This window comes from Bradyrhizobium sp. ISRA430 (assembly GCF_029909975.1).
Lineage (GTDB): Bacteria > Pseudomonadota > Alphaproteobacteria > Rhizobiales > Xanthobacteraceae > Bradyrhizobium.
Map to the genome: position 1 here is coordinate 7,733,116 of NZ_CP094516.1, position 460,216 is coordinate 8,193,331.

Sequence of the window (460,216 nt, forward strand, 5' to 3'; positions counted from 1 at the left end):
CGCTATAGCTCGCGCCTTGTGCATGCAACCCAAGATCATGCTGTTCGACGAGCCGACTTCTGCCCTGGATCCGGAAATGGTGAAGGAGGTGCTCGAAACCATAGTTGAGCTCGCGCAGGACGGAATAACAATGATCTGCGTCACCCATGAAATGGGTTTCGCGCGCGAAGTGGCGGATCGTGTGGTCTTTATGGATTGCGGCTCAATCGTGGAAGAGGGCGATCCGAGCACCTTCTTTCGCGCACCGAACACGGAACGGGCCAAGGCCTTCCTCAACCAGATCATTCACTAGCCGCATCTTACCCGAACAGAGAGATCTCCATGCCCAGAATGTTTGCACTGCTCTCCGCAACTGCTATCACCATGCTTTCATTCTCCACGGCTCAGGCCGGTCCGACGCTCGACAACATCAAGTCGAAAAAGGCGATCACCATTGGCTATCGCGAAGCTTCGATCCCCTTTTCCTATCTCGGCGGCGACCAGAAGCCCGTCGGTTTTTCCCTGGACCTGTGTGCGCATATCGTCGATCGGCTGAAAGCTGATCTCAGCACTCCAGACCTTCAGATAAAGCTCACGCCGGTCAATTCGTCCAACCGTATCCCGCTGATACAGAACGGTACGATCGATATCGAGTGCGGCGGCACTGCCAGCAGCAAGCAGCGTCTGGAGCAGGTCTCATTCAGCGTTTCGACCTTCGCCAGCCAAACGGCTTGGCTCGCCAAGGTGTCGAGCGGGTTCAAGACGCCGAAAGATCTAAAGGGCAAGACTATCGTTGTCACACAGGGATCCGATGCGCTTGGCATCGCCAAAAGTATCTCGCAGGATGAAGGTCTCAATCTTACGATCGCACAAGCCAAAGACCATGCTGAATCCCTGCTGCTGCTGGCCACCGGGCGGGCATCGGCGTGGGTGGAGGCGGACATTCTCTTGGCCGGTATGAAGGCGGATTATTCGAACCCCGCTGACCTCACTTTCCTAAGAGCCAACTACGGCACGATCTATTATTATGGTCTGATGTTCTCGAAGGATGATCCCGACTTCAAAAAAATGGTCGACGACGTTCTCTCTAAGCTTATGGCTTCCGGCGAGTTCACGAAAATCTACGATAAATGGTTCATGGCCGCGATCCCGCCGAAGAACATCAACCTCAACTTTCCAATGACCGAGGCTCTTAAGGAACGCGTCACCCATCCTAGTGATGTCGTAAACAATTGATCGTACCGGCCGCGGCCCTGGGAGCGTTGCTGACCAACGCCAGACGTACAGCATGTCTAACGCGAGCGGCGGTCGCAAATGCGGACGCAAGCGACTGTCCTTATTTAAAGGGAGCCCAAGATGAGTAGAGCTGCGATTGGCTGGGAGGCGATGACGGACTCCGATCGACAGATCGCACAATGGGTTGAGAAGACGCCCTTTGTGGATACCCATGAGCACTTGATTGAGGAAAGTCAGCGCCTTGCCGGAGCGATCCATCCGCGAACGTTACCGTGCAACGACTGGGCGTATTTGTTCAGGTCCTATGCTGCCGAGGATCTGGTAGTTGCCGGCCTCCCGGCGGCCGATTTGCGTAGGTTTCTCTTGCCGGATCTTCCAAGTCACGAAAAGTATCGGCTGATCGCCCCTTACTGGGACCGAATCCGCCACACTGGCTACGCCCAGGCGCTGCGCCATACGTTTCGCGGCGTTTACGGTGAAGACGATCTCACTGCCGAGAGCCTACCGCGCATCGCGGAGAAATATCGTGAAACCGTTCAACCTGGCTTTTATGCACGCATTTTGGGCCAGGCGAACATCAAGGGCTGCCATATCAATTCGCTACAGCGCATCTTCATGGAGACCGAACAGCCAGGGCTCCTCGATCACGATATAAGCATCCTTCAACTGTGCCGGTGTAGTGCTGCTGATTTTGCGTGGGTGGAGGCCGAGACAGGTCGATGCCCGACGACGCTCGACGAGTGGCTCGGCGTCATCGACTACTATTTCGCAACATACGGCGCCAAAGCCGTGGCCGTAAAATCGCAGATAGCTTATTCGCGCGCTCTTAATTTCAAGCCTGTCACCAAGGCGCATGCGTCAAGGCTATTTCCCCACCATGCCGACAGGGTCGGCGCGTTACATGCTCTCGGTCCTGAGGACCTCAAGGCGCTGCAAGATTATCTGTTCCGCTATTGCGTCGAAAAAGCTGGCGAGTGCGGCCTACCGGTCAAGCTGCACACCGGCGTTTTGGCCGGCTATGGCGTGATGCAACTCGGCCGTACCCACAGCAATGCCGCAGACGTATGCCGTCTGTTGCAAGACTTTCCCGAAACCCGTTTTGTTCTCATGCATATCGGCTATCCATACGAGCACGAGTTTATCGCGCTGGCCAAACATTATCCGAATGCCGCGATCGACATGTGCTGGGCATGGATTATCAATCCGGTGGCGGGCGTTCGCTTTCTGAAGGAGTTTCTGATGGCCGTTCCGTCGAACAAGATCTTCACCTTTGGCGGCGACTATGTCGCTGTCGAGCCAATTTACGGCCATGCGTTTGTAGCGCGTCGTGGAATCGCTATGGCACTCTCGCAATTGGTTGCCGAAGGGTGGGTAGCGCTTGAAGATACTCGTGGTCTGATAGAGAGGATCATGCGCGGGAACGCTCAACAGTTCTTTCGTAAACCACATCGAGAGCACGCAATACATCCCTGAACGGTGCACAAGCACGATCATTTCGCTGGGGGAAGCTTGGAAAATGGTCGCGTCAGCGGGATAGCCTGACTCGCTTTGGTCTACGGGTCTCCGCATCAGGTAAGCGAATGACCCGCGGCTACTCGAGTTGGCTATTCGAGCTGAAAGCCTAAGCCTCGTCAGCGTTGCCAAGCGCATTAGCGGATCGACCCGCGGGCGCGTCGGCGGCATGCTAGTCTAAGCGGGCGCCGTGCGCCACATGACTAAGGGCAGTGGCCCGAGTCGCGAAAACTGAATTGCACCTGTACTAGCCAAGTCGAGGGTTAATTCTCCGCCACCTTGGTAGAGATTTGGATCAAGCCGTCGAACTTCTCGACAATCGCCGACCCGCTGCCCGGCACGATTCGTAGCGCTGATCTACGATCAGGGGATCGTACCAAATATCGTCCCCAGATGGTGGCGCTTTGCAAGACGGACTGTGATGAACTGGTCCGGGAGTTTAGGTTTGTCAACTGCTCAGGGGGGTCGTGTGCACGAGGTGTGACCAGGATATAAAAATCGGAGATACGATATGACGGGCATTGACCGAGCTGGCATATCGCACGTTCGGGCTGCAGGATTAGGCAGTTCGAGCCTGGAGCCCGGCATATCTCTCCGCACGGCAAATCGTCGGAGCAGAACTGACACTCGCGGCAACGCGCGCCAGATCCGCTCCGAAATTCACCGCACTGCGATTGACACGCGCCCTCTCCCTTCAGCAACGGACGGATTTGGTGCCGTGATTACGCGTCGGCCGCGCGGCCCGTTCACATTTATTGCTGCGCTGTGATCCCACTGGAATCTCCCCCGGCTGAGCCAGAGCCGCGAGCCGCCTTCGAACGACCAACCAACCGCGTAGGGAATGGGTTGCACGCTCTCGGGTGCCGGCGACAACGCACCGAGCCACCGGGTCTATGTCGGCCGTGTGGAGATCGGGGCCGCCTAGTCGAAGCGCTCCAACGAGGGCCGCGATTATCTGGGTCTGAAGCTCGACGATCCGAGCTTCACCGCTGCGATCTTCGCCAACCTCTTCGCCGACGAGGAAGGTGAGCGCTTCAGCCTGATCTGGCCCCGTCCCAACCGTCGCAACGGCCACTGACCCGGCCCACATTGCTGCGCCCGGCTGTTCCGGGGGGCCATTACCTTGCGCAGGAGCCGGCCGCGATCTTGCGGCAGCGTCGCACCCCGACCATGCGAGATTCGCAGGACGGACGCACCGATTCCCTTAAGGAGCTCTAGTCGCAAGTAACCGAGGGCGCGTCGTTGTGCTTGAGGTGTCGCTTTCGGACATTATAACTCACCAGCCAGATCACGCCGACCGCGATCGGCACGAAGGCTGCGGTCAGGAACGAGGGCTCTACTCGCAGTCCGACGTCATGCGCGCCCTTGGCAAGATAGCTAAACAGGCTGACCACATAATATCCTATCGCCCCGACCGACAATCCTTCGACCGTGCACTGCAGCCGAAGTTGCTGTCTCGCGCGCTCGTTGATAGCTTGCAACAGGTCACGATTCTGTCGTTCGATTTCGACGTCGACCCGGGTTCGCAACAGATCGGCGGCACGCGCGAGCTTGACCGACAGAGTCGCCTGACGATCCTCCACAGTTGCGCAGGTTCGCATCGCCGGCGCCATGCGGCGTGCCAGAAACGACGACCAGGTCGGATAGCCCGAGACATCGTTGCCTTCAATGATGGATAGTCGCGATTGGACCAGCTCGTTATAGGCCCTACTGGCGCCGAATCGAAACAGGCTGCCGGTCGCGCCTCTTTCGAAGGATGCGGCCAGCGCCGTCAGCTCGGCAAGTAGGTGGTTGTTGAACTGCAGCCCCTCACCGCTTTGCATTTTCTCGAGCGCCTCAACAAGACGGCGGTCGATGCGATCAACAGATGGTGCAAGCTCAAGGGCCGCCGACAGGCCAAGCAGCGCCAATGGACGGTAGGTCTCGATTTCCAGGAGCCGTTGCACCAGCGCTCCGAGATCGTGCGACGTCAACCCGAGGTCGCAGACGAGGATTTTCGTAAAGCCTTTTTCGTCTACGCGGAAGTCTGAGGCGGCGACGCCTGCGCCGCTCTTTGTGGCAACCATGGCCAGGCTGTTCTTGTCAAAAATCTGTTCGGCCCGCGTGGTCGGCGAAGCGTCCCGCTCCACTTCTAGCCTGATCGCGACCAGCAACTGTCCGGTCTGACGCAACGCGCGGATCAGCGATCGGACAGTACCATCAACCTTGTCAAATTGGTCTGCGGCAGAACAATTTGCGTTAGTCCAGATCCAGGTGAACGTTGTAAATTCCGAATGCTGCTCCCAGCGTAGCGTAGCGGGCCCGATGACAATCTGATGAAGTTTCGCCGATTGCTCAGGCGGCGTAAGATTGCGCTCGAGGCAAAAATCGATAAAACGGCAGCGATCGCTTGTGGCCGCCTCGCCCTGTGCAAGAAAAGCGAAGTGGATCACGCTGAACGGCGAAATAAGGCGCGTGAAGGGGCGTGCGTGCACTTCGCGGAGCACAGCGTCGCGTTGCGGATGTGGCGTGAAGGTTCGCAGATCCAGTTCATCGACCATGTATTGACGCCTCGCTTCAGGTGAGCAGGCAACCGTCAGCCTTGACGCGGGATGCAATGGCGGTGCTAGGAAACGGTTGCGCGCGGCTAGGTTGCTGATGAAGTCATGTCGACGATCACTACCGAGGCCGCCTTGAACTCGGGAAAGAGGTCTTGCGGGAGGAGCGTCAGGCCAGGCAGATTGAGATGGAGCCGCCCCATCCAGCTTTCGAATGACGCCATCAACGTATGGTCCGGTGTTTACGGCGAAATGTCGGCATTGTGGCTCAATAGGTGTAGCGGCGCGCGCGCGACCTTGGCGGTGGCGCGCGGCACCGTTCGACGAATGCCTAGATTTACGTGGACATGGTTGTCTGGCCCTCCCTCAGGTGCCGCCGCGTGTCCGCCGATGGGCACCTCGGCTTGTGGCTTGGACTTGCCGACGTCGAGAGGGGTGCCGGGCGGAAGCTCCTTCGCGGCCATGACCCAAAGCTCCTGCTCGCCCTGCAAACGATCTGCGCGCGGGTTGGCGAGGTCGAACATCGCGAAGACCGAAATTATGAGGTTCGCCCCTGGAGGACGACGCTCGCATTTGGTCAACAGACCCAGTGTGCGGGGCTTTACAAGAACGGGCATGAAGCCTGCCAAGACGTTTTTCGTCCCCACCAATATCTCTCTAGCGTGACAGACTTTCGGTCGCACGATGCAAACGCGTCTTTATGTCCCATACCAAATTTGGTAGGCAGACGTTTAGCTCCGCGTTGCGCAAACTGTCGTTCCCGCGGCGAAGGTTGATATTCGAAGCAGGCGCAATTTGCTCCAGCAGAATCATCGGCTCCCAAAGCCGATCGATCGACCCGATATCGGACCAGAGTGCCGCTCACCAAAGAATTAAAGCCGTTTTGTCTGCGAAGAATCGGTACTTCGTGGCCGTGGGTAAGTTGCTTCGTTAGGCGAAGCCGTTGATGCGGTGGACGCGGACTAGACGCATTCGTCTTGCGACTGAGCAAGGGTGTGCGTGGGACGCCCTCGAGGCGGCTCGCTACATCTAATCCCAGCCGAGTGCACACGAAATCACCGAGTCCGATCGGCGGTCCGGCCGGAAATCTTCGGCGACCAACCTTTGCAAATTGATCGATGGCCGGCAAAACGGCAGTCAGACGGGAAGGATAACTTGTGAATCTCGTCATCGTATCGAACCGGGTCGCCGGTAGCGACGTCGATCAACCCAAAACAGGCGGGCTTGAGGCGGTCCTTGCTGCTGTGGGGCGATTTGGGTGGGGCCGAGGCGATGCTCGCTTATGATTTGATAGGCTTTCAGACCGACGAGAATCGACGGAATTTCCTTGCCTGTGTCCGTGCCGATTTCGAGCTCACGCCTGATGAAAATGGTGTGGTGATTTCCCGCAATGCCGCGTGACAAGATCGCAGGTATTTCCGATCGGCATAGATACAGATAGATTTGCACAAAATGCTGTCGAATGCCGATGCCTTGTTGCTATTGCAAGGTCTCAATCGCGAGAAACTTGCCGTCGACGTCGACCGGCTTGACTACACCAAGGGTCTCGACAATCGCGTTCGGGCAATCGATCACCTTCTGAACGAGGAACCGCGCAGCATCTCGCTTTTGCAGATCGCGACAACCTCACGATCCGGCATCAAGAGCTACGATGACTATCAGAGCGATGTCGCGGCTCTTGTCGAGGACGTCAACGCTCGGCATGGCGCGGACGGCTGGATGCCGATCCGCCACGAACGAAGCCTCAGAGTCAGGCAGTGCTCGCCGCCCTCTACCGTGCCGCACGTGTCACCTTGGTAACATCGTTGCGTGTCGGGATGAATCTCGTAGCGAAAGAATATGTTGCCGCGCAGGATGGCAGCGATCCCGGCGTACTGATTTTGTCGAAATTTGTCGGCGCGGCCAAGGAACTCGACGCGGCGCTCCTCATCGATTCCAACAACATCGAAGACATAGCGGCTAAGATTTCGATCGCATTTTCAATGTCGCAGCCCGACCGCATCTGCCGCTGGAAGAAGATGATGGCGAAGCTTCGAGTGTATCCCATCCAGAAATGGTCGGCGCACTTTATCTCCGAGTTGGAGAAAATTCGGACCGAGAAACTCGCGAGACAAAGCCCTCGGGATGTGGGCGGGTCCAGCAGTCTAAACCAAAGATCGAGGGAAAATTGGCCGGAGGAGCTGGCCGTTTTGACCTGCCGCGGCAGTAGGCATGCCCAGCATTCGGTCTGAGAGCTGGGAGATTCAATGAGGATTTCACCCACATCGTAGGCTTGGGCTGGAACCACGGTCCCTCAAGCGGCTCCAGACATCCTGCTCGGCGCGCTCAATAGCGTAGATGGCATCCCGAGGCCGTACCAGCCCACGACAGATATTTACATCCATGGTCATCCGTACATGGCACAGTCGGCTGCAGGCATGAGGGAAGGGACAGCCTACAATCCGTTCGGCGCCAGGGTTATCCTCATACCTCGACTTAAGGGCGGCTGAACGGAAGTGGCTTGTCATTGGCTGTTCTTGCTTGAAACCTCGGCTATCGGGCGCCGCAGCTTACCGCGATGCTGCGACTAGAGCAGTTCGACGCCGGCACAAAAGCCGGTACAGCGATCAACCTCCAAGGCTGAGATCGTCAAAGCGAATCGAAGATGACGAAGTTGCCTTTGTGTTTGACAGTCGGTCGTGTCCCCAGTGATGGTGTAGCTCGGTAGAGCAAAGCCGTCCGCACGCGCGCCCTACAATAGCGCCGTAGCGGGCGGACGGCTTTGCGGTGGTCACCGGCGATTCGCCGGTAGGGTCGGGTTGCTGACACCAACCTGATTCGAGGAACCACCGATGACCGACGAGATGATGAACCTGCGGACGCTCGTGGAGAAGACCCCTGATGCGGATCTGCTGCGCGAGATGATCGGCTTTGCCGCCCAGCGCCTGATGGAGCTGGAAGTGGAAAGCCAGACCGGAGCCGCCTATGGCGAGAAGAGCCCCGAGCGCCTGGCCCAGCGCAACGGCTACCGCGACCGCATTTGGGAGACCCGCGCCGGCGCGGTCGAACTGCGCATCCCCAAGCTGCGCAAGGGCTCCTACTTCCCCGGCTTCCTGGAGCCCCGTCGCATGGCCGAGAAGGCGCTTACCGCGGTGGTGCAGGAAGCCTACGTGCAGGGCGTCTCGACCCGCTCGGTCGACGATCTCGTGCAGGCCATGGGCATGAGCGGCATCTCCAAGAGCCAGGTGAGCCGGCTCTGCGCCGAGATCGACGATAAGGTGAAGGCGTTCCTCGCCCGTCCGATCGAGGGCGACTGGCCGTATTTGTGGATCGACGCCACCTACGTGAAGGTGCGCCAGCAGGGCCGCATCGTCTCGGTCGCGGTGATTGTCGCGGTCGGCGTCAACAGTGACGGCCGGCGCGAAGTTCTCGGCATGGATATTGGCCCGTCCGAGGCCGAGACGTTCTGGACCGCGTTCCTGCGCAAGCTCGCGCGCCGCGGCCTACGCGGCGTCAAGCTGGTCGTGTCTGATGCCCATGAGGGCATCAAGGCCACCGTCGCCAAGGTGCTCAACGCCTCCTGGCAGCGTTGCCGCGTCCACTTCATGCGCAACGCGCTCGCGCATGCCGGCAAGAGCGGCCGGCGTGTCGTCTCCGCCTTCATCGCCACCGCGTTTGCCCAGGACGATGCCGAGGCCGCAAAGACCCAATGGCGAAAGGTCGCCGACCAGCTCCGCCCCAAGCTCCCCAAGCTCGCCGGCTTCCTCGACGAGGCCGAGACCGATGTGCTCGCCTACATGACCTTCCCGCCCCAGCATCGGACCAAGCTGCACTCGACCAACCCGATCGAGCGCCTCAACGGCGAGATCAAGCGCCGCACCGAGGTGGTCGGCATCTTCCCCAATGAGGACGCCATCGTTCGCCTCGTCGGTGCGATCCTGCTCGAGCAGAATGATGAATGGGCCGTCCAGCGCGCCCGCTACATGACGCTGGAAACCATCGCGCCGTTGAGCGATGATCCCGCCGTCAGCTTCCCGGCAATCGCCAGCTGACTTGTCCGGCCCTCGCCGGCGAACGCGGTGTCCCACCGCCAGTTACACCACGCCTAGGGACACGATCTTGACAGTCAGCCCTTCAGCCTTGAACCCGCAGTTGCTGACGTGGCCTGATGGCGGCGAAGATTCGTTCGCCACGATTGGTGAAGACCTTGACAAAGACGAACACTGCCTCCGCGACTGGAAAACTCTGACAAGTTTGAGGCTTGTAGCATCGCTGTTCTAAATTGACTGGGGTGCGTCGCGCCCCGCAAGTTACCGAATTCGAGGAATTGATCGCGGCCGTCAGCTTTTGGTCAGGGGACGGGGTTAGTCAGGCACTGCCCGAAAGGTGCCTGGGCAGCCCCACGAACTCCTTCGCCGGTCATGCTGATCAGGTGGAGGGGAAATGTCGTAGCGTTTGATGAACACGTATCGCGCCTCGCGCGCGACGTTTGATGACCGGCAACGCGTTAATAGACAAATCACATATCTAGGGTGTCGAAAATGCCGCATGAATCTCGCAGCCTTAGTGTTATCGTTCGGTCCTCGTCGGGCGCGAAGGGCGATACCGGCGAGATAGCCGGAAGAACAATACAAGGTCGAGGATGGATACGTACTTCTTAACAATTCAAAGATAGTGGCGTTGCGTATCAGGCCGCTCTTGGCAACGACGATGATCCCACCGCTGTCGCGAGACGACACTTAAAATCCTGGTGGCAGACGCAGGACGTTTGCGGGAGCCTGGAGCCGCCTAAGCGGATTGCTTGAGCCTATATTGGCGCGTCACAAATACGGCATCTGGATACACATGCGGACGCGCTCCATCATCCGCGATCCGCGATGGCCGCTGTTCCTGAAGGAGTTGTAATGGCCCAATATGCCTCCACGGCAGACGATGCCGATGTCTATCTGTCATTCGCCGCCGAGCTCGCGGATTCGGTCAGGCCCATCGTGCTGTCCTATTTCCGCACGCCGCTGGATGTCGTTGCCAAGTCCGATGCCAGCCCGGTGACGATCGCCGATCGAGCCGTCGAGTTGCGTCTCAGGGAAGGGATCGAGGCGCGCTTTCCGGAGCATGGCATCATCGGCGAGGAGATCGGAGCCAAGCCCGGCGGAGCATTCACCTGGATCGTCGACCCGATCGACGGCACCAAGAGTTTTATCAGCGGCTTTCCCTTGTTCGGCACGCTGATCGCGTTGACCTATCAGCAGCAGCCGTTCTGCGGCCTGATCGACATCCCCTTTACGGGCGAGCGGTGGATGGCGAAGCCCAGCGTGGCGCGGTTTGGCGATGGATTGGCTCGGACCAGCGCATGCGAGAGCGTCGCCGACGCGAGCTTCTACACCACATCGCCTGACATGTTCCGCAAAGGCGAGATGGAGCCATTCGAGCGGCTGTCGCGAGTTGCGCGGATGCGCCGATTCGGCGGCGATTGCTACATCTATGGCCTGCTTGCGTCGGGACACTGCGACATCGTTCTCGAAACGGGGCTTCAGCCATATGACTACATGGCGCTGGTTCCGATCGTGCAGGGCGCCGGCGGCTGCATCACCGATTGGAAGGGATGCCCGCTCTCGATTCACTCGGAAGGGCGCATCTTGGCAACCGCAACGCCGCGGCTTCATGCCGAAGCGCTCGCCTTGATCCAGGGATAACCACCAATCATGCCTTACAGGACAGCCATCGGAGGGACGGTTGTCCGCTTTGCTAACCTCAGGGATCTGATGGCCAAGGTGACGTCCGAGCGGACGGGCGATCAGCTCGTCGGCATCGCCGCTGACGGTCCGGAAGAGCGGCTTGCGGCCAGATGGCGCTCGCCGATCTGCCGCGCAAGGCCATCCTGGCCGAGGAACTGATTCCGGCCGTACTGACGACGTCTCTCGCCTGATCTTGGATCGACATGATCCGGCGGCCTTTGCGATCGTCTCATCGCTCACCGTCGGCGAATTCCGCGATTGGCTGCTTAAGCCCGAAGGCCAACGGTAGCTTGAGGCGGTGGCGCCCGACGAGACGCCTGAAATGGTCGCTTCCGGTCTCGAAGATCATGCAGCTACAGGATCTGATCTCGGTTGCGTCGAAGCGGGAAGTGGTCACCACATTCCGCTACGAGGATCGGGCTAAAGGGACGGCTTTCGACGCGCAATCAGCCGAACCACCCGACCGATGATGCCTATGGCATCGCCGCGTCGTCCATCGATGGGCTCTAGACGGGATCGGGCGATGCGGTGAGCCTCCAATCAGTTCGCGGTGAACCATAGGTGCCGTTGAACCTGCTTCACGTCGGAGCGGATCAGCGTCTGATCGAGTAGATCGGTAGGCGTTTTGATTGATCTTGCCAGGAAAGGGCAACAGAGCGGGGTGACCGTCTCCTCCGGAGGAGGGACAACTTCGGCGCCCTCGGCGCGCGCGGGACCGTAGACGATATCGATTCAAAATCGTCATTGCTAAAGCGCGCATAATCCGTGTTTGCGACTAGTCGAACCTCAAGCTTCGGATAAGCGGCGAGAAACTGTGCGAGCCGTGGCGCCAACCATTGCGTGGCAAAGCTTGGAGCTGAACAGACGCGCACCAGCCGGCGCATCACAAGCAAAGGACGGGGAGTTCTGAAATTTATGGAAAGCCGTAGGCGCCGGCGCGGGATGGGCATAGTTATTGCCGATGTCGACGGCATGGCTAGGATCCGCCGAGGCACTGGATGGCGTCGAAAGGGCAGGACAGCGCGAGCGCAGACGCTCCACCAATCTCTGCGCCGCGTCTGATGGGGGCGCGTTCGAACCAAAGGCCGGCAGCGAATGACGCGGCGAGAGCGAGGATGCAGGCGAAATAGCTGTTCACCAGATCCCAGGTAGCGTTACCGGGTGGCGAGGAAAGTTCGTGCCATGACTATATTGCGAATGCGTCCGACCACATTGGTCCGGGGCAAATAGAAGAGCCAACCTTAGCATTGCAGCGATGGCGATAATCAGCGCGAAGCGGCTGTCGCCTGCCGTATTTCTGCTCAATAGGCCTTATGATGGCCAGGTCCACTTGCGAACAGCTCGCCGGGCGGTTGCCGACAGGCAGCGACGAAGCTCATTGAGCACTCATGTGCGGAGCGCGCCTCGGAATAGCGCGTCCCGTCACCCTCAGACCGTCGGCCTCCGGTTGCGCGCTTGCCTTTTCTTCCCGGATTAATAGAATTAACAGCTTTCAGGGCAGGCAAAGTTTCGGCCCAATAACACATAACTCGGAATTATGCGGTCATCAGACGGACGCTTGATTAGGGAATCTGCTGAGCGACTCTATGGTCAGGGGCAACCCATTTGGGACCCACAAGATCGCTGGAACGCGTACAAGCGCTCTGCCATCAATTGCTTCGCTGAACGGCACGCTCGTACGTTAGTTCAGCGAGCTGAGACAATACTGGATGCGGGATGCGGATGTGAGCCATACCCGTGGCTGCCAACACATGCGATCAGCCTTGATCGATTCAAGAGCCAGTTGCAAGGTCGGTCAAAGCCAATCGCTGGAGACCTTGAGCGGCTACCATTTGGAGATCACTCCATTGACTTCATCGTGTGCGTCGCATCCGTCCTGAACTATGTTTCCGCTGCAGAAGCCATTGTCGAGATATCACGAGTTCTACGTCCCGGCGGGCATTTGTTGCTACACTTTGAGACGTCGACGACCTTCGAACAGTTATTCAGATTAAGATGGGGCGCTCCTGTCGTCCGAATTGATACGTTAAACAGCGGACGCCAAGATACTCTATGGATCTACAGCCCCTCTTATGTGAACGCCCTCCTAAGCAACCGAGGGCTCAGCATCAAACAACGCCAAGGTTTTCACATTGGCTCGGCACTAGCGCTTCGATTTGGGTTTGATCAGCAAGTGTCGGCAAGACTCGCTCCGCTTGATCGCTTTTTGGGCGTGCTTCACCCGTTCGGCGATGACGCTATTCTTTTAGCCGAAAAGCTTGCATGAGCAGATTGCGTAACCTTCCGTTCGCGGCGAAAAGACCGATCAACGCAATCGATAGTCCAGCCGCGACAGCAGCGACTCTAAGTTCCTGAGCAAATGCTACAGCGATTCCTACAGCCGCCGGGATTAACAACAATCCTATGTAGAATAGGGTCGATGGATTCGCTGGTGGATTTGGATCCAATGAGAAGACCAAATCAATATTCTTCATCCCGTTTAGCACGACCCGTTTGTCCTTTGCAGCCCCGGCTCGGATCTTTTGAAGAAGCTCGTCCGCGACCTCTTGGTAGCGTCGGAACTTTTCGGCGGGCATAGTCCGCTCGTACCAGCGTTGATAGTGGGACTTGTAGATCAGCTCCACCAATCGAAGAAACTCGACGGCGGGCAATTCATCTCGATCAGGTTGAGAAGCAAACAACAGCACGGCCTTGCAGCTCTCTCGGTCGTGCAAGATCGTAGGATCTGGCGCCCAGTACGCCGCTCTCGCCGCCTTGAAACCAACCAAACGCATCAGCCGAACCAGCAGGGCTGGTCTTATGCTTGTCACGAGACTTCCATCAGCGAGCATTATTTCCGCGACAATGAAGTCCAGCGGAAGCCGCTTCCTTTCGATGTACCGAGCAATCAAATCGCAGAAACCGAAAAAAGCTCCGTAACCGCGCAGGTTGGGTGCGATCACCAGATGGTCGACTACTCCAATGGGACCTTCTGGATAATACATAAATGTGGCGAAGCCGCAGGGATTTCCATCGTACGTCAACCCAAAATAAGTGATCGATTGTCCTTGATTCGGGGAAGCGAGAAACTCGATCAGTTCGTTGGAAGCAGTACGGTGCTCTGGACCGAAGTGGTGGACATATAAAGCGAGAAAATCCGCCAACCTGTCAGAGCGTGCTCGCTTACGGTCGAACACCTCAATCGCAAACGTGGAGGAGATAGACGCCATAATTCCGAGTTATGTGCTCTCCCCGCGGCTCATTGTGAGGGTGTTTACCATTAATGAATCTGAGCCCATCCCAAGCCTGCTTGTACTGCGATAGAGACTGGTCGCGTTTGCGGATGGAGTGTGGTTGTGATGCTGATCAGCTCAGCGGTTGCGGAGTACTTGCGGTATTGTGCGATTGAGCGGCAACTATCCCCGCACAGCCTGCAAGCCTACGCTGTGGATCTGAACGACTTCCGTCGGTTCTTGGGTGCCGATCGTTCGGTTGAATCGATAATTGGCGCGGATCTTGGAGCTTATCTTTCCGATCTGTTGGAGCGGCGGAGGCTTTCGATCTCAACTGCGCGTCGGCGCTTCGCTTGCCTGCGCACATTCTTTCGTCGAACGGCCGTCTTGGAGCCTGCTGCGGATCCGTTCCGTGCCTGGCGACTGGAACTTCCGCGACGAAAGCGGTTGCCGCGTTGCCTCTCGCATTCTGAGGCTCGCAACGTATTGTCGGGCCTGGCAAGCGCCGGAAGAGTGACACCCATCTCGTCACGGTCCGTTTCAATCGCGGTGCGCCTGATGATCGCGACCGGAATAAGGGTAGGTGAGCTCTGCAACATACTTATTGCCGATGTGGCTCCCGAGGGGACGCGCGTCAGGATTCGCGGCAAGGGAGCGAGGGATCGCGAGGTGTACATCTCTGATCCGGGGCTTCGGTCGGGGCTCCTGCAGCTATTGGACGCGCGCGCGAAGCAGCCGGCCAAAAGCGCGCATGTTTTTGTGAATCGACTTAAGCGGCCGATGCGGCCGCAATCGGTTCGCCTCGCTCTTCGTCGCTATTCCAAATTGTCGAGTAGCCGGCGTCGGATTACGCCGCATATGTTGCGTCACACAGCCGCCACTCTATTGATCGAGCGCGGCGTCGATATCCGCTTCGTTCAAAAATTGCTTGGACATTCCAGCATATCAACCACGGAAATATACACGCACGTGTCCGACGAGGCGCTCAGAGCTAGCCTGGAGAAAGCTGATGTGCTGGCTAACCTAGCAGCATAGCTATAGGGGGCGGCCGGAGAGGTGGTGACTGAGCTGTGTTTCACATCGAGCCGAGAAGGATATCCCAGCATCGTAAAGCCGGGGGATGGTTGCGCTGAAAAAGAAAGACTCTCGTCCATTTTTCTCGCCGCAATCGAGGACCCTTGCAAAACGGCAGGCCGTTCGAGGCCTCAGCCAATCCCTTCCAAATCTGCCAGGCATTTTTGCATGTTGTCCTTGGCTTCGTTCAGAAGCCTTCTTGTTTCTCCCAACCGCTTGAAATCGGGCTTCACCGGTCCAGCACTCACCGCACTAAGGTGACGGCAAATGGTCGTGAGATCGTTCGATATGTCCTCAAGAACGAAAGCTACGTTTTCGAGCGGCACCAGCTCTGAAAAGAAGGTCTTCGATAGGGCGTCGTCTTGGCCGCTCGGGCCCTCGAACTTCACCTCCACCAGCGGGACCAGGACGTCGCGATCGTCTCGAGCAGCTTTGCCCACACTCATGATCAGCGAGCTGAAGGTTGTTGAGATATATGTCAGTCGATCGACGAGGGCGCTTCCATACAGCACGACAGAGTCGGGATCGCTTTGCGCCTCATCCGGCTTCAAAGCATTGAGATCCTCATTCGGCATGTTCATCCTCATCGTACAGATGCAGTGCCCCTACAGGGAATGAGGCGGGTTTGGGACTGCTTGCCGCCTCGATGGTGTAGGAGCCGTGGGCTTCGGCCTTTTTTGTCTGGACGGCGGTTACGGAAAAGCCCTGGTATGAATTCTTTGTCCTCACCTTCATGTATCCGGGCGCTGCAGGTGCTGGTCCATGAAAATGAAGCAGATAGTCTTCCATGGCGCGACGGACGCCAATAGCGCCCGCATTGAGCAGCCCAGCCGTATTCGGCGCGTGCGCAGAGCTCTGTATCGCCAGGTCAAAGGAGCGAAGAACCGCATCCACATCCGCCGATAGGTGATGAGGGTGAGCGGCTCCTGCCGACGGATATTTATCTCGCAGCAGTGCAGGCAATTGGCTGCGCTTCTTGCCTTCACGCTTTTCGCGGTTTTCCAGCTCAAACAAGCCGTCGCGCGTTAAAGCGAAATGAGCGAATTTTCCCTGTGTCGTTCGTTCCACAAATCGCGCATTCGTCATCAATCGGAGAATACGGCTCAGATTGGCATCTCTCAGTTCTAATTTCTTGGCGATCGCTGCCTTCTCCATCTGACGCGACGGTGCGTCGCGGAGCAGCCGAAGGATTGCGACCACGTGCTGACGATGCATGACCTCGCTCGGACGCACGAGCTTGGAGGTATTGATCGACATTTGCAGCAGATCGTAGAATGCTCGGAAGCGCTCCGCGTAGGCAGCATTCCTCGGCCCGAGCGTTGCGCTCGTCCGTCGCAGGATGTCGAACCATTCTCGTAGCTCCGGATCGCGCCGGCGGCTCTCGAGGGCGTTCCAAATCCACGCGCCGAGCGTGGCGTAGAGCCGCTCCAGACTTCTTTCGGATCCCTCTTTGAGCAATTCCGAAACGAGGCGCCTGGCCTCGCTCGCCGTTGCTTCGCCCGTCTCTACCTTTTCCAATGCTACGTCAGACATGGGCTAGACCTACATCACAACCGTTAAGAACGTTTTACAACGCTTTACTCTGATTTTAGTCCCGGAATCTAGGTGTCAAGGGCCCCATTTGTAGGCAGTCCAAACGGTTTTTTGACCGAGTTCTCGAGCTGAAACCGAGTTCGGCTCCTTCAACAGAGGTAAGATTGTACCTAGTCTCTGATCATTGAAGGCTGTGTGAGTGGGATGTTGCACCACAAAGCTTCGCGTGCCGAACCGCGCCTCGACCTGGGCTGCTGTGGTCTGGTGGCCTTGCATGGTGCGGTCGTTCCCCATCGAGGGCACCAGCATCACGTCGACATCGAGCTCGTTGAACGGCGTCTCGCATACGTCGCAGAAATCAAGGCAAATGGCGACGCCGATCAAGGCGCCTTCGGTGGCAAGGACACATATGCGATCGCCCGCAGTGATGTTTTCCGCGCCCCAATCATCGTCAGCGTAAGGGGCGATCTTGTCGTAGATCAGGCGCTCCTCTCCATATCCGTCGTAGATCCGAGCGCGGTTTACGGTCCCATGGTCACCTGCCTCGTGCCAGGTCCCTGGAATCAGGATTTCGGGCGCTTCGAGCTCATCAGCGACGTCACGCTCGCGGATAAGTTTGATGATCCTCTCCCGCAAATCCGGGGGAACGGTCAGCTCAGGCCAGACGACCGCGATGCAATTTTCTCGCAGCGCCTGGCCGATCTGCACCGCAATCGCCTCTCCTGCAGAAGGCGCCTCCAGGCTGGCGACTATGAAACGCTTATCGTCGTCTAGCGAAATGAACTCGGGATTGAGCTTCAGCTCCTTGAACAGGCAAGCTCCCATCTTCCACTTGCTCGCATCCTTCGCTGCACTATGCAACGTCCGGGTATCGACCACGTGGATGGGGTAGCCCTGTATCAGTGTAGGCAATATCCGGTGAAAGAGCGTGCCTCGCTTTGAATAGGCTTGCCCCCGTCGGGCAGGGCGCAATGCGCTGACGCCCTGCCGCGGAATGAACCAGCATCCGAGCTGCTCGAGGTGCCACTCACTTGGCGCGATCGGCCAGTGAGAGCGTCGCTCGGCAAGCACCCGGTCGATTTCCCGTATGAGGCCGCCCATCGCCAACGCCGCCAATTCGGGCGCTTCATCGGATAGCGACCACGAGAGATGGCCGTCTCCTATCGCGTCGGTGAAGGTTTCCCGCACCTTCTCGATCCGCCTTTCGGTCAGATTTCGGTAGGCCTTGTGGACGCTGCCGGGAGCACTGCGAAACAGCGCGTCAAGATCAACCAGAGCTTTCCTGAGCTCGTCCCGACTGGCATTCGTAATCGCCTCGTGCCCGTGAGCAAGCTCTTGGGCTGCCTCTTTCCAGGCAGCAAAGTCCGCTCTCTCGGTTCGGTTGTCGACGGGCCCGGGCAAAATCTTCGTCCAAATCACGCAAGCAAATATGTTTCTTCGATAGGCGCGCGCTGGCTTGTTTGCAATCGGCTCGACGCGTTGCTCACACTTCTTGGTCTCGATCTTGTCTGGTGATTCAGCCCTGCTTTCAACGACGCGCCCGCGGCGCGCGGAAAATCTGCGCCAACAGCACCAGGGACAACGAAAAGCTGCAGTGTGGTCACGATGCTATTGACGAACCGATGCGACTGTTTTTCAATTTGGGCGGGAGATCCGCGCGCGGTCAGTGACGTGGACGGGGGACGATCAGATGTGGAAATTAAGCCGCGCCGCGGCTTGCGTTGGCATTTGCCTTGCCATGGGCGGCTGCACGAGCCTGTACTACATTCATGATCCGCAGACGGGCGTGATCACGGCCGGTGAGCTGCCGTATTTCCTCAAGTCGATCAGGTGTGAGGTCGTGACCTTCTACCAAATCGAGCGCGAGAGGCGGAAGGAATACCTGAAAATCTACAAAACCCGGCCGGAAGAAGCGTTCGACAAGTACGCTCATTTTGACATCGACCCGTTCCTGTATGGCACCTTCTTCCTGGAGTTGAAGGTGACCGATACGGGCGGACTCGGATCCGGCACAGCATTCGACTACAAGCGGATTCTGAACGCGACGGGCAATGACGTCACTCATGCAGGCCCCACCGCTTCGGCCCAGGACACTTATGACCTGATCTGGTCATTCCTCATGAAGCAGAATGCCCAGCTTGCGTCCGATACAACTCCCGCTGCAGCCGGTTCGGCAACGTATGAACGTGGCTGCTATCGTGGAACGCCCACTGATCTGGCCGAGCTCGAGGCTCTCGCCGAGAACAAATTTCCGGAGCGCGTCGCCTACAAGCGCATCATTGTCGATGCTTCGAAGCCATTTGCAACGTGGTTGCGGGACAACGCTGTTCTCATCTCCGCCAACAATCTGACGCCCGCCATGCCTTCGGAGAGCGCGGAGCCAGCGCAGATGACGTACACTTTCTCGGTTCAGGTGACCGGCGGCGTCGAGGCAAAGTACTCCCTCACTTCGGTGCGTTGGACCCCCGCTGCAATCCAGGCTTCTGCCTCCGCGCAGCAGTTCAGCAATCTCGGGATTTACATCAATGGTCCGAATGCGGTCCTTGCCAATGGAGCCAAGTCCGGCTCGGCTGGCTATGCGGCAAAAACGCCGCCGCTCGGGTCAAAGGAGAACCCCATTTATACAGCGCCCTCGCCAGGCGGAGAGAAATCGCAGGAATTCCCGGGAGGAGTGGGACCTGGCGGTCGCCGTAGCGGGGGCGGACCTCGGACCAATGGTTTCATTGTGGCGCCGGTGCCGGTCTTCCCGCCGAGCCCAACTCCGACGCAGTAGGAAGCATGTTTCGCCTCTGGTTGCCCAGACTCGTACTGCTGCTCGCGCTCTCTCTGTCTTGGGGCGCGAATGCTCAGCCTGCGCTTCCTTCCGGCGTGTCCGAAATGGAGTTATACGGCACGGTCATCCGCGGCTCGAAGTGGGACATCAAGGAAATTCCAGTCTGCTGGGAAAATCTCAAAGCGCAGGACAGCAAATATGCCGACCTCGTCCGGAAAGCCGTTGCTGAGACTTGGGAGACGGCGGCGCAAGGGGGCGTCCGGTTTTCGAAGATGTGGCCCGCCTGTACCGACGGCGCGCCTGGCGTTCATGTGCGCATAGCCGACGAGGGTGCCCACACGGACGTGGTCGGAAAATACCTGGACGGCAAGCCCTCGGGCATGACCCTCAATTTCAGTTTCAATCATTGGAGCAAAGGCTGTCGAGACAAACGCGAATTTTGCATTCGCGCAGTCGCGGTCCATGAATTCGGACACGCGCTCGGCTTCACGCATGAGCAGAATCGTGATGATGCTCCGGAGCAATGTCGCAACGAAAAAGCGTCAGGCTCAGTCGGCGATTACAAAGTCACCAAATACGATCCCAATTCAATAATGAACTATTGTAATTCAGCATGGAACGGAAACGGACAATTAAGCCCACTCGATATCGCCGCTGTCAGGACGTTCTATCCGTCCTGACATTTGGCGTCCTTACATTGATGTGCGCGCCGGCGCGAGCGGATCGTGCGGCGGTGCAGATTGCCGCGCGGTACAACGTCAGGACGGTTCACGTCCAGTTCGTTGGCGTGATGTTCAACGGCAAGCAGGAAGTTGGTGGCGGCTCCGGGCTACTGATCGGCGATAGCCTCGTGCTGACCAACAGCCATGTCATCGGGCGCGAGGAGAACTACAAAACCTTCGAGGTTGATGCCCGGCTGGGATCGCGCAATGCGAACCCGATCAAGGTCACTGCCGTGCATCGCGACGATACCCGAGACCTCGCACTCCTCGAACTGGCGCAACCCGCGGGAAGCAGCGGGGGAGCCTCGCGGTGTCCGATGCCGGTGATCGACGACAATCGGCAGGCCCCGATGGGCACCCAGCTGTATCTGCTCGGCTATCCTCTCGATCTGGATCTCAGCATATCGAGTGGCCTGATCAGCAATCAAACCAACCCCAATGGCCGGTGGCAGACCGATACGGTGATGAATGTCGGCAACAGCGGCGGCCCGGCTTTCAACGAGTTCGGCGCACTGCTTGGGATCGCGGTCGGCGGTATCGTCAAGTGGAATGAGGCACAGGTTTCGGGTGTCAACTTCATCATCCCCGCGACCGTGATTACCGCAAGCCCACTCTACAACATGATCGCCGCCATTCCCCAGCCGTACGTTTGCTGGACGAAATGGGTCGACACAACGATCTCGTTTGAGAACTGGAGCAAGCTGAACTCCACGCATGTGCAGACCCAGGCCAACGCCGGCGTGAAGATCCCCGAGATTCTAGCTGGCGCAATCCACACTCTCGTGCCCGAAGACCGCCGCCTCATCGTGAACGTGCCGGTATCGCAGCTCGTCGAGCCGAAGCAGATCGATCGCTCGTATACGGTGGACAAGACCAAGGACGATCACCCGGTCGTGTTTGCCGAGCACTCGGCGGACTATACCGAGACCTTCCCTGCTGAGCCCGGCTACCGCATCACAGGATGCAAATGGCATGTCGAGACGGCAAATGGCGCAAGCAATATCGCTTGCGCGATCAACGACGGCGGAGCGCAGGCACGCTTCACCTATAAGCTCACCAGCGGGCCCGCTGTGGACAGGTACCGCGGATGGCTGGGGGCTACGGTCAATGTGTCTCAGGTCCTCGCGAAGTAGGTTACGATAGATGGTCATGCTTGCATCGCAAAATTGGGCCTCGAACCGTCTGCAACGGATCGGAGAGGCTTGCCGACGTCTCCGGACGGTGCTCATTGTTTTGTTCTGCGCGCTCGCGACCGGTTGCGCCCATCAGGGGCCGGCCTCACAGCCGCTCAAGCCGCATGTCCAGAAGGCTCCCAAGAAACATGGGAATGCACTGACAAGATACGGCTACCGCTATGGGCCAGGGTACTACCACCATGTCCGGCGCTACCATGTAGACCGGCCTTGGCGACCGACGACCGGTGAGGCGAGCGAGGAGGCGCCTCCCAACAAGAGCACCACCGGAGCCGAGGTGGTGGCCAACAAGTCTGCAATTAAGGGCTTGGTGCCGGTCTACTTTGCTACCAATCGCGTTGTGACGGGCGGACCAGGTCTGGAATTGAGCCAGATCTCCTATGGCCGGGCCGCTTCCAACACCTTTGGCTATGTGACGGTCAGCATTCCCATCGTTCACAAGATGGGCGAAGTGGAAATCCCCGGGACCAGTTGGTGGGGAACGAAAGAGGCGGAGCAGGACGGAAAACACTTTCGAATTCAGAAGCTGAATCGGCTCTCACGCGAGGAGTTTGCGGCCGCTATTGCAAATCCGGCAGACAGCCTGATGCTCTTTGTGCACGGCTATAACGTTGCGTTCAACGACGCGGCTTTCAAGGCAGCCCAAATCGCCTTTGACGCGAACTACAAGGGACGCGTCATGATGTATTCCTGGCCGTCCAAGGGCGGATGGAAGGACTACGACTACGACCGCGAGAGTGCTCTGTTCGCGCCGGATGGCCTGTTCGACCTTCTCCAGCTGATCAAAAAGGAGGGCAAGGTCTCCAGAATCATCGTCATTGCACATAGCCTCGGCAGCGAAGTCGTCCTTGGCGCTTTGCAGCAAGCTGCCTTGAGCCAGACGACGCTTGGAATTACCGAGCTGATTTTTGCTGCCCCGGACGTGGACCGTGATGTTTATCTGCAACGTGCAAATCAGATTAAAGCAGCAGCGGGGGCGGTAACTCTCTATGCGTCCTCGACGGATCTAGCCCTGCTAGCTTCCATGAAGAAAGCGCAATCCAAATCGCGAATGGGATTCGTGACTCAGAGTGGGCCAACCCTGGTGCCTGGCATCGAAACGATTGATGTTTCTGCGGTAGGGAGTGAAATGTTTGCTCTAAACCACAGTACATACTCAACGAGCCGCGCGGTTCTCGATGACATCGGCAGGATCATCTCTTCTTCGGCGCATCTTAAACCGCTGCAGCGGACCCCACTCTACGCTCGATGCCCGACGAGACCGATACGACCTACTGGATGTATCCCTATTAAGACGTGGCTTGCAGGCGCGTTTGCGGCGGCCGAAAAAAAGACAGCAGGTGTGAGGGCGTCCAGCACGAAAGATTGAGCGCGCCGAGCAGAGAGTGTTTGATTGCTGCAAACGACAGTCACGACATCTGCCTGGAGTTGTGCTCCTCTCATAATCTGCACAAACTACGATGGGCACCTGTCTCGGGCCGCTTCGCCGCGAATCATGCCGTCATCGCGCCGAAAGACTGCGTTGATTGCTCTAACGGTACGTACAGCACACCAGATTCCTAATAGGAACGAAGCGTTGTTGATTCACTGCGGCCTCCGATTGTAATCGAACAATCTGTGAGGCTCGGCAGCCATCAGAAACGGTTTGGGGCTACGACGGCTGCTGCATTGCTTGCGTTGTCGCATCCAATAGGCCCGTGCGGGCTAAGTCGGTTGCCATAAACATTGGGCTGTTTGGGAGGGGGCAAATGAAGCGTTTCGCGAAAATTGTAGAGAGGGTTGTCGGCTATTCGATCCTTATCGGTATGATCGTTGCTGTCAGCGCGATCGTCGGCCAGCCACAGACCAGTGGCGGAAACCAGGAGGCGTTCTCCGGCCCCTCCAACCAGAGAAAGAGGCTCGCGATCTTCCTCGACGGCACCTGGAACGCGGTGAACAGCAACACCAACGTGTGGCGCATGAGAGCTTTGTGCGCTCCCAAAGATGCTGCCGGAATGCCGCAACTGATCTATTATGAGGTTGGAGTGAATGGCTTTCTTGGCGGCGTCTTTGGTAAGGGTCTCGATGAGAACATCCGGCTTGCCTACGAGTGGCTCGTCGAGAACTACAATGACGGGGATGAAATATTCATCTTTGGGTTCAGTCGCGGAGCTTACACTGCGCGAAGCCTCGCAGGCCTGACCGCAAAGCTCGGAATTTTGAAGCCGGGCTCGCCCATCGGCATCACTCAATTATATGACCGTTATAAGCGCGGGAACGAGGAGACGATCTGGCGGCTAGCCGAGCTGCAGAGCTCGGGGGACCTTCAGAATATTACGACCGAAGAGCGCTGGTTGCTAAAGTACTCGCGACGGGCTGACGTGAAGATGGTCGGAGTCTGGGACACCGTCGGGTCGCTCGGCCTCAAGGCGTTCAGCATCGAGGGGATTAGCAGGTCGACCTTCGATTTCCTCGAAACAGGGCTTCGGATCCACATCCTCAACGGATATCATGCGCTCGCCATCGATGAACATCGCGGCGACTTCGCGCCCACGCTCTGGGACGTCCGCCATCCGAAGGATCCCAAGGCCGTCATCGCGGCGCCAAGGCCCATCTCCGGCGTCGAGCAACGCTGGTTCGTCGGCGCGCACGCCAACGTTGGAGGCGGATACGCGACCGACCTATTGCCTCAGGCGCCGTTGCGCTGGATCATGAAGAAGGCCGAGTCACAAGGACTCGCATTCCGAAGCGAGGTGGATCTGGACGGTGACGGACTGTCGGCGCCGCTTGCGGATTCCTACAAAGAGTTTGCCTACGGTCTGTACTCGAGGATCACCAAGCCATTCTATCGGACGATCGGCCAGGAGCCGGACGTCCGAGACGACGGCGCCCACGTGAATGTGAACGAGACGATCGACAAGTCGGTATTCGATCGCTGGCGGGCAGATGCGTCGTACCGTCCCAAGAATCTCGTCGAGTGGGCCGATCGGAAGCATGTGAATCCGGCAAGCTTGACCAACTCTGTTCGCGCAGACGACCCGGCCGTCGGCGCTCCGGATTGAGAGCATCGACGTTATTTAGGTGTGATCGCCGCATCTGAACTAAAACTAATCGGGTTTCGTTCAAAAAAAATACTAGCTGGAAGGATTGCAGGGATGTTTCCGAGGGGCTCTGAATGGCGCGAGTGGGATCTGCATATGCATTCGCCAGCCTCATTTCATTGGGATGGCGAGCGCTTCGGTACGGACAAGGTGCGAAACGATCGTCTCGTCGACGAGATGATCGAGGCCCTAAATGACGCTGCTCCAGTGGCGTTCGGGCTCATGGACTACTGGACGTTCGATGGCTGGTTCGCGCTAAAGGCGCGACACAGCGAACAGGGGGCGCCGGCACTTCTGAAAACGGTCTTTCCGGGTATCGAACTGCGCTTGGCAGCGCCGATGCAGGGCCGACTTAATGCCCACGTCCTCTTCTCCGATGAAATCAGCGATCAGCACCTCAGAGATTTTCTCTCGCGGCTCAAGCTTGAACTCATCAATCAACCGCTATCTCGTGATGCGCTGATAGAGTACGCCCGATATGTGGGCGCGGACAAACTGGCCAAACATGGAATTGACAAGAGCAGGGTTGTTTCAGAAGACGAGGAGGCGTTCGCCGCAGGATGCAGGATCGCGGAGTTGAAGGTCGACTCATACAAGGAGGCGATACGCGAGGTTCCCAGTGGTCGGGCAGTTGGCTTCATGCCGTTCTCCACCTACGACGGACTTGATTCAATAAATTGGACGGATCATTACGCGTATGCGCTGGGGCTGTTCGAATCTTCTCCCATTTTTGAAACGAGAAGCACGGATTATTGGGCCGCCTTTTGTGGCGTTGAAACAGAGGGAAACAGAAAATGGCTCGATAATTTCCAGGCGGCATTGAGGGGCGTTCCTCGACTCGCGGTTTCCGGCAGCGATGCCCACGGCTTCCGAGGAAACGGGACCAACGATAAGCGCGGATACGGTCAGTTTCCGTCCGGCAAGCGTACGTGGATCAAGGCCGATCCCACCTGGAAGGGCCTGTTACAGGTGCTGAAAGAACCTGCCAAACGCTCATTCCTAGGCGAATTGCCGCCGAAGCTCGAGCGGATCAATGGCCACAAAACGTTCTACATAGACCGGATTAGCGTCTACAAGAACCCTGACAGCGCGCTTCCCGACACTTGGCTCGACGGAACCGAGATCCTTCTGAACCCAGACCTCATCGCGATCATTGGTAACAAAGGAAGCGGCAAGAGCGCCCTTGCGGACATCGTGGCGTTGCTAGGAAACTCGCATCAGAATGTCCACTTCTCTTTTCTCAAACGGGACCGATTTCGCGGGAAGGCGGGTGAACCGGCGCGCCAGTTCGTCGGCAGGCTGTGCTGGCTAGCTGGCGATCCATGCGTCATGTGCCTTGCTGATGATCCATCGCCCGAGCGGGTCGAACTTGTTCGGTACATACCTCAAGGACGATTCGAAGCCCTTTGCAATGATCACGTGTCCGGCAAGACGGACGAGTTCGAGAAAGAGCTGCGCGAGGTGATTTTTTCGCACGTTCCGAACAGCGTCCGTCTTGAGGCCCTCAGTTTCGATCAGCTCATTGACAAACAGGAGAATGTCTTCCGGGCTCAAACGAACGAGCTTCGCAAATCGTTGCGGGCGCTCAACGAGCAGATCGTTGAAACCGAGGATCAACTCCATCCCAACGTCCAGAAAAATATCGAGGAGCAGGTCAAGCTCAAGGCGAAGCAGATCGAGGAACACGCGACAGTTAGACCCGCGGAGGTCGAACAGCCGACGGCGGCTCTTACTGCCGATCAGCAAGCGGCAAGTGCCAGACTCGCGGAGATCGGCGCGGCGCTGGAGCAGCTCAAGACTGAGGCCAGGAAGGTTGCCGACGACAGGCGGCTGATCGGCAGGAAGCAGAGATCGCTCCGCAACATTGGCGAGCGTATTAGTCTGTTTGAGAAGCAATTCGCGACCTTCGTATCAGAGATCGCGGATGACCTCGCCGCGGTCGAGCTTACAGCGGAGAGGATGATTACCTTGACAGTCAACCGCCACGTCCTGATTCAGCTTGAGCAAACGATGCTCGCGAGCGACGCAGAGATGGCGGAAAGGGTCGAAAGTGCCGCTAAGACGGAAGCGGCTCTGGTCACAGAGCAGAAGCAACTCTCTCAGAAATTGAACGATCCGCAGCAAAAGTACCAAGCCTACACGGAAGCCTTGAAGGGTTGGCAAGTGGCCCTGGAGGCAATTGAAGGATCCGAAACGGAGCCGGAAAGCCTTAAGGGGTTGCAACGAGAGCTGCGGGGCGAAGACGAGAGCTTCGCCGCAATCCGTAGCAGATTTGAGAAATATGCCTTTGAAAATGCTGCCGATGCGGTCGGTTTTGCCGAAGACGTCACTTCCCTGCTGACCGAGAGCGCCGATAAGGCGGCGCCCAATGTCCCAGGGATCAGGGCACTAATGAGGAAGGAGAAGGCGCCGTCGGAGGTCTACAATTATGTATTCGGACTTCAGTATCTGGAACCGAAGTATACGCTGCTGTTTCAAGACACGCACATCGAACGGCTGTCGCCCGGGCAGCGCGGCGCTCTTCTATTGATCTTTTATCTGTTGGTCGACAAGGGACGAAATCCCATCGTCCTCGATCAGCCGGAAGAGAATCTGGACAACGAGACGGTTGTGAGCTTGCTCGTTCCGGTTCTCAACGAAGCAAAGAAATCACGACAGATCATCATGGTAACGCATAATCCGAATTTGGCGGTCGTGTGCGATGCCGAGCAGATTATACACGCAACATTCGACAGAAAGAATGGCGCCCGTATCTCGTATCAGTCAGGCTCTATCGAGGATGGAATAATCAACAGGGCTGTTGTTGATGTGCTGGAAGGCACGAAGATCGCCTTTGACAATAGAGGTCAGAAGTATCACTGAGTTCTAGCGCGGGGTCGCCGATTGCGACTGTTGATGACGCTGCCCAGCATAAATGCATACGGCCGTCGCGGCCCAAACCGCCTCCCTTCATCGACTAAACTCGGGCCCTGCCTCGGAGCGCAGCCGCTCCTTCCACTGCGGCTTTCAAGCGAGCTCTCTCCAGCCGTTTCCTGAACGCTGCATGGGGGCTCCGGGCTCGGCCAGCAGGTTGTCCAGTTCGGTGCGCACGGTAATGCTTGCGCGCGTTGTCGCCGTTGCTCGTAACCCGACAGCGCCATCGCATGCTCTTTGCGAAAACATGCTCGGCACGAGCCTGCCGTCTCCTCTTCGACGATCGGCTTCTCGAAAACGACTGGCCACCCAAGAGCTCTTCGCAGGGTGCAGTTTATCGCCGACCTCTCGATGAATCCCCGCACGGAGTTCTTGCGCGCGGTAGCAAAGCATCGATGTGCCCCTATTGTGCCCCCGCTTTTCTGGGGCACATTAGAGGGGAGGCGGGTTGCTAAGTCATTGAATTTTGGCTATAAATGGTGGGCGCACAAGGGATCGAACCTTGGACCTCTCCCGTGTGAAGGGAACGCTCTCCCGCTGAGCTATGCGCCCGGGACCATCATGCAGGCGGCCGGACCTTGCGGCCGGCCGGCACATTCTGTGGAGCCCGCGATTTAGAAGTGCGGGCCGAACGTGTCAAGTTTCCAGGTGGTCTCGCGCCCGAAAACCTTCCGTAGATCACGCAATTCGCAAACGAAACCGCGCTTTCGGCCCGCTTTACGCCCCTTGCTGGCGGGCGCGGGAGGCGTGGGCCTGGAGCGCGCGGATGCGCTCGGCCAGCGTTCCGCCGCCCTCCGGCAGGCTGGCCGCGCCGTTCGTCGCAGCGTCGTTGGCCGGACGCGGGGCGGGCTTCGGCGCCTGGCCTGCTTCGGCGGCGAGCAGCGCCTCGATCGGCGAGTTCGGGCCTTCGAGCTGCATCGCCAGCTTGGCGACTTCGGCCGCGATGTCGTTGATGCGCTCGCGCAGCAGCGCATTCTCCATGCGCTCGGTCGCCCATGAGCTCTCGGCCTGCTGCTGGATCCCGTTGATGTCGCGTTGCAGTTTTGCGCGCTCGTCGCGCGCGGTGCGGAGCTGCTCTTCCAGCGCGGCCTTTTCCGCGCGCAGCGCGTCGAATGCGGCCGACGACTTGCCGCCGCTGAGCGCGGCGATCTCGACGCGCAGCTCCTTGACGGTGCGCTCGGCGGCCTCATTGGCTTGGCGGAGCTGGTTGTTCTCATAGTCGCGCTCGGCGAGCAGCTTGCCTTGGGTTGCGAGCCGCCCCTCGAGATCGGCGACGCGGCCCGAGAGCATTTCGGCCTCCTTGACCTGCACGATGAGCTGGCGGTCGAGATCGGTGACGCGCTGGCTCAGATTCTCGACGCGGCCGCGCGCATCGCCGAGCTCGCGCGAGGCGGTCTCGGATTCCGTGCGCTCCTGGTTCAGGCGCGCCTGGGTCGCGGCGAACTCCTTCTCGGCATCGCCGACGCGATTCTTCAATTGCTCGATCTGCGCGCGCACCGCGACGAGCTCGACCTGGCGGCTCTCCGCCATCATCGAGCGGTCGGAGAGCTCCGAGTTGATCTTGGCGAGCTCGCCCTGCTTGTCGGTGAGCGCTTGCTCGGCGCCGCGCAGCGCCTCGGTCTTGGCGCTGAATTCCTCTTCGGTGGCGCGGAGCTGCTCCTTCATCGCCTTCTCGCGCGCCTCCAGCGCGAAGATCGTGGCGTTCTTCTCGCCGAGCTCGATCTTCATGCGGTTGATGGCATCGCTCTTCTTGCCGAGCTCGGCGAGCTGGCTCGTGGTCTTGTTCTTGAGCTGCTCGACGCTCATCTCGAGCCGCCGCGCCGACATGGCGAATTCGGCGCGGAGCTGATCCTTGTCGGCCTGGATCTCCGCCATCGACAGCGGCGTTGCGGCCTCGAGCCGGCGCGTGGTCAGGCGGACCGCCCGGTTGTGCACCAGCGGCACGAACGCGAGCCCGCACAGCATCGAGAGCAGGAAACCGATCGCCAGATACATGATCGGTTCGACCATGGGGCAGGACTCCGCAAATCAAGGAAAAATTTACCAACGACAATGCCATGGGGGGCCGGCAAAAAGCCAGCCCCGCCCTGTCGTTAACGTTGATCTGTAGGGGACGGGGAGGAGGGGACCCTCAGAACGGGTTCCAGGTCGCGCGCGGGGTGTATTTGAGATAGCCGATATTGGCTCCGAGCCGCAGGCCGAGGCCGGAGCGGATCGGCACCAGCACGATGTTGTTGGCTGTGAGCGCCGTCATACCGAAGCCACCGATGATGTAGGCCGAGCCGTCGATGCCGCCGAAGCGCTGGTAAATCGCGTTGGTGGCGGGCAGGTTATAGACCAGCGTCATGGTGCGGGCGCCGTCGCCGCCCCAGTCGAAGCCGAGCGAGGGGCCCTGCCAGTAGACGCGCAGATCACCCGCGTTCTTGGTGTAGAGCGTGCCTTCGCCGTAGCGCAGGCCGGCGACGAAGGCGCCGGAGCCTTCCTCGCCCAGGATATAGCCGTTCGGCAGGCCCCACTGGCTGACAGCCTTCTCGATGATCGAGGCAAGCCCGCGCGAGACGTTGCCGAAGAAGCGGTGGCCGGCGCCCACCAGCTCGTCCGGCCCATAGGTGTTGGGCGAGGGGGTCCGCTGCGGCGGCGGCAGGTTCGGCGGCGGCCCCTGTTGGGCGGCGGCCGGCACGATCCAACCGACCAGCGCGGCAAGCGCGACTGCGGCAAGGCGTGATGCGAAAGTCATAAAAAACCCCTGGTACCGAATCCGGTCACTTCCCTTAACCTGACGCCAACAGGCATGGCCCTAGGTTGCGCCGAATGTCCCCTCGACTCGGATGTTATCCGCAGCAACTATGACGGCACAACGGCAGGAAGCTAGCCCTTTGCGCCCCGGAATTGCCTTTATCGGCCTCGTCGTCTGCCTGCTGGCGGGCATATGGATCGACTGCTCCGGGTTGCCGGCACAGGCCGCCACCACCGAACGGATCGTCGTCAACCGCTTCAGCGGGGTGGCGATCGACGGCTTCGACCCCGTGGCCTATTTCGTCGATGGCCAACCGGTCCAAGGCACAGCAGAGTTCGAAGCGAACATCTGGGGCGTGGTCTGGCGCTTCCGCAACGAGGGCAACCGGGCCTCCTTCCTGGCTCATCCCGAAATCTACGGACCGCAGTTCGGCGGCTATGATCCAGCCGATATCGCCCGGGGCGTGACCGTCGCCGGCAATCCGCGCTTCTTCGTGATCGCGGCGCAGCGGCTTTATTTGTTCAGCCGCGAGGACAATCGCGATGCCTTCGCGGTCGATCCGGAGCGCTTTCTCTACGAGGTGAGCAAGCGCTGGCCGGCGCTCCAGGACCAGCTCAGTCAGTAGGGCCGTACCGCCTGCGGATCACCCCAGGCGATGAACTCCGGGATGATGAAGCCAGTGTCGCGACGCTCGCCGAATCGGAGCTCGCCGCCCTTGCCGTCTGTGACCCTGCCGCCGGCCGCAGTCACGACTGCGCAGCCGGCTCCGACGTCCCATTCCGATGTGGGCCCGAAGCGCGGATAGATGTCGGCGGTGCCTTCCGCGATCCGGCCGAACTTCACGGCCGAGCCGACCGTCCGTCTCACGGCATTGGGCCGGGCATCAATGAATGCCTCGCTCTTCTTGTCCCCATGCGAGCGGCTCACCGCCGCGACCCAGGGCTCGCCCTGGTTCGGCAGCTTGCGGGTATGGATCGGCTCGGCGGCGCCGATGACCGCGCCGTCAAATGTCACGCGCTCGGCGCCACGCCCGACGATGCCGCGCCAGAGCAGCCCGAGCGCAGGCGCGCTGACGATGCCGAGCACCGGCACGCCGCGCGTGACGAGCGCGAGGTTGACGGTGAACTCGTCACGGCCGGCGACGAACTCCTTGGTTCCGTCGAGCGGATCGATCAGGAAGAAGCTGTCACGGAAGGGCGGAGAGGCGAGCTGCGTCCGCTCTTCCGAGAGCGTCGGCACCTCGCCGGCGAGTTGGGCGAGGCCATCCGCGATGATCCGGTCGGCGGCGAGATCTGCCTCGGTCACCGGCGAGCCGTCCTGCTTGCCGTCGATGCGCATGGCTGCGCGGTTGACCGCGAGGATGGCTTCGCCCGCCTTCACCACCAGCGCCGTGAGCGGCTCCATCAGGCCGGTCGCAGCCTCGGCGTCGATGATGCGCTTCACCTGCATGCCTCATTCATCGGCAAGTTTCGCCCTCTCGTCGGTTGATTCGGCCGCTGCATTACGGCCGCTTCGAACCTATCGCAAGCTAGCTGCGACGGGCTTGCGAATGTTAGAACCCGTCCCATCCGTCAAGCATGCGTGATTCGCCGCGTCCGCGCCGTGCAATTCCAGGAACCCTCCAGGACCCCTTTAATGTCTGGCACCTCGTCACCCGGTACCGCTACTGCTCCCGATATGCTCGAACTCGCGGCACTGCTGTGCTCGCGTGTCTGCCACGATCTCATCAGCCCTGTCGGCGCCATCGTCAACGGGCTCGAGGTGCTCGACGATGATCCCAAGCCCGAGGACCGCGACTTCGCGCTCGAACTGATCCGCAAGAGCGCCAAGACGGCGTCCGCCCGCCTGCAGTTCTGCCGCCTCGCCTTCGGTGCCGCCGGCTCGTCGGGCGCACAGATCGATCTGGGCGACGCGCAGACCATGGCGCGCGGCCACATCGAGGACGGCAAGTGCACGATCACCTGGAATCTGCCGCGGCTGCTGTTGCCGAAGAATCGCGTCAAGCTGCTGCTCAATATGCTCGTGATCGCGCAGCACACCATCCCGCGGGGCGGCACGCTGACGGTCGATCCGATCGGTGAGGGCGAGACCATGAGCTTTCGCGTCACGTCGACCGGTCACAATGCGCGACTGCCGCAGAACATCGCCGAGCTTCTCAGCGGCGAGCGTGGCCCGGCCGCGGATGCGCACGCGATCCAGCCCTATTATACGCGGCTGCTGGCGCAGGCCTGCGGTCTGACCGTGACGCTCGCGCCGGAAGGCGAAGCCATCATCGTTACAGCTTCGTAAGCGCGGCGTCGTCCGCAGGCGGTTAATCGAATCTTTACGAGGCGCTTCGGTTTGTCCGGAGCGCCTTATCTATTTGTTGGTTCCGTTCCTTTGCACTTACTCAACCAATATTAAACGGTTTGCGGTGAAGCTGGCCCCATTCTGAAGGCGCATACGCGTCGTGCGTGCCCTCCCTGTATGAAGGCCTGTTTTCATGGATGATCTGTTGCGGGAGTTTTTGACGGAGACCAGCGAGAGCCTGGACACCGTCGACAATCAATTGGTGAAGTTCGAGCAGGAGCCGAACAACGCCAAGATCCTGGATAACATCTTCCGCCTGGTCCACACCATCAAGGGGACGTGCGGATTTTTGGGACTGCCGCGGCTGGAAGCGCTGGCGCATGCCGGCGAGACCCTGATGGGCAAGTTCCGCGACGGCATGCCGGTGACGGGCCAAGCGGTGACGGTGATCCTGTCCTCGATCGACCGCATCAAGGAGATTTTGGCCGGGCTCGAGGCCACCGAGGCCGAGCCCGAGGGCAATGACCGCGACCTGATCGAGAAGCTGGAGGCGATGGTCGCGCAGGGCATGGCGGCGATGGCGGCGGGGAGTGCGCCCGTCACTGAGGCGCCGCCGCTGGCGCCGGACGCCCCGGCCGCCGCCGCGCCGGCGATGACCACCGGCGCGCTGGTCGCGCAGACGCTGGAGCGTCCGCTGCGCCCGGGCGAGGTGTCGCTGGACGAGCTCGAGCGCGCCTTCCGCGAGACCGCGATCGAAGTGCCGATGCCGGTCGCCAAGGCCGACGTCAAGGCCGACGTCAAGGCCGACGTTAAGGCCGACGTTAAGGCCGAGCCGGCGCCGGCCAACGCGACCGCCAAGGAGGTTGCCAAACCCGCCGCCAAGGCCGCGCCCAAGAGGTCGATGGCCGACGAGACCGCCGCCGAGGGCGACCGCGTCGCCAACCAGTCGATCCGCGTCAACGTGGACACGCTGGAGCATTTGATGACCATGGTCTCCGAGCTGGTGCTGACCCGCAACCAGCTCCTGGAGATCTCCCGCCGCAACGAGGACACCGAGTTCAAGGTGCCGTTGCAGCGGCTGTCCAACGTCACCGCCGAGCTGCAGGAGGGCGTCATGAAGACGCGGATGCAGCCGATCGGCAATGCCTGGCAGAAGCTGCCGCGCATCGTGCGCGATCTGTCGAGCGAGCTCGGCAAGCAGATCGAGCTCGAGATGCACGGCGCCGACACCGAGCTCGACCGCCAGGTGCTCGACCTGATCAAGGATCCGCTCACCCACATGGTGCGCAACTCCGCCGATCATGGCCTGGAGACCCCGGCCGAGCGCCTCGCGGCCGGCAAGGGCGAGCAGGGCACCATCCGCCTGTCGGCCTATCACGAGGGCGGCCACATCATCATCTGCATCGCCGACAACGGCAGAGGCCTCAACACCGAGAAGATCAAGGCCAAGGCGCTCGCTAGCGGTCTCGTCACCGAGGCCGAGCTCGAGAAGATGAGCGAAGCCCAGATCCACAAGTTCATCTTCGCGCCGGGCTTCTCCACCGCGGCCGCCATCACCTCGGTGTCGGGGCGCGGCGTCGGCATGGACGTGGTGCGCACCAATATCGACCAGATCGGCGGCACCATCGACATCAAGTCGGTCGCCGGCGAGGGCTCCTCGGTCACCATCAAGATCCCGCTGACCCTGGCGATCGTCTCGGCGCTGATCGTCGAGGCCGCCGGCGACCGCTTCGCCATCCCGCAACTGTCCGTGGTCGAGCTGGTGCGGGCCCGCGCCAACTCCGAGCACCGCATCGAGCGCATCAAGGACACCGCGGTCTTGCGCCTGCGCAACAAGCTGCTGCCGCTGATCCACCTCAAGAAGCTCCTGAAGATCGACGACGGCGCCGCTAGCGATCCCGAGAACGGCTTCATCGTGGTGACCCAGGTCGGCAGCCAGACCTTCGGCATCGTCGTCGACGGCGTGTTCCACACCGAGGAGATCGTGGTCAAGCCGATGTCGACCAAGCTGCGCCACATCGACATGTTCTCCGGCAACACCATTCTGGGCGATGGCGCCGTCATCATGATCATCGACCCCAACGGCATCGCCAAGGCGCTCGGCGCCGCCGGCGCCTCGGCCCACGACATGGCCGATGACGCCGCCGCCCATCACATCGGCACTGGCGAGCAGACCACCTCGCTGCTGGTGTTCCGCGCCGGCACCAGCCAGCCCAAGGCGGTGCCGCTCGGCCTCGTCACCCGCCTCGAGGAGCTGCCCGCCGACAAGATCGAGTTCAGTAACGGCCGCTACATGGTGCAGTACCGCGAGCAGCTCATGCCGCTGGTCGCGATGGAGGGCGTCAGCATCGCTTCGCAGGGCGCGCAGCCGATCCTGGTGTTCGCCGACGACGGCCGCTCGATGGGCCTCGTCGTCGACGAGATCATCGACATCGTCGAGGAACGGCTCAACATCGAGGTCGGCGGCACCGGCAGCGGCATTTTGGGCTCGGCCGTGATCAAGGGCCAGGCCACCGAGGTGATCGATGTCGGCCACTTCCTGCCGATGGCGTTCGCCGACTGGTTCACCCGCAAGGAGATGAAGCCGTCGATGGCCTCGCAGTCGGTGCTCTTGGTCGACGACTCAGCGTTCTTCCGCAACATGCTGGCCCCGGTGCTGAAAGCCGCCGGCTACCGGGTCCGCACCGCGGCCGGCGCGCAGGAGGCCCTCGCGACGCTGCGCGCGGGCCAGAGCTTCGACGTGGTGCTGACCGACATCGAGATGCCCGACATGAACGGGTTCGAGTTCGCCGAGGCGCTGCGCACCGACCACAATCTCGCCGCGATGCCGATCATCGGCCTGTCGGCGCTGGTCTCGCCGGCGGCGATCGAGCGCGGCCGCCAGGCCGGCTTCCACGACTATGTCGCCAAGTTCGACCGCCCCGGCCTGATCGCGGCGCTGAAGGAACAGACCGCCACCGCCGCCGGCGCCGCCGAGCTGAGCCGGGCGGCGGCGTAAAGCGGCAAGGAGATAGGCAAGATGAGCAGCAAGACCCAGTCCAGCGAAGGCGCCATGGTCGAGTACGTCACCGCGATGATCGGCGGCCAGCTCTTCGGCCTGCCGATCTCCCGCGTCCAGGACGTGTTCATGCCCGAACGCGTCACCCGCGTGCCGCTGGCCTCGCGCGAGATCGCCGGCGTGCTCAATCTGCGCGGCCGCATCGTCACCGTGATCGACATGCGCGCCCGGCTCGGGCTGCCCAAGGCCGACGACGGCAAGGTGCCGATGGCGGTCGGCGTCGACCTGCGCGGCGAATCCTATGGCCTCCTGATCGACCAGATCGGCGAGGTGCTGCGCCTGCTCGAGGACAGCAAAGAGGACAACCCCGTCAACCTCGACCCCCGCATGGCCAAGCTCGCCGGCGGCGTCCATCGCCTCGACGGACAGCTCATGGTCGTCCTCGACGTCGATCGCGTTCTCGAGCTGGCGCCGGACATGATGGCGGCCTGATACGGCGGCGAGCCGCCGACGGACTTGCAATTGGAAGTGCCCCCCAAGGGGATAGAAGTAGAGGTTCACATGCGAACGTGTCTCGTCGTTGATGATTCCAGCGTCATCCGCAAGGTTGCGCGCCGGATCCTGGAGGGCCTCGACTTCCAGATTCTCGAAGCCGAGGACGGTGAGAAGGCGCTCGAGGCCTGCAAGCGCGGGCTGCCGGACGCGGTGCTGCTCGACTGGAACATGCCGGTGATGGACGGCTACGAGTTCCTCGGCCATCTCAGGCGCATGCCCGGCGGCGACCAGCCCAAGGTGGTGTTCTGCACCACCGAGAACGATGTCGCGCACATCGCGCGCGCGCTGCACGCCGGTGCCAATGAGTACATCATGAAGCCGTTCGACAAGGACATCGTGACGGCGAAGTTCCAGGAAGTCGGCCTGATCTGAATGATCGACCGGAGGCTGAGCGGATCCTTCGGCGTTTGTTGTTAACTGAACCGTTTCAGTCTGAGTTGGTGAGTAATGAGTGTTGCGTTCGCCGGTAATTCGACCACGAGCCCATCGCGAGAAGCGGGGCCGCTGCGGGTGATGATCGTCGACGACTCCGTCGTCATTCGCGGTCTGATCTCGCGCTGGATCGGTGCCGAGCACGACATGGAAGTCGCGGCCTCATTGCGTACCGGACTTGAGGCAGTCAACCAGATCGAACGCATCAAACCCGACGTCGCCGTGCTCGACATCGAAATGCCGGAGCTCGACGGCCTCTCGGCGCTGCCGAAGTTGCTCGCCAAGAAGCGCGACCTCGTCATCATCATGGCCTCGACGCTGACCCGCCGCAACGCGGAGATCAGCTTCAAGGCGCTGTCCCTGGGTGCGGCCGACTACATTCCGAAGCCGGAATCGACGCGCGAAGCCTCGGCCGCCGATACTTTCCACCACGACCTGATCCAGAAGATCCGCCATCTCGGCGCGCGGCTCCGCAGGAAGCCCGCGGTTGCGAGCCCGCCGCTGGCACCCGCGGCCCATGCCCCGCTGGTGCCAGCGCGGCCTGCCGCGCCGGCGCCTGTCGTGCATGCCCCATCAGCCCCGCTGGCGACACGCCCGTTCTCGGCCCAGGCGCCGAAGGTGCTCATGATCGGCTCTTCGACCGGCGGCCCGCAGGCACTGATGACACTGGTGACCGAGCTCGGTCCGGTGATCGACCGCTTCCCGGTGCTGATCACCCAGCACATGCCGCCGACCTTCACCACCATTCTCGCCGAGCACCTGGCGCGCACGAGCCGCCGGCCCGCGCATGAAGCGGTCGACGGCGAGCCGGTGAAAGCGGGGCGGATCTATCTCGCGCCCGGCGGCAAGCACATGCGCGTCGTGCGCAACGGCACGGATGTCGCGATCGCGCTCGACGACGGCCCCGCCGTCAATTTCTGCAAGCCTGCGGTCGATCCGCTCTTCACCTCGGCGATCGAGATCTGGCACGGCAGCATCCTCGCCGTGATCCTGACCGGCATGGGCTCGGACGGCATGCGCGGCGGCAAAGACATCGTCGCCGCCGGCGGCAGCGTGATCGCGCAGGACGAAGCCTCGAGCGTGGTGTGGGGCATGCCGGGCGCAGCCGCCAATGCCGGCATCTGCGCGGCGATCCTGCCGCTCAACCAGATCGGTGCGAAGGTCAATCGCCTGTTTGCGGGAGACCGCTCGTGACTCCCACCGACTATGAGTACCTGCGCAAGTTCCTGAAAGAGCGATCCGGCCTCGATCTCTCCGCCGACAAGCAATATCTGGTCGAGAGCCGGCTGCTGCCGCTCGCCCGCAGGGCGAGCCTGTCCGGCATTCCCGACCTCGTGCTGAAGATCAGGGGCGGCGACGGCCGGCTTGCCACCGATGTGGTCGAGGCCATGACCACCAACGAGACTTTTTTCTTTCGCGACAAGGTGCCGTTCGATCATCTGCGCGACACCATTCTGCCCAGCCTGATCCAGGCGCGCGCGGCGTGCAAATCGCTGCGCATCTGGTCGGCGGCGTCGTCGACTGGGCAGGAGCCCTATTCGATCGCGATGTGCCTGAAGGAGATGGGCGCGGCGTTCGCCGGCTGGCGTATCGAGATCGTCGCCACCGATCTGTCGCAGGAGGTGCTGGAGAAATCCAAGGCCGGCGTCTATAGCCAGTTCGAGGTGCAGCGCGGCCTGCCGATCCAGCTTCTGGTGAAGTATTTCACGCAGTCCGGCGATATCTGGCAGCTCAATGCCGACGTCCGTTCCATGGTCCAGTTCCGTCAGCTCAATCTGCTGCAGGACTTTTCCCATCTCGGCGCGTTCGACGTGATCTTCTGCCGCAACGTGCTGATCTATTTCGATCAGGACACCAAGGCGGTGATCTTCGAGCGCATGGCCAGGAGCCTTGAGGCCGACGGCACGCTGCTGCTCGGTGCCGCCGAATCGGTCGTCGGCATCACCGATGCCTTCCGTTCCGTTACCGAGCGCCGCGGCCTCTACCAGCTCAACCCGGCGCGCTCCGGTCGCCCGATGGGTGGATTGATGCCGCAGCCGCTGAAGATCGCCGCAGCGAGGTGATTGTGCACCTCGCCCCGCTTGCGGGGAGAGGTCGAATTCGAGCGCAGCTCGAATTCAGGTGAGGGGGACTCTCCGCGAGTCCATGTGTCACCACTTTTTGTGGAAGGAGCCTCTCACCCCAACCCTCTCCCCGTAAGAACGGGGAGAGAGAGAAGAGCTCACAAGATCGCATGCGGGAGAAACCGCGAGCTGTTGCCGGTGATGGGGCTCTCGTCCTCGCGGATCGACAGGCCGCACGGCTCGTGATTCACCAGCCAGCTTCCCACCACCGGGTAGAAGCCTGAAAAATTCGGCAGCGGCGACAGCGCCTGGCGCACGAAGCCTTCGGCGCCGTAGGGGCCTTCGTGCTCGTCGAGCGGCACGCCGCCCGAGACCAGCGTGACATTCGCGCCCTCGCGCGACAGCAGCGGCTTGCGGACATAGGACGTGCCGAGCTCGGCGGCGCGCGGATCGCCCTCGAAGAAGGCCGGCAGCAAATTGGGGTGGTTCGGAAACATCTCCCAGAGCAGCGGCAGGATACCCTTGTTGGAGAGCACCGCCTTCCAGGGCGGCTCGATCCAGCGCGTCGGCGCATCCGCAAGCTTTGCGCCGAAGTCGTCGTGGAACATCCATTCCCAAGGGTACAGCTTGAAGGCGAGCGCGATGTCGCGGTCGTCGAGATCGACGAAGCCGCCGCCTGCGTCGCGCCAGCCGATCTCCTCGATGTCGACCAGCGTGGTCGCAAGCCCGGCCTGGCGCGCGGTGTCCTCGAGGTAGGCGAGCGTGCCGGCGTCCTCGTCGTTGGCGGTGCTGCCGGTGAGATGCAGATGACGGCCCGCACCGATCGTCTTCCAGGCGTCGATCAGCCGCTCATGGATGGAGTTGAACTGGTCGGCGCGTGCAGGGATGATGCGCCGCTCGATCGCCTGCTCGAGCCAGGTCCATTGAAACACCGCGGCCTCGAAGATCGAGGTCGGCGTATCCGCGTTGTACTCGAGCAGCTTCGCCGGCGTCTCGCCGTCGAACTTCAGGTCGAGCCGGCCGTAGAGGCTGCGGTCGTCGCGCTCCCAGCTCGTTGCGATCAGATCCCAGAACGCCTCCGGAATCTGCAATCGCCGCAGGTGGCGCTCGTCGCCGATGACGCGGCCGGCGAGCTCCAGGCACATCGCGTCGATCTCGCCGGTCGGGGCCTCGACGGCGCGCTCGATCTCGTCGAGCGTGAAGGCGTAGTAGGCGCGCTCGTCCCAATAGCGTTCACTGTCGATTGTGTGGAAGTCGAAGCCGCATTGTTCGGCGGTCTGCCGCCAGTCGTCGCGTTCGGGACAGATGATGCGTTGCATGCGTCAGCCGCCACCCGAGAAGAACGAATGCGCAAAGGAGCCGAAGCCACCGCGGGTGACGCCGCTGGAGCCGGAGTCGGACGAGGTCCCCGACGACGAATGGCTGATGGAATCGCTGCTGAAGAAGCTCGAGCGCGACGACCATCGCGAGCCGCCGCTGCCGGAGGAGCCGCGGCTGCTGCTGGCGCAGGCGGTGGTCGTCTGCGTCGGTGCCGCACCGCCCGGAGGCGGCGGATCGCAATTCTGGCGTGGCATCAGCGTGTAGGCGGTCGTGCCGACCGCGATCGTGCCCATCACCAGCAGGGCGACATGGCCGGAGCGCTTCACCGGCTCACGTGCGGGCGGTGGCACGGGTGCCGGCCGGCGCCTGCCAAAGTCCTTGGTGGGAGGCTTCGCGGTCATGTCTAGGTGATCAGTAGATCATGCAGGCCGCATTCAGCAGGCCTGCCGCAAGTGAGGAAAGACCGAGCCAGATCGCCGGCGCGAGTTCGCCGGCGGCGATCCGGCCAGACAGGTTCGGCACCGGTACCCTCACGAGGTAGAAGACGATGACCTGGACCACCAGTGCGATGGCCGCCCAGATCAGGCAGTCCAGCACATTGGCCGAATGCGCGATCGCGCTGACCAGCGGCGCGACGAAGCCGAGCAGGCTAAGCCCGAGTGCAATCGCCGCGGCGGGATCGTTGTCGCGAATGAGCTGGAATTCGTTGTGCGGGGTGATGCGGGTATAGACCAACAGATACGCCACGATCGCGATCAGCCCGGTGCAGAAATAGACCAGGAAGGCAGGCAGACCGGCGAGCGATTGCAGAATCATTGTGTGGGATCCGACTGTTATCGCGCGAATTCTGGCACGATCGTTTGGTCGCCGCAGCGACCGGATCAGTTCGATCCCCAAAAAACGAATTCGTCCGGAATGGCGGGCGTGCTGCACAAACTTTTCGGGCTATGTGAGAGCTGCTTCACAAATGCGTCTTGAAGTTGTGTGTGATAGTCTGGCTCAGTGATGTTGCCGTTGTCCTCGAGGTGTCCATGAATTGGGCCCTCGATGAGATTTTGCTCTCCGGCGCATGAACGATCAGACCAGCATGATCTGACCGCTTGCGATGTTTGTCGCCAAGCTCGCGCTGCCGTGGCGAAGTGACCATCCAAATTCGAGGCATTCTTCGTTCAGATAAGAAGTCTTGTTTGAGTGAGGTTCAAAATGCCCGTTGCCGAATACGAAGACTTCGAGCTCGAGATCGGCTCCTACCTGCCGGCGGGCGGGGGCCCTCAGCAATATTACGGCCGGGTGGTCAAATCGCCGGGTGGCGAGGCGCCGAAGAGCCAGGTGAAGTTCTGGTTCAGTGCGCCCGGCGAATTGGCAAAGCTACGCGGTGAGCTGGAAAGCGCCGTTCTGGAGATCGACGAGAAAAATCTCCAAGGCCCGAAGACGCGGGGCGAACAGGTGCTGCGGGATTTCGGACGGGGCGTCTTCCGCAGCGTCTTCACCGAGGTGCCGTTGATCCAGCAAGTCTACGACCGCAGCAAGGGCGCGTCGCAGGACTTGAGAATCAAGCTGCGGATCGAGGCGGCCGAGCTGGCCGGGCTGCCGTGGGAATATCTCTTCGACGAGAGCGACGTGCAAGGCTTCGTCAGCTTGACACGCCCTGTCGTGCGGCATCTCGATACAGCGGGCGGCGTTGGCCGGATGGGCGTCAAGGGACCACTGCGTATCCTCGGCATGATCGCGGATCCTTCGACCAGCGAATGGCCCAAGCTCGATGTCGTCAGGGAGCGCGACCGCATCAACAAAGGCATCGACGCGCTCCAGCACGATGGGCGGGTCGATTTCCAGTGGGTCCCCGGCGGGACCGGAAAAGACCTGATGAAGAAGTTGCTCGAAGGAGAGTGGCACATCTTCCATTTCATCGGTCACGGCGGCGTCGATGAGGCTTCGCCAGGCCTTGAGACCGACGGCTTCGATGAACGCGGTTTCGTCGTGATGGTCGATGAGGACGGCAAGCCGGTGAAGAAGTTCGCCTCGGACCTCGCGACGATGCTGACGGAGGCGCGCAGGAGCCTTCGCCTGATCGTTCTCAATTGCTGCGAGAGCGCCAGGATCAATGTCGGCGATCGCTTTGGGAATCCGGCGATCGGACTGATGAAGACGGGGTGGTTACCGGCAGTGGTGGCGATGCAGTTCCCCATCACCGACAACGCGGCGATCTCGATGTCGGAAGGATTCTATGCTGCGCTGGCCGGCAACCGTCCCATCGACGATGCGGTGACCCTCGCCCGCAAATTCATCCAGCAGAAGTCACGCGTCGAATGGGGAATTCCCGTTCTCTACATGCGTTCGTCCGACGGCAGGATCTTCGATGTCCAAACGCCGCCAAGGCCGGCGGGCCCGGCCGACGGAGGGCGCCCGTCGAAGGAGGCGCTGCTGTGGCGGCGCGACCAATTCATGGAGGCACTCGCCGTCGCGCCGGCAACGATCGAGGCGCTGGAGGATCTAACGCGGCGGGGACAGGAGTTGCACAGCCTGCTGGCTGGCGACAACGAGCTCTCGGTCCAGCTTGCCAAGGTGTATTACGATCTGGGGACGCTTCAGCACAAGCAGAAGCAAATCCCGAGGGCTGCCGCCAGCTTCGCCTACATGCTCAAGCTCGATCCGGCAAAGCCCGAATATTTCGTGCGCAGGGCCAATTTCAACGTGACGGTCGGCCTCTACGAGAACGCGCTGAATGACATCACCGAAGCGATCAAGCTCAAGCCGGCGGACGCTGAGTTCTACTGGATCAAGGGCATCGTCAGCATGACGGCGGCGGGCACCGACGACAAGCGCGGCTATCTCGAGCAGGCGATCAAGGCTTTCGGCAAAGCCGTCGAGCTGAACCAGAACGAGCCGAAATACTTCGTGTCGCGGGCCAACGCCTATACGCAGATCAAGGACGTTACGAAGGCCCGGGACGACATGGACAGCGCAATTGCGCTTGCGCCCGACAACATCGACCTTGTGATCCAGAAGGCCAAGATCGTGGCGCAGGCCGCATGACATTTCATCAGGGACTGCCGGATGCCGTGGCGTCCGGCGTGTTTCCACCAGCGAACCCTAGCGATAGGAGTTCATCGTGACGCTCGACAATTTCGTTGTGGCCCTGAATTCGATCTTCGGCTCCTTCGGCGGGCCGCTTGTCGTCGTTCTGTTCTACTGGTTCAGGTTTCACACGCTCAAGGGTACCCGCTCCTTTACGACGAGGCCTCTGTTCGCGTTCGGCGTCGCCGTCTTCATCACGCTGTTCCTGGCCGCCTATGCGCTGCTCCCGCACAAGCTGTCGCCGCTTGCCACGATCTGGCTACTGATCTTCATCTGGATCATTCCCATCGTTCCCAAATGGTGGCGAGGCTTCTGCCACGAACTGGCCGGCATTCCCGTCAGCGCGCTCGCACTGCGTGATACGCTGGCCGCATCGCCATTCCAGGTCCCTGCCAGCGACATGCCGATCCTGCAGCGCAAGCTGTCCAGGATCGGCTACCAAATCGATGATTTCCGCGCTGTCCAATCGACCGCCATCCAGTCGCGCTTCCTCAAGATCTCGGCGCTGATGCTCCATCTCGAGCGCTGCGCCGGACAGCGCGAGGGCTTCATGGAGCGTAACGCCGATCTCCACGCGGAACTGCTGGCGGTCTACGACACCTTGTGCTTCCGCACCGTCCGCGTGCTCAAGAGCAGCGGCGAGATCTACGGCGCGATCATGGAGGACAGCGAGGTCGAGCCGAACGACTGGCAGGCCCTGGACTCCCTCTCGACCCGCCACAGCACCGTGAGCCAGCTCCAGCTTGCGGCCCAGACGGCGGCGGGATGCATGCTGGAAGACTTGCGCAAGGACATGGATTCCCTGCTCAACAACCTCCTCCTCTTCGCCACACGCGCAGCTCTGGCCGGCGAATGGACGCTCGCGGACAGCAAGCGAAGATTGGGCGCGATCGGGTTCACACTGGATCCGTCCTCGCCGGGCATCCTGAAGTTCGTGGCGATCGTTGCGGCCTTCACGTCCGGCTGGTGCCTCCTGTGGCTGCTCGGATCTGGAAAGATCGTTCATCTTCCCGGAGATCAAACCGTCGGCATGCTGCGGACGTTGCTCACGACTCCTCTCCAGTTCATCGTGAACTTCTCGCTAGTGTACCATTTCAAGCGGCACTACGCGTTCGCGAATGAGAGCATCTTCGGCCGGCTCCCGGTCGGGTTCATTCTGTCGATAGGCGTCGTCAGCGCGCTGATCGTTTTCCCGGTGCAGGCGACGTTCGACCTCTACCAGTTTCCGGAGCGGTCCTTCGGCGACGTGGTGCTGCATGAACTACCGCTGTTGATCTTCCCCTGGGGCATCGGCGCGATGACGGCCCTCCTGGTGCAGGATTCGACCTGGGGCAGGCGGTCGAGGCAGACGAGGCGGATCAGAGACGGCCTCGTCTTCGGGGCTGGCATGACCGTGATGTTATGGATGCTGCTTACCATTCACCAGTTCGTCCACATGCCGGTGATGGAGATCGTCGATAGCGTCGCCGGATGGAGGTTCATGGCCTCCTTCGTGCTTCCGACCTTCGCATTCGGATTCATCGTCGGTTACGCGATGATCGGACGCCTTCGCGAGGCGGCCGCGCGGTGCCCGGTCAAGCGCCCGGTGCTGGCCGCACCCGTGCTTGCCGGTGCCTAAGGTCGGTTCAGAAACGTGCCTGTCCGGCCACGTTCGCGAGTCCCAAAAAACAAAAACCCCGCCATTTGCGGCGGGGTCCAGGCTGGGAGGAGCGAGCCGTGGCTCGCGACGTAACCCAAGATCAGGCGGGGATGCGCTCGTCGGCCTCGTGCGGCTCGCGCAGCACGTAGCCGCGGCCCCACACAGTCTCGATGAAGTTGCGGCCTTCGGAGGCGTTGGCGAGCTTCTTGCGGAGCTTGCAGATGAAGACGTCGATGATCTTCAGCTCCGGCTCGTCCATCCCGCCATAGAGATGGTTGAGGAACATTTCCTTGGTGAGGGTCGTGCCCTTGCGCAAGCTGAGCAGCTCCAGCATCTGGTATTCCTTGCCGGTCAGATGCACGCGCTGGCCGCCGACTTCCACCGTCTTGGTGTCGAGGTTGACGACGAGGTCGCCGGTCTGGATGACCGACTGGGCGTGGCCCTTGGAGCGGCGCACGATGGCGTGGATGCGCGCCACCAGCTCGTCCTTGTGGAAGGGCTTGGTCATGTAGTCGTCGGCGCCGACGCCGAGACCCTTGACCTTGTCCTCAATGCCCGCGAGGCCGGAGAGGATCAGAATAGGTGTCTTGATCTTGGAGACCCGGAGCTGCTTGAGCACGTCGTAGCCGGACATGTCGGGCAGGTTGAGGTCGAGAAGGATAATGTCGTAATCGTATAGCTTACCAAGATCGACGCCCTCTTCCCCCAGGTCGGTCGTGTAGACGTTGAAGCTCTCGGACTTCAACATCAGCTCGATCGACTGCGCGACGGCGCTGTCATCTTCAATCAGCAAAACGCGCATGCCAGTTCCCCATAGTCGCCGCTCCGGGCGTCAGGTCGGCCGCATTCGCGGCACTCAACAAAACGCCTTTGAACAACTGATTCGGATCCTGACGTGAGATGGTTAACAAAATCTGATTCTGGAACGCAAGTCCCGCGGGTGCAATTTTTGTCGAATCGCCCTAAGGTCTTGTGTACGAAGCAGCTTTCGTCACCCAGTTCCGTTCAAGCTCCACTTTAAGAGACGGGCCTAACCGACTCCCGCGACTCAGCCTTCTTCTGAAAGGGAGTCACGCTCAGTCACAAAGACAAGTGACGCAATGATTAATGATGCGGGTAAACACGAAGTTAAGCGCCGTTCAGAAATATGGCGAAACTTAAGGTTTTCGCCATGAAGTCTAGATTCATCAAGGCGCTGGCCGCATGAAGGCGCTTGCCGAACAGATCGGCGATATCGACGGCGTCAATATATATGGCCGCGTTGTGGGCGTGCGCGGCCTGATGGTCGAGGTCGCCGGTCCCATTCACGCCATGTCAGTGGGCGCGCGGCTCGTGATTGAGACCGGCGCCAACCGCTCCATTCCCTGCGAGGTGATCGGCTTCTCCGGCAGCAATGCTGTCGTGATGCCGTTCGCGGGTCTCGACGGCGTGCGCCGCGGCTGCAAGGCTGTCATCGCCAACGCCGCCAATCAGGTGCGGCCGTCTGCGGCCTGGCTCGGCCGCGTCGTCAATGCGCTGGGCGAGCCGATCGACGGCAAGGGGCCGTTGCCGCAGGGGACCTCGCCGATGCCGTTCCGCAACGCGCCGCCGCCGGCGCATTCGCGCAAGCGCGTCGGCAGCCCGCTCGATCTCGGCGTGCGCGCGATGAACACCTTTCTCACCTGCTGCCGCGGCCAGCGCATGGGCATCTTCGCGGGCTCCGGCGTCGGCAAATCCGTGCTGCTCTCGATGCTCGCGCGCAACGTCGACGCCGACGTCAGCGTCATCGGGCTGATCGGCGAACGCGGCCGCGAGGTGCAGGAGTTCTTGCAGGACGATCTCGGCGAGGAAGGGCTGGCGCGCTCCGTCGTTGTGGTCGCGACCTCGGACGAACCGGCCTTGATGCGGCGGCAGGCCGCCTATCTGACGCTCGCCGTCGCCGAATATTTCCGCGACGAGGACAAGGACGTGCTGTGTCTGATGGACTCGGTGACGCGCTTTGCCATGGCCCAGCGCGAGATCGGGCTCTCCGCCGGCGAGCCGCCCACCGCCAAGGGCTACACGCCGACCGTCTTTACTGAACTGCCGAAGCTGCTGGAGCGCGCAGGTCCGGGCTTAGGGGAGGGGGCCATCACCGCGATTTTCACGGTGCTGGTCGACGGCGACGATCATAATGAGCCGATCGCGGACGCGGTCCGCGGCATTCTCGATGGCCATATCGTGATGCAGCGCTCGATCGCCGAGCGCGGCCGCTACCCCGCAATCAACATCCTCAAATCGGTCTCGCGCACGATGCCGAAATCGGCCGACCCGCAGTTCTGGCCGACCATCCAGCGGGCGCGCCAGGTGATGGCGACCTATGCCGATATGGAGGAGCTGATCCGGCTGGGTGCCTACCGGGCCGGCTCCAGCCCCGAGGTCGACGAGGCAATCCGGCTGCATGAACCGCTCGAAGCCTTCTTGCGGCAGCGCAAGGACGAAAGTGCATCGCTCGCGGACGGCTACCGCCAGTTGGCGCAAATCCTCGCCAATTTGGAAACGGAACGCTAACTTTGTCGGTTCATCATCCGATCCCACAGAGTAGCCAAGCCGGTCTGGGTCCCAATCGGGCCTGTGGGGAGACCGGTGTCGTCCCACGTGCAGCTAGGGGACTTCTGGGGAGTACGAGTCGATGAAGTCACGTGAAACCCTCATCCGCCTGAAGAAGTTTCAGGTCGACGAGAAGCGCCGCAGGGTCGCCCAGATCGAGACCATGATCGCCGACTTTCAGCGGATGTCGACCGATCTCGAACGCGAGATCCTGACCGAGCAGGAGCGCGCCGGGATCAACGATCCCTCGCACTTTGCCTATCCGACCTATGCCAAGGCCGCGATCCAGCGCCGCGAGAACCTGACCCGCTCGGCCGACGAGTTGAAGGGCCAGCTCGAAGAGGCCAAGGCCGCGCTGGGCGAGGCTTTCGAGGAGCTGAAGAAGGTCGAGCTCCTGGACGAGCGCGATCAGGCCCGCGAACGCGCCGAGGAAAGCGCCCGCGAGCAGGCCGATCTCGATAGCATCGGCCTGATGCGCGCCCGCATGGGTGCCATCGCCTAGGGCGCAGCAGCCGCGCGATCGCCGAGAATTAGCCAACCCGGGCCCGCAAGGTCCGGGTTTTCGCGTTTACTGTCCACAGTGTGACACCCCCGCCCCTTGGTCACGGGCTTCGCTGCGCGCTATGGTAGTGCGAATGAAAGCTGTGCCAGCGACGGAGGTGTCCACCTCTCCCTTAGGGAGAGGTCGGCGCGGAGCGCCGGGTGAGGGGTCACGGTCTCCCGTGAGTCCTGCGCCCCCTCACCCGATTTGCTGCGCAAATCGACGTCTCCCCGTCGGGGAGAGGTGAAGAGGGCGGCGCGTTGGGGGGCTGAATGCTGACGCCAGCAGAGCTGGTCGGGCTGATCGCAGCAGTGGCGAAGGGCGATGAGGCGGCATTCGAGCGCCTCTATGGCGCCACGCGCGCGAAACTTTATGGCGTCGTGCTCCGTATCTTGCGCCGACAGGATCTTGCAGAGGAGGTCATTCAGGAGACCTACGTCAGGATCTGGCACAGCGCGGGCCAGTTCAATCCCGCGCTGTCGTCGCCGATCACGTGGATGGCATCGATCGCGCGCAACCGTGCCATCGACCTCGTGCGCAAGAAGACGGAAGCTTCCATCGAGGAAGAGCCTCAGGCGATGGAAGTCGCGGCAGACAGTCCCGATCCCCTGGCGCGCCGGGAGATGACGGAGGAGTTGAAGCGGCTCCTGGAATGTATCGGCCGCCTCGAGCCGGACCGTCAAAGGCTCGTGCTTCTCGCCTATTACAACGGCTGGAGCCGCGAGCAATTGGCGGAGAAATTTGCCGCGCCGGTCAACACGGTGAAAACGTGGCTGAGGCGCAGCATGATGGATATCCGTGAGTGTCTCGGACTTTGAAGGTGCCGCTGTGAGGATTTTGGACTGTAATTGATGGCCGACACGGAAGACCATATCGCGCTCGCAGCCGAATATGCACTCGGCACGCTCGAGGCGGACGAGCGCGCGCAAGTCGAGGCCATGATGGCGGTGGACAAGGATTTCGCCGCGATCGTGCAGGCCTGGGAATTCCGCCTCGGCACCCTGAATCAGATGGTCGGATCGGTCGAGCCGCGGCCGATCGTGTGGGACAACATCAGGTTCGCGATCGCGCAGGCCGCCGCATCGCAGCAGCCGTCGGCAGCGCAGGAGCCGCCAGTCGCGCAGCAGCCACCTGCAACTCAGGAGCCGACGCCGCTGCTCGATGCGCCGCCGCCGGTGGCGCCGGAGCCGGTCCGGGAGGCGCAGCAGGCCGCCTCGGACGTCACGTCGGACTTCGTGCCGCAATTCGTGCCGCAGGTTCATGCGCCCGATCCTCACGTCGCGCCGGTCACGAGCATTCCGGTCGTCGACGGCAGCAACGTGATCCGCCTCGAAAGCCGCTTGAAGCGTTGGCGCGGCATCGCGTCCGCTGCCGGCGCGCTCGCGGCCGCGCTGCTCGTGACGCTGTCGCTGCAGATCTTCCAGCCTGACGCGCTGCCTGTCGCGCTTCGTCCCGCACCGGTCATCCGGACGGTCGAGGTGAAGACGCCCGCGGCGCCGTTCGCGCCGCCCTCTCAATATGTCGCGCTGCTGCAAGGTCCGAATGGAGGCCCCGCCTTCATCCTCACCATTGACGGGGCGACCAGGAATTTCACCGTGCGCAAGGTCGGCGCGACGCCGGAGCCCGGCAAGAGCTTTGAGCTCTGGCTGATCTCCGACAAGCTGCCGCGCCCGCGTTCGCTCGGTGTGATCGGCGCCAACGACTTCACCGCGCGTCCGGTGCTCGCCTCCTACGATGCCGAGGTCGTCAACACCGCAACCTACGCCGTCACCGTCGAGCAGGCCGGCGGCTCGCCGAGCGGCCAGCCGACCTCGGCACCGGTGTTTTCCGGCAAGCTGATCGAGACCGTGCCGCCGCCCCAGCCGCAGGCTCCGGCGAGGAAGTAGGGGTCGGCTTCACGGTCGTCCTGGCTTTCGCCAGGACGACGTCGGGAAGGCATGGTCGCGCCTCCAAGCCTTGCTCATCTTTGACCATGTCGCCATGGTCCAGTCCTCCGTCGCACTCCGACAAGTCTACCCTCTTCTCCTCGCCGCGCTTTGAACCTCCACGCAATTTGTGGCGTCAAATGCGCGCAATTGAGAGTTGGCGCTGCAATTTGCTGCGCTGGAGAGGGCGAGAAGTCAGATGGATGCAGCGAAGACGCCGGGCATCTTCTTTCATCAATATGCAGGGCTGCCGCGCGGCCCCGCGTTCGAGCAATGGCGCGACAGGGCTTGCGGGCCCTGCGGCCTCGATGTCGGACCGAGCCGCGGCGACAGCATCGATTGCCGACTGCGGATCAGCGTGATCGGCGACATCGCACTCGCCGTTCCCGAAGGCGCGTCGGCACAATATTCGCGCACACAGGGCAGCCTTGCCGACGGCAGCGACGATCTCGTGCTGATATCGGCGCATGCGGGCCTCGTCCGCATCGGGCAGAACGGCCGCACCATCGAGCTCGCGCCGTCGCAGATGATGCTCGCCGACATGAGCGTCAGCGGCACGGTCGGCCACACCGATGAAGACCGTTTCACTACCATCCGCATGCCGCGCCGCGCGCTGCTCGAGATCAGCCCACGCGCCGAGGACAAGCTCTCGCAGGTCCTCTCCGACGGCGCGGTCGCCGAAACCATCTTCCGCTATCACGCGCTCGCCGCCGACCACGGCCCGCATCTCGATGCCGTCGGCCAGCGTCTGACCGCACTGCACATGATCGACCTCGTCGGCCTCCTGCTCGGCACCGACGCCGAGCACGCGAATCTCGCGCGCGGACGCGGACAGGCGGCGGCCCGTCTCGATCTGATGCGCGCCGACGTGATGTCCGCACTCAATCGTAACGACCTCTGCCTGTCCGAGGTTGCGGCGCGCTACGGGCTAAGCCCGCGCCAGGCGCAGCGACTGTTCGAGCAGGCCGGCACGACCTTCACCGAATTCGTGCTGGAGCAGCGCCTACTGCTCGCGCGAAAGCTGCTCGGCGATCCCCGCGCCAAGGCGCGCAAGATCAGCGACATCGCCCATTCGGCGGGTTTTTCAGATCTGTCCTATTTCAACCGCGCCTTCCGCAAGCGCTTCGGCGCAACGCCGTCGGAATTGCGCGGGGCGTAAGCCCCATGCCGCAACTTTGCATCGCCGATCGGTGCCGTCGCAGTTGGTCGGCCGCGCCCTCTGCGCTATACCGATTAACACGGATTTTCGGATCTCCCCGAGAACAAAGCGGTAAACGGACATGGCGCGTATCGTCGTGCTTGGCGCCGGGTTTGCAGGGCTGTGGGCGGCGATCGGCGCCGCGCGCAAGCGCGAGGAGATCGGCGCGACCGACATCGACATTCACCTCGTCGATCGCAATCCCTATCACAACATCCGCGTGCGCAACTACGAGGTCGACCTCAGCGAGGTCGCAATTCCGCTTCCGCAATTGCTCGATCCGATCGGTATTAGCCACGGCATCGGCGAGGTCGACGCCATCGACCCGGCGCGGCGCGAGATTTCGCTGGTCACGGGCCGCGGCGACGAGACGCTGGCCTATGACCGGCTCGTGCTGGCGCTTGGCAGCGAGGTGATGCGCCCCGACATTCCCGGCCTCGCCGCGCACGGCTTCGATGTCGACACCTACGCCGCGGCGTTACGCCTCCAGGCCCATCTCACGGCGCTCGGCCGCAGCGCGCCGTCGCCGGGACTCGCGACGGTCGTGGTCGTAGGCGCGGGATTCACCGGCATCGAGGTTGCGACCGAAATGCCGGAACGGTTGACGCGCGCCGGCATCACCGGCAGCCGCCGCGTCATCCTGATCGATCCCAACCCCGTAGTGGGCACGACCATCGGCGACCACGCGCGTCCCGTCATCGAGACCGCCTTGTCGTCGCTCGAGGTGGAGATACGTCTTGGCGTGCTGGTCGAGGCCGTCGAGGCTGCCGCCATTCGCCTGAGCTCGGGCGAGGTCATCGCCACGCAAACCGTGGTCTGGTGCGGCGGCATGCGCGCAAGTCCGCTTGCTACAAGCCTGCCCGGCGCGCGGGATCGCCTCGGCCGCCTGCTGGTCGATCCCTTCATGCGAGTTGCCGATCTGCCTGGCGTGTTCGCCGCCGGCGACGTCGCCTCGAGCGTGATCGATGGGCTGCATCCGACCGTGATGTCGTGTCAGTTCGCTCGTCCCATGGGCCGCTTCGCCGGTCACAATGTGGTGGCCGATCTAGCGGGCCAGCCGCTGCTGCCGCTGCGGATCGACTGGTACGTGACCGTGCTCGATCTCGGCGATTGGGGCGCGCTCTACACCGAAGGATGGAGCCGCGAGGTTCGCACGATTGGTGCAGCCGCGAAGGCGACCAAGCAGACCATCAACCGCAAGCGCATCTATCCGCCGCTCTCGGGAAGCAAGGACGATCTCTTCGCCGCCGCCGCGCCAACCGTGCAGGCCCCGCCGCCGACCTATGGGGCGCGGTAGTGTCGGACTCTTGTTAGGCCGCATCATCTGCGCTGATCGTGTGACGGGGAGCTCTTGCCAAGCCCGCGGCGTCATCGTCCGCGAAAGCGGACGATCCAGTATTCCAGCGGCAGTGAAGGGATACGGAGAAGCTGCGGCGTACTGGATTCCCCGCCTTCGCGGGGAATGACAACGGTATTTGGGGCGGCTCTATGCCGCATTCGCAGCGCAATCATCACCCCAGACATGAGAAAGCGCCCGTGGGGGGCGGGCGCTTTCTGTAGTCGACTTGGGGTTGGGGTCGTCTACATATCCACGTGGCGACTTTGGGGGGCTGGTAAAGAGCCGCGTGAATTCCTGAAACTCGTCAAAACTCCTTAGCGAACGAGAGATGCGTTCGAGCTTGTGATAGCGACCGGCTTGCCGGCCTTGATAACTCGGGCGGTCTGGGTCAGGCCATCGTCCGTACCCGTGCGTGCCGCGATGCCGAGGCCTGCCACCGCGATCCCTGCGACGAGCGCCACGACCACGATCTTTAGATGGGTCGAGCGATCCGCGCTGTAGATCGAGTGGTTCATGGAAGCCTCCTGCCGCCATCTACCCGAAGTAGTCGCTACCCTATTCGGGAAGGTTCATGCTTCCGGTGCCCATCAACCTAGTATTGGGTGGATTCGTTCCCAAGGGGTGATCACAAGAGCGTGAAATTACGTGAACGGCCGCGATCGAAAGCCGCTCGTCGATGGTTCAATAATATAATTATTTCAAAGCTGTAATGTGCCTGTAAGCCGCCTCATCGACCTCTAGTCCACAGCGCGCCGGAAACTCAAAAATCATTTGCATGTGGCTGAAAAACACACGGCTTCTTAAGGCAAATCAGACGCTTCCGACCGTTTTCAATCTCGCCCTGGGGTGGATTTCGGCCTGCGACAGCACGGTGGTCTGGGCGCGGAACCGCTCGACCAGCGAGCGCACGAATGGACGGATTGCCGCGGAGGTGACCAGCACCGGCGCCTCGCCTTCGCGGGCGGCGCGCTCGAACGCCTCGCGCACGGCGGTCATGAACTCCGACAGTTTCGAGGGCTGCATCGCAAGACTGCGCTCCTCACCCTGACCGACAATGGACTCGGCGAAAGCCTGCTCCCATCTCGCTGACAGCGCGATCAGCGGCAGGTAGCCGTTGTAGGAGGTGTTCTGGGCGCAGATCTGCCGCGCCAGCCGCGCGCGGACTTGCTCGACCATGGTGGCGGGATTGCGCGAGAAGGCGAGCGAGTCCGCGATGCCTTCGAGGATCGTGGAGAGGTCGCGGATCGAGATGCGCTCGGCCAGCAGGAGCTGCAGCACGCGCTGGATGCCGGAGACCGTGACCTGCCCCGGTACGATGTCCTTGACCAGCTCGCTCTGCTCCTTCGGCAGTTCCTTGAGCAGCTTCTGCACCTCGCCATAGGAGAGCAGGTCGGACATGTTGGCCTTGAGCAGCTCAGTGAGGTGGGTCGAGAGCACGGTCGCGGCGTCGACGACGGTGTAGCCCTTGAGCGAGGCCTCCTCCTTGAGGCTGGCGTCGACCCAGGTCGCAGGCAGGCCGAAGGTCGGCTCGGTGGTGTGGATGCCAGGCACCTGGACCTGGTTGCCGCCGGGGTCCATGACCATGAACTGGTTCGGCCAGATCTTGCCTGTGCCGGCGTCGACCTCTTTGATCTTGATGATGTAGGTGTTGGCCTCGAGTTGGACGTTGTCGAGGATGCGCACCGCGGGCATCACGAAGCCCATCTCGATCGCGAGCGAACGGCGCAGCGCCTTGATCTGCTCGGTGAGGCGGTCGGTGCCGTCGGGACCGTTGACCAGCGGCAGCAGTGCATAGCCAAGCTCGATCTTGAGGTCGTCGATCTTCAGCGCGGCCGAGATCGGCTCCTCCGCTGCCGCGGCGCCCGGTGCGCCGGGCGTTCCGGCGGCCGGTGCGGCCTTGGCGGTTTCCTCGGCCTTGACGACGGTCTTCTTGTGGTTGCGCGCCTGCCAGGCGAGTGCGCCGGCGCCGGCGCCGAGCGCGAGGAAGGGGATGGTCGGAATGCCCGGCAGCGCGGCCAGCACCAGCATCACGGCCGAGGACATTGCGAGGGCCTGAGGATAGCCGGAGAACTGTTTCATCAACGCCTTGTCCGCCGCGCCGGAGACACCGGCTTTGGAGACAAGCAGGCCTGCGGCGGTCGAGACGATCAGCGCCGGCACCTGCGTGACGAGGCCGTCACCGACGGTCAGCAGCGTATAGCTGCGTCCGGCGTCGGCGAAGGAGAGGCCCTGCTGCGCCACGCCGATGATCATGCCGCCGACGACGTTGATGAAGACGATGAGGAGGCCGGCGATGGCGTCGCCGCGGACGAATTTGGAGGCGCCGTCCATGGCGCCGAAGAAGCCGCTCTCGTCCTCCAGCGCCTTGCGCCGCTCCTTGGCGATCTTCTCGTCGATCAGGCCCGCGGAGAGGTCGGCGTCAATCGCCATCTGCTTGCCCGGCATGGCGTCGAGGTGGAAGCGTGCGGCGACTTCGGCGATGCGGCCCGAACCCTTGGTGATGACAACGAAGTTGACGATGATCAGGATGGCGAAGACGATGATGCCGATGACGAAGTTGCCGCCCATCACGAAGCTGCCGAAGGCTTCGATGACGTGACCGGCGGCGTCCGTGCCCTCGTGCCCGTGCGACAGGATCAGGCGGGTCGAGGCCATGTTCAGCGACAGCCGCAGCATGGTCGAGATCAAGAGGATGGTCGGGAAGGCGGAGAATTCCAGCGGCGCCTGGATGAAAAGCGCCGTCATCAGGATCAGGATCGAGAGCGTGATCGAGATCGCCAGGAACAGGTCCAGCACGATCGAGGGTAGGGGCAGGATCAGCACCACCAGGATGGTGAGGATGCCGAGCGCGAGCGCAATGTCGCCGCGCTTGAGGATGTTACCGATCTCGGCGAGGGAAGGGATGCTGGGCTTCGCGGCGCCTACGCCTTGTCCCGCGGTGACGTCGACCATGGTTGCTGCCTCCCCGCGCGATTGCCGCCCACGCGCGCCAAACGTCTGCGCGGCGGCCGATGGGCCACCGCTCCGAAAGTGAGGCACCGCACTGGCGTCCACGGGGGTTCTCCCGTTTTACGCGGCCGACGACACTCGACTTCACCCGGCAATTTTTGCCCGGTGTATGGTTAGCAAAGGGTTAACGGAGGGCGCGGGAGGGGACGGGCCGGGGTGTTTTTGCCCGTCATTCCGGGGTGCGCGTAGCGCGAACCCGGAATCCATCGTGCTGCAATCGACGTGGAGAAAACCGATTCCGGGCTCGCGCCAAGAGGCGCGCCCCGGAATGACCATGGTGGAATACCGACGACCCTACTTCGCCTTCTCCATGCGGGTCACCGTATACCCCGCCGCCGCCTCCTCGGCCTCGAACGTAACCTTGTCGCCGACCTTCACCTGCCTGAGCATGGCGGGGTCCTTGACGCGGTAGACCATGGTCATGGGCTCATCCATGCCGAGACTCTTGGCGGGGCCGTGCTTCAACGTGATCTTGCCGGCGGCCTCGTCGATCTTCTTCACCTCGCCGCTGATGGAGGCCGCCTGTGCGCTTGAGCCCAGGGCGAGGCCCAGCGTCAGCGCGAGGGCTGTGGTCAGACGGGCGATCGATTTCATGATTCTCTCCATTGCTCACTTCACGGTGACGTGGCCGACCATGCCGTAGTCGCGGTGGTCGGGGATCAGACAGGAAAATTCGAACTTGCCGGCCTTGGTGAACCTCCAGAGGATCTCGGCCGTCTTGCTCGGCGCGAGCCGCACGCCGTTGGGATCGTCGTGCTCCATGTGCGGATGCTTCTTCATCACCTCGGCATGGGCGAGATTCTCCTTCTTGGTGGCGAGCAGGAATTCGTGATCCTCCTTGCCGACATTGCGCAGCACGAAGCGGATCTGCTCGCCGCGTTTGACCTCGATGCTGGAGGGCTCATAGTCCATTTCGCTCATCGCGATCTCGATGGTGCGCGCGGGCTTCTTGGGATCACCGGGCTCGCCGGCCGAAAAGCTCTCGTGCCGGTGCTGTTCGTGCGCGCCGGCGGGCGCGGCCAAAAGCGAGAGTGCCGCCAGTGTGATCATCGTTTTCTTCTTCATCTTGGTCTCCAGTTGCTGGTTCGTCGAAAGGCCCGGTTACATCTTCATCTTGTGCGCCGGCGCGCCCGGTTGCCGCGCCGGCTCCGTCGCAGGCGAGGCGACCTCGTAGGCGACGGTGCCTTGCGGGAATTGATAGGGGCCGGGATCGCGATAGTCGTCGCGCGCCAGCCCCGCGCGGATCTTCATTACCGTGAACATGCCGCCCATCTCGATCGGGCCGAACTGACCCGCGCCGGTCATCATTGGCAGCGTGTTGTCGGGAGCGGGCATCTCCATGTTGCCCATCGCCATGCCGGTCTGGCCCATCACCATGGCGTCGGGCGCGAGCTTGCCGACGGCGCGCGCCAGATCCTTGCGCGACACGCCGATCATGTTGCGCATGTCATGGCCCATCGCATTCATGGTGTGATGCGACTTGTGGCAGTGGAACGCCCAGTCGCCCGGATTGTCGGCAAGGACGTCGAACACGCGCACGGCGCCGACCGGCACATCGGTAGTGGTCTCCGGGTATTGCGCGCTTTCCGGAATCCAGCCGCCGTCGCTGCAGGTCACGGCAAAGCTGTGGCCATGCAGATGGATCGGATGGTTGGTCATGCTGAGATTGCCCATGCGCACCCGCACCTTATCGCCGAGCCTGACCGGCAAGGGATCGATGCCGGGAAACACCCGCGCGTTCCAGGTCCACATGTTGAAGTCGGTCATCTCGTTGACCTTCGGCAAATAGGTGCCGGGGTCGACGAGATAGGCGCTCATCACGAAGACGAAGTCGCGGTCGACGGGACGGAAGCTTTGATCGCGCGGATGCACGACGACCATGCCCATCATGCCCATCGCCATCTGCACCATCTCGTCGGAATGCGGGTGGTACATGAAGGTCCCGCTCTTCTTCATCTCGAACTCGTAGACGAAGGTCTTTCCGGGCGGGATATGCGGCTGGTTGAGCCCACCGACGCCGTCCATGCCGCTCGGCACGATCATGCCGTGCCAGTGCACACTGGTGTATTCGGGCAAGCGGTTGGTGACGAAGATGCGGACCTTGTCGCCTTCGACCGCTTCGATGGTGGGGCCGGGCGACTGGCCGTTATAGCCCCACAGATTGACCTTCATGCCTTCGGCGGATTCGCGTACCACCGGTTCGGCAACGAGATGGAATTCCTTCCAGTCGCCATTCATGCGGAACGGCAGCGTCCAGCCGTTGAGCGTGACGACGGGGCGATAGTCCGGCCCGCTCACAGGATATAGCGGCGGCTGCATCACCACCTTGTCCATGTGCGGGGCTTCCGGAATCGCTGCGGCCTGGACGCGGCCACTGATTGCCGATGCGCTGGCAAGCGCTGCGGTGCCCAAAAATCCTCGGCGGGAAAACATCGCTGCCTCCGTTCAGTGTCCGCCATCGGCAGGCGCTGCCGCGGCGATGGTTGTCGGGTTGTCGCTGCCGCCCGAGGGCGTGCCGCCGCCATTGACGGCGGTCTGCAGGTCGGACTGCGCGAGGAAGAATCTTTGCTTGGCGTCGATTGCCCCGCGCAGCGAGGCGAGGCGCTGGCGCGCCTCGGTCAGGAGCGCGAAGATATCGACCTGCATAGAGGAGAAGCGGAGCTGCATTTCCTCGGTGATGATCTTGCGCAAGGGCAGGATCTCGCGCTGATAGTGGCTCGCGATGTCGTAGGTGGAGCGGTAGACCCGGTAGGCATCGCGCGCCTCCGAGCGAACGTTGACGGCGCGCTCGGTCAGGCGATTGAAGGCGAGGTTGTAGGTCTCCGCAACCTGCCGCACGCGCACTTCGCCGCCGTCGAAGATCGGGATCTGGAACTGCACGTCGAAGCCGCGTTCGCGAAACGGCGGGCCTTCCGGATCCTGGGTGCGGCGGGAGATGCCGGCAAGATCGAGCAAGGTGACGAAGCGTGTCGCCTCGGTGAGGTTCAGCGACTTTGCCAGCGCCGTCAACTCCAGCCGCGCGATCTGGAGGTCGATGCGATGAGCCACCGCATCGGCCTCGATTGTGGGCAGCGCGAGCGGCCGGCGCGGCAGTGGCGGCAATGCGTTGGGGAGACGGAAATCGAGGCCATCGTCCCACAGCCCCATCAGGCGCGCGAGCCTTTCGCGCCCGCTCGTTGCCGCCTGACGCGCGCTGGCGAGGTCGGCAGTGGTCTCGGCGTAAAATACCTGCTCGCGGGCCTGGTCGAGCTTGTTGACCGATCCGGTCTCGCCGAGCTTGACAGCGAGCTGCGCGGTCGATTCCGCCGTCGACTTCGCGTCGGTCAGCAGCACCACCATTTCGTTGGCGGCGACAGCGCGGACGTAAGCGCGGCGCACCTCGGCCGCGAGCCGCAAGGTGGCAAGTGCTGCGCGCAGTTGCGCCTGGCGGAAACGGTCGCGGGCGATGTCGGAGCGGAACGGCAGGGTCGCCAGCGCAAGAATGTCGCCGACGACCTGGCGCTCGATCTCGCTCGCCCCATTGCCGCTGATGCGCGAGACGGAGAAGACGGGATTGGGCGGCAGGCTCTGTTCGACCAGATCGGTTTCGGCCAGTGCCAGCTCGTTATAGGCGGCCTGGAGTCCCCTGTTGCTGAGGAGCGCGATCTGCACCGCGGCATCGGCGCTCAGCGTGCGCGACAGCAGCCGGCGGACGGTGTCGTTCACCGCCACCTCACCATCGGCGGAGCGCACGAAGGCGACGTCTTTCCCGATGCTCCGGCTGGTCAGCTCGGACACCGCCGTCATGCCGCTGTCCGGTGAGAACGCGGCGCAGCCGGACAGGCCAAATGCGGCAAGGGCAAGCAGGCCGCGTACAAAATGATGTACCATGGCGTGCTCCTACCGGTCGGGCTTGAGCTGAGGCGCAACGCTGTCGTTACGTTCACGCCATGGCGCTGGTGTCGCAGGGCGCAGGCTCGTGTAGGGCGCGATCGTCGAGCGATAGTCGACGCGCGCCACCCTGGCCCTCGGATCGGCGGGGCCAGCCTCAGTTAGCGGCGCGGTTACCGGCATGCAGCCGGCCAATACGAGCGCGAGCGCGGCCAGCAGCGGCCAATTGAATCGCAAGTGTCGTCCACGCGCCGAAGATGCGGCGGCGAACCTCGCCCCCAGAAGCGTAGCCATGGGTAATCCCTGAACTGTCGGAGGACCAAAGGCGCACGCGCGCCAGAACGCGCGCGGCCTCACGTCGTCACGTCACGTCACGTCAGGCGATGGGAGGGCGGTAGAGCAGGGACGGCGCCTCGCTGCGTAGGCTCGCGACGATCTCCGGGGCGCAGGCGGAGACCGGCTGGATCGGCTTGGCGAGATCGGGCAGCGCGACCGGCAGCGCGCTCACGCATAGCATCGCGCAGCACGGACCGGGTGCGCCCTTGCCGTCAGGATGATGTTGGGCCGGCGCGTCCTGCGCGGCCGTGTGTTGATGAGCGTGCATCCCGTCGTGGTCATGCGAGCCGCCATGCACATGGCTTGCCGGCATCTGGTGATGCATCGGCACGAGATCGGCCAGGATCACGTCGTCGCCGAGGCACGGCGCGGGATCGTTGCTCCAGGCAAGAGCCGCGGCCGGCGCGAGGATGCAGAACAGATAGGCAAGGGCGACCAGCCACCCCACCCGCGTTCGCATCGACCTTTTCAGTTGCAACGACATCCGCCCGAACGATCACTGCGCGGCAATGCTGCACACGCAGATTGCAACCTAATGGCAAAGCGCGGTTCCGCCAAGCTCTTATTACCGCAGTGCACCGCGCATGCCCAATATCGCGGCACAATGCTTGACCCCGCGGCGATCAGCGAACATGGTCCTGCCCGTGCACGCACCGAATCTTCCAGGACAGCGACCGTCTTCCTTCACCCCTGACTCCCGTCAGGCCTGGGTGCGACTCGTCATCGCGCTTCTGATCGGCTCGATCGGTGCCGTCGGCATGTGGGCGGTTGTGGTCGTGATTCCCGTGGTGCAGGCTGAATTCGGCGCCACGCGCGGCGCGGTGTCGCTGGCCTTCACCCTGATGATGTTCGGCTTCGGCCTCGGCGGCGTGATCGCCGGCAAGATCACCGACCGGTTCGGCATCGTGCCGGCGATGGCGATCAGCATCGCCTTCCTCGGCGTTGCGAATGTGCTGGCGGGGCTGTCGACCCAGCTCTGGCAATTCGTGGCGGCTTATTTCCTGATCGGCCTCGGCACGTCGGCGACCTTCGCGCCGCTGATGGCGGAGGCCTCGCACTGGTTCGAGCGCTATCGCGGTCTTGCGGTGACCATCGTTGCGAGCGGCAACTATGTCGCCGGCACGATGTGGCCGCCGATCGTGAATTGGGGCGTGCAAACGGCGGACTGGCGCGTGACCCATATCGGGATCGGCATCGTCTGCGCGAGCCTGATGACGATCCTCGTGCTGGTCCTGCGCACGCAGATGGGCGACGACCATATCCGCAACCACGCGAATGCGCCGCCGCCGCGGGTCGATCTCAAGCTCTCGACCAATACGCTGACGGTGCTGCTCTCGATCGCCAGCATCTCCTGCTGCGTCGCCATGGCGATGCCGCAGGTGCACATCGTCGCCTATTGCGGCGATCTCGGCTATGGCGTGGCGCGCGGCGCCGAGATGCTGTCGCTGATGATGGCCTGCGGCATCGTCAGTCGCATCGGCTCCGGCTTCCTCGCCGACAAGATCGGCGGCATCCGCACGTTGCTGGTCGGTTCACTGGCGCAAGGCTTTGCACTGGTGTTCTACCTGTTCTTCGACAGCCTCACCTCGCTGTATCTCATCTCCGCGATGTTCGGCCTGTTCCAGGGCGGCATCGTGCCGAGCTACGCCATCATCGTGCGCGAGGCGATGCCGGCCAGCGAGGCGGCGACGCGCGTGGGCATCGTGATCTTCGCATCCGTGTTCGGCATGTCGTTTGGCGGCTGGGTGTCGGGCGTGATCTTCGATGCCACCGGATCTTATGCCGCCGCCTTCGCCAATGGCGTGGCGTGGAACGCGCTCAATGTCGGTATCGTCGTGGCGTTGCTGATCCGGTCACGGATGAATTCGGTCAGGACAGGGCCGGGCTTCGCAATCTAAACCGGAAAAGTTGCCCCGGCCTTCCCCCGCAACAGGCGGCGCCGCGCTATCGCTTCCGCTTCGCCACGGCCCTCGTGGGCCTGATGGCGCGCGTCTTCTTGGCGGCATGCTGCACGCGTAGCCCGTCGACGAACACGTCCAGCATGCGCAGCACCGACGATTGCCAGCCGGGCTGGTCGTGCATGTAGCACATGCCGATCAGGGCGCGGAGCAGGTCCTGCGCACTGACGTCGGCGCGCATCTTGCCGGCCGCGACCGCTCGGTCGAGCAGCGAGCCGATCGCCTTGGTCAGCCGCTCCATCGAGAACGCGGCGAGCTCCGACGAACTCTGGAATGTCAGCGCCAGCGCGGCCGACATGCCCTTTTTCGTGGCAACGAATTCGACGTTGGAGCGCAGCCAGCGCCGCAGCGCGTCGACCGGATCCTTTGCGCCGCGCAATTGCTCGGCGAGCTCGCTGAGTTGCTCGACCTCGCGCCGGTACACCGCCTCGAACAGGTCCTCGCGGGTCGGGAAATGCCGATAGAGCGTGCCGATGCCGACGCCGGCGCGTTTGGCAACGGCCTCGAGGCTCGCCTCCGGCCCGCCGGCGCTGAATACGGCCTTGGCCGCTTCGAGCACGCGCTCGCGATTGCGTACCGCATCGGCGCGCGGCTTTCGGATCTGGTCGGCGTGGTCGTCCATCCGCTCAATCTAGATCACGATCTGGTTAGATTGAACCCTTTGCGCGCCGCATCGCGTTGTTTGCGCACGGGCTTTTGACGGATTCCAATATTTTTCGACAGCCCTTGTTAAGCGGAGGGTGCCTCCGTATCTTCGCTGACACGTCGGCTCGGATCATGTGCGAGCTGCGCGGAATCGACGGCGCCCACGGCGGTGGCGCGCCGCGCGACTACTCATGTCCATATCTGATCGGAGCCTTGTATGAACCACTCCATCAGCCTCACCGTGAACGGTGCGCGGCGCGATTTCTTCCTCGACGATCCGCGCGTCACGCTGCTCGATCTCCTGCGTGAGCGCCTCCATCTGACCGGAACCAAGAAGGGATGCGACCGCGGCCAGTGCGGCGCCTGCACCATTCTCGTCGACGGCAAGCGCATCAACTCCTGCCTCGCGCTCGCCATCAGCCATGACGGTGCCGACATCCTCACGATCGAAGGCATCGCGCGCGGCGATCAGCTTCATCCGGTGCAGGCTGCCTTCATCGCCCATGACGGCTTTCAGTGCGGCTTCTGCACGCCCGGCCAGATCATGAGCGCGATCGGGATGATGCGCGAAGGCCAGGCCGGTGACGATCCCGAGCGCATCCGCGAATGTATGAGCGGAAATCTTTGCCGCTGCGGCGCCTATGCCGGCATCGTCGATGCCGTGCTCGAGGCGCAAGGAGGCGCGAACGAAGCCAACCAGAGGCGCTCCGCATGAAACCGTTCGATTACATCAGGCCCGCCACGGTCGCGGAGGCCGTTGCCGCCGCCGCCCAGCCGGGCGCGGCCTATCTCGCCGCCGGTACCAACCTGCTCGACCTGATGAAAGGCGGCGTCAGCCGACCGGATCGTCTCGTCGATGTCATGCATCTCAAGGGCCTCGATCGCATCGAGCCTCTTCCTGATGGCGCCTTGCGCATCGGCGCGCTCGTGCGCAATGCCGATCTCGCGCATGATGCGGACTTCGCAAAGTCCTATCCGGCCGTGGCCGAAGCGCTGCTCTCCGGCGCGTCCGCGCAATTGCGCAATGCGGCGACCGTGGCCGGCAATCTCCTGCAACGGACGCGTTGCGCCTATTTCTACGACACCGCCAGCCGCTGCAACAAGCGCGAGCCCGGCAGCGGTTGCGACGCGCGCGACGGCGAGAACCGGACTCACGCCGTGCTCGGCTGGAGCGAGAGCTGCATCGCCACGCATCCGTCCGATTTCTGCGTGCCGCTGCTTGCGCTCGATGCCGTCGTGGAGATCGAAGGCAGAAACGGCCGGCGCGAGATCGCGCTCGACGACCTGCATCGCCTGCCCGGCGATACGCCGCAGCGTGACTCCGCGCTCGAACCCGGCGATCTGATCGTCGCGGTGCGTCTGCCGCCAGCGGCGCGCGGCTTTGCCGCGCATGCGCGCTACCTCAAGGTTCGTGAGCGCACGTCATACGCATTCGCCGTGGTCTCTGCTGTCGCAGCCTTGCAGATCGAGAACGGAAAAATCACGGAAGCGCGGCTCGCGCTCGGAGGTGTGGCCGCAAAGCCCTGGCGCGCCCGCGTCGCGGAGGACGTGCTCAAGGGCGCCGCGCCTGATGCGGCAGCCTTCCAGGAAGCCGCGCGGCGCGCGCTGACCGACGCAAAACCGTCCGGGGACAACGCCTTCAAGATCGAGCTCGCGCGCCGCATCGTCGTGCGCGCGCTGACACTTGCCGCGGTCGGAACACCAGCGCGCATGCCCGCGTTGCCGGCCTCTCCCTTTGCCTCGACTTCCGGAGTCCTCCATGCCTGAGCTCAGTCTCACTTCCGCTCCCGCGCACTTGCGGCACGGCTCGAACATCGGCCAGCCGCTGACCCGCCGCGACGGCATCCTCAAGGTCAAGGGGCAGGCGACCTACGCCGCCGACAATCATCCGCCCGGCATGCTGTTTGCCGTGATGGCGGTCTCCAGCATCGCGCGCGGCCGTGTGATCTCGCTCGATGTCGCCGCCGCCAGGCGCCATCCCGGCGTCGTCGATGTCATGACCTCGAGCCACAAGCCGCCACTCGCGATCGATCCCGAGATCAAGACCAATCCGTTCGTGTTCCGGATGGAAGTGCTGCAGAGCGATGAGGTCCGCTACGCCAACCAGCCCATCGCGGTCGTGATCGCGCAAACGCTTGAGGCGGCGACCGAAGGCGCGGCGCTGCTGGCGCCGCGTTACGAGACGCTGCCCGCGCGCGTCGGCCTCGACGCCGGCGAAAGCTTTATGCCGCCCGTCGTCGGCGTCGGTAACCCCACGGAAAATCAGCGCGGCGATGTCGAGGCGGGCCTTGCCTCGGCCGAGAAGCGGATCGAGGTAACTTACGAAACGCCGCCGCAATATCACAACGCCATGGAGCCGCATGCGATCGTAGTCGCGTGGGACGGTGACAATCTGTCGATCGACATGCCGACCCAGGGCCTGTTCCTGTCGCGCGCTCGCGTCGCCGAGTTGTTCGGCATGGCGCCTGAGAAGATCCACATCCGCAGTCCGTTCCTCGGCGGCGGCTTCGGCTCCAAGGGGCTGATGGCTGGTCCCCAGGTCCTCGGTATCATGGCCGCGAAGCTCGTTGGCAAGCCGGTCAAGCTCGTGCTGCGGCGTGAGCAGATGTACGGCCCGGTCGGGCATCGCGCACCGACGCGGCAACGGTTGCGCATGGGGACCGACGACGAGGGGCGCCTGACCGCGATCGATCATCATGCGCGGACTGTGTCGAGCACGTTCGACGACTTCTATGAGCCCGCGGCCGATGCCTCGCACACACTCTATGCAAGCCCGGCGATTCGCACCTCGCACGATGCCGTGCGCGTCGACACCGGCACGCCGCTGTTCATGCGAGCGCCTGGGGAAGCGACCGGCTCGATCGCGTTGGAGAGCGCGATCGACGAGATGGCCTGGGCCTGCGGCATCGATCCGCTCGACTTCCGCCTGAAGAACTACGCCGAGGTCGAACCGATCACCGGCAAGCCGTTTTCCTCGAAGGCGCTGCGCGCTTGCTACGAGCGGGGTGCGGCGCGCTTCGGCTGGGCGAAGCGTACGATCCAGCCGCGGCAGATGCGCGACGATGCCGGTCTGCTGGTCGGCTGGGGCATGGGCACCGCGACCTTCCCGGCGCTGATGTTCCAGGCCGAGGCGCGCGCGACGATCCGCCGTGACGGCACCGGCGCCATGGAGATCGGCGCGCATGACATGGGGCAGGGCGCCTGGACGGCGCTGGCCCAAATCGCGGCCGATGGCCTCGGCCTCGATGTCGACCGCGTCGCGTTCAAGGCCGGCACGTCCGATCTGCCCGATGCCGGCATCGCCGGCGGTTCGGCGCATACGGCAACCGCGGGCGCAGCGATCCACAATGCCGGCGCGGCCGTCATCGCCAAGCTCGCCGATCTCGCGACCAATGACGAGCGCTCGCCGCTGTTCGGCGCCGGCAATGCCGGCGTGATCGCGCGCGACGGCACGCTGTTCCGCCGCGACGATGAGAGCCGCGGCGAGAGCTACGCGGAGATTCTGGCGCGCGCGGGCGTCGCCGAGGTCGAGGCGCGCGGCACCGGCGCGCCGAACCCTGCGGCAATGGAAGAATACGCGATGCATGCGCATGGCGCAGTGTTCGCGGAAGTGAAGGTCGATCCCGAGCTCGGGCAGATCCGCGTCACGCGCATGGTCGGCGCCTTCGCTGCGGGCCGCATCGTCAATCCGCATCTGGTGAAGAGCCAGCTCTTCGGCGGCATGATCTGGGGCATGTCGTTCGCGCTGCACGAGGAGGCGATCACCGACCGCCGCACAGGCCGGATCATGAACGCCAATCTCGGCGAGTACCATATCCCCGTGAATGCCGACGTGCCGCCGCTCGACGTGATCACGGTCGAGGAGCACGATCCGCACGTCAACGCGCTCGGCATCAAGGGCGTCGGCGAGATCGGCATCACCGGCAGTGCCGGCGCGGTCGCCAACGCTGTCTGGCACGCGACCGGCGTGCGGGTGCGCCGCTTCCCGATCAAGATCGAGGAGCTGTTGACGGGGCTGTGACGAGATGTATCGGACCGACGTGGCCGCGCGCTCGATCTATCTCTCCCGCTTGCGGAGGTATCGTAAATAACGCTAGCGCTTAGGGTGCTGAAGCTTCCGCATCGTCATGGCCGGGCTTGTCCCGGCCATCCACGTCTCGCCCCGCAGTACAAAGAACGTGGATGCCCGGGACAAGCCCCGGGCATGACGCCCCGCATTCGTATATGCGGTCGCACTACGGTTGCTGCAGAGAAGTAGCTAAAGGCTAGGGCTATCAATCCATGGCGGGCTTCTGATAAGCGCTGTCGGCTCATCCAAGCCGTCTTCAGATCGTTCAATCATCTCGATCAACACGGCTATCCGATCGCCAAAGGCCATGTCTGTGTCGTCCAGGCATCTATCCTGCGCTGTCGCACTGCGCCAAGTATCCCAAACCGACATTTGCCGGTTTGCGACGGCCAGCAAATCGCGATGCAGACTGACATTCATGAACCAAAGGCCGCGTGCATCGCCGTGTCCGAACTTATCCGGATCGGCGCTGCCGCTCCTCACCAGCCTCCATGCTTGAGCCGCCGTCAGATAGGCCTCATTCGGCAGGTCGGTCAGATCGAATGCGATGCCAAGGTCGCTTTGCTGCATCTCATCGATTTGTGCGTCGATACGACGCCAGCGCTGCTCTGCTGCTGCCCAATATTCGCAAATCCAGTGATCCTGGTAGGGCGCGGCATCGAAATAGGTTGCGAATCCGCACCGGATGCGTGCAGGAACCGCGCGATGTCTCAGAATGCTGCAGAGTAGTAGCGAGTAGTCACGGCATGTGCCGAACGTCCGTTGATGCGGAGGGCGAGGCACCTCCAACGGTCCAGCGAACGATTCCTGGATGAGTTGCAAGCGGGCGGAAACTGGCTGTGTCTCGCGGGGGCGCGGCATGCCGGCCGGAATGCCGTACATGTCTGCACACGACACGTGCACAATGAGGCCTGATACGATGTCGCGCAGCGAAGAGATATCGCGAGGCAGGTGCTCGTAGAGGCTTCCAAGCGCACCCGGCTCCGTCATGCGATCGTGCGCGATAAAGTGCTCTGCGACCTTCGCCATGATGCTTGGAGCCTGCTCCATCAGTTCAGCACGACCTTAGGCATTCCGGGGGAGCGCGTCTATCATCGCGTTTCGGTCTGCTGAGATTACGGATCAAAACGTCGGCGGCGTGCAGGCTGAGATCACCTCGCACGGCTTGCCGCCGACGCAGCGGAAGCGGTGCGGGCGGCGGCTCTCGAAGTAATAGGCGTCGCCGGGGTTGAGGATGCGGCGCTCGTCCTCGACGGTGACCTCGAGCTTGCCGGAGATCACCACGCCGCCTTCCTCGCCGTCATGGACCAGGGGCACCCGTCCGGTGTCGCTGCCGGGCTCATAGCGCTCCTTCAGGATCTGCAAGCTCCGGCCGAACAGATTGTCGCCGACCTGGCGGTAGGAGATCGGCTTCTTGCCGACCTCGGTGAGCTCCTCTGCGCGGTAGAAGATCTTGCGCCGCGTCTCCGGCTCCAGCGCGAAGAACTCGGCGAGGCCCATCGGAATCCCGTCGAGGATGCGCTTCAGCGCGCCGACGGACGGATTCATCTGGTTGGACTCGATCAGCGAGATCGTCGAATTGGTGACGCCGGAGCGTTTTGCCAGTTCCCGCTGCGACAGCTTGTGGCGCGCCCGGATGAATCGCAGCCGTCCACCGATGTCGACGCTCATGCCCAAATCCCTGTTGCAGGTGTTGCGGATCGCGCAAATATGGACCGACGCACCCAATCAAATCAATGGGTTGTCGGCAACCAGAAAAGGACTTGTTGCGTTTAAGGCCCCGTGGCTCTGCTAACGGGTCAGCAAAGGAGCGCGGCCGTGACCCTTCATCAGATTCCGAACACCATCAAGACCGATTCGTACTGGATGCCGTTCACGGCCAACCGGCAGTTCAAGAAGACGCCGCGCCTGTTCTCCTCGGCCGAGGGCATGCACTACACCAGCGTCGACGGCTGCAAGGTGATCGACGGCTCCGCCGGTCTGTGGTGCGTCAATGCCGGCCACGGCCGTAAGCAGATCGCTGCCGCGGTCGAGAAGCAACTCATGACGCTGGACTTCGCGCCGTCGTTCCAGATGGGGCATCCGCTGGCCTTCGACTTCGCCGAGCGGCTCGCCGAGATCGCGCCGAAGGGGCTCGATCGCGTCTTCTTCACCAACTCGGGCTCTGAATCGGTCGACACCGCGCTCAAGATCGCGCTCGCCTATCACCGCGCCACCGGCCAGCCGACGCGCACCCGCCTGATCGGCCGCGAGCGCGGCTATCACGGCGTCGGCTTCGGCGGCATGTCGGTCGGCGGCATGGTGGCGAACCGCCGCGCGTTCGCGACCCACCTTCCCGGCGTCGATCACATCCGCCACACCCACGATCTCGCTCGCAACGCCTTTGCCAAGGATCAGCCGGCCCATGGCGCCGAGCTCGCCGATGACCTCGAGCGTCTGGTGGCCTTGCACGGCGCCGAGACCATCGCAGCCGTCATCGTCGAGCCGGTGCCGGGCTCGACTGCGGTGCTGCCGCCGCCGCAGGGCTATCTGAAGCGTCTGCGCGAGATCTGCGACAAGCACGGCATTCTCCTGATCTTCGACGAGGTCATCACCGGCTTCGGCCGTCTGGGCACGCCGTTCGCCGCCAACTTCTTCGGCGTCACGCCGGATCTGATGACGACGGCCAAGGGCATCACCAACGGCACCGTGCCCTGCGGCGCCGTGTTCGCGAGCCGCAAGGTGCATGACGGTCTGATGACCGGCCCGGAGAACCAGATCGAGCTGTTCCACGGCTACACCTATTCGGCGCATCCCGTCGCTTGCGCTGCCGGGCTTGCAACGCTCGACATCTACAAGGATGAAGGCCTGCTCACGCGCGGTGCGTCGCTCGCCGAATACTGGCGCGATGCGCTGCATTCGCTGAAGGGCCTGCCGAACGTCATCGACATCCGCAATTGCGGCCTAATGGGTGCGGTCGAGCTCTCGCCGCGCGAGGGCGCGATCGGCGCGCGCGGCTATGAGGTGATGGTCGATTGCTTCAACAGCGGTCTTTACTTGCGCACGAGCGGCGATTCCTTCGCGATGTCGCCGCCGCTCATCGTCGAGAAGAGCCACATCGACCAGATGGTCTCCATCCTTGGCGACGCCATCAAGCGGGTGGCCTGATAATTGCTCCCGCGGTTCACGGTGTTTTCTGTTTTGGTAGCGGCGCGTGACGCCGCGGGAGTTTGACGAAGCGTGAAAGTCCTGATCCTCGGCAGCGGTGTCATCGGCGTCACCTCTGCCTACTACCTTGCGCGCGCCGGCCATGAAGTGACGGTTGTCGACCGTCAGCCGCAGCCGGCGCTGGAAACCTCGTTTGCCAATGCCGGCGAGGTCTCGCCCGGCTACTCCTCGCCCTGGGCCGGCCCCGGCGTGCCAGTGAAGGCGATCAAATGGCTGTTGATGAAGCACGGTCCGCTGGTGGTGCGGCCGAAGCTCGATCCCGTGATGTGGATCTGGCTGCTCAAGATGCTGCGCAACTGCACGTCCGAGCGCTACGCGGTCAACAAGAGCCGGATGATCCCGATCGCAGAGTATAGCCGCGATTGCCTGCGCGACCTCCGCCGCGACATCGGCATTCGTTATGACGAGCGCTCGCAGGGCACGCTCCAGCTCTTCCGCTATCAGGCGCAACTCGACGGGACGGCTGAGGACATCGCCGTGCTGAAGCAATATGGCGTGCCCTACGAGGTGCTGAGCCGCGAGGGCTGCATCGCCGTCGAGCCCGCGCTTGCCGGCGTGAAGGAGAAATTCGCCGGCGGACTGCGGCTGCCGCAGGACGAGACCGGCGACTGCCACATGTTCACGCAGGCGCTGGCCAAGCACGCCGAAGCGCTCGGCGTGCGCTTCATGTTCAATACCGGCATCGACGGCATTGTGACCGATGCCACGCGCGTCACCGGTGTGGCAACTAGTGCCGGCCTGCTGCAGGCTGATGCCTATGTGCTTGCGCTCGGAAGCTGGTCGTCGCGGCTGGTCGCGCCGCTCGGCATCTCGCTGCCGGTGTATCCGGTGAAGGGCTATTCGATCACGGTGCCGATCAAGGACGCCAGCGGCGCGCCGGAATCGACCGTGATGGACGAGAGCTACAAGGTCGCGATCACGCGCTTGGGGGACCGCATCCGCGTCGGCGGCACCGCGGAAATCTCCGGCTATTCGAGCAAGCTCTATCCCGCACGCCGCGCCACGCTCGATCATTCCTTGACCGATCTCTTCCCGCGCGGCGGCGATCTGTCGAAGGCGACGTTCTGGAGCGGCCTGCGCCCGATGACGCCGGACGGCCCGCCCGTGATCGGCCCGACGCGCTATGCCAATCTCCATCTCAACACCGGCCACGGCACGCTGGGCTGGACCATGTCCTGCGGCTCCGGCCGCGTGTTGGCGGACATGCTGTCGGGGAAGAAACCGGAGATCGATGTGAGCGAGCTCACGGTGGATCGTTACGCTCACCGGTTTGGGTGAGAATCCATCCGCTCGTCATTGCGAGCACAGCGAAGCAATCCAGGCTTTCTCCGCGGCAGGACTCTGGATTGCTTCGCTTCGCTCGCAATGACGATGTGGGAGCATCGAGGCCTTTTTGCCTCTCCCCGCGGGCGGAGAGAGCCGCTCACCCCAACTCTCTCGGCGCGAGCGAAGCTCGTCGCGCCCCCGTAAGAACGAGGAGAGGGAGTAGAGCGAGCTACCCCGCCCCCGTCACCGAGTTCACCCACAGCACCACCGCTTTCGCATCCTGCGCCGGGTTGGAAAACCGGTGCGGCCGCCGGCTCGCAAAACGAAAACTGTCGCCGGTTTTCAGCGACCACGTCTCTGTATCTACCGTCAGCATCATCTCGCCTTCGAGCACGAGACCGGCTTCCTCGCCGTCATGAGTGTAGAGCTCATCGCCGGTGGAGCCGCCGGGCTCCAGATGCACCAGGAACAGGTTGAGCCGGTTCTCGGCGCTCGCCGGGCTCAGCAACTGTTTTGAAACGCCGGTGCGCCACAGCTTCAGCTCGGGGCGCTGAAGTTCGCGCGTCACCACCTGATCGGATGCGCCGTCGCTGCTCGGGCTCGCGCCGAACAGTGCGGCGATGCCGACGCCGAGCACGTCGGCGAGCGTCGCCAGCACGCGCAGCGAGGGTGACGATAGACCGCGCTCGATCTGGCTGAGGAAGCCAATCGAAAGTGAGGCGCGCTCGGCCACCGTTTCGAGCGAGAATTGCCTGACCCGCCGGAGATCGCGGATGCGGCGGCCGACCGCGACATCCATCGCGGGCTCGGCGGGCCGCGCCTTCGCCTTCTTCACCGGCCTTGGCGAGGCTGGTTTGCGCATTCTTTTGCCACCGCTCACGTCAGGCCGCTTTCTTCATGTGCGTGAAAACCGCTTGCCAAGGCTGCGAAAGTGTGACCAAATTTTCATATTGGTGAAAATAAGCCGAAACGGCCTCTCCGGCAACGTCTGCGATCACGACACGCGCGAGCGCCGCCATCGGCCCGAACCCAGGGGGATGCGATGTCGTTGAAGCGTATTGTTCAGGCCGCCGTCGCGGCGCTCGCGATTGCAGCCGCGATGCCGGTCTCCGCGCAGCAGGTGCTGAAGGTCGGCTCGACGCCGACAGGCATCCCCTTCACCTTCCTCGACACCAAGACCAACACCATCCAGGGGATCATGGTCGATCTCATCACCGAGATCGGCAAGGATGCCGGCTTCAACGTGCAGATCGAGCCGATGCAATTCTCGGCGCTGATCCCGTCGCTCACCTCGAGCAAGATCGACGTCATTGCGGCTGCCATGTTCATCACGCCGCCGCGGAAGGAAGTCGTCGACTTCTCCGACCCGATCTACACCTATGGTGAAGGCCTCGTCGTGCCGAAGGGCGACGCCAAAGCCTATGCCTCGCAGGAGGATCTGAAGGGCGCGACGGTCGGCGCCCAGGTCGGCACCGCCTTCGTCGACGCGCTGAGGAAGTCCGGCCTGTTTGCCGAGGTCAAGGCCTACGACACCATTCCCGACATCCTGCGCGATGTGAACACCGGCCGCCTCAAGGCCGGCTACGCCGACTATCCGATCCTCGCCTACAATCTGAAGCAGGGCGGTTTTCCCGAGGTGCGCCTCGTCGATGGCTACAAGCCCGTCACCGTCGGCTCGGTCGGCATCGGCGTGCGCAAGGGCGAGACCGCGCTGCTCGGCAAGATCAACGCCTCGCTTGCGAAGCTGAAGGCCGCCGGCACGATCGACAAGATCCTCGATAAATGGGGCCTGAAGGCGCAAGGCTGAAGAACAGAGGCTGAGAAGGCCGCCCGATGAAAGGCTTCTGGCACGACTCCGTCGAGTTCTTCCCGATCCTCTTGAACGGCGTCGCGCTCACGATCGTCGTCACCATCGGCTCGCTCTTGCTCTCAACGGTGCTTGGCCTGGTCTGGGCGATGATGCGGGTGTCCGGCATCGGACTCCTGTCGGGGCTCAGCGCCAGCCTGATCAACGTGATCCGTGGCATCCCGATCATCGTGCTTCTGTTCTACCTCTACTTCGTGATGCCGGATCTCGGCGTCTCGCTGACCGCGTTGCAGGCGGCGATCCTCGGGCTCGGGATTGCGTACTCGGCCTACCAGGCCGAAAACTTCCGTGCCGGCATCGAAGCGATCGACAAGGGGCAGATCGAGGCGGCGCAGTCGATCGGCATGGGCTGGTGGCTCGCCATGCGCCGCGTCGTACTGCCGCAGGCGGTGCGCATCGTGCTGCCGCCCTACGGCAACGTCATGATCATGATGCTGAAGGACTCCTCGCAGGCCTCGACCATCACGGTCGCCGAGCTTGCGCTCCAGGGTAAGCTGATCGCGTCGTCGACCTTCAAGAACACCAGCGTGTTCACGCTCGTGGCGCTGATGTATCTCACCATGAGCATTCCGCTGATCCTGCTCGTCCGTCACTTCGAGAAGCGGGCCGGCAAGCGATGATCGAGCTCAGCAACGTCCACAAGAGCTTCGGCAAGGTCGAGGTGCTCAAGGGCATCACGGCGTCTGTGCAAAGGGGCGAGGTGGTCTGCATCATCGGCCCTTCCGGCTCCGGCAAGTCCACCATCCTGCGCTGTATCAACGGACTCGAAAGCTACGACCGCGGCGAGATCAGCGTCGAGGGCCTGAAGGTCGACCGCGATGCACCGTCGATCGTGGCGATCCGGACCCAAGTCTCGATGGTGTTCCAGCGGTTCAACCTGTTTCCGCATCGCACCGCGCTCGAGAACGTCGTCGAGGGGCCGCTTTACGTGAAGAAAGAGCCGCGCGCCGCAGCGCTCGAACGCGGCCGCGCGCTGCTTGCGCAGGTCGGACTTGTCGAAAAGGCGGACGCTCATCCGCCGCAGCTCTCTGGCGGCCAGCAGCAGCGCGTCGCGATCGCACGCGCGCTTGCGATGCAGCCCAAGGCGATCCTGTTCGACGAGCCGACGTCGGCGCTCGACCCCGAGCTCGTCGGCGATGTTCTCGGCGTGATGCGCAAGCTCGCCGACGACGGCATGACCATGGTCGTCGTCACCCACGAGATGGGCTTTGCCCGCGACGTCGCCGATCGCGTGCTGTTCATCGATGGTGGCATCATCGTCGAGCAGGGGTCGGCCAGGGCGCTGCTCAATCAACCCCAGCATCCGCGTACGCAGGATTTTTTGCGGCGCGTGCTGCACCCGCTCTGATCGGTCTTCGCCATGAACGTTGCTGCCCGCCTGCCATTGCCGCCCTCACTCTATGCCGACACGGCCGTGGCGCCGGCTGCGACGCCGCCGCTCGACACCGACAAGAGGGTCTCGGTCGCCATCGTCGGGGGCGGCTTCACCGGCCTCTCCACCGCGCTGCATCTGGCAGAGCAGGGCGTCGAGGCGCTGGTGCTGGAGGCGCAGGAGCCTGGCTGGGGCGCTTCCGGAAACAATGGCGGCCAGACCAATCCGGGCTTGAAGCACGATCCCGATCAGATCGAGGTCGATTTCGGCCCCGACCTCGGCCGCCGCATGATCGAGTTCTCATACGGCACGACCAACTTCACGCATGACCTGATTCGCCGCTACCAGATCCCCTGTGAAGCACGGCAAAACGGCACGCTGCGCGCGGCCTACAACGAGGCGAGCGCCGCCGCGATCGAGACGACCGCGCAGCAGTGCATTCGCCGCGGCATGCCGGTGTCGTTCTTGAATCGCGACCAGTTGCGCGAGATGACCGGCACGGACCGCTACATCGGCGCCATGCTCGATGCCCGCGGCGGCGATCTGCATCCCTTGAGCTACGCCCGCGGGCTCGCGCGCGCGGCGATGTCCGCAGGCGCGAAGGTCCATGGCGAAACGCCGGCGCTGTCGCTGCGCCGCGAAGGCAGCCGATGGCGGATCGAGACTCCGCGCGCCGTCGTGCGCGCCGACAAGGTACTGCTCGCGACCAACGGTTTTACCGACGATCTCTGGCCCGCGCTCCGCCGCACCATCGTGCCGGTGTTCTCCTCGATCGCTGCCACCGCGCCGCTCTCGGACGAGGTCGCCCGCTCGATCATGCCAACGCGGCCCGTCCTTTACGAGAGCGGCCACATCACGGTCTACTACCGCATCGACCAGCGCAATCGCCTGCTGATGGGCGGCCGCGGACCGATGCGCTGGATCAGTTCGCCCTTAGACGTCGCCTATCTCATCCGTTACGCCGAGCGGCTGTGGCCGCAGCTCAAGGGCGTTTCCTGGACTCACGGCTGGAACAGCCGGCTCGCCATCACCAGGGATCATTATCCGCACGTGCATGAGCCGGCGGACAACGTCCTGATCTCGCTCGGTTGCAACGGCCGCGGCGTCGCACTCTCGACCGCGATGGGCGCGCAGCTCGCGCGCCGCCTGATCGGCGGCGCCAAGACCGAGATCGACATGCCCGTCACAGGCATCACGCCGATCCCGATGCATGCGCTCTGGCCGGTGGCCGTCACCAGCGCGGTGATCACGGGCCGCGTGCGAGACCGGCTCGGAATTTGAGAAGGCGCCGCCCGGTCACGGGCGGCGCCTCGCATGAATTGGAGATGGTGGCGTCAGCAGCGGCCCTGTTTCCATAGTCCGGGCGGGCAGCCGTGGCCGCGCCAACCAACCTTGCGCCCATGATACCAGCCGGGTGGCACGGCATGGCGATGTGAATGGTATCCGCCGTGATAGCCGTGACCATAACCATGGCCATAACCATGACCATGGCCGCCCCTGGCGAATGCCGCGCCGGGCATCGCGAAGCCGGCCGCGATGATCAATGTTGCGGCGAGCGCAAGCTTCTTCATCCTAATTCTCTCCTGTTAGGCACGCATCTGTCCGTTCGATGAAAGGACATCGATCGCGGTGTCGCGTGCAAATATGGAGGAGTCGTGACGATCAGCCTTCCGCCACCGCATCAGCCCAGGGCTGGAAGATCTCGACCGCGCCGGAGTTGATGTCATCCTCGCGCATCACCACGCTCGGGCAGGCGAACTTCATCGGCAGGGCCTGCACCTGAGTCTCCTCATAGTCGAAGCGGGCGGCCAGGACTTTGCGTGCGTCCGCCGGCAGGCGCGCGTCGCCGATCACGACCGCGCCTTCGCTGGCGTCGATGCGCGGCTGATGGATCGCGGCATCGAGGTCCATCCCGAAATCCATGATGAACGAGAGAAGCTGCATCACAGCCGGCGAAATACGCCGGCCGCCGGAGGCGCCGACTGCAAGGCGCTTGCCGTCCCCAGTCTCGGCGATGACGGGCGTGTAGTTGGTGAGGCAGCGCTTGCCGGGGGCGAGCGAATTGGTCGTCCCCGGCGTCGGGTCGAACCACATGATGCCGTTGTTCATGGTGATGCCGGTGTGCGGCGTCACATATTTCGAGCCAAAGGTGGAGAGCAGCGTCTGGGTCACCGCGGCCATGTTGCCGTGGCGGTCGACCACCGAAAAGTGCGTCGTGCAGGACGGCGCCAGATATTCCGCGCCGAGCGAGCGCTTGCCGTCGGCATCGCCCATGTCGTCGAGCCGTTCGCGATAAGCCGATTGCAGAGCGAACGCATATTGGCTGTAGGCGGCCGCATCCGGCGTTGCGCCCGGCTGCAGATTCTGCTGCAACAAGCGCAGCGCATGCGCCATCGTCGGCCCGGCCGTCAGCTCCGGCGTCGCATAGACCTTGCCGCCGCGATAGGGGATTGCCAGCGGCTCGCGCAAATGCGCACGGAACGCAGCGAGGTCCTCCACCGAAAGCGAGCCGCCATCGGTCTTGATATCGGACGCAATGCTCCTGGCGAGATCGCCCTGGTAGAAGTCGCGGGCGCCGGCCTCGGCGAGGTGCGACAACGTTGCCTTCAACTTGTCCTGCGGCAGCCGCGTCTCGGCCTTGATGCCCCAGGGCGCGTTCGGCGGCAGGCCGTCCTTTAGGAAAGCTTCGGCGCTTGCGGGATAGCGCCGTAGATCGACGGCGGTGCTCGCGATCATCAGCGTCGTCCACCAGTCGACCAAGAGCCCTTCGCCGGCGAGCTTCGTTGCCGGCGCAAGCAGATCCTTCCACGGCAGTTTGGCGTAGCGGCGATGCGCCTCCTCCATTCCGGCGACGACCCCGGGCACCGCGATCGAGCCGGGACCGTGAAGATTGCGGTCGTCCTTCACCCGCGGCCAGGGGAAGAGGTCGGAGGCCGCGCCCTGTCCGGTGAGCGGATAGTCGGCGAGGCGCAGGCTCTGCGGCGACCGCATGCCGTAGTCGATCACCTCGTAGCGATTGTCCTTGGCGCGGAAGAGCACCATCGCGCCGCCGCCGCCCATGCCGCTCATCCAGGGTTCCAGCACGTTCAGCGCGAAGGTGGTCGCGACGATCGCGTCGACGCAGTCGCCACCCGCCGCCAGCACCTGCGCGCCGACCTCGGCTGCGCGGCGCGACTGCGCGGCAACGATGCCGCCCTTGGCGCGGCGGGCAGGTTTGCGGATGTCCTGGGCGAGGCTGAACTGGTGAGGCATGATGTCGTCTTGGCTTTGTTTGCTTGGCTTCGTTTGTCGGCTTCGTTGCATTGACGTCTCAGCTCCGCAATTGGCGAAGCGGAACGACAATGGCACATTGCCGGGAACGAGAACATCCATCGGGAGGAGCGACATGGCTGGTGTGAAACACGCGCGGGATGGCGCGGTTGGGATCTTTCGCTCTGCGCCGCCATGGCCGGGCTCGCCGTCTTCGCTAAAGCTTCGCCGGCCGAGTACCGAACAGCCCGGCGAAGCCTTTCGGCGGAGCCGGGTCCCGGCCATCCACGTTCTTCTGACGTAGAGGCTAAGACGTGAATGCCCGGGACAAGCCCGGGCATGACAAGTTGCGAGATTGGCTAAACGAAAAGGAGCGAAGCAGCAGTTCTCAGAGCAAGCCGTCGTGACGGCGGGCCTGATGCTTAGCGTGCCATTTCGGTCCGGGGCCGCGCATGTAGTGAAGCTCGGGCCGGTAGGAGTTGGCTGCAATCCGCACCAGTCTCTGCCACTTGGTGGCAACGAAGTTCAGGGGCTGGCAGAGCAGGCTCAATGAAGCGTACAGCATGGCATCACCTCAATGCGGCTTGCCGAGCATCGACGTGAAGGGAAGATCGAAAATCTCCTCGCCGTCGTCGTCGCTGATATGGATCACCCAGTCGCGCCAGTCTTCGGCGCCGGGGGTGAGGATCATCGAGCGCATGATCTGCGCGGCACGGTCGCGCGCCTCGGTCAGGTTGGCAACGGCGGTGCCGTTGCGGTCGATCAGCGTGCCGTCAGTATTGGAGCAGTGGAAATACACCTGAACCATATACGCCTCCTGTAGAAAGCGATTTGGACGGCAAATCGATACCATCCGCAACTACCGAAAGACATTCGGGCTAAGCCCGGTAAGGGAATCTACGGATATTGGTCGCTACCTCGGCCTCGGTGGGTTTGATCACAGGGGGGTGATGGATCGACTGGACGGCGCGCGGCCGGCGTGGAACGCTCGATTCGACGAAAGTCGGGGGAGGGAGCGTGAACCACTTGACATTGCAGTGCCAACGTCGAAGCCGGCGATCGATTACGGCTGTCTTCGCTGCCGTCCTGCTTGGCTTTGCCTCGGTGGCCTGGTCGGAGCCGGTCAGGAGAAGCGGCTACGCGATCGGCGCGGAGACCTGCGGCAGCGGCGATCTCGCCTTTCCCCGGATCCAGCTCGACATGAAGGCGGGGTTCTGTGCCGGCCTCGTCGCCAGCGAAGACGACCGCCTGAAGTTTCCACGCTCGATCATCCAGGTGCCCGGCCGCGATCTGTTCGTGATCGCCGATATGGGCGGTTGGGGCCACACCGATGGACGGTTGCTGCTGCTCGATCCGCATGCCTCCGAGGGCAAGCGACTCAAGGAGCTTCTGACGAAGCTCGAATATCCGTTCGGGCTGGTGCTCGGCCCGGACAAGAAGCTCTATGCATCGACCGCCGAGACGATCTTCAGGTTCGATCCGCTCGCAGAGGATCCGCGCAGCACGGTCGAGACCATCATCCATCGCCTGCCGGGTCGTCGGATCACGCTGCCTGACGGCACCGGGCTCGACGAAAGTGCGCATCCGCTCAAGCAATTCGTCTTCGACCGTAACGGACGCCTGTTCGTCAATATCGGCTCGCACAGCGACGACTGCATCACGCCGGCACCGATCAGAAAGCCCTGCGCAGCGGCCGAAGGCGCTGAGGCCATGGCCGCGATCTGGCTGTTCACGCCGCCTGCTGGCGGCGTCTTCCCGGCGTTGAAGCCGAATGATCCCGATCCGCCGCATCGGGTCTATGCGCGGGGCTTGCGCAACTCGATGGCGCTGGCGCTGCACCCGAATTTTCCCGACGCAGGCTACGCCTTCCTGCAGGGTGAGAACGGCCGCGATCTGCCCGATGTCTTCAAGCCGAACGAGGAGATCAACGCGATCGAGCAAGGCAGGCACTATGGCTGGCCTTATTGCTACGACTTGTCGACGCCGAGCCCGGAATTCAAAAGCGTGCTGCAGTCCGGGCCTTACAGATCGCTCTGCACCGGCAAGGCGCTGTACAAGGCGCCGCTCTCGCTGATGCCGCCGCACGGCGCGCCGCTGGCGATGCTTTACTATCACGGCGCGAAATTTCCGGAGCTGGAGGGCAAGCTCCTGGTCGGCCTGCACGGCTATCGCCCGACCGGCAGTCGCGTTCTCATCTACGACGTGGACGATCACGGCTTCCCGAAGCCGAGCCCGGCGCCGGTGCGCTACCATGTCAGTTGCGCGGCGGAGGCGACGCGCAGCTTCCAGACCGACGGCGGCGAGGTTGCCGCCGCGCCGTTCGAGGAGCTGATCGCGGGCTGGCATCGGGTCAACGGCACGCGGCCGCAAGGCGCGCCCGTCGGGATGACGGTCGCCGAGGACGGCGCGATTTGGCTGGTCGAGGACAAGAACCAAACCGTGATCCGGATTGATCGCGCGTCGAACGATGCGCCGCAGCCGCTGTCCTGCGACACGCGCAGCCCGGCGCAGATCGATCAGCTCACGGCGTTCGTCGCCAAGGACGCCCAGAACCGCGTTCGCCTCGCCACACTGCGTAAGGGCCTGGTCGAGAAGCACTGCATGGGTTGCCACTCCGATTTCGGTCTGAAGCCGGGTCAATCCGACGTCGACAAGGACACGACCGTGTTGCGCTTCATGCTGTCGCAGGATGGTTGGATCTATCCGGGCGATCCCGACTCCGGCAAGCTACGCGCGCGGCTGCGCGGCCTGGGTGCGGAGAAGCTGATGCCGCCGGGCGGCGAGAAGTTGCCGAAGACGGACGCCGGCTATGGGCGCCTGCTCGACTATGCGGATTCGTTAGTGGCAAAGATGGTTCCGGGAACACGGATGCGCATCAAACCCGGCCCGCCGCAGCGCAAGTTTTTCGGCAAGGCGAACAAGGAATGCGGCGAAATACCGGCCGCCAAGGTCGTCGTGGTGACACAAAGGAACGCTGTAGACAGACCCGGCTTCAGCCGCTTCTTCCGGCCGGCCGACCCTTATCTGGACGGCGAGTGCACCGACGACGATGGCTATTACATCCGGCAGGAATTTCTGGTGCCTGTGCAGTAGCATCCTTCTCGTCATTGCGGCATCGGCGGCCAAAGCCGAGACGAAGCTGTTCGAAAGCGCGCAGGTGACGCCCGCCGGCGAATACACGTTCGGCATCGAGGGGCCCGCCGCCGACCTCGACGGCAATCTCTTCGTGGTCAATTTCGGTAAGCCCGGCACCATCGGGAAATTGCCCGCGGGCGGCGCGGCCTCGCAGCCATTCATCGCCCTTCCCGCGGGCAGCGTCGGCAACGCCATCCGCTTCGATCGCAGCGGAACGATGTTCATTGCCGATTACAAGAAGCACAACATCTTCGCGATTGCGAAAGGCGGGATCGAGCCTGCCGTCTGGTTTCACTCGGACGAGATGAGCCAGCCCAACGACATCACCATCGCGCGCGACGGCACCATTTATGCGAGCGATCCGAATTGGAAGGGCCGCGAAGGCCACATCTGGCGCATCGCGAAGGCAGCGGATGGCTCGGTGCAAGGGCAGGTCATGGCGGCGCAACGCTCAATGGGCACCACCAACGGCATCGATCTCAGCCCCGACGGCAAGACACTCTATGTCGGCGAATCCAGCAGCGGCCAAGTCTGGTCCTACACCGTTCGCGGCAACACGCTCACCGATGCGAAGCTCGTGAAAGCATTCCAGCCCGACACCATCGACGGGCTGCGCACCGACGTCACCGGCCGCCTCTATATCGCACGCCTTCTCAAGGGCACGGTCGCGCTGATGAAGCCCAACGGCGCGGTCGAGCGCGAGGTACTCCTCAAGGGCAAGGAGCCGACCAATCTCGCCTTCGGCGGCGCCGACGGCAAGACCGTCTTCGTGACACAGCGCCAGGGCGGCTTCATCGAGTCCTTCCGCACCGACCAGCAGGGCCGCGAGCACTGCCTCCAGCACGGACGCTGCTGAGCTCAAACGATTCAAAGGCGGTCTGCTCCCGGCGCAGAGCGGTGCTGCGCGGCCGGCATTCTTCTTGCTTGCATCTCGTCGCGGCAGCGATCAAGACATCTGCTGCACGTCAAAGCGCATGCGACCACGGAGTGTTTGAGTGAAAGCCGTTTATACCGAGCTGCATCGCAGCCATGATCCGCAATTCTTCCTGGTCCGCGGCGTCGTCAAGCGCACCACCGAACAGCCCGAGCGCGCCGACCGTCTGCTCAAGGGGCTCAAAGACGGCAAGCATCAACTGGTCGAGCCGACCAAGTTTGGGCAGGGGCCGCGCGCACGCATTCACAGCCCGGAATATCTGTCGTTCCTCAGCGAGGCCTGGGACGCCTGGACCGCGCTCGGCGATTCCGGTCCGGAGATGATCGGCAACATCCATCCGGTCCGGCATGCGGCAACCTATCCCACCCACATCGTCGGCAAGCTCGGCTGGCACACCGCCGATACGGCGGCGCCGATCGGTCCCGGCACCTGGGCTGCGGCCTGCGCGGCGACGGACGTGGCCGTCACGGCGGCGCAGATGGTGATGGACGGCGAGGACGCGACCTACGCGCTGTGCCGTCCGCCCGGGCATCACGCCTATCGCGACATGGCCGGCGGCTTCTGCTTCCTCAACAACAGCGCGATCGCGGCAGCGCATCTGCGGCTCAAGCACGAGGGCGTCGTGATCCTCGATGTCGACGTCCACCACGGCAACGGCACGCAAGGCATTTTCTACGCGCGACCTGATGTCTATACGGTGTCGATCCACGCCGACCCCACCGCCTACTATCCCTTCGTGTGGGGCTATGCCCACGAGCGTGGCGAAGGTCCCGGCCTCGGCACCAATCTCAACATCCCCTTAGCCATCGGCACCGGGGATGACGGCTACATTCAGGCGATGGATGTGGCGCGGAAGGCGATCGAGTCCTTCGCGCCGGGCGCCCTCGTCATTGCCCTTGGTCTGGACGCCTCCGAGCACGATCCGCTTCGCGGTTTCGCCGTCACCACGCCGGGCTTCCGCCGCATCGGCCAGGCGATCGCGCGGATGGGCCTGCCGACCGTGTTCGTGCAGGAGGGCGGCTATCTCTCCGACATCCTCGGCGCCAATTTGACCTCAGTACTGGCCGGTTTTGAGGAAGCGCGCTGAGGCCGCTCTTCGCCTCTCCCGCGGGAGAGGACTCTAAAACACCCCGCTGGCCGCAAGCGCCTTGCGGACGTGCTGCATCTCGGCCTCGTCGGCGACCATGTCGAGCATGATCGTGGTTAGGCCCTTCGCCGCAAAATCTTTGAGCCGAGCTCCAATCTCGGCGTAGCTGCCGACGAGATAGGGGCAGTCGGCCTGGAAGGTCAGGAACGGCAACAGCCAATAGCCGTTCTCCCGGAGCTCGCCGCTCTGGCCGTCATAGAGGTGCCGCTTCCACGCGGAGTCGGTGTTCTCCATGGTCAGCGAGAGCAGTTCGCGGTCGTCGGGATTGTCGCGAAAACGCGACTTCGCCGCCTGCCGCGCCTCGTCGCGGGTCTCGCGCGCAAAGATGCCGAAATTCATCCCGGGCGCGTCGAGGCGGTGATCGAGATCGGGCGGCAGCATCTGCATCTTGATGCAGCCGGTCTCTCTCGCCACGCGCTGCGCAGCCTCCGACTGGCCAGCGATCAAAAATTCCGGCATCAGCTCCGCCGTTAGGCGCGGATGGAGCTGCAAATTGCTCGCGCGATAGAACCGCCCTTTGAAATTGACCGGGCGCGGGCTTTCCAGGAGTTGACGCATCAGGGCGACGAATTCGCCGAGCCTGACGTAGCGGTCCGCATGCGGCCGATCGTCGCCGAGCCCCTGCAGGTCGCTGACTGCAGTCCCCGTAATCATGTTGAGATAGACCTTGCGGCCGTAGAGCTGCGCGAACGACGAGACAAATTTTGCCGCGGTGAACGGATGCATGTAGACCGGATTGACGGCGATCAGCGGTGAGCTTCGCCTCGTCTGTCCCATGATGTGCTGGGCCATCGCCCAGGGTTCGACGAACACGTCGTTGCCTTCGAACAGCAGAATGCCCGCGAGGCCGTTGCGCTCGGCGAATTGCGCCACACGCATCAATTCGTCGACATATTTTTGCGGATCGCGATTGCGCGAGATCGCCGGAAAGATGCGAAGTCTCGAAGGCATCATTCAGCCGCACCCTGCAGCGGCCAGGCATGACGGCTGATCGGAAGGCCGCCGGCCGCCCGGGAGCCGTCGGCGATCGCCAGCCGGTGCGAGGGCGAGGGCGAGCTGAGCGAGAAGCGCCAACCATCGGGATCGTCGGCGATGTCGGGCGCGAAGCTGATCTCGATGGTCTTTTGCGACACCCGCATCGCAAATCCGTCGAGCGGCAGGTCGAGCCCGAAACCCCTGGCCTTCAGATACGCTTCCTTCAGCGTCCAATAGTCGAAGAAGCGCTGGGTGGCATCGGGCTCCGGCAATCCGCGCAGCGCCTCGACCTCTTCCGGTGCGAAGAAGCGCAGCGCCGTGGACAGCGGCGCGACACGCCGCGACACGGTCTCGACGTCGACGCCGACGGCCTCGTGTCTCGAGACCACGCAGGCGACGCAGCCGTCGGCATGGGACAGGCTGACATGCAGCGCGGTCGCGGGCGATGCGACAAAGGGCCGCCCGTAGCGGCCGGTGCCGAAACACCAATCCGAGGGGGCGACATTGGGCGCGGCGTGTGACAAGGCCAGGCGCAGCAGCGCGTGCGCGAAGACGTATTGTCGGCGATGACGCTCGAACATGAAGCGATCGGCGCGCGTGCGTTCGTTCACCGACAGAAATCGCCGGCACACATCCACCGCTCCCGGCGTATCGATGGTGTCGATCAGTCCGACATACAGTTCAATTCTGTCGTCTGCCATCAATCAATTGGGCCCTTGGCGTCAGGCGGAGGCTCGAATCTCCAGCCAAGACGCAAGAATCAAATGAGCGGGCCGCTTCTAGCGGTTCACCCAGGCATATTCTTGACGATCTTGCCGGCCGGCTTTTCGGGCGCAAGCCTGCACGAGCCCATAGCTCGACAGGCGAGCCGCCCTTGTCGAAGAGAGAAGTCAGCAGAACCGTGCGGCGTCCGTGCCGACCGAATCTTATCTCTTCCTCTTGGCCTTCTTCTTCTTGGCGCCCAGCATCGTAAGGCTGGCGTCGACGTCCTTCAGGGCGGCTTGAAGCTTCTTCTTCTCGTCCGTCAGCAGCCTTTGCAGCGACTTGCGGTCCTTGTCGCTCAGCGAGGCGCCCTTGGTAAATCTGATGAAACCCATAACGCACTCCCCCGTTTGAAAATAATAGTCCAAATAGCAACGCGGGAATAATGTTGCGCGGTAGCGCCAAATAATCAAGATGCAACTTGAGCACTCACAGCTTTGGCGAGTGAGCGGGTTTTTCCTCCGGCAGAAGCGGAATGTTTCAGGCCGCCCTGCGACTGAGCAATCGTCCGAGCGACGCGTTTGGCTGCGCGACGGCCGCTGTCAGCAGCGCGACGAGATCTTCCATCCATTCACCAACCATCCGGCCGTCGAGCAGCTCGCCCTTGTAATTGCAAGACCCGGTGATGCCGGTCGGCCGCTGCTTCAGCATCAACGACAGAAATGTCTGGTCGATCGGCAGCACCGGCTGGCCCTCGCGCGCGATGTTTCCGATCGATCGCACCCCGATATCAGTCAGATCGAGCGGCTTTCGCAGCGGATTCTGCAGCGTGAAATAGACCTGGATCAGCGAGGCCGGATCGATCCCCTCCTGCTGCAGATGGTCGGCAAGGATGTTGAATGGCAGCTCCTGCCGGGCATACGCGTCGAGCACGCTCTGGCGTATCCGCGCAAAAGCCTGCACGAACGATAGATCAGGCGCGATCCTGGTACGGATGATCACCGTGTTCTCGAACGGGCCGATGATCCCGTCGGTGTCCGGCTCGGTGCGATTGGCGATGGCGGTGGCGACCGAGATATCGGTGCGCCCGGTCCGCGCCAACAGCAGAGCCTTCACTCCGGTGAGGAGAGCCATGAACAGCGTGCCGTTGTGCTGGCTTGCAAACGCGGTGAGCCGCGCGATCAGCTCGTGCTCCAGGTTGACCGGTTGGTGGCCCGTGGACGCGCCGGGGCTTGCCTCGCCGTCGAAGACAGGAGCCGCGCCGCGCAGATGGTTCGTCCACTCCGCGGCCTGCCGGCGCGCCGCATCGGTGCCGCACCACCAGCGCTGCCAGCGCGCAACGTCGGAGAAGGCGAGGCGCAATTTCGCTAGCGAACCGGACGGCCGTCCGGAGCGCGCGGCATAGCGGATGGACCATTCCTCGAACAGCACGCCGATCGACCAGCCGTCGGCGATGGCATGATGCAGCGTCAGCAGCAGGACATGATCGGTGGCCTCAAGCCTCAACAGCCGTGCCCGCAACAGCGGCGCTCGTGTGGTGTCGATCGGCGTGACGGCTTCCTGCCCGGCCAACAGCTTGACTTTCCTGAGCTGGAGCGCCTTGAGCCGCTTGTCGTTTTGTCGCCGTCCATTGCCGATGGTCTCAATGGCAAGCAGCGGGCCTAACTTGCCCGACGCGGCGATGCGGCTGACCGGCTCATCGCCGTTCCAGCCGAATGCCGTCCGCAGCGATTCGTGCCGGCTGACGACGTCATCGAGCGCCTGCGCCAGGGCGACCGCATCGAGCGGCCCCTGCAGGCGGAACGCGAAGGGCAGATTGAACAGCGGCAGATCCGGCAGGTTCTGCTCTATACGCATCATCTGATCCTGCGCGATCGACGGTGCGGGAGGGCCGCTTTCCGTGAGCCGCGGGGCGCTTGCGGTAGCTTTGGGCGGCTTCGTCGCAAGGGCCTCGTCGACGCGCCGGGCGAGCTCCTCGACTGTCGGCGCCTCGAAGATCGTCTTGATCGGCAGCGACACGCCGAGCGCGCGGGCGACACGCGCCATTGCCTTGCCCGCCAGCAGCGAATGGCCGCCGAGATCGAAGAAATTGTCGGTGACACCGAGGCTCTCGACCTTCAGCAAGTCGATCCAGATGTCTGACAGCACCTTTTCGGTGAACCGGCGCGCCGGCACGGCGATATCCGCGCGGGAGGGCTCCTGCTGCGCTGACGCGAGCAAGGCGGACCGATCGATCTTGCCGTGGGCGTTGAGCGGCACCTGCTCCAGGAACAGGAATGCCGACGGGACGGCATGGTCCGGCAGCCGGCTCTTCAGGAAGTCGCGCAGCTCGTTGGCGCTGATCGGCGTGCCCGCCTTGGCCACGATATGGGCGATCAGCCTGACATCGCTGCTTCCGTCGCGGCGCGGCTCGACGATGCCGGCGCGTACGGCGTGATGATCGGCGAGCGCATTCTCGATCTCCTTGAGCTCGATGCGATAGCCGCGAATCTTGACCTGGTGATCGGCGCGTCCGAGGCATTCGATCGTCCCGTCGGCGCGGCGGCGGGCGAGATCGCCGGTTCGGTACAGCCGTGCACCGGGCTGGCGCGCGAAGGGATCGGGCAGGAAGCGTGCTTTGCTCTGCGCGGGATCGTTGATGTAGCCGCGGCCGACGCCGGCGCCGCCGACGCAGAGCTCACCGACCACGCCGACCGGCTGCGGCTCGAGATGCGCATCGAGCACGTAGAGCTGGGTGTTGGGCAGCGGTACGCCGACCGGGACGTTGGTCGTCACCGCCGCCGGCGCCTTGGTCAGGCGATGCAGCGAGACGTCGTCGGAGCACTCCGACGCGCCATAGGCGTTGATCAGCGGCACCCTCGGGCAGCGGGCGAACCAGGCACGGCAGAGATCGACCGGCAATGGCTCGCCGGTCGAGATCAACAGCCGCAATTTCGAGAAGGCGTGCAGGATGGGCGCTTCCTCCATCCGCTCGACGATGACGCGCAGCAGCGAGGGAACGATCTCGAGCACCGAAATCCGTTCGCGCTCGATCTCGCGCGCGAGCAGGATGGGATCCTGCACAATCTCATTGCCGCAGATATGGACGCGCGCGCCGATCATCGGGCCGGCAAGGAACTGCCAGACCGAGATCACAAAGCTCTGCGGCGCGGTCTGCGCGATCACATCTTTGTCCGACAGGCCGAGCTCGGAAATGAGGGACGCCAGATGGTTCGACAGCCCGCGCTGCTCGATCATGACGCCTTTCGGCGCACCCGACGAGCCGGACGTGTAGATGAGATAGGCGAGACTCGCTGCCGGACGCCGCGCCGCGCGGGCCGGCTTCGTCGATCCCTGCGCCAGCGCGTCCTCGAGCTCGGCCACCGGGATGCGCTCGACCAGCGGCTCGAGCAGCGGTTCGACCATGGCGGATTGCGCTCGCGCCGTCAGCAGCATCCGGGCGCCGCTCGATCCGAGGATCGTCGCGAGCCGCGTCGGAGGCTGGTCGGGATCGAGGTTGAGAAACGCCGCGCCCACGCGCTGCACGGCGATCATCGCAGCCAGCAGGTCCGGACCGCGATGCGCAAGCAGCGCGACGACTGTCTCGGCGCCGACGCCTTCACGCGCAAGCCAGCGTGCGGCCGCCTGGCTGCGGCGGGCGAGCTCGCGATAGCTGAGCGATACCCTCCCGTCGGATACCGCCACGGCGTTCGGCGTTTTCTTGGCTTGCCTGTCGAAGCGGTCGCAAAGATTGCCGCGCGCAGTGAAGTTGGCCGGCATGCCATGGCCCATCGCCAGCAACCGCCGGAGCTCGGGCGCCGTCAGCAGCGGCATGCAGGAGACGCGCTGCTCCGGGTTGGCGATGACGGCCTTGAGCAGGGTTTTGAACTGCGCGGCCATCTCTGCGATGGTGTCGGCGTCGAACAGGTCGGTGGCATATTCGAAGAAGCCGGCGAAGCGGCCGTCGACCTCGACCAGTTCGAGCGTGATGTCGAAGCGCGCGACCTTTGGGTCGACCTCCAGCCGGCGCGTCGACAGGCCGGGCCAGCGTGCGGCCTCGATCGATGCGTTCTGAAGGATGAACATGATCCGAAACAGCGGATTGCCGTCGCTCCGGCGTGTGATCTGCAGCGCCCGCAACACTTCCTCGATCGGAAGGTCCTGATTGCGATAGGCATCCAACGTGACCTGGCGAACGCGCCGCAAGACTTCGCCGAAGCTCGGATCGCCGCCAAAATCGTTGCGCAGGATCAGCGTGTTGGCGAACAGTCCGATCAGGCGCTCGCTCTCGATCTGGTTGCGGTTCGCGATCAGCGAGCCGGTCGCGACGTCCTCGTGCCCGGTGTGGCGGAACAACAGGCATTGGAAGGCCGCGAGCAGCGTCATGAAGGGCGTGACGCCCTGGTCTTGGCTCAGGGATCGCAGATCGGCCGACAGGGCTTTCGAGAAGTCGAGATAATGGCGGGCGCCGTGACCGCTCCAGACCTGCGGTCGCGGCCGGTCGGTCCGCAGCGGAAGCGTGGTCACGCCGTCGAGCTGGGTCCGCCAATAATCGAGCTGCTCCTTCGCGGCCGGCGACTGCGCCCATGTTTGCTGCCAGAACGCAAAGTCGCGGTACTGGAAGGCGGGTGGGAGCAGCGCCACCGCACTTCCCTTACGCGCGGCGGAATAATGCGCGGCTAGCTCCTCCCAGAACAGGCTTTGCGACCACCCATCTGTGACGAGGTGATGAATGTTGATCACCAGCGCGTGGCCGGACTTGTCGAACGAGAGCAGGATGACCTTGAGCGGCACCTCGCGCGCGAGATCGAATGGATATTGCGCAAGTTTGAGAGCCTCGCGCCTGATGGTCGCGATCCGCTTGTCTTTCGGGCATGGTCTGAGCTTGATCCGTTCGAAGCTGGGCGCCGATCGAACGGCCCGCTGCATCGGTTCACCGCGCTGTTCGACGAAGACTGAGCGCAGCACCTCGTGGCGTTCGCAGATTGCGGCAATGCTCGCCCGAAGCGCAGTGACGTCAATCTGCCCCGTGAGCAGGGCCACCTCGACCACATTGTAGTTGTAGCGCGTCGGATCGAGCCGCGAGAGCAGGTACATCCGCTGCTGCTGGAACGACAGCGGGGCGTGGCCTTCCGCGGCGCGGTGCCATGACGGCAGCCTCATCTCGCGGTTGGTGGTGGCGGTTTCGAGCCGGGCCGCAAGCGCCGCCACGGTGGCGCAATCGAAGACGTCCTCGAACGAGAAATCGACGTTGAAACGTTCGCGCAGGCGCGAGCGCATCTGCGTTACCGCAAGCGAGTCCGCGCCCAGCGCAAAGACGTCCTGATCGATGCCAACCTGCGGAAGCTCGAGGAGGCCGGCCCAGATTTCCGCAAGCTGGGTTTCCAGCGCGTTGCGCGGCAACCGCGCCTCGTCGCCGTCGGCATCGATCGCGATCAGTCCGGCCAGTGCGTTGCGCTTGACCTTGCCGCTGGCGCCCTTTGGCAGCGCCGCCGCGCTGCGGATCAGGCTCGGCACCTTGTAGGCCGCGAGCCGCTTTCGCGCGAACTGGCGGAGCTGATCGGACGTCGCATTGGACCCCGGCCGCAGCACCACAACGGCCGCGACGTTCTCGCCGAGCTTCAGATGCGGAATGGCGAACACGCCGGCCTCCAGCACAGCCGGATGGCTGAGCAGCACCTCCTCCACCTCGAGCGGCGAGACCTTTTGTCCGCCGCGGTTGATGACGTCCTTGATGCGGCCGACGATGAAGAGATAGCCGTCGGCGTCGAGATAGCCGAGATCGCCGGTCCGAAACCAGCCGTTGCGGAATGCTGCCTGTGTGGCCGCATCGTCATTGTAATAGCCGCGGGTCATGTTCGCGCCGCGCAGCATGATCTCGCCCTGCACGCCGCTAGTGCACATGCGGCCCGCCTCGTCCATGATCGCGATCTCCGGGCCCGCGGCGCGGCCGACCGAGCCGACCTTGCGCATCTCGAACGGATTGGCCGCGATCTGCGAGGCCGCTTCGGTCATGCCGTAGGTCTCGAGTACGGGGACGCCGAAGGTGGCCTCCAACCCTTCAAGGATGGCAGGCGCAAGCGAAGCCGAGGCCGAGCGGATCACGCGGAGCGGCGACGACCGGGCGCGGTCCGGGTCCACTTCCGCCGCCGTCAGCAGTGCGCGGTGAATCGTTGGCACCGCCGTGTACCAGGTCGGTTGCAGCGCCCGCATCCAGCCGAAGAACGACGCTGCGTCGAAGCCGTTGGTGCAGATGACGCTCGATCCTGCGGCGAGCGCGGTCAAAAGGCCGGAGATCAGTCCATGTGCATGAAACAGCGGCAGCACGTTGAGCAGGCGGTCGTGCGCGGTGAGCGACAGCGCACGGCCGGCATTTTCGGCGGAGAGGCACACATTGCGGTGTGTCAGCGGTACCATCTTCGGCCGCGCCGCCGTGCCTGAGGTCAGCAAGATGAATGCGTCGTCATCAGCGCGCGAGACGCCGCTGCTGTTGGCAGGGCCGACGGTCGGACCGATCAGCTCGCAGCCGCCGAGGTTGTCCGCCGGACCCGACACGAAATCGATCACCGCGATGCCGAGCGCCTTGGCCACATCGCGGCTCGGCGAGTTCATGTCGGACCGCGTGACGAGTGCCGTTAGCTTCAATTCGCTGAAGTAGCGCTGCAGCTCGTCCGCCGTCAGATCGGGATTGACGGGGACGCAGGCGCAGGCCGTTGCGACCGCGATCAGCGCCAGCGCGCTGTCGGCGCCGCGCGGCAACGCAACGGCGATACGGTCGGCAGGCGCAATGCCGAGCCCGCGCAACGTGCGAACCAGATGCTGGATCCGGGCGCCGAGCTCGCCATAAGTGAGTTGTGGCCGGTCCGGGGCGAGCAGGGCGGGCGCGGCCGGAGTCTGCCGGGCGTACACCTCGAGGAGGCCGCCGATATGCGCAACGCTTCGCGTTTCGGCCAGCGTGCTGGCCAACCGGTCCGGCGCCGGGTGTGCAGCCTCCGACAATGCCATTCCTTTTTGGTTTGATTGGGCTATTCTTCCAAGAACTTAGGCAATGCGTCCAGTCTGAGGTGAAGTTTAGGCCCCAAAATCTGTGGTTGAGGGGCCTTAAAGCGCTTCGACGGAGTGATGGTCGGGCAGAATCACCATGCTGGAGAACGAGCTGGACAGGGGGACGGAAGGCGCCTTGAAGCGTTGGCTCGAAGACGTTGGTCTCGGCCACTACAACGATCTTTTCGTACAGCACCGCCTCGATCTCGACGTCATGGGCGACCTGACCGAGGCCGATCTGGCCGAGCTTGGACTGCCGCTCGGCGATCGCAAGCGGCTGCAGCGGGCGATGACGGCTCTGTTTCAGGCCGAAACGGCCGAGAAGCCGGGTGCGGCGGCGGGTCCGCAGGCTAGGGCCGAAGTCGGCGCCGAGCGGCGCCAGCTCACCACCATGTTCTGCGACATGGTGGATTCCACCTCGCTCTCTGCCCAGTTCGATCCGGAAGACGTGCGCGATATGATCGCGAGCTTCCGCGAGACCTGCGTCCGCGTGGTGAAGCATTACGAAGGCTTTGCCGCCCGCTTCGTCGGCGATGGTATCCTGGTCTACTTCGGCTATCCGACCGCGCATGAGGACGACGCCGAACGCGCGGTGCGCGCCGGGCTCGAGATCGTGCGGGTACTCTCGACCGCGCGCGCGATCGAGCCGCGCGGCGCACTCAGCCATGCGCCCGCCGTTCGCATCGGCATCGCGACCGGCCTCGTCGTGGTCGGCGACCTCGTTGGCCAGGGTACCGAGGAGCGCGACTCCGCGGTGGGAGAAACAGTCAATCTTGCCGCGCGGCTGCAAGGTCTGGCGCCGTCCAACGGCGTGGTGATCTCTTCGTCGACGCAATCGCTGCTGAAGGGGAAATTCGACTACCGCAATCTCGGCGTCCATGCGCTGAAGGGCATCTCGGAAAAGACTCAGGCCTGGCATGTGGTGCGCGCATCGCGGGTGGAGACCCGTTTTGCCGCCGTCATGGGCACGCGGCTGACCCCGCTCGTCAATCGCGAGGAGGAGATCGCACTGCTGATGGGGCGCTGGCAACAGGTCAAGGACGGCGACGGCCAGGTCGTGGTCAAGTTCGGCGAACCCGGCATCGGCAAGTCGCGCATCGTGCAGGAGATCTTCGAACGGATTTCAGGCGACCGGCACGGACACGTCTCGTTCCAGTGCTCGCCCTATCACACCTCGACCGCATTCTATCCTTTCATCGAGCAGCTCAAATTCTCCCTCGGCCTCGACCGCGAGGACACGTCCGGCGCGACGGTGACGAACCTCGAGTCCGCGATCGCCGCCGCCCATGGCGATGTCGAGCAGGTGACGCCGCTTTTGGCCGCACTGCTGTCGATTCCCACGGCAGACCGCTATTCGCCGCTCGATCTGTCGCCGCAGCAGCAGAAGGACGCGACCGTCGCGGCGCTGGTCAATCATCTCTTGGGCCTCGCGCGCGACATGCCGCTGGTGATCGCCCTCGAGGACTTGCACTGGATCGATCCGACCTCCCGCGAGGTCGTCGATCTCCTCGTCGACCGCGCACAGAACCGGCCGATCCTCGTCATCATCACGGCGCGTTCCGAATTCCAGCCGAGCTGGAACGCGCATTCGCACATCACCACGCTGGTACTGAACCGCCTGAGCCGGCCGCTGCGCGCGACCATGGTCGAGCGCGTCGCCGGCCGGGAGCTTCCCAAGGAGGTGGTCGAGGAGATCATCGTCAAGACCGACGGCGTGCCGCTGTTCCTGGAGGAGCTGACCAAGACCGTTCTCGAATCCAACGTGCTGACCGAGCGTCACGGCCGCTACGTGCTGTCGGGCCCGTGGCGCCAGCTCGCGATCCCCGCCACGTTGACGGACTCGCTGATGGCGCGCCTCGACCGCATGGGGCCGTTCAAGCGGATCGCGCAGATCGGCGCCACCATCGGCCGCGAATTCTCCTATGAGACGCTTCACGCGGTCGCCAACACGCCGGCCGATCAGATCGAGGCGGCGCTCAATCACCTGGAAGGGGCAGGGCTGATCGTGCGGCGTGGTCATCCGCCGGATGCGCTCTACTCGTTCAAGCACGTGATGATCCAGAATGCCGCGCATGCGAGCCTGTTGCACAGCGAGCGGCGCAAGCTGCATTCCAGCATCGCCCACGTGCTCGCCGAGATGTATCCGGAGAAGGCCGAGCGCGAGCCTGAGCTTCTCGCCCACCATCTGACCGAGTCCGGGCAGAGCGAGGGCGCGGCGAGCTTCTGGCTCAAGGCCGGCAAGCGGGCGGCCAAGAGCGGCGCCAATCTGGAGGCGATCGGCCATCTGCGCCGCGGCCTCGGCGTCATCCAGGCCAATCCACGCATGCAGGGCGCCGACGAGATGGAGCTCGAGCTGCGCATCGCGCTCGGCAACGCGCTGATCGCGGCCAAGGGCTATGCCGTGCAGGAGGTCGAGGAGAACTACATCCGCGCGCTCGAGCTCGGCCAGCAGCTCGACGACGAGGAGAACACCTTTGCCGCCACCCGCGGGCTCTGGGTCTGCCATTTCATCCGCGCCGACCTCACCCGCGCGCATGATCTCAGCGTCGAGCTGTTGAAATTCGCCAAACGCGAGCGGCTGAACGAGCGGGCGAAGCCGGCGCAGCAGACCGGCTATCTCATCGAGGCGCATCGCGCGATCGCGATGACCATGCTGTATCGCGGGCGCTTTGCCGCCTCGCAGCATCACCTGCACCGCTGCATCAACCTCTACAGCCCCGACCTGCACTCCGACCTGATGGAGCGGCATGGCACCGATCCCGGTGTCGTCTCGCTGTCCTATCTCGGTTACCTCTTGTGGTTCCTCGGTCGCCCCGATGCGGCGCGCCAGCACAGCGAGCAGGCGATCGCGAATGCGGAGAAGATTCGCCATCCCTTCACGTTGGCCTTCGCCCTCGTGTTCGGCGCCTATCTCTGCCAGCACTTGCGCGACGTCGAGGGCACGCGCGACCACGCCAACCGCGCCATGATCATCGCGACCGAGCACAATTTCCTGCACTGGAAGCAGCAGGCGGCGATCCTGCGCGGCTGGGCGCTGACCCAGCTCGGCGAGGCCGACGAGGGGCTGAGCCAGATGCGCTTCGGTCTCGACGAATATGAGGCGATGGACTCCTGGCTCGCGGGCTGCTGGTTCCGCTGCCTGCTCGCGGAAGCCTATGCCAAGGTCGGCCTGCGTGATGCCGCCTTGCGCGCCCTGGATGGCGCACTCGCGACCGCAAGACGAACCGGCGATCATTCTTATCTCGCCGAGGTCTATCGCCTGCAGGGCGAGATCACCCTGTCGGATGGCAGCACGGCCTCGCTCCAGGAGGCGGAAGATCTGTTCGGCCTGGCGCTCGAGACCGCGCGCAAGCAGGGCGCGTTGTCCTGGGAGCTTCGGACCGCCGTGAGCCTCGCGCGCCTGTCGCTGGACGCCGGCAGACGCGAACATGCGTCCCTCCTGCTCACCCCGATCGTCGGCAAGTTCAGCGAGGGTTTCCTCACGCCGGACCTGAAGCAGGCGATGCAGCTCGTGAACGAGCTCGGCGCGGACGCGTCCGCCGGCCGTCACCACGCTGACCTGGTGAGATGAGCGACCTCGCGGCGGCGCGTGCGCGTTACGTCGAGCTGATTGCGCGGCGCGAGCGGATTTCATCGCCGCGCCTGCTCGAGGCGCTCACGACCGTGCCGCGGGAGGACTTTCTGCCGCGGGGGCCATGGCGCATCAAAAGCGCGGCGGCGCGCAGCTATCGGCTGACGCCGGACACCGACCCCGTCCATCTCTATGACGACGTGCTGGTGGCGATCGATGCGCGCCGCAAACTCGATACCGGCCTGCCGAGCCTGTGGGCACATTTCATCGACGTGCTCGATGTCAGGCCCAAGCAGCGCGTGGTGCAGGTTGGTTGCGGGCTCGGCTATTATTCTGCCGTGCTGTCGAGGATGGTGGGCCCGAAAGGCGAGGTGCGTGCGATCGAATGCGACGAGCGGTTGGCGCGGCGCGCCGCTGGCCGTCTCGCGCCGTATCGCAATGTCGATGTTTTCCATGGCGACGGATGTGCCGATATTGGCGGCCCGGCGGATGTGATCATCGTGCATGCGGGCTGCTCGCATCCACAGCCGATATGGCTGCAGTCGCTCCGTCCGCGCGGCCGGCTTCTTGTGCCGTTGACCCAAAGGGACCGCGAAGGGGCCGTCATCAGGATCACGCGGAAGGCGAGGGGTTTCGAGGCCGAGGCGGTCCAGCAGATCCGGATCTTTCCCGGCCACGGCCGCGGCACGACCACGCTCGATGATCGCGTTGCCGACTGGTGGGAGCGGGCTTCATCACTGGCGCCGCTGCGCTTTCGCGGCCTCGCGCAGGGGCTGCCGTCGGAATAGTCCTTTGTTTCGCTTTACCTTGATTCGGGATGTGAGTTTCCATCGCTTCCCCGGGCGGGTATGGGTGCGGCTTGATGGCCATCCGAGCGCGCTCCATGCATTCTGTTGCACTGCTGACCGCCAGCTATGCCAAGGATATCGAACGCTTCTCGCTGCTCAGCGAGAGCATCGATACCTGGTTGACGGGGTACACGCGGCATTATGTTCTCGTTAACGATGAGGACGTTCCGCTGTTCGAGCGGTTCGGTTCCGACAAGCGCGTCATCGTTCCGGCCTCGCACTACTTGCCGAAATGGCTCTGGGCGCTGCCGCCGGCTCTTCAGTTCGGCAATCGGCGGGTCTGGGTTTCGCTGCTCTCTTCGCCGGTGCATGGCTGGCACATCCAGCAGATCCTCAAGATCGCCGGCGTCCTTCACGCGCCCGAGCAGCGCGTCTGCATTCTGGACTCGGACAATCTGTTCTTCCGCGAATTCGACATCGGCCAATATGCCGGGGCTGAGAAGACGCCGCTCTTCGTGACCCCGAGGGCGATCAGCGCCGACGCACCGCTGCACGGTCTGTGGTTGCGCACCAACGACCAGCTCCTCGGCGTGAAGGAGCGGCCCTTTCCGGCGGACGACTATGTCGGAAACGCGCTGGTCTGGGACAGGGACACCGTTCGCGCGATGACCGCCGCCATCAAGTCGGCGACGGGGAAGAACTGGATTCTGGCGCTGTGCCGGAAGAAGAAGTTCTCCGAATATCTGCTCTATGGCCATTTCGTCGCGAGTTCGCCGGAGCATCTGGCGACGCATCGGGCCACCGAGGACAGCATCGTCGTGCCGCACTGGGACGACACCCGCCTCGATCGCGCGGCGATCGAAGCGATGATGCGCGCTGCATCCCCCGAGCAGGCCGCGCTCTGCATCCAGTCCTATTCGTCGACCCCAGTCGACGAGATCCGCGAGGTGTTCCGGCTGCACTCGCGCGACCGGCGCAGCCCGAGCCTGTCTCCCGATCACATGGAGGACATGGCCGAATTCGAGAAGCCGAAGGCGCGCTAGAAGCGAACCGGCTCAGGCGGCGTTCGTGAATTTCGTGATGACGTCCATGAACGGCTTCGGCTTGAATTCGCCGTCGAGCGGCAACGGGCGGTTCGGCTGCTTGTCCTTGCGGGCGAACGTGCCGTTGATCCAGCTATAGCGGTCCGAGATCCCCCAGGTCAGGATCGAGCGCACCGGACCGCTGGTCGAGATCGCGCTGAGGAGATCATCGACACGCTTGGCGACGATGCCATCGCGCGCGGCCGGATCGCCCGTCAGCTTCTGGTCATCGACGTCGAGCTCGGTGACGAGGACTTGGAGACCCCACGACCGCAGCTCGGTGACGAACTCGGCAAGGCCATGCGTGTCGATCTCGAGCTCGGCATGCAGATGCGACTGAAGGCCGACGGCGTGCAGCGGCACGCCCTGATCGAGCAGATCCATGATGAGATGGCGGAAGGCGGCGCGCTTGGCGATGAAGCTGTCCTTGGCGGACTCGATGTCGTATTCGTTGATCGCGAGCTTCACATAGGGATCGGCCGCCGCCGCCGTGCGGAAAGCCAGCGGGATCCAGCGGTCGCCGAGATTCTGCGACCAGAACGAGTCACGCCTGTCAGTGACCTTCTTCGGATTGTCGGGGATCGGTTCGTTGACGACGTCCCACGACGTCAGCTTGTCCTTGTAATAGGAGACGACGGTCGCGATGTGATCGACGTAGGCGCGCTCGACGCCCTTCGCATCCTTGATCTGCTTGGTCCAGTCCGGAATGTCGTGATACCAGGCGAGCGCGTGGCCGCGCATCGTCAGATCGTTCTGCCTCGCAAAATCCAGGATCGCATCGGCGCGTTCGAAGGCGAAGGTGTGCGCATTCGGCCGCAGCATCGGCCATTTCAGTTCGAGCACCGGCACAACCTGCGTGCAATAGGTGCTGATCGCCTCGCCGAGCCGCGGATCGGCTTGCAAATCCCACAGCGTGGCCGCGGCGCCATAGCCCGGGCGGCGCTGGGTGAGCTTGGATGCCGGTGCGGCGGACGCAGATGCGCCCGCCGCGAGTGTTGCGGCGCTGCCGAGAAGGAATGCGCGTCTGTCGAGCTTGATCACGTGGCGATGTTCCTTTTGGAACTAACACGTCATCGTACCAAGCAAGGCGTTGCGACGCTGAGGTTTCCAGCGGGTGAGTTAACTTTCGCCGGACGAGATGTCCGCTCGTCTCTTCTCCTGGGACCCGCCGGCACCAGGGAAGCGTAAGCGCCGCCATTCGGCAGGGAGGCCGGGTTCGCCCGTCAGTCACGCCGACGCATTGGAGCAAGCCGGGCGACGTTTCGAAATCATGGATTTCTTTCGGTGATCGCGGCGGTCCGGACAGGGCAAATTTAACACTAACGCGCAAAATCCGCTTCGCTGCGCCATTCGCGATCCGATTTGCAGACTTATGTGACTATCTTTGCCGATGCTGCGGCGCAATCCGTTCGCCACACCAAGGTCCAACTGCTTAACGATCCATTAATCAGGCCGCCAACGGTCCCGTGCTCGCATGCTGAACCGCCATTTCTCGATCTACCTTGCGGCCTATGTGCTGCCCGCCGCGGTCGGCTTCTTCGCAATCACCGCATACACGCGGCTTCTGAGCCCGGCCGAGTACGGCGTCTACGTCGTCGGCATCAGCATCGCCAGCATTCTCGGCGCGATCTTCTTTGCCTGGATCAAATTGTCGGTGTCCCGCTATCAGGCCATGTCGGCGGAGGTGGATTTTCGCGGCACGGCGATGGTCGGCTTTGCGCTGACGGTTGCCGTGCTCTGCGCCACGGCGCCGCTCGTCCTCCTGTTCCGCAGCGACGTCAGTGTCGAATTGCTGCTTGCCAGCATGTTCGTCGCGATCATGGCGAATGCGGTCGACGTCGGCCAGGAGTTCGAACGCGCCAAATTGCGGCCCTATCGGTTCGCTGCCATCGCGATCGTACGCAGTATCTCGAGCGTCGGCTTTGGCCTCTTGGGAATCTGGCTCGGCTGGGGCGGCATGGGTCTGCTCGCGGCGTTCGGTTTGGGCTCGCTGACCGGGATCATTCTGAATCTGGCGGGCGATCGGACCAGGATCGCGCGCTTTCAGCGCTCTCAGTTCATGCAATTGGCGCGCTATGGCCTGCCGCTGACGCTCGCCGGCCTCTCGGTCGCGCTCTACTCGACCTGCGACCGGCTCATCGTCGCCTATCTGCTCGGCAAGGACGCCGCCGGCATCTTCGGTGTCGCCGCCGATCTGCCGCGCCAGTTCATGGTCATGATCGCCTCCAGCGTCGCCGCGGCGACCGTGCCGCTGGTGTTCCGGTCGCTATCCGAGAAGAGCGATGCGGCAACCCGGGAGCGGCTAACCGAGAGCCTCGAACTCCTGCTCGTCGTGGTCGCGCCCGTCGCGGTCTGGCTCGCGCTGACGGCGGACCAGGTCGCCGGCACGCTCGTCGGCGTCGATTTCCGCGCCGGCGTGTCGGCGCTGCTGCCGATGCTGGTGCTCGCCCGGTTCTTCGGCATCGCCAATCAGTTCTACGTCCAGATCAGCTTCCAGCTTGCCGAGCGGCCCTTCATGCTGGCGGCGCAATCCTTCCTCACGCTGGTCGTGAGCGTGCTCTTGATGTTCGCGTTGGTCGCGGGCTACGGCATTTACGGTGCGGCGCTCGCGACGTTCGCGACCGAGGCCATCGGCTTCCTCGTCGCGGTCGTCCTGATGCGCCGCGCCTATCCCGTGCCTTTCGATCTCAACCGGCTCGCCGGCGTCGCGGCTTCAGCGGCGGCGATGGCCGCCGCGATCCTGCTTGCGCGATCGCAGGTCGCGGGCACTGGTCTCCTGTCGCTCATCATCGTGAGCCTCGCGGGTGGCTTAGCTTATGCCGCGACGGCATGGCTCCTCAACGTCGCCAATGTGCGGACGCTCTCGCTGCGCGTCTTGCGCACTTTCAATCGGAAGGCGCTGGGCGTGTAGCTGCGGTCGTGCCGCTCAGTAGTCTCATCGATCCGACATTTGGCCCGACCCAACATCGAGCCTGCAAGTCCGCTGCAGGATGTTGAGCCGTTTGCGGCCGTAGCCGCGTTCGATGACTCGCCACCCGAGCGCTTCATAGAAATGAGTGACCGGGTCGGCCGCGTTCAGATAGATGGCGGAGTGACCAAGCTTGCTCGCATGAGCTTCAACGGCGCGGACGAGCGCCACGCCAAACCCACGGCCCCTATAGGCCGGCTTGACGAACAGCGCACCAAGATACGGCCGGTATGACGGCCGGTCTTCCGCTTCGGTCTCATGCAGCGCAACCGACCCGGCGAGCTCTCCCTCCGCGATGAGGACAAAGGTCGTCGGAAATCCCTCCGCACCGAGATGAGTGTTCAGCCAGGACTCGATGTCTTCGACCGGCGTGCTCGTCCCCGCCCACCATTGACGATGGATCCAATCGGCGACGGTGGCCAGATATTGCGGTTGCTCCCGCAGCGAAAACAGCTCGTAGGTCATGGACGCGCAAATTGAGTGAGAGAAGGTGAGCTTGGTGCCCGTATGTACAGCAGGAACTGAATATCGCAACGTCACTTCGGAAGGACTGCTTCGTGCCAACTCGGCGTTTGCCAGACTCGGGGTCAAAGCGCTTAGCCCTCGTTTCCGAATCCCGTTCCCCTCCGCGCCGGTCCCCCGAGATTCAGATTGCGTCCGATGGCCATTCCGCCTAATAGAATTGGACAAATGACCAAATAAGATGGTCGGGTACCGAAAGGTGCCGTCGTGGAGGAAAGCCGCCGCGCCGCGAATTCGGTGTGCCGGGTTTCGAGGATGGAAGCGCAGCATGCCGCAGGCGGATGGATTTGGACTGGCGGGTGTGATCGGAATGCCGGTCGCGCATTCGCGCTCGCCGGTAATTCATAATTTCTGGCTGAAGGCGCACGATATCCGCGGCACCTATCTGCCGCTCGCGGTCAAGCCGGAGCGGCTCGAGGATGCGCTGGACGGGCTGATCGCGCTCGGTTTCCGCGGCTGCAACGTCACCATGCCGCACAAGCAGACGGCGATGCCGCTGCTCGACCGTGTCAACGAGACCGCGCGGCGCATCGGCGCCGTCAATACCATCGTCGTCGAGGACGACGGCACGCTCTCCGGCTTCAACAATGACGGCAATGGCTTTGTGCAAAGCCTGCGCGATGCGCGCGCCGGGTGGCGCGGCGATGCGGGGCCGATCCTGCTGCTAGGGGCGGGCGGCGCGAGTCGGGCGGTCGTCGTCGCGTTGCTGGAGAACGGCGCGCGCGAGATCCGCATTGCCAATCGCACGGCGGAGAAGGCGCAGGCGATCGCACAGGAGTTCGGCCCCGCCGTCAGCGCCGTTGGTTGGGACGACCGCGGCGCCGCGCTTGCCGATGTCGCGCTGCTCGTCAACTGCACCGATCGTGGCATGATCGGCAAGGACGCGCTCGAGATCGACCTGTCGCGGCTGAATCCCGCGACGCTCGTCGCTGATCTCATCTACACGCCGCTCGAAACGCCGTTCCTGGCTGAGGCCCGTGCGCGCGGCTGTGTGACCGTGAACGGGCTCGGCCTTCTGCTCAACCAGGCGCGTCTCGCCTTCAAGGCCTGGTTCGGCGTCATGCCTGACGTGACGCCCGAGCTGATCAAGGCCATCGAGGCGACCTTCTGATTACGCGAGGGGAGTTTTGCGCCATGACCCTGCCGGCGTGCCCCAAGATCGACTGCCACATCCACGCCATCGATCCCCTGCGCTTTCCCTACGAGGCTGATACGCCATACCGGCCGAGCGGGCAGGAGATCGCACCGGCGGCGCAGCTCATCCGCGTGTTCGACGTCTTTGATGTCCGCCACGCACTTATCGTGGCAACTAACACCGGCTACGGCAGCGACAGCAGCATTCTGCTGGATACACTGAAGCAGGGCGGCGGCCGCTTCAGGGGCGTCGCGGTCGTCGACAACGACGTCGACATCGACGAACTCGCGCGGCTGAAGGCGGCCGGCGTGATCGGCGTTGCCTTCAACGTGCCGTTCCACGGCGCCGACTACTATCGCAGTACGGCACCGCTCCTTGAGAAGCTGGTCCTGCTCGACCTGTTCCTGCAGATCCAGGTCGAGCAGGACCAGTTGCTCGACCTGCTGCCGCTGATCGAAAAATCGGACGTGCGTCTTGTCATCGATCATTGCGGGCGTCCCTCGATTGCGCAGGGGCTGACGGGCAGGGCCTTCCAGGCGCTGCTGGCGATCGGCCGCGGGCGCGACGCGCACATCAAATTGTCCGGTTACTACAAGTTTTCAGAGCAGCCGCACCCTTATGAGGACGCCTGGCCGTTCGTTGCCGCCCTCGTCGAGGCCTTCACGCTCGACCGCTGTGTCTGGGGCTCCGACTATCCGTTCCTGCGTGCGCCCGAGCGGCTCGACTATGGGCCGCTGCTCGCTGTGCTGACAACGCTGTTTCCAGATGCCGACGACCTGCACCGCCTCTTGTGGCGAACGCCAGCGAGACTGCTCGGCGTCGAAGGCGCAGCGGATCAACCAGGATAAGAGACAACAAAGCGGAGGGAGTTCATGAGGCATCTCGCAAAGCCGGTCGGCATCGCGATCGCGGCATCCATCTGGGCGGGCGCGGCCTGTGCCCAGACCACGGTTTACATTCCCGACGTGGTCGAGCTATCCGGCCCCGGCGCGGTGTCGGGCACCAATTGGCGCGACGGCGTCGCGCTCGCGGTCGACGAGATCAACAATGCCGGCGGCATTTTGGGCCGCAAGATCCAGACCGAACATCTCGACACCCAGAGCAATCCCGGCATCTCGCGTGCGCAGGTGCAGAAGGTTTTGGACAAGGATCCCTATGTCGTGCTCGGGCCGATCTACTCCGGCTCAGTCAAGGTCAACATGGCGCTGACGCAAGCGGCGGAGATCCCGCAGATCGTCGGCGCGGAAGCGGCGGACATCACCACGCAGGGCAACCCCTGGGTGTTCCGCACCGCCTTCGGCCAGCAGTTCTCCATGCCGAAGATCGCCAACTACCTCCACGACCAGCTCAAGGTGAAATCGGTCGCGGTGGTCTGGGTCAACAATGATTTCGGCAAGGGCGGCCGCGACAACTTCGTGAAAGAGATGAAGGCGCGCAGCATCGAGATCGCAGCCGACATCTCCACCGAGCAGGGCCAGGTCGATTTCGGCTCCGATGTCATCAAGCTGAAGAACGCCAAGGCCGACGCGGTTTTCGTCTACACCAACGAGGAGGAAAGCGCGCGCTTCCTGATCGAGGCGAAACGGCAAGGCCTGTCGACGCCGCTGTTTGGCGAGACCACGCTTCTGAGCCAGAAGGTCGTCGAGCTCGCCGGCCCCGCCGCCAATGGCGTGCGCGGCCATGTCGGCCTCAGCGCCGATGCGCCGGTGCCGGCGATCCAGGAATTCGCCAAGAAGTTCAGCGCACGCTACAAATACTGGCCCGACCACAACGGCATCAAGGGTTACACCGCCGTCTATCTCGTCAAATACGTCACCGAGAAGATCGGTAAGTTCGACAGCAAGGCGTTTGGCGCGGCGATGAAAGGCCTGACGCTGACGCCCGACAAGGCACCTGGCATGTTGATGGAGGCAAGCTGGGACCAGAACGGCGACATCGACCGCGCCAGTTTTTTGGCCGAGATCGTCGACGGCAAGCAGAAGATCGTCGAGACGCTGCCGAAGCTGAAGGGCGGTAAGGGGGAATGAAGGGCCCGCGCGCAATCACGCTTTAGATCTCGTCGGGCGCGGTGGCGGTGCTCGGGTCGATCCACATCGTCGGCTAAGCGGCAATCGTCCGGCAGGCTAGGTTGACGCCGTCGGGCGGGAACACGATATATCTCGTCGGATGCAGTTCGCCGCCCAGAGGCAGAGTATGAAAGCGCCGCCAGACATCGAAACCCTCTCCACGCATTACGACAGCGACGTCGTGCAGTGGCTGACCAACGAAACGCGCGACGAGCGCTTCCTCGATAACATCTTTGCCGAGATGTGTATCCGGCTCCAGCGCTCGGGGATTCCCGTCAAGCGGGCAACGCTTCACATCCTGATCCACCATCCGCAATGGCTTGGCGCCCGGATGATGTGGTCCGACGGGATGCGCGAGGCGGAGATCGCGAGGGTTGATTACGACGTTCGGGAGCGATCCGAATACATCGGCAGCTCCGCCAACGAGATTCTCGATGGTGCGGTCGAGGTGCGCGAGAACCTCGAACTGGATCCGTCACTCGGCCGCCAGCACGCGCTCTACGACGAGATGCGGGCAAAAGGCCTGACTGATTACGTGGCCTGGCCGCTCTACCATACGCTCGGCAAGCGCCACATCGTGACCTTTGCGACCGACCGTGCCGGCGGCTTTGACGATGCGCATATTGCCGGCCTGAAGAGGCTGTTGCCGGTCCTGGCGCTGGTCAGCGAAATCCGCGTCAAAAACCGGTTGGCGCGTACCCTGTTGGAGACCTATGTCGGGCCTCATGCCGGCGAGCTCATCCTGGCCGGCGCCACCAGGCGCGGCAGCGGGACGACGGTGCGCGCCGCGATCATGATCTGCGACTTGCGCGATTTCACGCGGATCTCGGATAGCTGGCCACGCGACGACGTCATTGATCTCCTGAACGATTATTTCGACGCGATGTCGGAGCCGATTGCGCGGCATGGCGGCGAGATCCTGAAATTCATCGGCGACGGCATGCTCGCGATTTTTCCGCTCAGTGAACCCCAAGCTTGCGCAAACCTGCTGCATGCCGTGACCGAGGCGCGGCAAGCCATGGCGGCCCTGAACGAGAGGAACCGCGGCATCGGCCGCGCGCCGATGAATTACGGCATCGGCGTCCACGTCGGCGACGTCATGTACGGCAATATCGGCTCGCGCACACGGCTCGACTTCACCGTCATAGGTCCGGCCGTCAACATGGCCTCGCGCCTGGAAGCCCTGACCAAGCAATTGGGAAAGACGGTGCTGCTGTCGCGCGCGTTCGCCGACCTCGTCGAACGCGACTTCGCGCTGGAGCACGTCGGCGAATATGAAGTGCGCGGCTTCAGCGAGCCGATCGAGCTATTCGCATACAACGGCTGAAGTAGCGCTGCGCGGAGTGGGCTCCGCGCAGGCTCGAAACGTACCCTCATTCAGTAAAGGGGTCAGTCGCAGACCCGCCTGCGGACCACGACGTCCTCGCCGAAGCGATTGGTACGATGGCTGATGATGGTCCGACAGTCGGATCCGTAATCACGGTCGTAGTAGTGATACCGGTCAGGACCGACGTAGACACCGCCCGGTCCGACGCCGAACTCAACGGCATTGGCCGCCGTCATTGTTCCGGCCGCGAGCATCAGCAACGTGGTAACTGTCAGGATAAATGTTTTCATGGCGTTCAACTCCTCCTGAAGAGTGTGCCCATCGACTCAAAGAGCCGGAGGCGCATCTGTTCCGTCAGGGAAGGTTCGCCGGGAGTATTTTGTGATGGAACGCTATCGCGGAACTCCGGTGCCCGCGCGAGACGTTCAAGCAGGGAATGACAGCGTGTGCGCAAGGGCGGGCAGGACCTTTGATTGCGCACGATCTCCGCACAAACGCCTGGCGTTCCTTACGAGGAACACTGCTACGCGCCAGAGCGCGCCCTCTTGCGTGCCTTACTGTCGGCTTTCGGAAACGGCTCGGTGAGCCGCATCAGGATCTTGGTCATGCCGAGTGCATCCGGAAGCTGGCCGCGCTTCATGATTCGTTGCAGATCGATGCGGTCGTGCCGATCTCGGCTGCCATGCTTCGAAGTGTCTGGCCACGCTTCTCCTGCAATGCCGCAAGCGCAAGGCCAAGGCGGGATACGACGGGAGCCTAGTCGAGCGCGTTCAGCTCGTCATGGGACGCTGCTGGTTTCCGAAGAATCAGGTCTCAAGCTCAGGTCTCGTCCGCTTCGCGTTGCCGTCAGGAGCCTTCGAGCTCCGCGGCTTTGAGTGTCGCTTGCTGACGAGTCCTTTGGCCGCGTTGAGGGCTTCGAGCAGAGGCGGAGTCACGGACTCGACGATGGTCAGCGCGGCCGAAATGATGGCGTGACGGAAGGAGAGCTTATCGTCTTCCTCAGGCGGACCGGCGCGCCGATTGATCGCTACGGGCAACAGGCCGCCCGGGCCGCGCGACGACGGCTTGCGCGCCGGCATCATGACCACGACGAACAGGGCATTCAGCAACAGCCAGATGCCCAGGATTATAAGAAACGTCCGCATCAAAAATCCGCAAAACTACGGGGCGAGGTAGAACAGGTGGAGTTTGCAGTATGCTTTAGGTGGCCGTCACAATTGTCCGCGCCGTGACTTAACGCAAGTTAAAAATCGCAACCTCATTCGGAAAGGCAAAATCCCACCATCGCGGTGCGCCGGGGCGCCCGCCCACTTCAGTCCGCGGCGGCGGAGAGGCTCCTCTTGAAGCCGCTCCGCACGTTGCTCCGCGGCATGTCCCGTCGGTCAATGTCTGCGGCTTCGAAGCTTGCTCGTCTTGCCAAGCTCGACCGCGCGATCCTCGGCTCACGATCGGCATGATCAACGCGGCGCACACGAACAAGAATATCTTGGTCAGTGCTTCGGATGGGAGCGCGCGCAACGCTTCGGTTCTTCAGCATCGAAGCGACTGCGCTGTCGCGCGGACGTCGAAGCGCGTCGATTAAGCAAGGGCGAAGCCGCAACGAGATCGCCTCGTACGCTGTAGTGGAATACAGTCCTTCAGAGCGCGTGAGCGACAGCAAGATAAGAAGATCATCCTATTCCGTCGGCGCTGTTGCGCGCCAACGAAACGGCGTTGACGGTATCGTGCTGCTGACGGCTACAAAGACAACCGCACGAATGTAATGCTCGCTGAGGTTGATACTCAAATAGTATCAATAAAGCGCTCCAAAGCCGCTCCAAGCTGGCCCCCAACTTTTCCCGAAGCGACCTTCATTCGGCCTCGTTTGTTTTCGAGCAAGACGCTCGGGAATGAGCAATGTATAGGGGATATGGAAATGACAGTTACCGCAGACTACGTGCTGCAAGGGGTGGATCCCGCGAAGATCGCAGCAGCACCGTTCGATGTTCAGGTGGTCGAAACCACGAATGATTCCGGTGAGCCGTTCACGGCGTCCCAGGTTTCGCAGATGAAGAGCGGCGGCAGCCAGGTGCTCGGCTATTTCAGTCTTGGAGAGGCCGAGAGTTACCGCGACTATTTCAGCACGCTCCCGAAATCGGTCATCGGTCCTCAGGATCCGGACTGGCCGGGCGATTACCAGGTCGCCTACTGGACGCCGGAATGGAAGGCGGTTGCGGAGAAGGCCATCGATCAGATGGTCTCTGCCGGCTACAACGGCATCTATTTCGACGTGGTCGACGAATTCTATACCTCGTGGGCGAAGAGCCACGATCCGAATGCCGAACAGGACATGGTCGACCTCGTCGTCTCGCTCAAGCAGTACGCGGAATCGAAGGATCCAGGCTTCAAGGTGTGGGTCAACGGCGCCGAAGAGCTGCTCAGTCACAGCAACTACGTGAATGCCATCGACGGCATGTTCAAGGAGGAGGTGTACTACACCGACAGCGGCCAGAAGCAGCCTGTCTCGGAGACGCAGTACACGGTCGAAAACCTGCAAAAGGCCGTCGCTGCCGGCAAGCCGGTCGTGGACATCGAATATGTGAGCGGGGCGACCAAGATCGCGGATGTTCACGCGCAGGCCGAGCATGACGGTCTCGGATCCTATATCGGACATCTCGATCTCAACGGGATTGATTACGACGGCGTTCTTGCGGGCCAGACAGTGCATCCGATCGACGGATCGACCGGCGGCACCACCGGTGGCACGACTGGCAGCACCACTGGCGGTACGACCGGCGACACCGGCGGCACGACTGGAGGCACCACTGGCACCGCTGGCAGCACGACCGGCGACGCCGGTGGCACGACCGGCGGCAACACTGGCAGCACGACCGGTGGCACCACGGGCGGTACGGCTGGCGGTACCTCTGGCGGCACGACCGGAGACACCACGGGTGGCACGACCGGCGGCACCACTGGCGGTACGACCGGTGATACCAGCGGCACGACCGGAGGTACCACCGGCGGCACGGACGGCTGGCACACGGGGAATCACAATCACTGGCACTACGCGTCCAACGACTCGACGACGAGCGCGCCGGATACCTCCCATCAGACTCACGATTGGCATCAGTCGTTCTCGAACTTCTGGCATCACCACTAAGTATCTAAGGGCTGCATCCCGACAGAGCCGTCGTTTGACGGTCTGTCGGGATCAAGCGTTCATAAGCAAGACCTCGGGAAGAACATTGTGAGGGGGGATTGGAAATGACAGTTACTGCAGATTATGTGCTGCAAGGGGTGGATCCGGCGAAGATCGCGGCTGCGCCGTTCGATGTCCAGGTGGTCGAAACCGAGAATGATTCCGGTGTGCCGTTTACGAAGGCGCAGGTCTCGCTGATGAAGAGCGGCGGCAGTCAGGTGCTCGGCTATTTCAATCTTGGAGAGGCCGAGAATTACCGCGACTATTTCAGCGCGCTGTCGAAGTCGATCGTCGGTCCCGAGGACCCGGACTGGCCGGGCAATTTCAATGTCGCCTACTGGACGCCGGAGTGGAAGTCGGTTGCGCAGAAGGCCATCGATCAGATGATCTCCGCCGGCTACAACGGCATCTATTTCGACGTGGTTGACGAGTTCTATTCGTCCTGGGCGAAGAGCCACGATCCGAATGCCGAACAGGACATGGTCAACCTCGTCGTATCGCTCAAGCAATACGCGGTGTCGAAGGATCCAAACTTCAAGGTGTGGGTCAATGGCGCCGAAGAGCTGCTCGATCACGCCAACTACGTGAGTGCCATCGACGGCATGTTCAAGGAGGAGGTGTACTACACGGACAGCGGTAAGAAGCAATCTGTTTCGGAGGCGAAGCACACCGTCGAGAATCTTCAGAAGGCGGTCGATGCCGGCAAGCCGGTCGTGGTCATCGAGTATGTGAGCGGAGCGACCAAGATCGCGGACGTCCATGCGCTGGCCGCGCATGATGGCCTCGGATCCTATATCGGACATCTCGATCTCAACGGGATCGATTACGACGGCGTTCTTCCCGGTCAGACGGTTCATCCGATCGGCGGATCGACGGGTGGTACGACCGGTGGCGCCGGCGGTTCGACCGGGGGCAGCACCGGTGGCACGGGCGGATCGACGGGTGGCGCGACCGGCGGTACCGGCGGTTCGACTGGAGGCACCGGAGGCACGAGCGATGGCTCGAACTCGGGCCACTCGCAGGGGCCGATCACGGCGAATTACGTTCTGCAGGGCGTGGATCCCGCGAAGGTCGCGAAGGCACCGTTTGATGTTCAAGTGGTCGAAACGGAGAATGATTCAGGTGTGCCGTTTACCGCGTCCCAGGTGTCGCTGATGAAGAGCGGCGGCAGCCAGGTGCTCGGCTATTTCAATCTTGGCGAGGCCGAGAACTACCGGGACTACTTCAGCACGCTGTCGAAGTCGATCGTCGGCCCTGAGGATCGGAACTGGCCGGGCAACTTCCATGTCGCCTACTGGACGCCTGAGTGGAAGGCGGTCGCGCAGAAGGCCATCGATCAGATGATCTCTGCCGGCTACGACGGCATCTACTTCGATGTGGTCGACGAGTTCTATTCGTCATGGGCAAAGAAACACGATCCGCATGCCGAACAGGACATGGTCGATCTCGTCGTGTCGCTCAAGCAGTACGCGGTGTCGAAGGATCCGGACTTCAAGGTGTGGGTCAACGGCGCCGAAGAGCTGCTCGATCACACCAACTACCTGAACGCCATCGACGGCATGTTCAAGGAGGAGGTGTACTATACTGACAGCGGCAAGAAGCAGCCTCTGGCAGAGACGCAGTACACACTTGAAAATCTCCAGAAGGCGGTCGATGCCGGCAAGCCGGTCGTGGCCATCGAATATGTGAGCGGGGCGAGCAAGATCGCGGACGTTCATACCAAAGCCAGCCATGACGGCATCGGGTCTTATGTCGCGCATCTCGATCTCGACGGGATCGACTACGACGGCGTTCTGCCCGGTCAGACCGTGCATTCGCTCGGAACAACGACCAGTTCTGCGTCGACGAGCCTGAAGATGGCGACCAGTACGACGACCACCGCGCCGACGACACAGGCCACGGCGGCGGCCGTCGCGCAGCCGACCACGTCCAGCAACGCTGCCACGGACGGCAGCACGAAGACCGGTGGCGTGACCGAGACTCAATCGGCACCTCAAGGCGATTGGTGGCACAAGTTCGACAAGGCTGCCGCCGCGAACAGTACTGCCGGGACGACGACACAAGTCGCGACAGACTGGATTGCGGATCAGACTCAGGACCTGCATCACCATTTCTCGCACTCGTGGTGAGGCCAATCCTGGGCCGTCACTTGGACGGCACGGCCCGAAGGGCTGAAGTTCCGGACTTCTATGGAGCCTCTGCCTCATCGAGGCAGAGGGGGGAGCGACGGCCGTCTACCCCTTTGGGGGTAGACGGTCGCTGTTCGCAGACACGTGAAAGCCTCAATGCTGCCAGGAATTGGTCCGCATTGACCATCAGGGAACCTTGGAATGATCGTACGGGGGGACTGCAACCAATGAGAGTTGCTTCGTTCAGATGGGCATGATGCCGTCCTTCAATTTGAAGGAGGCGCTGTCGACGCCGGCTGCGGATGATCCCGTCGGCGCGAGCCTCCGCGCGAGCGCGCGACGAATGGTGGGCATCGCCGGCTTCAGCGGCGTCGTCAACGTCCTGATGCTGTCGGGCTCGCTGTACATGCTGCAGGTCTACGACCGGGTGATTCCGAGCCGCAACCTCGCGACCCTGCTCGGCCTGTCGCTGATGGTATTGTTCGCTTATCTGGTCCAGGGTTATTTCGAGGCTTTGCGCTCGCGCATGCTGTGCCGGGTGGCGACGCTGTTCGACGTCGGCCTGCAGGAGTCCATTCACACAGCGCTCGCCACGCTGCCGCTCCGCGGCGCAAGCCCGATGCTGCTGCAGCAGCCTTTGCGTGATCTCGATCAGGTCCGCGGATTCATGTCGGGAATGGGACCGACAGCGTTTCTGGACATGCCTTGGATTCCGATCTTCCTGATCGGACTGTTCCTGTTCCATCCCGCGATCGGCTTGACGGCGGTGGTGGGAATGATCGCGATCATCGCGATGACCCTTCTGACGGAACGGCTCTCGCGCGGTGCGACCAAGATCGCAATGGACCTGAGCGCTCGCCGGCAGGTGCTGGCCGACGCCACGCAACGCAATGCGGAGGTCATCCAGGCGCTCGGCATGACCGATCGATTCACGGCGCGCTGGTCGCAGACCAACGAGCGGTATCTGCGCGAGAACATCCGGGCCACCGACATCTATGCCAATCTCGGATCGGGCGCGAAGCTCCTGCGCTACGTGCTGCAATCAGGCATGCTGGGGATCGGCGCCTATCTCGTGGTGATGGACAAAGCCTCCGGCGGCATCATGATCGCCTCGTCGATCATGATGGGACGCGCGCTGGCGCCGGTCGAGCTTGCGCTCGGCACCTGGAAGCAACTGCTTGGCGCGCGCCAGAGCATCGTCCGGCTGCGTGACATCTGCAAGGTGACGGCAAGGCCGCCGGCTCCGCCGGTCGCGCTGCCGCGTCCCCGTCGCGAGCTCGTGGTGGAGAATCTCTCCGTCGCGGCGCCGGGCATGAACAAGCCCATCGTCTCCAATATCTCGTTCTCGCTGAAGGCCGGGATGGGGCTGGCGCTGCTCGGCGCCAGTGCGTCCGGCAAGACCTCGCTGTCGAAAGCGCTGGTCGGAATCTGGCCGGCTGCGCAGGGCGTCGTGCGGCTCGACGGAGCGGCGATCGACCAATGGGGCAGCGCGGAGCTCGGCCGCCACATCGGCTACCTGCCGCAGGACGTGTCGCTGCTCGATGGCACGGTGGCCGAGAACATCTGCCGGTTCGACGAGAAGGCGACGTCGGAGGCGATCCTGAAGGCCGCGCGGATTGCCGGCGTGCACGACATGATCCTGCGCCTGCCGCAGGGATACGCGACGCGCATCGGTCAGGGCGGCATGTCGCTGTCCGCAGGCCAGCGCCAGCGGATCGGCCTTGCGCGCGCGGTCTACGGCGACCCGTTCCTGATCGTGCTCGATGAGCCCAATGCGAACCTCGACACCGACGGCGAGAATTCGCTGGGTGGTGCCATTCACACACTGCGTCGCAACGGCAGCATCGTGATCGTCATATCGCATCGTCCAAGCGCCCTTGCCGTGCTGGACATGGCGATGGTGCTGTTTGAAGGGAAGACGATCGCGTTCGGGACGTGCGAGGAGATCTTTGCACGGATCGAGGCGGGAGCGGGCAAGCCAGGTGCCGCGATCCATCCGGCTGCAGCACGGACCGTCCGCGCGATGCGTCGCGCCGCGATTACCGAGAACGCCTGATCATGCCGCCGACAGTCACAACAGGACAATCCGAAGAAACCGCCCCGCGTGAGACCCGCGCGCCAAATCCGGATTCACACGGACCGCAGGGCGCCGCCCTGGTTCTCGAGCTGCAGCGTCTGAGCCGTGCCTTTGACGACAAGATCCGCCAGCATCGCGCTGGTTCGCACGGACCGCGGCCGCCGTCCGATGCATCAGTGCGATCCTCCGATCCCCAGCCGGGCAAGAGGAAACGCAGGAGAAGGAGCAGGTTGGGGCGCGTCATCGACTTCTGTCTGGTCCAGTTCGGATTGAAGTCCCCGGCCGCCGAGGAAGGCATCGCGCGGGATGAGATTCCGATTGCGCCGCATCAAGCAGGCCACAGCCTGGTCTCTCATCATGCGTTGGCGATGGATCTGACGAAACCCGCGCCCGCGATCGGGATTCCGCAACTGAAGCTTTCACCTTCGCTCACTCCGGCGAAGACCGTCGAGCGCCTGCTGCGCGTTGGTGGCACGAGCCTAGTCGCGGGAGCGTCATTCCTGCTCGGCCGCAATCGTCATGACGGCGCGATTGATGCCGCCGATGCCAGCCTGGTGGTGCGTGCCGGCCGGTCGTATGAGAACGAGCTGCGGACCGGCCTTCGGGTTCTGCTCATCGTCGCCATCCTCGGCGGCGGCTGGCTTGCGCTGGCTCCGCTCGCCGGCGCCGTCGTGGTGCCCGGCAATCTCGTCGTGCAATCCAACGTCAAATCGATTCAGCATCCGACCGGCGGCGTGGTTGCGGAAATCAAGGTCGCAGACGGCGCGCGGGTCGCAGCAGGCGATCTCTTGCTGCGGCTTGACGCCACCCAGGTGCAGGCCAGCCTTCAGATCGTCAACAAGCAGCTCGACGAGGCCCGCGCGCGGATTGCGCGGCTGATCGCCGAGCGCGATGGCCTCGCTCAGGTTGAATTTCCCGCCGTATTGACGGCGCGCGCGGGTGACGCTGATGTCCGCGGCCTGCTGAACTCGGAGACCTCCTTGTTCAAGGCCCGGTCGGAGGGGCGCGCGAGCCAGAAGAATCTCTTGCAGAGCAAGATCGCCCAGCTCAGCCAGGAAGCCTCGGGGCTGGAGGCCCAGGTCGCTTCCAAGGTAAAGCAGCTCGATCTGATCGCCGGCGAGCTCACGGGCGTGCAGGATCTCTACGACAAGCGCCTGGTGCCGCTGGCGCGCCTGACGACGTTGCAGCGCGAGACTGCCCGGATCGAAGGCGAGCGCGGGCAATTGATATCCTCGATCGCTGAGACAAAGTCGAAGGTCGATGAGAATCAGCTCCAGATCGCCAGGCTCGATCAGGACTTCCGCACCGACGTGGTCAAAGAGCTTGGCGAGACGCAGGGCAAGGAAGCCGAACTCATCCAGCGCGGCGTCTCCGCCCAGGATCAACTCGACCGCATCGAGCTGCGCGCGCCGACGTCGGGCACGATCCACCAGCTTTCCGTCCATACGATCGGCGGCGTGATCCGTCCCGGCGACGTCATCATGCAGCTCGTCCCCGACGCGGACGATCTGCTTGTCGAAGCGAAGCTGCAACCGCATGACATCGACCAGGTCCGCCCAGGGCAGCAGGCGTTCGTCCGCTTTTCAGCCTTCAACCAGCGGACCACGCCGCAGCTCGCCGGCACGGTGTCGCTGATATCGGCCGACATCAGCCACGACTCTCAGACCAATGCGTCCTATTACTCGGTCCGGGTCGTGCTGCCCGATGACGAGCGTCGCCGACTCGGCGGCCTGCAACTCGTCCCGGGCATGCCTGCCGAAGTCTTCATGCAGACCGGCAGCCGCACGATGATGAGCTATCTGCTCAAGCCCATCACCGAGCAATTCAATCGGGCTTTCGTCGAGCGATAGCGGTTCCGGGATTTGGTCGCAGCGACGCGCTTAGATGGCGTCGCTGCTCTCCCGCGCTGCTTCTCCGTCCGGATCCCTGTCGCCATAGAGATAATCGCCGAGATAATAGATCCCGGTGAAGGCGACGAGCCCGAGCCCGGCCAGCACGAATTTGGTCCAATCGGAAAAATTGAACGCAATGGCGTCCTGAAGCAGATCAGCGAGCATCAATTGTCCCCATCGATCCCCAGCAGCCCATAGGGATCTTAGATTGCGATATTGCGCAAGATCAACACGGAACTCAGTTGCGGGCTTCTTCCATTCCGAAGTTAACTTTTGTTGTTGCTTGTGAGCCTTATGAATGCCGGTCGGGCCTTGCCTGTTCGAGGCGCTCGCGTTCGGGACTTCGAATTCGAAAAAGAAGCGCTGCCGGGCTCGAAATACGCGTCCCGGCAGCGTTCTGTTCTCTAACTGGGCGCTGAAATCCCAGTTGGTTTCGATTGTGCAGTGGTCATGCCACAGGCTTGTGACAAGATTTCGAGCACGCCGAATGCAGATCGGTCCCAATTCCATTGGTTGAGGGAAGGCCCCACCGGGGCTGGCGTTGGCAGGGCCTCCACCCCAAGCACGAGGCCGCAAATAGTCCCTCCTGCGACCCCGTCCCAAGATGACACTCTGCGCATGATTGCGCGATCTTGTCTGAACGATTGTCACGACAAAATCCTGACTGAGATCAGATTAGGCCACTCGGGATTCAAAAAAGTGGGACGCCCGGATCGGCAATTGCAGTCCATTGCCATTTTCTCCCGGATTCATTTTTCCGAATAGTGTCCGGAAGTGCACATTCGCCGCGGCAGGACAACGAATTCAAGAAGGTGGTGCGTAGGAACGAACGTTGTGGTGGTGGATTGGCACCCGTATCAGCCAGGAGTTATCGATATGAAGGTTGCAAAAATCGCCTTAGCCGCCGCATTCATTTTCGGATCAATCGCTGCAGCGTCGGCGCAAGGCGCGGGCGATGGTGGGGGGGCTGGGTCTGGAGGCGGCGGAAATTCTCCGGCCGCGGCAAGCGGCCAGGGCGCATCGAGCAGCCCGAGGTCGGCGAACCCGGGCGCCACGAGGAATGATCCGAAAATGAGGAGTGGTTCGAGGGCGAGGCGCTGATCCGCTAACGGTTTGCTGCGTTCTGGCGAGGTCGGTTTTGTACCACTTTCGGCCGTCAGCCAGCGTTTCGTCGGCTGTCAAAACGTCTCGGTAATCTTGCTCAGGCGTGGCGGACGATCCGGGTCAAATCCGCAGGCGCGTGCCGTCTGCTCGATCATCCGATAGGCAGGAACGAGCATCGTGATCGGGTCGGTGGAGGGGTCATCCTCGGTGAGCCAGGGCAGCGAGCCATGTGGCCCGCCGCAGAGATGCAGCGCGATCTTTTGCTCGCGCAATTCTTCTGCCAGCGCGTCCACCGTAGACGCCGTCTCATCCATGAGGCGCATCATGACAACCGGCGTGCGCGACGATAGCGCGGCGCGCGGCCCATGCTGTAGCTCGGCAGCGCTCAGGCCAATGGAAGGCAGGCGCAGGATTTCCGAAAGCTTGAGTGCGATTTCCCGCGCCGAGCCCAGACCCAGGCCCCGCGCCGCCACAAATACGGCCGACGCCTTGGCGAGATCACCGGCAATCTCGGACCAGTCGAGCGCCAGCGCGCGCTGCAGACGCTCGGGGAGCCTGTCGAGGGCCGATCGCAGCGCATGATCTTCCGCCAGCTCGGCAACAAGTCCTGCACCGGCGGCCATCGAGCCGATCACGGTCTTGGTCGCCGCGACCGAGTGCTCTTGGCCGGCTTCGATCGGAACGACGAACTCCGCTTCATCAGCCACCGGCGACGAGGTTGCGTTGACGATGGCGATGGTGCGGGCGCCCGCGGCGCGCGCAGACCGGGTCGCCGCGACGAGATCCGGGCTGCGCCCGGATTGCGAGATCACGATGAACAGCGCATGGCGCAGCATCAGGGGCGTGCGAAACGCCGTGATCACTGAAGGAGCGCTCGCCGACACGGGGAGGCGCAGCCGCGTCTCGACAAGGTATCTCAAGAAAACCCCGGCATGCCCGGAGCTTCCCCGGCCGCACACGACGCACAAGGGAGCGGAGCCAATCCCAATTCGCTGAGCGATGTCACGCGTGGCGGGGCGGCTGCGAACAATGTTGGCGACAACATCCGCGCTTTCGCCGATTTCGCTCGCCATCGCAGATGTCGTCACGGCTCGACCGCTCCCCCTCGATTGCGCGCCGCTCCCTTTGGATGCCGGTCACGATGCAGGTCACGAGTCCTGGCGAGCTCGGCAAACACGCGCCGAAGGTTGCCGTCACAGCTTTTCAGCACCGCCTTGGCATCAACCCCGTCGACACCCAACGCCAGAAGGACTGCCGTCTTGATGTCTCCCTCGGCCTGCTCAAGCGAGCTCGCGGCATGCGACGGGTCACAGTGCGCGATTTGCGCGACCATGGCCTCGGCGCGCCGCTTCAGCTTGGCATTGGTCGGCTGCATGTTCACCATCATGCCGCGATACACCCGGCCAAAGCGCAGCATGATCCCTGAGGAGATCAGGTTGAGCACGACCTTCTGTGCGGTGCCCGCCTTCATCCGGGTGGAGCCGGCGATCAGCTCGCGACCGGTCTCGATCAGGATCGGAAACTTTGCCGATGCCAGCAGTGCGGTGCCGGGATTGTTGGCGACACCGATCGTCACTGCACCGAAGGCGCCTGCGCGCTGCAGCGCCGCGACCGTGAATGGCGTTGTCCCGCTGGCGGCTACCGCAATCACCACGTCGTGCTGTGTGAGCCGCGCGGCGTTGATCTGCGTGACCGCATCATCGACATCGTCCTCCGCGCCTTCGATGCTGCTGACGAACGCGCTGTCGCCGCCGGCGACGATGAAGCGGACGCGCTCCTTGGGCCAGGCGAAGGTCGGCGTCAGCTCGGCGCCGTCCTGGACCGCCACGCGGCCCGAGGTGCCGGCGCCGACATACACAATGCGTCCGCGGTCGCCCAGCGCCGCCTTGGCCGCTTCGGTCGCCGCCGTGATCGCGGGAAGGGCATGGCCGATCGCGGCGACTGCCGCAAGCTGGCCCTCCCACATGGCTTCCATCGCTGAGTTGAGCGACCATGCATCAAGATCGGCAAAGCGGGGATCGACTTCTTCGGTGGCCATATAGTTGATCCATGCGCCCTCAACCGGGGAACTTTGAAACCTGTTCATGGTCGGTTTCTCGCTCAGTGTCTCTCTTGGGCAGTTCAAGCCGGCCTCGCGCCACAAGTAAGGCACCGGCCGTCGCATCGGCGTCAGGACGCCTCAAGCGGACGCGCAGATCGGGCGTCAGCCACGGCGTAATGGCATCCGCGAGTCCGCCCACGAGCGAGAGCCGGTCAATTCCTCTCGCCAGGAACAAGTCGAGCAGATCGCCAATGGCATCGGCGGCGCGTTCGACAATGCGACGGCCGACTGGATCGCCCTGGTTGGCGTGCCGCATCACGATCGGCGCGAACGCGGCGTAGTCCGTGGCCTTGGCTTCTTCAGACCAGGCCACGGCCTGATAAGGATCATGATCGAATGCGCCCAGCACCTCCGAAAGCAATGGGGTCAGCTCGCCGCGGCGATCCGCGGCGCGCAGCGCCAGTCGGACGACCTGCAGGCCGATGTCGGCGCCGCTGCCTTCGTCCGATACGGGAAAGCCGTAACCGGCAAGACGGATTTCGCGGCCGTCGATCAGGCCGACACCCACCGAGCCGGTGCCGGCGACCACGATGGCCCCGTCCGCCCCACTATGGGCGCCGAGACAGGCCGCCAGGCCGTCGCTGATGAAGATGACGGACGCAAAGGGATGCGCGATCGCGTTGAGCGCCGCTGCCGCGCCTCGGCGACCGAGACCGGCAAGGCCAATTCCGACGTGCATCCGCACGAAGTCCTCGCGCATCAGTCCGGCCTGTGCGGCTGCTGCTTCAGTGGCCTCCATGATGGACCGCCAGGCCTTCTCGATGCCAATACGCGTCGTGGCGGGCCCTGAACTCGCTTCGCCGAGTACCCTGCCGTTTCCGTCCTCGATCCGGGCGCGGCAGCGGGTTCCGCCGCCATCAATGCCGAGATACGTGGTATCTTTCATCGCCATGGAAGTTAACGCGAGGGTTTCGCTCCGGGTCCTCCCCAAAGCCCTTGCTGTAGATATGAAGTCTTGGACGGGACACGCCTCACGAGTCCGTGACCGCCATTCTCGGATCAATACTGATGGGCCACGCCAGCTCTTCCGTCTCGCTCTCGATTGCCGCGCAGCACATCTTTGATGGGGTCGACATGCGTGGGCCGGGCTCGGTCAGGATCTCGCAGGGGCGGATTGAAAGCATCATATTCGGCGAGCCGGAGGCGCACGCCTCAATCCGCCTTCCCCGGGATACGATCCTTGCACCCGGATTCATCGATATCCAGGTGAACGGAGGCGGGGGCGTTCTTCTCAACGACCAGCCGACGGAGGTTGGTGTTCAGCGCATCGTTGCGGCGCACCGCAAGCACGGAACCACGGGCTGCCTCCCGACCCTCATCAGCGATCGCAGCGACGTCATCGAGCGGTTGGCTGTAGCCGCCCGCGCTTGTCCGACGATTCCCGGCGTACTCGGCTTTCATCTGGAGGGGCCGGCCCTCAACAGGTCTCGCAAGGGCATTCATCCGGAAGCCGAGATACGCGTGCCCAACGGCTACGATCTCGCCGCAATCAAGAGCTTTGGGGACTGCGGCCGCTCCATCGTGACCTTGGCGCCGGAATGCGTGCCCGCGTCCATGATCGACGAATTGATCGGCGCCGGATTGCGTATCGCGGCCGGCCACAGCGATGCCACCGCAGCCGAAATCGGGCGGGCGGTCGATCGCGGTGTTTCGGGGGTGACCCATCTGTTCAATGCCATGTCGCAGCTATCCGCCCGCGAGCCGGGCTTGGTGGGCGCCGCGCTCGGGGATGACCGGCTGTTCGCAGGGATCATCTGCGATGGCATCCATGTCGACCCTGCCAGCTTGCGCGTTGCCTTCCGCTGCAAGGGGCGCGATCGATTGATGCTGGTCACCGATGCCATGCCATTGGCGGGCACGAGTGAGCGGCACTTCATGCTGCAGGGAAGGCAGATCACCTTGCACGACAATCGCCTGACCGGCCCGGACGGCACACTCGCGGGCGCTCACCTCACCATGATCGAGGCGGTGCGCAACGCTGTTGCGCTGATCGGAATCTCCCTTGTCGATGCTCTCATCATGGCGTCTCGGACGCCCGCGGCATTTCTGGGCCTAGAGTCCGAGCTTGGACGGATCGTGCCCGGATACCGCGCGGATCTTGTCGCCTTCAATCCGAACTTCGAAGTCGTCGGCACATGGATAGGCGGTCTCGGTTCGACGGGCGAAGCGAGCGAGACTTTTCACCGGGGTTAGATGCGCAACAATCCCATCATCGTGCAAAAATATGGCGGGGTCTGCCTTGAAACACCGGCGAAAATTCGTGCGGTTGCGCGCAGTCTCGCCGATCTGCATGTCCGCGGTCATCGTGTCGTAGCGGTCGTCTCCGCCATGGGCACGACCACCGACCAGTTGATCCAGATGGCTTATCAGGTAAGCCCTGCTCCCAATCGCCGTGAACTCGACATGCTGCTGACGACCGGTGAGCGCATCAGCATGTCGCTGATGAGCATGGCGCTTGCCGATCTCGGCGTGCCCGCGATCAGCTTCACCGGCAGCCAGGCCGGCGTGATGACCGACGGCTCCCATTCCTCGGCACGCATTTTGGATGTACGGCCCGTTAGAGTGCGTGAGGAACTTGATCGTGGGCGCGTCGTGGTGCTGGCAGGATTTCAAGGCGTGAACCCGGCGACCAGAGAAATCACCACGCTTGGCCGGGGCGGCAGCGACACCACGGCCGTCGCCATGGCCGCGGCGCTGAAAGCCGAGCGCTGTGAGATCATCAAGGAGGTCGACGGCATTTGCTCGGCCGATCCGCGCGTCGTGCCGGATGCAAGGCCGCTGCGGCGAGTGGATTTCGCATCCCTGTCCGAAATGTGCTTCTGGGGCGCAAAGATCCTGCATTTTCGCAGCGTAGAGCTGGCGCAAAGTCAGCACGTGCCTCTGGTGCTCAAGCAGTGGGGTGGCGGTGAGCGCGGCACGCAAGTGATGAAGGAGGTTGCAGGGATGGAAAGCGGGAAGGTTCTGGCCGTCAACTCGATGGCTCGCATTGAGCATGTGGAGATTGATTCCAGGGATCTCAACCACGGCTTCGAGAAGTTCGCGCAGCATCTCAAGCAAAACAGTCTGTCCTGGCCGCAGCTCCTTGCATCACACTTCGCGACAGGAAAAACCAGCATGACCGTGGCCTGCGATACGGAGTGGCTCGACGCGCTGCTGCGCACGCTGGAGGTCGCCAAGGACCTGCGCAAGCAGCGCGAGGCGTCAAGCTCGGTGAGCCTCACCTGCTTCGGCGGCGTTTCGTCGGAATTGCCGTTCAGGGCGTTGCAGGTTCTCGGGCAGCACGGGATCGTTCCCGACAAATACGTGTTGTCGCCGCATTCGGTCAGCCTGTTTGTCCCTGTGGAGAGCCGGGAGGTTGCGGTTCAGGCGCTACATTCGCTTGTCCAGCAAACATAGCTTCGCGGAGCAGCGGACATCGCTCCAACTTGCGCCTTGATCTCCAAATTGCGGGAATGAACAAATCTCCGAGCAACTTGAGTTGCGAACTCAAGCGCGCGGCAATCCCGGCGCGAGTCCGGAGCACGATCGTACCGTCTCGTCCAGGCAAGTGCGCGGGCCGCCACCCGCGCTTAATGAGCGTTTAACGCTTTTGCGCAACAGATAGAGATCACCAGCGCGGAAGTCCTAGTTACGAGTGCGAGCCGAGCTCCCGGGGAGGGGAATCGGATGGGACTGCTTTTCGTTGGAGTGATCGCTGGAGTCCTGATCGGCTTTGGCTGGTTTGCGCCTTCCCGAGGATATTTCCTGGGGTGCGCATCACGACCCTGTTTCGACAGCGTTGCAGTCGCTCGACCCGCGGACCCCACGCCGAAGGTATCGGCGTCAGATCCGGCGATCGTCAAATCGAATTCTGCAGCTCCGGCAAGGTCCGGCAAGACATCATCTCCGAAGAAGCGGAGATCGGCCGACCTCGCAAAAGCGGCGTCCCCGCGCACGAGGATCAGCGTCCCGGCATCCGAACGCCCCGCGGAAAAATCAGATCCTGTTCTGGACAAGGCAAAGGTCGCGATCGCAGCGAAGTTGGAGGATCCGGGATCGGTTGAATTCAGCGATATGAAGCGCGCGATGCGGAAGAACACGTTTGGACGCCCTGTGGATACGATTTGCGGGCGTTTGAAAACAATAACCGCGTCAGGCGCGATTGGAGAGAGGCCATTTCTGTATCTCGTGAAGGAGGACGAAGCATACGTCGTCGACGGCAAGTCGGGGTCGGCGGCGTCAACCGCGTACCGAAATATCTGCAATTAGGGAATGCGCGACCGCGCCACGGCGCGGCACGCGCGAAATGTTTTGAGCGGAAAGAATTTCCACCCAGGTGCCAGGCCAATCCACAGTGGATACGACGGCTGGCGCTGCGCGTGATGGTGCATTCAGGATGAATGCCGCCGCGGGGAACACGCAACACGGATCGATGGGACTGTCGCAGAAATTCTTTTCATTTCCGAGGAAATCATGGACGACCTAACCAACTCCTCAAAACGGCTTGATGGATCGCTTCACTTGCCGGTTCTGGTGATCATCGAGCCGCTCCTGTTGCCTCGGACATGTATTCTGAACGTCCTCAGGCGGGAATTGGCCGACTTCGAGATCCTCGACATGGCGACGGTCCAAGGCTTGGACTGCACGGCAGCCCGCGATGTTCGCCTGGTGGTGCTGAGTATCGCGGACAAGCGCATCGGCGATGCCTCGGTTGAGGACGATCTCGCCTTCGTTGGCGAGTGCTGTCCCGGCGCTGCCGTCGCGATCCTGTCAAACCATGATGACGAGACGACCGCGCAAGCTGCGATGCAGCGGGGCGTGCGCGGCTTTCTTCCCACCTCGCTACCAATCGAGGTCGTCATAGCCGGCCTGCGCCTCGTTCTGGTCGGCGGGGTCTACAGGCCGTTGCCGGTCGCCGGATTGAACAGGATGCCGGGCTTCGAGCCGCCGGATGCGCGCGGGCTTGCATCCGCTTATCTGATGAACGAGGCGACCAGAGTGGCCATCGAGAGGAGCATGACCGATCTCACGCCTCGAGAGCAGCAGGTTCTCGCAGAGCTGGAGCTTGGCCTGCCCAACAAGCTGATCGCCGCCAAATTGAATCTGTCGGAAAGTACCGTCAAAATGCACATTCAGCACATCATGAGGAAATGTGCCGCTCACAATCGCACGGAAGCGGTCCTCCGCTGGCGCGGCCGGTTGCCCGCACCGAGTCGCGATCACGAGCCGGGCCCAGCTTCAATGCCGGAGATCCAGTCGCCCTGATCAGGATCAATCCTCTCGGAATGCACCGCGGAAGCTGTCGAGCAGGGGCCTCAGCGCGTAAAGTGCGACCGTGCCGCGCCCTGTCGTGATGAACACCTGAACCGGCATGCCGGGGACGATCTGGATGTCGTTTGCGGCGATCTGCGCATCGTCGATCCGGATCTTGGTCGCGTAGTATGGCTGGTCGGTACGCTTGTCGAGAAGCCGGTCTGCGGATACGTGCACGACCGTCCCTTTCAGGCGCGGCACGCGACGCTGATTGTAGGGTACGAGATGCACCTCGGCATTGAGGCCGGGATGAACCACGTCAATGTCCTCGGGCCTGAGGCGGGCGGTCACGATGAGGCGGTCTTGCCGGGGCACGAGGTCCATGAGCGGAGCGCCAGCCCCGATGACGCCGCCGGTTGTGTGAATCCGCAGGTCGGTTATCACGCCATCCTCGGGCGCCTTCACCTCCGTTCGTGATAGTTGATCCCTGGCCGCAAGCAACCGCTCGCGGAGCTGGAATATCTGGTTCTGTGCTTCGCGAAGCGACTGCGCGATCTCGTTCTGCCGGTCGCTCTCGAGCTTGAACAGCGTGGCCTGCTGCTCGCTGATGACCTGCCCGGCGCGAGAAATCTGTGCAGTGATCTCGCCGCGGCGACCCTCAACGTCGGCCAGTTCACGTTGCAGGTTCAGAAGCCGCGGCCGCCGTTCCAATCCCTTGTTGACGAGGGTCGTGACCATATCGAGTTCTTCCCGGACGATGTCGCTTCGCCGTCCGGTGGCGCTCTCCTGAGCCTTGAGGCCTTCGATCTCCTTTTCGACCTGATGCCTCCGCTCGCCAATGACCGCAAGCTGCGATTCGTGAACCTGGCGGCGCGCCTGGAAAATGAACTGCTGCGCCGACACCGCAGCGGCCGCCACCTCGCTCTGCTTGCTGTCCTGCTCCAGCGTGCTCGGGATTGCGATCGTCTCAAATCTCTGCTGCTCGGCCTGAAGCCGCGCGGCACGCGCAATCGCATCCCATAACTGCCCCTGAAGGCTTTGCACCTCCGAATCGGCGCGGGTATCGTCCAGCACGATCAGCGTTTGTCCGCTTCGCACGACATTGCCGTCCGAAACCAGGATTCTCCTGACGATCCCGCCCTCCAGATGCTGAATTGTCTTGCGGCTCGATTCCGATTCCACGACGCCGGACGCGATCGCGGCACTCTCGAGAGGCGCGAGGCACGCCCAGGTGCCAAGTCCGAGCATGAAGCCGAGCACCAGCAGATTGCCCGCGAGGGTGACACCGCGAAGCCTGGCGCGCGGAGAGATCGGCGTGGGGGTCGAGCACCATGGAAACTCGAGAGGCTCGTAATCGTCGATTGCGGTCACGACGCCGCCAAGTCGCCCGGCGCGCGGGAGGCTTGCGGGTGTTCGCGTGATCTGGTCCCAGATCATGGGAAGTCGTGACGCCGCGGCAAGCTTCCAGTTCGTTGGAAAATTCCAGATCATGGTGCAATCTGCGATGTAACCTGCGGGCGGCTCAGGTGCTGTTCAAAGATTTCCTCGCTGTCGCCGAACGCGACGACCGCGCCGTCTTCCATGATGGCAATCTTGTCCGTGGCCGCGAGGAGACCCATCCGGTGAGTGACGACGACCAGAATGACATTTGCGAGCTTCATGCGCTCGATGGCATCCAGCAGCATTCGTTCGCCTCCGTAATCGAGGCTGGCGTTCGGCTCGTCGAGAACGACGAGACGTGGAGTGCCGAAGAAGGCCCGGGCCAAGCCGAGGCGCTGCCGATATCCACGCGAGAACGCCTTTTCACTATGAACAACCGTGTCGTACCCAAGCGGCAGGCGCATGATCGCCTCATGGATGCCGACGAGCTTGGCTGCGTCGACGACCTTCCGCCGATCGGCATCTTCAAGTCGTGCGATGATGTCGTTTATGGTGTCGCCGAGCAGGTTGATGTCCTGGGGGAGATATCCGAGACGATGGCCGCTTCGCTGCTCGCGAAGCAGCGCGACGTCGGAATTGTCGAGGAGGACACCGCCATGCGTTGGCATCGACAGCCCGGCGATCACCTGGCCAAGCAGGGACTTGCCGGACCCGGACGGACCGATAATGCCAAGGCACTCTCCGGGCGCGAGCCTGAACGAGATATCTTTCAGCAGGAAATGGTTGGTCCCCGCTAGTCTCACGCCAACGTTGTCGACGACGAGACCGCTCCGCGCTTGTTGTGGTGAGTTCTCTGCATCGTGCTGCTCGGTGGCGGGGAACGCTGCGAGAAGTGCGCCGAGCCGCTGACAGGCACTTGCGGCCGTCACGAGTGATTTCCAGCCCGCGATTGCACTCTCGACCGGCGCGAGCGCCCGGCTGAACATCAGCGTAGACGCAAAGATGATCGCCGGACTTTTCCCGTGATCGAGGACGAGCCAGGCAGCAGCCCCCATGATCAGGACTTGCGACAGCGCGCGGACCGGTTTGGTGGCCAGCATGACGATCTCGCCGCGCCGGAGTGCCACATCGTGCTCTCTGCGCGCGTCCTGCGCGTCATGGTGGATCGCGCGCGCTGCGCTATCGAACATTCCCATGGCGCGAATCATGTGGATGTTGCCGGCGGCGGCCTGAAGGCGGCCGTAGCTTCTGGACAGTGCGGCGCCGGATTTGAGCAGAACGTCCTCGGTGGCCAGATCTCCGGCAACCGTCAGAGCGAACAGGAAGGCCACGCAGCAGGCGCCCACCACGCCAAGCAGGGGATGGATCAGAAAGAGGACCAGGAGGAACAGGGGCGCCCAGAGCGCGTCGAACAGCATCGGACATGCGCCGGAATCGATGAACTGGCGCAGCACGGTGAGATCCCGATATGCGTCCGACGCCGGCGTCCGATCGCTGCGAAATGCGGATTCGAGGTTGGCCGAAAGCACGCAAGGACGAAGCCGATCGTCGAGCCAGGCGCCAAGGCGTCCCAGGACCGCGCGCCGCAATGCATCGAACACCCCGCCGACCACCACCGTGATCGCGACAATGAGCGTGAGCAGCAGCAGCGTGTCGCCGCTCCGGCTCGACAACACCCTGTCGTAGATCTGAAGCAGGTAGATGGAGGGCGCAAACAGAAGCAGGTTGTAGCTGCAACTATACGCGAATACGAGGCCAAGCGGTCCGGCACAGGACCAGAGCGCCGTGTGCAGCGGCGTCTGGATTTCCGGCAGGATGGGCAACCGAATGGGCGGCATCAGCATGATCGTCACCGCCTGAAATCGAGGTCCGGCGCACTTGCCGACGTTCAACGCAATCCGGTCGCGGCATCGGCGGGCATTGGCTTGAACTCCAGGACCGGCGGCATTGGCCGCCGATCCTGCCTGTCGAACGAGCTGGTGGTCAGAATGTATCGAGATGGAAGCTCACTTCTCCGCCCAACGCGGCGTTGCCGTCGCCGCCATTGCCGCCGATGCCGGCCACGACCTCCTGGTGCTGGTCCACCACGAGCTTGTTGATCTGAGTGGCATCCGTGTTGGCGTATACCTTGGAGGTATCGTGGCCGCTGTAGGATTTCTGGTTTCCGTTCGACTCGGCGTCTCCGCCATGGGCCTTGGAAAACCATGAGGCCTTGGCGTTTGCGCCGCCGGCATCCCAATCCGCCGTCTGCTTGACGTGATCGCCGGTGTTCACATGCACATCGGCGCCGTCTGCCTTGTTGGTTGGATCGAAGTTCAGCGTCGGTTTGCTGATGATGGCTCCCTTGAAGGTACCGTCGCCGCCATTTCCGATACTTTGACCACCGGTGTTGATCGATTTGAATTCGATCGAATCCGAGATGTTGATTGCCTTGGGCAACATTTGAGCCTCCGTTCTTGTGTTGGCTGTCGTGCACCATCCCTCCCGATCAGGCGGACGCGCACGGCAAGTCTGATCCGCCCATGCGCGATGCCGATAGATGTCAAATTGGATACCATCCGGTCTGGTCGACCTACGTACGAAAGTACGACATTCGTCGCGCAACGTCGGAGCGCGAAACGTCAGGGGAGGGCGCCTCTGCGCGGGATTGCATGCGCAGGACGGTGTCCGCCGTTAGCCAAGGGCGAGCGCGGACGGTTGCGATGTTTCGCTATGCCAACAGATGAAGATCCGACAGAAGATGGGCGGAAAGATCGCCACCCAGCGCGAGATTGCCGGAGCCGCCATCCCCGCCAATTCCGGCAATTTGGACCGCACTCTGGTCGATGTGCACGTTGTTGACCTGATCGGCCACTGCCGTCGAATGGGGACCTGCGATTGCGATGTTGATGGGTGCGTAGACCGCGACGCTGACATCGATCAGGCTTCCGGCAAAATAGCCGTTGCCGCCATTGCCTGCGCCATTCGAACCGGTCGCGATCGTGTCGGAGCCGCCCCACAAGCCATGGGAGAGAAGGCTTGCGTGGCCGCCCGCCGCGGCGTTGCCGTTGCCGCCGTGCCCGCCAATGCCGGCGAGCTGAACTATGGATTGATCCACATAGGCGTCATTCGTCTGCACCGAGTGAACGTTGGAGCCATAGCCTGCGACTGCGATGTTGATCGGGTCGTACAGTACGAACGAGGTATGAACGAGGCTCCCGTAAAACGCGCCGTCGCCGCCATTGCCGGCCTGGCTCCCGCCCGTTTGAACGTCGAAGGCGCTGGCGCCGTTGCTTGATCCCCAGCTCGGGTCAAGTGTCATGATGCTGCCGCCGGCGGCGACATTGGCATTTCCGCCACTTCCGCCGACGCCCGCGATCTGCGTGGCCGATTGATCGATGTCGACCGTGTTCGATTGACTTGCATGCGCAGTGCCGCCCGATCCCGCCACCGCAATATTGATGGGATGATAGATCACCACCGGTGCGTCCACCAACGCACCCGAGAAATAGCCGCTGCCGCCGTTTCCGGCACCGTTGTCGCCGCTCGCGATCATGCTGGAGCCCAGGGAAGTACTGACGCTGCCGCCTGAGGCAATGTTGTCATTGCCGCCATGTCCGCCGATGCCGGCCATCTGAAAGGCGGATTGATCGACATTCAAATTGTTGGACTGGCTGGCCAGCGCGACCGAACCGTATCCAAGACTCACCGAGATGTTGATGGGCTCATAGATCAGCAGGGACGCGTGAACGATGCCTCCGTAGAAGTAGCCGTCGCCGCCGTTCCCGGCCGTGTTCGCCCCGCTCTCGGCCGCAGCAACGCCTGTCCCGGGATGGGATGCGCTAGAGTCAAGCTTGGTGGCCGGAGAATCCAGGCCCGCTGTCGTGTGGTTGCCGACGTGACCGCCCGTGCTGACCCCCGATGCGATGGGCTGTTCGGATTGACCCGGACCGGAATCATGAGGCGAGGAATTTGCGCTCGCGGAATGCGCTCCAAGGCCTGCAAACGGGCCCGGACCATGGACCAGGCCGCCAGCGCCGGCCGGCTCCGTCAGGAACGGGGCTTTCGGAGCCGGACCCGGTTCATCGTCGCCATCGTAGCCGTCGTGGCGATGGGAGGCGTGATGCAGCCGGATTCCATCCGACATCCGCGAAAAGTCCATCGTAGCCTCCCTCATCACAATCGCTCCAGCGCAATCGGACGGGTCCTGCATTCCGGACAGAATGTCATCCTGGGAAGGTCGAAAGCCCAGTCGTCAGTTCGGATATAGCGGTTCGGATGGCAGCCGTAGCTGCGGCTATATCCGTTCGGGTGCGACCAAAGCCTTTGTAACGGCGGGCCCGAACGCGAGCTGACGCGAGAGCCACCGGCAAACCTTCGATTGGGAGTATTGTTGCCAACTCAGGATTGCACGACTACGCTCTACCCTAGGTACGCCCAAACGGTCTTTCGATTGGCCGCACGTTCATGCCGAAATTCCTTCGCATCGGGGTCCATCAGTCGAACGTTTCCGGATACACGTCGAAGGCCTGGTGTGTTGGCCGGGTTGGCTCGGCGGTTTTCCTGAAGTGGGGCGCCGTGGAGGTCCATGGTGCCGGAGACGGACGAAAGGTCTACTGGACGATTCCACCGCGGGAAAAAACAATCCGTTGCGGCACGGCGCAGCGTGCCATGGACTATGCAAAAGCCGCGATCGCGCGGCGACGCAACCATCGCTATGAGCCGCTGACGGGACCGATCGCGATCCGGCGCCGGTCCGCCGAGCGTGGCACTGAGCTCAAACCAGCGCTCGCCACGATCCTGATCGTCGATATCGTCCGCTCCACCGAAAAAGCCGCGAAGCTGGGCGATGCGCGTTGGACAAAGGTGATGAGTCACTATTACGCCGCCGTCCGCAAAGAGCTGAAGACTTCGCGCGGAAAGGAAGTCGTGACGACGGGAGACGGACTGCTGGCGACGTTCAAGGCGCCGGCTGCCGGTATCGGTTGCGCGACCGCGATCCAAAAGGCCGTGCGCACGCTGGGGCTCGAGATCAGGGTGGGGCTGCATGCGGGCGAGTACAAGGTGAGCGGGGCCGAGGTTGTCGGTCTCGCGTTTCACATCGGCGCGCGCGTCGCCGCGAAAGCGCGTGCCGGCGAAGTCCTGGTCTCGAGCGCGGTCAAGGACCTGATGTCGCAGTCCCAAATCCGCTTCAGGGATCACGGCGTCCACCAGCTCAAAGGCGTGCCGGAGCGATGGCGCCCGTACCGGGTCGAAGATTGAAGTGTCCTTGCCGGTGCGGCCACCGGTTTTGCCTAGCCCGCTGCCCGGTGTCGAGGACATCATTCTCAAACGCGTTCGGCAAATCCCGTCGGCTAAGCGGGCCGCGAAGGCAGCGAGGTCATCGCTTCCAGTTGCGCTGTTCGCGTTGCCAGTCCAGCGAGCAAGCTCTTGTGCAGCCGATCCTCGGGTTCGAAATTTTGCGCGAGCCTTCGGACGGTCTCGACAAATCGCAAGCGATAAGTCGCCGCCCTGTCGACGATCTCCAGCGCGCGGGACAGGTGCAACTGAGCCTCCGCCGAATCGCCCAAGGCAAGCGCAGTACGCGCGAGCAGTCCGTGGGCCTGGGCGAGGTGATTGAGATCCGGAGCCGTTGCGACGTAGTCGCGGAGCCGGCGTGCGGCGCGATTCTCCTTCAGCATCCCGGCACTCCTCGCAGGAATGGCGCTCGGGATTCTTGCTTTTCGCTGCGTCAATGACGCGCTGTTCCGGCGAATTATTCTCGGCATCCTGCTGGTTTCGGGACTGTTGCTGGTGTTGTAGCTACGCCAGTCGCGCCTCCAGTTACATGGCAGCCATTCGAGCACGCACGAGATCGCAATCCTCAGTGCTGGACGTGCCAAGTCCCGCCACTTGGCGGCTCAGAACGGGCCACACAGAGCTCTTGTCAGACGCGCACCAGGAGCCACAAGTTGAACGGAAGCAGCACGCGCGGCGGATGCTGCCAGTGTGCTGCTTCACTTCGTCGACGATGGCGTCGTCACCGCGCTCTACGCACAGGCGCAGCGGCCGGCCGTAATTCCATTCTGGATACGCCGGCTGCAATGTTCACGCCTGTCTGCGCCTGGACGGATACTGGCTGCAAAGCGACCGTGCGATCCGAACCTCCGACCAGGAGGTTGGCACCAACTCCGGCGCCGACCGTGCCGCCGGCGGTCGCGCCCGCATAGGTCCCGGTCAACGCCGCTCGGCGTAGCGTGGTTGGTGCGAAAACGGCCCAAGTGAGCTGACCGCCGGACGTGGCCCCTATGTCGAGGCCAAGCGTGCTGACCGTGCCTTCGTATGCCTCGCGCGCCCTGCCTCGCGCCGATGCATAGATGCAGCTCAACTGCCGCTGTCCTCCGACGATCATGCCGACTCCGGGCGCTATGTTGCACGTGAGCGTGCCGACCCTGGCTCGCCCGGCTTCCTGCGCCGTTGCCGGAGCCGCGGCAACGGCGAGCGCCAGGGCGGCGCATGCGGCGGCGAGGTTGCTCAGCCGTGTTCCCTTCAGCGATGCTCTGATCATGCGCGGCCTCCATCGATGGATTTCTGATGGTCCCTCAATGCGCATTGACCTGGCGATGTTCCCGTTGCTCGCAGGGCCGGACCAGAATGGGTCCACCGCGCTGGAGCCGCATGGCGACTCAGGTCGTGGCCAAGCGGCGGCAAGAAGCGAGCGGCCAAGCCGCAGCGGAAAATAGCCCAGAGCGGTTCCGCCTCAATCGGAGCGAGGTTAGCTATCCGAGAGGCCGTGCTTGCCTGAAATGGAAACGATTGGGAGCGAACCTCCGGGCTACAGTGCGCACCTCATCCTCGCATGTTTCCAGCGCGATCTTCTGGGCGAGCATGACGTCTCCGATCGGCAGAGCGCCGATCGGCATGAAACACAACCCGACCCGTAGGCGACCTCGCTCGTCGATTTCGCATATGTTGACCGAGGCTCCGGCGTGGATCCTGTATCGAATGCCGCTGTCCCTCCCGATCACCTCGAAGTAGCCTTTCCTGGCGAACTGTTCACGCTGGGCCGGCGACAGCCATTGCTGCAAGAGCCGCAGCGACCGGCCCTCTGGCGTGCCCTCGGCGCCATGCAGGATAAAGAGCGCTCTCGCCGCTTTCATTCGGGAGCGGCCGCCCGGCGAGGGTCGAAAGCCGAACATGACCGTCCCGGCTAGCCGCCAACCAATCTGGGAAAGAATACGGTCTCCTTTGCAATCGGATCGAACGATCGGATTTGCGAGACCTGACCTGGACCCACCCGGACCGCCGCGGTGAAGCCGGCATCGGTGAGTTCCTGAAACCGCTGCTCCGCTCTTGCCAGTTCTTGCGCGTCGTCCGCATTGAAATGATGTCGGCTGTCGCCGCTGCGGTCCATCACGATCTGGATTGCCATGATCGTCCTCCTCGGATTGCTGGTCGCCAAGGATCTCGATCAAGTATCGAGCCGAAGTCGCAGACTTTCAAGGGGGGCGTCGCAATGGCGGCCTGGCTCGCGGACCGCACAGCCCGCCTTCGCACTTCGGCTTGGCAGGATTCGTACGCCTCGCGCTACAGCCGTCTGAGCTCGCTTGCCGAGCCGAAGCTCGCGAAGCGAGCGAAGGCTGTGGGCGCGACTAGAGCCTGCAACCAGACCGTTATGAGCGGGAAGATAAAGAGCGCGTTCGTTGATTTTTCTTGCGTTTTTGTTCGGGGTCGATCGCGTTCGTCGCGTTTCGTTCACGCCGTTTCTGGTGCGAAATTGGTGCGGTGCGCCTGCGGCTGATTACCCGAGGGCTCTGTGTTTGAGACGTCCGCTTCCGGATCGGACGCGACGATCATGGCTGAACTCTGCCGACTAAAATTCCGCCCACACCCGGCTCGTCGAATTTGGCCCAACCTGTGCGGTTGCCGATTTGAGCTGAATTCGTCTTCTTGCCGGAACGCCGGTCAAAAACCGGGACTCAAATCAACTCCGTAGCTTGCCAAGAGGAGCGACACGAACAGGCCGGCCGTGCCTAGAATGACAAGCGCCTTGAGACACTCGGCCTGAACCGATTTTGAGGGAAACGCCCGGGAAAAAGCTCTTGCGATGACAGCCATTGTGACCTCAGGATTTTGACGGCACGTAGCTCATGGATCGGGCGGCGGCAGCTCGATCGCCGGCGTCGAGGCGGCCCGCGCCGCACCATTCGAGGTCTGGGTGCGGGAGGACCGCGCCGTTGGAAGACAGGCCGGCACCGCGAAGGCCAAGGCATAACGGTGGTCCTGAACGCCTGCGGCGCGGCACGCGGTACGCGCCAATCCGCCGTCTGATCTGCATCAGACGGGCAAGGTTGATAGGGAGAAGGACGAGGTGAAGCAATAACACCGGATAGATGTGCGCCATTGCTCCAAACAAGATGAACAGGATGTTGCTTCCCATGGCCAGGAGGCGCAGACGAAGCATGCTGGTCGTGCAGAACGTTGCCAGGACCGTCGCTGACGCCGCATAGCCTAGTAGATCGGTCCGGCTCATTTTCCGTCAACATGCTGGTGCGCTCCGGAAGATGCATTCAGCTCGCTAACAATGCTGTGTTTGGCCTGATCAATGAGATCACGGTACCTAAGGAGCACACGTTCCGCCTGGAGTCGGCGCGAATGATGCAGAGCATCGACAATCGTCACAAGAATGGTTTTTGTTGTTCGTAGTAGACTTGGCGATGACTCACGAAGAGAGATCTTCGTCGCAATTGATGGCGCGTATCTCATTATCGATACTCCTTGTCTCAAGAACATGGTGCGTAGCCTGGCCTGGGCGTTACAATAGGGATGTGATGTAGGAGGAACATGGAAATGGAGATGCCGTTCGTGGTCGGGTGAGACCGTCGGATCAATCACCGTCGGAAAAGACGAATGTCATGTCGTGGATCCTCTGCACCGGAAGGTTTTTGGTAGGCGCCTCGGAGACATCCACGCTCACGCTCCCGGTGGAGCCCAGCACCGCTGCGGCTTTCGGAGCGGAGAAGAAAGCCAGCTTCACGCCGAATCCGACCAGGATGACAGTCGCAATTGCGATAACGGGATGGGAGCGCATGATGGTCCTCCGATTTTGCGGCCGGGGATGTCCCAGCAAATCGTCGAGCGAGACCAATTGAAGCCCGCCACTATCGTCGCCGGCGTCAGTGGCGCGTTACAGCGGCGTTATTTCCGCTCGAAGGGCCCTGAAAACGTGTAGAGTGAGCCTGTCAGGGGGCATCACCGTGCGAATCCTGCGCGCGCCAATGGACGGATCGCGGTCCCCGGAGTTCAGTCTCTCGTTGTTGGGAGGCTTCGAGCTGACCGGACCGGATGGCGTTGTCGAGCTGCCTAGCAAGAAACTTGCGGGTTTGCTGGCTTATCTGGCCTGCAACGCCCCCCGGCCGCAGTCGCGTGCGAAGCTGTCGACCCTTCTGTGGGGCTCGCATTTCGAAGCGCAGGCCAAGCAGAACCTACGCCAGGCTCTCTTCCGCCTGCGCAAAGTGCTCGGTCACGCTCTGGAGAGCGACGGCGAAGTCGTATCGCTTAACGCGGCGAGCGTTCTATGCGATGTCAGCCGCTTCGAGGCCCTGGTCCGTGAGGGCAGCCGAGATGCCCTGAGTGCGGCAACCGATCTCTACCGGGGCCGGTTGATCGATGACGTTACTATCGGTGAAGAGGGCTGGAACGAATGGCTCACCGGTGAACGCGACAGGTTACTCGAGCTCGCCCTTGGCGCCATGGTAGGGCTCGGCGAGCAGGAGCTGGCCGCAGGCCGCGCCGAGCACGCCCTGAAGGCCGGCCACCGCGCCATCGCCCTCAACAACATGCGGGAGGACGCCCATCGGCTGGTCGTACGGGCGCTGGCGGCCACCGGACGCAAGGCCGAAGCGCTCGCCCACTACCAGGACCTCGTTGCCCTGCTCAAGCGGGAGCTGAATACGGAGCCCGACGCAGCGACCAGATCGCTCGCCGCCAAGCTGCGCGGCCTGCGGCCGCCGAGCGGATCGCCCGCCGTCAGCGAGGTGGCCAAGCCCGCGCCGTTACATCGCGACCGGCCGTCGGCTGCAGTGCCGCCTTCGACCAGTGCGAGCGGAGGCCCCGACCCGGAGGTGAACGCCGAGAGGCCCGGCGCGCCGAGCGCTGCGCCATCGTCTGCGGTTCTCTCGGGTGGCCTCGAGCGGCGACAGTTGACGATCCTGGTTTGCAAAAAGGTCGGCTCAACGCCGCTTTCGGCACGCCTCGACCCCGAGGACATGCGTGATGTGATCGCCGCATTCCACAAGGTGGTCGCCGACGCGGTGGCGCGATTTGACGGATTTGTCGCCCAGTACCAGAGCGATGGCGCGCTCGTCTATTTCGGTTACCCAGAAGCTCACGAGTACGATGCTGAGCAGGCCGTGCGCGCCGGTCTTGCGATCGTCGCTGCTGTTGGCTCGCTGAAGGTCTCTTCCGGCGTTCCCCTTCAGGCGCGCGCTGGCATTGCCACCGGCGTGGTTGTCGTCGGCGAGCAGATGGCGGGCACCGATGTCCTGCAATTCGTCGCGATCGGTGAGACGCCAGACCTCGCGGCTCAGATGCAGGCCGTGGCTTCGCCCGGCGAGGTCGTCATCGCGGCCAGCACACGGCGGCTGACGGGGCGATTGTTCGACTGTCGTCCGCTCGGTGCCGATGAGGTGACGCGATTGCCGCAGCCGGTGGAGGCGTGGCGGGTGCGCGGCGAGACTGCCGGCGTCAATCGATTCGAGGCGCGACGCATCGGTGCGCTGCCGCCGCTTGTTGGTCGCCAGGAGGAGATCGAGCTGCTGCTGCGCCGCTGGAAGCAGGCCAAGCTCGGCGAGGGCCGTGTGGTGCTGCTCTCTGGGGAGCCAGGCATCGGCAAGTCGCGCATCGCCGAAAGCCTGCTGGACGCGCGCGAGGGTGAGCCGCATGCGCGCCTTCGCTATTTCTGCTCTCCCCACCATACGAACAGCCCGCTGTACCCGTTCATTACCCAGCTCGAGGGGGCTGTCGGCTTCGAGCCCGGCAGCGACGCCAGGGCAAAGCTCGACAGACTCGAGGCTTTGCTCAAGCAGACGTCGAAAAATGTACTACGCGACGTGACGCTCGTCGCTGAGCTGTTGGCAGTGCCAGTCGAGGACCGCTACCCGGCATTGGCGATCAGCCCGGAGCAGAAGCGAGAGCTGATTCTCACGGCGCTTCTCGATCAGCTCGACGGTTTAGCGGCGAGTAACCCTGCCCTGATCGTGTTCGAGGACATCCACTGGATTGATCCGACATCGCTCGACCTGCTCGATCGATTGGTTTCTCGCGCGGCCTACCTGCCAATGCTGTTGGTTGTCACAATGCGGCCAGAGCTCCAGCCAGCCTGGGTCGGGCAGCCGCATGTGACGATGCTGCCGTTGAGCCGCCTTGGCCGACGCGATAGCGTCGGCATCATCGGGGGTGTCACCAGGAACAAGGAGCTGCCCGAGACAGTCGTCGAGCAGATCCTAGCCCACACAGATGGCGTGCCCCTGTTCATCGAGGAACTGACCAGCGCGCTGATTGAAAGCGGTGTCCTCCACGAGACTGCCGGCGGTTACCTGCTCGACGGACCACTGCCGCAGCTTGCCATACCGACGACGCTACAGGGCTCGCTGGTGGCGCGTCTCGACCGGATTGGCGCGGCCAAGGATGTGGCGATGATCGGCGCGGCAATCGGACGGGAGTTCCCCCGCGAGTTAATTGCCGCGGTGTCGGATCTGGCCGCCATGGACCTCGACGCGGCACTGGAGCGGCTGACAGCCTCCGGCCTCGTCTCCAGACGCGGAATGTCGTCAGACGCGACCTACGCGTTCAAGCACGCGCTGGTGCAGGATGCCGCCTACGCCACGATGCTCAAGAGTCGACGTCGGCAATTGCACGCGAGCATCGGCAAAGCGCTGGTCGAGCGGTTCCCGGCGGTGGCCGAAAGCCAACCCGAGGTGGTCGCCCACCATTTAACGGAGGCCGGGCTTGCCAGCGAGGCGATTGGCTATTGGGCTAGGGCGGGTCGGCTTGCGTCCGCGCGATGGGCTCACCGCGAAGCCCTCAACTCTTTTGAGCAGGCGCTGCATTTCCTCGCGGCGCTGCCGGAGAGCCGGGCCACGCTGGAGCAAGGCTTCGAGATCCAGATGGAGCTGCGGACGGTCCTGAACCGCATGGGTGAGGCCCGGGCGGTGCTGGAGCGCGTGCGCGAGGCCGAGCAGCTCGCGGAGCGCTTGAACGACGACCACCGTCGCGGCCAAGTCTGCGTCTTCATGACACACATCCAATCAAGGCTCGGAGATATGGACGAGGCGCTTGCGTCCGGAACCCGTGCGCTGGAGTTCGCCGACCGCCTCAGAGACCAACGACTACGTGTTCCGGCCATGACGTATCTCGCGCAGGCACATTACTTCCGAGGTGAGCACGAACGGGTGGTGGCCCTGACGACTGACAATCTCGTGGGGCTTTCCCCGGAGGTCCCGGAAGATTTCGGACTCGTCATCCCGCCGTGGATCACCGATCGTTGCTATCTGATCCTGAGCCTGGCCGAGCTGGGTCGATTCGACGAAGCGGCCGAACCTGAAGCCGAGGCAGTTCGGCTCGCGACGCTGACGCGGAATGCATTCAGTATCGGCTGGGCTCACCTCGCCGCAAGCTGGGTCCGCCTTGTGAGGGGCGACTGGGCCCAGGCGCGCCCACTCTTCGAGCATGCGACGGAGGTGATTCGCGCGGGGAATGTCGCCACTCTGTTTTCCGCATCCGCCTACTTCTCCTCATGGGGCCTCGCACAGCTCGGCGAGGCGAGCGAGGCGCTGAGCCGGTTGCGAGAAGGCGAGCAATTTCTCGAACGCCAGGCCGCGGGTGGATATATCGGCGATCGCGGATGGAGCTATCTGCTGCTTGGTCGAGCCGCGCTGGCGCTTGGCCGGCACGATGACGCGCGGCGCCTGGCCGACTGCGCGTTGAAGTCCTCTGCGCGCCAACCCGGGTTCGCGGCTCACGCGATCCACCTGCTTGGCGAGGTCGCCACTCATCCCAACCAGTTCGACGCGGAGAGTGGCGAGGCTCACTACCGCAGGGCGCTTGCATTCGCGCAACCGCGCCGCATGCGGCCGCTCGTGGCCCACTGCCACCTCGGCCTTAGCAAGCTCTATCGGCGCACCGGCAAGCAAGAGCAGGCGCAGAAGCACGTTGCAACGGCGACTATGATGTACCGCGACATGGGCATGACGTACTGGTTTGACAAGGCGGAGGCAGAGATACGTAGCGGTAGCTGCAGCTAGACAACTTCCGTTCCGCAACCTTAGACTGTCCATGATCGGCAAGCAGCCGACGTCCCAGGAGGCCGACATGTCGGATACGCGGGGCATTCTAATGGCATTTCTGCTCGTCTTTTGCGTTGGCACATACGCTGTAGCGGCGGAGAAGAAATACGATCCCGGCGCCAGCGACACCGAAATAAAAATCGGCAACATTATGCCTTACAGCGGGCCGTTATCCGCCTACGCGCTGATCGGCCGGACGGAGGCTGCTTTTTTCAACAAGATCAACGCCGAGGGCGGCATCAACGGAAGAAAGATCAGCTTCATTAGCTATGATGATGCCTTCAGCCCGCCCAAGACCGTGGAGCGAGCACGCCAACTGGTTGAGAGCGATGAAGTGCTGCTCATCTTTCAGAGCCTCGGTGCACCGACCAACAATGCCATTCGGCAATATATGAATCTCAAGAAGGTGCCGCAGCTTTTCGTCGCTACCGGCGCGGCCTACTTCGGCGATTGGAAGGGCTTTCCGTGGACGATGGGCTGGCAGCCGACCTTCCAGACCGAGGGGCGAATCTATGCGCACTATATCCTGCAGAATTTCCCGCAAGGCAAAATCGGCATTCTCTATCAGAACGACGATTCAGGTCGCGATTACGTCAAGGGGCTCAAGGATGGCCTTGGTGCCGAAGCCGCAAAGCGCATGATCGTGGCAGAAGCTCCCTACGATCCGTCGCAGCCAACTGTCGATTCTCAAATCGTCACTCTCAAGACAGCGGGGGCAGATATCTTTTTCAACGAGAGCTCACCGAAATTCGCAGCACAAGCGATTAGAAAGGCGGCTGAGATAGGGTGGAGGCCGGTCCAGCTTCTCGCGAGCATTTCGAACTCGGTGGGCTCCGTGCTCAGACCTGCCGGACTTGAGAACTCCAAAGGTATTCTTTCGAGCAACTACCTGATGGATCCTACGGATCCGACTTGGAAGGACGATCCCTCTATCAAGGAGTGGGCGTCTTTCATGGACAGGTATTTCCCCGAGGGAGACAAGACAAGCTCGTTTAGTGTCTATGGCTACGTCACCGCGCAAACCATTGTTCAGGTGCTCAAGCAATGCGGCGACGAGCTCACTCGCGAGAACGTCATGAGACAGGCCGCGAATCTGAAGGATCTTGAACTTGGGCTGTTGTTGCCGGGCATCAAGATAAATACAAGCCCAAAGGATTATTTCCCAGTCGAGCAGATGCAGATGTCAAGGTTCAACGGTGAACACGGTGAACTGTTCGGCCCCGTACTTTCTGGAGAAATCGGGACGCCATAGCCGTGACCTGGGGCGGCTGGATGACAGTTCCGCGATGTCCGCCCCGGAGGGCAGGATCGGACTGAGCAGAGGATTTTTGCTCAGACACCAACAGTCGACTTCTGCGCGTTCATGAGTCCACGCCCTCAGCCGCCGCAGAGTGTGATTGAATCACTGGTGGGCCCGGCAGGACTCGAACCTGCAACCAGACCGTTATGAGCGGCCGGCTCTAACCATTGAGCTACAGGCCCCGCCGCGAGACGGCCGCAACAGAGGTGGCCGGCAACGGTGCGCCGTCCGTTTACAGGGCCTGAGCCGGGGGTGCAATGCCGAGCCTTGGTCGGCCGAAGCGTCGGCCCTAGGCCCTAAAGCGGGTGACCGTCCTGCCGATTGGCCGAAGTGGGCGATGCTGCAATTGTGCCGGTGTTTTGCCCGACGTGTCAAATGTCCCAACGCCGCTCGCATCCTTGCGGCAAGCCGCCATTTCTACTTTGCATGGGGTTGTTTTCGAGTTTTTTGTTTGGAGGGAGACCGGCCGGTCTCCCCTCCGTCTTGCCCGCGAGCCAAAGCTCCGCGGCTGGCCAGCTCTAGTCCACCGAGACACCGGCGAACTCCACCACCTTGCGCCACTTCTCGGTCTCGTCCGAGACCAGCTTGCCGAACTCGGCCGGCGTCATCTGCTTGGGGATGCCGCCGGTCTCGGCGAGGCGCGCTACCAGCTTCGGGTCCTTCAGGGCCTCGCCGACGGCCCTGTTGAGGATCTCGACGACCTCGGGCGGCGTGCCCTTCGGCGCGGAGATGCCGTAGAAGCCGACCGATTCGAAGCCCGGCACGGTTTCCGCGATCGCGGGCACGTCGGGCACGCTCGGCCAGCGCTGCGGCGAGGTCACCCCTAACGCGCGGACGTTGCCGCCGCGCGCCTGCTCCAGCGCGGACGGCAAATTGTCGAAGATGAGCTGCACCTTGTTGGAGATGATGTCGGGGAAGGCGATCGCCGAGCCGCGATAGGGCACGTGCACCATGTCGCACTTGGTCATCACCTTGAACAGCTCCGCCGACATGTGCACCGAGGTGCCGTTGCCCGAGGAGGCAAAGGAGATCTTGCCGGGATTGGCCTTGCAGTAGTCGACGAACTCCTGAACCGTCTTGGCGGGAAACGCGTTGGAGACGACCAGCATGTTGGTGAGCTGCATGATGCTCGCGACCGGCACGGTATCGCGCACGAAATCGAACGGCAGCTTCTTGTAGAGCGAGGTCGAAATCGCGTTGTTGGGCGCGACGAACAGCAGTGTGTAGCCGTCCGCCGGCGCGTTGATCGCGGCGGCGGCCGCAATGTTGCCGCCGGAGCCGGTGCGGTTTTCGACGATGAATTGCTGGCCGAGATGGTCCGACAGCCATTGCGCCATGATCCGCGCCACGATGTCGACCGGGCCGCCGGCGGCGAATCCGATCAGCCAGTGCACGGGGCGGTTGGGATAGTCGGCGGCGGTGGCGGGAGGGGCTGTGCTGAGAAGGCTTGAAAGGAATACGAGACCGAAAACACCGTTACGCAAGATTCGCAGCATGACGCCTCCCATTGCTTTATTGTCGTTGCGTGCATGCTTTCATAAAATCCGCTCCCTGCCTACATCGTCTCAAGTTCATGTTGACGCGGGCGGAGCCGTAACGACCATGAAATTCGGTTCATCCATCCTTCTCGGCGCGGTGCTGCTCGCCAGCCCCGTTGCAGCCCAATCCGGAGACAAGGCCATTCCGACCACGACGATCAGTCTCGGCACCGCGACGCCGGGCGGCGGCTTCCCGCTCTACGGCAACGCCTTTGCGGAAGTGATGAACGCGGCCGATCCGCAAGTGTCCATCGCCCCGCGCAACACCAAGGGCAGCAACGAGAACATTCCGCTTTTGGAGAAGGGCGAGCTCGATCTCGCGCTGGTCGCGGGCGAGCCGGCCTATGAGGCCTTCGCCGGCATCGGCCGGGCGAAGGTCAGGCTGAAAATCCTCACCGCGATCTATTCCAACCCCGGCATGTTCGTGGTGCGCGCGGACAGTCCCTACAGGACCATCCGCGACCTCGTCGGTCAGCCGGTCGCGTTCGGCGCCAAGGGCTCTGGCCTGCCGATCCTGGCGCGCTACGTTCTCGACGGGCTCGGCCTGAAGCAGGATGAAGATTTCAAGGCGATCTATCTCGATCGCGCCGGCGATGGCCCCGCGATGGTCGAGGACGGCCGGGCCGCCGCGCTCTGGGGCGCCGGCATCGGCTGGCCCGGATTTGCGGCGGTCGCATCGAGCGCGTCCGGCGCGCGCTTCATCGCCCCGAACGCTGAAGAGATCGCGCGCATCCGCGCCAAACATTCCTTCCTCAAGCCGCTGACCGTGCCGGCCGGCAGCTATGCGAAGCAGACAGAACCGATCGCCTCGCTCGGCTCCTGGAGTTTCGTGCTGACGCGCGCGGATCTACCCGACGATGTCGCCTATCGTCTGGCGAAGACGCTGCATGGCGCGGAGGCGACGTTCTGCAAGACGCTCGCGCAGGCCTGCGAGACCACGGCAGCAAACACGCTCGCCGCGGCGCCGCGGCCGGAGCTGATTCATCCGGGTGTGATGAAGTACTTTCGCGAGATCGGGGTGGCGAAGTAGCGAATTGCGAGTAACGAATGGCGAATGGAGGTTGTCCCCCATTCGCCACTCCCTATTCGCCACTCGCTACGCCCTCACTTCTTCACCAGCGCGCACGCCGGGTCCGGTGGGCCGAACGCCTTGTCGCCCGAAATGGTCGTGAGGATCTTGTAATAGTCCCACGGATATTTGCTCTCCTGCGGCGACTTCACCTGCACCAGCCAGAGATCGTGCACCATCAGATTGTCCTCGCGCAGCTTGCCGTTGCGCGCGAAGAAATCCTCGATCGGCTTCTCGCGCATCTTGGCCGCGACCTTCAGCGGATCGTCGGTGCCGGTCTCCTTGATGGCGTTGAGGTAGTGCATCACGCTAGAATAGACGCCGGCCTGCCACATCGTCGGCATCTGCTTCATCTTGGCGAAGTAGCGCTTCGACCATTCCCGCGTCTTGTCGTCCATGTCCCAGTAGAAGGACGTGGTCAGCAGCAGACCTTGCGCCGCCTGCAGGCCGATGCCGTGGATGTCGGTGATCAGCGCGAGCAGCGCCGCCATCTGCTGGCCGCCCTTGAAGACGCCGAACTCGGCGCCGGTCTTGATCTCGTTCATGTTGTTGGGCGGGCCGGCCGCGATGCCGATGATCTTGGCCTTGGAGGCCTGCGCCTGCAGCACGAAGGAGGAAAGGTCGGGGGTTGCCAGCGGCGGCCGCACCGAGCCGAGCACCTTGCCACCATTGGCGGTCACGACGTTGGAGGCGTCGCGCTCCAGCGAATGGCCGAAGGCGTAGTCGTCGGTGATGAAGAACCAGCTATCGCCGCCGCGCTTGACCACCGCATCCGCCGTGCCGACGGCGAGCGCGCGGGTATCGAACACCCACTGGATCGCGTAAGGCGAGCAGAACTTGCCGTGGAAGTCGGCGGTGCCGGTGGAGTGGGTGATGAACAGCCGCTTCTTCTCGTTGGCGATGTTCTGCACCGCGAGCCCGACCGCCGAGACCGGCACGTCGACGATCAGGTCGACCTGGTCGACGTCGTACCAGCGCCGTGCGAGCGCGGCGCCGATGTCGGCCTTGAGCTGGTGATCGCCGACGACGACGCTGATCGGCTTCCCGAGCACCTTGCCGCCGAAATCGTCGATCGCCATCTGCGCCGCCGTCACCGAGCCCTGGCCGGTCGGCGCCGAGGCCGGGCCGTTCATGTCGGTGAGCACGCCGATCTTGACGACGTCGTCCGATACCTGCGCCGATGCCGCGCCCGGTATCAGCGCCGCCGCGAAGGCGACCGCGACCGGCAGTCCAAATCTGGTTGGATTCACGCTTGTCCTCCCTCATCCGGCTCGTTGGCCGCTGTTGCCTTTGCGCCGGGTATGCCCGGCTGAATTGGTTTCTTTTGCAACTATTCGGGGGCGGGCGTCAACGTCAGGCCGCGAAGCGGATCTGTCCCGCGGGAGAGGGGTCGTAGCCGGTCAGCTCTTCGGCGCGCTGCCGCAGCCGGCTTTCACCGAGAAAGCGGATCAAGGCCTGCATCGCGGGGCGGAAATAGCTGCGTTGCCGCATCGCGAGATCGAAACTTTCCCAGGCCAGCGGCACGAAATCGAGGCCGGCGGAGCGCGCCGCGGCGCGCGTCGCCACGCCGCAATCGGCATGGCCGGCGCGGATCGCGGCGGCAAGGTCCGGTCCGGTGAGGCAGGGCGTCTCCAGCCGGCGCAGCTCCTTGGGCGAGGCGCCGGCGCGCTTCAGCAGCACATCGAGCAGCATCTGCGCGCCTGCGCCCTCTTGCCGCACGGCCATCCTGGCGCCGAGCGCCAGCACCTCCGACAGGTTGTGCAGCCGTTTGGGGTTGCCCGCCGGCAGCACGAGGCCCTGCTCACGGCGCACGAGCCCGACCAGCACCGCATCATGCAAATCCGCCGCCGTCCGCAGCGCCGCGACATTGGCATCGGCCGCGAGATTGTCGGAGCCATCGAGGCTGTGGAAATGCACCGCCGCGGCGATCACCTCGTTGCGTTGCAAACGTTCGAGCCCGCGGGCGGTCCCTTCGTTCAGGGAGGCGAGCCCGGAGCCGGATTCGCGCAGCGCCCATTCCAACAGATCGTCCTGGCTGCCGCCCATGATCGCTGGCGGTTCGGCGGCCAGCATGCCGGTCGGGCGCGCTAGCCCCGAGAGGACCCAGAGGTCGAGTTCATGCCGGGGAAACAACCACTTTCCGGTCACCTTGCTGCAGGGGATCGCACCGGTGGTGACGAGTTCGTAGAGCTTGCGCTCCCCAAGCCGGAGGTAGTCTGCGGCTTCGCTGGTGGTCAGGAAGTCCATTCTGCATTCCTAGGCAAATTCTTGATTCTTTTTTGGCATTTGACGCAAGCTGTAAATTCTGCAGATCAATAGGGTCCGGTGGAACCATGCCCGATCATCTCAGTGCTTTGCAACTCATCCTGGCCGGGGATCCGGCCCTGTTCGCGATCGTACGGCTCTCACTCGGCGTGAGCCTTGCGGCGGTGGCGCTGGCGGCCGCCATCGGTCTGCCCCTGGGCGCCTTGCTGGCGCTCACGCGGTTTTCGGGGCGACAGGTCCTGGTGGTGCTGCTCAATGCAATGATGGGCCTGCCGCCGGTCGTGGTCGGGCTCGCGCTGTACCTTTTGCTGTCGCGCTCGGGACCACTCGGCGCCTTCGGCATCCTGTTCACCCCGACGGCGATGGTGGTGGCGCAGACGGTGCTGATCCTGCCCATCATCGCCGCGCTGGCGCGGCAGACGGTCGAGGATCTCTGGGCCGAATATCGCGACGAGCTCAACGCCATGAATGTCGGACCGCTCGGCCGCATGACGACGCTGCTGTGGGACGCGCGCTTCAGCCTGATCACCGCGCTGCTCGCCGGTTTCGGCCGTGCCGCGGCGGAGGTCGGCGCGGTGATGATCGTGGGCGGCAATATCGATGGCTTCACCCGCACGATGACGACCGCGGTGGCGCTTGAAACATCCAAGGGCAACCTGCCGCTCGCGATGGGATTGGGCGCGGTTCTGATCGTGCTGGTGCTTGCCATCAACGCTGCCGCCTGGGGCACGCGGGTCTGGTCGCAACGGTTGATGGGATGAACATGCGCGCGTCGGTCAGCGATCTTCCCCTGGTTCTCGACGGCGTCTCGCTGCAGGCCGGTGCGACCACACGTGTCTACGACATCAGCCTCACCATCGCGCCGGGCGCGCCGTGCCTGATCGTCGGTCCCAACGGGTCCGGCAAGTCCAGTCTGCTTCGGCTCTGCATGGGACTGAGCGCGCCGACGAGCGGCCGCATCACCTGGGGCGGCCGCACCGATCGGGCACCGACGCGCCGCGCTTTCGTGTTTCAGCGGCCTGTGATGTTGCGCCGCGCGGCTTCGGGCAACGTGACCTACGCGCTCGCGCAGGCCGGCACGCCGCGGTCGCAGCGCGCCTCGCGTGCACAGGATTTGCTGCAACGCGTCGGACTTGCCGATCTCGCGCACCGCCCGGCACGGCTTCTCTCCGGCGGGGAGCAGCAGCGGCTGGCGCTGGCACGGGCGCTCGCGCGCGATCCCGAAATCCTGCTACTGGACGAGCCGACCGCCAATCTCGACCCCGCAGCGACGCGTGCGGTAGAAGAGATCGTCATGAGCGCGGCGCAATCGGGCATCAAGATCGTGATGGCGTCGCACGATCTCGGCCAGGTGCGGCGGCTTTCGGGCGAGGTGATCTTCCTCGCGCGCGGGACGCTGTGCGAACGGGCCGCGACCAACGACTTCCTCGATCATCCGTCGACGCCGGAGGCACGCGCCTTCCTGCGCGGCGATCTCATGGTTTGAACTCGGAGCACACTCATGGCCTTTCGCCGCCTGTCCATTGCACTCGCACTTCTCGGCAGCCTTGCCGCAGGCATTGCGGCGGCGTCCGCCGAGGACCGCTCCATCGTCGTGGCCTCGACGACGTCGACGCAGGATTCCGGCCTGTTCGGCTATCTCCTGCCGATCTTCAAGGCCAAGACCGGCATCGACGTGAAGGTGATCGCGCAGGGCACCGGACAGGCGCTCGACACCGCGCGCCGTGGCGATGCCGATGTCGTGTTCGTGCATGCCAAGCCGCAGGAGGAACGGTTCGTCGCCGACGGATTTGGCGTGAAGCGGTTCGACGTAATGTACAATGATTTCGTGCTGATCGGGCCGAAGAGCGATCCCGCGGGCGTGAAGGGCAAGGACATCGTCGCTGCGCTGAAGGCAATCGAGGCCAAGGGCGCCCCGTTCGTCTCGCGCGGCGACCGCTCCGGCACCCATGCGGCGGAGCTCGCGCTCTGGATTGTCGCCGGTATCGACATCCCGAGCGCCAAGGGCCCCTGGTATCGCGAGATCGGCCAGGGCATGGGCGCGGCGCTCAATACCGCGAGCGCGATGAACGCCTATGTGCTGTCCGACCGCGGCACCTGGATTTCGTTCAAGAACCGCGGTGACCTCGACATCGTCGTCGAGGGCGACAAGCGTCTGTTCAACCAGTACGGCGTGATGTTGGTGAATCCGGAGAAGCATCCGGGCGTGAAGAAGGAACTGGGGCAGACTTTCGTCGACTGGCTGATCTCGCCGGAGGGCCAGGCCGCAATCGCCGGCTACAAGATCGACGGACAGCAATTGTTCTTTCCCAACGCGACCAAGAATGGCTGACCTCGGCGACGGGAGCGGTTGCCAAACCGCTCGATGCATGGTCCACCATGGCACATGATCCAGCGCCTGCCGCCATCGCTCACGTCGCTCGACGCTGCGCTCGCCGCGCTGCTGGATCGGCTCGCGCCGCTCGCGCCGGTCGAATTGCCGGTTGCCGAGGCGGCCGGCTGCATCGCGGCGGGGATGCCGTTGCTGACGGCCTATCCGCCTCGTGACGTTGCCGCCGCCGACGGCTGGGCGCTGTCCGCGAACGACCTCGTCGGCGCGTCCTCCTATTCGCCGCTGCCTCTGACGACAGCACCACAATGGGTGGAGGCCGGCGATACGATGCCGGCGGGATGCGACTGCGTGCTGGATGCCGACGCCGTCGACGTATCGGGGCCGCTCGTCCAGGTGTTGGCGGAGGGGCTGCCGGGCCAAGGCGTAAGGCGCGCCGGACGCGATATCGCCGATCGCACGTTTGCCGCCGCTGAGGGCGCTCCGATCGATGCGGCCGATCTTTTGCTCGCGCGCGTCGCAGGCGTCGACAGGCTGGGTGTGCGGCGGCCGCGGCTGCACATCGTCAATGTGCCCGGTGCGACGGCGACGATGCTCATGATTGTCGACATCGCGCGTGCGGCGGGACTGCAGGTCAGCAGCCACGAGGCCCGGGCGCGTGATGCTGTATCGATCGCCGATGCGCTCGAGGCCACAGCCAGCGATCTCATCGTGACGATCGGCGGCAGCGGCGTCGGTCGCGTTGACGCGGCCGTTACGGCGCTGGCCCGGCGCGGTGACGTGATCGCCCACGGTGTTGCGCTCCAGCCCGGACACACTGTTGCGATCGGACGGCTTGGAAAAGTTCCGGTCATCGCCTTGCCCGGTGCGCCCGATCAGGCGCTGGCGGCCTGGCTCGCGCTGGTGCTTCCGGTCATCGACCGATTGTCGGCGCGGGGCCCGCGCCGGTCGGTGACCCTGCCGCTCGCCCGCAAGATCGCATCCGGTGTCGGCGTCGCCGAGCTTGCGCTGCTGGCGGAAGAGCAGGGCGCATGGATGCCGCTCGCGATCGGTGAATGGTCGCTGCGCGCAATCGCCGACGCGGATGCATGGCTGCTCATTCCCGGCAGCAGCGAGGGATTCGCGGCGGGCACTCCGGTCGATGCCTATCTGATGCGTGAATGATATGGGTTCCGACATGACCGGAATTTCGCAGCCGCAAGATCGCAGTGCGCTCGAGCAGGAGCAGTTCCTCAAGATTCTCTCGCGCGAGGATGCGCTGGCGCGTTTTGATGCCGCGCTGTTCCCGCGCGCGATCCCGCGCCAGACGCGCAAGCTTGCCGACGCGCTCGGTGCGGCCCTGGCCGAGGACGTCGTGGCGCCGATCGACGTGCCGCCTTTCGACCGTTCCAATGTCGACGGCTTTGCCGTGCGCTCGGCGGATCTTGAGGCGGCGAGCGAGGGCGCAGCCGTGCGGCTCGTGCTGAACGGCGAGACGATCGCCTGCGGCACGGCGCCGACATTGCAAGTGACGGCGGGAACCGCCACGCCGATCGCCACCGGCGGCCCGCTGCCGCGCGGCGCCGATGCCGTCGTCATGGTCGAGCATACGGAGCCGGCCGGATCGGGCGGTATCTTTGTTCGCCGCGCCGCCTCGCCGGGGCAGTTCGTGTCCTATGCCGGTTCCGACATTGCACGCGGCGAGGCGCTCTTGCGTGCCGGCACCATCATCGGCTCGCGCGAGACCGGCATGCTGGCGGCCTGCGGCATCGCCGAGGTGACCGTCGCGCGCAAGCCGCGCGTCGCCGTCATCTCCACCGGCGACGAGTTGGTGCAGCCGGGTCAGCCGCTCGCGCCGGCCGCGATCTACGACACCAATGGCGCCATAGTCGCAGCCGCGATCGACGAGAATGGCGGCGAAGCGGCCTTCCTCGGCGCCGTTCCCGATGACGAGGCGAAACTCGAAGCCGCAATGCGTCAGGCGCTGGCTGATGCCGACATGCTCGTGCTGTCAGGCGGCACGTCGAAAGGCGCGGGCGACTTGTCCCACCGCATCATTGGCCGGCTCGGCAAGCCCGGGATCATCGCGCACGGCGTGGCGCTGAAACCGGGCAAGCCGCTATGCCTTGCGGTATGCGACGGCAAGCCGGTGGTGATCCTGCCTGGCTTCCCGACCTCGGCGATGTTCACCTTCCACGACATGATCGTGCCGGTGCTGCGCAGAATGGCCGGTCTGCCGCCGCGCTCCGACGCCAGGGTGAGCGCGACCGTTCCGGTGCGCATTGCCTCTGAACTGGGCCGCACCGAGTTCGTCATGGTCTCCCTGGTTGAGGGGAAGGACGGGCTCATCGCTTATCCTTCGGGCAAGGGCTCCGGCGCGATCACCTCGTTCGCGCAGGCCGACGGATTCCTGCGGATCGATGCGCTCGCCGACCAGATGCCGGCCGGGACCGAGGCCGAGGTGACGTTGTTCACACCGCATGTCCGCGTGCCCGATCTCGTCATCATCGGCAGCCATTGCACCGGCCTTGATCTCGTCACCGCGCCGCTGGCGCGCGCTGGGCTGGCGGTGCGTTCGATCGCGGTCGGCAGCCTCGGCGGGCTCGCGGCGGCGCGACGCGGCGAATGCGATCTCGCGCCGATCCATCTGTTCGACGATAAGAGCGAGACCTACAACGCGCCCTATCTCGTCGATGGTCTCGAGCTCGTGCCGGGCTGGCGGCGGATGCAGGGCATCGTGTTCCGCAAGGGCGATGCGCGCTTCGAGGGCCTCGGCGTCACGGACGCCGTCGCCAAAGCGCTGAATGATCCCGCCTGCATCATGGTCAATCGCAACCAGGGTGCCGGCACGCGGATCCTGATCGACCGCCTGCTCGGCGGTGTACGTCCGGAAGGCTATTGGAACCAGCCGCGCTCGCACAATGCCGTTGCCGCCGCCGTCGCGCAGCACCGCGCGGACTGGGGCATGACCATTGCGCCGGTCGCCCATGCTGCCGGCCTCGGTTTCATTCCGCTCGCGGAAGAGCATTATGATTTCGCGCTGGTCACAGCGCGCAAACAGCGCCCGGCGGTGCAGGCCTTTCTCGATGCGCTCGGCTCGATTGAGGCCCGCGCCGCGCTGGAGCGGGCTGGCTTCCGGCCGGCTTGAACGGACGACGCGGCGGTTCAAGCTGCGCGACAGACAGGGGGGACGCGATGGCGAGGCCGCTTTCGGTTGCGATCATCGGTGCGGGCATGGGCGGTCTTGCGACGGCCGCAGCGCTTCTGCGTGTCGGCATCGATGTCAGGGTTTACGAGCAGGCTCCTCAATTCGCTCGCATCGGCGCCGGCATTCAGGTTGGCTGCAACGCGATGAAGGTCTTGCGCGAGTTGGGCCTCGAGCAGCGGATGCGCAGCCAATCCTTCTACCCGCGCTCCTGGAACAATCGCGACTGGCGCAGCGGCGACATCAAGTTCGATATGATCTTCGGCGAGAGCGCGGAGCAGAGATTCGGCGCGCCCTATCTGCTTGCCCATCGCGGCGATCTGCATGCGGCTCTGGCAAGCGCGGTGCCGGATGAATGCGTGAGGCTCAACCACAAGCTCGTTGGACTCGACGAGACCGGCGAGGGTGTCCGGCTGACCTTCGCTGACGGTACCACCACCGTTGCCGATGCCGTGGTCGGTTCGGACGGCGTGCATTCGGTGGTGCGCGACATCCTGTTCGACACTGCGCCGGTGCGGTTCACCGGCCGGATTGCCTATCGCACCACCTATCCAGCCGCGCTGCTCGGCGGCGAGAGGATTGACGACTGCACCAAATGGTGGGGCGAGGACCGTCACATCGTCATCTACTACGTCAAGCCGGACCGCGGCGAGGTCTATCTCGTCACCAGCCAGCCCGAGCCGGATTTCCGCATCGAATCCTGGTCGGCGAAGGGCAACGTGCGCGACCTGCGCGCTTCGTTCGAGGGTTTTCATCCGCAGGTCGGGCGGGTGCTCGATGCGTGCCCCGACGTACACAAATGGGCGATCATGGATCGCGACGCACTGGATCGCTGGGCGGACGGCAAGGTGACCCTGCTCGGCGATGCCTGCCATCCGATGACGCCCTACATGGCGCAAGGTGCGGCGATGGCGATCGAGGATGCCGCCGTGCTGTCGCGCTGCCTCAACGGCGTCGACCGCGACGGCGTCGCGGATGCGTTCCGCCGCTTCGAGGCGACGCGCAAGGAGCGGACGACACGCGTGCAGGAGACCTCGCGCGCCAATATCTGGCTGAGGGAGCGGACTGATACGAGTTGGGTCTACGGCTACGACGCCTGGACCGTGCCGCTGGCGGCCTGATCGTGGGATGACTGCTCTACTGAGCCGAGCGCTCGTCCAGCGCCGCCAGCCGTTCGGCCTCCGCGATGTGCTCGACCGTGTTGGCGTTGAAGAACGGATCGAGCGGGTCTGTCGGCCATGTCACGGTTGCGAGCGGATAGCGCGTGGTCCAGCGGTCGATCTTGCGGAGGTCTTCGACGACGAGCGCATGCCGCAGCTCCTCGCGCAAGTCCACGCGCCACAGCCCGATCACCGGATGCGACTGCCCGCCTGACGCGGCGACCGCGAGCTGCGCGTTGTCCCGTTCGCGTCCCTCATGCAGGCGCGCGACGAGGTCACGCGGCAGGAACGGGCAATCGCCGGCGGCGCTCAGCACCCATTCGATCCCCGGCCGGTCTTCAGCGGTCCAGTCGAGCGCGGCGAGGATGCCGGCGAGCGGGCCGGGAAAGCCGGGCACGTCGTCGGCGACGACCTGCAAACCGAACCCGACGAAGCGTGCCGGATCGCCATTGGCGTTGAGGATCAGCCCATCGCATTGTGGTGAAAGGCGCGCGATCACGCGCTCCAATATGGTGCGGCCGCCGATCGTGCGCAACGGCTTGTCGCCGCCGCCCATGCGCCGCGCCAGGCCACCGGCAAGCAGCACGCCCTGCGTGGGTGGAATCCTAGTCGTCACCGCCTTCACCCTTGCGCTTGTGCTTGGCCGACTCCTCCTCGACGTAAGCGAGGTTCTGGTCGTAGACGATGCGCTCTTCGCCCGACAATGCAATGAAGCGTTTTCCGCGGGTACGGCCGATCAATGTCAGCCCGACTTGCCGCGCGAGATCGACGCCCCAGGCGGTGAAGCCGGAGCGCGACACGAGGATCGGAATTCCCATGCGCACGGTCTTGATCACCATCTCGGAGGTGAGCCGTCCCGTCGTATAAAGGATCTTGTCGGATGCATCGACGCCGTGGCGGTACATCCAGCCCGCGATCTTGTCGACGGCGTTGTGACGGCCGACATCCTCGGTGTAGCAAAGCGGGGCGCCCTCCTTGCACAGTACGCAGCCGTGGATCGCGCCGGCTTCGAGGTAGAGCGAGGGCATGGTGTTGATCGTCTGCGTCATCTGGTAAAGCCAGGAAGTGCGCAGCTCCGCCTTCGGCAGCGCCACGCTCTCGACCGCTTCCAGGAGATCGCCGAAGGCAGTCCCCTGCGCGCAGCCCGAAGTCTGCGTGCGCTTCTTCAGCTTGGCCTCGAAATTGGTGTGATGTGCGGTGCGCACCACGACGACCTGGAGGTCGTCGTCGTATTCGACCTCGGTCACCACGTCATCATATTTCAGCATGTTCTGGTTGAGCAGATAGCCCAGCGCCAGATATTCCGGATAATCGCCGATCGTCATCATCGTGACGATCTCCTGGGAATTCAGGTAGAGCGTCAGTGGCCGCTCCATCGGCACCTTGATCTCGACCCTGGCGCCTGTCTGGTCGGTCCCGGTCACGCTCTGGGTCAGGCGCAGATCGTCCGGGTTCGGGACGATCAGGGGGACCGGGGTTTTCTCCATCTTCATCATGGCCGCGAGGTTAGCATGACATTCGGGTCAAGCCGATATAAGCATGGCCGAAAGAGAGTAAAATGCCGCCTCGTCGTCATTACGAGCGCAGCGAGCAATCCAGAAATGCATCCGCGGAGACACGCTGGATTGCTTCGCTTCGCTCGCAATGACGGGGGTAGGCGGTTCCACCCGCGCGATGCGGCTGGCGGAGATCGAGTTGTTATGAAAGTCATCGGCCTTGCGGGGTGGAGCGGCGCGGGCAAGACCACGCTCTTGACGCGGCTCATCCCGCATTTCAACGCGCAAGGCTTGCGCGTCTCCGTGATCAAGCATGCGCATCACCAGTTCGACGTTGATGTGCCCGGCAAGGATTCCTGGCGGCATCGCGAGGCGGGCGCGGCCGAAGTCCTGGTCTCCTCCGCCAACCGCTGGGCGTTGATGCATGAGCTGCGCGGGGCGGCCGAGCCGCGGCTGCCGGAACTGCTCGCAAAACTGTCGGCGGTCGATCTCGTCGTGGTCGAGGGCTTCAAGCGCGAGCCGCATCGCAAGATCGAGGTGCATCGCGCCGCGAACGATAAGCCGCTGCTGTTTCCCGACGATCCGGGGATTGTCGGAATCGCGGCCGATATCGCCATTGAAACACGGCTGCCGACCGTCCATCTCGATGATATCCCGGCTGTGGCTGCGCTGCTGCTGCGCGCGGCGATGCCGGTCGAGGAAGCGGTCGCTAGAAGCGTTTCGACGCGCTGACGAGGCACTATGGCGCAACTGTCCGACGATTGCTTTGCCTTCGGGGGACCGATGATGTCGGTCGACGAGGCCGTTGGCCTGATCACCACCCGCGTCAACGCGGTCGCCGATCTCGAGACGGTGAGCCTGGTCGAAGCGGACGGGCGCGTGCTCGCGCGCGATATCGCGGCGCCGCTGCCGCTGCCGCCTTTCACCAACTCCGCCGTCGACGGCTATGCGGTGCGCAATGCGGACCTTCCGCAAGGCGAGGCGCGCTCGTTCCCGCTCGACGGCCGTATCCAGGCCGGTGGCATTGCGCAGGCGCCGATCAAGCCCGGCTACGCCGCGCGCATCTTCACGGGCGCGCCGATGCCGCCCGGTGCCGCGACCGTCTTCATGCAGGAAGACGTGCGCGTCGATGAATCGGGCAAGGTGGTGCTGCCGCCGGGGCTGAAGGCGGGTGCCAACGTCAGACCCGCGGGGGAGGACATTCCGCAAGGCCACGTCGCGCTGCGCGCCGGCCAGCGCTTGCTGCCGCAGCATGTTGCGCTCGCCGCGGCGTTCGGTCTGACCAAGCTCGACGTGGTCAGGCGCATCCGCGTCGCGGTGTTCTCGACCGGCGACGAGCTGGCGTCGCCCGGCGAGCCGCGCGCCGCGTCGCAGCTTTTCGACTCCAATCGTTTCATGCTGATGGCGATGCTGCGCCGTCTCGGCTGCGAGGTCAGCGATCTCGGCATCCTGCGCGACGAGCGTGCCTCGCTCGCCGACGGCTTGAAGCAGGTCGCCGGCGCGCACGATCTGATCCTCACCACCGGTGGCGTCTCGACCGGTGAGGAGGATCACGTCAAGGCGGCGGTCGAGAGCGTCGGCTCGCTGGTGCTGTGGCGGATGGCCATCAAGCCCGGCCGGCCGGTGGCGATGGGCATCATTGGCGGCACGCCGTTGATCGGATTGCCCGGCAACCCCGTTGCGAGCTTCGTCACCTTCGTCCATGTGGTGCGGCCGACGGTGCTGGCGCTCGCGGGCAGCACGCCCGAGCCCCTGACGCCGATGCCCGTGCGTGCGGCCTTCACCTACAAGAAGAAGGCCGGCCGGCGTGAATATGTTCGGGTCTCGCTGCGACGCGCGGAGGAGGACGGCGCGTTGGAGGTCATCAAGTTCCCGCGCGAGGGCGCCGGGCTGTTGTCGTCACTGGTCGAGACCGACGGTCTGGTCGAACTCGGCGAGAGCATCACGCTTGTCGAGCCGGGACAGAGTGTCGGCTTTCTTCCTTATGCCGACCTGATCTGAAGACCCTCGCGTTGACGCCATCGACCTGCCCCGCCATGTTGCGCCCATGACCAGGACCACGCTCGATCTCACCGGGCTGAAATGCCCGTTGCCTGCCTTGAAAACGCGCAAGGCGCTAAAACCACTGCAGCCGGGCGATCAGCTCGAAGTGCACTGCACCGACCCGCTGTCGGTGATCGACATTCCCAACCTGATCCGCGAGACCGGCGACAAGGTCGAGATCACCGAGCGTAATGACGCGCGCATCGTGTTCTTGATAGAGAAGGCAAATGCATCAATAGAAAACGCCAATGGTGCGCCGCGTCCTTGAGGCCGTCACCTCGTTGATACCAACCATTTGTCTATCACCATCGCGTCTGTCCCAATTGACAATTTCCGTGGGGACGCGGAGGTTGAATCGTGCCAGCGATACGTGGAGCAAGCTGGCCGATGTGAAGCCACACCGCGTGGCGTGCGGCATAGACCCCCACCTAAGGGGTTAGACGTCTGGAGTGCGCGTCGTGATCCTGGCGCGTGCCGAAACTTTGTGCGGGGCGGCGGGGACAGATGCGCCGCAACGGGCTGAGGACAAGGGTCATAGCAACAGGTTCACTCAGAAGGGTGTCCTGCAGGGGAGGATGTGTATGACTACAATTGAAAGCGCTGGAAGGCTGTCGGGCGCCGGCGCGGGAATTCTCGATCGCGAGCACACCGTCGCGAAGGCCGGCTTCAATCGCTGGCTGGTGCCGCCGGCGGCACTCTGCATTCATCTCTGCATCGGCATGGCCTATGGCTTCTCGGTGTTCTGGCTGCCGCTCTCGCGCGCCATCGGGATCACGCAGAGCAAGGCGTGCCCGGACATCTCGCTGTGGCAGGAACTGTTCACCACGACGTGCGACTGGAAGGTCGCCAGCCTCGGGTGGATGTTCACTTTGTTCTTCGTGTTGCTCGGCGTCTCCGCCGCGATCTGGGGCGGCTGGCTCGAGCGTGTCGGTCCGCGCAAGGCGGGCGTCGTCGCTGCGCTCTGCTGGGGCGGCGGTCTCTTGATCGGCGCCTTCGGTGTCTACGTCCACCAGCTCTGGATCATGTGGCTGGGCTGCGGCGTGATCGGTGGCGTCGGGCTCGGCCTCGGCTACATCTCGCCGGTATCGACTCTCATCAAATGGTTTCCGGATCGCCGCGGCATGGCGACCGGCATGGCGATCATGGGTTTTGGCGGCGGCGCCATGATCGGCGCGCCATTGGCCAATCTGCTGATCAACTACTTCAAGACGCCGACGTCCGTCGGTGTCTGGGAAACCTTCGTCGCCATGGGCGTGATCTATTTCGTGTTCATGATGATCGGCGCGTTTGCCTATCGCGTCACGCCGACCGGCTGGCAGCCGGAAGGCTGGACGCCGCCGAGCGAAAAGAAGTCGATGATCACCGAGCATCACGTGCACCTCGACAATGCGCACAAGACGCCGCAGTTCTGGCTGATCTGGTGGGTGCTCTGCTTGAACGTGTCGGCGGGGATCGGCGTGATCGGCATGGCCTCGCCCATGCTCCAGGAAATCTTCGCCGGCAAATTGATCGGTCATCCCGAGCTGACTTTCGGCCAGCTCTCGGTTGACCAAAAGGCGGTCATCGCGGGTATCGCGGCCGGCTTTGCTGGCCTGCTGTCGCTGTTCAACATCGGCGGCCGGTTCTTCTGGGCGTCGATGTCCGACTATATGGGCCGCAAGAATACCTACTATACGTTCTTCCTGCTCGGCATCGTGCTCTACGCGCTGGCGCCGACCTTCGCGGCGATGGGCTCGAAGCTGTTCTTCGTGCTCGCCTTCTGCATCATCCTCTCGATGTATGGCGGCGGGTTCGCGACCGTGCCGGCCTATCTGGCCGACATGTTCGGCACGCAGTTCGTCGGCGCCATCCATGGCCGGCTGCTGACGGCGTGGTCGACCGCCGGCATCATCGGTCCGGTCGTGGTGAACTACATCCGCGAGTTCCAGCTCGCGGCGGGCGTTCCGCGCGACCAGCTCTACAACACGACCATGTACATTCTCTGCGCGATGCTGATCGCAGGCCTGATCTGCAACTATCTGGTCAAGCCGGTCGATCCGAAGTGGAACATGAGCGAGGAGGAGGTTGCAAAGCTCCAGGCCGCGAGCGCCAAGGGCGAGGCTGCGATCCAGCATGGTTCCTTTGGCATCGGCACGGGCGGTCTGGACGCCAAGGCCGCGCTGTTCTGGGCGTTCGTTGGAATCCCGCTGGCCTGGGGCGTGTACAAGACGGTCGAGAGCGCGGTGAAGATCTTCTGATCGCAAGCTCACCGCCGCGGGAGGCTGAAGCTCGGCTTCCCGCGGTGTCTTGCATCAAGGAGTGCATGAACAGACCTGACGGCTAGGTTCCGCAATAGAACGTTTCGGGGGGCATGGCGGGCGCCCTGCCTGCCCCCTAAATCATTATAGAGGCGTTCTAAATTGTCTTGCATCTGGCATACCACAGGCTAAGGTTTCTCGGAATGAGGTTTGATCCGCAAGACGCGGGAGACGCGGTTCCCGAATGATCAGGCCAGGAAATGACGGCGGTTCGCGGTGGCGATCCTGCCGGCAATCATCGCGATTTTGAGGAGAACGCGGCGTTTCCATGAGCAGCCACGACGTTCACAAGGTTCTCGAATTCGAACACCCGGGCGAGGGGCGCCGGCGCGCCAAGGCCACGCCCAAGGGGCGGCAGGTCGATCCCACGGCAGCGCACGAGATTGCGCAATTGCTCGGCGATAAGCCGCGGCGGCGCGACCTGCTGATCGAATATCTGCACCTGATCCAGGACAAGTATCACCAGATCTCGGCCGCACATCTCGCGGCCCTTGCCGACGAGATGAAGCTCGCTTTCGCCGAAGTGTTCGAGACCGCGACCTTCTACGCGCATTTCGACGTGGTGAAGGAAGGCGAGCCGGACATCGCTCCGCTCACCATCCGCGTCTGCGACTCGCTCACCTGCGCGATGCTCGGCGGCGAGAAGCTGCTTGAAGACCTTCAGCGCACCAGCGGCCCCGGCATCCGCGTGGTGCGCGCGCCCTGCGTCGGTCGCTGCGATACGGCGCCGGCTGCGGAAGTGGGACACAATTTCGTCGACCACGCCACGGTCGGCGACGTGCTCGCGGCTGCGAAGTCCGGCGACACGCACGCCCATGTGCCGAAATACATCGACTATGACGCCTATGTCGCCGGCGGCGGCTACAAGCTGCTCGACCGCGTGCGCTCGGGCGAATTGTCGACGGACGATCTCCTGAAGTCGCTCGACGACGCCTCGCTGCGCGGCCTCGGCGGCGCAGGCTTCCCGACGGGGCGCAAATGGCGCGCGGTGTTAGGGGAGCCCGGGCCGCGGCTGATGGCGATCAACGGCGACGAGGGCGAGCCCGGCACGTTCAAGGACCGCTACTATCTCGAGACCGATCCGCACCGCTTCATCGAGGGCATGCTGATCGGCGCGCATGTGGTGCAGGCCGGCGAAATCTACATCTATCTGCGCGACGAATACCCGGCCGCGCGTGCAATTCTCGAGCGCGAGATCGCAAAGCTCCCCGCGGGCGGTCCGACGCTGCACATGCGGCGCGGCGCCGGTGCCTACATCTGCGGCGAGGAATCCTCGCTGCTCGAAAGCATCGAGGGCAAGCGCGGCCTGCCCCGGCACAAGCCACCTTATCCGTTCCAGGTCGGCCTGTTCGGCCTGCCGACGCTTATCAATAATGTCGAGACGCTGTGGTGGGTGCGCGACATCGTCGAGGAGGGCGCCGACTGGTGGAAGGGCCACGGCCGCCACGAGCGTCACGGCCTGCGCAGCTTCTCGGTCTCCGGCCGCGTGAAGAATCCCGGCATGAAGCTCGCGCCCGCCGGCATCACCGTGCGCGAGCTGATCGACGAATATTGCGGCGGCATGGCCGACGGCCACACCTTCTACGCTTACCTGCCGGGCGGCGCTTCCGGCGGCATCCTGCCGGCGTCAATGGACAACATCCCGCTCGATTTCGGCACTCTGGAGAAATACGGCTGCTTCATCGGCTCCGCTGCCATCGTGATCCTATCGCAGAAGGACAGCGTGAGAACGGCGGCATTGAACCTGATGAAGTTCTTCGAGGACGAGAGCTGCGGCCAGTGCACGCCGTGCCGCGTCGGAACCCAGAAGGCTGCGCTGCTGATGCAGCGGCCGGTCTGGAACCGTGCACTGCTGGAAGAATTGAGCCAGGCGATGCGCGATGCCTCGATCTGCGGGCTCGGACAGGCGGCATCGAATCCGCTCACTTCCGTGATCAAATATTTCCCTGACGAGTTCAAGGAAGCGGCTGAATGACGAAAATTACATTCGAGCTCGACGGCAAGCAGGTCGAAGCCAATCCGGGCGAGACCATCTGGCAGGTGGCACAGCGCCAGGGCCGCGAGATCCCGCATCTCTGCTATTCGCCCGCGCCGGACTACCGGCCTGACGGCAACTGTCGCGCCTGCATGGTCGAGATCGAGGGCGAGCGCGTGCTCGCCGCCTCCTGCAAGCGCACGCCGTCGGTCGGCATGAAGGTGAAGACCGAGAGTGCGCGCGCGGTTGCCGCGCAGAAGATGGTGATGGAGCTGCTCGTTGCCGATCAGCCGGCGCGTGCGACCTCGCACGATCCGGACTCGAAATTCTGGCACTGGGCCGAGACCACCGGCGTCACCGAGAGTCGCTTTCCCGCCGCCGAGCGCTGGGCGACCGACGCCAGCCATCCGGCGATGCGCGTCAATCTCGACGCCTGTATCCAGTGCGGCCTGTGTGTGCGCGCCTGCCGCGAGGTCCAGGTCAACGACGTCATCGGCATGGCTTATCGTAATGCCGGCGCCAAGATCGTGTTCGACTTCGACGATCCCATGGGCGAGTCGACTTGTGTCGCCTGCGGCGAGTGCGTGCAGGCCTGTCCGACCGGCGCGTTGATGCCGGCCGTGATGCTCGACGAGGCGCAGACCCGCGTCACCTATGCTGACAAGAAGGTGGATTCGCTCTGCCCGTTCTGCGGCGTCGGCTGCCAGGTCACCTACCAGGTCAAGGACGATAAGGTGATCTATGCGGAGGGCCGCGACGGCCCGGCCAACCGCAATCGTCTCTGCGTCAAGGGCCGCTTCGGCTTCGACTACATCCACCATCCGCATCGTCTCACCAAGCCGCTGGTGCGGCTGCCGAATGCGAAGAAGGACGCCAACGACCAGGTCGATCCAGCCAATCCCTTCACCCATTTCCGCGAAGCGTCGTGGGAGGAAGCGCTCGACATCGCCGCCAAGGGCCTGGTCAAGATCCGCGACGAGAAGGGTGTCAAAGCGCTGGCCGGCTTCGGCTCGGCCAAGGGGTCGAACGAGGAGGCTTACCTGTTCCAGAAGCTGGTGCGCACCGGCTTCGGGTCGAACAATGTCGATCACTGCACGCGGCTGTGTCACGCTTCATCGGTGGCGGCGCTGTTCGAGGGCCTGAGCTCGGGCGCGGTATCGGCGCCGTTCTCTGCCGCGATGGATGCGGAAGTGATCTGGGTGATCGGCGCCAATCCGACCGTGAACCATCCGGTCGCGGCGACCTTCATCAAGAACGCGACCAAGCAGGGCGCAAAGCTCTTCGTGATGGACCCGCGTCGGCAGTCGCTGTCCCGCCATGCGACCAAGCATCTGCAGTTCAAGCCCGGCTCCGACGTCGCCATGCTGAATGCGATGATCAACACGATCATCACCGAAGGGCTGACCGACGACCAATATATCGCCGGTTACACCGAAGGCTTCGAGGATCTGAAGGAGAAGATCAAGGAGTTCACGCCGGAGAAGATGGAGCCGATCTGCGGCATCCCGGCGCAGACCCTGCGCGAGGTCGCCAGAACCTATGCGCGGGCCAAATCCTCGATCATCTTCTGGGGCATGGGCATCAGCCAGCACGTCCATGGCACCGACAATGCGCGCTGCCTGATTGCGCTCGCGCTGATCACCGGCCAGGTTGGCCGCCCAGGCACCGGCCTGCATCCGCTGCGCGGCCAGAACAACGTGCAGGGCGCCTCCGACGCCGGCCTGATCCCGATGTTCTTCCCCGACTATCAGCCGGTCGGCCGCGACGACATGCGTGCCAGTTTCGAGAAGCTGTGGGGCCAGGAGCTCGATCCTGTCCGCGGCCTGACGGTGGTCGAGATCATGAACGCGATCCATGCCGGCGAGATCAAGGGCATGTATATCGAGGGCGAGAACCCCGCGATGTCCGACCCCGATCTGCAGCATGCGCGCGAAGCGCTCGCCATGCTCGATCATCTCGTGGTGCAGGATCTCTTCGTCACCGAGACCGCGTTCCACGCCGACGTCATTCTGCCGGCCTCGGCGTTCGCGGAGAAGGACGGCTCCTTCACCAATACCGATCGCCGCGTCCAGCTCGCGCGCCAGGTCATCAAGCCGCCGGGCGATGCGCGCCAGGATCTCTGGATCATCCAGGAGATCGGCAAGCGCATGGGCCTGCCGTGGAACTATTCGGGCCTCGGCGATGTCTTCACCGAGATGGCGCAGTTGATGCCGTCGCTCAAGAACATCACCTGGGAGCGGCTGGTGCGCGAAGGCGCCGTCACCTATCCGGTCGACGATCCCGACAAGCCCGGCAATGAGATCATCTTCACCACGGGCTTCCCGACCGCGAGTGGCCGCGGTAAGATCGTGCCGGCCAAGGTCGTCCCGCCGGACGAGGTGCCCGACGACGAATTTCCGATGGTGCTGTCGACCGGCCGCGTGCTCGAACACTGGCACACCGGCTCGATGACGCGTCGCGCGCAGGTGCTCGACCAGATCGAGCCCGAGGCGGTCGCGTTCATGTCGCCGAAGGACATGCGGAAGAAGAAGCTCGCGCCCGGCGATTTCATCCGGCTTGAGACCCGCCGCGGCGCGGTTGAGGTCAAGGTGCGCTCCGATCGCGACGTACCGGAGAACATGGTGTTCATGCCGTTCTGCTACGCGGAAGCGGCGGCGAACCTCCTGACCAACCCGGCGCTTGATCCGTTCGGAAAGATCCCGGAGTTCAAGTTCTGCGCGGCGAGAGCCGAACGCGTCGAGATGCGCGACGCGGCGGAGTGAGTGCGTACTGGCTGCCATCGCAGGCGAGGCTTGCCACATTGAACACTGTCATGCCCCGGCTTGCCGCCTTCGCTAAAGCTTCGGCGGCCGAGCAGCCTCGTGGCCCGGCGCAGCCTTGGCGAAGCCGGGACCGGAGCATCCAGTACTCCGCGGCTCGTCGATTAAGCTACAGACGGCTCTGGAATACTGGATCGCCCGATCAAGTCGGGCGATGACACCGAGATTGTGGACTGCGTGTACCTCAAGCCCGTCGTTGCGAGCTGTCGGCCCTGCGCGAAGCGCGGCCCGATGACCGTTCCGCGAAGCAATGCTAGACATTGCGCATGTCCAAAGCCACCCCCGCAACCCGCGCGCTCGCTGCCGCCGGTGTTGCCTTCACCCTTCACACCTATGACTACGATCCCGAGGCCGAGAGCATCGGGCTCCAGGCGGCGTCTGCGCTCGGCGAAGATCCGGCGCGCGTATTGAAGACGCTGATGGCACTGGTCGACGGCAAGCCGGTCTGCGTCATCGTTCCGTCCGACCAGGAAGTCTCGATGAAGAAGCTCGCTGGTGCCGCCAGCGGCAAGTCGGCGCAAATGATGAAGCCGCTCGAAGCCGAACGCGTCACCGGCTTCAAGGTCGGCGGCATCAGCCCGTTCGGACAACGCAAACCAGTGCGCACCGTGATCGAGCAAAGCGCGCTCGCCCATGACCAGGTCTATGTCAATGGCGGTCAACGCGGCCTGCAGGTGCGGCTCAGGCCGGCCGACGTGCGGGACGTCCTGAAGACGATCGTGGCCGACGTGGTCGCCTGAGCGCCCCAGCGGTGCCAATTGCAGCGCACAAAACCGCGCTTGGCACCGGTTGATTTATTTGCCCGGCTGCGTGCCTTGAGCCTGCACAGCCGTATGAGACTATGGTAGCATACCCACATCCGCTGAAAAAAGTGCGTCGAAAACAGGGAGGACGACATGCGGGTGACTGCGTCGAAGGTCCTTGGCTCACTGGCCGCAGGACTTTTTTTTATGTCGGCTGCCGCGCTGGCCGCTGAACCGCCAAAGGAGATGAAGCTTTACGTCTTCTCTTCGGGGGCGCTCAATCTCGACAAGTCGATCATTCAGAACGGCAGTAGCGGCAAGGTCCAGATTCCTGTCGGCTTTTTCTTGATCCGCCATCCCAAGGGCGACGTTCTGTTTGATTGCGGCAACAACGACCGCATCATCAAGGACCCCGATTATTGGGGCCCGTTCGTGAAGGCGCTTGATCCGGGCCGCTCGCCCGACGTCGCTATCGACGCGCAGCTTTCCAAGATCAACGTGAAGCCGTCCGATATCAAATATGTCGTCCTCGGCCATTTCCATGTCGATCATGCCGGCAACATCGGTAAGTTCCTGGATTCGACCTTTGTGTTCCAGCGCGACGAGATCAGGAACGCGTTCTGGCCGGCGCCGGGCTATGCCACCTTCTTCATCTCTGACGATTTCGCCATGCTGCGCAACAGCGTCGGCGGCGGCATGCCGGCCAAGTACAAGACCATCGAGCTTGATGGCGATCTCGACCTGTTCGGTGACAACAGTGTCTTCATCCACCGCACCGTATCGCACACGCCCGGAAGCCAGATCCTGGTGGTGCGCCTGCCGAAGACGGGCACGGTGGTGCTGACCAGCGATGCCGTCTATCTCCAGGAGAATCTGGACAAGAACATCCTGCCGAGCATCGGCAGCGTCTATGATCCCGTCGGCATGCTCGATGCCTACGCCTGGGTGAAGCGGGTTCGCGACACCGAGGGCGCTGACATCATCTATGCCCACGACCCCGATGTGTTCAAGGCGCACAAGCACTCGCCCGAATTCTACGAGTGAGTGGCGACCTCGGGTCGTTCCGCGCGCGTCGTCATCCCGGGCCTTCGCGCCCGGGATTTTGCGCGGTAGGCTTAGGCGGTGTTTGCCAGAGGGGTGTGTAGAGTCTCCATGCTTCCGGCTGTCTCTCCGGTCGTTCTCGCCGAGCGCGTCACGAAATGGTACGGCCCGCGGCGCGCCGTCGCTGACGTGTCCTTTACGATCTCGCCCGGCGAGATTGTCGGCCTGCTCGGGCCGAACGGGTCCGGCAAGAGCACGATCTTCCGCATGCTCACCGGCTATCTGGTGCCGACCTCGGGACGCATCGAGGTTGCCGGTTACGATGTTGTGGAAGATTCCCTCGGCGTGCGTCGCGCCATCAGCTATGTGCCGGAAGACGCGCCGCTTTACGACCACATGCGGGTCGGCGAATTCCTGCATTTCATGGCCGGCCTCAAGGGACTGCACGGGCCGAAGGCGAGGGCAGCGGTCGACGAGGCGACCGAGCGGCTCGATCTTGCGCGCGTCATGAAGCTGACGACCGGCAAGCTGTCGCGCGGCTTCCGCCAGCGGGTCTCGATCGCGCAAGCGCTCCTCGGTGATCCCAGGGTTCTCGTGCTGGACGAGCCGACCAGCGGGCTCGATCCGCATCAGGTGATCGCCGTGCGCGACCTGATCCAGTCGCTGGCCGGCCGCCACACCGTGCTGCTGGCCTCGCACGTCCTGCCCGAGATCGAGAAGATCGCCTCGCGCGTGATGATCCTGCTCGATGGCGTGCTTTTGACATCCGATGCGCTGAAAGATGCCGCGCAGGATCTGATGTTGCGTCTGTCGGTGGACGCGGCCGAAGATGTCGTGCGCGGTGCGACGAAGGCGGTCGCCGGTGTGCGCGAAATTGTCGCGAATCCGGACAGTGCGGGACGCTTCCTCGTCAGGGCGGAGCGGCGTCCCGCGCTTGCGGCCGACTTGGTCTCCGCCCTGGTCGCAGCGCAAATTCCGGTGCGCGAGCTGACCGAGCTCCGGCCCGATCTCGAACGGGTATTTCTCGATCTCACTCGGCGACCGGAGGCGGCCGCATGAGAAGCTTTGCGGTGCTGCTGGGTAAGGAAGCGACGGCGCTGTTCTCCTCGCCGATCGCCTACGTGCTCATGACCGTGTTCCTGCTGATCATGGGCTACAGCTTTACGCTCACGCTGTTCCTCAGCCATCAGCCCAGCATGGTGCACATCTTCTTCCAGATGTTCGTGCTGTTCATGCTGACCGTGCCGCTGATCACCATGCGGCTGTTCGCGGAGGAGCGGAAGCTGAAGACGCTGGAGGTTCTCCTGACCGCGCCGGTCTCCGAGGTCGCGATCGTGCTGGCGAAGTTCCTGGCCGCGATGAGCCTGATCGTCGTCATGCTCCTGCTCTCAGGCGCCTACGCGGCCGCGCTCGCCTGGTTCGGCGATCCTGATTTCGGCCCGATCTACAGCGGCTATTTCGGGCTTTTGCTATTTGGAGCGGCGCTGGTCGGCACGGGGCTATTGGCCTCGGCGCTGACGGCCAACCAGGTGATTGCGGCGCTGATGTCGCTCAGCGTGTTCCTCCTGCTCTGGATCATCGACAATTTCGGCTGGCTCCTGCCGAGCCCCGCCGACACGCTGGTGGTGAACCTCTCGCTCTCGGTGCATTTCCGTCCCTTTGCCGTCGGCTCGATCTATCTGTCCGATGTGGGCTTCTTCCTCAGCGTCACCCTGTTGATGCTGCTGTTGACGGTCCGCGCCCTGGCACGGCGGTGAGAGGGCAAGGCGATGAGCGGATCTGCCAGATCGAACATCGCGCTCCTCGTCCTGGCGGCCGGCGCCATCGCCAGTGGCGCGATCGGCTTTGCAGGATTCGGCGAGACGGCATCGAACAGCCTGTTGTTCGCCGCCTGCTTCCTCGCTCTGCTCGCGCTTTTCATGCTGGCAATCCGGCTTCCGTTGCGCGGCGGCGGCTTGCGCTGGTCGGCCTGGTTTGCGAACGCGTCGATCGTAGTCGCCGCGGTCGTGGCGGTCATCGGCGCCAATGTCGCGCTCTACCGCCACGACGTGCATTTCGACGTCAGCCGGGAAGGACGCAACACGCCGCCGCAGCAGCTCATCGACGTGATCGCACAATTGCGAACGCCGCTTGCGCTGACCTATTTCTACAATGCGAGCGATGCCAACGCGATCTCTGTCCGTGACCTCGTTCAGACCGCCGCGCGCAACCATCCGTTGCTGGCGTTCCGTGCCATCGATCTCGACAAGGAGCCCGGTCTTGCCCGAGATCTCGGCGTGCGCGCCTACAATACGGCGGTGCTGCAGGCCGAGGATCGCAAGGTCCTGGTCGAAAACGTCATCGATCCCGCCCGCATCGGCTATGCGGCATTGAGCGTGCTGCGCAAGCGCGTGGAGACGGTGTGCTTCGTCACCGGCCATGGCGAGACGTTTCGGCCGCTGCCCTCGCACTTCCATTTCAGCCATGTCGAGACCCTGAAGGGCCACGAGACGCCCGGTGCCGGCGACGTGCTGGAAACCGCGCCCGAAGCGCTCGACCGGCTCTTGCTGGCTCTGAACCAGATCGGCTTCGAGATGCGCGAGCTCGTGACAGTGACGGCGACCAGCATCCCGCCCGACTGTTCGGTTGTTGCCGATATCGGCCCGCGTACGGCTTTCACCGTTGACGAGGCGGTGCTGCTCGGCGATTATGTGAAGGGCGGCGGCCGGTTGCTGCTCCTGATCGATCCGCTGTCAGAGATCGGTGGTGATCTCGAGCGGCTACTGCTCAAGCCCGTGGGATTGTCGAGTGAAGCGGCGATCGTCATCGATCCCCTCAATCATTTCCGCACCGATGCGGACAAGGTCGCGGTGCCATACTATCCGCCGCATCCGATCACGAAGCGTCTGGCGCTCACCGTGTTTCCGCAGGCGCGGCCGATCGCGGTGTCGCGTCCGCCGTCCGGGGTGAGCCTTGTAGTGCTGGCCGCAAGCAGCCAGGACAGCTATCTGCGATCGCCTAAGGCTGCGGCTACGACAGGCGGAGATCCGCCAAACGCGCAGCGGAGCGCACAGCCGCTCGCAGTCGCGCTGGAAGGTAGCTGGCCGGGAGCCTCGCCGAGCAAACGCTTCCGCCTGGTCGTGGCCGGCACCAGCAAGGTCGCCAGCAACGAATATTTCCCCTATGTCTCCAATGGTGAGCTGTCGCTCGCCATGCTGCGCTGGCTCGCCGAGGATGACGCGACGCCGAGCGTCGCCCCGCAGACCTTCAAGCTGCCGGAGATCGTGCTGACCAGCAGCCAGATGCGGGACACCTTCATCGTGCTGGAGGTGCTGCTGCCGCTGAGCACGGCGCTGTTCGGTGTTGCAATGTGGTGGAGGCGACGGTGAGGGACCGGGCGGCCACCCGCGCGATGGTCCGATGGCTGACGCCGCTGCTCGCTGTTTGCCTGATGGCACTGCTGGGTGTCTTGATCGTCAGCGGGCAATGGCCGGAGCTGCGCAGCAAGGTCGCATTCGCACCGAAGGGGCTCGTGACGATCGCGCCCGCCGACGCGCAGCGGGTGGAGATTCGCTCTGACGGCGACAGCGTCGTCCTGTTGCGTAAGGCCGGCGAGTGGACGATCGAGGGCTTGGATGGCGCCGTGCCGGTCGAACTCAGATCGCATCTCAAAACGGCGCTGCGGCTTGTCACCGTCAGCGAGCCCGCACGCGAAATTTTAGCCGCGGAACTCACGGCGGCGAGCTTCGCCGCCTTTGGTCTCGATCCACCCGCAACGGTTGCCGTGATCGAGACCGCCGATGGTTCGACGACGTCCGTGAATGTGGGCGCGCTCAACCCGGCGAGCACCTCTCATTACGTCCGGATCGCCGGGCGTCCCGCAGTGTATCTGATGCCGCGCCATGTCGGGGAGGAGTGGAGGGTCACGCTCGATATGGCACGCCGTCTGCACGGCACGTCCGGGCCGGACGCGGCAAGCCGTGGCAGGAGCCTGTTGCTGCCGGTTTCGATGGCGCAGGTCTGGGCGCTCGAGATCGTCTATGCCGGCAAGCTCACCCGCTTCGAACGCGACGCCGCCGGCAACTGGTTCCGCCATCTCGGTCAGCACAATCACTCCGCCGGCAACCTCGTGCACGTCGCCGATCCCGAGCAGGCGCGCATCATCGACGCGGCGCTGCGTGCGTTCGATGCCGCCGCAGTCGAGACCTGGGTCGGACCGGCCGATCCGTCGCAACTCGCCCGCTACGGGCTCAACCTGCCGAGCCTGATCGTGCTGGTCTTCGCGCGCGATGCGGCTGCGCCGTTGGCCAGGCTCGAGTTCGGCACGTCCGCCGACAGTCTCGACCGCTACGCACGTCTCGCGCCCGATGGCGCGGTGGTCACCGTGGCCGAGTTCGAGATGCGCCGATTGACCGAGCTGCTCCGCGCCGTCGGAGCAGGATCATGAGCTTGCTCCGCCTCCTGCTCGGCATCGTCCTGCTCGGCTTCGGCGTGCCGGCGTGCGCGCACCAGGTCAATCTCTCGACGGCGCGCCTGGCGCTGGCCGCCGACCGCACCGTGACCGTCGAGGTGGCGCTCAAGGGCAGTGACGTCGACCGCCTCGTCGGCATCAAGATCTACGACGCAAAGGCGGACGCGGTCGATCCCGCCGCGGTCGATGCGGCTGCCGCATCGATCCTCGCGTACATGAAAGCACATCTCGCCGTGACCGGTGCCGACGGCACAGCCTGCAGCGCCGGAACAGCGGCGATCCTGGCGGACGGCGATGGCGTCATCTATCGCAACAGCTTTGCCTGCGCGGGCGTCGCCGGCGACATCGTCTATCGCTCCACTGTGCTGACCGAGAAGGATCCGACCGCGCGCCAGGTCGTGCTGGTCGCGCAGGGCAAGTCCGAGGCGCAGGCGCTGCTCGATGCCGGCAATACCACCGTCACGCTGTCGGCGCCGGCGCCGCCGCTGTGGTCGACAATGCAGCGCTATCTTCTCACCGGCATCGAGCACATCTTCCTCGGCTACGATCACGTCGCGTTCCTGATCGCGGTCGTGCTGTGGGCGCGCCGGCTCATTCCGGTGATCAAGATCGTCACTGCCTTCACCATCGCCCATTCCATCACGCTGTCGCTGGCGGCGCTGGACCTCGTCGTCATTCCGAGTCGCATCGTGGAGCCTGCGATCGCCGCCTCGATCGTGTTCGTGGCCGTCGAGAATTTCTTTTCGCGCGACATCGACAAGCGCTGGCGCGTGACCTTTCTGTTCGGGCTGATCCATGGCTTTGGCTTCGCCGGCGCGCTCCGGGAGGTCGGCCTGCCGGCCAACGCGATCGTGCCGGCGCTCGCGGCGTTCAATATCGGCGTCGAGATCGGGCAGGTAGCAATCGTCGCGATCGTCATGCCGGCGCTCGGCCTGTTCGATCGGCTGATCGCGCCTGATCCGGCCAAGCCGGTCAGGGCGGCAAGATTGGTCTATGCCGTATCCGCGGCGATCAGCCTGCTCGGCGGCTATTGGCTCTTCACGCGCGTGTTCGAGGCCTGACCGAGGCGGCTTGCATACGCCTTCGCGGCGTTGCTTGGGCCCATTCATTCCCGTGAGCATCTTGGTGGTGCCGCTGTCCGGCGTCGGGGACGGCGCACCCATGACATCGAGGCGGGCTTGAGTTCATGTGCGGGGCCTGTATAGAACAACGGAAGAAATAGAATATCGTTCTGTAGGGTAGAACGACTCGATCGAGGGTGGAGCAATGGAATTCGACCGTGGCCAGAGCAGCGATCCGCCGGTGTCATTTTCGCCAGACGCTGTCGTCGCGAGCTTCAGGGCAATTCCGGAGTTGCTGGCGCGCGACGCGGCGCTGATCGCACGCGGCCGCTGGCTCGACGTCGATTGTCTGCTCGGCCCGAGCACGCAGCCGTTTCATGTCGCCATCCGTGCCGGGCAGATCATCGACATGGCGCCCGCGCCGGTGCTGATGCGGTCCTGGCGGTTCGCCTATCGCGCGACGCCGGCGGCATTCGCGGCCTATTGGCAGACGATGCCGCCGCCCGGTTGGCATGATCTTCTGGCGCTGACCAAGCGCGGGCAGGCGACGCTCGAAGGCGATCTGCATCCCTTCATGGCGCATCTGCAGTATTTCAAGGATCTCTTGGCGCTGCCGCGCCGCAACGGTTTCGGAGGCCCGTCATGAACGGCTTCATCGAGCCGATCGTCGGCCGTTACGTGCATGTCGAGATCAACGGCGAAACCAATCGCATCTATTTCGAGGAGAACGGTAGCGGCATTCCGCTGGTCTGCCTGCACACTGCGGGCTCCGATGCGCGGCAGTGGCGTCATCTGCTCGTCGATGAGGAGTTCACCAAAAACTTCCGCGTCATCGCCTTCGACATGCCATGGCATGGCAAATCGAATCCGCCGGACAGCCAATATGGCAGCGAATACCGGCTCACCACGGCAGGCTATACCGCGACGATCCGCGCTTTTTGCAAGGCGCTGAAACTGGAATGGCCAGTGGTGATTGGCTGCTCGATCGGGGGCCGCATCGTGCTGAACCTCGCGATCGAGCACGCCCGCGAGTTCCGCGCGCTGATCGGGCTCGAGGCCGCCGATTTCCAGCAACCCTGGTACGACACCGCCTGGCTCAACCGGCCCGACGTTCATGGCGGTGAAGTCTGCGCAGCGCTCGTGTCCGGCTTGATCGCACCGAACGGCCCGGAAGCGGCGCGAAACGAGACGCTGTGGGGCTACAAGCAGGGCGGCCCCGGCATCTTCAAGGGCGACCTCTATTTTTATCGCGTCGACGGCGATCTGCGCGGTCGCATCGGTGCCATCGATGTCAACCAGTGCCCGCTCTACCTCCTGACCGGCGAGTACGATTTTTCCTGCACGCCGGACGACACGATGCGCACTGCGGCAGGCATTCCGGGCGCCAAGGCCGCGGTCATGGAGCGGCTCGGCCATTTCCCCATGAGTGAGAACCCCGCGCAGTTCCGCCGCTACATAGCGCCCGTCCTGCAAGACATTCTCGACAAGCAAAGTTCGTAAAGTGGAGTCGTATCGTATGAAGTTGCGTTGGATTGCGGTGGCCGTTCTGGCCGCACAGGCGAGTGTGGCGTCGGCCGCTGACAATGTCATCCGGATCGGCGTCCTCAACGACCAGTCCGGTGTGTTCGCCGACAATGGCGGGCGCGGCTCGGTCGCCGCTGCGAAGCTCGCGGCGGAGGATTTCGGCAACGAGATCCTCGGCAAGAAGATCGAGATCATCTCGGCCGATCATCAGAACAAGCCTGACATTGCCTCGGCTACTGCGCGCAAATGGTTCGACAATGAGGGCGTCGACATGATCGCGGACGGCGCGGCCTCGTCCGCCGGCTTTGCCATCCTCGAAGTGGCCAAGCAGAAGAACAGGATCTTCGTGATCAGCGGCCCCGGCTCATCCGACTTCACCGGAAAGTCCTGCTCGCCGATCAGCTTTCACTTCAACTACGATACTTATGCGCTGTCCAAGCTGACCAGCGACGCGATCACGCGCGCCGGCGGCAAGACCTGGAATTTTGTCACCGCCGACTACGCTTTCGGCCATGCGTTGCAGCGCGACGCAACGAAGTTCATCGAGGCAGCCGGCGGCAAGGTGATCGGCTCGGCCGCGCACCCGCTCGGCACCGCCGACTTCGCCTCGTTCCTGTTGCAGGCGCAGGGCTCCAAGGCCGACGTCGTGGGCCTTGCGACCTCCGGCGCGGATGTGCAGACCGCCATCAAGCAGGCCGGCGAGTTCGGCATCGTAGAGGGCGGTCAGAAGCTTGCCGGTCTGCTCGTCTTCATCACTGACGTCAATTCGCTCGGCCTGAAGGTCACCCAGGGCCTGCAGGTGACGACCTCGTTCTATTGGGACCTCAATGAGGAGACGCGGGCGTGGTCGAAGCGCTACGCCGCGCTGATGGACGGCAAGGTCGCGAGCATGGTGCAGGCGGGTGTCTATAGCGGGGTCCGCCACTATCTCGCCGCCGTCAAGGCCGCCGGCACGACGGACGCGACGGCCGTTGCGGCAAAAATGCACGAGATGAAAGTGAACGACATGTACAATAAGGATGTCGCAATCCGGCCCGACGGGCGCGTGCTGCACACGATGTACCTCGTGCAGGTGAAGAAGCCGGAGGAGGCCAAGTACAAATACGATTACTACCGGGTCGTCAGCTCCAAGCCGGGTGATGACGTTTTCCGGCCGATGAGCGAGGGCGGCTGTCCGCTGGTCAAGTAGGAATATCGGCGGGCGGGCGCTTGCGCCTGCCCACCGCTGGCTTTTGAGGAGAGTACGGAATGTCTGGATTGATCGGGTTCATCGGTCTCGGCGTCATGGGCGAGCCGATCTGCCGCAACCTCTTGCGCAAGAGCGGGCGGACGGTGCTGGCGTTCGATCTCGCCGCGGATCCGCTGGCGCGGATCGTCGCGGATGGCGCGACTGCGGCCAAATCCGTCGGCGACGTCGTCGGCGGCAGCGAGATCATCTTCCTGTGCCTGCCGAGCGCGAAGCATGTGCTGTCGGCCTTCGAAGGCGGCATCCTGCCGTCGATCAGGAGCGGACAGACCGTGATCGATCTCGGTACATCCGAAGTCGGGATGACGCGCGAATTCGCCCGGCAACTGGCTGAAAAGGGCGCGCTCTGGATCGATGCGCCGATCGCCCGGACCCGCCAGGCGGCGCAGGATGGCACCCTCAGCGTCATGGTCGGCGCGACGCCGGAGCAGTTCGCAAAGGTCGAGCCGCTGATCCGGCATTTCGCCACCGACGTCACCCTCTGCGGTGGCACCGGGGCAGGGCAGGTGACAAAGATCCTCAACAACATGGTGCTGTTCGAGACGGTCAATGCGCTGGCGGAAGCCGTCGCGCTCGCCAAGCACAGCGGCGTCGAGCCGAAGCTCCTGCTGGAGACGCTGTCGAAGGGGTCGGCGGACAGCTTCGCGCTCCGCAATCACGGCATGAAAGCGATCCTCGCCAAGGAGTTTCCGCTACGGGCTTTCTCGACCGAATATGCGATGAAGGACCTGAGCTACGCTCTGGCGCTCGGCGAGGAGGCCGGCCTCAACCTCAGGGGCGCGGGGCTGATGCGCACGATCTTCGAGGAGACGATCGACAAGGGCATGGGCGATGCGTACTTTCCGGTGATCGCAAAGTTGATCGACCCGTCCGGATTCCCTCAAAAGGAGACTGCATGGCTTCGCCCGGTGTCGCCGCCGTCGACCGCGCCTTGACGATCCTGGCGGCGTTCGAGGACGCGCCCGAGCCGATGGCGCTGGCCGAGCTCGCCCGGCGCACCGGCATGTACAAGAGCACGCTGCTGCGGCTGATGAGCTCGTTGCAGGAGTTCGGCTACCTCGTGCAATTGTCCGACGGCCGTTATCATCTCGGCGCGACGCCGTTCCGGCTGGGCGCGGTCTATCAGCGCGCCAACAATCTGCATGATCGGGTGATGCCGCTGTTGCGCCAGCTCGTGGCCGACGGCACCGAGAGTCCCTCGTTTCATGTGCGGCATGACGCCAAGCGCAGGCTCTGCATCTTTCGCGTCGATTCTCAGCATTCGACCCTCGACCGGGTCGAGGCCGGCATGCTGCTGCCGCTCGATCGCGGCGCGGCCGGCCGGATTATCCTCGCTTTCGACGGCGAGAAGGGCGAGGCCTATGACGACATCCGCGAGAGCTGCATTGCGGTGTCGTTCGGCGAGCGCGATCCGGATTGCGCGGGGCTGGCCTGTCCCGTATTCGGGCCCGGCGGCAAATGCGCCGGCGCCTTGTCGCTCTCGGGGCCGAAGCCGCGCTTCACGCGGGAGAGCATCAAGACGATGTCGTCGCTGCTGCTGAAAGCGGCCATTCGCCTGACGCGGGCGCTCGGCGGTCCGACCGAGCTCCTGGAGAGCGCTGTGGCCTCGGCCGCGGACGGCCGTGATGCGGGCTCACGTCCGCCGCGCCGGGCCAGGAGATAGCCGGCGCGTCTACTGTTTCTGCAGAAGCTTCAGCCGGCAGCGCAACGCTTCGCGAATGTGCGCGCGCGCAAGGTTTTCGGCCTTGTCGCCGTCGCGTGCGGCGATGGCGTCGATGATGGCCTGATGTTCTCTGTGGCTGGTCGTCGGCCGGCCCGTCACCGTGAAGGTCGTCGGTCCCAGCAGCGCGATCCAGTCCTGCAACTCGCGGGACGCGTTGTCGAGGTAGCGATTGCGCGCGGCCCGGCAGATGGCCTCGTGGAAGGCGCGGTTGAGCCTTGCCATCTCGGCGGCGTTGGTCTCGGAAGCCTCGGCAAAGGCCTGCTCGATGTCCCGGAGCGCGTCGATCTCGGGGGTGGAGGCGTGCTCGGCGGCAAGACGGGCAGCCGCACCTTCCATGATCTCGCGCATGGCATAGAGCTCGAGCACCTCGGAGATGTCGAGGCTGCGTACGATCAGCCCGCGGCCTCCGGCGGGCTCGACGAAGCCGCGCGCCGCGAGCCGGCCAAGGGCCTCCCGCACCGGCGTGCGGCTCACCTTCAGCCGCTCGGCGACCTCTTCTTCGCGCAGGCGGTCGCCGGCGCGATAGCTGCCTGCCTGAAGCGCCTCGCACAGCGAGCGGAACACGGCTTCGCCCAGCGCCACACCGGCGCCGCGCGAGATCGATCCGCCTGCCTTTGCCGGGCGTCTGGCCATGGTTCCTCGTGACGCAGGACGCATCCTGCCCATGCAGAGATGCCGCTTGCACCGTTGATGTATATCTTTGTATACAAAAGTACGCAATGGCGGCCGGGTTGACCGCGGCCGCCGGCCAGCAGATTCTCTCTAACTCGCGTCGCATCGGACGGACGGCATGGGCAGCAAATACGACGTGCTGGTGATCGGTGGCGGCAATGCGGCGCTCTGCGCGGCGATCGCCGCCCGGCGCGGCGGCGCCTCGGTCCTCGTGCTCGAAGGCGCACCTAAGTTCTATCGCGGGGGCAACACGCGCCATACCCGCAACATGCGCTGCGCCCATGACGCCGCGACCGAGATCCTGACCGGCCCCTATACCGAGGAGGAGTTCTGGAAGGATCTGCTGGTCGTGACCGGCGGACAGACCGACGAGGAACTCGCCCGCCACATGATCCGGGAGTCCAAGGACATCCTGAACTGGATCGTGGAGCAGGGCGTGCGCTGGCAGCCCTCGCTCGGCGGCACGCTCAGCCTCGGGCGTACCAATTCCTTCTTCCTTGGCGGCGGCCGCGCGATGCTGAATGCGCTTTATCTCACCGCCGAGCGGCTCGGCGTTGAGGTCGCCTACGATGCAGAGGTGATCGATCTCGTGATCGAGGACGGCATGTTCTTGGCCGCCCGCGTCAAGCGGCCGATCAACGGCGACACCGAGATCCGCGCGACCTCGCTGGTTGCGGCCGCCGGCGGGTTCGAGGCCAATATCGAGTGGTTGAAGGAGCACTGGGGTGAAGCCGCCGACAATTTCCTGATCCGCGGCACGCCCTATAATCGCGGCTCGATCCTGAAGATGCTGCTCGGCAAAGGCGTGCAGGAGGTCGGCGATCCCACCCAGTGCCACGCGGTCGCGATCGACGCCCGCGCGCCGAAATTCGACGGCGGCATCATCACACGCCACGACTCCGTCGTGTTCGGCATCGTCGTCAACAAGCACGCGCAGCGCTTCTATGACGAGGGCGAGGATATCTGGCCGAAGCGCTACGCCATCTGGGGCCGGCTGGTCGCCGCGCAGCCCGATCAGATCGCCTACATTATTTTCGATTCGACCGTCGTCACCAGCTTCATGCCGACGCTGTTCCCGCCGATCGCCGGGCAGACGATAGCCGAACTCGCCGGCAAGCTGACGCTCGATCCGGCGGCGCTGGAAAAGACCATCTCGGGCTTCAACGCCGCGGTGCGGCCCGGCACCTTCGACCACACCATCCTGGACGACTGCCGCACCGAGGGCATCACGCCTCCGAAGACGCATTGGGCGCGGCGGATCGAGACACCGCCCTATCTCGCCTATCCGGTGCGGCCCGGCATCACCTTCACCTATCTCGGCACGCGCGTGAACAAAGAGGCGCGCATGCTGATGAAGGGCGGTAGGCCCTCGGCCAACATGTTCGCGGCCGGCGAGATCATGGCCGGCAACGTGCTCGGTAAGGGCTATGCCGCCGGGATCGGCATGACCATCGGCAGCGTGTTCGGGCGGATCGCAGGACGGGAAGCGGCGAAACATGCACGGAACTAGGATTCTCGACGAAGCCGACCGCCTGATGACGGTCTGCAATTCCTGCCGTTACTGCGAAGGTCTGTGCGCGGTGTTTCCGGCCATGGAGATGCGCCGCGCCTTCTCCGACGGCGATCTCAACTATCTCGCCAATCTCTGTCACGCCTGCGGCGCCTGCTATGTCGACTGCCAGTTCTCGCCGCCACACGAATTCAACGTCAATGTTCCGAAGACGCTGGCGATTGCGCGCGCTGAGTCCTATGCGGCCTATGCCTGGCCGCGGGCGCTGTCCGGCACCTTTGCGCGCAACGGCCTCGTGATCAGCATCGTTGCTGCGCTCAGCGTGGCGGCCTTCATCCTCGGCTTTGTCGCCCTCAACGACCGCGGCGTTTTGTTCGGCGTGCATGCCGGGGCCGGCGCATTCTACAAGCTGATGCCGCACAATGCGATGGCCGTGCTGTTCAGCGCAGCGTTCCTCTATGCCATCCTCGCGCTGGTCATGAGCGTCCGCGCGTTCTGGCGCGACATCGGCGATCCCATCGGCGGCCGCGCCGATGGCGGTTCGCTTCTCCAGGCGATCCGCGATGCGGGCGAGCTGCGCTATCTCCATGGTGGCGGCGTCGGCTGCTACAATGAGGACGACCGGCCGACCGACCGCCGCAAGCTCTGTCACCACCTCACCTTCTACGGCTTCCTGCTGTGCTTTGCGGCGACCTCGGTCGCCACGCTCTACCACTATCTGCTGGGCCGCGAGGCGCCGTATCCGTGGTGGGATTTGCCGGTCGTGCTCGGCACGCTCGGCGGCATCGGCCTGATCGCGGGGCCGATCGGGCTGTTCGTTGCCAAGATGCGTCGCGCCCCCGAGCTGCTTGACGAAGCGCGCTACGGCATGGATGTCGGCTTCATCGCCATGCTGTTCCTAACCGGTGCCACCGGCATGGCGCTGCTGATCCTGCGGGAGACCGCCGCGATGGGGCCACTGCTCGCGCTGCATCTCGGCGTGGTGTTCGCGCTGTTCGTCACCATGCCTTACGGCAAGTTCGTGCATGGCATCTACCGCTTCGCGGCGCTGGTGCGCTATGCGCAGGAACGGCGAACCGAGGGCACCTGATCGGCGGCCGATCGCCCCTGCGGACCATCAGCCTCGCGCGACGGCAATTTCGCGCTGCCGCGTCTGGACTGTGATGATCTCGGACCTTGCGGTGTCGACCTGAACCCGGTTGCGTCCCTTTTCCTTGGCCCGATAGCAGGCGACGTCGGCGCGATGCATGGCCTGCTCGAGCGTCGTGTTGCTGTCGGAGATGCAGGCGACGCCGATGCTGGCCGTCACCCCGAAGCAGCGATCGTCCCAGACGAAGTTGAACAGCTCGAGCGACTTGCGCAGCCGCTCGGCGATATCGACAGCGTCGAGCGGCAAACATTGCGGCAGGATCATGCAAAATTCGTCGCCGCCAAGCCGGGCGACCAGATCGTGCGGTTGCCGGTCCCGCTGCAGCAGGCGCGACACCTGGGTCAGCAGACGATCGCCGGCGAGATGGCCGTAGGTGTCGTTGACGGATTTGAACTGGTCGAGATCGATCAGGATCAAGGCCAGTGAGCCGGCGCCGTCGAGCTCGCATTGCAGGCGCGCCTCGAAGGCACGCCGGTTGGCGAGCCCCGTCAACCAGTCGTGCGAGGCCTGCCAGGCAAGACGTTCCTTCTCCTCATGCAACGCATCCTCGAACGACTGGCGTTGCAGAACCAACCGTCGCGTATGCCAGATCAGCAGAAGGATCAGGGTCACGGCCGTGACGATGTTCACGCAGGTCAACGTCAGCTTGATGGTGCGGGAGCCTTCGCCAAGCACCGTCGAGAACCGGTTGGCATGCTTGGTGAACCGGCTGTTCAGCTCCGAGAGCCGCGACGACAGGAGCTGCAAGCGGCCGCTGTCCCGAATGAGACCGTTCTTGAGATCGTTGCGGATAACATCGCCGAGGATGCCGAGCTCCAGCAGCATGGGATCGGTGGCGGTCCATTCCCGGATCGCCTCCTGGAAAAAGCTGATGCGGCTGAAATAGCGGAACAGCCAGATCAATCCGGGAACGTCGTCGGGATGGTTGCCGCCTTGCAGGAAGCCGATGCGTGCCGTCTCGACATCGACCGGGTCGCGCTCGAGCGCCCATCTTGCGTATTCATCGCCGATGGGAACGGCGAGGGAGGTCCGGTAGTGCGCGAACTGGCTCGCCTCGCCCGAATGCAGATAGAGATTGAGGAAGTAGACGGCGTTCTTCTGCGATCGTGACCACATCGCCTCGCCGGCGACATAGGCGCGGACCGATGACATCACTTCGAGGCTGAGTCCGGCGATCGTCGCCTGCAGCACCACGACCATGACGAAAGGCGAGACGAGCTTGATGACATGAACGAAGTTGCGTCCCTTCGCCGACGTCGCTGTTCTGCGAGACACTCTACGTTCCCCAAATCGCTCAACGACCCCAGCGGAGCGCTCGCTGATAACGCGAAGTCGGCTGGAACGCTGCTTAACTCGACCTGAAGAGCGGAGCGACCGTGTTGCAGGGTGAAGGCGCTGTGAAGTGGATGCAGGCAGATCGTCGCAAATGCCGCGAATCCGGAACTGGCACAGCATCCGAGCGAACAATCTGTCGAATTCTTCGTGCGTGGTTTACTCGATCGAGAGAAATCGGTCGCCGCTAATGTTGTGTCTCTACGTCTGATTCACTCAATGTCATTCCGGGGCGCGACGAAGTCGCGAGAATTCATTCATCCACGTACTCTGCGGCCAGATGGATTTCCGGGCTCCGTCGCTCCGCTCGGGCTCCGGAATGACGGAATTGGGACTGTCGGAGTTACAACACTAGACCAGCACGGGCGTACGCACGCGACCGGCATTGCCGAACACGCGCAGGTAACGCTCGATCTCGGAGGGCATGCCGGTCGCCTTCTCCGGATTGTCCGAGAGCTTCACCGCTGGACGCCCGTCGACCGACGACACCTTGCAGACCAGCGAGATCGGATCGAGATCGAAAGAGCCGTCCGGTGCGCAGCCGACGAAGTCGTTGGTGAGGTTGGTGCCCCAGCCGAACGAGAGCCGCACGCGGCCTACGAAATGGTGATAGGTATCCTCGATCGAGCCGACGTCCATCGCGTCGGAGAAGACGAGCAGCTTGTCCCTGGGATTGCGGCCCTTCGTCTCCCACCATTTGATGATCTCTTCGCCGGCCTGGATCGCCGGGGCGCTGTCCGGGCGGAAGCCGGTCCAGTCGGCGACCCATTCCGGCGCGTCGCGCAGAAAGGCCTTGGTGCCGAAGGCATCGGGCAGCGCGATCAAGAGATTGCCGCCATAGGTCTGGCGCCACTGGTCGAGGATGCGATAGGGCGCCCAGCGCAATTCCTCATCGTCCTTCGCGAGCGCGGCCGCCACCATCGGCAGCTCATGCGCGTTGGTGCCGATGGCTTCGAGATCGTTGTCCATCGCCAACAGCACGTTGGACGTCCCGATGAAGGACGAACCCAGCCCTTCCTTCACCGCCTCTACGCACCAGCGCTGCCACAGGAAGCCGTGGCGGCGGCGCGTGCCGAAGTCGGACAGCCGCAAATTCTCCAGCTTGCGCAGCCGCTCGACCTTGGTCCAGAGCTTGGCCTTGGCACGGGCGTAGAGCACGTCGAGCTCGAACCGGCCGCGGTCCTTCATCGCCGCACGCGAGCGCAGTTCATTGAGGATGGCGAGCGCCGGAATTTCCCACATCGTGGTGTGGGTCCAAGGCCCATGGAAGTGCAGCTCGTACTGACCTTGGACCTTGCGCAGCTCGTATTCGGGCAAGCGGAATTCGGCGAGCCAGCGGATGAAATCGGCCGAGAACATGTGGGTCTTGCCGTAGAAGGTATTACCGGCAAGCCAGATCAGCTCTTTCTTGGTGAAGCGGATGGTGCGGGCATGGTCGAGCTGGGCGCGCAACTCGCCCTCGTCGATGGTCTCGGCAAGCCGCACATGGCGCGAGCGGTTGATCACCGAGAAGGTCACCTTCTGATCCGGGTAGGATTCCCGAATCATTTGCAACATCAATAACTTGTAGAAGTCAGTATCGAGCAGGCTGCGGATGATGGGATCCAGCCGCCAGCTATGATTGTAGGTCCTGCTCGCAATATCGGTCACGGTCATGGACGAATTCTAGCGTGGCTGCCGCGTCGCAACCAGTGGGTCTGGCGAAGGGCAGGCTTCCGCAAGCCGTGACCAAGGATCAGTCGCCGGCCGTCGTTGCCGCCACGGTCTCGAGCTGGCTTCGGATCCAGCGATGGGCCGGGTCTTTCTGATAGCGCTGGTGCCAGACCATGAACATGGGCAGCTCGGCCAGCGTCCGGCTGCGCGAGGCCAGAGGAATGCGCGCTTGCGCGAAGCCACCCATCACGCCGGAAGCCAGCAGGCTCGGCATGCTCGCCAGCATGTCGGAGCCGCGCAGGAAGGACGGCACGCCGGAAAAGCTCGGCACGGAGATCGCGATGTCGCGATGGAAGCCGTTCGCGGCGAGCCGGCGGTCGAAATCGAGCCGCTCATTGTCGGTATAGACCACGGTGATGTGGCGGGCCGCGAGATAGGCGGCGCGGCTACCCGGCGCGGCGCGTGCCTTGGGATCGTAGTAGCAGACGTAGTGATCCCTTAGGAGACGCTTCTGCACGATGTCGACGCCGGACGGCGGCAGCGGCGTGATCAGAAGATCGCAGCGGTTCTCGCGCAGCATGGCAGGCGAGGGTGACTGCGAGGGAATCACGCGCAGGTTCAGGCTCTTCACCCTGTCCGCGACATGATCGAAGAACCGCGGCAGCAGCAGATCGCGCTGGAAATCATTGGCTGCGATCGTCAGCGAAAGCTGCGCGCGCGCCGGCTCGAAGCTGATGCCGCCAGCAAAGCTCCGCATCTCGTCGATCAGCGCGCGCGCCTTTACCGCCAGCGCCTGGGCGTGCGCGGTGGCGACGATGCCGCGCCCGGATTTGGCGAACAGCGGATCGCCGGCGATCCGCCGCAGCTTGTTCAATCCGTGGCTGACGGCTGATTGCGTCAGGCCGAGCCGCGTCGCCGCTGCCGTCACCGAGCCTTCCTCCAGCACGGCCAGGAACAGTTCGAGGGCGTGGCCGTCGAGCGCCAAATGATCAATTTCTTTCATGCAATTCATTATAATCCATCTATTTATCTTGAGAATGGCCGGAGCCATGATCTCCAGATTAGCCGTGCGCCCGGACCCGGACGCCAGAGGGAGAGACCAACGCCGATGAACGCCCAGGCGCCAATTCCAGCCTTGCAGGATCCCCGCCTTAACCGCCCCGAGCCATTCACGCCGCCGCTTCGTGATGGCGGCTTCTTCCAGCGCGACCGCTCCATCCATCCGCCGGCGCATGCGCCCGGCTACAAGTCCTCAGTGCTGCGCTCGCCGCGCCAGGCGCTGCTATCGCTGGAGAGCTCGATTTCGGAGATCACCGGGCCGGTGTTCGGGCACAACGATCTCGGCCCGCTCGACAACGATTTGATCCGCAACTACGCCAAGGACGGCGATCCCGTCGGCGAGCGCATCATCGTTCACGGCCGCGTGCTCGACGAGACCGGCCGCGGCGTGCCGAACACCCTGGTCGAGTTCTGGCAGGCCAATGCCGGCGGCCGCTACCGGCACAAGAAGGACACCTATCTCGCACCGATCGATCCGAATTTCGGCGGCTGCGGCCGCGCGCTGACCGACGACACCGGCTATTATTACTTCCGCACGGTGAAGCCCGGTCCCTATCCCTGGCGCAACTACGTCAATAGCTGGCGTCCAGCCCATATCCACTTCTCGGTGTTCGGTTCGGGCTTTGCGCAGCGGCTGATCACGCAGATGTATTTCGAGGGCGATCCTCTGATCCCGGTCTGCCCGATCCTGACGACGATCCCGGACAAGGACGCGCTTGAGCGTCTGGTTGCTCCGCTCGATCTCAACGCCTCTACGCCGTTCGATTCGCTCGCCTACCGCTTCGACATCGTGCTGCGAGGGGCGCGCTCGACCTATTTCGAAAACCGCACCGAAGGAAACTGAGCAAATGCCGCAGCCGCTCAATTACCTCAAGGAAACCGCCTCGCAGACCGCCGGGCCCTATGTCCATATCGGCCTGATCCCGGCGATGGCCGGCTTCGACATCTTCGAGAAGAACTTTTCCAACGTCCTGGTGACGCCGAACACGGAAGGCGAGCGCATCACGCTTGAAGGCCGCGTGCTCGACGGCAGCGGCTCGCCGCTGCGCGATGTGCTGCTGGAAATCTGGCAGGCCAATGCCGCCGGCCGCTACAATCATCCTGCCGATCGTTCCGCCGGTGCGCTCGACGAAGACTTCCGCGGCTGGGGCCGCGCGGGCTCGGATTTCGACAGCGGCCTCGTCACCTTCGACACGATCAAGCCCGGCGCCATCACCGACAGGATGGGGCGCAAATGTGCGCCGCACGTCAATGTCTGGGTCGTCGCCCGCGGCATCAATATCGGGCTGAACACGCGGCTCTATTTCTCGGACGAGGAAGCGGCCAACGCCGCCGATCCCGTGCTCAACCTGGTCGAGCCGCCGATCCGGCGGTCGACGCTGATCGCAAAGCGCGGCGAGCGCGCCGGCAAGGTCGTATATTCCTTCACGATCAATTTGCAGGGGCCGGAGGAGACCGTGTTCTTCGACGTCTGATAATCCCGCGGCCGTTGCGCGGGATCATTCCACCCGGTCGCCGCGATTGATCGCTCCGCGCGCGAGGAATTGCGGCGGCTGACGCATCTCGCGCGATCCGGGCCGCTCGACCGGATCGCGCCCCACTTTTGGTTTCAGCTCTGCCAAATCAATGAATACGTCCGCCTGCCGGCGCAGTTCGTCGGCGACCATGGGCGGCTGGGTGGCGAGCGTGGAGACGACCGTCACGCGGACGCCGCGGCGTTGCAGGGCTTCCACCAGCGAACGAAAGTCCCCATCGCCAGAGAACAACACGATCTGGTCGACATGCCCGGCGAGTTCCATCGCATTCACGGCGAGATCCACATCCATGCTGCCCTTCACCTTGCGGCGGCCGGTGGTGGCGTCGACGAATTCCTTGGTGAGCTTGGTGACGACGGCGTAGCCGTTATAATCGAGCCAATCGATCAACGGGCGGATCGACGAGTATTCCTGATCCTCGATGACGGTGGTGTAGTAGAAGGCCCGCAGCAGCCTGCCTCGGCCGTGAAATTCGCTGAGCAGGCGCCTGTAGTCGATGTCGAAACCGAGCGCCTTGGAGGTGGCATAGAGATTGGAGCCATCGATGAAGAGTGCGATCTTCTCAAGCGAAGACATTATGCACAAATCTCCAGTTCCGCAGAAAACACTGAAATCGCCGATGGCTTGCTGAAAAAGACAGCGCAGACGGCCGGACAGGGTGTGGCCGTCTTGCGCCAAGGTTAGGGAGGTCCATGCCACCAGCGCCAGGGCGCCGAATGCAGCCACGCTAAGGCGTGCGCATTTCCCGCTCAATTGTACGGAGGTAAAGGGCAGCTATCCAAAGGATAGGGCGCTATATACGAAGGTAAGTGGCGGCGCCGGCAACACGCGCTGGCAACAAAGGCCATTACGGCTCGCAGCCTGGCCTCCGACCAAAGTCTATCCGGGCAATGCCTGCTGCCCTGGAACCAAACTCCCTCCGAATGATTCCATCGGCATATCCCCGCGGGAGATGTGTCATGAGCAGGTTGCAAGAGCGCGAAACCGTCCCAGACGTCTACAATCTATTCCTCGCGGCTGTGCTCTTCATATCCCCGTGGCTGTTCAAGCTGACTATCAGCCAGGGCAAGATCGATCTCTGGGTGACGAGCGCGATCATCGGCATCCTCTCGCTGGCTGCCATCATCGCCTATCGCGACTGGGAGGAATGGATCAATGTCCTGATGGGCGTCTGGCTCATCGTGTCACCCTGGCTGCTTGGATTTGCGCACACGCGCGCGATGCATCTCAGCATCGGCTTCGGCATCGTCATCGTGCTGCTGGCGTTGCTCGACCTCTTTCTCCACTATGAGAAGGCGCATCCGGAAGAAACGGAGTCCCGGCAGGAGAAGGCGCATCAGTAGCAACGCCTGGCCGTTGGAACGCCCGACACGTCAATCTGCGCCGCCATGCAACTGCACGCGAAAGGCGCGCGGCGAGAGGCCCGTGGCAGCGGCATAGACACGGCTGAAATAGGCGGGATCCTCGAAGCCCAGCGCATACGCAATGGTGGAGACCGGCAGGTTGGTGTAGACGAGATTGCGCCGTGCCTCGCGGATCAGGCGGTTCAGGATCAGGTGCGAGGCGGTATCGCCGGTCGCCGCCCGCGTCACCCGGTTGAGATGCGTCGGCGTGATCGCCAGCGCCTTGGCATAATCCGCGACGCTCCAGCGCTCGAGATGATGCTCCTCGAGCAGCGCCTCGAAGCGGCGGAAAAGGCCTGACTCGGCCGTTCCACTACTGCCGCTCTCGCTCATCAGCGCGCGCGCGACGAGCCCGATCATCGCTGCCGATAGCGCGCGGAGCACATGGGCCCGGCCGAAATCACGCGCCGCATGTTCGGCAAAGATCTGTTTCATGGTCGTGCGGATCTGCGGCGTGCCGCGGACCACGGCCGATCGCGACAACGCGCCGCGCAGGCCTTCCGAGGCAAGCAGCGCCTCGTCAAGGATTTCCGCGGCGATGGTCAGCACCCAGCCTTGCGTGCCCGGCACGAAACGGAAGCCGTGGACGTGGCCGACCGGCACATTGACGATCTGCATCGGCCTCAGCGGCACCGCGCGCCCGTCGAGCGTCGCCTCGCCGCCGCCGCGCTCGATCAGGAGCACTTGGTGCAGCCGGGCATGCCGGTGCACGGCCAGCGTCCAGTCGTGCAAGACCGAGCGTGACGCGATCGTCTCGCAATGCACGACATCGGGCAGATCGCCGGACTCGCCGAACAGGTTATAGACCCGGATGGCCGGGGAAGGGGCTGCGGTTCTCATGTTCGAATTGTACAAGACAAAGGCGAAACCCTCCATCGGTTTGCGGCGCAAAATCTGCAAAAAGCGCTCCGACGGGAGGACGCAAAAATGAAAGTTCAGGTCTGCATCATCGGCGGTGGCCCGTCCGGGTTGCTGTTGTCCCAGCTCCTGCACCTGAAGGGCATCGAGACGGTCGTGCTGGAGAAATACAGCCGCGAGCACGTGCTCGCCCGTATCCGCGCCGGCGTGCTCGAGCACGGTTTTGCCAAGCTGATGCGCGAGGCGCAATGCGGCGAGCGGATGGACCGCGAGGGCGAGATCCACAAGGGATTCGAGATCGCTCATGACGGCGTGCTCTCCCACATCGATCTGCACAGTCATTCCGGCGGCAATTCGGTGCTGGTCTACGGCCAGACCGAGCTGACGCGCGACCTCTACGAGGCGCGCGACCGGCTTGGCGGCAAGGTCGTGCACAATGCCGAGGACGTCACGCCGCACGACCTCACCTCCGACAAGCCGTTCGTGACCTACCGTGTGAACGACGAGACCATCCGGGTCGATTGCGACTACATCGTCGGCGCCGACGGCTTTCACGGCGTCAGCCGCAAGTCGATTCCGAAGGACGTGTTGCGCGAATATGAGAAGGTCTATCCGTTCGGCTGGCTCGGCGTCCTGTCACGCACCAGGCCGGTCAACCCGGAGCTGATCTATGTGAAGCACCGGCGCGGTTTCGCGCTATGCTCGCTGCGCTCGCAGGTGCTGAGCCGCTACTACATCCAGGTGCCGCTGACCGACAAGGTGGAGGACTGGTCCGACGATGCATTCTGGGCCGAGCTGAAGCTGCGCCTGCCGGACGAGGTCGCTGGCCGTCTGCTCACGGGCCCGTCGATCGAGAAAAGCATCGCTCCCTTGCGCAGCTACGTCGCCGAACCGATGAGCTACGGCCGCCTGTTCCTCGCCGGCGATGCTGCCCACATCGTGCCGCCGACGGGCGCGCGCGGGCTCAACAGCGCCGCCTCGGACATCTATTATCTCTATCATGGCCTCCTCGCGCACTATCAGGAGGGCGATGATTCCGGCCTGGAGGGCTACTCGGCCAAGGCGCTGGCGCGGATCTGGAAGGCGCAGCGCTTCTCCTGGTGGATGACCATGATGCTGCATCGTTTCCCCGACCGTTCCGGGTATGAAGACAGGCTCCAGCAGACCGAGCTGGAATATCTGTTCTCGTCCGAAACGGCGCAGCGCCTGCTCGCGGAGAATTATGTCGGGCTGCCGTTTTAAGGGCGGTGGATTGCTCAGCAGGTGACGTGAAAAAGGCCGATCTTCCTGGCATGCGAGCGGTTGAACGTATGAATTGCCTCCGGGGTCGGCTCGAGCAGGACCGCGCAACCTTTCTTCGCAAAATACGCCTCCGCTTCCGGCGATAGATGCACATTGCCCATCTGGCCCGACCCAAGAATGAGCTGCTCGCATCCGTCTTCAAAGATGAACTTCGCCTCGTCCTTCGAGAGGACGTGCGAGGTGCCGTAGTACTTCTTCGACAGCTTTTTCTTCCGCTTCGCCACTTCGCCGGACAGACGAATGATCACGTCGTGTTCATAGGTCTTTCCGTCAATCGTGATCGTGCCGAACGTCGTGGCTTCGATCTCCATGGCCTGACCTCCTCATGATATCGGCACAAAGTCTCGCTCTCGGCTTCGGTGGACGAGCCTGCGCCAATCCGCACTGGGCACAGGCCCGTCGAGACTCCGAAGTCGCTTACGGGAGCTCGGATATCAGCTTGGTCCACTCGGCCTCGGTCCAGGCGCGTGAGGTGCTGGTACGCACATTGCCGAGGGAGCCGAGCGCAAGCGCGAATTTTGTGATGTGGTCGCCGAGCGGTGCTTCGGCGAGGACGAGAAGGTCATGCGCGCCGGAGGTGAGATAGATGCCCTTGATCTCGACCCCGACTTTCTTGGCAAGCGCCTTTGCCGCTTCGCTGCGCTTGGGAGCTTCCCTGACATTCCGAATTCCCTGGTCGGTCCAGTCGATCGTCAGTATGAATGTCGCCATGTCGATCCTCCCTGAGGTACACGTGCGCATGGCCTGCCGCGCGCGGCGGGCCAACTTGCTTCATGCTGAAAAATTGAGGGAGCGCCACGAAGGTCGGCGCTGCTTTCAGACTGCGATGCCTGCCGACGGCCTGCTCGCTGCCCGTTCCGGCAACCGGCGACGTCGGCCCGTCCCGTCTCGAAGGGCAGCTCGATTTAGACTACGCCATGTCATGGGTTCGAAAAAGAGGGCTCTCCGGGTTGTGACCGGCGACGCAACGGGCCACGACCGCCCATCGGCGTCGAGGGCCGCTATTTTCCCTTGAGCGTGTTGACCGGCGTCCAGTCCGCCGAAGGCGGGCAGGTAGCGAGCTCCTTCGCGCGTTTGGCAAATAGTGCTGACGGAGCATCGGTTGCGGCGACCTGGTCGAAGCAATCTGCCGCCTTGGCGAATTCTCGCGCCCGCCAATGCGCAAGCCCTTCAGCGTAGCCTGCCGCCGCCTTCATCTGTTCCGCCGTCTCTGCCCCTCGCTCGGCCAGCGGCTCAAACACTTTGATCACCTCGTGCCGGCCCAAAACCCTGACGGCATCGAGCTCGCGCCAGGCGAAGCTGTCGGTGGTCTGCGCGACCGTCATTTCGGAGGCCATGATCGAGGTCGCATAGTATTTGTTGGCGCCTTCCAGCCGCGAGGCGACGTTCACGGTGTCGCTCATGACCGTATAGTTGAAGCGGCGCCGGGAGCCGATATTGCCGACCACGGCCTCGCCGCTGTTCAGCCCGATGCGGTGCGACAGGCCGCGGCCTGCGAACGCGGCATTGCCGGCGTTGAGCTCGGCCAGTTTCTGATGGCACTTCAGGGCGGCGCGGACCGCGTTGCGGGCGTGCGCGGGATCATCGGCCGGCGCGCCGAACATCGCGACGATGGAATCGCCGATATATTTGTCGACGTAGCCGCCATGGCTCTCGATGATGTCGGTCATGGCGGACAGGTATCGATTCATCAACGCCACCAATTCGCCCGGCGTCATCTTCTCGGCGATCGAGGAGAAGCCGGTGAGGTCGGAGAAGAACATGGTGACATTGCGTATCTCGCCGCCGAGCGCCGGCATCTTGCCTGAGGCAATCATGGTGTCGATGACCTCGGGCGCGAGATAGAGCGCAAAGCTCTTGCGCAGGAAGCGCTCGTCGCGGTCGGCGATGACGAAGCGGTAGCCGATCATCATTGCGATCGCGGCAAGACCCGCCAGCGCGGGCTCGGTCAGGGGCAGCGCTAAGGCATGGACGAATAGGCTCACGGCCAGCGCAGCGTAAACGGCCGTGAGCGCGATATAAGCCGCCATCGCGCTGGCGGGTGTGAGCACGCAAGCCGCGCAGGCAATGATCATCGCGAACAGGATCGTGAGTGCGGTCCGCAGCGGAAAGCCGAGCTCCGTCACAGCATCGCGTTCCATCAGATTCCGCACCGCGGTGGCGTGGACGAAGACGCCGGCGACATCGCTGCGCGCCGCCGCAGCGTGCGCCGGGGCCGGCAGGGCGCATCGTGCGGCCGGCGTCCCGTCATATCCGCCGGACAGGCGCATCGAGGTCAGCTTCCGGTCTTCGAAGTTGAGGACGGTGCCGAGCAGCACGACCTTGCCGTCGAAGGCGCGGCGGAAGAAGTCGGGGTCGTCCTTCTCGACGCAGGGGTGCAGGTCGGCGAAGGAGTATGTCGGGACATCGCGGCCTAATCCGCGGAAGTTGAGCGTCAGCGTGTTCGTCTCGGCGCTTGGGATCGCGTAGCCCGCCAGCGTCATCGCACCATCAGGCGCAAACTCGGGTTTCGCACCCAGTGCGCGCGAGGCGAGCTCGACGGCCATTGCGGGAATAGGCTTGCCACCAATGGGAAAACTCAGCGGCATCCGCCGGATGATGTCGTCTGGATCGGTATGGACGTTGAGAGCGCGGACGTTGTTACGCACCGCTACCTGCTGTGCGCGGTAGGGAACGTCCGGATGATCGTGGCTCAGGATCTCGCCGAGCACCAACTTGCCGGCATCGGACATTTGCCTGAGCGCGATGAGGTAGTCCCGGTCAAACCCCTTCATGCGCGCGCCGAGCGGCGCCTCGCCGAAGGGGATTTCCGACTGCTCGATCGAACTCGGAAAGATGATGTCGAAGCCGATCGCCTTGGCGCCGCCGTCGGTGATGCTTCCGAGCACCCGGCCGATCTCGCGCGTCCAGGTCAGCGTCGGCGATCCCTTAAAGGGCGCTGTGTCATAGGTCTCTCCATCGATCGCCACGACGATGACCGGTGACGTGGCGGGATCGCGGTGGTCACCGACGAGCTTGCCGCGCAGCGCCGTGAGGATGTCGAGCGACAGACCTTGCAGGGCATGAAGCGGCGGGGAGTTGAAGAGCGCACCCGAAAGGAGCGCGATCAGGATTGCCGCAACGATGTCCCGTCTGCCGATCCGCCGCATCGCGCGTTGGGAATCGCCTATTCGAGCCGCAGCAGGCGACCGACGATCGGCGTCGGCGAGGAGGTGGCGCGGGCATCGACCTGGAACGTGTAGCGCTTCGCGCCGAGGGTTGCGAGATAGGTTGCGCCCGGCGTCAGCGTCTTGCCGGCCTTGGCGAAGTCGTAGAACTTGCCGGCGACCAGAATCTCGCCCTTCAGCGGCACGCTGATCGAGGCCTCCTTGCCGTCGATGCGATCGATGACCAGCGTGCTGCCGCTTCTGACCTGGACCAGCGGCGAGACACCGTAGATCGTCGGCAGCTTTGTGGGCGTGCCCTTCGCGTCGGATCGCATGGTGCGGAATGTGGTCGCCGCCCCCTGGTTCGCCTGGCGCTCGGAGAGCTGCGCCGCATTGGCGTCGCAGGGCACCTTGGCGCGCTGCACGTCGCCGAGCTGCACCGTGCTCTGCTCGGTGCCGACCAGAACGACGCCTTCACTAATTGTCTCGCGCATGCAGGATTTGAGATAACTGAGCGTGACGCTCGCCTTCGGCCCGAGCTTGATGATCTTGCCCGGCGCCACATAGTCCATGAAGGCGATACCGTCGACCTTACCCTGCACGTCCTCGACAATCGCGGCCGGCGTCTGCGCGGCGGCGGGCGCCGCAAGACAAAACACGCCGACAATGGCGCCTATCAGGCTTCTCATGGGCTTTCTCATCCAATTCGATTGTATGCGATTGATCCCCGTCTGGTCCGATACTTAGCAGCGGCTGGCGCAGGCAACTGTGACCAGAATCACTCTGGTATTGGTGCACATTACGAGGAAGAGGTTCAAACCCCGAGAGGCAGGCGCGGGACGTTGCGAACCGCTCGGGAAAGGCGGAATCAGGCCGGAGAAACCTCGGGCGAGCGGCCTTCGTCCGGGCGGCTCTCGGCCGTCTCGGCCATGTCGGGTGAGAGTGGGGCCTCGGATTTCTGGAACGGGGGCGTTCTCTGCCCAACGGCGATCGCGACGACCTCGTCCCAGCGCGACAGGAAGGCCTCGACGCAGGCTGGGTCGAATTGTCGCCCCTGGTTCTCGATCAGGTAGCTGCGTGCAGCCTCGAGCGGCATCGGCTCTTTATATGGCCGCCGCGTCGTCAGCGCGTCGAAGACGTCGGCGACCGCGACCACGCGTGCGGCGACCGGGATGCCGGCTGCCTCCAAGCCGTTCGGATAGCCCGTACCGTCCCAGCGCTCGTGATGACCTGCGGCAATTTGCGCGCCGAGCTGGATCAGCTCGCAGCTTGAGTCCGCCAGGATCCGCTCACCGATCGTCGCATGGGTGCGGATCACCGCCATCTCCTCGTCGGTCAGCCGGCCGGGCTTGAGTAGGATATTGTCAGGGATGGCGACCTTGCCGACGTCGTGCAGGGGTGCGGCCAGATAGATGTCGCGGCACAGCCGCGCCGGCAGGCCGAGCTGCTCGGCGATGATGCGGCTGTATCTGGCGACCCGCAGCGTGTGCTCTCCGGTGTCGTTGTCGCGATATTCGACCGCGAGCGCGAGGCGCAGGATGATCTCCTCTTCGCGCTCCCCGAGCTTCTGCGTCGCAGCCGCCACCGCGCTCGCGAGATCCGCGGCGCGATCGTTTTGCTTGCGCACGGCCGCACCGAGCCGGATCAGGTTGCGCAGGCGGACCGTCATCTCGACGCTCTGGGGCTGCTTGGGCAGGAAATCGGTGGCGCCGGCCTCAAGCGCCTCCATCTTGACATCGTCGGTCTGCCGCGAGGTGATCATCGCGATCGGAATGTCGGCGCAGCCGGGCAGGGTACGGAAGGCGCGGATGAAGCTGATGCCGTCCATGTGGGGCATCTCGTAGTCGACCAGCACGAGGTCAAACACGCGCTCGCGAGCGCAGGCCAGCGCATCGACGGGATCGAGGAAGGCGGTGGCCTCGACCAGACCTTCGGATTCGATGTGACGTTTCAGGAAATTGAGGACGGAGCGGCTGTCATCAACCAGAAGCGCTTGGGTCAGCATCGGCGGCGGGGGCCCTCTTCGCTGGCGAGGCACGAACCCAAGACATAACCCGATGGAATTTAACGCGAAGCAAATGCGTCGGCTGGGCGACGTTGCTGGGATATGCGCATTTCGCATGAGATTCTGGAACCCTATGCATGTTTGCATGCAGTCACGCGAAACCTTAGGGAATGTGACCCGTAGTTGTACGGACCACCTCGTTAGGAGTTTGCTCATTCGATTCACGTCAAACGTGTATCGGGATCTTAAGCAAAGGCGGATGCAGCGATGTCGCTCAATCCCTCAGAGCCGAAGTGGTCATTGCGGTTACCCGCTGACTGCAGCATCGCGGCCATTCGAAACGTCTATGACCTCATCCGCGAGGCGTTCCGCCGGCAAGACCGGCTCGAAATCGACTGCTCCAGCGTCGACAAGGCCGACGTAACCTCGATCCAGCTCCTGTTGTCGACTGCCAAGACCGGCGAGGCCCAGGGGCGTCCCATCGTCCTCACCTCCTTCTCCCAGTCACTGCGCAACACCCTCCGCCGCGCCGGATTCGCCAGCGAGGCTATGATCGATCAGCATTTCCCGCAAAAGAAAGATGGCACCTGATGGCCACGATTCTGACCGTCGATGATTCTCCCAGCATTCGGCAGATGATCAAGGTCGTGCTCGAGCCGGCCGGTCACAGCGTGATCGAGGCCGGTGACGGTGCGCAGGGACTCGCCAAGGCACAGGCCGGCAAGCTCGATCTCGTCATCACCGACCTCAATATGCCTGTCATGAACGGGCTGGAGCTGATCCGGGCGCTACGCAAGCTGCCGAGCGCGGTCGGCATGCCCATCGTGTTCCTGACCACCGAATCCAACGACGCGGTGAAGCAAGAAGCGAAGAGTGCCGGCGCCACCGGCTGGATCACGAAACCCTTCAAGCCCGAGCAGTTGCTCGCCGTCGTCGCCAAGCTGGTGCGCTCATGAGCGCGATGGACCCGACCGAGGTCTTTCGCCAGGAGGCCAGCGAACTCTTCGAGGTCCTGGAAGGAGCGCTGCTCGATCTCGGCCAGCGTCCCGACGACCGCGAGTTGGTCGATTCCGCCTTCCGCGCGCTGCACACGATCAAGGGTTCGGGCGCCATGTTCGGTTTCGACAAGGTCGCTTCCTTCACCCACGAGTTCGAAACCGCCTTCGACCGCGTCCGCAAGGGTGAGATCAAGCCGACACAAGAGCTGATCTCGGTCGCGCTCGCCGCCAAAGACTACATCCGCGCGCTGATCGAGGATCCGCAGTCGACCGACGATATCATCGGTGAAGCGATTCTCGACGACCTCAAGCGCTTCGTGTCTTCGGACCAGCCACAAGATCAGGTCGCCCAGATCGCGGCAGCGCCGCCGCTGGCCCCGGCCGAGACCAAGCAGGCCGGCTGGCATCTCTACCTGGAATTCGAATCCCACATCCTGCGCAACGGATCGAACCCGCTCGATCTCCTGGAAGATCTCTGCAAGCTCGGGCCCTGCTTCGTCGTGCCGATCACAGACGGTGTGCCGTTCCTCGACGAGATGGACCCGGAGGACTGCTATCTGAAGTGGGACGTCAAGCTGCACGCAGCCTGCGACAAGGATGCGATCGACGACGTCTTCATGTTCGTGCAGGACGAGATGAAGCTCACGCTCTCGCCGTTGAAGCATGTCGAAGCGAAGCCTGCACCGCTGTTCCAGCTCCTCGACGAGGAGTCGATGCAGGCCCCGGTGATGGAGATGTCCGTTCCGGCAGCCGGGGCTGCAACGGTGCCGGTCGTCGACGAAGCCGCGGCGAAGCTAGAGCCGAAATCCGAGATCAGGCGCGAGGCGCCGCCCGCGCGCCGCGAGGACACCAAGCGCGAAGATCGCGGCATCGCCACCGTCCGTGTCCAGGCCGAGCGCCTCGACGAGCTGATGGATCGCGTGGGCGAGCTCGTCATCGCCCAGGCGCGGCTAACGCAGCTCGCCTCGGCCGGCTCCGATCTCTCGATCAAGATGATTGCCGAGGAAATCGAGCGTCTCGCCTCCAGCCTGCGCGACACCACGATGGGCGCGCGCATGGTGCCGATCGGCTCGCTGTTCGGCCGCTTCCGGCGCCTCGTGCACGACCTGTCGCGGGATCTGTCGAAGCCGGTCGAGTTCGTCACGTCGGGTGAAGACACTGAGCTCGACAAGACCATGATCGAGTGCCTGGCCGATCCGCTGGTGCACCTGATCCGCAACGCCATCGACCACGGCATCGAGGACACCGCGATCCGCGCGGCCGCCGGCAAGACCGAGCGGGGCCGGATCGAGCTCGCCGCCGTCCATTCCGGCGCGCAGGTGCTCGTGACCGTGAAGGACAATGGCGGCGGCCTCAACACCGCCCGTATCCGCGCCAAGGCGGAAGAGCAGGGGCTGATCGCAGCCGGTGCCGCGCTCTCCGACCACGAGATTCACCAGTTCCTGTTCCATCCGGGCTTCTCCACCGCGCAGACCATCTCGGCGCTGTCCGGCCGCGGCGTCGGCATGGACGTGGTCAAGCGCACCATCGAGAACATGCGCGGCTCGATCGATCTGTCGACCAAGCCGGGCCAGGGCACCACCGTGACGCTGCGCTTGCCGCTGACGCTCGCGATCATCGAGGGCCTCCTGATCCGCGTCGGCGAAGGCCGCTACATCATTCCCCTGTCGGCGGTGGAGGAATGCGTCGAGCTCACGGCCGAGGATGAGCGCTCGCGCGGCCGCAACTTCCTCAATGTGCGCGGCAACCTCGTGCCGTTCCTGCGCTTGCGCGATCTCCTGAGCGCATCCGGCGCGCCGGACCAGCACCAGAAGACCATTATTATCTCGACCGGCGAGACCCGCGTCGGGCTCGTCGCCGACCAGATCATCGGCAACCACCAGACCGTGATCAAGTCGCTCTCCAAGTTGCATTCGGATGTCACGATCTTCTCCGGCGCGACCATCCTGGGTGACGGCACGGCGGCGCTGATCCTCGACGTCGCGCAACTCGTCGCGCTGGCGCAGTCGAGGGTCGAAAAGCAGCATATCAGCGAGGCGGCGTGATGAACGAAGGGCAGGTCGGCGAGAGTCAGGTGGACGCGATGCAGGTCGTGATGATCGGCCTCGGCGAGGAGAAGTTCGCGCTCGACGCGGGCCTCGTGCGCGAGATCATCGATCCCGTGCCGGCAACCAAGGTCGCCGGCGCACGGTCCTTCGTTCCGAGCGTGATCAACGTGCGCGGCAACGTCATTCCGCTGGCTGACCTGCGCATCCGCTTCGGCATGCCGCAGACCGACGCATCCGCAGACACGCGCATCGTCGTCGTCGAGATCCAGATCGACAACGAGCCGGTGTTGGTCGGCGTGACCGCGGACAAGGTCTACGAGGTCACGGAGATCTCGCAGACCGATGTGCAGCAGACGCCGCGCGTCGGGATGCACTGGAAGCCGGAATTCATCCGCTTCATCACCAAATGGCGTGAAGAGTTCGTCATCGTTCCGAACATGGAACGCATCTTGAATTGAAACGAGGTCTCGGGGGCGAGACCGGGGTAGGGGCTGAAGATGAGATTTACGGTCAAGGCAAAGCTTGCCAGTGCATTCGGTCTGGTCATAGTCCTGTCCATGATCGCCGGCGGCGTCGCCTACATGAAGCTCGCCGACATGATGGCGACCGCCGACAGCATGGTTCTGCGCGCAACCCGGATGGAGAAGGCGACGCAGATCGAAAAGGACATTCTGCTTCAGCTTCGCGCGGAGAAGAACTCGATTCTCGGAACGGAGGCCCAAGCCGAACAGTTTGCGGCCGATGCAGCCAAGCTTCGTGAGCAAGCGACGAAGACCAAGGATGAAGTCTACGCGCTGGCGAGCGAAGCCGGCAGGAAGCTGCTCGACAGCTTTGCGGTAGCATATGCCAAGATGAATGCGTACCAGGAAGAGACGATCCGGCTGGCGAAGACCGACAAGGTGAATGCTACGGAACGCTCGATGGGTGATGGTCGCAAAGTCGTCGCGGATGCGATGGAAACCATGGGCGCCTATGTCACCAACACGAAAAAGCAGATGGCCGAGCAGGCCGCTCAGTCCAAGGAAGAGGGACACCAGGCGCAGTTCATGCTGATGACGCTCCTTGGCGTATCGCTGATGGTTGCGATCGCCGCGGCCTTGTGGATTTCGATCTCGATCAGCCGTTCGCTCGGCCGGGCGGTCGGCCTTGCCGGTGCGGTGGCCAATGGAGATCTCAGCCAGACCATTCCCTCCGCCAGCAACGATGAGATCGGCGACCTCGTCAGGTCCCTCAACGTGATGGTCGAGAAGCTCCGGCAGATCGTCGCGGAGGCCCTCACGGCCGCGCAGAACGTCTCGGCCGGCAGCCAGGAGCTTTCGGCGAGCGCCGAGCAGCTTTCGCAGGGCGCGACCGAGCAGGCCTCGTCGGCGGAGGAGGCGTCGTCCTCGATGGAGGAGATGGCTTCGAACGTGAAACAGAACGCCGACAACGCCAACCAGACCGAGAAGATCGCGGCGCAATCGGCCAAGGACGCCGAAGCCAGCGGCGTCGCCGTCGGTCGCGCCGTCGAGGCGATGCAGACCATTGCCGAGAAGATCACCATCGTACAGGAGATCGCGCGGCAGACCGACCTGCTCGCCCTCAACGCGGCGGTCGAGGCCGCGCGCGCCGGCGAGCACGGCAAGGGCTTTGCAGTGGTCGCGTCCGAGGTGCGCAAGCTCGCCGAGCGCAGCCAGGCAGCCGCGGCGGATATCGGCACGCTTTCGACAGAGAGCGTCAAGGTTGCACAGGAAGCCGGCAGCATGCTCGCCAAGCTCGTGCCCGACATCAAGAAGACCGCCGAGCTGGTGCAGGAGATCACCGCGGCCTGCCGCGAGCAGGACGTCGGCTCGGCCCAGATCAACCAGGCGATCCAGCAGCTCGACAAGGTCGGCCAGCAGAACGCCAGCGCGTCCGAACAAGTGTCCTCGACCTCGGAGGAGCTCGCCTCGCAGGCCGAGCAGCTTCAGTCGACCATCTCGTTCTTCCGGATCGAGCACGCCACGCGCAAGGAGAATGCCGCGGTCGCGCCGATCGACCGTGCCGTCAGCCAGCTCCGGGCCAAGGCGGCGCACATGGCGGCGGCCGATCAAGGCAAGAAGAAGCCTGCGCCCGCGCGCCAGCCGGCGCGTGCATTGAAGGCCGCCAGTGGCGGTGGCGGCTTCGCCTTCGACATGGATGATCGCGAGGACGATCGCGACGCCGAGTTTCAACGCTGATCGACCGGTCCGGCCTCGCGCCGGACCGCGCTCATTCCCAAACCTTTGGACCGCATCATGGCCGCAACCTCGCAATATCTGACGCTCGGGCTCGCCGGTGAGACGTTCGGCATCAGCATCCGCAACGTCCGCGAGATTCTCGACATGCGGCCGATCTCGCGTCTGCCGCACGCACCAAACTTCCTGCTCGGCATGATCGACGTGCGTGGCAGCGGCTATCCGATCGTGGACCTCAGGACCAAGCTGGGTTTACCGAATGTCACAGCGACTGAAGCCACCCGCATCATCATCCTCGACGTGCCGATGAAGGATCGCCTGGTCGGCGTCGGATTCGTCGCCGATTGCGTCTTCGAGGTCACCGATATCGACGAGCAGGCCATCGAGCCGGTGCCCGAAGTGGGAGGCAAATGGCAGTCCGATTATGCGGCCGGCATCGGTCGCAAGGGAGAGAAGTTCGTCGTCATTTTCGACCTCGCCAAGCTGATGGCCAACGACGAGATTCCGGAAGGACGCGATGCGGCCGCGGATGCGTCCCGCGCCGCCTGAGTTTGCAAGAGTAAGCGTGGCAAGCGTACGCACCCCCAATTCGAACCAAATGAGATTGACATGAGATTCACCGTCAAAGCCAAGCTTGCGAGCGCCTTCGGCGTCGTCATCCTGCTTTCCATGATCGCCGGCGCGGTCGGCTACGTGAAACTGTCGGACATGGTTGGAACCACTGAGGTTCTGGTTAACCGTGCGGGCCGCATGGAGAAGGCCGCGGAGCTCAAGGAAGGCGTTCTGTTTCTGGTGCGTGCCGAGAAGAACTCAATCCTCGCGGCGAGCGACGCGGAATACGACCAGTTCGTGGCCGACCTCGCCAAGAATCGCGAAGCGCTCACGAAGTCCAAGGACGAGATTTACGCCGCGGCCGCCGAAAGCGGCAAGAAACTGATGGAGAATTTCTCCGTGGCGTTCGGCAAACTGAACGCCTATCAGGACGAGACGGTCAGGCTTGCGAAGACCGACAAGCAGAAGGCCTTGGACCGCTCCATGCATGACGGCCGCAAGGTTGTCGCGGACGCGCTGGAGGCGGCCGACATCTACATCAAGAACGTCAAGAAGAACATGGCCGAGCAGGCCGAGCAGTCCAAGCAGGATGGCTCGCGGGCCGAGATGCTGCTGATGAGCCTGGTGATCGCCTCGCTGTTGATCGCCGCGGTCGCCGCAACCTGGATCGCGATGAACATCAGCCGCGCGTTGACGCAGGCCGTCGGTCTGGCCGACGCCGTTGCGGTCGGCGATCTCAGCCGCAAGATCGAATCGTCGAGCAATGACGAGATCGGCGATCTCATCAAGTCGCTGAATGCGATGACGGTGAACCTGAACGCCACCGCAGCAGTCGCCAACGAGATCGCACAGGGCAATCTCACGGTTGAAGCCAAGCCGCTGTCTGACAAGGACACGCTGGGCCTTGCGCTCGAGCGCATGGTGGAAAAGCTTCGGCAGATCGTTTCGGAGGCCCTCACGGCCGCGCAGAACGTCTCGGCCGGCAGCCAGGAGCTTTCCGCAAGCGCCGAACAGCTTTCGCAGGGCGCGACCGAGCAGGCCTCGTCGGCGGAGGAGGCGTCGTCCTCGATGGAGGAGATGGCCTCGAACGTGAAGCAGAACGCCGATAACGCCAATCAGACCGAGAAGATCGCGGCGCAGTCGGCCAAGGACGCCGAAGCCAGCGGCGCTGCCGTGGGGCGCGCCGTCAGTGCGATGCAGACCATTGCCGAGAAGATCACCATCGTACAGGAGATCGCGCGGCAGACCGACCTGCTCGCCCTCAACGCGGCGGTCGAGGCCGCGCGCGCGGGCGAGCACGGCAAGGGCTTTGCGGTGGTCGCGTCCGAGGTGCGCAAGCTCGCCGAGCGCAGCCAGGCGGCCGCCGCCGAGATCGGCACGCTCTCAGGCGAAACCGTCAAGGTGGCGCAGGAGGCGGGCGCCATGCTCGCCAAGCTCGTTCCGGACATCAAGAAGACCGCCGAACTCGTCGAGGAGATTACCGCGGCCTGCCGTGAGCAGGACGTCGGCTCGGCCCAGATCAACCAGGCGATCCAGCAGCTCGACAAGGTGGGCCAGCAGAACGCCAGCGCGTCCGAACAAGTGTCCTCGACCTCGGAGGAGCTCGCCTCGCAGGCCGAGCAGCTCCAGTCGACCATCGCCTATTTCCGCATCGATCACGCCGCGAACGGCCACGCGGCGGCGCCGATCGATCGGGCGGTCACTCAATTGCGCGCGAAGGCCGCTACCATGGCGGCCGCCGATCGGCCGGCCAAGAAGCCCCAGGCAAGGCCGGCGCGTGTCATGAAGACCGCCAATGGCGGTGGCGGCTTCGCCTTCGACATGAATGACGGCGAGGACGACCGCGACGCCGAGTTTCAGCGCTAGCATTTTCGAGGCCGGTCCTGCCGTCACGGGTGGACCGGCCCGAGTTCAATGATTGCGCAGACGCGCAAGGTTTCGAGATGGCCCACATGGTCCGACATTCAGTGCAGGCGGCCATCGCGGGCCAAGGCAGGCGGGCATGATGCCGGCCGTGCAGGATACAGCCGTGCATCTGTCGGACCGCCACTTCCGGACGATCGCCGAGCTGATCGAAGGCCAGGTCGGCATCAAGCTGCCGCCCGGCAAACGGCTGATGCTGGAAGGGCGGTTGCACAAGCGCGTGCGCGCGCTGAACTATTCCGACCTGAACGAGTATGTCGACAATCTGTTCGAAACGGATAATTTCGATACCGAGCTCACCCATCTCATCGATGTGGTGACCACCAACAAGACCGACTTCTTCCGCGAGCCGCAGCACTTCACCTTCATGAGGGAAGTTGCGATCCCGGCCCTGCTCAAATTGCACGGACGCAGGAACGCGAACCTAAAGATCTGGAGCTCGGCGTGCTCCACCGGCATGGAGGCCTATACGGCGGCGATGGTGCTGGACGACATGACGCGGAGCGGATCGCGGTTTCAGTACCGCATCCTCGGCACTGACATCTCGACCGCCGTGCTGCGTCTCGCCAGGACCGCGATCTATGCCCGCGATGTGCTCGCCCCGGTGCCGGAGCAATTCGTGAAGAGGTACTTCCTGTCGTCGCGGGACAGGTCGCGCGGCGAAGTGCGGGTGGTGCCGGAATTGCGGCGCATGACGCATTTCATGCGGATGAACCTGATGGATGCATCCTATCCGGTCGACCGCGATGTCGACATCATCTTCTGCCGCAACGTCCTGATCTATTTCGAACGCGAGACCCAGCGCAAGGTGATCGAGCAGTTGCGCAGCCATTTGCGGCCCGGCGGCTATCTGCTGGTCGGGCATTCGGAATCGATGATTCACAGTGCCGTGCCTGGCCTGAAGCAGGTTCAGCCCACCATTTTCAAGGTCTAGCCGGAGCGCAACCCAAAATGCCGAGGGAGAAGGTTCGCGTACTGATCGTGGACGATTCGGCGTCGGTGCGCCAAATCCTCCAGACAATCCTCAATGACGATCCCGACATCGAGGTGATGGGGACAGCCTCCGATCCGTTCGCCGCGGCGCGCCGCCTCCAGAACGAGATTCCCGATGTCATCATCCTCGATATCGAAATGCCGCGGATGGACGGCATGACCTTCCTGCGCAAGATCATGGCGCAGCGTCCGATCCCGGTGATCATCTGCTCCTCGCTTACCGAGGAGGGCTCGAACGTGATGTTCGAGGCGTTCGAGGCCGGAGCCGTCGACATCGTGCCGAAGCCGAAGATCGATACCCGGCAGGCGCTGCTCGAATGCTCGACGCGTCTTCGCGAGGCCGTCAAGTCGGCCGCCCGCGCGCGCGTGCGGCCGCGCGCGGAGCGGCGGATGATCGAGAAGAAGCTGACGGCCGACGCCATCATCCCGCCGCCGGTGCAGGGCCGGGTGCGGCCGACGACCGAGCGCATCGTCTGCATCGGTGCCTCGACCGGTGGAACGGAAGCCCTGAACGACGTGCTGGAGCTGCTCCCGCCGACTTGCCCGGGCATTCTCGTCGTCCAGCACATGCCGGCAGGCTTCACCGCGGCCTTTGCCAGGCGTCTCGACGGCGTCTGCCAGATCCGGGTCAAGGAGGCGGAGGACGGCGAACCCGTCTTGCCGGGCTGCGCCTATATCGCGCCCGGTGCCCGCCACATGCTGCTCCAGCGCATCGGCCTGCGCTACCAGATCGCGATCAAGGACGGCCCGCCGGTGTCGCGGCATCGTCCGTCGGTCGACGTGCTATTCCGCTCGGCGGCCCAGCATGCCGGCGCCAATGCGCTCGGCGTCATCATGACCGGTATGGGCGACGACGGCGCGCGCGGGCTCCTGGAGATGCGCAGGCTCGGGGCTTCGACGCGCGCACAGGATGAAGAGAGCTGCGTCGTGTTCGGCATGCCCAAGGAGGCCATCACCCGTGGCGGGGTCGAGAAGATCGTGTCACTGCATCAGATCCCGCGCGAAATCATGCTCTGGTACCAGACCGGCCATGCCGCGGTGGCGGGTTGAACGCGATGTCCGTAATCCCGGCCAACCCTCTCAGTGATGCGATCGCTGCGATCGAGGATGTCTCCTCACGCATCGAGGACGTCTTCGCCCGTGTCGGTCACCAGCTCGGACGCGGCCATATCATCTTCAAGGAGCTGAATCAGGGTCTCGCGACGCTGTCCGGGGAGCTGTCCGGATCCGCGATCGAGGGTGCGGCGACCGCGTTGCAGGAGATCGCCGCGCGGCTGAACGAGCTGGCGCAAGCGCTGCCCGCAGAGAGCGCCTTGCTCGCGACCATCGGCAAGAGCACCGCGGAGGCGTCTTCGCTGCTCAAGCCATTGTTCAAGCACATCCAGATGATCACGATCATCGCGCGCAGCGCGCGGATCGAGGCGGCTTCGCTCGACGGCGACCGCGAGGGCTTTCTCGCCTTCACGCAGGAAGCCTACGACCTCGGCAAGGCGGTGCAGCGCTCGATCGAAGGCTGCGCGCGGGACCAGCAGCGCCTGTCGGATGCAGTTGCGACGGCATCCACCCGGCAGAGAGAGTTCGAGGGCGGCTACCGGGAGCAACTGATGTCCGGAAGCGCCGAGCTCGCCTCGGCCTATTCCGGATTGCGCGACCAGCGCAGCAAAAGCGCTCATCTCGCCGAGCTCGCGGGCACCAGCACGAGGAAGATCGCCGAGGTGGTCGGCAGCTCGATCATTTCGCTTCAGGCCGGCGACAGCACGCGTCAGCGTCTGGAGCACGTCATCCATGGTTTGCGTCTGGCCTCGGGGCCGGAGCTGGCGCCGAGCCTCGTACCTGATGCGGAGGAGGTCGGCAGCGGCGCTCGCGCCGTCTGCCGTCTACAGGCGGCCCAGCTCAGGGATGCCCAGCGCGAGTTCGGTGGCGACATCGGCCAGATCGTTCGCACGCTGTCGGCCATCCTGAATGATGCGGGCGATATCGTCGGACGCGGCCGGGCGCTGTTCGGCGCGGAGGATGACGGCTCGTCCTCCTTTCTGGCGCGCATCAAGCACACGCTCGCGCAGGCCTCGACCTTAATCGCCACCTGCGAGAATGCCGGCCGCTCGGTTGATGAAGCGCTGGCAATCGTCGAGGACACGCTGGCCAAGTTCCGCCAGGCGATCGCCGGGCTCGCCGAGGCCACAGTCGACATCACCCTGATCGGCATGAACGCCGGCCTCAAGGCCAGCCATCTCGGCAGCAGAGGCAGCGCCTTCGTCGTCATCGCCAACGAACTGAAAGCGACCGCCGACCAGGTCGCGGCGGGCGCAACTCGCTTAAGACCCGTGCTCGATAGCATCGAGCAATCGGCCAACAATCTCAGGGACCTTCGCGTTAAGGGCGATCCCGGGCAACTCGCCGAGCTCGAGCCGCAGATCCTCCAGGCGCTGCGCGAGGTGGAGACCGGCAACGAGCGGCTAGGCAAGCTGATGAACCGGCTGGTCGATGAAGGTGCCGAGTTCGAAGGCCTGATGAATTCGGCGAAGGATTTGATGCGCACGCTCGGCGAGGCCTCTGCGGCCTTGCCGGCGATCGCCTCGCGCCTCGAGACGGCGAGCGCGGTCGCAGGGAGGCCGACGCTACAGGCGGGTGACGAGACGGTGCTCGACGATCTCTTCGCCCGCTACACGATGGAGCGCGAGCGCGACGTTCATCGCGAATTCCTGCAAGGGCTTGGGCTCTCGTCGATTGCCGCCGCGCCTCGGCTCGGGACCGCCGACACTGCAGATGACGGGATAGAATTGTTTTGATTTGGCCGCCTGCGACACCCGCGCGATGTCGCAAGCAATTTGACGCGTTCGGTTTGGGGAACGTTAACCGTCGCGCAACGGCCTTCGGATCAGTCATTGTCGCGCCCCAGAGTTGGTCGCAAATACCCGCTGATTTCACGGTGGATGTTGTTCATGCTGAGAGAGGGCAAATACGCTGCCTGGTTCAGGACCCCGCTCGGCCAAGGTACCGGTATCGTGCATTTGGCCGAGGGGCGGATCTCGGGCAGCGACAGCTTCTTCACCTATGGCGGCTCGTACCACGTCGATGAGAATGGCTTCACGGCCGTCTTGACCACGAGGCGGCATTCGAAAGGTCCGCCGACCGTGTTCGGGCCGGATGAAGTCGTGGTCAATCTGTCGGGCGTGTGCACGGGCGCGATGGCGACCTGCTCCGGAACGGCCAAGGAGGCGCCCGACGTGAAATTCGAGGCGACGCTGATCTACAGCCAGGAAGATACGCCGGTCACCGACGTGAAAGGCGCCGTCGTGAAGCTCAATTCCGACAAGCTGCCCAAGGGCCTCGATAGCCGATCGCGTTCGCGCCATCCCTCCATGTCCCCCAGGACTCCGGCGTCATAGCGAGGCTCGCTTGGTCTCGTGTTGACACCTGCACCTTTGCGGCTGCAGCGCGATGGAGGCCAGAGAGTGCGCGAGGCATCTGTCGCTTGATCGCCGCAAGAGCCGCCAAGCTGGACGATGCGCTGACGATGAAATTCTTTTGCGACCACCCGCGAAGCCGATCCCGATCTCGACGGAGCGATCGCGGCATTGCGCGAGACGCATCGGCGGATGGCCGAGCCGTTGGCGCTGGAAGTGACATATGACAGGCGCAGTGTGGCCGAGTCTGTTGCTCCGCCAAGGTGGGCGTCCCGGACTGACTAGGTCGGTGGTCTTGGCAGGAAGGCCAGGATTGTCTGAGCCAGCATGACGCCCACGGTGCCGCCTGCCGCCTTTTCAAACACGTCGATTATCCGCGGATCACGGTCAGGTGTGAGCGCTTGCATGACCTCGAGCCCGCCGGCAACGGCCACCACAAGAGTGCAGGCCAGCATGAAGCGTCCGGGCAGCAGGAAAGACAACAGGAAGCCCAACAGTCCGTAGGCGCTGAAGCGCTCAATGACGACGACCCAATAGGCTTCGGCGTGGCCCGCGAGGGCAGGCCTGCCCGCCAACTTTGCAAGCGTGGCGTAGACGATGAGCGCAAGGCAGATGGCCGCGGCTGCGATGAAATGGTTTCGACGCATTACCGCATCTTAGCCACCCGAGACGGACGTCGCTGCGAAAGACGCGAACATCGTTAAGGTCGTCCACACTGGCTCTGGCGAAGGATTCCACCAGGACGGGTCAGGCCACCAGTGCCGTCGATGCGTCCACCGTGATGGTGTCAGCTTGTTGGCGCTCAAGCCCTTCAGTCACCGGCGCTCGATTGTTCCGTTCGCATCGGCTGCCTGGAACAGCACTACATCCCGCGGTACGAACGTGCTCCGACGCGAACAGCGCTGGCTTGGCGGCAATCTGTGCGGCTTCGGTGCTTGCGCGGGCGGGTAACCCACAGCCGGAGCGCCACGAACGCAATGTTGAAGGCGAGCCAGGCCACAAGGGCGACAATGGCAAAATGTGACACGACCGAAACCTCGGTTATTTCACGCGGAAATAACGCGCCGGGCGGCCGGCCGTTCCGGCTCGAACCAGTCGTGGCGTTCGCGTCCTCGTTAACCTTTCTTGGTGCTCTTCGATTTCAGCGACAGGCCGAGACGCAAGGCCATGCGCTTGATCGCGTCGGGCGATCGCCCGAGCTGCTTCGCCGCCTCTTCCAGCGACGCTGAAGACTTGGCCAGCTCCATGAGCCGGCGGTCTTCCTTGAACGACCAGGGCTTGCGCGCCATAACCGAAATGATCCTCTCGCATCGACACAACGACAAAGCCGCCAAGCGAACCCATGTGCGCTCGACGGCTCTGCTTGGGTGGGGCCGGGCTTTGGGGGAGCCCGGTGCGAAGATGGATAGGCAATTGGCGAGACTTCGCAACAAACACCGCGGATTAAGCTAACCGCTCAACCTTACCGGGATGAAATTGGTGCGTGGCGCACCGTATAACCACGGGAGTTTAGCTGGCCGAGGCCGATCCGCACGCCCATATCCGCGGACGAGAAGGCTCTGCTGCCGTGTCCGAGTTGTCGCAGAACCAGGCTCCAGGGATCACAGGCCGATTCGCATGTGTTCGTTTGCAGGAGATCGTCATGCCCGGACTTGTCCCGGGCATCCACGTTCTTTGTACCGCGCGGCAAGGCGTGGATGGCCGGGACATTGGCGAGCGGAAGCGACGCCATCCTCCGGACTGCTGTGCTCGGCGATGACGGATGTGAAAGCTTCAGCGCTCCAAGCGCTGGCTATCATACGCGATAGCGCTGCCCGAGATCGAAGCCAGATGTCGCCGATCAGCGTGAGGGACACCAAACGCAGTAGCGATGGCGCGTCGAACGCTCCGCACGGATTCGCGCCGCCATGTCTCGCGCGTCGCAAATCAACAGCGGTCAGCGCCGATCGAGTCATCGTGGTGCGATCGCACACTGCCTTCGTTTGAGAATTGATCCAATCGCGACACATGCGTTGAGCGGTGATCTCGGCGAACGGATCTGCGCTTCTGTCAAACGAGCCGTCACGAGATCGTCGAATTCGCTCGGCTATCATCGTGCAAACGACACGATCCAATGAGAAGGCCGAGATGCTTCAAAAAGCGCGAGCGGCACTTCCTCTCACGAGGTTCAGAGAGCGGGCCTTTGAAGGCGCGTTTTTCGGCGTTGCGCTGATCGCGATGGTAGGCTGGGTGTATTTCATCACCCTGTTGCTGGTGCGATTGTTCCTCTTGTTCCTCGGTTGACGCACGCGCAAGCGATCACTTCGCAAGCATGGTGCTGCCCAAATTTTCTCAAGCCTGACACGAAAATCGGCGGCGTACATCATGATGTCGACACAACTCGAAGCTGAGAATGCCGCATCAGAAGGATGAAGGCGCTCCTTAACTGGGAAGAATTCCGAATGACGCTGTTCCCGATCATCGTCTCGATCTTCGCCGGCTTCGCCGCGGGCTACGCGGCGCGCGCGTGGCGGTCTCACCGGCGCAGGGAGCGTCACCCGCTCCATCGGTCCTATGGTCCGACGATGTCTCGACAAAACCCATCGTTCGCCCGGGTGCGGCGTGCATTCTGAGAAGATGCAAACGATCCGCGATCACGACGGGAAGAGTGGCGCGTCATGACAAGTTCGAGGAACAATGCCCCGCGCCGATATTTCGTCGACGCGGGCGGGCGGCGGGTTCTGATAGGTCTCACCCCCGAGGAAACCTTCGAGTTCGAGCGGCTCGACAGCGAGTCATCCCTCGGGCAGGCGGGCAAGCAGGCCGCGCGCGACGGCGATACGCCGTGGCAGGCGGCCGGCGAGCGGCGCTGGCTGGAGCTGTATGCAAAGCATGAGGGGGCCTGGAAGGCCTGGATGGCACAAAGTCGCGCTGAAGCGCCCGGAGACTTTAACCTTTATTAACCATCGCGGTCCCATTTTCCTCCGGTCTGGCACTTCAAATCGGAAATGCACGCATGTTCCAACTGTTCCTGCGGGCCCGCACCCACAACTTCCTGAGGGACCGCTTCCGGGGAGAACAGACGTTCCGCGCGCGGTCCCCCGAGCGCGATGCCGAGACCGACCGTACGCGTATCGAAGCCATCATGCTGGCGATCGAGGACGCGCTGCACGCGGCAGAGCGTGAGCAGTCGGGCCTTAACCGCCGCGTTGAAGACGTGCTGGCGCGGGCGGCGGTGACCTTCGGCAATGGCGATGATGAATATCTCGAGCGCGAGCCGCTGGACAATCATCACCAGGATCTGTTCGACAAGGAGATCCTGAACGGCCAGCGCAGGCTCAAGGAGCTCGGTGCCTCGATCGCCCATTTCAAATTCCTGAAAGCGGCGATGCTCAGCCGCTTTCCGGAATACCGGCCTCCGACCGGCAGCACCAATTGACGGCGGGTTGCGGCGCCCGACGCAATGCTGCGAGCGGATGCTGCGCCTAGATTGCGAGCATGCTGCTGCCCTGGATGGACAGCAGGGTCAGATTTCCGGTGGCATATGCCCCGGTATCGATATTGGCGCGGTTCTCGAGCAACTCGGCCTGGCGCACCGGTGTGTGGCCATGCACGATATATTTGCCGAAGCGCTTCTTGCTCCGGAGAAATTCGTCCCTGATCCACAACAGGTCCTGCTCGCGCTGTTCGGACAGCGGGACACCGGGGCGAACGCCCGCGTGAACGAAGAAGAAGTCGCCGCAGGTGAATGTCGGCCGCAATTGGCGCAGGAACGCGATGTGCTGCGGCGGCATTGCGGACGTGAGCTCGCGCACGAGATCGGATTGTTCGTACTTGGTGAGATTGGGCGAGGCCGACACCCCGTATGACATCATGGTCTGGAGTCCGCCGAAACCAAACCAGTCGGCGACGCGCGAGGGATCGTCTAGCACGGAGGTGAAATAGGCTTCGTGATTGCCCTTGAGAAAAACCGTGTTGCGGCGGCGGCTGCGCCCGATAAGAAGATCGAGGGTGCGGCGGGAGTCAGGTCCGCGATCGATGTAGTCACCGAGAAAGACCTCGATCGCACGATACGGCCGGCTGTTCGACATATCCGCATCGATGACAACGAACATCTGCTCGAGCAGATGCGCGCAGCCGTGGACGTCGCTGATCGCATAGATGCGGACGCCGTCTGGCAGTCTCGGCCGGGGCGAGCTTTGGGTCGCAGTCGTGAGCATGAAGTCTGACTTTTTCGAAGAACTTCGTCCGACATGTCAATACGCTATCGGCGAGATCGGGTCACCACGAGCCGCTTTTTTCCCACTCATGTAAGGACAATGCTCATTTGCACCTGACGGATCAGCCGCGCGGTACGACGAAGCGCAAACGCGTCGCGCCTAGCCGAAGCCTCGGCCGTCGAACGACGGTGCGGCCTTGCTGCGATAGACCGGTGCGCGAACGCGGAACAGAAGCGCCGCAGAAATAGCCAAGCTGAAGCGTCGCCGCAAAGACAAGGATCATAACAACGCCGTGAGCCGGACTGGTTCCCTGCCAGGCCGAGATCGTGCCGAGGATCGCGGCACCGAGAATGGTTGCGGGAGGCAGGATGAAGATTCGGGATCGCCCGCCCAGCAGCGACCCGATCAACAGACAGAAAACAACGACGGTACTCACGCCACAACGCCTCGAAACGGCCATGAGCGTCAATGGCAGCGGACTAACAACGGCTTAAACGACACAGTTGAATAGCCGTTCAAACGTGCGGGCTGTGATGATCGAAAATGTCGCGATGCGAAAGTCGGCGCGATGCTCACTCCAATGTCAAGCATATGACACAGTTTGAGCACTCGAGCGCTGCGACGCTGCGTTGCAGAAAATCGATCTCATTTTTGCTGTAGTGCCGCAATGTTGCTTTGTTTGATTTAGACATTCGTTCGATCGCATCACAAATGCAATTCGATTTGCTTGCAATTTTCGATTGCGAGTGCGGGACGAGGCAGCGAGGTTCGGATGGCTGTAACAACTTATGGTTCGGAAAACTACTACTCGGTCTTATCGAACCGTCGCGGTGCCCTCCAAAGACCCCTTCAAGTCGCGCTGATCGCCGGTGACTTCCTCGCCGTCCTGCTCAGCTACTACGCAGCGAGTGCTCTGTACCGCCTGCTCGTGGCCGAACGGGATTCGTCGATCGGAGCCGGTCTCGTCGTCGCTGCGGTGCTCGTGACGATCGCGTACTTCCAAGGCGTCTACGATCATCATCGCCTGCTGAACACAGTCTGGCAGCTTCGCAAGACGCTGGCCGTCTGGGTGATCTCGCTGACCATTCTCACCGTCGAGGCGTTTCTGCTGAAGTCTTCCGCCGATCTGTCGCGCGCGACCACGCTGCTGTTCGCCGCGACCGGCGGCGTCGCTCTGAGCGGGCTTCGCGTGCTGTGGCGCTTCGCTCTGACGTCGAGCTATGCCAAGGGCCGCCTCGTCGACAGGAAGGTTGTTCTCCTAAGCCTCAAGCCGCTCGATTTCACGTCGGGCCGCTTCAAGGATCTGCGCAAGCACGGCTTCAACGTCGTGCGGCACTTCGTGCTGGATCCGTCCGAAGAGGGCGCAGGTTGGGATCGCGAGATTCGCGATGTCGTGCGTCAGGCCCGCGCGGCCGACGCGGAAGAATATCTTCTGGTCGTCGATTGGGACGAAATGCCGCTTCTGCAGAAGCTGAGCCAGCACCTGCGCGTCGTTCCTCAGCCGATCCGCCTGCTGCCCGACTTTCCGATCGCCGATCTGGTCTCGCGTCCGTTCCAGCCGGTGAGCGGCACGATTGCGATCGAGATTCAGCGCGCGCCGCTCACCGTGTTCGAGCGTGTGCAGAAGCGCTGCCTGGACGTCGGCCTTGCGTCGTTCGCGCTACTAATGCTGGCGCCGCTGCTGGTGACGGCCGCGATCATGATCAAGCTCGATTCGAAGGGCAAGATCATCTTCAAGCAGTCGCGGCGCGGGTTCAGTGGCAAACAGTTCGAGATCTGGAAGTTCCGCTCGATGACGGTGGCGGAGAATGGCCATACCGTCACGCAGGCGAAGCGAACCGACGCAAGAGTCACGCGGGTCGGACGCGTGCTGCGGCGGACCAGCATCGACGAACTGCCGCAGCTCTGGAACGTGTTGCGCGGCGAGATGTCGCTGGTCGGCCCGCGGCCCCATGCACTCGCGCACGACAACTATTACGACGAACTCATCAGCAACTACATCTACCGTCATCACATGAAACCCGGCCTGACCGGATGGGCGCAGGTCAATGGATTCCGTGGCGAAACACCGACCATCGACTTGATGGAAAAGCGCGTGGAGTATGACGTCTGGTACGTCAGCAACTGGAGCATCTGGCTCGACCTGAAGATCATGGCGCGAACGGCAGCAGCCTTGATGTTCCAGGAAGCCTACTAACCAGTGCAAGCGGAGGCACCTAGAACTAGGAACAAGAATCGCGGTCCGAAACCCGATTTCCCAGCGCCCTCTCAAGCCGCCGTGCTACCGCGTCACGGAGATGCCGTGAGCGGGGGCGCGAGGCGAAAAATGCCTCCCAATTGCAACTGAGATGACGATATGGCGAGGCGAGAAAATGCTCGCCCCATAGGTTTCGTCCGGTTCTTCTTTTCGATTGGCATCGACAGGTTTGCGGGAGATCCTAGATGCGAGGTCGTCTGGGACACGTGGCTCTATCAAAATGCCAGGAGCCGGTTGCCCTGGATGGTCAGCAGCGTAAGGTTACCCGTGGCGTAGGCACCTGTGTCAATGTTGGCGCGATTGAGCCGAATGTCCGGCTCCCGGACGGGCGTGTGCCCGTGGATGATGTATTTCTCGTGCTTCTTTTCGCTAAGCAAAAACTCGTCCCGGATCCAGAGCAGGTCGTCCTCGCGTTGACTGGCCAGCGGCAGTCCCGGCCTTATGCCGGCATGGGCGAAAAAGAAATCTCCGCAGATGAAACTGGCGCGCAGATGTTCAAAAAACATTCGATGATGCATGGGGATTGCTGCTGAAAGCTGATCGATCAATTCCTTCTGCTCCTTCACGGTCGGGTTCAACGGCGGTTGAACACCGTAAGAGCTCAGTGTCTGAAGACCGCCATACTGTCTCCAGTTCTGAAGCAGCTTGGGATTCCTGAGGACCTCGAACAGGAACGTTTCGTGATTACCCTTGAGAAAGATCGACTCATGCTTCCGGGCGCGTTCGATCAAGAGCTCGATTGTCCCGGAGGAATCCGGGCCGCGGTCAATGTAATCTCCCAAGAATACATGAATGGCCCGCCTCCGGCCGATGGTCATCAGGTCACGATCGATCACCGTGAACATCGATTTGAGTAGATCGGAGCAGCCATGGATGTCGGTCAGAGCGTAGACGCGGATATCGTCCGGCAACCGGGGCTTTGCAGCCGAGCTCCTCGAGCGTGACGATCTCCACATCTTGTGACTGAAGGATTCCGTTGCTTGTTCGGGGCGGGCGTTCGGGAACTTTTCGGCCGTCTACAGTAAAGGAGTTCGTAACAAAACGTGAGGGCCCTTGAATGGCAAATGCGGTGGAACCAAAACAAAACGGGCGAAGCCGGGTTCCTAAAGCCAATCCAATCGCTGCACAGCAAATCGCCAGCGCGGTCGCACTGTTGTTTCTTGACGACATAATGGCCTGATAATCAGCACTGACGCCGCTTATCGTCACCGCGGCGATCCCGATCAAATTGGATACGCCTGAATTGGCTTCAGATGGCGTGCATCCGTAGACGCAGGATGTGGGATGCCAATAGCCGGTCGGCGTCCTCGTGGCCGTGCACCACAGCGATGAAAGACGCCGAAAGCTCAGATCGCGCCGACCCCGGTCGGTTCATGCAATCCGGGCCGGCTCAGTATTGAAACACCAGATCGGGATTACGGGGATTCACGTACCGGACGTAAGTCCGGCTCGGACCATAGGAGTAACGAGGTTCATCGCTCTTGGTGCGCGGATCAACGGTGTAGGAATAGGAGGCCTCGAGCGAGCGATGCCGAACATAAACCGCGGCCGGGCAACCGCATCGTGGACCGCAATAGGGGTTCGGCCCACGATCGATCTGGAGCACGCTTGCAGCAACACGGGCTTTCCGCGGGTGGGCGGCGTAGTCGGCAGCGCGCGCTGGGATGACCGATACAATCACAGCCGAGACCAGTGTAACAAGGCCGACATACGATCGCGACATCGCGCTTGCTCCCTTGATTGCGATCAACCGCTCGCGCGTGGGCGAGCAACGGACCGATCTTGCAGTGACAAACTTGAAATTCATGCGTTTCGTGCTTCGGCCGGCAGCTACGCCGCATTTCGTATAGCCGTCGCGTGCCCGAATTTCAACCGCGCAGTGTCCTAAGGAATGACGGATCGATCGATTCAACAGCGGATTCAAGGAAAGTCTTGCCGAGCACTGACGCTCGCCGATAAGCCGACACGATTGCCGACTTCATCTCAGGCTGGCGGGTCATAATCAGCCAGAGGTCGCTGCGTACGACATCCTTGACGTCGGGAATAGCGAGCGCATCGGAGCGACCCGCTAGATCGATCCGAACCGGCATCAATCGTGCGTCATTTGGCGCGATAGAATACGCCATCTTCAGCGCCTCGACCACGACGGGATCGTGCGGGTCGCGCTGGGCCTGAAGCAGCGCCAGCGCCAACCACAGTTCAGGATTGTAAGGCGAGATTGATAGCGTCTGCCTGACCCTGCCGAGAGCGGCGGCGTGCTTTGTCGATCGGACGTTCGTCGGTGATTGCTGGCCGAGCTCGATCGCCTGCAGCGCGGCGATCAACGCATGATTGCTCTCGAGTTCCGGCCCGAAGGGAGAGAGCGCTGTCAGCGGGGAGGGTACGTCTCCAGTCCAGCGCGAGCCGATCTTGGTTGCGTCGGCGGGAAATGTCGTGCGCTCCAGCGCCGTCAACTCCGCCAAGGCCGAGGCGATCGCATAAGATCCGATGGTCAGCGCCAATGCCATCAGAAGGATGCGAAATCTGCTCAAGGAGGTCATTTCCAATGGACCAGTTCAATGTAAGGCCAATCCTATGGCGCAGGGATGCTGTCGTCTAACGTTTGGCGCCGCTAGTCCGGCCCGCAGATTGCGCAAGTCCGAGTGCGACCATCACGGCCACAATAATCTGGATCGTGGGGTTCGAGAGGCTTGAGTCGAGGAAACTCTCGCAGATGACGACCAGAACGCCGGCGGCTGCAGCCGCCGCGAAAAAGAAATCGCGTCCTCGCCGAACGGCGCCGCGAAAAGTGACAAAGAAGATTTGGGCGGCGAAGCTTGCCAGGATCACGATCGCCAATCGTCCCGACTCGATGGCGATCAAAACTGCGGTGGAAGGCGGAGCGTCCAACGCCGCGGCGCCAAAGTCCTGGTAGGATATCGAGGTGAGCCCAAATGTTCCGATGCCATTTCCAAACCTCGATGCATCCGCGAGCAGGCGTTCTGCCACTGCGACCGTTTCCGGATTGGCGCTGACGAATCCAAGCAGGCCCCAACCACCTGATTGAGAGTGCGGCAGCGCCATGGCGCCGGCGATCGTCGCGAGGACTGCGAACAAGATCGCCGACGGCCAGGAACGAAATCCCAAGCGCCGGACAGCGGCTATGAAAACGATGACAGTCAATCCCAAGCCAGCGACTGCCAGCAAAGCGCCTCGTTCGAGGGTCGCCAGTGCGGCGACTGACACGGCAATTCCAAACAGACCGGAAAGAACACCGACCCAAAGCCGGACCGAGGCCAGATTGCGGATGTCCTGTTGGTGCAGGTGTCGTTCGAGTGCCCTGGCAACGAGCGCGCCATTTGCCAATATCGCGAGCGCGGCTGTTGCCGGAAACGGGCTCGCAGCCGCGCCGATGTCGGAAATCACGCCGGCGAACAAATCGAGCCGGCTGAGCAGGACCTCGGCCGATATCAAGGTCGTTACGACGCACAATACGGACAGGATCGTTTCGGCCCTTTGGCGATCCTTGGTGATGATGACGGTCGACACCAGCAGCGACACGTCAATCAGATAGAGAAACAGGCTTCGCAGCGTCGCGCCGGGATCAACGCTGATGCGCCCCGACAGCGATGGTTGGTTCAATGCGATTGAAGTGGCCGACCATATCGGGTTTGCAAGCGAAAAAGTGGGAGCCGGAAAAATCTGCAACGCCATCCAGACAACGGGAAGCAGGAACGCCAGCAAAAATCGCTTCAGCAACTGCGCGGCAGAGGCAAGTTCGGCCTCCGGTCCCCTTGCTGCCATCGCCGCCATCACGGCAGCTACAAGCGCAAGCACATGCTGTGCGAAAGAGCCGTTTGCGATTGCCAAGATCGGCGTCGCGGCCAGCAATGCGATGAGAAGGTAGGAAGCAATCGACAAACTGTAAGACTTCGAAGCGCGAACGGAGTTCATCGTGACAATGGGTGGACGTTGGTGAGTATCGCATAGGCCAACATACGACGCCAATGTCGTCTGGCAGACTGCGCTAGTCGTAGACGGTATGACCCGTCATCAGTCCTAGGTACACGAGCGGGCCGAATGAAGTTGATTTGCGGGATTGGCGCAGGCGTAAGTTTCGCGTAGCCGGCCGAATTATCGAGCACGGCAGTCTTGCGACAAGTAGCGGAGAGCCGTTGCCAGTCCAGTGATCGGCACCGCTCCGCGGATCGCGGCCGGCGTGGTCCCGATTTCGACCGAAAGCTCGTTTGCGTTCTGCCAGTCACCGGCGGCAAGTCTGGACGCGTCAGCAGGCAGGAGTAGCGCCTCGCCGCTCTGGATCACAGATGCTTCGAACTCTGCTCGCTTTTCTCCTGTCATCAGGGTCACGTTCGGTCGCGTCGAGCGGGGCAGTGATTCGAGAACGATGAGCACAATCTTGATACCGTCCTTCCCGCATTGCAGGTCCAGTCCCGCAAGGCGCCCATCCGATTTGGCGCTATCGACGGCGTGCATCACCGAAATGGCGTCGGCGCCGCCGTCAGGATTTCTACTCTTCACCAGTCGCCATCCGCCCTCAAGCTGTGTCGATTGGCTACCGGACTGGACCTGCCTCAAGGCCTCTTCGTCGCAGCGTCGACGCTGTTCGGTGTTGATGCCGGACCCACAGTTCAGGACGCCCGGACGCGGCGGCTCTGCTCGGCTGTAACCACCGGTCGACACCAAGAGGCCAGCGCACAGCAGCGTTAAGCGCATCATCACAAAGGGAGACGGAACGATCGCTGGAGCCAAATTCTTCATCTCGTGCTCAGTGGCCTCAGCGGCCTCGTCGAAAACCTCATCCAGCACAGCGCGAAACTTTGTCGCCATCAGGGAGATTCTTGATTCTGTTTCAGACGAGAACATTCGGCGCGATGTGAAGCGGATGGCCGACCGAACAGTTCAAGATCGCGCGCGGAACAAATGAAGCGAAAAGTCGATCTTTATCCGCCTGGAACTTGTGCACCGGGCGATGCAGGTTAGAATGTCTCCCTCGAATTGGCTTCACATTGGGGCGGTTAGCTGTAGCTGCACTGCAACAGCATCCCCTTATTCTTGGCTGCGACAATCTCTCCTTATTCTGACCATCTCCGGCAGTTTCGTTGGCGCCACTTCGGGATTTGGCCAGGACTAAGCTGGCAAGTGATGGGGATCAGACTTGAGACGCAGCGTTCTAGTATGGGGAGTCTTGCTCGGCATTCTGCTGTCTTCCGCGGGATGCGCGATCATGCCCATGTCCGGTCCGGAAGATCATGTCATCAAGAGTCAGATCACGCGATCAGGGCCGGATTACGAGCTGGTCAAGCTCACACCGACTGTCATCGACATCCTGAAAGAATATGGCCCCGGCGCAATCGCGGGGTCATTTCCTGATCGTCGGCCGCCGGCAGGCATCAGGTTTGGCATTGGAGACACGGTGGCCGTGTCGATCTTCGAAGCCGCGGCGGGAGGCCTGTTCATCCCTGCAGAGGCCGGCGTCCGGCCAGGTAACTTCGTAGCCCTGCCAAACCAAAACGTTGATTTGAACGGGAACATTTCGGTGCCCTATGCGGGCACGGTGAAGGCCAACGGCCGCACCCCGGTCGAGATTCAGCAGGACATCGTGAAGGCGATCGGAAACCGCGCCATCGAGCCACAGGTGGTGGTATCCCTGATCACACAAAACACCTCGCTCATCAGCGTGCTGGGTGAGGTGAAGACGCCAGCTCGTTTGCCGGCGAATGCGGCCGGCGAACGGATACTTGACTTGATTGCGCGCGCCGGTGGCCTGTCGGGGCCGGGCTGGGAGAGCTGGGTGACGCTGGAGCGCGGCGGCAAGAAAGCCACGGTTCCGTTCGGAGCGTTAGTGTATCAACCAGCCAACAACATCTGGATCCATCCCGGCGACACCATCTATGTCTACCGTGAACCGCAAGTGTTCCTTGCCTTCGGGGCCTTTACGGTGGGGGCAACCATAGGCGGGCAGGCGCAATTCCCGTTCGATATGTGGAAGATCAACATGGCGCAGGCGATGGCCAAGGCTGGCGGCCTGATTGATACGCAGGCCGAGCCCGCGGGCGTCTATGTCTATCGGCGCGAACCGCGCGAGTTGGCGGAGCGATTGGGCATCGACTGCTCCAGATACACTGGCCCGCTGGTGCCCGTGGTCTATAACGCCGATTTCCGGGATCCGGCCGCCTTCTTCCTCGCAAACCAGTTTCAAATGCGGGACAAGGACGTGCTGTTTGCCGCGAACGCCGCCACGGTCGACACGGCTAAGTTCCTGCAATTCGTCAGGCTGGTGATAGGCACCGCCAACGACACGATCGTAACCGCGAACAACGCGCAAATCCTACGGATCAACTCGCGCCAGTGACCGGCCCGTCCATGGCTCCAACGGAGCGGTACGCGTGGACGACAATTGAAATGAATTCGCGGGGCCTGACACCCGCGGATTCGGCAAGCTGACGGATGGGGAGATCCGGAGCGACCATCACAAGGCCGTTCGGCAGCGCCTTGCTCGCGGCACGAACTGTGCACCGGAACGCGGTGTTGCTGGTGAGATATTCCTACTGGCTGGCTCGAGGCCTTGGCCGTACCCGCTATATGGCGAGACCGCACCTCAGATCAGACTTGCCGCTTAACCCCGGAGAGCTGGCCCTGATCTGGTCGGTTCGCGTCCGAACCGGCCGCTGCAGCGTACAATGAGATCTGGAGCATGATCTTTTCGGAAGGCCGAAGCACCTCGTTCCGGATCGAGCTTCAGACGTCAATCGACGTAGCCGTACCTCTTGTAGTACCGATTGCGATAATAGGCCGCGCCGTAAGTGTCGTAGCGGCTCATTACCGCCACGTTCACCTTGTTGAGCACCGCGCCTAGCATACGCTCGCGCACGATCGGCGTTTCGGCCAGGACGCGCTCGACGACGTCGACCTTCGATTTCGCCCACTCGATGACGAGGATGTAGGTATCCGCCAGTCCCCTGGTAGCCCGAACGTCGACCACCGGCGCAAGCGGGCTGAGATCGAGAATGATGCGATCATAGTGCTGGCGCAGATGCTGGAACAGGTTTTCCATCTGCTGGGAGGCAAGCAGATCGCTCGAATTCGAGAAGCGTGACGTCACGGCACAGGGAAGAAAATGCAAATTGGTTTGCGGATCGATCCAGACCACATCCCTCCAGTCGGCTTTACCGGCGACGACGTGGATCAAGCCAAGCTGCGCGTTCGGCGTGAGCCTTGCGGTGAGGCTTGGATTGCGAATGTCGCCGTCGATCAGCAGCGTGCGGGAGCCGCTTTGCGCCACTGTCTGCGCCAGCGCTTCGCTGATGGTCGATTTTCCTTCATTCGGAAGAGCGGACGTGATGCCGAGGACCTTGTTGGATGCTGAACCGTAGTTGCTGAGATCGCTGGCGAGCTTGATCGACCGGAAGCCTTCTGCGAAACGCGAAAATGGTGCGTTGATGACGTAGCGCCCGACGCTGTCATCGGCAGAAAGAAGCCGCTCACGATGCGGCTGCGGGTGGCTGGAGCCCGGTTCGGCTCGCTGGAGCGGCAATGCTGCGCCGGCACCGCTGGGCCTCGGCTGCGCCTGCAAAGATCTCGGCTTGGCTCGTTTGCCGAACGGCCATGCCTTGCCGAGCTGAGTGGAGTCGCTGGCGGTGACCAAACCTTCGATAGTCGGAATCGAAGCGAGACAGTTCGTCTGCACGAGTTGCTCGACCTGGGAGACGGTTCGGAAGACGCGATCCATCATGTCGAACAGGATGGCGACGATACCCGCGAGAATCGATCCGCCCACCATCGCCGCAAGAAGGATAAGTGTTGTCTTGGGCGACGTTTTGTTGGGAGGAGTCGTCGCTGCCTGGGTGATCACCCGTGCTTCGGTAATGGGAAACGACTGCTGCTGAACCGAGACCATGTACAACTGCAGGAAGTTGTCCGACAGGGCGCGGGCGCTCTGTGCATTGCTTTCCAAATCCCTCAGGACGATCTGGGCCTGACTGGTATCGTTCGAGACCGCGATCGTATCGTTCAGGCTCTTCTGGCTGGATTCTTCGCGCGCCTTGGCGATTTCAAGGTCGCTCTTGTAGACCTCGGCCGTGCGTCGCAGCTCGTCGGTGATCGAGCGCCGGATCTCGCGCATCTGATTGCGCAAATTGACGACGGCCATATGCGTCGGCCCATACCTGTTCGACCAATCCGACTGCTTCGCGGCGTACTCGAGATACGTCTGGCGCAACTTGGTGATAACCGGATTGGCCATCGTCTCGCTCACGGTCGCGAGATCGTTCAGGATGACCTTGGAGTCCTCGCTGTCTGCATTCAATATCGAAGTGATGCGTTCGAGCTTGGCCTGCGCCTCGGCGCGCTGGCTGCGGGCAACCGTCAGCGAACTGTTGATTTCAGCGAGCTGCTGCTCGGTCAGAAGTCGCCCGCCGGCATCGACGATGTTGTTCTTGGCCTTGAAATCGGCGACGGCCCGCTCGGCCGAGGATGCCTGCGACCGCAATTCCTTCAATCGATCCTGCAGCCAGACCGCGGCTCGCCGGGAGGCCTGATATTTCGACTCCAGGGAGTCCACGATATAGCCTTCGGCAACCGCATTGGCGATCTGCGCAGCCTGCTCCTGCGACAACGCCTGAAAGGCGATCTCGATGACATAGCTCACGCCGACGCGTTTAATGCTGAGGTTGCTTGCGAAGCGGGCGAGAGCCGCACGCAGAAGCTGTTCCTCGGTGGGCGGCTTCGACTCCGAAAACAGTCCGGAAATCGCTGCGGTGACGCTGCTGAGGAGTCCGCCGCCGTCGCTCATAAACTCTGGCGACTGCACGAGCTTCAAGTCCTTGATGACCTTGGAAGCGATCGCTTCGGACTTGAGGATTTCGACCTGACTGTCGACCATTGCCGAGTCGATCGGATTGTCGCCGCCGTTCGTAGGTGCTTGCGTCTGGAGACCCTGCATCTTGCGGCTGTCGATCACCAGGACGGCCGTTCCGGTATATCGTTTCGCCGCCGTGAACACGTAGACGCCGGCAAGACAGATGCACAGGAGCAGCGTGAAAATCATCACGGGATACTGCCGGCCGAGCAGCGCAAGCGCAGAGGAGATCGTCTGCTCCAGCGACGGGGCCTCGGGCGCAGTGGATTCGACCTCGCGAGGTGTGATTCTTGTTTGAAGCATCCGGCTCGCCTACGTGTAGCTATCGTGGACTGTAGCGTGTGGCATCAGGCTGGCTGTCCGCCGCGCTGAATGCGTGAACGTGGAAGTGTCGGGTCGGACCGGCCCGACGTCAGCAAGAGTTCGACATAGTGGATACGCTGGTCGAGGTGGCAGCGTTCGAGAGTTGACCGGCCCCACCGACACCATCACGGGAACAGATAGTCGGACTGTTTGACAAGTTGTTGGCCAGGGAAATTTCGGCAAGGCCGCGTGCCGTTGCCGGCGACCAGACACACGCGACCGGCAGCATCGACATTGCCATTCGCTCCGGTTCCGCCCGCCGCAAAATCATCATAGTGCGCATCTCCGCCGCCCAGCACCGCGACCTTCAGTATGAAGACAAGTTGCACCCGCCTTGGAAGATCATTCGCCGATCTGTGGATGAGACTTGAGCAAATCCCATGCCGGACCAGTTGGAACAGCGCGAGCGAACCCGCAAATACTGCGATGCAATATGGACCTGAGTGTGACCAACGGTGAGCACGTGGACCAGAAACCCGATTGGCGACGACCCGTTCCAATCTCGGTCGGTGCGAGGGCTTGCGAAGGAAGAGTGCCGATTTTCGAGGCAGCCGTCACGCGTGCGCCAGCTTCGAGATTCCGCCGGCGCAAACGTTGCTCGTCCGGATGTCGAACAAGTCAGCGGGTCAAGACCCTCAATCAAAGTCTTTGATCGAGGATTCCCGTCGCCATTCGGCAAGCGAGCTCGCCAGGTCGTAATCGAACTTGAATCCACTTGCGACCAGGCGCTTGGGCAGAATGTTCGTGGAAAACCACAACTTCCGGATTCTGTCGCGATTGATGCCGGTCTTGAGTCCGACAGCGTGCAGCATCTCGAATGGCAGCACGGCTAGATTCATCAGCCATATCGGAATGGTTAGCGCTGGTTTGGGGTATTTGGCAGTTTGTGAGAAGGCTGAGCAAATCTCGTTGATCGTGTAGCGGTGCTCGTAGCAGAAATTGTAGATAGACACGCCGTCGTTGCGGGACGCCATGAAGAACATCGACGAGACCAGATCCTTCACGTAGCCGCACGATTTGATCGTGTCGGTTCGGCCGGGATAGATGAAGGCCCGCCTTCCGAGAAGCCTCGACAATCGCGTGAAATTGCCCCGCTCGAAGTGGCCGTAAATGACGGCGGGGCGCACGATGGTGAGCCGCCGGTCCGGATTCTCCGACTGCCACAGACGATGAATTGCTTCGGCCGAGAGTTTGGAGCGACCATAGGCGCTGACCGGCGCCGGCGTCGCATCCTCGTCAAGCGGGGCTTCGGTCGGGCCGTAGATCGATATCGAGCTGGTGAAGATGATATTGCGGCTGCCCGTCTCCCTCGCAAATCGGCAGACGTTCACCGCGCCCAGCACGTTTGTATAATAATAGTCACCCTCCGGATGACCTGGAGTGACGTGAATCGCAGCCAGGTTGAAGATGTCGGAAGGCGTTCCGCCTCCGAGCTTGGGATCGATCGGCTCACGGACATCATGATGGATGTATTCGACGCCATCGACGTGCGCCCTCGGCTTGCCGATATCGATCGAGACGATCCGGCTGTAGCTCTTGGAAGCGACCAACTGCGTCATCAGATGTGTACCGATGAAGCCTGCGCCTCCGAATACGATAGCCTGGCTAGGATTGGACATGTGCTCGAGGGTCAAACGTGAGGTGCCAAATCAGGTGCGATGAGTTGCGGTCAGGACTCGCGGTCGACCGGGCGCACCCGCTCGATGAACTGCATCACCTGCGGCTGCAAGACCTGTGCCTGCAAGGAGCAAGATCGCTTCGCGTGAGTGCGCCTGCTGGGTGCCGAATGGCTCCCGCTGCTGCACATCCATGAAGCGGTTAATCGCGGCAGCAGTTGGTTGGCTATCGATAGATCATGCGGCGATAACAAGATCGTTACCCGCAGCGCGTGTGATGTCCTCGATATTGTTGGCTCCATCTGGGTCATCGACAAGTGGATCTGTGGTGCTGCGGACATATCGCATGTTGCTCGTAAGAGTTGTGAAGGGCGATTTGGCTGCGACTGCTCGTCTGCATCGTTGCTCAATACAGCTCGCGATACTCAAATTGAAAGTTCGTTGACCCAGCCGCGATGCCCAGCACCCTCTGCAGCTTTTGGTAGCCTGCGAGCGCAACGTTAATGCAATCTGTGCTGCCGGCGTAGCAAACCTGAACCCGGATCGATTGACCGCAAATATTTTGAACCACCACAATTTGGTCGATGATCTTGGGGTTGACAGTTTGCGGGTGCGTTAGCGGGTGAACCGATATGCAAAGCTTTCCGTCCAGCGTCTTGTGATTTGGAGCGTAAGTGCCTTCCATGGGGCGAATCGAACTCGAAGGCCGGGTGGAAATGCCGGAGCCTCCATACATAGGTGGAGACGTGCGGCCGTAGCCCGAAATTTGAGCATCCGCCGTCGTTGCGAGCAGCGATGAAGCGACCGCTACGCATATAGCCGCGCAACTACATGAACTCGTCGGTCGGTCGTCACGCATCTTCACTGCTCGCTCTGCATAAATGCTCAGTCAGGACGAACCAAATCCGACATTTGATGATTGAGGCCGGCTCTTGACGGAAAGCCGCACGTCTCGGCGGGAGGATAGTGCTGCAGCTACGGCAACAGAATGACGAACAATTGGTTCCATCGATTGCAAGCGACCCGATACTGCCTCTTCCTAGCGGTCGAAAACCCGTGCTAGAGACTGAACCATTCACAATAGAGTGTCTCGTCATCGGACATCTGTCGGCTGTCATACGATGAGTATCCTCAACGCGAGTATCCTCGACGTCCATGCTGAAAGAGATACCCGGCCAGGCTGTATTGCGGGGCGCCGAATCGGCGCAGGTTCCCAGCCTTTCGGTCATCATTCCGAACCACAACTACGCCGCTTACGTGGGATCGGCGATCAGAAGCGCACTGGACATACGGTGGCGCGAGGTGGAAGTTATCGTCGTCGATGATGGGTCGACGGACAATTCGCTCGAGATCATCAACGAATTTGCGGACGAGGTGACGATCATCAGTCAGGCCAACGCAGGGCAGATGCCATCCTGCGTGAACGGCTTTCGCAAGTCCTCCGGCGACGTAGTCATATTTCTTGACTCGGATGATGTCCTGCATTCCGACGTGATGACGGAGATTGCATCCGTTTGGTCGAACGCTGCGAGCAAATATCAGTTTCAGATGCGCGTTATCGACGCAAAAGGGCTGCCGACCGGAAATGTCCTGCCGCAGTACTTCTCCTGTCCGGCCTCAGATGACATCCGCAGATGGATGACAACGACCGGTGCCTATCCGACGCCGCCGGGATCGGGCAATGCCTACCCGAGATGGTTTGTCGACCGTGTTTTCGGCTTTAAGTCCGACTTTGTCGACCGGGCGCCGGACAGTTATCTCCTGGCGGCAGCTCCTGCGTGTGGTGATATCGTGACTATCACCAAGCCCTTGGCAGACTATCGCGTGCACGGCCTCAATCACGGGGCCTTCCTTCAACTTGACGATACCCGCTTCGCGAGAGAGATCGATCTCACGCAGCGGCGCTATAAATTCTTTGCCGAGATCGCGAGCGCCGAAAATCTGCCGGTGACGCCCGATGCGCTCAATAGAAATGTCATATTTCTTTGTTTGCGGACAGCGTCGTTCAAGCTGCGGCCGGATCTTCATCCAATTGCCGAGGACGGCTCATTGCGCATTGCTGTCGATGCGCTCCGGGCCGTTGCGTCTCCGCAAGGCTTCTCGACATCTCAGCGCATATCGTTGCTGGGCTGGATTCTGTGCGTGCTGATCAGTCCGCGGTACTTTCGACGTGCTCTGGTGAGTTTGCGGTATGTGCCTGCCCAGCGCCCGAAATGGTTGCGCGCTTTGCTCGGTCTATTCCGCGTCATTCGATAATCGGGGCAGGGCTGGACTGCATCCGTTGGACGGGAACTGGACGGCGGATCGACCTCAGGCGGGCGCCTGGCGGCTGCGACCATACGCACAGCATTGCCATCATCATCAGAAAGGGCGCCATGGCGAGATTGCCGCCGCCGAGCTGGTAGCAGGCCAGCATCGTCAATGCGAGCATCGAGTTGTCTTTCCTGAATATCGAGAGAAGGAGATAGAACAGGAAAATCATGAACCCGATAATTCCGTAATCCGCGACGAGCTTGAGCGCGGGATTTCCGCTGCCGCCAAAGTAGGCAGGCGACCGCTCCAATCCACCCGGCCCGGAGCCAATAAGCACTCTGTCGGTCTGAAAGAGATAGTCCCAGGTCTGTAGTTGCGCGACGTAGCGCGCATAACCGCTTGACTTGGTTGAACTGAATTCATCGAGCCTATTGACGATGGGATCGAAAGGTTCCGGCGCAACGAGGTAGGCAGTCCCGATCGTCAAGGCGACGATCGACCCGATGGCGATAACCCGCAGTGATTTGAGCGGAGCAATCAAGGGATAGGCACCGAGGGAAACGGCCAGCACCAGGAGGCCCGAGCCGGACCGGGTCAGTACGTAGGAGATGGCGTACAATGGAAGGCTGGCAAATCGCCGCAACAGGAACACATCGACGACAACGCCTATCGCGATCAATTGGGATAGCCCTCCCGGCTCCATCGGGAAAAATCCGTTCGCGCGCCGATTCAGGGATCCATAAAATTCAACCGCATTTTGATTGTAAGCGGACTCGACGAGGACAGAATCCAGCGCCGGGATCGCATCCTTGAATGAGAAGATGCGTATCCCGCCGAATTGAAGAACGATCTGGACGATCGCCAGAACGGCGCACAGGCGAACATAGAAGAGGAAGATGGGAAGCACCGCCTCGTTCGAGAATCTCGTCGAGGGTCCGAACAGGAAGATCGAATTCGTGACAAGAACCATCGCAAGCGACGCCGGGCTGGTCTCGATACCGCGATCGGGAGATTCGGCTGCGGCGATCGCGCTGAAGAGAAACCAGATAACGACAAGTCCGAACGCGAGAGTCTGCGGCCCGCGAAGGCGCACCAGACCAACCCACCATCCCCACGCGACGAGCGCAAAGAATCCGAACAGTGAAAAGAAGACTTGTCCGGTTCCGATGAGGAGTCCGAAGCGCTGCATGCAGATGCAAAGAATGAAGGCGATATGCGCAAAAATGACGCTGTTGGTCTCGTCGCTTGACGTTGCTGCAGCGCGCTTGTTAGACGAGGTTCTAGCTGGGAACGTATCGAGGCTCACCATGTTCGGACTCGTCGATTCCTGTTTCTTGGCGCCTCAGTTGGTAGGGTGCGCTTGGGCGCAGGACGCGATCGACCGTGGTCTCGCTCGTGAGGCTGTCAATCCTCTATACTAGAGCCTGTAGCGACTTCCCACATGGAACACGACACGAGCGCCAGATTTAACCCCTACGTTCATGGTGCCAGGGGTTTGTTTTGCCTCATGGTATTCGTCTATCACGTCGTTCATTCCGGACTCCCTACGTTCGATTTGTTTGCCAGGGGGCCGTTGGGAGAAGCGTTGCAGACCGGAAAATTCGGTGTCGAGTTTTTCTTCGGCATCAGCGGGATCGTGATCCTGCCAAGCCTGTATCGGGCGCCCTCGGTCGTCGCCTTTATTCTTGATCGCTATGCGAGAATTCTTCCGGTCCTCTGGGTGACGGTGATCGCGATTGCGCTTTTCGGCTGGTTGTCAGGAAAGGGTCCAAGTCTGCTGCTGGTTGGCGCAAATCTTTTGGCGCCGCCTCCATTTATCGACATCATCCAGATCAATCCTGCCGCGTGGTCGCTCGGATACGAATTCCTGTTCTATGGCGTATGTACCGTCGTCTTCTTCATCAGTGGCTTCAGTCGGCCGCTGGCGCTGGCATTGGCCGCTGCTTCACTGATCTTTCTCCTGTACTACCCCCGCGCACTGCTGATGATCGGCGGCGTGCTCATTGCGGAGAAATATCTGTCATCGACATTGTTGCAATCCTTGGCGAAGTACCCGGCGATCTTCTTCGTGCTGTTCCTGACGGATTGGAGGGGCCTCGAGCTTGCCGGCGCCACGGACTATGTGGGCTTTGTCACCCCTGCGTATCTGTCATTCAGTGACTGGATCGTTGCCTTTCCATTTGTCGTACTTGGTGGCGTCTTCGGGACGATTTTCCTGCTGGGTGTGTCGCGCGGAAACGGTCTGCTCGGAAGGATGCTCGGTTGGCCGGTCATGCAGTGGCTGGGTACGATCAGCTTCAGTTTTTATCTCTGGCCGCCGCTCGTCATGGCCGGGGTCAAGCTGATCATGTATCGAACGGGCATGGTCGATGCATTGGGGCCCGGATCGCAACTGTTTTTCCTCCTGGTCTCGCTTCCGCCGTCGCTGATCATTGCAACGATCAGCCATCGCCTCCTTGAAGTGAAGGTGACGGGACAGATTCGAAAACGGATCGACAGGATCTCGGAAGCGAAGCCGGCAGTCCGGCCGATCATCAAGGACTCGACAGCGCTCGAGGAGGGAACCTGATCGGCGAACGGTCAAATGTTCTTGATCGTTCGACAAGTCAGCGCCCCAAAACGATCGCAAGTTGAATATCTAACTCGGGAAAAAGCCGCAGGGGCAGTGCACTTGATCGTGCCGGCTCACGCTTGGCAGCGTCACCGCTGCCATCGTCATTGCGCATTAGACCGGCACAGCGTTTCCCAGCCGGGGCAAACAGCCGAACCGAAAGGATCTCGTTGATGATCGCAATCGCGCGCAGACAAGTCCTTCGTGCCGCTTCGATAGTTCTTGCACTCGGATCGGCAACGCCGGCTTGGTGTGCGGGCTGGGAGCTTGTGTTTTCGGATGAGTTCAACGGCGACAAGCTTGATCGAACCAAGTGGGCCACCCGGTACATCTACAACAACGAAACGATGGACCGCTTCAACGACGAAAAGCAGCGCTACCGCGACAACCACGTGGTGTCTGGTGGTGTGCTGAACCTGACTGCAAAAAAGAATGAGGGCGCGGACACGTTCGATTCCGCGATGATCCGAAGCCACCAGACATTCTATTACGGCTATTATGAAGCTCGGGTCTTTCTTCCGAATGCGCGGGGATCGTGGCCGGCATTCTGGCTCGAAGCCGATTACGACATCGATGGAAAATTCTGGCACCCGCCGGAGATCGACATTTTCGAGTACGTCCTGAACGGCGTGGAAGACAAGCCGAACATGCTGCACTCGAATGCCATGAGCAAGGACAAGTGGACGCCGCAATCCTACGCATATCTGGACAGCTCGTTCGTGCTCAGGTTCCAGGACATGGTCAGCAAGGAGGACCTGAACAAGGATTGGCATATTGCGGGCTTCGTTTGGGCGCCTGACCGCATTTCGTTCTTCTGGGACGGCCGCCTCATCTACACGCGTATGTACCAGTGGCTCAGGAAGGACGGTCAACTGGGGCCGCCGGCGCACATCGATCTCAATTACGCTGTCGGTGGAGCCGCCTGGGCGGGCCGGCACGGGATCGATGACGCGGCTTTCCCGCAGACGTTCAAGATCGACTACATTCGTGTCTGCCAGTTCACGTCCTCCGAGCGCGGAGGCCGGAAATGCGGTCCCAGCGAGGTGACGCCGGATCCGAAAGATTTTGGATATACGGCAGCGCTCAACGATATGCCGAAGCCGACGTTCCTCAACGTCACAAAGGTCGTAGCGGACAAGAAGCCGAATGCAGGCGTATTGTCGCTGAACACAACCGATCCGCTCAAGATCGAAGTTCCGATCAAAATCCCGGAGAATTATCCGACAGATCGAACGCTTCACGTGTACGTCTTCGATGAAACGACCGGCGCGATGGTCGCATCGGCGGAGAAGCCGCTGCAACAAGTCTCTCGCAAGGAGGGCGAAGATGGTGCCAGTGTGATCGAGTTTGCGCTGCCGGCCGTACCGCGCGAAGGAAACTACCTGCTGGGCAGCAAGCTGACGGCGAATGTCGCGGGCGAAGTCGGCCCCCAACAAGTTCCCGTCGCCTGCGACACCACGGTGACCCAACCCAAAAAAGCCCGATCCTGCCGTCTATTGTCGCTGCACGTGCGTCGCTGATCGAGTAGCGCTGGCTCTGATCGGCACGCTGTCCGAAGCCAGGTCTGAATTTTGCATTGGCTGCGGCAGGTGAGCCCGTGATGCGGGCTTGCCTGCAACAGTTGATGTCTTGCAATGGTGGTCGTCCATGAACTCCAAGGTTCGCGCGGTCAAGCAAATCCTCCGTGGTGCATTGCGCGGCAGCCCGAGCCGGCTTTGTGATCATCGCACGTGGCGAAGTGAACAGCCGCAGAGTTGGCGGACGGCCGTCGAGGAAGAGGTGCTGGCGCGGAAGGCCCCGATCCAATTCGGTAGCCGCGATGCGGGGTTCCGTGAAAGCGTAGACAACAGAATGCCTGAGCTGGGTGTGCTCAGCCTGAACAATGCGCGCATCCTCGGTCCCGATGGCTGGCTCGTAACGGAGGATGGATCGCTGCTCTTCGAGAGCACCTGGTACGGATCGTCCTTCTCTCGCCATCCGCGCTCAATTGCCTACGGGACGCCGCTGCCGCTGAGCGGCACATGTCTCTCGCTGGCGAGTGATTTCGCGGGAGGAAATTATGGGCACTTCCTGCTCGATTGTCTGGGGCGCCTCGCGCTTTTCCAGAACAGCGGCCTGTCGTTCGATGATGTCGATCATGTCTATTTGCCCAAGCCGACATCCGGAACAGCAGTCAAACTCGTTCACCGGCTCGGAATTCCAATGCACAAATGTGTGTGGGCGGGCCAAGGCGATGTTCAGGCCGACCTCGTGATCGGCACTTCGTTTCCGGGCTTGCGACGAAACTATGCGCCCTGGCTCATCGAGTTCTTCCGCTCGAAGCTGGCTAAGTCGCCGCTTCGTCACGACAGGCGCGTATACGTTCCGCGCAAGGGGCAAAGGAAGGTCGCCAACGAAGAAGAACTGATGCCTGCACTGAAAAAGTTCGGCTTCCAGATTTACGACTTTAATGATGTCGAGGATGAAGCAGCGTTTTTCTCGGAATGCTCGATTGTCGTTGGCCCACATGGTGCAGGCCTGACCAATCTCGTTTTTTGCTCGCCGGGAACGAGAGTGCTGGAACTGATACCGTCAGATCACGTTCATCCCTACTACTACACGATCGCAACATCCGCGGGCGCAGAATATTCCTACATCGTTGGACATAGCAAGGGAGCGCGCCCGCAAGGAGCGTTCGGGCCCAGTCCATTCGATTTCGAGGTGGCGCCTGACGTCTTCGAGCGCGCGCTGGAGACCATCTGCCAATGAGCGAGCATTGAAAATGGTCGCACTTGGTGCGCATGCAGGGCTGCCTTTATCGAAAAATTCAATTGCCATCGGAGCCGCCTGGATCGGTGTGAGCCGGCTGGTGGTCGCCAGTCTCGGCTTCCTGAACACGCTCATATTGGCGAGGATGCTCACGCCGGAAGATTTCGGCCTGGTCGCCGTCGCGACCGCCATCATCGCCATTCTGACCTCGATGACCGAACTGTCCCTGACATCGGCGCTCATTCATCATGAGGATCCAACCGAAGACCAATTCCATGCGGCGTGGACGTTGAGCCTTGCTCGCGCTTGCTTGCTCGCACTTTTGCTGTCGGTGCTCGCCTATCCGGTGTCACTGTCCTACGGCGATAGCCGTTTAATTCCGATCCTGTTGGTCCTGAGCTGCTCGATTGTGATATCCGGCCTTCGAAATCCAATGCTCGCAATGATGCAGCGTCGACTCGTCTTCTGGCAGGAATTCGTAACGAGTAGCAGCCGGGCGCTCGCAACCATCCTGGTCTCATCCGGGATCGCCATTTGCTTCAGGAGCTTCTGGGCGCTGATCGCCGGGGCCGTTGTTGCCAACCTCGTCGACGTCGTCGCCTCCTACCTGATCCAGCCGTTCCGACCGAGATTCCGGATAAAGGGCAGCCGCTCCCTATGGTCGTTCTCCGTGTGGTTATCGCTCGGACAGGCCGTCAGCACGCTGAACTGGCGTTTCGACCAGATCATCATCGGATATTTTCTCGGGAAATCCATCCTGGGTGGATATGTGCTGGGCAGCGACCTGGCCGCCACGCCGACAAGAGAAGCCACAAACCCGCTCGCCGGAACGCTATTTCCCGCGTTCGTGAAGCTGAGGCACGACAAAGCCGCCCTTCAGCGAGCCTATCTGTCAGCGCAATCAATGCTATGCGTGATCGCCTTTCCGGCGGGGTTCGGCTTCGCGTTGATTGCCGATCAATTCGTGCCGCTCGCGCTGGGTGAGGCTTGGGCGGGCGCGACAATCGTGATCCAGCTCCTCGGTGGTGCAATTGCGTTGCATACGCTCAGCGCGACCGTCCAGCCGCTTGGTCTCGCCCTTGGACAGACGCGTAGGCTATTTCATCGCGACGTCGCGATCCTGATCGTGAGGTTGCCTGTCATCGTTGCTGGCTTGTGGGTAGGAGGGTTACTTGGCCTGCTTGTCGCCCGCGTGGCGGTTACGCTCGGCGGTATCGTCTACAACATGGTTCTAGTTCGCGAGCTGATCGAGACTTCTGTCTCGCGGCAATTTCTGGTGAATCTCAGGACTGCTTTATCCACCTGCACGATGATCATCGTCGGGTATCTGACGAATTGGGCTTTCGTCACATCTTTTGGCCATGACTCTCACGTCTATGTTCGGTTGATCGCGGTTGTTCTCCTGAGTGCTCTTGCCTATGTCGGGTCACTGTTTGGATTCTGGCGTGCGGCAGGCTCGCCGACCGGGCCCGAGCTTGAGATCCTGCGAGTCATCAGCGTAATCGCCAACAGGTTTGGGAAGCTGGGAAATGTCAACGATAACCGCGCAGTCGGGTGAGTAAGATGAATGAAAGGTCGAAGCGGCGCGTCGCGCTGATTACGGGCGTCACCGGTCAGGACGGTGCCTATCTCGCCGAGCATCTGCTCGGCCTGGGCTACACCGTCCACGGCATCAAGCGGCGGTCGTCCTCGTTTAACACCGCTCGTGTCGATCATCTCTATCAGGATCCACATGCCGGCAACGTGCCGTTCCTGATGCACTACGGCGACATGACGGATTCAACCAACCTCATCCGCCTGATGCAGCAGATCCGGCCGACCGAGGTCTACAATCTGGCCGCACAGAGCCATGTCGCGGTCAGTTTCGAGAGCCCGGAATACACCGCGAACGCCGATGCGATCGGAACGCTGCGGCTGTTGGAAGCAATCCGCATTCTCGGCATGGAGAAGGAGACGCGGTTCTATCAGGCGTCCACGTCCGAGCTCTATGGCCTCGTGCAGGAAGTGCCGCAGAAGGAAACGACGCCATTCTATCCGCGCTCGCCCTATGGTGTCGCAAAACTGTACGGTTACTGGATTACGGTGAATTACCGTGAGGCGTACGGCATGTATGCCTGCAACGGCATCCTGTTCAACCACGAGAGCCCCATCCGAGGCGAAACCTTCGTCACCCGCAAGATCACGCGTGGCGTCGCCCGCATCGAGACGGGCCTCGAAGAATCGCTCTATCTCGGCAATCTTGAGGCCAAGCGCGACTGGGGTCATGCCAGGGATTATGTCGAAGGAATGCACCTGATCCTGCAGGCCGATCGGCCCGACGATTTCGTTCTGGCAACCGGAGAGACCCGCTCGGTGCGCGAGTTCGTGGAGCTCGCCTTTGCCGAAGTGGGACGCAGCGTCGAATGGCGTGGCAGGGGCGTCGAGGAAATCGGCGTCGACAAGAAGTCAGGCAGGATCGTCGTTCGGATCGACCCGACCTATTTCCGCCCCACTGAGGTCGATCTCCTGATTGGCGATCCCAGCAAGGCGCGCGAAAAGCTCGGCTGGAAATCCAAGACTCCGTTCGCACAACTGGTGAAGGAAATGGTGGCGGGCGATCTCCTCGAGGCCAGGCGTGAGGTTACCAATGGCAAGCACTCGGTTTGAGCTGACCGGCAAGACCGTCTTCGTCGCCGGCCATCGCGGCATGGTTGGCTCCGCGCTGGTGCGCCGGCTCGCGGCGGAAAACGTCGAGCTTCTGACGGTGTCCCGGAACGAAGTCGACCTGCGCAACCAGGCCGCGGTCGACAAGTGGTTCACTGCAAAGCGCCCGCAGGCAGTGTTCCTTGCCGCCGGCAAGGTCGGCGGCATTGTTGCCAACGACACGCTGCGCGCCGAGTTTCTCTACGACAATCTGGCGATCGCCGCCAACGTCATTCACGCCGCGCACATCAATCGGTGCGAGAAGCTGATGTTCTTCGGCTCCTCGTGCATCTATCCCAAGCTTGCAGACCAGCCGCTGCGCGAGGAGTCGATGCTCACCGGCCCGCTGGAGCCGACCAACGAGCCCTACGCGATTGCCAAGATTGCCGGCATCAAGATGGTCGAGGCCTATCGCAGCCAGTACGGCTCAAATTTCATCAGCGTGATGCCGACCAACCTTTACGGTCGCGGCGACAATTATCATCCCGAATATAGCCACGTCGTTGCAGCGTTGATGCGCCGCTTCCACGAAGCGAAGGTGTCGGGGGCAAAGAACGTCGTGGTGTGGGGCACCGGCGCCGCGCGGCGCGAATTCCTATTTGTTGACGACCTGGCGGAAGCCTGCATCCATCTGATGAAGACCTATTCGAGCGGCGAGCTTGTCAATATCGGCACCGGCGCGGACATCACGATCGCCGAGTTCGCCCGCGTCATCGCGGCAACCGTCGGCTATTCCGGCGAGATCAGCTTTGACACCTCGCGCCCCGACGGCACTCCGCGCAAATTGCTCGACGTCAGCCGGTTGGCGAAACTGGGCTGGCGCGCCAAGACCTCGCTCGAGGATGGGCTCAAGCTGGCCTATCAGGCATATCTCAGCGAAAACCGCCAAGCTGCGGAGTAGCGAGCGACCACGTCAGTGCGAGCCCAGGTGCGCGCAAGCACGCGGCCGATATCCGCGACCGACGCGAATTCATCGGGCGGCCACGGGGCTGATCACTCCGGAGCGAACCAGCAGTTCGGGAGCACGACGTCACCCCTGTTTGTGACATTTCGCCTGTCGAGGTCGTGAGGAAATCGTCTCGCAGGGGTCCGACGAGAAGCACGATCCTTGCGCAAGAACGAGAATTCCATGATCGGCGGGACTTTGAAGTCTCTATATTCGATGGGCTCGAAATAGTTGTTCGGATGGATGTGCACGACGTCGAAGTGCTTGGTAATCTTCTTGAAAACTGCTCCGATGAGCTTGAGACCGATGGGATTGAGAATTCTGTCCAAGGAATGGAACTCGATAATCATCATCCTGAAGCGCTTCAGGTACTCCCCGCTCGTTTCAATCAGCACCTCGTACTCGCCGCCTTCAATGTCCATCTGGAGGATGAGGTCGCCGGTCTGAGGACCCTTCCTCGACATCCAGTTCTCCAAAGTCATGAACTTGGCGTTGTTTTCGTTCCCGAGGAATTTCTTTTCGAAATCCAGCAGCTCATTCTGGATCGCGGGTGCATCCACCGAGAAGTCAGCCAGGAAACACGGTATGCCGCGTTCGGCGAGGCCGAGTTCGAAATCGGAGACGTTGTAGACGCCCGGCGAAAAGCAACCGACGCATCCATCCAGGTCGTCCGGAACCAGATAGCCGCCATCAGCCGATCCGCCCAGTCGAATCAGTTTCTTGTCCGTCACCACAGGGAAGAGATTCTGGAAAAACTCTCCGAGTTCCTCCTCCTTTGAGGTGCCGGATATCAGAAAGTTGTTCTCGAGCAGGCGTGCCTTCACGTAGTCCTTCAACAAACCAATCATCCGGTTGACTCCGAGCTCGCTCACGTATCCGGGCGCGGCTTTGCTGCAAGAAGCGGCATTCCCGATAGGTTCGTTGCGATGAACACAATTGCCTGCCTTAAGACTTCAATAGATTTGATTTTTGTCATGAATATGTGCGGTGTTGTCGGTAAGGGCGTCGTTGCCGACGCTTGCCTTTGGCTGCTAAGCCGATCTATTCCGTGCGCTGGAATCTGGTCGGCTTCCGCGCCGACGAGCGATACAAAGGGGAACACGAGAGCGTGATTGAGGCAGCCCGGCTGAGCGCGAAAGATCGGATCTGGTGCCTGACGCGGGGAGCCCGATAGTGCAAACTGTCCGGCGTTCCTGGCGACACGCAGATGCGTCGTTCACTCGGCCGTAGCGAGCGCCTCCCGCAACGGCAGAAGTGGATTTGTCGAATGCAAGTTTTTGGCGCTGCATCAGAGACGGTTCGATGCTGTGATGTGACCGACGGCACCGAAGAGTTCAGAACGATGGCCGAAAATCTCATGAAGGACTCGCGTACTCTCATCGCAGAACTGCGGAGTGAGATCGACAGGGTCATTGGGCCGCATCTGGAAGCCGTCGAGAACTTTGCGCTGGTTGACTTCCCCAACCATCCGAATGTGGGAGACAGCGCGATCTGGCTGGGTGAAGAGACCTATCTGGAGAAGAAACTGGGCAGGGCGCCGTCCTACGTTTGCACCTACGACACCTGGTCGAAGGAGGATTTCGAAAAAGCCGTTCCTGTCGGCCCCATTCTCATCCATGGCGGCGGCAATTTCGGCGACCTGTGGCCAAGCCATCAGGAGTTTCGGCTCAAGCTTCTGTCGGAGTTTCCGGATCGCCAGATCATCCAGTTGCCGCAGACCATACACTTCTCCTCGACGGCAAGCCTCAAGCAGGCGGCGGACATCATCAATTCTCACAAAAGATTCCTGATTCTGGTCCGAGACGTGCAAAGTTTGAAAATCGCGAGAAAGGAATTCTCGGCGCGCGTCGAACTCTGTCCGGACATGGCATTCTGCCTGGGAGCGCAGAACTCGCGAGCGGAGATAACGAGAAAATTGTTGCTGCTGCTTCGAACTGATCACGAGAAGGTAGAGCGGACGAGGTCTCGTCCGCTTCCGAACTTTGCCGTCGTCGAGGACTGGCTGACGGAACAGCGAGGCTTGGGGAAGTGGTTGTTTCTCAAGGCGCTGCTTGAGACGTCCCTTCTCGTGTTCAAAGGGAGGATGCCGTCCGAGCTCGACGCGCGCATTCGGTGGTTTCACCTTTTGGCGTCGAACCGTGTTGCCCGTGGAATGAAGCAGGTTGGATCGTCCGCCTATGTGATCACGGACCGGCTTCATACGCACATTTTTTGCGTTTTGTTGAATGTGCCGCACTCGGTCCTTGACAACAACTATGGAAAAATCAGCACATTTGTTGATGCGTGGAGCAAACCCTTCGACAAGTTGGCCCGGCCACTGAGCGCGAGCGTGGACGAGGCCGTCGCAACTTTCCTTGATATCTGCAAAGTCGGTCCGACGCTGACCGATCCAGCGTAACGATCGAGCATCACCGTCCGGCCCGGCGGCCCGCCGGATCGGGCGCGCCGACCGTCAATGTGGTCGCCCTCGTTGCGGTCTGGCCCGCGTTATTTGTGCAGGAGATTGTCAGGTTGCTGACCCCTGTTGCTGCCGGTGTGCCCGTGATGAGTCCGGCGGAAGGGTCAAGGGAAAGGCCCTGTGGCAGTCCTTTGACGGACAGGGTTTTCGGCGTCATGACGCCGACGTCGCACTCCTCATAGATATCGTGGCGGTAGCTCTCGCCCGCGGCAGCCGAAAGTGGGCCGGTTGTCATGCGTGGGCCGCGATTGATGGAAAATCGCAGAGGCTCCATCGTCGAGCCGTCGGGCTTGTAGCCATAGACGACGACATGAGACCGCCCGGCATTGCCGGTGCCGGTGGTGAAGTCCGCCCTGATCGTGCGCGATGTCGCATCGTACGAAATTCCGGGCGGGAATTGCGTGAACGTCGTCTGGTCCGCCATGCCCGGCTCGGCGCTGTCGTAGGGTACCACCTGGACGAATTCGGTGACGCTCGCGTCACCCCAGAGGGCTTTGGCGCTCGGCAAGACAACTTTGCCGCCGCCGGCATAGTCGACGTTGAGGTCGGCGACCGAAACCAGCGGTTTCCAGTGCGTGACGCCCGCCGTTCGCCAGCCGCGAATCCAGTCGATATCGAAATAGGCGCCTGTCGCTGAGCCCGCCCACGCCGCGGCGTTATACGCCTCGTTCGCGAACACATTATTGAAAATGTGTGACGTCAGCAGCACAAACGAGGGCATGCTCTTGGTATTGGAGTCCACACCAAACTGGGATCGAAGGGCACCGTCGACGTAAAGCTGGGTATTCTCGCCGTTTCGAAAAACAAAGCTGAAGACGTGGAACGTGTCGTCCATGTAGTCGAATGGTCCGGCGCTGTTGTCGGTCGAGATGGTCCCCGACGTGTGAACGATGTTGCTGAAGTGCATTCCTTGAGAGTTGCACTCCAGGTCCCATTCATTACCGGTCGGATTGAGCACGGGTGCGACGGAATAGGTCCAGAATGCCGGATGAAAGCCGGCCGGATTTGCAAGCTTGCTGCTGAACCGGGCGCGCATCTCGACGATGACGGCGTTTGTGGTCGGGTAGTATGCGAATGCCCCAGCCGTATGGATCATCGCCGAGAGCTGCGGGCGGATGCCGCCGTTGATGGACCGGTCGGTCGGCGTCAGGAATGCCTGCTCGCGCGCCGTTGCCTTGCGCGCTCCGAGCCGCAGCACCGAGTTGGAAACCGACATGTTGTCGAATGCAACAGCGATGCCACGATTGCCGTCTTTATAGCCCGTCGTCAGCGGGTCGGCATCAAAGGCTGTCCCTAGTGACGTGGTATTGCCGCGGATGCCTGGATGATAGGCGCCAGTCGGGAAGAACTTGCCGCGAGGATTTGCCGGACCAACGATATCGAGCGCGTCAAAGTCATCGCCCCAGGACAGCGTATAGCCCGCATAGAACCCACTACCGTTCTGGCCGACGACGGCGCCACCGACGATTTGGTTGTTTCGCTTGAAGGGCGAGATCGATTCCAGGCGCTGTCTTAGATCATCGTTGTTCAGGCCAAGATAAAGTGCTGAGCCGGCCAAGACCAACGATGCGCCGAACAGTGCTGCAATGGTGCCATTGGTTCGACGCTTTGATGGCATCCACACCTCTCTTGGGCTTGAGATTCTTCGGCTTGAGACTCTTGGGCTTGAGAGTCTTGGGCTTGAGATCGTCGCAACCTTGGGCCTGAGCGCCGTTGCGCATCTTCGCTCGCATCTGAGGAACTTTTGGTGCGCTCCAAGGCGGCCGAATTGAAGCCGCTTCAGCAAAGCAGCAAGTTTACGCAATAGGAATATGAAACATGGTCAGCAGAATGGCAGCCCCCATACGCGCGTCCAATCCTTGTCAGCAGCAACAAGTTCGCGCTAATCGTTTCGAGATCATGTGCGTTCCAAGTCGACAGCGTCGGACTGATTAAATGGGCAGCAAACTCAGCATTGTGGCGATTAGTTTGGCCGGTTCCCATCGCCGCGAGCGCACAAGTGCGAACCTGGACTCGCTTGATATCCCCTGGACCTTCTTTGATGCCTTGCGTGTGCCGGCCGAGGGGCTCCCGCAATATGATGAAGCGCTGACCGTGCGCTTTTGGGGCAGGGGCCTTTCAAGGGCTGAGATCGGCTGCGCAGCGAGCCACATGAGCGTCATGGCGCAATTGGCGGCATCGGACGCCGACGATTCCTGGACTCTTGTGGTGGAAGACGACGTCGTTCTCGATGCCGGATTCAGCTTTCGCTCGCTTCCGGATATCTGCAAGGCTGCCGAGATCGGTTATCTCCGGCTATACGGACGACACATGGCGCCATGCAAGCATGTGGCCTGGCTGGACCAGCGGGAATTGGTGCGGTTCGAGCGTGCGCCGATGGGAACGCAGGCTTATCTGATATCAAGCCGCGCCGCGCGTCGCTTCATCGACAGCGTGACGACGATCAATCGACCTATCGACTGGGAGATGGACCGCTTCTGGGCAAATGGCCTCTACAACTATGCGTTGTTCCCATTCCCGTGCCTCGAGCTGACAATGCCGTCGTTGATTGCGAAGGCGGCAGACTCTGCCCGTGCACCTACCGCGATCGACCGGGCGGCATGGTTTGCGCGGAAATCAAAGGAATATGTTCTGCGCTTGTCAGAAAATATTCGTCTTCGCCAGTCCGACAGGCGCATTCGAGCCCGCCTTGCCGGCGTAACCAGTCTTCACGGGCCGATGCCTGAGACAATTCGCACGATCGAAAGTGTGTGATTGACGCCTAGAGGGCGTGCGACGAGGATCTCACAAGGCGAGCTACCTTACGCTGCACTCAGGCGTGCCTGCGTCGGATGACGCTGCCGAACCTCAGGAGCGGCCTCAGGAGTTCAGCTCTGTTGAACCGGAGCATGATCAGCCGGTATGAAAGCCAGGAAGGGCTCAAGAATAGCGCAGTAAACCAGACGATATGAGACGCGGCGGCGCGCCATTGGGTCGTCTTGGTCAGGGCAAGCCATATCCCACGGCACAGCAGCGAACTGGACGTGTCCGCGTCCTGGCCGACGTAGCTCAGTCCCAATTTACGTGACGCGAGGCGATAGTTGATAAAGACGATCTCGTTATCGATTGGCCTCGCAGCTTGCACGTGCACCGACTTCCTGTCGCAATGCGCCTTCAGGATGTCGAACTCTTTGACGCGAAACCCGATCTGTCTGGGGAAATCGGGAAAGCGTTGCGCACGGCCCTTCGCGTCATTCCGACTGATATTTCTGCCATGAAGCCGATATTGCCCCAAGATTGCCTGCACGGTGACAACATCCCCATAGAGGGGCGCGATCGTGTTGAGGGCACCATCGTATCCGACCGGCGGATTGAGTGGGATGACCTGGCGAAGAAACGCTCGGGAATATGCGTTTCCCGACATGACTGGCCAGATATACGTTCCCGACCGGACAAACTCTGCGCGGACGTCATCTGACGTATAGGATTTGGGAAACGCACAAAACGAGCGCCCAACTGGCGTGCCAGCGCCATCGATGATTTCCAGATTGAATTGAACTTTCGAGACACCCTCGTTCCAGCGCGCGACGACGTTTTCTATCGCCGTCGGCATCAGGATATCGTCCGCATCGAGGAACAGCAGCACATCGCCTTTCGCTTCGCGATAGCCAACCTCGAACGCGGCGATGTTGCCTTGATTTGCCTGAAATATCGCTCGAATTCTGTCACCGTAGGCGGCGATGATCTGGCGGGAACCATCGATCGAACCGTCGTCGACGACAACGATCTCATCCGCCGGACGCGTCTGATTCAATGCGCTGTCGATTGCCAACCCGACGTAGCGTTCGTAATTGTAGACCGTTATGACGATGCTGATCTTCAACTCGTGTCACTCACGAAATTCGCAGCTTTGACGAGAGGCTATCAATCCATGCCTTGATGAGCCAGAGGTAATTGCGTGTCCCAAAGCATGGTTGGTGAGACAATCTCATGAAAATCGCTCTAATCGATCCATCACTGTTTACCTGGCCGTATGATCTCAAGTTGGCCAAAGGATTGACCGATATTGGGCATGCGACCAGCATTGTCGGGCGCCAGCTTGGGCAGAAGCCTTCCATCGACGAAGAGCGGTTTCTTGACCGGCATTTTTATCCAGGATTGCAGTCGCGTTTTTTCAAGAAACTTCCGCGCAATGTGCAACTGGGACTGAAGGGCCTCAGTCACGCTGAATCAATGGCTCGGCTGATCAGGCGATTCAGGAGAACGCCGCCTGATGTGATCCATTTCCAGTGGGCGCCGCTGGCGATCGTCGATAGCCAGTTCATTCCCCAATTCAGAAGGGTCGCGCCAACGGTGCTGACCGTTCATGACTCGAATCCATTCAATAACAATCCGAGCTCGCGAATACAGCGAATTGGCGCACTCGGGATTTTGCAACGCTTCGACCATCTCATCGTTCATACGATCGTTGCACGCGATCGCCTGCTGCGCGTTGGTATCCCGGACGAGAAGATATCCGTTATCGCGCACGGATTGCTGACGGATCATATCGACCGGCCGACCGACGAGCCTTCGGCCCGGGACGGGCGCGTTCAGATACTCCTGTTCGGCAAGATAAAGCCCTACAAGGGCGTCGACGTCATGTTTCGCGCGCTTGCGTTGCTTCCTCGAGAGGTGAGGGCGCATTGCCTGGTCAAGATCGTGGGCTGGCCGGAAATGCCGATGGAGCCGCTGTTCGCGATGGTGAAGGATCTGCAGCTCGAAGAGCAAGTCGAATTCGACCTGCGTTTCGTTCCGGAGGATGAAGTGGCCTCGCTGGTCGCGCGCGCCGACGTCCTCGCGTTTCCGTACCGGGATATTGACGCATCTGGTGTGTTGATGCTGGCGATCGCGGCGGGCCGTCCGATTGTCGCGTCGAACCTTGGGACCTTTTCGGAATGGCTCGGCGATCAGGCGGAAGGCACGCTCGTTCCTCCAGACGATCCCGTCGAATTGTCCCGGTCGCTCGAGCGCTTGATCAGCAACCAGGACTATCGAGGCGCCAAGAGTCGAAGAATGCTGGATTTGCGTGACTCCGTGCCGACATGGACGTCGATTGCACGCCTGACCGAGGCCGCCTATGCGAAGGCGGGCGGGCGCGTGCGTGCGCCGGCCAGCGCCGACCACGTTCTGCAGGGTTCACGAAACTGAAGGGGTCATCTGCCAGCTCGTCTGGCGGATCGACAGGATCCCCCAGAAAAAGCCCAGCGCCCACGCGAAATGCATCACGACAGCGGCCGGCAGCGCAAGCAGGCCGCCAATCGAGCGATGCTTTGCCGCAATCGTCATTGCTGTCAGCGACAGGATCGCCAGATAGGCCGCCGGCAATGCCAGCAGCACCGGCGCCACCGGAGACAGCAGGATGGCGCAAAACGTGAGCGCAACATGAGTGGGTACCAGGAACTGACGCAGTCGCAACGATCCGGGATGCCGCCTCACGGTTCTCGATCGACCGCGACCATAATTGAAGTATTGCTTTGCCAGGCTCAGAAAGCCCGACCGCGGTCGATATGAAAGGCGGATGTCCGAATCCAGAAATATCCGGCCGCCGATTGCGCGTAGCCTGCAGTCAAACTCTGCATCTTCATTATGTGTGAAGGTTTCGTCGTAACCCCCCGCTCTGCGGAACGCGTCGATGGTCATCGCCGCATGATGCCCGTGGTCGACAAAGCCGCTCTGCTTTCCGCCGCGATGTGCCGATCCGCCCGAGCCGACCTTTGTGTCCGAGACCCAGGCGATGGCCTTCTGCAGGTAGCCGTCGCCACGTGAGTCCATGGGAACGACGACCGAGTCGGCTTTGCGCTCCTCCAGGGTCTTGAGGAGGCTCGAAACATAATCCGCCGGATATCCGCAATGGGCGTCACACCGCACCAGCACCTGCGCGTCGGCACCATAGACTCGTACGGCCAGATTGACGCCGGCACTCTGCAGCCGCTGGGGATTGTGCAACAGAAGGACGCCGTCGATCTCTTTGGCGAGCGCGCGGACAATGTCGGGCGTCCCGTCGGTGCTGCCGCCATCCGCAACCACTATCGTGCGGTCCTCGTGAAGACTGTCCCGGGCCAGGTTGCGGACAACGGTTTCGATGTGAGAAGCCTCGTTCAACACCGGTATGACGATCAGAACTTTTCTGGACACGGCTTACCTGTCACTCGCGGTCGTTTTGCTCAATCCGTTGGCAGGCGCGGGAATGGTCTTTCTGTGATGCACGCCAAAGGACAAGCCGACGGTCAGCCAAAAGAATGGCCAACTCGTGACCTGTCGTCATGGTCTCTTGATGCGCGAAAAATCAGCGAGCATCCTTCATCATCCCGCCTTAAAACGTGCGATCTAGTTTGCGTGGATGGTGTGTGACCGATCGCCTTAACATCGGAAGCGAACCCGAATGGGAGCGACATGTGAGAGCTGTTGTTATCGTCTTCGTCTCGTTGCTTGCGATATGTCATCCTGCGTCGGCTGATCCGATGTCGCTGGAGTTTTCTTGGCGCGGGGCGCACGGCTGCGTCACGCTATTTCCAAATCCCGAGATCCATCTGCGCAACGTTCCGGCGGGTTCCACGTCGCTGTCGCTCACGCTGACGCAAGGTGCTCGAGAAATGGGGGGCCAGGATGTTCCAGTTCCCGGCAACGGCATTTTGCCGTTTGGCGCGATCCGGACTTTCGGGCCTTGCAATCCGGGATTGTATGAATGGACTGTCCTTGCAAAGTCATCGACGGGAGAGGTCCTGTCGGAAGCGCATCAGGCGCGGTTCTATCCCACGGACGAATCCGCAACGGGACAATAATTTTCGCTGCCGCCCGCGCCAAGGAAGCGTCGCGCATCGAATATCGTTCGGCGCCGGGTTCCGTTTCCGGAACGAAGCTCCTGCATAGCCATTGAAGCGATGTGGTGGCCTGCGCGTTGCAGTGAATTTGCTTGCTGCCGAGCAGCCGCCGACATCACGTGAGCCGTAGGGTTACGGGGTCTCATCAGTTCTTTCTACATTCTTCAAATTGTTTTGCTATTCGTAAGGTCGCTTTGAACGTGTGTTGTCGTTGGCTAACGCGCGGCAGGCGTTCGGTGACGCGCAAGGGAGCAAGCAATTCATCATGACTGTAATCAGCGGCACCGCCGGTCCTGACATCCTGTTTGGTGGCACCGGAAACGATCTTCTGACCGGAGGAGCAGGCTCGGATACTTTCGTCATCTCGAAGGGGTACGGCTCCGATACCATCACCGACTTTCAAGCGGGTACGGGCGGCGATGTGCTGCGGGTGCAGAACTACGGCTTTGCGACGTTCGCCAACTTCATGGCCGCCGCGACGCAAGCGGGCGCCGATACGGTCGTAACCCTGTCGTCGACCGAAACCCTTACCCTGCAGAATGTCACGCTTTCGGCCCTCGTTGCAGACAATGTCGTGCTCGATAATCCGCTGCCGACAAGCGGAACGGCATGGAACTGGGCGGGTACTGTCCCCGCAGGCGGCACGCTGACGACTGGAGCGACAAATGACGGCATGGAGGCCGGGGGTACTGGTGTTACCCTGATCGGCGGAGCGGGGGACGACACCTACTATGTTTATGACCACAACACCAAAGTTGTCGAGCAGGCCGGAGAGGGCATCGATACCATCCGTGTCTGGAATATCAACGGATACAGCCTCGTCAATGCGCCCAACGTCGAGAACCTGATCCTGACGGATAGTGTTCCGTCCCCCGCCACCGGAAATGATCTCAACAACATCATTGTCGGCAACGCCGGCGACAACTTGATCGACGGCGGGCGGGGCAACGACGTGCTGACCGGAGGCGCCGGTCGCGACACCTTTGTCGTCAACGCGGGAAACGGAAACGACGTCGTCACCGACTTTCAGGCCGGCGCGGGCGGAGACGTCCTGCAGCTCAACAACACGGGCTTCAAGACGTTCACCGATGTCACGGCGGCCATGAAACAGGTCGGCACCGACCTTGTCCTGACGATCGGCAGCGGCGAAACGATAACTCTCGAAAACACCAGCCTGCAGAATCTCACGGCTGCAAATATAAACATCGTCAGTCCCCTGACCGGACTGGTCCAAACCTTCAACGACGACTTCAATGCGCTCTCCGCAGGGCAGGATCCCAGCCTGACCTGGCGCACAAGCTATGCCTGGAGCGTGGCATCAAGCTACGGGCTGGCCGGCGAACAGGAAGTTTACGTCGATCCCAGCTTTTCCGGGCTGCCGGCAACTCAGTCATCGACCGCGCTTGGACTTAATCCGTTCTCGATCCAGGACGGCCACCTTGTCATCACGGCGCAGCCCTTGCCCGCGAGTGCCACGCCTTATACAGGCAGCGCCATTTTCTCGTCGGGCATGATCTCGACCCAGAATAGCTTTACCCAGACCTACGGCTATTTCGAGATGACGGCCACGCTGCCCAGTACAAGCGGCGCGTGGCCGGCGTTTTGGATGTTGCCGAGCACTGCCAACAACCTCAACACGGAAATCGATGTGCTCGAAGCCTTTGGTCAGGACCCTGACCAGGCGCATTGGGCCATTCACTCACCGTACGCGCCTGCGACGAATGGGGCTTGGGCCAATACGGCCAACCTGACCACTGGAGAACACACGTTTGCGCTCAAATGGACGCCCTACGACCTGACATTTTTCGTGGACGGGAAGGAGGTCGCACAACAGGCCACGCCCGCCGACATGAATACGGCGATGTACATGATCGCCAATCTGGCGATGGGCGGGAGCTGGCCGGGCAACGCCGCTCCAGGATCGACGGCGTCGATGACCATCGATTCCATCAAGGCCTATCAGTTGCCGGAGTACACGCTTGCGAACTACACCCTTCTCACGAGCGGCGCCGCGACCAATACGATCGCGGGAAGCGCGGCAGCGGATACGCTGACCGGCACTTCCGGCAATGATCGGATCGGTGGCGCCGGAGGCGCTGATACCATGACCGGCGGCGCCGGCGACGACACCTATGTCGTGACCGATTCGGCTGCGAAGATTGTTGAAGCCTACGGCGGCGGCGTCGATACGGTACTCTCTTCGGTGACGTACACGCTTCCCAGCTACGTCGAGAATCTGACGCTCACCGGTTCGGCGGCCATCAATGCCACGGGCAATATCCAGTCCAACAACATCATCGGCAATTCCGCGGCGAACGTGATCACCGGCGGGCTCGGCAATGATATCCTGACCGGCGCTGGCGGCGCGGATAGCTTCGTAATCAACTCGGGCGACGGCTCGGATATCATCACCGACTTTTCGCCGGGATCGGGCGCCGGACACGACGTTGTCCAGTTGAACGGCTTTGCCTTCACCTCATTCGCCGATGTGCAGGCGGGGATGACCCAGGTCGGGGGCGACGTATATCTGAAGTTGACGAGCCAGGACACCCTGGTGTTCCGCAACACAACGGTCTCGGCGTTCACCAGCGACGATTTCCAGTTGCCAGCTACGCTCCCGGTCGGCGGAACGATCACGTCCTGGATCAGCGGGAAAGCGAGCAGCCGCATGGTGTACGGCACCGCGGCGAACGACAAGCTCACGGCTGTTAATAACGATGACACGCTCGTCGGAGGCAACGGCGACGACACTTACGTCATCGGCAACGCGAACCAGAAAATCATCGAGAATCCCGGCGGCGGCATAGACAGCGTGGAAGCCTGGACGTCGTACACGCTGCCGGCCAACGTCGAGAACCTGACGTTGATGATGGGCGGGCTCGCCGGCGTCGGCAACCAAATGGCAAACCGCATGGTCGGCTCCAGCGGAGACGACATCCTCGATGGCGGCGGCGGAAATGACTGGCTCTACGGCGGGGCGGGGAACGACACGTTCATTTACAATGCAGGCAGCGGCAACGACACGATCGCCGATTTTCACGTCTTCACGAGCACGACTGCCGAGCACGACAAGCTGGTCCTGAAAGGCTACGACAGCGGCGCCTATCTGACCCATGTGAACGACGTGTGGACCGTTCACTACGCGGGTGGAGCAGATACCCTGCGCATTGCCGGCGTCACCAGCTTGGCGTCAGCCGACTATTCATTTGTTTCCGCGACGAATTCGCCGATCGCGACGACGCCTATTGCCGTGCCGACGATCTCGGCGATCAACGACAGCGGCTCGATCGTGTCGGGCCTCATCAACACAAATCATCTGATCCTTACGGGCCGCGCGCAGGCAGGTGTGACCGTCAAGGTGTTCGACGGAGCCAACCAGATCGGCACGGCGATCGCCGGTGATAGTGGGAGCTGGAGCTTTGCGACCGGAACACTGGTCGAAGGGGCCCATGCATTCGCGGCCGCCGCAATGGACGGCGTCGGCAATCTCAGCGCCGTCTCGGCCGGGATCAATGTCGCCATCGACACGGTCCCCCCGGCCGTGCCCACCGTCGCGTCGTTCTCGCCCGACAGCAATATTGTCGGTGATGGCATCACCAACGCCAATCGGCTGAATTTGGTCGGAACCGCGGACGCGGGCAGCACTGTGCAGGTGTTCGATGGCACTACGTCGATCGGAATGGCGGTCGCGGACGCCAATGGAGCCTGGTCCTTCGCGACAGGATCATTGGCGGATGGCAACCACATCTTCACGGGTAGGGCCGAAGACGCTGCCGGCAATGTCAGCGCTTCCTCAGGCGCGCTGAACGTCACGGTCGATACGAGCGCACCGGCTGCGCCTATCTTGACCGCGGGCACACCTGCAGCTTCCAGCGCCATGATCGTGTCCGGCACGGCGGAGGCCGGAAGCGCTGTCCGACTCTACGAAGGCACGACTTTGCTCGGCACAGCCGTGCCGGGGGCGAGCGGGACCTGGAGCATCACGACCGGATCGCTCACGGCAGGCCAACACAGCTTCACCGCGACCGCGACCGACATTGCCGGCAATTTGAGCCAGCTCTCGAATGCCTTCAACTCTGCCGCCGGTACGGTGATCGAAGCGGCCGGCACGACAACGCTCAGCCAGGTGGGAAGCAATTTCTATCTTTCGACGGCCGGGTCGTCGGTTCTGTTGAAGAATGGCGGGACTGCGGTCGTCGCGGGCCAGCTTGGCGCATGGGTGCCGGTCGGTGCGGAAGCATCGTCGAGCGGCTATCTCGTCGCCTGGAAAATCCCCTCGACCGGCCAGTTCGCGGTCTGGAACACCGACAGCAACGGCAATTTCGTATCCAACTATCTGAACAAGGTGTCAGGAACAGACCCGGCACTTGAATCGAGCGAGAGCCTCTTTCACCAGGATCTCAACGGCGATGGCGTGATCGGCGTTCCGTCGACGTCGACAACAATTGCGGGGACGACGATCGAGGCGTCCGGCTCGACCGCACTGGTTGCGGTCGACAAGAATTTCTTGTTGGCCTCGATGGCCGCCGGCACCGGACCGACGTTGAAGTATGGTGGCGTCGCGGTCGTGCCCGGACAGTTCGGCGTCTGGACACCGGTGGCGGTAGAGCAGACCTCCACTGGCTATGACGTGGCCTGGAAGATTCCGGCCACCGGCGAATTCGCGGTATGGGCCACGGACAGCAACGGCAATTACACATCGAACCTGCTGAACAAGGTGTCCCCGACCGACCCGTCGCTCAAGGCGATCGAGACGACGTTCTACCAGGATCTCAATGGCGACGGCGTAATCAACACGTCATCGACCGTCCTCAATATCTCCGGGAACGTTGTATTGAAACTCGGTAGTCTGACGCAGGCTGCGACGATCAACGCCGGTGCCACGCTCGAATTGTCCGGCGCCGCTTCTGGATCGATCACCTTCAAGGCGTCGACGGGCAATCTGGTGCTGGACCATGCGGCGCAATTTACGGGGACGCTGATCGGTCTGACGGGTGACGGTACCGCGGCCAACTCCAACCATATCGATCTGAAGGACGTCGCCTACGGAGCAGGAACGTCGGCGTCCTTTTCCGGCAACACAGCCGGCGGCGTGTTGACGGTGGTCGATGCCCAAAATCACGCGGCACATATTTCGTTGGTTGGCGACTACACCAAATCGACCTTCAATCTCTCGAGCGACGGAACAGGCGGTACATTGGTCATCGATCCTCCGAAAGCCAGCTTTGATTTTGCGCCGGTTCCTGCGTCACAGTCTCCTGCCGCAGCGCCGGCCGTCACCGCGGCGCGCCTGGGAAGCGACGGGTTTGTCTTCGAGCAATCTGCCGCCGTCTCGAAGGACACCTATGGGGTCGTCAACGAGGCGTTGCATGAATCGGCCAAGCCAGCTCCGCTCGTGGAGGCCGGCCGCCCGGATGCCGACCCCGGCCTTCATCAGCTCGACCTCGCTCACGCGACGGGCTCGATCGATGCCCATCTGGCGGAGTTGCATAACTTCATCCTTCGCTGAAGATCTTTGCGACCCGCATGACTGCTGCCGTCAACAGTCAATTGACGTGATCAGATTGACCGGTCGAATTCCGCAAGGGAATTCAACCGCTGCTCAGCGCGTATTGGTCCGATTGCTGTTAAGGTTCGGGTTGGCAGACACCGCCGGAGGGACACCCTGACCGATGGGATTCTGAAACGGATTATTGCTCGGCCGGGTTGCAACTGGATAGCGCGGGCTGCCCGTAGCGTTTGGTGAGCGGTGCTGCTGCTGTGCACCCTGATATCGGTTTGGGTACTGGTTTTGCTGGGTACCCTGCGCAAACACTGGCGCGGCAAGAGCGAGCGGAGCAATCAAAATCAACAAGAGCCTGAGCGACAACATTGCGGCCTCCCTCTGCGGAACCTGTCGGCAGTCAAGTTGCAGGTCTATTAACGTCAATTAGTTTGCCGTCCGCGCTCTGGAAAGAGGTCAGGGCTTCCAACTGCCCGTGTAAATTGGTCGCGACCTGTAGCCTCGGAATGTGGTCTTTAGTTCGGATCAAAACCCGCTAAGATGATCGCAACATTGATGCGGAAAAGTGCCGCGTCGATCAGGAGTTCCGGCAAGGAAACGTATCATGCTCGCCAATTGGAAATCTGGATGCGTGCTACTTGCGCTCGTCGGCGCTGTGCTGGGCTCATCTCCGGATCGCGCGTCGGCGATTACCGCAGAGCTTGCCAGAAAATGCAGCGCTCTTACCGCCAAGCAATTTCCGCCGCGCCAGCCCGGAAATCCGGCGGCGGGAAGCGCCAAGGGATCTGGAAGCGATCAGCGGGCCTACTACGACAAGTGCGTCGCGAACGGCGGCAAGATGGACGACGAATCCAAGTGACGCGATCGGCTCACGTGAGCAGCATGAGCTGATCAAGTGAGCCGGCTCAAGCAGACAAACAAAGTTGCATGATCCTTCAGTATCCGGGGAAGCTTCCCTAGATCCGGGCCGCTGCCTTTCGATAACCGTAGTGCAAGAGACGCGTCGCGAGCGCTCTTTTCTGCGCGAAGAAAGCAATGGCAACGAGATATGATACGTAGGATAGCGCCAGCAGCATCGCCAACCCGCTCGGGGAGTTTCCATCGAGCAACGAGGTTGCCGAAATCCATGTGACAGCCGCCGCAACGAGACAACCGATCCAATGCGGACCGGTTGTCTCGATTAGGCTCGTGGTCGTCACCGGGCCGTTACGACCAATCGATATTGCGTAAAGCGGCAGCACGATCGCGCAATTTGCCAGCGCGTACGATATGGCAATCCCCAACGCGCCCCAGGAAAGGCCGACCACGAATGAGGTCACGTTGATCAGGGCGGTCCAAACGCCAAGCCTGAAGTACTCCTGGCCACGTCCCTGACTGAGAAACAGCCAGGCTGCCGTCGCGGTCGCGACCTGGATCAAGCCCGCAAGGCCAAGCCACGAAAAAATTGGGGCTGCGCCCACCCAATGCTCACCCAGGACGATTCTGAAGAGTGGCTCCCCGAGAAAAACGGCAAAGACGATGCCTGGCTGACACACAAGCATGACCATGGAAAGAGCATCATCGTAGGCGCTCAGGTATTTTTCTTTGTCGAAACGAAGTCGGGAAAGCAGCGGGACGATCACCTGGCCGATCGGGGTGTGCAGTTGAATGATTGGGAACAGCAATAGCTTATAGGCCCGATCGTACAGGCCGAGTTCTTCGCCGCCCCGGAATTTCCCGATGAGAATGTTGTCTGCATTTCTCGAGAGATAGTTGACCAAGTTGAAGCCGGACACCTGCAGGCCAAATCTTGCCATGTGCCGCGTCTCGCGGTCCAAATGTGGATATCCGGGACGATAGCCCGAACAGGCCCAGATGCCGGTCGTCGAAACGAGAGTGAGAACGAGCGTGGACAGGTAAAGTGCCCAATAATTCCGCAAGATGACGACTGCGGCCACCCCTGCAACAACGGAAGCGGTTGTCGCTGCGACATCGAGGATTGCCAGGGTCTTGAACCGGGATTCTTTGGCCAGCAGAGCGGCGGGGACGGTCGGAAGGCCTGCAATGAAGCTTAGTCCGGCAATTGCGACGCTGAGCTGTTGAAGCCTGGGATCGTCGTAAAACAGCGAAATCGGATATGCGCTCAACGTCAGGGCAAGTGCAGATGCTGCGGAAGCAAGTACCGAGAGCCAGAACAGCGCATCGATCTGGCCCTTGGTGATCTCCGTACGCTGAATGATGGCCTGTCCAACGCCCAGGTCCTTGATAAGGCCGAGGAACGTTGCGGCGGTTGCAGACATGGCAAGCACGCCGAAGTCGGACGGTGCGAGATTTCGCGTCGAGAATACCGTCAGCACGAAGCCGGCGGACACTTTCCAGGCCTGGGACCCGCCCGTGATGAGGATGTTCGTTGCGGCCCGTGACTTGCTGTCTCTGTCCACGAGCTTACCCGATGATTTCAAACAGTTCTTGCTCAGCCTTGCGGCTACCGGCAAACGCTGGCGGCAAATCTATCGCTCTCACTACGACGGTTCCGGCGGTCGGTGGCTTTTAGCTTGGCTTTGACACGAACGGAAGACGCGACTGAGCGATGTGGGATCGGCAGACTCCGCGGGCGTTTGCAACTTGTAAATCCAGTCGGCGCGGAGACCGATCTCGAACGCTTGCTTGAAGATCACCAGCGGATTCGAAGAGATGCACGGTCACAACAATGCCCACAGCTCGTCACATTTCAATTCGCAGTGTTGAGATCCCGCACGCTGATTTCGTAAGCACTGACACCGGGGAGGGCCATAACTGCGCTTGCGACGCTTTGCATGACGCAAGTCGTTCGATAAGGTTCAAGGCGATCTGCGATCGCGCAGTTCTGGAGTTCCGAGGCAAGGGATGGCGCTATACACCGTCGCATCACAGCAAGGAACCCGATCTGGCGTCTCGTCGCTCGCAGGACCTTTCATCCTCCTCGCAACAGCGGTCATTCTCTCTGCGGTCTCGCGGCGGGCCGTCACACATCTCGCGCGCTGGTCTGATATTTATGCTCTTGTGCTGGTTTGCGCGGCATTCGGCGGCGCGATCGCCTTCAGCTCCGTACGCTACCGGGATTTTTCGCCGCCATTGCGGATTACGTCCTTCGCAATCGGAATGGCGATCTTCGTGCAGTTGTTATTCGATTCGTGGGGCCCCTTCGCAGGACCTGCCAACATCCTGTTCGGCTCCGGCGACAAGATTCTGTTCTTCCGCTACGGCGCAGCGCTTGCGGTTGTGGCCGGCATCGCCGCGATCTGGCGTCCTTCATTTCTGGTGCCGCTATTCTATTTCTATCATGCCTGGCGCGAAATGGTCAGCGTCGTGTCCGGCATCTTCGTTACCGAGACCGACTATCTCGGCATGCTCGATGTTGGCAATTTCTGCGTCCTTGGCGTGCTGGGCACGATCGTCCTCACCAGCGCCTGGGCAATGGATCGCCTGCCGTGGCTGCGGACTGTGTTCGCTTCCACAAATGGCGTGAAAGAGCTCCGCGATCGCGCCTACGGTCTGATCTGGGCGTGCGCCGTTGGGGCGCATCTCGGCAGTTATTTCTGGTCGGGAATCGCAAAGCTGCAGGCAGGCGGCGAGAAGCCGTGGACCTGGCTAATCGCGAATCCCACGCAGACCTCGATCCTGATGGGGCTGGAGCGTGGCGATTCCCCTCTCGGTCTATGGCCGGGCGTGCTGCAGATGGTCTGGGATGCGATCGTCAGCAACCAGTTGCTTTTCAACGTCTTTGTGCTGGGTGCGCAGTTGCTCTCGCCGCTGGCTGCGATCTCGACGCGTGCATTGTCGTTCTTCTGCCTGCTTTTCGACCTCTTCCATGTCGGCGTCTACTTCACGCTTGGGGCGCTGTTCTTCTTCTGGATTGCCCTCAACCTGTTCATTGTCGCCGCCGCACGCACCTTGCCGCGCGATGGATTCACCCCGGCGATGAAGCTCGTGATGGTCGTGACCATCGTCTGCGGCCGCTTCTTTTTCTACACCAACTTCCTCGGATGGCTGGACGGGCCGAAACTGGCAAGCCCGCGATTTTTCGTCGAAACCCGCGACGGCCGCCAAATTCTCGCGCCGTCCACCTATTTCGGCATCTACTCGTACATGATCGGGACCGGTACCATGTACATCCCTGAAAACCATTTCCGCGCTCGCGTTGGTGGCAACAATCATGACCTCGCGACTTGGCACGATGCGACCACCTGCGGCTCGGAGATCCTTCCGCGCCAAGATACCGGAGTAGCCATGGAGGCCGTGGAGAAGCTGGTTCGCGAGACGGACCGTTTCTTCCGCGTCAATCCCTGGGTCAAGGAGAGCAACAGCTTCTATGCCTATCCGCACCACATGCTCTCCAATCCATGGATGTACCCCGAGTTCAACAAGCTGAGCATGGATGACATAGTCGCCTATCACTATGTGGTGGATTCGGTATGCCTCGGCCTCACGGAGGGTAAGCTCGTGCGCGACGTCCGGAAGCGAACGGACTATCGAATTGACCCAAAATAGCGATGACGACATTTGGGTGGTCTATGACGGCGAATGCCCGTTATGCAGCCGCTATGTTCTGATGTACCAGTTGCGGGAGCGGGGGCAGCGCGTCCACCTGATCGACGCGCGTTCGGAGCATTCGGTGGTCGGCGATGTCCGCGCGCGCAACCTCGATCTCAATGACGGCATCGTGGTTCGCTGGCGTGAGCGATATTACTACGGCGCCGAGGCAATGCATCTGCTGGCGACGCTCGCGGGTGAGGCAACCTTCTTCAACCGGGTCAACCGGCTCGTGTTCTCCCGGCCGCGCCTCGCGCGTGCACTTTATCCGGCGCTCGTGCGCGGAAGGAAACTTCTCCTCCGGCTTCTCGGCCGCAAGCTGATTGGTGAGAGCTGATCGTGGTGCACGCGCCAGTAAGCTGGCACCAGTTCCAAAGATACCATCAAACAGAAAGACAGGGCGCGATAACGATTCGAGGAAGGCTCTAGCGCGTGCCCGCTGCGCCGGAAGCGATCGGGTGCGGCTGTCGCGTCGCGGCCTCGTAGGTCGGGGAGAAGCGCATCAGGCCGCAAATGACGAGATCGTGCGACGATTTGTAGATCCGGCTTCCTGGATAGACGAGCTCGAACGACGGATCCTGAGCGAGCCGCTCCGCGTAGCGTCGATACTCGACCGATCCGCGGTAGTAGTTCCCGTCGCGGACGGCGGTGGCAACCTTGTCTGTGAAGTCGTGGAGAAACTTGAAATGGAGCAGGGCGCCCGTGACGTCGCCTGGCTTGCCGGGTGGGGCCATCAGGTGACCGGCGGCGATATAGCGACGGCCGGGCAACCAGCGCGCGAGCGGCACCTTGGTGAGCAGCGGTGGCTCCCAGCGCGTGATGTCGACTGCAGGCAGTAGCCGCGCCAGCCCGTGGGGTTCGAGCAGCCGTATGAGCGCATCGTAGATCGCGATCTTCGGGGGCATGGGCTCGTCATAGAACAGCCTCGCTCGCGCTCCGCCAATCAGGTAGTTGGTCGGAAAGCCGCGCCGACGGCGCTTCGCATAGGTATCTGAATCGAAGTAAGGGCAGAATGTGACGAGGCTCTCGCCGGCGCGGTAGCGCTCCGGGCCACCGAGCCAGCGCGGATACATGTCGACCATCTCCGCAGTCATGCAATCCGCGCCGGTGCTCTCCAGGTGGCCGCACAGCGATCGAAGATCAAAGTGTTCGCAGCCGGGGTAGACAAAGAGCTCGTCGGCGTCGAGCGTTAGTGCCCACCGTCCCGGCGCGAATTGGTCGAGCACGGCGCTGGTCCAGCGCGCACCACCACGCGATTCTGCAAACGGCTCGCGGATCTCGAACACGTGAACATCCGGCTGGTCGAGCAGGAATTCTCGCGTGCCGTCATCCGAGCGATCATCGATCGCGAGGAAGCGTTCGACCCCGAGCCGGCGGTGGTGGCGCAGGAAGTCGGGTAGCCGGAGCATCTCGTTGCGGAGTTTACCGACCGCCACGATCTCATCGGCACCGATATCGAGCGGCCGGGGATCGATCCGGTGAATAACGGGATCGGGACGTTGCGTCGGCCGTGATGCACGCGATCGTGTTGGCATCGAGAGAGCAACAGCCGCTTGGGTCGTTCCGATCGACGCTTGCAATGCGTCCCGTGCGCCGCTGTGGCGTGCTGCTGTTCTCGGCAGCAATTCCATTTGGATCCCCCGGCCAACCAAACCATTTTGGAGGTATTGTTAAGACAGGATACGATAAAAGACAGCGAAGATAGATGCCGTGGACGGTCATATTGTCCCAGCGAGTCGACCTACATTCCTAAGTCAATGTCGAGGCACAAATATGCGCTTCGTCTGCACAATGGAGGAATATCAGTCGACGGGTTTGCAGGGGCTGGTTCCAGATCCGCCTTCCGTTGCCACTAATTCCCAAACGGCTTGAATTGCCGCTGATGTCGCGTAAGTGGGTTGCACCGCTGGTTCCGTGAGAAGGTCGCGTCACACGATAGTGCGGAAGTAGCGGATCGTGGTGCGCGGCGTGGCTTGAGCGAGCGTCAACGAAACGGTGACAAGCGCGCAGGAAGAATGGGACATGACCGACGGTGCAACGGCTGGAAAATCCCGGAAAGACCTTGGTGGGGCGGGTTGAGAGCCTCGGCGCGGACAATACCGTTCGCGGCGCGCGCGATTGAGCAGACGTGAAGCTTTTGCGACAGGACGTCGCACTGCACGGTGCGACGAGATCCTCGGCGATCGCGGCCAGTGATTTGGCTAGAGTGCGGCTCGCGATTCAGGCAACGGCGGGGACGCTTCCGATTGCACCTGATCGAGTACCGAGAGGTTCTCGACGAGCAGATAGATCAGCAGGCTCGTGAAATAGGCGACCTGCATCACCACCGCGCTGACGAGGAATGCTGTTGCGCCAGTGGCAAAGCCCTGCTCGAGGCCCAAGTAGAATGCCGAAACCATGAGCAGCATTGTTGCGGGAATGAGCGCGTGCGCGCGAAAAAAGCGTCCCAAAAGGAGACCCGCCACGCCGCCTGCTATGATCAGCAAGACCAAGACCCACCCCTCCTGCCTATGCGCCGAGATGGCCCGGACACGGACATCGTCGCATTTCAACCACAGAACGGCTGAAAAGATACCAATTTCCCGCTGCGCCTGCTAGTCGGTTGGTACGCGTACCGTCAGGCCGCAGGCGGACCGCGGCACACTTTCCTGGAACATCCTCAACCGTTTAACAACTCGATCCCGTGGACTGTGGCCGCATTGGAGGCGTTGTCGCGGCCTCACCCTGAGCAGCCCGCGACAAGCGGGCGTCTCGAAGGATGGCCGCGGGCGAGAGCCGGGCTTTCATGGTTCGCCCGGCGATGCAAAGCATCGTCTGGAGACGCGCGTTCCGCGCTCCTCACCACGAGGGTCTTGTGACGCAGGAAGTCGAGATTAGCCCTTCTGCGTCCGCCGCTGCAGGAGCGCGACCAATTCCTCGAGACTCTGTTCGACGTTTGTAGGCTGTAAAGATCCGACATCGGCCTCGGGCCGATCAGCCTGGACGAGGTGCAAGTCTGCGCCGACAGGCTTCGTGGGTTTCGCTGGCTCCCATCCTTGAATGGATATGTCCTCAAACGTGCGCGTGATGTCGTGGTTCGTCCGCCGCTTTGCAGCCATTGGCGATTGAGACGCGGCATGTCGCGTCCTCGCGCGTTCATCCGAAGAAGAGTGCCAGGGTCTGGGCGCGGGCGAAATGTAGGGTTGGAATTTCAGGTATTCCGCATGTCGCTTGCGGGAGATCAGCCCACGTGTGCTGTAGCCGGCAGCGAAGCCAATCGCGAGTAGAACAACTATGATCAGGAGGCCCAGCATCAACTATACGTGCGCTCTCACAATTCTGCCTCAAAGCCAGCCCGCTGCCGTCTATCTCCCGTAATTGACTATTTGAAGGCACATTGTTCGCCGTGTCCGTTCTGGGCTGTGCCTATTTCAGGATCGTGTCCCGATGTGTCTGCGCTTTGTGCATGGTCGTTCGCAGTATCGCCATGGTCCGGTGAGCAAGCTTGGTTGATGGTCAATCGGCCTTCGGCACGGCACGCGTCGTGAGCAACGCGAAGGCCGTCGGCTCATGGGCCGTTCAATCAAGCCACAAGTGGCAAAACTCCGAAATGCTGAGATCGCCGATCTTGCTATTACAATCTCCAGATTCCGCCACCACGGCAGAAAGCGGCGCGCAGAAGATCGGAGCCGTCAACGGCCTTCGTGGAATCGCCATCATGATGGTGATCGTCTTTCACCTGTTTGTTCCATTTACATCCAGTACGCCGTCGTTTCCCGGCGAGCTCGATCCGAATGGTCTCCTTGCCATTGTCGCGAAGCACGGCTTCTTGGGCGTGAATATCTTTTTTGTGCTCTCTGGATTCGTCCTGTACCTTCCCTATCGCACGAAAAAGCGAGCGATCAATCGCCTGGCGGACTTCCCGGAGTTCTATTGGCATCGCGCCGCCCGGTTGCTTCCGCTGTACTATGTCGTCGTCCTCGTGACGGTTGCTCTCCACGCGAAGTCATCCGCTGGGTCGCACGCATGGTATCTAGAGCTCGGCGGACTTCTGTCGACACTTTTCATTTTTGTGCCGCATGGGTTTATGCCCCCCTCCAATCCGGTGTTGTGGTCCGTCGGTGTTGAAATCTGGTTTAGCCTTTTGTTTCCGCTGCTACTCCTTCTGATCGCGCGGTGGAGCCTCGAAAAGTTGGCGCTGTTGAGCGTCATTGTCTGCTCAGTCTTCGTGGTGGTCGGCAATCTCATCGCGGTCGATCGGATCGGCATATTTCGCCCATTTGTGGGCGGCATCTTCGGGTCGTGTTACCAATTCATTTTTGGAATGTTGGTTTGCGATCTTTACGTCAGGTCCAGGGAAAGTGCCTCGCTCAGGCGATTCTGTCCGCGCGGGCTGGTGCCCGGGGTCCTGCTGATGATTGGCGCCATATACGTCAAGGATAACGGCCCTTGGGTAGTGAGTATTCTCTACGCAACGACGTTTTGCGCCGGGTTTTCCATGGTGTTGCTTGCGGTCCTATCCGGGGCATGGTTCACAAATCGCGTGTTCGAGGCATGGGCATTTCAAGTCATTGGATGCATGTGCTACAGCATCTATGCGTGGCATTCGATCATCATGGTTGAAATGATCCCGCCGGATACGTCTTCGTTGAAAGACACGCTTCGATTGTCATTGCCGTATGTCGCGACAATGATCGCGCTGAGTGCTTTGAGCTATCGCTACATTGAGTTTGGTCATCAGCGCGATTGGAGGGCCTTGTTCTTGTTGCGCAAGTCCAAGTCCAGCGAGCTCGCTGGCGCTCGGATATCCGGTCGGAATGACGCCGAGTCTAAGCCGATTGCATCGTCGTGAGAGATCTGATGAAGCCCTGCGGCTGCTTCGGCGTCAGGGTCGTTGCATCGCTCGAGAACAGGGGCGACGCCCTGCGCTCGGGCCGCCGAATTTCTGGCGCTGGTTGACGCGCTGATTGGCGAGCGGATGACGCGTCAGTGTGCGATGCGCGGACGTGGGCCGGTGTCGGGTTCTCCCGCGGCCACGCTGTTTAGCGTCCGTTCGATCCGCCGCTTCACCTTGGCGAGGTCATGGTCCACGGCTGCATTCCGCAGTATCATATTGCGCTCGGGATCGGGATGCCCTGAGAAGGACATCGCGAGCGAGCCCGCCAGAAGCAGCGCTGTCACGGAGGTGGTCATGTCGGCAATCCAGCCCGACAATGCGGCGAATTGTTGCCGGCGAGCCTCAAATTCAGTTCAGCGTCGGCAGATAGGCGATGACGTTGGCGCGACCGTCGGCGTTGGGCAATTCGGTATGGTCCGCTCGAGCAAGCCTGCCGCTCCTCGGGGCGGCAGCCTCGGTAGAGCTCGACTGCCTCCACGGGGATGATCATGACCGACGATACGCATGTGATCCAAAGTGGCCGCCTCACCGCGATCATCAAGGCGCACGGCGCCGAGCTGTGCTCGCTCAGGGACGAGGACGGCGTCGAGTTCATCTGGCAGGCGGGGCCGGCCTGGCCGCGCCATGCGCCGCTGTTGTTTCCGATCGTCGGTCGCCTCGCGAGCGACGTGTTGCGGCACCGGGGCAAGACCTACCGCATGACCCAGCACGGCTTTGCGCGCGACCAGCGCTTTGCGTGGGCGGAGCGCGAAGCCAGCCGCTGCGTGTTGGTGCTGAACGACAGCGAGGCGACGCGTGCGCTCTATCCTTTCGCATTCCGCCTGGTCGCGACCTACGTCCTCGACGCCGCAGGGCTCGAGGTGGCGCTCAGCATTGTCAACACAGGCGGAGAGATGCTGCCGGCTTCGCTCGGCGGTCATCCCGCCTTCAACTGGCCGCTCCAGCCGACACTGTCCAAGGAGAGCTATGCGCTGACATTTGCAGACGAGGAACCGTTTCCCATTCGGCGTCTCGACGGCGGGCTGCTGCGCGCAGCGCCTGCGCAAAGTCCGGTCCAGGGCAAAGTGCTCGGCCTGTCCGAAGCCCTGTTTGCCGATGACGCGATCATCTTCGCTCCGATCAACAGCGCCTCGGTCCGCTATGCGGCCCGGCGGGGTGCAGCGCGGGGACCATGGCTCGAGATGTCCTGGTCCGGCTTTCGCGAGCTCGGCGTCTGGTCAAAGCCGTCGGGGGCGCCGTTCCTCTGCATCGAGCCCTGGCGCGGCTATGCGAGTCCCTCCGGCTTCGACGGCGAGTTCAGCGACAAGCCGGGCCTGATGCGGATCGCGCCGCGCGCGGAAGAAGTGCTGTCCTTCCGCATCCAGGTCGGCATGTCCTGAAGCGCCGCGGACCGCGCGGAGAGTTTCACGCGCCCGCGCTGCGGCCGTTCAGGGCAACGCCTGCAGGAGCCATCGTTTCCGCGCGCACCACAGGCTTGGCCGTCGAGGTCAGGCGGTGCGCCAGGTCCTGCGCGCGACGCTCGATCAGATGCCAGGTCGCACGCGCGACGAGGTAGCTGAGCGCCGCAGTGACCGCGTAGGCTGCAAGCAGCGAGACCAGCCCGCCTGGCAGCGGCCAGATGCGATGCAAGCCAAAGATGACAGCGAAGTGCGACAGATACATCGAGTAGGAGTTGCGGCCGAGCGCCTCGAGCGGCCACCAGCTAATCGAAAAGCGGATGCAGCCGAACACCAGCGCGCCGAGCACGAGGTTGATCATCAGATAGTTGAACTCGTGCGACCCGGTGGCGTGGTCGGCGACGAAGGACAGCGCAATGAAGGCGGCGAAGATCGCGGCATCAGACTTCGCAAAGCCGTCGCGGAGCGAGAAGAACAGCGCGCAGCCCACCAGGAAGATCGGAAGCTGGTTCAGGAAGCTCAAGTGAAGCGCGTTCCAGACGAAGGCCTCGTTGCCAGCCCCGTAATAGGATGAGAACAGTGTGTAGGCCGCCGGTTTGAACAGGCAGACATTGACGAGATGGAGCAGAATCGCGAGCGCAAGGTAGAGATGACGGCGCGATCCGAACGCGGTGATCACGAACGGGAAGACGAGATAGAACGTCATCTCCGCCGCGATCGACCAGTCGCCCGGAACGACGCTGTTGATGCTGTCCGGCCAGAAGCCGTGCAGGAACGTTGCGGTCAGGATGACCTGGTGAGGTCCGATGCCGCTCGGAGCGTTGTAGCTCGGCCCGGTGCCGTTGAGGACGAGGTAGAACGGGATCGCGAGCCAGAACAGCGGCGCGATGCGCAGGAAGCGCCGGGTGTAGAATTTGCGGGTCGGGCTCGTTTCCGATGCGCGCTGCGTCCACATCAGGCACATCGTCATGGCGCTGACGAAGTAGAACACGTTGACGCCGACCCAGCCGCAGACGAACGTGAAATCGACGGCGCGGATGCCGGACGGGAAGGACTGCGAGACGTGGATCGCCATCACACCTGCGATCGCCAGGCCACGCAGGAAATCGAGCGTATGTGAACGGCCGAAGGGTGTCGTGCCTCCATCGGTTCGACCGGCAGCCAACCGGGTCTGCCCTTGCATTACGCCTGCTCCGTCGTTTCGCCGATTGTCTCGCTCTTGCGAGGGCAAACCATATAGGCGGATCTCCCGATTCCGAAGCCGAAGACTTTCTTTACGTTAACCGCCTCTTGAGTCGATCAGGGATGAATCGGAATAGGCTCGGCGGTTGTGCCGGCTCCGGACGCCTGCAGTGCTGCTAAATGGCAGAATGGATTCCGGGCTCGCGCCAGGTAGCGCGCGCCCGGAATGACAGTTCGGAGTCCTCGAAGGATGGCGGGATATACAGTCTTTCGCCGAAGGAACGCGTACCCCATCGCGCGTGTTGTGGGTTGGCGGGGGCGCGGCCGATGCTATGGTGTCCCGCAATCTCTGCACGACAGGACGAGGATATTTCCAGTGGCTGATGTTCATCCCGCGGCGGGCAAGCAGGTCTCGCCGGACGCGCTCGCCAATATTCCGCGGCTCGTCACCGCCTATTTCGCCAACAAGCCGGATGCGGGCGACCCCGCGCAGCGGGTGGCGTTCGGCACCTCCGGCCATCGCGGCACCTCGCTGAAGAACACCTTCAACGAGGGCCACATTCTTTCGACCACGCAGGCGATCTGCGACTACCGCCGCGAGAAGGGGCTGACCGGGCCGCTGTTCATCGGCATCGACACCCACGCGCTGGCCGAGCCGGCACTCGCCAGCGCCGTCGAGGTGTTCGCGGCCAACGGCGTCGAAGTCATGATCGACAAGGACGGCGGCTACACGCCGACGCCGGTGATCTCGCATGCGATCCTGACCTACAACAAGGGCCGCGCCAGCGGCCTTGCCGACGGCGTCGTCATCACGCCCTCGCACAATCCGCCCGAGGACGGCGGCTACAAATACAATCCGCCGCATGGCGGGCCCGCCGACACCGATGCGACCTCCGTGGTCGAGAGGCGCGCCAACGCGTATCTGGCCGACGGGCTCAAGGGCATCGCGCGCATGGACTATGCCAAGGCGCGCAAGTCCTCGACCGTCCACGCCTACGACTTCATCGCGCCCTACGTCGCCGATCTCGGCAACGTCGTCGATCTCGATCTGGTCAGGTCGGCCGGCATCAATATCGGCATCGATCCGCTCGGCGGCGCTGCCGTGCATTACTGGCATCCGATCATCGATCGCTACGGCCTGAAGGCCACGGTGGTGAACGAGGCGATCGATCCGACCTTCCGCTTCATGACGCTCGACTGGGACGGCAAGATCCGCATGGACTGCTCCTCGCCCTACGCCATGGCGAGCCTGATCGGGATGCGCGACCGCTTCGACATCGCCTTCGCCAACGACACCGACGCCGACCGCCACGGCATCGTGACGCGCACCGGCGGCCTGATGAATCCGAACCATTATCTTGCGACCGCGATCGCCTATCTGTTCGCGCATCGCCCGAACTGGGGCAAGGACGCCGCGATCGGCAAGACGGTGGTATCGAGTTCGATCATCGACCGCGTCGCCAGGAAGCTCGGCCGCAAGCTGGTCGAGACGCCCGTTGGCTTCAAATGGTTCGTCGAAGGCCTCCTTGGTGGATCCTTCGGCTTCGGCGGCGAGGAGAGTGCAGGGGCCTCGTTCCTCCGGCGCGACGGCACGGTCTGGACCACCGACAAGGACGGCATCATCCTCGGCCTGCTCGCCGCGGAGATCATGGCGAAGACCGGCCGCGATCCCAGCCAGCTCTTCAATGATCTCACCGCCGAATTCGGCGTGCCTCATTACGAGCGCATCGATGTCGCGGCGAACACGGCCCAGAAGAACGTGCTGAAATCGGTGACGCCGGAGCAGCTCGGCCTGAAGGACCTCGCCGGTGATCCCGTCCGCGCCACGCTGAGCAAGGCGCCGGGCAATGGCCAGCCCTTCGGCGGCATCAAGGTCGAAACCGATTTCGGCTGGTTCGCCGCGCGCCCGTCAGGAACAGAGGATGTCTACAAGATCTACGCCGAGAGTTTCCGTAGCACCGATCACCTGAAGCGGATTCAGGAAGAGGCCAAGGCGGGGTTGGCGAAGGTGTTTGGGGCATAAGTCGCGCGATGTAAGTCCCGTTCTTGTCCTCCCTTAGAGGGGGAGGTGTCGCCCGTATCGTGCGACGTCATCACGGGCGAGTAGGTGTCGTCGTATCGTGCGACGTCATCACCCGCGAAAGCGGGTGATCCAGTATTCCAGAGACCATCGTTAGATACGGAGACGCCGCGGCGTACTGGATTTCCCCGCCTTCGCGGGGAATGACCATTTCGACCATTTATGTATACATAACGTAGCATAGAGGTAGAATAATACGCTTAGCTTTGGCCTTGAACGATTTCGGTCTTCAGTTATTGTATACATAACGTATGCATAACCGTGGGAGTGAGACCGGTGACAAAACCCTTCCCGATGAACGCCTGGTACGCCGCCGCCTGGGACGCCGAGGTGAAAGCGGCGCTGCTGCCGCGGACGATCTGCGGCAAGCATGTCGTGATGTACCGAAAGGCCGATGGCTCGGTGGCCGCGCTGGAGGATGCCTGCTGGCATCGTCTGGTGCCGTTGTCCAAGGGACGGCTCGAAGGCGACACCGTCGTCTGCGGCTATCACGGCCTCAAGTACAACGCGCAAGGGCGCTGCACCTTCATGCCATCGCAGGAGACCATCAACCCGTCGGCCTGCGTCCGCGCCTATCCCGTGGTCGAGCGTCACCGCTACATCTGGCTCTGGATGGGCGATCCCGCGCTCGCCGATCCGGCACTCGTGCCCGACATGCACTGGAATCACGATCCGGCCTGGGCCGGCGACGGCAAGACCATTCACGTCAATTGCGACTATCGCCTCGTGCTCGACAATCTCATGGATCTCACCCATGAGACCTTCGTGCACGGCTCCTCCATCGGCAATGACGCGGTCGCCGAAGCGCCGTTCGACGTCACCCATGGCGAGAAGACGGTGACGGTGACGCGCTGGATGCGCGGCATCGAGGCGCCGCCGTTCTGGGCCAAGCAGCTCGGCAAGCCTGGCCTGGTCGATCGCTGGCAGATCATCCGCTTCGAGGCGCCATGCACCATCGCCATCGACGTCGGCGTGGCGCCGACAGGCACCGGTGCGCCCGAAGGTGACCGCTCGCGAGGGGTCAACGGCTTCGTGCTCAACACCATCACGCCGGAAACCGAGAAGACGTGCCATTATTTCTGGGCTTTCGTCCGCAACTATCGCCTTGGCGAGCAGCGCATCACCACCGAGATCCGCGAAGGCGTGTCCGGCATCTTCCGCGAGGACGAGCTGATCCTCGAAGCGCAGCAGCGCGCGATGGACGAGAATCCGGATCGCGTCTTCTACAATCTCAACATCGACGCCGGCGCGATGTGGTCGCGCAAGCTGATCGACAAGATGGTGGCGAAGGAAAACGCGCCGCAGCATCTCCAGGCCGCGGAGTAGGGACATGGCCGAGCGCGAGGTCGACCGCTCCGTCTCGCAGACCGTGAAGGCGCAGCTTGCGCTCCGCGACCAGATCCTGTCGGGTGCCTTGCGCCCGGGCGAGCGCATCTCCGAGTTGCAGGCGGTGGAGACGACCGGCGCCTCGCGGACGCCGGTACGCATGGCACTGGTGCGGCTCGAGGAGGAAGGCCTGTTGGAAGCGATCCCTTCCGGCGGCTTCATGGTGAAGGCGTTCTCCGAGCGCGACATCTCCGACTCCATCGAGCTGCGCGGCACGTTGGAGGGGCTTGCTGCGCGCTTTGCCGCCGAGCGCGGCGTCTCCGCGCGCGAGCTCGAACCGCTGAAGGAATGTCTTGCGGCGATCGATGAATTGCTGCGTCAGGTGCCGATCTCGGTCGACGCGTTCTCGTCCTATGTCACGCTGAATGCGCGCTTCCACGCGCTGCTCACGGAATTGTCGCGCAGCCCGCCCTTGATCCGGCAGATCGATCGCGCCTCCGCGCTGCCGTTCGCCTCGCCCAGCGGCTTTGTAATGGCGCAATCTGCGCTGCCGGAGGCACAGGAGATCCTGATCATCGCCCAGGAGCACCATCGCGTCGTGGTCGACGCGATCGAGAACCGCGAGGGCGCCCGCGCCGAAGCCGTGATGCGCGAGCATGCGCGTCTCGCCGTGCGTAACCTGCGGCTTGCGCTGCGCAACCGGACGCATCTCGACCTCTTGCCGGCGCTCGCGCTGATCAAGACCGCAACCGATTGAGAGGAGTACCATGCGCTTCATCGAAAGCTGGACTCCGGCCACGCTGGTATCGACGCGCAAGCTTGCGCCTGACATCCGCGAATTCCTGATCCTGCCGGATCAATTCGACGGCGCCGCCTATCCGGTCGGCAGCCATATCAATGTGAGCGTGACCATCGACGGCCAGCCGGAGACGCGGTCCTATTCGCTGGTCGGCGAGGCCTCGCCTCGTGGCTTCCGGATCGCGGTGCGCCGCGCCGAGGATTCCCGCGGCGGCTCGCGCTACATGTGGCAGCTCGCCCCGGGCGCGCGGCTCGACATCACGCAGCCCGCCTCGCTGCTCGCGGTCGACTGGGCGCGCGAACACTATTGCCTGATCGCGGGCGGCATCGGCATCACGCCGATCGTCGGCGCGGCCCAGGCGCTGGCGCGGCGAGGGGTGAATGTCAGGCTGCACTATGCCGTGCGGTCGCGCGGCGATGCCGCCTATCTCGATGACCTCGCCGGTCTGCTCGGCGATCGCCTGGTCGTCCATGCCGGCGACGAAGGCAGGCGGCTCGATCTCGACGCGCTGTTTGCCTCAGTGCCGCCGGGCGCGCTGACGCTGTTCTGCGGCCCGATGCGGATGTTGGACGCCGCGCGCCACGCCTGGATCGCCGCAGGCCATCCGCTCCCTGATCTCCGCTACGAGACCTTCGGCTCCAGCGGCACGCTGCCGACCGAGACGTTCCGCGTCCGCCTGAAGGACTCCGGCGTCGAGCTCGAAATCCCGCGCGAGCGCTCGATGCTGGACGTGCTCAATGCCAGCGGCCACGAGGTGATGTACGACTGCAAGCGCGGCGAATGCGGTCTGTGCGCCATCGACGTGGTCGAGGTCGAGGGCGAGATCGACCACCGCGACGTCTTCTTCAGCGATCATCAGAAAGAGAGCAACCAGAAGATCTGCGCCTGCGTCTCGCGCGCCCGCGGCACCATCACGGTCGACACGCTGCTCCGAGCGGATGCGATCTGAGGTGGCTGCTCGGCCTTCATGGTTCGAGACGCGCCGTAAGGCGGCGCTCGTCACCATGAGGGTCTAAAGTCTCGCCGCGAAGATCGGCCTCATCCTGAGGAGCCCGCCGAGGGCGGGCGTCTCGAGGATGGCCGCAGAAGACTTACGCCGCGTAGGTCGCGCGGCGTTTCTTCGGGTCGAGCAACGCCAGCACCTGCTCGGCCGATGCCGGCCGGCCGATGAGATAGCCCTGGACTTCGTCGCACTGGGTCTGACGCAGATATTCGAGCTGGTCGGCGGTCTCGACGCCTTCCGCGACCACGCCGATCTTCAAGTCGCGCGCAAGCGAGATCACCGACTTCACGATCGCGGCGCAGTCCGGCTGCACCAGCATGTCGCGGATGAAGGACTGGTCGATCTTGATCCGGCTGAACGGCAGCTTGCGCAAGTAAGTCAGTGACGAGAACCCGGTGCCGAAATCGTCGAGCGCTACCGTGACGCCGAGTTGCAACAGGGCGTTCAGGATCGAGGCCGCCGAACCATACTTCGACAGCAGCATCGATTCCGTGATCTCGATCTCGAGCCGATGTGGGGCGATCTTCGCATCGGCAAGCGCCTGCACGATGGTCTGCAGGATTCCCGTGTTGTGAAATTGCGCCGCGGAGAAATTTACGGCGACCCTGATATCCTCCGGCCAGTGCGCCAGCGTCGCGCAGGCGCGCCGGATGGCCCATTCGCCGATTTCGTGGATCAGCCCGGTCTCTTCCGCGATCGGAATGAACTCGCTCGGCGGGACCAGTCCGCGCGAGGGATGCTGCCAGCGCAGCAGCGCCTCGAAGCCGGTGATCCGGCTTTCGCCGAGATGGAGGAACGGCTGGTAGACCAGGAACAGCTCGTTCCGCGCGACCGCGCCTTCCAGATCCGATTGCAGCGCCTTGCGGTCGCGCGACGCCTTGTCGTCGCTGATCTCGAAGAAGCGGACCGTGCCGGGTCCGGCCTTCTTGGCCCGGTAGAGCGCGGTGTCGGCATTCTTCATGATGTCGAGCGTCGTGTTGCCGTCGCGCGGTGCCAGCACGATGCCGACGCTGGTCGCGCCGACGATCTCGCGGCCCTCGATCGTGAACGGCTCGGCGAAGGCTGCAGCGAAGCGTTCGGCGATCTCGAGCGCATCCTCGGGGCGCGCCAGGTTCGCCATCACCAGCGCGAACTCGTCGCCGCCGATGCGTGCGACATGCTCGGCCGCACGGGTACAGCGCTGCAGCCGGCTCGCAACCTGGACGAGGTATTCGTCGCCGGCGGGATGGCCGAACTTGTCGTTGATCTCCTTGAAGCGATCGAGGTCGAGAAGAAGCACCGCGAACTCCTCGCCGGACAGCGCCAGCCTCTTCAGGGCGGCATCGAGCGTCTCGTTGAAGGCAAAGCGGTTGGGTAGCTGGGTCAGCGGGTCCTGTCGCACGTTGCGTTCAGTCTCGATCTGCCGCATCACGCGATGCGTGAACGCGAACGAATTGACGAACACGCCACGCAGCAGCACCGATCCGTAGACCGCCACCAGGATGGCGATCAGCAGATAGGCAAGATCGTCGCTGCGGCCGAGACAGATGGCGATGCCGACGAAGAGCGGCGTCGTGAAAGCGATGGCCGCGATCGGGATCGTGGCGAAGGCGAGCGCGCCGCCGGCCAGCATCCCGGAGCACAGGCAGGTGATGATGAGCTTCCCGCCGGTGTCGGCATTGGCGAAGAAGGCGACCGGCACGATGCCCCAGGCCGTGCCGAGGATGAAGGCATTCCGTACGAGCCGGTACACGGCGCGGCGCGACACGAATTGCGGTTTGGTGATGCGGCGCGACGCGCGGGATTGCAGGCCGAATGCGACCGCGGCACCGGCGACGATGATCGCCCAGACCAAGGCCAGCTTCCAGTCCGGCGAATGCCACAGGGCGATGGCGAGCACGGCTGCATTGCATGCATTGGCGAGCATGATGCCGACGGAATAGCCGAGCACGAGCGACATCTGCTCGGCGCGGATGTGGCCGGCGACAGCTTCGTCCGTTGCGGGTCCGCCGAACGCGGACAGATCGCCGGCGAACAGCCGTGCGAAATAGGAGGTCAGTTGGGTCCGCATTCCAGAGCCTGCAGCAACATTGGCCGTATTTCCGGCTCGACCCGGAGAATTCGCTGCAAAGCTTTGACGAACTATGAATTATCCCCGCTGTCCGGCCTCGCCGCGATCACTTCTCGGTGCCCAAGCATTCGTATCGATAACAAATCGATACAAATGCGGGTGATGCTGCGAGAGCGCCTTTGCCCCCACTACGACCGCTGTCATCGCCCGCCTTGTGCGCAATTGCGCACTGGGGCGGGCGATCCAGTATTCCAGAGACAGCGACGAATACGGATAGGCCGCGGCGTACTGGATGCCCCGCCTTCGCGGGGCATGACAGCCCTTTCTCAACAATTGATTTCGTTCACGTATCTAGCGCTTGCGTCCGCGGCGCGGTCAGCGCCCCATTTGCTTCGGATCGTAATAGAACCGCTCTTCGATTAGCTCATCGCCGCGCCAGGTCTGCCAGGCGATCTCCTCCAGCGTCCGCGTGACGCCTTCCGCATTGGTGAAGCTGAAAATCCAGCGCGTGGCGACGTTGTCGCCCTCGATCAGGCTCGGCCCGATGCGGACGGCCTTGACCTCCTTGAAAGCGGCGAGCACGCCGCGTTCCTTCGCGGCCAGCTTGTCACGCCCGATTGTCGGCTCGGCATTGTTTTCATAGGTGGCGGCATCGGGCACGTAAAACTGCTCGACTGCGCCGACGAAATCCCCGGCCTCCAGCCGTCCTGCAAAGGCTTCCACGATCCCACGGCTCGGCATGCGACACCTCACGATAAAAACAGACTGTTAGTCGGTAAATACCGACCGTTAGTCGAAAAGTCAACTGATTTAGCCGCGCACGCTCGTGCCCCCTTCTCCCCTTGTGGGAGAAGGTGGCATAGGCGGCCTTTGGCCGCCGTTCTTAAGAACGCCGAAGCGAAGCTTCGGCTACGGCGCCGGATGAGGGGTTGCTTCAGCAAACTCGAATGTAAGAGGGAGTTCGCGGAAAGAGACCCCTCACCCGTCTCGCCGCTGCGCGGCGAGCCACCCTCTCCCACAAGGGGAGAGGGTGCAGCGTCGGCGCGGCGCGTGGTGCTCAGGTCATTGCAGCACTGACTGGCTGCGTGCGCCGAATTCGACTAGAGGAGACGTATGGCAAAACAGGCGGAACGGCGGGCTGCAACATCGGAGGCGATCCTGACGGCGGCGCGCCGCCTGTTCGGGACCCAAGGTTTTGCCGCCACCACCATGGACGAGATTGCCGAAGCCGCCCGCGTCGCGAAGGGCGCGGTGTATCATCACTTCAAGACCAAGGAGGCGGTGTTCGAGGCGGTGTTCGATCTCGTCTCGCGCGACCTCGTCATCGAGATCGATCGCGCCGCGCGGACCGAGAAGGACGTGCTCGCCGCGATGGTCGCCGGCACGCAGCATTATTTTGCCGCGACCGCCAAGGGTCCGACCGGTCAGATCATCCTGCGCGACGGCCCGGCGGTGCTCGGCTGGGAGCGCTGGCGCGAGATCGATGCGCAGCATTTCGGCGGCAAGCTGCCGCGCGCCATCGCTGCGGCCATGGAAGCCGGCCTGATCGCGCGTCAACCGGTCGAGCCGCTGGCGCGGCTGCTGCTGGGCGCCGTGACTGAAGCCGCGGTCGCCTGCGCCGGACGCGCGGATATCGCAAGGGCCGGAGCGGAATATGCCCGTGCGTTCAAGTCGCTGGTCGAGGCGCTGCGCCTTGCCGAATGATTGTGCTAAGTGACGAAAACGGAAACGCCTACCAACCAACAACAAGAACAGCACGACATGAACGCAAATTCTCACCCCGCGCCGTCCGATCCGCAATTCGACTACATCATCGTCGGCGCCGGCTCTGCCGGCTGCGTGCTCGCCAACCGGCTCTCTGCGAACGGCAAGCACACCGTTCTGCTGCTGGAAGCGGGGCCGAAGGACGCCAACATCTGGATCCACGTGCCGCTCGGCTATGGCAAGCTGTTCAAGGAGAAGACCGTCAACTGGATGTACCAGACCGAGCCGGAACCCGAGCTCAAGGGACGTCAGGTGTTCCAGCCGCGCGGCAAGACGCTGGGCGGATCGAGCTCGATCAACGGCCTGCTCTACGTCCGCGGCCAGCATGAGGACTACGACCGCTGGCGCCAGCTCGGCAACACCGGCTGGGGCTATGACGACGTGCTGCCCTATTTCAAGAAGGCGGAGAACCAGGCACGCGGGGCCAGCGAATTCCACGGCAGCGACGGCCCGCTGCCGGTATCGGACATGATCATGACCGATCCGCTGTCAAAGGCTTTCATCGATGCCGCCGTCCAGACTGGTCTGCCCTACAACCCGGATTTCAACGGCGCCTCGCAGGAGGGCGTCGGCCTGTTCCAGACCACGACGCGCAACGGCCGCCGCGCCTCCACGGCGGTAGCCTATCTCGGCCCGGCCAAGACCCGCGGCAATCTCAAGATAGAGACCGGCGCCCTCGGCCAGCGCATCCTGTTCGAAGGCCGGCGCGCGGTCGGCGTCGAGTACCGGCAAGGCGCTCAGCTTCGCCGCGCCCGGGCGCGCAAGGAGGTCGTGCTGTCGAGCGGCGCCTACAACTCGCCGCAGCTCCTGCAGCTCTCCGGCGTCGGTCCCGCCGATCTCCTGCGCAAGCACGGCATCGACGTGGTGCTGGACGCGGAGGGCGTCGGCCACGATCTTCAGGACCACATGCAGGTCCGCATCGTGATGCGCTGCTCGCAGAAGATCACGCTGAACGACACCGTCAATCATCCGATCCGCCGCACGCTCGAAGGCGCGCGTTATGCGCTGTTCCGCAAGGGTTGGCTGACGATCGCGGCGGGTACCGCAGGGGCGTTCTTCAAGACCAGCCCGCGGCTCGCCTCGCCCGACATCCAGGTCCACTTCCTGCCGTTCTCGACCGACAAGATGGGCGAGAAGCTGCACGATTTTTCCGGCTTCACTGCCTCGGTGTGCCAGCTCCGGCCCGAGAGCCGCGGCAGCCTGCGGATCAGAAGCGCCGATCCGACCGTGCCGCCGGAAATCCGCATCAACTACATGTCGACCGAAACCGACCGCACGACCAACGTCGAAGCCCTGAAGATCCTGCGCAAGATCCTGGGCGCGCAGGCGCTGAAGCCGTTCGTGGTCGACGAGGTCGATCCGGGCGCGAAGGTATCCACGGATGCGGAACTGCTGGATTTCTGCCGCGAGCGCGGCAGCACCATCTATCATCCGACCTCGACCTGCCGTATGGGCAATGATGCGCTGGCGGTGGTCGATCAGCGGCTGAAGGTGAAGGGCCTCGTCGGCCTTCGCATCGTCGATGGCTCGATCATGCCGGACCTCGTGTCCGGGAACACCAATGCGCCGATCATCATGATCGCGGAAAAGGCCTCCGACATGATATTGGAGGATGCGCGGTAACCACGCGCTTCGAAAGGATAAAGAGTTGGCTACGCGACTTAAGATCGGCACGCGCAAGAGCGCGATGGCGCTGGCACAGACGGAAGAGATCGCGCGCCGCCTGACCGCCGCCATGCCCGATCTCGAAATCGAGATCGTCAAGTTCGACACCACGGGCGATCTCGATCAGACCAGCAAGCTGTTACCGCATGGCGGCAAGGGCGGTGCCTTCGTGGCGCAGATCCGCGCCGCCGTGCTGTCGGGCGAGTTGCAGGCGGCGATGCACTCGCTGAAGGACATGCCCGGCAACGAGGACACGCCCGGCCTCGTGATCGGCGCCACGCTCTCCCGCGATCCGCCCGGCGATGCGCTTGTGCTGCGCCACGGCGTGACACTGGAGGCGCTGCGTCAGTCGCGCGGCAAGGGCTTCAAGATCGGCACCAATGCGGTGCGGCGCGCGGCCTATGCCCGCCGGCTGTTTCCGCAAGTGGAGGTGATCCACTTCCGCGGCGCCGCCGACACGCGCGTGCGCAAGCTCGACAATGGCGAGAAGCAGCGTCTGCCGGATGGCGGCGCGGTGGGACCGGCGGACGCGCTGATCATGGCGCGCTCGGGACTCGATCGCGTTGGTCTTGCGAGCCGCATTGCCTACGAGTTCACACCTGCGGAGATGCTGCCCGCCGCGGGCCAGGGCATCGTCGCCGTCGAATGCGCGGCGCAGGACTGGGAGACGCGGCGCATCCTCGCATCGATCGACGATCCGGCCGCGCATGCCTGCGCCGATGCCGAGCGCGAGGTGCTGTGGGTGCTCAACGGCCACTGCAACTCGCCGGTGGCGGGTTACTCGACCATCGACGGCGATCGGATGTCGCTCACCGCATCCGTGCTCGATCTGTCCGGCAATACCATCATCGAAGCCGCGCAATCAGGGCCCGCCAACCGCCCGCGCGAGCTCGGCCGCGCGGTCGGGCTCGAGCTGCTCGCCAAGGGCGCAGCCGAGATCATCGAGCGCAGCCGGCCGCGGTAAGCCCGCCGCAAAACGACGTCGGCGCGATCATGGAATCGTGCTCCTGTTTTGCCCGACGTGTCAAATGCCTTCGCTGCGGGACTCTAGGCCATGCCGGACGAAATCCTTCAATGATTTCTACTTTGCATGGGGTTGTTTTCGAGTTTTTTGTTGGAGCGTGCGACTCCCGGCTGCGGTCACATCGAAACGGTTGGTCGCCACGCGGCACACTGCGCCCTCTCCCCCCTTGCGGGGGAGAGCTGGAGAGGGGGTAGCCACAATGAACGCTGGGTGCTTGTGGCTACCCCCTCCCTGACCCGCAAGGGGGGAGGGAACGGAAAGAGCGTGGACGCTTCATCCCCGCACGCGCTTCAGCATCTGCTCGACATGGGCGATCGGCGTTTCCGGCTGGATGCCGTGGCCGAGATTGAAGATCAACCTTCCTTCGGCAAAATTTGCCAGCACGTTGTCGACGGCACGGTCGAGCGCATCGCCGCCGGTGATCAGCACCAGGGGATCGAGATTGCCCTGCACGGCAACGCGCGTCTGCACGCGCTCGCGGATGAAGGCTGGCTCTGCGGTCCAATCGATGCTGACGGCGTTGACGCCGGTTGCCTCGACATAGGGTGGCAGCAGTGCGCCGGCGCCGCGGGGAAAGCCGATGATTTTTGCGTCCGGCACCTTGGCGCGCACGCCCGCGACGATGCGCCGCGTCGGCTCGATTGACCAGCGCGCGAACTCGGCCGGCGGCAAGACGCCGGCCCAGGTATCGAAAATCTGCAAGGCGTCGGCGCCGGCGGCGAGTTGCGCCAGCAGATACTCGATCGAGTTCTCGACGAGGACATCGATGATCGTCGAAAATGCCTCAGGATGCCGATAAGCCATTGTCCGCGCCGGCGCCTGGTCCGGCGTGCCGTGGCCCGCGACCATATAGGTTGCGACCGTCCACGGCGCGCCGCAGAATCCGATCAGCGCAACCTTCGGATCGAGCGTGCCGCGCACGATGCGCAAGGCCTCGAACACCGGCGCGAGCTTGGTGAAATCGGCGCGTGGCGCCAGCGTGGCGGCCTTGCCGGGATCATCCAGCGGCTCCAGGCGCGGACCTTCCCCGACCTCGAAGCGCACGGAGCGGCCGAGTGCGTAGGGGATCACCAGAATGTCGGAGAAGATAATCGCCGCATCGAAGCCGAACCTTCGGATCGGCTGCAGCGTGACTTCGGCGGCAAGTTCCGGAGAAAAGCAGAGATCGAGGAAGCCGCCGGCCTTCGCACGGACCTCGCGGTATTCGGGCAGATATCGGCCGGCCTGCCGCATCATCCAGACCGGCGGAACGGCTTGGCGCTGGCCGGAGAGCACGTCGATGAAGGGTTTCGTCGCTGATTGGGGCACGAACTGTCCTGATGGTTGCGGTTCCTGATACACCGCCAAAGGCGTGAGCGAAACAGGGGAACCGGTGCAAATGGGGCGCGTTGGTCAGCCGACGGAGGCGATCATGGCTGCACGATTCAATCCCGCGCCGCATGACAAGCATGCAGAGGATCCGCGCAAGGCGCTCGCCGCGGATCGCGAGACCCAGGCCAAGCTTGACGCCGGACTGGTCGACACCTTCCCTGCGTCGGATCCCGTCAGTGCCGCCCAGCCGACGCCCTCGAAGGCCGACACTGAGCCGACAACGCTTCGCTCTGGGAGAAGGTTAAGGCCGACTTCAGCTCCGGGTTAGGGGACCGCCGGTTTCCGATAGGCTTGATAATACCTTGTTAGCGATCTGCGGACGATTGCGTCCGTAGGAGTACGGAAAGCCCGCATATCGCGGTGAATCTCGGCGGCAATTTCAGGGTTCGATAACAGAAGCGGCGGAGTTTCCGAATGATCGGAGAATCCTGCCGCATGGACGTCGTCTCACAGAGAGCCGGATGGAGTCGCCTGCCGCTACGGGCGGCGGCGTTCGTCGTGCTGACTTGCACGGCGATCCTCGGCGTCAGTGGCTGGCGCGAATGGAGTGCGCGCGAGGCGGTGCTCAAAGGCGCCGAGACGGAGATGGCCAACGTCGCCCGCTCGCTGACGCAGCACGCCGAGGACAGTCTCGATCTGCTGGATTCCGGGGTGGTCGGTGTCGTCAGCCGGCTGGAGATGGACGGTACCGATCCAGCCACCATCGGAAAGCTGCGGAATCTCCTGGAGGCGCGCAAGAAGGCGGTCGCGCGCATTCACAGCCTTGCCATCATCGACGACAAGGGCAACTGGCTGACCAGCTCGGGCGCGGTCACTTCGACGCTCAGCGACGACGAGTTCTTCCGTCATCACGAGTTTTCGCCGAGGCGGGAGGCCTATGTCGGCCGCCCTGTGAAGAGCCTTATGGACGGCGAATGGGTCGTCACCCTGTCCCGCCGCTTCAACAAGCTGGACGGCAGCTTCGGCGGCGTCGTGCTGGCGACCATCAGCGCCAACTATCTCTCGCATTTTTACGAGCAGTTCGAGATCGGCCGCAACAGCTCGGTGACGCTTGTGCACGGCGACGGCCTGATCATCGCGCGCAGCCCGAGCAACGACAAGTTCGTGGGCCGCAGCGTCGCCGATACGCCGCTGTTTCGGGATCCTACTCTGCAGCGGCCTGGTGGCGCCTATCATTTCAGGTCGCTGCTGGACGGCCTCGAGCGCGTCAGCTTCTTCAAGCGCAGCGGCCGCTATCCGCTCGTCCTGCTAGCCACAGTCGACAAGGAGGAATTGCTCGCGCCGTGGCGTGCGGCGGCGATCTCCCGCATGCTCTACGTGCTTGCGCTGGTGATGCTGATCGCCATCATCGGCGCGGTGCTGGTGCGGCAGTTGCAGCGCGGCCAGCGCATGGCGGCAGCCCTTAGCGAGAAGGAGGCTCATTTCCGCCTGCTCGCGGAAGGCTCGAGCGACATGGTGACCCGCATCGGGCTCGACGAGCGGCTGCGCTATGTCTCGCCCTCCTCGGTTCGCGTCGTCGGCTGGCGCGCCAATCAGCTTATCGGAACGCAGGCGCTCGCCGGCATCCATCCGGACGACCAGCCGCAGGTTCAGGCCATCGTCGATGCCATGAAACGTGGCGAGAAGGATGAGGCGCGGGTCACCTACCGCAACGCGCACCGGCTGAACTCCGAGGTATGGCTCGAATCGACCATGCGGGTGACGCGCGAGGACAATGGCACCGTCGACGGCGTGGTCGCGATCTCGCGCGACATCACTGAGCAGAAGAAGCTGGAAACCAGGCTCGAGACCCTTGCGATCGAGGACAGCCTCACCGGGCTCGCCAACCGCCGCCGCTTCGACGAACGCCTCAACGAGGAATGGGCGCGCGCTTATCGCGACCGCTCGAGCCTTGCCCTCTTGATGATCGACGTCGATCACTTCAAGGCCTACAACGACGAATATGGCCATCCCGCGGGCGATGCCTGCCTGCGTGTGGTTGCGAAGATTCTGTCGGCCGAGATGCAGCGCGCCGGCGATCTCGCGGCGCGCTATGGCGGCGAGGAGTTCGCCATGCTGCTGCCGAACACCGATGCGGCCGGTTGCGCGCGGATCGGCGAACGGATTCGCCGGGCGATCCGCGCGGCGGATCTCGTCCATACGTCCAATCAGGCCTCTAGCTGTGTCACCGCCTCGCTTGGCGGCGCGGCGTGCCGGCCGGCACTCGAGCGTACCGCAGGGGGAGCATTGCTGGTGGAAGCCGCCGATCGTGCGCTCTACACCGCCAAGGCATCCGGCCGCGACCGCCTGATGATGGCGGGCGAGGTGACGAACCTGTTGCCCAAGGCTTCCGGCTTCTAAAGGCCTATGGTTTTTCAGTAGTGCGGCGGCCGCTCATTGGCGGGTCCCGGCGCATTGGCTTCGGCCTCCTGGAGCCGTTCGGCGAGCTGCGCGATCTGCCGCGTCAGCGCGTCGATCTGCTTCCATTGCGCCGTGATGGTCTGGTTCAGCGTTTCGATGGTGTCGTCTTGATAGGCGAGGCGCGTCTCCAGCGTGTCGATACGTTCGCTCAACGCCTTGATCTCATTCGTCACGTGCGCGCCCCTTGTCTCGTTCGCGCAGGCCGTGTCCGAGCGCCACGCGCTCGTCGAACACGAAGCATTCGCCGCGCCAGCGGCTCTGCGCCTCGGGCACCTCTTCCAGGTATTTCAGGATGCCGCCCTTGAGGTGATAGACTTCGGCAAAGCCGCGCGCGAGCAGATGCGCGCTTGCCTTCTCGCAGCGGATGCCACCGGTGCAGAACATCGCGATCCTGCGGTGTCTTGCGGGATCGAGCTGCCTTGCAGCAAAGTCCTTGAACTGGCCAAAGCTCTTGATGCCGGGATCGACTGCGCCCTCGAACGTGCCCATTGCGACCTCGAAGGCGTTACGGGTGTCGAGCACGAGCGTGTCGGGCGCCGCGATCAGCGCATTCCATTCGGCGGCGTCGACATAGATGCCGACTTGGCGCGTCGGGTCGGCGGCCTCATCGCCGAGCGTGACGATCTCCTTCTTCAGCCGCACCTTGAGCCGGCCGAACGGCATCGCTGCGGCGGTGGAGAACTTCAATTCGAGATGGTCGAGCCTGCCGCCGAACATGTCGCCGTGTGCCAGCTCATGGGCAAACGCGTCGATCGCGTCGGGCGCACCCGCGATGGTGCCGTTGATACCCTCTTGGGCCAGCAGCACGCTGCCTTTCAGGGACAGCCCGGCGCAGAACGCGCGCAGCGGCTCGCGCAGCTCGCGGTAATCGGGCAGGGCGGCAAACTGGTAGAAGGCGGCGACCTTGTAAGCCATGTTCTGACACGTCATGGCGCCCATTTAGCAGGCGGCCGGCACCCGGAAAACCCGCAAGCGGGCCGTCTATTCCCGCAGCGGATGGCAGCCTTTCGCTGGTATGCCAGCCATTGCCGCGTCCGGCCTGAATGTGTCATGTAGACGCGGTTTTTTCGGGATGGCGCGCGAGGCGCGCGCCAGCGGCAAGAGAGCAAGAATTGGCATGAGAAACTTCCATTTCCCCGGCAGGTCCACGGTCCACGCCACCAACGCGATGGTGGCGACGTCGCATCCGCAGGCCTCGCTCGCCGCGATCGAGGTGCTGCGGGAGGGCGGTACTGCGGTGGACGCGGCGGTCGCGGGCTCGGCGGTCCTCGGTGTGATCGAGCCGCAATCGACCGGCATCGGCGGCGACTGCTTCGCGCTCATCCAGCCGCGCGGCGAGGGCAAGATCATCGCCTATAACGGCTCCGGCCGGGCGCCGAAGGCGGCGAACGCCGACTGGTATCTCGAGCGCAAAATCCACTCGGTGCCGCTGACCTCGGCCCATGCGGTCTCGATCCCCGGCGTGGTCGACGCCTTCGCCACCGTGCTGCGCGACCACGGCAAGTTCGGCTTCGACCGCCTGTTCCAGCCCGCGATCAAGGCGGCGGAAGAGGGCTATGTCGTCGCGCCCCGCATCGCCTTTGACTGGAAGAACCAGTTCGAGAAGCTGAAGAACGGCACCAACACCGAGCGTTATCTGTTGCCGCACGGCAAGCCACCAGTGGCCGGCGACGTCATTCGCCAGCCCGAGCTCGGCAAGACGCTGCGGGCGATCGCCAAGGACGGCCGCGACGCCTTCTACAAGGGACAAATCGCGGAAGACATGGTCGAGACCCTGCGCGGCATCGGCGGCCTGCACACGCTCGACGATTTTGCTGCGCACACCACCGAGGTGACGACGCCGATCGGGACCACGTACAAGGGCTACGACGTCTGGCAGTGCCCGCCGAACGGACCCGGCGTCACCATGCTGTTGATGCTGAACATCCTGTCGCGGTTCGACCTGACCAAGTTCGCGCCGCTTAGCGTCGAACGCTTCCATCTCGAGGCCGAGGCCGCGCGGATCGCCTACATGAATCGCGAGATGCATGTCGCCTCACCCGATCACATGAAGATCAACGTCGCCGAGATGCTCGCGACGGGCTTTGCCGACGAGTACATCAGCAAGATCCGCATGGACGGCCTGCTCGAATTGCCGAACGTCGCGCCGCCGATGAATCCCTCGACCATCTACATCACCGTGGTGGACAAGGACCGCAACGTCTGCTCGTTCATCAATTCCATCGCGCATTCCTTCGGCTCGGCGATCGTCTCCAACAAGACCGGCGTCTTGTTCCAGAACCGCGCCGGCGGTTTCCGCATCCAGCCCGGTCATCCCAATTGCATCGCGGGCGGTAAGCGCCCGCTCCACACGATCATGCCGAGTCTCCTCACCAAGGGCGGCCGTTCGGTGATGCCGTTCGCCGTGATGGGCGGCCAGTATCAGCCGACCGGCCAGACGCATGTGCTGACCAACATCCTCGACTTTGGCTACGACCTGCAGGAGGCGATCGACATGCCGCGCGGCCTGCACTACGAGGGCCAGTACCAGCTCGAGGACAGCGTGCCGGCGGCGATCGTCGAGGGACTGAAGAAGCTTGGGCACAAGACCACGAGCGTGGTCGGCCCGCTCGGCGGTGCCCAGGCGATCTGGATCGATTGGGACAAGGGCACACTCACTGGCGGTTCCGATCCGCGCAAGGACGGCTGCGCGCTCGGCTATTAATCTCAGCGTTGCGCGAGGCGAAGTTCCTCGCGCGATCAGGAAAAGTTGACGGCGGGCGACGCAGCATCTGCTGCGTCGCCTGATCTCGTTCGGAACAGAGCTCATTGGCCCAAGTTAAGGGGCGATGAGCGGTGCAGGCGTGCGCTGCTTTGCTCAAGCGGCGGAGGCCGTCCATGTCCGAAAATTCAAGTTCCAAATCATCCGGATTCGATCGCCGCGCGTTCATCGCCGGCGCGGCCGGCAGCGCGCTTGTTCCGATGACCGCGCGCGCCGCTGCGGCGGATGCGAGTTCACCGCCCGCGCAGGATCCCGCGCTCCCCGTCGACGTGACGTTGCGGGTGAACGGCAATGACAAGCATCTACTCATCGACGCGCGCACCACCGTGCTCGATGCGCTGCGCGAACATCTCGGGCTCACCGGCAGCAAGAAGGGATGCGATCATGGTCAGTGCGGTGCTTGCACGGTGCTGATCGGCGATCGGCGCGTGGTGTCGTGCCTGACCCTCGCGCTCGCGGCTGAAGGCCACGAGATCACCACGATCGAGGGGCTCGCCACCGATGACCACCTGCATCCGATGCAGCAGGCTTTCGTCGACAACGACGCCTTCCAGTGCGGCTATTGCACGCCCGGACAGATCATGTCCGCCGTCGCTTGCGTGAAGGAGGGCCATGCTGGCAGCGATGCCGACATCCGCGAATACATGAGCGGCAACATCTGCCGCTGTGCCGCCTATCCCAACATCGTCGCCGCCGTGAAGCAGGCTGCGCCCGAGATCATGAAAGGCTAGGCACATGCGATCCTTCCAATATCAGAGGGCGACCGACCCTCACACGGCCGTGCAGGCGCTCAGCGCAGCCGCAACTGCCAACAATCCGCTGACCCAGGCCGCGGCGCAGCCGCTCGCCGGCGGCACGACGCTGATCGATCTGATGAAGCTCGATGTGATGCGGCCTGCCGCGATCGTCGACATCAACCCGCTTGCGCGAGGCTGGTCGGCGATCGAGCCGGGCAGAGACGGCATGCGGCTCGGCGCGCTCGCGAAAATGTCCGACGTCGCCGCGCATCCCGAGATCCCGCGCAGTTACCCCGTGATCGCGGACTCCCTGAAGCTCGCCGCCAGCGCGCAACTGCGCAACATGGCGACGCTGGGCGGCAATGTGATGCAGCGGACGCGCTGCAGCTATTTCCGCGACATCTCCTACGAGAATTGCAACAAGCGCAACCCGGGCTCCGGCTGTGCCGCGATGGATGGATTCAATCGCATGCATGCGGTGCTCGGTACCTCCGACCAATGCATCGCGACCTATCCCGGCGATTTTGCCCAGGCGCTGATCGCGCTGGATGCCACGGTCGAGATCACCGGCAAGTCCGGCACTCGCAGCATGCCGTTCGCAGAGCTGCACAAGATGCCCGGTAACTCGCCCGAGATTGAAACGATGCTTCAGCCCGGCGAGTTGATCTCGGCCTTTGCGGTCCCGGGGCGTTGGCCGCGTTCGGTCTATCTCAAGACGCGCGACCGGCAGTCCTATGAGTTCGCCTTGTCCTCGGCCGCGGTGGCGCTCGACGTGCAGGACGGTGTGATCAGGGATGCGCGTGTCGCACTCGGTGGTGTCGCCACCGTGCCCTGGCGGGCGCGCGAGGCGGAGGCGCTGCTGAAGGGACAGAGATTCGACGAGGGACTGGCGCAGCGTGTGGCGGATGCCGCTTTCGCGGAGGCGAGGGGCCGCCGGCACAACAGCTTCAAGATCGCGCTCGGCAAGCGCGTGGTGACGCACGCGCTCCAGCAGGCCGTAATGATGGAGATCTGACCATGACCGCTGCCGCTCCCGAGCCGAAGGCGAATATGGGCAAGCCCGTGCCGCGCTATGACGCGGTTTCGAAGGTGACGGGACGCGCGACCTACGCGTCCGACATGCCGCTGGCGAACCCAGCCTACGCATTCCTGGTCACGAGCGCGATCGCAAAGGGCCGTATCGACAGCTGCGATCTCGACGATGCGAGGGGTGTCCGCGGCCTAATCGATATCGTGACGCATGAGAACGGGCCGAAGCTGAAGGACTCAAAGCTCTTCAGCAGTGGTGGCTATGCCGGAACCACCATTCAGCCGCTGAAATCTGCCGACGTCGCGCATGATGGCCAGATCATCGCGGTCGTCGTCGCCGAGAGCTACGAGGCGGCGCGCGAGGCCGCCAACCGGGTCAAGGTCAACTACACCGCCACGATGCCCAGCGCGACCTTCGACTCGCCGGGAACAACGACGGCTGGTGCGAAAGGACAGAACCCGCAGTTCAGGGAAGACCCGAAGGTCGGCGATTTCGCCAAGGCGTTCGATGAGGCCGAGGTCAAGCTCACCGCGTCCTACGCGACGCCGACGCAGCACCACAATCCGATGGAGCTGTTTGCGACGAGCTGCGTCTGGATGGGCGACAATCTCGTCATCTACGAGCCGAGCCAGTACGTCTATGGCCTGAAGAACGGCGTGGCCGAGCAGCTCGGCATCGATGCCGACAGGGTGCGCGTGGTCAATCCCTACGTCGGCGGCGGCTTTGGCTCGCGCGGCTCGATGACGCCGCGGACCGCGATCATCGCCGGCATCGCGAAGCGTCTCAATCGCCCCGTCAAGCTCGTTCCGACCCGCGACCAGGGCTTTACGATTGCGACCTATCGCGCCGAGACACGGCACGAGATCAAGCTCGGCGCGAGCCGCGACGGCAGGCTGGTCGCGCTCAGGCACGAGGGTGCGGAGGTCTCCTCGCGTCCTGATCCCTACTGCGTCGGCGGCACCAAGACCACGACGCGGCTCTACGCCTGTCCGAACGTCGACAGCCTCGTGTCGATCGTGCGCGCCGACCGCAACACGCCGGGCTTCATGCGTTCGCCGCCGGAGGTGCCGTATCTGTTCGCACTGGAAAGCGCGATGGACGAGCTCGCAGTCAAGCTGAACATGGACCCGATCGAGCTTCGCCGCATCAACGACACCACCAACGAGCCGATCGGCGGCAAGCCCTATACGTCGCGCTCGCTGATGGCGTGCTTCGATGAAGCGGCGAGAGCGTTCGGATGGTCGCAGCGCTCGCCGGAGCCGAAGTCGATGTCGGACGGCGATTGGCTGGTCGGCTACGGCTGTGCGGCCACCTGCTATCCCACACAGATGGGGCCCTCCGCGGCGCGCGTGCGGCTGCAACGCGACGGCCGCACCCGCGTCGAGATTGCCGGGCACGAGATCGGCACCGGCGCCTACACCATCATTGCCCAGACCGCGGCCGAGCGGCTTGGCGTGCCGCTGGAGAAGGTCGCCGTCTTCATCGGCGACAGCGACCTGCCGCCCGCGCCGGTCGCGGGCGGCTCGAACTCGACAGCGAGCACCTGTTCGGCGGTGATGATGGTGTGCGACCAGATACGGCAGCGTCTGTTCAAGGCGATGATGCCGAACGAGAGCCTGACCGACAAAGCCAAGGAAACCGTCGGCATGGGCCAGACGCCTGCAACGCAGGCGGCGAAGGGCGACCATCCGCTCGATCTCGAGAAGGCGTTCGACGCTCTCGGCATCAGCGTGGTCGAGGAATATGGCGAGTGGAAGCCGGAAGGCGCGCCCCTGGATTCCCTCCAGGCCATGCACAGCGGACACGTGCGGCTCGTCGGCGGCAGCAACCTGAATGACAAGATCGCCTATGCCTTCGGCGCGGAGTTCATCGAGATCAGGGTCAACCGCTTCACGCACGAGATCCGCGCGCCGCGTATTGTCGGTGCCTTCGCCGCTGGGCGCATCATGAACCCACGCACCGCGCACAGCCAGCTCATGGGCGGCCTGATCTGGGGCATGTCCTCGGCGCTGCTCGAATCCACCGAGATCGACGAACGCTATGCACGCTACGTCAACGACAACTTTGCCGACTATCTCGTGCCCGTGAATGCCGACGTGCCCGGCGTCGAGGTGATTCTGCTCTCTGAGCGGGATGATCACATCAATCCCGCGGGCGCAAAGGGCCTCGGCGAGCTCGCCAATGTCGGTACCAATGCCGCGGTCTGCAATGCCATCTATCACGCCACGGGCCAGCGCATCCGCAAGCTGCCGGTACGGCTGGAAAATATCGAGGTGTGAGGGGTGGAAACCCTGGTAGCGTTGCGCTAGACACCTCTCCGCCTCAAACGGAAGGTGTCTTATGCAGCGTCTTCAGCGCGCGCTCCTCGCCCTCATGTCGGCACTCGCGATCACCGTGATCGGCGGCGTGTCGCATTTCGTTTCCACCACGGCCTCGGCCCAGACCGCAGGAAAGACCATGACCACAGCTTCAGGCTTGCAGATCATCGACAGCGTCGTCGGCACCGGCGCTTCGCCAAAACCCGGCCAGATCTGCGTGATGCACTACACCGGCTGGCTCTATGAAAACGGCCAGAAGGGCAAGAAATTCGATTCGTCGGTCGACCGCAACGAGCCGTTCGAGTTTCCGATCGGCAAGGGCCGCGTCATCGCGGGATGGGACGAGGGCGTTGCTTCGATGAAGGTCGGCGGCAAGCGCACGCTGGTGATCCCGCCGCAGCTCGGCTACGGCGCGCGCGGCGCCGGCGGTGTGATCCCGCCGAATGCGACGTTGATGTTCGACGTTGAATTGCTCGCGGTGAAATAAGCCTCCTCCGTCGTTCCGGGCGGCTCGGAGAGCCGAACCCGGAATCTCGAGATTTCCGGGTTCGATGCTGACGCATCGCCCTGGAATGACAGACAAACAAAAAGGCCGGCCCTTCGGCCGGTCTTTTCGCTTTTCAGCTTCTGCAGGGCGGCTATGAGCGTTCCGATTTGGGTATGGCTTGAGGCCGCGGCTTTGGTTAGCTTGCCGGGCACGGAACCAGCAGAAAGCAAGACCAATGACCGGCCACGAACACACCCATTCCCACCATCACGATCACGACGATCGCTGGAAAAATGATGGCGTGCGCGTCATTCCCGGCAACCAGCTCGATCCGAACGTGCCCTCGACGCCCGGCATGGACCGCAAGGCCGCGATCAATTTCGCGCGCGTCGGCGCGCAGAAATTGTGGGCCGGCACGGTCAGCATCAAGCCGGACGCCAAGACCGGCGCGCATCACCACGGTCATCTTGAAAGCATCATCTATGTGGTGAAGGGCAAGGCGCGGATGCGCTGGGGCGAGCATCTCCAGTTCACCGCGGAAGCGGGCCCCGGTGACTTCATCTATGTGCCGCCCTACGTGCCGCATCAGGAGATCAATGCCAGCCCCGACGAGGTGCTGGAATGCGTGCTGGTGCGCAGCGACGGCGAGGCGGTCGCAATCAATCTCGACATCGAGCCGGTCGAGAAGCCCGAGACGGTGCTGTGGATCGATCCCGTGCACCGGGATCCGAACGAGACGAAGTAGGGCTGCCCAAAAAGGCTCACGGGGCTCTGCGACAGAACCCCGCAAGCTTGCAGGACGATCGCATATGGCGCTTTGGAGGCTGTGAACGTGCTCGGCCTCATGGTTCGAGACGCGCCGTAAGGCGGCGCTCCTCACCATGAGGGTCCAAGACCTCGCCGCAAATGAAGACCTCATCCTGAGGAGCCCGCCAAAAGCGGGCGTCTCGAAGGATGGGCCGCAGGGAAGCCGCTCACCAGAGGCTTATTCAAATGCGATTGCCCTGCGCAGGCCTGCGTCAAAAAATATTCGGAAGCCGTGTCGGATGGCCGCCTGGCCATCCGTCCTTGGGCGTGACCTATCGCCAAGGAGCTTTCGATGCCCAAGATGATCTTCATCAACCTGCCGGTAACCGACCTCAAGCGCGCGACCGCCTTTTATGAAGCGATCGGCGCGGTCAAGAACCCGCAGTTCAGCGATGAGACGGCGTCCTGCATGGTCTTTTCCGAGACCATCTACGCGATGCTAACGACCCACGACAAATTCCGCCAGTTCACGCCGAAGCCTATTGCAGATGCGAAGACCTCGAACCAGGTGCTGCTCTGCCTGTCCGCGGACAGCCGCAACGACGTGGACGAGATCGTCGCCAAGGCCGAGGCTGCGGGTGGAGTGGCCGATCCCAGCCCGAAAGACGAATACAGCTTCATGTACGGCCGCAGCTTCGAGGATCCGGATGGTCATATGTGGGGCGTGAACTGGATGGACCTCGCGGCGGCGCCGACACAGCCCGCCATGGTGAACGTCTGATCGAAACCTGAGCAAAACAACTAGAGAAGAGCATCCACGATGTCCAAGGTCACACCCTGCTTGTGGTTCAACGGCAATGCCGAGGAGGCCGCGAACTTCTACGTCTCGCTGATGCCTGACTCGGAGATCCTGCACGTTCAGCGCAACGTCGCCGACAATCCGTCCGGCAAGGAGGGCTCGGTGCTCGTCGTCGGGTTCACGCTGGGCGGACAGCGCTTCGTCGCGCTGAACGGCGGCATGAAGATGGAGTACACCCACGCGCTGTCGCTGATGATCAATTGCGAGGACCAGGCGCAGGTCGACAGCGTCTGGGATGCCTTCCTCGCTCATGGCGGCAAGGCCGAGCAATGCGGCTGGCTGAAGGATCGCTACGGCGTGTCGTGGCAGGTGGTGCCGAAAGCGATGTTCGAGTTCTTCTCCAGCTCCGATACCGCCGCGGCAAGGCGTGCGATGCAGGCTATGATGAAGATGGTCAAGCTCGACATCGAAGGCGTGCGCCGGGCGTTCGAGGGTAAGTCGGAGGCGTGAGGCGGCTAGTTCCGCCCGCCACACGATCGCTGTCATCGCCCGCCTTGTGCGCAATTGCGCACTGGGGCGGGCGATCCAGTATTCCAGAGGCCGTGACGTAATGCGTAGAAGCCGCGGCGTGCTGGATGCCCCGCCTGCCGCCTTCGCTAAAGCTTCGGCGGCCCGAGACCCCAAGCCCGGCGAAGCCTTGGTGTAGCCGGGCCGCGGGGCATGACGGCACATGCTTGTGATGTGGCGGAATTATCACAAGCGGTGCGGGACGCGCGTGATGCTTAGTGACAGTTGCGGCAGAATGCGTTCAAACATGCGAGCCATTTCATTCTTCGCCCCGGGGTATCGCGGGTTTGTCACGCAAAGCATCTCCACAACGGCCGCTGGACGTGCCTGCAGTTCCGCCGATGTCGCGGAGCGCAGTGATCGCTGTTGCGATTTTCCTGGCCGCGCATCTCGCGCTGCTGATCGGCCTCACCACGCCGGACCAGTTCGTGTTCGATGAGGTGCATTACGTGCCGGCGGCGCGGCAGATGATTGCGCCCGTGATGTCGCAGCCCGTGCTCAACCCGATGCATCCGCCGCTGGCAAAGGAGTTGATTGCGCTGTCGATCGTGACGTTCGGCGACAATGCGTTGGGCTGGCGCTATCCGGGGACACTGTTCGGCGCACTCGCGATCGTCGCGGTCTATCTCTGCGGTCTTGCGCTGTTCGCCGCGCAAGGACCCGCCATCGCCGCCGCGCTGATCGCGGCCTCCAACCAGATGCTGTACGTGCAGGCGCGCATCGCGATGCTCGACATCTTTGCGCTCGCCTTCGGTCTGCTCGCCACGGCCGCCTTCCTGCACGGCTTTCGAAAAGAGCGCCCGCACGCGCTGTTCGCGCTCGCCGGCAGCCTGTTCGGTCTCGCCGCGGCCTGCAAATGGAGCGGGCTGTTTCCGCTCGGCGTCTGCATCGTCATCGTGGCGGTGATCCGCCTGATGCAGGGCTGGCGCACGTTGTTCGCCGACGCAAAACCGGACGACTGGTATCGTCCCGACCTCTGGCCCGACTTCAGGCTGCACCATGTCGCGCTCTGCTTCGCGGCGCTTCCTGCGGTGGCCTATCTCGCAACCTTCGTACCGCTCTACGGGCTGTCGTTGTCGGATTTGATCGAGGCACAGCGCCGCATCTTCGTCGACAACACCACCACCGCGATCGCCGGCCATACCTATATGAGCGCATGGCCGTCCTGGCCGTTGCTCGCACGTCCGGTCTGGTTTCTGTTTGACAAGATCGCTGACGACCGTATCTCCGCGATCGTCTTGCTCGGCAATCCGCTTGTGCTGTGGCCGGCGCTGCTCGCGCTCGCCCTCGTGCTGCGCGACTTCATCGTCAAGCGCCGTTGGGACGCGTTCCTGATTGCGTCGTTCTATTTCGGCCCGTGGCTCGCCTGGGCACTGCTGCCGCGCACGCTCGGTTTCATCTATTACTATCTGCCGGCCGCAACCGCCGCCTCACTTGCGCTCGTCCATGTCCTGCGCAAGGAGGGCCTACCGCGCTGGCTGCTGTGGGCCTATGTCGGCGTCGCGAGCATTGGCTTTGCGGTGATGCTGCCGATCTCGGCGGCATTCGTCGGTACGTCGATGCAGACGTTCAATCGCCTGATGCTGTTTCAGAGCTGGATCTGACAACAGAAAGCCGCCCGCCGCTTGTGCGGCGGACGGTTTTGGCGATCACTTCGATGCCGTCGATGCCGTCTTGGCTTCCATGTTCACCACCTGGACGCGGCGGTTGATCGGGTCGGCGCCGTTGGCGGCATCCTTTAGCTTGGTCTTGCCGTAGCCGACGGTGACGAGATCGCTGGCGTTGAGGCCGTAGTTCTGCACCAGGTACTTCTTGATGGTGTCGGCGCGCCGCTCGGAGAGGCCCTGGTTGAACTCCTCGCCACCGATCGCATCGGTGTGGCCGGCGACCACGAAGGTCGATCCCTTCAGCGCCGGATCGGAGAGCGCCTTGCCGAGCGCCTGCACCGAGGCCATCGAGGTCTTGGCGATGTCGGCGGAATTGTAGTCGAACTGGATCTCCAGATCGATCTTCGGCTTGGTCGCTGCGAGCTCGGCGATCTGCTCGCGCTCGCCCATCGAGAGCGACCGGGTCGCGCGGTTGCGCAAGGTGTTGAGGAAGGTCGATTCCTTGGCCCGTTGGGCGGTGTCCGCCTGCGGAGCGACGGAGAGGCCGCGGGTCACCGGCTTCGGCTTCAGCGCGTTCAAGATCTGGTCGGCGGAGACGTTGTTGTCGCCGGCGAGCGCCTGGCCCGCCGTCATCGACAGCGCGGCCATAAGGGTAATCACCTTCAGTCCAAAAAACTTATCAAAACGGGTCATTGCCTTATCCTCGCTGCTGCGCCTGATGGCGGTTTGATGTTGCGAGCCTAGGGCAGATTTCAAGTGCCCTGATGTGACGTGAGTCACATTTGCCAATGTCCGGAATTCCAAGCGCATCTTAACCCCGGAGCCGGTCGGCATCCATTGCAAGTCCGGCCAGTGGCAGTGGCTTACCACCGGTGCAGCACAAGACCTTTTGTCAGGAAGCAAGGCTGTTTCAACCAGCGCATCGAAAGCAGAGTGCAGGTGCAGCTCGCCCATTCGAAGTCGTGTCCGCGACTAAGCTGGACTTCGAACCGCAGCGGGTACAATCTCCCTGCCATTGCTCGTCACCAATCGTTATTGCCCGCTGCGTCAGCAGCCCCAGAAACGTAACCGTCGCAGCGTCCTTCCGATCGGTTCGAGCAGCAGAAATCCCCGGGTGATCCAGATCACAGTGCGTTGTTGTGATTTGGATCAGATTGCTCTGATCGGATCGGCTCAGGCCGATGCGATGGCAGCGAAGAAGTTTGGATCAGGGGAGAATGATCATGCGCTTCTTGATCGCAGCAATTTCAATCGCAGCATTTTTCGTCAGCGGCAACGCGGCTTTCGCGGACAAGCGCGTCGCCTTCGTGGTGGGCAACGCCGCCTACAGGAATGTCCCGCAGCTCCCCAACCCCGCGATCGATTCCAAGGCAATGGCCAGGGTGCTGCGCAATGTCGGCTTCGATGTCGTCGAGGGCGCCAACCTCACCCGCGACGCCATGACCGCAAAGCTTCTGGAGTTCGGCAAGAAGAGCGAGGGCGCCGATGTTGCCGTGTTCTTCTATGCCGGCCACGGCATTGCCGTGAACGGTGTCAACTATCTGCTGCCGATCGACGCAGACCTGAAATCCGAGATGGACGTCAAGCTCGGCGCGGCGATCAATGTCGACGTCACGCTCGATCAGACCATGGCGGACGCGAAAGTGAAACTCGTATTCCTGGACGCATGCCGCGATAACCCGTTCGCCGCAAAAATCCGTTCGGCCAAGGCCACCCGCTCCGTCAACGTGCAGACTGGGCTTGCCGAGATGAAGTCGGGCGAGGGCACGCTGATTGCCTTTGCCACCGGCCCCGGCCAGACCGCCCTCGATGGCGAGGCCGGCACGAACAGCCCGTTCACCCGCGCACTCGTCGCCAACATTGCCCAGCCCGGCGTCGAGATCCAGCAGGCCATGACCAAGGTTCGCGCCCAGGTCAGTGACGAGACCAGCAAGGGACAATTACCCTGGGGGCACACCAACCTCACCGGCAACGTCTATCTCAATCCGGTCGGTGCGCCGGCTGCGGCCACGGCGGATACGTCGAACGCGGCGGTATCGACCGCGGCCAAGCAAGGCTCCGATGTCGAGCTCGAGTTCTGGCGGTCGATCAAGGACTCCAACAAGGTGGAGGAGCTCAACGCCTATCTCACCAACTATCCGAACGGCACGTTCAAATCGATCGCACTCGCCCGCATCGCGGCCTTGCAGGATGGACCGTCCAACACCACCCGCAATCTGTCGTCCGGGATCGACCCCGCGACGTTCACCGAGGAAGCCAACCAGGTGTCCGAAGATCAGGTCGGTCTGGACAAGAGCCAGCGCCGTGACGTGCAGCGCCGCCTCACCGGGCTCGGCTTTGACGTCAAGGCGACGGGCAAGTTCGACGACGAGACCCGTTCCGTCATCAAGCGATGGCAGGCGGCTCGTGGCTATCCCGCCACGGGTTACCTCAACAAGCTCCAGCACAATGCCTTGCTCTCGGAGATCGTTTCGACCCGCGCAGCCTCCTCCGAGCAGGCAGACGATGAGCCGGTGCGTCGCCGTTCCTCCGCTGGCGGCGGCCGGCGCCATTATAGCGGCGGTGGTGGCGGCGGCAGTCCGATGGGCGGCCCCGGCGGTCTGTTGGGCGGTATGATGGGCGGGCTATTCGGCCGCCGCTGAGAGGCAAAGCGCGAAGTGAAGGCAGTCCGGACCGGGCTGCCTTCCACATCGGAAACCTGCGCTCATCCTTCGTCGCAAAGCCGTCGCGTGATGGCCAGCCTGCGAACAAGAATTCGGCCAGATGCGCGCCTAGCAGCACACTTGATCTAACAACCGCCAAATCTGACAATCGCCAAGGAAGCGAGCCGAGTTCCATACAGTGCCCAGGCCGAGTGACTACCAGTTCTATCGTGGCGGCTCGCCGGATCGGACAGCCTTCCTAAGCTCCATGTCCATCTATATCGGCGCAGCGATGATCGCGGTGGCGATCCTGCTGTCGACGCTGATCACGGGTCTCACCAGCCGCTATGTCGGCATCGAAGGTCCGACCGACGAGAATATGTGGCTGGTCGACCGCCTCACCGGCAGCGTCTATCGCTGCCAGGCGGCGGAGCGGGGCAGGGCCTCCTGCGAGCCGGACATCGCCACGGGCAGCATCGGCGATCGGTCCAAGGCGCCGAAGGGCGGTCACTAACGCCTGTCTGCATCTTTCGCCCGGCGCGAATCCCGCTACATTGCCTTCGCAATGTCCCGCGCGCCCAAACCGCTTCCGCTCTCAACCACACAGGCCCGGCAGATCTGGCTGCATGCCCAGCGGCTCGACGTGCGTGCGCCGTTCGGGGAAGGCGCGCGGGCCGTCGCCGACGCGACGGCTCATCTCGGCTACGTGCAGATCGACACGATCAATGTGATCGAGCGCTGCCACCATCATATCCTCTATAGCCGCATCCCGTCCTACCGCCGCGCCGACCTGCGCCTTGCCCAGAGCGTCGAGAAGAGCGTGTTCGAATACTGGACGCATGCGCTGTCCTACGTGCCGACGAACGATTTCCGCTTCTTCCTGCCGGCGATGCGCGAGCATCGCCGCGACGGGCACAAATGGTACGCCTCGGTCACGCCGGCCGACATGCGCAAGGTGATGCGGCTGGTGCGCGCCGGTCCCCTGACGATCCGCGACATCGAGGACGACGTGCTCACCGAGAAGGAGCACCTTTGGCAGAGCCGCAAGCCCTCCAAGCGCGCGTTGCAGCTCGCCTTCTATACCGGCGTCGTGACCATCAGCGAGCGCCAGGGCATGCTCAAGACCTATGAGCTGATGACGCGCCATTTCGGCTGGGACAAGCTGCCGAAGCCGGCCTCGACAAAGGACATCACCGCCTATCTGCTCGACCGGGCCCTGCGGTCGCAAGGCATCGTGAGTCTCGATTCGGTCTGCCATCTCGACGCGCCGCGCAAGAAAGAGGTCGCGCGCCTGATCGCCGCGCGCGTTCGCCGCGGTGAGCTCGTCTCCGTCGCACTTCATGGCGCCGGCAAGCAGGAGCATTGGGCAGCGCCGGCCTCGTTCGAGGAGAATGGCGAGGGGATTTCGCCGGATCTCGTCCACATCCTGTCGCCGTTCGATCCCCTGATCATCCAGCGCAAGCGCACCAATCTCTTTTTCGGCTACAATCATCTGTTCGAAGCCTACGTGCCGAAACCCAAGCGCAAGTTCGGCTATTTTGCGCTTCCGGTGCTGGTCGGCGACGAAATCGTCGCCGCGCTCGACCTCAAGACCGACCGCCAGAACAAAAAGCTCTTGATGCAGAAATGGACCTGGGTCGGGGAAGGGAAGAAGACGGCGGGACGCAAGGAGCTGAAACAGAAAATCGAGGAAGAGCTCGATCGTTTCGAGCGGTTTCAATTGGCGGAGTGAGTGCTGGCAGCGAGGTTGTGGTGAACGGCTTCATCAATCTCGTCATTGCGAGCGCAGCGAAGCAATCCAGAATCTTTCCGCGGTGACAGTCTGGATTGCTTCGCTGCGCTCGCAATGACGGAGGAGAGAGCCGAACTCGGAGGCGAAATCTCAGGGTGGGTTAGAGCCCGCACCAGCGCAGGAACAGACCGCAGACAATCACGGCGACGGCGCGTGCGGCGTAGTGCCGTCTGCACCGGCGCAACGGGCTTGACCGGCTGCGCCCCGTGCATTGCTCGCTCCATTGACTCTTTGCCCGCGATGCTCAAAACCGCGCTTCTGTCCTAAAAAAGCAACGATCCCGGGGGGAAGCCATGAGCCAGACCACGACCTTTGCCGGTTCCGCCGGCGGCGCCAAGAATGCCAACAAGAGCGCAATCGAGACCTCGACCATCCGCGCCATCTCCTGGCGGCTGATTCCCTTCCTGGTGCTGGCCTACTTCTTCTCCTATCTCGACCGCGTCAATCTTGGCTTCGCCGCCCTGACCATGAATGCGGAGCTGAAGTTCACGCCGCTGATCTTCTCCTGGGGCGCCGGCATCTTCTTCATCGGCTATTTCATCTTCGAGGTGCCGAGCAATCTGGCGTTGGAGAAGTTCGGCGCCAGCCGCTGGATCGCCCGCATCATGGTGACCTGGGGCATCATCTCGGCGCTGATGGCGCTGGTGAATGGCGTGACGAGCTTCTATGTCCTGCGCTTCCTGCTCGGCGTCGCCGAAGCCGGCTTCTTTCCCGGCATCATTCTTTATCTAACCTATTGGTACCCCGCCGAATACCGCGCGCGCTTCCTCGCCGCCTTCGCCATCGCCGTGCCGGTCTCGACCGTGATTGGTGCCCCGATCTCCGGCCTGCTGCTCGGGCTCGACGGCGTGATGGGCCTGAAGGGCTGGCAGTGGCTGTTCATCATCGAGGGCATCCCCTCGGTGCTGCTCGGCATCGTCACCTGGTTCTATCTCACCGACAAGCCGGAGAAGGCGGACTGGCTCTCGGCCGAGCAGAAGGCTTGGCTCAAGGGGAGGCTTGATTCCGAGATTGCGGCCAAGCAGGCCGTGAAGCATCTGTCGCTCGGCGAAGCGCTGTCTTCGCCCAAAGTGATCGCGTTGAGCTTGATCTATTTCGGCTTCGTCGGCGCGCTCTACGGCATGCAGTTCTGGCTGCCGCAGATCGTCAAGGCGTTCGGCCTCACCAACGCGCAGACCGGCTTCGTCACCGCGATCCCGTATCTGTTCGGCACCATCGCGATGATCCTGTGGGCGCGGCATTCCGATGCCACGCGCGAACGCGTGATGCACGTGGGCGCGCCGCTGCTGCTCACCGCCGTCGCGCTCGGCGTCTCCTCCTATCTCACCGATCCCACCCTGACGATGGTGGTGCTGACGGTGGCGGCGATCGGCGTGTTCTGCTGTTTCGGCGTGTTCTGGACCCTGCCGACCGCCTGGCTCTCCGGCACGGCCGCCGCCGGCGCCATCGCTTTGATCAACTCGATCGGCAATCTCGCCGGCTTCGGCGGGCCCTACCTGATCGGCTGGGTCAAGGAAGCAACGGGCCAGACCTCGACCGGCCTCCTGGTGCTCGCCATCTTGCCCCTGATTGCCGGCATCCTGGTCTTCATCGGCGGCCACGACAGCAAGCACGAGTTCGCCGAACAGGGGCGGTAGCCTCCAGACGTCGCCCTGGCGAAGGCCTGGCCCATACTCCGCGGCCCCTCTTGGGGCACGCGGGGAGACGTTTTCTTTCAACAATCGACTTCAGGGGTAATGGGCCTTGGTTTTCGCCGGGCGACGGGAGGGTCATCCCGTCGATCACGGATTCCTGATGACTGACGATTATTGACTTTTATCAGTGATTAGTCGACATTTCTCCGGAACACAGAAGCAGGAGCGTCTCCGATGTTCGTCCGGTCAGTATTGTCGAGCTATTCCAAGCTCTTGGCAGGCATCGCGCTGGCCGCCACGGCTGCTGCGCTGGCTGGGTGCAATGAGACCGTCGCCGAGAAGGCCGAGCCGCCGCGGCCGGTTCTGGTCGCCACCGCGCATTACGAGGCCGAAACGCCGGAGCGGAGCTTCGTCGGCACGATCAAGCCCCGGATCGAGAGCGACCTCGGCTTCCGTGTCGCCGGCAAAGTGGCAAAACGCCTAGTCGAGGTTGGCCAGACCGTCGAGGTCGGCGAGCCGCTCGCAACCCTCGACGAGGTCGACCTCAAGCTGCAGGCCGAGCAGGCCGTCGCCGAGCAGACTGCCGCAACCGGCGTGCTGGCCCAGGCTGCTGCCGCCGAGCAGCGTGCCAAGGATCTGAAGGCCAAGGGCTGGACCACCGACGCGCAGATGGATTCGAGCCGCGCCGCCGCCGACGAGGCGCGTGCGCGCCTGAACCGGGCCGAGCGCTCGGTCGAGCTGACCAAGAATTCCCTTTCCTACGCGACGCTCAACGCCGACGCCCGTGGCGTCGTCACCGCAACGCTGATCGAGCCCGGCCAGGTGGTCGCCGCGGGTCAGGCCTCGATCCGCGTCGCCCGCTTTGCCGAGAAGGAAGCGGTCGTCGCGATCCCTGAGACGCTGGTCGAACGCGCCAAGTCGGGCGTCGCCAGCGTCACTCTTTGGTCGGAGCCCAACAAGAAGTACGCAGCGAAGCTGCGCGAGATCGCGCCCGCCGCCGACCCGGCCACGCGCACCTATCTCGCAAAGTTCTCGCTGCCCGAAGCCGACGACAAGGTCGCGCTCGGCATGACCGCGACGCTGACGCTGTCGGACGCCGCCACCGAGCGCGTCGCGCGACTGCCGCTGTCCGCGCTGTTCAACGAAGGCGGCAAGCCCTCGTTCTATGTCGTCGACGACAACGGCGCGGTCACGCTGCAGCCGGTCACGGTGAAGTCCTATGAGAGCAACGACGTCGTCGTCACCGGCGGCGTGGCGGAGGGCGCCAAGATCGTCGCCCTCGGCGTGCAGAAGCTCGATCCGAGCCAGAAGGTCCGGATTGTGTCCTCGCTGTCTTTCTAACGCGGGTTCTTTCGAGTTCCGTCGTTGCGAGGTGAGTTTCGGCCGCAAGGCTGAAGCGGCGAAGCGATCCAGCACCTGCCCAGCCCCCTGGATTGCTTCGCTGCCTCGCGATGACGGGTTGAACAGAGTGGCTGTCGTTTTTGACAAGTGGATCGTCTTACGGAGAGTGCGATGAAGCGCTTCAACCTTTCGGCCTGGGCCGTCAGCCATCCGACGCTGGTCCTGTTCCTGATGATCGTGCTCGGTGCCGCCGGCTTCTTCTCCTACGAGAAGCTGGGCCGCGCCGAGGATCCGTTCTTCACGGTGAAGGTGGTCAACGTCTCCGTGATGTGGCCGGGCGCGACCGCGCAGGAGATGCAGACCCAGGTCGCCGATCCCATCGAGAAGAAGCTCCAGGAGCTGCCTTACTTCGAGAAGGTGCAGACCTACTCCAAGCCCGCCTTCACCGCGCTCCAAGTGACCTTCCGCGACAACACCCCGCCGAAGGACGTGCCCTATCTCTTCTATCTTCTGCGCAAGAAGCTCGTCGACGTGCAGGGCCAGTTGCCCTCGGGCATTCTCGGGCCCGTGGTCAATGACGAGTTCTCCGACGTCGATTCCATCCTCTACATGATGACCGGCGACGGCGCCGATTATGCCCAGCTCAAGAAGGTCTCCGAAGGTTTCCGCCAGCGTCTCCTGAAGGTGCCCGGCGTGACCAAGGTCGACGTCTACGGCACCCAGGACGAGCGCATCTATGTCGAGTTCTCGCATGCCAAGCTTGCGACGCTGGGTATCACGCCGCAGGCGCTGTTCGATTCGCTCGCCAAGCAGAACAACGTGACCCCGGCCGGCACGGTCGAGACCTCGTCGCAGCGCGTGCCGCTGCGCGTCACCGGCGCGCTCGACTGTGCCAAGGCCGTGGCCGAGACCCCGGTCGAGAGCAACGGCCGCGTCTTCCGCCTCGGCGACATCGCGACCGTCACCCACGGCTATGCCGATCCGCCGAGCTTCGTCGTCCGCCAGGAAGGCAAGCCGGCGATCGGCATCGGCGTCGTCACCGCCAAGGGCGCCAACATCCTCGAGCTCGGCAAGGAGGTCGAGAAGGCGACCGCCGAGTTCATGAAGGCGGTGCCGCAGGGCGTCGACGTCGAGCTGATCGCCGACCAGCCCAAGGTGGTCGAGCACGCGGTGGGCGAGTTCGTGCACTCCTTCATGGAGGCGCTCGTGATCGTGCTGTTCGTGTCGTTCCTCGCGCTCGGCTGGCGCACCGGCATCGTCGTCGCAATGTCCGTTCCGCTGGTGCTCGGCATCGTCTTCATCGTCATGAACACGATGTCGCTCGACCTGCACCGCATCACCCTCGGCGCGCTGATCATCGCGCTCGGCCTGCTCGTCGACGACGCCATCATCGCGGTCGAGATGATGGTGGTGAAGATGGAGCAGGGCTGGGACCGCATCCGCGCCGCGTCCTTTGCCTGGGAATCCACTGCGTTTCCGATGCTCACGGGAACGCTGGTCACGGCCGCTGGCTTCCTCCCCATCGGCTTTGCCAATTCCGCGGTCGGCGAATATGCCGGCAGCATCTTCTGGATCGTGGCGATCGCGCTGATCGCCTCCTGGTTCGTGGCGGTGATCTTCACGCCTTACATCGGCGTCAAGCTCCTGCCCGACATGAAGCTGCACCATAGCCACGATCCGCATGCAGTCTACGAGACTCGCATGTACCGCGGCCTGCGCGCCATCGTGCAGTGGTGCGTCAATCACCGCATCACGGTGGTGGTCGCGACCGTCGGCATCTTCATCGCCTCGATCGTCGGCTTCGGCCACGTCCAGCAGCAGTTCTTCCCGCTGTCGGAGCGGCCCGAACTGTTCCTCCAGCTCCGTCTGCCGGAAGGCACTGCCTTCAACGTCACCGAAAAGGCCGTGAAGAAGGCCGAGACACTGCTCAAGGACGACAAGGACATCGCGACCTACACGGCCTATGTCGGCCAAGGCTCGCCGCGCTTCTGGCTCGGCCTCAATCCGCAGCTTCCGAACGAGGCCTTCGCCGAGATCGTGATCGTCGCCAAGGGCGTCGAGGCACGCGAGCGCGTCAAGGCCAAGATCGAGAACGCGGTCGCCGACGGCATGTTGACCGAGGCGCGCGTCCGCGTGGACCGCTTCAATTTCGGTCCGCCGGTCGGTTTCCCCGTGCAGTTCCGCGTGATCGGCCCTGACGCCAACAAGGTGCGCGAGATCGCTTACCAGGTTCGCGACGTCATGCGCGAGAACAAGAACGTCAAGGACGTCCAGCTCGACTGGAACGAGCAGTCGCCCTACCTCAAGCTCGTCGTCGATCAGGACCGTGCCCGCGCCATGGGCCTGACGCCGCAGGACGTGTCGCAGGCGCTTTCGATGCTGATCTCGGGCGCGCAGGTCACGACCGTACGCGACGGCATTGAGAAGGTTGGCGTGGTCGCGCGTGCGATCCCGTCCGAACGCCTCGACCTCGGCGGCGTCGGCGATCTGACCATAACGTCGCGCAACGGCGTTGCCGTGCCGCTGCAGCAGATCGCCAAGATCGAGTACTCGCATGAGGAGCCGATCCTGTGGCGCCGCAACCGCGACATGGCGATCACCGTGCGCTCCGACGTCGTCGACGGCGTGCAGGCGCCTGACGTCACCAACCAGATCACGCCGAAGCTGAAGGCGATCAAGGACCACCTCGAGCCGGCCTATCGCATCGAGCCGGGTGGCGCCTTCGAGGAATCCGCCAAGGGCAATGCCTCGATCTTCATCCTCTTCCCGGTGATGGTCATGGTGATGCTGACGCTGCTCATGATCCAGCTCCAGAGCTTCTCGCGCCTGTTCCTGGTGTTCCTGACCGCGCCGCTCGGCATCGTGGGCGCCTCCCTCGGCCTCAACGTCGCCAACGCGCCGTTCGGCTTCGTGGCACTGCTCGGCCTGATCGCGCTCGCCGGCATGATCATGCGCAACACGGTCATCCTGGTCGACCAGATCGAGACCGACGTCTCGCACGGCCTGACCCGGCGCGAGGCGATCGTGGAGGCGACCGTCCGCCGTGCCCGCCCCGTGGTGCTGACGGCCCTCGCGGCCATCCTGGCCATGATCCCGCTGTCGCGCTCGGCATTCTGGGGCCCGATGGCGATCACCATCATGGGCGGCTTGTTCGTTGCAACCTTCCTAACGCTCCTGTACCTGCCGGGCCTCTACGCCCTCTGGTTCCGCAAGAGCCTGGACGAGGCGGGGTCTCCCACGCTGGCCACTGCGGCGCAGCATGGGAGCGATGCCGAGCCGGCAATTCCGCTTGCTGAGGCGGCTGAATAGATGAAGAGTATCGAGTGATGAGTCCTGACAGATGACACTGACTGCGGAACATATCGAAGGCGACACCCGGGAGCGCATCCTCGAGGTGGCCGAGAGGCTGTTCCGCCTGATCGGGTATCAGAAGACCACAGTCGGGGATATCGCCAAGGAGCTCAGGATGAGCCCCGCCAACGTGTATCGCTTCTTCGAATCGAAGAAGGCGATCCACCAGGCGGTGGCGCGGGGCTTGATGGGCGAGGTCGAGCTCGAGGCGCAGCGGATCGTGGCGAGGCCGGGTCCAGTGATCCCCCGCTTCCGTGAGCTGCTCACCACCATCAACCGCATGAACACCGAGCGCTATGTCGGCGATTCCAAGCTGCATGAGATGGTCGAGATCGCCATGCAGGAAGATTGGGATGTCTGCGTCGCCCACATGGAGTGTATTGCCGGGGTTATCGGCCAGATGATCGCGCAGGGCGTCGCCTCCGGCGAGTTCGAGGCGCCGGACCTGCAGCTCGCTTCGCTCTGTGCCTGCACCGCGATGATGCGCTTCTTCCACCCGCAGATGATCGCCCAGTGCGCCACCAAGCCGGGCCCGACCATCGACCAGATGATCGATTTCGTCATCGCGGGTCTGTCGCCACGCCACTGACGGGCCGAGGAATTTCTCCCTATAAGCAGGCCTTCCGTCATTCCGCTTCGGGATGACGGAAGGTTTTGCGAGCGAGACGGATCAACGGACTCCGTCATTGCGAGCGCAGCGAAGCAATCCAGAATCCCACCGCGGAGACAGTCTGGATCGCTTCGCTGCGCTCGCAATGACGATCAGGGAAAAATCAGCGTGACCGACAAAGACCTGCATTTCTACGAGCCCTCCAAGGGCCACGGCCTCAAGCATGATCCCTTCAATGCCATCATCGCACCGCGGCCGATCGGCTGGATCTCTTCCCGCGACGCCAAGGGCCACGTCAACCTCGCGCCGTACAGCTTCTTCAACGCGTTCTGCTACACCCCGCCGATCATCGGCTTCTCCTCCACCAACTGGAAGGACACCGTCGAGAACATCCAGCAGGCCAAGGAATTCGTCTGGAATCTCGCCACCATGGATCTGGCCAAGCACATGAACGCGACTGCGGCGCATGTTGCGCCCGATGTCGACGAGTTCAAGATCGCGGGCCTTACCGCCGTTCCGGGCAAGCTCGTCAACGTGCCGCGCGTTGCCGAAAGCCCGGTCGCCTTCGAGTGCCGCCTGTCCGACATCGTCCGCCTCAAGGGTGCCGACGGCAGGGAGGCCGATGCCTGGCTGACGCTCGGCGAGGTCGTCGCCGTCCACATCGACAAGGCCATGATCAAGGACGGCATCTACCAGACCGCCGCCGCCCGCCCGATCGTCCGCGCCGGACGCCGTGGCGATTATTTCGAGATCAGGCCGGAAAACATGTTCGAGATGGTCCGGCCGGATTAGGCCGGCCACGCCGTCATTCCGGGGCGACGCGTTAGCGTCGAGCCCGGAATCCATAACCACAATCGAGAGTATGGATTCCGGGCTCGCGCCTGACGGCGCGCCCCGGAATGACGGCGTGGAGGCATCTCACCATCCCCCTCCCGGAACTGCCACCGCGCCCCGGCCGTTATCGCTGCGGGCCGCCCGGCCGCGTCAATTCGCTTCTTTTTGCGGGCGAAGTGTTCACTTCTGTCGGCCACTTTCCGCTAAAATGCTCCTCATCCGCGCCGATCATGAGGTTTTTGCCATGAGCTTCCGCCGCGACACCCTCACCAAGCCGATCTTCGCTCTCGCGCGCGGCGCCTTGCCGGCGATGTCCGACACCGAGCGTGAGGCGCTGGAAGCCGGCGACGTCTGGTGGGACGCCGATCTCTTCACCGGCAATCCCGACTGGTCGAAACTGCTGAGCGTCGCCCCGGCTACGTTGACGGAGGAGGAGCAGGCCTTCCTCAACGGCCCGGTCAACGCGCTCTGCGCCATGCTCGACGAATGGAAGATTTTTTGGGAATGGCGCGACCTGCCTCACGAGGTCTGGCATTTCATCAAGCGCGAAAAATTCTTCGGCATGATCATTCCGAAGGAGTTCGGCGGCCTCGGCTTCTCGCCCTATGCGCATTCGGAAGTGGTGCGCAAGATCTCGACCCGCTCGATCGCGGCGGCCGTCACGGTGATGGTTCCGAACTCGCTCGGGCCGGGCGAGCTCTTGATGCGCTTCGGCACGAAGGAGCAGCAGCAACGCTGGCTGCCCCGCCTTGCCGACGGTCGCGACATTCCCTGCTTCGGCCTGACCAGCCCCGAAGCCGGCTCCGATGCGGCCTCGATGGTCGACAGCGGCATCATCTGCAAGGGAGTTTTCGAAGACCGCGAGATCATCGGCCTCAGGCTCAACTGGCACAAGCGCTACATCACGCTCGGCCCCGTCGCAACGCTCCTGGGTCTCGCCTTCAAGGCCTATGATCCGGATCATCTGGTGGGCAATCAGGAGGAGCTCGGCATCACCGTGGCGCTGATCCCGACCGGCTTGCCCGGCGTCGAGATCGGCCACCGCCATCTGCCGGCGATGCAGGTGTTCCAGAATGGCCCGAACCGGGGCCGCGACGTCTTCATTCCGCTCGATTACGTCATCGGAGGCAAGGAGCGGCTCGGGCAGGGCTGGAAGATGCTGATGACCGCGCTCGCCGCCGGACGCGGAATCTCCTTGCCGTCGCTCTCGGCCGCGGGTGCGGCCTTGGCGGCACGCACCACCGGCGCCTATGCGCGCATCCGCGAGCAGTTCGGCATCTCCATCGCCAAATTCGAAGGCGTCGAGGAGCCGCTCGCGCGCATCGTCGCGACCGCCTACCAGCTTGATGCGGCGCGACGGCTCACCTGCGCGGCGCTGAATGCCGGCGTTCATCCCGCCGTCATCTCCGGCATCATGAAGCTGCACGCGACCGAGCGGATGCGAACCGCGGTCGACGACGCCATGGACATCCATGGCGGCAAGGCGGTGATCGACGGACCGCAAAACTATCTTGGCAATCTGCACCGGGCCGTGCCGGTCGGCATCACGGTGGAAGGCGCCAACATCCTGACCCGCAATCTCATCGTGTTCGGGCAGGGCGCGATCCGCGCCCATCCCTTTCTGCTCGACGAGATGAATGCGCTCGCCGACACCGACCGCGAGCGCGGGCTGACCGACTTCGACAAGGCGTTCTGGAAGCATGTCGGCCACAGCTTCCAGACGCTGTTCCGCGCCCTCAGTCGGTGCTGGACCTTTGGCGCGTTCGCGCCCGCGCCGGACGCAGGCGAGGCGACACGGTTCTATCGCCAGCTCTCGCGCTATTCGGCGGCCTTCGCGCTCTGCGCCGACGTGGCGCTGCTCACGCTCGGCGGTGCGCTGAAGCGCAAGGAGATGCTGTCGGCGCGGTTCGGCGACATCCTCTCCGAGCTCTATCTGCTCTCGGCCGCGCTGAAGCGCTGGCATGATGAAGGCCGGCAGAAGGAGGATTTCGCCGCGCTCGAATGGTGCATGGCCTCCGGCTTCAAGACCATCGAGAACAGGTTCGCCGAGATTCTCGCCAATCTGCCGAACCGCTTCGTCGCAGGGATCCTCAAGCTCGTGGTCCAGCCCTTCGGCGCCCGCGTGCTCGGCCCAAGCGACCGCGTCGTGCACCAATGCGCCAGCCTCGTGCTGGAGCCGTCGGCCGCGCGCGACCGCCTCACGCCGGACCTTGCCCATGTCGATGATGACTGCGGCTTTGCCCGGCTGGAGCATGCGTTCAAGCTGGTCGCGAGCACCGATGCGATCGCAAAGCGCATGCGGGCCGCGCATATCCACGACTGGAAGGAGGCGGCGGCCAAGGGCGTGATCACGCAGGCCGAAGGCGAGCAGCTTGCGGCGGCGGGTGAAGCTGTCGCAAAAGTGATCGAGGTCGATGATTTCGCGCCCGAAGCGCTGTCGCCGATTTACAAGAAAACCGGCGACGTGCATCAGTTCTTCCAGGAACTCGGGGAACAGAGGGCGGCGAGCTGATGGCACGACCGGTTTTCATCGTCGACGGCAGCAGGACGCCGTTTCTCAAGGCGCGCTCGGGGCCGGGCCCGTTCACGCCGGTCGATCTCGCCGTGCAATGCGGCCGGCCGCTGCTGGCGCGCCAGCCGTTCGCGCCCACCGCCTTCGACCAGGTCATCCTCGGCTGCGTCAACGTGATCGCGGACGAAATGAATCCTGCCCGCGTCGCGGCACTCAGGCTCGGCATGGGCGAGGACATGGTCGCCTTCACCGTGCAGATCAATTGCGGCTCCGGCATGCAGTCGATCGACAGCGCCTACCGCTACATCCGCGAAGGTCATGCCGACATGATCCTCGCCGGCGGCACCGAGGCGCTGAGCCACGCGCCGCTGGTCTGGCCCAATGCCGGCGTGCGCTGGTTCGCGGGGCTTGCCACTGCGAAGGGCATGGCCGCAAAAATCGCCGCAGCGCTGAAAGTGCGGCCACGCTTCCTGAAGCCGATCATTGGCCTCGAGCGCGGGCTGACCGATCCGATCACCGAATTGAACATGGGCCAGACCGCCGAGGTGGTCGGCCATCTCTTCGGCATCACCCGCGCGCAGTCCGATGCCTATGCCGCCGAGAGCCATCGCCGGCTCGCGCACGCGCAGGCGCAAGGCTTCCTCAAGGGCGAGGTCGAGACCGCCTTCTCCCGCGACGGAAAATTCTTCGACCATGACGACGGCGTGCGCCCGGACTCCACGCCCGAGACGCTGGCGAAGCTGAAGCCGGTGTTCGAGCGTCCCTGGGGCCAGGTCACCGCCGGCAATTCCTCGCAGATCACCGACGGCGCCTCCTGGGTGATCCTTGCCTCCGACGAGGCGGTGGTGAAGCACAAATTGTCGCCGAAGGCTGCCATCATCGACAGCAATTGGGCCGCGCTCGATCCGAGCATCATGGGGCTCGGGCCGGTGATGTCGGCGACGCCGCTGCTGTCGCGCAACAACCTCACCATCAAGGACGTCGAGACCTGGGAGCTGAACGAGGCCTTCGCCACACAGGTGCTCGGCTGCCTTGCCGCCTGGAATGACGAAAAATTCTGCCGCGAGATTCTCGGCCTCGACGACGCGGCCGGCGAGATCGATCGCGACAAGCTCAACGTCGATGGCGGTGCGATCTCGCTCGGCCATCCCGTCGGCACGTCCGGCAACCGCATCGTGCTGCACCTCGTCAACGCCATGAAGCGGCTCGGCACGCGCCGCGGCGTTGCCACGGAGTGCATCGGCGGCGGGCTCGGCGGCGCCATGTTGATCGAGGCGGTGTAACCATGGATTCGAAGATCATGACCGCGCTCGGCGATCGCGTGCTTGCGCTCGGGCCTCAGCCCGCGGCCGCCGGGCCCTATCGCCACTTCAAGCTGACGCGCGATGCCGACGGGATCGCCTGGCTGCTGTTCGACCGCGCCGACGCCAGCGCCAACACGCTGTCCGCGGACGTGATGGAGGAATTCGACGCCGTGCTCGCGGCGATCGAGACCGAGCGCCCCGCCGGCCTCGTGATCCGTTCGGCAAAGCCGTCCGGTTTCATTGCCGGCGCCGACGTCAACGAATTCCGCGGCGCCAGCGATGCCGCCATGGTGGAGACGCGCATCCGCGGCGCGCATGCCGTGGTCGATCATCTGGAGGCGCTGCGGTTGCCGACGGTTGCGGTGATCCACGGCTTCTGCCTCGGCGGCGGGCTCGAGGTCGCGCTCGCCTGCCAGTCGCGCATCGCCATCGACGGCGCGCGCTTCGGCTTCCCGGAGGTGATGCTCGGCCTGCATCCCGGCCTCGGCGGCACCGCGCGATTCACCGCCTTGGTGAATCCGACCCAGTCGATGGCCTTGATGCTGACCGGCCGCACCATCGACGCGCGCCGCGCCAAATCGCTCGGCCTCGTCGACACCGTGACGCAGGAGCGGCACGTCCACAACGCGGTGAGGGACGCGCTGTTCGGCCGGCTGAAGCGGGCCCGGCCGGGTCTTCTCACCCGCGCGGCCAGTTTTGGTCCCGTGCGCGGGCTGCTTGCCAAGCGCATGCGGAGCGAGGCCGCGAAGGCCGCCCCCCGCGAGCATTATCCGGCGCCATACGCGCTGATCGATCTCTGGGAGGCCCATGGCGGCAGCAAGGCCGCGATGCTGAAGGCTGAGCAGGCATCCTTCGCCAGGCTGATGGTGACGCCGACGGCGCAGAACCTGATCCGCGTGTTCTTTCTGCGCGAGCAGATGAAGAAGGCGGCGGGTACCGGCAGCACGGTCAAGCACGTCCATGTCATCGGCGCCGGTGCCATGGGCGGCGACATTGCCGCTTGGGTAGCGAGCCAGGGGCTGCGGGTCTCGCTGGCCGACATGAAGGCGGAGCCGATCGCCGGTGCAGTCAAGCGCGCCGCCGAGCTCTACGGCAAGATCATCCGCAAGCCCACCGAGGTGCGCGACGCGCTCGATCGTCTCGTTCCAGACATGGACGGCGAGGGCGTCCGTAACGCTGATCTGATCATCGAGGCGGTGCCGGAAAAGCTCGAGCTCAAGCAGAAGGTCTATGCCGGGCTCGAGCCGCGGATGAAGCCGGGCGCGATTCTCGCCACCAACACCTCGAGCATCCCGCTCCAGGATCTGCAGAGCGGTCTGGCGCGGCCGGAGCGGCTCGTCGGCCTGCATTTCTTCAATCCGGTGTCGCGGCTGCAACTGGTCGAGGTCGTCAGCCATGACGGCAACGACCCGCAGGTGTTGAAGGAGGCGCTTGCCTTCGTCGGCGCGATCGACCGCCTGCCGCTCTCCGTGAAAAGCTCGCCCGGATTCCTCGTCAACCGCGCGCTGACACCGTACATGCTGGAAGCGATGGTGATGCTGGACGAGAAGATCGACCAGCGCCTGATCGATGCGGCGGCCGAACAATTCGGCATGCCGATGGGACCGATCGAACTCGCCGACCAGGTCGGGCTCGACATCTGTCTGGACGTCGGCGACATGCTGCGCACGAAGTTCGGAGATCTGCTGCCGCCGACGCCGGCCTGGCTGCGCGATAAGGTCGCCAAGGGCGAGCTCGGCCGCAAGAGCGGAAAGGGCTTCTACGTCTGGAAGGACGGCAAGGCGGAGAAGGTGCCGTTGCCGGAGACCGGCCCGCGTGTCACCGACCAGATGATCGACCGGCTGATCCTGCCGATCTCCAACGTCTGCGTCGCGGCGCTTCGCGAAGGCATCGTCGACGATGCCGATGCGGTCGACGGCGCCATGATCTTTGGCACCGGCTACGCGCCGTTCCGTGGCGGTCCGTTGAATTATGCGCGCACGCGCGGCGCGGAAAATGTCGTATCCACCTTGCGCGCGCTGGCCGAACGATTCGGCGGCCGCTTCGCGCCCGATCCGGGCTGGGATAATTTCAAGTGAGAGGCACATGACTGAACAGGCCGACACCGAGCCGAGCGGCGACCTCTGCATTCGCACGCTGGCAATGCCCGCCGACACCAACGCCAATGGCGATATCTTCGGCGGCTGGCTGCTGAGCCAGATGGACGTCGGTGGCGGCGTGTTCGCTTCGAAGGTGGCGAAGTCGCGCACCGTCACGGTGGCGATCGAGGCGATGAATTTCCGCAAAGCGGTCTATGTCGGCGATCTTGTCTCGGTCTACGCCAATCTCGTTCGCGTGGGGCGTACCTCGCTCACCGTGCATCTCGAGGCCTGGGCGCTCCGTCGCGGCGAGGAGAATCCGTTCCTCGTCACCGACGGAAATTTCACCTACGTTTCGATCGACGAGCACGGCCGGCCGCAAGCGGTTCGCCAGCCGGACGCATCGATCGCGACGTAATCGCGCGCGGCGCGATGCCTCATCCTCGTTGTCATTGCCGTTACTGATCGCGGCATCTGTGAGTCGCCGCGTCGCGGCTTCGCCAAGAACCAGTCATAAAAGGGATGAGGTCCCGGCGTACTCAGTTGCGTGTCGATTCGGGGACGAAAACGGCTGATTTGCCCTAGGAACCTTTGGGCAGAACCGTCGTTATTTGCCCGCACTGAGGACTCAACGGGCCATGACGGACAGCTACATCATCGAAGTCAATTCAGAGACCGCAGGTATCGTCGTTCGCAATCAAGGAGGCTATTGTTTCTTCGCCTCATCCCACCGCTTCAACCGCCTGGAGGGCCAAATCTTCCGCAACGCCCGCGAAGCCGAGCGCGCTGCAAGCAAGCTCGTTAACGGCGAGGTGAAGGAGGCGGCGTGATCTCCCCGCCTGTCATTCCGGGCGCGCGCGAAGCGTGGGATCGGAATCTTTTGCCGCGCATGTTGTCCTTCTCCCCTTGTGGGAGAAGGTGGCGCGAAGCGCCGGATGAGGGGTTGCTTCCGCACATTCAGAGGTAAAAGAATCTCTCGCGGAGAGAGACCCCTCACCCGTCTCGCCGCTAGCGCGGCGAGCCACCCTCTCCCACAAGGGGAGAGGGTGAAAGAAGCATCACAGCTTCGTCGCCGCCCGCGACAACAGCTTCCAGTCGTCGCCCTGCTTCTGCCAGTTCATCAGGATGTGAAGGTTGGTCGGCACTTTTTTCCCATCGGCCGCCATCTCCTGCTCTGCGACCCAATGGAAGCGCACGATCGCGGCGGGGCCGACGACCTTGATGGTCGGGTCCTTGTATTCGATCGACAGGAATTTCGATTTGCCGTCGGTGGCGTTGGCGATGAAGGTCGCCTTGTCCTCGACCTTGCCGCTGGAATGGCTGTAGCTCAGATCATCCCAACATAACGCGCCGAGTGCCTTCGGGTCGGCCGCGATCTGAGCGAGGCGGAAGGCCTCGACCTTCTTCGCCACGGCTTCTTCGTCCGCCGAGGCGGCCTGCGCCGGCATCGCGCCGGAAGCTGTGATGGCAATGGTGGAGACAGCCAGGGTCGAGAGAGCCAGCTCGCGCCGGTTGATGATCATCGTTTCCTCCTTTTTGATCTTGCCGCGAGTGTTGCAGCCGCGCGCGACTTTGTCGAGTGTCACCTCGTCGTCATGCAATGCTCTGCATTGCGCGAGCGAGGTCATATTGATACGTCTTGCGCATTGATGCGCGGCGCGCGAGGGAAAGTACGGAAATGATCGAGGCCATCGGCAGGGCGTTGCTGTTCGATATCGACGGCACGCTCGCCAACACCGACCCGCTGCACTTGAAGGCTTTCAACCAGGTGCTCGGCCCCCGCGGCCATGTCTTCGATCACGTGCGCTTTTCGAAGGAGCTCCAGGGCTTCTCCAATGCATCGATCGGCGAGCGGTTTCTCACCGAGGAAGCGCTCGAGCGCCGCGTCGCGATCCTCGGCGAGAAGGAGGAGATCTTTCGCACGCTGGTGGCCGGACAGATCGAGCCGCTGCCCGGCTTGATGGCGCTGCTCGACCGGGCGGATGCTGCCGGCATTCCCATGGTCGCCGTCACCAACGCGCCGCGGCTGAATGCGGAGCTGCTGTTGTCGGGCCTCGGCATCACGGAGCGGTTCGAGGCGATCGTGATCGGCGATGAGCTTTTGCACGGCAAGCCGCATCCGTTGCCCTATCGGGAAGGGCTGCGCTTCGTCGGTGCCAGCGCCCAAGCCTCGATCGCGTTCGAGGACTCCCGCTCGGGCGTGCAGTCGGCCACGGCCGCCGGGATTCCAACCATCGGGATACGGACGAGCCTCAGCCATGCTGACCTTGTTGCCGCCGGCGCGATCGCCTCCGCGAGTGCCTTCGACGATCCCGAGCTGCTCGCCCGGCTCGCGACCGCAATGGCGTGGTGAGGAGCGAGGACCCTTTGTCCGTTAACCGTGATCAGCTCTTGCATTGACCGATCGCGCGATCCGCCGCACCATGCACCCAGTGATTTTGAGGCCATCACCGTGACCGGATTGACCCATCGCCAAGCCGAAATCCTCAACATCGCGCGCGCCTCCGGCCGCGTGATGGTCGAAGAACTCGCCCGCCGCTTTGAGGTGTCGGCGCAGACCATCCGGAAAGATCTCAACGATCTCTGCGAGCGCCGCTCGCTGACCCGCATCCATGGCGGCGCCATCATCGCGTCCGGCGTCGAAAACCTCGCCTACGAGGCCCGGCGCTTCGTCGCCGCCGATGAGAAGAAGGCGATCGGGATGGCGGCCGCTTCGCTCATTCCCAACGGCTGCTCGCTGTTCATCAATATCGGCACCACGACGGAGGAGGTCGCGAGCGCGCTCACCTCGCACGAGGATCTGCTCGTCATCACCAACAATCTCAACGTAGCCATGCTGCTCTACCGCCATCCCCGGATCGAGGTGGTGGTTGCCGGCGGCACGGTGCGGCGTGCCGACGGCGCCGTGGTCGGCTCGACCGCAACGCAATTGATCGGCCAGTTCAAGGTCGATTACGCCATCATCGGTGCGTCCGCGATCGACGAGGAGGGCGCGCTGCTGGATTTCGATTATCGCGAGGTCCAGGTCGCGCAGGCCATCATCGCGAATGCCCGCAGCGTCATGCTGGTTGCCGATTCGACGAAGCTTCGCCGCAGTGCTCCGGTGCGCATCGCCCATATCACCCAGATCCAGACCTTCGTTACCGATCAGGAACTGCCCGAACGCCTCGCCACCATCTGCCACAGCAAGGGCATCGAGGTGGTGGAGGCGCTGCCGAAGTCTGCCGATATCGACGAGGCGCAGGCCGAGGCCACACAGGACACTGCGCCGGAGGCATCCCCGGTTGTGCGATTGCGCTGAGGCCGCGGTCGGCTGCCTAGCTGAACTCCGTTTCCTGCCTACCCCGCAAGGCGGCAGGTCCACTGTTCCTAGTGAAGCGCGATGAAGGCAAGCACCGCCTCGTCATAAGCTTTGGGATTTTCGCTTGGGACCGTATGGGACGCATCGGGTATTTTTGCTCGCGTGGCCTGCGGCAGACATTTTTCCAGTTCGTCCACGATGCGATGGAAATACTCCGGACTGCGCTCGCCAGTCGTCACGAGTGTTGGTGCCGAAATGCGCTTTGCCATCTCGCAGGTGAACACCGGACGCGGGCGAGGTGAGGTGACGTCCGCAACCCCCGAAGGCGCATTGTCCAGCATCATTTGGCGCTCGGCTTGCGACCGCCGATCGTAAGTGCCAGGTCCGCCCACGCCGTCGGCGAAGAGCCACAGCCCTGCATCGACATCATTTTTCTTGAATGCTTCGCGCGCAGACGTAAATCGAGCGCCCCATTGTTTCAGGACGTCCGCGCCTGTCGGGCTTCCGGCGAGCAGGCCTTGGGCCGGAGGTTCGTTGACCACGAGCGTTCGCACCATCTCGGGATGATTGGATGCGAAGAATAGAGCGGCGTGCGCGCCAGACGAGTGCGCGACAATATGCGCCCGTTTGACGCCGAGGCCGGTCAAAATTGCAGCCAAGTCCTCCCCATGCACGTCTGCCGCGCCATCAGGGAGGCCGTCATTGCTTGCCGCATTGGGGTAGTGATTCTGCCGGCTATAGGCGATGACGAGATGGTTCTTTGAAAACACCGGCAGGTGCTCGTTCCAGAGACGATAGTCCTGAAAGCCCCCATGCACGAAAAAGATGGGGTCGCCTTGCCCGAGCTCGACATAGCCGAACGTCGTACCGGCAGCGCTGATCTGTTTGACGCTTCCGTCGGCAGCAGCCGCCGACGCCCACAGCCCGAGAAAGAGACCAGTGAAGGCGGCTCCGATTCCAGAATGCATGGTTGGGCTCCTGCATTGCCGAGCCGGAAGACGATAACCCGGCGAGCGAGCGCCGTACCATGCGACGTTGTGTACCGAATGCCTGACAATTTGCCTGAGTGCCGGTGGCAGGAGCACGCGGGACGGTCGAGCGGGCCCTCGTGCCTTCCGACAACCCACCCGTTGCCTACAAAAAAGTTCCGCTTTCGCCTCTTCTCGCTTCTCTTTCATCTTGCTTTCGCTTTCGGGTGTGATCTAATCAAAAACGAAAGTAGCCGTCCGATGGAACGGGCGGTCGCCGGGGGATGCGTCTGTTGGAGCGTATTTTCGACCTCGCCATTATCGGAGGCGGTGTTAACGGCTGCGGCATCGCGCGCGACGCGGTGGGCCGTGGCAACACGGTTTTCCTGTGCGAAATGAACGATCTGGCGAGCGGGACATCGTCCTGGTCGACCAAGCTCGTGCATGGCGGCCTGCGGTATCTCGAATATTACGAGTTCCGGCTGGTCCGTGAGGCGCTGATCGAGCGCGAGATCCTCTGGGGCATCGCGCCCCACATCATTCGCCCCCTGCGTTTCGTTCTGCCGCATCATGCGGGCCTGCGCCCGGCCTGGCTCCTGCGCCTCGGCCTCTTCCTCTACGACCACATCGGCGGGCGTCATCTCCTGCCGGCGACCCGTTCGGTCGATCTCAGGCACGACGAGGTCGGCCGCCCGCTGATCCCGAATCGCTACACCCGCGCGTTCGAATATTCCGACTGCTTCGTCGATGACGCCCGTCTCGTCGTGCTCAACGCGCGCGACGCCGCCGACAAGGGCGCCGAGATTCGCACCCGCACCCGCGCCACCGAGATCCGCCAGTCCGACGGCGTCTGGACCGTGAGCATGGTCGACACGCTGACCGGCGCACGCTCATCGATCCAGGCCCGGGCGCTCATCAATGCCGGCGGCCCATGGGTCGAGGACGTGCTCGGCCGTGGCGCCGGCGTCAATGCCAACGCCAAGGTGCGCCTGGTGCAGGGCTCGCACATCGTGGTGAAGAAACTCTACGATCACGACCGCGCCTACATGTTCCAGAACGCGGACGGCCGCATCATCTTCGTCATTCCCTACCAGGACGATTTCACGCTGATCGGCACCACCGATCGCGACTATGACGGCGATCCCTCCAAGGTGAAGGCGACGACGGAGGAGATCCAGTATCTCTGCACGGCTGCGAGCGAATATCTGGCCAAGCCGGTGACGCCGGAGGAGGTGGTCTGGACCTATTCCGGCGTGCGTCCGCTCTATGACGATGGCGCCAGCGAAGCCAAAGCCGCGACCCGCGACTACGTATTCGAGCTCGACACGCCCGGCGGCGTGCCGCTGCTGTCGATCTATGGCGGCAAGATCACGACCTACCGCCGTCTCGCCGAGGAGGCGCTGGAACGGCTTGCGCCCTATCTTCGCAGTGCGAAAGCGCGCGAGGGCTGGACCGGAAAATGGCCGCTACCCGGCGGCGAGATGGATGTGTCGGCCGTCGACGGCCTGATCGCGGAACTTCAGCGCGGCTATCCCTTCCTCACTCACGAACATGCGCGGCGCCTGGCGCGCGCTTATGGCACCCGCGCGATCAAGCTGCTGGGCGAAGCGAAATCGGCCGCCGATCTCGGTCAGTCCTTCGGTGCGACGCTGACCGAGCGCGAGGTCCGCTACCTCATGGCCAATGAGTGGGCTGTTACCGCCGAGGACATCGTCTGGCGGCGCTCCAAGCTCGGCCTGCGACTAAGTGCCGACGAGATCGCGGCGCTTGACGACTGGATCAGGACCCACGCCGTGCAGCAAAGTCCCCTGCTGGAAGCAGGAGGACGCTCATGACCGTGGCGCTCGATCACGTGACCCGGACCGTCGACGGAATTCCGCACATCCGCGACGTTTCGCTGACGCTCGCGAGCGGCACGCTCAACGTGCTGCTCGGGCCGACGCTGTCGGGCAAGACCTCGATCATGCGGCTGCTCGCCGGCCTCGACAAGCCGACCACGGGCAAGGTGCTGGTCAACGGCAAGGACGTCACCGGCGCCGACGTGCGCCAGCGCTCGGTGGCGATGGTCTACCAGCAATTCATCAACTACCCCTCGCTCACGGTCTATGAGAACATTGCGTCGCCGCTGCGCGTGCAGGGCAAGCCGCGCGAAGAGATCGAGAAGCGCGTGGCGGAGGCCGCGAAACTGCTCAGGCTCGAGCCGTTCCTCAAGCGCACGCCGCTCCAGCTTTCCGGCGGCCAGCAGCAGCGCACCGCGATCGCGCGCGCCCTGGTGAAGGGCGCCGATCTCGTGCTGCTCGACGAGCCGCTCGCCAATCTCGACTACAAGCTGCGCGAGGAGCTGCGCGCCGAGCTGCCGCGCATCTTCGAGGCCTCGGGCGCGATCTTCGTCTACGCCACCACCGAGCCCAGCGAGGCGCTGCTTCTCGGCGGCAACACCGTCTGCATGTGGGAAGGCCGGGCACTGCAGATGGGCGAGACCTCGACCGTCTACCGCCGGCCGCAGAGCTTGCGGGTCGCGCAAGTGTTTTCCGATCCGCCGCTCAACCTCGTCGGCATCGAGAAGAAGAACGGGCAGGTCGCATATGCCGGCGGCACCACGTCGCCGGCTTCGGGCCTCTACACCGGACTTGCCGACGGCGCCTATCGCGTGGGCTTTCGCGCGCATCAGCTCGGGCTCGCCAGCGGTGAGGCTGACCGCCACGCCTTCCATGCCACGGTGACGGTGACGGAAATCACCGGTTCGGAGAGTTTCGTGCATCTGACCCGTGACGGCTTGAACTGGGTTGCGGTCCTGCACGGCGTGCACGAGTTCGAGGCCGGCCAGACCATCGATGCCGTGCTCGATCCCAACGACGTTTTCGTTTTCGATGCGGCCGACCGTCTGGTCGCCGCGCCGGGCTCGTGAGGGAGGCGTTCGATGGCCCGCATTGACCTCGTCGATCTCGCCCACTCCTACGGCGGCAACGACGCAGCCCCGGAAAGCTTTGCGCTGAAGCCGGTCACCATGACCTGGCGGCAGGGCGGCGCCTATGCGCTGCTCGGGCCGTCCGGCTGCGGCAAGACCACGCTGCTCAACGTCATCTCCGGCATCATCACGCCCTCGCGCGGGAAAATCCTGTTCGACGGCAAGGACATCACACCGTTGTCGACCCAGAAGCGCAACATCGCCCAGGTGTTCCAGTTTCCGGTGATCTACGACACCATGACGGTGGGGCAGAACCTGGCGTTTCCGCTCAAGAACCGCGGTGTGCCGAAGGCCGAGATCGACAAGCGCGTCGCCGAGATCGGCCGCCTGCTCGATCTCGAACCCTATCTGAACCGCAAGGCGACGCGCCTCACCGCCGATGCCAAGCAGAAGATCTCGCTCGGCCGCGGTCTCGTCCGCTCCGACGTCGCCGCCGTGCTGTTCGACGAGCCGCTCACCGTCATCGATCCCGAGTTGAAATGGCAGCTTCGCTCGAAGCTGAAGGCGCTGCATCGCGAGCTCGACCTCACCATGATCTACGTCACCCACGACCAGACCGAGGCGCTGACCTTCGCCGACACCGTGGTCGTCATGCATGACGGCCGCGTGGTGCAGAGCGGCACGCCGGCCGAGCTGTTCGACAAGCCGGCCCATACGTTCGTCGGCTATTTCATCGGCTCGCCCGGCATGAATATCCTGCCGGCCGAGGTAAAGGGCCGCGAGGCGCGGATCGACGGTCATGTCATCGCGCTCAACCGCAGCTACGACAAGCTGCCGGCGGGCGCGAAGATCGAGATTGGCGTGCGCCCCGAATTCGTCGACGTCGTCGCGCCCGCGCCGGACCTGCTCTCGGCCAAGATCGAGCGCATCGACGATCTCGGCCGCATCCGCTTCGCCCGCGTCCGCGTCGGCGATGCCAAGCTAGCGGCGCGCGCGCCCGCTGGTTTCGCCAGCTCCGACGGCAGCTCCGGGCTGAAATTCGATCCGTCGCATGTCCACGTCTATGCCGACAGCCGTCTGGTGGAGGGAGCTGCCTGATGGACAAGACCGTCAATCAAAAAGCATGGTTCCTGGTGCTGCCGGTGTTCCTGGTGGTGGCCTTCTCGGCGGTGCTGCCGCTGATGACGGTGGTGAACTATTCGATGCAGGACACCTTCGGCAACAACCAGTTCTTCTGGAACGGGGTCGGCTGGTTCAAGGAATTGCTCGATCCCTCGACCGATCTCGGCGGCCGCTTCCTCGCCTCGCTCGGTCGCAACCTGTTCTTCTCGCTCGTCATCCTCGCGATCGAGGTGCCGCTCGGCATCGTCATCGCGCTCTCGATGCCGCGCCAGGGCTGGACCGTCGCGGCCTGTCTCGTGATCCTTGCGCTGCCGCTGCTGATTCCGTGGAACGTGGTCGGCACGATCTGGCAGATCTTCGGCCGGTCCGACATCGGCCTGCTCGGCTATACCCTCAATGCGATGGGCCTCGACTACAACTACGTGTCCAACGACATCGATGCCTGGGTCACCGTCATCGTGATGGACGTCTGGCACTGGACGAGCCTGGTTGCGCTGCTCTGCTATGCCGGCCTGAAATCGATCCCCGAGGCCTATTACCAGGCGGCGCAGATCGACGGCGCCTCGCGCTGGGCGGTGTTCAAGGCGATCCAGTTGCCGAAGATGAACCGCGTGCTGCTGATCGCGGTGCTGCTGCGTTTCATGGACAGCTTCATGATCTACACCGAGCCGTTCGTCGTCACCGGCGGCGGGCCGGGCAACTCCACCACCTTCATCTCGATCGAGCTGGTCAAGATCGCGCTCGGTCAGTTCGACCTCGGCAAGGCGGCCGCGCTGTCGCTGGTCTACAATTTGATCATCCTGATCGTCTGCTGGGTGTTCTACACCGTCATGACCAATGCAGGCGTCGAGCGGAAGGTGCAGGCGGAAGAGAAGCCGGCGGCGGAGCGCAAGCCCGCAGGCGCGCTCCAGCCCGCGACCGCGCTGAAGCCGAAGGAAGGAGTGGCCTGATGCACTCGATTCCCGGACGCCGCGTCATCATGGCGCTGTTTTTGATCTTCCTGTTGTTGCCGATCTATTGGCTCGTCAACATGAGCTTCAAGACCAACAGCGAGATCGTCTCGACGATGACGCTGTGGCCGCATACGCCGACGCTGCAGCACTATAGGCGCATCTTCACCGACGAGAGCTGGTATTCCGGCTACATCAACTCGCTCGAATACGTCGTCCTCAACACCATCATCTCGATCTCGGTGGCGCTGCCCGCGGCCTATGCTTTCTCGCGTTACCGCTTCCTCGGCGACAAGCATCTGTTCTTCTGGCTGCTGTCGAACCGCATGGCGCCGGCCGCGGTCTATGCGCTGCCGTTCTTCAACCTCTATTCGGCGATCGGACTCTTTGATACTCCTTGGGCCGTTGCGCTCGCGCACTGCATCTTCAACGTGCCGCTTGCGGTGTGGATCCTGGAGGGCTTCGTCTCCGGCGTGCCGCGCGAGATCGACGAGACCGCCTTCCTCGACGGCTATTCCTTCCCGCGCTTCTTCATCAAGATCCTGGTGCCGCTGATCGCGAGCGGCATCGGCGTCGCCGCCTTCTTCTGCTTCATGTTCTCCTGGGTCGAGCTGCTGCTCGCGCGCACGCTGACCTCCGTGCAGGCCAAGCCGATCGCCGCGATCATGACGCGCACGGTGTCGGCGGCGGGCATGGACTGGGGCTTGTTGGCCGCCGCCGGCGTGCTCACCATCATTCCGGGTGCGCTCGTGATCTGGTTCGTCCGCAACTACATCGCGCGCGGTTTTGCGCTCGGCAGAGTCTAGAGGAGGCGACGATGGAATCCATCGCATGGATGGCCTGGACGTTGCCGACGGCGATCTTTTTCGCCGCGCTCGCCTGCACGCTGGCGGTCATGACGTGGCTCGCCGCCGTCTATCCCGAAGCCGAGCGCGTCGGCGTGCTGCGCATCCCGACCACGCGCGGCGACCGCCTGTTCATCTCGCTGATCACGGCCGCCGTCATCCACCTGTTGTGGATCGGCCTCGTCGGCACCGACGCGATCGCGACGCTGCCGATCGGGGAGGACGGTTTCGAAGTGTCGAGCCTGTGGCTCGCAAGTGGAATTTCGCTCGCCACGGCCGTGCTCATTTTCCGCACGGTCTGAAGCTCGCGAAGGGACGGCCAGATCCGGGGATCAACCCGGGCCTGTATAAGGTTTGTCGCTGCAACGGAGGAACAACATGCGACAGTTTAGGAGAAGGAAAGGTCCATTGACCAAGAACAATTTTCTGACCATGTCCAGCGCCGCCGCCCTCATCGCGGTGTCGTTCGCCGTCTCGGCGCCGGTTCGCGCCGCCGACGACGCCGTGATCCAGAAGTGGATCGCCGAATTCCAGCCCTCGACGCTGTCGAAGGACGACCAGAAGAAGGAGCTGGAATGGTTCGCCAAGGCGGCCGAGCCGTTCAAGGGCATGGAGATCAACGTCGTCTCCGAGACGATCACGACTCACGAATACGAGTCGCAGACGCTTGCCAAGGCTTTCTCCGAGCTCACCGGCATCAAGCTCAAGCACGACATCATCCAGGAAGGTGACGTCGTCGAGAAGCTTCAAACCCAGATGCAGTCCGGCAAGAACGTCTATGACGGCTGGATCAACGACTCCGATCTGATCGGCACGCACTTCCGCTACAACCAGACCATTGCGCTGTCCGACTACATGACCGGCGAGGGCAAGGACGTCACCGATCCGATGCTCGACGTCAACGACTTCATCGGCAAGTCGTTCGGCACGGCACCGGACGGCAAGCTCTATCAGCTTCCCGACCAGCAGTTCGCGAACCTCTATTGGTTCCGCTACGACTGGTTCACCAACCCCGAGTACAAGGCCAAGTTCAAGGCCAAGTATGGCTACGAGCTCGGCGTGCCCGTGAACTGGTCGGCCTATGAGGACATCGCCGAGTTCTTCACCAACGACATCAAGGAGATCAACGGCGTCAAGGTCTACGGCCATATGGACTATGGCAAGAAGGACCCCTCGCTCGGTTGGCGTTTCACCGACGCCTGGCTCTCGATGGCCGGCAACGGCGACAAGGGCATTCCGAACGGTCTGCCGGTCGACGAGTGGGGCATCCGCATGGAAGGCTGCCGCCCGGTCGGCTCGAGCGTCGAGCGTGGTGGCGACACCAACGGTCCCGCCGCGGTCTACTCGATCACGAAGTATCTGGAGTGGATGAAGAAGTATGCCCCGCCGCAGGCGCAAGGCATGACCTTCTCCGAGTCCGGTCCGGTGCCGGCGCAGGGCAACATCGCCCAGCAGATCTTCTGGTACACCGCCTTCACCGCCGACATGGTGAAGCCCGGCATTGCCGTGATGAACGCGGACGGTACGCCGAAGTGGCGTATGGCCCCGTCGCCGCACGGTTCGTACTGGAAGGAAGGCATGAAGCTCGGCTACCAGGACGCCGGCTCTCTCACGCTGTTGAAGTCGACCCCGGCTGATCGCCGCAAGGCGGCCTGGCTGTATCTGCAGTTCATCGTCTCCAAGACGGTGTCGCTGAAGAAGAGCCATGTCGGTCTCACCTTCATCCGTGAATCCGACATCTGGGACAAGTCGTTCACCGAGCGTGCGCCGAAGCTCGGCGGCCTGATCGAGTTCTACCGCTCGCCCGCGCGCGTGCAGTGGACCCCGACCGGCAACAACGTGCCTGACTATCCGAAGCTTGCGCAGCTCTGGTGGCAGAACATCGGCGATGCGTCGTCCGGTACGAAGACACCGCAGCAGGCGATGGATGCACTCGCGGCCGCCCAGGACTCCGTGATGGAGCGTCTGGAGAAGTCGGGCGTGCAGGGCGCCTGCGGTCCGAAGCTGCACAAGAAGGAGTCGGCCGAGTACTGGTTCGCCAAGGCCCAGAAGGACGGCACCATCGCGCCGCAGCGCAAGCTCGCCAACGAGAAGCCGAAGGGCGAAACGGTCGACTACGACACGTTGATCAAGTCGTGGCCGGCGACCCCGCCCAAGCGTGCGGAAGCGAAGTAAGCGTCGACAAATGCGAAAGGCCGGGAGCGATCCCGGCCTTTTTCCTTTTTGCGCGAGTGCACCCTGCAACCAGATCGTCATTGCGAGCGCAGCGAAGCAATCCAGACTGTCACCGCGGAAAGACGCCTGGATTGCTTCGCTGCGCTCGCAATGACGAGATTGGCGCATGCGCTCCGCGTGGCCCTCACTCCTTCCGCTTCACCAAATCCTCGATCATCGCCTGCACATGCGTAAGCCACGCCTTCCGCATCGCCTGATCCGCAAGGTCGATCTGCGTATAGCTCGACAGCGTGTAGAGGTTGGCGCGATAGAAATAGGTGAGCGAGAGGATCGACAGATAAAGGTGGAAGCGATCGCAGTCCGGCCTGAATTCGCGGCGCTCGATGCCGCTCTGGAGCACGCGCTCCAGCATGCTCAGTTGCGTATTGGCGAAGCTGCGGCGGATGTTGTTCCTGACGTGACGACCCTTGAACAGATTTTCCGAGGCGAGAATGCTCAATAGCTCCGGGTGAGCCCAGTAATAGTTCCAGTTGAAGGCAACCAGTGCGGCGAGCGCCTGGCGCGGCCTGGAAAAATCGAGATCGAGCGCCTCTTCCGACGCAACCAGATCGGCATAACAGTGCTCGATGACCTGGTGGAAGAGCTTCTCCTTGCTCTTGAAATAATAATAGAGCATCCGGTCATTGCTCTTGGCGGCCTTGCTGATGCGATCGACCCGCGCGCCGCCATAGCCTTCACGAGCGAACTCGACGACCGCTGCGCGCAGAATGGCCTCGCGGGTCTGGTCGGGCGCCCGTATCCGTCGGGCCGTTGGGGCCCGTTTCCGCTTGGCCCTTCGCGGGGCGGCGAGTGTGCGAACCGGCAGCTCTGTATCGTTGGCCATCGCGTATCCCTGGAATCACAACCCGCAGGATGGAGCTTGCCGCTTTTTTGGCAAGCCCGCCGGTTTTTCGTCATTGACAACCCGGTCCACCTGATATTCGCTATGTAGTAAGTACTATGTAGTAAGTACTACATATAATAGCTAATCCCAATGACGGGAGGCTCATATGCGCGTTCCGGCCGTGCTGACGTTCGTTGGAATTACCCTCGCTGTGGCCTGCCGCGCGGCGCAAGCGGCCGAGCCGCCGCCGATCAGGATTGGCGAGATCTCCAGCTATTCGGCCCTCCCGGTCGGCACCCACGGCTATCGCCAGGGCTGGGAACTCGCGCGTGACGAGATCAACGGGAAGGGCGGAGTGCTCGGCCGCAAGCTCGAGATCATCGCCCGCGACGACGCCGGCAAGCCGGACGTGGCCATCACCGCTGCTGGTCAGCTTGTCGACGGCGAGCAGGTTGATCTCCTGACCGGCACGATCCTCTCCCATATCGGCCTGGCCGTCGCCGACTTCGCCCGACAGAAGCGGATCTTCTTCCTCGCGTCCCAACCGCTGACTGATGCCCTCATCTGGGAGAAGGGCAATCGATATACTTTCAGGCTGCGGCCGAGCACGTACACCCAGGCTGCCATCCTGGCACAGGAGGCGGCGAAATTTCCCGCGCGGCGCTGGGCGACGATCGCGCCCAACTATGAGTTCGGCCAGGCCGCGGTGGCGAGCTTCAAGCGCGAGCTGAAGCGATTGAAACCCGACGTCGAATTCGTCTCCGAACAGTGGCCGCCGCTCGGTAAGATCGACGCGGGTGCGATCGTGCAGGCGATGATGGCGGAGAGTCCGGATGCCATCTTCAACGCGACATTCGGGGCCGACCTTGCCAAGCTCGTGCGCGAGGGTTCAACGCGGAATGCGTTTACGAACCGCGCCGTTGTCAGCATTCTCTCCGGCGAGCCAGAATACCTCGCGCCGCTCAAGGACGAGGCACCGCCCGGCTGGCTGGTTACCGGGTATCCCTGGAGCGAGATCAAGACGTCGGCCCATGACGCATTCCTGAAAGCCTATGTCGCGCGATACAAGGAGCCGCCGAATATCGGCGCACTGATCGGCTACACCAACACGCTGGTGCTGGCGAGAGCGATCGAGGCGGCTGGCTCGACCAGGACCGACGACCTGATCAAGTCGATGGAGAATCTGAGGGTCGACGCGCCGGTAGGCCCGATCGCCTTCCGTGCGATCGATCACCAGTCAACCATGGGCGTCTATATCGGCAAGCTCGCAGTGCGGGACGGCCAGGGGGTGATGACCGACTGGCGTTATGTCGATGGGGCGGACTACCAGCCCGCCGACGCCGAGGTGTTGGCCAAACTGAAGAACTAGAGGTGCCTCATGAACCTGCTTGCTCCGCGCAATACCTGGTATCCGCTCACCTGGTCACGCAACGTCACGCGCGCGCTCTCGCGCCACCGCATTCTCGGCATGGACCTCGTCGTTTACCGCTGCGAGGGAGGCGAGGTGATCGCACTCGACGATGCCTGCCCGCACCGGCTCGCGCCGCTGTCGATGGGCAAGCTCAGGGGTGATGCAATCGAATGCGGCTATCATGGCATGACGTTTGGCCCCGATGGGCGTTGCGTCCGGATTCCGGGCCAAGCGGTGATTCCGCCGAGCGCTCGGGTGCCGTCGTATCCGCTCCGGGAAAAAATGGGCCTGATCTGGATCTGGCCGGGCGATCCGGCCCTGGCCGATCCATCGCTGATCCACGACCTGCCGCAGTTCGGTGAGGCCGGCTGGCATGCCGCCGAGGGCGATGCGCTGCGGATCGAGACCAACTACCTCAACCTCGCCGATAACCTCTGCGATCCCGCGCATGTCAGCTTCGTGCACCTGTCGACGCTGGGCAATTCCGCGAGCGAAGAGATTCCGGTGGAGCACACCTTTGGTGATCGTGGCGTGTTGGTATGGCGCTGGATCCGGAATGCGCCGCCAATTCCGCTGTTTGCGAAGTACGGCAATTTCGGCGGCCATGTCGACCGCTGGCACTATTACGACTACGTCGCCCCCTGCATCGCGGTGATCGACTTCGGCAGCGCCGATGCCGGTGCGATCGTCGACCCGGCAGACCGCGGCAGTGGGCTGCGCATCTTCGCCTGCCACTTCATCACGCCGGTTGACCACAATGTCTGCATCGACCACTGGCTCCATGTCCGCAATTTCGCGCTTGGCGATGCCGATGTCGATCAGCGCCTGCACGCCGATTTTCGCGTCGCCTTCAATGAGGACAAGGAGATTCTGGAGCGCATCGAGGAGGTCGCTCAGGTTCGTCCCAACGCCAAAACCATCCGCCTCGCCATCGACGCAGCACCGCAGCGCATGCGCCGCATCGTGGAGCGTATGGTGGCGAGCGAAGCAGAGGCGCGGGCGTCGGCGTAAGCGAAAGGCCGGGAGCGATCCCGCCCTTTTTCTCTTCGCCTCTCCCGCTTGCGGGGAGACGAAGATCGCATCGCGATCCGGGTGAGGGGGACTCTCCTCGAGTCCAACTGCTTCCGACCTCGTTGAGACTCCCCCTCACCCCAACCCTCTCCCCGCAAGCGGGGAGAGAGAGAAGTAGCTACTGCGCTGCCTCGGCCGCTTCCAGCGTCGGATAGTCCGTGTATCCCTTGGCGCTGCCGCCGTAGAACGTGTTCTTGTCCCATTCATTGAGCGCAGCACCCTTCTTCAACCGCTCGACCAGGTCGGGGTTGGAGATGAACGGCTTGCCGAAGGCGATCAGGTCGGCATTGCCGGCATCCAGCACCTTGGTCGCGAGATCGAAATCGTAGCCGTTGTTGGCGATATAGGCGCCGGAAAAGCGCTTGCGCAGGCTCGCATAGTCGAACGGCGCGAAATCGCGCGGGCCGCCGGTGGCCCCTTCGACGACGTGGAGGTAGACCAGCTTGAGCGCGCTGAGGCCGTCAACGATGTGGTCGAACAGGGCTTGCGGATTGGAGTCGGAGATGTCGTTGGCCGGCGTAACCGGCGAGATGCGGATGCCGGTGCGCTCGGCGCCGGCCTCCGTGGCGACCGCCTTCGAGACCTCCAGCATCAGCCGTGCGCGGTTCTCGATGGAGCCGCCATAGGCGTCGGTGCGCTTGTTGGTGCCGTCCTTGGCGAACTGGTCGAGCAGATAGCCGTTGGCGCCGTGGATTTCGACGCCGTCGAAGCCGGCTTCCAGCGCATTGCGTGTCGCGCGCTTGAAGTCGTCGATGATCCCTGGGATTTCGGAGAGCTCGAGAGCGCGTGGCTCGGAGACGTCGGCGAAGGTGCCGTTGACGAAGGTCTTGCCCTTGGCACGGAGCGCGCTCGGCGCGACCGGAGCTGCGCCATTCGCCTGGAGCGCGGTGTGGGAGATGCGGCCGACATGCCAAATCTGGATGAAGATGCGTCCGCCGTGCTCGTGTACGCGGTCAGTGACCTTGCGCCAGCCGGCGACCTGGTCTTTCGAATAGATGCCGGGGGTGTCCTGGTAGCCCTGGCCCTGCTGCGAGATCTGGCTTGCTTCGGTGACCAGGAGGCCTGCGGAGGCGCGCTGGCCATAGTAGTCGGCGGCAAGCGGGCTCGGGACGAAGCTGCCGGGCGCAGCGCGATTGCGCGTCAGCGGCGCCATCACCAGCCGGTTGGGCAGCGTGATCGGGCCGAGCTTGTAGGTCTCAAACAATTTGGTCGGACGGCTCATCGGGGAATGTTTCCAGGCGGTGAAAGGTCAGGAACACTTGTGCATCGCGGCGATTGGCACAAGGGAGGAGCCATACGGAAAGTGCAGGCGAGCTGCGCGTTACAACCCGCGTAGCATAAATCATGCGCAATTTGGGCCGCGGCAGCCGTTTCGATCTCTCCGCCGCGGCCCGGTGATATGGCCGGATTTCAGTTCACGCCGAGGAAATCGCGCTTGCCGATCTCGACGCCGTTGTGGCGCAGGATGCCGTGCGCGGTCGTGGCGTGGAAATAGAAATTCGGCAGCGAGAACGAGCTGAGGAACTGCTGACCCTTCATGGTGATGGATTTGTCTGGGCCGGCCGGGAAGGTGACGTCCTTGGCGTCGGCGCCCTCGAACTGCTCGGGCTTGAACGACTTCACGTAGTCGATGGTCTTCGCCAGTCGCTGCTTCAATTCCGCAAATGTCGTCTCGGTATCCGGCGTCGACGGCACTTCGCTGTGCGTCAGCCGCGCGCAGCCCTTGGTCGCGAAATCGCTGACGAGCTGGATCTGCTTCGACAGCGGCAGCATGTCGGGAAACAGCCGCGATCCCAACAGCACGCTGGGCTCGATCTTTTTGGCCGCGCAATGCGCTTCCGCCTTGGTGAGCAGGCCGGTGAGGCTGTTCAGCATTTGCAAGTATGCGGGGACGACGGCGTCGTAGAAGGACATGTGATGCTCGCTTCAATGATGGGAGATCTCAGGCGAAACCTGAGCCCCTGACATGGGAGGATCACGGGAAAATGCAATTGCCGGAGTGGCCAGCGCGAGACAAAAATTCTACCGCGTCCGTCGACTAGCAACGATATCATTGGCGTCGCTCTCTCCACTCGTCATCGCCCGGCTTACCGGGCGATCCAGTACGCCGCGGCAGTCGTTATGAATCTCGACGCCTCTGGAATACTGGATGCCCCGCCTTCGCGGGGCATGACACTGAGTAGAGTCTTACCGCACAGTCGCCTGTGGCTGCGCCTGCGCGGTGCCGCCGCGCATGCGCGCGAGCAGCTCCGCGGTCGGCCAGGAATCGGCGGGCAGGCCGTATTTGATCTGCATCGCCTTCACGGCCGAGCGGCTCTGCTGGCCCAGCACGCCGTCGACCTTGCCGACATTATAGCCGGCGCGCACCAGGAGCTGTTGCAGCTCCTTCAGCTCGCTGAACGGCAGTTGCGTGACCGGTTGGGCCGGCCTGCGCATCGGGGCCGCGCCCGCAATACGCGAGGCGAGATAGCCCGCGGTGGTCGAGTAGATCAGCGAGTTGTTCCATTCGGTGTAGGCCGCGAAATTCGGATAAGCCATGAAGGCCGGTCCGTTGCGCCCCATCGGCAGCAGCACCGAGGCCGCGAGGTTATCGTTCGGGAGCGGCCGGCCGTCCGGATAGGTGACGCCGAGCTGCGCCCATTTCGAGCGCGGCTGCTGCACGCTGAGATCGGTCTGCTCCCACGGCAGGTTTTGCGGCACCTTGATCTCTTCCAGCCAGGGCTCGCCACGCCGCCATTTGAGGCCGTTGGCGATGTAGTTCGCGGTCGAGCCGATCACGTCGGGCCCGCTGCGCAGGAGATCGCGCCGTCCGTCGCCATCAAAATCGACGGCATAGTTGACGTAATGCGTTGGCAGGAACTGGGTCTGGCCGAGCTCGCCCGCCCAGGAGCCGATCATCTCGTCGGGATGAAGATCGCCGCGGTCGATGACCTTCAGCGCGGCGATGGTCTCGTTCACGAACATCTCCGAGCGCCGGCAGTCATAGGCGAGCGACACCAGCGATCTCAGCGTCGGCAGATTGCCCATGTTGGCACCGAAATCGCTCTCCAGTCCCCAGAACGCTGCGATCACCGCCGGCGGCACGCCATACTCTTTCTCGGCGCGCGCGAACGCCGCGGCGTATTGCTTGATGTGCTGCTGGCCGTTCTGCATGCGATAGGTCGCGGCCATGCGGCCGGCAAATTCGGTGAAGAGCTGGCCGAACACGCGCTGGCCGCGGTCCCGGTTGACGATGCCCTGGTCGTAGACGAGGTAGGACGAGGCCTCGGCGATCGTCCGCTGCGACACGCCGGCGGCCACTGCTTGGCTCTTCACCTCAGCGAGGAAGCGATCGAAGCTCGCCCCATTGTGGCACGACGCCGCGCGCGGCGAGGGTGCGGCTACCCTTGGGGCCGCAGTCCTGCCGGGCGGCGGAAGCAGTTGGGCGGACGCGGTCGAGCATGCGAGGAGCGCGACGGCCGCGATCAGAAATCGGGTCTGGAGCATGAGGTTTCCGGCGGGGAGGGAACGCGGGGATTCTTGAAAACGCGGGGATTCTTGAAGAAGTGTAATGGAATGATCGTGCTCAAACCATCCCTTCGTCATTCCGGGCGCCCCGAAGGGTGAGCCCCAATTGACGAGGCGGAGCAATGCGCTGACCTGAGGGGCGTAGCCCTCATTCGATCACCTTGTCGGCGCGAGCGAGCACGCTGTCGGGAATGGTCATACCAAGCGCCGCAGCCGTCTTGAGGTTCACCGCAAGCTCGAATATCACCGGCTGCTCGACGGGATACTCAGCGGGATTGGCGCCCTTGAAAATCCGGTCGACGTACTGCGCCACCTTGATGTAGATGGCCTCGATTTTGGGATGATAGCTCGCCAGTCCGCCCAGCGACATGAACGGGCCCGATTGGTAGACCGCCGGTATTCTCGATTTCGCGGCCAACGTCGCGATGGCCGGTCTCGTCGCATCGCCAAGCACGAATATGGCGTCGCAGTTCTCCCGCTTCATCGTCTCGAATGCCGGCTCGAGATCGCTTGGCGTAAGAGCTGGCACGCGAACTGCCACAAGTCCCAAGGCCTTCATGGCGGTTTCGGCCAGCTCGTACTGCTGCGGATGAGTTGGATTGCCGGACGTCAGCACGGCAATGCGTTTCGCCGAGGGGAGGATCGTATGGAGAAGCTCGACGCCCTTGCCGACCGCGTCACCGATCATGTTGGCCATGCCCGTGATGTTTCCGCCGGGCCGGGCAAAGCTCTTGACGAAGCCCGAGCCAATCGGATCGGTCGCCGGGGCCATGATGATGGGGATTGTCGATGTTGCGCGCTGAGCGGCAGCGATGGCTGGCGTCGTAACGGCAACGATAGCGTCCGGACGGAGAGCGATCAGTTCGGTCAGGAGCGACGGCAACCGTTCAAGCCTCCCCTCGGCGCTGCGGTCGTCGATGACCAGGTTCTTGCCCTCGGTGTAACCCAACGTCTTCATCTCTCCGCGAAAGACGTCGAACACCGCGTGGTCGGCAGGATCTGCGAGAGAGCCGGGATAGAGATAGGCGATGCGCCATACCTTCCGGCTTGTTTGTTGCGCTCTGGCGAGCCAGGGCCATGCAAGCGCGCTGTTGCCGATCATCCATATGAAATTGCGCCGCAACATTGATCGAGCTCAAAATCGATTGGTGAAACGAAATGCAAGCGATCTTGAGCGGAAGGCAAGAGTTTTGCAACGCTTACGACGGGCGAGAATGCTCTCGAAGATCACCGGTCGTCAGGCAGGTCTATCGACCGGTCGGCCTGCACAGCTCTTCTGCCCGGTCTCCCCGCATCCTCGGCATTCCTCGGGGCAGCATGGACTCGGGCCAAGCGGGCCGGAGAACGCCAGATAAGGCCTACCCAACGGAAAAGCCGGCTTTATTCCGGCCATGGATGCTTTAAGGAAGGGTCAGGATCAGGTCGCGCCCGCCCGGTGGCGGTGCTAGACCCTGATGCAGGAAAGATGGGGCCACGCCGGTTGGCACGCCCGCAGGATGAGAAGGATTTGAAGCAATGATCCAAACCGTTGGCATCATCGGGGCAGGGACCATGGGGAACGGCATCGCCCAGGTCTGCGCGGCGGCCGGGCTCGACGTGGTGATGGTCGACATCTCCGACGCCGCCGTTAGCCGCGGCATCGCAACCGTGGGCGGCAGCCTCGACCGTTTGGTCAAGAAGGAGAAGCTGTCGCAGGCCGACCGCGAGGCGACGCTCAAGCGCATCACGGGAACGACCGACCGGGCGAAGCTTGCCAATTGCGACCTGGTGATCGAGGCCGCGACTGAGAACGAGGAGCTCAAGGTCAAGATCCTGAAGGACCTCTGCGCGACGCTGTCGCCGCGGACGCTGATCGCGACCAACACCTCCTCGATCTCGATCACCAAGCTCGCCGCGGCGACCGATCGTCCCGACCGCTTCATCGGCATGCACTTCTTCAACCCGGTTCCGGTGATGGCGCTCCTGGAGCTCATCCGCGGCCTCCAGACTTCGGACGACACCCATGCGAAGGCCGTCGATTTCGCCAAACGCGTCGGCAAGGTGGCGATCACGGCCAAGAATAGCCCGGGCTTCGCGGTCAACCGCATCCTGTGTCCGATGATCAACGAGGCGATCTTCGCGCTTCAGGAGGGGATCGCGACGGCCGAAGAGATCGACGCCGGCATGAAGCTCGGCTGCAACCATCCGATCGGGCCGCTGGCGCTCGCCGATCTCGTCGGGCTCGACACCATGCTCTCGGTGATGGAGGTCTTTTACAAGGGCTTCAACGACCCTAAATACCGTCCGGCGCCGCTGCTCAAGGAGATGGTCGATGCCGGCCATCTCGGCCGTAAGACCGGGCAGGGTTTTTACACCTACAGCGCCTGACATTGGCGCGGGCGGCGGGCGTTCAGCTCCGCCGCCTCTCCCGCAATTTGCGCTGCGACAAAGACGGAGCGACACGATCAGCCCGACAATGTCACAAGGCGCTTGCGGAACCAACGAACGGATAGCAAGGGAATGTCGGATCGACTGAAGGCCGAGCGGGAAGCTGCGGCGGAGCGGCGGAGCCTCTTGGTTCAAAATGCCATCGAGCGCACCGGGATCACCGAAGAGATGATCGGGGAGCTCGTCACCCGCTTCTACGGGCGCGTGCGTGAGGACGCCTTGCTGGGCCCGGTGTTCGCGATCGTCAAGGATTGGGACGAGCACCTCGCCAAGCTGAAGAATTTCTGGTCGTCGGTGGTGCTGATGACCGGCCGCTATTCCGGCCAGCCGATGCGGGCGCATCTGCCGCTGAGCCTGATCGGCGATCATTTCGATCGTTGGCTCGACCTGTTCGAACAGACCGCCCGCGAGGTCTGTCCGCCCGCGGCCGCTGCGCTGTTCATCGAGAAGGCACGACGCATCGCCGACAGTTTTGAGATGGCATCGGCAACCGTGGCGGGCCGCATCGCCGCGCCGCGCCACGTGCTGAGATCCTGAGCACGACGCACCGGCCTGCCGAACGTGCAGTTGGTTGTCGTCGCTTTGCATCGCGTCACACATGGCGCATTGCACCAATTCCAACATCATCGGTCTGACCCGCGAAATCATCATGACCGATCGCGCGATATGACGTTGCATTCGAGAAAATGCGCGTAAACGCGTTCACTCGTGTTCAATCAACGCGAGCAAAGCCATATTGATGCACTGCGGCGCCAATTCTCCGCCTTGTTTTTGGCAGAGTTCCAGCGCCTGCTAGCGTGCATGTCGAGCTCATCATTCTATCTCATCCCAACATCATCGTGCTCCAACATCGCGACGAAACCTGATGCCGACGCGGGCACGGAGCAAACGCGGCGAACGCTCCTCATCGGTGCGCTCGCCACCACTGCATGCCTTGGTTGTTCCGCGCCGTCGCATGCGGGAGAGGACGTACCGGGCGCAGACGAACGGCCGCAGAAGGGCGACCTCCTCGTGTTTTCCGAAGGCGATCAGGAAGGAAAGGTCATCACCTCAGCCGATCTGCCGCGCGGAGGGCCGCCGGTGCACGCCTGGCCGAAGGATCCCAAGACATCGGTGGTGCGCAGCGGCTCGCGGCTCAACGAGATCCTGATCATCCGGCTCGACCCCGCCGAGCTTGACGACCAGGTCAAGGCGCGCGCCGTGGACGGCATCATCGCCTATTCGGCGATCTGCACGCATGCCGGCTGTCCCGTCACCGCCTGGGTCAAGAGCGATGTCGGCGACAAGGAGGTGTTCAAGTGCATGTGCCACAACTCCGAATACGATCCCCGCGCGGGTGCGCAGGTCGTGTTCGGGCCGGCGCCGCGGCGGCTCGCTGCGCTGCCGCTGGCGCTCGCTGACGGCTCGCTCAGCGTCGCGGGCAATTTCATCGGAAAGGTAGGTGGCCAGCAGGCAGGATGATGGATCGCGGGTCGCGCCCGCGTCACGACAGGCCGCATCCGCATTTCGTGCGGGTGACGAGAAGAACGACAAGAATTCACAACAAGAATTCAACGGATGAAATCAAGGGGAAACGTCCTATGACCAGGAAGCAATGGTTACTGTCCGGCTTCGTCGCCTTCACCTGCCTCGTCCCGATCGCCGCCGGCGCCGGCCCGATCGAGAATTACAGTCCGGTCACTGCGCAGCGCCTGGAGAATCCGGAAGCCGCCAACTGGATGCTCTACCGGCGGACCTATGACGGACAGGGCTATAGCCCGCTCGACCAGATCAACACCTCGAACGTCAAGAATCTCACGCCGGTCTGGACCTTCGCCACCGGCGTCATCGAAGGTCACGAGGCGCCGCCAATCGTCAACAATGGCGTGATGTTCGTGGCAACCCCGATGGGGCAGGTGATCGCGCTGAACGCCAAGACCGGCGACGAATACTGGCGCTACAAGCGGCAGCTTCCGGACGATCTGTTCCAGCTACATCCGACCAGCCGCGGCGTTGGGCTGTGGGAGGACAAGCTCTATCTCGCCACCACCGACGATCACGTCGTCGCGCTCGACGCCAAGACCGGCAAAGTGGTGTGGGACACCAAGGTGCAGGACTACAAGAAGGGTCAGTACATGACCCTGATGCCGCTGATCGTCGACGGCAAGGTCATCGTCGGCGGCTCCGGCGGCGAGTTCGGCGTGCGTGGCTACGTCGCGGCCTATGACGCCAAGGACGGCAAGGAGCTGTGGCGCACCTTCACCATCCCCGGCCAAGGCGAGCCTGGTCACGACACCTGGCAAGGCGATGACTGGAAGAACGGCGGCGGCTCGGCCTGGATGACCGGCAATTACGACAAGGACACCAAGACGATCTACTGGGGCGTCGGCAACGCCGCGCCGTGGCCCGGCGAGATGCATCCCGGCGACAATCTCTACACCTCGTCGGTGCTCGCGCTCGACCCCAACACCGGCAAGATCAAGACCTATCACCAGTATCACCAGAACGACTCCTGGGACTGGGACGAGGTCGATGCGCCGATGCTGGTCGACCTGCAGCGCGATGGGCGCAACATCAAGAGTCTGATCCATCCGGGCCGCGATGCGATCTTCTGGGTGCTCGAGCGCACGCCGACCAAGATCAACTACGTCGCCGGCTGGCCGTTCGTTTCCACCGACGTCTGGAAGGGTATCGAGCCCGAGAGCGGAAAGCCGATCGTCGATCCCGCGCACAAGCCGGTTATCGGCAAGCGGGTCGAGTTCTGTCCGTCGCTCTGGGGCGGCAAGGACTGGCCGTCGGCGGCCTACAGCCAGAAGACCGGACTCGTCTACGTGCCCGCCAACGAGAATTTCTGCGGCGGCTTCACCGGCGAGAAGATTGCGCTGAAACCCGGCGAGCTCTGGCTCGGCACCAAGCCGGAAGACATCGGCCTGAAGGCCAAGCCCGGTGCGGATCACTTCGGCGAGCTTCAGGCTTGGGATCCCGCCACAGGCAAGAAGGTGTGGCAGCATAAGTTCCCGAAGTCGCAGTTGTTCGGTTCGGTAACGGCGACCGCCGGAGATCTCGTTTTCGCCGGCGGCACCAACGACCGCAACTTCCGCGCCTTCAACGCCAAGACCGGCGAGCTGCTCTGGGAGCAGAAGACCAACTCCGGCATCATGGGTATGCCGGTGTCCTATGAGGTCGATGGCACGCAGTACATCGCGATCCAGTCCGGCTGGGGCGTCGATGCGCAGCGCATCCAGGATGCCCTGGCGACCAACAATATCGGCATCGAATCCAACGTGCCGCAGGGCGGTGTGATCTGGGTCTTTGCACTGAAGAAGTAGCTCCGCGGCGGATCGAAGGAAGCGGAGCGCGCAGGGGGCGAGCGAATGCGGCGGACGGCAACGTCCGCCGCATTCTGCTATCCGGGACCCGGCTCCGCCAAGGCTTCGCCGGGCTTTCAGTGCTAGGCCGGCGAAGCTTCAGCGAAGACGGCAAGCCTCGTGACGACGTGCGAACGCCCACGCGCAAAAGTGCGAGGGTTACGCCTCCAATTGCTTGCCGAGCGGCAGGTTGCGGATGCGCTTGCCCGTCGCGGCGAAGATGGCGTTCATCAGCGCAGGAGCGAACGGCGGCACGCCGGGCTCGCCAACGCCGCTCGGCGGCGTGTCGGGTCCGGGCGGCACGATGTAGACGTTGGTCACCAGCGGAGACTCATCCATCCTGAGGACCTGGAAGTCGTCGAAGTTTTTCTGCTCGACCTTGCCGTCCTTGAAGGTGATCTCGCCATATTTGGCGAGGCTGAGACCCATGATCGCCGCGCCCTCGATCTGCGATTGGATACGCTCGGGATTGACGTAGGTGCCGCAATCGATGGCGGTGTCGACCCGCGGCACCGTCAGCTTGCCCTTATCGTCGACGGCCACCTCGACGATGGTCGCGATGTAACTGACGAAGCTGCGGTGCACGGCGATGCCGAGGCCGTGGCCCTTCGGCACCTGGCGTCCCCATTCGCCCTTCTCGGCGACCAGCTCGACCACCTTGCGTAGGCGTGCGGTGTCGATCGGGTAGCTGTCATAGGGCTCGCCGTAGTTCCAGAGGTCCTTCACCTCCGGCTTGACGATCCGCGGGCTGCCGATCAGCGCGAGCAGCGTCTCCTTCTGGTCGCGGCCGGTCGCATGCGCGATCTCGCCGACCATCGACTGCACCGCGAAGGCGCGCGGGATGTTCGAGACCGAGCGGAACCAGCCGATGCGGGTATGCGCGGCCGCTTCCGGATTCTCGCACGAGACGTTGGCGATCTCGAAGGGCATGTCGACGAGGCCCATGCCGAGCTCGAACGGTGCCTGGTGGACGGTGCCGGCGGCGAAGGTCGAGGCGATGCTGGGGGCCACGCTGCGGTGGCGCCACGCGATCACCTTGCCGCTCTTGTCCAGTCCAGCCTCGATCCGCTCGACCGAGACGGTGTGCAGGAAGTCGTGACGGACGTCGTCCTCACGCGTCCATTGCACCTTCACCGGCGTGCCGAGCTCCTTCGACAGCAGCGCGGCCTCGAGCGCGAAATCGCATTTCGACTTGCGACCGAAGCCGCCGCCGAGCAGCGTGACGTTGACGGTGACGTTCTGCTCGGGGATGCCGAGCGTCTTGGCGACGTCCTCGCGGGTGCCGCCGGGGCTCTGCACCGGCGCCCAGATCTCGGCCTTGTCGCCCTTAACGTCGGCGACCGCGACCGGCGGCTCCATGCTGACATGGGCGAGATGGGGCAGGTAGTATTCGCCGATGATGACCTTGTCCGCGCTCTTCAGCGCGGCATCCGCGTCGCCTTCCTTGCGCACGACGAGGCCCGGCTTGCGCGAGGCGTCCTCGAGCTCCTTGCGGTAGGCGGCCGAGTCGTACTTGGCATTCGCGCCGTCGTCCCAGGTCAGCTTCAACGCGTCGCGGCCCTTGATCGCCGCGCCGGTGTTGCGGGCGATCACCGCGACGCCGCCGAGCGGCTGGAATTTCGTCGGCCACGGCCATCCGCGGACCTGCATCACCTTCTCGACGCCGGGGACCTTCAAGGCCGCGTCGGGATCGAACGAGACCAGCTTGCCGCCGGTCACCGGCGGGCGCGCGATCACGGCATACTTCATGCCGGGTAGTCGCACGTCGGCACCGTAGCGCGCCTTTCCCGTGGTGATGTCGCGAAGATCGACGATGCCGATCTGGCCCTTGGTCAGATAGCGGAAGTCCTTGGGGTCCTTCAGCTTGAGGTCTTCGGTGCTCGGCACCGATTCCTTGGCGGCGTCGGCCGCGAGTTCGCCGAAGCCGAGCTTGCGCCCGCTGGCGCTGTGGATCACCTCGTGATTGACCGCCTTGACCTCCGTGGCGGGCACGCCCCAGCGCTTGGCCGCAGCCCGCTCCAGCATGGCGCGGGCGGAGGCGCCGATCTGGCGCATCGGCATCAGATAGTGCCGCGTGCTGCGCGAGCCGTCGGTGTCCTGGTTGCCGAACTTGACCTCATCGCCATGGGCCTGCTCGACCTTGACCTTCGACCAGTCGGCCTCCATCTCCTCGGCCACGATCAGCGGCAGGCTGGTGCGCACGCCGGTGCCCATCTCCGCGCGGTGAGCAAGAATGGTAACGATGCCGTCGGGCGCGACCGCGACGAAGACGCGCGGATCGACTACGACGCCGTGCGGCATCTTTCCCGCGCCGGTCTCATAGGCGAAGGCCTGACGTGACATCACGGGTGCGGCAAGCACGAAGCTGCCGGTGACTCCGAGGCCCTTCAGGATGCTGCGGCGTGAGATCTTCTCGACCTTGATGTGCTTTTCGAAGCCACGAAGCTTCCGGGGATTGTCGATGAAATTCATGGTCACACCCCCGTCGATGCGAGATGCACCGCGTTTTCGATACGCTGGTAGCAGCCGCAGCGGCAGATGTTGCCGGACATCGCCTCGCGGATCTGCTCATGCGACGGTTTTGGATTGTCCATCAAGAGCGCGGCGGCCTGCATGATCTGGCCGGCCTGGCAGAAGCCGCATTGGGGAACGTTGACCTGGCGCCAGGCCTTCTGGACGGGATGATCGCCGGTCGGATGCAGCCCCTCGATCGTCGTGACCTCGCGCCCGGCGACGTCGTTGATCGAGGTGATGCAGGAGCGCACGGCCTCCTTGTCGACAATGACAGTGCAGGCGCCGCACAAAGCCTGGCCGCAGCCGAACTTGGTGCCGGTCAGGCCGGCCTCGTCGCGCAGGAACCACAGTAGCGGGAGATCCGGGTCGCCGTCCCAGCTCTGTTCCTGGCCGTTGATCTTCACCTTGATCATGATCGTCCCTCGCTCTTCATAAGCATGTCGATTTTGGATTGCGCCGACGTCGGTCGACGCCGGCTCGGTGCGTTGTCTCGCCCGCATCCGACCTGTTGTCCTCGCGCGGGCAGGTCCTGGGAGGAGGTCGCTATGCGACTGGCGATGTCTGGATGTGCTCGAAATCTCCCGTTTTCGTTCTTATTTGATTGAATTTCGCGCGGCATCGTGACGCCGCGACTCATATCAGAGATCGGGCCGGACCGGCATTCACAGCCGGGTGTGCTTGACGTGAACAGATTGTATCCGCGATTTGGCAAAAGCAGGGCGGGAGCGCTGCGCGTTGCGTGTCGCGCGGCCTTTGCAGCGGCAGGTTGCAGCAAAAAAAGCTTCGTCCGCCAGAGGGGCTGTGCGGACGAAGCAGGATGCCTCAGTCGAGGGAGGGAGAAACGCAACGCACGCACGGACTTCAAGCGGGAAGTTGGCGGCGCTGCGCAGTCATTCAGAGACCAGGACTGAGGGGAGCCAATGGCCCTCGCCAGTGCAAATGGGCGGAGCCACGCCGCCGCAATCTCGGAGCCTCGCCGTCCGGCGCGCTGGTGGTGGTCGGGACCAGCGGCCGGGCGGCGTGGCCAACGTCTGATGGCCTCAGGCGGCCTTAGCTTTCGCCACGTGAGTTGCGATCGCGTCCATCAAAGGCGGCGACAGACAGTCATAGGGCTCGAGCCCGATTTCCTTCAGGCGCGAACGAATGCCCGCCATCTGCTCCGGCTTCACGCCCGATTCGATCACCGAGGAGACGAAGGCGGCGAATTGCGGCGCCTGCGAGCCCTGCTCCTGGAACAGTTCGGGATGGATGAAGTCGAGGCCGTAGAACGGATGGTTCTTGTTCTCGATGCGGCCGTACATGTGCGTGCCGCAGGCCTTGCAGGCGTAGCGCTGGATCACCGCGGAAGGGTCGACAATCTGGAGCTTGTCGCCGTTCTCGAGCACGGTGACGTTCTGGCGCGGCACCACGGCGACGACCGAGAACGTCGCACCTTGCGGCTTCCAGCACTTGGTGCAGCCGCAGGCGTGGTTGTGGGCGACGTCGCCCTTGATGCCGACCTTGACCGGGTGATCCGTGCATTTGCAGACCAGCGTGCCGCCGGCGAAGCTGCCGCTGCCCTGTTTGATGCCGTTGTCGATCGAGGGGTGGAGTGCAACTGTCATGGGACGATCCTCCTTGTGGGTGATGCTTCTGGTTCAGTAGACGACGACGGAACGGATCGATTTGCCCTCGTGCATCAGGTCGAAGCCCTTGTTGATGTCTTCGAGCTTCAGCACGTGGGTGATCATCGGGTCGATCTGGATCTTTCCGTTCATGTACCAGTCGACGATCTTCGGTACGTCGGTTCGGCCGCGGGCGCCGCCGAAGGCGGTGCCGCGCCAGTTGCGCCCGGTGACGAGTTGGAACGGACGCGTGGCGATCTCCTTGCCGGCCTCGGCGACGCCGATGATGATCGAGGTGCCCCAACCGCGATGGCAGGCTTCCAGCGCCTGGCGCATCACCGTGGTGTTGCCGGTGCAGTCGAAGGTGTAGTCGGCGCCGCCGTCGGTCAGGCCGACGAGATGCTGGACGATGTCGCCGGTGACCTTCTTCGGGTTGACGAAGTGGGTCATGCCGAACCTCTTGCCCCACTCCTCCTTGGAGTCGTTGATGTCGACGCCGATGATCTTGTCTGCGCCGGCCATCTTGGCGCCCTGGATGACGTTGAGCCCGATGCCGCCGAGGCCGAACACGACGACGTTGGAGCCCGGCTCGACCTTGGCCGTGTTGACGACGGCGCCGACACCGGTGGTGACGCCGCAACCGATGTAGCAGCTCTTGTCGAAGGGGGCGTCCTCGCGGATCTTCGCCACCGCGATCTCCGGCAGCACCGTGAAGTTCGAGAACGTCGAGCAGCCCATGTAGTGGTAAATCGGCTTGCCCTTGTAGGAGAAGCGGCTGGTGCCATCAGGCATCACGCCCTTGCCCTGGGTGGCGCGGATCGCGGTGCAAAGATTGGTCTTCTGGCTGAGGCAGCTTTTGCATTGCCGGCATTCCGGCGTGTAGAGCGGGATGACGTGATCGCCCGGTTTAACCGAGGTCACGCCAGCGCCGATCTCGCGGATGATGCCGGCGCCTTCATGGCCCAGGATCGAGGGGAAGATTCCCTCGCTGTCGAAGCCGTCGAGCGTGTAGGCGTCGGTGTGGCAGATACCAGTTGCCTTGATCTCGACCAGGACTTCGCCGGCCTTCGGACCTTCCAGATCGACCTCGACGATCTCGAGTGGTTTCTTCGCTTCGAAAGCGACGGCGGCACGTGTCTTCATCGTAAACTCCTCAAATCCTCATGGAGACGCCAAGACTTCACGTCTCGGGCGGACTCCAAACGTTTATTTCTTGCCCATGCACGAGTCTTCGGCCTTGGTATAGGCGTCAGTCTTGTCCTCATGCTTGCCGGGCCGCGCACGGCCCCAGGCTTCGTTGGAACGCGCGCGCAGATAGACGTAGAGATCGTCCATGTAACAGGCGACGTTCGGATTATCGCCGAAGGCCGGCATCACGTTCTCCTGCGCGGTCGAGATGTTCTTGCGGCCGGAGGCGACGACGCCGAGGAAGTCGGCATAGCTCATCGTCTTCAGCGAATCTTTCAGCGCCGGGGCGTAGGTCGAGCCCATTCCGTCCGGGCCATGACAGACATGGCAGTCCGAGTGATAGCGGCGGTATCCGGAATAGGTGTACCAGTCGACGGATCCCTCGGTGACCTTGTAGGTCGGGTTTCCCTCCTTATCGAGCCACTCACCATTTTCGTTTTGTTTGACGGCGGCCGGATCGCCCGAGCCGTCCGCGACAGCAATTCCTCCAGACGCGACGAAGATCATCGCAGCAATGGCACAGCAGATTTTTCGCAAGTGATTTTTCCTCGAGCGCGTTCGGTGGAGACGAGCCGGCGCGTGGAGTTGATCCACGCGCCGGACGATACAGGGTTGAGGCTAGTTCGGCAGCGAGAACACGGTCAGCGTGCCGCCGAGAGCCGTGTAGTTCGAGAGTGCCGCATAGCCGCCGACCGCGCCGAGACCGGCCGTCGGATCGGTCAGACCTGCCGCCAGACCGATACCGGCCCAGCCGCCCACGCCGGAGAGCACGGCAACGTACTGCTTGCCGCCATGCTCATAGGTCTGGACGTTGCCGATGATGCCGGAAGGAGTCTTGAACTTGTAGAGCTCCTTGCCGGTCTTGGCGTCGACCGCCTTCAGGTAGCCTTCCAGTGTGCCGTAGAACACCACGCCGCCGGCAGTTGCGAGCGCACCCGACCAGACCGAGAACTGCTCCTTGTTCGACCACACGATCTTGCCGGTCTTGCCGTCCCAGGCGATGAAGTTACCCATGTTGGTCTCGCCCTGCGGCGGATACATCGACAGCGTCGCACCCACATAGGGCTGGCCCGCGGTGTAGCTCACCTTGAACGGTTCGTAGTCCATGCAGACGTGGTTGGTCGGCACGTAGAACAACTGCGTTTCCGGCGAGTAGGCCGCCGGCTGCTCGTCCTTGGTGCCGAGCGCGGCCGGGCAGATGCCCTTCACGTTGTGGTCTTCGCCCGCCTTGTCGGTCGAAGCTGCATCAAGCACCTTCGGACGGCCATAGGTCGGCGAGTTCTTGTCCATGTCGACGCCGGAGGTCCAGTTCACCTTCGGATCGTACTTTTCGGCGACCAGCAGCTCGCCGCTCTCGCGATCAAGGGTGTAGCCGATGCCGTTGCGATCGAAGTGCGTCAGCAGCTTGCGCGGCTGCCCGTTGATGCTCTGATCGGTGAGGATCATCTCGTTGACGCCGTCATAGTCCCATTCGTCGTGGGGCGTCATCTGATAGACCCACTTGGCCATGCCAGTATCGGCGTCGCGCGCGAAGATGGTCATCGACCACTTGTTGTCGCCGGGACGCTGCTTCGGATTCCAGGTCGAGGGATTGCCCGACCCGTAATAGACGAGGTTCAGAGCGGGATCGTAGGACATCCAGCCCCAGGTGCAGCCGCCGCCGATCTTCCACTGATCGCCCTGCCAGGTCTTCAGCGAGGAATCAGCTCCGATCGGCTTGCCGAGCGCGGTCGTCTTGGCGGGATCGACCTTGATCTGATCGTCCGGGCCTTCGGAGAAGGCGCGCCAGACTTGCTTGCCCGACTTTAGGTCGTAGGCGGTGACGTGACACTGCACGCCGAACTCGCCGCCGGAGATGCCGACCAGCACCTTGTCCTTCACCACCAGCGCCGCCGACGTGCCGGTCTGGCCCTTGCTCGGATCGCCGTTCGTGGCCGTCCAAGCGACTTGGCCGGTCTTGGCGTCGAGCGCGACGAGGTTGGTGTCGGCCTGATGCAGGATGATCTTGCCGTCACCATAGGACAGGCCGCGGTTGACCGTATCGCAGCACATCACCGGGATGACGTTCGGGTCCTGCTTCGGCTCGTACTTCCAGATGATCTTGTTCTCGTTGGAAAGGTCAAGAGCATAGACCTTGTTCGGGAACGGGGTGTGAACGTACATCACGTTGCCGATGATCAGTGGGCCACCTTCGTGGCCGCGCAGCACGCCAGTCGAGAAAGTCCAGGCGACCTGGAGCTTGCCGACATTTTGTGCGTTGATCTGGTTCAGTTTGGAGTACCGGGTATTGGCGTAATCGCCTGCCGGCATTACCCAGTCTTTCGGGTTCTGCGACATCTTGATCAGCTCGTCATTGGCTGAAGCGCTGCCGACAGCGAGAGCCGCCGCGGAGCCAAGATAGGTCGCCAGTAGCACCTTGCGCATAGTCATTTCCTCCTAGGTCTCGTTTATCGTTTTCGTAGCATTGCTTAACCACTGGGCTTTGACGTCCAGCGTCTGCTCGTGCAGGGCGGTCACGGTTGGGACCAGAAACGATGCTGTAGTGTTTCCTCCTCCTGGTATGAGCCACGGGTCCGCGTTTCGCTTGCGGCCCGTTTCTTGTTGTTCCTGCCGCAATTCCTAACCACTTCGTCATCGGGAAACTTGCCCAAGAGAGAAGCCGCTTTGCTCGACAGCGCACGGACGCGAAGTTTTTGATTTTGCAGTAGCGAATTCAGCGGCTTCTGCTATGTCCGACCGCAGGTTTTCTGCGCTCAGGTTCCCCTTGACGGCGCTGCAACTAAGGCGGAGGATTATTCTTAAGGGTGGCAGTGGGGCAGGGCGCTTGCCCCAAAAGACGACCCAAATTTGAGGTAAACGTCGCGCAATCACGGCTGAGGGCTCCGGCGGATGCCGGTCGCGATTCGCGCCGTATCTCCCGGTGAAACCAGTGGCTGGATCATGTCCGACACAATCCACACGCTCTCGACGACCGGACTGACGCCGAAGAAGCAGATCCAGAGTTGGATCGATGGGCTGACCAGCCTGTGCGGCTACTTCGACGTCGATCCGCTGGAGGCGTCCTCGCTTGAGGGCCGCATCGACTACACCACGGTCTCGCGCCTGAAGCTCTGCCAGATCGAGGTGAGCCAGCATCGCATCGCGCACACCTTCGCGCGCGCCAAAGCCAACGAACATCCCTACATCAAGATTCATTTTCAGACATACGGCGTGTCCTATTTCGAGCAGGAGGGCCGCCACATCGAGCTCAACCCGGGCGACATCATCGCCTATGACGTTTCTTGCCCGCACTCGATCATCAGCCCCGCCTTTACGCGGCACGACGTGGTGATCGTGCCGAAGGCGCTGCTCCGCGATCGCGGCTTCCCGTCACAGCGGATGCCGGCCTGTAAGCTGTCGGCGCGCACGGGTACGGGTCGAATCGCCCATGATTTTGTTCACGCGACCTTCGACGAGGCGGCGAAGCTGTCGGCGAACAGCGCGGTCGGCGTCGCCGATTCGTTGATCGATCTTCTGCTGCTGCCGCTCCGCGAGGCCGACACGCTGTTCGATCGGGTCGGGCCCGAGGCGATGTATGTGCGCGCGCAGTTCTTTATTCGCGAGCATCTGCGCGATCCGGATCTGTGCATCGACCAGATCTCGGCGGAGCTCGGCTGCTCCAAACGCTATCTGCACATGCTGTTCTCTGAGCGCGGCACGACGGTGAGCGACTATATTTGGCAGGCGCGGCTTCAGAACTGCCGGCAGGAGCTCGAGGCCCACGGCGGCAAGACCATCACCGACGTCGCCTTCTCCTGGGGCTTCTCCAGCTCATCGCATTTCAGCCGGGTGTTCCGGAAGTATTTCGGCGTGGTGCCGTCGTCGATCCACAAGGCGCAGCAGAACGCCGTTTCCTCGGAAGAGCATTAGGCCCGCGCGGCGCCGTTCGACCGCTCAGTGCGCCCGCCTTCGCAGGCGGGCGTTTCGCTTTGGGGGCAGGCCGACTCGAGGTCAAGAGACTGCACGTGCCTCACTACCTCGGGACGAGTGCAACGGCCGCGCCACCTTCTCACTGTCATCGCCCGGCTCGACCGGGCGAGCGATCCAGTATTCCAGGGTCGGTGAATGTAAGGAAAAGCCGCGGCGTGCTGGATGCCCCGCCTGCCGCCTTCGCCAAAGCTTCGGCGGCCCAAGACCGCAAGCCCGGCGAAGCCTTGGCGTAGCCGGGTCGCGGGGCATGACAGCGGAGAACGAGGAGACGCTGAGCCGGTCGATGCGGTTGCGCTCGTTTTCCAGCCGCATCCATCGTCATTCCGGGCTCGCTCTACGGGCGCCCCCCATTGCGCTATTGCGCAATGGGAGTGACGGGAGCGAGCTTCACCGCTGGATAATCTTGGTCCAGACGTCGCCGAGGACCGCGGGCTCGCGCGGCGGCAGGTAGGTGAGGCCTGCCTGCTTGCCGAGTTCGGCGATCCTACTCCCGGCGGCGAGCTCGCCGAGCGCCTTGTCGACAACGGTGATCAAGTCAGGGTCACTGGCGAGCCCGACATAGCCGCGATTGGCGCCGATCGGATAGTAGTAGCCGGAGGCCGTGATCGCCGTATCGGGATGCGCGGCGCGGTGGGCGTCGAAGCGCCCGAGGTCGATCAGCGTCGCATCATAGTCGCCGCGGTTGAGCGCGCCGAGCAGGTCGTCACGGCCGGGAACGAGATGAGTGATGCTGTCGATCAGGCGTCCCTTGTCGAAGGTCATCAGGATGGCATCGCCGAGTGATCCGCTTTCGATGGCGAGACGAAGGCCGGCGAGATCGCCGATATCGCTGATCCTGCGGTCGCGCGCCTTCGGCCCCAGCACCACCGTCATGGGCGAATAGACGTAAGGCTGGCTCGGCAGGAGCACGCCGAGCGGGACGCGGCGCCGCCGGTCCTCGCGTGTGGCGCCATCGAAGTCCGGAAGACGCGCCGTCTTCATGCCCGGGACGACCAGCGAATCCGTCGTCAGCGCGTAGCCGCCGACCAGCGAACAGCGTCCGTCGGACAACAGCGCATTGGCCTCGAGCTGCGGGCTCGAATCCTCATCCAACTTGCTCTCGAACCACTGGATCTTCAGCGGCCGTCCCAGCCGGTCGGCGATCGCCTGCGCCAGCATCACGTCGAAGCCGGCATCCGGCTTGCCGCGCCGATGCACCGAGAGCGGCGGCCGATCCTCGTCGAGGCAGATCTTGAGCGGCGGCGCGTCGGCCGCTGCGACCTTTGCGGGAGGGAGGGCGAGACCCGACAGCGCCAGAGCCAGTGCGCAAGCCGCAAGCCGGCCCTTCATTGTCGTCTCCGGCTCGAGATGAAGACCCAGAGGTCCATGATCTCGTCCTCGCTGAGAATGTCGCCCCACGGCGGCATCTTGTTGTTCTTGCCGTTCTTCACCGTTGTGACGAAGCGCGTCTTGTCGTCGGGGAAGGTGCGCAGGTCCGGCGTTATGGTGCCGGAGTTCATCAAATTGGGACCGTGGCAGTGCGAGCATTTCTCGGCATAGGTCGACTTGCCGTGATCGAGCTGCGCCTGCACGGGCTTGCCACTTGGTTCATCCGCGGCACGGGCGGTCGCCGCAAGCGCGACCGTGAGCGCCGCGACGGCGGCAAGGGTCGCCGCCGTCTTGTGAGATACCTTTCTCAGCACGTCTTGCCGTTACTGCTTGACCGCAAAGACCCACAGCGAGCCGCCGGGCGGCACTTTCGCAAGCCGCTCGTCGCCGGAGAATAGCGAGTAGACGCCGCCATAGCCGCTGGTGACGGCGACATATTGCACGCCGTCCTGCTGCCAGGTCACCGGCTGTCCCTCGATGCCCGAGCCGGTCTGGAACTGCCAGAGCTTCTTGCCGGTGTCGGCATCGAAGGCCTCGAACTCGCCGGTCAGCGCGCCCGTGAAGACGACGCCGCCCGCGGTCGACAGCACGCCGGAGAAGCGCGGGATGTCGACTGGTGCCTCCCACTTCGCCTTGCCGGTCAAGGGATCGATCGCCTTGAGATGGCCCCGCGCGCCGTCACCGAACTCCCAGAGGTCGGTCAAGTCCATGCCGAGATACCATTCACCCTGCTTGAAGGTGACGGGCTCAGTCTTGTACCTGCCGCCGAAGGCGAGCGTGTTGGCGTAGGCGAGCCCGGTCTGCGGATTGAACGACATAGGCTCCCAGTTCTTGCCGCCGAGAATCGACGGATAGACCGTCACCTTCTTGCCATCGCGCGCGTCCTTGCTGACGTCGGTCTCGATCGGCCGTCCGGTCTTCATGTCGATGCCAGTTGCCCAGTTGACCTTCACGTAAGGATTGGCCGCGAGCAGCTTTCCGTTGGTGCGATCGAGCACGTAGAAGAAGCCGTTGCGGTTGGCATCCATCAGCACCTTGGTCGGTTTGCCCTCGACATTCATGTCGGCGAGGACCATCTCGGCCACGGAGTCATAGTCGAACGGATTGTTCGGCGAGAACTGGTAGTGCCACTTAATCTTGCCGGTCTTGGGATCCATCGCCAGTACGGAGCAAGTGTAGAGATTGTCGCCGGGGCGCACCGCCGAATTGAATGGTCCGGGATTGCCGATGCCCCAATAGACGGTGTTCAGCTCGGGATCGTAAGAGCCGGTGATCCAGGTCGAGCCGCCGCCGAGCTTCCAGGTGTCGCCCTTCCAGGTATCGCCGCCGGGCTCGTCCGGCGAGGGGATCGAATGGGTGCGCCAGAGATGCTTGCCGGTTGCGGGATCCCAGCCGTCGATGAAGCCGCGGGTGCCGAACTCGGCTCCGGAGATGCCGGTGATGACGACGCCGTCGGCAACCAGCGGCGCGACCGTCATCGAATAGCCTTCCTTGATGTCGGCGGCCTTCTGCCGCCACAGCTCCTTGCCGTCCTTGGCGTCGAGCGCGATCACGTTGGCATCGAGCGTGGTGCGGAACACCTTGCCGTCGTAGAGCGCTGCGCCGCGGTTGATGATGCCGCAGCAGACGATGCGCGGTGTCTCGGCGGGATATTCGATCTTGCTCTTCCAGATCTGCTTGCCGGTCTTGGCGTCGACCGCCATGGTCGCGTTATGTGCGGTCACGTAGATCACGCCCTGGTAAACCAGCGGCTGCGACTCCTCGCTGCGATCGTCGTTGAAGCTGTAGTTCCAGACCGGGACGAGGTTCTTGACGGTGTCTTTGTTGATCTGATTCAGCGTCGAGAAACGTTGGAGGTTGTAGCCCATCCCGTAGTTGAGAACATTCGATGTGTCGGTCGCACCCTTGACCAGTTGTTCGGTGGTCTGCGCGTCCGCACACGTTGATGCAAGCACGACGAGGCTCGCGGCCATCGCAAAGCGTTTCATCCGTCCCTCCCAATATGCGCGCCCTTTGACGCTGCGGGAGCAACACTCCGTCGGAAAGCAAAACGCGTCAATACGAAAGTCGAAAGTGCCGTGCCGAATTGTTGCACGCCAGATGCCAGTTACCTTGAGTAAACCTTTCGACGATCGACTCCGCTTGCTACTCCACTTGCGTTGAGGCGCTGGCGCATTCCGCGGCATGATGCAACGCGCGTTGCGTGTCGCGTTGCGCAGTGTCCGCGAATCTAGTTGGTCAAATGGTCCCGGCACGGAATCGGACGCGGCTTGGTTCCGCGCTTGTCCGGCGGCACATTGCAATTGTCGATACGCTGCTCGTCCGTCCATTTGGGGCCGAGCCGCTCCTTGCCAGTCAGGACCTTGGCCGTGGCCGGCGGCATGGATTTGGAAGGCATGGGTTTGGAAAGAGTCCCGCCCTGCGCCGCGGCGGGCGAGATGAGGCAAATCGCAACGGCGCAGCACAATGGCATTTGGATCAAGAGCTTCATGGGCGGCCTCGCTGGTGCAACATGCAAGATCCGCAATAAGGCGCTGGCGCGGGCCGGCGATCCACCCGAAATCCGTCAAGTTTGCGCATGCGCGTGGACCAGCCCCCGCTATCGGACTTATGCTGTCGCGATCCCGCCTAGCGCGGGGCTTTTCCGCCAGGGAGGTTTTTGATGATATCGCGCCGCTCCATTGCACTTGCGTTGACTGCCGCTTTGCTCGCCGGCCCGGCCTGGTCGGCATCCGCCGTCAAGATGTTCGACACCGACAATGACGGAACGCTCGACCTAGCCGAGGTGAAGAAAGCTGCCGCTGCGCTGTTCGCAAGGCTCGATCCCGATCATGACGGCACGCTCGATGCGCGCGAACTGCGCGGACGGTTGACGGCGAAGGAGCTCGCGGCCGCCGATCCCGATCACGACGGGACGCTCACGCTGGATGAATACCTCGCCGTGGTCGAACAGCGCTTCAAGGCTGCCGATCCGGATAATGACGGCACGCTGGACGCCAAGGAATTGAGATCGCGCGCCGGGCGCGCGTTGCTGCGGCTGTTGCGCTGAGCGCGCGCTTCTCGCGTTGCGGCTTGACCGAGAGCGAAGGTCGTTTGACCGAGAGGGAACTATCTCGCGCAAAGATTTGCGTCACTGTGTTCGACGCTCGAATCCAGGCTTGAACTGCGCGCGACGCAGCCCTAGGTTTCGATCCGCGCGATGTCGCGCTCAATACCTTGGGAGACCCCGAATGGCTTGGAAAGCTCCGAAGATCGTGGAAGTGTCGGTGGGCATGGAAATCAACATGTACGCCTGCGCTTCGCGCAAGTAAGACCACCTGACGACCTGCCGCGGCTTCGATGGCAAATGCCGTCGAAGCCGTGGCAGTGTTAGGCTGCTATTTTCGCGGCTCTTTGCTTATCCCTCGCATTGCGCTCATCCGATCTTCATCAAAGCCGCGGTTGACGTCGGGCCACAACGACGATCGGGGACCGCGATCCAAATCCCGACCGCCAGCTTGTAGGTTGTGCGCTGCGGTCTGGTCAGCGCTGCTGCCGCTTTCACCAGTGAAGTTGACCTGGACCGTCAGGCGCCTTGCGGCCACTCAGAACGGGTCTTGAAACGCGCGTATCGAAGCGCAAGGGTGGGCAGAACCAGCAGACTAAGCGCCATCGAAGTCATGAGACCCCCGAGGATGACGATCGCCATCGGGCCCTCGATTTCACGCCCCGGTTCTCCTGCGCCGAGCGCGAGCGGCAGCAATCCCAGGCCGGTCACGAGAGACGTCATCAGGATCGGGACGAGACGGTCGGCCGCGCCCTCGATCGCGGTATCTAGTCCCCACACGCGACCGTCGGCGAGGACGAGGTGCTCGTAGTGCGAGATCATGAGGATGGAATTGCGCAGCGTGATCCCGAACAGCGTGACGAAGCCGACCATTGATCCAAGCGAAAGCAGGCCACCCGTCAACGCCAATGCGAACACGCCACCGACAAAGGCAAACGGCAGGTTGATCATTACCAGCAGCAGATTTCGCCAATGGCCGGTGACCATCGAAAGCAGAATGACGATACCCGTCCCGGCCAGCAAAGAGTTGACGATGAGATCGCGCCGCGACCGGGCTTGGGCCTCGGCCGCTCCGGCAAATTCGAGATGAGCACCGGGCGGCAGCGCGACCTCGCGGGCCAGCTTGCGTTTGGCGGCGGCCACGAAGGATTCGAGATCGCGTCCGCTGACGTTCGCTGTTACGGTCTGAACGCGCTGCGCATTCTGGTGCTGGATCTGATAACGGCCTGAGGTTTCGTAGACGTCGGCGATTTGCTTCAGCAGAATGTAAGCCCCGCCCGGCGTGCGCACCGGCAGGTCACCGATCTGAGTGAGCCGGGCGCGGGCATGCGCGTCGAGGATCACGATGACGTTGAAGACGGCATTGCCTTCATATCCCTGGCCGACGACATCGCCCTGATAGGCGGTGCGGATCAGCTCGAGCACTTCGACCGCATCGAGCCCCCAGCGCTGCAGATCGGTTGGGCGAAGCGTCACATTGACCTGCGGCATCCCCGGCGGGGATCGTTGCTGCACGTCGATGGCACCTGCGACTTCGTCGAGTTCTCGAGCGACGTCGCGCGCAGCGCGCTCGAGTGAATCGAGATCGGGCCCGTAGATGTTGATGACTACCGCCGCAGTGAATCCGGAGACGGTTTCCTCCACGCGCTCCGTCAGGTAGGTCTTGCTCGAGAAGGAGACCCCGGGGAAGTCGGCCAGAGCGGCCCTGATGCGCGCTTCTGCGGCGGATTGTGCCTCGCCCGAGAGTCCCGGCTCTAAGTCGACTTCGAACTCGCTGGAATGCGGACCAACCGTGTCGATGCCGGCCTCGGCTCGACCTGCATGCTGCGCTACTCTATACACGCCCGGGATTTGTCGGAGCGTATCCGTCATCAGTTTGCCGATACGAAGCGATTCGTCGAGCGAGGTGCCGGGGATCGCAGAGACGTGCAGAATCAGATGGCCTTCGCGCAGATCCGGCAGGAAGGTCCCGCCGAAAAAAGGCAGCATCGCCGCGCCGGCGATCGTCAGAACCGCGGCCGCCGTCATCACCAGCTTCGGGAAACGGCCGATACGACGCAGCAAGGCCTGGTAGTGTCGACGCGACCACCGTACCGCAGGCGGTTCTTGCAGGCGCTGTGCGCCGGTCCTCCCGACAAGTAGCAGCATGGAGAGCGCGGGCGTCACCGTAAGGGCGACCGCGAGCGAGGCCAGCACGGCGAAGATGTAGGCGATGCCCAGGGGACCGAAGAGACGGCCGGCAATGCCGGAGAGCGCCAGGATCGGAAAGAAGACCAGCAGCACCGCGAACGTCGCATAGGCAACGGCGGTACGCACCTCAAGGAAGGCTCCGAGCACGACGCGAGCCTCGGGTCTCGGCGCCAATGCCCGGCGATTTTCACGCAATCTGCGTACCACGTTCTCGACGCCGATCACGGCATCATCGACGACCTCGCCGATGGCAATCGCAAGGCCGCCCAGCGTCATCGTGTTGAGGGTTTCGCCCATCCATTGCAGGGCGAGCACGGCCGCTATCAACGATAGCGGGATCGCGGTGCAACTGATGATCGAGGTGCGCCAGTCGAACAGAAATAGAAACAGAACGACGACCACGAGCGCCCCACCGATCAATAAGGCGTTGAGCACGTTCTCGGTCGCCTTGTCGATGAAGTTGGCAGGGCGAAATATGTCCGCATGGAGCTGAACCCCATCGGCTTCGAGACCTGGTCGTAGTTCTTGCAGCGCGGCTTCCACCCGCGTGGTGACTTCTCGCGTATTCGCGCCGTATTGCTGGCTGACCATGAGCATGATGCCAGGCATGCCGTCGATGAGGGCGGCCCCGATCGGCGGCTCGGGAGCGGTCACGACTGTGGCGACGTCGCCGAGAACCACGCTGGCGCCGCCTTCGTGCAGAAGAACGGTGCGGGCAAGCTGGTCGGGCGTCAAAGATTGCCCCTGGGTTTGCAGCGTGATGCGCTGATTGGCGGTATCGATGAAGCCGGCGCCCCGTACGCCGGTGGCCTTGCGCGCGGCTGCGAGTACGTCGTTCACGCCGACCCGGAATCGGATCAGGTCGTCAGGACGGACCTGCACCTGCAGAGATCTGACATCTTTGCCGTAAGTGGATACTTGCGCCACGCCCGGTACCGCCAGAAGCCGCCTCGCCACGGTCCAGTCCGCTATGGTGCGCAAATCCATCAGTGAGAGTTTGTCGGACGTCAGGCCAATGACCAGCACCGTACCGGCCAATGGGGTCAATGGTGTCATCGACGGTGGTTGCACGCCTTGCGGCAGCCGCGAGGCCACGACCGCGAGACGCTCTGTCACCAACTGGCGCGCCCGGTAGATATCGTTGCCCGGCTGGAAGACGACGGTCACCACCGAGAGGCCTTGGATCGACGACGAGCGCAGACTTTCGACGCCGGCCAAGCCGTTGATCGACGTTTCGATCGGTTGCGTGACCAGAATCTCGACCTGCTCGGGACTGAGGCCAGGAGCTTCAGTCTGGATCGTGACCTGCGGCGGCGCGAATTCGGGGAAGACTCCGTACTTGGCTTCGCCAAGGGCGAACAGGCCATAGCCCAGCAGCGCACACGAAAGCGCGAGCACGATGCCGCGGAAGCGGATGGCGAATGCGACGAGAGCGGCTTGCGGCCCTGATCTGTTGGAGCCGATGCCGTCAGTCATTGTCATCGCTGCCCCGAAGCTCGCTCTTGGCCTCCTCGGACAACAAGACCTGTGCGCCCCGGATTACGATTTCGGACCCCGAGGGGATATCCCGGACGACATAGTCATCGTCCGAGACCGGCTGATCCGTGCTGATCGGATGCCGTCGGAAGCTATCGGAGCTCACGCGCAGGTAAACCCACGATCGGCCCTGCCATCGCACGATCGCGGTATCTTCGATGAACACGCCCTCGTAAGTGTTGCCTGACGGCACGTAAACAGTGGTGTTCATGCCGGGCAGCAGGCCGCTATCGCCGGGCGCTGAGAAGAAATAGCTCAATCCCTGAATACGAGGGTCGGTCCGTGTTGCAGGGGAGATGTAATGGAGATCGATATTCGCATTTCGCGTTGGCGCCTGCGCCAGAGCCGTCCCCGGAGTCCCAGTGACAGTCACGCCGGGCGGCAGCGTCACCTGAACCAGAAACTGATCGCGTTCGATCAGCCTGACAACGGCGGGCGAGCGCTCGACGATTCCCCGGCCGATGACTAGCCCCCACTCCTGCTGTGCAGTTGCCGCGAGAGTCCTGAGCTGCGATTCCGCAGCGGCGAGCGCGGCCTTGTCGGTCCGTAACGTTCCCTCTGCCGTTTCGGCTTCCTTCTTTGGGAGCGCGGCGGATTCGACGAGATTCTTGATCCGGTCGAACGCACTCTTCGCGACTTCGAGCTTGGCCTGCGCCGTCTGGAGTTGAGCTTGCGCGTTGGCGTAGCTGTTGGTGAGCTCCGTAATGCGGGAGATGTCCAGCACCGCGCCGTATGCGCGGAATTGCTCGGGATGTAGAGCGGCTTCCACGACCGCGGTTTCGAGTCCGACCTGTCCCTGCTGGCTGGACGTAAGCTTGACCGCCGGCTGGTCGCCGTTTGCGGTGCGGGAAGGCTCGGTGCGGCCCGAATTCGACTTGTCCGGCTGCGGCTCCGCCACTGCTTGCCGAACTTGACCCGTGATCGCCCAAGGGCTGGCGGCGAGCGCCAGCAAGCACACAGCGACCGCGACGCGCCAGGAGGTTTCCGTAAGAGCCATCAGCCTGTTAGCAGTTGTGGGGAACCAGCTTATTGACGAAATGAACCGGCGGCAAGGCGCCGGCTTCACCCTCAACTTGTTTGCGGCGAAAGCCGGCGCCGTCGGAGAGGGGCGGTGGCCGCCAGGTTCCTGCTCATCTCGCATGGAATTGAAACTTCCCGCCCCTTGGAACGTAGCCCCTTATGCTACTTTCTTGATCGCCGAGGCGAGAGGATCACAGCATGAACCCGATTGACCTGGTGGTGACCGTGTGTGCGGTGCTCTCGCCTGCGACCTGCGAGGAGCAGCATTTGGTGTTTTCCTATGCCGGCTCGCCAGCGCAATGCTCGATGGCCGCGCCGCCCTACATTGCGCAATGGATCGGCGAGCATCCGAAGTGGCAGGCCGTGCGATGGCGCTGCGAATATCCGCACACGCACGACAAGGCGTGAGCACCAGGCTTACTTGGTGCAGTCTTTCAGATCCTTGTCGGCGATCGAGAACACCGCATCCGCCCTGATCTCGAGGTTGCGGACGATACATTGCCGTGAACTGGGATAGCTGACCTTGGCATCGTAGCGGCCGGGCTCGACGCCGATGATCCGCAGCCGCTCGTCATGGTCGACCTCCTTGTCCTTGTCGTTCAAGGTTTGGTTCGGTCCCCAGTCGGTCTTGCCCGCGGGCGAGAGCTGAAAGCCGGAAATGGTTTCGGTCGTCAGGTTCCAGAGCCGGATGCCCTTGCTCTTGCTCTGTGCGGCGGCGCCGCCGGCACAGGCCACCATGACGATCAAAGCCAGACACCAACGCGTCATCAGCAGCTCCTCCCAAATCACGCCGTCATTTCCTGATGACGCGCTCGCTGTTTCTTGCCTTGTCGAAATTCTTGGCGCGGTCAAGACCGATCGGCGCGATCAGCTTGGCCGAGACGAGATCGGCGCCGTCGAAATCGGTGCCGATGACGGTTGCTCCGCTCAGGTCGGCGCCGCCGAGCTGGGCGCCTTTTAGTAAGGCGCCGGTGAGATCGGCGTCTTTGAGGACAGCGAATTCGAGATCGACGCGCGAGAGGTCGGCGTTGTGCGCGTTCAGGCCGGTCAGATTGGCCGAGCGCAGCACGGCGCGCATCAGCCCCATCGACTGGTTGCGCATGTCGGCGCCAAGATGCGCCTCCGCGATCGAGGCACCCTTGAGGCTTGCACCGGTGAGATCGGCGGCGATGCGTGCCCCCGTCAGATCGGCGCCGTCGAGACGGGCGCGCGCCATCTGCGCGGCGAACAGATTGGCGCCCTTGAGGCTCGCGCCGGTGAGATCCGCCTCCAGCAGCCAGGCCTGATCCAGGATCGCGCGATCGAGATGAGCGCCTGCGAGCTTGGTCCTGTTCAGCCGCGCCGCGCGAAGAATGGCACCGGACATGTCCAGACCCGACAGGTCGAGGCTCGAAAGCCGCTTGCCGGTGAAGTCGGCCGGTGCGGCCGCGCTCGCTCTTGCGAGCACGGTTTCGACCTCCGCCCGGGTCATCTCGGCCGACACCATCGCAGGCGAGGTGAGGTCGACGCCACGCATCATGTCCTGCGCGTTTGCCGCGGGTGCGGCAAGCACGACGCCGAGCGCTGCCAGAACAGCCGTTGCCTTCATCATCAGGCTCCGCTTCACGTCTGTTTAGCACACAGGCGGCGCGGGTGCCTATGAGATATCCCGCCCGGCGCGCTCGCCCTGCGTCCGCCTCACCAGGCCGGCCTTGATCGCGGCGATCTCGGCCTCACCCCGCGCGCCGCGCGGGATGGCGATCGGCACGTCGGCCAGAATCCGCGCCGGCCGCGGCGACAGGAAGAACAAGCGGTCGCCAAGACGCACCGCGTCGTCGAGGCTGTGCGTCACCAGCAGCGTCATCACCGGCCGGCTTGCGACCAGCGTTGCAATCTCTTCGCGCAAGCGGCCGGCCAAGGCATCGTCGAGCGAGGCGAGCGGCTCGTCGAGCACCAGCAGGTCCGGCTCGACGGCGAAGGCGCGGGCGAGCGCGACGCGGCGGGCAAGCCCAAGCGACAACTCACCGGGGAAGTGGCTGCGGTGCGCTCCCAGCTCGAGGATCCCCAGCAATTCGGCGAGCTTCGCCTCGTCGATCTCCGGCGCCGCCAGCCGCACGTTCTGCTCGACCGAGCGCCACGGCAGCAGCCGCGGCTCCTGGAACACCATGCCGATGCGTGCGTTTGGCGGGCGCGTGACGTCGCCCTGGAAGTCGCGATCGAGGCCCAGGATGATCCGCAGCATCGTGCTCTTGCCGCAGCCGGACGGGCCGACGAGAACGCCGACCTCGCCGGCGCCGAGCGAGAAGCGCACCGGCGCGAGCACCTCATGCGTCTCGCCTGCCGCGCTTCGGAAGGTCTTGCCTGTGATGTCGACCTCAAGCCGCACGGGGCCGCCACCGTGTTGCGTGGGCTTCGAACGGCTGCACCAGCAGGGTTTCGATGATGAGCACGACGGCGGCGAACGTCAGCGAATAGGCTAGCAGTCGCGGCGTATCGAAGAGCTGGAACGCGACGCCGATTTCGAAGCCGACCCCGTTCGGTCGTCCCAGGAGCTCGGCGACCAGCACGATCTTCCAGACCAGCGACAATCCGGAGCGCGCGGCGGCCGCGATATAGGGCGCAAGCTGCGGCAGCACGACGTGGCGGAAGGCGCGCCAGCGCGACATCGCGAACACGGTGGCCATCTCGTCGAGCGAACGGTCGAGCGCACGCGTGCCCTCGCGCAAGGTGACGACAGCGGTCGGCAGCTTGTTGATGGCGATGGCCGCGATCGCGGCGGCTTCGGTAAGACCAGCCCAGATGTAGGCCAGCACGATCACGACCAGTGCCGGCAGGTTGAGGAGCAGGATCAGCCAGGGATCGCCGAGCCGGTCGGCGAGCTTCACCCGCCCCATCAGATAGCCGATGGCGCTGCCGAGCGACATCGCCAGCACGAAAGAGAGCACGACGCGCGCGAGCGTGACGCCGAGATGCAGGAACAGAGCGCCGCTTGCGGCTTCCGCGATCATGACCTCGAGCACGGCAGGCGGGGAGGGCAGCTTCACGCCGCCGACGAACAGCGCTGCAATCCACCAGATCGCAAGAAACAGGGCAAACGACAAAAGACGCAGCACCTCAGTCTCCGGGAACCGCGTGATAGAACGTGCCGGGATCGAGCTCCGGCGCCGGCCCGACCAGGTCGCGGCCGCCGATCCCGGCGAGCACGCGGTAGAGCACGCGCGCGTCCGCCTCCTCGTCGTCGATGCTCCGGCGCGGAATGCCGTCGCGATAGCGGTCACGATAGGTCTTGAGCATGGCCGGATCGGTGGTGCCGGTGAGTGGCGCAACCTTCTCCCAGGCCGCATCCGACGTCACCAGCAGCTCCTTGGCCTTGCGGGTCATCGCGATGAAGCGGGCCACTGCGTCCCGGTGGCTTGCCGCCCAGGTTTCATCGAACACATAGCCGACGGCGGACACCGGGCCCTTGGCGCCGAGTTTCGGCAAGACATCCTCGATGCCGGCGACGCGGCGAAAGCCCTTGGCCTCGAGTTGGGCGCAGAAATTCCAGAAATTGAGGCTCGCATCCATCTCACCGTCGAGCGCCTTGGCCGCCAGCAAAGGCGGTGCGCCATAGACGATGGTCGCCTCCGATTTCAGGTCGATGCCGTCCTGCTTCATCCGCGCCTGAAGCAGGAGCCAGCTCTTGTCGATCGGCCCGCCGGCGACGGCGAGCTTGCGCCCCTTGAGGTCGGCGAGCGACTTGATCGGCGAGGCCGCCGGCACCATCACCGCGCCGAGTGCGCTGGAGTAGGGATAGAAGGTCGGCTTGGCGCCGAGCGCGCGCTCGCGTGAGACCCAGAGCCAGTCCGACAGCATAATGTCGGCGTTCCCCGCGCGCATCGCGATCTTGCCGGCCTCGGTGCTCGCGAGCTCCGTCACCTCGAGCGACAGGTTGGCCTCCTTGTCGAGGCCATTGGCGCGGATCGTGGCCAGTTCCCAGGAGAATGTTCCGGTTTTCTGCACCGCAAGGCGGATCGTATCCGCGGCGCAGGCGGGAGCAAGATGCGCCAGTGCCAGCACGGCCGACAGCGTTGCTATTCGAGCAAGACCTCTCATCACCTTGTGAGCCGCTTCCACCAACGAGTTCTTTTCAGGACAATAGGCATAGCATAGTTTCTGTCGCAACCAGCGGGAGGATGATCATGAGTTTCGCCGGACGGGTACGACCGATTGTCGCCGCATTGGCGGTGGTGGCGGCGACCGCATGCGTGGCGCGGGCCGAGGAGGCCAATGACTATCCGACCTCCGCGCGGGCCGAATACGTCTATGGTTGCATGAAGGCCAATGGCGAGACGCGGCAGGCGATCGAGCAATGTTCCTGCTCGATCGATGTGGTTGCCTCTATCGTGCCCTATGAGCGCTACGTCACCGCAGAGACCGCGCTCAGCATGTCCCAGGTGCGCGGCAATCTCGGTGTCCAGTTTCGCACCTCCGAACAGGCCAACACCGCCGTGAACGATCTCCGCCGCGCTCAGGCGGAAGCCGAGGTGAGGTGTTTTTAGCCACTTGTTGTGCTTTCTTCCCTTCTCCCCTTGTGGGCCTGTTGCGCTACTGGCTTTTGAGGCCGAGACAGGTCAGGGGAGAAGCTGGTTGCCGGGGTAGCGGGCCGACGAAGGGGTCGGCTGGTGCCCTCGGCGGGCGGCTCAGGCTGTGATCGCAGCCCATTTCCTCATGTTGAACGCGATGGAGGCGAGCAGGACTTGCCCGCTTGCTTTGGCAAGACCGACATAACGGATGCAGGTCAGTCGCATGCGGCGTTTGAGGGTGGCGAAGGTGGTCTCCACCGTTGCCCGTCGTCGGGCGATGAGAAGGTTGTAGCGTTTGAGCCTCGGCGGCAGCTCCGGGTGATGCCTGTTGGGACGACGTGCGATGCGGGGCTTTTTGCCTTCAGCTTTCAGCCGGGCCCGCCTGGCATGGGTGTCATAGGCGGCATCGGCCCACACCACGGCTTCGTCGCCGCGGATCAGATCGTCCGCAGGCGTCGTGTCGTTGATATTGGCGGGCGTGGTCAGCACCGACCGGATCAGGCCGGAGCCCTCATCGACACCCATGTGAGCCTTGTAACCGAAGGTCGAGCCGCTTTTGCCTTGCCGCTTGGCAAACCGGGCATCGGGATCCTTCGACGGCTGTTCTTGCGTCGGAGGCGCTGACACCGCCTGGATCAATGTCGCATCCAGCATCGTGCCGCGCTTCAGGATGACACCAGCATTCTCAAGCTGACGATCGAGCTCACCAAACAGCTTGTCCAGCAGCCCTTGCTCAACAAGCTGGTTCCGGAAGCGGTTCAGGACCGTGTGATCAGGCGTCGCATCTTCGAGACTGAGACCCACGAAGCGCTTGAACGACAAGCGGTCCCCCAGCGCCTCCTCGAGCTCGCGCTCCGAAAGACCATAGAGCGACTGCAACAGCAGCGCGCGAAACAGCACCAGCACCGGATAGCCCGGGCGGCCAGGGCTTCCTTCATCCCGCAAATGCGCCATCAGCTTCTCGAACCGGTACCATTTGACCAAGCTCGACAACCGATCCAGCGCCGCATTGGCACCGGCTCCCTTCGGCAGCCACGCCTCAATAAAACTCGGCTGCCCCGTCTGCTTCACCGCCATCGTCAGTCCTCCAGGGCTCTGCCCTAGAGAATCACAGTCGTGGGATTACGCAACAGGCCCCTTGTGGGAGAAGGTGGCATAGGCGGCCTTCGGCCGCCGTTCTTAAGAACGCCGAAGCGAAGCTTCGGCTACGGCGCCGGATGAGGGGTTCTATCAGTGGATTCCGGCGAGAGTGGTGTGCGCGGAGAGGCACCCCTCACCGGCCTCGCTTCGCGAGGCACCCTCTCCCACAACAAGGGGTGAGGGTAAAGATAGCGCCTTATCACGTCCCCGGCTTCTCCACGTCCCACTCGTTGCGGAACACATGTCCATCCGTGTCTTTCGCTTCCGCGCGGAAACGCTTCGCGCCGTTGGAGACGTAGGTGAAGCGCAGATTGGGATCTTCCGAGATCGAGATGCCACCTTCCATCGCTAGCACGAGGCTGTCGTCCTGGGTGAGCTTCAGCGCGTTGATGAAGAAGGCCGGGATATAGAGCTGCGTCACCTGGTCCATCTGCAGGCCGGAATTGTTGGGATGGCCGATCATGATCTGCGCCTCGCGGATGCGGCTTGCGGGTGCGTCCTCGCGCGCGAACTGTCGGTAGCGCATCTGGCCGAGCCGATTCCTGGCTTCCTCGGCATTCTTCACCGCTGGCGCCGAGCAGCCGCCGGAGGCCTTCACATAGGTCTTCGAGACATAGAGCTGGCCGTCGCTGAGCTCAGCCACCGCGTGGACGTCGGTGTAGTTGTTGACGCGCACGCGCGTGGAAATCTCCGTGACATTCGCGTCCGCCCCGAGCTCGAACTTCGCCGCCATCGGGGCGGGGTTGCGGTCGATCACGAGCGTGATCGCGCGGATGCGGCGGGCATCGCCGGGCGACAGCTTGCTGCGCAAGGTTACTGGAACAATCGCTGCGTCTTCGGCCCGATAAGGCATCTCGATGCCGATGACGTCGCTGCCGTCGTTCATCGCACGGTTGTTGAAGATGTCCTGCACCAGACCCGGCCAGGGATCATAGGCCTCCTCAGCGGGCGCCGGCGCGGCGAAGGCGATGCCGAGCAGCGCGGCGATCAGGGGCAGGCGGAGGGCGTATTCCATCATGGTCGTAGTCCCGCGCGAACGGAGCAGTGATCCCTGGGTCAGCATAGCTGATCCCTGGGTCAGCGTAGCGCGCCCGCTACTCCCATTCAATTTCCGAGAATGCTGCGGTTGCGTTGCGGGCATTGTAGTCGTCGAACAGCTCCCAATGCGACCGTTCCGACGCTGCCGCCTTGTCCGCCGCCGCCCTGATCGGCTCGCCCTTTTTGTTGAGCGCGCGGACATCACCGAGCAGTGTCGAGAGGTAACGCCGCTCATGTGCCAGCGCCGCGGGCCAGTCGCTCACGGGTCCGTGACCAGGAACGACGCGCTGCGCGGGAACGGCCTCAAGCTCCTTGAGGAGGGCAAGCCAGCCCCGGATGCTGCCGTCCATCACCGGAATATGGCGGAGAAAGACGAGGTCGCCCGTGAACAGGGTTTTCGTCGTTTCATCATAAACGGTCAGGTCGTTGTCGCTGTGGGCGGTTGGCCAGGCCCGCAAGACGAGGCGGCGCGATCCGAGGTCGAGCGTCATGGTGTCGGAAACGAGTAGGGTGGGCGGAACGATCTTGACCGTCGCGATCAGCTCGTCGCCCATGATCCGGCGAAAATTGTCGAGGTAGTACGGGCCGCGTGTGGCAAGCGCCTGCGGCAGCTTGCTGTGGCCGACGAAGCTTGTTCCTTGCGCGACGAAGGCGGCGTTGCCGAAGACGTGGTCGGGATGACCGTGCGTGTTGATGACGTAGCGGATCGGCTTGGCGGTGCGGGCCCGCACCGCCGCCAGCAGTGCCTCGCCCTCGCGGACACTGCCGCCGGTGTCGACCACGGCGACCGCGTCATCGCCGATGACGAAGCCGACATTGGCGATCGCGCCCTGGTTCTTGGAATTCATCAGCGCGACCATGCCGATATGGACAAAGATTCCGGGAGCCACTTCGCTCACAGGCAATTCAGCGGCCTCGGTGCGTGCTAGCGTGGATACCCCCAGCAGGGCGAGGACCGCGATCATTGAAGCGATATGAGCCACTTTTACGCCTCAGTTCCTCATCCGCGGCATTGCACTGCAACAAGACAAGCCGACACAAAGTTGGGCAAGACATGACGCATCATGCGTTGCATGGATAGCATTCAAACAAAACGAGGAGGAAGCGCGATGACGGAGGCCGGACGACATCGTCGCTGGTTGCTTTCGCTGTGGGTGATGGTCGTGTCTTGCGTGCTGAGCGGCGTAGCCGTGGCGCAGACCAACGACAGCGGCGATCTCTCGTTCGAGCTGATCGACCCGAAGGTGCTGCGCGTTTGCGCCGATCCGCGCAATCTGCCTTTCTCCAATGAAAAGGGCGAGGGCTTTGAGAACAAGCTCGCCGAGCTGCTCGCCCAAAAACTCCAGAAGACGCTCGATTACGTGTACTTCCCGCAGGCCACCGGCTTCGTGCGCATGACGCTGGGCGCGCATCGCTGCGATGTCATCATGGGCTTTCCGCAAGGCGATGACCTCGTGCAGGGCACCAATCCCTATTACCGCACGACCTACGCGCTGGTCGCGAAGGCGGGCAGCGGGCTCGAGGACGTCGATACGCTCGAGGACGCGCGGCTCAAGGGCAAGCACATCGGCATCATCGCCGGCACGCCGCCGGCGACCAACATGGCCCTCGCCGGCCTGATGGGCGATGCAAAGCCCTATCCGCTGATGATCGACACGCGTTTCGACAACTCTGCCAAGGCGATGATCGACGATCTCGCGGCCGGCACGATCGACGCCGGCGTGCTGTGGGGGCCGATGGCGGGGTTCTATGCGAAACAGACCGGGGCCTCGCTTCATGTCACGCCGCTGGTGAAGGAAACCACAGGGCCGAAGCTCGTCTATCGCATCGGCATGGGTGTACGTCCCGCCGACCAGAACTGGAAGCGGCAGCTCAACAAACTGATCCAGGAGAACCAGGGCGAGATCAACAAGATCCTGCTCGACTTCGGCGTCCCGCTGCTCGACGAGAGCGACCGGCCGCTCGGTGCGGAGACGGCCAAGAAGACGCCATGAGGCGAATTCTCGCGGTTGCGCTCGTCGCCGCCGCGCTGGCGGCGCCGGCGTCCGGGCAGCAGCGGGAGCCTTTCGAGCCAGAGGGCTATCGCACCGACAATTATCGCGCGCCGGTGCCGGCGACGTTGGAAGGCGCGCACGTGCTCACGACCGCGGAAGCCGAGGCGATCTGGCGTGCGAAGAGCGCCGCCTTCGTCGATGTGCTGCCGCGTCCGCCGAAGCCGAAGAACCTTCCCGCAGGCACCGTCTGGCGCGATACGCCGCGCAAAAACATTCCCGGCAGCATCTGGCTGCCCGATACGGGCTATGGCGCGCTGCCGCCGGCGATGGACGCGTATTTCCAGCGCGGCCTCGCACATGCGACGCGCGGCAACAAGACCGCGCCGCTTGTGATCTATTGCCAGGCCGATTGCTGGATGTCCTGGAATGCCGCCAAACGCGCGCTCGCTTACGGCTATTCCAACGTCGCCTGGTATCCCGACGGCACCGACGGCTGGGAGCGCGCAGGCCTTCCCATCGAAGAGGCGCAGCCAGAACCGCGCCCCGAGCAGTGAGGAGCTCAAATTGGACCGAACTGCACCACCGCGCGCAGATGCACTTCCTCTCCCCGCTTGCGGGGAGAGGGTTGGACTCTCCTCGAGGGCGGTGAGAGTTGGACTCGCAGAGACTCTCCATCACCCGGAATCCGCGCTTCGCGCGAATTCCGACCTCTCCGCGCAAGCGGGGCGAGGTGAAGACCCGACTACTGCTTCTGAAGCTTGGTGAGCGTCCCGGTGCCGTCTGTAGCGGTCGCAGTGTACGTCACCCTGTCGCCGGCGTGGACGCTTTCGAGCATGCCGGCGTCCTTCGCCTTGTACTCCTGAAGGGAGCCGGCACCGCCGGCGCTGCCGCCGACCGTTCCCTTCTGCATCTGCTGAATCGAGATCGTGTTGTTGAGCCGGTCGATCCTCGTGATCATTCCGTTCATGTCGTCAGCGAACGCCGGCGACGCTAACATGCCGATGGCCGCAGCCCCCGCGAAGATGAATTTTGCTGTTCCCATCGAGGCCTCCCGACGTCAAGGATTCACTTCGACAAGACATCATAAATCGATTTGGTTCCGGCAGATAGCGCGGCAAAAGCGGGGCCGATCCGGGAACTTTTTGTGAGCGGTCAGCCAGGCTGACGCTATTCCATTTCCTGCTGGATCACGCGTCCGAGCGCAAACAGGCGCTGGTCGATCGTGGTCGGAACTTCGCAGACGAACCGCACCACCTTGCGCCGGTCCTCGAAAATGCGGGTCTCCCAGATCAACTGATTGCTGAGCTCTTCGACCTTGGTCTGGTCACGCGGCGTCGCGCCCTGGAGCGCCTGGAGTTGCAAGGTCTCTTCGCGGATCTTGTCGGCGGCTTCGCGCTGCTTGCGGCTGACGCGTTCGAGGCCACTCATGACCGAGGAACGCTGGGCGTTGAGCGTGTCGAACAGGCCCGCAAACAGCAGCTTGGCATTCGCAGTCTTGTCGGCAGAGGCGGCCAAAAATTCCTTTACCGACTTCTCGGCCTCGTCCAGCGGCGTCTTCCGCGCTGCGAGCTTCGAGACCAGTGCGCTGACCTTCGCGTCATCCTTCCATTTGTTCTGGACATCGTCGAGCGGCGGCCCGGCCCAGACGGCGGCGAGCGAGATGTCCGGAACCTTGGCCTGCGTGCAGGGCCAGTCGGGATAGCGCGGATCGGCCGCGTGCGCCGCAGTACTGGCAACCGCCAGCGCCAGAGCCGCCATGGTTACGATCCCAAATTTCATCCTTCGCCTCCTGCGGGCCCGCGCCGTGCCAGCCCGCGCGACGGATCATAGGCGAAAATCGCACCGATCATGAAGACGATTGTGCAGGTCGCGACCACCGCCAGCGAGATCCAGTTGATCTGTCCATACAGCGCGAAGCGGATCAGCTCGACCGCATGGGTGAACGGATTGGCTTGGCAGAGGTAATAGAGATAGGGGCTGCCTTCCTGCACCCGCCAGAGCGGGTAGAGCGCGGAGGAGGCGAAGAACATCGGGAAGATCACGAAGTTCATCACGCCGGCAAAATTCTCGAGCTGCTTGATGCCGGAGGAGATCAGCATGCCGAGCGAGCCGAGCATCAGCCCGGACAGGATCAGCGCCGGCAGCACGGTGAGATAGCCGACCGGGGGCGGGGTGATGTCCCAGAACCAGGCGATCAGGAGGAACGCATAGACCTGGAGCAGCGACACCGCGGTGCCTGCAAGCAGCTTGCAGAACAACAGGAACCAGCGCGGCAGCGGGCTCACCAGCAGCGTGCGCATATTTCCCATCTCGCGGTCATAGACCATCGAGAGCGAGGACTGCATGCCGTTGAAGAGCTGGATCATCGCGATCAGCCCGGGCGCGATGTAGACCTCGTAGAGAATGTAGGTCTCGTAAGGTGGGATGATCGAGATGCCGAGCACCTGGCGGAAGCCGGCCGCGAAGATGAACAGCCATACCAGGGGGCGCACCAGCGCGGAGACGAAGCGCTCGCGCTGATGCAGGAAGCGCAGCCCCTCGCGCCAGACGATGCCGGTGAGGCAGGTCATGTATTCGCCGAACGAGAAGCCGCGCGTCGTGTCGTCGTGGCGTGCGGTGACGCTGCTCATGCGCCGCCTCCCGGCATGACCTGGGCGCCGGTCAGGCGCATGAAGGCGGTGTTGACGTCCTGTGCGCCTGCTTCGGCCACGACGCGGCCGACTGGCCCGTTCGCCAGCACCTTGCCCTGGTGCAGCACCACGAGGTCATCGGTCGCCGTGATCTCGTCGAACAGGTGGGTCGCCCAGAGCACGCCGATGCCTTGCTCCGTCACGAGCTGGCGGACATGGCTGATGATGTCCGCCCGCGCCTTGACGTCGAGGCCGACGGTCGGCTCGTCCAGCAGCAACAGGCGCGGCAGGTGCAGCAGCGCCCGCGCGATCTCCAGCCGCCGCATCTGACCGCCGGAGAGATCGCGCACCTTGCTGCCGGCGCGCTCGGCGAGCCCGATGCGGCCGAGCAGCTCCGCGCTGCGCGCGGCCGCCTCGCGCCGGCTGATGCCGTGGAGCGCGGCGTGATAGAGCAGGTTCTGCGTCAGCGACAGGTCGAGATCGAGCGTGCGCGGTTGGAACACGACGCCGAGCAGCCGCAGTGCTTCGCCGGGCGAGCTGCTGATGTCATGGCCGAAAATGCCGATGCGGCCGCTCTGGATGCCGAACAGGCGCGTGATCAGCGAGAACAGCGTGCTCTTGCCCGCACCGTTGAGGCCGAGCAGCGCGGTAAAGCTTGCCGGCGCGACGCTGAAGGAGACGTCGATCAGCGCGCGGCGCGTCCCATAGGCATGGCTGACGCCGTCGATCGACAATGCAGGCACGGCGGCCGGACCAGGCTTCGGCGCAGCCTCGCGTGGTTCGGCGATGGGAGCAGGGCTGGTCATGGCGCGATCGTGATACCCCAGGGCAGTTCGCCCACCTGAATCGTCTTGATTACCTTTTGCGCGGCGACGTCGATCACCGAGACGTCGTTCGACACGCCGTTGGTGGTGAGCAGGTATTTTTCGTCCGGCGTGAACGCCATGTGCCAGACGCGCTGGCCGACCAAGAGATATTTCGTCACCTTGCGCGTCGCGGTGTCGACCACGGCTATGCGGTTGGCAGGTCCGAGCGCGATGAAGGCCGTCTTGTCGTCCTTGGTCATGCCGATGCCGACCGGCTGGATCGCCTCGCGGCGCAGGCCCGGAATCTCGAACGTGACCTTGCCGATCACCTCATGCTTCCTGGGATCGATCACCGACACTGTGCCGCCGATCTCCGAGGACACCCACAGTTCCGAGCTGTCATGCTTGAATTCGGCAAAGCGCGGCCGCGCGTCGACCAGCACGTTGGCGACGATCTGGCGTGACGACGTGTCGATGAAATGCGCCATGTTGGTCGTTTCCGACGTGTTGATCAGCGTCTTGCCGTCGGGGCTGATGGTCATGCCCTCGGGCTCTACACCGACCTGGATGTCGCCGAGCCGCGCGCGCTTCTCCAGGTCAATCACGGTCACGGTATTGTCGTTCTCGTTCGCGACATAGAGGGTCTTGCCGGCGGCGTCCTGGGCGAACAACTCCGGATCGGGGCCCGAGGGCAGGCTGTCTACGACCGCCTGCGTCTTGGCGTCGATCACCTGGATGGTGTCATCGTCGCCGACCGCGACCATCACGAACTTGCCGTCGCGCGTGAACTCGATGCCGCGCGGACGCTGGCCGACCTTGATGGTCTTGGCCACCGTCCAGCTCTCGGTGTCGATTACCGAGACGGTGTTGCTCTTCTCGTTCGAGACATAGGCAATGAACGCATGCGCCGGCGCCGCCGCGAGCGCCAGTCCAGAAAGCAGCCCCACACGCCACATGCGCGACATCATCGTCCTCATTTCAGCTTGCATTTGCTCTCCGGGCGATCATAGCCGAGCGTGTCGAGCTCGGAGACCTGATGCAGAAATCCTTCCTGCGGCGAGACCGACACCACCATTCGGCCGTCGACCAGCAGGATCGGCTGGCGAAGCTGCAGGTTCCAGTCGCGCAGGGTCAGCCGCGTGCCCTTGAAGGCGGCGACCGAGAAATCCGGCCCCTTGATGAAGTCGGTCACCTTCTTGACGTCACCGGAATTGGTGCGCGAGGTGGCTTCGCCAATCATGCGCGCTGCGGTCCAGGCCTGCATGTCGAGCGCCGTCATCCGCCGCGAGTTCAGCTTCATGAAGCGGTTCTGCATCTGGATGGCGCCCCACTGGTCCTGCGCCGCGTCCCAGCTTCGCGGCATGAGGCCGGCCGAACCGGCGACGGGGCGCGGATCCCAGGTGCGATAGGGCAGGTAAGCGCCGAATACCTCGCTCTCGTCGGCGGCGACCAGCACGTCGTAGGCCGGCGCCTGCTGCGTGAACACAGGCATCTGGCGCTGGATCAGCGTCACGCCGCTATCGGTGCGCCGTGCGCCGCCGGTGTCTTCAAAAGTGCGCTCCTGCACGATCTTGGCGCCGAATCGTGTGGCGGCGCGGCGTAGCGCATCGGCATAGAGCTTGTCCTCGTCATGCGAGCCGACCACGAGTAGCCAGCGCTTCCACTGCTTCCACACCAGATACTGGCCGAGCGCGTCCGCAAGCATCGATCGCGTCGGCGCGGTGTGGATGACGTTGGCGCGGCAATCGGTCTCCCGCAGCCGCTCGTCGATCGCGCCGGCGTTGAAGATCAGCGTGCCGCGCTCGCGCAAGGCATCCGCGACCTTCAGCAGGGCATCGGCCGGGAGATCGGCGATGATGAAGGCGTTCTTCTCGGCGAGCGCGGTCGCGGCCTGGACCGGGTCCTCGCCTTCCTTCAGGCGGCGCTCCTCCAGCGTGAAACGCTGGTTGAGGAATTTTCCAGTGGTGTTGTTGTCCTCAATCGCGAGCCGGGCGCCGGCGACCCCGTCATTCTCCGCGGGCTGCTCGACCAGCGAGAGGGTCGATTTGGTGCCGGCGACGCCGAGATAGCCGACGCCGATCTCGATAGGGGTGGCCGCGAGCGTCTGCGTCGCCGCAAGACTCAAAGCCAGCAGGCCGACCAACCATCGGATCATGTATCCTCCGTCTCGTCCTCCCCGGCTTGACCGCCGGTGGAGAATTGTTTCTCTTGGAAGCATGACCGATTTGGCAAGGCTTGCAACCCCGCATTTCGTCCTCGTGCGCGCGAGGGCTGGAATCACGATCATGCGAGTGCTGCTGTCGATCGCCGTCTTGCCGTTGACGGCATCATTCGCCTTCGCCGATCCGCCGAAACTTGCGGTGTTCGATTTCGAGCTGATCGACACCAGCCTGCCCGGCGAGTTCTACGGATCGAAGCCGGAGCTCGAGCGGGCCGGGCGCATCAGTGAGCAGCTCCGCAAGGAACTGGCGCAGTCAGGCAAGTTCCAGGTGCTCGACATCGCACCCGTCCGCGACGCCGCCCATCACAGCAATCTGCAGGCCTGCGGCGGCTGCGATCTCAAGCTCGCCGGACAGTTGGGCGCCGATGTCGAGATCACCGGCGTGGTGCAGAAGGTCTCGAACCTGATCATCAACCTGAACATCTATCTGCGCGATGTGAAGAGCGGAAACATGATCACGGTCGCCAGCGCCGACATGCGCGGCAATACCGACGAATCCTGGACCCGCACGATGAGCTATCTCGTCCGCAACCGCCTGCTCGCGCCGAATTACGGAAAGCCGGAGTAGGTGGCGGAAATCTCGCCGCGATGACGGTGTACCCTCTCCCCTTGCGGGCCTGTTGCGTAATCCCACGACTGTGATTCTCTAGGGCAGAGCCCTGGAGGACTGACGATGGCGGTGAAGCAGACGGGGCAGCCGAGTTTTATTGAGGCGTGGCTGCCGAAGGGAGCCGGTGCCAATGCGGCGCTGGATCGGTTGTCGAGCTTGGTCAAATGGTACCGGTTCGAGAAGCTGATGGCGCATTTGCGGGATGAAGGAAGCCCTGGCCGCCCGGGCTATCCGGTGCTGGTGCTGTTTCGCGCGCTGCTGTTGCAGTCGCTCTATGGTCTTTCGGAGCGCGAGCTCGAGGAGGCGCTGGGGGACCGCTTGTCGTTCAAGCGCTTCGTGGGTCTCAGTCTCGAAGATGCGACGCCTGATCACACGGTCCTGAACCGCTTCCGGAACCAGCTTGTTGAGCAAGGGCTGCTGGACAAGCTGTTTGGTGAGCTCGATCGTCAGCTTGAGAATGCTGGTGTCATCCTGAAGCGCGGCACGATGCTGGATGCGACATTGATCCAGGCGGTGTCAGCGCCTCCGACGCAAGAACAGCCGTCGAAGGATCCCGATGCCCGGTTTGCCAAGCGGCAAGGCAAAAGCGGCTCGACCTTCGGTTACAAGGCTCACATGGGTGTCGATGAGGGCTCCGGCCTGATCCGGTCGGTGCTGACCACGCCCGCCAATATCAACGACACGACGCCTGCGGACGATCTGATCCGCGGCGACGAAGCCGTGGTGTGGGCCGATGCCGCCTATGACACCCATGCCAGGCGGGCCCGGCTGAAAGCTGAAGGCAAAAAGCCCCGCATCGCACGTCGTCCCAACAGGCATCACCCGGAGCTGCCGCCGAGGCTCAAACGCTACAACCTTCTCATCGCCCGACGACGGGCAACGGTGGAGACCACCTTCGCCACCCTCAAACGCCGCATGCGACTGACCTGCATCCGTTATGTCGGTCTTGCCAAAGCAAGCGGGCAAGTCCTGCTCGCCTCCATCGCGTTCAACATGAGGAAATGGGCTGCGATCACAGCCTGAGCCGCCCGCCGAGGGCACCAGCCGACCCCTTCGTCGGCCCGCTACCCCGGCAACCAGCTTCTCCCCTGACCTGTCTCGGCCTCAAAAGCCAGTAGCGCAACAGGCCCCTTGCGGGAGAGGGTGGCTTCGCGAAAGCGAAGCCGGGTGAGGGGTCTCTATCCGCGCATGAGTCTCTCGCATCGAGCTTGCGGATGGAGACCCCTCATCCGGCGCTTCGCGCCACCTTCTCCCACAAGGGGAAGAAGGGAGGGCAGCGTGCCATGAGGCCGCGGAAAATGACCTCTACGCCGCCAGCCGCCCCGCGTGCCAGTGCAGATGGTCGCTCATGAAGGTGGAGATGAAATAGTAGCTGTGATCGTAGCCTGCCTGGCGGCGCAGCGTAAGCGGGATGTTGGCCTTGGTGCAGGCGGCCTGCAGCAGCTCGGGACGAAGCTGCTCTTTGAGGAAATTGTCGGCATCGCCATAGTCGACCAGGAAGCCGGAAAACTTTGCACCGTCCTCGATCAGCGCCACCGTGTCGTGGCTGCGCCAGGCATCCTTGTCGGGGCCGAGATAGCCGGTGAGCGCCTTGATGCCCCACGGGACCTGGGACGGCGCGACGATCGGGGCGAAGGCGCTCGCCGCGCGATAGCGGTGCGGATTGCGCAGTGCGACCGTCAGCGCGCCGTGGCCGCCCATGGAATGGCCCATCACCGACTGCCGCTTGGCGTCGACTGGAAAATTCTCCGCCACGAGTTTCGGCAGCTCGTCGGTGACGTAGCTCCACATGCGATAGTTGCGCGCGAACGGCTCTTGCGTGGCGTCGACATAGAAGCCGGCCCCTAAGCCGAAATCATAGGCGTTGTTGGGATCGCCCGGCACGTCCGCCCCGCGCGGGCTGGTGTCCGGCGCCACGAAGATCAGGCCGAGCTCGGCGCAGGCGCGGCGGAATTCGCCCTTTTCGGTGACGTTGGCATGCGTGCAGGTGAGGCCGGAGAGATACCAGACCACCGGCAGCTTCACGCCCTCGGGGTGCGGCGGCACATAGACCGAGAACACCATGTCGGTTCCGGTCGCTTGGCTCGCATGGCGATAGACGCCCTGCACGCCGCCGTAGGATTTGTTGGTCGAGACAGTCTGGATCGTCATGCCCTAAAAACTCCGTGGCATCTAACCACATCAACATTGCAACGCTTGTGTGACCGATATGTGCCTGCGCGCGCTTCGTCAGGCGACGCCGCTGTCGATCGCCAGCCGCACCAGCTCGACCGAGGTCTTGACGCCGAGCTTCTGGCGCATGATCGAGGAGGTGTTGGCCACCGTCTTGTAGGACGACTGCACCAGCCAGGCGATCTCGGACAGGCTCTTTCCTGCGCTGAGCAGCCGCAGGATCTCCATCTCGCGTGCGTTCAGTTTCGCCAGCGGATTTTGCGCCAGCGCGGGTCCGGCAAAAGCGATGCTGCGCGCGATCGCGCTCGGCAAATAGGTGCCGCCGTTGCCTACGGCCCGGATCGCCTCGACGAGGTCGTCGGGATCGCCGGTCTTGGAGACGTAGCCTTTGGCCCCGCACTCGATCGCGCGCGCGGCGAAGGCGGGGTCGTCGTTCATGCTGAACATGATGATGCGCGCCTCGGGAGCGCGTTCGAGGATGCGGCGCGCGAGCTCGAAGCCGGAGACCGTGGGCAGGTTGATATCGATCACGCAGATATCGGGGCGCTCGACGATGAAAACGCACTCGCCGCTTTCGGCATCGGCGGCCTCCAGGATGTCGATCTCGCCTTCGTCGGCCAGCACGGCACGGCAGCCGGAGGCGACGATGGGATGATCGTCGACAATCAGAATGCGCATAGGCGTTCCTCGCGACAGCACCGCGACCTGCTTTGCTTCGCATGGTTCGAAATGAGCCGGCGCCTGCTTTCGCTGCGCTCGTTCGGGCCATGCAACCCGCCGGGGATTGCTGTACGCTTGCGATTAGATATCGGGCGCTTCGGGTCTGTCAACGTCGTCGGACAGGCACGGGCAAACCTTCGCGGGGCAGCGGACACAACCAATGTGGCAAAATCTTTCCTTGCGCGGGCGCATCAACCTCCTGCTGGCGCTCCTGCTAGCGCTGGGGCTCGCCGTCAACATCGCCCGCCAGGTTGCGGAGGCGGGACCGCGCGTCCAGGCCGAGGACCAGAGCGTGATCCGGCTCGCGCGCGAGTTCATCGAGATGATCGTTGCCGATCTCAACGAAGCTCCCGATCCCGGCGCCAAGCTGAACCAGATCGCCCGCGACCTCAACCGCCTGCGGCATGTCAGCATCGCGCTTCGCGACGCCGACGGAAAACAGCTCACCCCGCCGCGGCTTGATGCCGACGACGACGCGCAAGGGCCGCCGGCCTGGTTCATCAGCCTGGTCCATCCCGAGCAGACCGCGGTCAGCGTGCCCGTCTCGATCCATGGCAAGGAGGGCTCGCTCGTGATCACTGCGCATCCCAATGACGAGATCGCCGAGATCTGGGATGCCATCGTCACGCAGCTCGAAGTCGGTTCGGTGATCGCGCTCGCGCTGTTTCTGGTGACCATGACCGTGGTCGGCCGGGCGCTCGAGCCGCTCCAGTCGCTGGCCCAAGCGATGGCCGAGCTCGAGGGTGGGCGCTACGGCGCGCGCGTCAAGCCGGGAGGCGCGCCCGAGCTCGCCGCGATCTGCGCCAAGCTCAATCATCTCGCGGCCACCCTGGGAGAGGCCGTCGAGGACAAGCGGCAGCTCGCCGAACGCGCGGTCTCGCTTCAGGACCTGGAACGCAAGGAGATCGCGCGCGAGCTGCATGACGAGTTCGGGCCTTATCTGTTCTCGCTGCGTGCCCATGCCAGCGCGCTGGCAAAATTGTCGGACGGACGCGCACCGAACGTGGAGGCTGTGCGCAGGCATGGCAGCGCCATGCTGGAGCAGATCAACGCGCTGCAGCAGTTCAATCGCCGTGTGCTGGAGCGCTTGAGGCCCGTCGGCCTCGCCGAGCTCGGCCTGCGCCAGGCGCTCGAATCGCTGTCGCGGTTGTGGCGGGAGTCGCATCCCGACGTCGCGATCAAGACCACGATCTCGCCGGCGCTTGGGGCCACCGGCGAGACCGCCGACCTCACCATCTACCGCATCGTGCAGGAGGCGCTTACCAATGTCTTTCGCCACGCCGGCGCGACCTCGGTCAACGTCGTCATCGAGCCGGTGGAACAGTCCGATGGTGTGCGCGACGGCCGCGGCTGCGCCCGGGTGCGGGTCAGCGACAACGGCCGCGGCATGGAGCCAGGGCAGAAGCTCGGTTTCGGTCTCGTCGGAATGCGCGAGCGGATTCTGGCACTGGGCGGCACTCTCAACATCGCGTCCGGGGAGGGGGGTGTCACCGTGGAGGCGCTGGTTCCGACGGCGGCAGCCTGATCGCGCCGGGCGCAATCGGGAAAAATTCCCGATATCGTCGGGAAGATGGGCGCGGAAATCGCCCGACCTTTTGTGGCTGGCGCGATCGCGACCGCCGACTACACTCGTTTCGACCAAAAGGTGCGGGTGGAACGGCAGGGATGGGCAAGCGTAGGGGATGGGCAAGCGTGCTTTGTTGATTGCCTCGGTGTCGACGGGGCTGGTCGCTGGGATCTTCTTCGGGACCGACGCGGGGGCCGCGCAGGACGAAGAAACCAACGTCCAGAATCTGCCGGCAGTCGAGGTGGTGGCGCCGGAGCCGGCCCCGAGGCGCCGTGTGAGGCGTGCCCCAGCGCGCGTCGCGGGCACTGCGAAGCCCAAGACCAAGCTTTACGTCTATCCGACCTCGCCGGGCTCCTCCGGCAGCATCGACGTCGACAAGATTCCCGCCAGTGTCAATGCGGTCGATGCAAACCAGATCAGGCGCGCCCGTTCGCCGGATATCGCCGTTGCCCTGCAGCAGTACGTGCCTGGTCTCAGCATCAACGAGGTGACCGGCAATCCATTCCAGCCCGATGTGCAGTTTCGCGGCTTCGTCGCTTCACCTCTGGCCGGCACGCCGCAGGGCCTTGCCGTCTACCAGAACGGCGTGCGCATCAACGAGGCCTTTTCCGACACTGTCAATTGGGATCTGATCCCAACTGCTGCGATCCGATCGGCGCTGGTCGTGACCAACAATCCCGCGTTCGGCCTCAATGCGCTCGGTGGCGCCATCGATCTGCAGATGAAGAACGGCTTCAACTATCAAGGTGCCGAGATCGACGTCATGGGCGGCTCATTCGGCCGCATCCAGGGCTCTGCACAATGGGGCAAGCAGGTCGACAATAACTGGGCGGTCTACGGAGCGCTCGAAGGCATTCACGACAATGGCTTCCGCAATTTCTCGTCGTCGGACGTCCGGCGCTTCTATGGCGACGTCGGGTATCGCTTTGAAGGCAACGAATTCCACCTCAACATGGGCCTCGCCAACAATTCCCTGGCGGGACCCAGCACCGTTCCGGCCGAATTGCTCCAGCAATATTGGGGTGCGACCTATACGACGCCGCAAACCACGTCCAATAAGGTCGGCTATCTCAACCTGACCGGCAAGGTGGAGGCGACGCCGACGTGGACCTTTGAGGGCACGGCGCATCTGCGGGGCTTCAGACAGAACACCAGGGACGGAAATCCGACCGACGCCCAGCCTTGTGCCGATCCGACGCTCCTGTGCTTTGGCAATGATACGGTCCCCGCTTTTGGCCTGAATGGCGCTCAGCTCGTCAATCCCTTTGCGCCGGATGCCGTACTCGGCGAGCTCGATCGCACCAGCACGAGATCGACCACGTTCGGCGTATCCGGGCAGGCGACCAACAGCGATCAGTTGTTCGGTCACGAGAACCGCTTCGTGGTCGGCGCAAGCTATGATGTCAGCAGCACTCGCTTCAACGGTAGCGCCGAATTGGCAACCATCGGCACGAACTATGTCGTCACGGGCAGCGGCCTATTCCTGGGCCAGTCCGGCGAACCGACATCGATTGGCCCCGTGTCGCTTCGCACCGTCAACCAATATCAGGGGCTCTATGCGCTCGACACGTTCAACGTGGACGATCGCTTTGCGGTGACGGCAGGCGGGCGGTTCAATGCGGCCCGTGTCACGCTGATGGACCAGCTCGGCACCGCGCTCAACGGCGATCATACCTATGATCGATTCAATCCGGTCATCGGCGGCACCTACAAGATCACGTCTGAAGTGACCGCTTATGCGGGCTATTCCGAAGCCAATCGTGTTCCGACGCCGCTCGAACTCGGCTGCGCCGATCCGACGAGGCCCTGCATCATCGGGCAATTCCTGATCGCCGATCCGCCACTGCAGCAGGTCGTCTCCAAGACCGTGGAAGCGGGCTTCCGCGGCACCAAGGAATTGAACATCGGCTCGCTCGGCTGGAAGATCGGCGCCTACCGCGCCACGAACTACAACGACATCCACGCGACCCCAATTCCGGGGTTGACGGGATTCGGCTTCTTCCAGAACGTCGGCCGGACACGCAGGCAGGGTATCGAAGCCGAGGTGAGCCTGAAGTCCAATGCGCTTCAGTTCCAGGCGAGCTACGCGTTCCTGGATGCGCGCTTCCTCGATGCGCTGCAGCTTGGCTCGGAGAGCCCGTTCGCCGACGCCGACGGCAACATCCAGGTCTTGCCGGGCAATCAGATTCCGCGCCTGCCGCGCCACCTCGTCAAGGCCAGTGTCGAATATGCCGTGACCGACGATTGGAAAGTCGGGGGTGACGCGCTCTTTGTCTCGAGCCAATATTTCGTCGGCGACGAGTCCAATCAGTTTCCGAAGCTGCCGTCCTACACCGTGTTCAATCTCCACACCTCCTATCAGATCACCAAGAACCTGCAGATCTACGGTCGCATCAACAACGTTTTCGACAACCGCTACTCGACCCTCGGCACCTTCTTCGACAGGGAAGCCCTGCCTAATTTCGCCAATGGCGGCGCGGAATTCACCGACCCGCGCTCGCTGAGCCCGGCCCGGCCGCGCGCGTTCTATGCGGGGATGCGCGTGACGTTCTAGGCTCGCCGTCGATTTCATGCGAAGCGGCGGGACGGACATTAGGACCATTTCGTAGAGGTCTCCGCGGAATTGCCAAATAGTCATGCTGCGCTTGGAGGCGAGGTATGCCTTGAGGTCCGCAGTGAATTCGTTGGATGAAGTTCCGTTAGCCCCACATGACCTGTGTCTGAACAAAGACGTTTCGTGCCAGACCGCCGCGGTGTGCGCCAATCGGCAGGATCCGACCTCTCGATCCAAACCGGCGGTATCGTCGCTTCGACCCGCCTTGTTGTGCCTCGTGTCGCTGACCATGCTTGCCTTTGGCCATGTGCTCCATGCCCAGGATGGAGCGGCCGCCGACAGGGAATTGGTAGTGGCGACCAAGGCGGCGCCACCGTTTGCGATCAAGCAATCGGATGGGACGTGGGGCGGTATCAGCATTGCGCTCTGGAAAAGGATCGCTGACCGGGAGCATCTGCGTTTTCGCCTGGTCGAGACCCAGAGCGTCCCGGACCTCTTGGACGGCGTCGCGAACGGCACTTTCGACGCCGGTGTTGCCGCCGTGACAGTGACTGCCGCGCGTGCACGCAACGTCGATTTTACTCAACCTTTTTACAACACCGGGCTTGGAATAGCGGTGCCGATCAATGAGAACCCGTGGGTCTCGATCGGGCGGGCGCTGCTTTCCTTCGGCTTCTTCCAGGCTGTCGGGGTGCTGCTCTGTTTCGCAATGGCGGTCGGCTTTCTCATTTGGATATTCGAGCGGCGGAAGACTGAACACTTCGGCGGCGGCGCCAAAGGGCTAGGCTCCAGCTTCTGGTGGTCGACGATCGCCATGACCCAGGCCGGAGCCGCCCAGAATGCTCCGGCAACCCTGCCGGGACGGATCGTCGCAATGGGGTGGATGATCGCTTCCGTCATCGCGATCGCCGTATTCACCGCTGGCATCACGTCCACCCTCACGCGCCGAGGGCTCGAGGGTGCCGTTCACGGCTTCAACGACCTGCGCTCGGTGCGTGTCGGCGCCGTCGCGAACTCTCCGACGACTGATTACCTCGGCCGTCAACGGCTTTCCTTTCGGACATTTCCGGACATTCAAACTGGCCTCTCCGCGCTCGGAGCCGGCAAGATAGATGCCTTCGTCCATGACAAGCCACTGCTGACCTGGATGGTTCGGAACGACTATTCGGCGTCGGTGCGTGTCGTCGAGACCAGCTTCAGCAGCGAGAGCTATGCGATCGTGCTGCCGAGAAACAGTGCCCTGCGGCCGAGGCTCGATCTCGCTGTCCTCGACCAAGTTGAAAGCGATTGGTGGCAACAAACGCTGTTCGAGAGCCTTGGAACTGCTCGATCGCCCTGACACAGCGATACCCCTTGGTTGCGGACGCCGTCCGCTACCGTGACGACCTGGCTGTCCGGTTCAAAGCGGCCGTCAGCTTCGTTTCCCAATCGGCTGATCCGGCAATTCGCCCGGCCGATAGTCGGGAAGGCGTCCGGCCGGAATGATCGACAAGAGCGACAGGCCGGCCATGATCAGCAGGCCGATCTCCAATGCACGCAGGCGCGAGTCCGTGTTGAGCCGCACGGATTCGGCGACTTGCAACGGCGTTGCCGTGCTCTTCTGGCGGCTCATTGAGCCAGATCAGAGCCTCTCGCGGTTCTAGAAACAAGACGCGCTCTTCCGCGGCCGATGGTGGCTGATCGCTGGAAAGGTAAAGGATGAAGCCCTTGTGATCGTCATGCAGTAGCGCTTCTTTGGCGCGCCTCTCCGCGAGAGACTGGGCATCGATGAACGGAATGGTTCGGGAGGAAATGAGCTGCACTTGAGGACTCAGCTTATTCTGAACGAACAGCGTCGCCGCCATGTTCCATCGACACCCACGAGTCTGACGGTGCGATTGTATTCGAACCGAATACGGTTTGCCTTTCGATTGCTTCCCATCATCGGCAATCCGCAATTCAAGAAATCATCCTCAGAACAGATGCGCTGCCTCCGTGCGCGTAACCTCAATAAGCTGATTGATTCTCGCCGACTGAGCCATCAACGTCGTCCTTGTCGTGTCATTCACGACGACCCGCCTAAGGATCATTCGAATGCATGTGTTTGCGAGATCAAGAATGAATATGGCCTGACGCAGGTCCTCCGTCGTTTGAATCTCCAGACCTTCAACCTGCGACAACAGAGCAGTGACGTTGCCCAGAACGTCGGACAGTCTCGGGCGTGAGGAGTTGGGGTCGGTTTTTCGTTGGTCAGGCCGATGAAATTTTAAGACCGTAGACATTGTCGCGATGCTCTCTCGCGTGTCGCAATCATTGCTATGATCGCTTCGCCTCAGCGGCTACTAAAAAAACAAAGTCGGAAAATCAAAGGAAGCTGTGCAATGCCAACGACGGCTGCGCTGATCTGCAATGAAATACCCGCGCTTTAAGGTAGAATCTCACACGAAAGCGGTTAAGAGGATTTATAAGTTTTTGGCAGCTAACAAAAACCGATATCGAAATTCGGCAGCCGTGGCGCGTCGCCACTAGAGCTCTATACGTAGTATTCCGGAGTCTCCAGAATCGCATTCGACTTTATTAGGATTGTTGGAGTGTCTTGACCCGAGACGGAGAAAGTTGGCTCTACCAGTGCTGACGCCAAAGATATTTCGCTTTACTGATCTCGATCAGTATCGAACGGCCGTGCGAAATCTAAAGGTCGAATTTACGCCCCTCGCGCGGAAAATCTCTGCTGAGCAAGTCATCCTGAATCTCCCGGGATGCGACATCAATTTCGCCAAATCGTTCCCGCGCATCGCCGATGGCGAGCTTGCTGAAAATTGCACGGCTATCGGGTTCTCGATGGACGACGGGTTTCCCATTCGCTTCAACGGAGTCGAAAGAGATCGGGCGGCTTTCGTGATGGGCAGCGGCGGCGCTGCATACTCCACGGTCGAACGAGCCGAGCGGAAATTCACATCAATTATTTTCACGCAGGAGATAGAGAATCGCGGCTGGCCCAGAAAAGGTCCGAACTGGAAAATGTTTGAAACGAGCATTGTGGCGCAGCATCGGCTGCGCGAGCTGGTGAGGCTCGTCTTGTCGACTTCCCCAAAGTTCACTGCTTGCGAGGTGGCTGACGCCTCCGTTGCGATCCGGGAGTCCCTGCTTGCCGGCGTTGATGCCGCGTTCGCTGAAGTGGTTGACGCAAGATGGGCCTCCCGGGGGAACTCCATCAAGCAGTTCAAAGTGTTTCGGAACATCCAGGCCGTGCTTTCCGGCAATATTGGGCGTCCGATCTATAGCGAAGAACTCGCGCGAGAACTTGGTATTTCCGTGCGGGCCATGCACGATGCCGTCCAGCGATACCAGGGTATGAGCCTGCATCGATATTTGCGGCTGAGACGTCTGTGGCTCGTCAGGCAAAAGCTGCTGGCCGGAGGAGAGAGCGTAAAGGCGTGTGCGCTCGCGTTTGGATTTTGGCACCTGGGCGACTTCGCCAGGAGTTATCGTCTTCACTTCGGTGAAACGCCTTCCGACACTCTGGTGAGATCACGTCAGCGGTGATGCGGCTGCCTGCTAACTAGCGGCCATCGAATTCGCGTCGGCCTCCTTGGGGCGTAGGGCTGAAGAGCGAGAGCCTAGGAGGCGCCCTGAGAGTCTTTGATCGCCAGCGCGACCGTTTCCCCCTCTCCCCTTGATGTGGGAGAGGCCGTCTCGCCGCGCAGCGGCGAGACGGGTGAGGGGCCTCCCTCCGCGCGTTCAACTCTCATCACTGAGTTCGCGGAGCAAGACCCCTCATCCGGCGCTTCGCGCCACCTTCTCCCACAAGAAGGGGAGAAGGGAGGGCAGTGTGCCGCGGGCCGCAATTCTGCATCCTCAATTCCGCGCAGCCTCTCTTCTCAAATGTCCCACGACCCGCCATTGTGCCGTCGCAACAGCGGTAAGTGGAGAAGCATCAATGTCGGACAACGTCTCGCGTCGCCAGTTCGCGAAACTCGCGGGGCTGTCCGCAGCGGGAATGACAAATCCGCTGGAGATGGCGGAGGCCAAGCCGGCAGCGCCGCCGCGCGCATCGGGCGGCTTTCCTCCCGGTTTCCTCTGGGGCACGGCGACGTCGTCCTATCAGGTCGAGGGCGCGGTCAATGAGGACGGGCGAGGGGCCTCGATCTGGGACACCTTCACTCGCGTCCCCGGCAAGATCGAGGACGGCAGCAATGGCGACCGCGCCAACGAGCACTACCACCGCTACAAGGACGACATCGGTCTGATCCGCGAGCTCGGCTGCAAGGCCTATCGCTTCTCGGTCGCCTGGCCGCGAGTGTTTCCCGACGGCGACGGCAGGCCGAACCCGAAGGGGCTCGACTTCTACAATCGCCTGATCGACGAGCTGCTCCGCAACGGCATCGAGCCGTGGCTGACGCTCTATCACTGGGACCTGCCGCAATCGCTCCAGGATCGCTTCGGCGGCTGGAGCTCGACCGAGACCTGCAAGGCGTTCGGCGATTATGCCGCCTATGTCGCCGAGCGTCTGACCGATCGCGTCAGGAACGTGTTCACTCTGAACGAGAGCGGCCGTTTCGTCTTTTTCGGCTACGGCAACGGCATCGATGCGCCTGGCATGATGCTGCCGCAAGCCGAGATCAACCAGATCAGGCACAACAGCGCGCTCGCGCATGGACTCGCCGTGCAGGCGGTGCGTGCCCACGGCCGCCGCGGCACGCGCGTTGGTCCGGCCGAGAACGTCGATGCCTGCATTCCCGCGATCGATACGCCCGAGCACGTCCGCGCCGCCGAGATCGCGCTGCGCGAGTTTAATGCCGGCTATCTCAACGTCATCATGGATGGCCGCTATACCGACGCCTTCCTGAAATTCGCGGGGCCCAATGCGCCGAGATACACCGACGCGGAATTGAAGATCATCTCCTCGCCGGTCGATTTCCTCGGTCTCAACATCTACGCGCCGCAGCACTATGTGGTGCCATCCGACCAGGGTGCGGGCTTTGCGCCGCTGCCGATCCCGAAATCGTTCCCGCACATGAACTCGGACTGGCTTCGCGTCGGGCCCGAGACGATCTATTGGGTGCCGAAGTTAGCTGCGAAGATCTGGAAGACCAGCGCGATCTATATCAGCGAGAACGGCGCCTCCGGCGACGACCAGGTCACGCCCGACGGCAAGATCTACGACACCGACCGCATCATGTATCTGCGCAACTATCTCGCGCAGCTCCAGCGCGCGACGGAGGAGGGCGTGCCGGTGCGTGGCTATTTCCTCTGGAGCCTGATGGACAATTTCGAGTGGGTCTTCGGCCTCAACAAGCGCTTCGGCCTCTACCACGTTAATTTCGACACCCAGGTCCGCACGCCAAAGCTCAGTGCAAGCTTCTACCGCAACGTGATCGCGAAGAATGCGGCGGGGGCGTAGTTCTGTCCCTCTCCCCGAGAGCTCTCGTACGGATTGCGCGATCATACATTGATGCAGGTGTTTTGCCCGACGTGTCAATTGGGTTCGCGAATGCGCCAAGTGTCATCCCGCTGCCGCATTTTCTACTTTGCATGGGGTTGTTTTTCATTTTTTTGCGCAGAAGGGGCGCGGTCCCCTCGCATTGACTCTCCTCTCCCCCTGATTCAAAACGCCCTCAACATCCATAAAGAAGAGGTAACGCCATGGCTGACGCGCTGATCATCGATGCCTGCAGGACGCCGCGGGGCGTCGGCAAGGCCGGCAAGGGGGCGCTCTCCGGCATTCATCCGCAGCAGTTGGGTGCAACCGTCCTGCGCGCGCTAGCGAACCGCACCGGGATCAACACGGCCGATGTCGACGACATCGTCTGGGGCTGCAGCGCGCAGGTCGCGACCCAAAGCGGAGATCTCGGGCGGATGTCGGCGCTCGATGCCGGCTACGACGTGCGCGCCAGCGCCGTGACGCTCGACCGCTTCTGCGGCTCCGGCATCACCAGCGTCAACATGGCGGCGGCCTCGATCATGGCGGGCGCGGAGGACCTCGTCATCGCCGGCGGCTGCGAGATGATGTCGATGGAGGGCCGGCGCGGCGGTGGTCCCATGATGATGGACTCCGGCAACTTGCGGCTTCGCGCCAGGCATCCGCAGTCGCATCAGGGCGTCTGCGCCGATGCGGTCGCGACGCTCGAAGGCATCACCCGGCAGGACGTCGACGCGCTCGGCCTCGAGAGCCAGAAGCGCGCCGCGCAAGCGATGGCCAGCGGCCACTTCAAGAAGAGCCTCGTACCGGTCCATCGCGAGGACGGCAGCCTTGCGCTCGACCATGAAGAGTATCCGCGGCCGCAGACCACGATGGAAGGGCTTAGCTCGCTGAAGCCCGCATTCCCCGCGATCGCCGACTATGCGCTCGACGACAAGGGCACGACCTATCGCGGCCTGATCCTGCAGAAATATCCGGACCTCAAGATCGACTTCGTGCATCACGCCGGTAACTCCTCCGGCGTCGTGGATGGCGCCGCCGCGATCCTGCTGGCCTCGCCCGCTTACGCCAAGGCGCATGGCCTGAAGCCGCGCGCCCGGGTCGTGGCGATGGCCAATATGGGGGACTCGCCGACGTTGATGCTGAACGCGCCGGTGCCGGCGACCCGCAAGGTGCTGGCGAAGGCGGGGCTCACCATCGACGATATCGACCTGTTCGAGATCAACGAGGCCTTTGCGGTGGTTACGGAGAAATACATCCGCGACCTCAAGCTCGACCGCGCCAAGGTCAACGTCAATGGCGGTTCGATCGCGCTCGGCCATCCCATCGGCGCCACCGGCTCGATCCTGATCGGCACCGTGCTGGACGAACTCGAACGGCGCGATCTCAAGCGCGGTCTCGTCACCATGTGCGCCGCCGGCGGCATGGCCCCGGCCATCATCATCGAGCGCGTCTAGCCTTATTTTCCAGGGTGAATCGCGACCGGCCTCGTATATGGAGGCCGGTCGTCGCTTGTCGAAGGCGTGGAATCAGCTTTAGCAAGGCGGCGTGCGGGCCTTTGAAACAAGGCAAAAACCCGCTGCCGAGGCTTCCTCCGCTCCGGAAGTGGCTAAAAAGCAGGGTTTTTTGCCACAGGGGGGCAAAAAAGCCCGTATTTTCGCGATAAAACTGTGCAGAAGGCTCTAGGCCTTCAACGGTTGGTCTAATATGCAACCGGCAACGAATCAGAGGAGACACGATGCCAACCCAACTTTCCAAATCGCAGTTGATCGAAAAGATTGCGAACGCCACCGAGCTTTCCAAGCGCGACGTCAAGAACGTCATGGAGACTCTGACGGACGTCGGCCACAAGGAGCTGAAGAAGAACGGCATCTTCCTGGTGCCGGGCTTCGCCAAGTTCGTGGTCATCAAGAAGCCCGCGACCAAGGCGCGCAAGGGCACCAACCCGTTCACGGGTGAAGAGATGATGTTCAAGGCCAAGCCGGCCCGGAAGATCGTCCGCGCCCGCCCGGTCAAGGCCGCCAAGGACGCCGTGGCCTAAGAAAGAAAAGGCCCCCTCTAAGGAGGGGGCCTTTTGTTTTGGGCGACCGCGAAGGCTTAAGGCGGAGGGGTCAGCCCTTGCGGCGCTTCACCCGGACCGGAACCGGCTGAAGCCGGGGCTGCGGAGCACCGGGCAGCACCTCCCGAAGCCGGTCGATTGCGCGATCGACCAATTGGCGCAGGCGCTGCGCCGTCCGCGACTTTCTCGCTCTTTCCAGTCGTTCGTTCATCTCACCTCACTCCGCCGCCTCGACCTTGGCCCCGGCCGGCTCGAGTGCCGCAGCGATCGCCTCGTCCACGCGCTCCAGCCAGATGAATTCGAGGTTGTCCCGCGCGCTCTTCGGGATGTCGTCGTAATCCCGCTTGTTGCGTGCCGGCAGCATCACCCGCTTCAACCCTGCGGCTGCAGCCGCCACCACCTTCTCCTTGATGCCGCCGACCGGGAGTACCAGACCGCGCAGCGAGATCTCGCCGGTCATCGCGGTGTCGCTGCGCACCGTACGGTTGGTGAGCAGCGAGGTCAGCGCGGTGAACATCGCCACGCCCGCGCTCGGTCCGTCTTTCGGGGTTGCGCCCGCCGGCACGTGGACGTGGATATCGCTCCGCTCGAACAGCGAAGGCTCGATCCCGAGCTGGGTGGCGCGGCTCTTCACCAGCGTCATCGCCGCCTGTACGCTCTCGCGCATGACGTCGCCGAGCTGGCCGGTCAGGATCAACCCGCCCTTGCCGGGAACGCGCGTCGCCTCGATGAACAGGATGTCGCCGCCGACCGGAGTCCAGGCGAGGCCCGTGGCCACGCCCGGAATGCTGGTGCGCAGCGCGATCTCGCCCTCGAAGCGCGGCTGGCCGAGCACGGTGCTGATATCCGTCGGGCTGATCACGACCTTCGCGACCGTGCCCTCGGCGACCTGCACCGCAGCGTAGCGGAACACCTTGCCGATCTCGCGCTCCAGCGAGCGCACGCCGGCCTCGCGGGTGTAGCCCTTGACGATCAGCTTCAGCGCCTCCGGCTCGATCTCGGCCTGCTCCGCCGTCAGCCCGTTGGCCTCGAGCTGCCGCCGCACCAGGTAGCGGCGCGCGATCTCGAGCTTCTCCTCCTCGGTGTAGCCGGCGAGGCTGATCAGCTCCATGCGGTCCAGCAGCGGGCCCGGAATCGACTCCAGCATGTTGGCGGTCGCGATGAAGACCACGCGCGACAGGTCGAACGGCACGCCGAGATAGTTGTCCCGGAACGTCCCGTTCTGCTCGGGGTCGAGCACCTCCAACATGGCGGCGGACGGATCGCCCTGCACACCGCGGCCCATCTTGTCGATCTCGTCCAGCATCATGACGCAGTTGCGGCTGCCTGCCTTCTTGATGCCCTGGATGATGTTGCCGGGCAGCGCGCCGATATAGGTGCGCCGGTGACCGCGGATCTCGGCCTCGTCATGCACGCCACCCAAGCTGACGCGCACGAAGGGGCGATCCATCGCGCGCGCGATGGATTGTCCGAGCGACGTCTTGCCGACGCCGGGCGGCCCGACGAAGCACAGGATCGGCGCCTTGCCCTGGGGAGCGAGCTTGCGCACCGCCAGATATTCGATGATCCGCCTCTTGATCTTCTCGAGGCCGAAGTGATCGGCGTCCAGGATGCGCCGGGCTTCCTTGATGTCGATCGGCTTCTCCTCGGGCAGCGCCCAGGGCAGTTCGATTAGCCAGTCGAGATAGGTACGGACCATGCCGGCTTCGCCGGCAGCTTCCGGCATGCGCTCGTAGCGCCGCAGCTCCTTCTTCGCATGCGCCTCCGCCTCCGGCGGCATGCCGGCCTTGGCTATCGCCGCGGTCAGCTCGGCGACTTCGGCCGCCTTGCCGTCGCCTTCGCCGAGCTGGCGCTGGATTGTGGCCATCTGCTCGCGCAGGATCGCCTCGCGCTGCCGCTCGTCGAAGGCGGCGCGGGTCTGCTGCCCGATCTCGTTGGAGATGCGCAACACCTCCAGCCGCTCGGCGAGCTGCTTCGACACCTTCTCGACGCGCAAGGCGAGATCGATGGTCTCCAGGATCTCCTGCTTGTCCTGCGGCTTGATGTCCATGAAGGAGGTCGCAAGGTCGGCGAGCGCGCCGGGCGCCGTGGTGGTCTGGAACATCGTGACCAGCTCCGGCGGCGCCTGCGGCAGCAGCTCGACGGCCTCGATTGCTTGGCGCTGCAAGTTCAGCGCGCGCGCCTCGATCTCCGGCGAGCTCGCGGCCGGCTCCGGAATCTGCTGCATCCGTGCAGCCAGAAATGGCGTGCCGGGCAGGAAGTCGAGGATGCGGGCGCGCTGCACGCCTTGGCAGACGACGTGATGGGTCCCGTCGGGCGCGGTGATGTAGCGCACGATGTTGGCGATGGTGGCAACCCGGTAGAGATCGTCCGGGCCGGGATCGTCGATCTCCGGATTGCGCTGCAGGAGGATACCGATCGGCCGCTGCTCGCGCAGCGCCTGCTGCGCGGCCGCGACCGACTTCGGACGGCCGACCGCGATCGGCGCGATCGCGCCGGGAAACAGCACCATCTCGCGGACGGGGATGATGATCAGCGCATCATCCGGGATGCTGACGGGTTCGGCGTTCGGCGTATTGTTCATCTGTTCGGCCATGATCGGACCTCAGGATTTGGCGAGGCGCAGTGCGACGCAGCCGTCCATCACGAAGCGGCTGATGGCATAGCGGCCGAGCGGAAGCGCGATGCGGCGCTCGAAACGTCCCTGCGGCAGTTCGAGTCGATGGATGCGGGCATTGCGCAGCTCCGAGGGCAGCGTGCGCTGGCCGGAGATGACGAGCGCGCCGTCATGGATCACCGTCTCCACATTGTCGGGATTAACGCCGGGAAGTGCGACCAGGATCAGGAGCTCATGCTCGGTCTCGAGTACGTCGATCGGCGGTTCCCAGCAAGCTTCCTGTCGGCCGAACTGCTGGCGCAGCCGCTCGGCGCGGGTCAGCGAGTCCAAGGCTTCGGAGAGCATCCAGTCGAGGGGATTTTTCGGTTGCATGGCAAGGCTCTGAGGAAGGCGCTTCGATTGGAAGTCCAGCATATGGGGACGGTTCCCCGGAAATCCAGCATTGCGCGTTCAGAGTATGCCCGGTCTGACTGACCGGGACCAGACTGCATCGGGCAGGAACGCTCGGATGAACCAGCGCCAAAGCAGGTTGGTCGAGAGATAGCTCAGCAGCATTCCGATTGCGCTGTCGCTTATTGTTCGTCTCCACTGATTTCCAAAGCGGTTCTGCTGGGCTAAGTCAGCCCGCCAGCCAGCGTTCCAGCACCCGAGGAGCACGCCGACACATGCTCGACTTCGCCCTGTCCGCCTTCGTGACGCTGCTGCTGGTGGTCGATCCCGTCGGCCTTGCGCCGGCTTTCCTCGCCGCGACCGGGGGCATGCCGGACAAAATCAAGCGGACTATCGCGCTGCGCGCCCCGTTGATCGCGGCGTCGATCCTGGTGGTGATCGCGCTGGTCGGAAACTGGCTGCTGCGCCAGCTCGGGATTGGCATCCCCGCATTCCAGATCGCCGGCGGGCTGCTCTTGTTCGGCGTCTCCTACCAGATGATCTTCGGCGACCGTCCGCATCGCGAGGCGCGCGAGGCGGACAAGGCGCTCTCCGAGCATGCCTCCGACGTCGCGGTGTTTCCGCTCGCCATCCCCATGATGGCCGGGCCGGGCGCGATCGCGACCACGCTGCTGCTGGCGGGCGATGCCGGCTACGGAGCCAGGCTCGCGCTCATCATCGCGGTCGTGCTCTCGGTGTGCCTGCTCTGCATGCTCTGCTTTGCTTCGGCTTCGCTGATCGCGCGGACGCTCGGGCGCACCGGCAATGCCGTGCTGTCACGCGTGCTCGGCATGCTGCTTGCCGCCTATTCGGTGCAATTCGTCATCAACGGCATTGCGGCTGTCCGGGCGGGTTTGCCCTGATCCTGCGCAAATCTGATAATATATTGATTTTATTGTCTATTTTAACCCATTGCAGTGCCGTCAGCGTGACAATGCGCTGAGCGGTCCGCTTTCTCTTGCACTGCCATATTGCTTTGACGTACTTCCCCTCTACCAAGCGCCCATCGTCGGAAATGCGAGATGTCGATGACAGGAGACGAGCTCGACAAGAGACAGGCCATCATCGACGCCTCCATGAATGCGCTGGGCATCAACCAGGGCACCTCGGGCGATATCAGCCACGGCATGTCCGAAGGCTAGGCGGGGCAGTCGGTGTTCGTGCGGATCAAGCATATCGTCGATCGCAAGGGTTCGAACCGCGTCATGGTTCGCCTGCGCGCGCTGCTGCGCAGCAACGAGTTCTACCTGATCCCGCTCGCGCTCGTGATCGGCACGCTCGCCGGTGCAGTTGTGACGCTGATGGCCGAGATCGCCCAGATCGCCCACGTCCTGATCTATGGCATCCCCGTAGACGTCCGCCTTTCCGCCAACGCCCGTGTCAGCCCTTGGGCGGCGCTGATCGCCCCCGCGCTTGGCGGGCTGTCGCTCGGCATCATGGAATGGTCGCGGCGACGGATGAAGATCTCGAACGCAGTTGACCCGATCGAGGCCAACGCGTTGCGCGGCGGTAATCTCTCGATGCGCGACAGCGTGGTGGTGTCGAGCCAGACGCTGATCTCCAACGGCTGCGGCGCCTCGGTCGGCCTCGAGGCGGGATACACCCAGATCGGCTCCGGCATCGCCTCGCTGCTCGGCAAGTTCTTCAATCTCCGCCGCAACGATTTGCGCCTGATCGTCGGCTGCGGCGCCGCGGCGGCAATCGCGGCGGCGTTCGGCGCGCCGATCACCGGCGCCTTCTATGCCTGCGAACTGATCGTCGGCGTCTACTCGGTCGGCAGCGCAGCGCCGATCCTGGCAGCCTCGCTCGCCGGTGCGCTGACCGCGCAGTGGCTCGGCGGCGCGCCGTACTCTCTCGAAATACCCAAGGTCAGCTCGGTCGGCATCGAGCAATATCTGGCGCTGATCGGACTCGCCCTCGTCACCGGTGGCGTCGGCATCGCCGTGATGCGCTCGTCCCCAAATTTCGAGCGACTGTTCGCCTGGCTGCCGGTCTGGCTGCGCCCGATGATCGGCGGCCTCATCGTCGGCGGCTTTGCGATCGTTACCCCGCAGGTGCTCGCGGCCGGCCATGGCGCCATGGTGCTCGATCTCTTTCACGAGATGACGATCGGCCTGATCGCGCTGATCATTGCCCTGAAACTGACGGCCTGTCTGATCTCGCTGGCGTCGGGCTTCCGCGGCGGCCTGTTCTTCGCTTCGCTGTTCGTCGGAAGCCTGATCGGGAAATTCTTCGCCGCACTGCTGCTGCTGATCAGCCCGAATTTCGCGATCGACCCGCTGGTGGCGATGCTGACGGGCATGGCGACGCTCGGCGTCGCCATCGTCGGCGGGCCGCTGACGATGTCGTTTCTCGTCCTGGAGATGACGCGCAATGTCGACGTCACCGCTGTGGTGCTGGCGGGCTGCATCGTCACCTCGATCTGCGTCCGCTTCATGTTCGGCCATTCCTTCTCGACCTGGCGCCTGCACCTGCGCGGCGAGACCATCCGCAGCGCCAACGATGTCGGCTGGCTGCGCAATCTCACCGTTGAGCGGTTGATGCGCTCCGATGTCGGCAAGGTGCCGTCGAGCACGACCATTGCCGCGACCCGGAGCGAGTTCGCGCTCGGCTCGCGCTCCGGCATCGTCGTCGTCAACAATGCCGACGAATATGTGGGCCTCGTCATGCTGCCCGACCTGTTCTCCAGCGACCTCGACGCTATCGCCGACGACATCCAGGTGGTCGAGCTCGCCCGCTACGTCGACATCGTGCTGATCCCGGAGATGAACGTGAAGTCGGCAATGGCGGTGTTCGACGAAGCCGAGGCCGAGATGCTGGCGGTCGTCGATTCCACCGACAGCCGCAAGGTGGTGGGCTTTTTGACCGAGACCTTCGCCCGCCGTCGCTATGTCGAGGAGATCGACAAGGCCACGCGCGGCGTGCTCGGGGCATTGTCGTAAGCTTTCTGCGGCCTCGAGGATAGGTATCAGGGGAGGGGCGCCGCGACGCTCGTTCGCCCGCTGGCCCCAGACTTTCCATGATGGGGTCTTGCTTTCGACAAATCGCGTTGACGATGATCAGCTAAGCGCAAATGCGACGGACGCCTTCGGGCGACATTGGGCTGGGGCAGGGAGCGCCAATGAATTCCGTAACCACATCGATCGAGCCGCGTGACGCGCTGTCCGCGCGCATGGACGAAGAGCTCACGCACACCTTTGAAAAAATCAAGAGCGTGGATGAACAGATCGCGCGTGCGAGCGAGCAGCTTTCCAGGCTGGAGCGCGACGACGCGCGCAGGCGGCCGCCGCGTGGCCGGCCGGCGCTCCGCGGACTCGTCGGCTTGGCGCTGGCAGCGGGGATTGGCACCGCCGCCTTGATCTCGCAATCATCCTACGGTGATACGGTCAGGCAGATGATCGCGGGTTGGGCACCGCTGCGCGCTGCGACGCCGTCACAGGCTCAAGCAGAACCGGCGCCCGACGCTCAGCCGAGCTCGACTGCTCAGCTTGCCCAGGCGCCGTCGGCATCGCCGCAACCGGCGCCGGCCGCTCAGGACGTGCCGGAGGCGGTCGCGCCGGCCGGGACCACGCTCCCTCCGGAGTTGACGGAGTTGCTCCAGAAAATGGCCAGCGATCTCGCGAACGTGCAGCAAGGCATCGACGAGCTCAAGGCGAGTCAGGCGCAATTGAAAGCGAACCAGGAGCAAATGTCCGTCGACACCGTCAAGCTTGCCGACGAATTGAAGGCGGGGCAGGAGCAAATGGCGCGTCTTGTTGCCAAGACGCCTGACAACAAGGCGCCCGACAACAACGTGCCCGAGACCGCCGCGAAAGCGCCCGACCGACCAAACGCGGGGCAGAAGGCGACCGCAGCACCGGTGCCCGCGCCACGTCCGGCTGCGGCCGCCACGCGCAAGCCGGCAACGCCGTCACCGCATGCCACTATGCGACGGCCGGTGCCGGTGCAGCTCCAATCCGCACAGCAATAGTCGCGATCGATATTCCTTTCGCGCCTCGGCCCCGCTCGGTTTGCGGAGACGAGCGCCCGTGCTCGCAAGCTCATTCCAGCCGCTCCACCTGAAGGAGCGCTGGGATAGCATCGCGATCCAAGGTGTTGAGCTGTCATGAAAGCAGGACGGCGGGCCGCTTCCGGCGCCGTCCGCGCCGGCTATTGGCCTGGTTGAGGTGAGGGCGCGACGAGGCACGCCACGATCCGGCGGACCATAGGCAGGACCACCAGCAGCGTCGGAAAAGCGACCAGCCAGGACAGCGCCCAGGCACCCGGCCAGGTGGCCAGGAAGGCAGGCGTCGGCCCGAGGCTCCTCAGTGTCGAAATGATCGACACCACGGCCGTCATGAGGATGGAAAGCACCAATGGCATCACGATCGGCGCATAGCGCGCCGGCAGTTTGCGAACCGCAATCATCTGTTTCTCTCTGGGGAAAAGGACGCGTCGATCACGTTGAACCCTGAAAAATTGCATCGATCCCGATCGCGTCGGTTGATGCGTTGGTTCACGTGAAACGCTTACGGCGACCGAAAAACGGCGCGGATGTTCATTATCCGCTCAGCTTGACTCGATCAAGCTGGACTTGGTCATTCGGTTTACAATCGTTCAAAGCGCGGCGGATTGCCGCGATGATGAAACCATCTCAATGGTTTGCGCATTAGGTGCAGTTTGCAGGTCTCTGCTTTGGGCGAGAACAGAGGACGGTCAGATGACTGAGAGGTTCGTGAATTCCAAGGTTTGCCGCAACACCGTGCTGGCCGCGTTCGCAAGCCTCGCCCTGGTTGCGGCCTCCGCTTCGCCCTCCGCTGCCGCGCCAACCACGCCGACGGCCAAGGCGGTCGCCGCGACCCCGGCCGCATCCGCGGCGACCGACTTCAGCTCCGCCCGCCGTCACCGCTATTACCGTCGGGGACCAAGTGCCGCGGGACTCGCCTTCATGGGTATGGCAACGGGCCTCATCGCGGGTGCGATCGCCGAGAGCCGTCGCCGCGAGTATTACGAGGATCGCTACTATTACGGTCCGGGCCCAGGTTACTACGGCGGTCCCGCCTATGCTCCGGCCCCATATTACGGAGGACCGCGCTATTATGGCGGTCCGGTCTATCCGGGCTATTGAGTTCGGCCGATGCCCGTTACCTAGGGTGGGTTAGCTTAGTATCACCCACCTCTTTGTTTTCCGCGTCGAGGGTTACTGCTTCCGCCTTCGCTGGTGGAGCTACGGCGGACGTAGTCGGCTAACTCACCCTACGCGTGTGGTGCTGCCATTCCCGCTCACATCACCGTCCCGCTGGCGCCGACATCGCGCCGTTGGCGTAGCGCGACCAGTCGGGTTGGGTCGGCTGTGACGGCCACAGCGCGGCATTGGAGTCGCGCACCGGCTGGGTGATGGGAGCGGGTGTCGCCTTGCGGGTGTGGTGGCGGTCGCTCGCCGCTGCGGCCGTGTGGATCGTGATTGCGGTGATCAGCGTGGCGCTGATGATCGTGAAACTCGTTCGCATCGTCGTTTCTCCCGTAATGACGCTTCGGTTGCGAGCAGATCGTCTCGCACGTGCGTCGTCGCGGCTGAGATGGCGATGCGTCCCGCCGACTATCACGGGTGGCGCCATCACGATGCAGCGAGCAAAGTTTTTGGTCGCGGCTAAATATTCGGCAATCGCACCCGTGCTGTCGATGGACTTGGCCGGCGCAATCCGGTTGAATGGGACGAATTGAGGTTTCGAGCGACAACGATGTCGAGATATCTGCTGGTCCTGCTTTTGATGGCCTCGCCGGCCGCGGCGCAAGTCAAATTGACGCCGAAGAATTCGGCGGCGCGGCCCGATCCTTGCGCCCCGATCGGGCGCACCGCGGACGGCAAGCTGGTCTACGCCATGACATGCGAGAACCTGCCGGCGCCGCCTCCGCAGGCGGAACTGAAGGAGGCGCCGCAGCCGGCCGCTGAGCCGGAGCCGGAGGTGCGGCGAAGCGGGATTTTCGGCTGGTCCTATGACCGCAGATGATGGACCGTGCCACTTGCGCGAGCCCCTCCGGAATGCTCTTTGCTTGCAAGTTCCCATTGGAGGGCCAGCGCCTTCCGACCCAGAGAGATGAGATGAGCAAACTCGTTATCCGCGCCGGCGATTTCACCTTCGATGCCCGCTTCGAGGAGCAGCTTGCGCCCAAGACCGTCGCCGCCTTCCGCAAAGCGATGCCGTTCGAGAGCCACATCATCCATGTGCGCTGGAGCGGCGAGGGCGTGTGGATGCCACTCGGCGATCTCGACTTCGGCGTCGGCTACGAGAACCACACCAGCTATCCGGCGCCCGGTCAGATCATCCTCTATCCCGGTGGCATCAGCGAGACCGAGATCCTGCTCGCCTATGGCGGCGTGCACTTCGCGAGCAAGATGGGCCAGCTCGCCGGCAATCATTTCATCACGCTTACCTCAGGCCTGGAAAATCTCGCCGCGCTCGGCAAGACCGTGCTTTGGAAGGGTGCCCAGCCAATCCGCTTCGAGGAAGTCTGAGTGGCAGACGCCCGCTACCCGCGCGATCTTCGCGGCTATGGCCGCAACCCGCCGCATCCGGACTGGCCGGGCGATGCGCGGGTCGCTGTGCAGTTCGTCGTCAATTTCGAGGAGGGCGGCGAGAACAACATTCTGCACGGCGACCGCGCCTCGGAAGCGTTCCTGTCCGACGTGCTCGGCGCGCAACCCTGGCCGGGCCAGCGCCACGCCAACATCGAATCGATGTTCGAATATGGCTCGCGCGCCGGATTCTGGCGGCTGTGGCGGATGTTCACCGAACGGAAGTGGCCGACGACCGTGTTCGGCGTCGCCACCGCGCTGAAGCGCAACCCGGAAATCGTCGCCGCGATGCAAGAGGCGGGCTGGGACATCGCCAGCCACAGCCTCAAATGGATCGAGCACAAGGACATGACGGAGGCGCAGGAGCGCGCCGAGATCGCGGAAGCGATCCGTGTCCACACCGAGGCCACCGGTTCGCGGCCGCTCGGCTGGTACACCGGGCGCTCCTCGATCAACACCAACCGCCTGTTGATGGAGGAGGGCGGCTTCCTCTATGTCTGCGACTCCTATGCCGACGATCTGCCCTATTGGGTCAAGGGCGCGCACGGCAAGCAGCTCATCATTCCCTACACGTTGGACGCCAACGACATGCGCTTCATCAACGCGCAGGGGTTTGCGGACGGCGAGCAGTTCTTCACCTACCTGAAGGATGCCTTCGACGTGCTCTATGCCGAAGGCGAGACCGCGCCGAAGATGATGTCGGTGGGGCTGCATTGCCGTCTCGCCGGCCGGCCCGGCCGCGCCGCGGGCCTGATCCGCTTTCTCGACTACATCGGCAAACACGACCGTGTCTGGGTGCCGACGCGATTGCAGATCGCGCAGCATTGGCACGACAAGCACGAGAATCTCGCCGAAAGCGCATTCGAGATCTAGGAGAGAAGGCGATGACGCAGGTCGCGCTGCCCGATCTCAATGCCGCGAGCCCAGCCGACTTCGTCGCGGCGCTCGCCAATGTCGTCGAGTATTCACCGTGGATTGCCGAACAAGTGGCCGCGCGCCGTCCGTTCGCCGGCATCCATGAATTGTTCGATGCGATCAAGGTGGCGATCCAGGGTGCCGCGCCCGACGTGCAGCTTGCGCTGATCCGCGCGCATCCCGACCTCGCCGACAAGACCCAGCGTGCGGCGGGGCTCACCGCCGAATCGAACGCCGAGCAGAACAGCGCCGGCCTCGACCGGCTGTCGGAGGCGGAATACGCGGCGTTCGAGCGCGTCAACAATGCCTATCGCGCGAAATTCGGCTTCCCCTATATCGTCTGCGTACGCCGTCACACCAAGGACTCCATCCTGCGCGACTTCGAGACGCGGCTGTCCAACCTTGCCAAGACCGAGACACGCCGTGCGATCGAGGAGATCTGTCGCATCGCCGCGCTGCGGCTCGATCAGCTCGTCGCAGCCGATGACAAGCTCAAGGTGCACGGCCGGCTTTCGACCCACGTGCTGGACAATCACAGCGGCAAGCCCGCTTCCGGCATCGCCGTCGATCTGGTTGAGCTCGCAAGCCTCGGCGAGAGCCGCGTGATCACGCGTGCGGTCACCAACCATGATGGCCGCACCGATGATCCGCTGATCGGTGGCCGCCCGTTGCCGATCGGCCGCTATGAGCTGCGCTTTAGGGTCGGCAAATATTACGGCGAGCGTAACGTGCCGACGTCCGATCCGCCGTTCCTCGACGAGATCCCGCTGCGCTTTGCGATCAGTGAGCCCGAAGGTCACTATCACGTGCCGCTCCTGGTCACCCCCTGGAGTTATGCGACGTATCGCGGGAGTTAGGCGGGATCAACTTACCTCGCACGCTTACGGGGAGAGGGAGCGCAGGGTCGCCGCAGACGCTGCATTGCTTTTTGTCGAGTGCTAAAGCGCGATGAGATTAGGATAAATCGTCATCGCGCTTTAGGCTATTGTTTGAGCATGATCTTTTCGGAAAACCGCTGCACACTTTTCCGGATCATGCTCTAGCCGCCAAACTTCTCGCGCAGCGCCGGGAATAGTCGATCCGGCTTGAACGGCGTCGACGTGAAGCGGATGCCTGTCGCATCGGCGATCGCATTGCCGAGCGCCGCCGCGACGGGGTTGTAGGGGCTCTCGCTCATCGATTTCGCGCCCATCGGCCCGATCGTGTCGGATGTGTCGGCGAAGAGCACCTCGGTGCGCGGGATGTCGGCGAAGGAGGGCAGGTGGTAGTCGCGAAATTTCGGGTTGGTGACGCGGCCATCCATATCGATCACCATCTCCTCAAAGAGCGCAGCGCCAAGCGCTTGCGCCACGCCGCCTTCGACCTGGCCGCGGCACTGCATGGGATTGGCAATGCGGCCTGCGTCTGCTGCCTGGATGCTGCGAAGAATCCTGAGTTCGCCGGTGCCCTTGTTCACGGCCACGCGAAAACCCTGCACGTTGAAGGCAACCGAGCGTGGCGTGCCGGTTGAATTGCCGCTGGCTGCGAGCGGCCGGCCGCGCTCGCGCGCAAGCCGAGCCAGCTCGGTGAACGGTATCCGCCGGACGCCGCTGACGACACACTCGTTCTCGAGTGCGCAGCCTCCGGCATCGCAAAGCCACGCGCCGGCCGCGGCCGCCTTCAGCTCGGTCGCAAGCTGCATGGCCGCCGCATGCGTCGCCTTGCCGGCAACGAAGATGCCGGCGCTGCCATAGGCGCCGGTGTCATGGCCGCCATGGGCGGTGTCGGACTGGCGCAGGCGGATCCTGTCGGCGGTGGTCGCAAGCACTGTGGCCGCGATCTGACGATGCACGGTGCTGGTGCCGTTGCCGAACTCGGCGGTGCCGACGGTGAGATCGAAGCCGCCGTCGTCGTTGAGCGCGACGGTAGCGTCGGCGATGTGACCGGCTGGCGGCACCGTGTCGATCATGGTCAGTGCAATGCCTTCGCCGGTCAGCCACTCCGGCGATAGATCAGGGTTTGGTGCGTCCGCCTGCAGTGCGCGCTCGACGAGGTCGAGGCACTGGTCAAGCCCGTAGGAGCCGTAGAGCACGTCGTGATACTCGGATGGCGGTGGCGACAGCATGGGATCGCCGGGCTTGACGATGTTGCGGCGGCGCATGTCGAAGGGGCTGATGCCGAGCTGTCGCGCCAGCTCGTCAATCGCGGCTTCCACCGCGATCAGTGACTGCGGCAGGCCGTAGCCGCGAAACGCGCCGGCCGGCACCGTGTTGGTGTAGACCGCGACCGCGTCGACCTTCTTGTTTGGGCAGTTGTAGACGCCGAGGCTCTCCGACACCGCGTGGAACAGCACGGGACCTGCGTGATTGCCGTAGGCGCCGGTGTTGGAGAGCACGTCGAGTTGCAACGCGGTCAGCTTGCCGTCCGCGTCGGCGCCGGCCTTGACGTGGATCCGCATCGGGTGCCGCGTCGAGGTTGCGATGAACTGCTCCTCGCGGGTGAGCTCGAGCTTGACAGGGTGCCCGGTCTTCAGCGCAGCGAGTGCCAGAACATCCTCGACGAACATCTCCTGCTTGCCGCCAAAGCCGCCTCCGACGCGTTCGCAGAATACCCGGACCTTGTCGGCAGGAAGACCGAAAATACCCGACAGCGTGCGCCGGGTCAGGAACGGCACCTGGGTCGAGGAGCGGATGTTGAGCACGCCGGCTTCGTCCAGCCAGGCGAGGCCGCCATGAGTCTCCAGCGCCGCGTGCTGCACGCGCTGGGTCGTGAACGTGCCTTCATAGGTCACTGCCGACGCGGCCAGCGCGGCCGCAACGTCGCCGAACTCCGCGTGCCTCTCCGCGACGATATTGCGCTGTGCATCGGCGACGCGATTTGCAGCCGTACGGTCGGGATGGATGATCGGCGCGTCTGGTGCGCTCGCCTGCTCCGGATCAATCACGACGGGCTGGAGGTTGTAGGTAACCTTGAGCCGTCGGCAGCCTTCCTCGGCCGCGGCTTCGCTCTCGGCGATAACGGCGGCGACCTTCTGCCCGATGAAGCGGACGACGTCGTCGAGGACGCGCGTATCGTCCGGGTCCATCCAATCCTTCTCGTGCCGCGCGGTCGAGAACAGCGCCGGCGGCGCATCCTCGTGTGTCAGCACCGCATGTACGCCCGGAACAGCCAGCGCGGCGGACGCGTCGATCGCGGCGATCTTGGCGTGCGCATGCGGGGAGCGGAGCAGCTTGATATGCAGGAGGCCGTCGATCTCGGTGTCGAAGGTGTAGCGCGCCTTGCCGCGCACGATGTCGGGGCCGGCGGGCGCCGGCAGGCTGCGGCCGAACGCGGCGCCGGCGGTCTCATCGACATTGCTCATGCCGAGGAGGGCGTCCTCGATCGAGCGATAGCCGGTGCAGCGGCAGATGTTGCCCTTGAGTGCAGCCCCGAGATCGGTGCGTTGCGCCTGGTTCAGCGAGGCGCATGTGACGATCATGCCGGCGGTACAGAAACCACACTGGAAACCTTGGGCATCGAGGAAGGCCTGCTGCATCGGATGCGTACCATGACCACCGCCAAGTCCCTCGATGGTCGTGATCGCGCGCCCGTCGGCGCGAAAGGCCGGGATCAGGCAGCTATGCACCGGCTCGCCGTCGAGCAGCACGGTGCAGGCGCCGCAATCGCCGGCGTCGCAGCCCTTCTTCACGCCGAACTGACCGAGCTCGCGCAGGAACGTGCGCAGGCACTGGCCGGCGCGCGGCGTCTGCGGAAACGGCTTGCCGTTGATCTCGTAACTCATGGCCGCGCCATCTCCAGCAGTTCGCCGCGGATCTCCTCGGCGAGCCGCAGCGTCATGTGCTTGCGCCAGAACGGCTTGCCGTGGACGTCGGCATGGTACTCTTCGTCGGCGATGTGCTCCGCAATCGCAGCGCGAAGCGCGCTCGCATCGGGCGGCTTCGGAAACGAGAGCTGGATCGGGCGCACCGTTGACGCGGTCACCGTCAGTGTCAGCGTGCCGCCGGCGTCAAGGCTGCCGATCAGAAGCGCCGCCGAACGGCCGACCGGCGTCAGCGAGATCTGGCGAAAGGCCGAACGGCGCTTCAGCGCAGGAAGTGGGATATCGATCTGCCGCAAGAGGTCACCCGCTGTCAGGCGGTTGCGCTGGTCGCCGGTGACGAACTCGACGACGCGAATCTTCTGTTCGCCGCCGCTGGCCTTCCAGATCGTGCAGACGCCGTCGAGCGCGGCGGTGAGTGAGATCATTGGCCCTGCCGGCAGCGACATGCAGAGATTGCCACCGACGGTCGCCGTCTTCCAGATCTTGAAGGAGGCGAGGAAAGCGCGGCAGCATTGGTTGATCAGCGGCGCCGCGATCCAGTCGGGCGGACAGACGAGCGCATCGAGCTGGGCGATGGTGCAGGTGGCGGAGATCGAGAGGTGCGTGTCGGTGACGGTCAGCGCAGGCCATTTCAGGTCGGTGAGATCGATCAACCGCGTGAGGTGGACCTGCGGTTCCGAGAACAGCCACGTGCCGCCTGCGAGCCAAGCATTGCCTGCCGCCCAAACGGGCAGTTGAGCGCGGCTCCTGGGATGGGCCACCGTCGTGATGGTGTTCAAGTCCATGGCTACGCCAGCCTCGACCGGATGCGTTGCTACGTGGGAAAGTCTTGCAAGACCGGCGCCAAGTGGCAACAACAAGTAGCAAGACCAACGCGATTGTGCCTGGCCCCTGGTTTGCAGGCCGGTGATCGGCGGACGTGAGGAGAAACGGATCATGAGCGACACCAAGCCGATCTGGATCAGGGATCCGCTGGCCATCTTCGCCGATAGCGCGGAACGGGGGATCGTGGTCAGGGATGGCCGGATCGTCGAGCTCGTGCCGGCGGGCGGACAGCCTGCCACCGCGGATGTCGCGGCGTTCGACGCTGGCGAGCACGTTGTGTTACCTGGGTTGATCAACACGCATCACCACTTTTACCAGACGCTGACGCGCGCATTGCCGGCGGCGATGGACCGGAAGCTTTTTCCCTGGCTCCAGGCGCTCTATCCGGTGTGGGCGAAGCTGACGCCGGAAGCACTGCAGCTCGGCGTCACCGTGGCGATGTCCGAGCTGCTGCTCTCCGGCTGCACCACCACGACGGATCATCATTACGTGTTCCCCGCGGGGCTCGAAGACGCCGTCGACATCGAAGTCGCGGTCGCCAAGCGGCTCGGCGTGCGGGTGCTGCTCACGCGCGGCTCGATGAACCTGTCGCAGCGCGACGGCGGCCTGCCGCCGGACAGCGTCGTGCAGGACGAGGACACGATTCTGGCGGATAGCGCCCGCGTGGTGGCAAAGCATCACCAGCGCGGCGCGGATGCGATGGTGCAGATCGCGCTGGCGCCATGCTCGCCCTTCTCGGTGACGACGTCCTTGATGCGCGCCACGGCCGACCTTGCCGAGAAGCTCGACGTCCGCCTGCACACCCATCTCGCAGAGACCGAGGACGAGAGCCGGTTCTGCCAGCAAATGTATGGCTGCCGTCCGCTCGATTATCTCGAGCAGTGCGGCTGGCTCAATGCGCGCACCTGGCTCGCCCACGGCATCTTCTTCAACGCCGACGAGATGAAGCGGCTCGGCAGGGCGAAGACGACCATCAGTCATTGCGCTTGCAGCAACCAGCTTCTCGCGTCCGGCTGCTGTCCGGTCTGCGAGATGGAGGAGGCGGGCGTCGGCATTGGGATCGGCGTCGACGGCTCTGCCTCCAACGATGGATCGAATCTGATGCAGGAAGTGCGCGCGGCGTTCCTGCTGCAGCGGGCGCGCTATGGCGTGACCAAGGTCAGCCACAAGGATGCGTTGCGCTGGGTCACCAAGGGTTCGGCGGCGTGCGTCGGTCGTCCGGAACTCGGCGAGATCGCCGTCGACAAGGCGGCCGATCTCGCGCTGTTTAGGCTCGACGAGTTGCGCTTCTCCGGCCACGGCGATCCCTTGGCCGCGCTCGTGCTGTGCGGCGCGCACCGCGCCGACCGGGTGATGGTCGCCGGCAAATGGGCGGTGGTCGACGGTGTGATCCCGGGATTGGATGTGGCGGATCTCATCCGCCGCCACAGCTCCGCCGCGCGGGCGATGCAAGCAGGATAATGATGCAAGCAGGATAATAAAGAGGGGGCAACCGCAAGTGCCGGGTGCTTGTGGCTACCCCCTCCGAGCCTCCTCCGCGAGGAGCAGGTGAATTCCCTAAAGCAAGAAGCGTGCTACTTGCCCGGAAGCTTGTCGTCGATGCCCTTGACGTAGAAATTCATGCCGAGGATCTGGCCGTCGTCGAGATGATCGCCGCCCTTGCACTCGATCGTCTTGCCGTCCTGCCCAACGACCGGGCACTTGAACGGATGCAGCTTGCCGGCGGTGATCGCGGCCTGGGCATCCTCCGCCATCTTCTTCACGTCGTCGGGCATGTTGGTGTACGGCGCCATAGCGAACATGTGGCTGTCGAGGCCGCCCCAACTATCCTCGGACTTCCAGGTGCCGTCGAGCTCGGCCTTGACGCGGGAGATGTAGTAGGGGCCCCAGGTGTCGAGGATCGAGGTGAGCTGTGTTTTCGGCCCGAACTTGATCATCTCGGAGTCCTGGCCGAAGGCGAGCTTGCCGCGCTCGCTGGCGATCTGCATCGCCGCCGGCGAATCCGTGTGCTGCATGATGATGTCGGCGCCCTGGTCGATCAGCGCCTTGGCGGCGTCGGCTTCCTTGCCCGGATCGAACCAGGTGTTGGCCCAGATAATCTTGACCTTGATGTTCGGATTGATGGTCTGCGCCGCGAGGATCGTCGCGTTGATGCCGGAGACGACCTCGGGAATCGGGAACGAGCCGATATAGCCGAGCACACCGGACTTCGACATCTTGGCTGCGATCAGGCCCTGGATGTAGCGGCCCTGATACCACCGGGCCGAATAGGTCGACATGTTCGGGTTACGCTTGTAGCCCGTCGCGTGCTCGAAATGCACATTCGGAAATCTCTTGGCGACCTTCAGTGTCGGATCCATGTAGCCGAACGAAGTCGTGAAGATCAGCTTGTTGCCGGCGCGGGCGAGTTGCTCGATGGCGCGCTCGGCATCGGGACCTTCGGAGACATTTTCGAGATAGGTCGTCTCGATCTTGTCGCCGAGCTCCTTCACCAGCGCCTGGCGGGCGAGCTCATGCTGGTAGGTCCAGCCGAGATCGCCGATCGGACCGAGATAAATGAAGCCGACCTTCAGCTTGTCCGCAGCAGAGGCAGCGTTGATGCTCCCGGCAAGCAAAAGCCCGCTAACTGCCGCAAGAAGTATTTTCCTCATCATCGATCTCCAAACAAGTCGGGGTAGCTACGGTCCGCACCATGCGCGCCCCATCGTGCACGGTTCGGAAAAAAGCTCAGCGGTCCGGCACGAACACGGTGCCGAGTGCGGCCGGCGCGGTCGAGCCGCCGGTACGCGCGCGCGAGAGCAGGACCAGGACGATGACGGTCGCAAGGTATGGCAGCGCCGACATGAACTGCGAGGGAATGCCGACGCCCCAGCCTTGCGCGTGGAGTTGCAGGATCGTCACCGCGCCGAACAGATAGGCGCCGACGACGAGCCGGCCGGGCCGCCAGGACGAAAATACGACCAGTGCCAGCGCGATCCAGCCGCGGCCGGCGGTCATGCCGGGAATGAAGAACGGCGTGTAGGCGAGCGGCAGATAGGCGCCGGCAAGCCCGGCGCAGGCGCCGCCGAACATCACGGCGAAGGTGCGGATGCGCAGCACCGGATAGCCGAGGGCATGCGCGGAGACGTGATTGTCACCGCACGCGCGCAGAATCAACCCGGGCCGGGTACGGTGCAGGAACCACCAGACGCCGACGATCAACGCCAGCGAGAGATAGACGAAGGCGTCTTCGCCGAACAGCACGCGGCCGATCAGCGGGATGTTGGTGAAACCGGGAATGTCGAGATGCGCAGCCGGCGTGATGCGCTCGCCGACAAAGCCGGCACCGATCAGACCGGAGAGTCCGATGCCGAGGATGGTCAGTGCCAGGCCCGTCGCGACCTGGTTGACGGCGAGGCCAAGCGCCATCAGCGCGAAGATCAGGGACATCAGCGTGCCCGCGATGATGCCGCAGAGCGCCCCGATGAAGGTCGAACCGGTCAGCCAGGCACCGGCAAAACCGCAGGCCGCGCCCATGATCATCATGCCCTCGACGCCGAGGTTGAGCACGCCGGAGCGCTCGGTCACGAGCTCGCCGGTCGCCGCAATCAGGAGCGGCGTCGATGCGGCGAGCACCGACAGGATGATGGCTTCAACCAGCTCCACGGGCCACCTGACGGTTCGAGAAGACCAGCCGGCAACGGTAGAGAATGAGGGAATCGCAGGCGAGCACGTAGAACAGCAGAATGCCCTGGAAAACCTTGGTAACATCCAACGGAATCTTCATTGCGATCTGCGCTTGCTCGCCGCCGATAAAGGTCAATGCGAGGAAAAGACCTGCAATTAGTATTCCAACCGGGTTCAGTCGGCCGAGAAAGGCGACGATGATCGCGGTAAAGCCATAGCCGGGCGAGATGCCGGGCTGAAGGTGCCCGACCGGGCCCGCGACCTCGATGATGCCGGCAAGGCCCGCCAGCGCGCCGGAGACCGCAAAGGTCAGGATGACGAGCTGGTTGGCGTTGAAGCCGCCGAACCGCGCCGCGCGTGGCGCCGCGCCGACCACACGGATCTCGAATCCCTTGATGGTGCGGCCGAGCAGGATCGCCGCCGCCGCGACGACCAGCAGCGCGATGAGCGAACCGAGATGCAGCCGGCCGCCCTCGATCAGCAGGGGAACGGTTGCCACCGGATCGAATTCCGCCGTGGTCGGGAAATTGAAGCCGTGCGGATCGCGCCAGGGCCCGCGCACGAGATAGTCGAGGAAGAGTTCGGCGACATAGACCAGCATCAGACTGGTCAGGATTTCGCTGGCGCCGAACTTCACCTTGCAGATCGCCGGGATCAGCGCATAGAGCGTGCCTGCGGCGGCCGCAAGCAGCAGCATGACCGGCAGCACCCAGGCCCCGGCGTCGGTGCCTTGCGTCTTCACGGCGATCCAGCTTCCGGCCACCGCGCCGATGAGGAACTGTCCCTCGGCGCCGATGTTCCAGGCATTGGCGAGATAGCACAGCGACAGGCCGATCGCGATCATCACCAGCGGCGTTGCCTTCACCGCGATCTCCTGCAGCGAATAGCCGTCGGTCAGCGGGGCGATGAAATAGGCATCGAGCGCGAGAAGCGGATTCTTGCCGAGGATCGCGAACAGGATGACCATGGTCACGATCGTCAGCCCGATCGCGATCAGGGGAGAGACCAGCGCGATCGTGCCGGAGCGCTCGGCGCGCTTCTCAAGCACCAACTGCATGCGCGGCCTCCTTCGGCTCCAGGCTGCTGCCGCCCATCAACAGGCCAAGCTGTTCGCGCGTGGCTTCGCGGGTCGGCAGCGGCGCCGACAAGCGTCCGTGGAACATCACCGCGATGCGGTCGGTGATTTCGACGAGCTCGTCGAGGTCCTGGCTCGTCACAAGTACCGCCGCGCCCGCGGCCGCCAGATCAAGCAGCGCCTGGCGGATCACGGCGGTCGCACCGGCATCGACGCCCCAGGTCGGCTGGCTCACCACCAGCACGGCCGGGTTGCGGAGGATCTCGCGGCCGACGATGAATTTCTGCAGATTGCCGCCGGAGAGACTTGCCGCTTCCGGATCGCGCTTGGCCTTGCGGACGTCGAACGTCGCGGTCGCCTTATCGACCGTCTCCAGCGTGGCTGCGATATCGATGAAGCCGTGACGGACCATGCCGCTTGCGGCGTGACCGGTGAGCAGCGCGTTCTCCGACAATTTCATGCGCGGCGCGGTGCCGTGGCCGAGCCGCTCTTCCGGCACGAATGCTGCGCCCAGCTTGCGCCGTCCCGTGATCGAGAGGTGGCCGGCGGCGATGCCTTCGATCACCACCGTGCCCGGATCCTTCGCCAGTCGCTCGCCGGAGAGCGCGGCGAACAGCTCGTCCTGCCCGTTGCCGGCGACGCCCGCGATGCCCAGGATTTCACCGCCCTTCAGTTCGAACGAGATGTGTTCGAGCCTTACACCGTGCGCCTCGGCTGGCGCCAGCGAGAGATCGTTGACGACCAGCCGCGGCACCGTGGTCTGCCGGCCGGCCGCGGCCTTCACCTCCTTGATCTCACTGCCCACCATCATGCGCGCGAGCGAGGCCGCGGTCTCGAGCCGAGGGTCGCAGGTCGCAACCTTCCCGCCGCCACGCAGGATCGTGGCGGTGTCACAGAGCCGCTTCACCTCGTCGAGCTTGTGGCTGATGTAGAGGATGGCGCGGCCTTCGGCCTTGAGCCGTTCCAGCACGATGAAGAGCTGATCGGCTTCCTGCGGCGTCAGCACCGCGGTGGGCTCGTCCAGGATCAGGAATTTCGGATCCTGCATGAGCGCACGGACGATCTCGATGCGCTGGCGTTCGCCGACCGACAATTGCCAGACCTCGCGCCTGGGATCGAGCGGAAGGCCGTAGGTCTTCGACACCTGCTCCAGCCGGGCCGACATGTCCTTGAAGGACTCTCTTCCGTCGAGGCCGAGCGCGACATTCTCGGCGACGGTGAGATTGTCGAATAGCGAGAAGTGCTGGAACACCATGCCGATGCCGCGGCGGCGTGCGTCCGCCGGTCCGGACAGGACGATCGGCTGCCCCTGCCACCGGATCTCGCCGGCGCTGGGCTGGATCAGCCCGTACATCGCCTTGACCAGCGTCGATTTGCCGGCGCCGTTTTCGCCCAGCAGCGCGTGAATTTCCCGGGGCCTGATGTCGATATCGATGGAGTCGTTGGCAAGCAGATCACCGTAGCGCTTGGTAAGGCCGAGCGTCTGAAGCAGCGGCGGTTCGCCGGAATGCAGGCCGTTGGGCGTTGGATCTAACATGCGCTGACACGCTTGCACGGGATGAGGTGCCTCAATAGTGGGCTAGTTTGAACCGGCGCGTAAGGTGTGAAAAAGCGTCATCCCTTGCTTAACGCTTCGGCAGGCGCCGACGTTCGCTTGTATCCACGTCGTCCCGGCAAGCGGCGCTGATCGTCGTCCAAGATTGCCGCGACCGCGGATGGCGTCTGTTGCAAATTTGTGACGGTTCAAACCAAATCGGAACCCGCTGTGCAGGCTTGACCTGAAGTTGAGCACCGGCACCGCCATCCCTGCATGCTGCGCCGCGACGCGACAGCGATCGCCGCATCTCGCGATTGCTGCGCCGGGCGGCGTCAACAAAAGCCCAGCAAAACCAAACGAGAAAGTGCGGCTATGCGCGTGCACGCCGCACGCGCAAGCAGCATGCGCGACACCTGCAAAATCTGCGATGACAAGCTGCGTGTCGCCAAAACATGCGGCACGCCATGGAAAAAGATGAGGCTTCTCACTCCGGGATATCGGCGCAAGTGTCGCAGCCAAGGGCGTTCATTTTGACTTGTCAAAACATGGGGGTATTGAGGATGTCGTCTCGTTTCATGGCAATTGCAGCAACGGCGCTGACAATTGCTACGCTGGCCAATGGTGGCCCGGCTCACGCGGCGGACTTGCCGGTCAAGGCGGCCAAGAAGGCGCCCGATCTTCCGTTCTTCCTCGTGATCGACAATCGCGTGACGTTCTCCTGGATGCCCAAGGGTACGGATCCCGGCATGTGGAGCGTCCAACCCGACGGCAGCATCAACGGCACCACCGCCAAGCAGGTCTACTCCTTCACCCATTTCGACTTGTGGTCCTACGGCACCAACTTCTTCACCATCTCGATGTTCAAGTCGGGTCACAACGATCCGGCCTCACCATGCACCGCGCCGGGCGTGACCATCACCGGCGGTGCCGGCGACTGCGCGGGCGCCACCGAGATCTACGGCCTGTTCCGCTCGACCTTCGGCTGGAACGAGCTGTTCAATACCAAGGCCTTCACCATGGGGCCGCTGCACAACATCTCGTTCGAAGTCGGTATGGACGGCAACAGCGAGAACACCTTCCTCGCGCCGGCGAAACGCGACGTCGTCGCGGGTCTACAGTTCGCCTTCGACCTTCCCTACAAGGGCTACATCAACGTCGCGCCGTTGATGTACTGGGAATTCTCGAACCACAACGCCTTCACCCAGTGCGGCCTGTTCGTCGCCGGGCCTGCGGGCGTCGTCTGTAACTCGGATGGCAATGTCAGCTACAACCCGACCTGGGCGGTCGAAATCAACTACTACATGGACCTCGGCTTCCTGCCGCCCAGCATGCAGTTCTGGTCGATCAGCGGCCGTGCCGGCTGGTACGGCCCGAAGGGCGATTCGAACGGCCTTCCTGCGCTCTCGGGCGTCGGCCGCTTCTCCACAGCGACCAAGACCGAGCTGAACAGCGAGCCGATCCGCCTCACCTTCGACGCGTCGAAGGCGGTCTGGGGCGACAAATACTCCCACTTCGTCGACCTCTGGGTCGCCTATCGCTACTGGCAGAACAAGTTCGGCCTCGATCACAACGCCATGCCCGGCGTCTGCACGATCGCCGCGACCGGCCAGAGCACCAAGAGCTGCACCGAGTCCACGGTTTATGGTGGCATCACCATGAAGTTCTGATCGGCGGACGGACGTTCAGAAGGATGGCGTCGCGCGGGAATGCGCGGCGTCATCTGCGTCTGAGAGTAGAATCGTAGGGTGGGTTAGCCGTAGGCGTAACCCACCTCTTTACTTTCCGCGTTTAGAGAGAAGTGGTGGGTTACACTTCGCTAACCACCCTACGACAGCGCTTACCTCGTCCACACGCCATCGTGCAGCGCTTCGGCTTCGTCTTCGAGCAGCGGGCCGACGACCTCCGTGGGACGCTGGCCACTGGCGAAAACAGCACGGCATGGCAGGTCGAGCGTTGGATTTTCCGGGTGATCGCCGGTGAGGCCGCGCAGACGGTGTTCGCTGAGGCCATAGACCACGCGGCCGATGCCGGCCCAGTAGATTGCGCCGGCGCACATCGCGCAGGGCTCAGTGGAGGAATAGAGGGTCGCCTTTGCCAGGACTTCGCGGCTGAACATGCGGCACGCTTGTGTAGCCGCCAGGCGCTCGGCATGGGCGGTGCCGTCATGGTCGGGCATGTAGCCGTTCTCGGCTTCGATCAACACCTTGCCGTCAATATCGACCACGACGCAGCCGAAGGGATGGTTGCCATGGATGAGGGAGCGGCGGGCGACCGCAAAAGACAGGCGCAAGAAGTGCTGGTCGCGTCCCGATGTGCCGCTCATCGCCGCTCCGCGGGTTAATGTCCCGCCATGTGCCGGCCGACCACAGTGAGATCGGCTTCGCTGGTCCGTACTTCATACACGAATTCGCCGTGGAACATGACCACCAATCGATCCGACAGTTCGAGCAGTTCGTCGAGATCCTCGCTGACCAGCAGCACGGCAGCACCGCGATTGCGCGCGGCCATGATCTCGGCGTGGATCTGCGCTACCGCCGCGAAGTCGAGCCCGAAGCAGGGATTGGCGGCGATCAGCACCTCGACGTCGCCGGCAAGCTCGCGGGCAAGCACGGCGCGCTGCACGTTGCCGCCGGACAGCGCCGAAATCGGGGTCTCCGGCGTGCGCGTCTTGATTCTGTATTGCGCGATCCTCTTCTTTGCGCTGTCACGGAAGGCGCCGCGGTTGAGCCACCATCCGCCAGATGCAAAGGGCGCGCGGTCGAATTCGCGGAAGGCGATGTTATCGGCGACGCTCATGCTGCCGACGCAGGCGTTTTTGAGCGGCTCCTCGGGCAGGAGCGACATCCTGTGCCGGCGCATCTCCTCGCGGCTGCCGTGATAGGGATCGCCCGCGACGCGAATTTCACCGCTCTCCGCCTCGCGCTGGCCGGCCAGGATCTCAACGAGCTGGCGCTGCCCATTGCCCGAGACGCCGGCGATGCCGACGATCTCGCCGGCGCGGACCGTGAGGGAGACGTCATGCACGGCGATCGCGCCGGCATCGTCGAGCGCGCGGAGTTTTGCCAGCTCCAGCCGCGCCTTGCCGGCTTCACCGGTGCGGGCCGGCTGCACCGTCAGCTCCTCGGCGCCGATCATGGTGCGCGCCATCGCATCCGGCGTCAGCTCGGCGACCTTGCCGTGTCCGGCGAGCTTGCCGCGGCGCAGGATCGTGACCTCGTCGGCGAAAGCCATGACCTCGCGGAACTTGTGCGTGATCATCAGAATCGTCAGCTCGCCCTTCACGACCATGTCGCGGAGCATGCCGAGCACCTCGTCGGCTTCCGCCGGCGTCAGCACCGAGGTCGGCTCATCCAGGATCAGGAAGCGGCGTTTCAAATAGAGTTGCTTGAGGATCTCGCATTTCTGGCGCTCGCCGGCAGAGATGTCCGAGACTTTCGCGCCGAGCGGCACCTTGAAGGGCATCCGCGCCAGGAAGGCCTCGAGCTCTTTCATCTCCTTTGGCCAGTTCACCACGGCCGGCACGTCGTCGCGCGCCAGCACGAGATTTTCGGCGACCGTCATAGCCGGCACCAGCGTGAAATGCTGGTAGACCATGCCTAGGCCGAGCGCGTGGGCGTCCCTGGGGTTGCTGATCGCTTGCTCGCGACCGCCGACGAGGACGTCGCCTTCGGTCGCGCGGTAGTAGCCCATGATGCATTTGACGAGCGTCGATTTGCCGGCACCGTTCTCGCCGAGCAGCGCATGGAAGGAGCCCGGGCGGACCCTCAGCTCGACATTGTCCAGCGCCAGGAAGTCGCCGAAGCGCATGGTCATGGCGATGGCATCGACGCCGAAGGCGCCGCTCGGCGGTGGCGTCTCGCCGATGATCACGAGATCGCTCCGATCAGGGCGTCGGACGTTGCGACCGCGCCGAACACGCCGCCCTGCATCTTGATCATCTTGAGCGCGTGGTCGTGGTTGCTCCTGTCGGTCGCGCCGCAGCAGTCGTGCAGCAGCACGCATTCGAAGCCGCGATCGTTGGCCTCGCGCATGGTGGTGTGGACGCAAACGTCGGTGGTGATGCCGGTCAGCACGATGTTCTCGATGCCGCGGACGCGCAGGATCAGCTCCAGATCGGTGGCGCAGAACGAACCCTTGCCGGGCTTGTCGATGACGGGTTCGCCAGGCAATGGCGCAAGCTCAGGGATGATCTCCCAGCCGGGCTCGCCGCGCACCAGGATACGGCCGCAGGGACCGGGATCGCCGATCCCGGCGCCGATTTGCCGCGAGCGCCAGCGCTTGTTGGCGGGCAGGTCGGACAGATCAGGGCGATGGCCTTCGCGGGTATGGATGATGTGATAGCCCTGCTTGCGCATGACCGCGAGCAGCTTCTTGATCGGCTCGATCGGTGCCCGCGTCAGCGAGAGGTCGTAACCCATCTTGTCGACATAGCCGCCGACGCCGCAGAAGTCGGTTTGCATGTCGATGATGACGAGTGCCGTGTTAGCCGGGCGAAGGTCGCCGTTATACGGCCAGGCGTAGGGCTGGGACTTGATATAGCGCTCGGGCATGGACGACCTCGTGGATGCGCAGGATTACCGTGTAATCGAGAGTTCAGCGGGCGCGCCGGTCAGGGTCCGCTTCGGCGAGCAGGTGATGATCATGATCGCCAGCGTCAGGATGTAGGGCGCGGCGTTGAAGAGGTGATAGCCGGAGGTGACGCCGACCGATTGCAGGGCCGGGCCCAGCGCCGCGGCGCCGCCGAAGGCGAGCGAGGCCCACAGGCACAGCAGGGGATCCCAGCGCGCGAAGATCACCAGCGCCACGGCCGTGATTCCCTGGCCTGAGGACAGGCCCTCGTTCCAGCTTCCGGGATAGAACAGCGACAGGAAGGAGCCGCCGATGCCGGCGAGGAAGCCGCCGACCATGGTCGCGCGCAGGCGGATCAGCAGCACGGAGTGGCCCATGGCGCGCGCGGCGTCCGAGCTCTCGCCCGCGGTACGGATCAGGAGGCCCCATCGTGTAGTACGGAAGGCCCAATACAGGATCGGAGCAAGCGCGACGCCGATCAGGAAGAGGACGTTGACGCGCAGCGCGGCACGCACCTGCGGAATGTCGCTCCACCAGCCAAAATCGATTGCGGGTAAGCGCGGTGCAGTCGGCTCGATCAGCGGCTTGCCGAGATAGAAGGCGAGTCCGGTGCCGAACAGCATCAAGGCGATCCCGACCGCGACGTCATTGACGCGCGGCAGCGAACAGATGCCGGCATGCAGCGCACCCAGCAAGGCACCGGTGATGCCTGCGGCGAGCACGCCCAGCCACGGCGAGCCCGAGAGTAAGGAGATGCCGTAGGCGCTCATCGCACCCATCACGAGCGTGCCTTCGAGACCGAGATTGATCCGGCCCGAACGCTCCGTGATGCATTCCCCTAAGCTCACGAACAGGAACGGCGTGGAGACGCGAATGGCGCCGCCGAGCACGGCGAGCGGCACGGTCCAGAGTCCGATCGATCCGTCCGCCATCTCAGGATCTGCCTTTCAGAAATCCGATGCGGCCGTAGAGCGCATCGCTTGCCAGCACGAAGACAAAGATGACGCCCTGGAGCACCAGCACGGAGGCATCGGGTAGCCCCAGGCGGCGTTGCAACAGCCCGCCGCTGGCGCTGATGCCGCCGAGCAGGATCGCTACAGGGATAATCGCGAGCGGATTTTGCCTCGCCAGGAATGCGACGAGAATGCCGGTGAAGCCGTAACCCGCGGCGAGATTGGCATTGGTGCGCCCTTGCACGGCTGCGACCTCGACCATGCCCGCAAGGCCAGCGGCGCCGCCGGCGAGGAAGCAGATGGTCAAAATGAGCTTGCTGACGCCGAGGCCAACGATCTTCGCGGCGCGGATGTTGCCGCCGGCGACCCGCGCGGCGAAGCCGAACACGGTGTGATATATCAGGATGTAGGCGGCGATGGCCGCGATCAATCCGAAGACGAGACCCCAATGCACGTCCGTGCCGGGGATCGTGCCGATCATGTTGGCGGCGCCGATCTCGCGGGTTGAGGGCTTGTTGAGGCTGGCGGGGTCCCGCATCACGCCTTCGACGAGATGATTGAGGATCGCGAGCGCGATATAGACGAGCAGCAGGCTTGAGATCGTCTCGTTGACGCCGCGATATTGACGCAGCGCGCCCGACAGCGTGATCCACAAGCCGCCGCCGATCGCGCCGGCGCAGACCATGGCGATCTGGATCGCGAGCGGGGGCAGGCCTTGCAGCGCCAGCGCGGCGCTGGTCGCCGACAACGCGCCGATCAGCAGCGCGCCTTCGCCGCCGATGATGACCATGCCGAGCTGCGCCGGTAGTGCCGTGCAGAGCGCGGTAAGGATCAGGGGCGCCGCGCGCGTCAGCGTGTTCTGCCAGGAGAACCAGGTGCCGAAGGCGCCCTGATACATATAGAAATAGAGATCGAGCGGGTTTTTGCCGAACAGCGCGACGAAAACGCCGAACACCGCGAGCGCGCCGACGAGCGCCGCGCCCGGGATTAGGACATACTCGATGGTCGCGCCGTGGCGCTGGAGAAATCCCGCATCAGCGGCCGGGGCGACGGCCCCGACCGCACCGACGGGATCCGCCGCTTCCGTGGTCACGAAGTCGCTCCGATCACGCCTTCGACGAGATAGTCCATCTTCTCGAGCTCGGGATCCTGCTGGCCGCGATCTGTGCCGGCCGCGATCACCGTCTTGCCCTTGTTGTCCACGATCGGCCCCTTGAAGATGGTGTAGGCACCCGCAGCGAGCTTGGCCTTGATGTCGTCGGCATGTTTGCGTGCTTCCGCCGACACCGCTTCGCCATAGGGCGAGACTTTGACGATCTCTTCCTTTAGGCCGCCGCGGTAGAAGTTCGGGATCTCTTGGCCGGCGGCGATCATCTTGACGAACTTGGGATAGAGCGCTTCCCAATTCCACTCGGCACCGGTGAGATAGGCTTTCGGTGCGAGTGCCGACTGGTTGGTGTGATAGCCGCAGACGAAGGCGCCGCGTCGCGCCGCGTTCTCGACCATGGTCTTCGGACCGTCGACATGGCAGGTCAGCACGTCGACGCCCTGGTCGATCAGGCTGTTGGTGGCCTCGGCTTCCTTGACCGGCATCGACCAGTCACCGGTGAAGATCACCTGCGTCGTGGCCTTCGGGTTGGCGAGCTTGGCGCCGAGCGTGAAGGCGTTGATGTTGCGCAGCACCTGTGGGATCGGCTTCGCGGCGACGAAGCCGAGCTTGCCGCTCTTGGAGGTGTAGCCGGCGACGATGCCGGAGATGTACTGGGCCTCGTCAATGTAGCCGAAATAGCTGCCGGCGTTCTTCGGGTCCTTGTCGCTCCAGAGGCCGCCACAGTGCTCGAAGCGCAGCTTCGGGTACTTGCTGGCCATCTTGACCATGTGCGGATTGTAGTAACCGAACGAGGTCGGGAAGAGCAGGGTGGCGCCATCGAGATTGATCATGGACTCGATCGTCTTCTCGACGGCGTCGGTCTCCGGCACCTTCTCTTCCTCGATGATCTTCAGCCCAGGAATCTTCTTCAGCGCCGCCGCGCCTTGCGCGTGCGCCTGGTTGTAGCCGTAGTCGTCGCGTGAACCGACATAGATGAACCCGATGGTCGTCTCGGCCGCGAAGGCCGGGCGTGCGCCAACCGCCGCGCCGAGGGTAAGCGCCGCGCCGCCTTGCAACAGATGCCGTCGTGAAATCCTGCCAAAATCCATTGGATGCTCCCTTGGGGGATGGACCGCCCCGATCTCTGGCGGCTGCGCCGGTCTGGCGGAGCCCGGAACAAGGTGTCGCAAGCTTCGTGCCAGAGGCTATCAGGCGAGCATTCGGATTTAATATCATGATATTGCTGCAAAAAATTCTCTGTCTGAATCTTTGGCAGAGAAGTGTGTGGTTATTATTTGGGCAGTATTCCATAGTTGTATGCAAGGGAGTTAAGCAGCGTTAACCGGCTGCTGAGTGTGTATCGCGTTGGCTGAGCGGTCTGCCGGCCGCGGCAACCGTGCTAACCAGTCACCGACTGGGGCGGGCGCCGGCCACGGATTTTTCGCTGGCACCGAACTTGTATCGATTGTCACCAGGACTTGCGCCTCGGCGCAGTCCCCAGGATGGGAAGCTTGACCGAGATGGCTGCTGGTACCGCCGTTCAGGATGCATCGCTCGGCGAAGAGATAGTCCGTCGCATCAACGAGCTTGCTGCGATCTCGGAGGAGACGGGCAAGCTCACGCGCATCTATCTCAGCAAGGAGCTGCGTGCGGCCGCGGACCTCATCCTCGGCTGGATGCGCGAGGCCGGCATGAGCGCCCGTCTCGACGCGATCGGAAACGTCTGCGGCCGCTACGAGGGCGCGCGGCCAGGCGCACCTTGCCTGATGCTGGGCTCGCACTACGATACGGTGCGCGACGCCGGCAAATGGGATGGGCCGCTGGGCGTCATCACGGCGATCGCCTGCGTCGCCGACCTCAACCGTCGCGGCAAGCGCCTGCCGTTCGCGATCGAGGTTATTGGATTCGCCGACGAAGAGGGCGTGCGCTTCGCCTCGACATTGCTCGGCAGCCGCGCGGTGGCCGGGACTTTCGATGAAAGCGTCTTGAGTGCGCGTGACCGTGACGGCGTCTCGATGCGCGAGGCGCTCGTGCAGTTCGGTCTCGATCCCGACCATATCGGCGCCGCCGCGCGCGCACGGCGCGAGCTGCTCGCCTATCTCGAGCTGCACATCGAGCAAGGGCCTGTGCTGGAAGCGCGGCACCTGCCTGTCGGCGTGGTCACCGCGATTGCCGGCGCGACGCGGCTCGCGGCGCGGCTGACCGGCATGGCCGGTCACGCCGGGACGGTGCCGATGGCGCTGCGGCGTGACGCCCTGACCGGCGCGGCCGAGTGCATCGGCGCGATCGAGCAGTTCTGCCGCACCGACGAGGATGGGCTGGTCGGCACCGTCGGCTATCTCCAGGCGAGGCCGGGTGCGACCAATGTCATTCCGGGCGAGGTGTCGTTCACCATCGACATGCGCGCGCCGACCGACATGCATCGCAAGCGCGCGGTGGCCGAAATCGTCCGCCAGATCGAGGCGATCGCAAAGCGCCGGCAACTCGCGCTGCAGCTCGACGTCACCCATGAGAACCGCACCGCGCCTTGCGCGCCGTGGCTGAAGGCGCAGATCGCGGAGGCGATCGGAGCCGAAGGCTGCCAGGTGTTCGAACTGGCGAGCGGCGCCGGCCACGACGGCATGGCGATGATCGACATCGCCGACGTCGCCATGATCTTCGTACGCTGCCGCGGCGGCATCAGCCATCACCCTGACGAGCATGTCGAGCTCGCCGACGCCGATGCCGGTGCCCGCGTGCTGCTCAGGGTGATCGAGAATTTCCGACCGCGGGAAGGGCATGCCGACGCGGGATGACGATGGCCCGCAAGTTACCATCCCGCAAGTCATCGGGTAGAGATACGAATCAAGCTTGTTTAGGGGGCTGACGGCCAGCCTTCGAGATCACACGACATCATCCGATCACGAATATGAACAGCGACATTTCCTTTCCATCCGATCGCGCAAATCGATTTTACCAGGGCGTAGCGGCGACCTGGATCGCCAACGCGCTTCAGGCGGTGAATTTTCTCGGTGATCGTTTCCTGAGAGAGTCGCATCATTTGTCCTCGGCGATCGAGGACCTTTACCGGTCCTCGATGAACAAGGCGTTTTCTGTGACCGAGTCCTTCCTCGTCACGGGAGCGCCGCATGCATCCGCCTACTACCCGCGCGACTTCGCCTGGTTTTATCCCGACGTGCTCGATCCCGAAACCATCATGGATTCGCAGGACGCGATCCGGCGCGTTCGCTTGCTCGAAAAGAGCGTCCGCCTGATGCTGGAGGCGGTTCGCGCCAACGTCGTCACGACGACCATCGTCCCGGCAGGCCGCGCGCGGTATCTCGGCGTGAACTACTTTTCACGCCCCTCGGACACGCTGCTGGGCATTCTTGCCGGTCTGCAACAGATGATAAGCGCCGACCGGAGGGAAACGTCCTATCTGGCGATGTCACAATGCGCCCATGCCGGCCGTCTGCTGCTGGCCGAATACGGCATCGACCTGAAGCGCGCGATATTGCGGCTCGCAAGTGAGCTGGAGCCGTTCGATCGTGATGGCGTCAGGTATTTGCTTTGCGATGTCACGGCACCTCGTTCCGCGGCAACGGACACCCGCGCTGAACGCAGGCGTTTCGTGACCAACGCATGCGTCTACACGACGTTTGTGTGGGGCGTGCAACTCGGAGTCATCGACGGATGCGAGCTGAAGCCGCTGCTCGGGCGCGAACTCTCGCAATACAAGCAAGACCTGCTCCGTCTGTTCGGCAAGGAGGGCTATATCAGGCATTCCCTCGATGGCCCGTCGGGTGCGCCGGCATCTTCCGTCGCCCTGGATTTCGTCAATGTGCATCATGGCTTTTGGGATCTGAGCGAAACGCGCGAACGCGAGCTGTTCGCGGCCACGACGGATCTTGTCCTCGCCGAACCGCGCTTTCGCGTACCCGGGACATTCCACTTCCTGGTGTCCGCGGATAATCCACGGAACAAGGTGATCCACAAGATTGCGGCTCCCGCCTACCAGGGACGTTCCTCCTGGCCGACGTTCAACGTCGAATTTGCCGATCGCATGCTGGATTACGATGAATTCTCAGGAAGCGATGTCTATCGGTCCTACGCCCAGGGGATATCAAAGGACATTCGTACCGCGACCGAGGTCCACGGCGGATATCAGGAGCTGTTGTCGGAGGAAGGTCTGAAATACCGCACCTGGGCCTATCGGGGAGCCGTGGCTCACTCCTGGTTTCCCCGCTTCCTGTCCGTCTGGAGCAGGGCGTTCGGAACGCCGCTGCTCCATTGGAATGACTAACCCGCCGGAGCGATGTCCCCCGTGCCGGCCGAGACGCCGGACCCGCCCGAGTGCCGTCGCAAGATGAGCGGCAGCAATCCGCCGACGCGCAGAGTCGCGCATTCGAGGTTGGTTTCTACCGCGGCAATCGCAACAAAGCAGTCGATCTCGGCGTCGTCTCGCAAGATGCGAATGGTGATCGCCGCGCGCGGCTTGAGCGTTTTAGAGGGCGCGTCGATCTCGAGCCTGTCGTCCGGCCTTAAGCCCAGCGTTTGCGGTCGGCGATCCGGCGGCAACCGTAGCGGCAAGATGCCCATCCCGATCAGATTTGAGCGGTGGATACGCTCGAAGCTCGTCGCAAGCACGGCGCGCGCGCCGAGCAGCGCGACGCCCTTCGCAGCCCAGTCGCGCGAGGAGCCCATGCCGTAACGCTCGCCGGCCACGATGACAACCGGGCGCTTCTCCGCCGCATAGCGCTCGGCGGCAAGCCCGAGCGAGACGCGCTCGCCGGAGGCGGCGAGGATCGTCTGTCCCGCCGGCAGGTCGGGGCCGAGGAGGTTGTGCACGCTCTTGTTGGTAAAGAGCCCACGCAGCATCACCTCCCAGTTCCCCCGGCGCGCGGCGAAGACGTTGAGGTCGTTTGGATCCTCGCCGCGTGCGACGAGGTAGCGGGCCGCCTCGCTATTCGCCGCGATCGCGCCCGCGGGCGAGATGTGATCTGTCGTAATGTCGTCGCCGAGCACCAGGAGCGGCGTCGCCGCGTAATGTCCGAGGCGTGTTCCGGAGCCGAAGTCCGCAAATGGCGGGCGGCGGATATAGGTGGAGGCGTCGTCCCAGGGAAACAGTGCCGCGCCGGGAGCTTCGAACGCGGCCCAATCGGCGCTTGCTTCCGCGGCGTCATAGGCGCTGGAGTAGTCGCTCGTGTCGCGCGCGATCGCCAGCGCGGCATCGATCTCGCGACCCGTCGGCCAGATGTCGGCGAGGCGCACCTCGATGCCGGCCGTATCGTGCGCGATCGGATCGCGCAGGATGTCGCGTGCGACATCGCCGGCCAGCGCGAAGGCAACGACCAGCGGAGGCGAAGCGAGAAACGCGTGCTCGATCTGGGCATGCACGCGGCCGGGAAAATTGCGGTTGCCTGACAGCACGGCGACCGGCGTCATTTGCTGTTCCGCCATGGCGCGGGCCATGCGCGGCGCCAGCGGGCCGGAATTGCCGATGCAGGTCGTGCAGCCATAGCCGACGATGCCGAAGCCGAGCGCCGCGAGATCGTCGAGCAGGCCGGCGCGCCGCAAGTAGCGCTCCGCGGTCGGCGAGCCGGGGGCGAGCGATGTTTTCACCCAGACGGGCGGCTTGAGCCCGAGGCTGCGCGCCTTGCGGGCGAGGAGACCCGCGGCGATCAGGAGCCTCGGATCCGACGTGTTGGTGCAGCTCGTGATCGCGGCAATCGCGACCGCACCATCGGCCGGCGGGCTTGCGCGATCCGCATCAGTGCCTGCAAAGCGGCGTTCCAGCGACAGCGCTTCGGCGGTATTGCCGGCCGCGATACGATCCTGCGGTCGGCGCGGGCCGGCGAGGCTCACCTCGACCGCGTCGAGATCGATGCTGATCGTCTCGGTGTAGCGCGGCGTCGCCTCGGGATCGAACCAGAGCTTTTGATGGCGCGCATAGGCTTCCACCAGGGCGAGCTGTTCGCGCGACCGGCCGGTCTGCCCGAGATAGTCGAGCGTCCGGCCGTCGATCGGGAAGTAGCCGGAGTTGGCGCCGAACTCCGGCGTCATGTTGGCGATGACGGCGCGGTCGCCAGCCGAGAGCGCGGAGACGCCGGGTCCGAAGAACTCGACGAAACGGTCGGCGAGATCAACCTGCCGCAAGCGCGCGGTGACGGTCAGCGCGAGATCGGTCGCCAGCACGCCCTCACGCGGGCGTCCGGTCAGGCGAACGCCGACGACATCGGGCACGCGCATCGTCACAGGCATGCCGAACATCACGCTTTCGGCCTCGAGCCCGCCGACGCCCCAGGCAAGCACGCCGATCCCGTTGATCATGGGTGTGTGGCTGTCGGTGCCGATCAGCGTGTCGGGAACGGCCCATGTCTCGCCGTTGCGGCTCGACGTCGTGACGACGCTTGCCAGCCGTTCGAGGTTCAGCGTGTGCATGATGCCGGTGCCGGGCGGATGCACGCGTACACCGCTCAGCGCCTGGCTCGCCCATTTCATGAAGCGATACCGCTCGCCATTGCGTGTGAGTTCATGCGCCATGTTACGCGCTATGGCGTCCGGCTGCGCAAACACGTCGACGCCGAGCGAGTGATCGGTCGATATGTCGACCGGGAGCACCGGATTGAGGCGGGTCGGATCGCCGCCGGCTTCGGAAAGTGACGCGCGCAAGCCCGCGATATCCACCAGCGCAGGCCCGCAGGTCGTGTCGTGCATGAGTATGCGCGACGGCTGGAAGGCGATCTCGCTCTCGCTGCGTCCACTGGCGAGCCACCCGAGGATGGCGGCAACCGATTCATCGCGGTCGCCGCCGCTGTTGCGCAGGACGTTTTCGAGCAGGATACGCAGGATCACGGGCAGGCGAGGGAGATCCTCGCCCGCTACGGCCGCCATGTCGGCAATGCGATAGGTCTGCGACCCGCTCAGCAGCGTTGCGAAATCGATCATCGTTAGGACCTGACCGTGCAGTCAGGCATGTTGCTCGGCCGGTTGCGTCTGTGCCTCATCGGCGTTTTCCATCCTGGCGAACCAGGTCATCAGGAACGACACGAACAATAACCCGCTGAGGAACAGCAGCCCGCCATAGGTGCTGCCGGTCCAATCCTTGATTGCGCCGATGGCGTAGGGGCCGGCGAAGCCGCCGAGATTGCCGATGGAGTTGATCGCCGCGATCGACACGGCCGCGGTCGAGCGCGTCAGGAACAGGCCGGGCAACGACCAGAACGGCGACTTGAAGGCGTAGATGCCGGCGAGCGAGAGCGAGATCAGCGTCATCGCAATCGCCGGCTGGACCACAAGGCCGGTCAGCGCGAGCGCGATTGCGCCCCACAATAGCGGAATCGCTGAATGCCTTTGCCGTTCGCCGGTCCGGTCAGAGTTGCGTGACCACAGCACCATCACCACGGTTGCGAACGCGTAAGGCAGCATCGCGACGAGACCGACTTCAAAATTGGTCAGCGTCGAAGAGAGGCCCTTAATGATCTGCGGCATCCAGAGCCCGATGCCGAGATTGCCGACCTGGTAGATAAAATAGATCACCGACAGGAACAGCACTTTCGGGTTGGTGATCGCGGCGATGATGCCGAGATGCTGAACATTGCGACGGCCGGTCTGATCCTTGCGCAGCTCTTCCGTGAGCCAGTCGCGCTCCTGCGGCGTGAGCCACTTCGCCTGCTCGGGTCGATCGGTCATGATGAAAAAGTTGACGATGCCGGCGACGATGGCGGGGCCGCCTTCCAGCAGCAGCATCCAGCGCCAGCCGCTCAAGCCGAAGCCGGCGACATGGTCCATGATCCAGGTGCTCAGGGGCGCGCCGATCAGATAGGATACCGGGATGGCCGCCGTGAACAGTGCAACCGTCGTTGCCTGCTCCTTGGCGCGGAACCAGTAGGTCAGGTAGATGATGATGCCGGGGAAGAACCCGGCTTCGGCAACGCCAAGAAGAAAGCGCAGGATGTAGAGCTGCGTCGCGCTCTGCACGAAGGCGCTTGCGGTCGCGACGATGCCCCAGCTAATCAGGATACGCGAGATCCAGACACGCGCGCCGTATTTGTTGAGGGCGACGTTGCTCGGCACCTCGAACAGAAAATAGCCGATGAAGAAGATACCGGCGGCGAAGCCGAAGGCTTCGCTGGACAGCGCGAGTTCCTTGTTCATCTGGAGTGCCGCGTAGCCGATATTGGCGCGGTCGAGATAGGAGATCACGTAGAGGCCGAAGCAATAAGGCACGATGCGCCAGAACACCTTGCGCGCGGTGGATTGCTCGATGGTCGCTGCCGTGGCGGACATTGGCGTTCCCTTGCTGCGATTCCTTGGGGCTTTCAGGCAACGCCAACCTCCCCCACAGGCGGCGCCTTGTGGGGATGTATGCATTTTATAATATAAAATGCAATAGTGCCGCTTTCAGACCTTCGGGACCTTGATCAGGCCGGCGCCCTCGATGTGGACGCGAAGGAAGTCCGAGGCTTCCTGGTGCAGGCCTTTTTCCAGCAATGTCAGGATGTTGATGTGCTCGCGGCACTGGATGGGCAGGCGACTGCGGTCCACCGTGATGTGGTACTCCACCAGCCGACGCAGCCGGTTCACGCGCTTCACGGCATCAAGAAAGAACGGATTGCGCGCGCAGCCGACCAGCATCTCGTGGAACTCTGCATTGGCAGCAAAAATCTCCGAGCGCGACGCGCGCTTGTAGCCGCCGTCGAGCAGCCATTGCTGCTGCTCGCGCGCGGCTACGAACGCCGCGCGATCGATCTCGAAGCTCGGCAGCAGCAGTGCCTGCGGCTCCAGCGCGACGCGCAACTGATAGCCCTGCTGATAGCTCTCGCGCGAGGTGAGAAGCGGGCCGAATTCCCAGCCATTGCCGGGCAGGCGCTCGATCCAGCCTTCATCGGCTATTTTTGTGAGGATCTTCAAAAGACGCGTGCGTGAGAGGCCGTAGCGGCGCATCAGCTCGTTCTCGCTGACTTTGTCCGGCAGCTTTCCCGCAAGGCGGTCCTCGGCGATGGCAAAGTACCATTCATCCTCGCGCTCCGGCTCGGCGTCCTCCGCCTCCGGCAGGTCGGGAAGCTCAGCGGCGCTCTTGACCAGGAAGAAGCCGCGATTGGGCTCGGAGCGGACAACCTGCATGTCTTCGAGGATTTGCAGCGCCGCGTTGATCGGCGCGCGCGAGACGCGCAGCGCATCCGCCAGCGTCTGGCTCGGAAGATGCTGCTCGGCCTGAAGGCCGTTGGCGCGGATGTAGTCGAGGATCCGCGCGGTCATCTGGGTCGCGAGATTGGGACGTGGCATTGGCCGACTCGGGTTGATCCTGATGTGAAGAGATGTCGCTTACCAGCACGCGCGGCACAAGCGTCGCCGGGCGTTCTTGCGTCTTGTCTAGAATTGTGTTTTAAAAAATAAAAAGCAATATGGGGGAGCGTGATGCCTATGGATTTTATTGCGGGCCCGGAGTCGTCAATCCACGCTGAGGATGCGCCTCTATCGCGGCGCACGTTCGCGCGCCTTCTCGCCGTCGGCACCTTCGCGACCGCATGGTCCGGCGTGCCGGTGCTCTCTCAAACGCGGAAGTCCCATCCGGAGAACAGCATGATCGAAGGCTCACGCTCATTCGTCTATGTCGGGGCGCGCACCACCAGAGAGCGCAATGCCCGCGGCGACGGGCTCAATGTCTACGCGATGGACAATGCCACAGGCACCTGGCGCCACGTCCAGCTTCTCGGCGACCTCGTCAATCCATCGTTTCTCACCTTCGACCGGACGCGCCGTTTCCTCTACACGGTGCATGGCGACCTCAGCGACATCACGGCGATGGCAATCGATGCTGTGAGCGGCAAGCTCGCCGTGATCAATCGGCAGGGTACGGAAGGGAAGAACCCCGTCCATCTCGCGATCGATCCGACCAACCGCTTCGTGGTGGTCGCCAATCACATCACTTCGACGCTTGCGCTGCTGCCGCGGCAGGACGACGGCTCGCTCGGCGCCGTAATCGACCTCGTCAAGCTGGAAGGCAAGATCGGGCCGCATCGCGTGGAGCAGCCGTTCGCCAAGCCGCATCAGGTCGAGTTCGATCCATCGGGCGCGTTCATTGTGGTGCCGGACAAGGGGCTCGACCTCGTCTTCACCTACAGGATTGATGCCGAGAAGGGAAAGCTCGTCCTGGCCACGAAACCTGTGCAGGCGCGCGAGGGAGCCGGTCCACGTCATGTTGCGTTCCATCCGGGCGGGCGGCTCGCCTACGTGATCAACGAGCTCGATTCGACTGTCACCGGCTACCGCTTCGATCCGGCAACCGGCGCGCTTGCGCCGTTCCAGATCGTCTCCGCGGTGCCTGATGCCTTTACCGGCAACAGCCGCGCGGCCGAGATCGCAGTGTCGGGCGATGGACGCTTCGTTTACGCCTCCAATCGCGGCGACGACAGTATCGCGGTCTTCGCCGTCGACGCTGCGAGCGGACGACTGACGCCTGTTGGCTGGAGCGCAAGTGGTGGAAAAACACCGCGCTTCTTCGCGCTCGGGCCTACAGGCAAATTCCTGTTCGTGGCGAATGAAGACAGCGACGCCGTCGTGCTCTTCGAGCGCGATGCCGACAGCGGCCGCCTCGTGAGGACGGACCGAACCGTCCAGGTTGGAAGTCCTGTCTGCATTCTCTTCGGCATGCCCGCATAGGCGACTTGCGAGCGGCCACAAGAGCGCGGCAGCGGCCAGCCTTCATGCGGCGACGTCCAGCAGTCGGCACGATCCCCGCACCAGGACCTTGCGTCCGGTCGGCGTCAATGCCGGCACGCCGTCGTCGATGACGACGAGACCGAGCTTGGCGAGTCCTTCGACGACATACGCCTTCGAGAGGTGACCAGTCGATGCCGGATTGCGAAGCGCCTTCAGTGCTTCCCATTGGTCCGATGAAAGGTCGAAGTCGACGTCGTTGCTCATGCTGCCTCAAGCGATAGTATCGTTCGCGGGCACCACTTAGCTGCGGTGCATGAAGACCATGCGACGACATTGAGTCCGGAATTCGGTGGGGCGTTTAGAACGTCTCTTCACAAATTGCCGCAGTTCATTGCACCACAAGTGTTAAGATCGTTCGTGGACGAAGATCGTTCCTGCCTTTGATCACTAATTGCTGATCTGCAATTGATGTTGCGCTGCGAATTGCCGCGGTGCACAGGAAACGCCGTGTCCCATTCTGCGTCGCGATGTGCACAGAAATCCGAGACGCGTTGTTCAAGACTCTGTTACGGTGATATCAGGGAATGGCTTCACACGCGGCAGGAGTGGAGTGCATGAACAGGCTGGTAGAGATTCGCAGTCAGGAGTCCCTCTGTCGGGTGCGTGCTGCGCTCGATTCGGAGCGCCGGGGTTTCTGGCTCGCGCAGGCCGAGGAATGGAAACAGCGCGCGCTGGACGAAATTGCCGATCACTTCCGGGAGTGCAACCTCGCGCACGCCGAGTTGATGCGGGGCTGAGCGCCGGCCTTGTGTTTTCCGCTGACGCGATCGCGGCTTACTGATACGTCGCCACGATATCGGACACCGCGCGCTCGAGCTGCTGCGCAGTGGCGCATTGACGCACCACGCTGCAGAAAGTCGCGTAGCGGGGCATCTCGGAATCGCCAAAACCCCAGGCGAGGCGTCCTTCGGGATTGAGCCAGACCAGCCGTTTCGAGCGTTCGGAGATGCGGCGCAAGATGTCGGCGCGGGGATCGAGATTGTTGCTGCGGGCGTCGCCGAGCACGATGACCGTGGTTTGCGGCGTCAGCGTGCTCATCCACTCCTTTTCGAAATCGACGAGCGCGGAGCCGTAGTCCGACGAGCCGAAGCCGACCTTGGACATGATCTCGGCCATGGCGTCTTCGGGCGACTTCATCTCCAGGATGTCGCTGACCTCGATCAGGTGCGAGGAGAAGGCGAAGGAGCGGACGTCGTCGACCACTTCATGCAGGGAATGGATCAGGAGCAGGAAGAAATCCGATACCTGCGCGACCGAGCCCGAGACGTCGCAGAGCGCAACGATCTTCGGCCGGTCGCGGTGCTTGCGCTTCCAGGCGGTGAGAAAGGGCACGCCGCCCCAGGCGGCATTGCGGCGCAACGTGCGGCGCACGTCGAGATGGCCGCGGCGCTGGCGCTTGCGCGGCTTCGAATAGCGCTCGCGCAGGCGCCGCGCGATCCGGCGGATCAGCGCGCGCATTTCCTCGACCTGCCGCCGCTCGATGCGCGCGAGCGGCGCGTTGCGCAGGATCTCGTTGCGGAGGTTCTCGGCCTCCTCGCGGGCGTAGAGCGCCAGCCCCTGCGACACCGTATCGCGGACTGCTTCGCGCAAGCCGTCGAGGGCGGCGCGCAGGCGTTCGGCCAGCGAGGGGTTGGTCGCGGTCAATTCATCGAGGTCGTCGCGCAGCCGCTGCAGGCCCATGGCGTCGAGGATGCGGCTTGAGAAGATCCCGCGCTGGGTGGAGTAGCGGATGTCGGATAGCGAGGCCGCGCCAGCGGCGCTGGCGATCGCCGCGGCGATCGCATTGCGGTCCTGCGACAGCAGCATCTGTGCGAGCGGGCCCAGTCCCTCGGGAGGTTCACTGCCGCCCGCGTCGCTGGCCACACCGGACGAGGGAGATTGATCCGCCTCTTGCGCTGAATCGCCGTTACCGGCCCCGGCTTGCTCCTGCCGGGGTTCCGGCTGGCTGAAGAACAGATCGAAGCAGTCGCCGAGCGCGAGTTTCTCGTCCTGCGACTTGGCGAGTGTCAACAGCAGCGCATCGCGCAAGACGTCGCGGTCGGAGAAGCCGACCTGGGCGACCGCGCGCATCGCATCGATGCTTTCGGCAGGCGAGACATGGACGCCGGCGCCGCGTGCCGCTCGAAAGAAACGATGGAGGTTCTCGCGCATCGGCGTCAACCGAAGACGTTGGACCGCGCCGCCTTGGCAATGAAAGTCGTAACTTGGGGCGCCGCCGCCTCGATATCGGCCTCGTATTTCAAGAGCACGTTGAGCGTGTCCTTGACGATCTCGGTATCGAGCTCGGCGGCCTGGAGCAGCACCAGCACGCGCGCCCAGTCGATGGTTTCGCTGACGGAGGGCAGCTTCTTCAGGTCGAGCGTGCGGATCTCGTGGATGAAGCCGACCATCTGCCGGCGCAGCGTTTGCGAGATGCCGGGCACGCGGCTCTCGACGATGCGCTCCTCGAGCCGCTGCTCAGGGAAGCCGATATGCAGGTGCAGGCAGCGCCGCTTCAAGGCGTCGCCGAGATCACGCTCGCTGTTGGAGGTGAGGATGACCGTCGGCGGTGTGATCGCGGAGACTGTGCCGAGCTCGGGAATCGTGACCTGGAAATCGGACAGGATCTCCAGCAGCAGCGATTCGAACTCGGCATCCGACTTGTCGATCTCGTCGATCAACAGGACGCAGCCGCCGGGTTGCTCCAGCGCCTGGAGCAGTGGCCGCGGCTCGACAAATTCCTTGGAGAAGAACACGTCGCCGAAGTCGTGGAGCTGGTCGAGCGCGGCGTGCAAGGTCTGTGCCCCGCCGAGCACTTCGCCCAACTTGTCCTTGAGGATCTGGGTATAGAGAAGCTGCTTTGCATACTTCCACTCGTAGAGTGCCTTGGCCTCGTCGAGGCCTTCGTAGCATTGCAGGCGGATCATCTTCATGCCGCGCCAAGCGGCGATGGCCTTGGCAAGCTCGGTCTTGCCGACACCCGCGGGGCCTTCGACCAGGATCGGCTTCTCGATCTGTTGCGACAAATAAACGGCGGTCGCGATCTGACGGCTCGCGATGTAGCCCTGCGCGGCGAGGCCGCTCTCCACTGCCTCGATCGAGGTCGAGGCCTTCTGATCAGCCACGAATGGGCGCTCCCAAAGGTCTTGCTTGAGGCTTGTTCTGCCTGCGTTCCCGGCAAAGAACAAGCCTCGTTTGGGAGAAGCCAGATCCGCGCGAGCGGGGTGATTTTCCGCTTAGCGCAAATAGATCACGGGGAGAAATACGCCCCGTCAGTGCCGCAGCACCTCCGGTTTGTGGAGAGTCTGCCTGAGCTCGGCGCCGCAATCGGCGCATTCATAGACGAAGTCGATCGTAGCAAGACTCCAATGCGGCTCGACCTCGCGCACGTACATTGGCAGGAACCCCATGCAGGTCGGGCAATTCACGGGCGCGATATCGATATCCTGATGATGCTGTACATAGGCTGGCATCTCGGGTCTCCTTCGCAGACAACCACCGAACCCCGCGCAGAAGGTACTGCCGAGCGCCCCGATACCGTCATCAACTCTTTCGAACAGAGCTGGAACAATGGGCGTTTGTCGTTCGCTGTGACATTCTTGTTACGTCCCTGTACTGTAACGGGCGGATTAAATGCCTATTTCACGGCCCGAACCGCTGATCCGACCCTCAACTCCAACAATAAGGGAGCAACGCCCATGACGCATGCTATTCGTTTTCACAAGACCGGTGGTCCGGAAGTCCTGGTCTGGGAGGAGGTCAGCGTCGGCAAGCCCGGACCGGGCGAAGCGCGTATCCGTCACACCGCCGTGGGTCTCAACTTCGTCGACATCTACAACCGCTCGGGCCTTTACCCGGCGCAATTGCCGAGCGGGCTCGGCAGCGAGGCGGCCGGCGTCGTCGAGGAGGTCGGCTCCGGCGTCACGGACCTGAAACCCGGCGATCGTGTCGCTTATGGCGCCTCGCCGCTCGGCGCCTATTCCGAGGCGCGGCTGATTCCCGCGGATCGGCTGCTGAAGCTGCCTGACGGCGTCGACGACAAGACCGCGGCGGCGATGATGCTGAAGGGCCTCACCACGCAATATCTGATCCGGCAGACCTATCGCGTGAAGGCCGGCGACACCATCTTGCTCCATGCCGCGGCCGGCGGTGTCGGAACGATCCTGAGCCAGTGGGCCAAGCATCTTGGCGCCACGGTGATCGGCACGGTCAGCAACGAGGAGAAGGCCAAGCTCGCCAAGGCGCATGGCTGCGACCATGTCATCATCTACACGCGCGAGGATTTCGTGAAACGGGTCGACGAGATCACCGGCGGCAAGAAGGTGCCGGTGGTCTACGATTCCGTCGGCAAGGACACGTTCTTGAAGTCGCTGGACTGCCTCGCGCCGCTCGGTGTCGCGGCGCTGTTCGGCCAGTCCTCCGGCGCGGTCGAGCCGCTCAATCTCGGCCTTCTCGCGCAGAAGGGATCGCTCTACGTCACCCGGCCGACGCTGTTCACCTACGCCGCCAAGCGCGAGAATCTCGTGGCGATGGCCAATGAGTTGTTCGACGTCGTCAAGTCCGGCGCGGTCAAGATCGAGGTACACCAGACCTATCCGCTGAAGGACGCCGCCAAGGCGCATGCCGATCTTGCTGCCCGCAAGACGACGGGATCGACCGTGCTCCTGGTGTGAGGTCCGATCGAACGATGGCGCAGGCGTTCGACGTCTGCGTCACGTCCGTTCATGCTTGCGCAGGTCGCGGGCATGATCGAGGCGGATCGCCTGGAGGTCGATCTCGTCAGGTGGAACCCGGGGAAGGGCGGCCTCAGTCAGGATGGCCTCGGTCACGTCTTCGACCGAGCTATCCGCGATCTCGTGAATGAAGGAAATGTTGCTGTATTCACCCGAGGCGACGCGCGAGATGACCTCGCGCCGCGTGATCTCGGGATCGACGATCGCTTCGCGGCCGCGTCGCCCATAGTCGATCATCACGACGAAATATTGCATCAAATTGTCCCTGCCGCGGCCTGCGTGGCGCGAGCTTGCGGCAGAGTTTTTCCGAAAAACGGAATTTAGTCAAGCGCGATTTCCAAGAATCGGAAATCGGCGCCAGTTTCCGCTTACCTGCCCTTCTTGCGCGGACGCGCGGATTTCGCGCGCAGCCGCTCGAGCTGGCCCTTGGGCATCGAAAGGCATATCTCACCGACCCACTCCAGCTTGACGCCGACGATCGGCTTGGCGTTGAAGCTGGTGAGGTTGACCACGGACGGGCTTTTGCCGCGCTCGATGGTCTTGAGATAGCGTTCGCCGGTCTTGAGCCGGACCACGGCCTCCTCGCCGTAGAAGCTCGACAGCGGATAGCGCTGGTCCTTGTAGACCACGATCACGTCGCCGCTCTCGTATTTGGGCAGCATCGAATCGCCGACGATCTCGAAGGCGACGGTTTCTTCCATGATCGGAAAAGGCAGCACGATCTCGCCTAGCCCCTCCGGCGGAACCTGCTCGAAATCCGGCTCGATCACGGCGCCGGCGCCGACCCGGCCCATGATCGGCGCAAGATTCAGTTCCAGGTATTCCATGATCGGCAGAATTTCCGACGCTTTCACCAGGCGTTCGCCGCCGAGGATTTCCGACACCGCACCCGGGCGCACGCCCATCGCCGCCGCTAGCCCGCCCTTGCTCTTGCCCGTCTTCTCCAGACCCCGCTCGATCATCGCAACGTCCAACATGGTGATTCCCTCGATTGCCCATGGCCTCGTCTCTTCTAATCCGAAATTCGGAATTGATGCAATTATGAATATCAGAATTATCGCTTGACTTGAACTTCGGAATACCGGAATGTGTGTTTCGCCATCCCGGCCGTGCGGCCGGAGAGGGGCGCATCACAGGACAGCAGCATGGAACCGGGCAATTGGCCGTCGGAGCACTCCGACGCGCTTCGCGACTATTTTCTCAAGGGCATGTCTTATGCGGAGATCGGAAGAGAAATTAACTCAAGATTCGGAACGGCTTATACGCGCAATGCGGTGGTCGGCCGCGCCAAGCGGCTCGGGCTCGCCGCGCCCTCGCGAATGAAGAGTCCATCGATCGTCCCGACCTTTCCCGGCGAGCCCTGTCCGTTTCTACCGCGGCCGCAGGCGTTGCAGAGCTGGAGCGTGCCGCCGAAATCAGCGACGAAGCCGGCCGGGCCGGTGAAATTGCGCTGCGTGGGCATCAAGCCGCGCCTGATCTCGCTGCTCGAACTTGCGCCGGGCGACTGCCGCTATCCCTATGGCGGCGACAAGGACGGAGAGGAGATCACTTTCTGCGGTCATCCCCAGCAGCCTGGCGCGAGCTATTGCGCGCCGCATTTTCATCTGACGCGCGGGCCCGGCACGGGCGCGCGCACCACGGTCCCCGTCGTGCTGAGGCTCGTTTCAGCCGCCTGACGGCCATCGTTTCCATCGTCAATTTCTCAAGGAGTGTCCGTGTGATACGCGCCAGACGCAACAAGTCCTACAGGTTGGCAAAGCTCTACGATCGGCGCGCGTGCGATCTGCCGTTCAATGCCGAAGTGGCCGAAATCGAGGTCGATGATCCCTTGGCGCTCGAACCGGGCGAGAAGATCGTCGCGATGCGCTCGATCCGCACCGATCCGCTCGGCCGGCTCTATTCCCATCACCAGATCGACGAGGCGCAATACCGCGGTGGTCGCGCCTTCCAGAACGACTGGGAGCGGGCGGAGCGTGGTCCCCAGGCGGTAGATCCGACCCGCGAATATGTCGACGGCGCGCGCATGCGCGAGGCGGTTACCGAGAGTCAGCGCCAGGCGGTGCTGCGGCTGAACCGCGTCGAGCGCGAGCTCGGCACCGACGGTGCCGCGCTGGTGCACGACGTGCTGGTCCTGGGCCTGACCATGGATCAGATCGGGCAGCGCCGCGCCGTGCGCAGCCAGCGCTGGAACGACTATTTCGCGCGGCGGTTCCGCGAATGTCTCGACCGGCTTGCGCTGGTCTACGGCTTTGCGACGGAAACGGGAACGCCGCGCGCGGAAAGGCGCCGATGAGAGCGGCAGGCCGCCGGCGTGCCCGTTTGCCGCTTACGGATGCGGCGCGATCTGGTACGGCGTCGCATAAGGCTCGACGCGGAGCGAGGCGTTGGCCAGGAGCCCGATCTTGGCGGTCGGCGCCTGCTGCAACTCGCCGTTCTGGCCGCGACGCACGTTGTACTGCCAGACGGTGAGGTCGCCCTTCTGCGCCAGCGCGTGCGCAACGGCGCTCGCATCATTGCCGCCGAGTGTCTGCAGCTCCTCGGCTGACAATCCTACGATGATTTCGTCCTTCATGGTGACGATCTTGAAGAGGTTCATTTTGGTCTCCTGCGCCCATGCGACGGGTATCCAGAGAGTGAGGAGCGCAACCGTGGTGCCCTTGATGACATCGCAGCGAGAAAGCATGCCGTCGTCCTTTGGTGCTGAGGCGCGCCCGAATCGAAGAGGTCAGTCAGCCATGGCGCCCGTGATCTGCGTGGCCGTTTCGCAACGGCTTGGTCGTCCGAACTTGAATGGCGGTTCACGGATTGGGATCGATGAACCATGGCGCGGCGAGCGGAGGCCAAGGTGCGGCTTCAAGGGACGCGTCAAATGAAACGGATCGGTTGCGAGATCGACTTTCGTTTCGTCGGCGATGCAACCGTCCGAGATCGGACTCAACAATTACGTGTATACGCTGAAGAAGCTGGCGCGGGTCGGCCCAGGGCTTCGACAACCCCGATCGGAAGCGATCGCTCAAGTCGATTGCGAACCGCAGCTCAGTTCACATTCAGACACAAAGCAAAGAGCAATGCCACGGCATTGAGGTCGATCAAGGCGGGCGTGTGGAGCGATGCCGCTTCTTGACGCAGGTGGGTGACGTCGATGCATATTCCTGTTATCCGGAATTGCCGTAGTGCGATGCTGGCGAGGCGTCGCTGCGCTGATGGTTTGGCTTGCCTGAGGGGTTGTTTCTTGGCATAGTTGCAACCGATCGGCCATCCGCTTGGATGTGCGGTTTAGCGTGCCAATTCCCTGAGGTGCCCCCGGCCGAGAATCCTTCGCCGCGATGGCGTTCGATTCTTGAGCCAGACCGCGACGTACGACCAACGAAGGCCGACCCCTGTCATAGGTGCGAGATGAAGAACTTCAATTTCGCGGCTGAATTGCACCTCAAGCTCGGCGCGCCCGCAAGCAGTACCGTCGAAAGCCTGCGCCTACTGCGTGCGTTTCTGAAGCTTGCGCCCCGGCAGCGTTTTGAGGTCATCAAGCTCGTGGAAGACCTCGCCACTGACGAATCCCTCCCCGAGCGTCCCCTCTCGTAAGGCAGGCCACGCGCCGGCGCCGCGCCTGTCCTTGGTTCGTGCCGCCGTATAGCCGGGCCGCCCGATTGTGCCTGGCGCCGGGTCTGGCCGCTGGAAGCCGATGCGCCAAGTGTGATAATCAGTAAGAAAAAGAGGGAGGAGTGCGACATGATCGAACCGAAGATCGAAGTTCCGGCCGAATTGCGCGACTTGGCCGAGAAGACGATCGACCAGGCGGAAAAGGCATTCGGCATGTTTTTCGAAGCCGCCACCAAATCGATGTCGACGGTGCCGGGCGCGGGCACGGAGGTGTCGAAGCAGGCGCTCGCGTTCACCGAGCAGAACATGAAGTCGGCGTTCGAGCACGCACGCAAGCTCGTTCATGCCACCGACCTTCAGGAAGCCATGCAGATCCAGTCAGAATTCCTGCGCAGCCAGTTCACCAGTGCCGGCGACCATATGCGCCAAATGACCGGCAGCTTCATGCAGTCCGGCAAAAGTAAGTCCTGAGTCAGCCGCCGCCTGCGCAAATCCCTGTCGGTTCAACCGGCAGGGATTTGCGTTTGCGGCAGTGGCAAAACATCGTACTCAGCCGCAGCACGATCCCGGGAACTGTGAGAGATCAATGCGGGCGATGATCGATCGGAGCCGTCTGCGGACCGAGCGATAGAGTCGATGAAGCAGCTCCGCCGCTCCGGCCGCGGACAGGCCAAGGCTCTCGATATGGTACGGCATATGCCCCTCCGATGCGAGGTGGCCTTCCTATCGCGCCCGAACCGGAGGCGCCTTGATCTGGCGCAAGGCAGGTGGGCTAGTAATCGGCGGGATTCATGATCATCGGACTGGTCGTATCGGCCGGCGCGAGCGCGCTGCTGGCGCTGTCGCGCAGGAAGCGGTCAAGCGTCGCCTGGATCTTCTCCTTGACGGCGTCCGGTCCGCGGTCGCTCATCTCCGTATGCTGCGCACCGGTATGGACAATGTCGATGCCGCGCGCCTTGGCCTCTTCCGCCGTTGGCAGGACGCCGGGGTCGGTCACGAAATTCGGATCCTTCGAGCGGAACGACAGGATCTTCAAGCGGTCGTTGAGCACGAACGGAACGCGCAGATTGTCCAGCGTGATCACCTTCGACACCAGCTCCGGATGCTGATGAGCGACATACATGGAGACGTCACCGCCGTTGGAATGGCCGACCAGCGTGATGTGATCATATTCGGCGTTCTCCTGCCGCTTCTTAAGCTCGCCGAGCACGAAAAGAATGTTGGCCTCGCAGCGGATGTAGACCTGACGCCGGCCGACATAGGGCTCTCCGACATGAGTCATCAGCGGCGGATCACTCGGCAGGTCCTGCTGGATGCTCGTGACGAGATAGCCGCGCGCCGCGAGCGCGTTGGCAAGGAACGAATACTCGGTGGCCTTCACGGTGTTACCGTTGCTGATAATGGCGAGCGGGAGCTTCCAGAGGCCAAGATTGGCCTTGGTTTCGTAGTCGCGCCGCACCGCGAGGTCGACCGTGATCGGCCGCTGGCGCGCGGCGTCGAACAGACTCAGCGTCTCGTGACGAATGGCGAACTTGGAGACGACGAAATATTGGCCGACGCCCAGCACGCAGAGGAAAGCCAGGATCGCAAACACCCTCTTCATTGTTCCATCTCAATCACTTTTGACTGAACATGGTCATTGGGAACTCCCGGATCGAGCGATCGTGAGCAGGCTAAGGGATTAAATTTAGGCAAGTCGGTGAGAGACGGCGCCCAAAAGGGCCGCGCGGGGGGCGTGCAGCGCAAAAAGCTGACGCTAGGGACAGCCTGCCTTGCCGCGCTCCAGGCAGAGACGCAGCGCGCTGGAGAGCGTGAGCGCCCCTGCCAGCGTGAGAGTGAGTGCCGACCATTGCGACATGAAGGGCACGCTGCTGGCCCGCAGGGCGGCAACAGCGCGGACGATCTCTTGAGCAACAGCCATCTCGCGCTGTCCAAGGCAGAGGCCACGCGGCGCGAGCAGCCATGTGATCTTCGAAAGTACCATCAGGCAAGACTTGGAGAACAGGCTGACGCTCGAAAGCGAGCTTGCTCTCGCCGCGGACCGTGGCGAGTTCGAACTGCTCTACCAGCCGCAGGCTCGTCTGGTCGATGGCAGCCTGGTGGGGGCCGAGGCGCTCATCCGCTGGCGGCATCCTGTACGCGGCTACGTCTCGCCCGGTGAGTTCATGCCGGTGGTCCACCTCGGCACTATCCGAGCGGATTACGAACTGGGTGATGGAGGCCGCCTGCCGGCAGGCGCGGGCCTGGGAGTTGTCCGGCCGAAATGCCCGTGTCGCAATCAACCTGTCGCCGTCGCAGCTTCACTCCGGCGATCTCGCGCATACGGTTGCGGAGCTCCTCGACGCGACGGGGCTCACGCCCTCGTTGCTCGAACTCGAGGTCACCGAGGATATCCTGCTGCTCGACGAGAGGCGTGTGCTGGACATGTTCAGGCGGATCCAGGAGCTGTGCGGAAGGGCAGGGCTATTTCTTCGGCCGGCCGATGCCCGCCGAAGCGCTTCGTCTGCGCCGCCTGAACGAACATACGCGGCGGATTCCGATCGCTAGCGCCGGCGCGCGACCGCAACGCCAAAGAGAAAGGCGACGAAGAGGCTGGCCAGAGGCGCTTCGCGCGTGATCGCCGCGACGGTTGCGAGCGGCCGGCCGGGCCTTCGCGCTTGCTCGATTGCAAAGGTGAGGCGATCGACTGCGGCGTGCAAACCGCCCGCGACTTCGCCGATCGTGCGCGACACGTCGGTTGCTGCGTCGATGGCGCGCTCGGCCATGCCGGGCTGGGGATTGGGCTGCGGTACTTCCGTGCTCAAGCTCGCGACCTCCACGCCTGACGATAAGTTTGAGACCGGCACCTTTGGCTATCCGCGCGTGCGCTCGTTTTGAACAGCGGGCCGAAAGGCCTTTGGCTATCCGCGACAGGCGCCGTCATCAACGGCGGGTGCCGGCCTTGGGCTGGCAATTCGGCGCCAGGGATTTAGTTCCAGAGCGGAGATTGGCTCCCCGTGAAACGACGGGCACGAATCTCTGTTAGGCTGGCGCCAGGCAATACCTCGAGGCACGACCTCAAGGTTCAACCTTGCTGACCCAGGAGATTGCCGTGACCGACCGGACCATGACGGATCGAGCCCGGCGCATCGCCTTGCTCGGCGCGCCCATCGACATGGGAGCTTCGCAGCGTGGTACCTTGATGGGACCTGCGGCGCTGCGTACCGCCGGCCTTACGACATTGCTCGAGAGCCTCGACTTCGAGGTCGTTGACTACGGCGATCTCTCCGTCGCCGAACTAGCAGATCTCGCCGACAGGCCGCCCGCAAAGGCCAATCACTACCGGGAGATCCAGCGCTGGACGCGCATGCTGAGCTGCCGCGGCTATGAGATCGCGCAGACCGGCGCGATCCCGATCTTTCTTGGCGGTGATCACACGTTGTCGATGGGTTCGGTCAACGCAATGGCTCGCCACTGGCGCGAGTGCGGACGTGAGCTGTTTGTGCTCTGGCTGGATGCGCATGCTGATTACAACACGCCGGAGACGACGATCACGGCCAACATGCACGGCATGTCGGCGGCTTTTTTGTGTGGCGAGCCGGGCCTCGACGGCCTGCTGGGTGAAGATCCGCGTGCCTCGATCGATCCCGACAGGCTCGATCTGTTCGGGACGCGATCGATCGACAAGCTCGAGAGGGATCTGATGCGCGCGCGCCGGATCAGGGTTGCCGACATGCGCCAGATCGACGAGTTCGGCGTCGCCGTGCTGATCCGGCGCGTGATCGAGCGCGTCAAGGTGAGAAACGGCGTGCTGCATGTCAGTTTCGATGTCGACTTTCTCGACCCTTGCGTCGCACCGGGCGTCGGCACCACGGTGCCGGGCGGGGCAACGTACCGCGAGGCACATCTGATTATGGAGCTGCTGCACGATTGCGGGCTGGTAGGGTCGGTCGACATCGTCGAGCTCAATCCATTCCTCGACGAGCGCGGGCGCACTGCCCGCACCGCCGTCGAGCTGATCGGCAGTCTGTTCGGGCAGCAGATCACCGACCGGCCCACGCCGAGCAACGCGATTGCGCCGGGCGAGTGAGACGGACCCGTTGGCCAGGCATTGTGCGTCGCAAAGAACGGAACTGCTGTTGCCGCAAGCGGATTTAGATCAGTCCTGATCGAAATCCGCCTGCTTTTGAAACGCGGACGAATTGCAAAAGCGCTTCTCGGAAGGTCTTATGCGTGCCGAACGCCAGCCGAGGACCCGCGATGAGCACAAGAAGCGCCAACGACGATCTTGCGAAGGCCTCACGCCGACGCTTCCTGCAGGGCAGTACCGCGGCGGTGAGTGGCGCTGTTCTCGGCGCAGGCGTGTCCGCGGCCGCTGAAACGGACAACCTTCCGCCCAACGTGCCCGAATGGATGAGGGCGCCGGGCGAGCCGATGGGAAGCCAGCCTTATGGCTCGCCGTCGCCATTCGAGAAAAACGTCGTCAAGAACATCTCACCCAATCTCAAGCAATACATTTCCGCGTCGGGCCGGACACCGTTGCAGGAGCTCGACGGCATCATCACGCCGAATGGCCTGTTCTATGAGCGCCATCACGGTGGCGTCCCGACGATCGACCCCGCGCAACATCGGCTGATGCTGCACGGCCTCGTAGACCGTCCCTTGATCTTCACCATGGACGAACTGCGGCGCTTTCCGTCGGAGTCGCACATCTACTTTCTCGAATGCTCCGGCAACCCCGTCTACACGAAGCCCTACGGCAAGACGGCGTCGGATCTCGTCGGTCTCTTGAGCTGCGCGGAATGGACCGGTGTGAGCCTGAAGCTGGTGCTCCAGGAGGCCGGACTGCAGCCCGGGGCGAAATGGGTAGTCGCAGAAGGCGCCGACGCCGCCGCGCTGACCCGCAGCATCCCGATCGAGAAATGCTTGGAGGACGCGATGCTGGTCTACAGCCAGAACGGCGAGCGGCTGCGCCCGCAGCAGGGTTATCCTTTGCGGCTGTTGCTGCCAGGCTTCGAGGGCAACATGAATGTGAAATGGCTGCGGCGCCTGCATGTGACGGCGGAGCCGATCTATTCGCGCGAGGAGACCTCGAAATACACCGACCTGATGCCGGACGGCAGCGCGCGTGAATTCAGCTTCTACATGGAAGCCAAGTCGATCATCACGCGTCCCTCGGGCGGGCAGCGCCTGACAGCGCCAGGTTTCCACGAAATCACGGGCGTTGCCTGGAGTGGACACGGCAAGATCGCGCGTGTCGAGGTGTCGGTCGACAGCGGCAAGAACTGGCAGGACGCGCAATTGCAGGAGCCGGTGCTGACGCGTGCGCTGACACGCTTCCGTCTGCCCTGGCGATGGGATGGTCAGCCGGCGGTGATCCAGAGCCGCGCCATCGACGAGACCGGCTATGTGCAGCCGACGCTCGCCGAGCTGCTCGCAGTGCGAGGCGACAATCACTTCTATCACAACAATGCAATCTGGCCCTGGCGAATCGCGGCGAACGGCGAGGTGGCCAATGCGCAGGCGTGAGCTTCGGTGCGTCGCGTTCGCGATCCTGGTCTTGGCCTGCGTGGCGAGCGCACGGGCGCAAACCGCCTACGGCATCGGACGGCCGGCGGCGCCGGCTGAGATCGCGGGCTGGAACATCGATATTGGGCGCGATGGCAGCAATCTGCCGCAGGGCCGCGGCACAGTCAGCCACGGACGCGAGGTGTTCGATCAGCAATGCGCTTCCTGCCACGGCGAGAAGGGCGAGGGCGGTGTCGGCGACCGGCTGGTCGGTGGGCAGGGGACGCTTGGAATGGCCAAGCCGATCCGGACGGTCGGTAGCTATTGGCCCTATGCGACCACACTGTTCGACTACATTCGCCGCGCCATGCCGCAGAACGCGCCGCAGTCGCTCAGCAACGACGACGTCTATGCGGTGTCGGCCTATCTTCTCAGCCTGAACGGGCTGGTTGCGGCGGACGCGACGCTTGATGCGAAATCACTCGCGGCAATCAAGATGCCGAACCGCGACGGGTTCGTTCGGGATCCCCGGCCGGATGTCAGAAATCCGGCCTGCAAGGAGCGATGTTGAACCATCGGCCGCGGAACTCTCAGCAGAGCAATCGAATTGACCCCGAGAGGAAACGACTCGGGTCATCTTGATGGAACGAAATCGCATCAGGAATTGCTTGGGCATGGACGAAGCCCTCCGGCATCCCGGCGTGATCGCGCTGATCGTCGCGGGGCTGACCATTGCCGCGATGCTGCTCGTGGACCACGGGCCGTGGAGCCGGGCCAAGGTGCAGCCGGCCCATGTTGCGATGTATCAAACCACGGGCGAAGCGGCGCGTGCGGCGGGCGCCGACGTCTTTCCGACCGACCCGAAATCGGTGGTCGAACCGGATCGGCCGGGTCCGAAGGCGTCCTCGACCGTCAATCCCGTGACGCCGTAAAGAGACGTCAGCTCTTGTGGCTGTCGTTGAGAACACCGCCGCTCGTTTTCGGCGGGTGGAGCACGCGCGATTTCGCCGGGAAAGCCTCGGAATCCGGCCGGGGGTGGCCACGATCTTTCCCGGGATCGTCCTGAAATTGCACCGGGCTCTGACCTTTTTGGCCACAATCGGAACCGACGTTCACGCCTTGAAATTCCTGGGCATGATTTCGATCCTGGCGCTGCTCACCATGAGCGGAGCCGCCATTTCTGATCAGCTTCTGACTGCGGATCAGCACGTCGCGCAGCGGGTGCAGTAGGCGCGGCGGGCAGGGCGCGGCGTGTGGCCGGTCTAAAGCGCGATGAAGTCATCGCGCTTTAGGTTATTTGTTTGAGCATGATCTTGCCGGAAAAGCGCTGCGCACCTTTCCGGATCATGCTCTAGCGGCCCTCCTCTTCCTCAGCCGATCACGGACGAGCCGAGCAAGGCGAGGACGGCGAGCGCCATCAGCGCGGTGCCGAGCCAACCGAGCGCGATCAGCCAGTTCCGCGCCTTGAAGCGGCCCATAAGCGTGGTGCTCGAGACGAGCAGCATCATCATCGCCATAATCGGCACGGCGACGATGCCGTTGAGCACGGCGCTCCACACCAGCATGCGGATCGAGTCGATCCCAGTGAAGCCGAGGCCGAAGCCAATCACAGTCGCGGTCGCGATGATGGTGTAGAAGCCGACCGCCTCGTCCGGCTTCGCCTCCAGCGTCGCGCGCCATCCGAAGATTTCCGCAACGCCATAGGCCGCCGAGCCCGCCAGCACCGGGATCGCCAGCATGCCAGTGCCGATGATGCCGAGGCCGAACAGGAGGAAGGTGAAATCGCCGGCGAGCGGCCGCAGCGCTTCGGCGGCTTCCGTTGCCGAATTGATGTTGGTGACGCCGTTGGCGTGCAGGACGGCCGCCGTGGTCAGGATGATGAAGAAAGCGATGCCGTTGGAGAGCAGCATGCCGGCCGTGGTGTCGATCTTGATTCGCGTAAGCTCCGGATTGCCGCCGCGAGCAAGCTTGTGCAGCGCGCGGCGGTGCTTGCCGTTCATCTCTTCGACTTCCTGGGACGCCTGCCAGAAGAAGAGATAGGGGCTAATTGTGGTGCCGAGCACCGCCACCACCATCATGAAATAGTCGGCGCTGACATTCGTCTTCGGCCACACCGCGGCGAGCAGTGCGGTGCTCCATGGGATATTGACCGTGAACGCCGTCGCCACATAGGCGAACAGCGACAGCGTCAGGAATTTCAGCAGCGGGGCGTAGCGGCGATAGGGCAGGAAGACCTGGAGCAGGGTCGAGGTGGCTGCGAAGATTAGCGCATGCTCATGGTTGAGCCCGCCGATGACGAGCGAGAGCGACTCCGCCATCGCTGCGATGTCGGCGGCGATGTTGAAGGTGTTCGCTGCGACGAGAAGGGCGACGAGCGCAATCACGAGCCAGCGCGGCGCGAGCGCCATGACGTTGGCGGCGAGGCCCTTGCCGGTGACCCGGCCGATCTGCGCGCTCACGAGCTGGATGGCGATCATGAACGGCGTCGTCAGAAACACCGTCCAGAGCAGTCCGTAACCAAACTGCGCGCCCGCCTGCGAGTAGGTCGCGATCCCCGACGGATCGTCGTCGGCCGCGCCGGTGATCAGACCGGGCCCCAGCCTTCGCAGCACCGTCAGCACGGATTTCGTCGGTGCGTGGGCGCTGTCGCTCATGAAGGGGAGTCTCGATCGGCTCTTTTCCGGAATGGCGAAATCACGGATCTAATGCGGTACGGAAACGATAGTTCCCGGCCAAACCGGCGCATTGCGCTGAATCAACTCGCGCGCAGCCAGATCATGCGGCCGCGCGGCCCGTGTCAGGTTTGAGACGTCGGGCAAAACATCTGTAGAGATGCATCATCGCAAATATGATCGCGCCCGCGCCGTCGTCGGTCGCGGGCTTTGTCATATCTGCGGTCGATGCCGGGGGGCAGCCTATTTGATGCTGACGAACATGCCCCAGGCGGCGGCGAGCGTGGCACCCGAGAAGACGATCATCGGGTTATCGCAGAACGCGCTGCCATAGGTGCACATGGTGACGCCGAACGAGCCGATCTCGTGATGGCTCGCCGAGTAGAACAGTCCCGACAGCACCAGCAATGCGGCGGCGACGTAATACATCGACCATCTCTCCTCGGTTGTCCTGGCGTCGTCGCTTCCCGGTGGGGCGGCTTACACGCGGGACACAACAGGGGCGTGCCGCCAGCATGGCGCGGACAGATTGCATTCCGCCGAATCCGATTTGCTGCATTTAGGTAAAGTTTGACCGGTCGGGCAAACACAAGTCGTTTCTGACTAGGGTTGCAGCAACGAGAGAAGGCGAAGCCGGTCTTCCTGGCGGCGACGCTGGTTGGCGCGCATCATTTCCAACTCACTTCGGCTTGACTTGTGTCCTGGTTCTGCCGTTTCAAGCCAACGACCAGCGCCTCCTGCTCTGCAAGCTGCCGCTCAGCCTCAACCACCTCGCGCTCCAATCGCCTCAGCTCATCTAGAAGTGGGTCCTTGTACATAGCCAAACACGCAGTCCGGGCGTCATTCGCAAATTGTCCCCGCGCCATTTCAACAGCGCGTATCAAGCTGCGTTCCTCATTGAGCTTGCGACATTCGGCCCGGTCTCGACGTGCGGTGGACTTCATCCTCGACGCGAAACACGTCTGAAACACACCTGAAACCCAGATCGTTCTGAACTTCGCCGGCCGCCAACTCGACCAATAGTCCAAGAGGAGACCATCATGATCCAGGTCGGTTCGAAGGAAGAGGTCGCGCTTCTGCTGGCGCTGTTTGGCACACATAGCCAGCCCATCACGAAGGCGACACCAAAGTCATCGCGCGGCCACAACTAGAAATCCATGCCACGTCTGGACCGGGATCGCCCGATTATCCGATTGGACTACCTCCAATTTTCCCTATGCGGCCAACAGGTTAGGCCCCAGCATGCGCGCGAGAGAGGAGTTGTGCATGAGTCGCTCGCCGTCCATCGTGCCACAAGGCGCCGACCAAGACGTCTATCTGGTGTTGAATGACTTTGGCAGGCTTGGCTGCGCCTGGTGCGAAGCAGATGAGGAAGGCACCCACCGCGAAGCGGTGATCCGTCAGTTGTTCGAAGATCATTACAGCCACCCGGTTCGCATCGTGGCATTCAACACCACCGAGGGATGGTCGCGCGATGTGACGATCGATATCGCCGATGAAGTGCGCCGCCGATTCTCCGAATACGAAGACGTGCCGCGTTCTGTTCAAGACTTTTTGGAAAGTGCTGTCCGGCGCTGAGCTGCTTCGCCCGGCAAGCTCGCCGCCTTCATATGAGAACGATGATGCTGGACGACGAATTTAACAAGCAGCGTGCCAAGGTATTGCGTGATCTTGCAGAACAAGCAGACCCGTTCATCAGAAGACGGCTGTTGCGTCTGGTGGAGCGTTACGAACCCAAACGGCGGCCTGCACCGGATGATCAGCAGCTCGTACGTTCCCGAGATGGCGCTGACCGCTAGGCAATATCCGACGATCTTGCATCGCGATCTGCAAGCTCCTCGCAATCCGATTTTGATCAAGATCTGTGATCTAGCATGCGCTGCCGCGGGCAGCGTCACAGGCTGAAGTTGCAGTTGTACTAATCTGCGGTTGCTTGCGTACGCCGGAGCAAGGCGTAAGATTCGGATGATTTGATTCGTGTGATTTGCAAGTAGTGGAGGTCAGCTTGCCAGCCGTCCTCGTTTTCAAGATCACCATCGTTGGATTAGGCGTCTTTTCGACGATCCTTGCCTTTCAGCTCATAAGCACATGAAGAAGAGGCCGCCTCAGGCGGCCTTTTTCATTTTTCATGCGCGCGATGAGGGGGGCCGGCGTCGATATGGATAGCTCGCGCGCGCATCAATGCACCGTGCATTAAACTCAGGCAAATCCGCCGCAAGCGAAAGGGGCCGCCTTGCGGCGACCCCTTGCCGGTTGAAATCGCTTTCGGGATGAAATCCAGCCCCGGCAGGATCAGCTTATGCGTCTCGCAACAGGATCGGAAATCCCGGACTATTACTGTGCGTAATACTGACCTTGTTTTAGCTATTGGTTCCCGATTAGGCCCAAATTCAGGCATTTAGCTGCCCGGCGGGCTGTAGGACGAGCGCAACTTGGCCGCGTTCTGCCGCACCGGTTTGATCTCGTCTTGCGTGAAGAGCCTTGTCAGTTTCACGTTCTGCAGTGTGCCGGCCGCGACGGTCAGGCCGGAGATGGCTGGAGCCACACTCGGATCAGGCACGTCGAAAATCACCAGAACGCCCGGGCCATCGGCCGCAACGCTGTACATCGAGACCAGCTTTCCGCCGGCCGCCTCAATGAGTTTTTTCGCCGCTTCCTGACGATTGGTTGTCGGGTTTTCCAGTATGGCATTGAGAGAGCGTGGCGTGTATTGCCCTGTGAGACAGAAATGCATGCTGTCCTCCTGCTGAAAATTGTGGCCATTAAAATTCATGCCGTGACGAGTTGATCGTGACGGCGGCCGAATCTGAAAATGAGGAGTACAATGCCCGCCGTGGGCACAAACGCCGCCAGCGACTAACGAGATTTCGGCACACCTCGTTGGCGGCTCTCGCGCACGATACACCAGCTACCCGACGTGTAGAAAGGCGATTTCACTCGTGTCTCTCGTGAGCCTACCCTCGCACCGTCGCAGTTCGATGCAATGGCAACGAAGTACCGCTGCCGAACGATCGCGTGCGCGCCGATGGCTTCCTTGATGCGAACGAAGATCCGACTTCGACGCCGGTAGCTTTATCCAGCGCAACCTTCGTCGGGTTTGTTCGTTGAGGGGCACAACTCGAGCACGCGTACGATCGAGCCATGGGATACGAGCGTTTACACCCGCCAAAATACTGGCGGATGCGAGCGGAGGAATTCAGGACGAAGGCGGATCATTGCGAGCACAGCGCGGTCAGGGAATGGCTGCGCCAGGTGGCAAGAAACTATGAGGAGTTGGCGCAACGCGCCGAGAATATCCGCACCGCAAACGATCTCGCAGAGCAGCGGCGGTCGACGCTGTCGCAGTCGAAATGATCGAACGATCTGGCGCGCTGCCAACTTTGCGCAGCCGCAGTGACGGCCCTCGCGCCGTCTTCGGGTTTCACCCACGGGACAACTCCGGGCGAATTGAAAGTGCCAACTTTGTCCAGGTTCAAGATCGAGCAAAAGAGTCCTGGCGCAATTTACCTCCATCACCGGACAAGGCTCAGTCCGTAGGCGTCGGTGGCTGAGAGACCGATCGCGCTCCCGCCTGCACAAGAGGGAGCGCGGCCATACCGGAGAACATCGGCCATATCCATCGCGTTCACGATGAAGCTGCTGCGATCGCGAGGCAGAACGCCTACATGCGCAGTGTCGTGGCGGAGTCCCTGGAAATACTTCGAAGGCGGGTCCCGGACACCTTCCTAGGCCACAAGACGCAGGAGCCCTTCCCCAGAGAGGGGCTACGCTACGCCAGAGCCTTCCCTGACCGCCAATGAGATTGAAACGGCGGGTATCAGGCCGGAGTGAAGCTCGCTCGTCATTCTTGCATGCCCGCAAATGGCCCACGCGTGCGAGGCCAAGCGCATCTGTTCGAACCGAAGCCGTCGGGCCTCACGCAGAGCGGCATCGGCGCGCACCAACAGGGGATCTGGCATTGACCCGTGCATGGCCGGCCAACGCCGTTTCGGAAAGGTAGTTCCCGTCGAGATTCCGCTTCGATTGCGGCTGTCACTTGCGTTCGCCTGCGCCGCCGGGCACCATCATTCGCCATCGCATCAGCGGCGACGCTCAGCTCAGAACGGATATCCACGACACGCAAAGCTTCGCGAGCCAGGCTCAGGCAGAGAGCTGCAGGTGCAGGACTTGGTTGAAGGCGATCGGCTGGTAATCGGCAAAGGCTGCCCGACGTATCAAACTCCATCCGGCAATCTCTTGACCCCGTCTCAATCGATGCCAGGCTCAGCACGCCGTCATTGCGAACCGACGGAGCAACCGGCCAACACCGGCAGACTGGCATCAACGAGACGAGTTCGTTGAGCCCGCGCGGGGAGTGGCCCGCTGCGGGTTTTGTCTTCTGGTTGAGATCAAACGGTTGGGACACACAAAGCGGACAAGATGCCGCGCCCCCTACGATTGGCGAAGTGCCTTGACTCGCGTTTCGTGCACACTGCTGGCCGCAATGACCAAGACCGACGCAGAACGGTTCCGGAAGGAAGCCGAGGAATGCCGCCAGATGGCGGCCAGGGCGATCAATCCTGCGGATCGGGATGGATGGCTGAAGCTCGCGGATGACTGGATCAAACTCGCAAGCGAGGCCGAAAGGAAGGAACGGCTCTGAACTCTGGAGCAGACGCGGCGAGCCCAACTGGTCGTGGCCGCCGGTACGACGTTGACGCGTCGGGCAAAACACCTGCATGGTGGCATCATCGAGACAAGTTGGTTGCGAGCAGCAAGCCCCGCTCGATCAGAGCCCCCCGCACAAACGAGCCTGCAACTAATCGTCCTTCGACAGATCGCGCGGGTCTTTGTGAAGGTCGATGCTGCGGCCTTCGCCCTGGATGAGGTCGCGGTCCTCGGCATCCGTCTCGCTGATGTCCGCGATGATCGCTTCTTGCGTCTCGCGCTTCTCATCGTTGCGCGGCTTCGGTCCCGGCACATCTCGCGACGTCTTTGACATCATGGTCGATCCTCCTGGCGGAGGTAACCGCAGCCAACTCGAATGGTTCTTTCGGTGAGTGCTCGCGCGGGCAACCGGAAAAGGAGCGATAGCCAAGACAAAGTTTGACACGTCGGGCAAAACACCGGCAGAGTAATATCATCGAGACGAGTTCGTTGAGGCCCGCGCGGGAAGCAATCCGCCGCGGGTTTTTTCGTCTCGATTTGAGATCGGACGGTGGCGGCGCATCGCGGCCTCACCCTCGTTGACGGGTTCATGGAGCGCCGATCGGCGCGCGGCCGTCCGAACCATTGCTGTCCGAGCACGCGCGAACGTGCAGGCCCGCGGCGCGAGCCCGTTGCTTGCGCCGCTGCGGTCTCCGGACGCGGAGCTCGGACATTGGTAGGAGCCGGACAGCTGATGGGTTACTGCGTGGCGCTCTACTTCGCCAAGCTCCTGGTCGGGGACAAGGGGCTTGGGTTCGGTTCCACGGACGCCTTGGCGGGATTTGCTGCCGTCACGGCCAACCTCGTGGTTTCCTTCTATTTCGCCAAGCGCGGCTTCGAGAACGTTGCAAGGATCATCAAGCGGTGAAGGTGCCAGACCATGAAATCAGGAAGATCGTCGCGGAGACGCTAGCCGGGCAGCACAGGCTTCAGCAGGAGAGCATCGACACCATCGTCCTGAAGGCAGTGGCATCGGTGCTCGCCGCCTTCGGAATCGAAGACGAAGATCGCAAAGAAGTCAGAGCGGATTTCCAGCACCTGCGGCGCTGGCGGAAAAGTGTGGAACAGGCGCAGAGCTACACAATCAAGGCGGTGATCACTGTCATCGTTGTCGGCCTGGTCGGCGCGGTCTGGCTCGGCGTCAAAGTCGTCTTGTTAGGCAAGTGAACCGCAGCGGCGGCGGGGCGCCGCCACTGCCGATCCCGCCTATTGTTTGCCCTCAATGGACCTGCCATGTAGATAATTCGTATCGTCGATACGGACGATGAGGATGTCGCCGAGACTCTGGCCGATCTGCATCGTCTGACATTCTTCGATGAGCCGTCATGCCGCAGTTCGAACTGGGAGCATGGTGGCTTGCATATTGTGGCGATGAAGCGGTTGGTTTTCGCCGGTACCGTGCCATCGACATGTGTGAAACAGCGGGTACTTTTGCCGCGTTGGGGTCTTGCAGCGACACTGGGGGCGAGGGCTTCAGCTCAGGCTGAAGCGATCCCTCGTTTCAGATACAACCGACAACCTCGTCTCAGCTAACAATTTCATTGTGGGCTACCGGCTCTACGAACCCGAGACACCTTGGGCCTGGTCGAATACGCTCTATTGCCGCAAGCCACTAGGATGAGCAGCCAGTTGGCTCTGTTTCCGTGCCGCGGAACACCGCTCCGCGGTTGGCCGGCGCGAACACATCGTTCGCCCCGGCGAGAGCAAGGACGCCTTTCGCAAGTGGCCCGGCAGCTTGACGGCTGCCGGGCCTCCTTTTGCGTTTTGAAACAGAGCGAGCTGAGGCACTTGCGAAGTCGGTGGCGCCGAGCTTTAAGTTGGTCATGCCAGAAAATTCGGCGAGCACAAGCCGATGTAGGGAGCGCGCGGCCCATGTCCACCAAGCCTCAATTACCGGAACGTTCGTCGCGGGCAACGGGAGGCCCCAGTGCGCTGGATGGCCTGCTTGTCGTGGATTTCACGCGGGTGGTTGCCGGCCCGGCCTGCACCCAGACGCTCGGCGACTTCGGCGCGAACGTTATCAAGATAGAGAATCCAGACGGCGGCGACGACACGCGCGCCTATGAACACGCCGAGATCGGGGGTGAAAGTGCGGCCTATCTCAGCCTGAACCGCAACAAGCGTGGTATCGCGCTCGACTTTGGCGTGCCGGAGGCGCTCGAGGTTGCGCGGGCTCTGATCCGCAAGGCGGATGTGGTTGTCGAGAATTTTTCAAGCGGGGTCATGAAGAAATTCGGCCTCGACTATGAGGCGGTCGTGCCGACCAACCCACGACTGGTCTACTGCTCGATCTCGGCCTACGGGCGCAGCGGACCGTTCGCCTCGCGTCCCGGTTTCGATCCCATCACCCAGGCGGAAAGCGGCTTCATGTCGCTCAACGGGTTCGCGGACGGTCCCCCGGTTCGCACCGGGCCGCCCATCGTGGACATGGCGACGGGCATGTCCGCATGCAACGCTATCCTGCTGGCTCTGTTGGCGCGGGACCGGCTTGGCCGCGGGCAGCATGTTGAGGTCGCCTTGTTTGACATCGCCATGGCGATGACGGGCTTCTACGGCATGGCCTATCTGATCAACGGACAGAACCCGGGGCGATTCGGCAACTCGCCGAGCGGATCGCCTACCGTCGGCGTCTATGAGGCGTCCGACGGGCCGCTCTACATGGCCTGTGCCAACGACCGGTTGTATCGCCGGCTGGTCGTCGAGGTGCTGAACCGGCCTGATCTCATCAGCGATGCGCAATTCGCCACGCGCAAGGCGCGGTCCGAGAACAAGGAGCTCCTGCGCGCGGCCATCGCAGAAGTCCTTGCGAGCGATAGTCTCGAGAACTGGATGGCGAAGATGAAGTTAGCGAATATTCCGGTTGGCTACCTCCGCACCGTCGAGGAGGGCTTCAATGCGCCCGAGGCGCGCCAGCGCGATCGCTTAAGCCGGATTCCGCACCGCACGGCAGATTGGGTGCCGAACATCGAGCCGCCGATCACGATGAGTGTGACCGGCGCGGTTGATCCCGTTGCCGCCCCGCTGTTGGGCGAGCATACGGAGAACGTCTTGCGGGAGACGCTTGGCTATGACGAGCGCCGGATCGCGGAGTTGGCCGAGAAGGGCGCTTTTGGGGCGCTCAAGGTCCCGACGTCAGCCTGAACGGAACACCCTGTCTTGATTGCAGGCAGCGGTTTTGCGTGCCGTTAACTTTGCGCCAGCTTGATTTGGCGAGATTGCGGCCGCATAACTGTCTCAAAGCGAGGAACACGAATGGCGCCAGGTCGAGAGCCGCGCACGGGCCAGCCCGGGGGGCCGGACACCGATGAACGCGCCTATGCGACAATGATCGCAAGTGCTCGGGTGCTCCTGCCGCAATTGCGTGAGCGCGCGGCTCGGACGGAGGAGCTGCGGCACCTGCCGCCGGAGACCGAGCGGGGTCTGCACGACGCGGGCCTGTTTCGGATGCTCCAGCCCAAACGCGTTGGTGGCGCCGAGCTCGACTATGTTGCCCTGATCGACTGCGCCGAGCTGCTCGGCCAAGCGGATGCATCCGTTGCCTGGAATCTCGCCAATCTGGCAAGCCACCACTGGATGCTGGGCATGTTCGAGCCCGAGGCGCAGGATGTGGTCTGGAGTAAGGATCCCGATACGCTGATTGCGTCGTCGTTCATCTTTCCCGCTGGCCGCGCCACGAAAGTCGAAGGTGGATATCGGCTGCATGGGAGCTGGCCGTTCTCCTCGGGCGTCGCCTCCTGTGAATGGAACATGCTGGCCAGCATCGTGTCGTCCGATGATGAGGCAGATGGCATCGAATACCGAATCTTTCTGCTTCCCAAGAGCGACTACAAGATCCTCGATACCTGGAACGTCGCCGGGCTGCGCGGCACCGGTTCATGCGATGTAGAGGTTCGGGATGCCTTCGTTCCCGCCTACATGACGGTCGCCGTCGGTGACCTCGCCGGAGGCCCAACGCCGGGGAGCAAGGTCAATGCTAATCCACTCTACACATTGCCGGTGTTCTCGCTGTTTCCTTACGTCCTTTCCGGCGTCGCGCTCGGCAATGCGCAGGCGTGTCTCCACGACTATGTTGAGGTCGTTCGTCATCGCATTTCGACTTACAACCGCGCCAAGCTGAGCGACTTCCAAAGCACGCAAGTCAAGATCGCGGAAGCCTCCGCCAAGATCGACGCCGCGCGTTTGATTATGCGTTCGGCATGCATCGATGCCATGGAGGACGCGCGGCATGGCCGTAGTCCCGGCATGGCCGTCAAAACCAGGTATCGGCGTGACGGCGCCTTCTCAGTCAATCTGTGCACGGACGCAGTCTCGATGCTGTTCGCGGCGAGCGGAGCGCGTGGCTTGTTCACGACGGGCGTGCTGCAGCGACAGTTTCGCGATGCGCACGCGATCAACTCTCACCTCGCGTTCAATTTCGATGCGGCCGGAACCAATTACGGACGTGTGGCGCTCGGCCTGCCGTCCGAAAATCTCACGCTGTGAGGCCGGCCGATGAATGATATACCGAAGCAGCCGGCCAGGCGTGATCCCGCCAACGAATTCGCGAGCGATAACTCGCCGATCGATCCCCGCGATTTTCGCAATGCGCTTGGCACGTATGCAACCGGCGTGACGATCATCACGGCCGCAGCCCCGGACGGCAAGCCGTACGGATTGACGTGCAACTCGTTCGCCTCGGTCTCGCTGAACCCGCCGTTGGTGCTCTGGAGTCTCGTTGTTTATTCATCGAGCCTGACCGTGTTTCAGGACGCCAGCCATTTCACAGCCAACGTGCTCGGTGCTTCGCAACAGGCCCTTGCCAACAAATTCGCCAAGTCCTCCGATGACAAATTCGCCGGTGTCGATTGGACGCCGGGCCTCGGCAATGCTCCAGTCCTGGCGGAAAGCGTCGCCAACTTTCAATGCCGCGCTGTCAATCGCTACTACGGCGGCGATCACGTGATCTTTCTTGGCGCTGTCGAGGCCTACGCCTACAATTCGAAAGAGCCTCTGCTCTTTGCGCGGGGTACTTATGGTCGGTTCATCGCCGATGATGAACGGAAGAAATCGCCATAAGGGCAATTCAAGGGCGCGCTCGTCAGCTCAGCGATTTGCCGCGGACAGCTTGTAGATCTCGAGGGCGTCCGCCTCCGCGCCTCGCGCGGCCCTGGCCAACCTGAAAAGCTGCCCCGCGAGCGTGGCCATCGGCACCGGCGTCGATGTGGCGTGCGCGACGTCGGCGATCGTGTCGAGGTCCTTGAGCATCGTCGCGATGTGGCCGAGGGGTGGCGAGTGAATTCCCTGCACCATCCGCGGCACGAACAACTGAAGTGGAATCGAATCCGCAAAGCCGCCGGCGAGCGCCTCGGGCAGCCGGCTGGCGTCAATTCCGGCATTCACGGCAAGACGTGTCGCCTCGGCAAGAACGGCCATCGCACATCCGACGATCACCTGATTGCAGAGCTTTGTGGTCTGCCCCGCTCCAATCGGGCCCATGTGGGTGAACCTGCGCGCCATCGCCAGCATATAGGGCCGTACCCTCTCGATATCTCCCGCCTCGCCGCCGGCCATGATCGCAAGCGTTCCTTCCTCTGCGCCCTTGGTGCCGCCCGATACCGGCGCGTCGATCAAGCCCGCGCCATTCGCAGCTTTTAGCCGGCTGGCCAGATCGCGTGCGGCATCTGGATGGATCGAGGAGAAGTCGACCACGAGCTTGCCTGCACCGGGGGCCGCTGCAAGACCCTCGGAACCGAAGATGACCTGTTCTACGGCGGCGGCATCGGTCACGCACATGAAGACGATGTCCGTGTTAGCCAAGACGTCGCGGGGCGCTGCCGCGTGCCTGGCACCGGCCTCGATCAGCGGAGCGAGCTTGCCGTGCGAGCGGTTCCAGACGGTGACCTCATAACCGGCATCGAGCAGGCGCCGGGTCATGGGTGTCCCCATCAGCCCAAGGCCGATATAGCCGAGCTTTTCGGCGTTCTGCGGGTTTGCTCTGCTCGATCCAGCCATTGGTTGCTCCTTCTATCGCAGCGCAATGCCGTGCGACCGCTGCTGCCCCCTATATCGCACATCGCAGCGCGAAAGCAGGTCGGCTTGCATGGCTTGCCTGAATGTTTGAACCATGAAACATTTGGAGCGGTCGGGTTGGGTGGCGCCGGTCGGCGCCAGAGCAGCGGAGTGGGCATGATGCGAACCGTTTCGAGGTGGATGCTGGCATTGGGAGCGGCAGCGGCCATTATGGCGGGCGCAAGCCCCTCGCGAGCGCAGCAGACGGTCCGCGTCGGCTGGACGATCCCGGCGGAGGAGGCCAAATACTGGATGATGCGCCGCCCGGCCGAATTTCCCGATATCGGCAAGACCTACAATATTGAATGGACCCAATTCCAGGGCACTGCGCCGATGACTCAGGCGCTCGCGGCCGGCGCGCTGGATTGCGCGACGCAGGCACCGCTGTCGCTCGCCAATGGCGTGGTCGGTGGCAATCTCAAAGCCTACATCGTGGCGCAGCACGTCTTCGAAAAGCCAGGTGGCTTCTCGGTGTACTGGGCGGTCATGGACAACTCGCCGATCAAGACGATTGCCGATCTAAAGGGCAAGACGGTCGGCATTTCCGTGATCGGCGGCGGCACGCAAGGGCCGTTCAATCTGCTCCTGAAGCAGAACGGTGTCGATCCGGCGAAGGACATCAAGCTGGTCGAGGTTGGCTTTGCCGTCTCCGAAGATGCGCTGCGCCAGGGCCGAGTCGAAGCGGTCAACATGAATCAGCCGTTTGCCGCGCGTGCTGAGGCGAAGGGAGGCACCCGAAAGCTATTCTCTCTGTCTCAGGCCATGCCGAACATCGTGCACATTCTGGAAGCCTGCCGCGCCGATTTCGTCGACAGGAATCCGGAAGTAGTGAAGGCCTATGTCCGCGATATCACCTCGGGCATGAAGAAGGCCCTGGCAAATCGCGAAGAGACCTTGAAAGTGGTCTCGGAAGTTCTGAAGGCGCCTATTCCGGTGCTCGAGACCTATCTGCTCAAGGACAATGATTTCGGCCGCGACCCTGGCGCCGCCCCGAACTTTCCCGCCATCCAGAAGATGCTGGATATCTACGCGGAGACGGGAATGCTGCCGAAACTGGATGTCGCGCAGTTCAAGCACTCGACGATCGTCGCGCCGCTGCAATAGGCGATCAGGCTGTTTGTCGATCAGGGAGATCGTGGTGTCCCGGTATATCCGGGACGTCGCATGAAGATGATGCACGTATGAAGAAATTGCGATCACGGGTCACGAGGGACGGTCTTGACCGGGCTCCACATCGTGCGTTCATGCGCGCGATGGGGTTGGACGACGCGGCGCTTGCCAAGCCGATGGTGGGCGTCGTCAGCATGAAGGGCGAGCAGACGCCTTGCAACATGACCCACGACTTTCAGGTGGATGCGGCCAGGGCCGGGATCGAGGAGGCTGGCGGCACCTCGCGCGAATTTTCGACGGTCTCGGTCTCCGACGGTATTAGTATGAATCACGAGGGGATGAAGTTCTCCCTGTTTTCGCGTGAGTTGATTGCCGATTCGATCGAGGCCGTTGTCCACGGCCTCGCCTATGACGCGCTGATCGGATTCGGCGGTTGCGACAAGACGCTTCCCGGCGTGATGATGGGAATGGTCCGTTGCAACGTGCCGTCCATCTTCATCTATGGCGGCAGCGCGCTGCCCGGCCGTCTCGACGGGCGGACCCTGACCGTGCTGGACTCCTATGAGGCCGTCGGCAGCTTCATGACCGGGGAGATCGACGCGGTCACGTTCGAGCGGGTCGAGCGCGCCTGCCTGCCGACTATCGGTGCGTGCGCCGGCCAGTTCACCGCGAACACGATGGGGATGGTATCCGAGACGATGGGCCTCACCATCCCCAATGTCTCGATGGTGCCCGGCGTCTACGCCGAACGCGCCCAGATATCGAGACGCGCCGGCCGGCTGGTGATGGAAATGTTGGAGCGCGGCGGGCCGCTGCCGCGCGATATCGTGACCAGGAAATCCCTGGAGAACGGCGCCGCGATCGTCGCTGCAACCGGTGGCTCAACCAATGCCGCTCTGCACTTGCCGGCGATCGCGAATGAAGCCGGCATTTCGTTCACAATCGATGATGTCGGCGAGGTTTTCGCCCGAACGCCGCTGATCGGAAATCTGCGCCCCGGAGGCAAGTATACAGCAAAGGATGTGTACGACATCGGTGGCGCGGCCGTCGTGATCCGTGAGCTGATTCAAAGCGGGCACATCGATGGGAGTTGCCTGACCGTCACGGGCCACACCCTTGCGGCAGAATATGGCGCGGCCAACGCACCCGATGGAGAGGTCGTCTATCCAACCCGCGCACCGATTATGCCCGATGGCGGCGTGGCGGTGTTGAAGGGGAGCCTCTGTCCTGACGGAGCGGTGATCAAGGTTGCAGGACTGAAAAACCAGTTCTTCGAGGGAGTGGCGCGCGTCTTCGAAGACGAGGAATCCTGCGTCGAGGCAGTTCGCAACCGGAGCTACAAGGCGGGCGAAGTTCTCGTCATACGCAATGAGGGGCCGGTCGGCGGTCCCGGCATGCGCGAAATGCTCGGCGTTACCGCGCTGATCTATGGTCAGGGCATGGGCGAAAAGGTGGCCCTGATCACGGATGGGCGGTTCTCCGGCGCGACCCGCGGCATGTGCATCGGCTACGTGTCTCCGGAAGCTTTTGTAGGCGGCCCGCTGGCGCTTGTTCGCGACGGCGATAGAATCCGAATTGACGCGGCTGGGCGCCGCATGGATTTGCTGGTCGATGAGCATGAACTTGCGGCGCGACGCCGCGATTGGAAACCGCGTCCGCCGCGTCATCGTGCCGGAGCGCTCGCCAAGTATGCGCGGCTGGTTGGCCAGGCGCCAGGTGGTGCCGTCACGCACAAGGGGCCTGCCGAATGGCCCTGGTTCGAATGACTATTGGTGCGTCCTGCGGAAACAGTGATCCGTTTGGCAGGTTTCTTGCTAAGCTTGTGCCGCTGATGGAGCACGTTCGGCAAGTCGGTCGCGCGATATTCGCGCACGAGTGAGGCGAGAGACGAAATGAAGGTGATGCCTTCGAGATCAAGCGAAATGGCGGAGCCCGTAGCGACACGAAAGCCGGCTTCCGCGATCATTGAGATCGACCGCGTCTCGCAAATATTTCAGACGTCAGCGCGCAAGGATCATCTGGCACTCTCGGACATCTCTCTGACGATCGAAGAAGGAGCATTCGTCTCCATTCTCGGTCCATCCGGCTGTGGCAAGTCGACGCTGCTCTACATCGTCGGAGGCTTCGTCAGTCCGACCAGTGGCGCCGCGAAGATGAAGGGAAAGACGATCGCAGGCCCAGGTCCGGATCGCGGACCGGTGTTTCAGGAGTTTGCGCTGTTTCCCTGGAAGACCGTGCTCGGCAATGTGATGTATGGGCCGCGTCAGCAGGGCCTGCGAGCGAGTGAGGCTGAAGCGCAGAGCCGAGGGCTGATCGAAATGGTCGGACTCAAGGGATACGAGAGCTTTTATCCCAAGGAACTGTCGGGTGGCATGAAACAGCGCGTCGCGCTGGCCCGGACGCTGGCCTACCATCCGGAAGTCCTGTTGATGGACGAGCCATTCGGAGCGCTCGACGCTCACACCCGGACGCGCCTGCAGAACGATCTGTTGAATATCTGGGAGCGTGATCGCAAGACTGTGCTGTTCGTAACGCATTCGGTCGACGAAGCCGTCTTTCTGTCAGACAAGGTCGTGATGATGTCAAAATCTCCTGGCCGCATTCGGCAAATCATCGACATCAACCTGCCTAGGCCGCGTCGCCGCAACGAGCTGCTGCTCGATCCGTGCTACCAGAAATATGTGGTCGACATTGAGCGCATGTTCGACGAAAGTGATGAAACCGGATCTTGCTCATGATGCTGCCGACAACCTTGGTCCGGCGTGCTGCTCCGGTGCTTGCCTGCATCGGGTTGCTGGCGATGTGGCAGGTTGCATCCCTCGCGCTGAAGAACGACAGCTTTCCGACTGCGATTGAAGCCATTCGCGCGATTCCCACAATCCTCGGCGACAAGGAAGCTCTGATCAACATCATGGCCTCGCTCCGCCGCATGGCGATCGGGTTTGGCGTGGCGGTGCTTGTCTCGATGCCGCTGGGCCTGATGATGGGCCGCAGCCGAGCGGTTGCGGCTTTCTTCAATCCGCTGCTGATGGTGATCTACCCGGTGCCGAAAGCGGCTCTGATGCCCATCATCATGCTGTGGCTGGGGGTCGGCGACATCACGAAGACACTGGTGATCTTTCTCGGCGTCAGCCTCCCCGTCATCTACCACAGTTTCGAGGGTGCCAAGGCTGTCGAAGAGAAAATGCTGTGGTCAGGAGCGGCGATGGGGCTATCGGGCACCCAACGCTTGGTCCGGATCGTGCTGCCGGCCGCGCTGCCGGAGATCCTGACCGGGTGCCGCACCGGACTTGTCCTGGCGCTGATCACGATGATCACCAGTGAGATGATTGCGCGGCAGTCCGGCGCCGGGAACATCCTCTTCAACGCACTCGACATGGGACAGTACGACACCGTCTTCGCGATGATCATCATCGTGGGAGCCATGGGAATTGGCCTCGATGCGCTGTTCGAGCGCGTCCGGGCGAGGCTCGTACGGTGGTCTGAGCCCCAGTTCGATATGCCCTTGAGCTTCTCATGACGACGCGCCTTTCCCCAACAAATGTCATACTTGGGCTCGCGCCTATCGCGGTGCTGATCGCCGTGTGGCAAGGGCTCGTGTCATCAGGTCTTGCGCCAGCGACCTTGCTGCCGCCACCGGGATACGTCTTCGGTCGACTGCTTCAGCAGTTCGTGACGGCAACATTTCAGCAGGAGATCGCGGCGACCTTGGTCCGGCTGTTCGCCGGCTTTGCAATCGCAGTCGTGCTCGGCGTCAGCATCGGCATCGCGGCCGCCGCCAGTCCCGCAATCAATGCCGCGGTTCGGCCGATCGTGCGTGTTTTGGCGCCACTGCCCAAGGTCGCGCTTTATCCCGCGCTTCTGCTCCTGCTCGGTTTTGGTCACGGATCGAAGGTCACCCTGGTGACCGCGGATGCATTGTTCCCCATTTTGCTGTCCACCTATTATGGCGCGTCGACCGTGGAGCAAAAGCTGATCTGGTCGGCTATGGCAGCGGGAACGCCGCGCTATGAGATCCTCCTCAAGGTGGTACTGCCAGCGGCGATGCCGTCGATCCTGACCGGCTGCCGGATCGGTCTTGTCATTTCCTGCATCGTGGTATTTCTGGCCGAGATGATCACGTCGACGGATGGGCTGGGCCATGTTCTTGTCACGGCAGCCCGAACATTCCAGGCCGTCGATATGTTCGTGCCGCTGATAACGATCTCGCTGCTGGGTTTGATTCTGAATGGCTTGCTGGGAGCCGTGCGATCGTACCTCTTGCGGGGTTTCCCCGAAGCGTGATCTGACCAAACAAAGACAGACTACCGGGAGTGAACCATGCTGGCTGATCGCATCGAGGCAAAATGGATCGACGCATTTTGCGAGATCTTCGAGCGATGCGCCGTCAAGGCCGGCGATACTGCCGCCATCCTGTCAGAAACTCAGTCACGCGCCTTGAACGTGCATCTGGCCGAGCTCGCCTTGCTGCGTATGGGTGCGCGGCCGTTCCATGTGGTTCTGCCGACCCAGCGTAACCGCCATGTCGTGCCGGTGCGCTCGACCGGGGCCAGCGAGGCGATCCAGCGGCTGACGCCAGTCGTCAGCGCACTCCAGCAGGCCGGCTTTGTCGTGGATTGCACCATCGAGGGCCTGATGCACGCCGTGGAGACGCCGGAGATCCTCAAGGCTGGCGCGCGGATTCTGGTGATCTCCAACGAGCATCCTGAGGCGCTGGAGCGGATGGTGCCGGATCCCGCGCTGGAAAAGCACGTTCGGGCGGCAGCCAAGATGCTGCGTGGGACCAAACGCATGCGGGTCACGTCGAAGGCCGGCACGGCGCTCGACGTCGACATGGTGGGTGCTTCGACGGTCGGCGTGTGGGGTTGGACCGACAAACCCGGCACGCTGGCGCACTGGCCGGGCGGAATTGTCGTCAGCTTTCCCAGGAGCGGCACGATCAATGGCACGCTGGTGATGGCGCCGGGCGACATCAATCTGACCTTCAAGCGCTACCTGACGTCGCCGGTGACGATGATGCTCAAGGACGACTATATCGTCGAGCTGGAAGGCGAGGGCACGGATGCCGCGATGATGCGCGCCTATCTGGCCGCCTGGGGCGACCGCGAAGCCTATGCGGTCTCGCATGTCGGCTTCGGTATGAATCCGGGCGCGCGCTATGAAGCGCTGTCGATGTACGACCAGCGCGACACCAACGGCACCGAGCTTCGCGCCGTGTCCGGTAATTTCCTGTTCTCGACCGGCGCGAATGAATTCGCCGGCCGCTATACGGCGGGCCATTTCGATCTGCCGATGATGGGAACCACCATCGAGCTCGATGGCGTCGCGGTGGTGCGGGAGGGCGTGCTCCAGGACGTCTTCGGCTAGCTGCGATCGAGTACCGGCGGGCGGGCCAGGCCGAAGTGCCGAAGCAGGTCGACCATGGCCTTGAGCCGTTCGGTGCGATAGGCATCGACGTCGAGGCCGGAATAATCGAGGAAGCCGGCACCTGTGCGCAGGCCGATCCGGCCCTCGCGCATATTGTTTGAAATCACGTCCGGCGCGCGATAGCGGTCGCTGCGGAGTGCGCCTTCGAGGTAGCGACTTGCGTAGTAGAGAATGTCGCCGCCGCCCCAGTCGATAAATTCGAGCAACCCGAGCACCGCATAGCGGAAGCCAAAGCCGTAGCGGATCGCCTTGTCGATCTCCTCCGCGCTGGCGACGCCTTCCTCGACCATGCGCGCGGCTTCATTCATCGCAAGCGCCTGGATGCGCGGGACGATGAAACCGGGTGTTGGCGCACAGACGACGGGGACCTTGCCGATCCCTTCGAGCAGTCTCTTGACCTCGTCGACGATGGCAGGGTCGGTCGCCGCGCCGGGCGAAACCTCGACCAGAGGGATCAGATAGGCCGGATTGAGCCAATGCACATTGAGGAAGCGTCGGGGATTCTCGATCGCGCTGGACAGATCATCGACGAGGATCGTGGACGTCGTCGACGCAATGATCGTGTCGGGGCTGACCTGTCGTGAGGCTGATGCCAGTACTTCGCGTTTGAGCTCGACAACTTCGGGAACGCCCTCGAAGACTATGCCGGCATCGGACAGGACTGCACGGCTCTGACCGGCTGGCACCACCGAAACCCGCTCGACCAGTACGTTCGCATCCGTCCCGGCGATCAGCTCCAGACCTGCGAGATTGGCGAAAGTCTTTCTGACCTCGCCGAGTGCGTCGGTCTTCAGTCTGGCGAAGTCCTCCGCGGAACGATCCTTCACGTCGATCATCGCGACCGTGTGCCCCGCGTAGGCGAACGCGACGGCGATGCCGCGTCCCATGCGGCCGGCCCCGAGACAGGCGATGTTGGCGCGGATTGTCATCGGTCAGAATCCCCTACGAAGAAGCTCTTGCAATTGGGCTTTGCTCAGACTGCCGAGGCCCAAGGCTTCGAGAGTACGGCCGCCCTTCGCAAAATCTTCGCCACAAATCGAGCCTCCCATCGCGAGAAAGGCTTGAGCAAGCGGCGTGGCCACACCTGCCAATTCCGCGACGGAAACCAATAGCGAAAGGCCGAGCCGCAGATCCTCGCGCATGTAGCGATGGTCGGTCAGCACGATCCGTTCGCGCCAGTCGCCGGAATCGGTCAGGCGGTCATGCGAGCCGCGGCCATACATCCAGATCTCGCCTTCCTTGGCGTAGTGATGCGCAAGCGGGAAATGCGGGGCGCTATATCCGAGCGCTTCCCGCACCGCAATTCGCTCTGCATCGAGAGCATCGGTGACCCGCCGGATCGAGCCTTGCGTGCCTTCCTTGTGGATGTCCCAACGGTCGAAATGCTCGATCGGACCTGCATTCATTACGATCAGCGGCGGATGGATGATGGGGCCTGCATTCATCAGCGCGCCGGAGAGCGCATCTCCGCACCCCTCGATCACACTAGGAAAGGCTCGGCCAATCACCTGGAGCGCATGTGGCGCCTGATCGAGCGGAAACACGCCGACCGGCAGCCGCTTGGCGCGGATCGTGATCGCGACCTCGAAGGGCCCGTGTTTGCGGGTCAACCAGGGCAGTGTGCCGGTCTCGGCAAAGCTCACCCTAGCGCGGTTGCCGGCATCTCGTGCGGCCTGGGCGAAGATCATCGAGCCGAATGTGGCCGGCGGCAAAAACACGACCTGGTCGTCTTCCAGGTGCGGAGCGAGCAGACGGGCGATGTCCGGCTGCGCGAAGGCGGGGGCAGGGCACAGGACCAGTTCGGCGCCGCCGACGACCTTGGCGATGTCGGTCGTCACCAGCGCAAGTTTGACGTCGTGGCGGCCGTTGTGGTCCTGCACCAGGATGCGGGACCCGGTGGCGCGGTGTGCTGCGACTTGATCCGCGTCGCGACGCCAGAGCCGCACTTCATGACCCGATAGCGCAAAGTCGCCTGCGGCTGCGAAAGAGCCATTGCCGCCGCCCAGCACCGCAATTTTCAAGATGCTTCTCCTTGCGCGCGCGACTGCGCATCAAGCTGCTTCAGCAGGAAATGCTGGACCTTGCCCAGAGCTGTGCGCGGCAGGTCCGGGACGAAAATAATATCGCGCGGAACCTTGTAGCGGGCGAGTTGCGCCTGAACGTGCGCTCTCAATTCGTCCGCCTCGAGCCGACAGCCGGCTCGTCGGATCACATAGGCAACCGGCACCTCGTCCCAGCGCCGGTCCGGCCGGCCGATCACGGCACATTCGCTGACGTCGGGATGCTCCAGCAAGACCCGTTCGACCTCGGCTGGATAGACGTTCTCGCCGCCGGAAATGATCATATTCTTCTTGCGGTCGCGGACCCAGAGATAGCCCTCCGCGTCGCTCAGACCGATATCGCCAGTGCGATACCAGCCCCCGTGCAACGCCTCCCGGGTGGCGTCCGCGTTTCCCCAATATTCGAAGAACACGTTGGGACCGCGCACCGCGATTTCACCCGGTGTGCCCGGCGGCACCTCGGCACCCGCCTGATCGATCACCCTGGCTTCGCAGCAAAGGCCTGCAAGACCGGTCGATCCCGTGCGCGAAAGATCGCCGCCAAGCCGCGTGTAGACCGCAATGGGGCAGGTTTCTGTCGAACCGTAGACCTGAAGCACGGGAACGCCACGTGCAACGAACCGATCGATCAGATGGGGCGGCACGATAGTCGATCCGGTCGCGACGGCCTTCAGTGACGACAGTTCGGTCGCGGCCCAAGCGGGATGATCGCTCACCGCCTGAATGATCGCCGGGACCATTACCGTCAGCGTCGGCCGATCGTGCGCGATGGCAGCGAGTGCCGTATCCGGCGTGAAACGCGCATGGATCGTGACGGTTGCGCCCAGATGAAGCGCGGGCGTGGTCTGGATGTTGAGCCCGCCGACGTGGAAGAAAGGCAGCACGGTCAGCACGTGATCGTCTGACGTCATGTTGTGCATGTGCTGGCTCATGACGCCGTTCCAGAACAGCGCCTCCTGGCGCAGCACGGCGCCCTTTGGCCGTCCCGTCGTCCCCGACGTGTACACGATGAGCAGGGGGCAGGAGAGATCGGTATGCGAGTTGCGTCCGCTGCCGTCGCAGGATGCCAACAGATTTTCGAATGTTTCCCCACGGGGCGGCACGAAGTCGAATCCGATGACGGCCATTCCCGGCGAAGCGTGCTCAAGTTCGGGAATAACGCCGTCAAAAGCCTGCTCGAGCACCAGAACCTTGGCGCCAGCATCGCCGAGAATAAAGAGCTGCTCGGCGACGGCCAGTCGCCAGTTCAATGGCACCAGCATCGCGCCGAGCCGTGCACAGGCGTAGAGCAGAACGAGATAGTCGGGCCGGTTCAGGCTCAGGATCGCGACGCGGTCGCCTCGACCGACGCCGAGCTCCCTCTTCAATGCGTTGGCGGTGCGGTCGATACGCGCGGCGAACGCCGCATAGCTCAGCCTCTCCCCTTCGAAGGCGATGGCGGTCTTGTCTGGCGCAAATGCCGCGTTGCGTTCGATCAGACTAAAGAGGTCCACCGTCAATCGTCCGTTTCGCCGGTCTCGTACAGCGCCTCGCGGCCGATACGGTCGAGGCAGAGCTCGGCTGTCCAGGGCAGCATCAGTGAACCACAGCGGCTGTCGCGATAGATGCGCTCCAGCGGCAGCGATCGGAGCATGGCCTGGCCGCCGCAGGTGCGGATCGCGAGGGCTGCGAGCTCATTGGCGCCCTCCATCACTGAATATTGCGCCGCATAGGCGCGCAATACCTGTTCTTTGCTCGGATTGGCACGGGCCTCCGTGACCGCCTGGAACCAAACGGCCTTGATCTGCTCGAGCTTGATCTGCATCTGTGCGACGGCGATCTGCTTGGTCGGATACATCCTGCGCTTCACCGGTGGCATGCCCGGCACTTCGCCGCGCAGATAGCGCACCGTGAAATCATAGGCCGCCTGCGCGAGGCCCATATAGGTCGGAGACAAGGTCAGGAACATGTGCGGCCAGCGCATCGCGGCCTGAAAGTAGACGCCGCGCGGCATCAGGGCTGCGTCTTCCGGCACGAATACGTCCTTGAACAGGAGCGTCCGTGAGACGGTTCCGCGCATGCCGAGCGGATCCCAGTCACCCACGACGGAAACGCCCTGCGATTTCGCGGGGACGGCAAGGTAAAGGGTGTTGCGGCGCGAAGCTTTCTCGCCTTCCTCGATTTCGGTGCAGAGCACGCCGTAATAGTCGGCATGGCCGGAGAGCGACGCAAAGATCTTCTTGCCGTTGATGATCCAGCCGCCGCTAACCGGCCTCGCTTCCGTACCAAAGGCAACGCCGCCTGCGGCCGCAGCGCCGCCCTCGGAGAAGGGCTGCGAGTAGATCGCGCCGTCCTCGACGATGCGCTTGTAGTGGATGGCGCGCCGGCGCTCATGCTCCGCGCGAGTCGCTGCGTCCATGTCGAGATCGTCGGCGAGCGGGCCCGACCATAGGGTCGAGCAGACATGCATGTTCCAGGTGAGTGCGGTTGCGCCGCAATAGCGGCCGATCTCGGCCGCGGCTAAGGCATAGGTCTGGTAATTCGCGCCAAGTCCGCCATGCTTCTTGGGAATGGCGATGCCGAGCAGGCCGGCGCGATGCAGGTCGCGATAGTTCTCGGTCGGGAACGTAGCCTCGCGATCATAGGCGGCGGCGCGACCCGCGAACACGGTCTGCCCGATGTCGCGTGCCCGCGCGATGATACGGGCCTGCTCGTCGCTCAAGCGGAATGCGGCAGGATCGAAGATCGGCGCATCCAGCGCGACCTTGTCGGTCGTGCCAATGGTCTTGCTGACTTGCATGGTCATTGTGCAGTCACCTGTGGTGTGGTCACGACAGACTCTAGGAACCCTCCAAGAGCTTTATCGAATGCATCGGGGCGCTCGAGATTGGCGAGATGGCCGACGCCGGCCAACTCGACGTATTCGGCCGCCGGAATGTAGGTCGCCATTTTTGCCATCATAGGCGCCGGCGCGTTGTTGTCCTTGGAGCCTGACAGCAGCAGCGTCGGTACGGAAACATCCTTAAGCGTGCTGCGCTGATCGAAGCCGATCAAGGCCAGCATCATGGCGCGATAGCTCGCCTCCGGCACGCTCGCCATGCACTCCCGTGCGAGCTCCATCCCTTTCGGGTCCGGCTCGTCGCCCACAAGCTCTCGCACCAGCGAGGGCGCCAACGACCTCATCGTCTCACCGCGATCGAGCGGCCCGAGCCGCGCTGCGATGAACGATGTCTGCCAATCGCCATCGGCCTTGCCGAAGGCAGGGCTGGTCTGCGCAAGTACGACGGCGCGCGGCAGTCGAGGCGACTGGGCCAGCAATTTCTGCACGATCATGCCGCCGATCGAATGCCCGACGAGAACAGGATTTGTCGCATCGATCTGTGCGATGAACTGCTCGAGAGCCTCCGCCAGGGCAGCGATGCTGACGCTGGTAAGCGGCGCCGATCCGCCATAGCCCGGCATGTCCCATGCGATGGCACGGACGCGGTCGCCGAATGTCGTAAGTTGATGGCGCCACGCCCGGGCCGCGCCACCAATGCCGTGTAGGAATATCAGGGGTATCGCACCGGCATCACCCGCAGCTTCATAGGCGAAGCGTCCGTCTTTCGTTATCATCGGCGTGGGCTGCGGCACGCGACATCCTTTTGCTTGGCATGGCGATGCTAACAGGCCTGTCGGGGATGGAAAGAGATAATTTTATACTTAAAGCAATTTTCGGGCCGGGCGGATTGGAGCCGTGTGTCAGCCGCGCCGGCGAGCATCGTTCGTTGCAAAAACTTGAAGTTTAAAATATATCGGGACGTCGTCTTTAGCTGCCGGGAGCCAGCGCATGTCCGGATTGCCGCATTCGTCGCACGCGCTAGTCACCGGTGGCGGTCGCGGCATTGGTCGCGCCATTGCAGCGACGCTTGCTGGCGCCGGCGCGACGGTGACTGTGCTTGGGAGGAATGCGGCGACTCTCGACGAGGCTATCAGCGCAGGGGCTGCTCATTTTGCAGCCGTGGCCGACGTCTCGGATGAAGCTGCGCTAAAAGTCGCAATCGCCGAGGCGAGCGCACGACAGCCAATCGATATTTTGATCGCCAACGCCGGCAGCGCGGAGTCGGCGCCGTTCTCGAAATCGGATAGCGCCCTTTTTGCGCGCATGATGGATGTCAATTTCATGGGCGTGGTTCATGCCATTAGGGGCGTCTTGCCCGGAATGAAGGACCGTCCCTATGGCCGCATCATCGCCATTGCATCGACGGCGGGGCTCAAGGGATATGCCTATGTCAGCGCATACAGTGCCGCCAAACACGCCGTGATCGGACTTGTCCGTTCGCTCGCTCTTGAGATGGCTGCCAGCAACGTGACGGTGAATGCAGTGTGTCCCGGCTTCACCGACACTGATCTTGTTGCCGGCAGCATAGAGAACATCATGAAGAAGACGGGCCGAAGCCGCGAGCAGGCCGTCGCCGAGCTCGCGCGCCACAACCCGCAGGGGCGGCTGATAACGCCTCAGGAGGTGGCTGACGCCGTGCTCTGGTTGTGCGGCGAGGGCGCCGGCGCGATTACCGGGCAGGCAATTGCCGTGGCTGGCGGTGAGATCTAGCCTGCCCGGCATGGGCGCGGAACAAGGAATGTAAGGAGATCGCATGAGCAGACCAGCCAACCCGGTGACCGTGCCGCTTGCGGACTATTCGCCGCAGCACTTCCTGCTGGCCGCGGTCGATGGTGTTGCGACCGTGACGCTCAATCGTCCCGAGCGGAAAAATCCGCTCACCTTCGAAAGCTATCGGGAACTCACCGATTTCTTCCGCGCGTGCGCACTCGACGACGCGGTCAAAGCCATCGTCGTCACCGGTGCTGGCGGCAATTTCTCGTCCGGCGGCGACGTGTTCGAAATCATCGGGCCGCTGGTGAAGATGGACACCAAGGGGCTGACCGCCTTTACGCGGATGACCGGTGATCTCGTCAAGGCGATGCGAGCTTGCCCGCAGCCGATCGTCGCCGCGGTCGAGGGCATCTGCGCTGGTGCCGGCGCGATCATTGCCATGGCGTCGGACATGCGCCTCGCGGCAACCGGCGCCAAGGTGGCGTTCCTGTTCAACAAGGTTGGCCTTGCCGGCTGCGACATGGGCGCCTGTGCGATCCTGCCGCGGATCATCGGGCAGTCCCGCGCTTCCGAACTGCTCTACACGGGCCGGTTCATGACCGCGGAGGAGGGCGAGCGCTGGGGTTTTTTCAGCCGCATTGTCACGCCGGAGCAGGTGCTGCCGCAGGCGCAGGTGCTGGCAAAGCAGATCGCGGAAGGGCCGACTTTCGGCAACACCATGACCAAGCGGATGCTGGCCATGGAATGGGCGATGTCGGTGGAGGAGGCGATCGAGGCGGAAGCCGTGGCGCAGGCCCTATGCATGACGACGGCCGATTTCGAGCGCGCCTTTGAGGCCTTTGCCAACAAGGTCAAACCGGTCTTCAAAGGCGACTGAGGCGGTGGCTCCCGCCACTAACCTGTCAACGGGGACTTGCGAGAAATTATTTTAGGGTTAAAATAATTTCATTGCCGGATAGATTGGCGAGGCTCCCATGAAAGTCGCGATCATCGGTGGCGGACCTGCGGGTCTCTACGCTGCAATCCTCCTCAAGAAGCAGCGCCCGAGCGCCGACATCACCGTATATGAGCGCAATCGCTCCGGCGACACCTTTGGCTTCGGGGTGGTGTTCTCGGATGCCACGCTCGACAATTTCGAGAAGCATGATCTTCCGAGCTATCGCCGCATCACTCAGGAATTCGCCTACTGGGACGACATCGCCGTGCATTTCCGCGGCACGGTGCACCGGGTGGGCGGCAACGGCTTCTGCGGCTGTTCGCGACGCAAGCTGCTCCTGATCCTCCAGGAGAGGGCGCACGAGCTCGGCGTCAACCTGCGTTTCGAAGTCGATATCGACGACGAGTCCCGCTTCGCCGACGCCGATCTGATTCTGCTGGCCGATGGCATCAACAGCCGCTTCCGCGAAAAATACGTCGATCACTTCCAGCCGGAGATCGACGTTCGCGCCAACATGTTCGCCTGGATGGGCTCGACCAAGCCGCTCGACGCCTTCACCTTCATTTTCCAGGAGACCGAGTGGGGGCCTTTCATCGCCCACGCCTATCAGTATGAAGCCGGTCGTTCGACCTGGATCTTCGAAACCGATCCGAAGACGTTCGAGCGAGCCGGCTTGAAGGGACTGAACGAGACCCAGTCCGCCGCGCGAATGGCCGAGATCTTCGGCTGGTTCCTCGATGGTCACCAACTGCTTACCAACCGCTCGATGTGGCGCAATTTCCCCATGATCCGCAGCAAGCGCTGGGTCAGGGACAACATGGTGCTGCTCGGCGACGCAAAAGCGAGTGCGCATTTTTCGATCGGGTCAGGCACCAAGCTTGCTATGGAAGACGCGATCGCGCTTGCCGAGGCGATGCAGGCCGCGCCCGACATCAAGGCCGCGCTCGAGCATTATGAGCGCGGCCGCCGCGAGGAGGTGGAGAAGACGCAGCACGCCGCCGACGTCTCGCTGGTCTGGTTCGAGCATGTCGACCGCTTCTGGGACTTCGATCCTGTGCAGTTTGCCTTCGGCGTGATGACGCGCTCGAAGGCGATCACCTATGACAATCTCAAGCTTCGCGCGCCCGATTTCGTCGCCGAGGTCGACAGGTCGTTTGCCAAGCGGGTTCGCGGCAGCGGCTTCGATGTCGATACCGACAAACCGCTGGTGCCGCTGTTCCAGCCCTTCCGCTTGCGCGAGATGGAGGTGGCCAATCGCGCCGTGATGTCGCCGATGTGCATGTATTCGGCGAAAGAGGGCGTTCCGACCGATTTCCATCTGGTGCACTACGGATCTCGCGCGATCGGAGGGGCCGGCCTGATCTTCACGGAGATGATCTGCGTCAGCCGCAATGCCCGGATCACGCCCGGCTGCGCAGGCCTGTGGAACGACGAGCAGGAGGCGGCCTGGCGGCGCATCGTGGATTTCGTGCACGCCAATTCGGCCGCGAAGATCTGCCTGCAACTCGGACATGCCGGTCGCAAGGGAGCGACCAAGCTGATGTGGGACGGCATGGATCGGCCTCTGGAGGAGGGCGGCTGGGAGGTGTTCTCGGCATCGCCGCTGCCTTATTTCCCCGATAGTCAGGTGCCACGTGAACTCGATCGTGCCGGAATGGATGCTGTGAGAGATGCTTTCGTCACGGCCGCCGAACGCGGCGAGCGCTGCGGCTTCGACATGCTCGAATTGCACTGCGCCCACGGCTATCTGCTTGCGAGCTTCGTCTCGCCGCTGACTAACACCCGCACGGACGAATATGGCGGCTCGCTCGCCAACCGTCTGCGCTTCCCGCTTGAGGTTTTCGAGGCGCTGCGGGCCGTATGGCCGTCACACAAGCCGATGTCGGTGCGTATTTCCGCAACCGATTGGGCCGAGGGCGGCATCAACGGCGACGATGCCGTCGCGATCGCGCGCGCGTTTGGCGAGGCCGGCGTCGACCTCATTGACGTCTCGACCGGGCAGACCGTGCGCGACGCGCAGCCGATCTACGGGCGCATGTTCCAGACGCCGTTTTCCGACCAGGTCCGCAACGAGGCGCGCGTGGCCACCATGTGCGTCGGCAACATCACGACCGCGGATCAGGCCAACACCATTTTGGCCGCCGGCCGCGCGGACCTCGTGGCGCTCGGCCGGCCGCATCTGGTCGACCCCTTCTTCACCATGAAGGCGGCGGCCTGGTATGGGGCGGACGGGGCGTTCTGCCCACCGCAATATCTGCCCGGCAAGGACCAGATATTCCGCAACAGCGTGCGCGACCGGCAGGATCTCGAGGAGCTGAGAATTAAGGCTAAGCCCAAGACCCGGGCCGAGCTCAAAGCGGAGGCGACAAAGCCGCTTGCGGCGGAGTGACCCCCCGTGCGACGTTAACCCATTGCCTGTGTATCGAGTGGAGTTAGGGCGATGAAGGCGATTATCGTCGGCGGCGGTATCGGAGGTCTCACAACGGCGTTGATGTTGCGCTCGCGCGGCATCGGTTGCGAGATTTTCGAGCAGGCCGATACGATTCGCGAGCTCGGTGTTGGCATCAATACGCTGCCGCATGCCATGCGCGAGCTTGCCGGACTCGGCCTGCTGCAGAAGCTCGACGACGTCGCGATCCGTACCGACCAGCTCTACTACCTCAACCGCCACGGCCAGGAGGTCTGGCGCGAAGCCCGCGGCATCGATGCTGGTCACGATGTGCCGCAATTCTCGATCCATCGCGGCCGGCTTCAGGGCGTCATCCATCGCGCCGTCGAGGAGCGACTCGGTCCGCAATCGATCCACACCGGTTGCCGCCTCGGCGCTTTCACGCAGGATGAGGGCGGCGTTACGGCTTACTTCTTCGATCGGACGGGCGGGCACGCCCATACTGCGCGCGCCGACATCCTGATCGGTGCCGATGGCATCCATTCGCGCGCGCGCGAGACGCTGTTCCCGAACGAGGGGCCGCCCTGCTGGAACGGCTTGATGTTGTGGCGTGGTGCGCGGGACTGGCCGCTCTTCCTCACCGGCAAATCGATGATCGTGGCCGGCGGCCTCAACGCCAAGGTCGTGATCTATCCGATTGCCGAGGGCTCGAGCCCGGCGAGCCGCCTCACCAACTGGGCGGTGCTGGTGAAGGTCGGCGAGGGCAACGCCCCGCCGCCGCGCAAGGAAGACTGGTCGCGGCCGGGCCGGCGCGAGGAGCTGATGCCGCATGTGGCGCGCTTCTCCGTGCCTTATATCGACGTGAAAAGTCTGATCTCGGCGACTCCCGAATTCTATGAATATCCGACCTGCGACCGCGATCCTTTGCCCTACTGGTCGGCCGGGCGAGTCACGCTGCTCGGCGATGCCGCGCACCCGATGTACCCGGTCGGCTCGAACGGCGCGTCGCAGGCGATCCTCGATGCACGCTGCCTTGCCGATGCGCTGGTGCGCGCCGAGCATCCGCGCCAGGCGCTGGTCGAATACGAGAAGAAGCGCCTGCCGATGACGGCTGAGATCGTCCGCTCCAATCGCCGCGGCGGTCCTGAGGGCGTCATCGACGCGGTCGAGCAGCTCGCGCCCGACGGCTTCGACAACGTCGACAACGTGCTGACCTATTCCCAGCGCGAGGCGATCGTGCGCGGCTATGCCACCAAGGCCGGCTTCGCCGCCGTGCCCGGCCTTACCGCGGTTCGCGCTTAAGAGCTGCTCAACGCGCGATGAATCATCATCGCGCCTTGGTCGTTCGTTTGAAGATGACCTTTGCCGGAAAACCGCCGCACACTTTTCCGGGTCATGCTCTAGCCGCCGGGAGGCGGCGGCAGGAAGTGGATGTTGAACTCGGCGGCCATCGCCACCACATCCTCCGGCTTCTGTTCCTTCATGTTGTGAAGGCCCCAGAACAGCTCGTAGAGCTTCCGGCTCGGCGAGACCCAGAACAGTACCTTCGCGGTCTGCTCCGACTTGTTGAAGATGCCATGCGGCACACCCATGCCGAGTCTGATCAGATCGCCGGCGCTCGCCTGTGCCTCGGAATTGCCGAGCACGAAATCGAGCTTTCCTTCCAGCATGTAGAGATACTCATCCTGATCGGGATGAATGTGTGGCGGCACGAACGTGCCCGGCGGCAGTGTCGCATGCCAGGAGAAGCTGTGCTCGGCGTAGCTCTTCGGCACATAGGTCTGGCCGAGGATGTTCCAGGAAATGCCCTGGATTCCCTCATTGGCCCGGGTGATGCCGGTAATTTCGCTCTTCATTGCTGTCCTCCCGTAACTCGTTCGCGCCGTGTTAGTTCGCCGGCTTGCAGTCCTTGGCATAGCGGTCGCCGTAGTTCTCGAAAACCTTCTGAACGATCTCGGTTTGGAACTTACCGTCCGAACGCTTGGCGACCTTGGTCAGATAGAAATCCTGGATCGGATAACCGTTGGTGTTGAACTTGAATGAGCCGCGCAGCGAGGTGAAGTCGGCCTTCTTCAAGGCAGCCGCGACGGCGTCCTTCTTGGAGAGGTCGCCGTTCACCGCCTTGACGGCGCTGTCGATCAGCATCGCGGCGTCATAGGCCTGGAACGCGTAGGTGCCGGGCACGCCATTGTAGGCGGCCTCATAGGCGGCGACGAACTTCTTATTCTGAGGATTGTCGAGATTGGGTGCCCAGTTCGCGCCGCCGAACATGCCGACCGCGGCGTCCTGCTGCGCCGGCAGCGTCGACTCGTCGACCGTGAATGCCGACAGCACCGGAACGGTGTCGGCAAGGCCGGCTTGGCGATACTGCTTGACGAGATTGACGCCCATGCCCCCGGGCATGAAGGTGAACAGCGCGTCCGGCTTGAGCGAGGAGATCTTGGATAGCTCCGGCTGGAAGTCGAGCGTGCCGAGCGGCATGTAGGATTCCTCGACGACCTCGCCCTTGTAGTCGAGCTTGAAGCCGGCGACCGAGTCGCGGCCGGCCTGATAATTCGGCACCATCAGATAGACGCGCTTGTAGCCGCGATCCTGGGCGACCTTGCCAAGGACCTCGTGCACTTGGTCGTTCTGGTACGACGTCACATAGAAGAAAGAGCTGCACTCCTTGCCGGCGTAGCTGGACGGACCGGCATTGGGGCTGATCAGGAACACCTTCGATTCCGTGACGGGGCGGTGGATCGCCTGGAGGATGTTGGAGAAGATCGGTCCGACGACGAAGTCGACCTTGTCGCGCTCGAGCAGTCCCTTGACCTTGGTAACGGCCGCATCCGGCTTCAGTTCGTCGTCGGCAACGATCACCTCGACATCGCGGCCGCCCATCTTGCCGCCAAGGTCCTTGACCGCGAGCGCAAAGCCGTCGCGGACCTGCTGGCCGAGCGCCGCGGCCGGACCCGACAGCGTGAGGATCACGCCGATCTTGATCTTCTCCTGGGCCAGGGCGGGATTCGCCGTGATGCCGAGCAGCAAGGCGATTGCGGCAAATGTCGATCGCTTCTTCATGATTTGTCCCCCTGACTATAGGGCTTGCGCTACAAGCCGCGTACTCGGATCCGAGCTTATGCCGATGATGGCGCCCGCGGCAAGCTAGGCCAGGTCGTGCGCCTCGTCGGGAAAGCGCGCATGCAAGCGGCGCGCCAATTATTTGAAGCC

At 63.1% G+C, this 460,216-nt stretch carries 406 protein-coding genes, 2 tRNA genes and 6 pseudogenes (1 of these 414 cut by a window edge); 236 read left to right on the plus strand and 178 right to left on the minus strand.

Going from position 1 to position 460,216, the window contains the following annotated elements; genetic code table 11:
• From MTX21_RS36280 to MTX21_RS36295, 4 genes and pseudogenes are all read left to right on the plus strand, one after another.
• Positions 1-292 carry the final stretch of an amino acid ABC transporter ATP-binding protein gene (locus MTX21_RS36280; RefSeq protein ID WP_280969235.1) on the plus strand. The gene continues 476 nt to the left of window position 1, outside the view, so only the last 292 of its 768 coding nucleotides appear in the window; its start codon lies off the left edge, out of view; its stop codon occupies positions 290-292.
• A 29-nt stretch (positions 293-321) separates the two neighbouring features.
• Complete coding sequence (locus MTX21_RS36285; protein WP_280969236.1) at positions 322-1,215, plus strand: amino acid ABC transporter substrate-binding protein; 894 nt, start codon at positions 322-324, stop codon at positions 1,213-1,215.
• Between the two features lie 120 nt (positions 1,216-1,335).
• Positions 1,336-2,688 carry an amidohydrolase family protein gene (locus MTX21_RS36290; protein ID WP_280969237.1) on the plus strand — a complete coding sequence of 451 codons (1,353 nt, stop codon included), beginning with the start codon at positions 1,336-1,338 and terminating at the stop codon, positions 2,686-2,688.
• Between the two features lie 901 nt (positions 2,689-3,589).
• A pseudogene (locus MTX21_RS36295) lies at positions 3,590-3,805 on the plus strand (DUF736 family protein); the annotation flags it as partial.
• 136 nt (positions 3,806-3,941) lie between these two features.
• Here the strand turns inward: MTX21_RS36295 and MTX21_RS36300 are convergent.
• The 3 genes from MTX21_RS36300 to MTX21_RS36310 form a co-directional block, all read right to left on the minus strand.
• The gene (locus tag MTX21_RS36300) at positions 3,942-5,267 is read right to left on the minus strand and encodes a DUF3422 domain-containing protein (RefSeq protein WP_280969238.1); all 1,326 of its coding nucleotides are present in this window, start codon (positions 5,265-5,267) and stop codon (positions 3,942-3,944) included.
• Positions 5,268-5,353: 86 nt separating this feature from the next.
• Positions 5,354-5,488 carry a hypothetical protein gene (locus tag MTX21_RS36305; RefSeq protein WP_280969239.1) on the minus strand — a complete coding sequence of 45 codons (135 nt, stop codon included), beginning with the start codon at positions 5,486-5,488 and terminating at the stop codon, positions 5,354-5,356.
• 18 nt (positions 5,489-5,506) lie between these two features.
• Positions 5,507-5,893 (minus strand): DUF2169 domain-containing protein, encoded by a 387-nt coding sequence (locus tag MTX21_RS36310; RefSeq protein ID WP_280969240.1) that lies wholly within the window; start codon positions 5,891-5,893, stop codon positions 5,507-5,509.
• Positions 5,894-6,500: 607 nt separating this feature from the next.
• On the opposite strand from MTX21_RS36310, the gene MTX21_RS36315 reads away from it, so the two are divergent.
• The 6 genes and pseudogenes from MTX21_RS36315 to eutB all read left to right on the plus strand — a co-directional run.
• Positions 6,501-6,665, plus strand: a complete 165-nt coding sequence (locus MTX21_RS36315; RefSeq protein WP_280969241.1) for a hypothetical protein — start codon at positions 6,501-6,503, stop codon at positions 6,663-6,665.
• Between the two features lie 51 nt (positions 6,666-6,716).
• On the plus strand, positions 6,717-7,064 hold the full coding sequence (locus tag MTX21_RS36320) for a trehalose-6-phosphate synthase (protein ID WP_280969242.1): 348 nt from the start codon (positions 6,717-6,719) through the stop codon (positions 7,062-7,064).
• Entirely contained in the window at positions 7,022-7,495 is a 474-nt protein-coding gene (locus tag MTX21_RS36325; protein ID WP_280969243.1) for a trehalose-6-phosphate synthase, read from the plus strand. Before MTX21_RS36320 ends, MTX21_RS36325 begins: the two co-directional genes overlap by 43 nt.
• Before the next feature lie 600 nt (positions 7,496-8,095).
• Positions 8,096-9,295 (plus strand): IS256 family transposase, encoded by a 1,200-nt coding sequence (locus tag MTX21_RS36330; protein WP_280969244.1) that lies wholly within the window; start codon positions 8,096-8,098, stop codon positions 9,293-9,295.
• A gap of 852 nt (positions 9,296-10,147) precedes the next feature.
• The gene (gene hisN / locus MTX21_RS36335; protein ID WP_280969245.1) at positions 10,148-10,936 is read left to right on the plus strand and encodes a histidinol-phosphatase; all 789 of its coding nucleotides are present in this window, start codon (positions 10,148-10,150) and stop codon (positions 10,934-10,936) included.
• 9 nt (positions 10,937-10,945) lie between these two features.
• Positions 10,946-11,485: pseudogene (eutB, locus tag MTX21_RS36340) on the plus strand (ethanolamine ammonia-lyase subunit EutB); the annotation flags it as partial.
• Between the two features lie 36 nt (positions 11,486-11,521).
• Here the strand turns inward: eutB and MTX21_RS36345 are convergent.
• Positions 11,522-11,856: pseudogene (locus MTX21_RS36345) on the minus strand (LysR substrate-binding domain-containing protein); the annotation flags it as partial.
• Positions 11,857-13,215: 1,359 nt separating this feature from the next.
• Positions 13,216-14,121, minus strand: a complete 906-nt coding sequence (locus MTX21_RS36350) for a hypothetical protein (RefSeq protein WP_280969246.1) — start codon at positions 14,119-14,121, stop codon at positions 13,216-13,218.
• A 195-nt stretch (positions 14,122-14,316) separates the two neighbouring features.
• On the opposite strand from MTX21_RS36350, the gene MTX21_RS36355 reads away from it, so the two are divergent.
• A complete protein-coding gene (locus tag MTX21_RS36355; RefSeq protein ID WP_280970905.1) occupies positions 14,317-15,225 on the plus strand; it encodes a tyrosine-type recombinase/integrase in 909 nt (302 codons plus the stop codon).
• Between the two features lie 170 nt (positions 15,226-15,395).
• On the opposite strand, the gene MTX21_RS36360 is transcribed toward MTX21_RS36355, so the two are convergent.
• From MTX21_RS36360 to MTX21_RS36370, 3 genes are all read right to left on the minus strand, one after another.
• Positions 15,396-15,839, minus strand: coding sequence for a hypothetical protein (locus MTX21_RS36360; protein WP_280969247.1), 444 nt, complete (start codon positions 15,837-15,839; stop codon positions 15,396-15,398).
• On the minus strand, positions 15,829-16,797 hold the full coding sequence (locus MTX21_RS36365; RefSeq protein ID WP_280969248.1) for a helix-turn-helix domain-containing protein: 969 nt from the start codon (positions 16,795-16,797) through the stop codon (positions 15,829-15,831). The genes MTX21_RS36360 and MTX21_RS36365 overlap by 11 nt, the downstream gene beginning before the upstream one ends.
• 75 nt (positions 16,798-16,872) lie before the next feature.
• A complete protein-coding gene (locus tag MTX21_RS36370; protein WP_280969249.1) occupies positions 16,873-18,198 on the minus strand; it encodes a hypothetical protein in 1,326 nt (441 codons plus the stop codon).
• A 289-nt stretch (positions 18,199-18,487) separates the two neighbouring features.
• On the opposite strand from MTX21_RS36370, the gene MTX21_RS36375 reads away from it, so the two are divergent.
• From MTX21_RS36375 to MTX21_RS36400, 6 genes are all read left to right on the plus strand, one after another.
• Complete coding sequence (locus MTX21_RS36375) at positions 18,488-19,570, plus strand: hypothetical protein (RefSeq protein WP_280969250.1); 1,083 nt, start codon at positions 18,488-18,490, stop codon at positions 19,568-19,570.
• Between the two features lie 5 nt (positions 19,571-19,575).
• Complete coding sequence (locus MTX21_RS36380; RefSeq protein WP_280969251.1) at positions 19,576-20,250, plus strand: M57 family metalloprotease; 675 nt, start codon at positions 19,576-19,578, stop codon at positions 20,248-20,250.
• Between the two features lie 53 nt (positions 20,251-20,303).
• Complete coding sequence (locus MTX21_RS36385) at positions 20,304-21,425, plus strand: serine protease (RefSeq protein WP_280969252.1); 1,122 nt, start codon at positions 20,304-20,306, stop codon at positions 21,423-21,425.
• A gap of 10 nt (positions 21,426-21,435) precedes the next feature.
• Complete coding sequence (locus MTX21_RS36390; RefSeq protein WP_280969253.1) at positions 21,436-22,854, plus strand: alpha/beta hydrolase; 1,419 nt, start codon at positions 21,436-21,438, stop codon at positions 22,852-22,854.
• 379 nt (positions 22,855-23,233) lie between these two features.
• Positions 23,234-24,526 carry a DUF2235 domain-containing protein gene (locus tag MTX21_RS36395; protein WP_280969254.1) on the plus strand — a complete coding sequence of 431 codons (1,293 nt, stop codon included), beginning with the start codon at positions 23,234-23,236 and terminating at the stop codon, positions 24,524-24,526.
• Positions 24,527-24,619: 93 nt separating this feature from the next.
• Positions 24,620-27,427, plus strand: a complete 2,808-nt coding sequence (locus tag MTX21_RS36400; RefSeq protein ID WP_348637470.1) for a TrlF family AAA-like ATPase — start codon at positions 24,620-24,622, stop codon at positions 27,425-27,427.
• A 528-nt stretch (positions 27,428-27,955) separates the two neighbouring features.
• Here the strand turns inward: MTX21_RS36400 and MTX21_RS36405 are convergent.
• The 3 genes from MTX21_RS36405 to MTX21_RS36415 all read right to left on the minus strand — a co-directional run bounded on the left by MTX21_RS36405 (position 27,956) and on the right by MTX21_RS36415 (position 30,215).
• A tRNA-Val gene (locus tag MTX21_RS36405) sits at positions 27,956-28,030 on the minus strand.
• Positions 28,031-28,195: 165 nt separating this feature from the next.
• Entirely contained in the window at positions 28,196-29,488 is a 1,293-nt protein-coding gene (locus MTX21_RS36410; protein WP_280969256.1) for a hypothetical protein, read from the minus strand.
• Positions 29,489-29,609: 121 nt separating this feature from the next.
• Positions 29,610-30,215 carry a DUF1134 domain-containing protein gene (locus tag MTX21_RS36415; RefSeq protein ID WP_280969257.1) on the minus strand — a complete coding sequence of 202 codons (606 nt, stop codon included), beginning with the start codon at positions 30,213-30,215 and terminating at the stop codon, positions 29,610-29,612.
• Positions 30,216-30,354: 139 nt separating this feature from the next.
• Between MTX21_RS36415 and MTX21_RS36420 the strand changes: the two genes are divergently transcribed.
• Positions 30,355-30,840: a YHS domain-containing (seleno)protein gene (locus MTX21_RS36420; RefSeq protein WP_280969258.1), complete on the plus strand. Its 486-nt coding sequence runs from the start codon at positions 30,355-30,357 to the stop codon at positions 30,838-30,840.
• Here MTX21_RS36420 and MTX21_RS36425 read toward each other — a convergent pair.
• Entirely contained in the window at positions 30,834-31,664 is an 831-nt protein-coding gene (locus MTX21_RS36425; RefSeq protein WP_280969259.1) for a 3'(2'),5'-bisphosphate nucleotidase CysQ, read from the minus strand. The two genes, MTX21_RS36420 and MTX21_RS36425, sit on opposite strands and share 7 nt — an antisense overlap.
• Positions 31,665-31,850: 186 nt before the next feature.
• On the opposite strand from MTX21_RS36425, the gene MTX21_RS36430 reads away from it, so the two are divergent.
• The 6 genes from MTX21_RS36430 (at position 31,851) to MTX21_RS36455 (ending at position 38,552) form a co-directional block, all read left to right on the plus strand.
• On the plus strand, positions 31,851-32,504 hold the full coding sequence (locus tag MTX21_RS36430; protein ID WP_063700973.1) for a histidine phosphotransferase family protein: 654 nt from the start codon (positions 31,851-31,853) through the stop codon (positions 32,502-32,504).
• Positions 32,505-32,697: 193 nt separating this feature from the next.
• On the plus strand, positions 32,698-35,502 hold the full coding sequence (locus MTX21_RS36435) for a hybrid sensor histidine kinase/response regulator (RefSeq protein WP_280967728.1): 2,805 nt from the start codon (positions 32,698-32,700) through the stop codon (positions 35,500-35,502).
• Between the two features lie 21 nt (positions 35,503-35,523).
• The gene (locus MTX21_RS36440; RefSeq protein WP_280969260.1) at positions 35,524-35,994 is read left to right on the plus strand and encodes a chemotaxis protein CheW; all 471 of its coding nucleotides are present in this window, start codon (positions 35,524-35,526) and stop codon (positions 35,992-35,994) included.
• A gap of 69 nt (positions 35,995-36,063) precedes the next feature.
• Entirely contained in the window at positions 36,064-36,429 is a 366-nt protein-coding gene (locus tag MTX21_RS36445; protein ID WP_007600538.1) for a response regulator, read from the plus strand.
• A gap of 75 nt (positions 36,430-36,504) precedes the next feature.
• On the plus strand, positions 36,505-37,683 hold the full coding sequence (locus MTX21_RS36450) for a chemotaxis response regulator protein-glutamate methylesterase (protein ID WP_280969263.1): 1,179 nt from the start codon (positions 36,505-36,507) through the stop codon (positions 37,681-37,683).
• Positions 37,680-38,552: a protein-glutamate O-methyltransferase CheR gene (locus tag MTX21_RS36455; RefSeq protein WP_280969264.1), complete on the plus strand. Its 873-nt coding sequence runs from the start codon at positions 37,680-37,682 to the stop codon at positions 38,550-38,552. Before MTX21_RS36450 ends, MTX21_RS36455 begins: the two co-directional genes overlap by 4 nt.
• Before the next feature lie 158 nt (positions 38,553-38,710).
• Here MTX21_RS36455 and MTX21_RS36460 read toward each other — a convergent pair whose 3' ends face one another.
• The 3 genes from MTX21_RS36460 to MTX21_RS36470 are packed head-to-tail and all read right to left on the minus strand — an operon-like array spanning position 38,711 to position 40,688.
• Positions 38,711-39,871 carry a glutathionylspermidine synthase family protein gene (locus MTX21_RS36460; RefSeq protein ID WP_280969265.1) on the minus strand — a complete coding sequence of 387 codons (1,161 nt, stop codon included), beginning with the start codon at positions 39,869-39,871 and terminating at the stop codon, positions 38,711-38,713.
• A gap of 3 nt (positions 39,872-39,874) precedes the next feature.
• Complete coding sequence (locus tag MTX21_RS36465) at positions 39,875-40,273, minus strand: hypothetical protein (protein WP_280969266.1); 399 nt, start codon at positions 40,271-40,273, stop codon at positions 39,875-39,877.
• A 10-nt stretch (positions 40,274-40,283) separates the two neighbouring features.
• Positions 40,284-40,688, minus strand: a complete 405-nt coding sequence (locus tag MTX21_RS36470) for a DUF350 domain-containing protein (RefSeq protein ID WP_280969267.1) — start codon at positions 40,686-40,688, stop codon at positions 40,284-40,286.
• A gap of 387 nt (positions 40,689-41,075) precedes the next feature.
• On the opposite strand from MTX21_RS36470, the gene MTX21_RS36475 reads away from it, so the two are divergent.
• Entirely contained in the window at positions 41,076-42,908 is a 1,833-nt protein-coding gene (locus MTX21_RS36475; protein WP_280969268.1) for a CHAT domain-containing protein, read from the plus strand.
• Between the two features lie 76 nt (positions 42,909-42,984).
• Entirely contained in the window at positions 42,985-44,568 is a 1,584-nt protein-coding gene (locus MTX21_RS36480; RefSeq protein ID WP_280969269.1) for a hypothetical protein, read from the plus strand.
• Between the two features lie 121 nt (positions 44,569-44,689).
• Here the strand turns inward: MTX21_RS36480 and MTX21_RS36485 are convergent, their stop codons facing one another.
• Positions 44,690-45,391 carry a response regulator transcription factor CtrA gene (locus MTX21_RS36485; protein WP_016848562.1) on the minus strand — a complete coding sequence of 234 codons (702 nt, stop codon included), beginning with the start codon at positions 45,389-45,391 and terminating at the stop codon, positions 44,690-44,692.
• A 401-nt stretch (positions 45,392-45,792) separates the two neighbouring features.
• On the opposite strand from MTX21_RS36485, the gene fliI reads away from it, so the two are divergent.
• The 6 genes from fliI (at position 45,793) to MTX21_RS36515 (ending at position 52,118) form a co-directional block, all read left to right on the plus strand.
• Positions 45,793-47,118 carry a flagellar protein export ATPase FliI gene (gene fliI, locus MTX21_RS36490; protein ID WP_280969270.1) on the plus strand — a complete coding sequence of 442 codons (1,326 nt, stop codon included), beginning with the start codon at positions 45,793-45,795 and terminating at the stop codon, positions 47,116-47,118.
• Between the two features lie 121 nt (positions 47,119-47,239).
• On the plus strand, positions 47,240-47,659 hold the full coding sequence (gene fliJ, locus MTX21_RS36495; RefSeq protein WP_280969271.1) for a flagellar export protein FliJ: 420 nt from the start codon (positions 47,240-47,242) through the stop codon (positions 47,657-47,659).
• Positions 47,660-47,970: 311 nt separating this feature from the next.
• Entirely contained in the window at positions 47,971-48,516 is a 546-nt protein-coding gene (locus tag MTX21_RS36500) for a sigma-70 family RNA polymerase sigma factor (protein ID WP_027552729.1), read from the plus strand.
• A 33-nt stretch (positions 48,517-48,549) separates the two neighbouring features.
• Positions 48,550-49,584: an anti-sigma factor gene (locus MTX21_RS36505; protein ID WP_280969272.1), complete on the plus strand. Its 1,035-nt coding sequence runs from the start codon at positions 48,550-48,552 to the stop codon at positions 49,582-49,584.
• A 238-nt stretch (positions 49,585-49,822) separates the two neighbouring features.
• Positions 49,823-50,782, plus strand: coding sequence for an AraC family transcriptional regulator (locus tag MTX21_RS36510; protein ID WP_280969273.1), 960 nt, complete (start codon positions 49,823-49,825; stop codon positions 50,780-50,782).
• Between the two features lie 121 nt (positions 50,783-50,903).
• Positions 50,904-52,118, plus strand: a complete 1,215-nt coding sequence (locus MTX21_RS36515; RefSeq protein WP_280969274.1) for an NAD(P)/FAD-dependent oxidoreductase — start codon at positions 50,904-50,906, stop codon at positions 52,116-52,118.
• A 356-nt stretch (positions 52,119-52,474) separates the two neighbouring features.
• Here the strand turns inward: MTX21_RS36515 and MTX21_RS36520 are convergent, their stop codons facing one another.
• The 8 genes from MTX21_RS36520 to MTX21_RS36555 form a co-directional block, all read right to left on the minus strand.
• On the minus strand, positions 52,475-52,675 hold the full coding sequence (locus MTX21_RS36520; RefSeq protein WP_280969275.1) for a hypothetical protein: 201 nt from the start codon (positions 52,673-52,675) through the stop codon (positions 52,475-52,477).
• A 295-nt stretch (positions 52,676-52,970) separates the two neighbouring features.
• The gene (flhA, locus tag MTX21_RS36525) at positions 52,971-55,112 is read right to left on the minus strand and encodes a flagellar biosynthesis protein FlhA (protein WP_280969276.1); all 2,142 of its coding nucleotides are present in this window, start codon (positions 55,110-55,112) and stop codon (positions 52,971-52,973) included.
• Positions 55,113-55,463: 351 nt separating this feature from the next.
• The gene (locus tag MTX21_RS36530; protein ID WP_280969277.1) at positions 55,464-55,763 is read right to left on the minus strand and encodes a copper-binding protein; all 300 of its coding nucleotides are present in this window, start codon (positions 55,761-55,763) and stop codon (positions 55,464-55,466) included.
• A 15-nt stretch (positions 55,764-55,778) separates the two neighbouring features.
• Entirely contained in the window at positions 55,779-56,234 is a 456-nt protein-coding gene (locus tag MTX21_RS36535) for a cupredoxin family protein (protein WP_280969278.1), read from the minus strand.
• Positions 56,235-56,270: 36 nt separating this feature from the next.
• Positions 56,271-57,602, minus strand: coding sequence for a copper oxidase (locus MTX21_RS36540; protein ID WP_280969279.1), 1,332 nt, complete (start codon positions 57,600-57,602; stop codon positions 56,271-56,273).
• A gap of 12 nt (positions 57,603-57,614) precedes the next feature.
• Positions 57,615-59,039 carry a TolC family protein gene (locus MTX21_RS36545; protein WP_280969280.1) on the minus strand — a complete coding sequence of 475 codons (1,425 nt, stop codon included), beginning with the start codon at positions 59,037-59,039 and terminating at the stop codon, positions 57,615-57,617.
• A 9-nt stretch (positions 59,040-59,048) separates the two neighbouring features.
• Complete coding sequence (locus MTX21_RS36550; protein ID WP_280969281.1) at positions 59,049-59,333, minus strand: hypothetical protein; 285 nt, start codon at positions 59,331-59,333, stop codon at positions 59,049-59,051.
• A gap of 82 nt (positions 59,334-59,415) precedes the next feature.
• A complete protein-coding gene (locus MTX21_RS36555) occupies positions 59,416-59,835 on the minus strand; it encodes a hypothetical protein (RefSeq protein ID WP_280969282.1) in 420 nt (139 codons plus the stop codon).
• Between the two features lie 172 nt (positions 59,836-60,007).
• On the opposite strand from MTX21_RS36555, the gene MTX21_RS36560 reads away from it, so the two are divergent.
• Positions 60,008-61,273: an MFS transporter gene (locus MTX21_RS36560; RefSeq protein ID WP_280969283.1), complete on the plus strand. Its 1,266-nt coding sequence runs from the start codon at positions 60,008-60,010 to the stop codon at positions 61,271-61,273.
• A gap of 46 nt (positions 61,274-61,319) precedes the next feature.
• On the opposite strand, the gene MTX21_RS36565 is transcribed toward MTX21_RS36560, so the two are convergent.
• Positions 61,320-61,955, minus strand: coding sequence for a TetR/AcrR family transcriptional regulator (locus tag MTX21_RS36565; protein ID WP_280969284.1), 636 nt, complete (start codon positions 61,953-61,955; stop codon positions 61,320-61,322).
• A gap of 240 nt (positions 61,956-62,195) precedes the next feature.
• On the opposite strand from MTX21_RS36565, the gene MTX21_RS36570 reads away from it, so the two are divergent.
• From MTX21_RS36570 to MTX21_RS36580, 3 genes are read left to right on the plus strand one after another with little or no spacing between them, the layout of a single operon-like run.
• The gene (locus tag MTX21_RS36570; protein WP_280969285.1) at positions 62,196-62,693 is read left to right on the plus strand and encodes a 2Fe-2S iron-sulfur cluster-binding protein; all 498 of its coding nucleotides are present in this window, start codon (positions 62,196-62,198) and stop codon (positions 62,691-62,693) included.
• Entirely contained in the window at positions 62,690-63,745 is a 1,056-nt protein-coding gene (locus MTX21_RS36575; protein ID WP_280969286.1) for a xanthine dehydrogenase family protein subunit M, read from the plus strand. Before MTX21_RS36570 ends, MTX21_RS36575 begins: the two co-directional genes overlap by 4 nt.
• Positions 63,738-65,999, plus strand: a complete 2,262-nt coding sequence (locus tag MTX21_RS36580) for a xanthine dehydrogenase family protein molybdopterin-binding subunit (protein ID WP_280969287.1) — start codon at positions 63,738-63,740, stop codon at positions 65,997-65,999. Before MTX21_RS36575 ends, MTX21_RS36580 begins: the two co-directional genes overlap by 8 nt.
• Positions 66,000-66,236: 237 nt before the next feature.
• On the opposite strand, the gene MTX21_RS36585 is transcribed toward MTX21_RS36580, so the two are convergent.
• A complete protein-coding gene (locus MTX21_RS36585; protein ID WP_280969288.1) occupies positions 66,237-67,076 on the minus strand; it encodes a transglutaminase domain-containing protein in 840 nt (279 codons plus the stop codon).
• A gap of 93 nt (positions 67,077-67,169) precedes the next feature.
• Positions 67,170-67,718 carry a cupin domain-containing protein gene (locus MTX21_RS36590; RefSeq protein WP_027552747.1) on the minus strand — a complete coding sequence of 183 codons (549 nt, stop codon included), beginning with the start codon at positions 67,716-67,718 and terminating at the stop codon, positions 67,170-67,172.
• A gap of 147 nt (positions 67,719-67,865) precedes the next feature.
• On the opposite strand from MTX21_RS36590, the gene MTX21_RS36595 reads away from it, so the two are divergent.
• Together MTX21_RS36595 and MTX21_RS36600 are read left to right on the plus strand one after the other, a co-directional pair.
• Entirely contained in the window at positions 67,866-69,194 is a 1,329-nt protein-coding gene (locus MTX21_RS36595; RefSeq protein ID WP_280969289.1) for an aspartate aminotransferase family protein, read from the plus strand.
• Between the two features lie 72 nt (positions 69,195-69,266).
• Entirely contained in the window at positions 69,267-70,532 is a 1,266-nt protein-coding gene (locus MTX21_RS36600; protein WP_280969290.1) for a D-amino acid dehydrogenase, read from the plus strand.
• Between the two features lie 217 nt (positions 70,533-70,749).
• Here the strand turns inward: MTX21_RS36600 and MTX21_RS36605 are convergent, their stop codons facing one another.
• Positions 70,750-71,382, minus strand: a complete 633-nt coding sequence (locus tag MTX21_RS36605; protein WP_280969291.1) for an XRE family transcriptional regulator — start codon at positions 71,380-71,382, stop codon at positions 70,750-70,752.
• A 180-nt stretch (positions 71,383-71,562) separates the two neighbouring features.
• On the opposite strand from MTX21_RS36605, the gene MTX21_RS36610 reads away from it, so the two are divergent.
• The 4 genes from MTX21_RS36610 to MTX21_RS36625 are packed head-to-tail and all read left to right on the plus strand — an operon-like array spanning position 71,563 to position 75,040.
• Entirely contained in the window at positions 71,563-72,327 is a 765-nt protein-coding gene (locus MTX21_RS36610; protein ID WP_280969292.1) for an ABC transporter substrate-binding protein, read from the plus strand.
• 26 nt (positions 72,328-72,353) lie between these two features.
• Positions 72,354-73,007 carry an amino acid ABC transporter permease gene (locus MTX21_RS36615; protein WP_280969293.1) on the plus strand — a complete coding sequence of 218 codons (654 nt, stop codon included), beginning with the start codon at positions 72,354-72,356 and terminating at the stop codon, positions 73,005-73,007.
• The gene (locus MTX21_RS36620) at positions 73,004-73,735 is read left to right on the plus strand and encodes an amino acid ABC transporter ATP-binding protein (RefSeq protein ID WP_280969294.1); all 732 of its coding nucleotides are present in this window, start codon (positions 73,004-73,006) and stop codon (positions 73,733-73,735) included. Before MTX21_RS36615 ends, MTX21_RS36620 begins: the two co-directional genes overlap by 4 nt.
• 12 nt (positions 73,736-73,747) lie before the next feature.
• Positions 73,748-75,040, plus strand: a complete 1,293-nt coding sequence (locus tag MTX21_RS36625; RefSeq protein WP_280969295.1) for an FAD-binding oxidoreductase — start codon at positions 73,748-73,750, stop codon at positions 75,038-75,040.
• Between the two features lie 53 nt (positions 75,041-75,093).
• Here MTX21_RS36625 and MTX21_RS36630 read toward each other — a convergent pair whose 3' ends face one another.
• The 4 genes from MTX21_RS36630 to MTX21_RS36645 all read right to left on the minus strand — a co-directional run bounded on the left by MTX21_RS36630 (position 75,094) and on the right by MTX21_RS36645 (position 77,816).
• Entirely contained in the window at positions 75,094-75,330 is a 237-nt protein-coding gene (locus MTX21_RS36630; RefSeq protein WP_280969296.1) for a hypothetical protein, read from the minus strand.
• Positions 75,331-75,421: 91 nt separating this feature from the next.
• Positions 75,422-77,011, minus strand: a complete 1,590-nt coding sequence (locus tag MTX21_RS36635; RefSeq protein WP_280969297.1) for a gamma-glutamyltransferase — start codon at positions 77,009-77,011, stop codon at positions 75,422-75,424.
• A gap of 385 nt (positions 77,012-77,396) precedes the next feature.
• Positions 77,397-77,573 carry a hypothetical protein gene (locus MTX21_RS36640; protein WP_280969298.1) on the minus strand — a complete coding sequence of 59 codons (177 nt, stop codon included), beginning with the start codon at positions 77,571-77,573 and terminating at the stop codon, positions 77,397-77,399.
• Positions 77,574-77,582: 9 nt separating this feature from the next.
• Complete coding sequence (locus MTX21_RS36645; RefSeq protein ID WP_280969300.1) at positions 77,583-77,816, minus strand: hypothetical protein; 234 nt, start codon at positions 77,814-77,816, stop codon at positions 77,583-77,585.
• 209 nt (positions 77,817-78,025) lie between these two features.
• Here MTX21_RS36645 and MTX21_RS36650 point away from each other — a divergent pair, with 209 nt between their 5' ends.
• The 3 genes from MTX21_RS36650 to MTX21_RS36660 all read left to right on the plus strand — a co-directional run bounded on the left by MTX21_RS36650 (position 78,026) and on the right by MTX21_RS36660 (position 82,164).
• Complete coding sequence (locus MTX21_RS36650) at positions 78,026-80,101, plus strand: PQQ-dependent sugar dehydrogenase (RefSeq protein ID WP_280969301.1); 2,076 nt, start codon at positions 78,026-78,028, stop codon at positions 80,099-80,101.
• Entirely contained in the window at positions 80,058-80,999 is a 942-nt protein-coding gene (locus MTX21_RS36655) for an SMP-30/gluconolactonase/LRE family protein (RefSeq protein ID WP_280969302.1), read from the plus strand. The genes MTX21_RS36650 and MTX21_RS36655 overlap by 44 nt, the downstream gene beginning before the upstream one ends.
• A 139-nt stretch (positions 81,000-81,138) precedes the next feature.
• Complete coding sequence (locus MTX21_RS36660; protein ID WP_280969303.1) at positions 81,139-82,164, plus strand: histone deacetylase family protein; 1,026 nt, start codon at positions 81,139-81,141, stop codon at positions 82,162-82,164.
• 33 nt (positions 82,165-82,197) lie between these two features.
• On the opposite strand, the gene MTX21_RS36665 is transcribed toward MTX21_RS36660, so the two are convergent.
• From MTX21_RS36665 to MTX21_RS36680, 4 genes are all read right to left on the minus strand, one after another.
• On the minus strand, positions 82,198-83,178 hold the full coding sequence (locus MTX21_RS36665; RefSeq protein ID WP_280969304.1) for an LLM class flavin-dependent oxidoreductase: 981 nt from the start codon (positions 83,176-83,178) through the stop codon (positions 82,198-82,200).
• Positions 83,175-83,900: a 4'-phosphopantetheinyl transferase superfamily protein gene (locus MTX21_RS36670; RefSeq protein ID WP_280969305.1), complete on the minus strand. Its 726-nt coding sequence runs from the start codon at positions 83,898-83,900 to the stop codon at positions 83,175-83,177. The genes MTX21_RS36665 and MTX21_RS36670 overlap by 4 nt, the downstream gene beginning before the upstream one ends.
• Positions 83,901-84,125: 225 nt before the next feature.
• A complete protein-coding gene (locus MTX21_RS36675; RefSeq protein ID WP_280969306.1) occupies positions 84,126-84,296 on the minus strand; it encodes a hypothetical protein in 171 nt (56 codons plus the stop codon).
• Positions 84,297-84,441: 145 nt separating this feature from the next.
• Positions 84,442-90,885, minus strand: a complete 6,444-nt coding sequence (locus MTX21_RS36680) for a non-ribosomal peptide synthetase (RefSeq protein WP_280969307.1) — start codon at positions 90,883-90,885, stop codon at positions 84,442-84,444.
• A gap of 136 nt (positions 90,886-91,021) precedes the next feature.
• Between MTX21_RS36680 and MTX21_RS36685 the strand changes: the two genes are divergently transcribed.
• The 3 genes from MTX21_RS36685 to MTX21_RS36695 all read left to right on the plus strand — a co-directional run bounded on the left by MTX21_RS36685 (position 91,022) and on the right by MTX21_RS36695 (position 96,326).
• Positions 91,022-94,495 carry an AAA family ATPase gene (locus MTX21_RS36685; protein WP_280969308.1) on the plus strand — a complete coding sequence of 1,158 codons (3,474 nt, stop codon included), beginning with the start codon at positions 91,022-91,024 and terminating at the stop codon, positions 94,493-94,495.
• Positions 94,492-95,283 (plus strand): rRNA adenine N-6-methyltransferase family protein, encoded by a 792-nt coding sequence (locus MTX21_RS36690; protein WP_280971345.1) that lies wholly within the window; start codon positions 94,492-94,494, stop codon positions 95,281-95,283. Before MTX21_RS36685 ends, MTX21_RS36690 begins: the two co-directional genes overlap by 4 nt.
• A gap of 95 nt (positions 95,284-95,378) precedes the next feature.
• Positions 95,379-96,326, plus strand: a complete 948-nt coding sequence (locus MTX21_RS36695; RefSeq protein WP_280969310.1) for a DUF6492 family protein — start codon at positions 95,379-95,381, stop codon at positions 96,324-96,326.
• Positions 96,327-96,338: 12 nt separating this feature from the next.
• On the opposite strand, the gene MTX21_RS36700 is transcribed toward MTX21_RS36695, so the two are convergent.
• Entirely contained in the window at positions 96,339-97,406 is a 1,068-nt protein-coding gene (locus tag MTX21_RS36700; protein WP_280969311.1) for an endo-1,4-beta-xylanase, read from the minus strand.
• Between the two features lie 433 nt (positions 97,407-97,839).
• On the opposite strand from MTX21_RS36700, the gene MTX21_RS36705 reads away from it, so the two are divergent.
• Entirely contained in the window at positions 97,840-99,276 is a 1,437-nt protein-coding gene (locus tag MTX21_RS36705) for an oligosaccharide flippase family protein (RefSeq protein WP_280969312.1), read from the plus strand.
• 24 nt (positions 99,277-99,300) lie between these two features.
• Here the strand turns inward: MTX21_RS36705 and MTX21_RS36710 are convergent, their stop codons facing one another.
• A complete protein-coding gene (locus MTX21_RS36710) occupies positions 99,301-99,798 on the minus strand; it encodes a GNAT family N-acetyltransferase (RefSeq protein WP_280969313.1) in 498 nt (165 codons plus the stop codon).
• Positions 99,799-100,123: 325 nt separating this feature from the next.
• Between MTX21_RS36710 and MTX21_RS36715 the strand changes: the two genes are divergently transcribed.
• The 4 genes from MTX21_RS36715 to MTX21_RS36730 all read left to right on the plus strand — a co-directional run bounded on the left by MTX21_RS36715 (position 100,124) and on the right by MTX21_RS36730 (position 104,383).
• Complete coding sequence (locus MTX21_RS36715) at positions 100,124-100,966, plus strand: shikimate dehydrogenase (RefSeq protein WP_280969314.1); 843 nt, start codon at positions 100,124-100,126, stop codon at positions 100,964-100,966.
• Between the two features lie 23 nt (positions 100,967-100,989).
• Positions 100,990-101,838 (plus strand): amidohydrolase family protein, encoded by an 849-nt coding sequence (locus tag MTX21_RS36720; protein WP_280969315.1) that lies wholly within the window; start codon positions 100,990-100,992, stop codon positions 101,836-101,838.
• Positions 101,839-101,862: 24 nt separating this feature from the next.
• Positions 101,863-103,017, plus strand: coding sequence for an ABC transporter substrate-binding protein (locus MTX21_RS36725; protein WP_280969316.1), 1,155 nt, complete (start codon positions 101,863-101,865; stop codon positions 103,015-103,017).
• Between the two features lie 166 nt (positions 103,018-103,183).
• The gene (locus MTX21_RS36730) at positions 103,184-104,383 is read left to right on the plus strand and encodes an adenylate/guanylate cyclase domain-containing protein (protein WP_280969317.1); all 1,200 of its coding nucleotides are present in this window, start codon (positions 103,184-103,186) and stop codon (positions 104,381-104,383) included.
• Between the two features lie 62 nt (positions 104,384-104,445).
• Here the strand turns inward: MTX21_RS36730 and MTX21_RS36735 are convergent, their stop codons facing one another.
• Together MTX21_RS36735 and MTX21_RS36740 are read right to left on the minus strand one after the other, a co-directional pair.
• The gene (locus MTX21_RS36735) at positions 104,446-104,673 is read right to left on the minus strand and encodes a hypothetical protein (RefSeq protein WP_280969318.1); all 228 of its coding nucleotides are present in this window, start codon (positions 104,671-104,673) and stop codon (positions 104,446-104,448) included.
• A 516-nt stretch (positions 104,674-105,189) separates the two neighbouring features.
• Positions 105,190-105,528: a hypothetical protein gene (locus tag MTX21_RS36740; protein ID WP_280969319.1), complete on the minus strand. Its 339-nt coding sequence runs from the start codon at positions 105,526-105,528 to the stop codon at positions 105,190-105,192.
• A 770-nt stretch (positions 105,529-106,298) separates the two neighbouring features.
• Between MTX21_RS36740 and MTX21_RS36745 the strand changes: the two genes are divergently transcribed.
• From MTX21_RS36745 to MTX21_RS36760, 4 genes are all read left to right on the plus strand, one after another.
• Positions 106,299-107,525 (plus strand): endo alpha-1,4 polygalactosaminidase, encoded by a 1,227-nt coding sequence (locus tag MTX21_RS36745; protein WP_280969320.1) that lies wholly within the window; start codon positions 106,299-106,301, stop codon positions 107,523-107,525.
• Positions 107,526-107,629: 104 nt separating this feature from the next.
• The gene (locus MTX21_RS36750; protein ID WP_280969321.1) at positions 107,630-109,693 is read left to right on the plus strand and encodes an endo alpha-1,4 polygalactosaminidase; all 2,064 of its coding nucleotides are present in this window, start codon (positions 107,630-107,632) and stop codon (positions 109,691-109,693) included.
• 343 nt (positions 109,694-110,036) lie between these two features.
• A complete protein-coding gene (locus MTX21_RS36755; protein WP_280970906.1) occupies positions 110,037-111,749 on the plus strand; it encodes a type I secretion system permease/ATPase in 1,713 nt (570 codons plus the stop codon).
• 251 nt (positions 111,750-112,000) lie between these two features.
• Positions 112,001-113,620 (plus strand): HlyD family type I secretion periplasmic adaptor subunit, encoded by a 1,620-nt coding sequence (locus MTX21_RS36760; RefSeq protein WP_280969322.1) that lies wholly within the window; start codon positions 112,001-112,003, stop codon positions 113,618-113,620.
• 30 nt (positions 113,621-113,650) lie between these two features.
• Here the strand turns inward: MTX21_RS36760 and MTX21_RS36765 are convergent, their stop codons facing one another.
• From MTX21_RS36765 to MTX21_RS36780, 4 genes are all read right to left on the minus strand, one after another.
• Positions 113,651-114,172: a hypothetical protein gene (locus MTX21_RS36765; protein WP_280969323.1), complete on the minus strand. Its 522-nt coding sequence runs from the start codon at positions 114,170-114,172 to the stop codon at positions 113,651-113,653.
• Between the two features lie 668 nt (positions 114,173-114,840).
• Complete coding sequence (locus tag MTX21_RS36770) at positions 114,841-115,839, minus strand: SIS domain-containing protein (RefSeq protein WP_280969324.1); 999 nt, start codon at positions 115,837-115,839, stop codon at positions 114,841-114,843.
• Positions 115,840-115,850: 11 nt separating this feature from the next.
• Positions 115,851-116,804: an N-acetylmuramic acid 6-phosphate etherase gene (locus MTX21_RS36775; RefSeq protein ID WP_280969325.1), complete on the minus strand. Its 954-nt coding sequence runs from the start codon at positions 116,802-116,804 to the stop codon at positions 115,851-115,853.
• Between the two features lie 19 nt (positions 116,805-116,823).
• Positions 116,824-117,759, minus strand: coding sequence for a BadF/BadG/BcrA/BcrD ATPase family protein (locus MTX21_RS36780; protein ID WP_280970907.1), 936 nt, complete (start codon positions 117,757-117,759; stop codon positions 116,824-116,826).
• 116 nt (positions 117,760-117,875) lie between these two features.
• Between MTX21_RS36780 and nagA the strand changes: the two genes are divergently transcribed.
• The 4 genes from nagA to MTX21_RS36800 all read left to right on the plus strand — a co-directional run bounded on the left by nagA (position 117,876) and on the right by MTX21_RS36800 (position 122,111).
• Entirely contained in the window at positions 117,876-119,060 is a 1,185-nt protein-coding gene (gene nagA / locus MTX21_RS36785; protein ID WP_280969326.1) for an N-acetylglucosamine-6-phosphate deacetylase, read from the plus strand.
• Positions 119,061-120,263, plus strand: a complete 1,203-nt coding sequence (locus MTX21_RS36790; protein ID WP_280969327.1) for an aspartate kinase — start codon at positions 119,061-119,063, stop codon at positions 120,261-120,263.
• Positions 120,264-120,533: 270 nt separating this feature from the next.
• Positions 120,534-121,115 carry a hypothetical protein gene (locus MTX21_RS36795; RefSeq protein WP_280969328.1) on the plus strand — a complete coding sequence of 194 codons (582 nt, stop codon included), beginning with the start codon at positions 120,534-120,536 and terminating at the stop codon, positions 121,113-121,115.
• Positions 121,116-121,319: 204 nt separating this feature from the next.
• Positions 121,320-122,111, plus strand: coding sequence for a response regulator transcription factor (locus tag MTX21_RS36800; RefSeq protein WP_280969329.1), 792 nt, complete (start codon positions 121,320-121,322; stop codon positions 122,109-122,111).
• Positions 122,112-122,117: 6 nt separating this feature from the next.
• Here the strand turns inward: MTX21_RS36800 and MTX21_RS36805 are convergent, their stop codons facing one another.
• The 4 genes from MTX21_RS36805 to MTX21_RS36820 all read right to left on the minus strand — a co-directional run bounded on the left by MTX21_RS36805 (position 122,118) and on the right by MTX21_RS36820 (position 127,620).
• Positions 122,118-123,590, minus strand: coding sequence for an HlyD family type I secretion periplasmic adaptor subunit (locus MTX21_RS36805; protein ID WP_280969330.1), 1,473 nt, complete (start codon positions 123,588-123,590; stop codon positions 122,118-122,120).
• Entirely contained in the window at positions 123,587-125,323 is a 1,737-nt protein-coding gene (locus MTX21_RS36810; protein WP_280969331.1) for an ATP-binding cassette domain-containing protein, read from the minus strand. The genes MTX21_RS36805 and MTX21_RS36810 overlap by 4 nt, the downstream gene beginning before the upstream one ends.
• A gap of 139 nt (positions 125,324-125,462) precedes the next feature.
• On the minus strand, positions 125,463-125,921 hold the full coding sequence (locus MTX21_RS36815; RefSeq protein ID WP_280969332.1) for a hypothetical protein: 459 nt from the start codon (positions 125,919-125,921) through the stop codon (positions 125,463-125,465).
• A gap of 268 nt (positions 125,922-126,189) precedes the next feature.
• Complete coding sequence (locus MTX21_RS36820) at positions 126,190-127,620, minus strand: hypothetical protein (protein ID WP_280969333.1); 1,431 nt, start codon at positions 127,618-127,620, stop codon at positions 126,190-126,192.
• A gap of 305 nt (positions 127,621-127,925) precedes the next feature.
• Here MTX21_RS36820 and MTX21_RS36825 point away from each other — a divergent pair, with 305 nt between their 5' ends.
• Entirely contained in the window at positions 127,926-128,720 is a 795-nt protein-coding gene (locus MTX21_RS36825) for an adenylate/guanylate cyclase domain-containing protein (protein WP_280969334.1), read from the plus strand.
• Positions 128,721-128,812: 92 nt separating this feature from the next.
• Here the strand turns inward: MTX21_RS36825 and MTX21_RS36830 are convergent, their stop codons facing one another.
• The 6 genes from MTX21_RS36830 to MTX21_RS36855 all read right to left on the minus strand — a co-directional run bounded on the left by MTX21_RS36830 (position 128,813) and on the right by MTX21_RS36855 (position 132,528).
• Positions 128,813-129,139, minus strand: coding sequence for a hypothetical protein (locus MTX21_RS36830; protein WP_280969335.1), 327 nt, complete (start codon positions 129,137-129,139; stop codon positions 128,813-128,815).
• A 338-nt stretch (positions 129,140-129,477) separates the two neighbouring features.
• Complete coding sequence (locus tag MTX21_RS36835; RefSeq protein ID WP_280969336.1) at positions 129,478-130,005, minus strand: DUF992 domain-containing protein; 528 nt, start codon at positions 130,003-130,005, stop codon at positions 129,478-129,480.
• 211 nt (positions 130,006-130,216) lie between these two features.
• A complete protein-coding gene (locus MTX21_RS36840; RefSeq protein WP_280969337.1) occupies positions 130,217-130,636 on the minus strand; it encodes a hypothetical protein in 420 nt (139 codons plus the stop codon).
• 11 nt (positions 130,637-130,647) lie between these two features.
• The gene (locus MTX21_RS36845; RefSeq protein ID WP_280969338.1) at positions 130,648-130,869 is read right to left on the minus strand and encodes a hypothetical protein; all 222 of its coding nucleotides are present in this window, start codon (positions 130,867-130,869) and stop codon (positions 130,648-130,650) included.
• Between the two features lie 693 nt (positions 130,870-131,562).
• On the minus strand, positions 131,563-131,970 hold the full coding sequence (locus MTX21_RS36850) for a hypothetical protein (RefSeq protein WP_280969339.1): 408 nt from the start codon (positions 131,968-131,970) through the stop codon (positions 131,563-131,565).
• A gap of 354 nt (positions 131,971-132,324) precedes the next feature.
• Positions 132,325-132,528, minus strand: coding sequence for a hypothetical protein (locus tag MTX21_RS36855; RefSeq protein WP_280969340.1), 204 nt, complete (start codon positions 132,526-132,528; stop codon positions 132,325-132,327).
• 166 nt (positions 132,529-132,694) lie between these two features.
• On the opposite strand from MTX21_RS36855, the gene MTX21_RS36860 reads away from it, so the two are divergent.
• Both MTX21_RS36860 and MTX21_RS36865 read left to right on the plus strand, forming a co-directional pair.
• Positions 132,695-136,741, plus strand: a complete 4,047-nt coding sequence (locus MTX21_RS36860) for a BTAD domain-containing putative transcriptional regulator (RefSeq protein ID WP_280969341.1) — start codon at positions 132,695-132,697, stop codon at positions 136,739-136,741.
• A 91-nt stretch (positions 136,742-136,832) separates the two neighbouring features.
• Positions 136,833-138,035 (plus strand): ABC transporter substrate-binding protein, encoded by a 1,203-nt coding sequence (locus MTX21_RS36865; protein WP_280970908.1) that lies wholly within the window; start codon positions 136,833-136,835, stop codon positions 138,033-138,035.
• Positions 138,036-138,189: 154 nt separating this feature from the next.
• Here the strand turns inward: MTX21_RS36865 and MTX21_RS36870 are convergent.
• Both MTX21_RS36870 and MTX21_RS36875 read right to left on the minus strand, forming a co-directional pair.
• Positions 138,190-138,265: transfer RNA gene (locus tag MTX21_RS36870), tRNA-Ile, on the minus strand.
• Positions 138,266-138,601: 336 nt separating this feature from the next.
• A complete protein-coding gene (locus tag MTX21_RS36875) occupies positions 138,602-139,579 on the minus strand; it encodes a tripartite tricarboxylate transporter substrate binding protein (protein ID WP_280969342.1) in 978 nt (325 codons plus the stop codon).
• Positions 139,580-139,685: 106 nt separating this feature from the next.
• Here MTX21_RS36875 and MTX21_RS36880 point away from each other — a divergent pair, with 106 nt between their 5' ends.
• Entirely contained in the window at positions 139,686-140,651 is a 966-nt protein-coding gene (locus MTX21_RS36880; RefSeq protein ID WP_280969343.1) for a TAXI family TRAP transporter solute-binding subunit, read from the plus strand.
• 74 nt (positions 140,652-140,725) lie between these two features.
• Here MTX21_RS36880 and MTX21_RS36885 read toward each other — a convergent pair whose 3' ends face one another.
• Positions 140,726-141,940, minus strand: a complete 1,215-nt coding sequence (locus tag MTX21_RS36885) for an ABC transporter substrate-binding protein (RefSeq protein WP_280969344.1) — start codon at positions 141,938-141,940, stop codon at positions 140,726-140,728.
• Positions 141,941-142,043: 103 nt separating this feature from the next.
• Entirely contained in the window at positions 142,044-142,937 is an 894-nt protein-coding gene (locus tag MTX21_RS36890) for a helix-turn-helix transcriptional regulator (protein ID WP_280969345.1), read from the minus strand.
• Positions 142,938-143,023: 86 nt separating this feature from the next.
• On the opposite strand from MTX21_RS36890, the gene MTX21_RS36895 reads away from it, so the two are divergent.
• The 6 genes from MTX21_RS36895 to MTX21_RS36920 are packed head-to-tail and all read left to right on the plus strand — an operon-like array spanning position 143,024 to position 149,589.
• Positions 143,024-143,716 carry an ABC transporter permease gene (locus tag MTX21_RS36895; protein WP_280969346.1) on the plus strand — a complete coding sequence of 231 codons (693 nt, stop codon included), beginning with the start codon at positions 143,024-143,026 and terminating at the stop codon, positions 143,714-143,716.
• A 2-nt stretch (positions 143,717-143,718) separates the two neighbouring features.
• A complete protein-coding gene (locus MTX21_RS36900; RefSeq protein WP_280969347.1) occupies positions 143,719-144,441 on the plus strand; it encodes an ATP-binding cassette domain-containing protein in 723 nt (240 codons plus the stop codon).
• A gap of 15 nt (positions 144,442-144,456) precedes the next feature.
• Complete coding sequence (locus MTX21_RS36905; RefSeq protein WP_280969348.1) at positions 144,457-145,287, plus strand: extracellular solute-binding protein; 831 nt, start codon at positions 144,457-144,459, stop codon at positions 145,285-145,287.
• Between the two features lie 54 nt (positions 145,288-145,341).
• Positions 145,342-146,448 (plus strand): molybdopterin-binding protein, encoded by a 1,107-nt coding sequence (locus MTX21_RS36910; RefSeq protein ID WP_280969349.1) that lies wholly within the window; start codon positions 145,342-145,344, stop codon positions 146,446-146,448.
• A gap of 13 nt (positions 146,449-146,461) precedes the next feature.
• Positions 146,462-148,411 (plus strand): molybdopterin biosynthesis protein, encoded by a 1,950-nt coding sequence (locus MTX21_RS36915; RefSeq protein ID WP_280969350.1) that lies wholly within the window; start codon positions 146,462-146,464, stop codon positions 148,409-148,411.
• 47 nt (positions 148,412-148,458) lie between these two features.
• Positions 148,459-149,589 (plus strand): FAD-dependent monooxygenase, encoded by a 1,131-nt coding sequence (locus MTX21_RS36920; RefSeq protein ID WP_280969351.1) that lies wholly within the window; start codon positions 148,459-148,461, stop codon positions 149,587-149,589.
• Positions 149,590-149,605: 16 nt separating this feature from the next.
• On the opposite strand, the gene mobA is transcribed toward MTX21_RS36920, so the two are convergent.
• Together mobA and fdhD are read right to left on the minus strand one after the other, a co-directional pair.
• Positions 149,606-150,253 carry a molybdenum cofactor guanylyltransferase MobA gene (mobA, locus tag MTX21_RS36925; RefSeq protein ID WP_280969352.1) on the minus strand — a complete coding sequence of 216 codons (648 nt, stop codon included), beginning with the start codon at positions 150,251-150,253 and terminating at the stop codon, positions 149,606-149,608.
• Positions 150,234-151,124: a formate dehydrogenase accessory sulfurtransferase FdhD gene (fdhD, locus tag MTX21_RS36930; protein ID WP_280969353.1), complete on the minus strand. Its 891-nt coding sequence runs from the start codon at positions 151,122-151,124 to the stop codon at positions 150,234-150,236. Before fdhD ends, mobA begins: the two co-directional genes overlap by 20 nt.
• A 204-nt stretch (positions 151,125-151,328) precedes the next feature.
• Here fdhD and mobB point away from each other — a divergent pair, with 204 nt between their 5' ends.
• The 18 genes from mobB (at position 151,329) to MTX21_RS37020 (ending at position 171,986) form a co-directional block, all read left to right on the plus strand.
• On the plus strand, positions 151,329-151,856 hold the full coding sequence (mobB, locus tag MTX21_RS36935; RefSeq protein ID WP_280969354.1) for a molybdopterin-guanine dinucleotide biosynthesis protein B: 528 nt from the start codon (positions 151,329-151,331) through the stop codon (positions 151,854-151,856).
• A 9-nt stretch (positions 151,857-151,865) separates the two neighbouring features.
• Positions 151,866-153,125 (plus strand): gephyrin-like molybdotransferase Glp, encoded by a 1,260-nt coding sequence (gene glp / locus MTX21_RS36940; protein ID WP_280969355.1) that lies wholly within the window; start codon positions 151,866-151,868, stop codon positions 153,123-153,125.
• A 46-nt stretch (positions 153,126-153,171) separates the two neighbouring features.
• On the plus strand, positions 153,172-153,435 hold the full coding sequence (locus tag MTX21_RS36945) for a sulfurtransferase TusA family protein (RefSeq protein ID WP_280969356.1): 264 nt from the start codon (positions 153,172-153,174) through the stop codon (positions 153,433-153,435).
• Between the two features lie 313 nt (positions 153,436-153,748).
• The gene (locus tag MTX21_RS36950; protein ID WP_280969357.1) at positions 153,749-155,404 is read left to right on the plus strand and encodes an OFA family MFS transporter; all 1,656 of its coding nucleotides are present in this window, start codon (positions 153,749-153,751) and stop codon (positions 155,402-155,404) included.
• Between the two features lie 328 nt (positions 155,405-155,732).
• Entirely contained in the window at positions 155,733-157,439 is a 1,707-nt protein-coding gene (locus tag MTX21_RS36955) for an NADH-ubiquinone oxidoreductase-F iron-sulfur binding region domain-containing protein (RefSeq protein WP_280969358.1), read from the plus strand.
• Positions 157,436-160,201 (plus strand): formate dehydrogenase subunit alpha, encoded by a 2,766-nt coding sequence (gene fdhF, locus MTX21_RS36960; protein ID WP_280969359.1) that lies wholly within the window; start codon positions 157,436-157,438, stop codon positions 160,199-160,201. The genes MTX21_RS36955 and fdhF overlap by 4 nt, the downstream gene beginning before the upstream one ends.
• A 323-nt stretch (positions 160,202-160,524) precedes the next feature.
• The gene (gene ybaK, locus MTX21_RS36965; RefSeq protein ID WP_280969360.1) at positions 160,525-160,998 is read left to right on the plus strand and encodes a Cys-tRNA(Pro) deacylase; all 474 of its coding nucleotides are present in this window, start codon (positions 160,525-160,527) and stop codon (positions 160,996-160,998) included.
• Positions 160,999-161,208: 210 nt separating this feature from the next.
• Positions 161,209-162,045 (plus strand): N-acyl homoserine lactonase family protein, encoded by an 837-nt coding sequence (locus MTX21_RS36970; RefSeq protein ID WP_280969361.1) that lies wholly within the window; start codon positions 161,209-161,211, stop codon positions 162,043-162,045.
• Positions 162,046-162,153: 108 nt separating this feature from the next.
• Positions 162,154-163,101: an ABC transporter ATP-binding protein gene (locus tag MTX21_RS36975; protein WP_280969362.1), complete on the plus strand. Its 948-nt coding sequence runs from the start codon at positions 162,154-162,156 to the stop codon at positions 163,099-163,101.
• A complete protein-coding gene (locus MTX21_RS36980; RefSeq protein WP_280969363.1) occupies positions 163,098-163,799 on the plus strand; it encodes an ABC transporter permease subunit in 702 nt (233 codons plus the stop codon). Before MTX21_RS36975 ends, MTX21_RS36980 begins: the two co-directional genes overlap by 4 nt.
• A 12-nt stretch (positions 163,800-163,811) precedes the next feature.
• Positions 163,812-165,410, plus strand: a complete 1,599-nt coding sequence (locus MTX21_RS36985; protein WP_280969364.1) for a Gldg family protein — start codon at positions 163,812-163,814, stop codon at positions 165,408-165,410.
• Complete coding sequence (locus MTX21_RS36990; RefSeq protein ID WP_280969365.1) at positions 165,407-166,468, plus strand: DUF4340 domain-containing protein; 1,062 nt, start codon at positions 165,407-165,409, stop codon at positions 166,466-166,468. Before MTX21_RS36985 ends, MTX21_RS36990 begins: the two co-directional genes overlap by 4 nt.
• Positions 166,465-167,553, plus strand: coding sequence for a HupE/UreJ family protein (locus MTX21_RS36995; RefSeq protein ID WP_280969366.1), 1,089 nt, complete (start codon positions 166,465-166,467; stop codon positions 167,551-167,553). Before MTX21_RS36990 ends, MTX21_RS36995 begins: the two co-directional genes overlap by 4 nt.
• 205 nt (positions 167,554-167,758) lie before the next feature.
• On the plus strand, positions 167,759-168,199 hold the full coding sequence (locus tag MTX21_RS37000; protein ID WP_280969367.1) for a hypothetical protein: 441 nt from the start codon (positions 167,759-167,761) through the stop codon (positions 168,197-168,199).
• Entirely contained in the window at positions 168,196-169,053 is an 858-nt protein-coding gene (locus tag MTX21_RS37005; protein ID WP_280969368.1) for an alpha/beta hydrolase, read from the plus strand. The genes MTX21_RS37000 and MTX21_RS37005 overlap by 4 nt, the downstream gene beginning before the upstream one ends.
• Positions 169,054-169,069: 16 nt before the next feature.
• Complete coding sequence (locus MTX21_RS37010; RefSeq protein ID WP_280969369.1) at positions 169,070-170,266, plus strand: ABC transporter substrate-binding protein; 1,197 nt, start codon at positions 169,070-169,072, stop codon at positions 170,264-170,266.
• 59 nt (positions 170,267-170,325) lie between these two features.
• Positions 170,326-171,258, plus strand: a complete 933-nt coding sequence (locus MTX21_RS37015) for an NAD(P)-dependent oxidoreductase (RefSeq protein ID WP_280969370.1) — start codon at positions 170,326-170,328, stop codon at positions 171,256-171,258.
• A complete protein-coding gene (locus MTX21_RS37020) occupies positions 171,219-171,986 on the plus strand; it encodes an IclR family transcriptional regulator (RefSeq protein ID WP_280969371.1) in 768 nt (255 codons plus the stop codon). Before MTX21_RS37015 ends, MTX21_RS37020 begins: the two co-directional genes overlap by 40 nt.
• A 9-nt stretch (positions 171,987-171,995) precedes the next feature.
• Here the strand turns inward: MTX21_RS37020 and MTX21_RS37025 are convergent, their stop codons facing one another.
• Positions 171,996-172,679, minus strand: a complete 684-nt coding sequence (locus MTX21_RS37025; protein WP_280969372.1) for a GntR family transcriptional regulator — start codon at positions 172,677-172,679, stop codon at positions 171,996-171,998.
• A 157-nt stretch (positions 172,680-172,836) separates the two neighbouring features.
• On the opposite strand from MTX21_RS37025, the gene tcuA reads away from it, so the two are divergent.
• Positions 172,837-174,228: an FAD-dependent tricarballylate dehydrogenase TcuA gene (gene tcuA / locus MTX21_RS37030; RefSeq protein ID WP_280969373.1), complete on the plus strand. Its 1,392-nt coding sequence runs from the start codon at positions 172,837-172,839 to the stop codon at positions 174,226-174,228.
• Positions 174,215-175,318, plus strand: coding sequence for a tricarballylate utilization 4Fe-4S protein TcuB (gene tcuB / locus MTX21_RS37035; RefSeq protein ID WP_280969374.1), 1,104 nt, complete (start codon positions 174,215-174,217; stop codon positions 175,316-175,318). Before tcuA ends, tcuB begins: the two co-directional genes overlap by 14 nt.
• Positions 175,319-175,345: 27 nt before the next feature.
• Here tcuB and MTX21_RS37040 read toward each other — a convergent pair whose 3' ends face one another.
• The 3 genes from MTX21_RS37040 to MTX21_RS37050 form a co-directional block, all read right to left on the minus strand.
• Positions 175,346-176,653: a GGDEF domain-containing protein gene (locus MTX21_RS37040; protein WP_280969375.1), complete on the minus strand. Its 1,308-nt coding sequence runs from the start codon at positions 176,651-176,653 to the stop codon at positions 175,346-175,348.
• Between the two features lie 408 nt (positions 176,654-177,061).
• Positions 177,062-178,366: a nicotinate phosphoribosyltransferase gene (pncB, locus tag MTX21_RS37045; RefSeq protein WP_280969376.1), complete on the minus strand. Its 1,305-nt coding sequence runs from the start codon at positions 178,364-178,366 to the stop codon at positions 177,062-177,064.
• Positions 178,367-178,445: 79 nt separating this feature from the next.
• Positions 178,446-179,375, minus strand: a complete 930-nt coding sequence (locus MTX21_RS37050) for a LysR family transcriptional regulator (protein ID WP_280969377.1) — start codon at positions 179,373-179,375, stop codon at positions 178,446-178,448.
• A 96-nt stretch (positions 179,376-179,471) separates the two neighbouring features.
• Here MTX21_RS37050 and pcaH point away from each other — a divergent pair, with 96 nt between their 5' ends.
• Complete coding sequence (gene pcaH, locus MTX21_RS37055; RefSeq protein ID WP_280969378.1) at positions 179,472-180,266, plus strand: protocatechuate 3,4-dioxygenase subunit beta; 795 nt, start codon at positions 179,472-179,474, stop codon at positions 180,264-180,266.
• A 4-nt stretch (positions 180,267-180,270) separates the two neighbouring features.
• Positions 180,271-180,897 (plus strand): protocatechuate 3,4-dioxygenase subunit alpha, encoded by a 627-nt coding sequence (gene pcaG, locus MTX21_RS37060; protein ID WP_280969379.1) that lies wholly within the window; start codon positions 180,271-180,273, stop codon positions 180,895-180,897.
• Between the two features lie 24 nt (positions 180,898-180,921).
• Here the strand turns inward: pcaG and MTX21_RS37065 are convergent, their stop codons facing one another.
• Complete coding sequence (locus MTX21_RS37065) at positions 180,922-181,533, minus strand: NYN domain-containing protein (RefSeq protein ID WP_280970909.1); 612 nt, start codon at positions 181,531-181,533, stop codon at positions 180,922-180,924.
• Between the two features lie 383 nt (positions 181,534-181,916).
• Between MTX21_RS37065 and MTX21_RS37070 the strand changes: the two genes are divergently transcribed.
• Positions 181,917-182,300: an SPW repeat protein gene (locus MTX21_RS37070; protein WP_280969380.1), complete on the plus strand. Its 384-nt coding sequence runs from the start codon at positions 181,917-181,919 to the stop codon at positions 182,298-182,300.
• Positions 182,301-182,330: 30 nt separating this feature from the next.
• Here the strand turns inward: MTX21_RS37070 and MTX21_RS37075 are convergent, their stop codons facing one another.
• Positions 182,331-183,236 carry a helix-turn-helix domain-containing protein gene (locus MTX21_RS37075; protein WP_280970910.1) on the minus strand — a complete coding sequence of 302 codons (906 nt, stop codon included), beginning with the start codon at positions 183,234-183,236 and terminating at the stop codon, positions 182,331-182,333.
• Positions 183,237-183,287: 51 nt separating this feature from the next.
• Here MTX21_RS37075 and pobA point away from each other — a divergent pair, with 51 nt between their 5' ends.
• Positions 183,288-184,460 (plus strand): 4-hydroxybenzoate 3-monooxygenase, encoded by a 1,173-nt coding sequence (gene pobA / locus MTX21_RS37080; RefSeq protein WP_280969381.1) that lies wholly within the window; start codon positions 183,288-183,290, stop codon positions 184,458-184,460.
• 14 nt (positions 184,461-184,474) lie between these two features.
• Here the strand turns inward: pobA and MTX21_RS37085 are convergent, their stop codons facing one another.
• From MTX21_RS37085 to MTX21_RS37105, 5 genes are all read right to left on the minus strand, one after another.
• Complete coding sequence (locus MTX21_RS37085; RefSeq protein ID WP_280969382.1) at positions 184,475-184,831, minus strand: MTH938/NDUFAF3 family protein; 357 nt, start codon at positions 184,829-184,831, stop codon at positions 184,475-184,477.
• A 106-nt stretch (positions 184,832-184,937) separates the two neighbouring features.
• Complete coding sequence (locus MTX21_RS37090) at positions 184,938-185,231, minus strand: GYD domain-containing protein (protein ID WP_280969383.1); 294 nt, start codon at positions 185,229-185,231, stop codon at positions 184,938-184,940.
• Between the two features lie 290 nt (positions 185,232-185,521).
• On the minus strand, positions 185,522-187,669 hold the full coding sequence (locus MTX21_RS37095) for an adenylate/guanylate cyclase domain-containing protein (protein WP_280969384.1): 2,148 nt from the start codon (positions 187,667-187,669) through the stop codon (positions 185,522-185,524).
• Positions 187,670-187,686: 17 nt separating this feature from the next.
• The gene (locus MTX21_RS37100) at positions 187,687-188,355 is read right to left on the minus strand and encodes a hypothetical protein (RefSeq protein ID WP_280969385.1); all 669 of its coding nucleotides are present in this window, start codon (positions 188,353-188,355) and stop codon (positions 187,687-187,689) included.
• 179 nt (positions 188,356-188,534) lie between these two features.
• Complete coding sequence (locus MTX21_RS37105; protein WP_280969386.1) at positions 188,535-189,671, minus strand: HD domain-containing phosphohydrolase; 1,137 nt, start codon at positions 189,669-189,671, stop codon at positions 188,535-188,537.
• A gap of 267 nt (positions 189,672-189,938) precedes the next feature.
• Here MTX21_RS37105 and MTX21_RS37110 point away from each other — a divergent pair, with 267 nt between their 5' ends.
• From MTX21_RS37110 to MTX21_RS37160, 11 genes are all read left to right on the plus strand, one after another.
• Positions 189,939-190,262: an STAS domain-containing protein gene (locus MTX21_RS37110; protein WP_280969387.1), complete on the plus strand. Its 324-nt coding sequence runs from the start codon at positions 189,939-189,941 to the stop codon at positions 190,260-190,262.
• On the plus strand, positions 190,262-190,627 hold the full coding sequence (locus MTX21_RS37115) for a response regulator (RefSeq protein ID WP_280969388.1): 366 nt from the start codon (positions 190,262-190,264) through the stop codon (positions 190,625-190,627). Before MTX21_RS37110 ends, MTX21_RS37115 begins: the two co-directional genes overlap by 1 nt.
• A complete protein-coding gene (locus MTX21_RS37120; protein WP_280969389.1) occupies positions 190,624-192,714 on the plus strand; it encodes a chemotaxis protein CheA in 2,091 nt (696 codons plus the stop codon). Before MTX21_RS37115 ends, MTX21_RS37120 begins: the two co-directional genes overlap by 4 nt.
• Positions 192,714-193,175, plus strand: a complete 462-nt coding sequence (locus MTX21_RS37125; protein WP_280969390.1) for a chemotaxis protein CheW — start codon at positions 192,714-192,716, stop codon at positions 193,173-193,175. The genes MTX21_RS37120 and MTX21_RS37125 overlap by 1 nt, the downstream gene beginning before the upstream one ends.
• A 39-nt stretch (positions 193,176-193,214) precedes the next feature.
• A complete protein-coding gene (locus MTX21_RS37130) occupies positions 193,215-194,915 on the plus strand; it encodes a methyl-accepting chemotaxis protein (RefSeq protein ID WP_280969391.1) in 1,701 nt (566 codons plus the stop codon).
• A 57-nt stretch (positions 194,916-194,972) separates the two neighbouring features.
• Positions 194,973-195,461 carry a chemotaxis protein CheW gene (locus tag MTX21_RS37135; protein WP_280969392.1) on the plus strand — a complete coding sequence of 163 codons (489 nt, stop codon included), beginning with the start codon at positions 194,973-194,975 and terminating at the stop codon, positions 195,459-195,461.
• A 60-nt stretch (positions 195,462-195,521) separates the two neighbouring features.
• Complete coding sequence (locus MTX21_RS37140) at positions 195,522-197,330, plus strand: methyl-accepting chemotaxis protein (protein ID WP_280969393.1); 1,809 nt, start codon at positions 195,522-195,524, stop codon at positions 197,328-197,330.
• A 136-nt stretch (positions 197,331-197,466) separates the two neighbouring features.
• Positions 197,467-198,321 carry a CheR family methyltransferase gene (locus tag MTX21_RS37145; RefSeq protein ID WP_280969394.1) on the plus strand — a complete coding sequence of 285 codons (855 nt, stop codon included), beginning with the start codon at positions 197,467-197,469 and terminating at the stop codon, positions 198,319-198,321.
• A gap of 17 nt (positions 198,322-198,338) precedes the next feature.
• On the plus strand, positions 198,339-199,430 hold the full coding sequence (locus MTX21_RS37150; RefSeq protein ID WP_280969395.1) for a chemotaxis response regulator protein-glutamate methylesterase: 1,092 nt from the start codon (positions 198,339-198,341) through the stop codon (positions 199,428-199,430).
• A gap of 5 nt (positions 199,431-199,435) precedes the next feature.
• Positions 199,436-201,169, plus strand: a complete 1,734-nt coding sequence (locus MTX21_RS37155) for a chemotaxis protein (RefSeq protein WP_280969396.1) — start codon at positions 199,436-199,438, stop codon at positions 201,167-201,169.
• 153 nt (positions 201,170-201,322) lie between these two features.
• Complete coding sequence (locus tag MTX21_RS37160; protein WP_280969397.1) at positions 201,323-201,769, plus strand: hypothetical protein; 447 nt, start codon at positions 201,323-201,325, stop codon at positions 201,767-201,769.
• A gap of 299 nt (positions 201,770-202,068) precedes the next feature.
• Here the strand turns inward: MTX21_RS37160 and MTX21_RS37165 are convergent, their stop codons facing one another.
• Together MTX21_RS37165 and MTX21_RS37170 are read right to left on the minus strand one after the other, a co-directional pair.
• A complete protein-coding gene (locus MTX21_RS37165) occupies positions 202,069-202,434 on the minus strand; it encodes a VanZ family protein (protein ID WP_280969398.1) in 366 nt (121 codons plus the stop codon).
• 468 nt (positions 202,435-202,902) lie between these two features.
• Positions 202,903-203,076 (minus strand): hypothetical protein, encoded by a 174-nt coding sequence (locus MTX21_RS37170; protein WP_279371981.1) that lies wholly within the window; start codon positions 203,074-203,076, stop codon positions 202,903-202,905.
• 838 nt (positions 203,077-203,914) lie between these two features.
• On the opposite strand from MTX21_RS37170, the gene MTX21_RS37175 reads away from it, so the two are divergent.
• The 4 genes from MTX21_RS37175 (at position 203,915) to MTX21_RS37190 (ending at position 205,205) form a co-directional block, all read left to right on the plus strand.
• On the plus strand, positions 203,915-204,070 hold the full coding sequence (locus MTX21_RS37175; protein WP_280969399.1) for a hypothetical protein: 156 nt from the start codon (positions 203,915-203,917) through the stop codon (positions 204,068-204,070).
• 158 nt (positions 204,071-204,228) lie between these two features.
• The gene (locus tag MTX21_RS37180; protein WP_280969400.1) at positions 204,229-204,399 is read left to right on the plus strand and encodes a hypothetical protein; all 171 of its coding nucleotides are present in this window, start codon (positions 204,229-204,231) and stop codon (positions 204,397-204,399) included.
• A gap of 45 nt (positions 204,400-204,444) precedes the next feature.
• Complete coding sequence (locus tag MTX21_RS37185; RefSeq protein WP_280969401.1) at positions 204,445-204,729, plus strand: hypothetical protein; 285 nt, start codon at positions 204,445-204,447, stop codon at positions 204,727-204,729.
• A 53-nt stretch (positions 204,730-204,782) separates the two neighbouring features.
• Positions 204,783-205,205, plus strand: coding sequence for a hypothetical protein (locus tag MTX21_RS37190; protein ID WP_280969402.1), 423 nt, complete (start codon positions 204,783-204,785; stop codon positions 205,203-205,205).
• A gap of 46 nt (positions 205,206-205,251) precedes the next feature.
• Here MTX21_RS37190 and MTX21_RS37195 read toward each other — a convergent pair whose 3' ends face one another.
• On the minus strand, positions 205,252-205,986 hold the full coding sequence (locus MTX21_RS37195; RefSeq protein ID WP_280969403.1) for a metallophosphoesterase family protein: 735 nt from the start codon (positions 205,984-205,986) through the stop codon (positions 205,252-205,254).
• Between the two features lie 121 nt (positions 205,987-206,107).
• Positions 206,108-206,422, minus strand: coding sequence for a hypothetical protein (locus MTX21_RS37200; RefSeq protein ID WP_280969404.1), 315 nt, complete (start codon positions 206,420-206,422; stop codon positions 206,108-206,110).
• A gap of 336 nt (positions 206,423-206,758) precedes the next feature.
• Here MTX21_RS37200 and MTX21_RS37205 point away from each other — a divergent pair, with 336 nt between their 5' ends.
• Entirely contained in the window at positions 206,759-208,183 is a 1,425-nt protein-coding gene (locus MTX21_RS37205; RefSeq protein WP_280969405.1) for an undecaprenyl-phosphate glucose phosphotransferase, read from the plus strand.
• Positions 208,184-208,458: 275 nt separating this feature from the next.
• On the opposite strand, the gene MTX21_RS37210 is transcribed toward MTX21_RS37205, so the two are convergent.
• The 4 genes from MTX21_RS37210 to MTX21_RS37225 all read right to left on the minus strand — a co-directional run bounded on the left by MTX21_RS37210 (position 208,459) and on the right by MTX21_RS37225 (position 213,070).
• The gene (locus MTX21_RS37210) at positions 208,459-209,199 is read right to left on the minus strand and encodes a metallophosphoesterase (protein ID WP_280969406.1); all 741 of its coding nucleotides are present in this window, start codon (positions 209,197-209,199) and stop codon (positions 208,459-208,461) included.
• 912 nt (positions 209,200-210,111) lie between these two features.
• On the minus strand, positions 210,112-210,774 hold the full coding sequence (locus MTX21_RS37215; protein WP_280969407.1) for a hypothetical protein: 663 nt from the start codon (positions 210,772-210,774) through the stop codon (positions 210,112-210,114).
• Between the two features lie 64 nt (positions 210,775-210,838).
• On the minus strand, positions 210,839-212,176 hold the full coding sequence (locus MTX21_RS37220) for a hypothetical protein (protein WP_280969408.1): 1,338 nt from the start codon (positions 212,174-212,176) through the stop codon (positions 210,839-210,841).
• Positions 212,177-212,356: 180 nt separating this feature from the next.
• Entirely contained in the window at positions 212,357-213,070 is a 714-nt protein-coding gene (locus tag MTX21_RS37225) for a hypothetical protein (protein ID WP_280969409.1), read from the minus strand.
• Positions 213,071-213,467: 397 nt separating this feature from the next.
• Between MTX21_RS37225 and MTX21_RS37230 the strand changes: the two genes are divergently transcribed.
• On the plus strand, positions 213,468-214,595 hold the full coding sequence (locus MTX21_RS37230) for a polysaccharide biosynthesis/export family protein (RefSeq protein WP_280971346.1): 1,128 nt from the start codon (positions 213,468-213,470) through the stop codon (positions 214,593-214,595).
• Positions 214,596-214,988: 393 nt separating this feature from the next.
• Here MTX21_RS37230 and MTX21_RS37235 read toward each other — a convergent pair whose 3' ends face one another.
• The 4 genes from MTX21_RS37235 to MTX21_RS37250 all read right to left on the minus strand — a co-directional run bounded on the left by MTX21_RS37235 (position 214,989) and on the right by MTX21_RS37250 (position 219,764).
• The gene (locus MTX21_RS37235) at positions 214,989-217,403 is read right to left on the minus strand and encodes a polysaccharide biosynthesis tyrosine autokinase (RefSeq protein WP_280969411.1); all 2,415 of its coding nucleotides are present in this window, start codon (positions 217,401-217,403) and stop codon (positions 214,989-214,991) included.
• A gap of 185 nt (positions 217,404-217,588) precedes the next feature.
• Positions 217,589-217,792 (minus strand): hypothetical protein, encoded by a 204-nt coding sequence (locus MTX21_RS37240; protein ID WP_280969412.1) that lies wholly within the window; start codon positions 217,790-217,792, stop codon positions 217,589-217,591.
• Positions 217,793-218,098: 306 nt separating this feature from the next.
• Positions 218,099-219,082, minus strand: a complete 984-nt coding sequence (locus MTX21_RS37245; protein ID WP_280971347.1) for an NAD(P)-dependent oxidoreductase — start codon at positions 219,080-219,082, stop codon at positions 218,099-218,101.
• 403 nt (positions 219,083-219,485) lie between these two features.
• A complete protein-coding gene (locus tag MTX21_RS37250) occupies positions 219,486-219,764 on the minus strand; it encodes a hypothetical protein (protein WP_280969414.1) in 279 nt (92 codons plus the stop codon).
• 470 nt (positions 219,765-220,234) lie between these two features.
• Between MTX21_RS37250 and MTX21_RS37255 the strand changes: the two genes are divergently transcribed.
• Positions 220,235-221,335, plus strand: coding sequence for a glycosyltransferase family 2 protein (locus tag MTX21_RS37255; RefSeq protein WP_280969415.1), 1,101 nt, complete (start codon positions 220,235-220,237; stop codon positions 221,333-221,335).
• Here the strand turns inward: MTX21_RS37255 and MTX21_RS37260 are convergent.
• Positions 221,325-222,641, minus strand: coding sequence for a hypothetical protein (locus MTX21_RS37260; protein WP_280969416.1), 1,317 nt, complete (start codon positions 222,639-222,641; stop codon positions 221,325-221,327). The two genes, MTX21_RS37255 and MTX21_RS37260, sit on opposite strands and share 11 nt — an antisense overlap.
• Before the next feature lie 132 nt (positions 222,642-222,773).
• On the opposite strand from MTX21_RS37260, the gene MTX21_RS37265 reads away from it, so the two are divergent.
• From MTX21_RS37265 to MTX21_RS37290, 6 genes are all read left to right on the plus strand, one after another.
• A complete protein-coding gene (locus MTX21_RS37265) occupies positions 222,774-223,901 on the plus strand; it encodes an acyltransferase (protein ID WP_280969417.1) in 1,128 nt (375 codons plus the stop codon).
• Between the two features lie 215 nt (positions 223,902-224,116).
• Positions 224,117-225,463 carry a glycoside hydrolase family 16 protein gene (locus MTX21_RS37270; protein ID WP_280969418.1) on the plus strand — a complete coding sequence of 449 codons (1,347 nt, stop codon included), beginning with the start codon at positions 224,117-224,119 and terminating at the stop codon, positions 225,461-225,463.
• 127 nt (positions 225,464-225,590) lie between these two features.
• Complete coding sequence (locus MTX21_RS37275; protein ID WP_280969419.1) at positions 225,591-226,691, plus strand: glycosyltransferase family 61 protein; 1,101 nt, start codon at positions 225,591-225,593, stop codon at positions 226,689-226,691.
• A 13-nt stretch (positions 226,692-226,704) separates the two neighbouring features.
• Positions 226,705-228,249, plus strand: a complete 1,545-nt coding sequence (locus tag MTX21_RS37280; RefSeq protein ID WP_280970911.1) for a lipopolysaccharide biosynthesis protein — start codon at positions 226,705-226,707, stop codon at positions 228,247-228,249.
• Positions 228,250-228,254: 5 nt separating this feature from the next.
• Positions 228,255-229,337 (plus strand): GDP-mannose 4,6-dehydratase, encoded by a 1,083-nt coding sequence (gene gmd / locus MTX21_RS37285; RefSeq protein ID WP_280969420.1) that lies wholly within the window; start codon positions 228,255-228,257, stop codon positions 229,335-229,337.
• Complete coding sequence (locus MTX21_RS37290) at positions 229,318-230,274, plus strand: GDP-L-fucose synthase (protein WP_280969421.1); 957 nt, start codon at positions 229,318-229,320, stop codon at positions 230,272-230,274. Before gmd ends, MTX21_RS37290 begins: the two co-directional genes overlap by 20 nt.
• 92 nt (positions 230,275-230,366) lie before the next feature.
• Here MTX21_RS37290 and MTX21_RS37295 read toward each other — a convergent pair whose 3' ends face one another.
• Entirely contained in the window at positions 230,367-231,167 is an 801-nt protein-coding gene (locus MTX21_RS37295; RefSeq protein ID WP_280969422.1) for an FkbM family methyltransferase, read from the minus strand.
• A gap of 419 nt (positions 231,168-231,586) precedes the next feature.
• On the opposite strand from MTX21_RS37295, the gene MTX21_RS37300 reads away from it, so the two are divergent.
• Positions 231,587-232,717 (plus strand): polysaccharide pyruvyl transferase family protein, encoded by a 1,131-nt coding sequence (locus MTX21_RS37300; protein WP_280969423.1) that lies wholly within the window; start codon positions 231,587-231,589, stop codon positions 232,715-232,717.
• A 10-nt stretch (positions 232,718-232,727) separates the two neighbouring features.
• Here MTX21_RS37300 and MTX21_RS37305 read toward each other — a convergent pair whose 3' ends face one another.
• The gene (locus MTX21_RS37305; RefSeq protein ID WP_280969424.1) at positions 232,728-234,395 is read right to left on the minus strand and encodes a putative Ig domain-containing protein; all 1,668 of its coding nucleotides are present in this window, start codon (positions 234,393-234,395) and stop codon (positions 232,728-232,730) included.
• Between the two features lie 317 nt (positions 234,396-234,712).
• On the opposite strand from MTX21_RS37305, the gene MTX21_RS37310 reads away from it, so the two are divergent.
• A complete protein-coding gene (locus MTX21_RS37310) occupies positions 234,713-235,531 on the plus strand; it encodes a glycosyltransferase family 25 protein (protein WP_280969425.1) in 819 nt (272 codons plus the stop codon).
• A gap of 58 nt (positions 235,532-235,589) precedes the next feature.
• Here MTX21_RS37310 and MTX21_RS37315 read toward each other — a convergent pair whose 3' ends face one another.
• Complete coding sequence (locus MTX21_RS37315; RefSeq protein ID WP_280969426.1) at positions 235,590-236,639, minus strand: glycosyltransferase; 1,050 nt, start codon at positions 236,637-236,639, stop codon at positions 235,590-235,592.
• Positions 236,640-236,746: 107 nt separating this feature from the next.
• On the opposite strand from MTX21_RS37315, the gene MTX21_RS37320 reads away from it, so the two are divergent.
• On the plus strand, positions 236,747-237,946 hold the full coding sequence (locus MTX21_RS37320) for a glycosyltransferase (RefSeq protein WP_280969427.1): 1,200 nt from the start codon (positions 236,747-236,749) through the stop codon (positions 237,944-237,946).
• On the opposite strand, the gene MTX21_RS37325 is transcribed toward MTX21_RS37320, so the two are convergent.
• Positions 237,935-238,933 carry a glycosyltransferase family 2 protein gene (locus tag MTX21_RS37325; protein WP_280969428.1) on the minus strand — a complete coding sequence of 333 codons (999 nt, stop codon included), beginning with the start codon at positions 238,931-238,933 and terminating at the stop codon, positions 237,935-237,937. The genes MTX21_RS37320 and MTX21_RS37325 overlap by 12 nt on opposite strands.
• A gap of 212 nt (positions 238,934-239,145) precedes the next feature.
• On the opposite strand from MTX21_RS37325, the gene MTX21_RS37330 reads away from it, so the two are divergent.
• The gene (locus MTX21_RS37330) at positions 239,146-239,580 is read left to right on the plus strand and encodes a hypothetical protein (RefSeq protein ID WP_280969429.1); all 435 of its coding nucleotides are present in this window, start codon (positions 239,146-239,148) and stop codon (positions 239,578-239,580) included.
• Between the two features lie 460 nt (positions 239,581-240,040).
• Positions 240,041-245,128 (plus strand): Ig-like domain-containing protein, encoded by a 5,088-nt coding sequence (locus MTX21_RS37335; protein ID WP_280971348.1) that lies wholly within the window; start codon positions 240,041-240,043, stop codon positions 245,126-245,128.
• A 93-nt stretch (positions 245,129-245,221) separates the two neighbouring features.
• On the opposite strand, the gene MTX21_RS37340 is transcribed toward MTX21_RS37335, so the two are convergent.
• Entirely contained in the window at positions 245,222-245,491 is a 270-nt protein-coding gene (locus tag MTX21_RS37340; RefSeq protein WP_280969431.1) for a hypothetical protein, read from the minus strand.
• 235 nt (positions 245,492-245,726) lie between these two features.
• On the opposite strand from MTX21_RS37340, the gene MTX21_RS37345 reads away from it, so the two are divergent.
• Complete coding sequence (locus tag MTX21_RS37345) at positions 245,727-245,981, plus strand: hypothetical protein (RefSeq protein ID WP_280969432.1); 255 nt, start codon at positions 245,727-245,729, stop codon at positions 245,979-245,981.
• A 97-nt stretch (positions 245,982-246,078) separates the two neighbouring features.
• Here MTX21_RS37345 and MTX21_RS37350 read toward each other — a convergent pair whose 3' ends face one another.
• Positions 246,079-247,542, minus strand: coding sequence for a lipopolysaccharide biosynthesis protein (locus MTX21_RS37350; protein ID WP_280969433.1), 1,464 nt, complete (start codon positions 247,540-247,542; stop codon positions 246,079-246,081).
• Between the two features lie 700 nt (positions 247,543-248,242).
• Here MTX21_RS37350 and MTX21_RS37355 point away from each other — a divergent pair.
• Together MTX21_RS37355 and MTX21_RS37360 are read left to right on the plus strand one after the other, a co-directional pair.
• The gene (locus MTX21_RS37355) at positions 248,243-249,631 is read left to right on the plus strand and encodes a hypothetical protein (RefSeq protein ID WP_280971349.1); all 1,389 of its coding nucleotides are present in this window, start codon (positions 248,243-248,245) and stop codon (positions 249,629-249,631) included.
• 16 nt (positions 249,632-249,647) lie between these two features.
• Positions 249,648-250,010 carry a DCC1-like thiol-disulfide oxidoreductase family protein gene (locus MTX21_RS37360; protein WP_280969435.1) on the plus strand — a complete coding sequence of 121 codons (363 nt, stop codon included), beginning with the start codon at positions 249,648-249,650 and terminating at the stop codon, positions 250,008-250,010.
• Between the two features lie 88 nt (positions 250,011-250,098).
• Here MTX21_RS37360 and MTX21_RS37365 read toward each other — a convergent pair whose 3' ends face one another.
• On the minus strand, positions 250,099-251,304 hold the full coding sequence (locus MTX21_RS37365) for a glycosyltransferase family 2 protein (RefSeq protein ID WP_280985402.1): 1,206 nt from the start codon (positions 251,302-251,304) through the stop codon (positions 250,099-250,101).
• Between the two features lie 570 nt (positions 251,305-251,874).
• The gene (locus MTX21_RS37370; protein ID WP_280969436.1) at positions 251,875-252,165 is read right to left on the minus strand and encodes a hypothetical protein; all 291 of its coding nucleotides are present in this window, start codon (positions 252,163-252,165) and stop codon (positions 251,875-251,877) included.
• A 992-nt stretch (positions 252,166-253,157) separates the two neighbouring features.
• On the opposite strand from MTX21_RS37370, the gene MTX21_RS37375 reads away from it, so the two are divergent.
• On the plus strand, positions 253,158-254,504 hold the full coding sequence (locus MTX21_RS37375; protein ID WP_280969437.1) for an acyltransferase: 1,347 nt from the start codon (positions 253,158-253,160) through the stop codon (positions 254,502-254,504).
• 134 nt (positions 254,505-254,638) lie between these two features.
• Here the strand turns inward: MTX21_RS37375 and MTX21_RS37380 are convergent, their stop codons facing one another.
• Positions 254,639-254,845, minus strand: a complete 207-nt coding sequence (locus MTX21_RS37380; RefSeq protein ID WP_280969438.1) for a hypothetical protein — start codon at positions 254,843-254,845, stop codon at positions 254,639-254,641.
• Between the two features lie 192 nt (positions 254,846-255,037).
• Here MTX21_RS37380 and MTX21_RS37385 point away from each other — a divergent pair, with 192 nt between their 5' ends.
• The gene (locus MTX21_RS37385; protein WP_280969439.1) at positions 255,038-255,928 is read left to right on the plus strand and encodes an aldose 1-epimerase family protein; all 891 of its coding nucleotides are present in this window, start codon (positions 255,038-255,040) and stop codon (positions 255,926-255,928) included.
• Between the two features lie 25 nt (positions 255,929-255,953).
• Here MTX21_RS37385 and MTX21_RS37390 read toward each other — a convergent pair whose 3' ends face one another.
• Positions 255,954-257,129, minus strand: coding sequence for an acyltransferase (locus MTX21_RS37390; RefSeq protein WP_280969440.1), 1,176 nt, complete (start codon positions 257,127-257,129; stop codon positions 255,954-255,956).
• A 375-nt stretch (positions 257,130-257,504) separates the two neighbouring features.
• On the opposite strand from MTX21_RS37390, the gene pgm reads away from it, so the two are divergent.
• The 4 genes from pgm to MTX21_RS37410 all read left to right on the plus strand — a co-directional run bounded on the left by pgm (position 257,505) and on the right by MTX21_RS37410 (position 262,282).
• Entirely contained in the window at positions 257,505-259,151 is a 1,647-nt protein-coding gene (pgm, locus tag MTX21_RS37395) for a phosphoglucomutase (alpha-D-glucose-1,6-bisphosphate-dependent) (protein WP_280969441.1), read from the plus strand.
• 333 nt (positions 259,152-259,484) lie between these two features.
• Positions 259,485-260,534 (plus strand): aromatic ring-hydroxylating dioxygenase subunit alpha, encoded by a 1,050-nt coding sequence (locus MTX21_RS37400; protein WP_280969442.1) that lies wholly within the window; start codon positions 259,485-259,487, stop codon positions 260,532-260,534.
• A gap of 4 nt (positions 260,535-260,538) precedes the next feature.
• Positions 260,539-261,291, plus strand: a complete 753-nt coding sequence (locus MTX21_RS37405; protein WP_280969443.1) for a GntR family transcriptional regulator — start codon at positions 260,539-260,541, stop codon at positions 261,289-261,291.
• Between the two features lie 10 nt (positions 261,292-261,301).
• On the plus strand, positions 261,302-262,282 hold the full coding sequence (locus tag MTX21_RS37410) for a PDR/VanB family oxidoreductase (RefSeq protein WP_280969444.1): 981 nt from the start codon (positions 261,302-261,304) through the stop codon (positions 262,280-262,282).
• A gap of 142 nt (positions 262,283-262,424) precedes the next feature.
• On the opposite strand, the gene MTX21_RS37415 is transcribed toward MTX21_RS37410, so the two are convergent.
• On the minus strand, positions 262,425-264,386 hold the full coding sequence (locus tag MTX21_RS37415; protein ID WP_280969445.1) for an EAL domain-containing protein: 1,962 nt from the start codon (positions 264,384-264,386) through the stop codon (positions 262,425-262,427).
• Between the two features lie 375 nt (positions 264,387-264,761).
• Complete coding sequence (locus MTX21_RS37420) at positions 264,762-265,127, minus strand: nuclear transport factor 2 family protein (RefSeq protein WP_280969446.1); 366 nt, start codon at positions 265,125-265,127, stop codon at positions 264,762-264,764.
• A gap of 372 nt (positions 265,128-265,499) precedes the next feature.
• Here MTX21_RS37420 and MTX21_RS37425 point away from each other — a divergent pair, with 372 nt between their 5' ends.
• From MTX21_RS37425 to hemC, 3 genes are read left to right on the plus strand one after another with little or no spacing between them, the layout of a single operon-like run.
• Positions 265,500-266,090 (plus strand): TetR/AcrR family transcriptional regulator, encoded by a 591-nt coding sequence (locus tag MTX21_RS37425; RefSeq protein WP_280969447.1) that lies wholly within the window; start codon positions 265,500-265,502, stop codon positions 266,088-266,090.
• 57 nt (positions 266,091-266,147) lie between these two features.
• The gene (locus tag MTX21_RS37430; RefSeq protein WP_280969448.1) at positions 266,148-267,773 is read left to right on the plus strand and encodes a choline dehydrogenase; all 1,626 of its coding nucleotides are present in this window, start codon (positions 266,148-266,150) and stop codon (positions 267,771-267,773) included.
• A 25-nt stretch (positions 267,774-267,798) separates the two neighbouring features.
• Complete coding sequence (gene hemC, locus MTX21_RS37435) at positions 267,799-268,779, plus strand: hydroxymethylbilane synthase (protein WP_280969449.1); 981 nt, start codon at positions 267,799-267,801, stop codon at positions 268,777-268,779.
• A gap of 333 nt (positions 268,780-269,112) precedes the next feature.
• On the opposite strand, the gene hemE is transcribed toward hemC, so the two are convergent.
• Complete coding sequence (gene hemE / locus MTX21_RS37440) at positions 269,113-270,147, minus strand: uroporphyrinogen decarboxylase (protein WP_280969450.1); 1,035 nt, start codon at positions 270,145-270,147, stop codon at positions 269,113-269,115.
• Positions 270,148-270,250: 103 nt separating this feature from the next.
• On the opposite strand from hemE, the pseudogene MTX21_RS37445 reads away from it, so the two are divergent.
• Positions 270,251-270,519 (plus strand): annotated as a pseudogene (locus MTX21_RS37445) (hypothetical protein).
• Positions 270,520-270,645: 126 nt separating this feature from the next.
• On the plus strand, positions 270,646-272,550 hold the full coding sequence (locus MTX21_RS37450) for a diguanylate cyclase (protein ID WP_280970913.1): 1,905 nt from the start codon (positions 270,646-270,648) through the stop codon (positions 272,548-272,550).
• Positions 272,551-272,564: 14 nt separating this feature from the next.
• Here MTX21_RS37450 and MTX21_RS37455 read toward each other — a convergent pair whose 3' ends face one another.
• Positions 272,565-272,783 carry a SlyX family protein gene (locus MTX21_RS37455; protein WP_280969451.1) on the minus strand — a complete coding sequence of 73 codons (219 nt, stop codon included), beginning with the start codon at positions 272,781-272,783 and terminating at the stop codon, positions 272,565-272,567.
• A complete protein-coding gene (locus tag MTX21_RS37460; protein ID WP_280969452.1) occupies positions 272,773-273,525 on the minus strand; it encodes a rhodanese-related sulfurtransferase in 753 nt (250 codons plus the stop codon). The genes MTX21_RS37455 and MTX21_RS37460 overlap by 11 nt, the downstream gene beginning before the upstream one ends.
• 202 nt (positions 273,526-273,727) lie before the next feature.
• Here MTX21_RS37460 and ggt point away from each other — a divergent pair, with 202 nt between their 5' ends.
• The 9 genes from ggt (at position 273,728) to MTX21_RS37505 (ending at position 283,660) form a co-directional block, all read left to right on the plus strand.
• Positions 273,728-275,314 (plus strand): gamma-glutamyltransferase, encoded by a 1,587-nt coding sequence (gene ggt, locus MTX21_RS37465; protein WP_280969453.1) that lies wholly within the window; start codon positions 273,728-273,730, stop codon positions 275,312-275,314.
• A gap of 173 nt (positions 275,315-275,487) precedes the next feature.
• Positions 275,488-276,102: a (2Fe-2S)-binding protein gene (locus tag MTX21_RS37470; RefSeq protein WP_280969454.1), complete on the plus strand. Its 615-nt coding sequence runs from the start codon at positions 275,488-275,490 to the stop codon at positions 276,100-276,102.
• A 4-nt stretch (positions 276,103-276,106) separates the two neighbouring features.
• Positions 276,107-277,123 carry a xanthine dehydrogenase family protein subunit M gene (locus MTX21_RS37475; protein WP_280969455.1) on the plus strand — a complete coding sequence of 339 codons (1,017 nt, stop codon included), beginning with the start codon at positions 276,107-276,109 and terminating at the stop codon, positions 277,121-277,123.
• Positions 277,124-277,125: 2 nt separating this feature from the next.
• The gene (locus MTX21_RS37480; RefSeq protein WP_280969456.1) at positions 277,126-279,417 is read left to right on the plus strand and encodes a xanthine dehydrogenase family protein molybdopterin-binding subunit; all 2,292 of its coding nucleotides are present in this window, start codon (positions 277,126-277,128) and stop codon (positions 279,415-279,417) included.
• A gap of 61 nt (positions 279,418-279,478) precedes the next feature.
• Entirely contained in the window at positions 279,479-279,943 is a 465-nt protein-coding gene (locus MTX21_RS37485; RefSeq protein ID WP_280969457.1) for an FKBP-type peptidyl-prolyl cis-trans isomerase, read from the plus strand.
• 235 nt (positions 279,944-280,178) lie between these two features.
• The gene (locus tag MTX21_RS37490) at positions 280,179-280,688 is read left to right on the plus strand and encodes a cupin domain-containing protein (RefSeq protein WP_280969458.1); all 510 of its coding nucleotides are present in this window, start codon (positions 280,179-280,181) and stop codon (positions 280,686-280,688) included.
• A 354-nt stretch (positions 280,689-281,042) separates the two neighbouring features.
• A complete protein-coding gene (locus MTX21_RS37495) occupies positions 281,043-281,471 on the plus strand; it encodes a VOC family protein (protein WP_280969459.1) in 429 nt (142 codons plus the stop codon).
• A 39-nt stretch (positions 281,472-281,510) separates the two neighbouring features.
• A complete protein-coding gene (locus tag MTX21_RS37500) occupies positions 281,511-281,999 on the plus strand; it encodes a VOC family protein (RefSeq protein ID WP_280969460.1) in 489 nt (162 codons plus the stop codon).
• Between the two features lie 398 nt (positions 282,000-282,397).
• Complete coding sequence (locus MTX21_RS37505; RefSeq protein ID WP_280969461.1) at positions 282,398-283,660, plus strand: phospholipid carrier-dependent glycosyltransferase; 1,263 nt, start codon at positions 282,398-282,400, stop codon at positions 283,658-283,660.
• A 45-nt stretch (positions 283,661-283,705) separates the two neighbouring features.
• Here the strand turns inward: MTX21_RS37505 and MTX21_RS37510 are convergent, their stop codons facing one another.
• Positions 283,706-284,356 carry an OmpA family protein gene (locus MTX21_RS37510; RefSeq protein ID WP_280969462.1) on the minus strand — a complete coding sequence of 217 codons (651 nt, stop codon included), beginning with the start codon at positions 284,354-284,356 and terminating at the stop codon, positions 283,706-283,708.
• A gap of 530 nt (positions 284,357-284,886) precedes the next feature.
• On the opposite strand from MTX21_RS37510, the gene MTX21_RS37515 reads away from it, so the two are divergent.
• The 13 genes from MTX21_RS37515 to MTX21_RS37575 all read left to right on the plus strand — a co-directional run bounded on the left by MTX21_RS37515 (position 284,887) and on the right by MTX21_RS37575 (position 302,591).
• Positions 284,887-286,305, plus strand: a complete 1,419-nt coding sequence (locus MTX21_RS37515) for a caspase family protein (RefSeq protein WP_280969463.1) — start codon at positions 284,887-284,889, stop codon at positions 286,303-286,305.
• A gap of 268 nt (positions 286,306-286,573) precedes the next feature.
• The gene (locus tag MTX21_RS37520; protein WP_280969464.1) at positions 286,574-286,819 is read left to right on the plus strand and encodes a hypothetical protein; all 246 of its coding nucleotides are present in this window, start codon (positions 286,574-286,576) and stop codon (positions 286,817-286,819) included.
• Between the two features lie 51 nt (positions 286,820-286,870).
• The gene (locus MTX21_RS37525) at positions 286,871-288,037 is read left to right on the plus strand and encodes a crosslink repair DNA glycosylase YcaQ family protein (RefSeq protein ID WP_280969465.1); all 1,167 of its coding nucleotides are present in this window, start codon (positions 286,871-286,873) and stop codon (positions 288,035-288,037) included.
• Positions 288,038-288,390: 353 nt separating this feature from the next.
• On the plus strand, positions 288,391-289,734 hold the full coding sequence (locus tag MTX21_RS37530; protein ID WP_280969466.1) for an MFS transporter: 1,344 nt from the start codon (positions 288,391-288,393) through the stop codon (positions 289,732-289,734).
• A 231-nt stretch (positions 289,735-289,965) separates the two neighbouring features.
• Complete coding sequence (locus MTX21_RS37535) at positions 289,966-291,072, plus strand: efflux RND transporter periplasmic adaptor subunit (protein ID WP_280969467.1); 1,107 nt, start codon at positions 289,966-289,968, stop codon at positions 291,070-291,072.
• A gap of 171 nt (positions 291,073-291,243) precedes the next feature.
• On the plus strand, positions 291,244-294,381 hold the full coding sequence (locus MTX21_RS37540) for an efflux RND transporter permease subunit (RefSeq protein ID WP_280969468.1): 3,138 nt from the start codon (positions 291,244-291,246) through the stop codon (positions 294,379-294,381).
• Positions 294,382-294,412: 31 nt separating this feature from the next.
• Positions 294,413-295,012 carry a TetR family transcriptional regulator gene (locus MTX21_RS37545; protein WP_280969469.1) on the plus strand — a complete coding sequence of 200 codons (600 nt, stop codon included), beginning with the start codon at positions 294,413-294,415 and terminating at the stop codon, positions 295,010-295,012.
• Positions 295,013-295,201: 189 nt separating this feature from the next.
• Positions 295,202-295,825, plus strand: a complete 624-nt coding sequence (locus MTX21_RS37550) for a flavin reductase family protein (protein ID WP_280969470.1) — start codon at positions 295,202-295,204, stop codon at positions 295,823-295,825.
• Positions 295,826-296,111: 286 nt separating this feature from the next.
• Complete coding sequence (locus MTX21_RS37555; protein ID WP_280969471.1) at positions 296,112-298,379, plus strand: acyl-CoA dehydrogenase; 2,268 nt, start codon at positions 296,112-296,114, stop codon at positions 298,377-298,379.
• Positions 298,379-299,662 (plus strand): acetyl-CoA C-acetyltransferase, encoded by a 1,284-nt coding sequence (locus MTX21_RS37560; RefSeq protein WP_280969472.1) that lies wholly within the window; start codon positions 298,379-298,381, stop codon positions 299,660-299,662. The genes MTX21_RS37555 and MTX21_RS37560 overlap by 1 nt, the downstream gene beginning before the upstream one ends.
• 2 nt (positions 299,663-299,664) lie before the next feature.
• Positions 299,665-301,761 (plus strand): 3-hydroxyacyl-CoA dehydrogenase NAD-binding domain-containing protein, encoded by a 2,097-nt coding sequence (locus MTX21_RS37565; protein ID WP_280969473.1) that lies wholly within the window; start codon positions 299,665-299,667, stop codon positions 301,759-301,761.
• 7 nt (positions 301,762-301,768) lie between these two features.
• Positions 301,769-302,179, plus strand: coding sequence for an acyl-CoA thioesterase (locus MTX21_RS37570; RefSeq protein WP_280969474.1), 411 nt, complete (start codon positions 301,769-301,771; stop codon positions 302,177-302,179).
• A 220-nt stretch (positions 302,180-302,399) separates the two neighbouring features.
• Positions 302,400-302,591: a hypothetical protein gene (locus tag MTX21_RS37575; RefSeq protein WP_280969475.1), complete on the plus strand. Its 192-nt coding sequence runs from the start codon at positions 302,400-302,402 to the stop codon at positions 302,589-302,591.
• A gap of 228 nt (positions 302,592-302,819) precedes the next feature.
• Here MTX21_RS37575 and MTX21_RS37580 read toward each other — a convergent pair whose 3' ends face one another.
• Entirely contained in the window at positions 302,820-303,284 is a 465-nt protein-coding gene (locus MTX21_RS37580) for a nuclear transport factor 2 family protein (RefSeq protein WP_341510855.1), read from the minus strand.
• A 155-nt stretch (positions 303,285-303,439) separates the two neighbouring features.
• On the opposite strand from MTX21_RS37580, the gene MTX21_RS37585 reads away from it, so the two are divergent.
• Together MTX21_RS37585 and MTX21_RS37590 are read left to right on the plus strand one after the other, a co-directional pair.
• Positions 303,440-304,114 (plus strand): HAD-IA family hydrolase, encoded by a 675-nt coding sequence (locus MTX21_RS37585; protein ID WP_280969477.1) that lies wholly within the window; start codon positions 303,440-303,442, stop codon positions 304,112-304,114.
• Positions 304,115-304,213: 99 nt separating this feature from the next.
• Complete coding sequence (locus MTX21_RS37590; RefSeq protein ID WP_280969478.1) at positions 304,214-305,062, plus strand: DeoR/GlpR family DNA-binding transcription regulator; 849 nt, start codon at positions 304,214-304,216, stop codon at positions 305,060-305,062.
• Between the two features lie 68 nt (positions 305,063-305,130).
• Here the strand turns inward: MTX21_RS37590 and MTX21_RS37595 are convergent, their stop codons facing one another.
• On the minus strand, positions 305,131-306,030 hold the full coding sequence (locus MTX21_RS37595; RefSeq protein WP_280969479.1) for an alpha/beta hydrolase: 900 nt from the start codon (positions 306,028-306,030) through the stop codon (positions 305,131-305,133).
• A 284-nt stretch (positions 306,031-306,314) separates the two neighbouring features.
• Between MTX21_RS37595 and glpD the strand changes: the two genes are divergently transcribed.
• From glpD to MTX21_RS37630, 7 genes are all read left to right on the plus strand, one after another.
• Positions 306,315-307,865, plus strand: a complete 1,551-nt coding sequence (gene glpD, locus MTX21_RS37600; RefSeq protein ID WP_280969480.1) for a glycerol-3-phosphate dehydrogenase — start codon at positions 306,315-306,317, stop codon at positions 307,863-307,865.
• Positions 307,862-308,938, plus strand: a complete 1,077-nt coding sequence (locus MTX21_RS37605; protein WP_280969481.1) for an ABC transporter ATP-binding protein — start codon at positions 307,862-307,864, stop codon at positions 308,936-308,938. Before glpD ends, MTX21_RS37605 begins: the two co-directional genes overlap by 4 nt.
• A 12-nt stretch (positions 308,939-308,950) precedes the next feature.
• The gene (locus MTX21_RS37610; protein WP_280969482.1) at positions 308,951-310,036 is read left to right on the plus strand and encodes an ABC transporter ATP-binding protein; all 1,086 of its coding nucleotides are present in this window, start codon (positions 308,951-308,953) and stop codon (positions 310,034-310,036) included.
• Entirely contained in the window at positions 310,036-311,010 is a 975-nt protein-coding gene (locus MTX21_RS37615; RefSeq protein ID WP_280969483.1) for a sugar ABC transporter permease, read from the plus strand. The genes MTX21_RS37610 and MTX21_RS37615 overlap by 1 nt, the downstream gene beginning before the upstream one ends.
• Complete coding sequence (locus MTX21_RS37620; RefSeq protein WP_027552952.1) at positions 311,010-311,816, plus strand: carbohydrate ABC transporter permease; 807 nt, start codon at positions 311,010-311,012, stop codon at positions 311,814-311,816. The genes MTX21_RS37615 and MTX21_RS37620 overlap by 1 nt, the downstream gene beginning before the upstream one ends.
• Before the next feature lie 11 nt (positions 311,817-311,827).
• The gene (locus MTX21_RS37625) at positions 311,828-312,157 is read left to right on the plus strand and encodes a DUF2160 domain-containing protein (RefSeq protein ID WP_280969484.1); all 330 of its coding nucleotides are present in this window, start codon (positions 311,828-311,830) and stop codon (positions 312,155-312,157) included.
• A 130-nt stretch (positions 312,158-312,287) separates the two neighbouring features.
• A complete protein-coding gene (locus MTX21_RS37630; protein WP_280970914.1) occupies positions 312,288-314,030 on the plus strand; it encodes an ABC transporter substrate-binding protein in 1,743 nt (580 codons plus the stop codon).
• Between the two features lie 184 nt (positions 314,031-314,214).
• Here the strand turns inward: MTX21_RS37630 and MTX21_RS37635 are convergent, their stop codons facing one another.
• Positions 314,215-314,913, minus strand: coding sequence for a TetR/AcrR family transcriptional regulator (locus tag MTX21_RS37635; protein ID WP_280969485.1), 699 nt, complete (start codon positions 314,911-314,913; stop codon positions 314,215-314,217).
• A 166-nt stretch (positions 314,914-315,079) separates the two neighbouring features.
• Between MTX21_RS37635 and MTX21_RS37640 the strand changes: the two genes are divergently transcribed.
• Both MTX21_RS37640 and MTX21_RS37645 read left to right on the plus strand, forming a co-directional pair.
• A complete protein-coding gene (locus MTX21_RS37640) occupies positions 315,080-316,282 on the plus strand; it encodes an ABC transporter substrate-binding protein (protein WP_280969486.1) in 1,203 nt (400 codons plus the stop codon).
• Positions 316,283-316,291: 9 nt separating this feature from the next.
• Positions 316,292-317,335 carry an aromatic ring-hydroxylating dioxygenase subunit alpha gene (locus MTX21_RS37645; protein WP_280969487.1) on the plus strand — a complete coding sequence of 348 codons (1,044 nt, stop codon included), beginning with the start codon at positions 316,292-316,294 and terminating at the stop codon, positions 317,333-317,335.
• Between the two features lie 178 nt (positions 317,336-317,513).
• Here the strand turns inward: MTX21_RS37645 and MTX21_RS37650 are convergent, their stop codons facing one another.
• The 4 genes from MTX21_RS37650 to MTX21_RS37665 all read right to left on the minus strand — a co-directional run bounded on the left by MTX21_RS37650 (position 317,514) and on the right by MTX21_RS37665 (position 322,028).
• Positions 317,514-318,617: an alkene reductase gene (locus MTX21_RS37650; protein WP_280969488.1), complete on the minus strand. Its 1,104-nt coding sequence runs from the start codon at positions 318,615-318,617 to the stop codon at positions 317,514-317,516.
• Between the two features lie 188 nt (positions 318,618-318,805).
• A complete protein-coding gene (locus tag MTX21_RS37655) occupies positions 318,806-319,309 on the minus strand; it encodes a DUF1993 domain-containing protein (protein WP_280969489.1) in 504 nt (167 codons plus the stop codon).
• Positions 319,310-319,582: 273 nt separating this feature from the next.
• Positions 319,583-320,881: a lytic murein transglycosylase gene (locus MTX21_RS37660; protein ID WP_280969490.1), complete on the minus strand. Its 1,299-nt coding sequence runs from the start codon at positions 320,879-320,881 to the stop codon at positions 319,583-319,585.
• A 169-nt stretch (positions 320,882-321,050) separates the two neighbouring features.
• Positions 321,051-322,028 (minus strand): ABC transporter substrate-binding protein, encoded by a 978-nt coding sequence (locus tag MTX21_RS37665; RefSeq protein WP_280969491.1) that lies wholly within the window; start codon positions 322,026-322,028, stop codon positions 321,051-321,053.
• Between the two features lie 389 nt (positions 322,029-322,417).
• Here MTX21_RS37665 and MTX21_RS37670 point away from each other — a divergent pair, with 389 nt between their 5' ends.
• From MTX21_RS37670 to MTX21_RS37685, 4 genes are all read left to right on the plus strand, one after another.
• On the plus strand, positions 322,418-323,269 hold the full coding sequence (locus MTX21_RS37670) for a 3-hydroxybutyryl-CoA dehydrogenase (protein WP_280969492.1): 852 nt from the start codon (positions 322,418-322,420) through the stop codon (positions 323,267-323,269).
• 132 nt (positions 323,270-323,401) lie between these two features.
• Positions 323,402-323,866, plus strand: coding sequence for a group III truncated hemoglobin (locus MTX21_RS37675; RefSeq protein ID WP_280969493.1), 465 nt, complete (start codon positions 323,402-323,404; stop codon positions 323,864-323,866).
• 264 nt (positions 323,867-324,130) lie between these two features.
• Positions 324,131-324,790 (plus strand): Rieske 2Fe-2S domain-containing protein, encoded by a 660-nt coding sequence (locus MTX21_RS37680; RefSeq protein WP_280969494.1) that lies wholly within the window; start codon positions 324,131-324,133, stop codon positions 324,788-324,790.
• Positions 324,791-324,909: 119 nt separating this feature from the next.
• Positions 324,910-326,637, plus strand: a complete 1,728-nt coding sequence (locus tag MTX21_RS37685) for a methanol/ethanol family PQQ-dependent dehydrogenase (RefSeq protein ID WP_280969495.1) — start codon at positions 324,910-324,912, stop codon at positions 326,635-326,637.
• Between the two features lie 198 nt (positions 326,638-326,835).
• Here MTX21_RS37685 and MTX21_RS37690 read toward each other — a convergent pair whose 3' ends face one another.
• The 6 genes from MTX21_RS37690 to xoxF5 all read right to left on the minus strand — a co-directional run bounded on the left by MTX21_RS37690 (position 326,836) and on the right by xoxF5 (position 334,406).
• Positions 326,836-329,148, minus strand: a complete 2,313-nt coding sequence (locus tag MTX21_RS37690) for a molybdopterin cofactor-binding domain-containing protein (protein WP_280969496.1) — start codon at positions 329,146-329,148, stop codon at positions 326,836-326,838.
• 2 nt (positions 329,149-329,150) lie between these two features.
• Positions 329,151-329,603 carry a (2Fe-2S)-binding protein gene (locus MTX21_RS37695; protein WP_280969497.1) on the minus strand — a complete coding sequence of 151 codons (453 nt, stop codon included), beginning with the start codon at positions 329,601-329,603 and terminating at the stop codon, positions 329,151-329,153.
• A gap of 627 nt (positions 329,604-330,230) precedes the next feature.
• Positions 330,231-330,794, minus strand: coding sequence for an S-(hydroxymethyl)glutathione synthase (gfa, locus tag MTX21_RS37700; RefSeq protein ID WP_280969498.1), 564 nt, complete (start codon positions 330,792-330,794; stop codon positions 330,231-330,233).
• A gap of 33 nt (positions 330,795-330,827) precedes the next feature.
• Positions 330,828-331,937 (minus strand): S-(hydroxymethyl)glutathione dehydrogenase/class III alcohol dehydrogenase, encoded by a 1,110-nt coding sequence (locus tag MTX21_RS37705; protein WP_280969499.1) that lies wholly within the window; start codon positions 331,935-331,937, stop codon positions 330,828-330,830.
• Positions 331,938-332,000: 63 nt separating this feature from the next.
• Positions 332,001-332,489, minus strand: a complete 489-nt coding sequence (locus MTX21_RS37710) for a c-type cytochrome, methanol metabolism-related (protein WP_280970915.1) — start codon at positions 332,487-332,489, stop codon at positions 332,001-332,003.
• Between the two features lie 111 nt (positions 332,490-332,600).
• Entirely contained in the window at positions 332,601-334,406 is a 1,806-nt protein-coding gene (gene xoxF5, locus MTX21_RS37715; protein ID WP_280969500.1) for a lanthanide-dependent methanol dehydrogenase XoxF5, read from the minus strand.
• Between the two features lie 516 nt (positions 334,407-334,922).
• On the opposite strand from xoxF5, the gene MTX21_RS37720 reads away from it, so the two are divergent.
• Positions 334,923-335,891, plus strand: a complete 969-nt coding sequence (locus MTX21_RS37720) for a helix-turn-helix domain-containing protein (protein WP_280969501.1) — start codon at positions 334,923-334,925, stop codon at positions 335,889-335,891.
• Positions 335,892-336,338: 447 nt separating this feature from the next.
• Here MTX21_RS37720 and MTX21_RS37725 read toward each other — a convergent pair whose 3' ends face one another.
• From MTX21_RS37725 to MTX21_RS37740, 4 genes are all read right to left on the minus strand, one after another.
• On the minus strand, positions 336,339-337,280 hold the full coding sequence (locus MTX21_RS37725) for a transporter substrate-binding domain-containing protein (RefSeq protein WP_280969502.1): 942 nt from the start codon (positions 337,278-337,280) through the stop codon (positions 336,339-336,341).
• Positions 337,277-337,633 (minus strand): cytochrome c, encoded by a 357-nt coding sequence (locus MTX21_RS37730; RefSeq protein WP_280969503.1) that lies wholly within the window; start codon positions 337,631-337,633, stop codon positions 337,277-337,279. The genes MTX21_RS37725 and MTX21_RS37730 overlap by 4 nt, the downstream gene beginning before the upstream one ends.
• Positions 337,634-337,642: 9 nt before the next feature.
• Positions 337,643-339,307, minus strand: coding sequence for a methanol/ethanol family PQQ-dependent dehydrogenase (locus MTX21_RS37735; protein ID WP_280969504.1), 1,665 nt, complete (start codon positions 339,305-339,307; stop codon positions 337,643-337,645).
• A gap of 242 nt (positions 339,308-339,549) precedes the next feature.
• Complete coding sequence (locus MTX21_RS37740) at positions 339,550-339,810, minus strand: hypothetical protein (protein WP_280969505.1); 261 nt, start codon at positions 339,808-339,810, stop codon at positions 339,550-339,552.
• Positions 339,811-339,981: 171 nt separating this feature from the next.
• On the opposite strand from MTX21_RS37740, the gene MTX21_RS37745 reads away from it, so the two are divergent.
• Both MTX21_RS37745 and pqqA read left to right on the plus strand, forming a co-directional pair.
• Positions 339,982-340,368, plus strand: coding sequence for an EF-hand domain-containing protein (locus MTX21_RS37745; RefSeq protein WP_280969506.1), 387 nt, complete (start codon positions 339,982-339,984; stop codon positions 340,366-340,368).
• Positions 340,369-340,549: 181 nt separating this feature from the next.
• Positions 340,550-340,630: a pyrroloquinoline quinone precursor peptide PqqA gene (gene pqqA, locus MTX21_RS37750; protein ID WP_035663753.1), complete on the plus strand. Its 81-nt coding sequence runs from the start codon at positions 340,550-340,552 to the stop codon at positions 340,628-340,630.
• A 254-nt stretch (positions 340,631-340,884) separates the two neighbouring features.
• On the opposite strand, the gene MTX21_RS37755 is transcribed toward pqqA, so the two are convergent.
• Positions 340,885-344,031 carry an efflux RND transporter permease subunit gene (locus tag MTX21_RS37755; protein ID WP_280969507.1) on the minus strand — a complete coding sequence of 1,049 codons (3,147 nt, stop codon included), beginning with the start codon at positions 344,029-344,031 and terminating at the stop codon, positions 340,885-340,887.
• Positions 344,024-345,043, minus strand: coding sequence for an efflux RND transporter periplasmic adaptor subunit (locus MTX21_RS37760; RefSeq protein WP_280969508.1), 1,020 nt, complete (start codon positions 345,041-345,043; stop codon positions 344,024-344,026). Before MTX21_RS37760 ends, MTX21_RS37755 begins: the two co-directional genes overlap by 8 nt.
• A 266-nt stretch (positions 345,044-345,309) precedes the next feature.
• Between MTX21_RS37760 and MTX21_RS37765 the strand changes: the two genes are divergently transcribed.
• On the plus strand, positions 345,310-345,519 hold the full coding sequence (locus tag MTX21_RS37765; protein WP_280969509.1) for a hypothetical protein: 210 nt from the start codon (positions 345,310-345,312) through the stop codon (positions 345,517-345,519).
• 9 nt (positions 345,520-345,528) lie between these two features.
• Here MTX21_RS37765 and MTX21_RS37770 read toward each other — a convergent pair whose 3' ends face one another.
• From MTX21_RS37770 to MTX21_RS37790, 5 genes are read right to left on the minus strand one after another with little or no spacing between them, the layout of a single operon-like run.
• Positions 345,529-345,879 (minus strand): hypothetical protein, encoded by a 351-nt coding sequence (locus MTX21_RS37770; protein WP_280969510.1) that lies wholly within the window; start codon positions 345,877-345,879, stop codon positions 345,529-345,531.
• A 25-nt stretch (positions 345,880-345,904) separates the two neighbouring features.
• A complete protein-coding gene (locus MTX21_RS37775) occupies positions 345,905-346,699 on the minus strand; it encodes a pentapeptide repeat-containing protein (RefSeq protein ID WP_280970916.1) in 795 nt (264 codons plus the stop codon).
• Between the two features lie 48 nt (positions 346,700-346,747).
• Complete coding sequence (locus MTX21_RS37780) at positions 346,748-347,476, minus strand: ATP-binding cassette domain-containing protein (protein ID WP_280969511.1); 729 nt, start codon at positions 347,474-347,476, stop codon at positions 346,748-346,750.
• A complete protein-coding gene (locus tag MTX21_RS37785) occupies positions 347,466-348,203 on the minus strand; it encodes an ABC transporter permease subunit (RefSeq protein ID WP_280969512.1) in 738 nt (245 codons plus the stop codon). The genes MTX21_RS37780 and MTX21_RS37785 overlap by 11 nt, the downstream gene beginning before the upstream one ends.
• Before the next feature lies 1 nt (position 348,204).
• A complete protein-coding gene (locus MTX21_RS37790) occupies positions 348,205-349,185 on the minus strand; it encodes an ABC transporter substrate-binding protein (RefSeq protein ID WP_280969513.1) in 981 nt (326 codons plus the stop codon).
• 86 nt (positions 349,186-349,271) lie between these two features.
• On the opposite strand from MTX21_RS37790, the gene MTX21_RS37795 reads away from it, so the two are divergent.
• The gene (locus MTX21_RS37795; protein WP_279375963.1) at positions 349,272-349,631 is read left to right on the plus strand and encodes a hypothetical protein; all 360 of its coding nucleotides are present in this window, start codon (positions 349,272-349,274) and stop codon (positions 349,629-349,631) included.
• A 141-nt stretch (positions 349,632-349,772) separates the two neighbouring features.
• Here the strand turns inward: MTX21_RS37795 and MTX21_RS37800 are convergent, their stop codons facing one another.
• The 3 genes from MTX21_RS37800 to MTX21_RS37810 form a co-directional block, all read right to left on the minus strand.
• A complete protein-coding gene (locus tag MTX21_RS37800) occupies positions 349,773-350,732 on the minus strand; it encodes an IS5 family transposase (RefSeq protein ID WP_280964961.1) in 960 nt (319 codons plus the stop codon).
• A 262-nt stretch (positions 350,733-350,994) separates the two neighbouring features.
• Positions 350,995-351,813 carry a quinoprotein dehydrogenase-associated SoxYZ-like carrier gene (locus tag MTX21_RS37805; RefSeq protein WP_280969514.1) on the minus strand — a complete coding sequence of 273 codons (819 nt, stop codon included), beginning with the start codon at positions 351,811-351,813 and terminating at the stop codon, positions 350,995-350,997.
• A 76-nt stretch (positions 351,814-351,889) separates the two neighbouring features.
• Positions 351,890-352,816: a quinoprotein relay system zinc metallohydrolase 2 gene (locus MTX21_RS37810; protein ID WP_280969515.1), complete on the minus strand. Its 927-nt coding sequence runs from the start codon at positions 352,814-352,816 to the stop codon at positions 351,890-351,892.
• A gap of 126 nt (positions 352,817-352,942) precedes the next feature.
• Between MTX21_RS37810 and MTX21_RS37815 the strand changes: the two genes are divergently transcribed.
• Together MTX21_RS37815 and MTX21_RS37820 are read left to right on the plus strand one after the other, a co-directional pair.
• Positions 352,943-353,827: a substrate-binding domain-containing protein gene (locus tag MTX21_RS37815; RefSeq protein WP_280969516.1), complete on the plus strand. Its 885-nt coding sequence runs from the start codon at positions 352,943-352,945 to the stop codon at positions 353,825-353,827.
• Positions 353,824-354,381, plus strand: coding sequence for a PQQ-dependent catabolism-associated CXXCW motif protein (locus MTX21_RS37820; RefSeq protein WP_280969517.1), 558 nt, complete (start codon positions 353,824-353,826; stop codon positions 354,379-354,381). The genes MTX21_RS37815 and MTX21_RS37820 overlap by 4 nt, the downstream gene beginning before the upstream one ends.
• Positions 354,382-354,569: 188 nt before the next feature.
• On the opposite strand, the gene MTX21_RS37825 is transcribed toward MTX21_RS37820, so the two are convergent.
• The 6 genes from MTX21_RS37825 to MTX21_RS37850 form a co-directional block, all read right to left on the minus strand.
• Complete coding sequence (locus MTX21_RS37825) at positions 354,570-354,869, minus strand: copper-binding protein (RefSeq protein WP_280969518.1); 300 nt, start codon at positions 354,867-354,869, stop codon at positions 354,570-354,572.
• A 125-nt stretch (positions 354,870-354,994) separates the two neighbouring features.
• Positions 354,995-355,606: a hypothetical protein gene (locus MTX21_RS37830; RefSeq protein ID WP_280969519.1), complete on the minus strand. Its 612-nt coding sequence runs from the start codon at positions 355,604-355,606 to the stop codon at positions 354,995-354,997.
• Positions 355,603-356,457, minus strand: coding sequence for an ABC transporter permease (locus tag MTX21_RS37835; protein ID WP_280969520.1), 855 nt, complete (start codon positions 356,455-356,457; stop codon positions 355,603-355,605). Before MTX21_RS37835 ends, MTX21_RS37830 begins: the two co-directional genes overlap by 4 nt.
• Entirely contained in the window at positions 356,454-357,263 is an 810-nt protein-coding gene (locus MTX21_RS37840; protein ID WP_280969521.1) for an ABC transporter ATP-binding protein, read from the minus strand. Before MTX21_RS37840 ends, MTX21_RS37835 begins: the two co-directional genes overlap by 4 nt.
• Positions 357,260-358,228, minus strand: coding sequence for a YVTN family beta-propeller repeat protein (locus MTX21_RS37845; RefSeq protein WP_280970917.1), 969 nt, complete (start codon positions 358,226-358,228; stop codon positions 357,260-357,262). Before MTX21_RS37845 ends, MTX21_RS37840 begins: the two co-directional genes overlap by 4 nt.
• Before the next feature lie 8 nt (positions 358,229-358,236).
• Positions 358,237-359,418: an ABC transporter substrate-binding protein gene (locus tag MTX21_RS37850; protein WP_280969522.1), complete on the minus strand. Its 1,182-nt coding sequence runs from the start codon at positions 359,416-359,418 to the stop codon at positions 358,237-358,239.
• A gap of 130 nt (positions 359,419-359,548) precedes the next feature.
• Here MTX21_RS37850 and MTX21_RS37855 point away from each other — a divergent pair, with 130 nt between their 5' ends.
• Positions 359,549-360,052: a DUF3280 domain-containing protein gene (locus MTX21_RS37855; protein ID WP_280971350.1), complete on the plus strand. Its 504-nt coding sequence runs from the start codon at positions 359,549-359,551 to the stop codon at positions 360,050-360,052.
• A gap of 105 nt (positions 360,053-360,157) precedes the next feature.
• The gene (locus tag MTX21_RS37860; protein ID WP_280964961.1) at positions 360,158-361,117 is read left to right on the plus strand and encodes an IS5 family transposase; all 960 of its coding nucleotides are present in this window, start codon (positions 360,158-360,160) and stop codon (positions 361,115-361,117) included.
• A gap of 282 nt (positions 361,118-361,399) precedes the next feature.
• Here MTX21_RS37860 and fghA read toward each other — a convergent pair whose 3' ends face one another.
• The gene (gene fghA / locus MTX21_RS37865) at positions 361,400-362,245 is read right to left on the minus strand and encodes an S-formylglutathione hydrolase (protein WP_280969524.1); all 846 of its coding nucleotides are present in this window, start codon (positions 362,243-362,245) and stop codon (positions 361,400-361,402) included.
• Positions 362,246-362,323: 78 nt separating this feature from the next.
• Positions 362,324-362,944, minus strand: coding sequence for a response regulator transcription factor (locus MTX21_RS37870; RefSeq protein ID WP_280969525.1), 621 nt, complete (start codon positions 362,942-362,944; stop codon positions 362,324-362,326).
• A gap of 202 nt (positions 362,945-363,146) precedes the next feature.
• On the opposite strand from MTX21_RS37870, the gene MTX21_RS37875 reads away from it, so the two are divergent.
• The 3 genes from MTX21_RS37875 (at position 363,147) to MTX21_RS37885 (ending at position 368,446) form a co-directional block, all read left to right on the plus strand.
• Entirely contained in the window at positions 363,147-364,511 is a 1,365-nt protein-coding gene (locus MTX21_RS37875) for a histidine kinase (protein ID WP_280969526.1), read from the plus strand.
• 157 nt (positions 364,512-364,668) lie between these two features.
• Entirely contained in the window at positions 364,669-367,107 is a 2,439-nt protein-coding gene (locus MTX21_RS37880; protein WP_280969527.1) for a TonB-dependent receptor, read from the plus strand.
• 277 nt (positions 367,108-367,384) lie between these two features.
• The gene (locus MTX21_RS37885; protein WP_280969528.1) at positions 367,385-368,446 is read left to right on the plus strand and encodes a transporter substrate-binding domain-containing protein; all 1,062 of its coding nucleotides are present in this window, start codon (positions 367,385-367,387) and stop codon (positions 368,444-368,446) included.
• 72 nt (positions 368,447-368,518) lie between these two features.
• On the opposite strand, the gene MTX21_RS37890 is transcribed toward MTX21_RS37885, so the two are convergent.
• Positions 368,519-368,719, minus strand: a complete 201-nt coding sequence (locus MTX21_RS37890) for a hypothetical protein (protein WP_280969529.1) — start codon at positions 368,717-368,719, stop codon at positions 368,519-368,521.
• Positions 368,720-369,714: 995 nt separating this feature from the next.
• Between MTX21_RS37890 and MTX21_RS37895 the strand changes: the two genes are divergently transcribed.
• The 4 genes from MTX21_RS37895 (at position 369,715) to MTX21_RS37910 (ending at position 374,549) form a co-directional block, all read left to right on the plus strand.
• Positions 369,715-370,632 (plus strand): helix-turn-helix domain-containing protein, encoded by a 918-nt coding sequence (locus tag MTX21_RS37895; protein ID WP_280969530.1) that lies wholly within the window; start codon positions 369,715-369,717, stop codon positions 370,630-370,632.
• Positions 370,633-371,026: 394 nt separating this feature from the next.
• Positions 371,027-372,490 (plus strand): GH1 family beta-glucosidase, encoded by a 1,464-nt coding sequence (locus tag MTX21_RS37900; protein WP_280969531.1) that lies wholly within the window; start codon positions 371,027-371,029, stop codon positions 372,488-372,490.
• Positions 372,491-372,732: 242 nt separating this feature from the next.
• Positions 372,733-373,965: an acetyl-CoA C-acetyltransferase gene (locus MTX21_RS37905; protein ID WP_280969532.1), complete on the plus strand. Its 1,233-nt coding sequence runs from the start codon at positions 372,733-372,735 to the stop codon at positions 373,963-373,965.
• A gap of 281 nt (positions 373,966-374,246) precedes the next feature.
• Positions 374,247-374,549: an HU family DNA-binding protein gene (locus MTX21_RS37910; protein ID WP_280969533.1), complete on the plus strand. Its 303-nt coding sequence runs from the start codon at positions 374,247-374,249 to the stop codon at positions 374,547-374,549.
• Between the two features lie 235 nt (positions 374,550-374,784).
• Here MTX21_RS37910 and lon read toward each other — a convergent pair whose 3' ends face one another.
• Both lon and MTX21_RS37920 read right to left on the minus strand, forming a co-directional pair.
• On the minus strand, positions 374,785-377,163 hold the full coding sequence (lon, locus tag MTX21_RS37915) for an endopeptidase La (protein WP_280969534.1): 2,379 nt from the start codon (positions 377,161-377,163) through the stop codon (positions 374,785-374,787).
• Between the two features lie 9 nt (positions 377,164-377,172).
• The gene (locus MTX21_RS37920) at positions 377,173-377,556 is read right to left on the minus strand and encodes an Hsp20/alpha crystallin family protein (RefSeq protein WP_280969535.1); all 384 of its coding nucleotides are present in this window, start codon (positions 377,554-377,556) and stop codon (positions 377,173-377,175) included.
• A gap of 293 nt (positions 377,557-377,849) precedes the next feature.
• Here MTX21_RS37920 and MTX21_RS37925 point away from each other — a divergent pair, with 293 nt between their 5' ends.
• From MTX21_RS37925 to MTX21_RS37940, 4 genes and pseudogenes are all read left to right on the plus strand, one after another.
• Positions 377,850-378,476 carry a MarC family protein gene (locus MTX21_RS37925; RefSeq protein WP_280969536.1) on the plus strand — a complete coding sequence of 209 codons (627 nt, stop codon included), beginning with the start codon at positions 377,850-377,852 and terminating at the stop codon, positions 378,474-378,476.
• Between the two features lie 159 nt (positions 378,477-378,635).
• A pseudogene (locus MTX21_RS37930) lies at positions 378,636-378,734 on the plus strand (class II aldolase); the annotation flags it as partial.
• A 33-nt stretch (positions 378,735-378,767) separates the two neighbouring features.
• Positions 378,768-380,555 carry a chloride channel protein gene (locus tag MTX21_RS37935; protein WP_280969537.1) on the plus strand — a complete coding sequence of 596 codons (1,788 nt, stop codon included), beginning with the start codon at positions 378,768-378,770 and terminating at the stop codon, positions 380,553-380,555.
• Between the two features lie 179 nt (positions 380,556-380,734).
• Complete coding sequence (locus MTX21_RS37940) at positions 380,735-381,583, plus strand: hypothetical protein (protein WP_280969538.1); 849 nt, start codon at positions 380,735-380,737, stop codon at positions 381,581-381,583.
• A gap of 179 nt (positions 381,584-381,762) precedes the next feature.
• On the opposite strand, the gene MTX21_RS37945 is transcribed toward MTX21_RS37940, so the two are convergent.
• Entirely contained in the window at positions 381,763-382,020 is a 258-nt protein-coding gene (locus tag MTX21_RS37945; protein ID WP_280969539.1) for a DUF2798 domain-containing protein, read from the minus strand.
• A 292-nt stretch (positions 382,021-382,312) separates the two neighbouring features.
• Between MTX21_RS37945 and MTX21_RS37950 the strand changes: the two genes are divergently transcribed.
• Positions 382,313-382,720 (plus strand): hypothetical protein, encoded by a 408-nt coding sequence (locus MTX21_RS37950; protein WP_280969540.1) that lies wholly within the window; start codon positions 382,313-382,315, stop codon positions 382,718-382,720.
• Positions 382,721-382,880: 160 nt separating this feature from the next.
• Here MTX21_RS37950 and MTX21_RS37955 read toward each other — a convergent pair whose 3' ends face one another.
• Positions 382,881-383,102 carry a hypothetical protein gene (locus tag MTX21_RS37955; protein ID WP_280969541.1) on the minus strand — a complete coding sequence of 74 codons (222 nt, stop codon included), beginning with the start codon at positions 383,100-383,102 and terminating at the stop codon, positions 382,881-382,883.
• Between the two features lie 231 nt (positions 383,103-383,333).
• Between MTX21_RS37955 and MTX21_RS37960 the strand changes: the two genes are divergently transcribed.
• From MTX21_RS37960 to uraD, 4 genes are all read left to right on the plus strand, one after another.
• A complete protein-coding gene (locus MTX21_RS37960) occupies positions 383,334-383,603 on the plus strand; it encodes a hypothetical protein (RefSeq protein WP_280969542.1) in 270 nt (89 codons plus the stop codon).
• Between the two features lie 92 nt (positions 383,604-383,695).
• Entirely contained in the window at positions 383,696-384,109 is a 414-nt protein-coding gene (locus MTX21_RS37965; RefSeq protein ID WP_279375997.1) for a DUF3830 family protein, read from the plus strand.
• Positions 384,110-385,042, plus strand: coding sequence for an allantoinase PuuE (gene puuE, locus MTX21_RS37970; RefSeq protein ID WP_280969543.1), 933 nt, complete (start codon positions 384,110-384,112; stop codon positions 385,040-385,042).
• A gap of 11 nt (positions 385,043-385,053) precedes the next feature.
• Positions 385,054-385,941, plus strand: coding sequence for a 2-oxo-4-hydroxy-4-carboxy-5-ureidoimidazoline decarboxylase (gene uraD / locus MTX21_RS37975; RefSeq protein WP_280969544.1), 888 nt, complete (start codon positions 385,054-385,056; stop codon positions 385,939-385,941).
• Positions 385,942-386,123: 182 nt separating this feature from the next.
• Here uraD and MTX21_RS37980 read toward each other — a convergent pair whose 3' ends face one another.
• On the minus strand, positions 386,124-388,844 hold the full coding sequence (locus tag MTX21_RS37980) for a molybdopterin cofactor-binding domain-containing protein (RefSeq protein WP_280969545.1): 2,721 nt from the start codon (positions 388,842-388,844) through the stop codon (positions 386,124-386,126).
• On the minus strand, positions 388,841-389,668 hold the full coding sequence (locus MTX21_RS37985; RefSeq protein ID WP_280969546.1) for an FAD binding domain-containing protein: 828 nt from the start codon (positions 389,666-389,668) through the stop codon (positions 388,841-388,843). The genes MTX21_RS37980 and MTX21_RS37985 overlap by 4 nt, the downstream gene beginning before the upstream one ends.
• Positions 389,669-389,819: 151 nt before the next feature.
• On the opposite strand from MTX21_RS37985, the gene MTX21_RS37990 reads away from it, so the two are divergent.
• A complete protein-coding gene (locus MTX21_RS37990; protein WP_280969547.1) occupies positions 389,820-391,169 on the plus strand; it encodes an 8-oxoguanine deaminase in 1,350 nt (449 codons plus the stop codon).
• A gap of 113 nt (positions 391,170-391,282) precedes the next feature.
• On the opposite strand, the gene MTX21_RS37995 is transcribed toward MTX21_RS37990, so the two are convergent.
• The 4 genes from MTX21_RS37995 to MTX21_RS38010 all read right to left on the minus strand — a co-directional run bounded on the left by MTX21_RS37995 (position 391,283) and on the right by MTX21_RS38010 (position 395,986).
• On the minus strand, positions 391,283-392,359 hold the full coding sequence (locus MTX21_RS37995; RefSeq protein WP_280969548.1) for a BMP family ABC transporter substrate-binding protein: 1,077 nt from the start codon (positions 392,357-392,359) through the stop codon (positions 391,283-391,285).
• 76 nt (positions 392,360-392,435) lie between these two features.
• Complete coding sequence (locus MTX21_RS38000) at positions 392,436-393,353, minus strand: ABC transporter permease (RefSeq protein ID WP_280969549.1); 918 nt, start codon at positions 393,351-393,353, stop codon at positions 392,436-392,438.
• Positions 393,340-394,431 (minus strand): ABC transporter permease, encoded by a 1,092-nt coding sequence (locus MTX21_RS38005; RefSeq protein WP_280969550.1) that lies wholly within the window; start codon positions 394,429-394,431, stop codon positions 393,340-393,342. The genes MTX21_RS38000 and MTX21_RS38005 overlap by 14 nt, the downstream gene beginning before the upstream one ends.
• On the minus strand, positions 394,415-395,986 hold the full coding sequence (locus tag MTX21_RS38010; protein ID WP_280969551.1) for an ABC transporter ATP-binding protein: 1,572 nt from the start codon (positions 395,984-395,986) through the stop codon (positions 394,415-394,417). The genes MTX21_RS38005 and MTX21_RS38010 overlap by 17 nt, the downstream gene beginning before the upstream one ends.
• Before the next feature lie 560 nt (positions 395,987-396,546).
• Here MTX21_RS38010 and MTX21_RS38015 point away from each other — a divergent pair.
• Entirely contained in the window at positions 396,547-397,653 is a 1,107-nt protein-coding gene (locus MTX21_RS38015; protein ID WP_280969552.1) for a hypothetical protein, read from the plus strand.
• A 170-nt stretch (positions 397,654-397,823) separates the two neighbouring features.
• Here the strand turns inward: MTX21_RS38015 and MTX21_RS38020 are convergent, their stop codons facing one another.
• From MTX21_RS38020 to MTX21_RS38045, 6 genes are read right to left on the minus strand one after another with little or no spacing between them, the layout of a single operon-like run.
• Positions 397,824-398,309 carry a nucleoside deaminase gene (locus MTX21_RS38020; protein WP_280969553.1) on the minus strand — a complete coding sequence of 162 codons (486 nt, stop codon included), beginning with the start codon at positions 398,307-398,309 and terminating at the stop codon, positions 397,824-397,826.
• 14 nt (positions 398,310-398,323) lie between these two features.
• Entirely contained in the window at positions 398,324-399,856 is a 1,533-nt protein-coding gene (locus MTX21_RS38025; protein WP_280969554.1) for an ABC transporter ATP-binding protein, read from the minus strand.
• Positions 399,853-400,536: an isochorismatase family cysteine hydrolase gene (locus MTX21_RS38030; RefSeq protein WP_280969555.1), complete on the minus strand. Its 684-nt coding sequence runs from the start codon at positions 400,534-400,536 to the stop codon at positions 399,853-399,855. The genes MTX21_RS38025 and MTX21_RS38030 overlap by 4 nt, the downstream gene beginning before the upstream one ends.
• A 24-nt stretch (positions 400,537-400,560) precedes the next feature.
• Positions 400,561-401,487: an ABC transporter permease gene (locus MTX21_RS38035; protein ID WP_280969556.1), complete on the minus strand. Its 927-nt coding sequence runs from the start codon at positions 401,485-401,487 to the stop codon at positions 400,561-400,563.
• 1 nt (position 401,488) lies between these two features.
• Positions 401,489-402,601 carry an ABC transporter permease gene (locus tag MTX21_RS38040; protein WP_280969557.1) on the minus strand — a complete coding sequence of 371 codons (1,113 nt, stop codon included), beginning with the start codon at positions 402,599-402,601 and terminating at the stop codon, positions 401,489-401,491.
• Complete coding sequence (locus MTX21_RS38045; RefSeq protein WP_280969558.1) at positions 402,598-403,707, minus strand: BMP family ABC transporter substrate-binding protein; 1,110 nt, start codon at positions 403,705-403,707, stop codon at positions 402,598-402,600. The genes MTX21_RS38040 and MTX21_RS38045 overlap by 4 nt, the downstream gene beginning before the upstream one ends.
• Before the next feature lie 411 nt (positions 403,708-404,118).
• Between MTX21_RS38045 and MTX21_RS38050 the strand changes: the two genes are divergently transcribed.
• On the plus strand, positions 404,119-405,393 hold the full coding sequence (locus tag MTX21_RS38050; protein WP_280970918.1) for an allantoate amidohydrolase: 1,275 nt from the start codon (positions 404,119-404,121) through the stop codon (positions 405,391-405,393).
• A gap of 113 nt (positions 405,394-405,506) precedes the next feature.
• A complete protein-coding gene (locus MTX21_RS38055; RefSeq protein WP_280969559.1) occupies positions 405,507-406,880 on the plus strand; it encodes a hypothetical protein in 1,374 nt (457 codons plus the stop codon).
• On the opposite strand, the gene acnA is transcribed toward MTX21_RS38055, so the two are convergent.
• The 3 genes from acnA to MTX21_RS38070 all read right to left on the minus strand — a co-directional run bounded on the left by acnA (position 406,877) and on the right by MTX21_RS38070 (position 411,865).
• Positions 406,877-409,525, minus strand: a complete 2,649-nt coding sequence (acnA, locus tag MTX21_RS38060) for an aconitate hydratase AcnA (protein ID WP_280969560.1) — start codon at positions 409,523-409,525, stop codon at positions 406,877-406,879. The two genes, MTX21_RS38055 and acnA, sit on opposite strands and share 4 nt — an antisense overlap.
• A gap of 21 nt (positions 409,526-409,546) precedes the next feature.
• Entirely contained in the window at positions 409,547-410,866 is a 1,320-nt protein-coding gene (locus tag MTX21_RS38065) for an MFS transporter (protein WP_280969561.1), read from the minus strand.
• Between the two features lie 114 nt (positions 410,867-410,980).
• A complete protein-coding gene (locus MTX21_RS38070) occupies positions 410,981-411,865 on the minus strand; it encodes a GntR family transcriptional regulator (RefSeq protein ID WP_280969562.1) in 885 nt (294 codons plus the stop codon).
• Between the two features lie 297 nt (positions 411,866-412,162).
• On the opposite strand from MTX21_RS38070, the gene MTX21_RS38075 reads away from it, so the two are divergent.
• Positions 412,163-413,242 carry a lactonase family protein gene (locus MTX21_RS38075; RefSeq protein ID WP_280969563.1) on the plus strand — a complete coding sequence of 360 codons (1,080 nt, stop codon included), beginning with the start codon at positions 412,163-412,165 and terminating at the stop codon, positions 413,240-413,242.
• Positions 413,243-413,284: 42 nt separating this feature from the next.
• Here MTX21_RS38075 and MTX21_RS38080 read toward each other — a convergent pair whose 3' ends face one another.
• Positions 413,285-413,506, minus strand: coding sequence for a hypothetical protein (locus tag MTX21_RS38080; RefSeq protein WP_280969564.1), 222 nt, complete (start codon positions 413,504-413,506; stop codon positions 413,285-413,287).
• Between the two features lie 350 nt (positions 413,507-413,856).
• Here MTX21_RS38080 and MTX21_RS38085 point away from each other — a divergent pair, with 350 nt between their 5' ends.
• A complete protein-coding gene (locus tag MTX21_RS38085; protein WP_280969565.1) occupies positions 413,857-414,039 on the plus strand; it encodes a hypothetical protein in 183 nt (60 codons plus the stop codon).
• Positions 414,040-414,076: 37 nt separating this feature from the next.
• Here the strand turns inward: MTX21_RS38085 and MTX21_RS38090 are convergent, their stop codons facing one another.
• From MTX21_RS38090 to MTX21_RS38100, 3 genes are all read right to left on the minus strand, one after another.
• Positions 414,077-415,453 (minus strand): VWA domain-containing protein, encoded by a 1,377-nt coding sequence (locus MTX21_RS38090; RefSeq protein ID WP_280969566.1) that lies wholly within the window; start codon positions 415,451-415,453, stop codon positions 414,077-414,079.
• Between the two features lie 5 nt (positions 415,454-415,458).
• The gene (locus tag MTX21_RS38095) at positions 415,459-416,406 is read right to left on the minus strand and encodes a MoxR family ATPase (protein ID WP_280969567.1); all 948 of its coding nucleotides are present in this window, start codon (positions 416,404-416,406) and stop codon (positions 415,459-415,461) included.
• Positions 416,407-416,553: 147 nt separating this feature from the next.
• Positions 416,554-416,754 carry a hypothetical protein gene (locus tag MTX21_RS38100; protein WP_280969568.1) on the minus strand — a complete coding sequence of 67 codons (201 nt, stop codon included), beginning with the start codon at positions 416,752-416,754 and terminating at the stop codon, positions 416,554-416,556.
• 225 nt (positions 416,755-416,979) lie between these two features.
• Here MTX21_RS38100 and MTX21_RS38105 point away from each other — a divergent pair, with 225 nt between their 5' ends.
• Positions 416,980-417,954, plus strand: a complete 975-nt coding sequence (locus MTX21_RS38105; protein WP_280969569.1) for a quinone oxidoreductase — start codon at positions 416,980-416,982, stop codon at positions 417,952-417,954.
• A 39-nt stretch (positions 417,955-417,993) separates the two neighbouring features.
• Here the strand turns inward: MTX21_RS38105 and MTX21_RS38110 are convergent, their stop codons facing one another.
• Positions 417,994-418,269 (minus strand): hypothetical protein, encoded by a 276-nt coding sequence (locus MTX21_RS38110; protein ID WP_280969570.1) that lies wholly within the window; start codon positions 418,267-418,269, stop codon positions 417,994-417,996.
• Between the two features lie 113 nt (positions 418,270-418,382).
• Positions 418,383-418,991: a S24 family peptidase gene (locus tag MTX21_RS38115; RefSeq protein ID WP_279376023.1), complete on the minus strand. Its 609-nt coding sequence runs from the start codon at positions 418,989-418,991 to the stop codon at positions 418,383-418,385.
• A 168-nt stretch (positions 418,992-419,159) separates the two neighbouring features.
• Between MTX21_RS38115 and MTX21_RS38120 the strand changes: the two genes are divergently transcribed.
• Together MTX21_RS38120 and MTX21_RS38125 are read left to right on the plus strand one after the other, a co-directional pair.
• Positions 419,160-419,690, plus strand: coding sequence for a GcrA family cell cycle regulator (locus tag MTX21_RS38120; protein ID WP_280969571.1), 531 nt, complete (start codon positions 419,160-419,162; stop codon positions 419,688-419,690).
• A 41-nt stretch (positions 419,691-419,731) separates the two neighbouring features.
• Complete coding sequence (locus MTX21_RS38125; protein WP_280969572.1) at positions 419,732-420,307, plus strand: hypothetical protein; 576 nt, start codon at positions 419,732-419,734, stop codon at positions 420,305-420,307.
• Positions 420,308-420,340: 33 nt separating this feature from the next.
• Here the strand turns inward: MTX21_RS38125 and MTX21_RS38130 are convergent, their stop codons facing one another.
• A complete protein-coding gene (locus tag MTX21_RS38130) occupies positions 420,341-420,697 on the minus strand; it encodes a hypothetical protein (protein ID WP_280969573.1) in 357 nt (118 codons plus the stop codon).
• Positions 420,698-421,410: 713 nt separating this feature from the next.
• Between MTX21_RS38130 and MTX21_RS38135 the strand changes: the two genes are divergently transcribed.
• On the plus strand, positions 421,411-421,596 hold the full coding sequence (locus tag MTX21_RS38135) for a hypothetical protein (RefSeq protein WP_280969574.1): 186 nt from the start codon (positions 421,411-421,413) through the stop codon (positions 421,594-421,596).
• Positions 421,597-421,743: 147 nt separating this feature from the next.
• Positions 421,744-422,085 carry a phasin gene (locus MTX21_RS38140; protein ID WP_280969575.1) on the plus strand — a complete coding sequence of 114 codons (342 nt, stop codon included), beginning with the start codon at positions 421,744-421,746 and terminating at the stop codon, positions 422,083-422,085.
• A 301-nt stretch (positions 422,086-422,386) separates the two neighbouring features.
• Here MTX21_RS38140 and MTX21_RS38145 read toward each other — a convergent pair whose 3' ends face one another.
• Positions 422,387-423,217 carry an alpha/beta fold hydrolase gene (locus MTX21_RS38145; protein ID WP_280969576.1) on the minus strand — a complete coding sequence of 277 codons (831 nt, stop codon included), beginning with the start codon at positions 423,215-423,217 and terminating at the stop codon, positions 422,387-422,389.
• Positions 423,218-423,370: 153 nt separating this feature from the next.
• A complete protein-coding gene (locus MTX21_RS38150) occupies positions 423,371-423,535 on the minus strand; it encodes a hypothetical protein (RefSeq protein ID WP_280971199.1) in 165 nt (54 codons plus the stop codon).
• On the opposite strand from MTX21_RS38150, the pseudogene MTX21_RS38155 reads away from it, so the two are divergent.
• Positions 423,491-424,062: pseudogene (locus MTX21_RS38155) on the plus strand (EAL domain-containing protein); the annotation flags it as partial. The gene MTX21_RS38150 and the pseudogene MTX21_RS38155 overlap by 45 nt on opposite strands.
• Before the next feature lie 95 nt (positions 424,063-424,157).
• Here the strand turns inward: MTX21_RS38155 and MTX21_RS38160 are convergent.
• On the minus strand, positions 424,158-424,418 hold the full coding sequence (locus MTX21_RS38160; RefSeq protein WP_280969577.1) for a hypothetical protein: 261 nt from the start codon (positions 424,416-424,418) through the stop codon (positions 424,158-424,160).
• 287 nt (positions 424,419-424,705) lie between these two features.
• On the opposite strand from MTX21_RS38160, the gene rocF reads away from it, so the two are divergent.
• From rocF to MTX21_RS38185, 5 genes are all read left to right on the plus strand, one after another.
• Entirely contained in the window at positions 424,706-425,683 is a 978-nt protein-coding gene (rocF, locus tag MTX21_RS38165; protein WP_280969578.1) for an arginase, read from the plus strand.
• A 170-nt stretch (positions 425,684-425,853) separates the two neighbouring features.
• Entirely contained in the window at positions 425,854-427,122 is a 1,269-nt protein-coding gene (soxC, locus tag MTX21_RS38170) for a sulfite dehydrogenase (RefSeq protein ID WP_280969579.1), read from the plus strand.
• Positions 427,109-427,672 (plus strand): cytochrome c, encoded by a 564-nt coding sequence (locus tag MTX21_RS38175; protein WP_280969580.1) that lies wholly within the window; start codon positions 427,109-427,111, stop codon positions 427,670-427,672. The genes soxC and MTX21_RS38175 overlap by 14 nt, the downstream gene beginning before the upstream one ends.
• 103 nt (positions 427,673-427,775) lie before the next feature.
• Entirely contained in the window at positions 427,776-428,033 is a 258-nt protein-coding gene (locus MTX21_RS38180) for a hypothetical protein (protein WP_280969581.1), read from the plus strand.
• 16 nt (positions 428,034-428,049) lie between these two features.
• The gene (locus tag MTX21_RS38185; RefSeq protein WP_280969582.1) at positions 428,050-428,331 is read left to right on the plus strand and encodes a hypothetical protein; all 282 of its coding nucleotides are present in this window, start codon (positions 428,050-428,052) and stop codon (positions 428,329-428,331) included.
• 140 nt (positions 428,332-428,471) lie between these two features.
• Here the strand turns inward: MTX21_RS38185 and MTX21_RS38190 are convergent, their stop codons facing one another.
• From MTX21_RS38190 to MTX21_RS38200, 3 genes are all read right to left on the minus strand, one after another.
• Positions 428,472-429,755: a divalent metal cation transporter gene (locus tag MTX21_RS38190; RefSeq protein WP_280969583.1), complete on the minus strand. Its 1,284-nt coding sequence runs from the start codon at positions 429,753-429,755 to the stop codon at positions 428,472-428,474.
• Positions 429,756-430,016: 261 nt separating this feature from the next.
• A complete protein-coding gene (locus MTX21_RS38195) occupies positions 430,017-430,202 on the minus strand; it encodes a hypothetical protein (RefSeq protein WP_280969584.1) in 186 nt (61 codons plus the stop codon).
• 239 nt (positions 430,203-430,441) lie between these two features.
• Positions 430,442-430,717: a hypothetical protein gene (locus MTX21_RS38200; RefSeq protein ID WP_280969585.1), complete on the minus strand. Its 276-nt coding sequence runs from the start codon at positions 430,715-430,717 to the stop codon at positions 430,442-430,444.
• Between the two features lie 322 nt (positions 430,718-431,039).
• On the opposite strand from MTX21_RS38200, the gene MTX21_RS38205 reads away from it, so the two are divergent.
• Both MTX21_RS38205 and MTX21_RS38210 read left to right on the plus strand, forming a co-directional pair.
• Positions 431,040-431,351: a hypothetical protein gene (locus MTX21_RS38205; protein ID WP_280969586.1), complete on the plus strand. Its 312-nt coding sequence runs from the start codon at positions 431,040-431,042 to the stop codon at positions 431,349-431,351.
• 44 nt (positions 431,352-431,395) lie between these two features.
• Positions 431,396-431,572 carry a hypothetical protein gene (locus tag MTX21_RS38210; protein WP_280969587.1) on the plus strand — a complete coding sequence of 59 codons (177 nt, stop codon included), beginning with the start codon at positions 431,396-431,398 and terminating at the stop codon, positions 431,570-431,572.
• A gap of 599 nt (positions 431,573-432,171) precedes the next feature.
• On the opposite strand, the gene MTX21_RS38215 is transcribed toward MTX21_RS38210, so the two are convergent.
• Positions 432,172-432,507 carry a GYD domain-containing protein gene (locus MTX21_RS38215; protein WP_280969588.1) on the minus strand — a complete coding sequence of 112 codons (336 nt, stop codon included), beginning with the start codon at positions 432,505-432,507 and terminating at the stop codon, positions 432,172-432,174.
• A gap of 407 nt (positions 432,508-432,914) precedes the next feature.
• Here MTX21_RS38215 and MTX21_RS38220 point away from each other — a divergent pair, with 407 nt between their 5' ends.
• Both MTX21_RS38220 and MTX21_RS38225 read left to right on the plus strand, forming a co-directional pair.
• Positions 432,915-433,127 (plus strand): hypothetical protein, encoded by a 213-nt coding sequence (locus MTX21_RS38220; RefSeq protein WP_280969589.1) that lies wholly within the window; start codon positions 432,915-432,917, stop codon positions 433,125-433,127.
• 1,129 nt (positions 433,128-434,256) lie between these two features.
• Positions 434,257-434,415 (plus strand): hypothetical protein, encoded by a 159-nt coding sequence (locus tag MTX21_RS38225; RefSeq protein ID WP_280969590.1) that lies wholly within the window; start codon positions 434,257-434,259, stop codon positions 434,413-434,415.
• 156 nt (positions 434,416-434,571) lie between these two features.
• Here the strand turns inward: MTX21_RS38225 and MTX21_RS38230 are convergent, their stop codons facing one another.
• On the minus strand, positions 434,572-434,757 hold the full coding sequence (locus MTX21_RS38230) for a hypothetical protein (protein ID WP_280969591.1): 186 nt from the start codon (positions 434,755-434,757) through the stop codon (positions 434,572-434,574).
• A 396-nt stretch (positions 434,758-435,153) separates the two neighbouring features.
• Between MTX21_RS38230 and MTX21_RS38235 the strand changes: the two genes are divergently transcribed.
• The 5 genes from MTX21_RS38235 (at position 435,154) to MTX21_RS38260 (ending at position 439,514) form a co-directional block, all read left to right on the plus strand.
• On the plus strand, positions 435,154-435,327 hold the full coding sequence (locus MTX21_RS38235; RefSeq protein ID WP_280969593.1) for a hypothetical protein: 174 nt from the start codon (positions 435,154-435,156) through the stop codon (positions 435,325-435,327).
• Positions 435,324-435,626 carry a hypothetical protein gene (locus MTX21_RS38240; protein ID WP_280969594.1) on the plus strand — a complete coding sequence of 101 codons (303 nt, stop codon included), beginning with the start codon at positions 435,324-435,326 and terminating at the stop codon, positions 435,624-435,626. The genes MTX21_RS38235 and MTX21_RS38240 overlap by 4 nt, the downstream gene beginning before the upstream one ends.
• Positions 435,627-436,331: 705 nt before the next feature.
• Positions 436,332-437,600, plus strand: coding sequence for a CoA transferase (locus MTX21_RS38250; RefSeq protein ID WP_280970919.1), 1,269 nt, complete (start codon positions 436,332-436,334; stop codon positions 437,598-437,600).
• 111 nt (positions 437,601-437,711) lie between these two features.
• Entirely contained in the window at positions 437,712-438,941 is a 1,230-nt protein-coding gene (locus MTX21_RS38255) for an acyl-CoA dehydrogenase family protein (RefSeq protein WP_280969595.1), read from the plus strand.
• Positions 438,942-438,950: 9 nt separating this feature from the next.
• Positions 438,951-439,514 (plus strand): flavin reductase family protein, encoded by a 564-nt coding sequence (locus MTX21_RS38260; protein ID WP_280969596.1) that lies wholly within the window; start codon positions 438,951-438,953, stop codon positions 439,512-439,514.
• 27 nt (positions 439,515-439,541) lie between these two features.
• Here MTX21_RS38260 and MTX21_RS38265 read toward each other — a convergent pair whose 3' ends face one another.
• Positions 439,542-440,450 carry an NAD(P)-dependent oxidoreductase gene (locus MTX21_RS38265; protein ID WP_280969597.1) on the minus strand — a complete coding sequence of 303 codons (909 nt, stop codon included), beginning with the start codon at positions 440,448-440,450 and terminating at the stop codon, positions 439,542-439,544.
• 177 nt (positions 440,451-440,627) lie between these two features.
• On the opposite strand from MTX21_RS38265, the gene MTX21_RS38270 reads away from it, so the two are divergent.
• The 6 genes from MTX21_RS38270 to MTX21_RS38295 all read left to right on the plus strand — a co-directional run bounded on the left by MTX21_RS38270 (position 440,628) and on the right by MTX21_RS38295 (position 446,984).
• A complete protein-coding gene (locus tag MTX21_RS38270) occupies positions 440,628-441,611 on the plus strand; it encodes an ABC transporter substrate-binding protein (protein ID WP_280970920.1) in 984 nt (327 codons plus the stop codon).
• 77 nt (positions 441,612-441,688) lie between these two features.
• Positions 441,689-443,383, plus strand: coding sequence for a dihydroxy-acid dehydratase (ilvD, locus tag MTX21_RS38275; protein ID WP_280969598.1), 1,695 nt, complete (start codon positions 441,689-441,691; stop codon positions 443,381-443,383).
• A gap of 135 nt (positions 443,384-443,518) precedes the next feature.
• On the plus strand, positions 443,519-444,355 hold the full coding sequence (locus tag MTX21_RS38280; RefSeq protein WP_280970921.1) for an ABC transporter ATP-binding protein: 837 nt from the start codon (positions 443,519-443,521) through the stop codon (positions 444,353-444,355).
• Positions 444,352-445,137: an ABC transporter permease gene (locus tag MTX21_RS38285; protein WP_280969599.1), complete on the plus strand. Its 786-nt coding sequence runs from the start codon at positions 444,352-444,354 to the stop codon at positions 445,135-445,137. The genes MTX21_RS38280 and MTX21_RS38285 overlap by 4 nt, the downstream gene beginning before the upstream one ends.
• Positions 445,134-445,901, plus strand: coding sequence for an ABC transporter permease subunit (locus MTX21_RS38290; protein ID WP_280969600.1), 768 nt, complete (start codon positions 445,134-445,136; stop codon positions 445,899-445,901). The genes MTX21_RS38285 and MTX21_RS38290 overlap by 4 nt, the downstream gene beginning before the upstream one ends.
• A gap of 36 nt (positions 445,902-445,937) precedes the next feature.
• Positions 445,938-446,984, plus strand: a complete 1,047-nt coding sequence (locus MTX21_RS38295; RefSeq protein ID WP_280969601.1) for a peptidase M29 — start codon at positions 445,938-445,940, stop codon at positions 446,982-446,984.
• Here MTX21_RS38295 and MTX21_RS38300 read toward each other — a convergent pair.
• From MTX21_RS38300 to MTX21_RS38320, 5 genes are read right to left on the minus strand one after another with little or no spacing between them, the layout of a single operon-like run.
• Positions 446,981-447,973 carry a 3-hydroxybutyryl-CoA dehydrogenase gene (locus MTX21_RS38300; protein ID WP_280969602.1) on the minus strand — a complete coding sequence of 331 codons (993 nt, stop codon included), beginning with the start codon at positions 447,971-447,973 and terminating at the stop codon, positions 446,981-446,983. The genes MTX21_RS38295 and MTX21_RS38300 overlap by 4 nt on opposite strands.
• A 3-nt stretch (positions 447,974-447,976) precedes the next feature.
• On the minus strand, positions 447,977-449,065 hold the full coding sequence (locus MTX21_RS38305) for an NAD/NADP-dependent octopine/nopaline dehydrogenase family protein (protein WP_280969603.1): 1,089 nt from the start codon (positions 449,063-449,065) through the stop codon (positions 447,977-447,979).
• Positions 449,062-450,597 (minus strand): long-chain fatty acid--CoA ligase, encoded by a 1,536-nt coding sequence (locus MTX21_RS38310; protein ID WP_280969604.1) that lies wholly within the window; start codon positions 450,595-450,597, stop codon positions 449,062-449,064. The genes MTX21_RS38305 and MTX21_RS38310 overlap by 4 nt, the downstream gene beginning before the upstream one ends.
• A 2-nt stretch (positions 450,598-450,599) precedes the next feature.
• Positions 450,600-451,889, minus strand: coding sequence for an acyl-CoA dehydrogenase family protein (locus MTX21_RS38315; protein ID WP_280969605.1), 1,290 nt, complete (start codon positions 451,887-451,889; stop codon positions 450,600-450,602).
• Positions 451,886-452,698 carry an alpha/beta hydrolase gene (locus MTX21_RS38320; RefSeq protein WP_280969606.1) on the minus strand — a complete coding sequence of 271 codons (813 nt, stop codon included), beginning with the start codon at positions 452,696-452,698 and terminating at the stop codon, positions 451,886-451,888. The genes MTX21_RS38315 and MTX21_RS38320 overlap by 4 nt, the downstream gene beginning before the upstream one ends.
• A gap of 214 nt (positions 452,699-452,912) precedes the next feature.
• Between MTX21_RS38320 and MTX21_RS38325 the strand changes: the two genes are divergently transcribed.
• From MTX21_RS38325 to MTX21_RS38340, 4 genes are all read left to right on the plus strand, one after another.
• Positions 452,913-453,674, plus strand: a complete 762-nt coding sequence (locus MTX21_RS38325; protein ID WP_280969607.1) for an SDR family oxidoreductase — start codon at positions 452,913-452,915, stop codon at positions 453,672-453,674.
• A gap of 43 nt (positions 453,675-453,717) precedes the next feature.
• Positions 453,718-454,554, plus strand: a complete 837-nt coding sequence (locus MTX21_RS38330) for an enoyl-CoA hydratase family protein (RefSeq protein WP_280969608.1) — start codon at positions 453,718-453,720, stop codon at positions 454,552-454,554.
• A gap of 97 nt (positions 454,555-454,651) precedes the next feature.
• The gene (locus tag MTX21_RS38335; RefSeq protein WP_280969609.1) at positions 454,652-457,003 is read left to right on the plus strand and encodes a bifunctional salicylyl-CoA 5-hydroxylase/oxidoreductase; all 2,352 of its coding nucleotides are present in this window, start codon (positions 454,652-454,654) and stop codon (positions 457,001-457,003) included.
• Between the two features lie 51 nt (positions 457,004-457,054).
• Complete coding sequence (locus MTX21_RS38340; protein WP_280969610.1) at positions 457,055-458,305, plus strand: flavin-dependent oxidoreductase; 1,251 nt, start codon at positions 457,055-457,057, stop codon at positions 458,303-458,305.
• A gap of 98 nt (positions 458,306-458,403) precedes the next feature.
• Here MTX21_RS38340 and MTX21_RS38345 read toward each other — a convergent pair whose 3' ends face one another.
• The gene (locus MTX21_RS38345; protein ID WP_280969611.1) at positions 458,404-458,859 is read right to left on the minus strand and encodes a cupin domain-containing protein; all 456 of its coding nucleotides are present in this window, start codon (positions 458,857-458,859) and stop codon (positions 458,404-458,406) included.
• 31 nt (positions 458,860-458,890) lie between these two features.
• The gene (locus MTX21_RS38350; protein WP_280969612.1) at positions 458,891-460,066 is read right to left on the minus strand and encodes an ABC transporter substrate-binding protein; all 1,176 of its coding nucleotides are present in this window, start codon (positions 460,064-460,066) and stop codon (positions 458,891-458,893) included.
• Positions 460,067-460,216: the final 150 nt, after the last annotated feature.

Excerpts from the sequence above, each read along its gene's own strand:
- MTX21_RS36285 (WP_280969236.1), top strand. The coding sequence starts at position 322 with ATGCCCAGAATGTTTGCACTGCTCTCCGCAACTGCTATCACCATGCTT.
- MTX21_RS36290 (WP_280969237.1), top strand. The coding sequence starts at position 1,336 with ATGAGTAGAGCTGCGATTGGCTGGGAGGCGATGACGGACTCCGATCGA.
- MTX21_RS36300 (WP_280969238.1), bottom strand. The coding sequence starts at position 5,267 with ATGGTCGATGAACTGGATCTGCGAACCTTCACGCCACATCCGCAACGC.
- MTX21_RS36305 (WP_280969239.1), bottom strand. The coding sequence starts at position 5,488 with ATGGCGTCATTCGAAAGCTGGATGGGGCGGCTCCATCTCAATCTGCCT.
- MTX21_RS36320 (WP_280969242.1), top strand. The coding sequence starts at position 6,717 with ATGCTGTCGAATGCCGATGCCTTGTTGCTATTGCAAGGTCTCAATCGC.
- MTX21_RS36330 (WP_280969244.1), top strand. The coding sequence starts at position 8,096 with ATGACCGACGAGATGATGAACCTGCGGACGCTCGTGGAGAAGACCCCT.
- hisN (WP_280969245.1), top strand. The coding sequence starts at position 10,148 with ATGGCCCAATATGCCTCCACGGCAGACGATGCCGATGTCTATCTGTCA.
- MTX21_RS36355 (WP_280970905.1), top strand. The coding sequence starts at position 14,317 with ATGCTGATCAGCTCAGCGGTTGCGGAGTACTTGCGGTATTGTGCGATT.
- MTX21_RS36360 (WP_280969247.1), bottom strand. The coding sequence starts at position 15,839 with ATGCCGAATGAGGATCTCAATGCTTTGAAGCCGGATGAGGCGCAAAGC.
- MTX21_RS36365 (WP_280969248.1), bottom strand. The coding sequence starts at position 16,797 with ATGTCTGACGTAGCATTGGAAAAGGTAGAGACGGGCGAAGCAACGGCG.
- MTX21_RS36375 (WP_280969250.1), top strand. The coding sequence starts at position 18,488 with ATGTGGAAATTAAGCCGCGCCGCGGCTTGCGTTGGCATTTGCCTTGCC.
- MTX21_RS36380 (WP_280969251.1), top strand. The coding sequence starts at position 19,576 with ATGTTTCGCCTCTGGTTGCCCAGACTCGTACTGCTGCTCGCGCTCTCT.
- MTX21_RS36390 (WP_280969253.1), top strand. The coding sequence starts at position 21,436 with ATGGTCATGCTTGCATCGCAAAATTGGGCCTCGAACCGTCTGCAACGG.
- MTX21_RS36395 (WP_280969254.1), top strand. The coding sequence starts at position 23,234 with ATGAAGCGTTTCGCGAAAATTGTAGAGAGGGTTGTCGGCTATTCGATC.
- MTX21_RS36400 (WP_348637470.1), top strand. The coding sequence starts at position 24,620 with ATGTTTCCGAGGGGCTCTGAATGGCGCGAGTGGGATCTGCATATGCAT.
- MTX21_RS36410 (WP_280969256.1), bottom strand. The coding sequence starts at position 29,488 with ATGGTCGAACCGATCATGTATCTGGCGATCGGTTTCCTGCTCTCGATG.
- MTX21_RS36415 (WP_280969257.1), bottom strand. The coding sequence starts at position 30,215 with ATGACTTTCGCATCACGCCTTGCCGCAGTCGCGCTTGCCGCGCTGGTC.
- MTX21_RS36425 (WP_280969259.1), bottom strand. The coding sequence starts at position 31,664 with ATGCAGGTGAAGCGCATCATCGACGCCGAGGCTGCGACCGGCCTGATG.
- MTX21_RS36430 (WP_063700973.1), top strand. The coding sequence starts at position 31,851 with ATGTCTGGCACCTCGTCACCCGGTACCGCTACTGCTCCCGATATGCTC.
- MTX21_RS36435 (WP_280967728.1), top strand. The coding sequence starts at position 32,698 with ATGGATGATCTGTTGCGGGAGTTTTTGACGGAGACCAGCGAGAGCCTG.
- MTX21_RS36440 (WP_280969260.1), top strand. The coding sequence starts at position 35,524 with ATGAGCAGCAAGACCCAGTCCAGCGAAGGCGCCATGGTCGAGTACGTC.
- MTX21_RS36445 (WP_007600538.1), top strand. The coding sequence starts at position 36,064 with ATGCGAACGTGTCTCGTCGTTGATGATTCCAGCGTCATCCGCAAGGTT.
- MTX21_RS36450 (WP_280969263.1), top strand. The coding sequence starts at position 36,505 with ATGAGTGTTGCGTTCGCCGGTAATTCGACCACGAGCCCATCGCGAGAA.
- MTX21_RS36460 (WP_280969265.1), bottom strand. The coding sequence starts at position 39,871 with ATGCAACGCATCATCTGTCCCGAACGCGACGACTGGCGGCAGACCGCC.
- MTX21_RS36465 (WP_280969266.1), bottom strand. The coding sequence starts at position 40,273 with ATGACCGCGAAGCCTCCCACCAAGGACTTTGGCAGGCGCCGGCCGGCA.
- MTX21_RS36470 (WP_280969267.1), bottom strand. The coding sequence starts at position 40,688 with ATGATTCTGCAATCGCTCGCCGGTCTGCCTGCCTTCCTGGTCTATTTC.
- MTX21_RS36475 (WP_280969268.1), top strand. The coding sequence starts at position 41,076 with ATGCCCGTTGCCGAATACGAAGACTTCGAGCTCGAGATCGGCTCCTAC.
- MTX21_RS36485 (WP_016848562.1), bottom strand. The coding sequence starts at position 45,391 with ATGCGCGTTTTGCTGATTGAAGATGACAGCGCCGTCGCGCAGTCGATC.
- fliI (WP_280969270.1), top strand. The coding sequence starts at position 45,793 with ATGAAGGCGCTTGCCGAACAGATCGGCGATATCGACGGCGTCAATATA.
- fliJ (WP_280969271.1), top strand. The coding sequence starts at position 47,240 with ATGAAGTCACGTGAAACCCTCATCCGCCTGAAGAAGTTTCAGGTCGAC.
- MTX21_RS36500 (WP_027552729.1), top strand. The coding sequence starts at position 47,971 with ATGCTGACGCCAGCAGAGCTGGTCGGGCTGATCGCAGCAGTGGCGAAG.
- MTX21_RS36505 (WP_280969272.1), top strand. The coding sequence starts at position 48,550 with ATGGCCGACACGGAAGACCATATCGCGCTCGCAGCCGAATATGCACTC.
- MTX21_RS36510 (WP_280969273.1), top strand. The coding sequence starts at position 49,823 with ATGGATGCAGCGAAGACGCCGGGCATCTTCTTTCATCAATATGCAGGG.
- MTX21_RS36515 (WP_280969274.1), top strand. The coding sequence starts at position 50,904 with ATGGCGCGTATCGTCGTGCTTGGCGCCGGGTTTGCAGGGCTGTGGGCG.
- MTX21_RS36520 (WP_280969275.1), bottom strand. The coding sequence starts at position 52,675 with ATGAACCACTCGATCTACAGCGCGGATCGCTCGACCCATCTAAAGATC.
- flhA (WP_280969276.1), bottom strand. The coding sequence starts at position 55,112 with ATGGTCGACGTCACCGCGGGACAAGGCGTAGGCGCCGCGAAGCCCAGC.
- MTX21_RS36530 (WP_280969277.1), bottom strand. The coding sequence starts at position 55,763 with ATGAAATCGATCGCCCGTCTGACCACAGCCCTCGCGCTGACGCTGGGC.
- MTX21_RS36535 (WP_280969278.1), bottom strand. The coding sequence starts at position 56,234 with ATGAAGAAGAAAACGATGATCACACTGGCGGCACTCTCGCTTTTGGCC.
- MTX21_RS36540 (WP_280969279.1), bottom strand. The coding sequence starts at position 57,602 with ATGTTTTCCCGCCGAGGATTTTTGGGCACCGCAGCGCTTGCCAGCGCA.
- MTX21_RS36545 (WP_280969280.1), bottom strand. The coding sequence starts at position 59,039 with ATGGTACATCATTTTGTACGCGGCCTGCTTGCCCTTGCCGCATTTGGC.
- MTX21_RS36550 (WP_280969281.1), bottom strand. The coding sequence starts at position 59,333 with ATGGCTACGCTTCTGGGGGCGAGGTTCGCCGCCGCATCTTCGGCGCGT.
- MTX21_RS36555 (WP_280969282.1), bottom strand. The coding sequence starts at position 59,835 with ATGCGAACGCGGGTGGGGTGGCTGGTCGCCCTTGCCTATCTGTTCTGC.
- MTX21_RS36560 (WP_280969283.1), top strand. The coding sequence starts at position 60,008 with ATGGTCCTGCCCGTGCACGCACCGAATCTTCCAGGACAGCGACCGTCT.
- MTX21_RS36565 (WP_280969284.1), bottom strand. The coding sequence starts at position 61,955 with ATGGACGACCACGCCGACCAGATCCGAAAGCCGCGCGCCGATGCGGTA.
- MTX21_RS36570 (WP_280969285.1), top strand. The coding sequence starts at position 62,196 with ATGAACCACTCCATCAGCCTCACCGTGAACGGTGCGCGGCGCGATTTC.
- MTX21_RS36575 (WP_280969286.1), top strand. The coding sequence starts at position 62,690 with ATGAAACCGTTCGATTACATCAGGCCCGCCACGGTCGCGGAGGCCGTT.
- MTX21_RS36580 (WP_280969287.1), top strand. The coding sequence starts at position 63,738 with ATGCCTGAGCTCAGTCTCACTTCCGCTCCCGCGCACTTGCGGCACGGC.
- MTX21_RS36585 (WP_280969288.1), bottom strand. The coding sequence starts at position 67,076 with ATGGCGAAGGTCGCAGAGCACTTTATCGCGCACGATCGCATGACGGAG.
- MTX21_RS36590 (WP_027552747.1), bottom strand. The coding sequence starts at position 67,718 with ATGAGCGTCGACATCGGTGGACGGCTGCGATTCATCCGGGCGCGCCAC.
- MTX21_RS36605 (WP_280969291.1), bottom strand. The coding sequence starts at position 71,382 with ATGCGCAAACCAGCCTCGCCAAGGCCGGTGAAGAAGGCGAAGGCGCGG.
- MTX21_RS36610 (WP_280969292.1), top strand. The coding sequence starts at position 71,563 with ATGTCGTTGAAGCGTATTGTTCAGGCCGCCGTCGCGGCGCTCGCGATT.
- MTX21_RS36615 (WP_280969293.1), top strand. The coding sequence starts at position 72,354 with ATGAAAGGCTTCTGGCACGACTCCGTCGAGTTCTTCCCGATCCTCTTG.
- MTX21_RS36620 (WP_280969294.1), top strand. The coding sequence starts at position 73,004 with ATGATCGAGCTCAGCAACGTCCACAAGAGCTTCGGCAAGGTCGAGGTG.
- MTX21_RS36625 (WP_280969295.1), top strand. The coding sequence starts at position 73,748 with ATGAACGTTGCTGCCCGCCTGCCATTGCCGCCCTCACTCTATGCCGAC.
- MTX21_RS36630 (WP_280969296.1), bottom strand. The coding sequence starts at position 75,330 with ATGAAGAAGCTTGCGCTCGCCGCAACATTGATCATCGCGGCCGGCTTC.
- MTX21_RS36635 (WP_280969297.1), bottom strand. The coding sequence starts at position 77,011 with ATGCCTCACCAGTTCAGCCTCGCCCAGGACATCCGCAAACCTGCCCGC.
- MTX21_RS36640 (WP_280969298.1), bottom strand. The coding sequence starts at position 77,573 with ATGCTGTACGCTTCATTGAGCCTGCTCTGCCAGCCCCTGAACTTCGTT.
- MTX21_RS36645 (WP_280969300.1), bottom strand. The coding sequence starts at position 77,816 with ATGGTTCAGGTGTATTTCCACTGCTCCAATACTGACGGCACGCTGATC.
- MTX21_RS36655 (WP_280969302.1), top strand. The coding sequence starts at position 80,058 with ATGGCTATTACATCCGGCAGGAATTTCTGGTGCCTGTGCAGTAGCATC.
- MTX21_RS36665 (WP_280969304.1), bottom strand. The coding sequence starts at position 83,178 with ATGATGCCTTCGAGACTTCGCATCTTTCCGGCGATCTCGCGCAATCGC.
- MTX21_RS36670 (WP_280969305.1), bottom strand. The coding sequence starts at position 83,900 with ATGGCAGACGACAGAATTGAACTGTATGTCGGACTGATCGACACCATC.
- MTX21_RS36675 (WP_280969306.1), bottom strand. The coding sequence starts at position 84,296 with ATGGGTTTCATCAGATTTACCAAGGGCGCCTCGCTGAGCGACAAGGAC.
- MTX21_RS36680 (WP_280969307.1), bottom strand. The coding sequence starts at position 90,885 with ATGGCATTGTCGGAGGCTGCACACCCGGCGCCGGACCGGTTGGCCAGC.
- MTX21_RS36685 (WP_280969308.1), top strand. The coding sequence starts at position 91,022 with ATGCTGGAGAACGAGCTGGACAGGGGGACGGAAGGCGCCTTGAAGCGT.
- MTX21_RS36690 (WP_280971345.1), top strand. The coding sequence starts at position 94,492 with ATGAGCGACCTCGCGGCGGCGCGTGCGCGTTACGTCGAGCTGATTGCG.
- MTX21_RS36695 (WP_280969310.1), top strand. The coding sequence starts at position 95,379 with ATGCATTCTGTTGCACTGCTGACCGCCAGCTATGCCAAGGATATCGAA.
- MTX21_RS36705 (WP_280969312.1), top strand. The coding sequence starts at position 97,840 with ATGCTGAACCGCCATTTCTCGATCTACCTTGCGGCCTATGTGCTGCCC.
- MTX21_RS36710 (WP_280969313.1), bottom strand. The coding sequence starts at position 99,798 with ATGACCTACGAGCTGTTTTCGCTGCGGGAGCAACCGCAATATCTGGCC.
- MTX21_RS36715 (WP_280969314.1), top strand. The coding sequence starts at position 100,124 with ATGCCGCAGGCGGATGGATTTGGACTGGCGGGTGTGATCGGAATGCCG.
- MTX21_RS36720 (WP_280969315.1), top strand. The coding sequence starts at position 100,990 with ATGACCCTGCCGGCGTGCCCCAAGATCGACTGCCACATCCACGCCATC.
- MTX21_RS36725 (WP_280969316.1), top strand. The coding sequence starts at position 101,863 with ATGAGGCATCTCGCAAAGCCGGTCGGCATCGCGATCGCGGCATCCATC.
- MTX21_RS36730 (WP_280969317.1), top strand. The coding sequence starts at position 103,184 with ATGAAAGCGCCGCCAGACATCGAAACCCTCTCCACGCATTACGACAGC.
- MTX21_RS36735 (WP_280969318.1), bottom strand. The coding sequence starts at position 104,673 with ATGAAAACATTTATCCTGACAGTTACCACGTTGCTGATGCTCGCGGCC.
- MTX21_RS36740 (WP_280969319.1), bottom strand. The coding sequence starts at position 105,528 with ATGCGGACGTTTCTTATAATCCTGGGCATCTGGCTGTTGCTGAATGCC.
- MTX21_RS36745 (WP_280969320.1), top strand. The coding sequence starts at position 106,299 with ATGACAGTTACCGCAGACTACGTGCTGCAAGGGGTGGATCCCGCGAAG.
- MTX21_RS36750 (WP_280969321.1), top strand. The coding sequence starts at position 107,630 with ATGACAGTTACTGCAGATTATGTGCTGCAAGGGGTGGATCCGGCGAAG.
- MTX21_RS36755 (WP_280970906.1), top strand. The coding sequence starts at position 110,037 with ATGGTGGGCATCGCCGGCTTCAGCGGCGTCGTCAACGTCCTGATGCTG.
- MTX21_RS36765 (WP_280969323.1), bottom strand. The coding sequence starts at position 114,172 with ATGGAATTGGGACCGATCTGCATTCGGCGTGCTCGAAATCTTGTCACA.
- MTX21_RS36770 (WP_280969324.1), bottom strand. The coding sequence starts at position 115,839 with ATGGCGAGCGAAATCGGCGAAAGCGCGGATGTTGTCGCCAACATTGTT.
- MTX21_RS36775 (WP_280969325.1), bottom strand. The coding sequence starts at position 116,804 with ATGGCCACCGAAGAAGTCGATCCCCGCTTTGCCGATCTTGATGCATGG.
- MTX21_RS36780 (WP_280970907.1), bottom strand. The coding sequence starts at position 117,759 with ATGGCGATGAAAGATACCACGTATCTCGGCATTGATGGCGGCGGAACC.
- nagA (WP_280969326.1), top strand. The coding sequence starts at position 117,876 with ATGGGCCACGCCAGCTCTTCCGTCTCGCTCTCGATTGCCGCGCAGCAC.
- MTX21_RS36790 (WP_280969327.1), top strand. The coding sequence starts at position 119,061 with ATGCGCAACAATCCCATCATCGTGCAAAAATATGGCGGGGTCTGCCTT.
- MTX21_RS36795 (WP_280969328.1), top strand. The coding sequence starts at position 120,534 with ATGGGACTGCTTTTCGTTGGAGTGATCGCTGGAGTCCTGATCGGCTTT.
- MTX21_RS36800 (WP_280969329.1), top strand. The coding sequence starts at position 121,320 with ATGGACGACCTAACCAACTCCTCAAAACGGCTTGATGGATCGCTTCAC.
- MTX21_RS36805 (WP_280969330.1), bottom strand. The coding sequence starts at position 123,590 with ATGATCTGGAATTTTCCAACGAACTGGAAGCTTGCCGCGGCGTCACGA.
- MTX21_RS36810 (WP_280969331.1), bottom strand. The coding sequence starts at position 125,323 with ATGCTGATGCCGCCCATTCGGTTGCCCATCCTGCCGGAAATCCAGACG.
- MTX21_RS36815 (WP_280969332.1), bottom strand. The coding sequence starts at position 125,921 with ATGTTGCCCAAGGCAATCAACATCTCGGATTCGATCGAATTCAAATCG.
- MTX21_RS36820 (WP_280969333.1), bottom strand. The coding sequence starts at position 127,620 with ATGGACTTTTCGCGGATGTCGGATGGAATCCGGCTGCATCACGCCTCC.
- MTX21_RS36825 (WP_280969334.1), top strand. The coding sequence starts at position 127,926 with ATGCCGAAATTCCTTCGCATCGGGGTCCATCAGTCGAACGTTTCCGGA.
- MTX21_RS36830 (WP_280969335.1), bottom strand. The coding sequence starts at position 129,139 with ATGCTGAAGGAGAATCGCGCCGCACGCCGGCTCCGCGACTACGTCGCA.
- MTX21_RS36835 (WP_280969336.1), bottom strand. The coding sequence starts at position 130,005 with ATGATCAGAGCATCGCTGAAGGGAACACGGCTGAGCAACCTCGCCGCC.
- MTX21_RS36840 (WP_280969337.1), bottom strand. The coding sequence starts at position 130,636 with ATGTTCGGCTTTCGACCCTCGCCGGGCGGCCGCTCCCGAATGAAAGCG.
- MTX21_RS36845 (WP_280969338.1), bottom strand. The coding sequence starts at position 130,869 with ATGGCAATCCAGATCGTGATGGACCGCAGCGGCGACAGCCGACATCAT.
- MTX21_RS36850 (WP_280969339.1), bottom strand. The coding sequence starts at position 131,970 with ATGAGCCGGACCGATCTACTAGGCTATGCGGCGTCAGCGACGGTCCTG.
- MTX21_RS36855 (WP_280969340.1), bottom strand. The coding sequence starts at position 132,528 with ATGCGCTCCCATCCCGTTATCGCAATTGCGACTGTCATCCTGGTCGGA.
- MTX21_RS36865 (WP_280970908.1), top strand. The coding sequence starts at position 136,833 with ATGGCATTTCTGCTCGTCTTTTGCGTTGGCACATACGCTGTAGCGGCG.
- MTX21_RS36875 (WP_280969342.1), bottom strand. The coding sequence starts at position 139,579 with ATGCTGCGAATCTTGCGTAACGGTGTTTTCGGTCTCGTATTCCTTTCA.
- MTX21_RS36880 (WP_280969343.1), top strand. The coding sequence starts at position 139,686 with ATGAAATTCGGTTCATCCATCCTTCTCGGCGCGGTGCTGCTCGCCAGC.
- MTX21_RS36890 (WP_280969345.1), bottom strand. The coding sequence starts at position 142,937 with ATGGACTTCCTGACCACCAGCGAAGCCGCAGACTACCTCCGGCTTGGG.
- MTX21_RS36895 (WP_280969346.1), top strand. The coding sequence starts at position 143,024 with ATGCCCGATCATCTCAGTGCTTTGCAACTCATCCTGGCCGGGGATCCG.
- MTX21_RS36900 (WP_280969347.1), top strand. The coding sequence starts at position 143,719 with ATGCGCGCGTCGGTCAGCGATCTTCCCCTGGTTCTCGACGGCGTCTCG.
- MTX21_RS36905 (WP_280969348.1), top strand. The coding sequence starts at position 144,457 with ATGGCCTTTCGCCGCCTGTCCATTGCACTCGCACTTCTCGGCAGCCTT.
- MTX21_RS36910 (WP_280969349.1), top strand. The coding sequence starts at position 145,342 with ATGATCCAGCGCCTGCCGCCATCGCTCACGTCGCTCGACGCTGCGCTC.
- MTX21_RS36915 (WP_280969350.1), top strand. The coding sequence starts at position 146,462 with ATGACCGGAATTTCGCAGCCGCAAGATCGCAGTGCGCTCGAGCAGGAG.
- MTX21_RS36920 (WP_280969351.1), top strand. The coding sequence starts at position 148,459 with ATGGCGAGGCCGCTTTCGGTTGCGATCATCGGTGCGGGCATGGGCGGT.
- fdhD (WP_280969353.1), bottom strand. The coding sequence starts at position 151,124 with ATGATGAAGATGGAGAAAACCCCGGTCCCCCTGATCGTCCCGAACCCG.
- mobB (WP_280969354.1), top strand. The coding sequence starts at position 151,329 with ATGAAAGTCATCGGCCTTGCGGGGTGGAGCGGCGCGGGCAAGACCACG.
- glp (WP_280969355.1), top strand. The coding sequence starts at position 151,866 with ATGGCGCAACTGTCCGACGATTGCTTTGCCTTCGGGGGACCGATGATG.
- MTX21_RS36945 (WP_280969356.1), top strand. The coding sequence starts at position 153,172 with ATGACCAGGACCACGCTCGATCTCACCGGGCTGAAATGCCCGTTGCCT.
- MTX21_RS36950 (WP_280969357.1), top strand. The coding sequence starts at position 153,749 with ATGACTACAATTGAAAGCGCTGGAAGGCTGTCGGGCGCCGGCGCGGGA.
- MTX21_RS36955 (WP_280969358.1), top strand. The coding sequence starts at position 155,733 with ATGAGCAGCCACGACGTTCACAAGGTTCTCGAATTCGAACACCCGGGC.
- fdhF (WP_280969359.1), top strand. The coding sequence starts at position 157,436 with ATGACGAAAATTACATTCGAGCTCGACGGCAAGCAGGTCGAAGCCAAT.
- ybaK (WP_280969360.1), top strand. The coding sequence starts at position 160,525 with ATGTCCAAAGCCACCCCCGCAACCCGCGCGCTCGCTGCCGCCGGTGTT.
- MTX21_RS36970 (WP_280969361.1), top strand. The coding sequence starts at position 161,209 with ATGTCGGCTGCCGCGCTGGCCGCTGAACCGCCAAAGGAGATGAAGCTT.
- MTX21_RS36975 (WP_280969362.1), top strand. The coding sequence starts at position 162,154 with ATGCTTCCGGCTGTCTCTCCGGTCGTTCTCGCCGAGCGCGTCACGAAA.
- MTX21_RS36980 (WP_280969363.1), top strand. The coding sequence starts at position 163,098 with ATGAGAAGCTTTGCGGTGCTGCTGGGTAAGGAAGCGACGGCGCTGTTC.
- MTX21_RS36985 (WP_280969364.1), top strand. The coding sequence starts at position 163,812 with ATGAGCGGATCTGCCAGATCGAACATCGCGCTCCTCGTCCTGGCGGCC.
- MTX21_RS36995 (WP_280969366.1), top strand. The coding sequence starts at position 166,465 with ATGAGCTTGCTCCGCCTCCTGCTCGGCATCGTCCTGCTCGGCTTCGGC.
- MTX21_RS37000 (WP_280969367.1), top strand. The coding sequence starts at position 167,759 with ATGGAATTCGACCGTGGCCAGAGCAGCGATCCGCCGGTGTCATTTTCG.
- MTX21_RS37005 (WP_280969368.1), top strand. The coding sequence starts at position 168,196 with ATGAACGGCTTCATCGAGCCGATCGTCGGCCGTTACGTGCATGTCGAG.
- MTX21_RS37010 (WP_280969369.1), top strand. The coding sequence starts at position 169,070 with ATGAAGTTGCGTTGGATTGCGGTGGCCGTTCTGGCCGCACAGGCGAGT.
- MTX21_RS37015 (WP_280969370.1), top strand. The coding sequence starts at position 170,326 with ATGTCTGGATTGATCGGGTTCATCGGTCTCGGCGTCATGGGCGAGCCG.
- MTX21_RS37020 (WP_280969371.1), top strand. The coding sequence starts at position 171,219 with ATGGCTTCGCCCGGTGTCGCCGCCGTCGACCGCGCCTTGACGATCCTG.
- MTX21_RS37025 (WP_280969372.1), bottom strand. The coding sequence starts at position 172,679 with ATGGCCAGACGCCCGGCAAAGGCAGGCGGATCGATCTCGCGCGGCGCC.
- tcuA (WP_280969373.1), top strand. The coding sequence starts at position 172,837 with ATGGGCAGCAAATACGACGTGCTGGTGATCGGTGGCGGCAATGCGGCG.
- tcuB (WP_280969374.1), top strand. The coding sequence starts at position 174,215 with ATGCACGGAACTAGGATTCTCGACGAAGCCGACCGCCTGATGACGGTC.
- pncB (WP_280969376.1), bottom strand. The coding sequence starts at position 178,366 with ATGACCGTGACCGATATTGCGAGCAGGACCTACAATCATAGCTGGCGG.
- MTX21_RS37050 (WP_280969377.1), bottom strand. The coding sequence starts at position 179,375 with ATGAATTGCATGAAAGAAATTGATCATTTGGCGCTCGACGGCCACGCC.
- pcaH (WP_280969378.1), top strand. The coding sequence starts at position 179,472 with ATGAACGCCCAGGCGCCAATTCCAGCCTTGCAGGATCCCCGCCTTAAC.
- pcaG (WP_280969379.1), top strand. The coding sequence starts at position 180,271 with ATGCCGCAGCCGCTCAATTACCTCAAGGAAACCGCCTCGCAGACCGCC.
- MTX21_RS37065 (WP_280970909.1), bottom strand. The coding sequence starts at position 181,533 with ATGTCTTCGCTTGAGAAGATCGCACTCTTCATCGATGGCTCCAATCTC.
- MTX21_RS37070 (WP_280969380.1), top strand. The coding sequence starts at position 181,917 with ATGAGCAGGTTGCAAGAGCGCGAAACCGTCCCAGACGTCTACAATCTA.
- MTX21_RS37075 (WP_280970910.1), bottom strand. The coding sequence starts at position 183,236 with ATGGAGGGTTTCGCCTTTGTCTTGTACAATTCGAACATGAGAACCGCA.
- pobA (WP_280969381.1), top strand. The coding sequence starts at position 183,288 with ATGAAAGTTCAGGTCTGCATCATCGGCGGTGGCCCGTCCGGGTTGCTG.
- MTX21_RS37085 (WP_280969382.1), bottom strand. The coding sequence starts at position 184,831 with ATGGAGATCGAAGCCACGACGTTCGGCACGATCACGATTGACGGAAAG.
- MTX21_RS37090 (WP_280969383.1), bottom strand. The coding sequence starts at position 185,231 with ATGGCGACATTCATACTGACGATCGACTGGACCGACCAGGGAATTCGG.
- MTX21_RS37095 (WP_280969384.1), bottom strand. The coding sequence starts at position 187,669 with ATGCGGCGGATCGGCAGACGGGACATCGTTGCGGCAATCCTGATCGCG.
- MTX21_RS37100 (WP_280969385.1), bottom strand. The coding sequence starts at position 188,355 with ATGAGAAGCCTGATAGGCGCCATTGTCGGCGTGTTTTGTCTTGCGGCG.
- MTX21_RS37105 (WP_280969386.1), bottom strand. The coding sequence starts at position 189,671 with ATGCTGACCCAAGCGCTTCTGGTTGATGACAGCCGCTCCGTCCTCAAT.
- MTX21_RS37110 (WP_280969387.1), top strand. The coding sequence starts at position 189,939 with ATGTCGCTCAATCCCTCAGAGCCGAAGTGGTCATTGCGGTTACCCGCT.
- MTX21_RS37115 (WP_280969388.1), top strand. The coding sequence starts at position 190,262 with ATGGCCACGATTCTGACCGTCGATGATTCTCCCAGCATTCGGCAGATG.
- MTX21_RS37120 (WP_280969389.1), top strand. The coding sequence starts at position 190,624 with ATGAGCGCGATGGACCCGACCGAGGTCTTTCGCCAGGAGGCCAGCGAA.
- MTX21_RS37125 (WP_280969390.1), top strand. The coding sequence starts at position 192,714 with ATGAACGAAGGGCAGGTCGGCGAGAGTCAGGTGGACGCGATGCAGGTC.
- MTX21_RS37130 (WP_280969391.1), top strand. The coding sequence starts at position 193,215 with ATGAGATTTACGGTCAAGGCAAAGCTTGCCAGTGCATTCGGTCTGGTC.
- MTX21_RS37135 (WP_280969392.1), top strand. The coding sequence starts at position 194,973 with ATGGCCGCAACCTCGCAATATCTGACGCTCGGGCTCGCCGGTGAGACG.
- MTX21_RS37140 (WP_280969393.1), top strand. The coding sequence starts at position 195,522 with ATGAGATTCACCGTCAAAGCCAAGCTTGCGAGCGCCTTCGGCGTCGTC.
- MTX21_RS37145 (WP_280969394.1), top strand. The coding sequence starts at position 197,467 with ATGATGCCGGCCGTGCAGGATACAGCCGTGCATCTGTCGGACCGCCAC.
- MTX21_RS37150 (WP_280969395.1), top strand. The coding sequence starts at position 198,339 with ATGCCGAGGGAGAAGGTTCGCGTACTGATCGTGGACGATTCGGCGTCG.
- MTX21_RS37155 (WP_280969396.1), top strand. The coding sequence starts at position 199,436 with ATGTCCGTAATCCCGGCCAACCCTCTCAGTGATGCGATCGCTGCGATC.
- MTX21_RS37160 (WP_280969397.1), top strand. The coding sequence starts at position 201,323 with ATGCTGAGAGAGGGCAAATACGCTGCCTGGTTCAGGACCCCGCTCGGC.
- MTX21_RS37165 (WP_280969398.1), bottom strand. The coding sequence starts at position 202,434 with ATGCGTCGAAACCATTTCATCGCAGCCGCGGCCATCTGCCTTGCGCTC.
- MTX21_RS37170 (WP_279371981.1), bottom strand. The coding sequence starts at position 203,076 with ATGGCGCGCAAGCCCTGGTCGTTCAAGGAAGACCGCCGGCTCATGGAG.
- MTX21_RS37175 (WP_280969399.1), top strand. The coding sequence starts at position 203,915 with ATGCTTCAAAAAGCGCGAGCGGCACTTCCTCTCACGAGGTTCAGAGAG.
- MTX21_RS37180 (WP_280969400.1), top strand. The coding sequence starts at position 204,229 with ATGACGCTGTTCCCGATCATCGTCTCGATCTTCGCCGGCTTCGCCGCG.
- MTX21_RS37185 (WP_280969401.1), top strand. The coding sequence starts at position 204,445 with ATGACAAGTTCGAGGAACAATGCCCCGCGCCGATATTTCGTCGACGCG.
- MTX21_RS37190 (WP_280969402.1), top strand. The coding sequence starts at position 204,783 with ATGTTCCAACTGTTCCTGCGGGCCCGCACCCACAACTTCCTGAGGGAC.
- MTX21_RS37195 (WP_280969403.1), bottom strand. The coding sequence starts at position 205,986 with ATGCTCACGACTGCGACCCAAAGCTCGCCCCGGCCGAGACTGCCAGAC.
- MTX21_RS37205 (WP_280969405.1), top strand. The coding sequence starts at position 206,759 with ATGGCTGTAACAACTTATGGTTCGGAAAACTACTACTCGGTCTTATCG.
- MTX21_RS37210 (WP_280969406.1), bottom strand. The coding sequence starts at position 209,199 with ATGTGGAGATCGTCACGCTCGAGGAGCTCGGCTGCAAAGCCCCGGTTG.
- MTX21_RS37220 (WP_280969408.1), bottom strand. The coding sequence starts at position 212,176 with ATGAACTCCGTTCGCGCTTCGAAGTCTTACAGTTTGTCGATTGCTTCC.
- MTX21_RS37225 (WP_280969409.1), bottom strand. The coding sequence starts at position 213,070 with ATGGCGACAAAGTTTCGCGCTGTGCTGGATGAGGTTTTCGACGAGGCC.
- MTX21_RS37230 (WP_280971346.1), top strand. The coding sequence starts at position 213,468 with ATGCCCATGTCCGGTCCGGAAGATCATGTCATCAAGAGTCAGATCACG.
- MTX21_RS37235 (WP_280969411.1), bottom strand. The coding sequence starts at position 217,403 with ATGCTTCAAACAAGAATCACACCTCGCGAGGTCGAATCCACTGCGCCC.
- MTX21_RS37245 (WP_280971347.1), bottom strand. The coding sequence starts at position 219,082 with ATGTCCAATCCTAGCCAGGCTATCGTATTCGGAGGCGCAGGCTTCATC.
- MTX21_RS37250 (WP_280969414.1), bottom strand. The coding sequence starts at position 219,764 with ATGGAAGGCACTTACGCTCCAAATCACAAGACGCTGGACGGAAAGCTT.
- MTX21_RS37255 (WP_280969415.1), top strand. The coding sequence starts at position 220,235 with ATGCTGAAAGAGATACCCGGCCAGGCTGTATTGCGGGGCGCCGAATCG.
- MTX21_RS37260 (WP_280969416.1), bottom strand. The coding sequence starts at position 222,641 with ATGGTGAGCCTCGATACGTTCCCAGCTAGAACCTCGTCTAACAAGCGC.
- MTX21_RS37265 (WP_280969417.1), top strand. The coding sequence starts at position 222,774 with ATGGAACACGACACGAGCGCCAGATTTAACCCCTACGTTCATGGTGCC.
- MTX21_RS37270 (WP_280969418.1), top strand. The coding sequence starts at position 224,117 with ATGATCGCAATCGCGCGCAGACAAGTCCTTCGTGCCGCTTCGATAGTT.
- MTX21_RS37275 (WP_280969419.1), top strand. The coding sequence starts at position 225,591 with ATGAACTCCAAGGTTCGCGCGGTCAAGCAAATCCTCCGTGGTGCATTG.
- MTX21_RS37280 (WP_280970911.1), top strand. The coding sequence starts at position 226,705 with ATGGTCGCACTTGGTGCGCATGCAGGGCTGCCTTTATCGAAAAATTCA.
- gmd (WP_280969420.1), top strand. The coding sequence starts at position 228,255 with ATGAATGAAAGGTCGAAGCGGCGCGTCGCGCTGATTACGGGCGTCACC.
- MTX21_RS37290 (WP_280969421.1), top strand. The coding sequence starts at position 229,318 with ATGGCAAGCACTCGGTTTGAGCTGACCGGCAAGACCGTCTTCGTCGCC.
- MTX21_RS37295 (WP_280969422.1), bottom strand. The coding sequence starts at position 231,167 with ATGATTGGTTTGTTGAAGGACTACGTGAAGGCACGCCTGCTCGAGAAC.
- MTX21_RS37300 (WP_280969423.1), top strand. The coding sequence starts at position 231,587 with ATGCAAGTTTTTGGCGCTGCATCAGAGACGGTTCGATGCTGTGATGTG.
- MTX21_RS37305 (WP_280969424.1), bottom strand. The coding sequence starts at position 234,395 with ATGCCATCAAAGCGTCGAACCAATGGCACCATTGCAGCACTGTTCGGC.
- MTX21_RS37310 (WP_280969425.1), top strand. The coding sequence starts at position 234,713 with ATGGGCAGCAAACTCAGCATTGTGGCGATTAGTTTGGCCGGTTCCCAT.
- MTX21_RS37320 (WP_280969427.1), top strand. The coding sequence starts at position 236,747 with ATGAAAATCGCTCTAATCGATCCATCACTGTTTACCTGGCCGTATGAT.
- MTX21_RS37340 (WP_280969431.1), bottom strand. The coding sequence starts at position 245,491 with ATGTTGTCGCTCAGGCTCTTGTTGATTTTGATTGCTCCGCTCGCTCTT.
- MTX21_RS37345 (WP_280969432.1), top strand. The coding sequence starts at position 245,727 with ATGCTCGCCAATTGGAAATCTGGATGCGTGCTACTTGCGCTCGTCGGC.
- MTX21_RS37355 (WP_280971349.1), top strand. The coding sequence starts at position 248,243 with ATGGCGATCTTCGTGCAGTTGTTATTCGATTCGTGGGGCCCCTTCGCA.
- MTX21_RS37365 (WP_280985402.1), bottom strand. The coding sequence starts at position 251,304 with ATGGAATTGCTGCCGAGAACAGCAGCACGCCACAGCGGCGCACGGGAC.
- MTX21_RS37380 (WP_280969438.1), bottom strand. The coding sequence starts at position 254,845 with ATGACCACCTCCGTGACAGCGCTGCTTCTGGCGGGCTCGCTCGCGATG.
- MTX21_RS37385 (WP_280969439.1), top strand. The coding sequence starts at position 255,038 with ATGACCGACGATACGCATGTGATCCAAAGTGGCCGCCTCACCGCGATC.
- MTX21_RS37390 (WP_280969440.1), bottom strand. The coding sequence starts at position 257,129 with ATGCAAGGGCAGACCCGGTTGGCTGCCGGTCGAACCGATGGAGGCACG.
- MTX21_RS37405 (WP_280969443.1), top strand. The coding sequence starts at position 260,539 with ATGGCCGAGCGCGAGGTCGACCGCTCCGTCTCGCAGACCGTGAAGGCG.
- MTX21_RS37410 (WP_280969444.1), top strand. The coding sequence starts at position 261,302 with ATGCGCTTCATCGAAAGCTGGACTCCGGCCACGCTGGTATCGACGCGC.
- MTX21_RS37415 (WP_280969445.1), bottom strand. The coding sequence starts at position 264,386 with ATGCGGACCCAACTGACCTCCTATTTCGCACGGCTGTTCGCCGGCGAT.
- MTX21_RS37420 (WP_280969446.1), bottom strand. The coding sequence starts at position 265,127 with ATGCCGAGCCGTGGGATCGTGGAAGCCTTTGCAGGACGGCTGGAGGCC.
- MTX21_RS37425 (WP_280969447.1), top strand. The coding sequence starts at position 265,500 with ATGGCAAAACAGGCGGAACGGCGGGCTGCAACATCGGAGGCGATCCTG.
- MTX21_RS37430 (WP_280969448.1), top strand. The coding sequence starts at position 266,148 with ATGAACGCAAATTCTCACCCCGCGCCGTCCGATCCGCAATTCGACTAC.
- MTX21_RS37450 (WP_280970913.1), top strand. The coding sequence starts at position 270,646 with ATGGACGTCGTCTCACAGAGAGCCGGATGGAGTCGCCTGCCGCTACGG.
- MTX21_RS37460 (WP_280969452.1), bottom strand. The coding sequence starts at position 273,525 with ATGGCTTACAAGGTCGCCGCCTTCTACCAGTTTGCCGCCCTGCCCGAT.
- ggt (WP_280969453.1), top strand. The coding sequence starts at position 273,728 with ATGAGAAACTTCCATTTCCCCGGCAGGTCCACGGTCCACGCCACCAAC.
- MTX21_RS37470 (WP_280969454.1), top strand. The coding sequence starts at position 275,488 with ATGTCCGAAAATTCAAGTTCCAAATCATCCGGATTCGATCGCCGCGCG.
- MTX21_RS37475 (WP_280969455.1), top strand. The coding sequence starts at position 276,107 with ATGCGATCCTTCCAATATCAGAGGGCGACCGACCCTCACACGGCCGTG.
- MTX21_RS37480 (WP_280969456.1), top strand. The coding sequence starts at position 277,126 with ATGACCGCTGCCGCTCCCGAGCCGAAGGCGAATATGGGCAAGCCCGTG.
- MTX21_RS37485 (WP_280969457.1), top strand. The coding sequence starts at position 279,479 with ATGCAGCGTCTTCAGCGCGCGCTCCTCGCCCTCATGTCGGCACTCGCG.
- MTX21_RS37490 (WP_280969458.1), top strand. The coding sequence starts at position 280,179 with ATGACCGGCCACGAACACACCCATTCCCACCATCACGATCACGACGAT.
- MTX21_RS37495 (WP_280969459.1), top strand. The coding sequence starts at position 281,043 with ATGCCCAAGATGATCTTCATCAACCTGCCGGTAACCGACCTCAAGCGC.
- MTX21_RS37500 (WP_280969460.1), top strand. The coding sequence starts at position 281,511 with ATGTCCAAGGTCACACCCTGCTTGTGGTTCAACGGCAATGCCGAGGAG.
- MTX21_RS37505 (WP_280969461.1), top strand. The coding sequence starts at position 282,398 with ATGTCGCGGAGCGCAGTGATCGCTGTTGCGATTTTCCTGGCCGCGCAT.
- MTX21_RS37510 (WP_280969462.1), bottom strand. The coding sequence starts at position 284,356 with ATGACCCGTTTTGATAAGTTTTTTGGACTGAAGGTGATTACCCTTATG.
- MTX21_RS37515 (WP_280969463.1), top strand. The coding sequence starts at position 284,887 with ATGCGCTTCTTGATCGCAGCAATTTCAATCGCAGCATTTTTCGTCAGC.
- MTX21_RS37520 (WP_280969464.1), top strand. The coding sequence starts at position 286,574 with ATGTCCATCTATATCGGCGCAGCGATGATCGCGGTGGCGATCCTGCTG.
- MTX21_RS37525 (WP_280969465.1), top strand. The coding sequence starts at position 286,871 with ATGTCCCGCGCGCCCAAACCGCTTCCGCTCTCAACCACACAGGCCCGG.
- MTX21_RS37530 (WP_280969466.1), top strand. The coding sequence starts at position 288,391 with ATGAGCCAGACCACGACCTTTGCCGGTTCCGCCGGCGGCGCCAAGAAT.
- MTX21_RS37535 (WP_280969467.1), top strand. The coding sequence starts at position 289,966 with ATGTTCGTCCGGTCAGTATTGTCGAGCTATTCCAAGCTCTTGGCAGGC.
- MTX21_RS37540 (WP_280969468.1), top strand. The coding sequence starts at position 291,244 with ATGAAGCGCTTCAACCTTTCGGCCTGGGCCGTCAGCCATCCGACGCTG.
- MTX21_RS37545 (WP_280969469.1), top strand. The coding sequence starts at position 294,413 with ATGACACTGACTGCGGAACATATCGAAGGCGACACCCGGGAGCGCATC.
- MTX21_RS37555 (WP_280969471.1), top strand. The coding sequence starts at position 296,112 with ATGAGCTTCCGCCGCGACACCCTCACCAAGCCGATCTTCGCTCTCGCG.
- MTX21_RS37560 (WP_280969472.1), top strand. The coding sequence starts at position 298,379 with ATGGCACGACCGGTTTTCATCGTCGACGGCAGCAGGACGCCGTTTCTC.
- MTX21_RS37565 (WP_280969473.1), top strand. The coding sequence starts at position 299,665 with ATGGATTCGAAGATCATGACCGCGCTCGGCGATCGCGTGCTTGCGCTC.
- MTX21_RS37570 (WP_280969474.1), top strand. The coding sequence starts at position 301,769 with ATGACTGAACAGGCCGACACCGAGCCGAGCGGCGACCTCTGCATTCGC.
- MTX21_RS37575 (WP_280969475.1), top strand. The coding sequence starts at position 302,400 with ATGACGGACAGCTACATCATCGAAGTCAATTCAGAGACCGCAGGTATC.
- MTX21_RS37580 (WP_341510855.1), bottom strand. The coding sequence starts at position 303,284 with ATGATCATCAACCGGCGCGAGCTGGCTCTCTCGACCCTGGCTGTCTCC.
- MTX21_RS37585 (WP_280969477.1), top strand. The coding sequence starts at position 303,440 with ATGATCGAGGCCATCGGCAGGGCGTTGCTGTTCGATATCGACGGCACG.
- MTX21_RS37595 (WP_280969479.1), bottom strand. The coding sequence starts at position 306,030 with ATGCATTCTGGAATCGGAGCCGCCTTCACTGGTCTCTTTCTCGGGCTG.
- glpD (WP_280969480.1), top strand. The coding sequence starts at position 306,315 with ATGCGTCTGTTGGAGCGTATTTTCGACCTCGCCATTATCGGAGGCGGT.
- MTX21_RS37605 (WP_280969481.1), top strand. The coding sequence starts at position 307,862 with ATGACCGTGGCGCTCGATCACGTGACCCGGACCGTCGACGGAATTCCG.
- MTX21_RS37610 (WP_280969482.1), top strand. The coding sequence starts at position 308,951 with ATGGCCCGCATTGACCTCGTCGATCTCGCCCACTCCTACGGCGGCAAC.
- MTX21_RS37615 (WP_280969483.1), top strand. The coding sequence starts at position 310,036 with ATGGACAAGACCGTCAATCAAAAAGCATGGTTCCTGGTGCTGCCGGTG.
- MTX21_RS37620 (WP_027552952.1), top strand. The coding sequence starts at position 311,010 with ATGCACTCGATTCCCGGACGCCGCGTCATCATGGCGCTGTTTTTGATC.
- MTX21_RS37625 (WP_280969484.1), top strand. The coding sequence starts at position 311,828 with ATGGAATCCATCGCATGGATGGCCTGGACGTTGCCGACGGCGATCTTT.
- MTX21_RS37630 (WP_280970914.1), top strand. The coding sequence starts at position 312,288 with ATGTCCAGCGCCGCCGCCCTCATCGCGGTGTCGTTCGCCGTCTCGGCG.
- MTX21_RS37635 (WP_280969485.1), bottom strand. The coding sequence starts at position 314,913 with ATGGCCAACGATACAGAGCTGCCGGTTCGCACACTCGCCGCCCCGCGA.
- MTX21_RS37640 (WP_280969486.1), top strand. The coding sequence starts at position 315,080 with ATGCGCGTTCCGGCCGTGCTGACGTTCGTTGGAATTACCCTCGCTGTG.
- MTX21_RS37645 (WP_280969487.1), top strand. The coding sequence starts at position 316,292 with ATGAACCTGCTTGCTCCGCGCAATACCTGGTATCCGCTCACCTGGTCA.
- MTX21_RS37650 (WP_280969488.1), bottom strand. The coding sequence starts at position 318,617 with ATGAGCCGTCCGACCAAATTGTTTGAGACCTACAAGCTCGGCCCGATC.
- MTX21_RS37655 (WP_280969489.1), bottom strand. The coding sequence starts at position 319,309 with ATGTCCTTCTACGACGCCGTCGTCCCCGCATACTTGCAAATGCTGAAC.
- MTX21_RS37660 (WP_280969490.1), bottom strand. The coding sequence starts at position 320,881 with ATGCTCCAGACCCGATTTCTGATCGCGGCCGTCGCGCTCCTCGCATGC.
- MTX21_RS37665 (WP_280969491.1), bottom strand. The coding sequence starts at position 322,028 with ATGTTGCGGCGCAATTTCATATGGATGATCGGCAACAGCGCGCTTGCA.
- MTX21_RS37670 (WP_280969492.1), top strand. The coding sequence starts at position 322,418 with ATGATCCAAACCGTTGGCATCATCGGGGCAGGGACCATGGGGAACGGC.
- MTX21_RS37675 (WP_280969493.1), top strand. The coding sequence starts at position 323,402 with ATGTCGGATCGACTGAAGGCCGAGCGGGAAGCTGCGGCGGAGCGGCGG.
- MTX21_RS37680 (WP_280969494.1), top strand. The coding sequence starts at position 324,131 with ATGTCGAGCTCATCATTCTATCTCATCCCAACATCATCGTGCTCCAAC.
- MTX21_RS37685 (WP_280969495.1), top strand. The coding sequence starts at position 324,910 with ATGACCAGGAAGCAATGGTTACTGTCCGGCTTCGTCGCCTTCACCTGC.
- MTX21_RS37690 (WP_280969496.1), bottom strand. The coding sequence starts at position 329,148 with ATGAATTTCATCGACAATCCCCGGAAGCTTCGTGGCTTCGAAAAGCAC.
- MTX21_RS37695 (WP_280969497.1), bottom strand. The coding sequence starts at position 329,603 with ATGATCAAGGTGAAGATCAACGGCCAGGAACAGAGCTGGGACGGCGAC.
- gfa (WP_280969498.1), bottom strand. The coding sequence starts at position 330,794 with ATGACAGTTGCACTCCACCCCTCGATCGACAACGGCATCAAACAGGGC.
- MTX21_RS37705 (WP_280969499.1), bottom strand. The coding sequence starts at position 331,937 with ATGAAGACACGTGCCGCCGTCGCTTTCGAAGCGAAGAAACCACTCGAG.
- MTX21_RS37710 (WP_280970915.1), bottom strand. The coding sequence starts at position 332,489 with ATGATCTTCGTCGCGTCTGGAGGAATTGCTGTCGCGGACGGCTCGGGC.
- xoxF5 (WP_280969500.1), bottom strand. The coding sequence starts at position 334,406 with ATGCGCAAGGTGCTACTGGCGACCTATCTTGGCTCCGCGGCGGCTCTC.
- MTX21_RS37720 (WP_280969501.1), top strand. The coding sequence starts at position 334,923 with ATGTCCGACACAATCCACACGCTCTCGACGACCGGACTGACGCCGAAG.
- MTX21_RS37725 (WP_280969502.1), bottom strand. The coding sequence starts at position 337,280 with ATGAAGGGCCGGCTTGCGGCTTGCGCACTGGCTCTGGCGCTGTCGGGT.
- MTX21_RS37735 (WP_280969504.1), bottom strand. The coding sequence starts at position 339,307 with ATGAAACGCTTTGCGATGGCCGCGAGCCTCGTCGTGCTTGCATCAACG.
- MTX21_RS37740 (WP_280969505.1), bottom strand. The coding sequence starts at position 339,810 with ATGAAGCTCTTGATCCAAATGCCATTGTGCTGCGCCGTTGCGATTTGC.
- MTX21_RS37745 (WP_280969506.1), top strand. The coding sequence starts at position 339,982 with ATGATATCGCGCCGCTCCATTGCACTTGCGTTGACTGCCGCTTTGCTC.
- pqqA (WP_035663753.1), top strand. The coding sequence starts at position 340,550 with ATGGCTTGGAAAGCTCCGAAGATCGTGGAAGTGTCGGTGGGCATGGAA.
- MTX21_RS37755 (WP_280969507.1), bottom strand. The coding sequence starts at position 344,031 with ATGACTGACGGCATCGGCTCCAACAGATCAGGGCCGCAAGCCGCTCTC.
- MTX21_RS37765 (WP_280969509.1), top strand. The coding sequence starts at position 345,310 with ATGAACCCGATTGACCTGGTGGTGACCGTGTGTGCGGTGCTCTCGCCT.
- MTX21_RS37770 (WP_280969510.1), bottom strand. The coding sequence starts at position 345,879 with ATGACGCGTTGGTGTCTGGCTTTGATCGTCATGGTGGCCTGTGCCGGC.
- MTX21_RS37775 (WP_280970916.1), bottom strand. The coding sequence starts at position 346,699 with ATGAAGGCAACGGCTGTTCTGGCAGCGCTCGGCGTCGTGCTTGCCGCA.
- MTX21_RS37790 (WP_280969513.1), bottom strand. The coding sequence starts at position 349,185 with ATGAGAGGTCTTGCTCGAATAGCAACGCTGTCGGCCGTGCTGGCACTG.
- MTX21_RS37795 (WP_279375963.1), top strand. The coding sequence starts at position 349,272 with ATGAGTTTCGCCGGACGGGTACGACCGATTGTCGCCGCATTGGCGGTG.
- MTX21_RS37800 (WP_280964961.1), bottom strand. The coding sequence starts at position 350,732 with ATGGCGGTGAAGCAGACGGGGCAGCCGAGTTTTATTGAGGCGTGGCTG.
- MTX21_RS37805 (WP_280969514.1), bottom strand. The coding sequence starts at position 351,813 with ATGATGGAATACGCCCTCCGCCTGCCCCTGATCGCCGCGCTGCTCGGC.
- MTX21_RS37815 (WP_280969516.1), top strand. The coding sequence starts at position 352,943 with ATGACGGAGGCCGGACGACATCGTCGCTGGTTGCTTTCGCTGTGGGTG.
- MTX21_RS37820 (WP_280969517.1), top strand. The coding sequence starts at position 353,824 with ATGAGGCGAATTCTCGCGGTTGCGCTCGTCGCCGCCGCGCTGGCGGCG.
- MTX21_RS37825 (WP_280969518.1), bottom strand. The coding sequence starts at position 354,869 with ATGGGAACAGCAAAATTCATCTTCGCGGGGGCTGCGGCCATCGGCATG.
- MTX21_RS37830 (WP_280969519.1), bottom strand. The coding sequence starts at position 355,606 with ATGAAATTTGGGATCGTAACCATGGCGGCTCTGGCGCTGGCGGTTGCC.
- MTX21_RS37835 (WP_280969520.1), bottom strand. The coding sequence starts at position 356,457 with ATGAGCAGCGTCACCGCACGCCACGACGACACGACGCGCGGCTTCTCG.
- MTX21_RS37840 (WP_280969521.1), bottom strand. The coding sequence starts at position 357,263 with ATGACCAGCCCTGCTCCCATCGCCGAACCACGCGAGGCTGCGCCGAAG.
- MTX21_RS37845 (WP_280970917.1), bottom strand. The coding sequence starts at position 358,228 with ATGTCGCGCATGTGGCGTGTGGGGCTGCTTTCTGGACTGGCGCTCGCG.
- MTX21_RS37850 (WP_280969522.1), bottom strand. The coding sequence starts at position 359,418 with ATGATCCGATGGTTGGTCGGCCTGCTGGCTTTGAGTCTTGCGGCGACG.
- MTX21_RS37855 (WP_280971350.1), top strand. The coding sequence starts at position 359,549 with ATGCGAGTGCTGCTGTCGATCGCCGTCTTGCCGTTGACGGCATCATTC.
- MTX21_RS37860 (WP_280964961.1), top strand. The coding sequence starts at position 360,158 with ATGGCGGTGAAGCAGACGGGGCAGCCGAGTTTTATTGAGGCGTGGCTG.
- fghA (WP_280969524.1), bottom strand. The coding sequence starts at position 362,245 with ATGACGATCCAGACTGTCTCGACCAACAAATCCTACGGCGGCGTGCAG.
- MTX21_RS37870 (WP_280969525.1), bottom strand. The coding sequence starts at position 362,944 with ATGCGCATTCTGATTGTCGACGATCATCCCATCGTCGCCTCCGGCTGC.
- MTX21_RS37875 (WP_280969526.1), top strand. The coding sequence starts at position 363,147 with ATGTGGCAAAATCTTTCCTTGCGCGGGCGCATCAACCTCCTGCTGGCG.
- MTX21_RS37880 (WP_280969527.1), top strand. The coding sequence starts at position 364,669 with ATGGGCAAGCGTGCTTTGTTGATTGCCTCGGTGTCGACGGGGCTGGTC.
- MTX21_RS37890 (WP_280969529.1), bottom strand. The coding sequence starts at position 368,719 with ATGAGCCGCCAGAAGAGCACGGCAACGCCGTTGCAAGTCGCCGAATCC.
- MTX21_RS37900 (WP_280969531.1), top strand. The coding sequence starts at position 371,027 with ATGTCGGACAACGTCTCGCGTCGCCAGTTCGCGAAACTCGCGGGGCTG.
- MTX21_RS37905 (WP_280969532.1), top strand. The coding sequence starts at position 372,733 with ATGGCTGACGCGCTGATCATCGATGCCTGCAGGACGCCGCGGGGCGTC.
- MTX21_RS37910 (WP_280969533.1), top strand. The coding sequence starts at position 374,247 with ATGCCAACCCAACTTTCCAAATCGCAGTTGATCGAAAAGATTGCGAAC.
- lon (WP_280969534.1), bottom strand. The coding sequence starts at position 377,163 with ATGGCCGAACAGATGAACAATACGCCGAACGCCGAACCCGTCAGCATC.
- MTX21_RS37920 (WP_280969535.1), bottom strand. The coding sequence starts at position 377,556 with ATGCAACCGAAAAATCCCCTCGACTGGATGCTCTCCGAAGCCTTGGAC.
- MTX21_RS37925 (WP_280969536.1), top strand. The coding sequence starts at position 377,850 with ATGCTCGACTTCGCCCTGTCCGCCTTCGTGACGCTGCTGCTGGTGGTC.
- MTX21_RS37940 (WP_280969538.1), top strand. The coding sequence starts at position 380,735 with ATGAATTCCGTAACCACATCGATCGAGCCGCGTGACGCGCTGTCCGCG.
- MTX21_RS37945 (WP_280969539.1), bottom strand. The coding sequence starts at position 382,020 with ATGATTGCGGTTCGCAAACTGCCGGCGCGCTATGCGCCGATCGTGATG.
- MTX21_RS37950 (WP_280969540.1), top strand. The coding sequence starts at position 382,313 with ATGACTGAGAGGTTCGTGAATTCCAAGGTTTGCCGCAACACCGTGCTG.
- MTX21_RS37955 (WP_280969541.1), bottom strand. The coding sequence starts at position 383,102 with ATGCGAACGAGTTTCACGATCATCAGCGCCACGCTGATCACCGCAATC.
- MTX21_RS37960 (WP_280969542.1), top strand. The coding sequence starts at position 383,334 with ATGTCGAGATATCTGCTGGTCCTGCTTTTGATGGCCTCGCCGGCCGCG.
- MTX21_RS37965 (WP_279375997.1), top strand. The coding sequence starts at position 383,696 with ATGAGCAAACTCGTTATCCGCGCCGGCGATTTCACCTTCGATGCCCGC.
- uraD (WP_280969544.1), top strand. The coding sequence starts at position 385,054 with ATGACGCAGGTCGCGCTGCCCGATCTCAATGCCGCGAGCCCAGCCGAC.
- MTX21_RS37980 (WP_280969545.1), bottom strand. The coding sequence starts at position 388,844 with ATGAGTTACGAGATCAACGGCAAGCCGTTTCCGCAGACGCCGCGCGCC.
- MTX21_RS37985 (WP_280969546.1), bottom strand. The coding sequence starts at position 389,668 with ATGGACTTGAACACCATCACGACGGTGGCCCATCCCAGGAGCCGCGCT.
- MTX21_RS37990 (WP_280969547.1), top strand. The coding sequence starts at position 389,820 with ATGAGCGACACCAAGCCGATCTGGATCAGGGATCCGCTGGCCATCTTC.
- MTX21_RS37995 (WP_280969548.1), bottom strand. The coding sequence starts at position 392,359 with ATGAGGAAAATACTTCTTGCGGCAGTTAGCGGGCTTTTGCTTGCCGGG.
- MTX21_RS38005 (WP_280969550.1), bottom strand. The coding sequence starts at position 394,431 with ATGCAGTTGGTGCTTGAGAAGCGCGCCGAGCGCTCCGGCACGATCGCG.
- MTX21_RS38010 (WP_280969551.1), bottom strand. The coding sequence starts at position 395,986 with ATGTTAGATCCAACGCCCAACGGCCTGCATTCCGGCGAACCGCCGCTG.
- MTX21_RS38015 (WP_280969552.1), top strand. The coding sequence starts at position 396,547 with ATGTCGTCTCGTTTCATGGCAATTGCAGCAACGGCGCTGACAATTGCT.
- MTX21_RS38020 (WP_280969553.1), bottom strand. The coding sequence starts at position 398,309 with ATGAGCGGCACATCGGGACGCGACCAGCACTTCTTGCGCCTGTCTTTT.
- MTX21_RS38030 (WP_280969555.1), bottom strand. The coding sequence starts at position 400,536 with ATGCCCGAGCGCTATATCAAGTCCCAGCCCTACGCCTGGCCGTATAAC.
- MTX21_RS38035 (WP_280969556.1), bottom strand. The coding sequence starts at position 401,487 with ATGGCGGACGGATCGATCGGACTCTGGACCGTGCCGCTCGCCGTGCTC.
- MTX21_RS38045 (WP_280969558.1), bottom strand. The coding sequence starts at position 403,707 with ATGGATTTTGGCAGGATTTCACGACGGCATCTGTTGCAAGGCGGCGCG.
- MTX21_RS38050 (WP_280970918.1), top strand. The coding sequence starts at position 404,119 with ATGGCTGCTGGTACCGCCGTTCAGGATGCATCGCTCGGCGAAGAGATA.
- MTX21_RS38055 (WP_280969559.1), top strand. The coding sequence starts at position 405,507 with ATGAACAGCGACATTTCCTTTCCATCCGATCGCGCAAATCGATTTTAC.
- acnA (WP_280969560.1), bottom strand. The coding sequence starts at position 409,525 with ATGATCGATTTCGCAACGCTGCTGAGCGGGTCGCAGACCTATCGCATT.
- MTX21_RS38065 (WP_280969561.1), bottom strand. The coding sequence starts at position 410,866 with ATGTCCGCCACGGCAGCGACCATCGAGCAATCCACCGCGCGCAAGGTG.
- MTX21_RS38070 (WP_280969562.1), bottom strand. The coding sequence starts at position 411,865 with ATGCCACGTCCCAATCTCGCGACCCAGATGACCGCGCGGATCCTCGAC.
- MTX21_RS38075 (WP_280969563.1), top strand. The coding sequence starts at position 412,163 with ATGATCGAAGGCTCACGCTCATTCGTCTATGTCGGGGCGCGCACCACC.
- MTX21_RS38080 (WP_280969564.1), bottom strand. The coding sequence starts at position 413,506 with ATGAGCAACGACGTCGACTTCGACCTTTCATCGGACCAATGGGAAGCA.
- MTX21_RS38085 (WP_280969565.1), top strand. The coding sequence starts at position 413,857 with ATGAACAGGCTGGTAGAGATTCGCAGTCAGGAGTCCCTCTGTCGGGTG.
- MTX21_RS38090 (WP_280969566.1), bottom strand. The coding sequence starts at position 415,453 with ATGCGCGAGAACCTCCATCGTTTCTTTCGAGCGGCACGCGGCGCCGGC.
- MTX21_RS38100 (WP_280969568.1), bottom strand. The coding sequence starts at position 416,754 with ATGCCAGCCTATGTACAGCATCATCAGGATATCGATATCGCGCCCGTG.
- MTX21_RS38105 (WP_280969569.1), top strand. The coding sequence starts at position 416,980 with ATGACGCATGCTATTCGTTTTCACAAGACCGGTGGTCCGGAAGTCCTG.
- MTX21_RS38110 (WP_280969570.1), bottom strand. The coding sequence starts at position 418,269 with ATGCAATATTTCGTCGTGATGATCGACTATGGGCGACGCGGCCGCGAA.
- MTX21_RS38115 (WP_279376023.1), bottom strand. The coding sequence starts at position 418,991 with ATGTTGGACGTTGCGATGATCGAGCGGGGTCTGGAGAAGACGGGCAAG.
- MTX21_RS38120 (WP_280969571.1), top strand. The coding sequence starts at position 419,160 with ATGGAACCGGGCAATTGGCCGTCGGAGCACTCCGACGCGCTTCGCGAC.
- MTX21_RS38130 (WP_280969573.1), bottom strand. The coding sequence starts at position 420,697 with ATGCTTTCTCGCTGCGATGTCATCAAGGGCACCACGGTTGCGCTCCTC.
- MTX21_RS38135 (WP_280969574.1), top strand. The coding sequence starts at position 421,411 with ATGAAGAACTTCAATTTCGCGGCTGAATTGCACCTCAAGCTCGGCGCG.
- MTX21_RS38140 (WP_280969575.1), top strand. The coding sequence starts at position 421,744 with ATGATCGAACCGAAGATCGAAGTTCCGGCCGAATTGCGCGACTTGGCC.
- MTX21_RS38145 (WP_280969576.1), bottom strand. The coding sequence starts at position 423,217 with ATGAAGAGGGTGTTTGCGATCCTGGCTTTCCTCTGCGTGCTGGGCGTC.
- MTX21_RS38150 (WP_280971199.1), bottom strand. The coding sequence starts at position 423,535 with ATGGCTGTTGCTCAAGAGATCGTCCGCGCTGTTGCCGCCCTGCGGGCC.
- soxC (WP_280969579.1), top strand. The coding sequence starts at position 425,854 with ATGAGCACAAGAAGCGCCAACGACGATCTTGCGAAGGCCTCACGCCGA.
- MTX21_RS38175 (WP_280969580.1), top strand. The coding sequence starts at position 427,109 with ATGCGCAGGCGTGAGCTTCGGTGCGTCGCGTTCGCGATCCTGGTCTTG.
- MTX21_RS38180 (WP_280969581.1), top strand. The coding sequence starts at position 427,776 with ATGGACGAAGCCCTCCGGCATCCCGGCGTGATCGCGCTGATCGTCGCG.
- MTX21_RS38190 (WP_280969583.1), bottom strand. The coding sequence starts at position 429,755 with ATGAGCGACAGCGCCCACGCACCGACGAAATCCGTGCTGACGGTGCTG.
- MTX21_RS38195 (WP_280969584.1), bottom strand. The coding sequence starts at position 430,202 with ATGTATTACGTCGCCGCCGCATTGCTGGTGCTGTCGGGACTGTTCTAC.
- MTX21_RS38200 (WP_280969585.1), bottom strand. The coding sequence starts at position 430,717 with ATGAAGTCCACCGCACGTCGAGACCGGGCCGAATGTCGCAAGCTCAAT.
- MTX21_RS38205 (WP_280969586.1), top strand. The coding sequence starts at position 431,040 with ATGAGTCGCTCGCCGTCCATCGTGCCACAAGGCGCCGACCAAGACGTC.
- MTX21_RS38210 (WP_280969587.1), top strand. The coding sequence starts at position 431,396 with ATGCTGGACGACGAATTTAACAAGCAGCGTGCCAAGGTATTGCGTGAT.
- MTX21_RS38215 (WP_280969588.1), bottom strand. The coding sequence starts at position 432,507 with ATGCATTTCTGTCTCACAGGGCAATACACGCCACGCTCTCTCAATGCC.
- MTX21_RS38220 (WP_280969589.1), top strand. The coding sequence starts at position 432,915 with ATGGGATACGAGCGTTTACACCCGCCAAAATACTGGCGGATGCGAGCG.
- MTX21_RS38225 (WP_280969590.1), top strand. The coding sequence starts at position 434,257 with ATGACCAAGACCGACGCAGAACGGTTCCGGAAGGAAGCCGAGGAATGC.
- MTX21_RS38230 (WP_280969591.1), bottom strand. The coding sequence starts at position 434,757 with ATGATGTCAAAGACGTCGCGAGATGTGCCGGGACCGAAGCCGCGCAAC.
- MTX21_RS38235 (WP_280969593.1), top strand. The coding sequence starts at position 435,154 with ATGGGTTACTGCGTGGCGCTCTACTTCGCCAAGCTCCTGGTCGGGGAC.
- MTX21_RS38250 (WP_280970919.1), top strand. The coding sequence starts at position 436,332 with ATGTCCACCAAGCCTCAATTACCGGAACGTTCGTCGCGGGCAACGGGA.
- MTX21_RS38255 (WP_280969595.1), top strand. The coding sequence starts at position 437,712 with ATGGCGCCAGGTCGAGAGCCGCGCACGGGCCAGCCCGGGGGGCCGGAC.
- MTX21_RS38260 (WP_280969596.1), top strand. The coding sequence starts at position 438,951 with ATGAATGATATACCGAAGCAGCCGGCCAGGCGTGATCCCGCCAACGAA.
- MTX21_RS38265 (WP_280969597.1), bottom strand. The coding sequence starts at position 440,450 with ATGGCTGGATCGAGCAGAGCAAACCCGCAGAACGCCGAAAAGCTCGGC.
- MTX21_RS38270 (WP_280970920.1), top strand. The coding sequence starts at position 440,628 with ATGCGAACCGTTTCGAGGTGGATGCTGGCATTGGGAGCGGCAGCGGCC.
- ilvD (WP_280969598.1), top strand. The coding sequence starts at position 441,689 with ATGAAGAAATTGCGATCACGGGTCACGAGGGACGGTCTTGACCGGGCT.
- MTX21_RS38280 (WP_280970921.1), top strand. The coding sequence starts at position 443,519 with ATGCCTTCGAGATCAAGCGAAATGGCGGAGCCCGTAGCGACACGAAAG.
- MTX21_RS38285 (WP_280969599.1), top strand. The coding sequence starts at position 444,352 with ATGATGCTGCCGACAACCTTGGTCCGGCGTGCTGCTCCGGTGCTTGCC.
- MTX21_RS38290 (WP_280969600.1), top strand. The coding sequence starts at position 445,134 with ATGACGACGCGCCTTTCCCCAACAAATGTCATACTTGGGCTCGCGCCT.
- MTX21_RS38295 (WP_280969601.1), top strand. The coding sequence starts at position 445,938 with ATGCTGGCTGATCGCATCGAGGCAAAATGGATCGACGCATTTTGCGAG.
- MTX21_RS38300 (WP_280969602.1), bottom strand. The coding sequence starts at position 447,973 with ATGACAATCCGCGCCAACATCGCCTGTCTCGGGGCCGGCCGCATGGGA.
- MTX21_RS38315 (WP_280969605.1), bottom strand. The coding sequence starts at position 451,889 with ATGACCATGCAAGTCAGCAAGACCATTGGCACGACCGACAAGGTCGCG.
- MTX21_RS38320 (WP_280969606.1), bottom strand. The coding sequence starts at position 452,698 with ATGATAACGAAAGACGGACGCTTCGCCTATGAAGCTGCGGGTGATGCC.
- MTX21_RS38325 (WP_280969607.1), top strand. The coding sequence starts at position 452,913 with ATGTCCGGATTGCCGCATTCGTCGCACGCGCTAGTCACCGGTGGCGGT.
- MTX21_RS38330 (WP_280969608.1), top strand. The coding sequence starts at position 453,718 with ATGAGCAGACCAGCCAACCCGGTGACCGTGCCGCTTGCGGACTATTCG.
- MTX21_RS38335 (WP_280969609.1), top strand. The coding sequence starts at position 454,652 with ATGAAAGTCGCGATCATCGGTGGCGGACCTGCGGGTCTCTACGCTGCA.
- MTX21_RS38340 (WP_280969610.1), top strand. The coding sequence starts at position 457,055 with ATGAAGGCGATTATCGTCGGCGGCGGTATCGGAGGTCTCACAACGGCG.
- MTX21_RS38345 (WP_280969611.1), bottom strand. The coding sequence starts at position 458,859 with ATGAAGAGCGAAATTACCGGCATCACCCGGGCCAATGAGGGAATCCAG.
- MTX21_RS38350 (WP_280969612.1), bottom strand. The coding sequence starts at position 460,066 with ATGAAGAAGCGATCGACATTTGCCGCAATCGCCTTGCTGCTCGGCATC.